Source organism: Sphingomonas sp. Ell38C01 (genome assembly GCF_055231975.1).
Genome location: NZ_JBUYVA010000001.1, coordinates 2,065,512 through 2,524,928, shown reverse-complemented (window position 1 = coordinate 2,524,928; position 459,417 = coordinate 2,065,512). Strand labels below are relative to the sequence as shown.

The window sequence follows — 459,417 nt, the reverse complement described above, 5'->3', positions numbered from 1 at the left end:
GGCGGCATCACCGCCTATGTCCGCTCGCCCTACCGCGGCTGGATCTATTATTACGCGCATCTGCAAGGCTATGCGCCCGGGCTGCGCGAGGGCGCGAGGGTCGCGGCGGGCGCGCCGATCGGCTATGTCGGCGACACCGGCAATGCGGGGGCGGGGAACACCCACCTGCATTTCGGGGTGTCGCGGATGCGCGCGGGGGACGGGTGGTGGCAGGGGGAGCCGATCGATCCCTATCCGCTGCTTGCCGAAAAGGGGGCGGATCGCTAACAGGCGCGCCTTCGCTCTTTTCCCATCTGCAGGTCACGCCCATGAAGATCAACGCGGTCGAAATCCGTCCCGGCAACATCCTGGAATATGAAGGCGGCATCTGGCGCGCGGTGAAGATCCAGCACACCCAGCCCGGCAAGGGCGGCGCGTACATGCAGGTCGAGATGAAGAACCTGATCGACGGGCGCAAGAACAACGTCCGATTCCGCTCCGCCGAGAGCCTGGAAAAGGTGCGGCTCGACACCGTCGACTTCCAGTTCCTGTTCCGCGAGGGCGACACGCTGACCTTCATGGACAAGGTGAACTACGAGCAGATCACGCTCGACGCCGACATCCTGGGCGACGCCGCCGCATTCCTGCAGGACGGGATGGACGTGGTGATGGAGCTCTGGGAGGAGCGTCCGATCTCGGTCCAGCTGCCCGACACGATCGAGGCGCTGATCGTCGAGGCCGACGCGGTGGTGAAGGGGCAGACCGCCTCGTCGAGCTACAAGCCCGCGATCCTCGAGAACGGCGTGCGCGTTATGGTGCCGCCGCATATCGGCGCGGGGACGCGGATCGTCGTCGACGTGTACGAGCAGACGTACGTACGGCGCGCGGACTAAGTTTAACTCCCCTCCCGCGTGCGGGAGGGGCTGGGGGTGGGCTCGCGCTCAGCCTCGAACGTACCGGCTGGTATTGGCCGGGAGCCCACCCCCCGGCCCCTCCCGCACGCGGGAGGGGAGTGAGAAGAACCATGGTATCCCATTCCGGCCTGATGACCGTCATCGATCGCGCCGCGCGCAAGGCGGCGCCGCGGTTGCGTCGCGACTTCAACGAGGTGCAGAACCTGCAGGTCAGCCGCAAGGGCCCCGCCGACTTCGTGTCGATGGCGGACCAGCGCGCCGAGCAGACGATCTATGAGGAACTGTCGAAGGGGCGGCCCGACTGGGGCTTCGTGATGGAGGAGCGCGGCGAGGTCGCGGGTGATCCGAACAAGCCGCGGTTCATCGTCGATCCGCTCGACGGCACGTCGAACTTCCTCCACGGCATCCCGCACTTCTCGATCTCGATCGCGGTCGAGGAGCCGATGCCCAACGGCAAGCGCGAGATCACCTCCGCGCTCGTGTATCAGCCGCTGACCGACGAGAGCTTCTGGGCGGAGAAGGGGCGCGGCGCGTGGGTCCAGTCCGAGCGGCTGCGCGTGTCGGGCCGGCGCGAGCTGTCCGATGCGCTGATCGCGACGGGAATCCCGTTCATGGGGCATGGCGACTTCGTCCAGTGGAGCCGCATCTTCGGCGCGGTCGCGCCGCAGGTGGCGGGGATCCGGCGGCTGGGGTCGGCCGCGCTCGATCTCGCCTGGGTCGCGGCGGGACGGTTCGACGGATATTGGGAGAGCGATCTCAAGATCTGGGACGTCGCGGCGGGGCTGTTGCTGGTCAAGGAAGCGGGCGGGTTCGTCACCGATTTCCGCGGGAGCGACCGTCCGCTGGACCGCAACGAGTTCCTTGCGGGGAACGACGTGCTGCATTCGAAGCTGCACAAGCTGGTGGCAGGGGCATTGCGGTGAGAGCCTGATTCCTCCCCGGGACGGGGAGGGGGATCATCCGCAGGATGGCGGAGGGGGGGGCTTCCTCCCACGATACCGTTTGGGGCGATTCCCCTCCACCCCGCTTCGCGCGGTCCCCCTCCCCGTACCGGGGAGGAGTGGCATGTTGCGATTCATTCTCATGGCTCGACGCCTTGCCCCCCTTGGCCCATCCGCCTAAAGCCTCCCCACGTTTTGTTCGCACCTGCGAGAACCGACTTGGTAGACCTTTCGCAATATCTGCCGATCCTCCTGTTCCTGGGGGTCGCGCTGGCGCTGTCGACGGCGTTCGTGTTCCTGCCGATGGCGGTCGCTCGCCTGACCGGCGCGCACAAGCCGACGCCTGAAAAGCTCAGCGAATATGAGTGCGGCTTCCCCGCGTTCGAGGACAGTCGTGCGCAGTTCGACGTGCGATTCTACCTCGTCGCGATCCTGTTCATCATCTTCGATCTGGAAGCCGCCTTCCTGTATCCGTGGGCGGTGAGCGTGTTCAATCTGGGCTGGACCGCATGGTTCTCGATGATGATCTTCATCGGCGAGCTTGCGCTCGGCCTCGTCTATGCATGGAAGAAGGGAGCACTCGATTGGGAGTAGAGCTCACGCCCAATATCGGTGGCGCATCCTCGCTGGTGCAGCCCGACCAGGGGTTCTTCGACAGCCTGAACGGCGAACTGACCGACAAGGGCTTCCTCGTCACCTCGACCGAGGACCTGTTCCAGTGGGCGCGGACCGGCTCGCTGTGGTGGATGACGTTCGGGCTCGCGTGCTGCGCGGTCGAGATGATCCACGTCAACATGCCGCGCTACGACATGGAGCGGTTCGGCGCGGCGCCGCGCGCCTCTCCGCGCCAGTCCGACGTGATGATCGTCGCGGGCACGCTGTGCAACAAGATGGCCCCCGCGCTGCGTCGCGTCTACGACCAGATGTCCGAGCCGAAATACGTGATCTCGATGGGATCGTGCGCGAACGGCGGCGGCTATTATCACTATAGTTATAGCGTCGTGCGCGGGTGCGACCGGATCGTGCCGGTCGACATCTACGTTCCCGGCTGCCCGCCGACCGCCGAAGCCCTGCTGTACGGCGTGATGCAGTTGCAGCGGAAGATCCGCCGCGCCGGGAGCATCGAACGGTGAGGGCGCCGGCCCCGGCCTACGCCGCCAATGACGGCGTGATCGACGCGGCGCGGCTTGCGCTCGGCGACCGGCTGACCGATGCGGTCGACCGCGTCGGCGAGGTCGCGCTCCACGTCCGGCGCGCGGCGCTGGTCGAGACGATGACGCTGCTGCGCGATACGCCGGGGCTGGAATACCAGCAGCTGATGGAGATCGCGGGGGTCGACTATCCCGAGCGGGGGCCCGAGCGGTTCGAAATCGTCTATTGCCTGTTGTCGCTGACGCGCAACCACCGGCTTCGCGTGCACGTGCAGGCGGACGAGGTGACGCCGGTGCCGTCGGTGACGGGGCTGTGGCCGGTCGCCGGCTGGCTGGAGCGCGAGGTGTACGACATGTACGGCGTGCTGTTCAGCGGCAACGCCGATCTGCGCCGGATCCTGACCGACTATGGCTTTCGCGGACATCCGCAACGCAAGGACTTCCCGCTGACGGGCTATGTCGAGCTGCGCTATTCGGAAGAGGCCAAGCGCGTGGTGTACGAGCCCGTCCAGCTCGCGCAGGATTTCCGCACGTTCGATTTCGAGAGCCCGTGGGAGGGCGCGGTCTACACGCTGCCCGGCGACGAGAAGGCTGCGCTGCCCGAGGCCAAGGGTGCGCCGACGCCGTTGAAGGCTGACACGATCGTGAAGGCGGACGCCGCGCAGACGCCGACCTCGCCCAAGCCGGTCGGCGCCAAGACCAGCGAGTCGACCGCCAAGACCGGCGCGGGCGAGCCCGATCCGGGCAACGAGGCGAAGGACAAGCCGGTCGATCCGGACGTCGTTCCCACGAAGGATGGAGGTCAGAACGCATGACCGACACGCTGCACGACACGATCGACCCCGCGCTGGAGAAGATGCTCCACGCGACCGACGCGGCGCACCCCGAGACGGGCGACGTCACGATCCAGAACTACACGATCAACTTCGGCCCGCAGCATCCGGCCGCGCACGGCGTGCTGCGGCTGGTGATGGAGCTGGACGGCGAGATCGTCGAGCGCGTCGATCCGCATATCGGCTTGCTCCACCGCGGCACCGAGAAGCTGATCGAGTACAAGACGTACACGCAGGCGCTGCCCTATTTCGATCGGCTCGATTACTGTTCGCCGCTGTGCATGGAGCATAGCTATGTGCTGGCGGTCGAGAAGCTGCTCGATCTCGAGGTGCCGATCCGTGCGCAGTATCTGCGGGTGTTCTTCGCCGAGCTGACGCGCATCTCGAACCACATGCTCAACCTCGGGTCGCACGTCATGGACGTCGGCGCGATGACGCCGAACCTGTGGATGTTCGAAGTGCGCGAGGACTGCCTCAACTTCTTCGAGCGCGCGTCGGGTGCGCGGATGCACTCGAACTATTTCCGCGTCGGCGGGGTCCATCAGGACGTGCCGCTCAAGCTGCTGACCGATATCGCGGACTGGCTCGATACGCGGCTGCCGCGGCTGTTCGAGGATGCGATCTCGCTGGTGGCGGACAACCGCATCTTCAAGCAGCGCAACGTCGACATCGCAACGGTGAGCCGCGACGACGCGATCCGCTGGGGCTTTTCGGGGCCGATGATCCGCGGGTCGGGGATCGCGTGGGACCTGCGCAAGTCGCAGCCCTATGACGTGTACGACCGGATGGATTTCGAGGTGCCGGTGGGCACGCGCGGCGACTGCTACGACCGGTTCATGGTCCGTGTCGAAGAGGTTCGCCAGTCGGCGAAGATCATGAAGCAGTGCCTGGCCGAGATGCCCGAAGGCCCGATCATGACGACAGACCGCAAGGTGGGTCCGCCCAAGCGCGGCGAGATGAAGCAGTCGATGGAAGCGCTGATCCATCACTTCAAGCTGTTCACCGAGGGCTATCACGTCCCTGCGGGCGACGTGTATGTCGCGACGGAGAGCCCGAAGGGCGAGTTCGGCGTGTATCTGGTCGCGGACGGCAGCAACAAGCCGTATCGCTGCAAGATCCGCCCGACGGCGTTTTCGCACCTCCAGGCGATGGATTTCATGGCGAAGGGCCACATGCTCGCTGACACGACCGCGATCCTGGGTGCGATGGATATCGTGTTCGGGGAGTGCGACCGGTGACGCGTGCGCTCGATCGTATCATGACGGGCGCGATGGCCGTCATCGGGACCATGTCGCTCGTACGTTTCGGCGGCTGGTCCGCGCGCGGCGTGCAGATCGCCGCGATGATTATCGCTGTTGCCGCTGTGCTGCTTTCGATTGCATTGGCGGCCTTCCAGAAGAAGTCGGTACATGGCTGAAGCACCCCAGATCCCTGATGAAGCCGAGACGCGCGCCCGCTGGGGTGGCTTCGCGTGGAGCGAAGAGAACCAGCGCAAGGCGAACGAGATTCTCGCGCGCTATCCCAAGGGCCGCGAGCAGTCGGCGTCGATCCCGTTCCTCGATCTGGCGCAGCGCCAGGTCGGTGCGGAGACGCAGACGCAGGGCTGGCTGCCCGTGCCGGTGATCGAGTTCGTCGCGCGGGCGATCGGCGTGCCGTACATGCGCGTGTACGAGGTCGCGACCTTCTACACGATGTTCAATCTCGCGCCGGTCGGGCGCTATCATGTCCAGGTCTGCGGGACGACGCCGTGTATGTTGCGCGGATCGGACGACGTGCTGGCGGCGTGCAAGAACCACGGTCTGGTGAAGGGGCGGACAACGCCCGACGGCCTGTTCACGCTGACCGAGGTCGAGTGTCTCGGCACCTGCGCCAATGCGCCGATGGTCCAGATCAACGACGACAATTTCGAGGATCTCGATTACGACCGGACGGTCGCGATTCTCGAGGCGCTGGCCAAGGGCGAGGCGCCCGAGCCGGGGCCGCAGACCGGCCGCCGCGCGAGCTGCCCCGAGGGCGGGCCGACCTCGCTCAAGGCGATGGTCGACGCGAACCACGATTATCGGGGGGAGTGGGCGTGAAACCTGCTGTTTGGATAGCCTTGCTGGCGGTCTTCATGGGCGCTGCTCTGACGATGATTCCCGCCCTGATGGCGGCGCGGAAGGGCAAGAAGTGATGCTCGCCGGAGATTTTTATGCTTGAAGATTGGGATCGCATCTTCACCAACGTCTACGGGTTCCAGCCGTGGAACCTCGAGGCGGCGCGTGCGCGTGGCGACTGGGACAACACCAGGGACCTGATGGCGAAGGGCCAGGACGCGATCATCGACGTGATGAAGGCGTCCGGCTTGCGCGGGCGTGGCGGCGCGGGGTTCCCCACCGGCACGAAATGGTCGTTCATGCCCAAGGAACCCAAGCCCGACCGGCCGAACTTCCTCGTCATCAACGCCGACGAGAGCGAGCCGGGCAGCTGCAAGGATCGAGAGATCATCCGCCACGATCCGCACAAGCTGATCGAGGGCGCGCTGATCGCGGGGTTCGCGATGCGCGCGCGGGCGGCGTATATCTACATCCGCGGCGAGTATATCCGCGAGGCCGAGGTGCTGTTTGCGGCGGTTGCCGAGGCGTACGACGCCGGTCTGGTCGGCAAGAACGCATGCGGATCGGGCTATGATTTCGACGTGTTCGTCCACCGCGGTGCGGGGGCGTATATCTGCGGCGAAGAGACCGCGATGCTCGAAAGCCTCGAGGGCAAGAAGGGCCAGCCGCGCCTGAAGCCGCCATTCCCGGCGGGCGCGGGGCTCTATGGTTGCCCGACGACGGTCAACAACGTCGAATCGATCGCGGTCGCGCCGACGATCCTGCGGCGCGGGGCGGCGTGGTTCTCCAGCTTCGGCGCGGAGAACAACAAGGGCACGAAGCTCTTCCAGATCTCTGGCCATGTCGAGAAGCCGTGCGTCGTCGAGGAATCGATGAGCATCAGCTTCCGCGAGCTGATCGAGACGCATTGCGGCGGGATTCGGGGCGGGTGGGACAATCTGCTCGCGGTGATCCCGGGCGGGTCGTCGGTGCCGCTGGTGCCCGCCGCGCAGATCATCGACTGCGCGATGGATTTCGACGGGTTGAAGGCGGTCGGCTCGGGCCTCGGCACCGCAGCGATCATCGTCATGGACAAGTCGACCGACATCGTCCGCGCGATCAGCCGCATCTCGTATTTCTACAAGCATGAGAGCTGCGGCCAGTGCACGCCGTGCCGCGAGGGCACCGGCTGGATGTGGCGCGTGATGGAGCGGCTGCGGACGGGCGATGCGGACCTGTCCGAGATCGACATGCTCCAGCAGGTGACCAAGCAGGTCGAGGGCCACTCGATCTGCGCGCTGGGCGACGCCGCGGCATGGCCGATCCAGGGGCTCATCAAGCATTTCCGGCCCGAGCTGGAGCGGCGGATCGTCGAGCGTGGCGGCGGGATGCTGGAGGCGGCGGAATAGTGTTGGTGTCGGCTCACTTTCGCGCGGTGCTCATCGCAATGGTTATGATGACGGCCGGAGTCGGCGGCGATGCCGTGCACGCTGGGCAGCGGCGGGGTGTAGGCACCGGGTCTCTCATTCCGGGGCACAGTTCAGGCTTGGTCACTTCGGGGATGTCGGAAACGGCTGAACTGGATTTGCGCAATCTACCCGATGCGGGGAAACTGAGCATGTATCGCGGTGCCGCATCCTGTGCGGTCAAAGCTGATGCGGCCAAGGCGAAGCGTTATCTTGACTCCGTACTGGGGGGCCAATCCAGTACGCGCTCGTGGATTGCGTTTCGATCGATCTACGAGCGCTGCCTTGACCTCACGAAGCAGGTGGAGAATTTCGCGATCTATGGTGACGGCCGGCATTTGTGGTTGGCGTCGGTGACCGCGGAGGCATATTTGCGCACGCACCCTGGGGCGTCCACGAAGCCTGTACCTATCGCCGCCTTTTACGACGATGCCGCCTTTCAGCGGCTGCCATCGAGCGACACCAAGACGGTTCACTGTCTTGTCCGCACGGAACCGGCAAAGTCGCTGGCGCTGATCGCCGCGGAGGCGGGTTCGACCGAGGAGCGCAAGGCGATCGCGGGGATTGCGCCGGCGATTGGTCAATGTACCGACAGCGGCGCTGTCGTATCGATGAAGGCAGCGTTGCTGCGACTGAATATTGCGCCGGCTTATTATGTTTTGGCCGCGCAGCATGCTGAGAATTCAACGGCAGAAAAGAACTAACATGCCCAAGGTCAAAGTCGACGGCGTAGAGATCGAGGTGCCGCAGGGCGCCACCGTGCTGCAGGCTTGCGAGCTTGCGGGCAAGGAGATTCCGCGCTTCTGCTATCACGAGCGGCTGTCCATCGCGGGCAATTGCCGGATGTGCCTGGTCGAGGTGAAGCCGGGTCCGCCCAAGCCGCAGGCGTCGTGCGCGCTGCCGGCGGCTGACAACCAGGAGATCTTCACGACCACGCCGATGGTGAAGCATGCCCGCGAGGGCATCATGGAATTCCTGCTCATCAACCATCCGCTCGACTGCCCGATCTGCGACCAGGGCGGCGAGTGCGACCTGCAGGACCAGTCGATGGCCTATGGCCGCGGCCACTCGCGCTATGGCGAGAACAAGCGCGCGGTGACCGAGAAATATATGGGTCCGATCGTCAAGACGGTCATGACCCGGTGCATCCAGTGCACGCGCTGCGTCCGGTTCGCGGAAGAAGTTTCGGGCGTCGAGGAGATCGGCGCGATCTTCCGCGGCGAGGACATGCAGATCACCTCGTATCTGGAAAATGCGGTCAAGAGCGAGTTGAGCGGCAATGTCGTCGATCTGTGCCCGGTCGGTGCGCTGACGTCGAAGCCGTATTCGTTCGAGGCACGTCCGTGGGAGCTCAAGAAGACGTTGACGATCGACGTGATGGACGCGGTCGGCACCAACATCCGGCTCGACAGCCGCGGGCGGCAGGTGCTGCGTTGCGTCCCGCGCGTGAACGACGACGTCAACGAGGAGTGGGCGACCGACAAGACGCGCCATGCGGTCGACGGCTTGGTGCGCAAGCGGCTCGACAAGCCCTATGTGCGGCGCGGCGGCAAGCTGGTGCCGGTGACGTGGGACGAGGCGTTCGCGGCGATCGCGGCGGTCGATGCAGGCAGCAGCGTCGCGGCGGTCGCGGGCGATCTGGTCGATTGCGAGACGATGTATGCCGCCAAGGCGCTGCTGAAGGCATGCGGGTCGTCGCTGCTCGAGGGGCGGCAGACGGGCATGGACTATGACACGTCGAGCCTGGCCGCGGTCAATTTCAACACGACGATCGCGGGCACCGAGGACGCGGACGCGATCCTGCTGGTGGGCACCAACCTGCGCTGGGAAGCGCCGCTGGTGAACACGCGGATCCGCAAGGCGATCAAGAAGGGCGCGAAGGTCTTCGCGATCGGGCCGGAGACCGAGCTGACGTACAAGGTCGAGTGGCTGGGTGCGGATCTGGGCGCGCTCGGCGCGCTTTCCGAGGCGGTGACAGACGCGTTCGCAGCGGCGAAGAAGCCGATGGTGATCGTCGGTGGTGCCGCGCTCAAGGGTGCGCATGGCGCGGCGATCGGGCTGGTCGAGACGCTGGGTCTGGTCCGCGAGGGCTGGAACGGGTTCAACGTCGTCCATATGGCGGCGGCGCGGATGGGCGGGCTGATGCTCGGCTATGCGCAGGCGGGCGGCGTGGCCGATACGTACGGCGCCAAGCTTGTCTATTTCCTCGGCGCTGACGAGTGCGACTTCACGAAGTTCACCGGGTTCAAGGTATATGTCGGGCATCACGGCGACCGCGGCGCGCATCATGCCGACGTCGTCCTGCCGGGCGCGAGCTATGCCGAGAAGTCGGGCACCTGGGTCAATCTCGAGGGACGCGTCCAGCGCGGCAACCGCGCGGTATTCCCGCCGGGCGATGCGCGCGAGGACTGGACGATTTTCCGCGCGCTGTCCGAGACGCTCGGTAAGACGCTGGGGTTCGATACGATCGAGCAGCTGCGGGCGGACATGGCGCTCGATCAGCCGTTGCTCGCGGAAGAGGGACTGGTGACGTTCCCGTGGTCCGCGCCGTCGCTGAGTACGACCGCATCCGGGGAGCTCGAGGGGTATCCGATCAAGGACTTCTACCTGACCAACGCGATCTGTCGTGCGTCGCCGACGATGCAGCGCTGCTCGGCGGAGCTGGTGCATGGCGAAGCGTTCGCGGAGGCGGCGGAGTGATGGGCCTTGGAGCAAATCTTCGAAGGTCTTCTGGAATGGGCGGCACGGTTCGGGCCGCGCTGGTTGCGGATGATCGTGGCGGGACTATTAATTGCTTGCGCGGTCGCGCTGCTGACAGTCGGATTATGGTGGCCGAGGTGACGAAGTGACCGCACTCTTCACATCCTGGGGCATGGATTACGGTTGGGCGTGGTTCGCCGCGACCATGATCGGGATCCTCGTCATCGCGCTGCCGCTGATGCTGGCGGTGGCGATGATCATCTATGCTGATCGCAAGATCTGGGCGGCGATGGCGCTGCGGCGCGGGCCGAACGTGGTCGGGCCGTTCGGATTGCTCCAGTCGTTCGCGGACGGCCTGAAGGTGTTCCTTCAGGAGACGATCATCCCCGCCGCGGCGAACCGCGGGCTGTTCCTGCTGGCGCCGATCATCACGTTCACGGTCGCGCTGATCGTGTGGGCGGTGGTGCCGTTCTCGCCGGGCGTGCTGGTGTCGGACATCAATGTCGGGCTGCTCTACGTCCTCGCGGCGTCGTCGCTGGGCGTGTACGGGATCATCCTGGCAGGCTGGTCGTCCAACTCCAAATATCCGTTCTTCTCCGCGATCCGCGCGGCCGCGCAGATGGTGAGCTACGAAGTCGCGATCGGGTTCATCCTGATCTCGGTCGTGCTGTGGGCTGGCAGCTTCAACCTGACCGCGATCGTCGAGGCGCAACGCGCGATCTATGCGCTCGTGCCCGTCAACGGGTTCGGGTTCAACCCGCTGCTGTTTCCGATGGCGGTGATGTTCTTCATCTCGTCGCTCGCGGAGACGCAGCGCGCGCCGTTCGACCTGACCGAGGCGGAGTCGGAGCTGGTCGCGGGCTATCAGACCGAATATTCGTCGATGGCGTTCGCGCTCTACTGGCTCGGCGAATATGCCAACGTGCTGCTGATGTGCACGCTGAACGCCACGCTGTTCTGGGGCGGATACCTGCCGCCGTTCGACTGGGCGCCGCTGTACATGGTGCCGGGAATCCTCTGGCTGTTCGCCAAGATCCTGTTCTTTTTCTTCCTGTTCAGCTGGGTGAAGGCGACCGTCCCGCGCTATCGCTACGACCAGCTGATGCGGCTGGGCTGGAAGATCTTCCTGCCGGTGTCGCTGTTCTGGGTCTTCCTCGTCTCCGGTGTGCTGATGTATATGCGGGTAGGGTTCTGAAAAATGTCGATCGCACAGCATATCAAGGCGTTCACCCTGTGGGAGTTCGTCAAGGCGCACGCGCTGACGCTGAAGTATTTCTTCAAGGCGAAGGCGACGATCAACTATCCGTTCGAGAAGAACCCGCAGAGCCCGCGCTTCCGCGGCGAGCATGCGCTGCGCCGTTATCCCAACGGGGAAGAGCGCTGCATCGCGTGCAAGCTGTGCGAGGCGGTGTGCCCGGCGCAGGCGATCACGATCGAGGCGGAGCCGCGCGACGACGGTTCGCGCCGCACGACGCGCTACGACATCGACATGACGAAGTGCATCTATTGCGGTCTGTGCCAGGAAGCGTGCCCGGTCGACGCGATCGTCGAGGGGCCGAATATCGAGTTCGCGACCGAGACGCGCGAGGAGCTGATCTACGACAAGTCCAAGCTGCTCGACAATGGCGACCGGTGGGAGCGGGCGATCGCCGCGAACCTTGCCGCCGATGCGCCGTACCGTTAATGCGCGCCCATATCGATTCAGACCCGTTCGTTGCGGGGCAGGCTAGGGGGCCGGCTTTCTTGTGATCCAGGCTATCGCCTTCTATCTTTTCGCGGCCATCGTGATCCTGTCGGGCGCGATGACCATCGCATCGCGCAATCCGGTCCATTCGGTGCTGTGGCTGATCCTGGCGTTCTTCAACGCCGCGGGCCTCATGGTGCTGGTGGGCGCGGAGTTCATCGCGATGCTGCTCGTCATCGTCTATGTCGGTGCGGTCGCGGTGCTGTTCCTGTTCGTCGTGATGATGCTCGACATCGACTTTGCGTCGTTGCGCGCTGGGTTCGTCCGGTATTTCGGCGTCGGGCTGGCGCTGGCGGTCGGGCTGGCGTGCGAGATCCTGATCGGGGTCGGCGCATGGTCGTCGGGCGGGATTGAACTGTCGCGCCGCGCCGCGCCGACGGACGCCGCGGTGCCCAACATCCAGGCGATCGGCAACCTGCTCTACACGCGCTACCTGTTCATCTTCGAGGCGGCGGGCTTCGTCCTGCTGGTCGCGATGATCGGCGCGATTGTGCTGACGCACCGCGAGCGCAGCGGCGTGCGGATTCAGAACGTCAATCGCCAAAACGCGCGCCGTCCGCAGGACGCCACGCGCAACACGCGGCCCGTCAGCGGGCAGGGGATTCAATTGTGAGCGGCTCGATCGGACTGATCCACTATCTGGTCGTCGCGGCGATCCTGTTCACGATGGGGGTGCTGGGCATCTTCCTCAATCGCAAGAACATCATCGTCATCCTGATGGCGATCGAGCTGATCCTGCTGGCGGTGAACATTAATCTCGTCGCGTTCTCCGCGGCGCTGAACGATCTCGTGGGTCAGGTCTTTGCGATGTTCGTGCTGACGGTGGCGGCGGGCGAGGCCGCGATCGGTCTTGCGATCCTCGTCATCTATTTCCGCGGACGCGGGACGATCTCGGTCGACGACGTCAACCGGATGAAGGGGTGATCCGGTGATCCAGCTTATCGTCTTCCTGCCGCTGATCGCGGCGATCGTCGCGGGCTTCGGCAACCGTGCCATCGGCAACGTGCCCGCCAAGGCGATCACGACCGCGGGGCTGTTCGCCGCCTGTGCGCTGTCGTGGCCGATCTTCATCGGCTTCCTGACCGGCGCGAACACGGCATCGGTGACGCCGGTGCTGCACTTCATCACATCGGGCAGTTTCAGCGTCGACTGGGCGCTGCGCGTCGATGCGCTGACGTCGGTGATGCTCGTCGTCATCACGTCGGTGTCCGCGCTCGTCCACCTGTATAGCTGGGGCTATATGGCGGAGGACCCGGACCAGCCGCGCTTCTTCGCGTATCTGTCGCTGTTCACCTTCGCGATGCTGATGCTCGTGACCGCGGACAACCTGATCCAGATGTTCTTCGGCTGGGAGGGCGTGGGCCTTGCCTCGTATCTGCTGATCGGGTTTTGGTTCAGGAAGCCGTCGGCCAATGCGGCGGCCATCAAGGCGTTCGTCGTCAATCGCGTCGGCGACCTGGGCTTCATGCTCGGCATCTTCGGGACGTATCTGGTGTTCGGGACGGTCTCGATCCCCGAGATCCTGGCCGCCGCGCCGGGGATGGCGGGATCGACGATCGGGTTCCTAGGGCACCGGTTCGATACGATGACGGTGCTGTGCCTGCTGCTGTTCGTCGGTGCGATGGGCAAGTCCGCGCAGCTCGGGCTCCACACATGGCTTCCCGACGCGATGGAGGGGCCGACGCCGGTGTCGGCACTGATCCACGCGGCGACGATGGTCACCGCGGGCGTGTTCATGGTGTGCCGCCTGTCGCCGATGTTCGAGACGTCGCCGACCGCGCTGGGCTTCATCACCTTCATCGGCGCAGCGACCTGCCTGTTCGCCGCGACCGTCGGGACGACGCAGACCGACATCAAGCGCGTGATCGCCTATTCGACCTGTTCGCAGCTGGGCTACATGTTCTTTGCGGCCGGGTGTGGCGCGTATGGCGCGGCGATGTTCCACCTGTTCACGCACGCGTTCTTCAAGGCGCTGCTGTTCCTGGGCGCAGGCTCGGTGATCCATGCGATGCACCACGAGCAGGACATGCGCTATTACGGCGCGCTGCGTAAGGAGATTCCGGTGACGTTCTGGGCGATGCTGCTCGGCACGCTCGCGATCACCGGCGTCGGCATCTACGAGGTCGGCGGGTTCGCAGGGTATCATTCGAAGGACGCGATCCTCGAGGCGGCGTACGCTTCGGGCGGCGGGGGCCAGGTGGCGTTCTTCGTCGGGGTGTTCGCGGCGCTGCTGACCAGCTTCTATTCGTGGCGGCTGATGTTCCTGACCTTCTGGGGCAAGCCGCGCTGGGCCGCGTCGGAGCATATCCAGCACGCGATCCACGACGCGCACGCGCATGGTCACGACGATCACGCGCATGCCGCGGACGAGGATGCCGGGCATGCGCCGCATGTCGAGACGCGTGGGTTCAACGAGATGCCGGTCGGAACGGGTGGCTATCACCCGCATGAAAGCCCGATCTCGATGCTGATCCCCCTGGTCGTGCTGTCGATCGGTGCGGTGGCGGCGGGCTTCGTGTTCAACCACTGGTTCATCCAGCCCGAGGGAGGGCCGGGGTTCTGGCGCGGTAGCCTCGCGTTCAACGAGCATCTGATGCACGCGATGCACGAGGTTCCGCTGTGGGTGAAGCTGTCCGCGACCGCAGTGATGTTGACCGGACTGCTGATCGCATGGCTGAGCTATATCCGTCACCCGTCGTTCCCGGCGAAGTTCGCGGACGTGTTCCAGCCGCTGTACCAATTCTTCCTGCGCAAATGGTACTTCGACGAACTGTACCATTTCCTGTTCGTGAAGCCGGCCTTCGCGATCGGGCGCTTGCTTTGGCACAAGGGTGACGAAGGCATGATCGACCGGTTCGGGCCAAACGGCTCGGCCTGGGTGGTCCAACTGGGTTCGCGCGCGGCGGGAAAACTGCAAACCGGCTATGTCTACACCTATGCGTTCGTGATGCTGATCGGGCTGACCGCCGCTGTGACGTGGGCGATCGCAGGATGATGTCGCACAGCATAAATTCCGTTCGCACTGAGCTTGGCCAAGCTTGTCCTGAGCGCCTGCTGCAGGCAGGCAGCCGAAAGGTGCTGTACTTTCTTCTGACCGTTCAAGGGGCAGGGCAGGGCTTCGACAAGCTCAGCCCGAACGGTAATGGGGCGATCGGCTCGTGAACAACCTCGGTTTTCCCATCCTTTCCGTGATGCTCGCGGTCCCGGCGATCGCGGCGGTCGCGTGTCTGTTCCTGTCGGCGAGCGCGGCGCGCTGGCTCGCGCTGGGGGCGACGCTGGTCGATCTCGCGCTCGGGGTCCTGTTGTGGACCAGCTACGACATCGGCGGCGCGCAGTGGCAGTTCGTCGAGAATGCCGGTTCGTTCGGCATGTTCAGCTGGGCGCTGGGCATCGACGGCTATGCGCTGCTGCTCATCATGCTCAGCGTGTTCCTGATGCCGATCTGCATCGGCGCGTCGTGGGAGGCGGTGAAGAAGCGGGTGCCCGAATACGTGGCGGCGTTCCTGCTGACCGAGGTGCTGATGATCGGCACCTTTGCGGCGCAGGACCTGTTCCTGTTCTACATCTTCTTCGAGGCCGGGCTGATCCCGATGTTCCTCATCATCGGCATCTGGGGCGGCGCGAATCGGATCTACGCGTCGTACAAGTTCTTCCTCTATACGCTGCTCGGCTCGCTGCTGATGTTCGTGGCGATGCTGTACATGGCGATCACCGCGGGGACGACTAGCATCCCGGTGCTGATGGCGTACGACTTCCCCGCCAGCGTCCAGACATGGCTGTGGCTCGCCTTCTTCGCATCCTTCGCGGTGAAGATGCCGATGTGGCCGGTGCACACCTGGCTGCCCGATGCGCACGTCCAGGCGCCGACCGCGGGATCCGTCATCCTGGCGGGCGTGCTGCTGAAACTGGGCGGTTACGGCTTCCTGCGCTTCTCGCTGCCGATGTTCCCGGAGGCGTCCGCGCAGTTCGTGTGGCTTGTGTTCGCGCTGTCGGCGGTGGCGGTGATCTACACGTCGCTGGTCGCGCTGGTGCAATCCGACATGAAGAAGCTGATCGCGTACTCCTCGGTCGCGCACATGGCGATCGTGACGATCGGGCTGTTCGCCTTTAACCAGCAGGGGATCGAAGGGGCGATGCTCGTGATGCTGGGCCATGGGCTCGTCTCGGGTGCGCTGTTCCTGTGCGTGGGCGTGATCTATGACCGGCTCCATACGCGCGAGATCTCGCGGTACGGCGGGCTTGCGATCAACATGCCGCGCTATGCGATCCTGTTCCTGTTCTTCACCATGGCCTCGATCGGCCTGCCGGGAACGAGCAATTTTGTCGGCGAGCTGCTCAGCCTGATGGGCACGTATCAGGTGTCGACCACGATCACGCTACTGTGCACGACCGGGATCATCCTGGGCGCGGGGTACATGCTGTATCTCTATCGCCGCGTCGTGTTCGGCGAGATCACCTCCGACGAGGTGCGCGCGATGACGGACCTGTCCGCGCGTGAGATGTGGCTGCTCGCGCCGATCGCGGCCGCTGCGCTTTGGATGGGCGTGTATCCGGAAAGCTTCCTCGCGCCGATGCGCAAGGATACGCAGGTGCTGCTGGCACGGCTGGATCGCGCCAAGCCTGCGGGTGACTCCTTGCCGACGCCTGGAAAACCGGGGGGCACGGGCGTCGCGCCCGCCGCCCATCATGCCGAAACGACGACGACCGCCCATGGGGGGGCGCACTGATGGATTACGCGTCCCAGATCGCGATGACGCTGCCCGAGGTCGTCCTGACGCTCGGTGCGCTCGCGCTGATGCTCGTTGCCGCATGGGGCGGGACGAAATCGACCGGTGCCGTGTCGTGGACCGCGATCGCGGTGCTGGCCGGCGCTGGTATCGCGCTCGTCGGCCCGGCCTCGTCGGGCGGGGAGGCATTCTACGGGCTATACCGTGCCGATGCATTTGCAGCGTTTGCCAAGGTGCTGATCTTCGTCGCGGCGGCGGTCGCCATCCTGATGGCGCCGGGATTCTTCAGGAAGACTGCGGGCGATGATTTGCGTCCCGAATATCCGGTGCTGATCCTGCTGTCCGCGGCCGGCATGGGGATCATGGTGTCGGCGGCGGACATGCTGACGCTGTATGTCGGGCTCGAGCTTCAGAGCCTTGCGGCCTATGTCCTGGCCAGCTTCATGCGGCGCGATACGCGATCGGCGGAGGCCGGCCTGAAGTACTTCGTCCTCGGTGCACTGGCGAGCGGGATCCTGCTGTACGGCATCAGCCTGGTCTATGGGTTCACCGGTTCGACGATGTTCACCGAGATCGCGGGTGCCTATGCGGCGACGCCGGTGTCGGGCGAAGGCAAGTCGCTCGGATTGATCTTCGGCCTGGTGTTCGTATTTGCGGGGCTGGCGTTCAAGATCTCGGCGGTGCCGTTCCACATGTGGACGCCCGACGTGTACGAAGGTGCGCCGACGCCGGTCACCGCGTTCTTCGCCTCCGCACCCAAGGTCGCGGCGATGGCGCTCGCGGTGCGCGTGGCGGTGGAGGCGATGGGGCCGGCGACGGACCAGTGGCGCCAGATCGTGATCTTCGCCGCACTCGCGTCGATCGTGCTCGGTGCGGTCGGTGCGATCGGGCAGACCAACGTCAAGCGGCTGCTCGCCTATTCGAGCATCAACAACGTCGGCTTCGCGCTGATCGGGCTTGCCGCGGGCACGCCCGAGGGCGTCGCGGCAGTGATGACGTACATGGCGATCTATGTCGTTATGACGCTGGGGTCGTTCCTGGTCGTGCTCCAGATGCGTGGAGAGGACGGTCAGCCGATCGAGACGCTGGCGAGCCTCGCGGGGCTGTCGCGGCACCGGCCCGGGCTGGCGGCGGCGCTGGCGATCTTCATGTTCTCGCTCGCGGGCATTCCGCCGCTGTTCGGCTTCTACGCCAAGTTCGCGGTATTCTACGCGGCGGTCGGCGCGGGGCTGTTCCCGCTGGCGGCGGTCGGTGCGGCGGCGTCGGTGATCGGGGCCTATTATTACCTGCGCGTCGTCAAGACGATGTACTTCGACGAACCCGCGGCGGCGTTCGCGCCGGGCGACCCAATCGAGGGCGGGCTGATCGCGGTGGCCGCGGTCATCATCTCGCCGGTGGGTTATCTCGCGATCCCGCTGCTGGCGGGGTGGACGACGGCGGCGGCGCAGTCGCTGTTCTAGGATCGATGCGCTGACGACGATCCGCACCGTCGCGGAGACGGGGTCGACCAACGTCGACATGCTTGCGCTGGCACGGGACGCCGTGACTGAGGGTGTATGGCTCCGCGCCGAGCGGCAGATCGCCGGGCGCGGGCGCGAGGGGCGGCCCTGGATATCCGAGGCAGGCAATCTCTATGCCAGCACGATCGTGCGGTTGCAGGCGGGAGATCCGTCCGCGGCGACGCTGGCGCTGGTCGCTGCGGTGGCGCTTGACGAAGTGGTGGCGCAACTGCTGCCGGCGCCGGCCGTGCGGGCGCTCGCGATCAAGTGGCCGAACGACCTGTTGCTGGGCGGTGCCAAGCTGTCCGGGATCCTGCTCGAGCGCGTCGAGGATGCGGTGGTGATCGGCGTCGGGGTCAACATCGCGCATCATCCCGCGCTTCCCGGTCGACGGACGACATGCCTTGCGGAGCATGGCGCGGCGATTGACCCGGCGGCGTTCGTCGAGCGACTGGCAGCGATGATGGCGGCCTGGGTGCATCACTGGCATGTCGATGGCGTCGCGCCGGTCGTGGCGCGGTGGAACGAAAGGGCGCATCCGCCGGGCACCCCGCTCGTCGTCCGGGTGCCCGACGGTCTGGCCCTGGAAGGCACGTTCGACCGGCTGACGTCAGACGGCGCACTCGTGCTGCGCTTGGCGGGGGGCGAAGAGCGTGTCATTCACACCGCTGACGTCTTCCTGGTCTGAACGTCGGTAACGAGGGAACCACGCGATGCTGCTGGCGATCGATGCCGGGAACACCAATATCGTCTTCGCGCTGCTGGATGGCCGCGAGATCAGGGCGCGCTGGCGGATCGCGACCGATCCACGGCGCACCGCGGACGAATATGCGGTATGGCTCAGTCAGTTGCTGGCGCTCGAAGGCCATGACCGCAGCGACGTGAGCGGCGTGATCGTCTCGACCGTCGTGCCACGCGCGCTCCACAATCTGGAAGTGCTGGCGAGCAAATATTTCAGGGTCGACGCACTGATCGCAGGCCGCGGCGCGCTCGAATGGGGGATAGCGATCGACGTCGACGAGCCCGCATCGCTGGGCGCGGACCGCGCGGTGAACACGATCGCGGCGCATGCGCTCCACCCCGGCGACCTGATCGTGATCGATTTCGGCACCGCGACGACGCTCGACGTGTCGGACTTCACCGGCGCGTACAAGGGCGGGATCATCGCGCCGGGTATCAACCTGTCGCTGGATGCGCTGGTCGGCGCGGCGGCCAAGCTGCCGCGGATCGCGATCGAGGCCCCCGCCACCGCCTCCGTCATCGGGCGCAACACCGTCGACCAGATGAACATCGGCATCTATTGGGGCTATATCGCGATGATCGAGGGGCTGGTCGCGCGGATGAAGGCGGAGGTGGCACGCCCCGTCACGGTGATCGCCACCGGTGGCCTCGCGACGCTGTTCGAGCGGCATACCGACATATTCGATGTGATCGAGCCCGATCTGACGATCCAGGGGCTGGCGATCATGTGGGAACGCGCCCATATACCGAAGTGAACGCCGCCCCGGCGCACAGGGGATTTCTTCTACCGGCACGATCGCATCGCGGCATGAAAGTCCGCGCATCGCCGGCACCATTCAGTTAGGATTTTAATGACTCCCAAGACCAACGAACTTCTCTTCTGTGCCCTTGGTGGTTCGGGCGAGATCGGCATGAACGTCAATCTCTACGGCACCGGCGGCAAATGGCTGATGGTCGATTGCGGCATCACCTTCGCCGATCCGGCCTATCCGGGCATCGACGTGATCCTGCCGGACCTGCAGTTCATCGAGGAGCGGCGCGAGCAGCTCGTCGGCATCGTGCTGACGCACGGGCATGAGGACCATATCGGCGCGCTACCGTATCTGGCGCAGGACCTGGGCGTGCCGCTCTATGCGACGCCGTTCACCGCCGGACTGATCCGCGGCAAGCTCGACGAGGAGCGGATCACCGACCGCATCGCGCTGAAGGTGATCCAGCCGGGCGAGGCTTTCAAGGTCGGCCCGTTCGGCGTCGAGTTCGTGCCGCTGTCGCACTCGATCCCCGAGGCGAACGCGCTGCTGATCGATACGCCGCATGGCCGTGTGTTCCACACCGGCGACTGGAAACTCGACCCGACCCCGGTGATCGGGACGCCCGCCTCGCCCGAGCAGCTCGCCGCGATCGGCGACGAGGGCGTCGACGTGCTGGTGTGCGATTCGACCAACGTGTTCAACGCCGAGGCCTCGGGCTCCGAAGCGACGGTGCGGCAGGGGCTGATCGACAGCGTCGCCAAGGCGCGCGGGCGCGTGCTGGTGACGAGCTTCGCCTCCAACGCGGCACGGCTGCACACGCTGGGCGAGGTCGCGCGCGAGACGGGGCGCAAGCTGTGCGTGACGGGGCGTTCGCTCGACCGGATCATCCGCGTCGCCAAGGCGTGCGGCTATCTGAAGGACTTCCCCGATACGGTCGACGCCGATGCGGCGATGCGCTTACCAAAGAACAAGATCCTCATCGTCGCGACCGGCGGGCAGGGCGAGGCGCGCGCGGCGCTGGCGCGCGTGGCCGAGGGCACGCACCCGATTTCGCTGGATGCGGACGACACCGTGATCTTCTCGTCCAAGCAGATCCCGGGCAACGAGGTCGCGATCGGGCGAATCCAGAACATCCTCGCCGGGCGTGGGGTGAAGATGGTCACCGAGAAGCAGGCGCACGTCCATGTATCCGGGCATCCGGGCCGGCCCGAGCTCGCCAAGATGTACAAGTGGATCCGCCCGCGCGTGCTGATCCCGGTCCATGGCGAGATGCGCCATTTGATGGAGCAGGCACGGTTCGGCCTGTCCGAGGGGATTCCGAGCGCGCTGGTTCAGGTCGACGGCGATATCGTGCGGCTAGGGCCGGGCGAGCCCAAGAAGATCGGGCACGCGCATATCGGGCGGCTGGTGCTCGACGGCGACGTGATCCTGCCTGCCGACGGCACGACGATCAATGAGCGGCGGCGGATCTCGGTCAACGGCCAGATCTCGGTCGCGGTGGCGATCACCAACAACGGCCGGCTCGCGGGCACGCCGCAGGTGCGGATCCAGGGCGTGCCGGTCGAGGAGGATCGTATCCCCTTCATTGAGGAGGCCGAGGATGCCGCGGCGGAGGCGGTCAAGGGCGGGCGCCGCGAGCGCGACCGGGTCCGCGAGGATATCCGGCTGGCGGTACGCAAGGTCGCGACGCGGTGGACGGGCAAGAAGCCCGTCGTCGACGTGCTGATGATCGAAGTTTGAGGGCGCGCCCGTGCGGTGGACGTCGATCCTTGCGATCTACACGCTGTTCTGGGCGTTCTCGGTCTTTCTCGTCCTGCCGTTCGGGGTGCGGACGACGCGCGAGGCCGGGGGCGAGATCGTCCCCGGCCAAGCGGAAAGCGCGCCGCACGAGTTCCGCCCCGGGCGGATCGCGCTGCGCGTGACGGTAGTGGCGACGGTGCTGTTCGCGCTGTTCTATCTCAACTACGCGATGGGATGGATCACGCCCCAGATGTTCGACTTCGACGCCGGCACCTGAGCGGCGCTACCGCAGTCGCTCGATCGCCTGTGCGAGCGCAACGTAGAGCTTGCCCATGTCCGACGACAGCAACGTCACTCCCAGCGGCGAGCCGTCGCGCTGGGCTAGGATCGTGCGCAGCATCGATTCGAAATCGTGGATGTAGCGGTTGACCTGATCGCGGAACGCCGTGTCGTCGTCGTACAGCCGGACGATGTCGCGTTGCTCCACGCTGTCGAGCAGCCGCACCGCGCGGCGGGTGAAGACGCCGCGGTCACCCTTGAGATACGCGGCCCAGGCGCTGTCGGCGACATCGGGCGCGAACGTCTTGGTAATGTCGATCGCGGACGAATTGAGCGATTCGATTAGCAGCGAGGCGCGGCGCGCGAAGCTGTCGCGGTCGGCGGCTTCGCGATCGGTGCGTGCGTTCTCGATCCGCGTCTCGACCAGCGCGGTGGTGTCCGCGATCGCCTGCATCTGGCGATCGAGCCGGTCCGACGCGCGGCTGGCGGCGGCGACGGCTTCCTCCGCGACCTGCGCGATCTGGCGGACCCGTTCCTCGACTCCGCTGCCCGCGGCCCGGCGCATCGCGTCGGCGCTCGCGGCCTCGATCGCGGCGGCGGCTTCGGGGATGACGGTGGCGAGGGTCTCGCGCGCACGGTCGGCGGCGGTGCTGGCAGTGTCGCGGACGCGGAGCAGCGCGTCGAGCAGTCGAGGCGCCGCCTCGTCGGCGAAGCGGTTCGCCTGTCCGATCGTCTCGTCGACCATCTGGCCGAGCGCATCGGCCTTGGCGCGCCCGCCGGTCAGCGTTTCCAGCAGCGTGCCCGACAGCTGGTCGACGACGCGCCGCTGGTCGGCGATGACCTGCGCGATCGCCTCTATCGCGTCGTGCGTACTTTCCGCGGCCGTGACGAGCGCGAGGAGTTCGGGCTTGGTCGCGGCGACGATGCCCTTCGACGCGGCGATGCGGGCGTCGAGCCGGTCGAGCGCGTCGGGCAGCGTCTCGTCGATCTCGCGCGCGGAGGCGTCGAGCGCGATCAGCAGCGATTCGGCGGTGCCGATCGCACGGGTGGCCATTGAATCGCCGGCCTTCAGCGCCTCGGTCATCGCGTCTGCCGAGCCGCCGAGCGCGCTGATCGATGCGGCGAGCATCGACGTGCGTTCGACGCCCTGCGCGTGAAGCGAATCGAGCTGCGTCTCGACGCGGGCGACGCCGGTCTCGAGATCGTGGACCATGCCGTCGCCGACGTTGCGCTGATGCTCGAGCCGGGTGGCGACGCGTTCGATCACCTGCTCGACGATCGCGATCCGCTCGCCTAGCGCCTCCGCGCTGTCGCGCGCGGCCGAATCGAGCGCGGCCTGGTTGGCGCCGAGCATCGCGAGCATCGCCTCGCCCTGCGCGGCGATGCCCTTGCGCGCCTCGTCGACCGCATCGGCGGTGCGGCCGAGCAGCGCGTCGACCTGATCCGAAAGATCCTCGGTGACCGCCTCCAGCCGCGCGCCCGCGGTCTCGCTGGTCGCTTCCATCCGCGCGATGTGCGCGGCGAGTTTCTGCGCCGCGCCGCCGGCGACATGCTCGGCCTCGCGCCCGCGATCGGCGAGCGCGACCAGCTGCACGTCGAGCGCTGCGGCCTGTTCGCCGGCAGCCAGCCCGGTGCGCTCGATCCGATTGGCGAGCGCATCGGTCTCGGCATGCGCGCGGGGCATCGAGGCGAGCAGGATCTGGAGCTTGGTCTGCGCGGTGTCGGTCGCGTCGGACAGCGAGCGGGCATGGATGTCCGCCTGATCGATCTCCTCCGACAGCCCGCGGCCGATCGCGGCGAGCTTCTCGGTCGCGGCGTCGCCGAGCATCGTCAGCGCACGGATCTGGTCCCCCAGCTTCTCACGATTCGAATCGATCGCGTCGCCGAGCACCGCGACCGTCCGCTCCAGCATTTCCGCCTCCCGACGCATCGCGCGTGCGCTTGCGCCGAAGCGCTGCGCCTCCGCGGTGCTGGTCCGGAGCGTCAGCAGCCAGACGATCCCGGCGAGCGCGGGCACCGCACACAGGGCCGCGACGAACTGAGCGAGACCGATCCAGTCCTGCCCCGCGAGTGCGTCACGGGCGAGCCAGAGCGCACCCCCTACCCATGCGACCGACGCCAGCGCTAGCGACACCGGGCCGAGCATGCGGAACGGAGAGGGCGTCCGGTAGCCGTCCCGTTCGCCATAGCCAGCCTCGAGCATCATCGGCTCTTCCACGCCCTCGTCGAGCGTCTCGTCGTCGCGCGCGCGCATTCCGATTATCATGGGCCCCCCGGTCATGACCTGTGTTTACCACGTTTCGCGCATCCGCAATATGCTGCTGCGGTAACCTGCGCTTAACCCTGTGGCCGTAGCGTCGACGACATGGCGTATGATCCCGGAGCAATCGATGCGACGCTGGCGGCGGCGGTGGGCGACGAGCCCGGGCTGATCGCGGAGTTGCGCGAAGCATTCCTCGACAGTGTCCGGCGCGGCGTCGCCACGCTTGAGGCGGCGCGCGACGCGGCCGAATGGCACGACGCGGCGATGCGGCTGAAGGGGCTTGCCGCCAGTTTCGGCGCGATCCGGCTGATGGCGCTGGCGGGCGAGGTCGCGGCGGCGCGACCGCTCGACGCGGACGTGCTGCGCAAGGTCCGCCGCGCGGTCGCCCGACTCTGAGATAGCGGCCCCGCAATCGGGGCTTTGCCATATCGCGCGTCAGCGATTACCAGCCGGCGATGCTTGCCGGTCTGATCTTTGCCGTACGCGATGCCGACGACGCGCCCGGCGTGCTCGCGGCGACGCTTCCCTTCGCCGGTCTGACGCTGATCGAATATCAGGCACGGCTGCTCCAGCAGGCCGGCGCGACGCAGCTCGTGGTCGTGGTGACGCGGCTGACACCCGAACTGCTCGGCGCGGTGGCTAGGATCCAGCGGCGTGGCCTCGTCGTCGACGCGGTGCGGACCGCGGGCGAGGCGGCGGCGAAGCTTCACCCGCTGGCGCGCGTGCTGATGCTCGCGGACGGGCTGGTGACGACGCCCGCGACGGTCGCGACGTTGGCGGGGGAGGGCGGCGATGCGTTGCTGACCGTCGACGATCGCAGTGCCCCGCCGGGGTTCGAGCGTGTCGGCGGGCAGGCGGCGTGGGCGGGCGTTGCCCGGCTGGCGCCACAGCGCGTCGCGGAAGTCGGCGCGATGCCGCGCGATTACGACGTGCAATCGACCTTGATCCGGGTCGCCGCACAGGCCTCGGCGATGCATGTTCCGCTCGATGTCGCGCGGACGGGCGCGGGGCACGGAATCGAGCGCAGCCGCGGCGGGCTGGCGGAGCGGGGTGATGCGATCCTGTCCGCGACCGTTTCATCGCGGCGAGGGTGGTTCGACCGCTGGGTGGTCGCGCCCATCGCGCGGCGTGTGCTGCCGGTAGTGATGAAGCGCGGCGTGGCGACGACCGGGCCGATGGTGGCGGCTGGGCTGACCGGGTTGCTGGGTCTCGCGCTGACCGCGACCGGATATTTCGCGAGCGGACTGGTGATTGCCCTGGTCGCGACGATCGCGACCGCGGTGATCGCGACGCTGGCATGGATGCGCGACGAGGTATCGCTGGAACGCGGGCTGACGATCGCGACGGGCGCAATCCCCGCGGTCGCGGTGCTGCTGATGGCGCGTGGGGTCGATTCGATCACCGCGGACATGGTCGCGACGGTGATCGCGCTGGCGCTGGTCGCGGCAGGCGCACTCGGCGAGCGGGCGGCGAGCGAATCGCGGCGCGCGCGCTGGTGGGGATCGCCGGCGGCGTATCTCGCGGCCGTGGCGCTGGCGACTTTGGTCGGGTTTCCGGTCGCCGGGCTCGCGGTGGCGGCGCTCTATGCGACGGCGACGCTTGCGATGGCGATCGAGACGTTGCGGTACGACGCTTAGCAGCGCTTTAACGACATCGGCGCTACCAGCATGGACATGTCGTTCGATCCCCCCCGCACGCCCGAAGACGCTGCGCCGATTCTCGCGCGCGCCGGCGGCGCCGAGATGCGCGAGCGCGACAGGCTCGCGGCGGGGATCGACGATTTCTTCCTGCCCGAGGACGCGCGGCTCGACGATCGCACGCGCGCGGCGATGGCGGCGGTGGTCGCGATGACGATCGGCGCGGTCGAGCGCGAGGTGGCGGGGCATGCCGCGCGCCTTTTGTCACAGCGCGGCGCGGCGAAACTGGCGGACCGGCTGGCACGGCGCGACGCGAGCGTCCTGCCGCGGCTGACCACGGCGGGGCTGTTGCGCGACCCGGAGTTGATGGCTGAGCTGATCGGCCGCGTCCGGCAGGACCTGATGGCGGAGGGGTTGACGCCGGTGCCGGGACGTGTCGACCGACCAAGCCTGCTCGCGCGGCTGGCGGATTGCCCCGACGGGGTCGTTGCGTCGGCGGCGTCGGCCTTGCTCGTCGCGGACAGCAGGCGTCGTAGCGGGACCGCAGCATCGACCGAACTGCCCGCCGAATTGCATCACCGGCTCGTCTGGTGGGTCGCGGCGGCGCTCCGCGAGGCGTATCCGGGCGAGGGTGACGCGCTCGACCGTGCGCTGGCGGAGGCGGCGCAGCGCAGTCTGGCGGCGCACGACGAGGGCGAGCGACCCGAGGCGGTGGCGATGCGCCTCGCCGCGGCGATCGATGCGCGGCCGGGGGAGCTCGGTGAGTTGCTGGTCGATTCGCTCGGCGATGCGCGGGTGACGTTGTTCGTCGCCGCGATCGCACATGCCGCAGGGCTCGACTATGCCGAGGCGCGCGCGATCGCGCTCGATCCCGAAGGGGACCGGTTGTGGCTGATGCTGCGCGCGCACGACCTCGATCGGGCGGGCATCGCGCGGATCGGGCTGATGCTGGCGGAGGCGGACCGGCGGCGTGATCTCGACGCGTTTGCGGACCAGCTCGACGCGATCGCCGCGATCGCGCCGGAAAGCGCGCGCGAGGCGCTCGCGCCGCTTCGCCTCCATCCCGATTTCCGAGCGGCGCTGCGCACGCTCGCGCGGTCGGCCCAGCGATGATCGCGCGCGCGGCCCAGGCCCGGATCGACCGTGACGGTCGGCTCGTCGAGGCGGACGCGGCGTTCGCCGCGCTCAATACGCGCGCAGGGGGCGCGGTTGGCCGCCCCGTCGCGGTGCCGCAGATCGCGACGATCGCGCGTCTGGCGCGGCGGCTGGGCATCATCGTTTCGCGTCCGGCGACGGTGGCCGATGGCGATGTCGACCGCGACCTGTGGGTCCGCGCCGAACCGGAGGGCGAGAGCGTCCGCGTGTCGATCGCGACGACCGGCGAGCGGACGAGCGCGCGCGCGCAGCCGCAGCCCGAGGCGACGCGCGATTTCCTGCTGAGCGGGGCGGACTGGCATTGGGAGACGGACGCCACGTTGCGGCTGACGCATGTCACCGTCGGCGCGGGTGCGCGCTATGGGTTCGATTCTGTGGCTATGCTGGGGCAGCCGATTACGCGGCTGTTCGCGCTCGATCGCGGCGACGCAGGGATGCTGCCGATCCTCGAAGCGCTGGCGACGCGGCATGATTTCGACGACCAGCAGGCGTTGCTGCGCGATTCGTCGCGCGCGGTCCGGCTGGCGGCGATCGCGCGGCGCGATTCGGAGGGCGGATTCGCGGGGTTCCTCGGTGGCGCGTTCATGGCGGTGCCGGCGGACGTGGCCGTCGTGACGCCTGCGCTGGGGAGAGCCTTCAGCGGTCGTCTCGACGTCGCGCTGCGGACGCCGCTCGCGCGGATCATCGCGACCGCGGACAGCATGAACGCGCAGGCCGAGGGCCCGCTGCGGCAGGACTATGTCGACTATGCCGCTGACATCGCGAGCGCGGGGCGGCATCTGATGGGGCTGATCGACGATCTCGCCGACCTGGAGGCGATCGAACGCGACGACTTCACCGTGGCGGCGGAGGCGATCGACCTTGCCGACATGGCGCGGCGCGCGGCGGGCCTGCTGACGGTGCGCGCGAGCGATGCCGGCGTGACGATCGAGCGCCCTGCTCCCGGCGAGCATGTCGCCGCCACCGGTGAGTTCCGGCGCGCGCTGCAGGTGTTGGTCAATCTGATCGGCAATGCGGTCCGCTATGCGCCCGAGGGGTCGCGCGTCCATGTCGTCGCGGAGCGGGACGGCGACCGGGCGGTGGTGATCGTCGCGGATCACGGCAAGGGCATCGCGCCCGAGGACCACGACCGCGTGTTCGAGAAGTTCGCGCGGGTCGATCCGGCGGAGCAGGGCGGAAGTGGCCTCGGCCTCTATATCGCGCGGCGGCTGGCGCGCGCGATGGGTGGGGAACTGAGCCTCGACAGCGCGCCGGGCGAGGGCGCGCGATTCGTATTCACGCTGCCGGCGGGGTGAGACGAGAGGCTTTTGAGAACGGAGGACGGTAGGAAGGGGGCCGTAATGCCCGATATTACCGCCTCAACGACGCGGCATCCGCCGCGCGATCAGAACCAGCAGCAAGCCGACCACCGCGAGCCCCGCGCCGCGATCCGCCCATGGACGCTGGTCGAGCATGAAGCTCGACTGGGGCCAGTGGACGTAACCAAGCCCCTGGCCGATCCACAACAGCCCTATCAGCGCCGCAAGGACGCCGAGGATCATCAGGATCGGCCGGAGTTTCATCGCCTCAGCGCGCGCCGATGGCGACGTAATCGCGCTCGGTCGGGCCGGTGTAGAGCTGGCGGGGCCGTCCGATCTTCTGGTCCGGATCGGTAATCATCTCGTTCCACTGTGCGACCCAGCCGACGGTGCGCGCCAGCGCGAACAGCGCGGTGAACATGCTGGTGGGGAAGCCGATCGCGGACAGGATGACGCCCGAATAGAAATCGACGTTCGGGAACAGCTTCTTCTCGACGAAATACGGATCGTTGAGCGCCATTTCCTCGAGCTTGAGCGCCACGTCGAACACCGGATTGGAGACGTTCAGCGCCTCGAACACCTCGCGCACGGTCTTCTGCATGACGGTCGCGCGCGGATCGTAGTTCTTGTAGACGCGGTGGCCGAAGCCCATCAGGCGGAACGGATCGTTCTTGTCCTTGGCGCGCGCGATGAACTCGGGGATGCGGTCGACCGAACCGATCTCGTGGAGCATGTTGAGCGCGGCCTCGTTCGCGCCGCCATGCGCGGGTCCCCACAGGCAGGCGATGCCCGCCGCGATGCACGCGAACGGGTTCGCGCCCGATGAGCCCGCGAGGCGGACCGTCGAGGTCGACGCGTTCTGTTCGTGATCGGCGTGGAGGATGAAGATCCGGTCCATCGCCTTCTCGACGACGGGGTTCACGACATAGGGCTCGGCGGGGACGCCGAACGTCATGCGCAGGAAATTGCCGGTGTAGCTCAGCGAGTTGTCCGGATAGACGAACGGCTGGCCGACGCTATACTTGTACGCCATCGCCGCGATCGTCGGCATCTTGGCGATCAGCCGATGCGACGCGATCATCCGCTGCGTCGGATCGTGAATGTCGGTCGAGTCGTGATAGAAGGCGCTGAGCGCGCCGACGACGCCGCACATGATCGCCATCGGATGCGCATCGCGCCGGAACCCGCGGAAGAACTGCGCCAGCTGCTCGTGGAGCATCGTGTGGCGCGTGATCGTGCCGGTGAAGGCGTCGAGATCGTCCTTGCCCGGCAGCTCGCCGTTGAGCAGCAGGTAGGCGACCTCCATGAAGCTCGACTGTTCGGCCAGCTGCCCGATCGGATAGCCGCGGTGGAGCAGCACGCCCTTGTCGCCGTCGATATAGGTCAGGTTCGACTGGCACGACGCGGTCGAGGTGAAGCCGGGATCGTAGGTGAACGCGTCGGTCTGCGCATACAGCTTGCGGATGTCGACCACGTCGGGGCCGACGCTGCCGGACATGACCGGATATTCGAATTCCTTGCCCGCGATCGCGAATTTTGCGGTGTCGGTCATGGTCTCAGTCCTCTCGGTCAGGCGGTGTGGTCCGCAATCCGTGCCAGGCTCTCGTCGCGCCCGAGCAGGTCGAGGACGTCGAAGATTCCGGGCGACGTCTTGCGTCCGGTGAGTGCGACGCGGAGCGGCTGCGCGACCTGGCCGAGCTTGACACCCGCCGTCTCGGCCACGCGGCGTACCGCGTCTTCGAGCGTCTCCGTATCCCAGTTGTGCACTGCGTCAAGAGCGGCGTGCAGCTGCGCCAGCAGCGCGGGCGCCTCGCCCGCGAGAAGCGGTGCCGCGGCGTCGTCGATCGCGAGCGGGCGGTTGGCGAACAGGAATGCGCTGCCATCCGCCAGTTCGTTCAGGTTCGCGGCGCGCGGCTTGAGCGACGGCATCGCGCGGACCAGCAGGTCGCGGCGGGTATCGTCATGAGCGAATTCGAGACGTTCGGCGACCAGATCGGCAAGCCGGGCGTCGCTCGCCTCGCGAATATAATGACCGTTGAGGTTCTCGAGCTTCTTCAAATCGAACCGCGACGGGCTCTTGCCGACATGCGCGAGATCGAACCATTCTATCGCCTGCTCGCGGCTGATGATCTCGTCGTCGCCATGCCCCCAGCCGAGGCGGAGGAGATAATTGTCGAGCGCCTCGGGCAGGATGCCGAGCTCGTCGCGATAGGTCTCCACCCCGACCGCGCCGTGGCGCTTCGAGAGCTTGCCGCCGTCCGAACCGTGAATCATCGGGATATGCGCGTAGACCGGCTCGGGCCACGCATTGGCGCGGTAGATCGGCAGCTGGCGGAACGCATTGTTGAGATGGTCGTCGCCGCGGATGACGTGGGTGACGCCCATGTCGTGGTCATCGACCACCACCGCGAGCATGTAGGTGGGCGTACCATCCGAGCGGAGCAGGACGAGGTCGTCGAGCTCGCCGTTCTGGACGGTGACGCTGCCCTGCACCTTGTCGTCGATCGTCGTTGCGCCCTCGGTCGGGGCCTTGAGGCGCACCACGAACGGCTGGTCGGCGAGGCCGTCGGTGCGGTCGCGCCAGGGCGAGCGGATGCGGAGCGGCGTCTTCGCCGCCTGTGCCTCGGCGCGCATCGCGTCGATCTCGGCCGGGGTCAGCCAGCAGCGATAGGCATGGCCGGCGGCGACCATCTGGTGCGCCACCTCCGCATGCCGCGCGGCGCGTTCGAACTGATAGACCTCCTCGCCGTCCCAATCGAGTCCGAGCCAGCGCATCGACGACAGGATCGCGTCGATCGCGGGCTGGGTGGAGCGCGCGCGATCGGTATCCTCGATCCGCAGCAGGAACTTGCCGCCATGCGCCCGTGCGAACAGCAGGTTGAACAGCGCCGTCCGCGCGCCGCCGATGTGGAGGAACCCGGTGGGCGAGGGCGCGAAACGCGTGACGATGCTCTCGCCCGCAACGGTCGCGGTATCGGTGGTTGCGCTCAAGCGCACATGCTCCCAAAGTTGAGGACAGTCTGGAAAATCTGATGGCCGGTTCAGCCGCCGACGCCCCTAGCATGCGCACCCGGCCGCTTCAAATCGCGGGAGCCCGGCGCGTGCGCGACGCGCTGGAGTGCTGGCTGGAGGCTGAGCGGGACCATCTGCTGCTGTGGGTGCCGGTGATGCTGGGGGCCGGCGTCGCGGCGTGGTTCGTGTTGCCGGTGCGGAACCAGTGGATCGCGGCGATGTTGGCGGCGACTGCGATCGCGGCGCTGGCGCTCGCGATCGGGCGTGGTGGACGGGCCGGGCGCGCGGTCGCGGTCGCGGCGGTGCTGGTCGCGTGCGGGATGGCGTCGATCTGGTGGCGGGCCGAGCGGTTGGCCGGGCCCGTCCTGGGTCGGCCGGCAATCGTGCGGTTCGAAGCGAAGGTGGAGCGGGTCGACCTGCTGCCGGCGCGCGAATTGGTGCGGGTGCGGCTTGCGCCGGTGCGGGTGATCGCGGAGGAGGCGCGCGACACGGTGGCGCTGCCGCCGCACCTGCGCGTCAACATCGCGGAGGCCGATGCGCCGGAGGGGCTTGCGCCGGGGATGACGCTGCGGCTGGGCGCGCGACTGATGCCGCCGCCCGGTGCCGCAGTGCCGGGGGCGTACGACTATTCGCGCGCGGCGTGGTTCGACTCGATCGGCGCGACCGGGCGCGCACATGCGCCGGTCGAGATGATCGCGGGTCAGGCGTCGCAGCCCGGGGTTCGCCAGCGCCTGTCGCGGCATATCCATGCGAGACTGCCCGGCAGCGAGGGCGGGGTCGCGTCCGCGCTGGCGACCGGCGACGTGGGTGCGATCGCGGAGGCCGATGCCGAGGCGATGCGCCGCGCGGGGCTCGCGCACCTGTTGTCGGTCAGCGGGCTGCACATCACCGCAGTTGTCGGGATGACGATGCTGCTGGCGTTGCGGTTGCTGGCGTTGAGCCCGTGGCTGGCACTGCACTGGCGGCTGCCGCTGGTCGCGGCGGGTGCGGGCGCGGGCGCAGCGATCGGCTATACGCTGCTGACCGGGAGCGAAGTCCCGACGATCCGGTCGTGCGTCGCAGCGCTGATGGTGCTCGCCGCACTGGCGGCGGGGCGCGAGGCGGTGACGCTGCGGCTGGTCGCAGTCGGCGCGCTGGTGGTGATCGTGGCTTGGCCGGAGAGCGTGATGGGGGCGAGCTTCCAGCTGTCCTTCGCCGCGGTGACCGCGATCGTGGCGCTGCACGAGCATCCGCGGGTGCGGGCGTGGTTCGCGGCGGACGGGGCGGGGTGGCTGGAACGCGCAGCCCGGGGGCTCGCGTCGCTGCTAGTGACCGGGGTGGTCGTCGAGCTGGCGCTGATGCCGATCGCGGTGTTTCATTTCCACAAGGCGGGGGTCTATGGCGCGCTCGCCAATATCGTCGCGATCCCGCTGACGACCTTCGTCGTGATGCCGCTGGAGGCGATCGCGTTGCTGCTGGATATCGGCGGACTGGGCGCACCGCTGTGGTGGATGGCGGGCAAGGCGCTGTCGCTGCTGCTGTGGATCGCTCGGAGCGTCGCCGCGGCGCCGGGATCGGTGACCGCGCTGCCCGCGATGCCGGCGGGCGCGTTCGCGGCGATGCTGGCGGGCGGACTGTGGATCGCGCTGTGGCGGACACGCTGGCGGCGGCTGGGCGCGGTGCCGGTCGCGATCGGCGCGGTCTGGGTGCTGGCGACCCCCGCGCCCGACCTGCTCGTGACCGGCGACGGGCGTCATGTCGCAGTGCGGACCGCGGGAGGATCGGTGGCGCTGCTCCGCGACCGGGCGGGCGACTATATGCGCGACGTTCTCGCGGTGAACGGCGGGGTCGACGGCGAACCGCTGTTACTGTCGGAGCAGGGGAACGCGCGGTGCAGCCGCGACCTGTGCCTCGCGACTCGAACGGTGGCCGGACGGCGCTGGCGCATCCTCGCGACCCGCAGCCTCTATCTCGTCCCGGCCGCGGAGCTGATCGCGGCGTGCGCGAGCGCGGATGTCGTCGTCAGCGAACGCCGGCTGCCCTATGCTTGCAAGCCGCGCTGGCTGAGGCTCGATCGCCCGGTGCTGGCCCGGACGGGCGGGATCGCCACGACATTCGCGACCGGGCACATCGCGACGACGCGCGTGCCCGGCGACGATCACCCTTGGGCACAGGCGCTCAATCGTAGCGGCGCAGGATTCCCGAAAGCTTACCCTGGACGCGGACCTGCGCGGGGGCATAGCGCTGCGGATCATAGGCGCGGTTCGCGGGATCGAGCCGGACCATCGCACCCTCGCGACGGAAATATTTGAGCGTCGCCTCGCTGTCTTCAATCAGCGCGACCACGATCTCGCCGTCGCGTGCAACCTCCTGCCGCCGGATCAGCGCGTAGTCACCGTCGAGAATTCCCGCCTCGACCATCGAATCGCCCGACACTTCCAGCGCATAATGCTCGCCAGACCCGAGCAGCGCCGCGGGCACCGCGAGCATCGACGATCCCTCGAACGCCTCGATCGGGACACCCGCCGCGATGCGGCCGTGGAGCGGGATCTCGATCACGTCGTTGGCGGGTTCGGGGGCGGGCTTCACGTTGCCGCCCCGCTTCGCCTCGGGCTTTTTCGCCTCGACGCGCTCGGGCATCTTGAGCACTTCGAGCGCCCGCGCGCGATTGGGCAGGCGGCGGAGGAAGCCGCGCTCCTCGAGCGCGCTGATAAGGCGATGGACCCCGGATTTTGACTTGAGGTCGAGCGCGTCCTTCATCTCCTCGAACGAGGGCGAAACGCCGCTTTCGGTCAGCGAGTCGTTGATGAAGCAGATCAGCTCATGCTGTTTCTTGGTAAGCATCGCGGTCCTCCGCTGGCGAACAGACGGCGAACCTTTACGGAACACAATGGTTGTCGTCAAGCGATGTCGAGGATTTCCGCCGATTCGCCCGCCATCGCCGCAGGGGCGTGCGGCGCGCGGATGACGAGGCAGTTCGCACGGGCGAGCGTGGCGAGCATCGAACTGTCTTGGATCGCCGCGACGAACACTTTGCCGTCCCGTAGCTGCGCGCGCATGTAGTCGGTGCGCGGGCCATTCGCGGGCAGGTCTTCGCCGAGCGACACCAGACGCGGGCGGGGCAGCGCTTCGCGCGCACCGGCGAGTGCGGCGACGACGGGCTTCACGAACAGCAGCGCCGTCACGAAGGCCGACACCGGATTGCCGGGCAGCCCCAGGACCTGCATCGCCCCGCGCCGCCCCGCGAGCATCGGCTTGCCGGGCCGCAGCGCGATCCGCCAGAAATCGATGACGCCGCCCGCCGCCTCGAGCGCAGGACGGACGAGATCGTGATCGCCGACCGACGCGCCGCCGGTGGTGACGAGCAGATCGGCATCGACCTCGACGAAGGCGCGGGTGAGAGTGTCGAGCCGATCGGGCAGAATGCCGAGATCGACGATCTCGACCGGCAGGTCGGCGAGCAGCGCGCGGAGCAGCAACCGGTTCGATTCGGGAAGCTGGACGCCGCTTGCGGCGATGGACGGGTCGACGAGTTCGTCCCCGGTCGCGACGATCGCGACGCGGACCCTGCGATGCACCGCGATCGCCGTCGCCCCGCCGGTGGCGACCAGTGCGAGGCGGGCGGGGGTGAGGCGCTGCCCGGCCTCGACGAGGGTATCTTCCGCGAGGAAGTCCAGTCCGCGGCGGCGGGTGTTGCGGCCGTGCGCGAGCGGCCCTTCGCCGACCAGTGCGACGTGGTCGGCGTCGCGCTCGACTTCCTCCTGGATCATCACCGTGTCGGTGCCCGCAGGCATCGCGGCCCCGGTGAAGATGCGGACGGCCTCGCCAGCCGCTGCGATGCCGGCGAACGGTCGACCGGCGGCGCTTTCGCCCACGACGTGCCATGGCCCCGGCATGTCAGCGAAGCGGATCGCATAGCCGTCCATTGCGGACAGGTCGGCGGCGGGCTGGGTCCGCGTCGCGCGGACCGGCCCGGCGGCCCAGCGCCCGATCGCGTCGATCGGGGCGACGTGTTCGACGTCGACCGCGTGGGCCGAGCCAATGAGCCGGCGCTGCGCTTCGTCCACGGGAAGCAGCGGCGTGCTCACGCCTGCCAGTCGCCCGACCGGCCGCCGCGCTTGGCGACGACGCGGATGCCCTCGATCGTCATGCGATTGTCGAGCGCTTTCGCCATGTCGTAGATCGTCAGCAGTGCGGCGGTGGTGGCGGTGAGCGCTTCCATCTCGACGCCGGTCTTCCCGTCGGTCGCGACGGTCGCGGTCGCGGTGATGCCATCGTCGGCGAGTGCCAGGTCGATCGCGACGCGGGTGAGCGGCAGGGGATGGCACAGCGGGATGATGTCCGCGGTGCGCTTGGCCGCCATGATTCCGGCGACGCGCGCGACCGCGAGGACGTCGCCCTTCGCCACCGCGCCGTCGCGGATCGCGCGCGCTGCCTCGGGGGACATGACGATCCGACCGGTCGCGGTGGCCTCACGCGCGGTGACGGACTTGTTCGCGACGTCGACCATGTGCGCGGCGCCGGCCGCGTCGAGATGCGTGAGGCGCGTCATCCGACGAGCGCGCGCGTCGCCGCCTCGACGTCAGCCTGGCGCATCAGCGCCTCGCCGACGAGGAAGCAGCGGATGCCGTGCGCCGCCATCGCGTCGAGATCGGTGCGGGTGTTGAGCCCGCTCTCTGCCACGAAGGTGCAGCCTTCGGGGGCCTTGCCGACGAGATCGTAGGTCCGCTGGAAATCGACCGAGAAATCGCGCAGGTCGCGGTTGTTGACGCCGATCAGCCGCGACTTGAGCTTCAGCGCGCGTTCGAACTCGTCCTCGTCATGGACCTCGACGAGCACGTCCATGCCGCAATCGATCGCGGCGGACTCGATCTCGGCGGCGCGCGCGTCGTCGAGTGCGGCCATGATGACGAGGATCGCGTCGGCGCCGAGGCTGCGCGATTCCATCACCTGCCACGGGCTGACCATGAAGTCCTTGCGGATCACCGGGAGCGCGCAGGCTTCGCGCGCGGCCAGCAGGTACGCATCCGCGCCCTGGAACCAGCGCTCGTCGGTGAGCACCGAGAGACAGGCCGCACCGCCGGCTTCATAGGCGCGGGCGTGCGCGGGGGGATCGAAATCCTCTCGGATCACGCCCTTGGAGGGGCTGGCCTTCTTGATCTCCGCGATCAGCGCGTGCCCGGTCGCAGCCTTCGCATCGAGCGCGGCGCGGAAGCCGCGGGGCGCGCCGACTTCGGCGATCCGCGCTTCCAGGTCGGAGACGGGGATGGTCGAGCGGCGGGCGGCGACTTCGGCGCGCTTGGTTTCGAGGATGCGGTCGAGGATGTTGGTCATGGATAGGCGATCCAGCGGGCGAGCAGATCGGCGGCGGCGCCGGCGTCGATCGTGCGCGCGGCGCGGGCGGCGCCGTCGGCGAGCGTCGCGTCGGTGCCGGCGAGGACGAAGGCAGCGGCGGCATTGAGCAGGACCGCATCGCGGTACGCGCCGCGCTCGCCCGTGAGCAACCGCTGGAGCGCGGCGGCGTTGTGTTCGGGATCGCCGCCGTGGATCGCGGCAATCGGATGGCGCATCAGGCCCGCGTCCTCGGGCGCGATACGGTCAGGCAGCGCGACCGCGCCGATCGACACCGCGATCGTCGGCCCCGCGCCAGAAACCTCGTCGAGGCCCTCTTCACCCGAGACGACGAGCGCCGCCTCGGTGCCGAGCTGGTCGAGTGCGCCGGCATAGACGGGCGCGTAGTCGGGGCGGGCGATGCCGATCAACTGGCGGGTGACGCCGGCCGGGTTTGCCAGCGGGCCCATCAGGTTGAAGATCGTCCGTCGCCCGATGCGCTGGCGGATCGGGGTAATCCGCTTCATCGCGGGATGGTGGTTGCCCGCGAACAGGAAGCAGATGCCCAGATCGGCCAGCGTCCGCTCCGCCAGCGCCCCTGCGCGTGCCATGTCGACGCCAAGCGCCTCGAGCGTATCCGCCGCGCCCGCCTTCGACGAGGCGGCGCGGTTGCCGTGCTTGGCGACGGGAATGCCCGCGCTCGCGACGACCAGGCTGACCGCGGTGGAGACGTTGAGCGTGTGGTGCCCGTCGCCGCCGGTGCCACAGACGTCGATCGCACCGGTTGGAGCCTCGATCGGGATCAGCCGTGCACGCATCGCGCGGGCGGCTTCCGCGATCTCGATTGCCGTCTCGCCGCGCTCGGTCATGCCGACGAGGAAGGTGGCGATCGCGTCTTCGGAGGGCTTGCCGTCGAGAAGGTCGGCGAACGCCTGTGCGGCGGTTTCGCGCGACAGCGGCGACGCGGTGTCGGGGAGCGTCATGCGGGGGTGTCGATGCCGGCGTCGCGCAGGAAGTTGGCGAGCAGCGCGTGGCCGTGCTCGGTCGCGATGCTCTCCGGGTGGAACTGGACGCCGTGGATCGGCAGCTCGCGGTGGCGGACGCCCATCACGGAGCCGTCGCTCGCGGTGGCGTTGACGACGAGGGCGTCGGGAATGTCCTCCACGATCAGCGAATGATAGCGCGTCGCGGTGAAGGGGGAGGGGACGCCGGCGAAGACGCCGGTGCCGTCGTGCGTCACCGGGCTGGTCTTGCCGTGCATCAGTCCGCCGCGAACCACGCGCCCGCCGAACGCCTGCCCGATCGCCTGGTGCCCGAGGCAGACGCCGAGCAACGGCCGCCGGTTCGCCGCGGCGGCTGCGACCAGATCGAGCGAGATGCCCGCTTCGTTCGGAGTGCACGGGCCGGGGGAGATCAGGAAGCCGGCCGCGTTCGACGCGATCGCGTCCGCCGCGGTCAGCGCATCGTTGCGTACCACCGTCACCTCCGCGCCCAGCTCCATCAGGTAATGGACGAGGTTCCAGGTGAAGCTGTCGTAATTGTCGACGACCAGGATCATGCCGCACGCCATAGCCGATGCGCGGAGGCACGCAACGCCTGTCGGCGGCATGTTGCAATCGCGACACGCATCGGCAATCCGGCGGAGACGTTCAGGCTGGAGCAAAGCGGCCGGGGGAACGTTGATAGCGCAACCCAGGAGACCTCGAATGATCCGCCCGCTCATCCTTGCCGCCATTCTCGTTTCCGCCCCGGTCGCCGCTCTCGCGCAGCAGGCGGAAACCGGGACGGTGCCCCAGCGGGTCCGCAGCGTGAACCTGACCGGCGCCGAGCAGTGTCCGAAGGCGACCGGCGACGAGATCGTCGTCTGCAACCGGATCGACGAACCCTACCGCATCCCCAAGGCACTGCGCGAGGACAAGCCGATCGCGGCACAGAACCAGAGCTGGGTCAATCGCGCCGCGGTCGCGGACCAGGTCGGGCGCGTGGCGGGCGGACTGCCCGATACGTGTTCGCCGGTCGGCTCGGGCGGGCAGACCGGGTGCGCGCTGACGTGGAACCGGGCGTTCGCGGCGGAGAAGCGCGCGAACAAGACGGCGGCGGAGGCGGTGCCGGGGAACGATCAGGAATAGCGCTATCACCCGTCATCCCGGTGAAAGCTGGAATTTCTTTGAAGGGGCCGCGCGCGCTCCTGCAAGAGATCCCAGCTTTCGCTGGGATGACGGTATTTTTCAGCCGTTACTGCCCGAAACCTGAACCGCTCGCCTGTGCGATCGCTTCTCGCGCAGCCGCGAACAACGCACCCGCCTTCGCTTCGCATTCTCGCTGCTCTGAAGCCGGATCGCTGTCTGCAACGATACCGGCTCCCGCTTGCACATGGATCATCCCGTCCTTCACCACCGCGGTACGCAGGACGATGCAGGAATCCATCGATCCATCGGGCGAGACGTAGCCGACGCCGCCGGCATAGGCGCCGCGGCGTTCCTGTTCGAGCTCGGCGATGATCTGGCATGCGCGGACCTTGGGCGCGCCGCTGACGGTGCCCGCGGGGAAGCCGGCGAACATCGCGTCGATCGCGTCGTGCCCGGCGGCGAGCCGGCCGACTACGTTCGACACGATGTGCATGACGTGACTGTAGAATTCGACGGTGTAGCTGTCGGTGACCCTGACGCTGCCCGCCTCCGCGACGCGACCGACATCGTTGCGGCCGAGATCGAGCAGCATCAGGTGTTCGGCACGCTCCTTGGGATCGGCGAGCAGGCTGGTGCGGTTCGCCTCGTCCTCCGCTGCAGTGGCCCCGCGCGGACGCGTGCCCGCGATCGGGCGGATCGTCACTTCACCGTCGCGGACACGGACGAGAATCTCGGGGCTCGATCCGGTCAGCGCGAAGCCGGGCAGGTCGAGATGATAGAGAAACGGCGACGGATTGATCCGGCGCAGCGCGCGGTAGAGCTCGAACGCGGGGAGCGGGAAGGGCGCGGTGAAGCGCTGCGCGAGGACGACCTGGAAGATATCGCCCGCGACGATATAGTCCTTCGCGGCGGCGACCATCTCGCCGTATCGGCCCGCGGGCAGCACCGGCGTCGGCTCGATCGCGGTCGCGTCGCCGCGGACCGGCACGGGAAGCGGCGCGGTCGCCAACCGGGCCTCGATCGCATCGAGCCGTTCTTCGGCGTCCGCGACGATCGCATCCGGCGTGCGCGCGGCGTCGGGCCAGGCGGGCGCGACGAGGAACAACGCATCGGCGAGGCGATCGAACACCGCGATCACCGTCGGCCGCACGAACATCATGTCGGGCAGCGCGAGCGGATCGGCGGTGGGCTGCGCGAGCGTCTCTACCAGTCCGATCGTCTCGTAGCCGAAATAGCCGACGAGGCAGGCCAGTGCCCGCGGCAGCTCGGCGGGCACGTCCATCCGGCACTGCGCGACCAGCGCCCGGAATGCGTCGAGCGTCGGCATCTCGCACGCGACGAACGCCTCGCGATCGTGCAGCCAGTCGGCGTTGATCGCGGCGCTGTTGCCGTGCGCGCGGAACACCAGATCGGGAGCGAGCCCGATCAGGCTGTGCCGCCCGCGCACCGCGCCACCCTCGACCGATTCGAGCAGGAAGTCGCCGCGGCCGGGCTCGATCAGCTTGAGCGCGACCGCGACGGGGGTGTCGGTATCGGCGATCCGCCGCCGCCAGACGAGCGCGGGGCGCCCGTCGGCCAGCGCGCGCGATGCCGCCTGGTTTGCTTCAGGGCTGATTGGAACCCCCCTGGCCGAGCAGGTCGCGGCGAACGCCCGCCACCGCGGCGTCGTTGCGCTTCGCCCCGACGCTGTTGCGGACTGCGGTGGTGAACTGCTCGACATATTCACGGCCGATCACGCGGCCCAGATCCGCTCGGGTCGCGCCGACGACGCCCGCCTGCTTGCCTGCATCGCCCGGAATGATCCGGTCGAGCCTGATGACGAACCAGCCGCCCTGTTCGGGCGCCTCGAGCAGCTTGGCGGTGCCCTGCGCCATGCTGAACAGCAGGACGAGGGGGGGTGGGGCGCCGCGGGGGTTCTGTGCCAGTTGGGCGCGGGGCGCGGCGAGGGGTTGGACGGGGGGGAGCGACAGCTTCGTCTCCGCCAGCGCCTGCGAGAGCGGTGTGCCCTTGTTGACCTTCGCGTTGACCGCGCTGGCGACCTGACGCGCCGCAGAGCGCGCGCGATCGATGCTGAAGTCGCGGACCACCGCCTCGCGGACCTGCGCCAGCGGACGCGGGGCGGCGCGGACGATGCGATCGAGCCCGACGACCGCGAAGCTGCCATCGGTGCCGGCCTGGACCAGCGTGGGCGTGTCGCCCTCCTCCGCCGCGAAGCCGGCTGCGACGACCGGGGCGAGCGCGGGATCGGGCTTCAATGCCGCGTCTTCGGGGCTCAGACCTGCCGAGGTCAGCGGCGGCGTGGTCTGTGCGGTCAGTTTCTGGTCGGCGACGAGTTCGTTGAAGTTCGCGTTGTTGCCGATCGCGTCGTCAAGGCCGTCGCGGATCCTGCCGAGTGCGTCCTGCGTCTTGCTCGCGGTCAGCGCCGCGACGATCTCGCCGCGCGCCTCGGCGAGCGACTTGCCGGGCACCTGCTGGATGCCCTCGACCCGCGCGACGACGAAGCCGATCGCGCCGCGGACCGGCCCGACGACCGACCCCTGCGCGGCGGCGAAGACCGCGTCGGCAGCGGCGCCACCGGCCTGCTGTGCGTAGCCGGCCTTGTCGACGCTGGTGATCGTCCGCGCCTCGAGCCCCGCCGCGCGGGCGGCATCGGCGAGCGCGGTGCCCGCCTTGACCTTCGCAGCGAGCGCATTGGCGGCGGCCTGATCGAGCACGGTCGCCTGGACGATCGTGCGCTTCTGGGTGGGCGCATATTTCGCGCGATCGGTGGCATAGGCCTTCGCGACCTCCGCGTCGGTCGGCACCGCCTGCGCCTTCACCGCGGCGGGAGTGACCAGCGCGTAGCGCATCACGCGGCGCTCGGGCGTGGTGTAGCGCTGGATATTGCGCTGGTAGAAGGTCTGGAGCTGCTGGTCGGTCGGCGCGGCGCCCGCGCCCATCGCGCGCGTCGGGATGAACGCGATCTGTCCTTCGCGCTTCTCGAGCAGAAGCGACGCATAGGGGAGCGCCATCGTCTGCGGGATCTGGCTGGCGCCGATCGTCGGCACCATCAGCAGCCGCGAATAGAGATCGCGGACGAGGTCGCCGCGGATCTGCGCGTCGGTGAGCCCGCGCTGCGCGAGGATGCGCTCGTACAGAGCCTGGTCGAACTTGCCGGTCGGCCCCTGGAGCGCGGGAATGCTCGCGAGTTCGCCGTCGGCGAGGCGCTTGCTGACGACGATGCCCTGGTCCTTCGCGAACGCCTCGAGCGCGAGGCCGTTCATCATCCGCTGGAGCGTGCCGTCGAGCCCGCCGCCCGCGACGAACTGCGCCATGTCGAGCGTCGGCTGGTTCTGGCGGAACCCCTCCATCTCGGTCTGCGCAGCCTTGCGGAACTCGCCCGCGCCGACGCTCTTGCCCGCGACGGTCGCGACCGAGGTGCCGGTGATCCCGCCTTTGCCGGTGAAGCCGGTGATATCGCTCGCCGCGAACGCGAGCGCGATGATGCCGAGCACCCCGAAGGTGACGATCATCCCCACACGGGAATGGATGATCCGCCGAAAGAAACCGAGCATGGACTAAATCGCCTCGTTGAAGCGGTCGCTTTAGGGGCGTGTCCCGGTGGCATCAAGCGATCGGTGCGGCTATCGACCTTGCAACGGCGAAGATCGAGCGAAGGGGACGGGGACATGCGGCGCAAGCTGGTGGCGGGAAACTGGAAGATGAACGGCTCGCGGGCGGCGCTGGTGGAGCTGGACGCGATCGCGGAGGCGGCGCGCGTGGCGGGGCCCGCGGTCGACGTCGCGATCGCGGTGCCCGCCACCTTGATCGCGCCGGCAGTCGATCGGGCGCCGGGGTTCGCGATCGGGGCGCAGGACGTCCATGCGGCGGACAAGGGCGCGCATACCGGATGCATTTCGGCGACGATGGCCCGGGAGGCTGGCGCGCGCTTTTCGATCGTCGGGCATTCGGAGCGCCGCGCGGACCAGTGCGAGCGCGACGCCGATGTGAAGGGCAAGGCGGAGGCGCTGCGCCGCGCGGGGCTCGACGCGATCGTCTGCGTCGGCGAGACGCTGGCGCAGCGCGAGGCGGGCGAGGCGGAGGCGGTGGTGACCGCGCAGGTTGCGGGATCGTTGCCCGAGGGGGCGTCGTCAGCGTGGCTGTCCTTGGCGTACGAGCCGGTGTGGGCGATCGGGACGGGGCGGACGCCGACGGTCGACGACGTGGCGGCGATGCACGGCGCGATCCGTGGCAAGTTGCGTGAGTTGATCGGGGCGGAGGCGGAGAAGATCCTGCTGCTCTATGGCGGATCGGTGGCCGCGGAGAATGCGCGTGAATTGCTCCATGCCGGCGATGTCGACGGCGCGCTGGTGGGGGGCGCAAGCCTGACCGCGGCGAAGTTCGTGCCGATCATCGAGGCGGCGCGGGGCTGAGGCGTCAGTCCGGGCGGACGTCCCACGCGGCGAGGCGTGGGACGTCGCCGTCCCACCGGATTTCTGCAAATGCACCGGTGCGCAGTTTCGCGGCGGGCAGGCCGAGCGCGATGCGCGCGAATCGGGCCGCGCCGTTGCTGGTGACGAGCAGGGTCGTGCCGCGCGCGTCTGCAAGCCAAGCGCGCCATGCCGCGATGCGGGCGTCGGCATCGACCTGCCAGCCGGGCGGGGGGGTGGCGTCGCGGTCCCAGGCCTCCAGCGCGGCGGTGCCGATCCGGGCGATCACCGCGGATTCGGGCTGATCTTCGTCGGGGCCGTGATCGATCTCGCGTAGCCAGTCGGTGGGCTCGGCTGGCAGGGCGGGCAAGATGCGGGCGGCGGTCTCGCGCGTGCGCAACAGGGGGCTGGTCAGGACGCGGTCGAAGGCGATGCCGTCGCGCGCGAACATCACGCCGAGCGCGTCGGCCTGCGCGCGGCCGCTGTCGACGAGCGGCAGATCGGTGCGTGCGCCGACGCGGCGCGGGGGCTCGCCGGGCACGAAGGTGTTCCCGTGGCGAACGATGAACGCGCGGGTGTTCACGCCGGGGTCGGGTCGCCGTGCGCGGCGATGAGCGCTTCGGCGCGAGCGATATCGGCTTCGGTGTCGATTCCCGAGATGTCGAAGGTGGCGGGTGCGACCGCGACCGCGGCGATCGTCAGACCGAGTTCGAGCAGGCGGAGTTGCTCGAGTCCCTCGAGCCGTTCGAGCGCGGTCTGCGGCGCGGCTTCGTACGCCTCGAGCGCAGTGATCCGGTAGGCATAGAGCCCGATATGTCTCCACACCGGCGAGGTCGGGCCCGCGGCGCGGAGGCGGTCCTCGTCGCGGATGGCGGGAATGATCGCCTTCGAGAACCACAGCGCGTGGCCATCGGCGCCGCGCGCGCAGGTCGTGCCGCTGAACGGCGAGGTCTGCTTGTGTACGCGCAGCGCATCGAGCGACGCCCAGTCGAGCGCGACGACCGGGGTCGCGACCGCGGCGTCGCCCGAGGCCAGTGCGGCGACCACGGCCGCGAGCGCGTGCGGCGGCTGGAAGGGGGCGTCGCCCTGGAGGTTGACGACGATGTCGGGGCGGTAGGGGAGCGTCCGCGCGGCAGCGAGCGCGCGGCCCGAGCCGCTGGCGATCGCGCTGTCGGTCATCGTCGCGTCGCATCCGGCGGCGCGCGCATGTTCGGCGATCCCCTCGTCATCGGTGGCGACCATCAAGGTAACGTCGGCGACGCCCGCAAGCGCCTGCCGCGCGAGCGCGATCGTGCGATGGAGGAGCGAGCGGCCCGCGATCAGGCGCAGCGGCTTCATCGGCAACCGCGTGGAACCGCCACGCGCCGGGATCGCGACGAGCGTGCGGGGCATCGTCGCGGCGGTCAGATCACGCCGGCGCGGAGCAGGTCGTGCATGTGGATCGCGCCGACCAGACGGTCGCCCTCGCACACGAACAGCAGCAGGACATTCTTCTCCTGCATGATCCTGAGTGCGGAGGAGGCGAGCTCGTCGGGCTTGATGCGGATCGGCGCGGCGCTCATGTGATCGCCCACCGTCCCGGTCAGCGCGTCGCCGCCCGTCACCGTCCGGCGCAGATCGCCATCGGTGAATGCGCCGACCAGCGTGCCGCGCGCGTCGACCACCGCCGTGCCGCCGAGGCGCGCGCGCGTCATCTCGATCGTCACGTCGATCAGCGGGGTATCGAGCATCACCTTGGGCACGTCACGCCCCGCCGCCATCACCTCGCGCACGCGGAGCAGCTGCGCCCCGAGCCGCCCTGCGGGGTGATAGGTGTGGAAATCCTCCGCCGAGAAGCCGCGCCACTGCATCAGCGCGATCGCCAGCGCATCGCCGAAGACGAGCTGGACCGTCGTCGACGTCGTCGGCGCGAGATCGATCGGGCACGCCTCGCGGACGGTCGGCAGTTGCAGGCAGACGTCGGCGGCGCGCGCCGCAGTCGAATGGCCGTTCGCGGTGACGACGCAATTGGGAATGCGGAATCGCTTGCAGTAGCGGAAGATCGAACCCAGCTCGGTCGTCTCGCCAGACTGGGTGAACAGCAGGACGAAGTCGTCGCTGGTAATCATGCCCAGATCGCCATGCCCCGCCTCGGCCGGGTGGAGATAGGAGGCCGGCGTGCCACTGGACGTCAGCGTCGCGACGATCTTGCGCGCGATGATCCCGCTCTTGCCCATGCCCGCGATGATGACGCGCCCGCGCACGCCGAGGATCCGGCCGACGAGATCGTCGAACGCGCGTGCGAAATCGTCATTCTCGAACCGTTCGCGCAGCGCGGTCACGCCCTCGATCGCCGAGGTGGCGACGCCGGACGCGGACCGGGATGCCCCGATCCCCGCACCGCGGGTCAAGGCGACCAGATTGCTGTACGCGTGTCCCACGGTACGTTCGTGGCCCATAGCGATCTCCCCGCGCGCCGCCTGTCCCCATCCGGCATCGTCGCCGGTCCTGTCCGCACCGGCGGCGACCGATCTGATCCCATGCCGGGGAAAGGAATTACTATCACCGCTGGTCACAAACCAGAAGCATCAAACAAGCGCTTGTAAGGAAACGGTTTACGCGGTTGCGGCGAGAATGGCACGTCCGTATGCGGTCTTCTTCAACGACTCACCGCGCGCGCGCGCCTGTTCGCGGGAGATGTAGCCCATTTCGAACGCGATCTCTTCGAGGCACGCGATCTGGATCCCCTGGCGATGCTGGACGACGCGGACGAACTCACCCGCCTCGAGCAGGCTGTCATGGGTGCCGGTGTCGAGCCAGGCATAGCCGCGGCCCATCTTTTCGACGAAGAGCGCGCCGTCGTCCATGTAGATGCGGTTGAGATCGGTGATCTCATACTCGCCGCGCGCCGACGGCTTCAGGTTGCGCGCATAGTCGACGACCTTGTTGTCGTAGAAATAGAGGCCGGTCACCGCCATGTTCGATTTCGGCTTTTCCGGCTTCTCCTCGAGGCTCAGCGCGCGCCCTGTGGTGTCGAGTTCCACCACGCCGTACCGTTCGGGATCCTCGACCTGGTACGCGAACACCGTCGCGCCCTCGGTCCGCTCGGTCGCGTTGCGGCACAGATCGACAAGGCCGGCGCCGTAGAAGATATTGTCGCCCAGGATCAGCGCGACATTGTCGTCGCCGATGAAGTCCGCGCCCAGCGTGAACGCCTGCGCCAGCCCATCGGGGCTCGGCTGCTCGACATAGGAAATCCGGATCCCCAGCGCCGATCCGTCGCCGAACAGGTGCTTGTACGAGGGCAGGAACTCAGGGTTCGAGATGATGAGCACGTCGCGGATACCGGCGAGCATCAGCACCGACAGCGGATAATAGATCATCGGCTTGTCGTAGACCGGCAGAAGCTGCTTGTTGACCGCCAGCGTCGCCGGATGAAGCCGGGTGCCGGAGCCGCCGGCGAGGATGATGCCCTTCATTTCGTTGTCCCGATAAGCTCGTCGAGGATGTCGCTCAACGCCGCCTGCCAGGCGCGGGGGCGGATGCCGTAGTCGCGCTCGATCGCGGCGTGGCTGAGCATGGAGTTGGGCGGGCGGGTCGCGGGTGTCGGATACTCGCTGGTCGCGATCCCTGTCACGCTGGCGGTCGCACCGCCGCGCGCCGTGGACTGCGCGAAGATCTCGCGCGCGAACCCGGCCCATGTGGTGGGGCCGGCGTTGCTGAAGTGATACGCCCCCACGGGAGCGTCCGCGTCCTCGACCAGCCGGATCGCGATCGTCGCGAGCGCGGCGGCGAGATCGGCCGCCGAGGTCGGGCTGCCATGCTGGTCCTCGACCACGCGCAACTCGTCGCGATCGGCGCCGACACGCAGCATCGTCTTGATGAAGTTGTTGCCATGCGCGCTGACGACCCACGCGGTGCGCACGATCGCATAGCGCTTGCAGCCGGTCGCGACCGCGAGCTCGCCGCCCAGCTTCGACGCGCCATAGACGCCGAGCGGACCCACGGGGTCGGCCGGCTCCCACGCGCCCTCGCGCGCGCCATTGAAGACGTAATCGGTCGACACCTGGACGAGCGGGATGTCCGCCGCGGCGCATGCCTCGGCGAACGCGGCCGGCGCGATCGCGTTGACCTGCCACGCGGTGACGACGTCGCTCTCGGCCTTGTCGACCGCGGTGTAGGCGCCGCCGCTGATGACGGCGGCGAACGGCTTGCCATCGTGCCCGGCGGCAACGACCGCCTTGATCGCGGCGGGATCGCGCAGGTCGACCTCGTCGATATCGATCGCGTGGACCGCCCATCCATCGGGCCAGGCGTGGCGCCGCAGTTCGGTGCCGAGCTGGCCATTGCCGCCGGTCACGAGGATGGTGCGAACGCTCATGCGTTCAGTCCACGGCGCTGGTCGGCAGCGTGCTTCTCGACGATCGACTGCCACCAGTCCTGATTGTCGAGATACCACGCGACGGTCTTCTCGATCCCGCTCTCGAAGGTCTCGGCGGGCTCCCAGCCCAGCTCGTCCCTGATGCGCGACGCGTCGATCGCATAGCGCTTGTCGTGACCTGGGCGGTCGGCGACATAGGTGATCTGATCGGCGTAGGACTTGCCGTTCTCACGCGGACGCAGGCGATCCAGGATCGCGCACACGGTCTTCACGACCTCGAGGTTCTGCTTCTCGTTGTTGCCGCCGACATTGTAGGTGCGGCCGACCTCGCCCTTCTCGAACACCGCCTGCAACGCGCGGACGTGATCCTCGACGAACAGCCAGTCGCGGACCTGGTCGCCCTTGCCGTAGACGGGCAGGTCGGCACCCGCGAGCGCCTTGACGATCATCAGCGGAATCAGCTTTTCGGGGAAGTGATACGGGCCGTAATTGTTCGAGCAGTTGGTGATGAGCACCGGCAGCCCGAAGGTGTGGCCCCACGCGCTGACCAGATGGTCGCTGCCCGCCTTCGACGCCGAATAGGGCGACCGCGGATCATAGGGCGTCTCCTCGGTGAAGAGCCCGGTGTCGTCGAGCGAACCGTAGACCTCGTCCGTTGAGATATGGTGGAAGCGGAAGTTCGCCTTCGCGTCGCCCTCGAGCGTGTTCCAGTAGGCGCGCGCCGCGGTCAGCATCTGGAAGGTGCCGACGATGTTGGTCTGGATGAACGCGTCCGGTCCGTCGATCGAGCGATCGACATGGCTCTCGGCCGCCAGATGCGTGATGATCTCCGGCTTGAACTCCGCGATCGCCGCGGCGACCGCGTCGCCGTCGCAGATGTCGCCCTGGACGAAGCGGTAGCGGTTGCTGTCGGCAACGCTCTCGACCGTGGTCAGCGTGCCCGCATAGGTCAGCTTGTCGAAGTTCAGCACTTCGTGCTCGCTGTTCGCGATCAGGTTGCGGACGAGCGCCGAGCCGATGAAGCCGGCGCCGCCGGTGACGAAGATACGCATGGGGTGGTGGACCTCAATCGATCGGAAGGAGAGGGTTGCCGTCATAGACGAACGGCGAGTCGAAATCCGCAAGCGCCTGGAGCTTCGTGTCCTTCTCGGACAGCTCGGGCGTGGTGCCCGCTGGCATCGGCCAGTCGATCCCGACGCTGTCCCAGCGGATGCCGCCGTCGCACTGCGGCGCATAGACGTCGGACACCTTGTAGGTGACCTCGCAATCGTCCTCCAGCGTCAGGAACGCGTGCGCGAAGCCGATGGGGACGAACAGCTGGTGGCCGTTCTCCGCGGTCAGTTCGGCACCGACCCACTGGCCGAACGTCGGCGATTCGCGCCGGATGTCGACCGCGACATCGTAGATCCGGCCGCGGATGCAGCGAACGAGCTTGTCCTGCCCGTGCGGCGGCGTCTGGTAATGCATCCCGCGCAACGTAAAGCGCGGAACCGACAGCGAATGATTATCCTGCACGAACCGGCAGGTAATGCCAAGGTCCGCGAATTTGGCTTCCGAATAGACCTCGGTGAACCAGCCGCGACTATCGCCGAACCGCTTTGGCTTCACGAGTTTGACCGGGTTGGCGGATTGAATCATGCTTTCGGTCCTTGATCAAGCGTCTCAAGAATTTGGTTTGCCTGCCTCGCGGCGCGGGAGCCCTCTAGTGGATCGATGGCGTGATATCGCTGCAATTTCCTTGCAACTCCCACTCTACGACAGGTGCAGGTGCTTCCGGGTGAGCGACATCGAAGCGAACCCAAGCAACAATGCCAATGCGCTCACGATCATCAGGAAGGGTACACTGAAATATTGATCGGTCGACGCTTCGAACATGCCAAAGCGCATCATCTCGAAAAACTGCGGGAGAGGAAAGACGCGCGTATAGGCCTGTATCGATGGGGAAAGCCATGAGATAGAATAGAACGCGCCGCTGATCGGGATGATGAGATAGCTGAACGGATGGACCAAGCGCTTTGCAACCTGACTGAATTCGCACAAGGCCGTCGTAATCATGCTGACGCCAGTCATGAAAACAAATAGTATGAGGAATGCGAACGCCGCCCATTCGGGGCGCGGGGGGGGGGCGGTCCATCCGAGAAGCAACGCGACCGATGCGATCACGAAGAATGTGACGACGACGGAAATAAATTCCAGAATCGCACGGGAAAGACAAATGTCCGCAAGCGTCACCTGGGCATGATATAACAGGGGGGCATTGCCTTCCAGCGCGGCCTCCGCGCGCGTAATCATGAGTCGCACCAACATGAACATCGTGTAGCCGAAGCTGAAGAACGCGGCGGGGTTCGTTTCACCGACCGTGTGCGTGCCACCGGTCGCACTGTGGATTGCCGCGATCGCGCCTGCGAAAAGCAGCGGTTCGCCCAAGATCCACGCATAGCCGATATTATCGCGGCCATAACGCGTATGGACCTCACGGCGCAGCAAGGCGCCGATGACGCGCAACTGAACGCTTGCCCCGCGCCATGTCCGCCCGGCATCTACGTTTTCGGTGAAATTCACGCGTTTGGTCCTTCAGTTGCCCGCCGAGCCTGCAAGGACATCGGGTGATCGGGTCACAAGCCGGCCTCTTGCAACATGTCCTCGCGGCTCAAGCTAAGCTCCGGGATCATAGCGACCATTCCCGACAATTCGTTGATAACCGAAATGTCTCCGGTTTTGGCGGCAATCATGAAGACCTGACGCGCTTCTTCCGTACGACCGGTCGCCGCAAGCACCTTTCCCAGCGGCAGGAACTTGTCGCTTCGTTCCGGCGTGCGTTCCAAATAGTCACGGGCGTAAACCTCCGCATCGGCGTTACGGCCCATACGCAGGTAAATAAATGCCATCAACTGACTAAAACTGCGCTGTCCTTCATAGAACTGTTTCGCTTGTTCCACCCTTTGAAGCGCAAGATCGACTTCGTTCAAATCGAGATGAAAGGTAATGGCAGTCAGCCAGTTATGCATGAAGCCAGGAGATAAGGCGACGAGCCTATCAATCGAGTGGATCGCTAGTTCCCGAGATTGCGCACGGACGAAAGCCGATGTCGCTGCACGCCAGAACTGCGAGTCTCCCGAAAACATCTCCGAATAACGATCGAACCGGGTGGTTATCGCGGCCCAGTTCTGATCGGCCGCAAATACCAAAAGTTTGCGAAACGTGCGATATCTTTCGCCCCAGTCAAAGCCCAGTTCGTCAAGTACCGCCTGATCGATCGGGTGATACGTGACGTGATTGATGCCCTCCGTTCGACGCAAGTGGTTGGCCGCAATATCGATCAATTCCATGTCGAGGCCGGGAATGCGCTCGGCAACATCGGTCAATAACTCAGCGGTCAAAGCGCCCGCAGGGTGGGTTTCGGTATGAAACACCGGCTGGGTCTGCGCCATCTGCGACACCATCTCTGCAAAGTCGCGGTTGGATCCGGCTCGCTTCTGGCATACCGCGATGGTGCGAAGATCAAGGTCATACATCCTCCGCACAGCCGGCCGTGCCCTGAACGCCGCGGCGAAATGATCCGGCTTGACGCAGTAAAACTGTGTGTGCGGAAATCGGATGATATCGTCGACGAGCGACGTATAGGCGGTCGCACTGGAATCGCTTCGCGGGGACGACTGGCTGACTTGGAAAGCGGCACGCCCATTTGCGCGCGCCGCCTTGATAAGCCCTACCGCTTCAGGCTCGTCGATATAGCGGCAGGATACGCCCTTGTAGCTCGGCACGAAGCCGAGATCGCCGCCCGCCGAGTACGCATCCGCCGCGCCCGATCCACGAAGGATCGCCGCAAGATGGTGCCCCTGGCAGTTGCCGTCAAACACCACCAACGGGCGTTCGTGCAGGCGGCTTTCATCATTCAAGTCGCTGACCCTTCGAGCATTTTTATAAGCTGGCCGACATTCTCACATTCGAACGTGCGGTCAATCTCCATTGTGATACCCGTCGCATCCTCGATTGCGAATATCAATTCCACGTGGGCGAACGAATCCCAGCCGGGAACGTCCGACGCCATGGTAGATTCCGTCACCTCGCCTTCGAAATTGGGGAATACGCGATGGATCGTGTCGGAGACAATGGCCTGAATGTCCAAAAGTAATTCCTATCACGGATTGTCGGAGGTCGGTTTCACGAACGCGGCCTTGTTACTCGACCGGGAGATCTTGCCGCTGCTCGTCTTCACCAGACTGTTAAGAGACACTACGCGTGTGGTGGTCGGGGATACGCCATAGGCCGCTGTCACGACCTCGCGTATCGATCGCTCGATCGTGGCCGAAGCATCGGGATTTTCGCTTTCGGCGATAATGACGAGTTCCTGCGTTCCGGTTCGGTCGTTGTCGACGCCGAACGCGACGCTGCGACCGTCCTTCACGCCATCAATCTGCGAGACAAGCATTTCGATATCATGGGCATACATATTGCGGCCACGTACGATGATGAGATCGTCCGATCGTCCAGTTATGTACAATTGCCCCTGATGCAGGAACCCCAGGTCACCGGTGTGATACCAGCCATCGACGAACTTCTTTGCGCTCAGTTCCGGATTTCGGTAGTAGCCGTTGCACAGCGCAGGACCGCGGACACAAACCCCGCCGACATCTTCGTTGTCCGAGGCAGAGATATGAATTTCAACATCTTCCACCGGGAAGCCGACAGAAACGATCTTTTGCGCCCTGAAGGTTCCCGGAGCAACCGGATCGATCCGGCGCTGTGTTTCGAACGCCTCGCGATCAAGCCAGAGGACCGGAGGCTTGCCTTCCCTCGTCTGGGTCACGGCAAAGACATATTCTGCCATGGCATAACATACGCGCACCGCATCCCTGCTGAGGCCGGCTGGCGAAAACTTGGCGTAGAAGGCCTCCATACCTTCCTGCTTGCAAGGCTCCGAACAATTAATGACCGCGCGGACGCCGGCGAGGGCCTCCGCGCTTGCCGGAACCTTGCCCCGCTGCGCTAGATAGGGAAAAGCAAAATTCGGGATCCAGCAGAACGCATTCTCGGTATCGGCCAACAGCTCGATCAGGCTGTTGGGGTTGGAAAGCCACGCAAAGGTCGCGATCACGCGCATCCGCGATCCAAGCGAGAACGGCATCAGTGTGGCTGCGATCAGCCCCATGTCATGATACAGGGGCAACCAGCTGACAAGGACGTCGCGTCCGCCTACGAATCCGATCGACCGAGAGTAGCTGGTAACCTGTGCCAACAGTTGCCTGTAGGTGACGATCACTCCCTTCTTGAGACCGGTAGTGCCTGAGGAATGCTGCAGAAACGCAGGCTCGTCGATGTCTGCGACGGGAACCAGCTTCGTCGCAGCAGCAGGCGCCGCCTCGACCATCTCCGTGCTGATGACGTCGTCCGCGCCGAGCGACCGTACTTCCGCGATGCACGAGGGCTCCGATACGACACAGGCAGGCGTCAATCGCGCTATCAGCGCCAGATGGCTGGCGCGCCATGAGGCGAGGTCGGTCTTTGGTGTTGGCGGAGGCATGAACGACGGGATCGCGCCAAGCAGTTGTGCCCCGAAAAAAGCCTGCAGCATGCCGACACTGTGCTGAGCGAAGATCAGCACAGTGTCGCCACGACCAACGCCGCGGTCCGCGATCAGGGAGGCGGCGTTCGCAATCCCATCCATCATTTCCTGGTACGTGACATCACGATATTCGCCGGCGCCGGCAAACATGTCCAGAAACGGTGCATGCGGGGTAAGTGTCGCCTGACGGTTCATCGATGCAAAATATTCGGTCGCCATGCTCGTCTCGTTCTCGAGTGAGTAACAGTCGTCAATTCGATCGGAGCAGGCGTCAGATCACGGTCGGATACGCGTAGCTATGCGCAACCGGCGCGCTTCCCAAGCCCTTGAAGAACTGGTCCATTCCGGTGCCACGATCATATATGTTAACCACCTTCGGTGCCGACCCCAAAAGTTCGGATAGTGCGGTCACGCTTTCCGTTACGTCCAGCGGATAGCCTTTTTGGAACCCGCGGTAGGAAACCACCGCCTCGATCTGATCAAGCCCGGGCTTGACGTCGACCTGCACGATCGACGCATCTCGTTCAGCGCGTGGCATCCAGCCATAATTGATGACGTATCCATGTTCCGAGGCGGCTTGACGCAAAATCCGGTCAAGCCCGTCGCCGACCAGCGCCGGCATGATGCCGTTCTCGAAGAAGGCCTGCACCTGGTTGCGGAATTCGGGATAGCGGTGGTCGATGATGACCTCGTTCTCTGGGACCGTGGTGTGGTGCGAGCTGACCAGCCCGGCATCGAGATTCGAGCCGCGGCCCATGTGATAGACGAACGTGCCGACCGCCAGACCCAAGCGATAGCCCATTGCCAAGCTGCGCAGGCTCCAGTCGGTTTCCTCGCAATAGCCACGCCCGAACACCGGATCCATCAGCCCGACATCCTTGACCACCGATACCGGCATCATGATCGCGAACGAGATTCCAGCCGGGATGTCCACGACGCGAGTGCCATGGTGATTCGCCATCGTTTCCGACAGCCAGTCGACCATCGCCTGATCCGCGATGTGCAGATCGGGATCTTCGTTGGGCAGCGTATAGATCGACACGTTGTTCGACCAGGCGGTGACCGACCCGACATCGGGCGCGGCCTGCAACGTGCGGACCATCTGGCTGATGAGGTTGCGCGGGAAGATCACGTCGGAATTGTTGATCGTGACATAGTCGTAGTCGAGCTCGATCGACGTACGCAGCCCCAGGCTGACGTTGCGGGGAATCCCCAAGTTGCGCGGCGTGCAATAGTATTTCGCGCCGACCTTTTCGCAGAACGCCTTCAGCCGCTCGCTCCACCCCGGCGCGGTACTGGCATCGTCGAGGATCAGGACGTCGGTGTCCGCGACGTCGTCGTCGAACCGCATCGCGCTTTCGATGCAGCACGGCACGAACGCTTCGCCGTTGTAGACGGTGATGCAGTGAAGGACACGGGGCTTGGTCATTACGATCTCGCTATCAAGGTACGGAAAACGCCGGGATGCCGTTCAGGCGTCCGTGGTCGCGTCCGTCTGGCGCAGCTTTGCCAATTCGCGCTGGAGCATGCCCAGTTCGGCTGCGTGCTGCGAACGCAGGGCGGCGTTCTCGGCGCGCAGGTCGAAGATCGTCGCGGCCATCTCGGTGCTGTTGCCCGATGTGCTGGTCGACAGGCGCTTGCGGGCCTCGACCACTTCGAGCTGAAGCCCCATCACGCGTTTCGTCAGGTCCATGACACGCGCGTTGGCGATCTCGAAATCCAGCAGGGCCTGCTTCAGGCTGATCTCGTCAATATTCATCGTCTTCCCCAAGGTCTTTGATGCAACGTCGCGGTGATCGGCGACGCCGTCAGTGCGGGCGTCGCGGTTTGGACAGGCAGGCGAGATACGCCGCGACCACCTTGTCGGCGGTCCCGTCCCACGTCAGTTCAAGTTCGCGCGAGCGTGCTGCCCGAATTGCGCGATCGGCTGCCAACCGATCGGTCAGCAAGGTCGCGGCATAGTCTCCCAGGACGGTCGGATCCCACGTCTGCGGCGTGTCGCACTCGCCGATGAGTTCGCGCAGCGGGCCGAACGATACGTGGACCGTCGCCTTGCCGAACATCGCGGCCTCGAACGGAATGAAGCCGAATCCTTCTGCGGACGTCGGGTACAGGACCAGCGAAGTGTTCGCCATCAGCCAATTGCGGTTTTCTGCGCTGACGTCGGGCAGGATCAGGATCCCGCTGTCGTCCACGCCGATCGCCAGCGCCTCCTCGATCCGCGTCGATCCCAGCGGGACTTCGGACCCCGCCAGGATCAGCTTGTGCGGGAAGCCGAGGCTGCGAAGCCGCTGCCAAGTACGGATCGCGATGTCGCGGTTCTTGTGCGAGTAGCTCGCTCCCAGCGCCAGGATGTAGGGCTCCGCCGCCCAGCCGCGATCGAGCAGGCCCTGCGGAATCCGCTGGGTATCGCCTGGGCCCTGATGATCGATGCCGTTCTCGGCAATGAACAGCCGGTCGGGGGGGATCGACAGCCCGTCTTCCTCGAGCACCTGCTTGACGTCGTGCGAGATCGTGACGACCCCGTCCACGAGCGCGGAGGCCAGCATCATCGCGACGCGATAGCGATGCCAGTCCTCCCACTGCGCGAAATACGCACCGTTGCGATACGCGATCAGGTCCTGGATCGTCAGCAGCATCCGCTTGCCGAAATTGTACCAGTCGCGCATGCCTTCCTGGTTGCCGTCGACTTGGAACGGGCGGTGGACGATATCGACATGGGGCGGATCGAAGAACCGCGTGCCGTCGATCCTCAGCGTATGGACGTTGTTTCTCGCAAACGCCTCCGCGGCATAGTCCGGCGCCCGATCATGCGGGACGCCAACGCCCAGCCACGCGACGCCCGGATGACGCGCCAGCGCGCAGGCGAGTGCCACCGTCTGCACCTGCGTTCCCATCTCTCGCGGGCCGAGGCAGGAGCCGTCGATCAGCACGCGCAGACCCTGGGTCTTGGCACGCGCCAGGTCGAGCGCGACCGCAACGGGTTCGCTACCCGAGTTCTTCTGGTAATCGTGAAGCCCGGGGAAGAAGCGATGGCCGAGATAGAGCTTGTGCGCGAGTTCGGAGACTGCAAGGGCGGTGCCGTCGGGATGCTCGACATCGAACCGGCGCTGCACGAACGTGCTGGCGTCGAGATAGGACGGAAAGCCGCGCCGCGAGGCGCGCAGGGCGAACTCGGTAACCGCCAGCTGCGGTTGCGAATCATGCTCCGCGTTCAGTCCGCCGACCGCGGTCAGCGCACCGACGTTGAGCAGCACCGCGCATCCCTCGGGCACCGCGATCGGAACCCGCCCGGAATCGGGCTTGGTCACTCGCAGATGCCGGGTGAGGGTCGCGGCGTTGAAGCCCTCGGGGCAGAAGGGTTGCTCGGTATTGCGGTGGGGAAAGCTGAGATAGCCCGCCGCGTTGGAGAGAAACGAGACGCACGCGACGCGCGGATCGTCGACAATCCACTGTGAGGCACGCTCAAGCGCGTCCTCGCCCAACACGATCGGTTCACGCACGATCAGCAGCTGGTCGACGCCATCCGCAACCAAGTCCCGCGCCGCACCGGACAGGGTATGGAATTCGCGCACCGTCACCGGCGGATGGGGATATTGCGCCCGCGCGGCATCCATCTGCGAGGGCGCGAGGGCCAGGATGACCTCGTCGAGGCCGGCCACCCGGCTGAGCGAAATCACGGTTTCGTGCCAGGGGTGCAGGCGGTCACGCGCCCACACCAGCGCCACGACCCTCGGCCCTGTCGGCGTGGGCAACGCAACGTCCACAGCAGCCGGCGCAGCCGGAGCCTTCGTCACGGATGCGGCCGGACGACCCGCGTCGGCGCCCCGCGGGGGGGGGGCGGGTTTGCCGGGCTTGGGCGGGGGGGTGCGCACGGGGGGCTTACTCATAATTGTTCTGGACTAGCCATTCGCCGACCAGCCGCGATCCGGTCGCGAAATCGACCTTCGGGATGACCCCGAGATCGGCGTTCAGCAGCGTCGGATCGGCAACCGCCCAACGGACGTCCCCGTCGCGGAATTTGCCCGACACGACCGGGGCCGGTGCACCGTTCGCGGTGGCGATCATCTGCGCGGCCTGTTCGATCGTGGTGGCGACACCGGAGCCCACATCGACCTTGCGGACGATGTGCGGCGGCGATCGCAAGGCGGCCACGAATGCATCGACCACATCGTCGATATACACGAAGTCGCGGCCGATCTGGCCATCCTCGTAGATATCCAGCGTCGCGCCCTTGCGGGCGTGCCGATGGAACAGCGTGATGATCCCGGTGTACGAGTTGAACGGCGACTGGCCGGGGCCGTAGACGTTCTGGAGGCGCAGGATCGACAGCGGCACGTTGAACGCGCCCGCCCAGGCGCGCAGCACGTGCTCCTGCGCCAGCTTGGTCGCGCCATAGACGCTTGTGGGCGCGGGCTGGTGCAGCGCGGCGTCGTGCGCGCGCGGCCGCGCCGGCTTGCCGTCAGGCGACGAGAAGTCCCAGTCCGAGGCGAGCAGCTGCGCGTTGGTGCGCTGCCCCGGATAGAACAGCGCGCCGTCCTCGTCCGCCCAGGCCCCTTCGCCATAGACCGCGCGGCTGGATGCTAGCACGATATGGTCCGGGACGAACCCGATCGCGGCCATCGCATCGAGCATGGCGGTGGTGCCGACGACGTTCGTCCGCGCGTGCAGCGACGCTGCGGTCAACGACTGCCCGGTGCCCGTCTCGGCCGCCAGATGGACGATGACGCGCGGACGCCACTTTTCCAGGAAGCCCGGCCAGTATTCCGTGTCGCAGACGTCTGCGACCTCGAGCACGACGTCGTCCGCAAGCGCGGCCGGACGAACGGGCTCCGGGTGAACCTGCGAGTGCAGCATGTCCACCGCCACGACGGGGAGGGGCTTGTCCATCGCCTGGCTGAGGCGGCACCCGATGAAACCGGCGCCGCCCGTGATCAGAATACAGTCTTGCAAATCGCTGTTCCTAGCTGGGAATGACGGTCGAACCGACCGGCGGGATCAGGGGAGGACGAGATCGGGCTGCGGGCGCGGGACCTTGTGGCCCTTGCCGATGCCGTACGCGATGAAATACGCCAGCGGCGCCATTTGCGACTGTCCGACCTCCGGATAATTGTCGTAATACCATTTCGCGTCGAAATAGGGGGACGGTAGCACACGCCCGTCCCGGCCCGCGGCAAGATAGTGCACCAGCGGGTTCCGCTCGGTCGCGATGCTGGTATCGTTCATCGCACGATAGTCGCGCAGGCTGAATGCGGGGCTGGGATCGCGATCCTCGCGATGGCCCTGCATCAGGAAGTGGGTCAGCGGTTCGGTGCCGCGCTCCCGCACATCGGGGTTGTTGTCGAGATACCACCGGCTGTCGAACAGCGGATTCGGCCAGCGTCCCTTGCGCCAGCCGCCGTCCAGATATTCGATCAGCGGGCTGACCCCGTTCGGCAGGGCATAGGCATGCCGCTCCAGATACCAGTCGGTATCGAAGACCGGTGCGGGATCACGACGTTCCCACTGGCCGTGCCGCAAGTAATGCTGAAGTGGATCGACCCCGGCTGCTCGCACATCCGGATATACCGAAAGATACCATTCTCGACTGAACAAAGGCGACGGGTCGAGCCCCTTGCGCCAGCCGGTGTTCAGAAAATGATCCAGCGCATCGATATTCGGCGGCACATCGGTCATCTGGGTCAGGCGATACCAATCGCGGTCGACCAAAACCGCGACCTGATCCTGCAATTCGCGATCCACCATAAGCATACCTCAACTGCGTCAATCGAACGTCGTGCGAACATCGCCGGGAACGGTCATTCGCAAGTGCGTCACACCGTCGCAAGTCAACTTCCTTGCAATTCCGGCATGGTTCCGCTCGGTTCGCCGGTTTCCGGTCGATCGGGCAGAAGGTCCTCTCTAGGGTTGCGGTTACTGCGCGACCACGCGGGCGGTATAGATCGGCGAGAACAGCAGGTTCACGATCTCTACGAGTTTGCGCGTCTGGGTAAATCGCGCATTCGCGACATAGATGACGTCCTTGTCCCGCATCTGGAACCGCTGGGCCAGAAAGAAGCTCGACGGCTTCGACATATCCAGCCGGTAGATGGTCGGTGCCGGCATCGGCGCGGTTGCCCCCGCCGCTGCCGTGCCCGCGTTGCGAAACACGAAGACGGCCGACGGATCGGCCCGGACATCGGACGGCCCGCCGGCGCGGGCGATGGCCTCATCCAGCGTCAGATACCGGCTGTCGAATGCGAACTGCTGGACGCGATCGACCGCGCCGAACACCGAATAGGTCCGCGGGCGCCGCAACAGGTCGATGCGGTCTCCAGGCAACAGGATCAGATCGCCCGCCGACCCGCTGTCGATCGCCTCGAGATAGACCTCGGCGGTCTGCCCTCCGCGGGTGAAGCGGACGAGCGTGCTTTGCGGGCCATCCTGCGTTCCGGTCCCGCCCGCCGCCGCGACGGCATCGAGCAATCGTTCGCGCCCCAGCGTCAACTGCTGGCGACCCGGCCGAGCGACCGCGCCACTGACCAGCACGGTGTTGGTGATGTTGTTGCGGAGTTCGACCAGCACCTGCGGCATCTGCGACTTGCCGGCCAGCCCGCGTTCGATCATCCGCCCGATCTCGGCCGTCGTCTTGCCCGACACGTTGAGCACGCCAACATAGGGCAGCTTGATCTGCCCGTTCTCGTTCACCACGACACCGGGCAGCGCCTGCGAGCGGGCGGACGGATCGAAGCTGGTGACGGACGGGGTGGTGCCCGAGCCGCCCAGCGTCGTCGTCCCGCTGCCGAACAGCGTCGTCCCGACCTCGAAGATGGAGATCGACAGGACATCGCCGGGCCCCACCTGATCGACCCGGCCGGTCCGCGCGAGCGCGCGCAGCGACGCGGTGTCGAGTGTCGCCGGCTGGCTGACCGCGGGGATGTCCTGCGCGGTCAGATTGACGATCCTGAAGCCGAGCTGGCTCGCAGCGTCGCGCTCTTCCTTCAGGACGTCGTTGGTCGTCGGGCCGCTGGAGGGAAGCGAAGCACAGCCCGCCAGCACGAGCGCGATCGTCGCAACCGGGGCTGTCACGAGAACCGAGGAGCGCGTGCGATGATTCATAAGATACTCGATGGAAATACGGCCGTCATCTACACGCCTGTGGCGGGGTTTGACCAGTGGAATGCGCCGGGCGCGGCACGCTTGTAAATTTCCGCCAGTGCGCGCCGGTGCGCCTCGGCCGAGAAGCGCCGCATCCCGACCCGTCCGGCCTGTCCGAGCCGCGCCCTGAGATCTGTGTCGCTGTCCAGCATCGCCAGGCCATCGGCGATCGCGGCGACGTCATAGGGGTCGACGGTGATTGCGGTGTCGCCGGCGATCTCGGGGCTGGCGCCCGCGTTCGACGTCAGCACCGGCACGCCCAGCGCCATCGCCTCCGCGGCCGGCAGCCCGAACCCTTCGTAGATCGACGGAAAGACCACCGTCCGCGCACCCGCGACCAGCCGCATCAGCATGGCTCGGGGCAGATAGTCGATCCGCCGGATCGATCGTGTCCCGCTCAACTGGGTGCCGTGCGCGCCCGCTAGCAGTGCCAGTTCGCAATCGGCGTGCCAGCCCTCGCGGCCCACGATCACCAGCGGCGTCTCGATACCCGACTGGAGATATGCCTCGATCAGTCGGCCGACATTCTTCTTGGGTTCGATCGCGCCGAAGAACAACAGATAGCCGTCCCGTCGCAGGTCGAACAGGCGGGACAGCCACCGGTCGAGCGTGGCGTCGTCCCACACCGATGCCTCACCCGCGTCTACCCGCTGATAGGTGTTGACCACACGGTCCGCCGGTGCATCGATCCAGTCGATCAGGTCGCGCCGCGACGTCTCAGACACGGTCGCGAGCAGCGCGCCTTCGACCAGGCATCGACGCAGCATGCGTTCGTGATACGCCTTGTCCTCCAAGCTGGTATGGGGAAGCCGCAGCGGCACCAGATCATGGACGGTGTAGATGTTGGCCGCGCCCTCCAGCCGGACCGGCACCGGATAGGTCCAGTGCATCACCGCCGGGGGGGCAGGCATCCGGACCGGCAGAAATCGGCCGTAGCGACGGAAATATGTCGCCGAAATCGTGAACAGAGACCGCGCGGTGAACAGGCGATCGGACGCGGGCACCCGCTCCGCGAGTTCGGGCGCGATCACCCGGCCCCGCCGTTCGATCTCGACAAGATCACGCGCGCCCGGCAGCGTCAGGAACCGCCGCATCCTGGCCTTCATGGTGGTGCGCGGTGGCATCGGCGGATCGCTCAGCCGTCCGTAGAACAACGTCTCGCGATTGGCGGCGGGCACCTTCTCGGTCACGTCCACCCCGTAGACGAGGTCGAGCCCCCAGCCTGATCCCACGATATCGTCACAGACGCCGCGGGCGTAGGTCGCGACCCCCGTTCCGCCCGGGAGCGCCAGATTATAGCCGTCGACCCCGATCCGCAGCGATGAGGACATGGTCATTCCGGGGTGCGTCCAAGCACTGCGGCATACAGGGCGATCAGGCGCTGGGCGTAGGGCAGGGTGCGGAACTCCAACGATCGCCGAAGCCCGGCCGTGCCCAACCTATCGCACAGCGCATCGTCTTCATCCAGTCGCCGGATGCACGCTGCCATCGCGTCGATGTCGTACGGGTCCACCAGCAGGGCGGCTTCCCCCGCGACCTCCGCGGTCGCACCGCCCGCCGAAGTCATCACCGGGGTTCCCAGCGTCATGGCCTCGGCGACGGGCAGTCCGAAGCCTTCGGACAGGCTGGGAAACAACAGCGCGCGCGCATGCTTCATCAGCCCCGCCAATCGCTCTCGCGGCTGGTAGGGAAGGACGGTGATCGTGTCGTGCGCCAGCATCCGGCGAACCGACTCCGCCCGCCAGCCATCCGGGCCGACGATGACGAGCGGACGCGTGACCCCGCTCTGTCGATAGGCCTCGGCCAGCCGGGCGAGATTCTTGCGTGGCTCGATGGATCCGCAGAACAGGAAATAGTCGCGCGTGTCGCCGACTTCGGGCACTTCGGCTTCCTCGCCCGGTATCGATACGGCCTGGGACGTGTTTACTACGAAGTCAGGATCGCACCGCAATGTCGCCACGATCTCCGTGCGCGCCGCTTCCGATACCGTCAGCAAGCGGTCGGCGCGCGCGGCGATCCGGTGAAGCAGGCGACGATGGCGGGTGCCGCGAATCGGCGAGAGCGAGCGGTCGGCCAGCGGGATGACGTCATGGACCGTATACACGTTGCGCCATCCCGCCATCACGACGGGGACGGGGTAGGTCCAGTGCATCACGCCGGGCGGTCCGTCACACCGGACCGGCAGCAATCGACCGTAGAGGTTGAAATGGATCTGTGCTTCCCGGAACACGTCACGCGCGGCGATCGACCGGTCTGCCGAGGTCAGCACGCAGCCCTCGCGCGTCTGCGCGATGCGCTCGCGTATACGCGTCGAGGCGAACCAGCGCTTGATCCGGCTGGTCCCGTCGAGATCGGCGTGGAGCAGGAGCGGCCGGACCCCCGCTTCCTCCAAAGCCTGGACCAGGGTTCGTGCATAGCGCGCGACGCCCGTCCCGTCCGCACCGAGCATGCGCGCATCGATACACACCCGCATCGGATCGTCCGCCCTAGCTGCGAGCGCGAACGGCGGCAGCTCGGGCGGCGCCGGTTGCGGATCGCCGTCGCCGCTTCCGTCCTCGTCCGGCCCGGTGGTTGGACCCCCCGCTCCAGACATGTCTTGCACCTTTACACCACGGCTGTTCATACGCTGGCGGATACGATACCGCGTTGTTCGGACCGGGCCAATGCGCCACTCCAGGAACATCGGCAATGGATATGGTAAGACCCGGATGATCGAATTCGAAGGGGTCTGGAAGGAATACAAGGTCCGCGCCTTCCGCAAGCTGGTGCTGCGGGACCTCAACTTCCAGATCATGCCGGGCGAGAGCCTGGGCATATGCGGCGCGAACGGGGCCGGCAAATCGACCCTGATGCGGCTGATCTCCGGGGTCGAGCAACCGACCGTCGGCAAGATCCGGCGGTCGATGTCGGTGTCGTGGCCGCTCGGCTATGCCAGTGCGTTCCAGGCGAGCCTGACCGGATCGGACAATGCACGCTTCATCGCGCGGATCTACGACCGTGACGAGCAGGAACTGCTCGATTTCGTCGAGCGCTTCGCAGAGCTCGGACCGTTCCTGACCCAGCCAGTCCACACCTATTCCGCCGGCATGCACGCGCGCTTGGCGTTCGCGGTTTCGCTCGCGATCGATTTCGATTGCTATCTGATCGACGAGATCACGAGCGCGGGCGATGTCAGGTTCCAAGCGCGCGCGGAGGAAGCGTTGCAGCATCGTCGCGCGAACGCGACCCTCATTATGGTCAGTCACGCAACCGGCACGCTCGAGGCCTATTGCAAGCGCGGTGCGGTGCTCAACTCCGGGCAACTGACCTTCTACGACACCATTGAGGAAGCGATTTCAGTGCACGAGGACAATCAACGATCGATGGCGACCCGCAATGGCTGACACGATGCTTCCAGACGCCGCGCCGTCGGTGCGCAGCGCCGCGATCGCGGGACGCTTTCTCGAGGACGAGGGCGGCACCGCGTTCGAACTCTTCGCTGGCGATGTTCCTGCGGACCGGCTGGTGGTGATCTTCGCATCCGCCGGCGCTTTCGATCTGCGGGAACCGCTGACCGCGCAGGCCGCGCTCTTGGACGCCGGGTTCGACGTCCTGGCGGTGCGGCCGCGCGAGAACCGCTGGTATCAGGATCTCAGCGAAGTAGCGATGGCAGCCCGGATCGGCGCGCTGGCGGATTATCGCGAACGCTTTTCGGTCGGCTCCGATATCGGGGGCTATGCCGCCTTGTACTTCGCGGCCGCGATCGGGGCGACGCGCGTGCTGGCCTTCTCTCCGGTGTTTGCGATGACGGCGGACACCGTGCCTTGGGAGGATCGCTGGGCGCTGCCGGCACGCCACGACTGGCATCACCGTCCGATGGATCAGGCGTTGGCCGAAAGTGATGCCGCGCTCGGGATCGCCCATGATCCGCACACCCTCGACAAGCGCCATGTCGCGCTGTTCGTCGAGGCGCGGCCGGATATAGCGCTCAACGCGATCCCCTATGCCGATTCCCCGGTGACGACGATGCTGGTCGAGGTCGGGCTGCTCGCCGACTATGTTCTCGATGCACTGAGCGGGCAGGGGTATCCGAGCCATCTGACGATCAAGGGCGTGCGTCGGCGCTCCGCGATCTATCTGAAGGCGATGGCGCTGGCCTGCGTGCGGCACGGCCATACCGAGGTCGCGGAACGCCTCTTCGAGATGAGCCTCGAGCGACGCCGGGGGATCGACACGTTGTTGTCCTACGGCCGGTATCTCGCCGACGCCCGCCGCCCAGCGGCGGCGCTTCCCTATATCGAGGAGGCGATCCGGCAGATGCCGCCGCACGCGCACTGGATGGCGTTCCAAGCCTATCTGCAGGAGATGGTCGGGGACTTGGCGGGGGCGGTGGAGTCCTATGCGACCGCGGCACGCTACGATCCGTCGGTCGTCGAATTCGCGCAGAGCGAAACCCGCGCGCTCCGCGCCATCATCGCGCTTAATCAGGGGGCGACGCAGCCGACCGGCAACGTACGAACCGCGCTGGCGCAGCTCGATCAGCTCAAGGCCGACGCCTCCGGTCGCGAATTCGGCCTGCGTACGATCGCGACGGGGATCGGCGTGTCGCTGGTGATCGTGATCATCTTCTGGGTCGTCGGCGGCATCTTCGAGTTTCGCTGACGATCTCGTCAACCGCTGCCGCGGTATCCGCGGCAGCGGTTCCCGTCACGCCTGCGCGTTGATGTGCCCCGGCATGGCCGGCCAGCCGCTTCCGTGCCAGTCGTCGCCGTCCTTCGTCCAGCCGATCCGCTCGAACAGGTCGCGTGACAGGCGGTTCGCTGCGGTTTCGGCAGCGGCCGCGCGCCAGATCGCGTCGGCGGTGTCGCCGAGCATGTCGCCGATCATCGCCAGCGCGGCGATCTCCACTTCCAGCCCGACCACGCGACAGCTCATCACGAACTGGTCGATCACCGTGTCGGCTACCAGCACGACGGCAATCAGCCCGTAGCCGACAAACGAATCCTTTGCCTCGACAGCGAACCAGATCCCGCTGTCTGCCAGATATCCGGTCGCCTCGGCCAGCGACCATCGCCGGCCAGTCGTGTTGAACTGGTTCGTCTTGTTGACCAGTTCGAACGCGCGCGCGAACCGCGGATCGTCGGTCGAGCGGATCGCATGCGTCGCAACCTTCAGCCCCAGCGAGCCGAGGAACACGGCGCGGGACAGGGTGGTCCTGGCGGTGTCGCGGGCGACCTGCGCGCCGATCATCGCATTGCGGTTCGCCGATTCGGCGGTGATCGTCGGAACTTGCGTCTCCGAACTCCAAAGCAGGATCCGACGCCAGTAATAATGGGAGGGGCCAAGGGTACGGATACCGGAGATCGCCGCTTCGACCGAGGCACGCTCGATCGGATTGTCGTCCACGAACAGGACGGATTCGGGAAGGATGTTCGCCTCGGCGATCGCCTCGCGGATCGTGTCCGCCTTGGGCGTCCAGCCAACCTTTCGCAGCGCGAAATCGTTGAGACTGAAGCGCGAGCCGATCTGCATTCCCCAGAGGTGTGCGATGCGGTCGGGATCGTTCTTGCTGACGATCGTCAGGATGATCCCGCGCTTCTTCAGGTACGAAAGCGCCTCGACCATCCCCAGCGGCCAGCCCTCGACAAGGCTGCCATCGAACTCGGTGCGTTCCGCCGCGATTCCGCGCCACAAGGTATCGTCGAGATCGACGCAGACCATCTTGACCGCATCGACCCCGCGAAGCGTTCGCCACATCGCCGCAGCCTCGCCCCAGACCATGTCTATGAACCCTGCGATATCATAGTGATGGTGTTCAGACAGCGCCGGCACGGGCTCCATCCGCTCGCGATCGAGATCCGCATCGAAATCGCTGATCGTCCCGCCATGGTTGAATAGCCATACGGCATCATCCTGAACCAGCCGGCGTCCGAACGTCCCGGCGATATGATCGAGATCGAGCAGGTGGCAGTTCGCGCGGGCGCGGATCATGTCATCGAGGGCACGGTTCAGCTCTTCGATGAAATAGACCGGGTTGTGCAGATCGTATCGCGGCGCGAACCGACCGATCATCGATGCCTGCGGGCGCTGATAATTCATCACGAAGGTGATGACCTCGCCGCTCCACGCGCTGGCCTCGTCGAGGAACAGCGACAACCGCCCGACGCATGTGTCGAACAGCGCCTGATGCGCGACCACATCATCATAGGCTAGGCGCATATAGTCGCCTTCGGGCAGGATCGACCGAAGCGGCACTTGGATCAGCTGGAAATCGCAACTCTCTAGATAGCCGGGCTCGGCGCGCGGCAATGTCGCGGTATTATTGATCAGGACACGGTCCACCGCGACGCCGGTGTGCCGCGTACTCAACACCTCGCCCCACTTGTCGAACACGCAACCGCCGATCAGGATGACGTGCGTGGGATCGAGGTCCGACACGCCAAGGTCGCGTGGGGCGAGATACTCGCTCTCGCGGTGGCGTTCGAGGGTTCCCAGCCGGCGTCGACGACGATCGTTCGTGCGCGGCAACACCGACTGGACGCTCGCCACCCCGGTCCGGTTCTCGAGCATTCGCATAAGCCACGACCGATGCGACAACGCGCGCGCGGCTGTTTCGCGAAGCTCCTCGGACGGTAGTTCGCCGGTTAGCAGCACCGCGGCCAGTTCGACTTCCCGATCGCTGGGCCCGATCCGGTCGTTTTCGGCGCGCTCGGGAACTCGCACCCGCAGATACTCGTCGGATGCCATCATCGCGGCGACGAGATCGCGGACCGAACTGGCCTCCATATGCCCCTCGATCACGACCTCGCTTTCGGGCGGGCGGCTGAGCACGAGTTCGTAGGACAGGGTAACCTGGTCACGGGTCAGCATTGAGGTCTCGATTCTAGCGCGCCGGGGACGCGGCAGGCGGCATGGCAGCGACTGGTCCGATATCGACCGGTCCAGCGCCTTCGCGGTTGAACGCGGTCGCCATCTCATCGTTCAACGCAATCGCCTCCGCGATCTCGGCGCGGTACATGTAGTCATCCGCCGCGCATGCGAAGAACCCGGCGACGCCCAATGCGATCTCGCGCTGGTCAAGCCCGTCGGTCCGGTCGGACAGGGCGAGCGCGTGGCTGCCCTTGATGCGGATCGCGAACTCCGCCGGCGCCCCGCGCGGACGCACCAGATCCAGCGCGATCCAGCGCGCGGCGCCGGCTGCGAGCGTTCCGGTGCGCAAGGCCTCGCCCTGCTCGACATACAGCTCGAACTGGGTGACCCCGTCGTCGGGCGCGACCAGCTTGAGATACGCGCGGAAGCGGTATCCGTCGCCCGGTATCGAGAAGCGAAGCGTGCCGCCTCGCGGCTTCGTCCAGCATCCCCACGCATCGGGCCACCACCATCCGGTGTCGCCGCGATAGATTTCGCCTGCGGCCATGCCACGCCAGATCCGTCGTTCGAAGTTGCGCTGGATCGGATGATACGCGCCGGGAACCACCGCCGGTGCGGTCGTGTCGACCGGGGCTGCACGTTTGCCGAACGCCACGATCGAGCTCTCGATCTGGTCGGCGATGTCGATCCACCGGCGTGGCTCGAACCCCTCGGCGATGTCCCGTTCGCGCGCTTCGCGGTGCGTCGAATCGAGGATCAGCTTGCGCAGTCCCGCCTCCAGCGAGGCAAGGTCGTCGTTGCGAAAATACTCCGCAAAGCGGCCGCCCGCCTCGGGCAGCGACGACGAGTCTGCCAGCAGCGGAACCTTGCCGTAGCACAGCGACTCGGTGACCGGCAGTCCCCAGCCTTCATACGTGCTGGGATAGAGCGTGAAGAGGCACTCGCGGTACAGCAGTGCCAGTTCCTCGTCCGACAGCTGGGACAGCATCACGACGCGCTGGCGCAGCAGGGTACTGTCCTCCAGCCGCTGATAGACCTGATCGTTCAGCCAGCCGCGGTTCCCGACACATACCAGCTTGGGCACCGTGTCGGCACCATGGGTGCGCGTCAGGTTCGCCCAGGCGTCGAAGGCCAGCGCATGGTTCTTGCGCGATTCGATGGTCGAGACGAACAGGACGAACTCGCCGGGCTTCAGATACCAGCGCGACAGATAGTCCGGCGCCAGCGGCGTTTCCGCGGTTCGTCGGAAATCGGCGTCGAGGGGGATCACCGCGACGTCGTCCGGTGCGACCGTATGGCCGAGCATATCGGCGACCTTGATGAGATCCCGCTTGGTCGACGCCGAGTTCGCCAGGAAGAAATCGGCATGCTGGAACACGCCTAGCGCCCATGTGATGAAATCCTGCGTCAGTTCCTTCACACAGTGCTGCGGCGTCATCACCGGGATCAGGTCGTGCACGAACGGCACGTAGCGGATCTTCCTGGTCCGCTTCGCCTCGCGGACGTACAGGAAATAATTCTGGAGCCACCACGAAGTGCCCAGGTTCACGAGGCACGCGCCCTCGGGAAACTCGAACGGCGGCGAGACGCTGAGATGAAGGTAGAGCCGGTTCAAGGCGGCCAGCCAGTCCGGCGCGGTGCGGTCCCCGCTGACGACGGACAAGGCGCGCAGTTCGAGGAAGTTCTCGGCCGGGATCTCGACCCAGTCGTCGTCGCCCTCGGTGAAGCAGCAGATCTGGACCGGCGGGCGGCTGCCCCGCATCAGCGCGTTGCCGATCGTCTCGATCTGAACGCGCTGGATCCCGGTCGGCAGCCGAGCATTGCGAAAATAGGAGATCAGATCGGACGCGTCGAAGACGATCGCGACACCCTCCGGTACGCGTCCGTCGCGACCATGGAGGCTCGTTTCCTGCGACGTCACGTCATTCCCCTGTTCCAGCGTCTCCAGCAGCGCGCGTGCCGCCTCCAGCTTTCCGCGCTCCTCGGGTGACAGCGCCTCGGCCCCGGCAAGAAGGCGGTCGATGGACGCGCCGATCGGCGGCGGTGGGGGAGGGGCCGGCACCCGCGCCGCGCCTATCACCATCCGCATCGTCTCCTCGTCGATGCCCGCCTTGCGGTCGATCATCGCGCGGAACTCGCCGAACGCGTCGGCATGGCGCGGATTGCTCTGTACTGCCCGCAGCAGATGGCGGCGCGCGGCGCGCCGGTCACCGTTCATCCGCGACAGCCGGCCCAGATTGAAGGCCGCGTCGCCATCCGCGTCGCCCAGCGCCTCGGCGCGGGCATAGGCCGCCGCGGCGCCCGCGGCGTTGCCCATCTCCTTCTGGGCGTGGCCGTACTGGATCCAGACGTGACGAAGATCGGGCTCCAGTTCGAGCGCCCTGGAAAAGCGATCGACCGCCCGTGGCCAGTCCCGGTCGTCGCGCGCCGCATTGCCGGCCGCGATCAGCGCGTGCGCCACGGCGCCGACGCGGATCCCGTTGGACTTGTATGCGATGAGCCCGAGTTTCCGGCCCCAACCGGCAAGCGACAATGCCATGTGACCAAGATGCCTTTAGTTCGCGTGCTCGCGCATGCCCGCCGCGATCAGCCAGCCAAGCGTGTACAGCACCAGAAGCGCACCGAACACGGTCAGGATCGTCTTGAACGGCTTGGGATAGAGCGACTTGACCGGCAGGTTGGGCTCGACGACGCGAACGATGAACAGTTGCTGGCGCCGTGCCTCCTCGCGCGATTTCTCGAGCGCGGCGGCTGCCGTCTCGTAGCGGGTCGCGGCAAACTTCTGACGCAGCAGCAGCCCCTGATATTCACCCAAGCCGGAGGCGATCGACGACGTGCCCGAGGTCAACCGGGCATCCTCGCGCGCGACCTGCGTCTCGAGCGAGGTGACGCGGTTGCGCAGCGCGACCACCTGCGGCGCTGTCTGCGAGATGTTCATGCTGGAAAGCTGCGCGCGCGCCTGCGCCAGCTGCCCGCGCAACGTGGTCACCAGCGTGGTCTGCGCTTCGCCGGTGCCCTGCGGATCGATGTCGCGACGGCCCTGCCGGAACGCGGTCACCTGGCGTTCTGCCTGGGCCAGCTGGGATTCGCTGTCGGCGAGCAGGCGACGCGATTCCCGGAGCGAATCCTCATAGGCGCGGCGATTGAGCTGGTTCACGCGCTTCTCACCCAGATCGAGGAGTGCGCGCGCGACGGTCAGCGAATCGTCCGGCCGGAACGTCCGCACCGTCATCGTGACGATGCCATCCTCCCCCGGGATCGCGATCTTCACCTGCTTGCGGTAGTATTTCAGCAGCGCTTCGGGGGTGGGATTGTCGTAGTTCAGCTTGCTCAGCACATCCGCCTCGGGCCGGCGGAAGATGTCGACCATCCCGACGTCGCGCCGCAGCGTCGCCACCGCATCGTGCGAATCGAGATAGTCGGACACGCTGCGCGTTTCGGTCGCGGTCGTGGTGCCGCCCACCGCCTGGCTCAACACCGCGCCAAGCCCGGTCGGCGCGACGGCCGCCTGTGCGTTCGAGCGGACGAGGAAATGCGCCTCCGAGATATACTGGTTCGACGCGAACAGGAGATAATAGGCGGCTACGAAAAGCGTCGGCAGGATCACGACGACGACGACACCGCGCCAGCGTACCGCGAGGTCGCGCAGCCTCCGGGAGGTTGCGACGACCTCGGTATTTTCCTGCCGCGGAGACGTGATGGTCCCGTGCATCATCCCGAACTCCTGAGCTTGGTAATCGATCGTTCGACGCTAGGCCGCAAGACCATGAGGCGACGCTTATATTAGCGTCCCACGGTACGCACAAGGTTGCGGACGAGGTGGATATGTCCAACCCAGTCCGGCGCCTGCCACGCAGCGATGCGCGCACGCGCCTGTGCTCGCCGCGGCGAGCCCGGGGCGGCATAGTCGAGGATGGCGGAACGCCACGCCGGTCCGTCGAGCGGATCGAGATATTCCGCGGCATCGCCACCCGCCTCACGCAACGCGGGCAGGTCGCTGCAGATGACGGGGGTTCCCATCGCCAGCGCCTCCGCCACCGGCATGCCGAAGCCTTCGGCGAACGACGGCATCAGCAGCGCGCGTGCCGAGCGCAGTAGGACGGCCACATCCGCGTCGGCCATGTCGTTCAGTTCGTCCACCCGCTCCACGACCGCGGGACAGCGCTCCAGCATGTCGACGATGTTCTCGTTCTCCCAGCCGCGCTTGCCAATCACCAGCAGTTGCGGTGCCCGCCCGCCTTGGGTCGCCAAGTGACGCCAGACGTTCAGGAGCAGAAGGTGATTTTTTCGCGGCTCGATGGTGCCGAGGCATATGAAATACGGCTCGTCGGGGATGGCCGGCGGTGACGCGCTGGCCTCCGCGCGGTGCGTGCCCAGCGGAGCAACCTGGATTAGCGGACCGTGCGCGCCCGCCATCAGCGGTGCCAGCGCCACGGCGGTGGCGTGAGAGTTCGTGACCAGCCCGTCGGCGAGCCGGGCCAGGGTCGAGATGCGAACGCGGTGCAACGCCTCGCCGCCGGGTCGGGCATATTCGGGATATTCGATCGGGATCAGATCATGCACCATCGCCACGAACGCGCCGCCTTCGCGCGCCACGATGCGCGCCATCAGCGCGGGTCGATCGAGTTGATCCGGCGAGGGTTGCAGCAGCGTGCGGCGTTGCCCGCGCGCCTTGCGTGGCACCGGCAGCGGGAACAGCATCACCATCCACCAGAACGCGTCGATGTTGCGGCGCGTCCTGCTGCGTCGCGTTCCGCGCGCCCAGCGCGCCTCGAGCCGATTAACGTAGCGGATTGCCCACCGCGTCGAGAGCCGGCCATAGCGCTTAAACATCGGGTTCCACGCGGAAAATCGCAGTTTGCCCGGAAGCTGCCGCATCAGCTCACGCGCATACGCCAGTTCGACGCGGTCGACGCCACTCGGCTGGTTGACCAGCACGCGCGACAGCAGTCGCGACAGGCTGAGGACGATTTCGGGATCGTCGTCGCGGGCTTCGCTCACTCGGCGGCCGCCGACAGCTCGATCACGTTGCGCGTCGCCGCGGTCAGCCGCGCGGCGGATCCGGTGATCAGAAGGTCGAGCCCGGCCGCGCTGCTCAGCCCGCCATGCACCAGGCAGCGATCACGCAGGACCAGCTTGAACGCATCCCACAGCGCCGGGTCCGGCGCGGCGGGCGCGCGCCAGAACCCGTCGAGCGATCCGGTGTGGACGATGCCGGTAATGCCGTAGACCGCCTTGCCCAGCACGTAAGTCGGGATGCCGGCGTCCAGCGAAAGCGTCCCGACCGTGCTGTTGATAGTGACCACCCCCAGTGCGCCGTCGATGATGGCGGCGATGTCACCGCCCTCCAGGTAGAGCACGCGATCGCCGACGCCGTGCGCATCCGCCTGGCCGCGCACGATCCGCCGCCAGTCGATCACGCCGGTGTCGAGGGGATGCTGTTTCACCACCAGTACGCTGTCGGGCGGCGCAGCGCGCGCGAAGCTCTCGATCGTCGAGAATGTCGCGGAGGACATGCCCGGATAGTGCGAATGGACGCGTAGCTGATAATCGGAGTTCAGCTGAAGCGGCAGCACGAAGTGCCGTCCGCGGCCCACCGCCTCGAAATGATCGAGCTGGTCCGCGATCCGCCGCTGTCGCCGTCCGCGCTCCAGATAGCGCCACAGATACGCCCAGGCCTCCGCATAGGCCGGCTCGGTGCGATGCGTCCGGTAGCCGGGGAAGCGCCACTGATGGATCTGGGACTGGAGGTAATAGACGATCGTGGTCCGGACACGGCTGGCGAAATCGCTCGGCACCTGCGGGAGCGTCGCCGGTGGCGACAGGCGCCGCACCTGCGCCAGATACCACGCGGGATCGGACGACAGCGCGGAGTGGCCGTTCACGCCCCCCTGTTCGAGAGTCATGAAATCCGGCCGTATATACCCCTCCTCGAAAACCCACACCCGCACCCCCCGCATCGACGCCACGATATGCGCCGACCGGTGATGCGGGCGGCAATCTCCGTAGAGGACCACATCCGTGATGCCGTGCCGATGGACGAATCGCCCGAAGAACTCGGGCCAGTCGACCAGCGAGCCGTGATAGTCGGTCGCAGCAGTGCCCCAGTCATGCCGGTCGCCGCCGTTCAGGTTGATGCGCTGGATGTCGTGACCGAGCTTCCACAGGCGCTCGCCCAGCATCCGAAAGAACGCCCCATGAGGACCCTGCAGGAACGCAAAGACTTGTGATGTCACCATACTCAGACCGTCACGCGCCCATCGCCTCGTCCCTCAACCGTGCCAGTTCGATCGGCTCGGTCGCACCTGCATGCGTCGGCGGCGCGCGGCAGGCAAGGGTTACAAATTGCCGGAAGATATGGTTCAGCACGATTATTCTGCACTCGTGGCTAAACACAACGGCTCGTCGATCAACTGGTTAGCTGGCGAATGTAACGATTGACCGCCCCCTGCCAGCGCCGGAACCGCATGACGTTGGTCAAGGGTGGGCGATAATCGGGTGATGTGAATCGATCGATCAAGGTTTCCGGACTGCAAGCTGATCCCGTTATCGGATCGAGGTAAAGTGGATACAGGATTAACGTCGCGGCGACCAGTTCGGCAAGCGTGGCGTGGCGCGTCCGTCGCGCGACCGGCCCTGCCAAATCGCGGGTGAGGCTCCACCCGGCGTAGAAGGGAAGGCCGTGCGTCGTCACCGACTTGCCCCGCATCAGGGCTTCGAAACCGGCAAGCGACGTGAGCACATGAACCGCGTGGACAGTGTCTATCAAACCCGCCATCGTTCCGTCGCGCACGACCCTGTCGGCATATCGGCGGGCCACGTCATCGGCGATGCGGCCGCAACGGTGCCCCTGATCGACGTCCGGATGCGGTCGAAAGATCAGCATGGCATCTGGTTCTGCGGCGCGCGCGCGCCGCAGCAGATCCAGGTTGCCCTCGACCCCTTGCCCCGATTTCAGCACCGAGAGATCGTCCTCGACCTGGCCGACAACAAGAACCCTGCGTCGGCCATCGTCGGAGAAAACAGCGGTCTGCCCGCCGACCGCGTACTTGCTGATACCATCGCGAACGAGTCTCACGCACAGCCGTTCCGCGCGTTCCAAGAGGGAGGGTGCAAAACCGCCATTCTCGATCAGTGTTTCAAGATCGCTGGGACGGGTCGCATCATAATACATGCCCTGTTTGTCGATGACGATCGAGGACGGCGGCGTGCAGTCGCTACCCAAACCTACCGATCGGATGAAGCCATCCTCGATGCGCCAGACTTCGACCCCTTCGCCCACTGCAATGGACTCGAAGTCGGCGGGGACGCGGGACGGCCAGACCGCAACCGCCCCGCCGCTGCGCTTCGCGACCGCGAGGGGTCTGCGCCAGCCCGATTCGACCGGCACGTCGTTCATGCCCAGCCCTTCGCGTACGAAATTCCTGATCGCGGTTCGTTTCCATCCGGCAATGCCGGCGACGGCGGCGAGGCCGATATCGCCGCCCTGACGATCGGAAGAGGTGTTGTCGATCATCATAAGGGCCCGCGTCCGAAAGCAAATTGTCGAGGCGCGCTGGCCGTTCTATCTGGCTCGGGTCCTTCCCCTGTCGCGACGGAGCGACTATCCCGATCGCAGAATTTCAAGTCAATGCTGTCGTTGCGGCCAAGATCGTGAACCGGAGCACAAGGTCGTGAAATTTCACCTGATCGTCCTATTCCAGCAAGGCCCCGTCCATTGACCCTCGACGATGTGATGGCTGCATACACCGTGTTCCTCGGTCGCCCAGTCGAGCGCGGATGGGACGGCACCGGATGGCTCGCGCTGTCACCGGACGATGTCGTTCGCAATCTGCTACGATCCACCGAATTCCGCGACGGGGTTGCCCGTCCGCTGATCGAGCACGGCACCACGCCCGCGCGCTTCCGCGACGTGTTTTCGGGGAAGACGGCCGAATGGCTCGCGGGTTTCGTGCGGATGAGCGACGCCGGGCGGGAGGCCGTATCGCGTTCGCGCGACTGGTTGAGCCTGCTCGCAGCGTTCCTTAGCGATCCCCACGTCCTCGAGATGCTGGGAAATCCCGACGATTGGGGATGGCATCGGATTGCTCGCAGCGCGGCTTTTGCGGCGGGTCAACGCACTCCGCTGTTGTGTGCCGCGATGGCAATCGACGCTCGGGTTTCGGGGGCGCGGCAGACCGTATTGGACCAATCTCCGGACGGCGCCGAATTAATGGTTCACCTCGCGCTTGACCCGACACTCCATTGTGTGGCGAGCATATGGCTGAGCGTGGAGGCGCGAAACGCGGGGCGGGCTTATTTGACCTTCCTTGACGTCGATGGAGTACCGCGGGCGGTCGCCGTATCGATCGGCGACCCGATCCGGATCGATGCGCCCAGTTCGTCCATCGTGCTCAGCTTGACGCGTAATGCGACCGCGGTGCAGCACCCGATCGATTCGATCCGCCTCACTGCCGAGCGGCCTGCGCGTCAAGACGCGGCGCGCCTTGCGACAGTCGAGTCGAATGCTGAACGTGTTGCAACATCGAAGATCATCAACAGGACTGCGCTGGGCGGGGGCACCGACGACGTTATCAGTCGTCTTGCCGCCATCGCCGCGACCGATCGCGAACAGGGCGCACAAATGTTGCCGCTGTTCGATGGCGGCTGGTACGCGGCGCAGGCGGGACTTCACGCCGACGCCTCGCTGCTCGACGCGATTGTTGATTACGTGGCGCGAGGAGAGACGCGAGGCCTGACTCCCAATCCGTTCTTCGTTCCGTCTCGTTACCTCGCTCGTACCCCGGGGGCTGTCGAAGCGCTGCGCCTGGGTGTCTTCGGCACCGCGCTGGAGCACATGGCGGCATTTGACGGTACCGTGCATGGCCATGCCGCGGGCACCGAGTTCGATGCGGATTTCTATCGGTCCGGGGAAGCGCTGTCGATCGACGGCGTCGATCCGAGCGAGCTTGGGATCGGTCCGTTCGGGCACTATGTAATCATCGGCTGGCAGGAGGGGCGGCGTCCGAACAGGGTGTTCGATGCCGACTGGTATGATCGCCATGCGCCGGCGCCGGCCGAGGGCGCGGCCTTTCCCAACGCGTTCTCACGTTATCTGCACGGTAATCGTGCGGCAGACATGCGTGCGGCGTCGCCTTTCTATGACGAGCGCTGTTATCTGGCGGCCAATCCCGATCTGGCGGCGATCGTCCGGAGGGGCGATCCCGGGTTCGAGCCCCTGGCCCACTTCATCGCCCATGGACGTTTCGACCGTCGACGTGCGGATCCAGCTAATCTGGCGCGGCGGATCGCGCCCTATTTTCCGCGGGCGCTGCCAGACGCGACCATGCGTGTGGGAGACTCGAACGCACGCGATGCGGTCCTGACCCTGTCGGACGCAGCCCCGAACCATGACGGAGTCAGCGAGGCCGTATGGCGGCACGGCGAGGCGATCCGTACCGTTTCGCATGGCGGTGAGATCGTAGCGTTCGCCGGGCAACGCTGTCGGTTTCACATCAGCGGCGCAGCATCGATGCCCGGCGCAAGACTTGCCGACATCTGGCTGCGCGACACACCGTTCGAAACCGCGCGTGGGTTTGTAACGCTACCGCTGATCCACGAGGAGATTGCGCTGTCGTCGTTGTCCGGCGAAGCGCCGGTGAATGCCGGCTATTGTGCATGGTTCTCGGTGGATCTCGCGGAGGTGGGGCTCGGCCTGTACCGCTTGCCGGTCGTCTTCGCCTTCGAGCGAGACAATGTGTGGCGAACTTTCGACGGGCCGTCCGTCACTCTTCGCGTGGCGGAGACACCAGAGCCTGTGGCGGTCGATGCCGATATCGCTGTCCTGATGGCCAGTTACGAACCGCCGGCCGGTGCGTTCGAACGTCAGGTTTCGACGATCGCGGACCAGAGGCTGGCTGGAAGTCGTCGACTTGCGCTGGTCGTTTCCGACGATGCATCGGTCGCGCCACCGTTCGAGGTAGGCAAGGGAACTGCGTTGGCGGGCATGGTCGAGCTGTCCTGCGCGCCGGCCAATTTGGGGTTCGTCCAGAACTTCGAGCGGACGCTGTTGATGCGGCCCGCGACGTCCGGAATTTTCGTGTTCGCCGATCAGGACGACGCCTGGTTTCCGGACAAGGTCGCCCGACTTGCCGCCGCTCTGGACGATGGCGCGGTCTGCGCATTTTCGGACATGCGGGTGGTGCGTCCGGACGGTGAGGTGATCGCACCGACGTTCTGGGACTCGCGTGAAGCTCATCACAATGACCCGTTGACCCTTGCGGTTGCCAACGCGATCACGGGCGCCGCATCGGCGTTCACCGCCCCGCTGGCTGATCTGATGGTGCCGTTCCCGCGCTATGTCGGTCTGTATCACGACCAGTGGCTGGCGGTGCTGGCGGCGGCGCTTGGGCCGATCACATACGTGGCCGAGCCGCTCTACGATTACATCCAGCATGGCCAGAACGTGCTGGGCTTCTCGGGATCGCGGGAGACGCATGTCGGCAAGTGGCGCGAGATTCGCGACCGCCTGCGGGCGGCAGCACGCCGGCCAAACACTGCCGGGTGGAGCGCACGCGACGTTGCCGCGCTTCGCGCTGCGGACGAGGCGCTGCCCGAACTCCTCCAGAGGTTCGTTCTGGTGCGAGAGGCGTTGGATAGGGTGCCCATATGGCATGACCCGCTCGCCCAAGGCTTAGCGAACGCACTGTGCAGGTTCGTCGAAGGGGCATGCATCGATATCCCGTCCGCGATCCGGATCTGGCGTCGTCTGAAGCGACGCGCCGGCGGGGATCCCGCAACGATCGGTATCGACTATCGTCTTGAGGCCACCATCATCTCGATGCATTGCCTGCGCACCATGCCCGGTTTGCTGACACGCGTGGCCAACGACACGATCGACACTCTCGACGCCCGCGCTGCACTCACCGGCAGGCTGGGTGACGAGAGTGTCACGAACTACGCAAAGAAGATCGCACCGATCCCGATACGGCTGGAGAGCGAGTGCGCTTTTCGCATCAACCTATTCCTGCCCGAGATCAACCCGAAGACGTTCTTCGGTGGATATCACAGCAAGATGTCACTGGTCGCGCGTCTGATCGAACGGGGATATCGCGTCCGGCTGATCCTGGTGGATGAACCCTGTGTTGATTATCGCGCCATCGCCGATGTCGGGCAGGCCTTTCCGGAACTGATCCCCGCGTTTGAGGCTGCCGACATCGTGGCCGCCGGCACCCGGGCGGACCCTATCGGGTTCCACGCCTACGATGCCCTGATCGCGACGACATGGTGGTCTGCGCATATCGTCGACGATATCCGGGCGCAGCTTGGCCAGTCGCGGTTTACCTATCTGGTCCAGGAATACGAACCGTTCACGTTCAACCTCGGCACCTGGTATCGCGGCGCGGAGGCAACCTATGCATTGCCGTACGCGGGGGTGTATTCGACCGAGATCCTGCGCAGTTATTTCATCAAGGAACGGGTGGGGCAGTTCGCGGACGGAGCGGTGTCCTCAATCCCTTGGCTAACCTTCGACAACCCGATCACGCGCGCGCCGCGCAGATTACCCGGGGCAACCGGGCGTCCGCGGCGGATCCTGTTCTATGCCCGCCCGCAACCGCATGCTGCGCGCAACATGTACGAGTTCGGGGTCGAGGCGCTGCGTATCGCAGTGGCATCCTTGGGGCGGCTGGTTGATGGGTGGGACATCGTCGGGGTCGGCGCGGACGCGGCCGGCACCGTGGATCTGGGCGACGGGCGTCTCCTGCGGCTGATCGGCAAGCAGGATGCCGACGGCTACCGGCGTCTGCTGGCGTCGTCGGACGTCGGCTTGGCGCTGATGTACACGCCGCACCCCAGCCTTGTTCCGATCGAGATGGCGGCGGCCGGGCTGGTGACCATCACCAACAGCTGCATGACGAAGACCCCGGCACGGATGGCACCGGTTTCCGCGGACCTGATCGTCGCCGAACCGGACGTGATCGCGATAGCGCATGCGGTCGAGGCGGCCGTCCGTCGTGTCGCATCAGGCGCCGCCGCGACGACCCCGGTCCGGTGGCCGACCAGCGCGAACGAGGCGTTTCCCGACGAATGGATCGATCGCCTAGCCGCCCTGATGCAAGGTTCGCTTGCAGAGGCGTCGAAATCCCCCGAACAGCCGATCAGAGGGTCGCAACCTACGGGCTGGCGCAATCGGTTCTTCAGAGGCAGGGATCGTCGTGGCGGCGCCCTGTAAGGAATTGTTTGGCTGCCTAGATTTCGTGCGGCGCTTCCACCGACTAGTGATCGTATTTTGAACGAAGGAAAGTTTCAGATGCCAAGCCACCCGGTCATCGTTCCCGTCATCCTTTCGGGCGGATCGGGCACGCGTCTGTGGCCGATGTCGCGGCCCGAACGCCCCAAGCAGCTGCTTGCGCTGACCGCGGAACAGACGATGCTTCAGCTGACGGCCAAGCGCGCGGCCGGAACGCGTTTCTCGGCGCCGATCGTCGTGGCCAATGCGCGCCATGCCGATGAAGTGGAGGCGCAGCTGACCGCGGCAGATGCAAGCGCCGCCGCGCTGATCCTGGAGCCCGCAGGACGCAATACCGCTCCCGCGATCGCACTGGCCGCGCTGTGCGCCGATCCGTCGTCGCCCTTGCTCGTGATGCCGTCCGACCATGTCATCGCCGACATCGAGGCGTTTCATGCCGCGATCGAGGCGGCGTTGCCGCTGGTCGAGAAGGGCTGGCTGGTCACGTTCGGGATCGATCCCGAGGCGCCCGAAACCGGCTATGGCTATATCGCGATCGGCGAAGCGGTGGCCGAAGGGGTTCACCGCGTCGCGCGCTTCATCGAGAAGCCGTCGCGCGCCATCGCGGAGGCGATGCTCAGCGATGGCGGGTACGCCTGGAATGCCGGCATCTTCCTGTTCCGCGCCGATGCGTATCTGTCCGCGCTCGAAAAGCATGCGCCAGCGATGGTCGAGGCGACGCGTGCCGCGATGGACGGTGCCCGTCGCGACGGCGTGCGAGTCTATCCCGACGCCGAGTCGTTCGCGCGTTCACCCGACGATTCGATCGACTATGCGGTTATGGAAAAGGCCGCGCAGGTGGCGGTCGTTCCAGTCAGCATGGGGTGGAACGACGTCGGCAGCTGGGACTCGCTTCACCAGATCAGCGACCGGGACGCCGACGGCAACGCACATGGCGGCGTCGGCGGCGGGGAAGTGATCGCGATCGATATCAAGGACTGCCTCGTCCGAAGCGATGGCGCGCGGATCGCGATGGTCGGCGTGCGTGACCTCATCGTCGTCGCCTCGGGCAACGATATCCTGATCCTGCCGCGAGGACGGAGCCAGGACGTCAAGAAGCTGATCGAGGCAATGAAGCGCTGATCGCGACGCCGCGATTGCGATCGAGCGGCACGTGGCCTAGCGCTTCGTGCCAGCAGAGAGGCGAGCGTTGTGCAGGCTGACGACAAGACATCCGCTCCGGCGGCGGACTCCGGATCCGACCCCGTCGTGATCGACCAGCTCGTCGCGCAGGCGGAGGCCGCGCGCGACCGACACGACTGGGCACTGGCCGAGGCCCTGTACCGCAAGCTGCTGATCGCCGATCCAACGCTGTACGGGCATCAGGTGCAGCATGGGCATACGCTGCGGATCCTCGATCGCCATGGCGATGCCGAGGTCGCGTATCGTGCTGCGACGAGGGGTGACGCCGTCGCGGCGGACGCGTTCCTTCACCTCGGTCATTCGCTGCGTCTACAGGGGCGGCGTGACGACGCGACAGAAGCCTATGCTCGATCGCTGGCGCTCGATCCGTCGATCGAGTCCGCGCGTATCGAGCTGGTCAACAGCGGCAACCGGCATCGCTTGCCACGCAACTTCTTCGGTCGCACGACGTGGCGGGACGAGATCGCGCAGGTCGTTCGCAAGAGCCACGACAGCGTCGAGGCGGTGCGGGCATGGGCTGGGGTGCTCGCCTATCCGGTCGACGCCTGGGACGCGTTTCGCAACACCTTCCCGATCCGGCCGCCGCATGCGCCGCGCGGGACCGACCAGCGGGTGCGCGTGATCGTCGATTGCGGCGATGCGTCTCCTGCGCGGATGCGGGCGACGCTGATGTCGCTTGCAGACCAGACACATCGCGACTGGCGATGCACCGTTTTGGCGACACCAGCGATCGCGAAGCATTCGGTGGCGAGCTTTTCGAACGTCGACGATCGGGTGACGTTCGTTGCCGCCGCGTCGCCGCCCGAGGAGCTGGTCGAGTGTGACGAGGACTGGCTTTTGTCGCTGACGGGCGACGGTACGCTGCATCCGCTGGCATTGACCTGGCTGCTGCACGCGGCGTGCGCGACCGATGCGGTCGGTGCCTATGTCGACGAGGACGAGGCGGTGCTCCGTCCGGGGGGCGGACGCTATCATACCGGTGCCTACCTTCGCGAGGCGTTCGACATTGATTCTGCGGCGGCCCAGCCGCTGCCGCCAAGGTGCCTGATGGTTCGCGCCGATCTGTCCCGGAGCGCACATCATCTCCTGCCGTTGATGGGCGAACACGGCGCGGGCGAATGGCGGCGCGCGCTCTCGCTCGCCGCCGCGTCACATGGCGGCATCGCGCATGTGCCGCGGGTGCTCCACACGACGATGCGGCCGGGCACGAACCCCGACCGCGTCGCGGCGCGCGAGGCTGGGCGCGCGCCGGTATCGGCCGACATCCTGGCGGAGAGCTGCGCTCAGGGCTATGCGGTCGCGCAGGCGCTGACCAAGCTGACGACGGACCCGGACGATCGCGTCATCAGCGTCGTCATCCCCACCCGGGACGAGGCGGACGCGCTACGGACGTGCATCGAAAGCCTGCTTGCCACCGCGCAGCACCCCGGGGCGCTCGACATCCTCGTCGTCGATAATCGCAGCCATCTGCCCGAGACTGCCGACCTGCTCGAACGTCTGGTCGCCGATGGCGTGATCCGCATGGTGACGATGGACGAGCCGTTCAACTGGTCGCGCGCCAACAATATCGCCGCCGGGCTCGCGCATGGCGACCATCTGCTGTTCATGAACAACGACATGGAGATGATGACGCAAGGGTGGGACGACCGCCTGCGGGTGATGCTGTCGCGCGACGATGTTGGGGTGGTCGGCGCGAAGCTGCTCTATTCGGACATGACGGTGCAGCATGCCGGCGTCGTGTTGGGCGTCGATCGCCAAGGACCGGTGCATGAGGGACTGCTGGCGCCGCGAAGTGATCCAGGCCCCAGCGGCAGATGGTCGACGACACGGGCGGCGGCGGCGGTGACGGGGGCCTTCATGGCGGTGCGGCGTGACCGATTCGAGGCAATGAAGGGGTTCGACGAGCGCAATTTCTTCGTTGTCTACAACGATATAGACTTCTGCCTTCGCGTGCGCGAAGCGGGGTTCACCGTGATCTACGATTCCGCCATCGAGGTGATACACTACGAGTCAAAGACCCGCGGTAACACGATCGGCGATGAGGCGATCGAGTGGGATGCGGCGGAGCTCGATGCGCTTCATCGACGCTGGGGGCAGGGCCTTGAACGCAACATGGGATACAACCCGCAGTGGAGCCTGTGGAGCATTCCGTTCGACGGGTATCGCGAACCCACCGACAGCGAGATCGAGGGCTATATCGCCAAGGCGGCGCGGGTGAACCCGTGGGTCGCCGAGCGCGATGGTGGGTAGCATTCGGGATGGGGCGACGCTCATCATCGGGGCGGCGGGGTATGTCGGAACCGCGGTCGCGCGTCGCCTGAGCCTGGCGGGTATTCCGATCCACGGGCTGGCGAGCCGCCGGCCCGAGGGCGTATCGTTCGTGCGCTTTCATCATGGCCGTAGCGAGTTGCGTTCTCTGCTGACCGACGCCTTACGGGGTGTCGCGAACGTCATCTGGCTTGGCGGGACGACGCGGCCGGGATCGTCGATGGCATCGCTGGGCGACGAGATCGGGGCGGAGGCGCTGCATGTGATCGACGTCGCCGAACTGGCGGCAAGCATGGGCGTGGCGTGCTTCGCGTTCATCTCGTCAGGCGGCGCGATCTATGGGGCGACCGCGGCGGACCGGATCGCGGAGGCGCACCCGACCTTGCCGATCAATTCCTATGGGCTGGCCAAGCTGGTCGCCGAGCAGGGCCTGCGGCTGGTGTCGCGGCGGACGGGGATGCGGACGGTGTCGCTGCGGGTCGCCAATCCCTATGGCCCGGGACAGGCGGTGAAGGGCAACCAGGGGTTCGTCGCGGCGCTGGCAGGCTCGGTACGCGACGGACGCGCGATCGAGATCTGGGGCGACGGATCGGTGGTGCGCGACTTCGTGTTCATCGACGACGTCGCAGCGGCGTTCGAGCGCGCGCTGCGCGTCGAAACCGCGATTGGTGCGATCAACATCGGATCGGGCGCAGGCCATTCGCTTGCGCAGGTGATCGCGGCGTACGAGCGCGCGAGCGGTCGTTCGGTCGCAGTGACCTATCGGCCGGCGCGCAGCGTCGATGTCGAGCGCTGCGTGCTGGACGTGTCGCTCGCCGACACGGTGCTCGGCTGGCGTCCGACGACCGGGCTCGATGAGGGACTGGCCCGGATGATCGCAGCGCTGGATTGAAGGGCGCGGCGCGACCGCCGCGCCCCTCGTCTCAAAGTGCGGTGGTCGGCGCGACCACCTGGAAGTCGCCGGTGCCCAGCACCGTGCCCGGCGTCACCTGCGCGAACAGGATCGCCGCGCTGCTGCCGGTGCCGTCCGCGTCGTATAACAGCCGGCCGCTCGCCTGATCGTAGACGATGCGATCGTCGGCGTCGGTCGCCGCGGTGCCGATGACGAACGCGCCCGCCGCCAGCGTCGAGCCGACCGCGAAGATGCCGCTCGACAGCGCGATCTTGTCGGTACCGGCGAGGAAGTCCGTGATCGTGTCGACATTGGATGTGCCGAGCGCGGTGGTGAATGCGAAAACGTCCGCACCGCCGCCGCCGTAGAGCGTGTCGTTGCCGAGCCCGCCGTCGATCCGGTTCGCGCCGGCATTGCCCGCGACGAACTGCGAGACCTCGTTGCCGGAGAGTGACAGCGCGGCGGTGCCGCCGACATCCTGCGTCGAGAGCGTTTCGATGCTGACGCCTGCTGCCAAGGCGTAGCTGGTGGTCGCGAGGACGGTGTCGTTGCCCTCGCCGCCACGCTCGACGATCGCAGTGCGCGCGTCGGAGACGACGTAGAGGTCGTCGCCCAGCAGCCCGATCAGCGTATCGGCCCCGCCGTTGCCGTTCAGGATGTTGCGGCCGTAATTGCCGACGATCGCCTGGTCGAAGATGTTGCCCGTCAGGTCGATCGCCTCCGTCCCGGCGTTGTTCGCGGTGGAGAGGATCTCGACCTGCGCGTCGCCCAGTGCGAAGCCGCCCGTAGTGTAGACGGTGTCGCGCCCCCCGGCGCTGCCTTCGACGACGATCTCGCCGCGCCCGGTGACGAGATAGACGTCGTCACCGCCGAGCCCGACGAGCGTGTCCGCTCCGCCGCCGCCGACGATCGTGTTGGCGCCGTTGTTGCCTGCGATCAACTGCGCGAACGCGTTGCCGGTCAGGTCGATCGCGGCGGTTCCCTGCTGGTCCTGCACGGAGAGGATTTCGACGCTCGCATCGGGCGACAGCGCAAGGCTGACGCTGGTCAGCACCGTGTCGGTGCCTTCGCCCGCCGCCTCGACGATCACCGTGCGGCTGTCGGCGACGATATAGGTGTCGTTGCCGCGCAGCCCGATCAGCGTATCCGCGCCGGAGCCACCGATCAGGACGTTGTCGCCGTAGTTTCCTGCGATCACCTGATCGAGATAGTTGCCGGTCAGCGTCAGCGGCGTGGTGGCCGCCTGGTCGGTGGCGGACAGATACTCGATCGACGCGGTGCCGATCGCAAAGCTCCCCGCGCTGTAGACCGTGTCGAACCCTTCGCCGGGCAGTTCGACGACGACGGTGCCTGGAACGACCGAGTAGATGTCAGAGCCGGCGCCGCCCGCCAGCGTGTCGCCCGCCTTGCCGATCAGGATGTCGGCGCCGGGCGTGCCTGTCGTCGGCGTCGGCGTTGGCGTCGGTGTCGGCGTGGGGCTTGGCGTCGGAGTGGGGGTGGGCACCGGGGTCGTCGTCGGGAACTGGAAGCGCGCAACGGCGGGGTCGTGATCCGACAGGCGGGTATCGCCCGAATTGTAGAGCGTGTTGATATGGACGACATCGTAGGTCGCGATCGCGCTCATCGAGCCCGAAGCGAGGATGTGATCGATCGCCTGGCTGCGGCCGTCGAAATTATAGGTGTAGCGCTCGGCCTCAGGCAGCGAGAGGATCAGGTTGTCGAACCGCGCGCCGCCGGTCCGTTGCGTGCCATCGGCGAGCTGGTAGCCGGTCGCCACCTGCAAGGGGCGGTAGAAGTAGAAGTCATTGAAATCGCCCGCCGACACGATGTTCGCGTTGCGTGTGCCCGCCGCGATCGTATTCATCATCGCATAGACGTCCTGCGCGATGTCGGCGCGCTTCTGGAAGCCGGCGTTATCCGGTGCGCCCGCGTCGATATTCTGGTTGAACTGGTAGAATTCACCCGATCCGCCCTTCGAGGGCAGGTGGTTCGCCATCACGTAGACGGTTTCGCCCTTGAAGGTGAACTGGCCGAGGAGCGAACGGCGCGAGCCGCTCCAGTCGGCGGTGTTGATCTCCGCGGCGATGAGGTCGTCCGCGTAGGCGATACGGTCGCCTGCATCGCGGACGCCGTCGCCGACGCGGTCGGTGAACTGGCGGCGCTGCTCGATCGTGGCGTCGGCGGGCAAATCACCGAGCTGGACGCGCGCGGTGTTGTAGAGGAAGCCGACGCGGATGTTGCCGCTCTGCTCGCCGCCCTCGGCGTTATAGACCGGCTCCTGATCCACCCACTGGTATTTCGCGCCCGCCGCACGCGCCTCAGGGGTCGCGTTGATCGCGGCGACCAGCGTTTCCCAAGTCAATGTCGCGTCGGTCTGGCCATAGGTGACGCCGTTGATCGTGACGCCCCCGGTCGCGGCGCCGTTGCTGTCCTGAATCTCCTCGATCGTCAGGATGTCGGGCAGTTTCAGGTTCTGCGCGACCGCGTTAGCTAGGCCGGTGAACTTGGACGCCGGATCGGTGGGATCGAGATTCTCGACGTTGAAGGTCGCCACCGTGAGTGCGTTGGCGCCCGCGATCAGCGTCGTCGTCTCCGCGACCTGCGCGGTATCGGTGAACGTCACCGGCTGGGTGACGAACAGCTTGCGATCGGTAAAATCGAAATCGATGACTCCGGTGACGTCGCCGAGTGAATCCCCCGCGCTGGCGAGCGTCGCGAGGCCGGTGGGCGCGGCGACCGCGAAGTCGGTGAAGTCGACCTCGATGGTGTCGGGATTGGTGTCGCCGTCGTGGAGGAAGCGGCCGTCGCGGATCGTGTCGTCGAGCTTCGTCGCGGTGTCGGGCGGGCCGAACGGAGGATCGCCCGCGATCGTGTAGCCGCCGCGCGAGTTGATCTGGGACGCGTTGGCGTGGACGGTCGAATAGGCCTGGAGGAACGGCCGCCCGCCCGACAGCGATACGACGCCGTCGGCCACCTTCATGTCGGGAATCGTGACGAGCATCCCCTCGATCGTCTCGAAGTACGACAACGCGCGCGTCGAGGCGTCGAAACTGTCGTTCGGATCGTCCTGCGTATCGAAATAGTCGGGGACGACGTTCGTCAGGATCGCATTCGGGATCGGGTGCGACGCGTCGAGGACGAGCGTCGGCAGCGCCTGGCTCTGCGCGTTGACGGTGAAGGTCGTCAGGTTCGTCAGCACCGTCTTGGGCAGCGACGCGAACGACTGGTATTCCATGATGTTCGCGGTGATCGTGACGAGATCGCCGACCTGCACCGCGGCGGCCGCACTGCCGGAGAGCGCGGAGCCGACATTGGCATCATTGCGGGTCATCACGAAGATGCCCTCCGACGTCAGGTCGCTCGTGTCCCAATTGCTCTTCTGGTCGGTGATGTAGAAGCCCTGCCGCGTGCCGACCCCGTCGACCGCGGTGACGACCGCCTGAACGGTGACGGTGAAGGTCGATGCGGTGTTGAACGTCGTCGTGCCGCCCGCGGCGAGCAGCGGGCTGAAATAGCTGCTGCCCTGGATGTCGTGGATGCGCGTGACGTCGTCGTTGACGATCGTGCCGAGGCCCTGCGCGTCGGTGAGGACGACGCCGGGCTGCGTGGTCGACAGGTTGACGGTGTAGGTTTCGGTGCGTTCGGACAGCGTGTCGCCGTTGACGAGGACGCTGATCGTCTTGCTCGTCTCGCCCGCCGCGAAGCTGACCGTGCCGGTCTGCGCGACATAGTCGCTGCCCGCGGTCGCGGTGCCGTCCGCGGTCGCGTAGTTCAGGGTGAAGGCGCCGGTGCCGCCGGTGCGGGTGATCGTGAAGGTGGCGGGCGTGGTGCCGCTGTTGCCCTCGGTCACGCTGGCGTCGGAGATGACGACCTGGATCGGGACCGCGTCGTCGTTGGCGATCGTGCCGGTCGCGCTCGCCTTGCCGAGGCCGGTCGAGCCGGTGGTATTGACGAGGTTCGTCAGGTTGACGCGGAACGTCTCGTCGAGCTCGCTGAGCGTGTCGCCGACGACCGCGACGGTGACGGTTTGCGTGGCGGGGCCACCCGCAGCGAAGGTGAGGCGGCCGGCGGCGGCGACATAGTCGCTGCCCGCGGTCGCGGTGCCGTCCGTGGTGGCGTAATCGAGCGTGAACGCGCTCGCGGTGTCGTTGCGCGTCACGGTGAAGGTGGCGAGCGCCTGGCCCGCATTCCCTTCCGCGATCGAGACGTCGCCGATCGACACGGTCGAGGCGAGCTTCGCGTCGACGGTGACGTTGTCGATCCCGACCTCGTCGCGGCTGCCGCTGCCGGTCGACGAGACATGCGTCCAGCGCAGGTAGAGATAGCCTTGGTCGGCGAGGTTGACGCCGGTGAGCGTCGCGGTTTCACGGGTGTTGGTAAAGGTCGTCGGGATCGGCGTGTCGGCGGCGACTGGGGTGGTGAAGGCGGCATCGGGGACGGTGGTGAAATTGGTGCCGTCGGTCGAGTACGAGAACTGCATGTTCTCACCGCGCGCCGCGCTGTTGCGCGAGGCCCAGTCGAACGCGACCGCCATGTCGGAGACGATCGCGCCGGAGGTGTTCTGGACGCGGGCCTCGATGAAGCCGTTGGTTTCCAGCTCGGCGCCGGTCGGCTGGAGGATGAGCGCGCCGTTGGCGGAGGGGGCGTAGACGCCTGCGGTGACCGGATCCGCGCTGCCGAGGATCACGCCGCGGCCGAAGTCACCGTTCGCGGGGCCGGTAAAGCCATAGGCGGGCGCGGCGATGTCGCTGAGCCCGACGACGCGCCAGACGTTCGAATTGAGCTGGCCGGCGGCTGGAGCTGGGGAGAAGCCGGCGGCGGTGAAGGCGTCGAAGTTTTCGTTCAGCAGGCGGACGGTCGAGGAGGCGGTGTCGTCGTTCACGATCGTGCCGACCGCGCTGGCCTGCGCGCCGAGCGTTCCCGCGGAAGGGGTGCCAAGCGAGACGGTGAACGTCTCGTCGGGTTCGACGGCGGTATCGCCCGCGATGGCGAGCGTGATCGTCTTTGGGACGGTGTCGCCCGCTGCGAACGCGACGGTGCCGGTAAAGGTCTGGCCAGTCGCGAAATCGCCGGCCGAGGCGGGGTTCGTGCCGGTGAAGGTAACGGTGTAGGGAATGGTGGCCGCGCCGTCGCTGCCGCCCGTCCGGCTGACGGAGAAGGTGATCGGGGTCGTGCCGCCGTTGCCCTCGGTCGCCTGGGCGGTGGCGGAGGCAAGTTGGAACGTACCGGGCGTGGGGGCCGCGTCGTTGTCGACGATGGTGATGCTGGCGCTGCTGTTCGCGAGCGTCGGGCTACCGGCACCCGCGGTGAGGTTGACCGCGAACGCCTCGGTCTGTTCAGCAATGGTGTCGTTGAGGATCGGGACGACGATTGTCGTAGTCGTGGCAGAGCCGGCGAAGATCGCGGTGCCGCTGGTCGCCGTATAGTCGCTGCCCGCGATCGCGGTGCCGTTGGCGGTGGCGTAGCCGACGCTCGCGTCGCCGGTGCCGCCGGTGCGGGTCAATGTGAGCGTCGCAGTGCCCGCGCCCTCGTTGACGCTGACGTCGGCGACCGACACGGTCCCAGCCAGATCGTCGTTCGTGATCGTGCCGGTCGCGACGGCGCGCGCGATCGTCGCGCCGCCGCTGGCGTTGGACAGCGTGACCGCGAAGGTTTCGTTCGCTTCTACCGTCAGGTCGCCGTTCACGGCGACGGTGACGGTCTGCGAGGCGACGCCCGCGGCGAAGGTGAGCGTTCCGCTGGTCGCGGCATAGTCGCTGCCCGCGGTCGCGGTGCCGTCGCTGGTCGCGTAGGCGATCGTCGCAGCGGCGGTGGTGCTTGTGCGAGTGATGGTGAACACAGCGCTGGTCTGTCCACTCGCGCCTTCGGTGACGGTGACATCCGCGATCGAGAAGCTGCTGACGGGCGCGGCAGCGGCGACTGGCGAGAGCGCGACGCTGCGGAAAGCGGTGTTCGCGGCGGCGGTGGCGATGACGGTGGCGGTGCCGGTCAGCGCGCCGTTGTAGCCGCTCGCGTCGACGATGCTGACGATCGTGTCTGCCGCGGTGCCGTTGTCGAGCGTGGCGTAGAGCGTGACGCTGCCCCCCGTCACGCTGGCGGTGAGCCCGCGATAGTCGTCGGCGTTAGTGCCGACCGTGCCGTTGGCGGTCCACGATCCGCCGACCAGCGAATATTTGAGCAGTCCGAGGCCGTCGTCCGCGACGTACAGCGTGTCGACGCCTGCGACCGTGCTCGACAGGTCCAGCAGGACGAAGCCGTAGGGCGAGCCGGTGGTGGGCAGGCCGGGGAGGTTGACGACGGTCTGGCCGCTGGTCGTCGGCTCGCCGGTGCCGACGGTGGCGATGCGCAGCGTGCCGGAGGCGGTGCTCTCGTAGAGCTGGTCGCCTGCGATCTCTACGGTGCGGGTGTTCTGGGTGACGAGGACGACCGGCGCGGCGGTCGACCCGAACGTCGTGTAGCCGACGCCGTTCGATGCGCCGACATAGAGCGCGGTGCCGGTCTCGCTCGCGACGTCGCGGATGCTGCCGCCGCTGGCGAAGCCGGTCAGGACGGTGGTGGTGTCGATCGTGCCGTCGGCGGCGATGCGCCCGACGACGCGTTGCGCGGTGGCGGACGTGCTGCTGCCGATCCCCGCGGTGCCCGCGGCGGCGTCGTAGCCGGCGAGCAGGAGATACTGGCCGTCGGCGCTGCGCGAGACGAAGCCTTCGGACGTCGAGGTGCCCGCCACGGTGAGGGTCTGGTTCGCGCCGGCATCGGCGTTGGGCATCAGGATCGATTGGACGAGGACCCCGGCCGCGGTGAACTCATCGAGGTAGATCGCGGTGGCGGCGCTGGTGATCGCGCCCGTCCCGCTGCCGACGCGTGCGACGACGATATTTCCTGGCGTGAACGCTGCCATGACCCAGACCCCCGTTTGATACCCGAACGAGGATCGGGCCGCCCCGCCGCATGGCAGGGCGAACACAGGGCGGGGCTGTGTCGCCCCGTCCGCCGCGATGGTCCCGATCTCCCGTACGAACCAAGTGATTCGTTACAACAAGATGCGCGACCGGGACTAGATTGGCCAGATGACAGTTCGGCGACGCAGCAAGATTTCACGGAGCCCGCTGCCGGGCATAGTTTCTACAACGTCTGCTGGATCGCGCGGGCGGCTGCGTCGGGGTCGTCGGCCTGCGTGATCGGGCGGCCGATGACGAGGATCGAGGCGCCTGCGTCGAGCGCGGCGCGCGGCGTGACGACGCGCTTCTGATCGCCCGGCGCGCCGTCGGCGGGGCGGACGCCGGGGACGACGAAGAAGCCCTTGGGCCATAGCGCGTGTGCGGCCTTCACCTCGGCGCCCGAGCAGACGATGCCGTCGACGCCCGAGCGCCTCGCCAGCTCGGTCAGGCGCATCACCTGATCGTGCGCGCTGCCGTCGATGCCGGTCGCGGACAGGTCCCGCTCGTCGAGGCTGGTGAGCATCGTCACCGCCACCACCTTGGTGCCGGCGGGGGCGGCGGCCTTCGCATCCTCGAGCATCGCCTGCCCGCCCGAGGCGTGGACCGTCAGGATCGCGGGATCGAGCCCGCGCAGTGCCTGGACCGCCTTTGCGACGGTATTGGGAATGTCGTGGAGCTTGAGATCGAGGAAGATCGGCAGGCCGATCTCGGCCATTTCACGGACGCCGTGGCGGCCATTGCCCATGAAGAACTCGAGCCCGAGCTTGAGACCCCCGACATGGCGCGAGACGCGCCTGGCCATCGCCTTGGCCTTTTCGAGATCGGGGGTGTCGATCGCGACGAAGATGCGGTTGCTCATCTCACGCGCCTCCCGGCGGGACGATCCCCGGGACCGCGCCGGGCGCGGGGGCCGCAACCGGTTCCGCGACCGCGACCGGCGCGCGCAGATCGGCCAGCGCGCGCTCGGCGGCGGTCAGGCGCTGGCGCAGCCTCCACCGGATCGTATGCTGGTAGAGCAGGGTCGGCAGGAACCCGAGCAGGAAGGTCGCGATCAACAGCAGCGGCAGGTTCACCTCCGCGACCAGGCCGCCGAACAGCCGGATCGAAACGCTCGTCCAGTTGCCGAAGGTGAAGACCGCCGCGATGAACGCGAGCAGGCACCAGAACAGGATTTTCAGGAACTGCATCGCCACCCCTTTCGCCGTCGCCATCAGCTAGACCGATGTCGGCGATTTGACCAGCGGCTCAGAGTCCGTTTGGAAATGCGCCGAAGGCGCATTTCGGCGGTGCCGGCACGCTCCCCCACCCGGCCACCCATTCAGGATACGCTGTGGTTGGCCGGGTGGGGGAGCGGGCCGGCACCGCAAAATCGGCTCTCTCGCCAATTTTCGAACAGCCTCTCAGCCGATCTCCTTGCGCAAGGACGCGATCAGCGCGGCGATCGCGGTGAGGCGCGGGGCTTCCTCGTCGAGGATCGCGAGGAACGCGGCGCGCTTGATCGCGGCGACGCGGCCCGCCTTCAGCCGGACGGTGGCGGGGAGAGTGGAGACGGTGATGTCGATCATCCGCTCCGCGCCGTGGAGGCGACCCCACAGATAGTCGTTCTCGCGATAGGCGCGGCTGAAGAACGCGCCGAAGCTGTTGAACTGGATACCTTTCAGCGTCGCTTCCGCGCCGCCCTCGCGGATCGATCGCGCATCGTCGGGCGAGACGCGGTCGACCTTGATCGGGTCGAACTCATCAAGGCCTTCGCCCTGAAGCAGCGGCAGCGTCGCGACGTCGAAATAGGGGAAGCCGAGATAGGCGAGCAGCAGTGGGCGGCGGAGCGGCTTGGGGAGCGCGGCGAAGGCGTCGGCCAGCCGCGCGTCGGTCGCGGCATCCAGTCCGGTCAGGTCGAGCGAGGCCTGCAACGCATCGAGCAGGTCGCTGGCGTCGCCGCGGATGCTGCGGACTGCGGCGCGCAGGGACGTGTGTGCGTCGGGACGCTTGGCGTCGAGATAGGCGGAGAGCGATTCGTAGATCGCGTCGCGCATCGGCTGGAGTGCGGCGTCATCGGCCGATTCGTCTTCGATCTCCCCGAGACGGCGCGCGAGCAGGCGGAGCCGGCGGATCCGGAACGCGAGGTCGAACCCGCGCAGGAACGCGATCGTCGCCTCGTCCGCGCCGCCCGAGAAGGACGCATCGGCCTTCGCGCCGCGGGCGGCCGCGGCTTCGGCGATGTGGCGACGGATGCGTTGCCAGCGCTGGGGGCCGGGTTCGCCGCCCGCCTGGTGGAGCAGGCTCGTGACGAGCTCGATCACCGCGGTCATCTTGAGGTGGCCATAGGCGGCATAGCCATAGCCCGCCTTGGTCGCTGCCGCCGCCTGCGCGCGACGCCGCCAGGACGACAGCCGCGTGGCATTCGGGCGATCGAGGAACAGCGTGTAGTCGAACAGGGATTCGACCTCGGCATCCACCTCCGGGCGGATCGACGAGACGATCGCCCGCATCCGCTCGATCCGCGCGGAGCGATCTGCGATCGCCTCCAGATTGTCGCGGATCGGCTGCTGGCGCGGGAGCTCGCTGATCGCGGCGAGAATCGTCTGGAAGAAGCCGGGCGTGCCTCCCGCCTCGCGCGTCAGGCGGAACTTCATGCCGGGCGAGGGATCGACATAGACGAAGCGGCGATCGATCTGGCGGCGTGCGGGGCGTTCGCGCAGGGCGTCGATCGCGGGACGGAAGGGGGCGTTGGCGAGCACCGAGCCGTCGATCAGCACCGCGGTATCGGCGGCGTTCGCGGCGGACTGGCGGGGCAGGATGCGCTGGAGGAACGCCTTGCGGGAGGGCCACGCCGCCTTGCGCGTCTTCAGCACGCTGTCGAGCTCGGCGACGGTGAAGGGCGGGAAGGCGCCGGGGAAGCTGGAGGTCGCGCGTGCGGCGAAAGCGAGCTCGGGGATCGCGGCGAGCGTGTCGCACGGATGGCCGTGATCGGTGAACGGAAAGACGAGACGGTGCTCGGTTTCCATCACCTCGGGCGGGGAATTGAGGCGGAGGCGTTCGGGGTGGCCGGTGAAATCGGTGACCGTGACGAACAGGTCGAGCGGCTGGCCATCGGGCAAGAGGCGGGGGCCGCGTGGCGCTGCCGCCATCGCGTCGAGTGCGTCGAGCAGCAGCCCGGTGAAGTTCGGTCCCCCGAACGGCGGCTCGAACCAGCGCGATCGGATGAAGTGTGACAGCTTGCCGCGGACCTCGTCGCGCGTCGCGGGATCGAGATGGTCGAGATTGTCCGCGCTGCGCCCCGCCGCCATCCACGCCAGCGGTAGCGCCCACAGCTTCGAGAAGCGCGACGGGGGCGCAGCCTCGGTGTCGATCAGCGCCTCGACGTCGGCGGACGTGAGCCACAGGTCCGTCAGCGGATCGAGACTCTGGCCGGTCGCGATCGCCTGCGCGAGAAAGATGCCGTTGATCCCGCCCGCGCTCGCGCCAGCGACGATGTCGGGCAGGACTCGTACGCGCAGCGCACCAGCGTCGGCGATCTCGTCGAGGAGGGCGGCATAGACCGCGGCGCTGCCCGATACCGTTTCGCGCGCATGCGTCGCGCGGCTGGCGCGGGCAAGGTGCCACACCTCCTTGGTGATGCCGTGCATGTAGACCGCAAGGCTGATCCCGCCATAGCAGACGAGCGCGAGGCGAAGCTCTCTCTCTCGCATCAGTGTCCGTCCACCATCGCCCAGATCGGCAGATGGTCCGACGCCGCGCGCGCGGCGGCACTGGCGTGGACGCCACAGGCCGAGACGCGAAGTTCGGACGACACCATGATCCGGTCGAGCCGGCCGACCGGATGGCGCGCATGGAAGCTGGGGCCGGTGTCGGCGATCGCATAGTCGCGTCCGAACGCGCGCAGGCAGCCGAGCCGCGCGTTCCACTCGTTGAGGTCGCCCATCATGACGGTCGGATAGCGATGCGTGCTCGCGGCGACGTGGCTGAGGATCGCCGCCGCCTGCCGCCGCCGCCACAGTCCCGACAGATCGAGGTGCATGCCCACCACGCGCACCGTCCGCCGCCCGATCCGCAGGTCTGCCATCACCGCGCCGCGCGGCTCGAGCGTGGGGAGGTGGATCACCTCGGCGTCGACGACTTCCGCCGACTTGCGCACGAGCAGTGCGTTGCCATGCCAGCCCATCGATGCGGTCCGCACGCCGAATGCGACCGATTGGAAATCGCTATGCTCGGCAAGGAGATGCGGTGCGATCACCGCCGCGCGCGAGCCGAAGCGGCGGTCGCACTCCTGTAGTGCCACGACGTCGGCGTCGATCTCGCGCAGAACCTCGAGGATCCGCTCGGGGTTGCGGCGACGGTCCGTGCCGATGCCCTTGCGGATGTTGTAGCTGGCCACCTTTATCATATAGCATGCGTAACGACGATATGGCGGCGCCGGTTGCAGGTCGTGTGTTGAATAGGTGGGAGACGTGCCGGATTGCCGCACCCTGTCTTTCGACCGTAGGAAATCCTTGTCGCCCAATCCGCATGTCGTGCGTTCGGACGCCAACCAAGTTGGCGATTTTTTTAAGAAGTCTCAGGGCGTCCAGCCGTCCGTTCATCGTCCCTGTGATCCTTTCGAGAGACGCCCGGCAATCGCTTGTGGCCGATGTCTCGGCCGGAACGGCCCAAGCAGGTGCTGGCGCTGACTGCACGATGCTTCAGCTGACGACACGGTGCGCGATCGCGTCGCATCGCATTTCGCCGAGCCGATCGTCGTCGCCAACACGCGACATGCAGCCGAGACCGAGGCGCGACTGGCGACGACGGGCACTACACCTCTGCGCTGATCCTGAAGCCTGCCGGCCTTGGACGGCGCGAGGCGCGAGGCCATTGGCGTTTATACCGACGCGGACGCCTTCGCGCGATCGCCAGACCACTCGATCGACTATGCGGTGATGGACAAGGCAGCCCGGGTGGCGGTTGTGCCGGTCACGATGGGCTGGAACGACATTGGAAGCTGGGACGCGCTGCATCAGATCAGCGATCGTGACGCCGACGGCAACGCGCATGGCGGGACTGGCGGCGGCGAGGTGATCGCGATCGACACGAAGGACTGCCTCGTCCGCAGTGACGGCGCACGGATCGCGATGGTGGGTGTCAGGGACCTGATCGTCGTGGCGTCCGGCAGCGATATCCTCATCCTGCCGCGCGGTCGCAGCCAAGACGTCAAGAAGCTGATCGAGGCGATGAAGGCCAAGTAGGCCGACGTCCGCGGCTTTGGTCGGGCGATCGCGTTCCCGCATCGCATGCGCGCGCCCATGGTCTTAAGCTTTCGGTATGTCCGGTGCCAAGGATGACAGCCTTCAAGTCTGCGCCTATGGCGGGCATCACATGGATGAAAAGTCCGAAGGAAATGGTGGAAATGACACGGGATACCGATGCGGACTGGAAGGAGATCGGCGCCGTCGAACCGTTTCATGGCGTGCTTTCGGACGCCGCCTTCCTGAATGCCAATCTGGACGACAGCGCGCTTGCGATCTTCTGGGAATCGGGGCGGCGGGATATCGACAGCATGTTCGAGACGCTTCAACGCCGCTATCCTGGGCCTGCGCCGCGATCGGCGATCGACTTCGGCTGCGGCGTCGGGCGGCTGTCGCGAGCGATCCGGGCACACGTCGAACACGTCGTCGGCGTGGACATATCCGAAGGCATGCTGACCGCGGCGCGCAACGGACAGCCAGACGGTATCGTCTTCACGGACGAGATCCCGGAAGAGCAGTTCGACTGGCTGGTCTCCCATATCGTCTTCCAGCACATCCCGCCGGAGCGGGGATACGCCTTGCTCGAGCGTCTTCTCTCCCGGCTTGCGCCGATGGGCGGGGTGACGCTGCACTTTTCGCTCTACAAGGACCGACGCTATCTGAAGTCGGTGACCGAACAGATCGATATCGGGCGCTGGGACGGATCGATGCTCCGGACCTATGCCGAGATTCCGCCGTCGGTAGGCACGATGCTGATGTATGACTACGATCTCTCGCGCATCTCTGCGTTGCTGCATCGGGCCGGCATCGAATCGTTCAGTTGCGACCATGTCGATCACGGCGGTTGCCACGGGGTGATCGTGTACGGTCGCCGCGCGGCGTGAAGACTGAAGTGGTGCCGGTTGCAGGAATCGAACCCGCGACCTTCGGTTTACAAAACCGCTGCTCTACCAGCTGAGCTAAACCGGCGTTCGCGCTTCCCATGCGTCAGCCGACGCCGAACGTCCAGCCCTCTGTGCGTGCGATCGTGGCGGTCATCGCGGGGGGAGACCACAGGGCGTGGTCGCCGGCCTTGCCGCGAAGCCAGGCGGCCGTGAGGATCGCGTCGGTCGAATGATCGTCATACGTCGCGAGTGTCTCGTGCCGGTCGCTTCCCAGCGCGGCGAGCGCGTCATCGAGCGCGTCGTCGCCGCGGATCTTGCTGCGCCCCTTGCGCATGCCCGCGGCGCGCGCGGCGATCGCCGTGTAGATCTCGACGATCGTCGCGCCGGTGGCGGGTACGGGGTCGAACGGCCAGACGGGGATGCGTCCGCATAGGTGATGGAGCAGCCGCATGCCCGCAAAGCTGGCCTTGGCGACCTGCGCGGCGCCGATCGCGTCATAGACGGTCGAGGGCTTGGTGGCGCCGTCCGCGGCGATCTCGCAGGCCCGCCAGTGGAGGAAATCGCGCTTCGCGCCGTCCGCCGCGCCAAGATAGAAATGCGTGCCGCGGCGGGCCTCCAGAAACGAGGCGGCGCCGAGATCGACGTCGTCGCTGGCGGCGTCGACATAGACCCATAGTTCGCGGGCGGTGGCCGTGGTCGTCTCGCCGGGGAGATGCGCGCCGCGAGCGACGAAGGGGGCGGAGAAGCTGAAATCGAACCCGGCGAGCATCGCGTCGTCGCGGCGTTCGAGCAGCCAGTCGAGTACGGCGGTGCGCGACCAGGATCCCGCGGGCGGGACGACGAGCGTGGGTGCCGCCGTGCCGACGGAGCATTCCGCCACCGCGATCCCCTTGTGTCGCGCGCCCTTCGCGCCCGACCAGTCGATTGCGACGAATCGCGTGAAGCGTGGTGTCACCGGGTGGCGGCGGCGATGTCGGCGGCGAAGCGCGCGATGTCGAAGCGGGCCGCGCCGGGATCCTCGCCGCGCCGGACGACCACGAGGCGCTGCGACGGGATGACCATGACATATTGACCGCGATTGCCCTGCGCGGCGTAGCTGCTGTCGGGCAGCCCCTGCTTCGCGCCGAACAGCCACAGCGTCGCGCCATAGCCTGGGCCGCTTGCGGGTTGCGGGCCGCTCGGGGTGGTCATGTAGCGAACCCAACCCTCGGGGAGCAGGCGCTTGCCCGCCCGGACGCCGTCGTCGAGCCAGAACTGGCCGAGCCGCGCCAGATCGCGCGCGGTGCTCCAGACCTGGCTGGAGAGGATGTAGTTGCCGTGCCAATCGGTCTCCGCGACGGTGTTCGCCATGCCGAGCGGCGCGAAGAGCGCGGTGCGTGGGAAGGCGCGGTAGCGATCCTCGCCAAGCGTCGTGCGCATCGCGCGGACCGCAAGGAGGATGTCGTTGTTGGCGTAGCGGAACCGTGTGCCCGGCTTCGCCTCGAGCGGCCAGCCGGGGGCCTGTTCGTCGACCGCGGTGCCGCCGAAATAGATCGCGTCGGTGCGGTTGCCCGCGGTGTCGCTGTGGAGTCCGGAGGCCATGCGCAGAAGATGATCGAGCGTGATCGCGGCGCGAGGGTCGGCGGGGTCGCGCCACTGCGCGATCGCGGCGGGCGCCTGCGCGTCCATCGCGGCCATGCCGACGAGCGTGCCCGCGATGCTCTTGCCGACCGACCAGGTGCGGTTCGCAACGAACGGGCCGAAGCCGTCGCGGTAGCGTTCGGCGACGACCTTCCCATCCTTCACGACGACGACGCCGATCGTCTCGGACGCCTCGCCATAGCTGGCGCGATCGAAGGCGCGGGCGACGGCGGCGGACAGCGCGGGCGCGGGGCGTGGCGCGATACCGGCGTCGCCGACCGGCCAGCGGCGCGGATCGGCGGGGGCGGGGCCGGTGCGGGGCGGGGTGACCGTTCCGTCGGACGCGATGTCGTCCTCCATCACACCCGCGCTCTCGGCGCCGATCGGCTGGAGCGTGCAACCGGTCGCCTTCGACCATGCTGCGCTGCGCGCTGGCAGCGCGGGGTCGAACGGGACCTCGACGGTGTGGAGCTTGGCATCGACTGTCGCGGTCAGCATCGGGAGGATCGCGTCATATTGCGGGTAGATGCCGCGGAGTTCGTCGCGGTCGATTTGCGCGGGCGTGCGGCCGGCGTTGAAGATGCCGGCACAGTAGAGCGCGGCCTTGTAGCCGGCGGCGACGGCACGGTCGTAATTCGAGGGGGTGGCGGCCGGTTGCTGCGCGGCGGCAGGGGCGACGAGCACGTCGGCGAGGATAGCGATTCGCACGGCTTCGACAATCGGAAGTTGCCGAAGTTGCCGCCACGTCGGGGTCGAAATCTTCCCGCGCGATGGATGCGTCGAGGGCGACGGGCAGGGAGCGCGGCAGTTGGGATCGATCATGGCGCGATCAAAGCAGAACGGGTCCAACTTTACGAGGTGGTCGAGGGGGTGAGCCTGACGACGAAGGTGGACTGTGATGCGTGCGCCTGACCCATCACTCCGGACTTGATCCGGTGTCCAGCGTCTTCTTACCGAACGTGCGCAGTAGAAGCGGGACCCCGGATCAAGTCCGGGGCGACGGAGGGGGCTGGGCGGCGCTGCAATGCTCGACGGTCTATTCCCCCTCGCCGTTGAGCGCGCGGCGGCGGTCGGCCCACCAGGCCATGCGTTCGCCGATGCGCTGTTCCATGCCGCGTCCGGTGGGTTCGTAGAAGGATTGGGGCGGCAAGTCGTCGGGCCAGTAGTTCGCGCCGGAAAAGCCGTCCTCCGCATCGTGATCGTAGGCATAGCCCTTGCCGTAGCCGATATCGCGCATCAGCTTCGTCGGCGCGTTGAGGATGTTGGCGGGGGGCATCAGCGAACCCGTTTCCTTCGCAGAGCGCCACGCGGCCTTCTGCGCCTTGTAGGCCGCGTTCGATTTGGGGGCGGTGGCAAGATAGAGGCAGGCCTGCGCGATCGCGAGTTCGCCCTCCGGGCTGCCGAGGAAGTCGTAGGTGTCCTTCGCGGCGATGCACTGGACCAGCGCCTGCGGATCGGCGAGGCCGATATCCTCGACCGCGGCGCGCGTCAGGCGGCGGAGCAGGTAGAGCGGCTCCTCCCCCGCGGTGAGCATCCGCGCGAGATAGTAGAGCGCGGCGTTCGCGTCGCTGCCGCGGATCGATTTGTGGAGCGCGCTGATGAGATTGTAATGCCCCTCGCGATCCTTGTCGTACACCGCGACGCGGCGTTGCAGGAAGGCGCCGAGCCCGGCGGGATCGAGCGCGTCGGGCAGGTCGACCGAGAACAGCGTCTCCGCCTGGTTGAGCAGGAAGCGGCCGTCGCCGTCGGCGCTGGCGACGAGCGCGTCCTTCGCCTCGGGGGTCAGCGGGAGGGGACGACTCATCTCCGCTTCGGCGCGATCGAGCAGGAGCGACAGCGCCGCGCGATCGAGCCGGTGAAGGATCAGCACCTGCGCACGGCTGAGCAATGCGGCGTTGAGTTCGAACGACGGATTCTCGGTGGTCGCGCCGACGAGCGTGACCGTGCCGTCCTCGACATAGGGCAGGAAACCATCCTGCTGCGCGCGGTTGAAGCGGTGGATCTCGTCGACGAACAGGAGCGTGCGCTTGCCGATACGCGCGTGTTCGCGGGCGTCGGCGAACGCCTTTTTGAGGTCCGCGACGCCGGAGAAGACCGCGCTGATCGCGACGAATCGCAAGTCGACCGCGTCCGCGAGGAGGCGCGCGATCGTCGTCTTGCCGGTGCCGGGCGGCCCCCACAGGATCATCGACGACAGCCGGCCCGCGGCGACCATCCGGCCGATCGCGCCGTCCGGACCGGTGATGTGATCCTGCCCGACGACGTCCGCCAGCGTGCGCGGGCGCAGGCGATCGGCGAGCGGGGCGTTCTCGGGTGGGGTATCGGGGACGGGTTCGGGTTCGAGCCCGGTCAGCAGGTCGGCCATGCTGCAGGAGATAGGGCGCGGGGGAGGGCGCGTCATCCCTTGCCATGTGGGAGTACGTCATGCCGGGCGTGTTCCGGCATCCACGGTGGCGCCAACGCGACGAGCGTTGCGTGTGGACGACGGTGGCCCCCGGCACGAGGCCGGGGTGCCGGATTTGTTTCGGATATCGCCGAAAAAAATGGAGATCATACCTTGTCACCGATAATTCAAGATATATCTTAGCGCTATCGAGATATACGGAAGGACTGATCGATGTTTCATATGCATGGCCGCGGATGCGGTCCACGGGGCGGCGGGTTTTCGCGCGGGCCCTTCACGATGCGCTGGGAGGTGCATGGCGACGAGGCCCGGAGCGGTCGCGGCGGTGGCGGGCGGCGGCGGATGTTCGACGGGGGCGAGTTGCGGCTGGTGCTGCTCAAGCTGATCGGCGACGAGACGCGGCACGGCTACGAGCTGATCCGCGCGATCGAGGACATGACGGGCGGGGCCTATGCGCCGAGCCCGGGGGTGGTCTATCCGACGCTGACGTTGCTCGACGAGATGGGGCTGGTCGCCGAACAGCGCTCCGACGACGCCAAGAAGCGGTTCGCGATCACCGACGCGGGGCGGACGCATCTGGCGGAGAATGCGGAGCAGGTCGCGGCGCTGATGGCGCGGCTGACCCAGGTGGGCGAGGAGCGCGAGCGGACCGATGGCGGGCCGATCCGGCGCGCGATGGGGAACCTGCGCCACGCATTGCAGGATCGGCTGGCGAAGGGCGAGATCACGCAGGATACGCTGCATGACGTCGCCGCGCTGATCGACGAGGTCGCGCAGAAGATCGAGCGCTTGCGGTGAGCGTCTCGATCGCACGGGTGCCGACCGCGTCGGCCAGCCGCTATCTCCAGCAGCTCGCCAAGCACTGGAGCCACAAGATGGAGGTGACGGTCTCGTCGGAGGAGGCGACGATCGCGTTCCCCGGCGGCGCGAGACTCGAGATGCGCACGGATGCGGCGACCCTGGACGTGAGGCTCGCGGTGCCCGAGGACGGCGACGTTGCGCGGATGCGGACGGTGGTGGCGGAGCATCTCGACCGCTTCGCGTTCCGCGAGGCGCCGCTGACGTTCGACTGGCGGGATGGGTAAGCCGTCAGGCGCGTCATCCCAGCGAAAGCTGGGATCGCTTGGATTTGGCGGGCGCGCGTGAATACTGAGCGACCCCAGCTTTCGCTGGGGTAACGGGTCAGGGCGCGAGCAACTCCAGATACGTATCCAGCACCGCCTGGTTCGCGGTGTCCCAGCGATAGGCCGCGGCGCGCACGTGGCCGGCGTCGCCCATGCGCGCGCGCAAGGCGGGCTCCGTGACGATCAGGGCGATCGCGTCGGCATAGGCGGCGACGTCGCGCGGGGGGACGAGGAAGCCGGTTTCGCCCTCAACGACCAGATCGACCGCGCCGGTCGCGCGCGCGGCGACGACGGGGACGGCGGCGGCCATCGCCTCGGTCGTCACGTTGCCGAACGTCTCGGTCACGCTGGGGTTGAAGAACACGTCCATCGACGCGACCGCGCGGCCGAGCGCGTCGCCCGACTGGAAGCCGGTGAACACCGCGTCGGGCACGCGCTGGGCGAACCAGTCGCGTGCGGGGCCTTCGCCGACGACGAGGACCTTGTGCGCGATGCCGCGGCGGCGCAGCTCGGTCGCGACCTCGGCGAAGATGTCGAGGCCCTTTTCCTTCACCAGACGGCCGAGGAAGCCGACGACCATCTCGCTATCGCCGATGCCGAGCGAGCGGCGCCATGCGAGGTCGCGGCGCGCGGGGTTGAAGCGCTGGTGATCGATCCCGCGCGACCAGATGCCGATCGGGGTCGTCACACCCCAGTCGCGCAGCAGCGTCCCCATGCTGTGGCTGGGGACCACGACGCGGTCGGCGCGGTTGTAGAAGCGCGTCAGCATCCGTTCGACCAGTGGCTCGACGAAGCCGATATGATAGTAGCGGAAATAGGTTTCGAACCGGGTGTGGAGCGAGGCGACGGTCGGCACCCCGTTGCGTCGCGCCCAGGTGAGCGCGGCGTGGCCGAGGAACTCAGGCGCGGAGACGTGGACGAGGTTGGGCGCGAACGCCTCGAGGTCGGCGCGCGGTTTCGCGGGCAGGCCGCGGCCCAGCTTGTACTCGCCGCGCCCGCCGATCATCGGGAAGGCGGGGACATCGACGAGATTGCCGGTCGGCGGGAAGGCGGGCGTCTCGACGGTCGGGGAATAGACGCGGACGGTGACGCCCTGTTCGAGCAGGTAGCCGACGAGCCGGTTCAGCGCCTGGTTCGCACCGTCGCGCACGTAATTGTAATTGCCGCTGAACAGCGCGACGCGAAGGTCGGTTGGCTTCATCGCGGGGCGCATAGCGGTTCGGGGGGCGCGTGCCTACCCGCCGTACCCCGGTGAAGGCCGGGGTCCGGTCTCGGCGCGAACCGCCGAATGCGCTGCCGCGCATGATTTGGATTGGGGCTGGGCCCCGGCCTTCGCCGGGGTACGGTCTGGGATTCAATTATCTGTTCCCCTCTCGTTCCGGGTTTGCTATCGCTCCGAGCATGGCGAAACCCCAGAAGCGCTATGTCTGCCAGGCCTGTGGATCGGTGTCGCACCGGTGGGCGGGGCAGTGCGCGGATTGTGCGGAGTGGAACACGCTGGTCGAGGAGGCGGGCGCGGTCGTCACGCCGTTCCAGGCGAAGCACAACCTTCAGGGCGGGGGCCGGACGATCCAGCTCGTCGGGCTGGATACCGAGGTCGAGTTGCCCGCGCGGCTGGCGACCGGGATCGCCGAGCTCGACCGCGCGCTGGGCGGCGGGTTCGTCGAGGCGTCGGCGACGCTGATCGGCGGCGATCCGGGGATCGGGAAGTCGACGCTGTTGTTGCAGGCGGCGGCGAAGATGGCGCTGGCCGGGCTGTCGGTCGCCTATGTCTCGGGCGAGGAGGCGGCGGATCAGGTACGGTTGCGCGCGCGGCGGCTGGGGCTGGGGAATGCGCCGGTGATGCTGGCGGCGGCGACCTCGACGCGCGACATCCTCACCACGCTGTCGACGGGAAAGCCGCCCGCGCTGCTCATCATCGATTCGATCCAGACGATGCATTCGGACCTGATCGAGGGCGCGCCGGGGACCGTCAGCCAGGTGCGCGCGTCGAGCCAGGAACTGATCCGCTTCGCCAAGGAGCGCGGGACCGCGGTGGTGCTGGTGGGGCACGTGACCAAGGACGGATCGATCGCGGGGCCGCGCGTGCTGGAGCACATGGTCGACACCGTGCTGAGCTTCGAGGGCGAGCGCAGCCACCAGTACCGGATCCTGCGCGCGATCAAGAACCGGTTCGGCGGCACCGACGAGATCGGTGTGTTCGCGATGCAGACCGAGGGGCTGGCGGAGGTGTCGAACCCGTCCGCGCTGTTCCTGACGCAGCGTGACGAGGGCGTGACCGGCACGACCGTGTTCCCCGCGCTGGAGGGGACGCGACCGGTGCTCGTCGAGATCCAGGCGCTGGTCGTCCGGCTGGCGAGCGGGGCGACGCCCAGGCGCGCAGTGGTCGGCTGGGATTCGGGGCGGCTGGCGATGATCCTCGCGGTGCTGGAGGCGCGGTGCGGGCTGAGCTTCTCGACCTGCGAGGTCTATCTCAACATCGCGGGCGGATACCGGGTGCAGGACCCGGCGGCGGACATGGCGGTCGCCGCGGCGCTCGTCTCCGCATTGTCGGAGCGGCCGGTGCCGGTCGATGCGGTGGTGTTCGGCGAGATCGCGCTGTCGGGCGAGGTGCGGCCGGTCGCGCACGGGGCGCTGCGCATGAAGGAGGCGGCGAAACTGGGGTTCGAGCGGGCGCTGGTGCCGGCGGCGGTGGCCGACGAGAAGGCGCCGCTCAAGCTGTCGGGATTCCGCACGCTAGGCGCGCTCGTTGACCATATGCTGGGGCGCGGTTAGAACGCTTCCGTTCCGGTCGGTCGGTCCCTCCAGGCGTTCGGGCTGACCGACGACGTTTCGTCACCCCGGACTTGATCCGGGGTCCCGCTTCTATCCCGCGCGCCCGTTCGAAGGCAGCGGGACCCCGGATCAAGTCCGGGGTGACGGGAGCTATCGACTATCGTGTTTCATTTATCGCGCGACGGCCTAGCGACGCGCAAAACGATCGCCCATCTCATACCCCATCTGATGCAAGGGCCCGCATGGCCCCGTCGTAACCCGGATCTTTCGCCTTGGCCCTGACCGCACTCGATATCGCCGTCCTCCTCGTCGTCGCGGGCTCCGCGATCCTGGGCGGGGTGCGCGGGTTCGTGACCGAGGTGCTGTCGCTGTTCGCGTGGATGGCGATGGTGTTCGCGCTGAAGGTGGCGCACCTGCCGCTTTCGAAGGCGCTGCTGGGCGTCGTCGGGACGCCATCGGGGGCCGCGGTGCTGGCGTTCGGCGTGATCGCGGGGGTGACCTATATCCTCGGCAAGCTGCTGGCGAACGCGATCGGGCGGCGGACGCGGACCTCGATCCTGGGACCGGTCGACCGTGCGCTGGGCTTCGGGTTCGGCGCGGTGAAGGGGTTGATCCTGACGAGTCTGGCGTTCCTGATGATCGTGCTGGTGCTCGACCTGCTCGGCGGCGGGCCGGCGCGGCGGCCGGAGTGGATCAAGCAGTCGCGAACCTATCCGCTGCTGAACGTCACCAGCGCGAGCATCGCCGATTTCGTCGATCGCCGGCGCAAGGGGCAGCCCGCCTTCGGGCCGCGGCGCGATGCGCCTGCCGACAACGCGGCGGCGGCGTCGTGAGCCTCGATCTCTACACCCCCGAACTGTCGGCGCTGGCGGCGGGCAACCCGTATGAGGAGCGGCTGGCGGACGCACAGGCGAGCGTCGAGAAGCGCTCGCCGATCTGCGGGAGCCGGGTCACCGTCGACGTCAGCCTCGACGACGAGGGTCGGGTTCGCGCGGTCGGGATGCTGGTGCGCGCGTGTTTGTTGGGGCAGGCCTCGTCGACTCTGCTGGCGAACCATGTCGTCGGGCGGTCGCCCGAGGAACTCGCGGCCGCGCGGGATGCGCTGACGGCGTGGTTGGCGCGGCGTGGAGACCAGCCGGACTGGCCCGGGATCGACGTGTTCGAGGCCGGATTGGACAAGACCGCGCGACATGCCTCGATCCGCCTTGCATTCGAGGCGGCCGCGGAAGCCGCGGCGATCGCGGCCGAAGGAAAGCCTGACTGATGCACGAAACCGCGGACGCCACATCGATGCTGCGCGACGGCTTCATGCTGCTGGGGTTCGCGCTGGCGTTCGTGCTGCTGTTCCGGCGGCTCGGGCTCGGTGCGACGCTGGGGTTCCTCGTAGCGGGAGCGGTGGTCGGGCCGCAGGCACTGGGGCTGGTGGGCGACGCGGAGTCGAAGCTGGGGATCGCGGAGCTGGGGATCACGCTGCTGCTGTTCATCGTCGGGCTGGAGCTCAATCCGTCGCGGTTGTGGCGGATGCGCGGCGACATCTTCGGCGCGGGGCTGATCCAGGTGGTGCTGTGCGGCGTCGCGATCACCGCGATCGTCGCGTTCGGCGCGGGGTTCTCAATCGCCGCCGCGCTGGCGCTGGGGCTGCCGCTGGCATTGTCGTCGACCGCGCAGGTGCTGCCGATGCTGCAATCGGCGGGGCGGCTCAGGACGCCGTTCGGGGAGCGCGCCTTCTCGATCCTGCTGTTCCAGGACCTGTCGATCGTCCCGCTCATCACGATTATCGCGGCGATGAGCCGCAATCCCGCCGACGCGGCGGGGCCGCCGGGGTGGTTGCTGGCGCTCTATACCGTCGGCGCGGTCGTCGGGCTGGTGGCGGCGGGGCGGTTCGTGCTGCGCCCGCTGTTCCGGCTGATCGGCAATCTGGGCGAACGCGAGATGTTCGTGTTCGCGGCGCTGTTCACTGTGATCGGGTCCGCCGCGCTGATGGAAGCGCTCGGGCTGTCGACCGCGCTCGGCGCGTTCGTCGCGGGCGTGATGCTGGCGGACAGCCCGTACCGGCATGAGCTGGAGACGGACGTCGAGCCGTTCCGGTCGATCCTGCTGGGGCTGTTCTTCCTGGCGGTCGGGATGATGCTGAACCTGCACGCGATCGCGGAGCGGCCGCTGTTCGTGATCGCGATGGCGCTGGCGCTGGTGGCGACGAAGGCGCTGGTGATCTTCGGGATCGGGCTGGCGTTCCGGATGACGTGGCGCGGCGCACTCGCGCTCGGTCTGCTGCTGAGCCAGGGGGGCGAGTTCGGGTTCGTGCTGTTCGCGCAGGCGCAGAACGCGCTGCTGATCGATCCCGAGGCGGCGAGCCTGTTCGGCGCGATCGTGACGCTGTCGATGGCGACGACGCCGTTCCTGATGATGGCGACCAGGCGGATCCGCGCCGAGCCGATCAAGAGCGGCGACACGCGCGAAGGACCGATGGCAGACGGGGCGAACGCGCTGATCGTGGGCTATGGCCGGTTCGGGCAGACGGTGGGCCAGATGCTGCTGACGCAGGACATCCCGGTGACGCTGATCGATACCGATATCGAGATGATCGACATCGCGGCGGAGTTCGGCGCGAAGGTGTATTATGGCGACGGCACGAGGCTGGACCTGTTGCGGCAGGCGGGGGCGGCGGATGCGGAACTGATCCTGTTCTGCATGGATGGCGACCAGTTGAGCCCGGAGACGGTGGAGGCCGTGCACGAGGCGTTTCCGGACGCCGCGATCTACGTCCGCGCGTTCGATCGGCGCGCGCTGGTGAAGCTGAAGACGGGGTCCGCCAGCTTCGTGGTGCGCGAAGTGCTCGAATCCGCGGTGAAGATGGCGCGGCTGGCGATGGAGGGGCTGGGGATCGATCGCGCCGATATCGATAGGGCGGAGGACATGTATCGCGCGCGCGACAAGGAGCGGCTGCGCATCCAGATCGAGGCGGGCGATATCCGCGCGGCGCGTGCGCAGACCGCGAGCGAAGTGCCTTGGGGGAACGACCGTTGAACTGGCTGATGATCCTGGCTGCGCTGTCGGGCGCGGTCGCGGTGGGTGCGGGCGCGTTCGGGGCGCATGGCGCGAGCGGGCAGGCGCAGGAGTGGCTGCGGACGGGCGGGCAGTATCAGCTGGTCCATGCGGTCGCGGCGCTGGTGGCGATGCGACTGGAGGCGCGGGCGCCGGGGTGGCTGTTCGTCGCGGGCGGGGCGCTGTTCGCGGGGACGCTGTACCTGATGGCGCTGGGCGCGCCGCGCTGGCTGGGGGCGGTGACGCCGATCGGCGGGGCGCTGCTGATCGCGGGGTGGCTGTGGCTGGCCTGGGTCGGGGCGCGGTGACGTTCGGCGCATCGACATTGACCGATGCGATGAGCTGGATGGTCGTTCTTTTGCTGGCTGCCAAGGTTCTAGCGACCGGAGCAGCGCTCATGCGGCGGGATAAGGCGACACTGCCATCGGCTCGGCTCTGGTGGACGACGAAGGTAACCGCCTTGCTGGCGGTGCCGTTGATGATCGCGATCGCGACGATGGAACATGATCGTCCGGCGGCTGTGATCTATGTCGCGCTCATGGTCTTCGTAGTGATCGCGATTGCGGTCAAAGTCCGCAGCAGATTCAGGCTCCGCTCGTCGTGAGCGTTTTGCTCAGGCCGCGCGGTCCTTCCGCCAGATCCGGTCGCGGCGGCGGAGATAGGGGGCGACGAGGTTGCGGGCGCGGAACCATTCCTGGCGGTCCTGCGGGAGCGTGTCGAACGCGCCGATCACGCCGCGGCATTCGGGTGCGCGGCATCGGCAGACCATCTGCCAGCTGGGGTCGCTGAGCGTCGTCGCATAGTCCCACGCGATCTCCTCGCCCGGCACGATGTCGCGGATCGCGATCAGGACGACGCGGTCGGCGAGGAAGCGCAGGCCGGCATTGGGCGCGCAGCTGTGGTTGACGAGATCGTCGAGCCCGCCCGAGGGACCCATATATTCCCACGGCGCGATCTGGACGAAGCGGTCGCGACGGCCCGCGAGGCGGCGCGGGAGCCTTGCGGCAGCGATGCGCTCGCCCGCGAAATGGAGGATCGTCGCCCCCTCCGCGAAGCCTTCGGAGGCGAAGACCGCCTTGCCCAGATGCGTCTCGCCGACGCGGAACAGGTTGGCGGCGGGGGCATAGCCGTCGACGACATAGACCCCGGCGCGCCGGATGCCGAGCGAGCGCCACGGGTAGATCGTCGCCAGCCCGATCATGAACCAGACGCTGGCGTGACAGGCGAGTTCGACGAGGATATAGGCATATTCGCCGACGTCCTGGCTGCCGGTGCGGGTGGCGAGCAGCAGCGTCGCGAGGTCGCCGATCGTCCACAGCCCCCAGGCGGGCGAGCGTTCGCGGGCCCGGTCGGCGAGCACGTTGCGCCACGTCGGCCAGAAGCTGACCGGAACCGCGGCGACGACGAGCATGTGCGCCCAGAACGCCTCGCGGAAGCCGAGCCACAGGAGCAGCGCGGCAAGGCCGGCGGCGACGCACAGCATCTCGCCGCGATCGGGGCGCGACCAGTCCGAGCGGTGCCAGAGCGCCAGCGTCACCGCCGCGCATGCGCCCGCCGACGTCATGAAGACGATCGCCTGCGGGGCGCCCGGGTTGACCGCGGCGTAGGTGGCGGCCTCGATCCCGGTCGCCGCGCTCCAGATCAGCCACGACGCGCGGCTGGGCTGGACCATGTGGCGGGTAAGGCCGACGAGGTACAGCGCATAGCCGGTGAAGCTGGCGGCGATCGCGACGAGGAACCAGGCGTTGATCGGCATGCTCCCTGGCGCGGCGCGGGTGGTTAACCGGGAGGTAACGGAGCGGGGAGTCGGCGTCCAACGATTACGTGGGGGGCTCCGTTACGAGACTTGGCCCGGCCACTCCGTTCGTTTCGAGCGTAGTCGAGGAATGCTGCGCAGCGTTCGTGGCACGTTTCTCGACTTCGCTCGAAACAAGCGGATTCTGAGCGTGAAAGGCCTAGCCCAGCGGGAGGCTCTGCTGCGCAGGCTGGTCGTCGTCGTCGCCCACGATCGCGGACAGCGTGAGGCCGAGGAGGCGGACGCCGCCGTCGACGGGCAGCTGGCTGGCCAGGAGGTCGCGCCCGATCGCCTCGAAGCGGGTGCGGTCCGGGATCGGGTCGGCAAGCGAGCGGGCGCGGGTGATCGTGGTGAAATCGTGGCGGCGCAGCTTGAGCGTGACGGTGCGCCCGCGCGTGCCGCTGCGCTCGATGCGGACCCATGCGGCGTCGGCGACGCGCATCAGCGCGGCGTCGAGATCGGCGGGGGCGGACAGGTCGTGCTCGAAGGTGCGTTCGGCGCCAACCGATTTCGCGGCGCGGTGCGCGCGGACCGGGCGGTCGTCGATGCCGCGCGCGGCGGCGTGGAGATACTCGGCATAGCTGCCGAAATTGGCGCGCAGGAATGCGAGCGGGCGCTCGCGCAGGTCCGCGCCGGTCTCGATGCCGAGCCGTGCCATCTTCGCCGCGGTGACGGGGCCGACGCCGTGGAAGCGCTTCACCGGCAGGCTCGCGACGAAGGCGGCGCCGCGCGCCGGGGGGATCACGCAGGTGCCGTCGGGCTTGTTCTGGTCCGAAGCGAGCTTGGCGATGAACTTGTTGTAGCTGACCCCGGCGGAGGCGGTGAGCCCGGTTTCCGCCTTGATCCGCGCGCGGATCTCTTCCGCGATCGCGCTGGCGGAACCGATGCCGCGGCGATCGATGCTGACGTCGAGATAGGCCTCGTCGAGCGACAGCGGCTCGATGAGGTCAGTGTAATCGGCGAAGATCGTGCGAATCTGCTGACTGATCGCGTGATAGACGTCGAAGCGCGGGCGGACGAAGACGAGGTCCGGGCAGCGCCGTACCGCGGTGACCGAGGGCATGGCCGAGCGGACGCCGAACGCGCGCGCTTCGTAGCTGGCCGCGGCGACGACGCCCCGCGCCTTCGACCCGCCGACCGCGACGGGGCGCCCGCGCAATTCGGGCGCATCACGCTGTTCGACCGAGGCATAGAAGGCGTCCATGTCGATATGGATGATCTTGCGGGCGGGCATTTCGTTCACGATTCGTACGGTTTAGCGCAAGCGGGACGGCGATGTCGATTTCCGTCATGAGACGCGGCCGATACGCGCCCGGAACGATCGGGAGCGTGCCGGGTTTAACGGGCATGGCCGAGATGGACATTCACGCGACGCCGGCTGGCGCATCCGACACGACGCTGCGGACCGGGCTGTTCCTGCTCGGGCGCAAACGCAGCGCGCTGGGCGAGGACGACAAGCGCGCTCTCGAGGCGGCGATGGGCGAGGTGAAGACGGTGCCGCGGCGTCACCGGATCGTCCGTCGCGGCGAGCGGATGACGCACAGCACCTATCTGATCGAGGGGCATGTCTGCCGCTATATCGACGATCGCGAGGGCGACCGGCAACTGATCGCGATCCATGTGCCGGGTGATTTCATCGACCTGCACGCGTTTCCGTTGCAGCGGCTGGACCACGACATCGCGACGCTGGGGCCGGCGACGGTGGGGCTATACGATCACGCCGCGCTGGAGCGGATCCTGGAGGAGCGGCCGCACCTGACGCGGATGCTGTGGTTCAGCACGCTGCTGGATGCGGCGATGCATCGGGAATGGATCTTTCGGCTCGGGCGGCTGGGTGCGGAAGGGCGCGTCGCGCACTTCATGTGCGAACTGGCGGAGCGGATGACGATGATCGGACGGATGCAGGGCGGCCGGTTCGAGCTGCCGATCAACCAGAGTGATCTGGCGGAGGCGTGCGGGCTGACCGCGGTGCATGTGAACCGGACGCTGCGGCAGTTGCGCGAACGTGGGCTGATGACGTTCCGCGACGGCGAGGTTTCGATCCTGAATCCTGTTCAGCTGCGGACGGTCGCGGAGTTCGACGCGGCGTATCTCTATCCCGAGAATGGTGAGGACTGGGCGGAGGCGCACGCGCGCCGCTGACTTCGTTAGACGGGCTGGGTCAGGCGGGCGTGCGACGTGGCAGCGTGATGGTTGCGGCCAGCCCGCCACCGGGGCGGTTGACCAGCGCGATGTCGCCGCCGGCCTCGCGCACGATCGCGCGGGCGAGCGCGAGGCCGAGACCGATTCCGCCCGTCTCGCGATTTCGCGACGTTTCGAGCCGGGTGAACGCGTCGAAGACGGCTTCGCGGCGGTCTTCGGGGATGCCGGGGCCGCGATCGGCGACGACGATCGCGGCGGTGTGCACATCGGCGCTGAGCGTGACGTCGGCCGAATGGCCGTACTTCACGGCGTTCTCGATCAGGTTGCGCACCGCACGGCGGATCAGCGCGGGGCGCAGCCGCATCGGCAGCCTGGTCGCTTCATCGAACGAGACGGGCTCACCGAGGTCGCGGAAATCCTCGACCACCGCATCGACCAGCGCGGCGAGATCGACGTCGGTCGGCGGCTCGCTGGGGCGACCGAGCCGCGCGAGCGAGAGGATATCGTCGAGGGTGCGGCTCATTTCCTCGATCGTGTCCGCCATCTTCGTGCGATCGGCATCGTCCTCGACCGATTCGATGCGGACGCGCAGCGCGGCGAGCGGGGTGCGCAGATCGTGGCCGATCGCGCCGAGCATCCGGTCCTTCTCGTCGAGCATCGCGGTGACGCGCAGCCGCAGCGCGTTGAACGCGGCGATCAGCGTCTGGAGATCGCGCGGTCCCTTTTCGGGCAGCACGCCGCCGCTGTCGCCGGGGCGGAACCGGGTCGCGGCCTCCGCCAGCGCGCGCAAGGGACGCGAGATGCGGCGCGCGATCCACAGGACGGGCAGCAGGATGATGCCGTAGAGAATGAGCGTCTGCGCGATCAGCCGCCAGACGAGTCCCGCGTCGGAGCCCGGCCAGAAGCTCTGGACGCGCAGCCAGCCGCGGCCGGGCTGCTCGATCCCGATGACGAGTTCGCGGCCGAACCGCAGGCGTTGCTGCGCGCGCCAGCGGGTCATGTGGCGAACGGCGGGATCGTCGTCGGTGACGGGGCGGACGCCGGTGACGATCCGGCCGGTCGCGACGCCCGCCTCCGCAAGTTCGCGTTTCAGTCCGGTCTCGATGTCGGGCTGCGCCTCGAGCCCCGGCGCGACCGGGTTCGCGCCGACGCGGCGGACGCGGCCCCGCTCGGCGGAGAGCGCGCGGCCCGCGACCTCGCGGTCGAGCGCATCGACGACGCGCGCGGCGGCGGGGCCGACGGTCTGTGCGATCCGCGCGGTCGCGCGCTCGCGCAGGAGCAGGCCGAGGTTCACCGCCTGCGCGAGGAAGAGCGCGATCGCGATCAACAGCGCCATCTGCCCCGCGAGGCTGCGCGGGAAGGGCATGCGCGTCGTCAAAGCCGGGTGACTTCGGCGGCGAGCGTATAGCCGCCGCCCCAGACCGTCTTGATGACCTGCGGGCTGCGGGCGTCGTCCTCGATCTTGCGGCGCAGGCGGCTGACCTGGTTGTCGATCGCGCGATCGAACGCCGCCGCCTCGCGACCCTGCGTCAGGTCGAGCAGCTGGTCGCGGGTCAGCACCTGGCGGGGGCGCGTGACGAGCGCGAGGAGGAGGTTGTACTCGCCGGTCGACAGCGGGACGGAGACGCCCGCGCGATCGACGAGCATGCGCTCGCCCGTCTTGAGAACCCAGCCGGCAAAGGCATAGCTGTTCGCCTCCGGCGCATGCTGGCGCACGCCGCCGGTCGCGGAGCGGCGGAGCACGACCTTGATCCGCGCGGCGAGCTCGCGCGGGGAGAAGGGCTTCACGACGTAATCGTCCGCGCCCATCTCCAGCCCGACGATCCGGTCGGTCTCCTCGGTCTTCGCGGTGAGGAGGATGACGGGCACCTCGCTGGTCGCACGGATATGGCGGCAGAGGCTGAGGCCGTCCTCGCCGGGCATCATGATATCGAGGATGACGAGGTCGATCGCGTACGCCGACAACCGCGTACGGGCGCTCTCAGCGTCGCCCGCCTGGGTGACGCGGAACCCCTGCTTGTCGAGATACTTGGCCAGCGGCTCGCGGATCGAGCGCTCGTCGTCGACCAGCAGCAGATGCGGAATGTCGCCCATGGCGTCGGGGCTTAGCATATCGTCGCGTCCTGCAAAGGATGACGGAGAGTGCGGGGCGGGCACGCGCCGAACGTCTCTGAGCGTCCCTCCCATTCGTCACCCCGGCCTTGAGCCGGGGTCCCGCTTTTTGGCGAACCTCGCAAGCAAGCGGGACCCCGGATCAAGTCCGGGGTGACGGGGTGGGGCGACCCTTCCTACTTCGCCGGCGTCGGTACAGGCGCCGGAGCCGGGGCGAACTCGCCGCGGCGTTCCATCGCGCGCTGGCGCATCGCCGCTATCTCGGTCGCGTCGATCCGGCCGTCGTGGTTGGCGTCGAGGCGGTCGAAGCGCTGGAGCGCGCGGGCGCGATACTCTTCGCGGGTGATCGCGCCGTCGCCGTCAGGATCCATCCGCTTGCCCATCTTGCCGCCCGGCGGGGGCGGAGGCGGAGGGGCGTCGGCGGTGGGGGTGCCGCCGCGGGCGGCGCGGCGTGCCATCGCCTGATCGCGCACCGTCTGGCGCTCCTCGGCGGTGATCCTGCCGTCCTTGTTCAGGTCGAGCCGGTCGAACTGCTGGTCCGCCTGTGCGGTCGCCTCCGCGCGGGTGACGACGCCGTCGCCGTTCGCGTCGGCGCGGAGGATCGCGCCGCCACCGCCGCGCATGCCGCCCGGACCGGGCATCCCCCCGGCGGGGGGCGGGGGCGGAACGGCGGTCGCCTGCGCGAAGGCGGGCCCGCCTGCGAGCATCGCGGCGGCGAGCGACATGGCGGAGAACAACTTCCTCATCGAGACGATCCTTACCCTCTGGGACAGGGATGCGCCCCGCCGACGACGACGGTAATGGCGCAGGGTTGTCGCGGCGATGTGTCTGTCGCGCGCGAAATTGTCGCGATCCGTGTCAGGCGAAGAGGGCGACCGACTGCATCTGTTCGGCGACGCATTCGCCGCGCGCGTTCCAGACGCCCATCACCTGGCTCGACGATCCGGCGCGGGCATAGTCCGCGTTCGAGCGCAGCAGCCACCAGCCGTCGTCGGTCGCGGGCGCGGGACCGAGGACGTTGAGGATCCACGTCATCGAACTCATCGGCACGTTGCGCCCGATCAGCCGCAGCGCGGCCGGGGGCAGGCAATCCGCCATCGCGATCAGTTCGACCATCGGATCGAGGCCGTCGCGCTCCTTGAGGCGCGTCCAGCGGAGCCATTCCGCGGGCTTCAGGTCGTCGCCGGTGCGGCGGTCGACGAATTCGAAATTCTGCGTGAAGGCGACGCCGACGCCGCTGAACGTCTGGTCGTCCGCGCCGGGCCGCGCGAAATCGGGGACGGTGGTGGTCTGGTAGTCCACCTCGCTTTCGATCGCGCGCATGAAGACGAAGGTGGCGCGCAGGCCGAGCCCCGCCTCGTTCTCGACATCCGCCTGGATGAAGGCGGCGTTGCGGCCGCGGCGCAGCCGGGTGGCGGTGACGGTGATCGGGCCGGACAGCGGGCCGATGAACGACACCTGCGCGGAGCGAAGCGGGGGCAGGTCGACGTCGGATTTCATCGCGACGTGGAGCGCGATCGCGGCGGACAGCCCTCCGTACGCGGTGCGGCCCTGGAGCCAGCCGTCGGGGATCGTGCCGTGGAAGGCGCCACCGTCCTGCGGCACCAGGCCCTCGAGGATTGCCGCGAGCGTCGTCATGCCATGTCTCCCATCTCCGCCTTCAACCGGTCGCGCAGTTCGCGTTTCAGGACCTTGCCGATCGCGCTGCGTGGCAGCTCGTCGGCGACGAACAGCGCGGCGAGGCGCTGCGTCTTGCCCAGCTTTGCGTTGATGTCGGCGAGGATCGCGTCGGTATCCGGTGCGCCGCGGGGCACGTAGAAGCCGACCGGCGTCTCGCCCCAGGCGGTCGAGGGCATGCCGACGACGGTGCAGTCCGCAACATCGGGGTGCTGCGCGAGAACGGCTTCGAGGTCCGAGGGGTAGATGTTGAACCCGCCCGAGATAATCATGTCCTTCTTGCGATCCATCAGGATCAGGAAGCCGTCGGCGTCGAACCGGCCGACATCGCCGTGGCGGATGTAGCGGCGGCCATCGGCGTCGTGCCATTCGGCGTCGCGGGTCGCATCGGCACGGCCGTGATAGCCGTTCATCATCGCGGGGCCGCGGCCAACGATCTCGCCCGTTTCGCCGGGCGCGACCTCGTTGCCGTCGTCGTCGATCAGCTTCGCCTCGTTGCCCGGCATCAGCTGGCCGACGGTGTGGAGCTTGTCGGGGTGCGCGGAGGCGTTGAGCCCGAACGACGCGCCGCCTTCCGTCATGCCATAATATTCCACCAGCAGGCCGGGCCAGCGCGCGAGGATGTCGGCCTTGAGCGTCGCGGAGAAGGGCGCGCTGGTGCAGGTCTTGAAGACGAAGGACGACAGGTCGAACGCGTCGAAATCGGCGAGCGCCATGATCCGCTGATACTGGACGGGGACCAGCATCGTGTGGGTGGCGCGATATGTCTGGGCGAGCTCGAGATACCGGCGCGCGTCGAACTTCGCCATCAGCACGACGGTGCCGCCCCAGGCGAGCGTGGGCAGGAAGCTGACCAGGGTGGTGTTCGAATAGAGCGGGGTGGCGAGGATCGTCACCGCCTCCTCGAACTTCGCGGCGGCGTTTCGCGACAGGTGCTGGAACCGCATCGCGTGGCTCTGGACGATGCCCTTCGGGATGCCGGTGGTGCCCGAGGAATAAATGATGTTGAACCCGTCTTCCGGGTCGATCGCGACCGGGGCGGGCGTCGCGCCTTCGGGGGCGACCCAGGCCTCGAGCGCTTCGAGCATCACGGTTCGGGGCCTGAGCGCTTGGCCGTCGAGCGCGCTGGCATTGACTTCGTCGAGGAAGACGAGGGTCGCGCCGCTGTCCGCGATCATGCCGGCGATCTGTTCGGGCGTGGCGGAAGGCTGGATCGGGGCAGCGACGCTGCCGGCGCGCAGCGCGCCGAGGAAGACGATCGCCTGCTCGACGCTGGGGTAGGAGACGATCGCGACCGCCTGGCGCTGCGCGGTGCCGTCTCGCTGAAGCGCGGCGGCGGTGCGGTCCATCGCGCGATCGAGCTCGGCATAGGTGATCGCGCCGCTGTCGTCCGCGATCGCGAGCTTGTCGCCCCGGGTGCGGGCGTGGACGCGGATCAGATCGGGCAGCGTCGCGAAATCGGCGGCGAGCATCTCGGGAGCGGTCGTCATGACCGAGATGGCTAGGCGAAGGTCGGGGCGAATGCCATACGCGATCTTCGAAAAATGATTTTGCGCGTCAAGGCAGGAGTCGGCGATGGCGGGAATGGAGGATGCGGTCGCGATCGTGACCGGGGGCGGCACCGGGATCGGCGCGGCGGTGGTGCGCCAGCTGGCGGCGCGCGGGGTGCGCTGCGTCGTCAACTATGCGTCGAGCCGCGAGGATGCCGAGGCGCTGGTTGGCGAGCTGGGCGACCGGGCGATCGCGGTGCAGGCGGACATCGTCGAGGACGCCCAGTGCCGGCGGCTGGCGGAAGCCGCGCGCGACGCGTTCGGCCGCGTCGACTTCCTCGTCAACAATGCGGGGCGGACGAAGTTCGCGAACCACGAGGATCTCGACGCGCTCGACGCGGAGGATTTCGTCGACATCTACCGGCTGAACACGATCGCGCCGTTCCAGATGATCCGGGCCTGCGCGCCCGCGATGCGCGAAGGCGGCATCGGTGCGGTCGTCAACGTCGCGAGTGTGGCGGGGGTGTTCGGTCATGGATCCTCGGTCGCGTACGCGGCGTCGAAGGGCGCGCTGGTGACGATGACGAAGAGCCTGGCGCGCGCGCTGGCGCCCGCGATCCGGGTGAACGCGGTGGCGCCGGGCTATGTCGGGACCGGGTGGTTCGAAAAGCGGCTGGGCGAGGAGGGGTTCGCGAAGTTGAATGCGCGGATCGCGGGTGCGGTGCCGATGGGGTTCGCGACCGGGCCGGAGGAGGTGGCGGGGCCGATCGTCGCGCTGCTCGATCCGGCGATGCGCGCGATCACGGGGGAGGTGATGCTGGTCGATGCGGGGGCGCATCTGGACGTCGGGCTCGCGCGGCGGCCGGGGCGCGAGGGATAGGGTCTTCGAGCATCCGGGTGTTTCGAGCGCAGTCGAGAAGCGTGGCGAAACGCTCCTGCCACGTTTCTCGACTGCGCTCGCAACGAACGGACTATGGGATGGCGGGCGCAGGTTGACGCGGCGTGCCGAATGCGACGATCAGCGCGGCCGCGGCCATCAGCGTTCCTGCGACCACGAAGGCCGCGCCGTCGAACCCCCGCGGCGCGCCCCACGCGAGCGACTGCGCCGCGACCAGCGGGCCGATGATCGCGGCGACCGAGTTCATGCTGCCGATCCCGCCCTGCAGCGCGCCCTGCCGGGTGGCGTCGACCATGCGGGAGAGTGTGGCGTTCATCGCAGGGTAGGCGAACGCGCCGAGACAGCCGACAAGGAAGAAGGCATAGACCTGCCACCCCTGCGTCGTGACGGCATAGGCGAACAGGCATGCTGCGGCGCAGGCGAGCCCGATGATCGCGGCGGCGCGCTCGCCGAGCCTTGCGATCACGCGCTGCGTCAGCCCCATCTGGACGACGACGCTGAGGAAGCCGACCCAGGCGAGGCTCCAGCCGATCGCGGTCGCGTCCCAGCCGAAGCGGATCGCGGCCCAGAACGCCCAGGTCGCGGGATAGACGACGCCGCCGACCTGCCAGAGGAACCACGCGACCAGCAGCGGCGCGGCGTTGCCCGCAGCGAACAGCGGGCGGAACGCGCCGATGACGTGCGCGTCGCGCAGCCGGAACGCGCGGCGGTTCTCGGGCGCAAGCGTCTCGGGCAACAGCGCGAACATCGCCGCCGCATTGATCGCGGCGAGCGCGGCGGCGACGATGAACGGGGCGCGCGTCCCGAACCCGGCGACCAGCCCGCCGAGCGCGGGGCCGATGATGAAGCCGACCCCGAACGCCGCGCCGAGCATCCCGAACACCGCGCCGCGCTTCTCCGGCGGGGTGGTGTCCGCGATGACTGCGCCGGCCGGGCCGAAGGTGGCGCCTGCTATCCCTGCGATCGCGCGGCCGACGAACAGCCAGGCGAGCGTCGGCGCGGCGGCCATCAGCAGATAATCGAGCGCGAACGCCGCCATCGACAGCATCAGCACCGGGCGGCGCCCGAACCGGTCGCCCAGCGCGCCGAGGACGGGGCCGGCGAAGAACTGCGCGACCGCGAAGATCGCGAGCATCCAGCCCGACACGCGGGTCGCGGCGGCAAGGTCCATATGCCCCAGATGCGTCACCAGTGCGGGCAGCACGGGCATCACGATGCCGAACCCGATGACGTCGATCGTCACCGCGGCGAGCACGATCGGGACGGCGCGGTTCTCGAAGCGGAGCATGAGGTGGGCATATCGCGATCGTGGACGCATGTCGAAGGGCGCGATCCTTCGGCTTTGCATCCGGCGGCGATCCGTGCGAAACACGCGCCATACCCGATCTTCAGAATCGCTTTCTCCGGAGACATGTCATGGCGACCGCCGCCGAACTTGCCACCCCTCAGCCAGGCAGTGCTGCCGATACGCTCGAAACATTCCGCGCCGACGTGCGCGACTGGCTGGCGGCGAACTTTCCCGCCTCGCTGAAGAACGCGGACAACGCGATGTCGGCGATCGAGGGGCCGACCGAGGAGACGCCCGACCAGAAGACGTGGCGCGAGGCGATGGGGGCAAAGGGCTGGGGCGTGCCGACCTGGCCGACGGCGTATGGCGGCGGCGGGCTGTCCCGCGCCGAGGCGCGGGTGCTTCAGGAGGAGATGGCGCGCGCTGGCGCGTGGAATCCGATCGGCGGGATGGGCGTGATGATGTTCGGCCCGACATTGCTCGAATATGGCTCCGAGGCGCAGAAGCAGGAGCATATCCCCCCGATCGCGCGCGGCGAGATCCGCTGGTGCCAGGGCTATTCCGAACCGGGTGCTGGCTCCGATCTGGCGTCGCTCCAGATGTTCGCCGAGAACAAGGGGGATCACTACCTCGTCAACGGTCAGAAGACGTGGACTTCGGGCGGGCAATGGGCGGACAAGTGCTTCGCGCTGGTCCGCACCGACAAGTCGCAGAAGCATGCGGGCATCAGCTTCCTGCTGATCGACATGACATCGCCGGGCGTCGAAACGAAGCCCATCCGCCTCATCAGCGGACAGTCGCCGTTCTGCGAGACGTTCTTCGCGGACGTGAAGGTGCCGAAGGACAATCTCGTCGGGCAGGAGGGGCAAGGCTGGACGATCGGGACGCGCCTCCTCCAGCACGAGCGCAATTCGCTGTCGGGTGGCGGCGGCTCGGCGGGGCGGATGATGGCGGGCAACGCGGTCAGCGACGTCGCCAAGAAATATCGTGGGACCGACGACAAGGGGCGTATCGCCGACAGCGATCTCCGGATGCGGATCGTGCGCCACGAGATGGACCAGCGCGCGTTCGCGCTGACGCTGCGCCGCGCCGCGCTCGACGCGAAATCGAACCAGGGGCCGTCGGCGGCGACCAGCATCATGAAGAATGTGGGGGCACGGATCACGCAGGATCGCGCCGAACTCAGCATCGAGATCATGGGGATGGCGGGGCTGGGCTGGGAAGGCGAGGGCTTTACCGACGCCGAACTGGCGCAGACGCGGACGTGGCTGTGGGGCAAGGCGGTGTCGATCTACGGCGGATCGACCGAGATCCAGAACAACGTGATCGCCAAGCGCATCCTGGGGATGCTCGACCATCAATAACAGCAGATAGGCACGGGGCCACACGGGCCCCGCGCCTCGGAGAGGCCGGGTCGAGGCAGGCGGGGACACACCCTCCGCCTCCCCGGCAAGTCCCAGGACCGGATTGCAGACAGGAATTTCGCAATGGCCGTACTCAACGAAGAACAGGTGATGCTGCGCGACATGGCGCGCGAATGGACGGACAACGAATCGCCGGTCTCGGCCTTTCGCAAGCTGCGCGAAGCCGCACCCGAAAAGGGCTTCGATGCGGAGGCGTGGAAGACGGTGGGCGAGATGGGCTGGGCGGGCGTGGTGATCCCGGAAGACTTCGGCGGATCGGCGTTCGGCTATCTCTCGCTGGGGCTCGTCGTCGAGCAGCTGGGACGCAATCTGGCGGTGTCGCCGCTGTCGTCGACCGCGGTGGCCGCGACCGCGATCGCGATGGGCGCGTCGGATGCGGCGAAACGCACGTGGTTGCCCAGGCTGGCGAGCGGCGAGGCGGTGGCGACGCTGGCGATCGACGAGGGGCCGCTCCACGATCCGACGCAACGCGCGACGACGGTGTCGAATGGTCGCCTGTCGGGGACGAAGGCGTTCGTCGCGGAAGGCGACGGCGCCGACGTGTTCGTCGTCGCGGCGTCGGACGGGCTCTATCTGGTCACGGGCGACGAGGGGGTGACGCGGTCGCCGCGCCGGATGGCGGACAGTCGCAGCCATGCCGAGGTGGCGTTCGCGAATGCACCCGCCGACCGGTTGGGCGGTGCGGAGCTGACCGCGGCGATCGTCGATCGCGCGACCGTCGTCACGTGCGCCGAAATGCTGGGCATGGCGGAGAGTGCGTTCGCGCAGACCAACGACTATCTCAAGCAGCGTGTCCAGTTCGGGCAGGTGCTGTCGACGTTCCAGGCGCTGCAGCACCGGATGGCGAAGATGTTCACCGAGCTGGAGCTGATGCGCTCCGTGGTCGAGGGCGCGCTGGAGGCGATCGATGCCGGGCGTTCGGATCTCGACCAGGCGGCCAGTCTGGCGAAGGCGGTGTCGAGCGATACGCTCAAGCTGGTCAGTCGCGAGATGGTGCAGCTGCACGGCGGTGTGGGCATGACCGACGAGTATGACGCGGGGCTCTACATGAAGCGTGCCGCGGTGCTCGAGGCGATGTGGGGGAACGCCGCCTATCACCGAGAGCGCTTCGCGCGGCTGAACGGATACTGAGATACGCCTTTTCGAAGACGGGGTTCCTTCCGTTTCGGAACCATCTGTGCGGGGCGGCCAACCAATCGGCTGCCCCGTTGCGTTTTGCGCGCTTGACGTATCATTCTCCACCCTGTCTATTCGAGCTTACGGTACGGATTTCGCGAGACAGCGGAGCTGGCCGTAGGGGAGAGAGACATTGGCCAAGACGACGTTCCTTGCCGCCTGCGCACTCACTGCGCTGATCGCGGCCACGCCCAGCTTCGCGCAGACCGCGCCCGGTGCAGACCCGGCGACCGCCACGCCGCAGGACGAAGCCGGCGACGGGACCAATTCCGCCGACATCGTCGTGACCGCGCAGGGCCGCGCGCAGGTGCTGGCGGATGTGCCGCTGGCGGTATCCGCGGTGAACGCCGAGAGCCTGGCGCGATCGGGCGCGAACGACATCCGCCAGCTGAGCCAAGTCGCGCCGTCGCTGCTCGTGTCGTCGACCGGCAACGAGGCGAATGGCTCCGCGCGGTTGCGCGGCATCGGCACCGTCGGGGACAATCCGGGGCTCGAAAGCTCGGTCGCGGTGTTCATCGACGGCGTCTATCGGTCGCGGTCGGGCATCGGCCTGAGCGAACTGGGCGATATCGAGCGCGTCGAGGTGCTGCGCGGGCCGCAGGGCACGCTGTTCGGGCGCAACGCGTCGGCCGGCATCATCTCGATCATCAGCAAGATGCCCGATTTCAATGCGGTGTCGGCCGGTGGCGAGGTGACGTACGGCAATTACGATTTCTGGCGGCTGGCGGGCAACGTCAACCTGCCGCTGGGCGACAAGCTCGCTGCGCGGGTCGACGGCGTCTATGTGAAGCGCGACGGCTTCTACAACGACGTGACCAACAACGTCCGCGTCAACGATCGCGATCGCGTGTTCGTACGCGGCCAGCTTCTGTTCGAGCCGACCAGCGCGCTGCGCGTCCGGCTGATCGGCGACTATACGCGGCGCAACGAGACATGCTGCGGCGCGACCTATATCGACGAGACGATCGCGCCCGCGAACGCCAATCTCCTGAATCCTGCGGCAAATCCGATCATCCCGGTGCTGACCCGGCTGGGACAGCCCGCGGCGGCGTTCAGCAATCCCTATTCGCGCAACCTGTATGTCACGCCGGGCCGCTCGTACGAGGGGAAGACGCGCGACTGGGGCGTGTCCGGGCAGATCGACTATGACATCGGCGGCGCGAAGCTGACGTCGATCACCGCGTATCGCGACTATTTCAACTGGCAGGGCGGCGACGTCGACTACAGCTATGTCGACCTGATCTATCGCACTCCCGGCCCCGACGCCGGACGACGCCAGTTCAAGACGTTCACGCAGGAGCTTCGCCTGCAGGGATCGCTGTTCAACGATCATCTCGACTGGCTGGTCGGCGGCTTCTACGGCAACGAGGAGTTGACGACGCGCGAGAACCTGAAGTTCGGATCGCAATATGGCCGGTTCGCGTCGTGCCGGCTGCTCGCCTCGGGCGCGCTGGCCTCGTTCCAGGATTCGACGCAGGTCGGCTGTCTCAGCGCCACCGCGCGCAACGCGGTGTTCCCCGCGACGTTCGGCGCCGCCGCACCCGCGATCCTGGCGGGCTTCGACCGGCTGGACGCGATGGCCAATGTCGGCAACACCGGCTCGCAATATCGCCAGAAGAGCGAGAACTACGCGTTCTTCACGCACAACATCGTGCACATCGCCAGCGGCCTCGATCTGACGCTGGGGCTTCGCTATACCAACGAGAAGAAGCGGTTGAACGCGACGTTCGCGAACAACAACACGGTGTGCCCGGCGCAGCAGGCGGCGCTTGTACCGTTCCTGAGCAATGCCGGGCTGGCGGCGATCGCCGGCGGGCTGATCGGGCTGAGCTGCCAGGGCAACCAGACGTCCGAACTCAACGGCCAGTCGGTTGCGGGCGGACGCGACGAGGACGAGTTCACCGGCACCGGCATCCTGTCGTACAAGGTGACGCCCGACACGCTGGTCTATGCCAGCTATGCGCGCGGCTACAAGGCGGGCGGGTTCAACCTCGACGCTTCGGCGCTCAAGGCCCCGACCCTGCCGTTCGCGCTGGGCGGCGGGGCGCAGGCCTATGCCGGCAACCTCCAGTTCGAGCCCGAGATCAACAACGCGTTCGAGATCGGCGCGAAATATTCGAGCCGGGCATTCAGCCTGAACGTCGCCGCATTCCGGCAGGCGTTCAAGAATTTCCAGTTGAACACCTTCAACGGCACGGTCTTCCTCGTCCAGAACGTCAATTCCTGCGGTACGTCGCTGGCGGGCGCCGATCGCGATACCAGCGCGACGACCGGCGCGTGCGCACCCGGCGACGTCCGGGCCGGCGTGATCTCGCAGGGCGTGGAACTGGAGGCGACGATCAACCCGGTCCGCAATTTCCAGGTTTCGGCGGGCTATACCTATTCCGATACGCATTATCGGAGCGACCTCGTCGGCTCGTCGTCGGGTCTGCCGCTCGATCCGGCGCTGCGGCGGCTGCCGGCGGCGAAGCTGTCCAACGCACCGGTCTCGACCGTCACCGCATCGGCGTCGTGGACGCCGTCGCTCGGCGGCTCCGGGCTGTCCGGGCTGGCCTATGTCGATGTCCGTTCGACCAGCGACTACAACACCGGCTCCGACCTGTTCCCGCAGAAGAAGCAGGACGGCTTCGTCCTGATGAACGCGCGCATCGGCATCCGCGGGGCGCAGCAGCGCTGGGCGATCGAGGGCTGGGTGCAGAACCTGCTCAACACCAACTACACGCAGGTGGCGTTCAACACCCCGTACCAGGCCGATGGCCCGGGCGCGGCGGGTGTGTTCCCGGGGACGCTGTATCCGGGCGCCACGCAGATCTTCTCGGCATTCCTGGCGGAGCCGCGGACCTATGGACTGACGCTGCGCGGGCGGTTCTGAGAATATCCGGGCCGGGGGGCATGCTGCCCACCGGCCCGTTTTCGTCATGGGGGCATGGCGCGAAGGCAAGGGGGGCAAGGCGCGCGCGAGACGTGCCGATACCGGTCGCAACCACAAGAGTAACCCCATGTCGCTTGCCCAGTCGCATCCCGAAATCGCCGAGACGCTGGCGCTCAAGCGCCGTTCGCTGACGCTGCTCCTGCTGACGCTCACCTATTTCTGCAGCTATATGGATCGCCAGATCCTCGCGATCCTGCTTGAGGCGATCAAGCTGGACCTGCACCTGAGCGATACCCAGCTCGGGCTGCTCTCCGGCCTCGTCTTTGCCATCTTCTACGCCACGCTCGGCATCCCGGTGGCGCGACTGGCGGACCGGACGAGCCGTCGCAACGTGATCGCGGCGAGCCTTGCCGCGTGGAGCGTGATGACCGCGGTGTGCGGGCTCGCGCAGAACTTCGTCCAGCTGATGCTGGCGCGGATCGGCGTGGGCATCGGCGAGGCGGGATCGAGCCCGCCGAGCCACTCGATCATTGCGGACCTGTATCCGCCCGAAAAGCGCGCGGGCGCGATGGCGATCTATTCGCTGGGCGTGACGCTGGGCGGCGGGTTCGGCACGCTGATCGGCGGGGTCGTCGCGCATCATTACGGGTGGCGTATGGCGATGTTCACGGTCGGGTTGCCGGGCGTCGCGCTGGCGCTGCTCGTCCGGTTCTTCGTCGTCGAGCCGCGACGCGGGTTGTCCGACGTCGAACGCGTGGCGGACAGCGAGCCGATGCCCTCGGTGTGGCAGGGCTTCGCGCAGATGTGGCGCAACCGGGCGGCGGTGCATCTGGTGACCGGCGTGACGCTTACCTCGCTGATCGGCTATGCGCTGACCGGTTGGGGCCCGAGCTACATGCAGCGCTCGCTGGGGATGTCGATGCTCGACGTCTCGCGCTACGTCGCGCTGCCCGCGGCGCTCACGCTGTCGCTGTCGGCGGTCGTCGGCGGACAGATCGCGAACCGGGTGGCGAAGACGCGCGGGATCCATGCGCAGGCCTGGGTCGTGGCGATCATGAAGGCGATCGCGCTTCCCTTCATGGTAACGTTCTACTTCGTCGACGCGCCGGTGCTGGGGCTGGGGGCGTATTTCGTCAACAACCTGTTCGCGGGCGTGTATCTGGGCCCGAGCTTCGCGCTGATCCAGTATCTCGCGCCGTTGCGGCTGCGTGCCACCTGGGCGGCGATCACGCTGTTCGTCATCAACCTGATCGGGCTGGGCATGGGGCCGTTCCTGGTCGGCTGGCTAAGCGACGTGCTGGCGCCGATCGCGGGTGAGGATTCGCTGCGCTACGCGCTGCTGTGCGTGGGCGCGCTGACGCCGATCGCGATCTTCCATTACTGGCGCGCGGGGGTGTTGCTGCGGCGGGTGGAGCGGGCGTGAAGGCGGATCCGTCGTCAATTTGACCGACTGTATCGGGAATGGACGGATTGCGATCCGTCCACGCCGTTTCCGCGCCGACTGTCCTCGCAACCGAACCGGGTTCGGCACATCGTAGCCCCGTAGTCGAGGACCGGGGGGCAGCGATGAAACGGATGATGTTGGCGGTAACGGGCATGGCAACGTGCCTGGCCGGTGCGAGCGGCGCGGAGGCGCAGTCGGCCCGGACCGAGGCGCTCGCGGATCAATGGCGTGCGTCGCGCCTAGCCGATCTGACCGCAGAGCGGGCGCGGATCGATGCCGAGATCGCGGCGCTGCCGGTGGCGGTGCCCGCCGTCGCCGCGGTCAAGCCGGCGGCGCAGGCGACATTCGGCCCGACGCCGATGAAGTCCGCTGAGGAGGACAAGGCGACGGGAAAACCTGCCTCCGACGCGCAAAAGACAGGCGCGGAGGGGCGACAGACCTTCGGTGGCCTCGATCTGGGTGTCGGTCTGTCGTTCACGATGGACCTTGGGAAGATCGATCGGATCAGTCGCGCCTCTGTCGTCAACGGGATCGTGCGAACGGACGACAAGGACAATGGCCGCGCCCGGATCATGCTCGAATCCCATTACTTCTTCACGCCGTGCACCTGGAACTTCCTGGGCCTGAAGAATCCGTGCGCCACGGTCGACGACTACAAGGTGGCGGATCCCAAGGCCGCGCGATGGGGCGTCGGGCCGTTCGTTGCGGTCCAGCCCGGATCGGACAACATCATTGATGCGATCGGGATGGGACTCATGTTCGGCGCACGGCGCGAACAGAGCGGTCAAAGCTTCAATCTGGGCGTCGGCGTCGTCTTCGATCCGAACACCCGTGTCCTAGGTGACGGCATCCGTGTCAACGAGCGGCTGCCGACAGGAGAAACGGAGATCCGGTATCGCGAAACGCTCCAGACCGGCCTTCTGGTGATGACCTCTTTCTCGTTCTGACGTGGCGCGCCGTGCGCGTCAGCCCAGCGCCCGGTCGTCGAACATGCCGAACAACAGCGTCGAGGCGTAGAGCCCGATCGCGCGGTCGCGGGGCATGGTGGCGGCCCATTTGCGCATGTCGAACGCGGCGTTGAGCAGCGCCATCAGCGCCTGCGCGGCGATCAGCGCGTCGACGGGGCGGCACGAGCCTTCCGCGATGCCGTCCATCATCGTGCCGGCATAGCGGCGCGCGATCCGGTTCGAGCGATCGACCATCGCCTGGCGGACGCCGTGGGGCAGGCCGCTGAGCGCGGTTGTGCGGAGCAGCGGCGAGCGCTCCTCGAACTGGACCTCGAGCAGGGTCGCGACGATGCTTTCGAGGCGATGCCAGTGCGTGCCGCCGCGCGCATCGGCGAGGCGCTGCGCATCCGCGATCGTGTCGAAGCTGCGCTTGTAGCAGGCGATGACGAGATCGTCCTTGGCGTCGAGATGATGGTAGAAGCTGCCCTTCGTCACGTTCAGCTCGGCCGCGATCTTCTGGACCGAGGTGCCGCGATAGCCGAGTTCGTTGATGAGGCGTGTCGCCGCGAGCAGGAAGGCGGCGCGGCCGGGCTCCGCCTCGTCGTGCGTCAGATCGATTGCTTCCGGCGCCCAGCGCTCGCCGGGTGCGGCGAGGCCGTGGCGGAACACGTCCATCAGCTTCGCCTCGACGCGGTGATACTGGTCCACCTCGTAGCGGTTGAGCCAGACGGGCAGCCAGAAGGTGTTTTCCAGCAGCACATGCGCGCGCGCGCCATTGAGATCGGTCGCGGCGCGCGTACGGGTCGCGCCCCACAGTCCGCGCGTGCGGCGGAACACCTCGCGCCAGCGCGCCATCAGCCGGGCGCGCACCGGATCCTCCATGGCGCGCAGGTCGGACAGGACCGCGAACGGGCGCTCCTGGCCGAGCTCGATACGCGCCAGCCGTGCCATGTTGAGCGCGACATAGCGCCCCACCCGTGCCTCCGGCGTCGCCTCCGCCATCGACTCGTCGAGCATCCGCAGCAGGTAATCGAGCGTGTATTCGAACGCCGAGGCCGCCAGATCCTCCTTGCGCTTGAAATAATAGGTGACGCTGGTGGTGTTGAGCCCCACACGCTGCGCCACGTCGGCGAACGTCATGCCCTTCGCGCTCTGTTCGTTGATCGCCTCCGCGGCGGCCGCAAGGATCGCGTCGCGCTTCTCACGAAAGCGCCGCGTTCCCGATTCCAGCTCCGGCCCCGTTTTACGCTCCAGCGTAGTCGCCCCCGACGATCCCATGCACGGGACTGTAACATCTTCGTTTCGAAGAACCAGTCCCTTTTACGCGTCTCCGCATCGCTACGATACCGGACCCCGATCCGATGCGATCCCGACTTGTCCGAAGATGCGGTACGGTTTAAGCGGCGCCTCGAACATAGGGTATGGAGGGGTCGCATGGACTTCACGCTGAACGAACGCGAGACGTTTTTCCGGGATCGGGTGAAGACGTTCATCGACCAGGAACTGCGCCCCCGTCAGGCCGAGTTCGACCGGCAGCATCACGAGGGCGATCGCTGGAAGGTGATCCCGATCCTGGAGGACATGAAGGCGAAGGCCAAGGCGCAGGGGCTGTGGAATTTTTTCATGCCGCCGCATTCGGGCCAGACGCATGTCGACGACAGCTTCGAGTTCGAGGGGACGCAGCTCACCAACCTCGAATACGCGCTGTGCGCCGAGGAGATGGGGCGCGTGCCGTGGGCGTCGGAGACGTTCAACTGCTCCGCGCCCGACACGGGCAACATGGAGGTGTTTCATCGTTACGGTACGCGCGAGCAGAAGGACCGGTGGCTCAAGCCGCTGATGGAAGGGGAGATCCGCTCCGCGTTCCTGATGACCGAGCCCGCGGTCGCCTCGTCCGACGCGACCAACATCGAGACGTCGATGGTCCGCGACGGCGATCACTATGTCATCAACGGCCGCAAATGGTGGTCGTCGGGGGTCGGCGATCCGCGGTGCAAGATCGCGATCGTGATGGGCAAGACCAATCCGCAATCGTCGCGGCATACGCAGCAGAGCCAGGTGCTTGTGCCGATGGACACGCCCGGCGTGACGGTCGAGCGGATGCTGTCGGTCTATGGCTATGACCATGCGCCGCACGGGCACGGCGTAGTCAAGCTCGACAATGTCCGCGTGCCGGTGGAGAACGTGCTGCTGGGCGAGGGCCGCGGGTTCGAGATCGCGCAGGGGCGGCTGGGGCCGGGGCGGATCCACCACTGCATGCGCACGATCGGCGTGGCGGAAACCGCGATCGAGGCGATGGCCAAGCGGCTGCTGAGCCGCGTGGCGTTCGGCAAGCGGATCGCGGACCATTCGATCTGGGAACAGCGGATCGCCAAGGCGCGGATCGACATCGAGATGACGCGGCTGCTGTGCCTGAAGGCGGCCGACATGATGGACAAGGCGGGCAACAAGTCCGCCCAGCTCGAGATCGCGATGGTGAAGGTCGCGGCGCCGAACATGGCGCTCCAGATCCTCGACGACGCGATCCAGGCGCATGGTGGTGGCGGCGTGTCCGACGACTTCCCGCTGGCGCATGCCTGGGCGGCGATGCGCACGCTGCGCTTCGCGGACGGCCCCGACGAGGTCCACAACCGGGCGATCGCGCGCAACGAGTTCGGGAAATACGGCGACTGGAAGGCCGATACCGTCTCGTCGGGCGATATCGGGGTGTCGCGCTAGATCCGTCGCTCCGGCGGAAGCCGGGGCCCGCTCGAAAGCGTCGCATAGCCGGCCAACGATCCCGGCCTTCGCCCGGATGACGAAAGACTGAAGATGAAAGCCGCCGTCCTCTTCGAGACCGGAACGCCGCTGGAGATCGCCGAGGTGGCGGTCGCCAAGCCCGCCGCGCACGAGGTGCTGATCCGCACCAGGGCGGTCGGCGTGTGCCGGTCGGACCTGCACTTCATCGATGGCGTCTACCCGCATCCGTTGCCGACGATTCCGGGGCATGAGGCGGCGGGCATCGTCGAAGCGGTGGGTGACGAGGTGCGGATGGTGAAGGTGGGCGACCATGTCGTCACCTGTCTCTCGGCGTTCTGCGGGCATTGCGAGTTCTGCGTGACCGGGCGGATGGCGCTGTGCCTCGCGACGTCGACGCGGCGCTCGAAGGGGGCGAAGCCGCGGCTGACGCTGGACGGCAAGCCGGTGGCGCAGATGCTGAACCTGAGCGCCTATGCCGAGATGATGCTGGTCCACGAGCATGCCTGCGTGGCGATCGACCGGGACATGCCACTCGACCGCGCCGCGCTGATCGGATGCGCGGTGACGACGGGGGCGGGGGCGGTGTTCAACGTCAACGACGTGACGCCGGGCGAGACGGTGTGCGTCGTCGGCTGCGGCGGAATCGGGCTGGCGGCGGTGAACGCGGCGAAGATCGCGGGTGCGGGCAAGATCATCGCGGTCGATCCGGTCGCGGAGAAGCGCGCGGTGGCGATGAAGCTGGGCGCGACGCACAGCGTCGATTCGGCGAGCGTCACCGCGGTGGAGGAGATCGTCGAGATCTCGGGCGGCGGCGTCCATCACGCGATCGAGGCTGTCGGACGCGCGCAATCCGCCGCGACGACCGTGAAGGTGTTGCGCCGCGGCGGCACCGCGACGATCCTGGGGATGATGCCGCGCGACGAGGGGGTCGCGCTGTCCGCGGGGGACCTGCTGTCCGGGAAGAAACTCCAGGGGGGACTGATGGGGGGGAACCGCTTCCCGGTCGATATTCCGCGGCTGGTCGATTTCTACCAGCGCGGGCTGCTCGATCTCGACACGATCATCGCGGACCGGCTGCCGCTCAAGAAGATCAACAAGGCGTTCGACGAACTCCGCAAGGGGGACACGACGCGCAGCGTGATCGTGTTCAAATGAGCGACGCGGATCAGACGATGACCGGCACGGTCGAAGTCGCGGAGAAGGACCGGCTCGACGACGTCGCGCTCTCCGCCTGGATGGCGGCGAACGTCGACGGGTTCGCGGGGCCGCTGACCTATGCCAAGTTCGCGGGCGGACAATCGAACCCCACCTACAAGCTGACGACGCCGGCGCGTAGCTATGTGCTGCGCCGCAAGCCGTTCGGCGAACTGCTGCCGTCCGCACATGCGGTGGACCGCGAATATACCGTGATCGCGGGGCTGCACCCGACCGGGTTCCCGGTGCCGCGGCCATACGGGCTTTGCCAGGATCCGGGCGTGCTCGGATCCGACTTCTATGTGATGGAGATGGTGGAGGGGCGGACGATCTGGGACGGGTCGCTGCCCGAGCGGACGCCTGCGGAGCGCACCGCCTATTACGATGCGATGACGGATACGCTGGCGGCGCTCCACGGTGTCGACGTCGCGGCGGCGGGGTTGTCGGAGTTCGGGCGGCCGGGGAATTATTTCGCGCGCCAGGTCGCGCGCTGGACCAAACAGTACAGGGCGGCCGAAACCGAGCACATGCCGCAGGTGGAGCGGCTGATCGACTGGCTCGCGCGGACGGTGCCCGAACAGACGCGGACGTCGGTGGTGCATGGCGACTACCGGATCGACAACATGATCTTCGCCAACGAGGGGCCGCAGGTCCTCGCGGTGCTGGACTGGGAGCTGTCGACGCTGGGCGATCCGCTGGCGGACTTCTCGTACTTCCTGATGAGCTGGACGACGCCGTCGGACGGGCGCGCCTCGATCGGCGACATCGCCGGCGGCGACAGCGGAATCCCGACGATGGAGGCGGTGGTCGCGCGCTATTGCGCCGCGACCGGTCGCGACGGGCTGCCCGATCTCGACTGGTATTTCGCGTACAACTTCTTCCGGCTGACCGGGATCCTGCAGGGGATCAAGAAGCGCGCGCTGATCGGCACCGCTTCGAGCCCGCAGGCGAAGGTGATGGCCGCACGCGTGCCGATGCTGGCGGACAAGGCATGGGAGTTCGCGGTGAAGGCGGGGGCGTAGTTTCTCCCCGCGCTTGTGGGAGGGGGCAGGGAGGGCGTGTCCTCCCGGACGATCAACAACTTGTCGGACAGGCCCTCCCCCGGCCCTTCCCGCAAGCGGAAGGGGTGCAACATGTCGCTGTTCACAATGGCCGGGAAGGTCGCCGTCATCACCGGATCGACGCGCGGAATCGGCAAGGCCAGCGCGTTCGAGCTGGCGGCGCAGGGCGCGAAGGTCGTCATCTCGAGCCGAAAGGCGGATGCGTGCGACGCGGTCGCAGCCGAGATCAACGCGGCGCATGGCGAGGGGACCGCGATCGCGGTGCCAGCCAACATCTCCGACAAGGCGGGGCTCCAGCAGCTGATCGACGAGACGCGGCGGCAGTTGGGGCGGATCGACGTGCTGGTCTGCAACGCGGCGTCGAACCCCTATTACGGTCCGCAGGAAGGGATCGCGGACGGGCAGTTCCGCAAGATCCTCGACAACAACATCCTGTCGAACCACTGGCTGATCCAGATGGTCGCGCCCGAGATGAAGGAACGCGGGGAGGGATCGATCATCATCGTCTCGTCGATCGGGGGGCTGCGCGGATCGACCGTGATCGGTGCCTATTGTATCAGCAAGGCGGCGGACATGCAGCTGGCGCGCAACCTGGCGCACGAGTTCGGCCCGCATGGCGTGCGCGTGAACTGCATCGCGCCGGGGCTCATCAAGACCGATTTCGCGCGTGCGCTGTGGGAGGACGAGGCGGGTGCGGAGGCGCGCTTCGCCTCCACCCCGCTGCGCCGGATCGGCCAGCCGCACGAGATCGCGGGCGCGGTCGCGTTCCTGGCGTCGCCGGCGAGCAGCTACATGACCGGGCAGACGATCGTCGTCGACGGCGGCGTGACGATCTGAGAGCCAATTTCGGCGGTGCCGGCACCGCCGAAACGGGCCTTGGGCGCATTGCCGGAACGGACCTTGACCCTTTCCTCGATACGGAGACCATCGTGGCACGTTTTACCGATCGATCGATCATCGTCACCGGCGCGGGCTCGGGCATCGGCCGCGCCGCGGCGCTGCTGTTCGCGGCAGAGGGCGGGCGGGTCGTCGTCGCGGACATCAGCGAGGGCGCGGACGAAACCGCGCGGATGATCGCCGATGCGGGCGGCGTGGCGGAAGCGATCCGCATGGACGCGGGATCGGAGGACGACGTGGCGCGCACCGTCGCGCTGTCGTGCGAGCGGTTCGGCGGCCTCGACGTGATGTTCGCCAATGCCGGGATCTCGGGCGGGATGGCGAACATCTTCGATACCGACGTCGCACTCATCACCGAAGTGCTGCGCGTGAACCTGATCGGGCCGTACCTGGCGATCAAGCATGCCGCGCCGCGGATCGCGGAGCGGGGTGCGCAGAATGGCAGGGGGGGTGCGATCGTGCTGACCGCCAGCGTCGCGGGGATCCGATCGGGCGCAGGATCGCCCGCCTATTCGGCATCGAAGGCGGGCGTCATCAACCTGGCGCAGGTATCCGCGCAGCAGCTGTCGGGATCGAACGTGCGGGTCAACGCGATCTGCCCCGGCCTGACCGAGACGGGCATGACCAAGCCGACCTTCGACTATGCGCGCGAGGCGAACAAGATCGATCGGGTCGGTCGGCTCAACCCGTTGCGGCGCGGCGCGCAGCCGGACGAGCTCGCCAAGGTCGCGCTGTTCCTCGCCTCGGACGACGCCAGCTATGTCAACGGGCAGGCGATCGCGGTCGATGGCGGGCTGTCGTCGAGCCATCCGGTGACGAAGCAGGACTATGGCCGGACGGCGGTGTAGAAATTAAAGTACCGCTCATTCCTTCGTTATCCGCTGCTTAACCTTGATTGATTATCTCCATATCGGAGATGGTTAGAGAGTGCGCATGACCAGGAACGACGGGATCGCGCGCGAAGGCGCGTTGTGGACTGCAATCGATCGTTCGCAACTCGCGATCGCGTTCGAACCCGATGGCACGATCGCATGGGCGAACGACAATTTTCTCGATACGATGGGGTATCGGCGCGAGGAGGTGATCGGGCGGCACCACCGCATCTTCTGCAGGCCGGCCTATGCGGACTCTGCGGACTATGCGCGGTTCTGGGCCAAGCTGCGGCAGGGCGCCTTCGACTCTGGCGAGTATACCCGGGTCTCGAGCGACGGCCGGACGGTGCAGCTGCAGGCGACCTATACCCCGATCGTCGGTTCCGACGGCCGACCATGCCAGATCCTCAAGCTCGCCAGCGACGTGACCGCGGAACGCGCCGCCGCGCGGGAAGCGGAGTGCAAGCTGTCCGCGATCGAGACGTCGCAGGCCGTGATCGAATTTGACCTGCAGGGTGGAATCCTGGCGGTGAACGACGTCTTCCTGCGGCTGTTCGATTATCGCTGGGCGGATCTGGTGGGGCGACACCATTCGGTGCTGTGCGCGCGCACCGTGGCGAACGGTGCTGAATATCGTCGATTCTGGGGTGCGCTGGCCGAGGGACATTTTCAGAGCGGGCGGTTCGAGCGGTTCGCCTCGGACGGTCGCGCGGTGTGGATCCAGGCGACCTACACGCCGATCTGCGATGTCGACGGGCACCCGTACAAGGTCGTCAAATTCGCTACCGACGTCACCGACGAAGTCCGTCTCCAGCGCGAGGTGGCGCGGCGGCTCGACGAGAGCATGGCGTTTCGCGGCGAGGCGGACACGCGACGGCAGGAGATCGAGACGCTGATCGGGACGCTGGGCGGGGTGGTCGATACGATCGCGCAGATCGCCGCGCAGACCAATCTGCTCGCGCTCAACGCCACGATCGAGGCGGCGCGCGCCGGCGATGCCGGGCGCGGCTTCGCGGTGGTGGCGCAGGAGGTGAAGAAACTGGCCGAGGACACGCGCAACGCGACCACGCTGGCGCGACGGATGATCGGTACGCCCTGACCGGCCGTCATCCGCGCTGGCGGATCAGCCCTTCCTGCGCGACGCTGGCGACGAGCCGCCCGTCGCGCGCGAAGATCTTGCCCCGGTTGAACCCGCGGCCGTGCCCGGCCCACGGACTGTCGGTGGTATAGAGCAGCCATTCGTCGGCGCGCAGCGGCTCGTGGAGCCAGATCGCGTGATCGAGGCTCGCCGTCTGGAACCCCGGCGTTGTCCAGTTGACGCCGTGCGGCAGCATGCACGTGCCGAGCAGCGCCATGTCGGAGGCATAGGTGACCACGGCGCGGTGAATCGCCGCATCGTCGCCGATCGGCGCGACGAGCCGGAACCAGCTGTGCTGGATCGGATCGGCCGGCTGTGGATCGAACCACTGGCGTGGAAAGACGGGGCGGATCTCGATCGGACGCGGTCGCGTCAGTTGGTGGCGGAAGCGTTCCTCCACTTTTTCGCTCGCCTTGGCGCGCAGTTCGGCTTCGGTCGGCAGCGTCTCGGGATCGGGCACGTCGGGCATCGCGTCCTGATGCCGGAAGCCGGCCTCGGGCAGCTGGAACGAAGCGGCCAGGTTCAGGATCGGCTGCCCGCGCTGAAGCGCCACGACGCGGCGGGTGGCGAAGCTCTTGCCGTCAAAATCGCGCACCACGCGGTAGACGATCGGGTGATCCTCCGATCCCGCGCGCATGAAATAGGCGTGGAGCGAATGCGCGACCTTGTCCGCCCCGGTCGAGCGCTGCGCGGCTTGCAGCGCCTGCGCGATCACCTGTCCGCCGAACACGCGGCCGACCCCGCCGGTCGAGCGGCGGCCGCGATAGAGATCGACGTCGATCTCCTCGACATCGAGGAGATCGATCAGATCGGCGACGAGCGCGGAAGGGGTGGGGGGTACAGTCATTTCTAGTCTCCGTCATCCCCGCGAAGGCGGGGATCCATCTCCCGGGCGTTCGACATCCCGCAGCCGTCGCAAATGATCGTCCGACACGAGATGGATCCCCGCCTTCGCGGGAATGACGGGAGGGTCAGTAACCCGCCGCAGTCGCCAGGCGATCGGCGTGGAAGTTCGCGTCGCCGAACATCTCCGCCAGCACGCGGCCGCGCTTCATGTAGAAGCCGATGTCGTATTCATCGGTCATCCCGATGCCGCCGTGCATCTGGACGCCCTCCTGCACGCTGAGCGTCGTCGCGAGCGCGGTCATCGCCTTGGCGACCGACACTGCGGCGTCCGCCTTGTCGGAGCCGGCGTCGAGTAGTTGCTGCGCTTTCAGGACGGCGGCGCGCGCGACTTCCATTTCGCTGTAGAGGTGAGCGGCACGATGCTGGAGCGCCTGGAAGCTCCCGATCAGCGTGCCAAACTGCTTGCGCTGCTTCAGATAGCCCACGGTCAGGTCCATCGCGCCGCCGCCGACGCCGAGCAGCTCCGCCGATGCGCCGGTGCGGCCGGCCCGGAGCAGCCGGTCAAGCGGGGCGCGGCCGGCATCGACCTCGCCGATCACCGCATCCGCGTCCACCTCGACCCCCTCGAAGCGGATGCGCGCGGCGAGGCTGGCGTCGGCGAGCCGCTCGGGGGTGGCGGTGAGGTTCGCGGCGTCCTTCGGAACCGCGAACAGCGTCACCCCTTCCGCATCGTCGGCGGAGCCGGCGGTGCGCGCGGCGACGATCAGCAGGTCCGCGACATGGCCGTGCGTCACGAACTGCTTCGCGCCGGTGAGCTTGAAGCCGTTGCCCGAGCGCTCCGCCTTCATCGCGACGCTGGAGCGGTGCTTGGCGCCCTCGTCGATCGCGAGTGCGGCGACGGTGTCGCCCGACAGGATGCCGGGGAACCAGCGCCCGGCCTGCGCGGTGCCCTGCAACGCGGCGACCGCGGCGACCGCGGTGGCGAGGAACGGGGAGGGCGACAGGTTGCGACCGATCTCCTCGAGCACCACGCCCGCCTCGACATGGCCGAGGCCCAGGCCGCCCTCGTCCTCGTCGATCAGGATGCCCGTGAAGCCCATTTCGGCGAACTGCTTCCAGTGATCGCGGCTGAACCCGTCGGCGTTGCCCGTGTCGCGCAGGCTGCGCATGTGGCTGACGGGCATCTGTTCGCCGACGAAGTCGCGCGCGGTGTCGCGGAGCATCGTCTGGTCGTCGTCAAGATAGAGGGGCATTGCAAACTCCGAATGGTATCAGTCCGCTCATGGTGAGGAGGGACTGAGCTTGGCGAAGGCCCGTCTCGAACCACGGGTCCTTCGAGATGCCGCTTCGACTTCGCTCAGCGGCTCCTCAGGATGGGCGGATCAGCTCTAGGCGCCCGGCAACTCCAGGATGCGCTTGGCGATGATGTTGAGCTGAACCTCGCTGGTGCCGCCCTCGATCGAGTTCGCCTTGGTCCTGAGCCAGGCGCGGGGCTTGCCGCCGCCCTCCGAACGGTCGCTCTCCCATTCGAGCGCGTCGGAGCCGCCTGCGGACATGACCAGCTCGTGCCGCGACTTGTTCAGCTCGGTGCCGTAGTACTTCATCATCGAGGGCTGGGCAGGGTGCGCGCGGCCGGCCTTCAGCTCGTCGATGAAGCGCTCGCTCTGCGCGGTGAAGGCCTTCGCACGCACCTCGAACAGCGCGATCTGTGCGCGGAGCAGCGGATCGGCCAGCTTGCCGTCGTGATCGACGCCGACCGTCGCGAGCGCGCCCTCGATCAGCGGATTGCCGCCGCCCGAACCGAGGCCCATGCCCGAGATCATCTCGCGCTCATGCCCGAGCAGGTATTTCGCGACGTCCCAGCCCTTGTTCTCCTCGTGGACGCGCTGCGACTTGGGGACCTTCACATCGTCGAAGAACGTCTCGCAGAACGGCGAATAGCCCGAGATCAGCAGGATAGGCTTCGTCGAGACACCGGGCGAGGCCATATCGAACAGTACGAAGCTGATCCCGCCCTGCTTGGTCGTCTTGTCGGTGCGGACGAGGCAGAAGATCCAGTCCGCCTTGTCGGCATAGCTGGTCCACACCTTTTGCCCGTTGACGATGTAGTGATCGCCCGCATCCTCCGCGCTGGTGGCGAGGCTGGCGAGGTCGGAGCCGGCATTCGGCTCCGAATAGCCCTGGCACCAGCGGATCTCGCCGCGCGCGATCTTCGGAAGATATTCGAGCTTCTGCTCCTCGGTGCCGTATTTGAGCAGCGCCGGCCCGAGCATCGAGATACCGAACGAGTTGAGCGGATTGCGCGCGCGGATCGCGGCCATCTCCTCGCGCAGGACCTTGGTTTCGGCCGGGGACAGCCCGCCGCCGCCATAGGCCTTCGGCCAATCGGGCACCGTCCATCCCTTCGCGCCCATCGCGTCCATCCACGCCTTTTGCGCAGGACTGAGCATCGACTGGTCGCGCCCGCCCCATACCGCGTCCTTCTCGGTGCGGACGGGCTCGCGCATCTCGGGCGGGCAATTCGCCGCGAGCCAGGCGCGGGTCTCGGTGCGGAAGGTTTCGAGGTCGGTCATGTCGGTCACTCCGTGACGAGAAGCTGCGCCGCCTTGGCGACGGCGATGGCGGTGTGGTCCTGATAGGCGGCGGCGATCACCTGTGCGCCTATCGGCAGGCCGTCCGCGTCTGTGCCGATGCGGACTGAGGTGGCGGGCAGCATCGGGAAGGTGGCGAGGCCGGGATAGGCGAACTGGTGGAAGAACTGCGTGTCTGCCCCGTCGATCGCGAGCCGGCGCGTCGCGAGCGGTTCGTCGTCATGGCGGAAGGCGGTTGTGCCGAGCACCGGCGCGATCACTGCGTCATACTGCTCGAACAGCCGCGCCCAGGCGCGCTGGTTGCGCGCCTGCTTGTCGTGGAGCGCCATCCACTGGCCGAGCGTCGGGCGCTTGCCCTCGGCATCCGGCGCGCCGCGCGCCATCGCGATGTTGAGCAGGTCCCAGTAATCGGCGTGCTGGCGCGCGAGATCGGGGAGCAGGTCGCTCTCGCGATCGACCGTCGCGCCGGCTGCCTCGAACGCGGCGGCGACAGCGCGGACCGCGTCCACGATCGCGGTCTGGATGGGGCCGAGCGGGTGGCGTTCGAGGACGAGGATGCGCCATTCGCCCGGCATCCGCTGCGGCGCGGGGGCGAGCGGGTGCTTCGCGATCAGGTCGAGCGCGACCGCGACGTCGTTGGCGTCGCGCGCGATCGGGCCGATGACCGAGAGCACACCCGGCCCGCCATCGGTGCCGGGGAAAAAGTGGCCGTCGGTCGGCAGCACGCCCCAGGTCGGCTTGTGCCCCCACACGCCGTTGAACGCGGCGGGGACGCGGATCGAGCCGCCGATGTCCGAACCGATCTCCAGTGGCACCATCCCGCTCGCCACCGCGACCGCGGACCCGCCCGACGAGCCCCCAGCCGACCGTGTCGGATCGAGCGCGTTGAGCGTGCGGCCATAGACCGGGTTGTTCGATTGCAGGTCGGCGAGCCCGGGCGGCACGTTGGTCTTGCCGAGGATCACCGCGCCCGCATCCTTGAGGCGGCGCACCGCGAGCGCATCGGCCTTCGCGACGAACGCGCGATGCTCCTCGAACCCGAAGGTGGTCGGCAGCCCGGCGACGTCGAAGCTCTCCTTCACCGTCATCGGCACGCCGAGCAGCGCGCCGTCGAACCCCGCGGCGCGCTTGCGATCGACCTCCGACGCGGCCTTGCGCGCGCGATCGAAGTCGCGGACGACGACGGCGTTGAGCGCGGCGTCGCGCGCCTCGATCCGTGCGATCGCGGCCTCGGTTTCGCGCAGCGCGGTGGTGGTGCCGGCGCGGATCGCAGCGGCGGTTTCGAGCGCGGTCTTCTCCGTCACGACCGTCCCTCCGTCATCCCGGCGAGCGCGCGCGCAGACGTGGATCCCGGCCTGCGCCGGGATGACGGAAGGGGGCGCTTCATTTCAGCGCGCTGCCCGATGCAGCGGCGGACTTCAGAGATTGCGCAACCGCGAAGCCATGCTTCTCCAGCCCGGCGACGACCTTGCCATATCCTTCGGTGTTCGCCCAGAACATCGGGCCGCCGCGATAGACCGGCCAGCCATAGCCGTAGATCCACACCACATCGACGTCCGACGCGCGCTGCGCCTTGCCCTCCTCGAGGATCAGCGCGCCTTCGTTGACCATCGGGTAGAGCGTGCGCTCGACGATCTCCTCGTCGCTGATCGTGCGCGGGGCGGGGGCGCCGGACTTGGCGCGGAACTCCTCGATGATCTCGGCGACGCGGGGGCTGGGGGAGGGGTTCCGCTTGTCGTCGTAATCGTAGAAGCCGGCCTGCTTCTTCTGGCCCCAACGGCCCTCGGCGGCGAGCGCGTCGCGGATGCTCTCGATCCGGGTGGGGTCGCGGTGCCAGCCGATATCGACGCCGGCGAGGTCGCTCATCTGGAACGGCCCCATCGGCATGCCGAACGCGACATGGACCTTGTCGACCTGCTCGGGCGTCGCCCCCTCCATCAGCAGCTTCATCGCCTCGATCTGGCGCGGCGCGAGCATGCGGTTGCCGATGAAGCCGTGGCAGACGCCCGCGACGACCGCGACCTTCCGGATCTTCTTGGCCAGCGCCATTACGGTCGCCAGCACGTCGCCCGCAGTCTTCTCGCCGCGCACGACCTCGAGCAGCCTCATCACGTTGGCCGGCGAGAAGAAGTGCATGCCCACCACGTCCTCGGGGCGCTTCGTGCTCGCCGCGATCTCGTCGACGTTGAGGTAGGAGGTGTTCGAGGCGAGGATCGCGCCCGGCTTCACGATCGCGTCGAGCTTGCCGAACAGCTCCTTCTTCACGTCCATGTTCTCGTACACCGCCTCGATCACCAGATCGCAGTCGGCGAGATCGTCGAGGCTGAGCGTGGGCGTGAGCAGCTCCATCGCCGTGTCGACCGCCTCGGGCTTGATCCGGCCCTTGGCCGCGGACGCCTCGTAATTCCTGCGAACGACGCCGACGCCGCGATCGAGCGCGTCCTGCTGCATCTCGACGATCGTCACGGCGATGCCTGCGGACAGGAAGTTCATCGCGATCCCGCCGCCCATCGTGCCCGCGCCGATCACGCCGACCGTGTTGATCGGGCGAAGCGGGGTCTTCGGGTCGACGTCGTCGATCTTGGCGGCCTGGCGCTCGGCGAAGAAGATGTGGCGCTGCGCGGCGGACTGCGTGCCCATCATCAGCGTCATGAACTCGGCGCGTTCGTACGTCATGCCCTCCTCGAAGGGCTTCTCGGTCGCGGCGACGACGCAGGCGATGTTGGCGGCAGGGGCGTCGAAGCCGCGGAACTTGCGCGCGTTCGCCTTGGTGAAGGCCTCGACCGCAGCGGGGTCCGGCGCGACGGTGCGGTCGCGGATGCGCGGGATCGGGCGCTTGCCCGCCACCTCGCGCGCGAACGCGATCGCGTCGGCCTCAAGGCTGTCCTCGCCGACGACCTTGTCGATCAGCCCGATCTCGGCGGCCTTCTTCGCCGGAATCGGATCGCCGATCGCGACCATCTGGAGCGCGGCCGCCACGCCGACGAGCCGCGGCAGCCGCTGCGTGCCGCCGCCGCCGGGGAGCAGGCCCAGCTTCACCTCGGGCGTGCCGATCACCGCGGACGGGACCGCGACGCGGTAGTGGCAGCCGAGAGCGGTCTCGCACCCGCCGCCCAGCGCGGTGCCGTGGATCGCGGCGACGACGGGCTTGTCGCTCGCCTCGAACATGTCGATCACCATGCGCAGGTCCGGGCCGCGCGGGGGCTTGCCGAACTCGGTGATGTCGGCGCCCGCGAAGAAGGTGCGGCCGTCGCAGCGCAGGACGACCGCCTTGATCGACGCGTCGGCGACCGCCTCCTTGATCCCGGCCTCCAGCCCGATGCGGACGTCCGCGCCCAGCGCGTTGACCGGCGGGCTGTCGGAGATGATGACGAGGACGTCGTCGTGGCGTTCGGTGCGGACGGGGTTGGTCACTTGATAGGTCTCCGAATTATGCCCGCTCGTATCGAGCGAAGTCGAGAAACATTGGGTTCGCATCCCGCGAGCGTATCTCGACTGCGCTCGATACGAACGGAAGGCTGTCGGCGTCACGTCATCGCGGCGTAGATCATCGTCTTCAGCTCGCGGCGGATGGGGTAGAGGTTGCTGGGGCTCAGCTGCGTCATGAACACCATCGTCACGCGCTCGACGGGATCGACGAAGAAGGCGGTCGAGAACATGCCGCCCCAGTAATATTCGCCCTTCGATCCCGGAATCATCGACTTCGCGACGTCGTCGTTGATCGCGAAGCCCAGCCCGAAGCCGGTGCCCGCGTTCGCCGCCTCGCTGAACAGCGACTTCGACATCGCGGCGAGATCGCCGCCGCCGGGCAGGTGGTTGCGCGTCATAAGGTCGATCGTCTTGCGCCCGAGGATGCGCGCGCCGTCTAGCTCGCCACCGTTCAGCAGCATCTGGCAGAAACGCTGGTAATCGAGCGCGGTCGAGACGAGTCCGCCGCCGCCCGAGACGAGCTTGGGCGCGCGCGACCAGGCACTGGCCTCGCCGCGATCGTACATCGTGCGGCCCTTGCCCGGCAGGAAGGTGTAGCAGTCGGTCAGCCGGTCGAGCTTCGTCTCCGGCACCGCGAAGACGGTGTCGTCCATCCCGAGCGGCGCGAAGACGCGTTCCGCAAAGACATCCGCCAGCGGCTTGCCCGCGACGCGCTGGACCACCGCGCCGAGCACGTCGGTGGCGACCGAATAGTTCCACGAGGTGCCGGGGGAGAATTCGAGCGGGATCTGCGCGAGCGCGGCGACGAAGCCGTCAAGATCGAGATTGCCGTGCCACGCCTCGATCCTGCCCTCGCGGTACGCGGCGTCGACGTTGGAGCGGTTCTGGAAGCTGTAGGTGAAGCCGGCGGTGTGGCGCAGCAGGTCGATCATCCGCATCGGCTCTGCGGTGGGCTTCGTCACGAACGGCACGCCCGCGCCGCCGCCGTCATAGACGCCGATACCCTTCAGCTCGGGCAGGACGTGGTGGACCGGGGTATCGACCGCGACCTTGCCCTCCTCGACCAGTGCCATGAACGCGACCGAGGTGACCGGCTTCGTCATCGAGGCGATGCGGAACAGCGAGGTCTCGTCGATCGGCTTGCCGCCTTCGCGCGCAGGCCCTTGTGACGAGAAATGGACGATGTGGCCGTCGCGCGCGACCAGCAGCTGCGCATTGGGCAGCTTGCCCGTGTCGAGATAGCGATCCTTCACGAACGCGTCGATCCTCGCGAGCCGGGCAGCATCGAAGCCGTGCGACGCCGGCTTGGCGATCTTCATGGCCATCCCATACCCCCAATTCGAAACATCGACGCTCCTATCGCCTTGAGCGAAGCGTGAATCAACACTAACCTCGATCGCGAGGGCGAAAAACCCAAACCCGATATTCAAGTTCGCGAAGGATCTGCCTTGCAAACCGAACCGTTGATCGCACCCGATCCGTCCTGGCCGGCGATGACCCTCGAGGCGGCGAAGGCCGTGCTGACCGGCCCGGGCGCGAAGTTCGAGATGGAAACGGTGGAGATCCGCGGCGTGCCGACGCGGGTGTGGAAGAACGCGCCACCTTCGCTGCGCTGGCTGGCAGAGGCGGCGCGGATGCACGGGGCGCGCGCGTTTACCGTCTATGAGGACGAGCGCGTCACCTATGCCGCCAACTTCAAGGGCGTCGCGGCGATCGCGGAGGCGCTGGTCGCGCAGGGGGTCGGGAAGGGCGACCGCGTCGCGCTGGCGATGCGGAACCTGCCCGAATGGCCCGCGATCTTCTTCGCGATCGTGGCGATCGGCGCGATCGCGGTCCCGCTCAACGCGTGGTGGACCGGAGCGGAGCTGGAATACGGCCTCGCCGATTCAGGGGCGAAGGTGGCGTTCCTCGACGACGAACGGCACGAGCGGCTCGGCGCGCATTACGCGGCGCTGACGGCGCTAGGGCATGTGTATGTGGCGCGGGCATCCGGGGTGGTCGAGATGCCGTCCGACGCAGCCGTTCGCCCTGAGCCTGTCGAAGGGCTGTCCTTCTTCTCGGGTGAAGAACAGGACGGTGCTTCGACAGGCTCGGCACAAACGGCTTCGTTGGCAAGAGGTGCGAAGATTTCCCGCTTCGAGGATATCGCCGGCCCGCCGGTCGCGTGGGCGGACCTGCCCGATGCCGTTCTGCCCCCCGCCGATATCGCGCCCGACGACGCCGCGACGATCTTCTACACCAGCGGCACGACCGGCGCGCCGAAGGGGGCGCTGGGGACGCATCGCAACATGGTCACCAACATCCTGACGAGCGGCTATTCGGGCGCGCGCCAGTCTTTGCGGCGCGGCGACACGCCGCCCGAGCCGACGCCGCGGGTGATGCTGACGGTGGTGCCGCTGTTCCATGTCACCGCCTGTTCGGCGGGGATGATGGGGGTGATCGCGACGGGATCGCAGATGATCCTGATGCGCAAATGGGACACGATCCGCGCGATGGAGATCATCGAGCGCGAGAAGGTGAACGTGACCGGCGGAGTGCCGACGATCGCGTGGCAGCTGCTCGAGCATCCCGATCGCCACCGCTACGACCTGACCAGCCTCGAATCGATTGCCTATGGCGGTGCGCCGTCCGCACCCGAACTGGTGCGGCGGATCCATGCCGAGTTCGGCGCGCTGCCCGGCAATGGCTGGGGGATGACCGAGACGATGGCGACCGTCACCTCGACCGCCGCGGAGGATTATCTGGCGCGGCCCGAAAGCGCGGGGCTGCCCGCCGCGGTCGCGGACCTGAAGATCACCGACGAGGGTGGACGCGACCTGCCGGCGGGCGCTGTCGGCGAATTATGGGCGCGCGGGCCGATGATCGTGGTCGGCTACTGGAACAAGCCGGAGGCGTCGGCGGAGACGTTCGTCGACGGCTGGGTGCGCACCGGCGACCTGGCGCGTCTCGACGAAGACGGGTTCGTCTATATCGTCGATCGCGCCAAGGACATGATTATCCGCGGCGGGGAGAACATCTATTCGACCGAGATCGAGAACGTCCTCTACGCGCACCCCGCGGTCACCGACTGCGCGCTGATCGGCCTGCCGCACCGTACCCTCGGCGAGGAGCCCGCAGCGGTCGTCCATCTCTGCCCCGGCTGCACCGCGACCGAGGCGGAGCTGCAGGCCTGGGTGCGGGAGCGGCTGGCGGGGTTCAAGGTGCCCGTCGCGATCCGGTTCGTGGAGGAGACGCTGCCGCGGAACGCGAACGGTAAGATCCTGAAGAAGGATCTGAAGGGGCTGTTCGGGGACCGGGTGGCGGCGTGACGTCAGAAGGGCGCGGACTTGCTGTCGAGATCGGGCAGGCCGCGCAGCGACAGCGCGGGCCGCACGGTGACGCGTGGGCCCACATCGACGACTTCGCCGTCATGCCCCATCCGCACCGCGCCGGCATAGCCGCCGGCGCGGACGCGCGAGAGGATCGCGGCGTCGCCCGCCGCCCCCTGTAGCTCCTTCTTCACGATGTGCGAGAAGATCGCGAGCCGTGGCTTGGCGGCGCGCATCAACGTCGCGGCCTGTTCGGGCGTCGTGAGCTTCGCCAGCACACCGTGCATTTCGGGCATGGCCGAAAGTCGCGGGCTGAACGCGATCACGTTCTGGACGAGCAGGTCGGCCCCGCGCGCCGCGCGTGTCAGGCCATCCGAGATCGTGGCGTCGCCCGACAGCGTGACGGCGCGGCCCTCGCGTTCGATCCGGTAACCGAGTGCGGGATCGCCATCGCCATGCTCGACCCGGAACGCCGCGATCGACACACCGTCCGCAGCGATCCGGTCGCCGGGTTCGATCTCATGGACGGTTACCGCGATCGCGCCTTGCGGATTGAACGCATTGGCCCGGTGTTCGACATCGTGCGCGTACATCGCACGCATCCCGGCGATCATCGCCGCCGTGCCGGGCGGGCCCCAGACGATCAGCGGCCGGCTGCGGCCCAGCAGGAACCACGGCGTCATCCAGAGATCGGGCAGGCCCGCGATATGATCGCTGTGCAGATGCGTCAGGACGACCCGCGTGACCCGCCGCGGGTTGATGCGCTGCTCGTAGAGTCTCTGGACGACGCCGCGCCCGGCATCGAACAGCGTCAATCCGGCTTCGTCGGGCAATCCGGGCGCCTCGACAAGCGTCGCATAGCCTTGCCGATCGGGGGTGAGTTCGGGGCCGCCCGTGCCGACCAGATGGACGCGCAACGCCGGGCGCTCCTCCGCCTGCACGGGCGCCGTCGCCAGCGCTGCGACGATCGCGATCCGGCGCGCCATGCCGATGCGCATCATGCCGCGACGACCGCCTCGACCGCGGCGGCCCAACCCGCCAGCCGTGCATCGCGAACGTCCGCGGTCATCTCCGGCTCGAACGTCTCGACCTGGCCGCGCATCGCGCTCGCCGCCCCGAGATCCGCGAACAGCCCGCAGCCGACCCCCGCCAGCATCGCCGCCCCGAGCGCGGTCGTTTCCGCGAAGATCGGTCGCTCGACGCACAGGTCGAGCATGTCGGCCATGTCCTGCGCCATCCAGTCGTTGGCGACCATGCCGCCATCGATGCGGAGCGATGCCCAGTCCTGCCCGTCGGCGGCGAAGGCGCGCTTCAGGTCGCTCGCTTGGTGCGCCATCGCCTCCAGCGCGGCGCGGACGATATGCGCCTTGCCGCTCGCGAAGCTGAGCCCGGTGATCGCGGCGCGCGCATCGGGTTCCCACCACGGCGCGCCGAGCCCGGAGAGCGCGGGGACGAGATAGACGCCGGCATTGTCCTCGACCGATCGCGCGAGCGCCTCGGTCTCCTTCGCGTCGCCGATCAGATGCACTTCGTCGCGCAGCCATTTGACGAGGCTGCCCGCGACGAACACCGATCCCTCCAGCGCGTAATGCCGCTCGCCCTCCAACTGCCACGCGACCGTCGACAGCAGCCGGTTGGTCGAGGTCGGCGGCGTCGTCCCCGCCTGCGTCAGGACGAAGGCGCCGGTGCCGAAGGTGGCCTTGGTATCGCCGGGCTTCAGGCAGGCCTGCCCGATCGTCGCGGCCTGCTGGTCGCCCGCCATGCCGCAGATCGGGATCGCCTCGCCGAACAGCGTCGTCTCGCCGAACCGCCCCGCACAGTCGACGATCTCGGGCAGTGCAGCCTTCGGCACTTCGAACAGCGCGATCAGGTCGTCGTCCCAGCCGCCGTCGAGCGCCATCAGCGCGGTGCGGCTCGCGTTCGATGCGTCGGTGACGTGCGCGCCGGTGAGCTTCCATACCAGCCAGCTCTCGATCGTGCCGACCGCGAGGCGATCGCCTGCCGCCTTGAGTTCGGGCCATTCGCGCATCGCCCAGCCGATCTTGGAGCCCGAGAAATAGGGATCGAGCAGCAGGCCGGTGCGCGCCTGCACCATCGCCTCGTGTCCCGCCTCGCGCAGCGCGCGACAGGTCGCGGCGGTGCGCCGGTCCTGCCAGACGATCGCGGGCGCCAGCGGCTCGCCGGTCACCTTGTCCCAGAACACGATCGTCTCGCGCTGGTTGGTGATGCCGATCGCGGCGACGTGCGCCGGGCCGCCCGCCTGCGCCACCATCGCGCCCGCGACGCTCAGCGTCTTGCGCCAGATCTCGGCGGCGTCGTGCTCGACGCGGCCGGGGCGGGGATAGCGCTGCTGGAGCTCGGTCTGTTCGCTGGCGAGGCATCGGCCGTCCGGCGCGAACAGCATCGCGCGGGTGGAGGTGGTGCCTTCGTCGATGACGAGTATCGTGTCGCTCATGGCGGCGGACGCTAGCGGGGAAGCCGGCCGCCCGCTACACCCGGCGTCGCAAAGGGAGAGACATGGCCGAACACCCCGATCCAGACGCGCCGCCCGCGGCTCCGTCGTCCGGCGCGTCCGCTCTGCCAACGGCTGTGAGCGAGGATCCGCGCGTCTCGCTGCGTCGCGACCGGCTGCTGGCCGCGCTGACGCTGATCGCGGGGATCGGGCTGGTGCTCGGCACCCCGTTCGCGCTGAAGGCCGGGGCGGAGTTCTTCCTGCCGACGACAACCGCGTTGGTGATCGCGATCGCGCTGATCCCGCTGCTGGAATGGCTCGAACGGCGTCACCTGCCGTCGCCACTGGCAGCATTGCTGTGCGTCCTGCTGTTCCTGATCGCCGCCAATATCGCGCTGGCGGCGATCGTGGTGCCGGCGACCGACTTCTTCCGCCTGCTGCCCAGCCGGATCGGGCGGATCCAGGAGAATCTGGCGCCGCTGCTCGATCTCTATTCCAGCCTCGAGAAATACGCGAACCGCACGCTGCGCCAGATCGCGTCGACCCCGATCCGGCAGGCGCCGACCGCGGGCGTCGCGCCGCCCAGCTCGATCTTGGAGCTGGCCGCCACATCGGCGCCCGCGGTCATCATCCAGACCTTCTTCGGGATCCTCGTCGCGTTCTTCTTCCTGTCGGGCTGGACGAAGCTGCGCCAGAGCACGATCACCGCGCGCGCCAGCTTCGGCGGCGCGATGGCGACCGCGCGCGTGATCCAGGACGTGGTCGACGACGTGTCGAGCTATCTGGGCACGATCACCGCGATCAACATCGTGCTGGGCGGGATCGTCGCGGGCGCGCTGTACGCGATCGGGATGCCGTTTCCGCTGATGTGGGGCGGCATCGTCGTGCTGCTGAACTACATCCCCTATTTCGGTCCGGTGGTCGCCGCGCTGCTGCTGGCGATCGGGGGGCTGATGACCTTTTCCGACGTCTGGGTCGCGTTGCTGCCGCCCGCGATCATGTATGGCTGCCATCTGATCGAGGCGAACGTGGTGACGCCGCTGATCGTCGGGCACCGGCTGACGATCAACCCGATCCTGATCCTCATCTCGATCAGCTTTTGGGGATGGGTGTGGGGGACGACGGGCGCGCTGCTCGCGGTGCCGCTGCTCATCATCCTGCAGACCGTGATGGGTGCGGCGGGCAAGCCCGACATCGCGGGGTTCCTGTTCGAGCATGGCACGCTGGTGCGCCAGGAGAAGCGGCGGTCGCGACGGCCCTCGGACAACGGGGCGTCGGATAATGCGGATTTGCCCGTTGACACCCCCGGGCATGGCCCATAGAGAGCGCGCCTCGACGCTTTCAGCGGGTGTAGCTCAGTTGGTTAGAGCGCCGGCCTGTCACGCCGGAGGTCGCGGGTTCGAGCCCCGTCACTCGCGCCATTCCTTGCAGATCGATGCATTGGAATGGCGCTTTTCCTGAAGAGAAGCGGTCGGGGAATGGTGCTTCTTCTTCAGCGAAAGCGTCCGGTTTCCATCCAGCGCAGCAGCGGTTTCATCGGTGTGATCCACACGATCCCGGTGACGACATAGAAGACCAGCTGCGCCGCCCAGTGCCATGCGCCCACGACGCCCGACAGGCTGACGACCAGCGCGCACCACAGCACGATCAGGACCATGATGAACAGCGCGCCCGCGGGTTTGCGCCAGCTGGGTGGGGGCAGGTCGGTCATCGGGTGATCCAGTCTCGTTCGGTGGCGATGGCGTGGAGGGGGACGTCCCAGGCGTCCGTATCGATCATATCGACCTGCTGGACGCTCCAGGCGACGCCGATGCGCCACGCATGGGGGAATTCCGCGAACGCGCGGTCGTAGTGGCCTGCGCCCTGTCCCACGCGGTTCAGTGCGGCATCGAACGCGACCAGCGGCGTCAGGATGATGTCGGGCGCCAGCGTGGCGGCGGTGTCGGCGGGTTGCGCCAGTCCGAACGGGCCGGCGACGAGCGCGGCTTCGGTGTCCCAGGCGAGGAAGCGGATCGGGGTCGCGCGATCGACGACGTGGGGAAGCGCGACGACACACCCGGCCTCGACGGCGGCGCGGGCGAGGGGGGAGGGATCGGCTTCCGATCCGATGGGGACATAGCTGGCGAGGGTCATGCCGCGGACTAGTCGGGCACGGAACGCGTCGGGCACCGCGACGTCGGGATGTGGCGCGGCGGCGAACGCGTCGCGGCGTCGGCGGGCCTCGGCGCGGATCGACGTCTTGCTCATCGCTGGAACTCGCTGGAAGCCGGGACTCGCTGGAAAAGGCGGGTGGCGGGACCGCCGTGGTCGGTGACCGGGTTATCCACTGACGCACGGTACGTCAGGTGGGGACCATGTACGTCGGACCAGGGTCCGGGCAGGGACAGCCCCCTTTGGATGATGAATAGCCTCAGGGATAATAAAGGCTCGTGCCGGGCAGTACCCGCCACCCCCTATCTAGGACGTGGAGGGCCCGGCTGCAATGCCGCGCATTGCCCCGGGGCCACGCAATCCCTACGTTCGCGCCATGGCCCACGCGCATGCCCATCACGAGCCGCAAGGCGAAGCCCTGACCGTCGCCGCGCAGGCCACGCTGGAAAAGGCGGGCGAGCAGTGGACGACGATGCGCGCCAGCGTGTTCGACGCGCTCGCCGCGTTCGACCGGCCCGCCAGCGCCTACGACATCGCGGAGGCGGTATCGAAGGCGGAAGGGCGCCGGGTGGCGGCGAACAGCGTGTACCGCATCCTCGACCTGTTCGTCGGCGCGAACCTTGCGCGACGCGTGGAGAGCGCGAACGCCTATGTCGCCAACGCGCATCCCGATTGCCTGCACGACTGCATCTTCCTAGTCTGCGACGTGTGCGGACAGACGACGCATATCGACGACGATTCGATCACCCGCAGCGTCCGCAAGGCGGCGACCGTGGCGGGGTTCACCCCGGTGCGCCCGGTGATCGAGGTGCGCGGGCGGTGCGAGGCGTGCGAGGCGGAGGCCGGCTGATCGTCGGGCGGACCGTTGCCTTTCCCCTCATCCGTTTGCACTGAGCTTGTCGAAGCCTGTCCTGAGTGCCTGCCGCAGGCAGGCAGTCGAAGGGTGCTGCCTTTCTTCTTGTAGCGTAAGAACAAGGACAGTGCTTCGACAAGCTCAGCACGAACGGGGATGGGGACGGTCTTCGATCGTATGTCGGTCGCGTCGCGCGGCCGCTCACCCCGTCCGCAATTCCCCGTCCGCCACCACGACCGGCCACACCGTCAGCGCTGCGCCCATGCATGGCCCGCCGAGGCACGCGCCATCCTCCACCGCGAACAGCGCGCCGTGCCAGGTGCACCGGATAGTCCCGCCCGCGACATAGTCGTCGAGCGTCTGTGCGAGCGGCAGCCCCATGTGCGGGCAGCGATCGACATAGCCGAACGCGGCGTCGCCCCGGCGCACCACGAAGCCGTAGAACCGCCCGGCGCGCATCTCGATCACGAACCCGCGCGCCGCGCCGTCCGCGATCTGCGCGAGCGGGCCGAGCGCGATGCCCGCCGGGGTCGCGGTCAGCCGTTCGGTCACCGGGGCAGCTGCGCCTTGGGGAAGTCCGTCCAGCAGGCGTCATAGTCGGGCTGGGCATGCGCCATCGCGAACCGGGTGGGGCGATAGGGCCAGCAGCTCTCGAGCATGAACGCCATCGTGCCGTCGATCCGGTGCGGCCTGAGATCGGCATTGGAGGCGGCGTCCCACGTCGCCTTGTCCGGCCCGTGCCCGCTCAGCATGGTGTGGAGCGACAGGCCTCCGGGGCGGAAGCCCTCCGCTTTGGCGTCGTACGCGCCGGTGATGAGTCCCATCGCCTCCGACATGATGTTGCGGTGGAACCAAGGCGGGCGGAAGGTGCCCTCCGCCACCATCCAGCGCGGCGGGAAGATCACGAAATCGGCATTGGCGCGGCCGGGCACGTCGCTGGGCGAGGTCAGCACGGTGAAGATCGACGGATCGGGGTGATCGAAGCTGACGGTGTTGATCGTGTTGAACCGCGACAGATCGTAGCGCAACGGCGCGAGGTTGCCGTGCCACGCGACGACGTCGAGCGGCGAGTGATCGAGCGTCGTCGTCCACAGCGATCCGAGATATTTCTGGACCAGCTCGATCCGCGCGTCGCGATCCTCGAACCATGCGACCGGCGTCTCGAAGTCGCGCGGGTTGGCGAGGCCGTTGGCGCCGATAGGGCCGAGATCGGGCAGGCGGAACAGGCTGCCGTGGTTCTCTGCGACATAGCCACGCGCCGCGCCATCGGGCAGCAACGCGCGGAAGCGGACGCCGCGCGGGACCAGCGCGATCTGCCCCGGCGCGACGTCGACGCGGCCGAGCTCGGTCAGCAGCGCGAGACGGCCTTCCTGGGGCACGAACAGCAGTTCGCCGTCGGCGTCGACGAACACGCGATCGGTCATGTCGCGATCGGCGGCGTAGAGGTGGAGCGCGACGCCTTCCAGATCGGCGGGATCGCGGGTGGCGAGCATCGTCGTCATGCCGTCGATCAGGTCGGTGCCCGCGGGGCTGCCCGTGATCGGATCCCAGCGCAGGCGGTTGGGGGCGAGCGGCGCTTCGACAGTGCCCGGCGCGAACCGCGCCGCGCCGTCGTAGCGGACGAAGGGCGGGTGCTCCGCGCTCGGCCGCAGGCGGTAGAGCCAGCTGCGGCGGTTCTCGTGCCGCGGCGCAGTGAAGGCGCTGCCGGAAAGCTGTTCGGCATAGAGGCCGAAGGGCGGCTTCTGCGGCGAGTTGCGGCCGATGGGGAGCGCGCCGGGGACTGCCTCGGTGGAGACGTGGTTGCCGAAGCCGGGGATGTAGTCGGTCATCTCGCTCTCCATGCGGTGTCTCCTTGTCGGTCTCCGCGGAGGCGGGGATCCAGACTGGTTTCCCTCCTTTGCGGGGGCATAATGGCGGCGGCGGTTCCGCATCCTTACCCGCCGGGGCGTCGGACCCGGCAAAGCCGGGGCCTGTGCCCCGACTTGCCGTGCCGGCCGGTCGCGGGCCGACGCCTTCGCATCGGCATTGCGGTCGACGCTTTACGCGTCGACCTTAATCACGCCGCGACGGATCTGGTCCAGTTCGATGCTCTCGAACAACGCCTGGAAATTCCCGTTCCCGAAGCCCTGGTTGCCCTTGCGCTGGATGATCTCGAAAAAGATCGGCCCGACCATCGTCTCGGTGAAGATCTGGAGCAGCAGTCCCTCGTCGCCCGCCGCGCCGTCGATCAGGATGCGGTTGCGGCGCAGGCGTTCCAGGTCCTCGCCATGGCCGGGGACGCGTGTGTCGACCAGCTCGTAATAGGTCTCGATCGTGTCCTGCAGCTTCACGCCGCGTGCGCGCAGCCGCTCGACGGTGTCGTAGATGTCGGGGGTCGTCAGCGCGAGGTGCTGGATGCCTTCGCCATTATATTCGCGCAGGAACTCCTCGATCTGGCTGCGATCGTCCTGGCTCTCGTTGAGCGGGATGCGGATCGCGCCATCGGGGGCGATCATCGCCTGGCTGAACAGCCCCGTAGCCTGGCCCTTGATGTCGAAATATTTCTGCTCCTCGAACCCGAAGAGCCGGCCGTAGAAGCTGGCCCAGGTCCGCATCTCGCCGCGGCGGACATTATGGGTGAGATGGTCGAGCAGGTCGAGCCCGACGTTGTTCTCCGCCTCCGCGGCCTGCCAGCCGGGAATCTCGTCCCAGTCGGCATAGAGGTCCGCACCCGCCTGCACGAGGTAGAGATAGCTGCCGCCGATCCCCTCGAGTGCCACGCTGTCTACGCCCAGCGTGCCGCGTGCGACGTCCACCGCGGTCGCGCCCTCGGCCACCGCGTGGTCGTACGCAGCCTGCGGATCGGCGACGCGGAACGCCATGCCGCTGGCCGACGGGCCGTGCGCGGCGCGGAAGTCCGCGGCCTGCCCCTCGGCCTCGCGGTTGAGGAGGAGGTTGATCCGGCCCTGCTTGTAGCGCGTCACCGCCTTCGTCGGATGGCGGTGCGTCGGCACGAAGCCCAGCTGCTCGAATTGCAAGGCCAGCGTCTCGGCGTCGGGCGAGGTGAATTCGCAGAACTCGAACCCGTCGAGACCGAGAGGATTTTCGGGAGGATTGTTGGAGGCGACCATCGTTGCGTTCCTAACTAGTAACCATTGATACCAGATGACGCCTATGGTGGCGCAAGTCAACGATGCGTGCGGGGGACGGGATCGGGGTTGCGCCCACGACCCGTGTCGGGCAATCACGCGCCTCCTCCCCTTGCATGATGGCATTGGTCCGTACCCCTGAGACCGGGGGCGGCGAACGGAGGATCGCATGACGCAGATGATCGACGCAATGATCGACCGGGCCGGGCTTCGGGTGGCGGACACGTTGGCCCAGTTCATCGAAGAGCACGCATTGCCGGGGACGGGCATCGACCGGGAAGCGTTCTGGCAGGGGGCGGCGGCGATCTTCGCGACATTCGCGCCGCGCAACGCCGCGCTGCTGGCGGTCCGCGAGGACATCCAGGCGAGGATCGACGCATGGCATGCCGGGCGGGCGGGCACGCCGATCGATCCGGTGGCGTACGAGGCGTTCCTGCGCGAGATCGGCTATCTCGTCCCGGAACCCGCGCCGTTCGCGATCACGACGACCGGGGTCGATGCGGAGATCGCGACGATGGCGGGGCCGCAGCTGGTCGTGCCCAGCCTCAACGCGCGCTTCGTACTGAACGCCGCCAATGCGCGCTGGGGCAGCCTGTACGATGCGCTCTACGGCACCGATGCATTGCCGGGGTCGGCGAAGCCGGGCGGCTATGATTCGCAGCGTGGCGCGCAGGTGATCGCACGAGCAAAGGCGTTGCTCGACGAGGCGGTGCCGCTGGCGGAGGGAAGCTGGACGGCGTTCGCCGACGGAGATCCGGTGCTCCGTGATCCGGCGCAGTTCGTCGGGCGGGCTGGGGATAGTCTCCTGTTCAAGCACAATGGCTTGCACATCGAAGTGGTGATCGATCGCGAGCATCCGATCGGGCGCACCGATGCGGCGGGGATCGCGGACGTGATGCTCGAATCGGCGCTGACGACGATCGTCGATCTCGAGGATTCGGTCGCGGCGGTCGACGCAGACGACAAGGTCGCGGCCTACACGAACTGGCTCGGGCTGATGCGTGGCGACCTCGAGGAGACGTTCGAAAAGGGCGGCAAGTCGTTGACGCGGAAGCTCAATCAGGATCGCGACTATGTCGCGCCCGACGGCTCGACGCTGACGCTGGCGGGCCGGTCGCTGCTGTTCGTCCGCAATGTCGGCCACCTGATGACGAACCCCGCGGTGCAGCTCGCCGACGGAAGCGACGTGCCGGAGGGGATCCTCGACGCGATCGTGACGTCGCTGATCGCGCTCCACGACCTGAAGGGGCTGGGCACGCTGCGCAACTCGCGCACCGGCTCGGTCTATATCGTGAAGCCCAAGATGCACGGGGCCGACGAGGCCGCGTTCACCAACGACCTGTTCGACGCGGTCGAGGATCTGCTGGGGCTGGCGCGGCACACGATCAAGGTGGGGGTGATGGACGAGGAGCGTCGCACCTCCGCCAATCTCGCCGCGACGATCCATGCGGTGCGCGGGCGCGTGGCGTTCATCAACACGGGCTTCCTCGATCGCACCGGCGACGAGATCCACACCTCGATGCGCGCGGGCGCGATGATCCGCAAGGGCGTGATGAAGGCCGCGCCGTGGATCAAGGCGTATGAGGATCGCAACGTCCGCATCGGGCTGGCCTGCGGGCTGTCGGGCAAGGCGCAGATCGGCAAGGGCATGTGGGCCGCCCCGGACCGGATGGCGGACATGATGGCGCAGAAGATCGCGCATCCGCGATCGGGCGCGAACACCGCCTGGGTGCCGAGCCCGACCGCGGCGACGCTCCACGCGATCCACTATCACCGGGTCGACGTTTTCACGCGGCAGGCGGAGATCGCGGGCGAGGCGATCCCCGGGTTGTCCGACCTGCTGACGGTGCCGCTGGCCGATGGCCGCAACTGGAGCGCGGAGGAGATCCGCGAGGAGCTGGAGAACAACGCGCAGGGGATCCTGGGCTATGTCGTCCGCTGGATCGACCAGGGCGTGGGCTGTTCGAAGGTGCCCGACATCCATGACGTCGGCCTGATGGAGGATCGCGCGACGCTGCGCATCTCGTCGCAGCATATCGCGAACTGGCTGCTCCACGGCGTGTGCACGGCCGACGCGGTCGACGCGGCGTTCGCGGCGATGGCGAAGAAGGTCGATGCGCAGAATGCGGGCGATGCGCTGTATCGTCCGCTGAGGCCGGACGGCTTCGCGTGGCAGGCGGCGCGCGCGCTGGTGTTCGAGGGGGTGACGCAGCCTAGCGGCTATACCGAGCCGCTGCTCCATACGTACCGGTTGCGGTTGAAGGCGGGTTGAGCAACCGGGCGTGGGGGCTATGCTGATACCTCAAATCCGTTCGGGCTGAGCCTGTCGAAGCCCGTCCCGCCAAAGGTGGGGCGCCGTTCGACAGGCTCAGGGCGAACGGTGACAGGGGAGTTCTCGTCCATGATTCGCCGCACCATCCTGCTAGGCCTGCTGCTGGGCAGCGCCGCGACCGCGCAGACACCGCCCCAGGCGCAGCCGACCCCGCAGGCGGTCGGCCCCGCGCGCACCTTCGCGCCGCGCGACGCCTTCGCCCTGTCGCAGGCGATGGACCCGCAGATCAGCCCGGACGGCAAACGCATCGCCTATGTCCGCGCGACGATGGACATCATGACCGACGCGGCGCGGCGGGAGATCTGGGTGGTCGATACCGCGACCGGTCGCCAGTCGCCGCTCGGCGTCGCAGGGAGCAGCCGCCCGCGCTGGTCGCCCGACGGGACGCGGCTGGCCTATGCCGCCAAGGGGGCGGGGGACCGGCCGCAGCTGTTCGTCCACTGGTTCGCGACCGGGCAGGCGGCGGCGATCACCGCGCTGCCCGAAAGCCCCGCCGACATCGCGTGGTCCGCCAATGGCCGCCGGATCGCGTTCACGATGTTCGTGCCGGGCGAGGGCACGACGCTCGGCACCGGCGTGCCCAAGCCCGAGGGCGCGAAATGGGCCGAGCCGATCAAGATCATCGACCAGATCAACTATCGCGGCGACGGCGAGGGCTATGTCCGCCCCGGCTACAACCACGTCTTCGTCGTCGATGCGGACGGCGGCGCGGCGCGGCAGCTGACGTTCGGGAAATATGACGACGGCGGCGGAATCTCGTGGAGCGGGAGCGAGCGCATCCTGTTCTCCTCGAACCGAGGCAAGGATCCCGAGCGCGATCCGCTCAATTCGGAAGTATTCGCGGTCGACGCGACGACCGCGGCGACGACGCAGCTGACGACGCGGCAGGGGCCGGACACGCAGCCCGTCGCCTCGCCCGACGGCAGGCGCATCGCCTATGTCGGGTTCGACGACAAGTTGCTGGGCTATCAGGGCGGCGTGCTGTCGGTGATGGACGCGGAGGGCGGCAACACCCGTGCGCTGACCGCGGCGTTCGACCGCGACCTCCAGAACCCGCGCTGGGCCGCGAACGGGCAGGCGATCTATGTCGACTATGCCGACAAGGGCGTGACGAAGGTCGCACGCGTGTCGCTCGACGGCAAGGTGACGCCGGTCGCGACCGGGCTGGCGGGCGGGCATCTCGACCGGCCCTATTCGGCGGGCGAGTACAGCGTTGCGGACGACGGCACGATCGCGTTCACCAGCGGCGACCCCGCGCACCCGCCCGAGCTGTCGGTGACCCGGGCTGCGCGGACGACGCAGCTGACGCGGCTGAACGAAGGACTGTTCGCGGGCAAGACGCTCGCCGACGTCAAGCCGCTGCCGGTCGTCTCATCGGCCGATTCGCTGCCGATCGACGCGTGGATGGTGACGCCGCCGGGGTTCGACCCATCGCGCAAATATCCGCTGATCCTCGAAATTCATGGCGGGCCGTTCGCCAGCTATGGCCCGGTCTGGTCGACACAGGCGCAGCTCTATGCCGCGGCCGGCTATGTCGTCGTCTATGCCAATCCGCGCGGGTCGACGTCGTACGGCGCGGCGTTCGCCAACCGTATCCACCACAATTACCCGAGCAGCGATTATGACGACCTGATGAGCGTCGTGGATGCCGCGATCGCGGGGGGATCGGTCGATGCGAACAACCTGTTCGTGACGGGCGGATCGGGCGGCGGGCTGCTGACCGCGTGGATCGTCGGCAAGACCGACCGGTTCAAGGCCGCGGTGACGCAGAAGCCCGTCATCAACTGGACCAGCCAGGTACTGACCGTCGACGGCTATACCTTCATGGCGAAATACTGGTTCGGGAAGATGCCGTGGGAGGACCAGGCGAACTACTGGCGCCGGTCGCCGTTAAGCCTCGTCGGCAACGTCAAGACGCCGACCGCGGTGCTGGTGGGCGAGGAGGATCACCGCACCCCGCCGAGCGAGTCGGAGCAATATTACCAGGCGCTCCAGCTCCGCTCGGTGCCGACGGTGCTGATCCGCGTGCCCGGCGCCAGCCATGGCGGGCTGGCGGAGCGGCCCTCGCAGCTGGTGGGCGAGACGAATGCGATTCTCGCGTGGTTCCAGCGCTATCGGACGGACGGCGTGCGGCAGTAGCATGTTCGTACCCCGGCGAAGGCCGAGGCCCAGTCCCGATCAAACTCGCGCGCGGCGGCGCGTTCGACGCTACGCGCCGAGACCGGGCTTCGGCCTCCGCCGGGGTACGGTGGAATGGGCCTACCGCACCACCACATCGCGCTTCATCGGCGCGAGCTTGGCCAGGAACCGGTTCTGCGCGCGGAAGTCGACGCCTTCCGCGCGCATCGCCGCCTGGAGGTTCTCGACGAGCGCCCCCATGTCCGCCTGCTGGATCCCCAGATCCTTGTGCGACTCCTTCATCGTCCGCCCGGAATAGGCGCAGCCGCCGTTCAGGATGAAGCAGAACTGCTCCTTCAACGTGCGGCGCAGGCGGACCATGTCCTGCCCCTTGAAGATGTCGGTAATCCGCGGGTCGCGCTGGTTGCGTGCGACCAGATCGTCGACGATCCGCGCGACGCCGTCGCTGCCGTGGAACGCGCGCCACATCGAATCGCCGGCGAAGGCGGTTGCGCCGGCATTGGCGTCGCTGTGTGCATAGGGAGCGACGGGCTCCTCGGCGGGACTCGTCTGGGCGACGAGCAGGAGGGCGAAAGCGAGCATGGGCATGTCCTAGATCCGGGCCTTGAACGACAGGAACGCGCCGCGCTGTTTCGCGAAGGTCGCGATCGCGCCGGCATCGACATAGGCCGCGGTGACGGTGACGTTGCGGTGGACGGACCACGCCGCGAACAGGTCGTACGTGTTGTTTTCCTTGGCGAACCTGAGATTGTTCGGCTTGCTGCGATACTCCCCGCCGACGAGGATCGCGGGGCTGAGCAGGATGCCGGCCGAGCCCTCGTACTGCGGCGTGTGCCGCGTGCGGCCGTTGTCACCGCCGAAGCCGAGCAGGCCGTACTGGTTCGCCTTGGTGAAGCGCACGGTGGCGTTGGCGACGATGCTCTGCGCCAGGAAGATCTTGGTTGCCGAGACATAGAGATCGGTCCCGCGCGACTGGCGCGCGCCGACCGCGCGGAGGACCGGTGCCTTGTCCGCCATCTTGTACTGCACGCCGATCGCGATCTGCGGCAGCAGCGTCTGCTGGCCCCACACCGCGTCGCCGGCCAGCTTCACCTTCGCGCCGATGATGTCCTGCGCGAAGACGAACCCGTCCCCAAGCCCCAGCGCCGCGCCCGCGCGCCGCGTGTCGAAGCTTTGATGCGCATAGGACAGCTCGATACGATCGTTGATGCCGATCGCCGCGCCATAGCTCTTGAGGTCGAAATCGGGCAGCGCGAGCAGCGTCGCATGCGCGGTTGCGCCGATCCCGTCCTTGGTCTCCGCGCCCGCGATCACCGCCCAGCTCGCGAGACCGCCGCCCGCTGCGCCCTCGACCGACGTGATCCCGTCGGTGAGCAGCAGTTTGCCGCCAGCACGGCGGTCGCCGGCATGCGCGATGCTGCCGGCGCCGAAAAGGACGAGCGCAAACAGCAGGAAATGGAGAGCGCGCAGCGACCGATCCTTCGACGGAGTAGGCCCGCCGAGTAGATCCGAAATGGTGTATTCCCGGTAAATCGGTCCTTAACAGCAACGCAAGGGTTCGCGGCGCAACAGCGACGCATGTCCCGGTCCATCCTTCCCGCGCTCGTCGCGATCGTCGCGCCCGCGGTCGCGCAGGCGGCGCCCGTCTCGATCACCGTGCGCGGCGCCGATGGCGCACCGCTGACGGGTGCGATCGTCTCGCTCGACGTGCCCGGCGTTGCCGCACCGACGCCGCGCGGCCCCTATGCGGTGGCGCAGCGCGACATCCAGTTCCAGCCGCACGTCCTGATCGTGCCAGTGGGCACCATCGTCGGTTTTCCGAACCAGGACAAGGTGCGCCACCACGTCTATTCCTTCTCGAAGCCCAAGCGGTTCGACCTGAAGCTCTATGGCCGCGAGGAAAGCCGGACGGTCACCTTCGACGCCCCTGGCGTGGTGACGCTGGGGTGCAACATCCACGATACGATGAACGGGGTCGTCTTCGTCACCGCCACGCCGTTTGCGGCACAGACCGACGCGACGGGCCGCGCGACCTTCGCCAACGTTCCCGCGGCCCGCGCGACCGTCCGCGTATGGCACCCGTCGATCCGCGCGCCGGGCAACGCGCTGTCGCAACCGCTGGTGGTCTCCGCGGCCGGCGCGACGACGATGCTGTCGATCAACCGATGATCGTGCGGCTTCCCGCCTTCGACCGCATCCGGACGCGACTGGCGGTACTGTACGCCGCGCTGTTCGCGGTCGCGCTGTCGGCGGTGTCGGTGGTGGTGCAGGTGATGATCGAGACGAACGCGCGCAGCTCGGTGGCGGCCGAACTCGTTGCGAGCGGCACCGTCTACGATCGTCTCTGGGCCTTGCGTGAACGGTCGCTGGCGGGTGCCGCCGACGTGCTCGCGCGCGATTTCGGGTTCCGCAGCGCGGTGGCGACGGGGGATCGGCCGACGATCGAATCGGCGCTGGCATCGCTGCGCGCGCGTGCTGGCGTCGCGGACGCGGCGGTGGTGACGCTCGACGGCACCGCCATCGGCACCGCGGGACCGCTGGCGAAGGCGGTCGCGGCGTTGCCGTTCACCTTGCAGCGGGGGCGCCGCGACGCCGTGGTGACGACCGGCGGACAGGTCTATCGACTGATGATGTCGCCGATCCTGGCCCCGGACGAGATCGGGTGGGTGGTCTTCGCCCTCCATGTCGACGCCACCGAGATGCGCGGGCTCGAGAAGCTCTCCGCGATCCCGCTGGTCGCGACCGTCTTGCGGCGCGAGGGCAATGGCTGGCGCGCGGTCGATGGGTCGTTCGAGCCGTCTGCGGAGATCGATGCGCTTGTCGCGCGGACCGGCGCGAGCGATCCGCCGATCGTCACCGTGGCGGGGACGCAGGCGATGGCGCTGGCGAAGTCGCTCGCGTCGCCGGGCGGCGCGCCGCAGGCCGCACTGCTGCTGCGCTATCCGATGACGCTGGCGCTGGCGCCCTATCGGCCGATCCAGTTGGGGATCATGGTCGCGGGGTTGCTCGGCCTCATTCTGGTGGTGTTCGGCAGCGTGCGGCTGGCACGGACGATCGCGCGCCCGCTCGCCGCGCTGGAACGCGCCGCGAAGTCGCTGGAGGAGGGCGCGCGCACCGAGGTTCCGGTCGAGAGCCACGACGAGATCGGGCGCCTCGCCGCGCGCTTCAACCGGATGTCGGCCGGTATTCTGGAGCGCGAGCATCGGATCACCCATCTGGCGTTCCACGACTCGCTGACCGGGCTGCCCAACCGCGTGTATTTCCGCCAGGCGCTCGAGGAGGCGCTGGCGCGAGCCGCCCGGTCGGGCGGCACCGCCAGCGTGATCTGCCTCGATCTCGACGGGTTCAAGGGGATCAATGATTCGCTGGGCCATCCGGTCGGCGACGCGGTGCTACGGACGATCGGGTCCCGGCTGGTCGCCCGTGCCCCCGACGCGCTGGTCGCGCGGCTGGGCGGCGACGAGTTCGCGATCGTGCTGGATGGCGGTGCTGCGGATCGCCCGCGGATCATCGCGCAGGCCATCCTCGACGATCTGGTCGAGCCGCTGCGCGTCGAGGGCCACACGATCCCGAGCGGCGTATCCGCGGGCATCGCGGTCGGGCCGGTCGACGGCGTCGATGCGGACCAGTTGATGAAGAGCGCCGACCTGGCGCTGTACCGCGCCAAGCAGGACGGCCGCGGCGTGTTCCGTTTCTTCGAGCCGGGGCTCGACGAGGCCGCGCGGCGCCGACGCGAGCTTGAGCTCGATCTACGCACCGCGCTCAAGACGGGGCAGTTCTCGCTCGACTTCCAGCCGATCTTCGACATCGCAAGCGATCGGATCGGCGGGTTCGAGGCGCTGCTGCGGTGGCGGCATCCGCGGCGCGGACTGGTGCCGCCGACCGAGTTCATCCCGATCGCGGAGGAAACCGGGCTGATCGTCGCGATCGGCGAATGGGTGCTGCACGAGGCCTGCCGGATCGCCGGCGCCTGGCCCGACGACGTTCGAATCGCGGTGAACGTCTCGCCGATCCAGTTCCGCAATACGGGCTTCGCGACGATCGTGATGCAGGCGCTGGCGCGCAGCGGGCTCGAACCGAAGCGGCTGGAGATCGAGATCACCGAATCGGTCTTCCTCGACGGGGAGGGGCCGGTGGTGGCGATGCTCCACAATCTGCGCGCGCTGGGCGTGCGGGTCGCGCTCGACGATTTCGGCACCGGCTATTCGTCGCTCAGCTATCTGCGCAGCTTTCCGTTCGACAAGATCAAGATCGACCGGTCGTTCGTGACCGGGATCGCGGGCGACGAAAGCGCCGCTGCGATCGTCCGCGCGATCGTCGACCTTGCCAAGGCGCTCCACATGGAGACGACCGCGGAGGGCGTGGAGGATCGCGCGCAGTTCGAGAGCCTGCGCGGGCAGGGGTGCAGCAGCATCCAAGGCTATCTGTTCAGCCGTCCGATCAACGAGGCGGCGGCAGGAACGCTGCTGCTGAAAGGGCTGTCCGCGGCGGCCTAGGCGCTTCGATCGTATGATCGCGCTGCGGAGGGGGAGTTCCACACGCTCCCCCTCGCTCCATCATGCCGGTCCTGCCGGCGACATCCTGTTCCCAATTTCGCGCATGTCCGGGCTGCGCTGCGCATCGCCTAGCCGAATCGCGCGCACAAAAAAAGGCCGGGCAAGCCCGGCCGATAAGTTTTTAGGAGAGGATGCCTGAAAGGCACGGTCTTTGTGCAGCGCAGCACGGGATCTCGCAACTGCAAACTGATCGTATCCGATTGCAAATCATGCAACCGAAGCGTTAGGGCCAGAAGCGGGTGTTTCGTCGCACGATCCACGAAAGCGTCATAAAACGGGGTTGCGTCGAAAAATCGGGTGTTTATAGGACCCGCCACGGCATCATTCCCTGATAGCTCAGCGGTAGAGCTCTCGACTGTTAATCGAGCGGCCGTAGGTTCGAATCCTACTCAGGGAGCCACCTCCTCCGGAAAGCCGGAGCGCAGTCATGGCGGTCGTCAGTCACCCTTGTCAGATGCCGTGGCCGGCGCGAATCATGTCCCGGGCGCCAAAGTCGGTTCAGGCCACGAACTGTTCCATCGTGATCCGGTCGTCGAGCGCATGCTCGGGATCGAACAGGAGCGTCAGTTCGCGCGCGCGATCCATCGCGATATCCACCTGCGCGACGTCGCGGATCTCGCGCTGGTCGGCGACCGCCGAGACGGGGCGCTTGTCGGGATCGAGCACGCGCAGCGCGATCCGCGCCTTGTCGGGCAGGATTGCCCCGCGCCACCGCCGCGGGCGGAACGCGCTGATCGGCGTCAATGCCAGCATCCCGGAACCGAGCGGCAGGATCGGACCGTGCGCGGACAGATTGTACGCGGTCGACCCTGCGGGCGTTGCGACGAGGATGCCGTCACATGCGAGTTCCTCCAGCACGACCCGGTCGTTGACGGTCACTTCCAGCTTTGCGGTCTGCCGCGTCTCGCGCAGCAGCGACACTTCGTTGATCGCGGGCATCCGGTGGACGCGCCCGTCGATCCCGGTCGCGGTCATGCCCAGCGGGACGACCTTGAACGGCTTGGCGCGCTCCAGCCGGTCGTCGAGCCCGTAGGAGCGCCACTCGTTCATCAGGAAGCCCACCGTGCCCAGGTTCATCCCGAACACCGGCACGGTCGGCTTGCGGCTCTCCAGCAGGGTATGCAGCGTCTGGAGCAGGAACCCGTCACCGCCCAGCGCGATGACGACATCCGCCTCCTCGACCGGGCACCAGTCCCACAGGTCGGCGATCTCGCGCGCGGCGGACTGGGCGGGGCCGGTCGACGAGGCGAGCAGCGCGCGCCGCGGATAGGCGGTCATCCCCCGGTGACGCTCATGTGCCGCGCCACCGCTGGCGCGCCGCCGCGTTCGATGCGGAAATCGTGGCGGAGCGGTTTGGCGTAGAGCGCGGCGTCGATCGCCGAATCGAGCCCCGCGACCCCGCCGTCTCGCAGGGATGCCTTGAGATCGACCTGATCGTCATGGCCGAGGCACATGTACAGCTTGCCCTCGGTCGTCAGGCGGACGCGATTGCAGCCGTCGCAGAAATTGGCGGTGAGCGGCGAGATCAGCCCCAGCCGCGTCGCTCCGCCATCGACCTGCCAGTAGCGCGCGGGGCCGCCGGTCTTATACGAATCGCGGGTAAGCGCGAACTGCGTCGACAGATCGTCGAACACGCGCGTCAGCGGTACGAACCGGTCGACGCGATCCTCGTCGATCGCGCCGAGCGGCATCGTCTCGATCAGTGAAAGGTCGTGGCCTTCGGATACGCACCAGCGGAGCATCGGCGCGATTTCGTCCTCGTTCAGCCCGCCGAGCGCGACCATGTTGATCTTGACCGCAAGCCCCGCCGCCTTCGCCGCCGCGATCCCGTCGAGCACCTGCGCGAGGTCGCCGTGGCGGGTGATGTAGCGGAAGCGCTCGCCGTCGAGTGAATCGAGGCTGATATTGATTCGCCGCATCCCCGCATCGACCAGTGCGGGCGCATACTGGCGCAGCCGCGTGCCGTTGCTCGTCATCGTCAGCTCGTCGAGCCCGGCGCCGACGTGCCGGCCGAGCCTTTGGACCAGCTCGCCCACGTCGCGCCGCACCAGCGGTTCGCCGCCCGACAACCGGATCTTCGTCACTCCGCGCGCGATGAAGCGCTCGGCGATGATTGCGATCTCCTCCAGCGTCAGCAGCTTGGCGCGCGGCAGGAACGTCATCTGCTCGGCCATGCAGTACCGGCAGCGCAGGTCGCACCGGTCGGTCACCGAAATCCGCAGATAACGGATCGTCCGGCCGTGACGGTCGATCAGGCCTGCCGGGGCAGTGGAGGCGTCCATGCTGGAGGAGCTAGGCGCTCGCCCGGTGGGGAGCAAGTGCGGGTTGTTTCGCGGGCGAGCCGGATTAGGAAGGGACATGCCTTTCCAGAACCCTTCGCGCGGCGTCCGTATCCATGCCGGCGCCGCGAACGCGATCGCGGCGATGCTGAAGGGGCAGGGGTGGCATGAGGATGCCGATGCATCCGCGGCGATCGTCGACCTGCGCGGGGGCGCGAATCCTGTAGTCGTGCCCGGGGCGGTGGCGATCGTCGATCGCGGCGATGCGCGTGCGCTGGCCAGGGCCGATGCGGGCGGCGCGGCGATGTTCCTGCTCGATCCTGTCGACGGCATGACGCTCGCCGCCGCGCTCTCCTTCGCCGAGCGGACCCGCACGCATCACGCCCGCCGCCATGCCGAGGACGATGGCTCCGCCCGGCTCGCGGCGCGACTCGCGCAGGACGGGCCGGTCGCGGTCGCGCTGATCGCGCTGACCCGATTCGAGATCGTCAACGCCGCGTTCGGGCGCGATGCGGGCGACGCCCTGCTCGTCGCCGCCGAGGCGAGGGTGGTCGATGCCGCGCGCGCGACGCTGGGAACCGTCGTCGAGGTCGAACGGCGATCGGGCGCGACCTTCCTTGTCTTCGCGACGGTCGACGGCGACGCGATGACGCGCGCGGCGGATGCGATCGACGCCGAACTGGCCGTGCCGTTCGCGGAAGGGGGCGCGAGCGTCAACCTCGGCAGCCGGATCGGGGTGGCGGTGCGCGCGCCGGGCGACGATGCGGTGCGCCTCGTCCGCCGCGCCGCCGACGCGCTCGCGCTCGCCAAGGCCAGCGAGGGCGCGACGACGCAGCGCGCCGATGCGCCCGGCATCGCGGCGCCCGAGCGGCTCGCCGCGGACCTGCACCGCGCGATCGAGCGGGGCGAGATCGCGGTGCTGTTCCAGCCGCAGGTCGCGATCGCCAGCGGCGCGATCACGGGCGTGGAAGCGCTGGCGCGCTGGGACCACCCCATGTTCGGCAGCCTGGGCGCCGCCGCGCTGTTCGCCGCCGCCGACCGCGCGGACCTCGGGCTGGCGCTGTCGGATCACATCCAGGCGCTCGCGCTGGAGCGCGCGGCGGCGTGGCCCGTGCCGCTTGCGGGGCTACGCGTGTCGGTCAACGTCACCGCCGCGGACATCGCGCGTGCGGGCTTTGCCGAACGCTTCCTCGCGCGTGTCGAGGCGAGCGGGTTCGCGCGCGCGCGCGTCACCGTCGAGGTGACCGAGAGCGGGCTGATCGAGGACCTGGACCTCGCCGCCGAGCTGCTCACCCGGCTGCGCGGCGCGGGCCTTCGCATCGCGATCGACGATTTCGGGACGGGCTATTCGAGCCTGGCCTATCTCAAGGCGCTGCCGCTCGACTATCTCAAGATCGATCGCGCGATGGCGCAGGATATCGCGGGCTCGGCACGCGATCAGGTGATCGTCCGCGGCGTGATCGCGATGGCGCGGTCGCTGGGGCTCGAGACGATCGCGGAAGGCGTGGAAACCGAGGACCAGCGCGCGCGGCTCGCAGCGGAGGGGTGCACCTATTACCAGGGGTTCCTGTGCGCGGAGCCGCTGGACGAGGCGGGGCTGCTGCAGCTGGTCGAGGGGCGGTGAAGGGGCAGCGCTGAAACCGTCACCCCGGATCAGGTCCGGGGTGACGAAGGGCGCGGGTAAGGCGGGGATTTTACCCCGCCGCCTTCGCCAGCCCCTTCGACAGCTGCAACGCGCCGTGCAGCCGGGCCTTGGGATCCGCCCACGCCCGCGTCAGCACCAGTTTCGAATCCGGGCGCAACCGCGCGATCCCGCCCAGCTTCTCGACATAGGCGAGCAGCCCCGGGATATTCGGCGGCGTATCGTCGTGGAACGCGACCAGCGCGCCCTTCGGCCCGACGTCGATCTTCGCGACGCATGCCTTCTTCGCGTTCAGCTTGATCTCGATGAGCTTCACCAGATTGTCCGTCGGCTCGGGCAGCGTGCCGAACCGGTCGATCATCTCGGCGGCGAAGTGATCGAGCGCGGCACGATCCTCGACGTCATTGAGGCGGCGATAGAGGCCCATGCGCAGGTCGAGATCGGGGACATAGTCCTCCGGGATCAGGATCGGGGCGTCGACCGTGATCTGGGGGCTGAAATCCTTCGGCCGCAGCCGCTCGCCGCCGGCCTTGGCGTCCATGATCGCCTCCTCCAGCATCGCCTGGTAGAGCTCGTAGCCGACTTCCTTGATATGCCCCGACTGCTCGTCGCCGAGCAGATTGCCCGCGCCGCGAATGTCGAGATCGTGGCTGGCGAGCTGGAACCCCGCGCCCAGCGTGTCGAGATCGCCCAGCACCTTCAGCCGCTTTTCCGCCGCATCGGTCATCTGCCGTTCGGGCGGTGTCACCATATAGGCGTACGCCCGCGTCTTCGATCGCCCGACGCGCCCGCGCAGCTGGTAGAGCTGGGCAAGGCCGAAGCGGTCCGCGCGGTTGACGATCATCGTGTTGGCGCTGGGGATATCGATGCCGCTCTCGATGATCGACGTGGAGATCAGCACTTCGAACTTCCTGTCGTAGAACGCGCTCATCCGCTCCTCGACATCCGTCGGCGCCATCTGGCCGTGCGCGATGACGTAGCGGATTTCGGGCACCTGCTTGCGCAGGAACTCCTCGATATCGGGCAGGTCGGCGATGCGCGGGGTGACGAAGAAGCTCTGCCCGCCGCGATAATGTTCGCGCAGCAGGGCCTCGCGCAGGACGACCGGATCCCACGGCATGACGTAGGTGCGCACCGCGAGCCGATCGACCGGCGGGGTCTGGATCACCGAAAGCTCGCGCAGCCCCGACATCGCCATCTGGAGCGTGCGCGGGATCGGCGTCGCGGTCAGCGTCAGCAGGTGGACCTCGGCCTTGAGCGCCTTCAGCCGCTCCTTGTGCGTCACCCCGAAACGCTGTTCCTCGTCGACGATGACGAGGCCCAGCCGCTTGAAATCGATGCCCTTGGCGAGGATCGCGTGGGTGCCGACGACGATGTCGAGGTCGCCCGACGCGGTGCCTTCCTTGACGGTCTTCGCCTCCGCCGCGGTGACGAGTCGCGACAGGCGGCCGATCTTGATCGGGAAGCCTTCGAACCGCGCGACGAAGTTGTTGTAGTGCTGGCGCGCGAGCAGCGTCGTCGGGCAGACGACCGCGACCTGCATCCCCGCCATCGCCGCGACGAAGGCGGCGCGCAACGCCACCTCGGTCTTGCCGAAGCCGACATCGCCGACGACCAGCCGGTCCATCGGCTTGCCCGCGCCCAGATCGCCCAGCACGTCGTCGATCGCGCGATCCTGGTCGTCGGTCTCCTCGTACGGGAAGCGATCGACGAAGGCGGGATAGCCGCTCGAATCAGGCTCCGCGACCTCGCCGGGGCGCAGCGCGCGTTCGGCGGCGGTCGCGATCAGCTCGCCCGCGATCTCGCGAATCCGCTCCTTCATCTTCGACTTGCGCCGCTGCCACGCCTCGCCGCCCAACCGGTCGAGCGTCGCGCCGTCCTCGCCCGAGCCGTAGCGCGAGAGCACGTCGATATTCTCGACCGGCACGAACAGCTTGTCCCCGCCCGCATAGCTGAGCGCGACGCAATCGTGCGGCGCCTTGCCGACGGGGATCGAGGTCAGCCCCTCATACCGCCCGATGCCGTGATCGACATGGACGACGAGATCGCCCGGCGACAGCGTCGCGAGTTCGGCGAGGAACGCGTCGGTCGACTTGCGGCGCTTGGAGCGTCGGACCAGCCGGTCGCCCAGCATGTCCTGCTCGGTCATCACCGCGACGCCCGGCGCGGTGAAGCCGTGATCGAGCGGCAGGACGATCAGCGCGACCTGCGTCTCGCCGACACCCAGCGCCTGCTGCCAGGTGTCGACCGGCTTCGCGCCCGTCAGTCCGTGATCGGCGAGCAGGTTCGTCAGCCGATCGCGTGCGCCGAGCGAATAGCTGGCGAGGATCGGCTTGCGCTTGGCCTTCTTCAGCGCCGCGATGTGATCGACGACTGCTTCGTAGACATTCTCGTGCGCCGCGCGCTCGGGCGCGAAATCGCGCGCATTGTCGACGCCGAAGTCGAGGACGGTCCTGCTCTCGGGCTCGTGGAACGGTGTCGCGACATGCGCGACCGCGGCGGTCAGCGCGCCTTTCCACTCCGCTTCGTCGAGATACAGCGTCTTGGCGGCGAGCGCACGATAGCTGCCGGGCTGCGCGGCTTCGGCGCGTTTGCGGTTCTCGTAATAGTCCGCGATCGATTCGAGCCGGCTGTCCGCCGCCGCGGTGCTGGCGCCGTCGCGCACGACGACCGCGTCGTCGCCGAGATGGTCGAAGAGCGTCGCCAGCTTGTCCTCGAACAGCGGCAGCCAATGCTCCATCCCCGCCAGCCGCCGGCCTTCGCTCACCGCCTGATAGAGCGGATCGCCCGTCGCGGTCGCGCCGAACTTGTCGCGATAGCGCGTGCGGAACCGCTTGATCGACTCCTCGTCGAGCAGCGCTTCGGACGCGGGGAGCAGGACGAAGCCGTCGACGCGGCCCGTCGTGCGCTGGTCGGCGGGATCGAAGGTGCGGACGCTCTCGATCTCGTCGCCGAAGAAGTCGAGCCGCAGCGCGTGCTCCTCGCCGCTGGGGAACAGGTCGACGATCCCGCCGCGCACCGCATATTCGCCCGCATCGTGGACGGTGTCGGTGCGGACATAGCCGTTCGCCTGCAACAGCGCGGCGAGCTTGTCGCGGTCGATCCGTTCGCCGGGCTTCAGGCTCGCGACGAGCTGGCGGATGCGGAACGGCGTCAGCGTGCGCTGGGTCGCGGCGTTGACCGTCGTCAGGACGAGCTGCGCGGACTTCGGCGCGGCCTGCAACCGGTGGAGCGCGCCGATCCGCTCCGCCATCACGCGCAGCGTCGGCGAGGCGCGGTCATAGGGCAGGCAGTCCCATGCGGGCACCTGCACCACCTCCAGTTCGGGCGCGAAATACGCCGCGGTCGCCGCGATCGCGCGCATCGCGGATTCGTCGGGGGCGATATACACCGCGCGCGTCTTGGCGGCGCGCGCGAGGTCCGCGAGCAGCGAAGGCAGGAAGCCCGCGGGCACGCCCGACAGCGTCAATGGTGTGTCGGCGGAGAGGATTGTCTTCAGCTCAGGCATAAACCTCGTACCCCGGCGAAGCCCGGGGTTCAGTTGCAATGATGGTGATGGAACGCGGGCGCGCGTCGGTTCAGCGCGACACCGGCACGAAGTTCAGCGCGCGCATCCGCGCCATCACCGTGCCGTCCCATTCGGGCGGGCAGGGGATCGATCCGATCGCCCATCCCATGATGTCAACGTCCTGCTCCTCCAGCAGCGCCTCGAAATGATCGAGTTCCGCCGTCGACAGCGTCTCGCCATGCGCATCGAAGAACCCGCCGATCATCAAATCCGCCTCGCGCGTGCCGCGGTGCCAGCTGCGGAAGCGCAGGCGTTTCAGGCGGGTGGCGTGGTCCATCGGTTCGGTCCAATACGAAAGCGCCCGGTCGCCGAAAAGCGGCCGGGTTTCGGAATTTCCACTGGCCCGTTCGCCCTGAGCTTGTCGAAGGGCTGCCTTTTCTTCTACCCGCGGATGGAAGAAGGGCAGGGCTTCGACAGGCTCAGCCCAAACGGGACGGGGTGTCGAAACCCCAGATAGTCATGCGACCCGAAATCCTCAATCCACTCTTCGCCGAGGTCACCGCGCTCAAGGGCGTCGGCCCCGCGCTCGCCAAGCCGCTCGACCGGCTGGGTCTGGCGCGCGCGGTCGACGTCGCGTTCCACCTGCCGACCGGGTGGGTCGACCGGGTGCCGCGCACCGAACTCGACGCCGCGGATGCAGGCCGCATCATCGCGATCACCGTCACCCCGCGGGAGGTGCGTGGCGGCGGCGGCCCGCGTGCACCGACGCGCGTCAATGCGGTCGACGCGGCGGGCAACCACGTCGCGCTCGTCCATTTCGGCGGATCGTCGGGCTGGGTGAAGAAGCTCTATCCGCTCGACCAGCCGGTACGGATTTCGGGCAAGCTCGAGCAATATGGCGACCAGCTCCAGATCGTTCACCCCGACATGGAAGGCGAGGACGGCTTCCGCGAACGCGAGCCGATCTACGCACTGTCCGAAGGGCTCACCTCGCGCCGCCTCGCCGCGCTGACCGAGCAGGCGGTCGCGCGCGCGCCCGATCTCGCCGAATGGATCGATTCCGGGCTGAAGGCGAAGCGGGACTGGCCGTCGTGGCGCGATGCGCTCGCGCGGATCCACGCCGACCCCGCAGACGTGAAGGCGCGCGAGCGGCTCGCCTATGACGAGGTCTTCGCCAACCAGCTCGCGCTGATGCTGGTCCGCGCAGACACCCGCAAGCGCCGCGGGCGCGCGCTGGCGGGCGACGGACGGCTGCGCGCGATGCTGCGGCTTCCGTACGAACCCACCGGCGCACAGTCGCGGACGATCCGCGAGATCGAGGGCGACCTCGCGCAGACCGCGCCGATGCTGCGGCTGCTTCAGGGCGATGTCGGTTCGGGCAAGACGCTGGTCGCGACGATGGCGTTGCTGATCGCGGTCGAGGCCGGGGCGCAGGGCGCGATGCTGGCGCCGACCGAGATCCTGGCGCGCCAGCATTACGAGACGTTGAAGCGCACGCTCTCCGGCCTCCCGGTCGAGGTCGCGGTGCTCACCGGGCGCGACAAGGCGCGCGCGCGCGAGGCGACGCTGATGGGGCTGGCGGACGGCTCGATCGATATCCTCGTCGGCACCCACGCGATCTTCCAGGAGGGGGTCGGCTACAACGACCTGTCGCTGGTCGTGGTCGACGAGCAGCACCGCTTCGGCGTGGCGGAGCGGATGATGCTCCAGGCCAAGGGACGCACCCCGCCGCACGTGCTGGCGATGACCGCGACGCCGATCCCGCGCACGCTGACGCTCGCGCTCCACGGCGAGATGGACCAGAGCCAGCTCGACGAGATGCCGCCGGGCCGCGAGCCGATCGAGACGCGCGTCATTTCGGAAGATCGCCTCGACGAGGTCGTCAACGCGCTCGGCCGGCACCTGTCGGAAGGGAAGCAGGCCTATTGGGTCTGCCCGCTGGTCGAGGAGAGCGAGAAATCGGATCTCGCCGCGGCCGAGATGCGCGCGGCCACCCTGGCGGCGCGGTTCGGCGACCGGGTCGCGCTGGTCCACGGCCGCATGAAGCCGGCCGAGAAGGACGCGGTGATGGCGGATTTCTCTGCGGCGAAGACCGGCGTGCTCGTCGCGACGACGGTGATCGAGGTCGGCGTCGATGTACCCAACGCGACGCTGATCGTGATCGAGGCGGCGGACCGGTTCGGACTCGCGCAGCTCCACCAGTTGCGCGGACGGGTCGGGCGGGGCGGGGGGCATTCGGTGTGCCTGCTGGTGCGCGGTTCCGCGCTCAGCGAGACGTCGCGCGCGCGTCTCGCACTGATGCGCGAGACGAATGACGGATTCCGTATCGCGGAGGAGGATCTGCGGCTGCGCGGCGCAGGCGAACTGCTCGGCACGAAACAGTCGGGGGAGGCCGCGTTCCGGCTCGCCACGCCCGAGATGCTCGGCGGCCTGCTGCCGCCCGCGACCGACGATGCCCGGTTGCTGATCGATCGCGATGGCGGGCTCGACGGGGTGCGCGGGCAGGCGGCGCGGATCGCGCTCTACCTCTTCGATCGCGATGCGGGGGTGGCGTTGCTGCGATCGGGGTGAATCCCTATCGCCCCATCGCCCCCAGCAGCTCGTAATATTGCGCCAGCGGCACCGTCCGCCCGATATGGCAGCCGATCCGCCCGCCCAGCACCCAACGCACCTCCGCCACTACGGTGCCGATCACCGGCAGCGTCACCGACATGCGGTCACCCGGCTGGCAGGCGAGATCGCTGCGCAGCATCAGCCCGCTCGGCGACATGTTGACGACCAGCAGCGGAAGCGACCGCCCGTCGGCCCCGATGGCACGGGCGCGATAGTGGACGTCGTCGCGCGGCTCGCTGCGCGTCTCCGCCGATTGGGTCATCGCAAAATTCGTCGCCACTCCAGAGCCTTCCGCTCGATCCACGCAACGATCCGTATACGGTCGCGGATGAAGCGCGCGGAAAGGGAGGTGGTGAACGCGCGGTTACATATCCCCGGTCATCATGATCCGCGCGTCACCAGCCCGTGATGCTTCTTGCCCGCCGACACCCGCACCGGCGTGTCGCCGATCGCGATCGTCGCCGCCTCGTCGCCCACGCGCTCGCCGTCCACGCGTGCGCCGCCGCCCTTGATGAGCCGACGGGCCTCGCCCTTCGACGCGCAGAAGCCGAGCTCGACCAGCGCATCGACCACCGCGATGCCGCTCGCCGCGACGATCGACGGCAGCGAGTCACCGCTTGCGCCCTCCTCGAACGTCCGCCGCGCAGTCTCCGCGGCCTGTTCCGCCGCGTCGCGCCCGCGGCACATCGCGGTCGCCTCGTTCGCCAGCACGATCTTCGCCGCGTTGATCTCGGAGCCTTCAAGGGCTTCTAGCTGCGCGATCTCGTCCAGCGGCAGGTCGGTGAACAGGCGCAGGAACCTGCCGACGTCGCGGTCGTCGGTGTTGCGCCAGAACTGCCAATAGTCGAAATGCGGCAGCTGGTCCTCGTGGAGCCACACCGCGCCCGCCATCGTCTTGCCCATCTTCGCGCCGTCCGCGGTTGTGATGAGCGGGGTGGTGACGCCGAACACCTCGGTGCCGTCCATCCGCCGCGACAGCTCGATCCCGTTGACGATGTTTCCCCACTGATCGCTGCCGCCCATCTGGAGCCGGCATCCCGCGCGCCGCGACAGCTCCAGGAAGTCGTACGCCTGGAGGATCATGTAGTTGAACTCGAGGAAGGACAGCGACTGCTCGCGGTCGAGCCGCAGCTTCACCGAGTCGAACGACAGCATCCGGTTGACGCTGAAATGCTGCCCCACGTCGCGCAGGAAGGGGATATATTCCAGCGCGTCGAGCCATTCGGCATTGTCGAGCATGATCGCATCCGTCGGTCCGTCCCCGAAGGTCAGGAACCGCTCGAAGATCCGCTTGATCGAGGCGACGTTGCTCGCGATCCCGTCCGCCGCCAGCAGCTTCCTCGCCTCGTCCTTGAAGCTGGGGTCGCCGATCTTGCCGGTGCCGCCGCCCATCAGCACGATCGGCTTGTGCCCGGTCTGCTGGAGCCGGCGCAGCAGCATGATCTGGACGAGGCTGCCGACATGGAGCGACGGCGCGGTCGGATCGAAGCCGATATAGCCGGGCACGACCTGCGTGGCCGCCAGCGCGTCGAGCGCGGCGTCGTTCGTCGTCTGGTGGATATAGCCGCGCGTCGAGAGCGTACGGAGCAGGTCGGAGCTGTAATCGGTCATCGTTCTTCTTCCCCCCTCCCGCGCGCGGGAGGGGCAGGGGGAGGGGGTGTCAGCTTTTGTCGACGCATGTCGACGGACAAAATCAACACGCGCCACATGCCCGCCTCGCGCGCGTCCCGCAAGCTCGTGGGGCTAGGGCAACCTCAATCCGAAGCGCGAAGAAGAAAAAGCTCACTCACCTATTCCCGTTAGTGCTGAGCATGTCGAAGCACTGCCCTTCTTCTCATGGCGCAGAAAGGAAAGCAGCCCTTCGACACGCTCAGGGCAAACGGGATTGGGAAGGGATGTCGCTATTCTTCACCGCGCCTCCACGCCTCCGCGCGAACCGACCTACTCGCACTGCTCACTTCCCGCACGATCCGCACGCCACCCGAGCCGCGCTCCCTACAACCGCGGCAGCTGTGCCACCGGATCCACCGGCGTCCGCCCCCGGCGCAATTCGAAATGCATCTCGGGCCGATCCGCGAACCCGGTGTCGCCCGACAGCGCGATCGTCTGGCCCTTCTTCACCGCCTGTCCGCGCTGGACCATCAGCTTCGAGGCGTGGCCATAGACGCTCGTCCAGCCTTCGCCATGCTTGACGATCACCAGCCCGCCCAGCGCCGCGATCCCGTCGCCGACATAGGCGACGACGCCGTCCGCGACGGCCTTGATCGGCGTGTCGATCGGCACCGCGATCTTGATGCCGTTGCTGCGATCGCCGGTGCCGCCCGCGCCGAAACGCTTCACGATCGCGCCCGTCACCGGCCACGCGAACCGACCCGCCAGCCGCGGCGGCTCGACGACGACCGCGGTCGACGGCAGCACGCGCGCGGCGGAGCGGACGGGCCTGGCGGGGGCCTGGTCCGGCGCCGGGGCGGGCTCGCCGCCGGTCAGGATGTCGTCGACGTCAAGCTTGAACGCGGCGGCGCGCTCGGCGGCGGTGCGCGGGCGGTCCGCGCCGGGGATCAGCACGCGCTGCCCGACGCGCAGCATATAGGGCTCCTCCAGCCCGTTCGCCGCGACGATCCGCGACCATTCGACCGCATAGGCGCGCGCGATCGCGATTCCCGTCTGGCCCTGCCGCACGAGGTGATAGCGGCCGCCCGGGATCTGCAACGTCTGCCCGACGCGCACCGTGAACGGCGGCGCGAGCCCGTTGGCGCGCGCGATCGCCTCCGATCCCGCGCCGGTCGCGTTGCCGATGCTGCGCAGCGTGTCGCCGGGACGGACCTCATAGGCGTGCGCATCGACGCTGGCGGCGTCGGCGGGGACGGGGCGCGCTTCCCAGGCGGGGCGGGGGGCGGGGAGCTTCTCGACCGGCGTGTCGGCGGACTGGCGTTCGTAATCGGGTGCCGGTGCCGGGGCGGTCCGCGCAGGCGGCGCGGGATAGCGCCGTTCGGGCGGCACATCGACGCTGGGGATGCAGGCCGCCGCCAGGAGGGGCAGCGCGGCCGCCCCGATCCGCATTCGCATCCTCTTGGTCCCCTTCAGCGGTACGCGTCCGCCAGCGACTGTAGCGACGCGTCATGCGTCAGGTCCAGATGCAGCGGCGTGACCGAGACATAGCCGTCCGCCGCCGCCTCCAGATCGGTGTCCGCCAGCGGCGTGTGCGGCACGCGCCCCAGCGACAGCCAGTAATAGTCGAACCCGCGCGGATCGGTGCGCTGGTCGAGCGTCACCCGGCCGTAATCGCGCAGGCCCTGCCGCACGGCCCGGATACCCTTCACCGCATCGGGCGCGACCGGCGGGAAGTTGACGTTCACCACGGTGCGCGGCGCCCACTCCATCGCCAGCAGCGGCGCGAGCACGCGCGACCCCCATGCTTCCGCCGTCGCGAAGCTGACGTTCGCGCCGGGGCTGGCATCAGGGTAGCGCTGGCTGAGCGCGATCGCGGGGATCCCTGCCAGCGCGCCTTCCATCGCGGCGGCGCAGGTGCCCGAATACAGCACGTCCTCGCCCAGGTTCGCGCCGCGGTTGACCCCTGACAGGATCAGGTCGGGCTTGCGGTCCGCCATCACCACCGACAGCGCGGTCATCACCGCATCGGTCGGCGTGCCCGTCACCGCGAAGCGGCGCTCGCCGAACTGGCGGATGCGCAGCGGCCGGGTGAGAGTGAGCGAGCGCCCCATCCCCGACTGCTCCTCCGCGGGCGCGCAGATCCAGACGTCGTCGCTGAGCGTCGCCGCGATCGTCTCGAGCACCTTCAGGCCGGGGGCGTCGTAGCCGTCGTCGTTGGTCAGCAGAATGCGCATATTGGAATATTGTCCAAAGTCCGTTTGCGCTGAGCTTGTCGAAGTGCTGCCCTTCTTCTCGCCGGTGGAGAAGAACAGCAGGGCTTCGACAGGCTCAGCCCGAACGGGGAGGGGGGGAAGCTTCAGCGCGGCTTTAGCATTTCCGCCCCACCCAGATACGCGCGCAACACCTCGGGCACCGCCACCGCGCCGTCCTCCTGCTGGTAATTCTCGATCACCGCGACCAGCGTCCGCCCCACCGCCAGCGCCGATCCGTTGAGCGTGTGGACGAACCGCGTCGCCTTCTCGCCCTCGGCGCGATAGCGTGCGTTCATCCGCCGTGCCTGGAAATCGGTGCAGGTCGAACAGGACGAGATCTCGCGATACCGATCCTGCCCGGGCAGCCAGACCTCGAGATCGTATGTGCGCGCCGCGGTGAACCCCATGTCGCCGGTGCACAGCTTCATCCGCCGATACGCCAGCCCCAGCGCGTCGAGCATCGCCTCCGCCGCTGCGGTCATCCGCTCGTGCTCCGCCTCGCTCGCCTCGGGGGTCACGATCGACACCATCTCGACCTTGTCGAACTGATGCTGGCGGATCAGCCCGCGCGTGTCGCGCCCCGCCGCACCGGCCTCGGACCGGAAGCACGGCGTCAGCGCGGTGAAGCGCAACGGCAACTCGCCCTCGCCCAGGATCCGCTCGCGCACGATGTTCGTCAGCGAGACCTCCGCGGTCGGGATCAGCCAGCGGCCGTCGGTAGTGCGGAACAGGTCCTCGGCGAACTTCGGCAGCTGGCCGGTGCCATAGGCGACCTCGTCGCGCACCAGCAGCGGCGGCGCGGCCAACTCGAAGCCATGGTCTTTGGTCAGCCGGTCGAGCATGAATTGCCCCAGCGCGCGGTTCAGCTTCGCCATGCTCCCGCGCAGCAACGTGAACCGCGCGCCGCCGATCGCGACCCCGGTTTCGAAATCCATCCCCAGCGCGGGGCCGATGTCGAAATGCTCCTTCGGCACGAACGCGAACGCGGGCTTCGCGCCGCGCTCATGGATCAGCGCGTTGTCGTCCTCGTCCTTGCCCGGCGGCACGTCGGCGGCAGGCAGGTTGGGGATCGCGGCGAGCGTATCCTGCAATTCGGCGTCGAGCGCGGCGCTCTCGGCCTCCAGTTCCGGCAGCCTTGCCTTGAGCGTGCCGACCTCCGCCATCAGCGCCGCCGCGGTGGCGTCGTCCTTCGCGGCCTTGGCGGCGCCGATCGCCTTCGAGGCATCGTTACGGCGCGCCTGCCCGGTCTGCAACGCGGTCAGCACCGCACGGCGACGCTCGTCGAGCGCGACCAGCGTGGCGGCGGTCGGCGCGAGGCCGCGCCTGGCCAGCGCGGCGTCGAAGGCGGCGGGATCGTCCCGGATCAGGCGGATGTCGTGCATGCCCGGCCTATGCCGAGCGGCCCGTCCGCACGCAACCCGCCCGCGTCCCGGGGCGTTGCCCATCCGGTATCAATCACAGGAGATCCGCCGTGCAGCTTCCCCACAACTCGGTCGTCCTCGTCGCCGACGGGCGCAAGATGCTGTTCCTGCGCAACGCGGGCGACGCGCAGAATCCGAACCTGACGGTCGAGCAGGCGGTGGAACAGGACAATCCGTCGACCGGCGACCAGGCGACCGACCGCGCCGGACAGGCCTCATCGACGCAGGGCGGCGCGCGCAGCTCGGTCGAGCCAACCGACTTCCACCAGATCGAGGAAGATCGCTTCGCCGCCGATGCGGCGGACATGCTCAAGACCCGCGCGTTCGCGAACGACTATGAGTCGCTCATCATCGTCGCCCCGCCGAAGACGCTGGGCGAGTTGCGCAAACATTATCACAAGGAAGTGAGCGACCGGCTGAAGGGCGAACTCGCCAAGGACCTGACCGGCCACCCGATCGACCAGATCGAAAAGGCGTTGCAGGACGCCTGACCCGCAGCGCAAAACGGGCCCGCGTCGCGAGACGCGGGCCCGTTTCGGCTCTTCCCCGTTTCGCGGGGATCTTCAGGCGGCGGCGGGCTTCGCCAGCTTGCGACGCGCGACCAGCGCGGCGGCCGCGGCGCCGAACAACAGGATCATCGGCGGCGCGGGGACGGGGGCGGGATTGCCACCACTCGACCCGCTGCTGGTCGAGGATCCGCTGCTCGACGAGGAACTGGAGGTCGAGCTCGACGAACTGCCCGACGACGATCCGCTCGAGCCGCTCGAGCCGCTCGATCCCGACGACCCCGTCGATCCCGAAGAGCCACTGCTGCCGCTCGACCCGTTCGATCCGCTGCCGCTCGACCCGTTGGAGCTCCAGCCCGACGAGCTCCATCCGTCCGAACTGCTTCCGCTCGACGACCAGCCCTTGCTGCTCGAACCATAGCTCGAGCTCGAGGACGACGATCCGGTCGAACCGCCGTTCTGGTTCTGGTTTTCGTTCTGGTTCTGGTTTTGGTTTTGGTTCTGATTCTGGTTTTGATTCTGGCCCTGCGACTGCTCGTTCTTGTTGTCGATGACCACCTTGTTCCCGCCGGTCGAGCTGGAGGTGGACGAGATCACGACGCTCCCGCCCGATCCGCCACCCGACCCGCCGAAGAATCCGCCGCCGAAGCCCCCGCCACCGCCGTAGAAGCCGCCGCTGCCGCCGATGATCGCGGGCGCGCTGCTGCCGCCGCTCAGGATCGGCTGGGGGGCGGGGATGGGGATCGGCGCGGCCTGGCTGGCGACCGTCACCACCGCCGGCGCACACGCCGCGCTGGTGGTGGTTCGCACGATCCGGCGCACCTTCGTCACCGGTCGCGCCGCCGCGACTCGCACGACGCGCTTCTTGACGTAGCCCTTGGTATAGCCGGCGCTGGTATAGGCGGGGCGGGCCTTGGTTTCGGCGACGTGCACCGCACCTCCCCCGATTACCGCACCGCCGCACGCGCAAGCGCAAAGTTTTGCCATGGCCATCCGCACCGACATGATGTCACTCTTTCGTTCTCTGACGACTAACGCGCGCCAGCTTCGGGTCCACAGCAGCGCTCGTCGCCGCTATGTCCTAAAGTGCAAAACAAAGCTTTAAGCGCAACCACGTTAACCATCATTGTCGTGTCCCATCGCAGGATTGCGACATCGGAGCGGGCAACGACGGCGTTAACGTCCCATTAGGGGACGGATACGCTCGTTCCGGCGAACACTTCGTTAACGATGGCGACAGCAGGCTTGCGCTAAGTGATGGATCGATGATGGAAAAGCGACGCGAGGTCGCTTGTCGTTCGCATCGTGCGCCAGTATAGGCGCGCCCTTAGGGGGGCGGCCCGCAAGGCGCGCATGAGACGCCGGGCGCCACGTGGGGAGACGGGCATGGCGACGGCTTTGAATTGTGCGGACGACAAGGGTTTCCAATCGGTGACGGCGGCGAACGATGCCGCGGACGCGTATCGGCCCGGTGCCGACGAACCGTTCATGAACCCGCGCCAGCAGGCGTATTTTCGCAAGAAGCTGAACGACTGGCGCGACGCGATCCTGCGCGAGGCGCAAGGGACGCTGTCGCAGCTCCAGGTCGATTCGCTGCGCGAGGCGGACCTGACCGATCGTGCGTCGAGCGAAACCGACTGGTCGATCGAACTGCGCACCCGCGACCGCCAGCGCAAGCTGGTGTCGAAGATCGATGCCGCGCTGCGCCGGATCGAGGATGGCGAGTACGGTTATTGCGAGGTGTCGGGCGAGCCGATCAGCCTCGGTCGACTCGAGGCGCGGCCGATCGCGACGATGACGGTCGAGGCGCAGGAACGGCACGAGCGAAACGAAAAGGTTTCGCGAGAGGACTGACGCGCACGTCGTCCCGGGGCGGGACACCGTTTCCCTCGTCTCAGGACCGGTGAGATTTCGCTAACCTTTCTTGCGTAGCGAGGATCGACTGATTGGATGAGCGCGATGGACTTCGACAACCCCGCTTTTGATTCGAACACCGGCGAGGCGGATTCGACCGCCGTGTCGCGCAAGCGTTCGCGCGACAGCCTGTTTCTGATGGCGAACATCCGAACCGCGGAGGCACGCGATCCGGTCGCGGTACGCGTGCGCAATCTGTCCGAAGGCGGGCTGATGGTCGAGCTGGGGCAGCCGATCGATACCGAGACGCTGGTCGAGGTCGAGGTGCGCGGGATCGGCTGGGTGAAGGGCCGGGTCGCGTGGCAGGCGGAGGGGCGAACCGGCATCGCGTTCGACAAGCCGATCGATCCGCAACGCGCGCGCAAGCCCGTGGGGACAGGCGGCACGACGCCGGTGTTCGTCAAGCCCATCATCACGCGCCGCTGATCCGCGACGCCGCATTGTCCAGGATCATTGGCGGGCGGCTTACGTCACGGTCATCATGGTCGCGTAGTACCCGCCGGCGAACCGGCGGGCACCGCGCAAGGAATGACGCCGCTCAATGCGACGTCGCGATCTCCTCCTTCACGCGCAGCTTCTGCTTCTTCAGCTGGGCCAGGACCGCCATATCCGGCAGGGGTCGATGCGTTTCCACATCGATTCGCTGTTCGAGGGTGGCGTGCTTGGCTTCAAGGGCCGAGAGATGCGCTGACTGCATGGCGTGAACCTCCTGTCTCGCGTTAGGGGAGACAAGTAAAACACCCCGACGCGCGATTGTCGCCATCCAAATCGGCATTTTTCGATCAACCGAGCGGATCGGGGCGACGATTCGTTGCGCGCGCAAAAATGGCGGTCGCATCGCTTTCCGGGTGCGCTATAGCGCGCGTCGAACGGGGGTCGCTGGACATGGACGATGCGCAGCTTGCGGCAAAGCTGGAGATCTTGCGGGTCGAACACCGCGACCTCGACACCGCGATCGCCGCGCTGGTCGAGGCGGGCGCGAGCGACCAACTCCAGATGGCCCGCCTGAAAAAGCGAAAGCTGCGCCTGCGCGACGAGATCGTGATGCTGGGCGACCAGCTGATTCCCGACATCATCGCCTGAGCCGCGGGCGCGCCGCGCAACCGCGCCGAAACGGGACGGTCCCCTTCGCTGCACTGCCGCACCGCGCTTGGCCCGATTGTAGGAATGTGCGAGCGTCGCTGGATGAACAGGGGACCCGGGCACACGCGGCTGCATCGTCGACTGACCGACGCGCTGTATATCGAAGCGATGCTGCTCGCCGACGACGCGCGCGGCTATTTCGACGATGGCGGGCGTGCCGATCGCGATGCGCTGCCGCCGATGGCGCGCGTCGGCTTCAGCTGCGAGTCGCTGAAGGTGACGACGCGGCTGATGCACGTCATCGCATGGTTGCTGACGCAGCGCGCGGTCGAGGCGGGCGAACTGGCCCCGCGCGAGGCGCTCGATCCGTCGCGCCGACTCGGCGCCGCGCCGGTTACCGACGACGGTGCGCTCCACGACCTGCCCGATCGCGCGCGGGCGCTGGTGCTGGCCAGCGTCGACCTCCACCGCCGCGTCGTCCGCCTGGACCACGCACAGGAAGCGGCGCTTCCCATGCCGAGCCCCGCGCGAAGCATGTTCGACCGGCTGGCGATGGCGTTCTAGCGCCCGGCACGGATGCGGGCGGAGGAAGGGCCGTGGCCCAGGGCCAATCGACATTCAGCGATTGGCGCCCCGACACGTGCCAGACCCGTAACCCCGGAACAGGTCCGGGGTGACGCACAAAGCAGCGCACCACGCTGAATGACGATCGACCCTAGTTCATCCCCAGCCGCGCCCGTGCTGCGCGATATTCTCGCTCCAGCCGGTCGATCCGCTCCGCGACCGATTCGACCCGCTCGACGGCGCCGATACCCTGGCCCGATCCCCAGATGTCGCGCCAGGCCTTGGGTTTCGCGCCGTTGCCGGTGCCGAAATCCATCGTCTTCAGGTCGCCCTCGGGCAGATTGTCCGGGTCCATCCCCGCTGCTGCGATCGACTGGCGCAGATAATTGCCGTGCACCCCGGTGAAGAGGTTGGAATAGACGATGTCGCTCGCACGCCCCGCGACGATGCCGTCCTTGTACGCCTGGTCGGCATTCGCTTCGTCGGTCGCGATGAAGGGGGAGCCGATATAGGCGAAGTCCGCGCCCATCGCCTGCGCCGCCAGCACGGCGTCGCCGGTCGCGATCGATCCGGAGAGCGCGACGGGGCCGTCGAACCACTGGCGGATCTCCTGCACGATCGCGAACGGCGACAGCCGCCCGGCGTGCCCGCCCGCACCTGCCGCGACTGCGATCAGCCCGTCCGCGCCCTTCTCCACCGCCTTGCGTGCGAACCGGTCATCGATCACGTCGTGGAGGGTGATCCCACCCCAGTTGTGGACGGCCTGGTTCAGTTCCGCACGCGCGCCCAGCGACGTGATCGTGATCGGCACCTGCCACTTCTCGCACGTCGCCAGATCGGCCTCGAGCCGGTCGTTCGACTTGTGGACGATCTGGTTCACCGCGAACGGTGCGGCCGGCGATTCGGGGTTCGCGCGGTTATGCGCGGCCAACTCCTCGGTGATCCGGTGGAGCCACTCGTCGAGTAGCGCCTGCGGCCGCGCGTTGAGCGCGGGAAACGACCCGACGATCCCCGCCTTGCACTGCGCGATCACCAGATCGGGACCGGAGATGATGAACAGCGGCGAGCCGATGACGGGCAACCGCAAACGGGCGAGCGAAGAGGGAATGGCCATAACGCGAGTTATGGATAGGCGCGGGAACGCTGTCCAGCCCGTCTTAACGCGCGATTTCTTCCAGCCCCTGCGCGGCGGCGCGGGCATTCTCGACATAATGCGCCGCCGACATCCGCAGGCCCGCGACCGCGGCATCGTCGAGCGTGCGGATCGCCTTCGCCGGGCTGCCGACGATCAGGCTGCGCGGGGGAAACACCTTGCCCTCCGTCACCAGCGCGTTCGCACCGACGATCGATTCGTCACCGATCACCGCGCGGTTGAGGATCGTCGCGCCCATGCCGATCAGCACCCGGTCGCCGATCGTGCAGCCGTGCAGGATCGCGTGGTGCCCGATCGTGCAGTCCTCGCCGACGCTCAGCGGCGAGCCGGGATCGGAGTGAAGCATCGCGCCCTCCTGCACGTTGCTGCGCGCGCCGATCGGGATCGGCGTGTTGTCGCCGCGGACCACCGCGCCGAACCAGATGCCGACATCCTCGCCCAGGATCGCCTCGCCGATCACGTCCGCGCTCGGCGCCACCCACGCGCTGTCTGCGATAGCGGGACGCTTTCCCTTGTAGGCATAGATCGGCATCGCGTCGCGCTCCCCTGATTGATGATCGTAGCCAAGGCATAGGGCGGCGATCGATGCCCGCAAGCGTCGAGGGCGATCACATTCGATCATACCGCAACCGTCACGATTTGTTATAGGCTTCGACGCTACGGCAGGCGCAGGATATTGGAAGCGACTTGGCCCTCGATCTCGACACCCTTTATATCGTCGCCGCGTTCGGAACGATGGTAGCGGCGATCGTCCATCTCGTGCCAGCGATCGCGGGCCGGTTCGGACGCTGGGCGCTGTTGTGGGGGCTCGGCCATCTGCTCCTGGCCGCCACCGCGCTGGTCGCCGTGCTGCCGACGACCGCCGGGCTCCCTACGGTCATCCGGACCGCCAATCCGCTCTCGGTCATCGCCTACGCGTTGATCTTCTGCGGGATGCGCGAGTTCCGGCACCCGGGCGCGCGCGTTCTGCCGGTCGTCGCGGTCGCTACGGTCGTGGGGCTGCCGCTCGTCTTCTCGGGCGATCCGCAGGCGTTCGGCGCCCGAGTCGCGTATCTCAGCGTCGTGCGGGCGCTGTTCGACGTGGCGATCGTCGCGATCGCGATCGACCTGGCCCGGCGCGAGCGGCTCCAGACCGGCTGGCTGATGGCGGCATTGTTCGTCGCCGCGGTGCCGCTGTTCCTCGGCCGCGCCTGGCTCGCCTATACCGGGCAACTCGGCATGCGGCTGACGGGGTTCCATGCGGATATCGCCGCGTGGCTGGCGGCGGGGCAGATCGCGTTCATCGTCTTTCGCGCCTATGCGCTTCTGATCCTGCAGGCGGAGCGCAGCCAGGCCAGCCTGGTCGAGCAGATGGCGCGCGATCCGCTGACCGGCGCGTACAACCGGATGGGGTTCGACCGGCTGCGGCGCCAGCTGACCGGATCGGTCGCGGTGCTGATGGTCGACGTCGACCGGTTCAAGCTGCTCAACGACACGCATGGCCATGCCGCGGGCGATGCGGCGCTGCGGATCGTGTGCGACGCCGCGCGGCACGCGATCGGTGCGCGCGGTGCGGTGGTCCGGTGGGGCGGGGACGAGTTCGTGTGTATCCTGCCCGGTATCGCACACGTGGAGGCCACGGCCATCGCCGAGGCGATCGGCGCACGCTTCGCGGTCGCGATCTGCGACGTGATGCAGGGCCCCCGGCGCCCGGGGCTGAGCATCGGCGTGGTCGACGGCGCGGTCGGGGCCGGGATCGACCTCCTGCTGCAGCGGGCCGACGCGGCGATGTACGCGATCAAGGCGAAACGCCGCGAGTGTCGCATGCCGGTCGCCTGCGCCGCCTGAGCCAGGTTCGCACCGGATTTACCGTGACTTGCCGCGAAAGCCTTTACTTGTAGTCGGTTATCGCGTTTCCTCGGGGTCGGCCGCGACGGACGGCCCGCAGGACAGGAGTGCGCGATGCCGGCACCGGCGATGGCGGGTCGCGGCGGCATCGCGAGCAACGGCAAGATGTCGTTCACGAGCGACCAGGCCGCCACCACCTTGTTGCGCGAGGGGCGGTTCTGGTCGACCGGGGGCACTGCGACGACCGTCACCTACGCCTATCGCGCCACCGGCAGCACCACGGTCAACGGCGTCAGCGGCTTCGCGCCGTTCGACGCGACGCAGATCGCCAGCGCCGAGCGCGCGCTCCAGACCTGGTCCGACGTCGCCAGCATCACGTTCCAGCGCGTCGGCAGCGGGACAAGCGGCGCGGCGGCCTATTCGGACGCCGCGACGATCCTGTTCGGCAGCTTCACGCAGGGCAACGGGTTCGACGGCGCCTTCGCCTATTTCCCGGGTTCGCGTGCCGTCAGCAGCCTCAGCGGAGACCTGTGGTTCCCGACAGGCGACGTACAATGGGCGATCGTCCACGAGATCGGCCACACGATCGGGCTCAGCCATCCGGGCGACTATGACGGCGAAGGCTTCAGCTACGCCGCCAACGCCGCCTATTACGAGGATAGCGAAAGCTATTCGGCGATGAGCTATTTCGGGCCGCGCAATACCGGCGGGGCCGGCACCTATCCCGAACCCGCGACGCCGATGCTCGACGACATCGTCGCGATCCAGCGCGCGTACGGCGCCAACATGACGACGCGCACCGGCGACACCGTCTATGGCTTCAACACCAATGCCGGCGCGATCTATGCCGGCACCGCGACCGCGCCGTACACCGTGTGGGACGCGGGCGGCGTCGACACGTTCGATTTCTCGGGCAATGCGCGCACCCAGACGATCGACCTGCGCGCGGGCGCCTTCTCGACGATCAACGCGCGGCCCTATTCGATCGCGATCGCGTACGGCGTGACGATCGAGAACGCGGTCGGCGGCAGTGCGGCGGACGTGCTGATCGGCAACCCCGCGGGCAACCGACTGGAGGGGCGCGACGGCAACGACACGCTCTATGGCGAGGATGGCGACGACACGCTGCTCGGCGGTGCGGGCAACGACTCGCTCGAAGGCGGGACAGGGGCAGACCGGCTCGACGGCGGCACCGGCATCGATACGCTCGTCGGCGGGATCGGCGACGACACCTATCTGGTCGACGCGCTCGGCGACGTGATCGTCGAGGCGGTGGGGGCGGGGCGCGACACCGTGCTCGCCAGCGCCAGCTACGTGCTCGCGAACGGCGTCTCCGTCGAGACGCTCGCGCTTGCCGACGCCACCGCGACCACCGCGCTGTTCCTGACCGGGAACGACCTCAACCAGATCATCACCGGCAATGCCGGCGCGAACATCCTCAACGGCGGCGGTGGCACCGGCGACACGCTCGTCGGGCTCGGGGGCGACGACACCTATCTCGTCCGGGGCCTCGGCGACGTCGTGATCGAGGAGCGTGGCCAGGGCAACGACCTGATCTACACGACCGTCAGCTACAATCTGGGCGAGTACGAGATAGAGTTCCTGTCGACCGTCCAGCACACCGACACGACGCCGATCAACCTGATCGGCAACTATTACAGCTCGACGTTGATCGGCAACTACGGCGACAACATCCTCAACGGCGGCTCGGGCGCGGACACGTTGACGGGGCTGAAGGGCAACGACACCTATGCCGTCGCCGATGGCCGAATCGTCATCGTCGAGGCGGATGGAGACGGCTTCGACACCGTCGTCACCAGCGTCAGCTACACGCTGGGCGCGACCGCCAGCATCGAGGTGCTCGCTGCACAGGATCGCGCGGCGACCGATGCGCTGGCGCTGCGCGGCAATGCGTTCGCGCAGACGATCGCGGGCAATTTGGGCGCCAATACGCTCAATGGCGGCGGCGGTGCGGATACGCTGCTGGGGTTCGGCGGCGCGGACGTCTTCCAGTTCGATACCGCGCTCGGCGGCGGCAACGTCGACACGATCGTCGATTTCCTCCCCGGCACCGATCTTCTGCTGCTGGCGTCGACCGTCTTCACCGCGTTGCCCAAGATCCTCGGCGCGGGCAATCTGGTCATCGGCCCCGCCGCGCTCGACGCGGACGACTATCTGGTCTTCGACAATGTCAGCGGCCAGCTCTTCTATGACAGCGACGGCGATGGCGCAGCGGCACAGGTCCTGTTCGCGACACTCACCCCCGGCCTCGCGCTGTCGGCGGCGAACATCCAGGTCTACACCCCGGAAGCACCCATCCCGGTGCCCGTCATCAACGTCTGAGGTTCCATGCCGTGATCCCGGCTACGCTGGAATCGCTCTCGACGAAGAGCACCCCCGCCCCAACACCTCCCGTCACCCCGGACTTGATCCGGGGTCCAGCTTCTTTGTATTATGAGCGTCGGGCAAAGCGGGACCCCGGATCAAGTCCGGGGTGACGAACGAGCCTACTTCGCCTCCGTCCGCGCCAGCAACGCGCGCAGGTCGTCGCTCCAGTTCACCGCCCAGGTGTGCGTCCCGTGCCCGCGCGTCTCCGCCGTCTCCGGGATGAGCCGGAACGTCGCATCCTTCATCCGCCGTATCGCCCGCCCCGGAAAGTCGAGCCCGCGCGGATTGATGAAATCGTCCGCCGAGTTGATCCACGCCATCGGCGCCGTGATCGCCTCCAGCCGTGACCAAGGATCGTAGTTGCGCGACGAATCGAGCTGGTAGATCAGGTCGTTCGCCTCCAGCAGCGGCAGCGCCTTGCCCACCCTATCGCGGACATAGGCGGTCGCTGCGTCGCGCGTCGGGAAATCGCGCTGGAGGTTCAGCGGCGCACCGCCCGCCACGAACAACAGCGACTGCGCGGTCCGCAGCCCCTGTACCGGCTGCGTCGTGTAATCGCCTCCGCGCCACGCCGGATCCGCCTCGATCCCGTCGATCGCCAGCTGCCGCCACATCCGGTTGAGCCCCGCGATCGCGACCGGCTCGCACGCCATCGGCATCAGCGCGCGCGCATAGTCCGGGAAGGTCTCCCCCCACACGAACGCATGCATGCATCCCATCGACGTGCCCATGACGAGCCGCATCCGCGCGATCCCCAGCCCCTCGGTCAGCAGACGGTGTTGCGCCGCGACCATGTCGTCATAGTCGTATTTCGGGAACGCCATCCGCATCCCGTCGGACGGCTTGGACGACCTGCCATGGCCGATATTGTCCGGCAGGATGACCCAGTATTTCGCGATGTCGAGCGGCTGGCCGGGGCCATAGAGCCGGTCCGCGAACTGGGGCGCGAGGAACTGCTTGCCCGTCCCCCCGGTGCCGTGGAGCACCATCACCGCATTGTCGATCCGCCCCTTCGCGTCGCGGTGCGGCGTGCCGAGCGTCGTGTAATGGATCCTGAGCGCCGCCAGCGTCTGGCCGTCGCGGAACCGGAAGTCACGGATCGTATGGTCCGCCTCGCGCGTCGGCCACTTCGTCGCGGGCACGGCACGCGAACGGTCGGTCGCGACCGGGGCGGCAGGGGAAGCAGGGGCGGGGGACGCCGCCTGCAGGGCGAGTGCGATCAGTGCGAGCATGGCCGGGCCTCGTGGATACGATCGGGGAAAGTCCCCTTGTTCCGTAACAGGTGTTACGTCAGGGTGCGGCAAAATCAACGGTGGAGAGCAGCCATGGCGTACGAGACGATCCGGTATGCGGTCGCGGACCGCATCGCCACCATCACCCTCCACCGCCCGGAAAAACTCAACGCCTTCACCGGTCAGATGATGCGCGAGCTGATCGCGGCGTTCGACCGGGTCGACGCCGACGACGACGTCCGCGCGGTGATCGTCACTGGCGAGGGCCGGGCGTTCTGCGCAGGCGCGGACCTTTCCGCGGGCAGCAAGACCTTCGACTACGAATCGCGCGGCGACGACTCGCCGGTCGCCCCCGACGGTACGCTGCGCTATGCGAGCGAGAGTGCGCGCGACGGGGGTGGACGCGTCACGCTTCGGATCTTCGAGTGCCTCAAGCCCGTGATCGCCGCGATCAATGGCCCCGCGGTCGGGATCGGCGCGACGATGACGCTCGCGATGGACATCCGCCTCGCCAGCGACACCGCGCGGTTCGGCTTCGTCTTCGCGCGTCGCGGCATCCTGCCCGAGGCGGCGTCGTCCTTCTTCCTGCCGCGGATCGTCGGCATCTCGCAGGCGCTCGAATGGTGCTATTCGGGCCGCGTCTTCCCGGCCGACGAGGCGCTTGCGGGCGGGCTGGTCAAGGCGGTCGTCCCGGGCGACCAACTCCTCACCCGCGCCACCGCGATCGCGCGCGAGATCGCGGACAACACCGCCCCCGTCTCGGTCGCGATGATCCGCCAGATGATGTGGCGCGGGCTCGGGATGGCGCACCCGATGGAGGCGCACCGGATCGACAGTCGCGGCATCCTGTCGCGTGGCCGCAGCGGCGACGCGAAGGAAGGGGTCACGTCGTTCCTGGAGAAGCGCCAGCCCGTCTATCCCGACACCGTCTCGCGCGACATGCCCGATTTCTTCCCGTGGTGGGAGGAGCAGCGCTACTGCTGACCCGCTATCGCGGCCGCACCGTCAACGCGTCCTGGCTCGCATCTCCCAGGTCGCTTCCGCCGTCGACGTTCAGGATCGTGCCCGTCACATAGTTCGCCTGCGCGCTCGAAAGCCACATCGCCGCCTCCGCAATATCGCCCTTCGTGCCATAGTCGCGAAGCGGCAGCCGCGCCTTGATCGCCGCCTCGCGCCCCGGATCGGCTGCCAGCCGCGCCATCCCTTCGGTCTGAGCGATCGGCCCGGGCGAGATCGCGTTGACCCGGATTCCGGCAGGCCCCCATTCCAGCGCGAGGCACTTCACCACCATGTTGACCCCGGCCTTCGCGGCGCACGCATGGATCTGGAACGGCATCGGATGCACCGCCTGTCCCGCGGTGATCGCCACCAGCGATGCCCCGGGCTTCGCCAGATACGCGAAGCTGGCGTGGAACACGTTGAAGGTGCCGAGCAGATCGATATCGACCACCGTCTTGAACGCATTCGCGCTCATCCCGATCGCCGGCGCCAGGAAATTGCCCGCTGCTCCCGATACCAGCACGTCGACCGGGCCATGGCTGGCGACCGCCGCCTCGAACGCCGCCACCAGCCCGTCATGGTCGCGCACGTCGCACGCGATGCCCGTCGCGGTCCCGCCGGCATCGCGGATACCTGCGGCAGCCGACTCGATCTTGTCCGCGCTCCGGCTCAGGATCGTGACATTGGCCCCGCAGCGCGCGAAGCCGGTCGCGATCTCCAGGTTGATTCCGCTCGACGCTCCGGCGACGAACACGTGCTTTCCCGCGAAATCCGCCATCATCCTCTCCCTTTGCGCGCAGCTTGCGGGCGCGACCGGCCGCGAACAAGCCCACGCATGAAAAATCATCGTTCCACTATTGTTCCTGTAGAACACATGCAGTACATCGCCGATGACGCGTTGAACGGTTCGCGCGCTTGCTTTAGCGAGGGACATTCCAATGGCCGCCAATCTGAAGGTGATCGATACCGGCATGGCAACCGCGACAACAGACCGTCAGAAGGCGCTCGACGCCGCGCTCGCGCAGATCGACCGCGCGTTCGGCAAGGGTTCGGCGATGAAGCTGGGCTCGAAGCAGTCGATGGAGGTGGAGACGATCTCCACCGGTTCGCTCGGGCTCGATATCGCGCTCGGCGTCGGCGGATTGCCGCGCGGGCGCGTGATCGAGGTCTACGGACCCGAATCGTCGGGCAAGACCACGCTCGCGCTTCACGTCATCGCAGAGGCGCAGAAGGGCGGCGGCACCGCCGCGTTCATCGATGCGGAACATGCGCTCGATCCGGTCTACGCCAAGAAGCTGGGCGTCAACATCGACGAGCTGATCGTGTCGCAGCCCGACACCGGCGAGCAGGCGCTCGAAATCGTCGATACGCTGGTCCGCTCGAACGCGATCGACGTACTGGTGGTCGATTCGGTTGCGGCGCTGGTCCCGCGCGCGGAGATCGAGGGCGAGATGGGCGACAGCCATGTCGGCCTCCAGGCGCGGCTCATGTCGCAGTCCCTGCGCAAGCTGACGGGCTCGATCAGCCGATCGCGCTGCATGGTGATCTTCATCAACCAGCTGCGGATGAAGATCGGCGTGATGTACGGCAACCCGGAGACGACGACCGGGGGCAACGCGCTGAAATTCTACGCCTCGGTCCGCCTCGATATCCGCCGCACCGGCGCGATCAAGGATCGCGAGGAAGTCACCGGCAACGCCACGCGCGTGAAGGTGGTGAAGAACAAGGTCGCGCCGCCGTTCAAGCAGGTCGAGTTCGACATCATGTACGGCGAGGGCATCTCGAAGATCGGCGAGATCCTCGATCTCGGCGTCAAGGCCGGGCTCGTCGAGAAGTCGGGTGCGTGGTTCAGCTATGATTCGGTGCGGATCGGGCAGGGGCGCGAGAATTCGAAGAACTTCCTGCGCGAGAATCCCGAAATGGCCGAGCGCCTGGAAAAAGCGATCCGTCAGCGCACCGAGAAGGTCGCCGAGGAGATGATGACCGGCCCGGAGGCGGACGACGATCTGTGATCGCGTCGCCGCCGATGCCGACGAACGAAGGGCCTGCCGGTAACGGCGGGCCCTTTTCGTATCGTCCTTTTCGGCGCCGACGTGGCGGCAACTTCGGCAACTTCCACGCGGTTTCGTCAGCGCTCACCTGGACAATCGATCCGGTCAGCTCGCACCCGCTCTTCGTCATCCCGAACGTGATCCGGGATCTATCCATCCCGGAACGACGTCGACGGAGTGGCAGGCGAGGGCGACTGTTACGCGCTGGATCCTGGATCAAGTCCTGGATGACGCAAGGGATGGGCCAAGGCTATCGACCAACGCCATCGCCTGGTCCGACTCTCGGGAAGGGTTCACACGAAGACGCAAACAGCCATCCGCAAGGCGATGGTTCACTCGGGGCAGCCGATGACCGGCCTTGCGATCGGCTCTCTTGCAATCTCCGGGCCCCCGCGCGAACTCGACCTTCGAGTCTTCGCGCGCCTCTTCCCGCTCGCCCCGGGCGCCGCGCCCGTACGCCACCAGCCATGAAAGTGAAGCCGCATGACCCAGCCGCATGACTGGACCGGCCACGTCGGCGACGTATGGGCGGAGGAATGGTGCCGCACCGAACGCGCCTTCGCCGGGCTCGCCCCGCATCTCGACGCTGCGATCCTCGCCGCCGCTCCGACACGTGCCTTCACAGCGCTCGACATCGGATCGGGCGCGGGATCGACCGCGATCGCGTTGGCCGATGCCCGCGCCGATGCGACCGTCATCGGCGCCGATCTCTCCACCGGGCTGGTCGCGGTCGCACGCGAACGGGCAGGGGATCGCATCAACCTGCGCTTCGTCCACGCCGACGCGCGCGACGAAACCGCACGTCGCGCGCCGCTCGATCTGCTGGTGTCGCGCCATGGCGTCATGTTCTTCGCCGATCCCCACGCCGCCTTCGCCGCGCTCCGCGACGCGACCGCGCCCGACGGCAGACTGGTGTTCAGCTGTTTCGCCACGATCGCGGACAATCCCTGGGCGACGATCGTCACGCGACCCGCGTCGTCCGCGGCGGGCTACGCCCCCGGCCCGTTCGCGTTCGCGGACCACGATGATACGCGGGCGATGCTGACGGCATCGGGCTGGCGAGACGTCACCGCCCGCCGCGTGGACTTCGCCTACCGCGTCGGCGAAGCGGGTGTCTCGACGGACCCGGTCGACGACGCGATCGCGTTCCTCCGCCGCATCGGCCCCGCAGCCTCCGCCTTGCGAGATGCCGCCCCTGCAGACTGCGCCACGCTTCTCGACCGGCTCCGCGCGACGCTCGCAATGCAACGAAAGGGCGACGTGGTGGATTTTCCCGCCGCGGCCTGGATCTGGACCGCCCGCGCAGGGGAGACGCACGCATGACGATCATCGTCCACCATCTCGAGAATTCGCGGTCGCAGCGTATCCTGTGGATGCTCGACGAACTTGGCCTTCCCCATGAGATCAAGCGCTACGAACGCGACAAGGCGACGATGCTTGCCCCGCCCGCGCTCAAGCGCGTCCATCCCCTCGGCAAGTCGCCGGTGATCGAGGACACCGCCGATGGCGGGCGCGTCGTCGCGGAGACCGGGGCGATCGTCGAGTATCTCGTCGACAAGGCCGATGGCCGGCTCGGTGCGCCCGCCAATCGCGGCGACGCGCTGCGTTACCGGTTCTGGCTGCACTATGCGGAAGGGTCGCTGATGCCGCCGCTGCTCGTCAAGCTCGTCCTCATGCGCATCCCCGTGCTCGGCAAGAGGATCGCGAAGCGGATCCAGCCGATGATCGACGTCCACCTCGACTATATCGAGTCCGAACTCGCGCAGCGCCCCTGGTTTGCGGGGACCGAGATGACCGCGGCCGATATCATGATGAGCTTCCCGCTCGAGGCCGCGCGCAGCCGCGGCGGGCTCGACGCGTCGCGCCCCGCCACGATCGCCTGGCTCGACAAAGTCCATGCCCGCCCCGCCTATCGCGCCGCGCTCGAGAAGGGCGGCCCCTACGCCTATGCCTAGGCGGGCACCTCGGCGCCGTCCCACGCGAACACCTTGCCGCTGTCGGTCACCTTCAGCCCGTCGATCACGTCCATGAGTTGCACCGCGGCGCGGTCCGCCTTGAACAGGTCGCGCCCGCTCGACTGGAACGGCTTCGACAGCGCGGTGTCGACGGTGCCGGGGTGCAGGCCGACGACGATCGACCGGTCGTTGCGCCGCTTCTCCTCGATCGACAGCGTGCGGATCATCTGGTTGAGCGCGGCCTTCGATGCGCGATAGCCGTACCAGCCGCCCAGCCGGTTGTCCGCGATGCTGCCGACGCGCGCGGACAGCGCCGCGAACACCGTCCGCCCGGTCCGCGGCATCAGCGGCAGCATGTGCTTGGCGACCAGCGCCGGCCCGATCGCGTTGACCGCGAAGGTGCGTGCCAGCCAATGGGCGTCCAGCTCGCGCATCGCTTTTTCCGGCCCGCGGTCGCCCTCATGGAGCAGCCCGGTCGCGACGACGACCAGCGTAGGGGCAGGGCCCTTCGCGACGATCGCGGCGGCGGCGGCGATGCTCGCCTCGTCGGTCACGTCGAGGCGCGCGTCGCCGGCGAACGATCGCGCGAACCGGTGGATCGTCGCGAACGCCTCCTCCTCCGCCAGCGCCTCCGCCAGCGCGGCTCCGATCCCGCCCGACGCGCCGATTATGACCGCGGCGGTCATGCCCGGACGCCGGAATCCCGGACGAACGTCCAGCGATCGCCCTCCGCGCCGTCGAACCGATACCCGTCGCTGTCGAACCCTCGCATCGCCTCGATGTCGGTCACACGGTGTTCCGCCATCCAGCGCGCCATCGTCCCGCGGGCCTTCTTGGCGTGGAAGCTGACGAACTTGCGGGCCTCCCCCTCGCGGAAGTCGACAGACACGATGCGGACGTCCTTCGCCAGCCGGTCGTCGACCGCGGCCCAATATTCCTGGCTGGCGAGATTGAGCACGACGCCCGACCCCTCCGCCGCCAGATCGTCGGCCAGCGCGTCGGCGATGCGCGCACCCCACCAGTCGGTCAGTTTCTTGCGTCGCGGCGCCCAACGCGTTCCCATCTCGAGCCGGTACGGCTTCATCGCGTCGAGCGGGCGAAGCAGGCCGTACAATCCCGACAGGATGCGCAGGTGATCCTGCGCAAAATCGATCGCGGCCTCGTCGAGCGTCGCCACTTCGAACCCGGTGTAGACGTCGCCGGCGAACGCATGGATCGCGGGCCGTTCGGGTGCCTCGGCAAATCCGCGGAACCGCGCGATGTTGAGCGTCGCGAGCGCATCCGAGATGTGCATCAGCGCGCCGAGCCGTTTCTTCCCCAGCCGGCCCGCGGACGCGGCCAGCGTCTCGGCCTCCGCGCCGAAGCGCGGCGTCGTGGCGGGCGTCGACGGAATGGCGCGCTCGTAATCGAGCGTCTTGGCGGGGGAGAGCAGGGCGATCATCGCCGCCGCGGGTAGCGGGTGGAGCGAACGCGTTCAATCGGCGTTCAGTGCGGGAAGCGCAGGGAGACGGCTCGCGGCGCGTCCGCTTGAACCGTTTCGCGTGCGCCGATAGAGACATGCCAACCCTAAGGGGCGCCGCTGGCCCCCGATCACCAGGAGAGACCCGTCCGATGATCCGTTTCCGCAACATCGCGCTCGCCGCGACCCTGCTCGCCGGCGCGGGCACGATGGCCGCGTTCCCCGCGGTCGCGAAGGACAAGAAGGAAGAGGCCAAGCCCGCGGGGCCGAAGTTCTCGCCCGAGTTCATCAAGGCGGCGAACCCGCTGCAGACCGCGGTCCGCGCGGGCGACGTCGCCGCCGCCGGTCCGCTGTTCCCGGCCGCGGAGGCCGCCGCGGTGAGCAACGACGACAAGTACATGCTGAACATCTTCAAGTATCAGTATGAGGCGAAGCGCGCGGAAACGACGCAGGGCGCCAACGGCAAGGTCGATCAGGCCGGGATGCGCACCGCGCTCCAGGCGCTCGTCGCGAACCCGAAGACCCCGGCCGACCAGCTGGGGATGTTCTACGGGACGCTCGGCAAGCTGTCGTTCAACGACAAGGACTATAAGGGCGCGGCGACCTATTTCGATCGCGCGCGCGCTGCCGGCAAGAATGATCCCGAGATCCTCGAACTGTCCGCGAATGCGAAGTTCGCCAGCGGCGATCCTGCGGGCGGCAACACCGACCTGGAAGCGGCCTTCGCAGCGCGTTCCGCCGCGGGCCAGAAGCCGACCGAGCAGCTATATCGCTATGCGTTCGGCCAGGCCTACAAGGCACGCGACGTCGCGCGGACGACCGGCTGGCTGGAAAAGTTCATCGTCGCCTATCCCACGCCGAGCAATTTCCGTGACGCCGTGGTGATCTATGGCCTCCAGCAGAAGTCGCTGGTGACGCTCGACAAGGCGCAGAAGGTCGATCTCTATCGCCTGCTGCGCAGCAAGAATGCGCTGGCGGACCAGTATGATTATGAGAACTACGCGCAGTGGACGTACGATCTCGGCCTGCCGCACGAAACCGTGGCGGTGCTGACCGAGGGCAAGCGCACCGGCAAGATCCCGGCGAGCAGCCAGTCCGCGAGTTCGCTGCTGACCGCGGCGAACACCTCGATCAAGGCGGATGCGTCGCTGTCGTCGCTCGAGACGAGCGCGAAGGCTGCGGCGAACGGGCTGAAGGCGTCGCAGACCGCAGACGCGTATCTCGGCTCGGGCAATTACGCCAAGGCGATCGAGCTGTACGACGTCGCGATCCAGAAAGGTGGCGTGAAGGCGGACGACGTGAACCTGCATCTCGGTATCGCCAAGGCTATGTCGGGCGACAAGGCCGGCGCCAAGGCCGCCTTCGCCAAGGTGACGACCGCGCCGACGTCGGGCGTCGCGCATTGGTGGGATACGTCGCTCGAGGCGAACACGAGCGCCGCACCGGCGGCCTGATCGCCGCTGGGGCGGTGAAACGGAAAGGGCGGCCTCGCGGGGCCGCCCCTTTTGCATCGTCGCTAACACCATGGTCTGGGCGAGGCCGAGGTCCTCAAGGCCTTGAGCGGTGTTTCCTACCGCGGGAGATTGCAGCCTTCGCGGGGATGATGGTGCGCGTGCCTCACTCTCCGCCGTGATCCGCCGGCACCGGCACGCCCGAAATCGACTTGGCGGTGCGGATCGTCAGCGAGGTCTTGACGCTCGCCACGTTCGGCGCCGGCGTCAGATGCGTCGTCAGGATCTCCTGGAAGCTCTTGAGGTCGGTCGCGACGATTTTCAGGATGAAGTCGATCTCGCCGTTCAGCATATGGCACTCGCGCACTTCGGGGATCGCCGCGACGTGAACCTCGAACGCCGAGAGATCGTGCTCCGCCTGGCTCCTGAGGCTGACGAGCGCGAACACGGTAATGGGAAAGCCCAGCCGGGCAGGATCGAGATCCGCGTGATAGCCACGGATCGCGCCCGATTCCTCCAGCGCGCGAACACGGCGCAGGCAGGGCGGCGCAGTAAGACCGACGCGGTCTGCGAGCTCGACATTGGTCATCCGGCCATTGTCCTGCAAGAGCTCCAGAATCTGTCGATCGATCCGATCGAACGGCATAACGCGTACGCTCCCCATGACTTTCGCTTCGCGGTGTTCGCCGCGGTGCGGACATTAGGATAATTGCCCGCGAACGCAATTGTCCCACATTGCGACGTGCCGAAATCGTCTGCTTGCATGCCCGTTTGGGCGCGTTAAGGAATCTTTACGACGCGCCGATTGGGCCGCCGATCGGGGGATTGATGCGGGTGCGGTTCGACGACAGCCTGAAGACCGTGCTCGCCGCCGACACCGACACCGCGTTCGGTGCGCAGTCCGCGTTCCGCCAACTCGTCGACCTGATCGGTCGACGCCGTATCCCCGCCGCCCCTGAGACGATCGAACGGCTCCGCACCCTTCGCGACCGGGTGCCGGCGACGGTGCGGGCGGCAAGCGCCCGCGCGCTCGCGCTCGCCGAGCCCGGCCCCGCGCTGGTCGCGTTCTTCGCGGAGGATGATTCCGCGATCGCCGCCCCCGTGCTGCGGATCGCCGCGCTAGACGCCGACGCCTGGATCGCGCTGCTGCCGCAGCTGGATCCCGCGGGCCGCTCGGTGCTGCGGCATCGCCGCGATCTGCCGCCGTCGGTCGTCCGTGCGCTCGACGCGTTCGGCCCGACCGACTTCGTGCTCGGGCATGACGTGGTCGAGGCCGAACCGCTCGTGGGGCCGGTGTCTCCGTCCGTATCCGAACCCGTCCTCCAGCCTACGCCGCCGCCGATCGGGCGCAGTCCTTTCGTGGCGCTCGGCGATGTCGCGCGCGAGCTGCCGTTCGTGGCAGAGGCGCGCCGCCATGCGGAGGCGTCGGCGACACCACGCCCTGCCACTGCGCCCGGCTTCGAGATCGCCGATCTCGTCGCGCGCATCGCTGCGTTCCAGAAGGATCGCGAGATCCGCCCGCATGTCGCGCCCCCGTCGCCCCCCACCAACGGCTTTCGCTGGGAAACCGACGAGCGCGGCGTGGTGCGCTGGGTCGAAGGGGTGCCCCGGGGTGCGGTGATCGGCATCGACTTCCTCGCCGACGCGACCGGCGCCGACCCGCAGGTCGACGGCGTCGTCGCAGGGGCGTTCCGGCGACGGGGCGCGTTCGTCGACGGACGGCTGACGATCGTGGGGGAATCCGCTGCGGCCGGATCGTGGCGCGTCTCGGGCGTGCCGGTGTTCGACGAGGCCAGCGGTCGCTTCACCGGCTTTCGCGGCACCGCACGCCGCCCCCGCGCGGACGAAACCGCGGCGTCGCCGCGCGCGGGCAAGGCGACGTCGGAATCGTTGCGTCGCCTCGTCCACGAGTTGCGCACACCCACGAACGCGATCGTGGGGTTCGCGGAACTGATCGAGTCGCAACTGCTCGGGCCCGTGGCGCCGCCCTATCGCGCCCATGCGGCGACGATCCGCGCCCACGCCGCCGATCTGGTGGCCGCGATCGAGGATCTGGATACCGCGGCGCGGATCGAGGGCGGCGCGCTGGAGCTGCGCACCGGCACCACCGTCGTCGCGGCATTGCTGGCGCGCGTCGGCGACGATCTGCGTCCGCTCGCCGCGCTGCGGGGTTGCACGATCTCGATCGGCGCGGTCCGCCCCGACCTGGTCGTGATCGGTGACGATCGTGCCACCGAGCGGCTCGTCGGCCGGCTGATGTCCGCGCTCGTCTCCGCGGGCGGCGTGGGCGAGACGATCGGCGTCGCGATCCGCCAAGAGGGCGATGCGCACGTCGCGATCGCGTTCGACCGACCCGCCAGCCTGACGACGCTGTCGAACCACACGCTGCTCACGATCGACGCGGAGGCGGAGGCGGAGCGGCTCGGCGCGCCGCTGCTCGGCACCGGCTTTGCGATCCGCCTGGCGCAGAACCTGGCGGTCGAACTGGGCGGCGCGCTGGCGATCGATGCGGATCGCTTGACTTTGCGGCTCCCCGCCGCCTTGGTCGATCGGATGGGGCAAGCGTCGACCAACTGACCGATGGGGCACGGCGCTTCCGATCCGCGGACGGCGTACCGTCCGTCGCCGCCATCGGCCGACGCGTTGATCGCCTGGCCCGACGCGTTCGGCGCGCGCTTTACGCTGTTCGTCGATACCGAGGAAGAGTTCGACTGGTCGAAGCCATTCGCGCGCTACGGCCATACGACCCGCGCGATCGCCACGCTGCCCGCCGCGCATCAACGGTTCGCCACGTACGGCATCGCCCCGACCTATCTCGTCGACTATCCGATCGTCGCCGATCCCGGCGCGGTCGAGACGATCGCGGCGCTGTGCCGCGGCGGGCGGGGTGCGGTCGGCGCGCAGCTTCATCCGTGGGTCAATCCGCCGTTTTCGGAAGGCACGACGCGGCGCGAGAGTTATGCCGGCAACCTGCCGCGCGAGTTGGAGGCAGCCAAGCTGCGGGCGCTGACGGAGGCGATCACGCACGCCTTCGGTGCGCCGCCACGCGCGTACCGCGCGGGGCGGTATGGCATCGGCCCCGCGACCGGCACCATCCTCGGCGGGCTCGGCTACCGCCTCGATACCTCGATCCGCGCGCGCTACGATTATTCCGCGGACGGCGGCCCCGACTTTACGTCCATCGGTGCCGCGGCGTGGCGCACGCCGGACGGCCTCGTCTCGCTGCCGTTCACGACCGTCTTCACCGGCATCGCCCGCGCACTTGGCCCGCGGCTCGATCCGCTCGCCGCGCGCGTACCGCATGGTCGCGGTCTGCTGGCGCGCACCGGCGTGCTGTCGCGCGTGTCGCTGACCCCGGAAGGCATGCCCGTCGCCGATGCGCTGGAAGCGATCCGGGTGGCGCTGGGGGAGGGGGTGCGCGTCCTCAACTTCGCGTTCCATTCGCCGTCGCTGGTCGCGGGGAACACGCCCTTCGTTCGCGATGCCGCGGAACTCGCCACCTTCTGGCGCTGGTGGGACGCGGTGATGGACCTGCTCGCGGGGCGTGGCGTGGCGCCGGCGTCCCTCGACGAGATTGTGGCGGCAAGCGGTTAGGTCACGCGCGCTTGCCCAATGGCAAGCTCGCGGCTAAGCGTCTCGCCGACCTCGGGGAGTGGCGCAGCCTGGTAGCGCATCTGGTTTGGGACCAGAGGGTCGCAGGTTCGAATCCTGTCTCCCCGACCATCATGCATTTGAGAGCGAATTTCGCGGCGCGCGGCGCGGCGAAGCCACGTCATCGGTCGACACAGGGGCGCCGCAGGCCGTGCTCGCGGTCGTCGGCAGTGGCCGTCGCGGCTGCGCGCTGGTGGGCCCGGCAGGACTCGAACCCGCAACCTAGCCGTTATGAGCGGCCAGCTCTAACCATTGAGCTACAGGCCCCCAGCGCACGATCCGCCTAGCGGACGCACGCGGGCGTTAGCAAGCGGGCGGAACCGGCTTTGGCCGCGAATCAAACGGGGCCGAATCAAAAAGGGCGCCCCGAAGACCGGGACGCCCTTTCGGCATGCAAGCGTACCGGGCCGCGAACGGCCCGATCCGATCAATGCATGTTGTCTGCCTTGGCCTCGCCCGCGTCGCGGACGTTGTCGGCGGCGGCGTTCAGGTTGTCGGCGGTGTTCTCGAGCGCAGCTTCGGTCACGCCGTTCGAGGTGTTGTCGGCCATCGCGTCGATGTTGTCGGCAGCGGCTTCGAGGTTGTCGGCAACCGCATCGGCGTTGTTCTCGACAGCAGCCGCCTCGGGCGACTTCGAGCAGGCTGCGACCGACATCAGGCTGGCGGCGGCGAGGACGATGGCGAACTTCTTCATGCGGGTGCTCCCAAGCAATGCAATTATAATAGCGTCGTTCGCGCCGGCTCAGAAGCGAACGCGAACATCGCCCATTAACGCAGTCGGATTTCGCGTCAATGGGTATTCATCTGACAGCAAGGTGAACGCGAGGATCGTTCAGCGCTTCGGCGGGATCGCGCCGATCTCCTCGGGCGCATCGGCGACCACCGCGAGCATCGTCGTCCATGCCGCGACGTTCTGGCGCAACTGCTCGGGATCGACGCGGTCGAGCGTATCGTCGGCGGTGTGATGGACATCGAAGTAGCGCAGCCCGTTCTGGTTGAGGTCGATGCCCGCGACGCCCTTCGCGACGATCGGCCCGATATCCGCGCCGTCGCCGCCGGCTGCGGCCCCGCGGGTGATGCCGAGCGGCGACAGCGCGACCTGCAACCGGTCCGCGATCGGCTTCGCGGTGTCGGGCAGGGTGGCCTCGAACCGCCACACCCTGTCCGCACCGAAGTCGGATTCGGCCGCCAGCACGTGGTTGTCGCCGCCATGCCGCGCCGCATAGTCGCGCCCGCCGTCGCCGCCGACCTCCTCGGCACCCCACCATACCACGCGGATCGTCCGCCGTGGGCGCCGCCCCGAATCGAGGATCCGCTTCGCCGCCGCGGCGGTGATCGCGACGCCGCTGGCATCGTCGATCGCGCCGGTGCCCAGGTCCCAGCTGTCGAGATGGCCGCCGATCAGGACGATTCCCGCCTTCGGGTCGCTGCCCGGCACCTCCGCGATCACGTTGCCCGATTCGCGCATGCCCAGCGTCCGCGGGGTCAGCACCAGCCGCATCGTCACCGGCTTGCCACGCGCCGCCACCCGCTCGAGCAGCAGCGCGTCGGGCACCGATAGTGCCGCCGACGGGATCGGCGCGACACCTTGGGGGAACTCGGTGAGGCCCGCATGCGGGATACGGTGGCGATCGGTGCCGATCGAGCGGATCACGATCGCCGCCGCACCGCGCCTTGCCGCCATGCCGGGACCCACGAACCGCGCCGCGCCGTTCGCGCCATAGCCCGAGCCGTCCTGCGTCGGCTCCATGCTGTTGCCGATATAGACGATCTTTCCCCGGATCGCGCCATCGGGCGCCTGCTGGAACGCCGCGATCGTCGGGAACACCGCGACCTCGCCGGTCAGCCCGCCGGCCGGCGTCGCGGCCGAATTGCCGAGCGCGGTCAGCGCGAGCGTCTGCGGGAAGGGCGCGACGATCTCGCCCGTCTCCGCGCCGCGCACCCATACCGGCATCTGGTAGGTTTCCGCGCGCACGTTGCGGAAGCCCAGCGTCTTCAGCTTCGCCACGCCCCAGGTCCGCGCCCGCGCCTCCGCCTCCGTGCCCGCGGGCCGTGCGCCGACCTCGGTCGTCAGCCCCTCGACGATGTCGTAGGCGACGTCGTCCTTCAGCGCGGCATCGCGCAACGCGGCCACGCGCGTGTCGACCACGGGCGGCACCCCGGGCTCGCGCCGCTGGGCCAGTCCGGGATATGCGGTAGAGGCGGCGAGCGTCGCCATCAGCAGGACCATCTTGCGCGTCATCTCGTCAGCTTCCTCATGTTCTCGCTATGATCGACGGGGTAGCGTTCGCACGGCGGGACGGCTACATGCCGCACGCAATTTCCTTGCCCTTTCGTCCATACCGAGGAGCGCGAGCCCAAGATGGCCGTCCAGTACACCTACGTCATGAAGGGTCTGACCAAGACCTTCCCGGGGGCGAACAAGCCCGTCCTCAACAACATCCACCTCCAGTTCATCCCGTCGGCCAAGATCGCGATCATCGGCCCCAACGGCGCCGGCAAGTCCACGCTGATGAAGATCATGGCGGGCATGGACCCCGATTTCACCGGCGAGGCCTGGGCCGCCGAGGGCATCAAGGTCGGCTATCTCGCGCAGGAGCCGCAGCTCGATCCGTCGAAGGACGTGATGGGCAACGTCAAGGACGGCGTGCGCCCCGTCGCCGATCTGGTCGACCGCTTCAACGCGATCTCCGCCGAGATGGGGGACCCGAAGGACGATACCGATTTCGATGCGCTGATGGAGGAGATGGGCGATCTCCAGGCCAAGATCGACGCGGTCGATGGCTGGTCGCTCGACAGCCAGCTCGAACAGGCGATGGAGGCGCTGCGCTGCCCGCCGGGCGATGCCGACGTGTCGAAGCTGTCGGGCGGCGAGAAGCGCCGCGTGGCGCTGTGCAAGCTGCTGCTCGAGAAGCCCGAGATCCTGCTGCTCGACGAACCGACGAACCATCTGGACGCCGAAAGCGTCGGCTGGCTCGAAAACTACCTCAAGGAATATACCGGCAACGTCATCCTCGTGACGCATGACCGTTACTTCCTCGACAATGTCGTCAACTGGGTGCTCGAGCTCGATCGCGGCCGCTACTACACCTACGAATCGAACTATTCGGGCTATCTGGAAAAGAAGTCGAAGCGGCTCGAGCAGGAGGAGCGCGAGGAGGCGGGCAAGCAGAAGGCGATCGCCGACGAGCTCGCCTGGATGCGCCAGACCCCCAAGGCGCGCCAGACCAAGTCCAAGGCGCGTATCCGCGCGTTCGACGAGCTGATGGCCAAGCAGGAGAACCGCGTCGCCGGCAAGGCGCAGATCCTCATCCAGCTGCCCGAGCGGCTGGGCGGAAAGGTGATCGAGGCCAAGGGGCTGACCAAGGCGTACGGCGACAAGCTGCTGTTCGACGGGCTGGACTTTACGCTGCCCCCAGGCGGCATCGTCGGAGTCATCGGGCCGAACGGCGCAGGCAAGTCGACGCTGTTCAAGCTCATCACCGGTCAGGAACAGCCCGACAGCGGCACGATCGAAGTCGGCTCGACCGTCAAGCTCGGCTATGTCGACCAGAGCCGCGACGATCTCGATCCCGCCAAGAACGTGTGGGAGGAAATCTCCGACAAGCTCGAGATCTTCCGCTTCGGCAAGCAGGAGATCGGCACGCGCGCCTATGTCGGCGCGTTCAACTTCCGCGGGCCCGACCAGCAGAAGAAGGTCGGCCAGCTCTCGGGCGGCGAGCGCAACCGCGTCCATATGGCCAAGATGCTCAAGGAGGGCGGCAACGTCCTGCTGCTCGACGAGCCGACCAACGATCTCGACGTCGAGACGCTGCGCGCGCTCGAGGAGGCGCTGGAGACGTTCGCGGGCTGCGCCGTGGTCATCAGCCACGATCGCTTCTTCCTCGATCGCCTGTGCACGCACATCCTCGCGTTCGAGGGCGACAGCCATGTCGAGTGGTTCGAGGGTAATTACGAAAGCTACGAGGAAGACAAGCGCCGCCGCATGGGCGACGCGGCGGATCGCCCGACGCGCCTCGCCTACAAGAAGCTGACGCGCTGATGCCGACGCGCCGGTCGCCGGAGGGAGACCTCGGCGGCTGGCTTGCCGCCAACGGCCTCGAGCCGGAGACTGGGGCGGGCTCGATCGCGGACGTCGCGCGGGTGCGCGATCTGGTACGGGACGCCGCGCGTGCCGGCCGCGCGCTCAGCTACAGCGAGGCGTTGCTGGCGCTCGGCCATCGCTTCACCCGGCCGAAGATGCGCGCGCTGTGCCGCACGCTCGACGCGATCGACGCTGCGGGGGCAGGGGCGGGCGAGCCGGGACTGGCGGTACTCGTCGTGCGCGAATCGGATCGGTTGCCGGGGCAGGGCTGGTGGATCGATACCGCCCGTCCCCATGGCTATACTGGAGCCTGGACCGGCGACGAGGCCACCGCCTTCGTTCGCGCGCGGCAGGACGAGGCCTTCTCCTACTGGCGCAATCGCTGACCCGTCAGAGTTCGGTCGTCGCGACCGTCAGTCTCTCGATCGTCGCCGCGGTCAGCATCTCGCCGAACGCCACCTCGCGCCGCTCCGCATAGGCGTCGCCCGCGGGGGACCACATCTGATGGATCACCGCCGTGCGGACATCGACCACCCAATATTCCGCCACACCCTCGCGCGCGTAGATCTTGCGCTTGCGACCCATATCGCTGCGCAGCGTGGTGTCCGCGACCTCGATGATAAGCGCGAGCGAGGCGAGGGGGATCAGGCCTTCGCCCTCGGGGTCCGCAGTGACCGCGATATCGGGTTCGGGCACGTTGTACGGCGGCATCGCCACCGATCCTTCGACCAGGGCTTCGAGACCGCCGGCGTGCCTGTCCAGCGCATCCGCCAGCAACCGGAACAACCGCGACTTGATCCGGGCATGCGGCCGGTGCTGCGCATTCATGTAGACGACCTCCCCGTCGAGCAGCTCGGTCTTGCCATAGGCGTCGAACGCACCCGCGTCGTCGAGCGCGAGATAGTCCTCTACGCGCAGCTTCACCCGGCGCGGGATGTTGGTGAGAGGCGCCATCTCCGTCATGGTATTACCCTATCAGGTTCCACGCTCGCCGTCACCGCCGCTCCGCAGCACTCTTCGCGCGCACCGCGGTGAACTCCGATCCCGCGCTCCACGTCGGCCAGACGCCCGCCTTCGCCAGCCGCGTTCCCATCGCGTGGAACAGATCGACATCCGCCGCCGCCCCGCGCAGGTCCCATGCGGGCGACCAGGCGTCGCACGCCTTGTGGTAACAGGCCATGTAGCCGTCGAGCCACGCCTGACCCGCCGCCTTGCCGCCCGCCGCCAGATCGGGCGCGCCGCCCAGCGCCATCAGCAGCAGCGACGGCACGCCCCGCCGCACCACCGAGAAATGATCCGCGCGATAGAACAGCCCGCGCTCGCTGAACGTCTCGGGCGTGATCGTTCGCCCCTGCGCCTTCGCCGCGCCGGCGAGCAGCGCATCGAGCGACGAATTGCCCGCGCCCACCAGGATCACGTCCTTCGCGGGCCCCGCGGTCTGGAGGATGTCGAGCGTCAGGTTCGCCGCGGTCTTCGCCAGCGGATAGACCGGGTGCGTCGCATAATGCTCGGAGCCGAGCAGCCCGCGTTCCTCGCCGGTCCACGCCGCAAACACCAGCGTCCGTTCGGGCGCCGGCCCCGCCTTGAACAGCCGCGCCAGCTCGAGCACGCCCGCGATCCCGAGCGCATCGTCGTTCGCACCCGCACGGATCGTCCGCCCCTGCGCATCGGCGGGGCCCTTGCCGTAGGCGTCCCAATGCGCCGCGAACATCACACTCTCGGCGGGCGCCTTGGTGCCGGGGATCTTCGCCAGCACGTTCGCGCTTTCGATCCGCTCGACCGTCACCGGCAGGTCTGCGGAGAACCGCGCCGTCATGTCGACCGGCCGGAACCCCGCCGAGCGCGCCTGCACCCGGAGCGTATCGAGGTTCAGCCCCGCATCCGCGAACAGGCGGTTCGCCGCGTCATGCTCGATCCAGCCCTGCAACGGCACGCGGGGATCGTTCGCCGCACGGACGATATCGTAATTCTCGCCGTTGTTCGCGTTGACCGTCGACCATGGATAGCCCGCCCCGCCGGTATCGTGGACGATCAGCGCCGCGGCCGCACCGCGGCGCGCGGCTTCCTCGAACTTGTAGGTCCAGCGGCCATAATAGGTCATCCGCCGGTCGCCGAACCGGCCCTTGGCGTCTTCCCCCGCGATCGCCTCGAAATCGGGATCGTTGACCAGAAACACCGCGACCTTGCCCTTCAGGTCCTGCCCCTTGAAATCGTCCCATTTCGCCTCGGGTGCGGTGACGCCGTAACCGACGAAGACCATCGGCGCGTCGGCGATCGCGATGCGGTCCGCGGCGCGCACGGTGGTGACGTTGATCTGCGCGCCCTGCACGAGCGCGGTGCGCCCCTTCGGCGTCGTCACCGCCATCATGCCCTTCGGATCGACCTGCGTGTGGACCAGCGGCACCGCCTGCGTCCACGCGCCCTTCTCGCCACCGGGCTGGAGCCCCAGCGCCCTGAACCGCGCGATCAGCCAGTCGACCGTCTTGCGATCCCCCGCGGTCCCCGGCGACCGCCCCTCGAACTCGTCCGACGCCAGCGTTTTCACCGCGGCGGAGAGCTTCGCCGGGTCGGCATGTTGCTGCGCGACCGCGCCGGTCGATGCGAGCAGGGCGGCGAGGGCGATCAGTCGCTTCATCAGCGGAACTCCGGTAAACGCGAACAAACATTGCCGACAGGAAAGGCGACGTACCTAGCGTAGCCGCCTGACGAACATCCGCCCGTCGTCGCGCCGCTCGGTCTGGAAATTGGGCACCGACTGGATCAGGTCCGACAGCCGGTTATAGCCATAGTTGCGCACGTCGAAGCTCGACCGGTTCGACGCCAGCTGCCCCATCGCGGACAGGCTGACGAACCCGCGCTCATCGCGCCGCGTCGCGTCGTACGCGTCGACCAGCAGCTTGAGCAGTTCGGCATCGACCGTCGTCTTCTTGCTCTCGCCTATCGCAGGCGGCAGCGGCAGCGACGACGCGGAAGACCCGGAGGCGGATGAGGCGGCCGGCGCGGCCTTCGCCTTGGCGGGGGCCGCCGCGGCCGGCGCGGCGGGAGCCGGGGCCGGTGCGGCCGTCGCGGTTACCGGCGCGGGTTCCTTGCGCAGCTTGTCGACGTCGATGAAGCGCGTGCACGCCTGCTTGAACGCCTCGGGCGTCTTCGCGCTGCCGAAGCCGTAGACGGGGACGCCGTCCTGCCGGATCCGCATCGCCAGCGGCATGAAATCGCTGTCCGACGACATGATCCCGAACCCCTCGACGCGCCCGCGGAACAGCAGGTCCATCGCGTCGATCGTCATCTTCATGTCGGTCGCGTTCTTGCCTTTGGTCAGGTCGAACTGTTGCTGCGGTTCGATCCCGTGCTTCAGGCTCATGTCGCGCCAGCCCTTGAGCGCGGGCTTGGACCAGTTGCCGTAGACGCGGCGGACGTTGACCGTCCCCAGCTCCGCCAGCACGGTCAGGACGGGGTCGATCGAATGCCAGGAGGCATTGTCGGCGTCGATCAGCAGAGCGACGTTGCGGGTTGAGGTCTGGTCGGAAGACATGCCCGCGACCCTCGCGACGCAGGCGGCGCGCGTCAACTGCCGATCGACGTCGAAGCTTGGGAGGCGGGGGCAGGATAGGCGATCGCGATGATCTCATACTCTTTCTCGCCCGCGGGCAGCGTCACCCGTCGCACGTCACCCTGCGTCGCGCCGCGCAGCGCCCGTGCGATCGGCGCGTTCCATCCGATACGGCCGTTCCCCGCATCGGTCTCGTCGTCGCCCACCAGCGTCAGTATGCGTTCTACATCATCCTCGTCCGCGATCGTGACGGTCGCGCCGAAATAGACTCGCGCACGGTCGGGCGTCGCGGCCGGGTCGACCACCTTCGCCGCTTTCATCCGCTTCGCGAGCCAGCCCAGCCGCCGGTCGATCTCGCGCAGCCGCTTGCGGCCGTAGATGTAATCGCCATTCTCGGACCGGTCGCCATTGCCTGCCGCCCACGCAATCGTCTCGACCAGCGCAGGGCGCTCGGTGCCGAACAGCTGGTCATACTCGCGGCGCAGCGCGGCATAGCCGGCGGGGGTGATGTAGTTGGGGCGGTCCATCGGGCACGTCTTATGGTGGCGTCATCGTCCCGTCATCCCCACCCCGTCATCCCCGCGAAGGCGGGGATGACGAGAGAGGGCGGGAAAACCGGGAGGGCAGGGAGAACTGGAGGGCAGGGAAGACAGCGAAACTCCTCAGCCCACACGCCCGCCGCTGCGCCCCAGATACCAGCTCAGATTTGCCGGCCCGCGGCTGCGCGCGCGGGGCGGGTTCATCAGGTCGTACACCACCGCATTCTCCAGCACCCGCTGGACATAGTTGCGCGTCTCCTGGAACGGGATCGCCTCGATCCAGTCGACCATGTCGACGCCGCCGCTGCGCGGATCGCCGTTCGCCGCCAGCCACTTGTTCACGTTGCCCGGCCCCGCATTGTACGCCGCGACCGCCAGCGGATAGCTGCCGAACCGTGCATAGATCTGCTGGAAATAGGCCGAGCCGAGCTGTGCGTTATACGCGGTGTCGCTAAGCAACCGCCCCGCGTCGTACTCGACCCCAAGCTTGCGCGCGGTGTCGCGCGCGGTGCCGGGCATCAGCTGCATCAGCCCGCGCGCGCCGACGCGGCTCGTGGCCATCCGGTCGAACTGGCTTTCCTGGCGGCTGATCGCGTGGACCATCGTCCACTGGTCCTCATAGCCCGGCGGCACCGTGATCGTCGGGAAGCCGACCGCGGAATAGTCGCTATAGCCGTTCTGGAGCGCACTGCGCCCCACCATCACGCCCAGGTCCGGCCGCGCCATCGTCCGCGACAGCTCGTTCGCCAGCACATGATCCGCGTCGGTCTTCGCGTCGAGCGCGATCTGGCGGACGAACGCGCTCTGGTCCTGCCAGTCGCCAATCTGCCCCAGCAGCTGCGCGACGCGCACCGTCTCGCGATCGAAGAACGCCTGCCGCACCGCCGGGTCGACCGGGCGCGGCAGCAGCGCGGGCGGCGCGACCAGCGCGCGCGCCAGCCGCTCGTTCGCCAGTTGACCGTAGAACTGGTCGCGATACCCCGCCGCGCGCTGGAGGAACGCGTCCGCCTCCGCCGCGCGCCCGGCGGCGAGCGCAGCACGCCCCGCCCAGTAGAAGCCCTTCGCGCGCGTCTGCGGCGCCTGGCTCGCGCGGCCATAGCGATCGAACATCGTCATCGCGTCCGCGGGCCGATTCAGCTTCGTCAGCGCGGTCTGCCCCGCCAGCCAGGCGAGACTCGTATAGTCGTCGCGCTCGCCATAGGGCTTTACGGACACGTCGGTGCCTGCGGGATACGCATCGTCGACCTGTCGCGCGATGTCGTAGGCGGTCTGCCACTGCCGGTCCGCCGCCGCGCCGCGCGCGTTGGTCAGCAACACTTCGTAGAACGCCTCGACATTGCCGGGCCGCGCCATCCCCGGTGCCCGCGTCCGCGCCAGCCAGTCGCGCGCGCTGCTCGATGCGCCGTTCGCGCGCCACCACGTCGCCTTGTCCGCGACATAGCCCGCGTCCGCCACGCCCGCCGCATCGCCCGACGCCGCCAGCGTGGACGCGTTCGCCCCGTTGCTGCGGAACGCCAGCCGCGCCTCGAACACCCCGCGCCGCGCCGGGCTGGTCAGGTAGAGCTGCCGCTGTGCCGCGCTCGTCGCGCCCTGCCACAGCAGCGCGTCCATCCGCGCGTCGTTGTCCGCCGGCGTGTAGGCGTTGGCGAACTGCGTCGACAGCGTCGCCTCGGCCTCCGCCGACAGCGATCCGCGCCGCCATGCCGCGCGCGCGGCATCCGCCGCCGCTGCGGATTGCCCGCTTGCCGCGAGCGCCTGCGCATAGGCGACGCCGCCGCCCGCGGTCTGCGCCGGGAAGCGGCGGAAATACGCGATCACGCTCCCCGGTGCGGCCGTATTGGCCTTCGCCTCCGCCGCGCGCCTGCGCCCCGCCTCGCCGGGCCAGCCGGGATGCTGGAGCAGGAACGAGGCATAGCTGTCGAACGGCAGCGCGTCGGTCTGCTGGATCGCACGCCATTGCGCGATCGCCGGAGCCAGTCCGCTCGCCGGTGCTACCTGAGCCGCTGGCGACGCGCCCATGTTCGCCAGCCGGGTGCGATACGCTTCCGACTGGTCCTGACCCACCGCGGCGAGCATCGCGACGCTCGCGACCCCGATCAATATGCTCGTCTTCAAAGCCACCATGTGGACAGAGTAAGGCTTCAACCCGTATCTGTCCTGAACGAAATCCGCTTTCTCGCGCGCAAGGAGCGCTAAACCCATGCTTTCCGGTTCCATCCCGGCGCTCGTCACGCCGTTCGATGCCGATGGTGCGTTCGTCGAATCGGCCTATCGCGATCTCGTCGAATGGCAGATTGCGGAAGGCTCCTCCGCACTCGTGCCCTGCGGCACCACCGGCGAGGCCGCGACGCTGACCAAGGACGAGCAGTTCGCGATCGTCCGCATCTGCGTCGATCAGGCGAAGGGCCGCGTGCCCGTGATCGCGGGCGCGGGATCGAACGACACCCGCGTCGCCGCGGGCAACCTGATCGCCGCGAGGGAGGCGGGCGCCGACTATGCGCTGATGGTGCCACCTTACTACAATCGCCCCTCGCAGGAGGGCATCTTCCGCCATTTCGAGGCGCTTGCCACCGATACCCCGCTGCCGATCGTCCTCTACAACGTGCCTGCACGTACCGTCACCGACATCCAGCCCGACACGCTGATTCGCATCGTGCAGGCGTTCCCGACGGTCTTCGTCGCGGTCAAGGATGCCAGCGGCGTGCTCACCCGCGTGTCGCACCACCGCGCCGCGCTCGGCCCGGATTTCTGCCAGCTTTCGGGCAACGACGACCTGTCGCTGCCATACAACGCGCTGGGGGGGGCAGGGTGCATTTCGGTCACCGCCAATGTCGCCCCGCGGCTGTGCGCGGACTTCCAGCGCGCCTGCGCCGATGGCGATGCCGCGACCGCGCTCGCGCTCCACGACCGCCTCTTCGCGCTCCACACCTCGCTCTTCACCGACGCCTCGCCCGGCCCGGTCAAATACGCGATGACGAAGGTCCGCCCCGGCTTCCCCGGCGGCCTGCGCCTGCCGATGACGTGGCCGGGCGATGCCGCACGCGCCGCGGTCGATAGCGGACTGACGGCGGCCGGGCTCGGCTGACGGGCGAGGGTGTTCCGCCGGTGCCCGCGATCATATCGTCGAACACCCGCTTCCCCTCCGCCTCCGCCGCGCCTACATCGCACCCCGCATGGCCCGTCCCAAACCCGCTACCTTCGACAAGAAGAAGATCGTCGCCGAAAACCGGCGCGCGCGTTTCGATTACGCGATCGACACCGTGTACGAGGCCGGCATCGCGCTGAGCGGCACCGAGGTGAAGTCGCTCCGCTCGGGCACCGGCTCGATCGCGGAGAGCTATGCCGAGGTGCGTGGCGGGCAGGTGTGGCTCATCAATTCGAACGTGCCCGAATTCAGCCACGGCAACCGCTTCAACCACGAGCCCAAGCGCCCGCGTAAATTGCTTCTTCACGAGCGCGAGATCAACAAGATGCACGGCGCGGTCGCGCGTGACGGCATGACGCTGGTCCCCATGTCGGTCTATTTCAACGGCCAGGGGCGCGCGAAGGTGGAACTGGCACTGGCGAAGGGCAGGAAGGCGCACGACAAGCGCGAGCACATCAAGGAGCGCGACTGGAAGCGCGAGGCGGGCCGCATCCTGCGCGAGCGCGGTTGAGTTGGCTTCCGCACCCGTGACGGGCTGGGGACGTTTCGCGGCGTGGTGCCGCCGCAACCTGCCGACCCGCGAGTCGATGGAAAAGAGCCGGCTGCTCCGCCCCGTCGCGCACCGCGTTCTCGCGCCCGAACTGTGGCGCTTCACCCGCCGCTCGGTCCCGCGCGGGGTCGCGCTCGGGATGATCGTCGGCATCCTCGTCCCGGTCGCGCAGACTCCGATCGCGGCGCTGCTGGCGCTGCCGGTCCGCGCCAACGTCCCCGTCGCGGCGCTCACGACCTTCATCACCAATCCGCTGACCACGCCGCCGATCTGGGTCGCGGCCTACTGGATCGGGCGCTGGGTGCTCCATCTCGACCGGGTCGTGCCGGGTCGCCCGGTGTCGGACGCCGCCAATTCCAGCTGGATGCAGTGGCTGATGTCGGATGCCGCGCCCGCCACCGCGGTCGGGCTGCTCGTCCTCACCGCGGTGATGTCGATCGGCGGCTATGCGCTGTCGGCGCTCGGCTGGCGCGTGTGGATCGCGCGCAAATGGGGGCATCGTCATCGGCAGGATGCCGATTGACGCGGCGTATTGCCTGAGTAGAACACGAAGCCCTAGGTTTCTAAGGGGTTTCCATGCGCAAGTCGTTCGCCGTCCTCGCTTTCCTCGCCACGTCCGCTATTGGCGGCGTCGCGCTCGCCCAGAGCGCTGCCGAGAAGTCGAAACAGACCGATACCGTCGCGAAGGCCGGTGCCGGTCCGGTGAAGCCCAAGGACGCCAACGCGCCGCAGATCGGCACCTTCGGCTTCGACATGGCGGGTCGCGACACCGCGGTGCCGCCGGGGCAGGACTTCTTCGATTACGCGAACGGTGGCTGGTACAAGGCCGCGACGATCCCCGCCGACAAGCCCGCCTACGGGATGTTCAACGTCCTCAACGACCTGTCGCTGGAGCGCACGCGCGAGATCCTCGACGCCGCGAAGACGCAGGTGGGCAACAAACCCGGCGCCTTCTACGCCAGCTTCATGGATGAGGCCGCGGTCAACGCGAAGGGCGTGACGCCGGTCAAGCCATGGCTCGCCACGCTCAAGGCGACGAAGAACAAGACGCAACTCGCGACCGAGATGGCGAAGCTCCAGCGGCAGGGCGTCGGTGGCCTCATCGGCGCTGGCGTCGGTCAGGACGACAAGAACCCCGAGGTCTATGCGGTCGGCTTCCAGCAGGCGGGGCTCGGCCTGCCCGATCGCGATTACTATCTGAAGGACGACGCCAAGCTCGCCGCGACGCGCACCGCCTATCAGGCGTATCTGGCGAAGATGTTGACGCTGGCGGGCGAGCCGAATGCGGACGCGCGCGCCGCCGCAGTCGTCGGAATGGAGAAGGCGATCGCCAGTGCGCACTGGACCAAGATCGAGAGCCGCGACGCGGACAAGACCTACAACAAATGGCTCCCCGCCGACTTCGCGGCCAAGGCGCCCGGTTTCCCGTGGGCCGAGTATATGACTGCGATGGGAATCGCCGGCCGCGACTATTATCTCGTCTCGCAGCCCTCCGCGCTGACCGGCGAGGCGAAGGTGTGGGCCGACACGCCGCTGAACGTCCTGCAGGATTACGCGCTCATCAAGGTCCTGCGCTCCTACGCGCCGTATCTGTCGGACGACATCAACAAGACCAACTTCGCCTTCTATGGCACCACGCTGTCGGGCACGCCCGAACAGTCGGTCCGGTGGAAGCGCGGCGTGAACCTCGTCAGCGGGCAGATGGGCGAGGCGCTCGGCCAGCAATTCGTCGCGAAATATTTCCCGCCCGAGGCGAAGGCGGCGGCGGACCAGCTCGTGAAGAATGTCGTCGCGGCGATGGGCGAGCGGCTGCAGAAGCTCGAATGGATGGCGCCCGAGACGAAGAAGAAGGCGCTCGAGAAGCTCGCCACCTTCCGCCCCAAGATCGGCTATCCCGACACGTGGCGCGACTATTCCGCGCTTCAGGTGAAGCCCGACGACCTCGTCGGCAACGTCGCCCGCGGCAGCGCCTTCGAGTACGACCGCGATCTCGCCAAGCTCGGCAAGCCGATCGACCGCGCCGAATGGTTCATGACGCCGATGACGATCAACGCCTATTATAATCCGCCGATGAACGAGATCGTCTTCCCCGCCGCGATCCTCCAGCCGCCTTTCTTCGATCCCAAGGCCGACCCGGCGGTCAATTACGGCGGCATCGGCGCGGTGATTGGGCATGAGATCAGCCACGGCTTCGACGACCAGGGCCGCAAGTACGACGCCACCGGCAAGCTCGCCGACTGGTGGACCCCCACCGACGTGACGCGGTTCAAGGCGTTCACCGACGCGCTCGTCGCGCAGTACGACGCCTATGAGCCGCTCCCCGGCAAGCACGTCCAGGGTGCGCTGACGCTCGGCGAGAACATCGCCGACCTCGCCGGGCTGACCGTCGCCTATGACGCCTACCAGAAGTCGCTCGGCGGGAAGAAGGCGCCCGTCATCGATGGCGTCACCGGCGACCAGCGCTTCTATTATGGCTGGGCGCAGGTGTGGCGCAGCAAGGCGCGCGAACAGTACGCGCAGCAGCTCCTCCTCGTCGATCCGCACGCCCCCGACCACTACCGGGTGCTGACGACGCGCAACCTCGATCCGTGGTATGCCGCGTTCGGGGCGAAGCCGGGGCAGGCGCAGTACCTCGCCCCCGACAAGCGCATCCGCATCTGGTGATATCGCGTCACGCCTTACTCCGTCATCCCGGACTTGGTCCGGGATCCACCGTCCCGCGAACGCATCGGGTTCAGCGGCTGCGGAACGGTGGATGCCGGAACGGGGTCCGGCATGACGGGAAGCTTGAGGTGAGAGTGCAGGGCCAGCCCGCTTGACGCCCGCCCCCGCGGCGCGGATGACGCAAGTCCATGGCATCGCTTCCGTTCACCACCCCGATCGTCCGCACCGGCACGCCGCGCATGGCGCTCGCGTTCGCCACGGCGGCGGGTCTGGCGGCGGCGATCGTGATCCTGTGGCTCGTCGGCAGCCCGATCGTCGCGGGCGGCTTCCTCGCGAGCGCACTGGTGCTGGCGGGCGCCGCGATCGCGTGGCGCACGCTCGCCGGCCCGCGCGAGGCGGCGGCGCCCGGGATCGACTGGAGCGTCACGCACGCGATCGCGCAGATCAGCGCCGAGGCGGTCGCGGTCACCGATCGCGCCGGCCGGCTCGTCTGCGCGAACGATCGCTACGCGTCGCTGTTCGGCGGCTTTCCGACCCCGCCGGGGCTGCCGCTCGACGAGGACGGGGCGGAGCGGCTGGCGGTCGCGGGCCGCGCGGCGTGGCGTGACGGCACTGCGACGATCGCGCGCGCCACGCTCGACGGCGCGCCGCTGACGATCGCGATCGCGCGCGCGGGCGAGCGGCAGGACATGCTCGTCTGGCGCGTCGGCGGCACCGAGAATGTCGATCGCCAGGCGCAGGCGGTGGCGATGCTTGCCGGATCGCTCGGTGCGCGGATGGCCGCCGCCGGGATCATGGCGGCGCTCGTCTCCCCCGACGGCCGGATCCTCGCTGCCAACCCCGTCTTCGCCGCGCGCGCGTCCGGGCGCACCGGGACCGGCGTCGATGGGCGCGATTTCGCCGCCTATCTCATTACCGATGTGCGCGGGCTCGTGCGGTTCGAGCGCGAGGGGCTCGACGGCAATCCGCTCCGCGTCCTCCAGGTCCCGTTCCTGGACGGGGAGGGCGCGCCGATGCTCGTCGCGCTGCTCGACGACGAGGAAGCGCCCGGCGCCCCCGCGATCGACGGCACCGCCGCCAGCCATGTCCGCACCCTCGTCGCCCTCATGCCCTTCGGGATGGCGCTGGTCGATCGCGACGGGCGGATGATCCAGATGAACGACGCGTTCCTGCGCGCGGCGGGCGTCGATGCCGCCGCCCCGCCGCTCTATCCCGGCGACCTCGTCGTCCGGGAGGACAAGGCCGCGGTCGCAGACGCGGTGCGGCGCTTCGCCAGCGGGGCGGCGCACTCCGCCGACATGGCGGTCCGCCTCAAGGATCATCCGGACGAACCCGTCGCGCTGACGATCGCGGGCGCGCGCGGGCTCGGCGAGGCGGCGGTGTTGCTTAGCCTGAAGGACAACAGCGAGGAAAGCAGGCTCAAGCGCGAGGTGGCGCAGGCGACCAAGATGCAGGCGGTCGGCCAGCTGGCGGGCGGCGTCGCGCATGACTTCAACAATATCCTGACCGCGATCATGGGCCACTGCGACCTGATGCTGATGCGCCATTCTCCCGGCGACAGCGATTACGACGACATCCAGCAGATCCGCGCCAACTCCACCCGTGCCGCCAGCCTCACGCGCCAGCTCCTCGCTTTCTCGCGCCAGCAGACGCTGCGCCCGCAGGTCCTCCAGCTCCCCGATGTCGTCTCCGAAGTCTCGAACCTCCTCAAGCGCCTGATGGGCGAGACGGTGAAGCTCGACGTCAAGCACGGCCGCAACCTCGGCCCGGTCCGGGCGGATCCGGGCCAGCTCGAGCAGGTTGTCGTCAACCTCGCGGTCAACGCGCGTGACGCGATGCTGGCGAAGGATCCGCGCGGCGGCGGGATGCTGACGATCCAGACCCGCTCGGTCTCGATCGCCGAGGTCCGTCGGCTGGGGCAGGACATCCTGCCGCTCGCCGAATATACCGCGCTCGAGGTCAGCGACACGGGCACCGGCATCCCGCCCGACATCCTGCCCAAGATCTTCGAGCCGTTCTTCACCACCAAGGAGGTCGGCAAGGGAACCGGGCTCGGGCTGTCGACCGTCTACGGCATCGTCAAGCAGTCCGGCGGCTACATCTTCGCGGATTCGAAGCCGGGGAAGGGGGCGACCTTCACGCTCTACCTCCCCGTCCACGCCGCGGTCGCCGCGCAGAAGGTGATCGCCGCGCCCAAGCCGCGCCGGGTCGAGACATGGGGCACCGGCACGATCCTGCTGGTCGAGGACGAGGACATGGTCCGCGCGGTCGCGGAGCGTGCGCTGGCGCGGCAGGGCTATACCGTGCTGTCGGCGGAGAATGGCGAGGCCGCGCTCGAACTGCTCGAGAAGAGCGCGCGGCCGGACCTCCTCATCTCGGACGTGGTGATGCCGCAGATGGACGGCCCGACGATGGTCCGCCACGTCCGCGAGCGCTATCCGGACCTGCCGATCCTCTTCATGTCGGGCTATGCCGAGGAGCAGCTGCGCAAGTCGATCGACATCGACAACGTCGCCTTCCTCCCCAAGCCCTTCTCTGTCCAACAGCTGGCGGAAGCCGCACGCGACGCGCTGGCGGGTCCCCTGTGATCGGACCAGGATGATCCATACCCCGCTTGCACTCCGGCGCGAGGCGGCTATGCCCTTGATCCCATGAGTTCCGTGCAGACTGTCCTCGTCGTCGAGGACGAACCCCTGATCGCCATGATGATGGAAGATTTCCTCGACGTTCTGGGGAAGACCGTCGTCGGCCCCGTCGACGGCGTCGCGGATGCGATCGTGCTCGTAGGGGAGGGCGGGATCGACGCCGCGATCCTCGACGTGAACCTGCGCGGCGGAGAGAAGAGCTGGCCCGTCGCCGACGCGCTGGCAAGCGCAGGCGTCCCCTTCGTGCTCGCCAGCGGCGGCGGCGACGATTCGATCCCTGCCGAACATCGCGACCGGCCGCGCCTCCAGAAGCCCTACACGATGGGCAATGTCGAAACCGCGCTCGACGCGCTGTAATTCGCCCGAAGGCCGTCGCGTTGGCGTAACTCTCTTGCGCCGCACCCCCGTGTCGCGACATAGGGCTGCGCCATGACCCATGCTTTCGACAAGTCGCGCCTGCCGAGCCGCCACGTCTCCGTCGGCCCCGAACGCGCCCCGCACCGCAGCTATTACTATGCGATGGGGATCACCGAGGAGGAGATCGCGCGCCCGTTCGTCGCGCTCGCATCCGCCGGCAACAACTCCGCGCCCTGCAACACCACGCTCGATGCGCAGGCCGATGCCGCGCAGGCCGGTGTGATCCAGGGGGGAGGGCTGCCGCGTCGTTTCAACACGATCACCGTCACCGACGGGATCGCGATGGGGCATCAGGGGATGAAGTCCTCGCTCGTCAGCCGCGAGGTGATCGCGGATTCCGTCGAGCTGTCGGTGCGCGGCCATTGCTACGATGCGCTCGTCGGGTTCGCGGGGTGCGACAAGTCGCTGCCCGGGATGATGATGGCGATGCTGCGCCTCAACGTGCCGTCGATCTTTGTCTATGGCGGGTCGATCCTGCCCGGCCGCTATCACGACAAGGACGTGACCGTCGTCGACGTGTTCGAGGTCGTCGGCCGCTACGCCGCTGGCGCCTGTCCGCTCAGCGAGGTCCATGAGCTTGAGAAGGTGGCGTGCCCCGGCCACGGCGCATGCGGTGGTCAGTTCACCGCGAACACGATGGCGTGCGTCGGCGAGGCGATCGGCCTGTCGCTTCCGAACAGCAACATGACCCCTGCACCCTACAGCACCCGCGAGCAGATCGCGGTCGCGGCCGGCGCGCAGGTGATGGAGCTCGTCGCGCGCAACCTTCGTCCGCGCGACATCTGCACGCGCGAGGCCTTCGTGAACGCCGCGCGCGTCGTCGCCGCGACGGGCGGTTCGACCAATGCCGCACTCCATCTGCCCGCGATGGCGAGCGAGGCCGGGATCGACTTCGATTTGTTCGACGTCGCGGAGGCCTTCAAGTCGACGCCCTACATCGCGGACCTGAAACCCGGCGGGCAATATGTCGCCAAGGATATGTACGAGGCGGGCGGCGTCTACATGCTGATGAAGACGATGCTGTCGGGCGGATTCCTCGACGGCAACTGCATGACCGTCACCGGCCGCACGCTCGGCGAGAATATCGACGAGGTGACGTGGAACCCCGACCAGAAGGTGATCTACGACGTGAAGGCGCCGATCACCGCGACCGGCGGAGTCGTCGGCCTGCGCGGCTCGCTCGCCCCCGATGGCGCGATCGTCAAGGTCGCGGGCATGCACCGGCTGGTCTTCGAAGGTCCCGCGCGCTGTTTCGACTGCGAGGAGGACGCCTTCGCCGCGGTCGAGGCGCGCGCGATCGTCGAGGGCGAGGTCGTCGTGATCCGCTACGAAGGGCCCAAGGGTGGTCCCGGCATGCGCGAGATGCTCTCGACCACCGCGGCGCTCTATGGCCTGGGTATGGGCGAAAAGGTCGCACTCATTACCGATGGCCGCTTCTCGGGCGCGACGCGCGGGTTCTGCATCGGCCATGTCGGTCCCGAAGCTGCCGAGGGCGGCCCGATCGCTCTCGTCAAGGATGGCGACCCGATCCGCATCGATGCGGAGGCGGGGACGATCGACCTGCTCGTCGACGACGCCGAACTCGCCGCCCGCCGCGCCGCGTGGGCGCCAAGGGTGAACGATTACCAGTCGGGCGCATTGTGGCGTTATGCGCAGAATGTCGGCCCCGCCTATCAGGGCGCGATCACCCATCCCGGCGCGGCGTCCGAACGCCACGTCTATGCGGATATCTAGCGTAGGACCGGCTCTTTCCAGGCGACGTCATCCCGGCGAAAGCTGGGGTCTTTCCGGAGTTGCGTGGCGCCGGTCGGACGGAACGCAGGCCGCTGCGGGTGTGGCGACGGGGCTCCTGCTGGCAGGCGTCCTCAGCCTCACCGCCTGCGGAGAGGGCGAAACCAACACCCAGGTCCTCGCCCGCGTCGAGGCGGACCAGGGGGCCCGCGCCGCCGACGAGGGGCGCGTCCAGTGCGCGCTCGCCGGCGCCACCGCCTTCGCGCGCGTCTGCGAGATCGAGCGCACCGAAACCGATCGCGGCCTGGTCCTCACGATTCGCCACCCCGATGGCGGGTTCCGCCGGCTGCTCGTGACGAAGGACGGCCGCGGTGTCGTCGCCGCGGACGGCGCCGAGCCCGCGATCGTCACGATCGTCGACCCGCGCGAGATCGAGGTCGCGCTGGCCGGGGACCATTACCGGCTCCCCGCCACCGTCGGCAGCACCAGGCGATGACCGTCCCCGCCGATGCCCCGATCCTCACCGTCGCGCAGATGCGCGCGGCAGAGGACGCCGCCTTTGCCACGGGCGTATCGCAGGAAGCGTTGATGGAACGCGCCGGCCTAGCGGTCGCACGAGAGGTCGCGCGCTTCGCGTTCGGTCGCCCCATTCTCGTCCTTGCCGGCCCCGGCAACAATGGCGGCGACGCCCATGTCGCGGCGCGCCACCTCGCCGAATGGGGGCATGACGTCGTCGTCGCCACACTCGGTAACGCAAGCGGCGAAACGGCGACATCGATGCAGGCGCGCTGGACCGGCGAAACCGTCACGCTCGGCGCGGCCCCCCGTCGCCCGGTGATCGTCGATGGCCTGTTCGGCACCGGCCACGTCCGCGCGTTCGACCACGACGTCCGTACCATTCTCGCCGAGCTGCGCCGGCAAGCCGCCTTCGTCCTCGCCATCGATATCGCCAGCGGCCTCGATGCGGACACCGGAGAGGGCGACGCTCCGCTGCCCCCCGACATCACGCTCGCGCTCGGCGCGCTCAAGCCCGCGCATGTCGGGCAGGGCGGCCATGTCCTTCTGCTCGACCTGGGCATCCCGATCGACACGCGCATCCGCACGATCGCGCGCCCCGCGCCATCGCGGCTGCCACGCGACGCCAACAAGTTCACCCGCGGCATGGTCGTCGTGGTCGGCGGCGCGATGCCCGGCGCCGCTGCGCTCGCGGCCTCGGCGGCGCTCCACGGCGGCGCGGGCTATGTCGTCCTCGTCGCGGCAGGGAGCGACGTCACGCTTCCGAACGCGGTGGTCCGTCGGCACCCGGACGACCTCGCCGCGGTCCTCGGCGACATTCGGATCGGCGCGCTCCTGATCGGCCCCGGCCTCGGCCGCGACGATCGCGCGAACGACCTGCTCCACACGGCGCTGGCGTCGCCGCACCCGCTCGTCCTCGACGGCGACGCACTCACCCTGCTCGGCGCCAACGCCGCCACCGCAATCCATGCCCGCAGCGCGCCCACCTGCCTCACCCCCCATGCCGGCGAGTTCGACCGCATGTTCGCCGCTGGCGGCACGAAGACCGACCGCACGCGCGCCGCCGCACACGCCGCGAATGCGACCGTCATCCACAAGGGCGCGGACACCGTCGTCGCGTACCCCGACGGCCGCGCGACCATCGACGCCAACGGCAGCACCTGGCTCTCCACCGCCGGCTCGGGCGACGTCCTGGCCGGCCTCGTCGCCGCGCGGCTGGCGCGCGACGCCGCGGGCGGCTATGCGCAGGCGGCGGTCTGGCTCCACACCCGCGTCGCCGCGCTGGCGACGCCGGGGTTCGCCGCCGATGACCTGATCGATCGATGTCCGATCGCGCTTGCCGAGTTCGAACGCCCATGACCACCATCCTGCGCGTCGCCGCCCGTGGCGACGGCGTCACCGCCGACGGGCGCCACGCCGCGTTCGCCGCCCCCGGCGACACGCTGGCGGACGACGGCAGCGTCATCCCCGGTCCGCACCACCAGACGCCGCCCTGCCGCCACTTCCCCACCTGCGGCGGCTGCCAGCTCCAGCATCTCGACGACGAATCATGGTCCGCGTTCCTGACCGACCGGATCGTCTCCGCACTCGACGCGCAAGGCCTCGCGACCACGCTGCGCCCGCCGATACTCTCACCCCCGCGCACCCGCCGCCGCGCGACGCTTCACGCGGAAGGGAAGGGCGGCGTCCGCCTCGGCTTCACCGAGACGCAGAGCCACGCGATCGTCGACCTCACCGAGTGCCACGTCCTCGCGCCCGAGCTGTTCGCGCTCGTCGCCCCATTACGCAAGCTTCTCGCGCGGCTGAAGCTCAAGCGCCGCGCGGATATCCACCTGATGCTTGCGGACCAGGGCGTCGACGTCACCATCGCCGGCTTCGCGCCCGATGGCCTCGCCGCCGCGGAAGCGCTCACCGCCTTTGCGCAAACCCACGCGCTCGCCCGCCTGTCGCTCGACGACGGCTATGGCGCGGAGACGCGCTGGGAACCGCAACCCGTCACCGTCACGCTCGGCGGCGTCGCGGTCGGCGTGCCCGCCGGCGCGTTCCTCCAGGCCACCCGCGAGGGCGAGGCGACCCTGATCGCCGCAGTCCGCGAGGCGATCGGCGCGGCGCGCACCACCGCGGATCTGTTCGCGGGCCTCGGCACCTTCGCGCTGTCGCTGCCGGGCAAGGTCTATGCTGCGGAGGGCGCGCGCGACGCGCTGTTCGCGCTGAAGTCCGCCGCCACGCTCGCCGCGCGCCCCGTCTTCGCCGAACACCGCGACCTCTTCCGCCGCCCGCTGATGCCCGCGGAAATCGACCGCTTCGACGCGATCGTCCTCGATCCCCCGCGCGCCGGCGCACGCGAACAGGTCGCGATGCTGGCCGAGGCTCATGCTCCCGTCATCGTCTATGTCTCGTGCAATCCCAGCAGCTTCGCGCGCGACGCCAAATTATTGTGCGAAGTCGGTTACACGCTCGACTGGGTCCAGCCCGTGGGCCAGTTCCGCTGGTCGACGCATGTCGAGCTCGCGAGCCGGTTCAGCCGCGCGGAATAACCGTTAGCGCGAACCTCAATAGTCCGCCCCGATGAAGAACAACCCGTCCGGCGGCGCATTCAGCCCCAGCCGCGCGCGATCCCGCGCCGCGAGCGCCTCTCCGATCTGCTCCGGTGTCCATCGCCCCTGGCCGACCAGCACGAGGCATCCCACCATCGACCGCACCTGATGATGCAGGAACGACCGCGCCGACGCGAGGACGTCGATCGTATCCCCGTCCGCGACCACATCGAGCCGGTCGAGCGTCCGCACCGGGCTCTCCGCCTGACAATGCGCGGAACGGAACGTGGTGAAGTCGTGCCGCCCGACCAGCATCGCCGCCCCCGCCTGCATCGCCCCCACGTCGAGCGGCGTCGGCACACGCCAAGCCAGCCCCCGCTCGAACGTCAGCGGCGCGCGCCGGGTCACGATCTCGTACCGATAGTGCCGCCCGAGGCACGAGAACCGCGCATGCCAGTCGTCCGCCACCGCCTCGCACGCCAGCACCGCAACCGGCGCCGGCCGCACGCGCGCGTTGAGCGCCTCCATCAGCCGGAACGCGGCGATCGGCTTGGCGATGTCGACATGTGCACGCATCGCGGTCGCATGCACGCCGGCATCGGTGCGCCCTGCGGCGTGCACCGCAGTCCGCTCCCCCGTTACCGCGAACACCGCGTTCTCCAGCGCCTGCTGGACGCTCGGCCCATGATCCTGCCGCTGCCAGCCCATGAACGGCCGGCCGTCATATTCCACCGTCAGCGCGAACCGCGTCAAAGTCGAGTCCCCGCCGGGATCGGAAACCCACGAAGCATCTCTTCGGCCGACGTCACTCCACGCCCCGCCCGCTGCACGAGCGTCGGCCGGATCGCCCCCGATCCGCACGCGATCGTCAGGCGATCGTCCACGACTTCTCCCGCCGTTCGCACCGAGCTTGCCGACATGCCGTCCTTCTCCACCGCGCACGCCAATACCCGGACCCGCTCCCCCGAAACCTCGAACCAGGCGCCCGGCGGGTTGAACGCATGCACCTGCCGCTCCACCGCCGCAGCATCCGCGGAAAAGTCGAGTCGCGCCTCCGCCTTGTCGATCTTGGCCGCATAGGTCACGCCGTCCTCCGGCTGCGCCACCGCCGGATGCCCCGCCAGATCCGCCAGCACCGAAACCATCAGCCGCGCGCCCATCGCCGCCAGCTCCTCGGTCAGCAGCCCCGCGGTCTTCCCCGCGACCGGCGTTTGTCCCTCCAGCCGCACCGGCCCGGTATCGAGCCCGGCCTCCATCTGCATGATTCCGACGCCCGTCTCCGCGTCGCCGGCCAGGATCGCGCGCTGCACCGGCGCCGCCCCGCGCCACCGCGGCAACAGCGAACCATGGACGTTGAGGCATCCAAGTCGCGGCGCATCGAGCACCGCCTGCGGCAGGATCAGCCCGTAGGCCGCGACCACGCCGACGTCCGCCTCCAGCGCCGCGAACGCCGCCTGCGCGTCGGCATCGCGCAACGTCCGCGGCGACCGCACCGCGATCCCCAGCGCTTCCGCGCGCTGCTGCACCGGCGAGGCGACCAGCTCGCGTCCGCGCCGCCCGCCCGGCCGCGGCGGTTGCGTATAGGCCGCGACGACGTCATGACCCGCCGAAACCAGCGCGTCGAGCGTCGGCACCGCGAAGGCGGGGGTTCCCATGAAGACGATCCGCATGAGGCAGCTCTCAACGCGCTGGCGGCGGACGGCGCAACCCCCTATCTGTTCCCGCAGCATGGCATCCCCCGAAATCGAGACGCTGACACAGGCGCTGGCACGGCTTCCCGGCTTCGGCCCCCGCTCGGCCAGGCGGGCGGTGCTTCATCTCGTGAAGAAACGCGACGCCGCGATGAAGCCGCTGCTCGCCGCGCTCGCCGCGGTCGAGGAGCGGCTGGCGACCTGTTCGGTGTGCGGCAATGTCGACACCACCGATCCGTGCACGATCTGCGCCGATCCGCGCCGCGACCCGCGCGCGCTGTGCGTGGTCGAGGAGGTGGCGGACCTGTGGGCGCTCGATCGCTCGCGGCTGTTCCCCGGACGCTTCCACGTGCTCGGCGGCCGGCTGTCCGCGCTCGAAGGCGTCCGGCCCGAGGATCTGGCGATCGACTCGCTCGTCCGCCGGATCGAGGCGGGGGGTATCGACGAGGTCGTCCTCGCGATGAATGCGACGCTCGAGGGGCAGACCACCGCGCACTATGTCGCCGAGCGGATCGAGCGCTTCCCCGTCCGCGTCACCCAACTCGCACACGGCCTGCCCGTCGGCGGCGAGCTCGACTATCTCGACGAGGGCACGCTCGCGCAGGCACTGCGCGCGCGCCGGCCTGTGGGTTGACGCGCCTCGGGTTGACGGGATGCCCGCCGAAACCTAGCTGACGGCGATGGCCGTCCTCCCGATCGTAGAAGTCCCCGACGCGCGCCTGCGCGAAATCTCCACGCCCGTCGACGCGGTCGACGACGGCGTACGGCAGCTCGTCGCCGACATGACAGACACGATGTACGACGCGCGCGGCATCGGCCTTGCCGCGATCCAGGTCGGCATCGCGAAGCGCGTCGTCGTGATCGACCTGCAGGAGCAGGAGGGCGAGGACGGCAAGCCGATCCGCACCCCCCACGCCTATATCAATCCCGAGATCCTCTCGGTCAGCGACGAACTGTCCTCGTACAACGAAGGCTGTCTCTCGATCCCCGAGCAATATGCCGAGGTCGAGCGCCCCGCCAGCTGCCGCGTCCGCTGGCTCGACGAAACCGGCGCGACGCATGAGGAGGAGCTCGACGGCCTGCTCGCCACGTGCATGCAGCACGAGATCGACCATTGCGACGGCGTCCTCTTCATCGACCACGTCTCGCGCCTGAAACGCGACATGCTGCTCAAGAAGCTCGCCAAGATGCGCAAGCTGGGCTGAACCGCCACTGTCACCCCGGACTTGATCCGGGGTCCCCCTTCTTATGTCTTCGTCCGACGCGCGCCAATTTAGGGACTGGCCCCGCGCCGATGTTCGTTATACGTTCCACATCATGTCCTCCGAACTCCTCCTCGTCGGCTTCCTCGCCCTCGCGCTCGGCGCGCTGATAGGCTGGCTGGTCGCGGCACGCCGCGGCGCCGGTCTCGCCAGTGATCTCGCGGTCGCGCGCGCGCGCGCCACCGATGCGGAGATCGTCCGCGCTGCCCGCGACGCGGTCGAGCGCGAACGCAACGAGGCGATGCAGGAAGTCGCGAGTCTCCGCGCCGGTGCCGACGAACGCCAGCGCGCGCACGAGGCGACGCTGCGCCAGCTCAATGACGCCCGCGAGGCGATGACGCAGCAGTTCGGCGCCGCCGCCGCCAAGGCCCTGGAAACCGCACAGGCGCAATTCCTCGAACGCGCCGACGCGCGCTTCCGCCAGTCAGAGGAGGTCGCGGGCCAGAACCTCAAGGCGATGCTCCAGCCCGTCAGCGAACGCCTCCACCGCTACGAGGAAGGCGTCGCCAAGGTCGAGGCGGAGCGCCGCGATGCGTTCGGCGAGCTCAAGGGCCAGATCGAGATGATGCGGATCGGGCAGGAGCGCGTCTCTGGCGAGGCCGCCAAGCTCGTCAACGCGCTGCGCAACGCGCCCAAGGCGCGCGGGCGCTGGGGCGAACAACAGCTCCGCAACGTCCTCGAATCGTGCGGCCTCAGCGAGCACGCCGATTTCCAGACCGAGGTGTCGGTCGCGGACGGGGAGGGCGGTCGCTTCCGCCCCGACGTGATCGTGCGCGTCCCCGGCGGCAAGGCGCTCGTCATCGACGCCAAGGTGTCGCTCAACGCCTATCAGGATGCGTTCGGCGCGGTCGACGAGGGGGAGCGCCAGATCGGGCTCGCCGCGCACGCAGCCGCGATGCGCGCGCACGTCAACGGCCTCGGCAACAAGGCCTATTGGAGCCAGTTCGAGGACGCGCCGGATTACGTCATCATGTTCGTCCCCGGCGAGCATTTCCTCTCCGCCGCGCTCGAGAACGACCCCACGCTTTGGGACTTCGCGTTCGACAAGCGTGTCCTGCTCGCGACGCCGACGAACCTGATCGCGATCGCGCGGACGGTCGCAGCGGTCTGGCGGCAGGAGATGCTCGCCAAGGAAGCGCGCGCGATCGGCCTGCTCGGCAAGGAGCTCTATTCCCGGCTCGCGGTGATGGGCGGGCATGTCGCCAGGCTCGGCCGCAACCTCGATACCGCGATGACCGCGTACAACCAGTTCGTTGGTAGCCTCGAATCGCAGGTTCTGACCAGCGCGCGCCGTTTCGAGACGCTCAACATCGACACCGCGGGCAAGGCGATCGAATCGCCCCCGGTCGGCGAGCAAAGTGCGCGAACGCTCACCAAGCTGGTCGAGGCCAGCGCCGACGCAGCGGAATGACCCCCCGGCGGAATGACTCGTCATCCCAGCGAAAGCTGGGATCGCTCGCCTCGAGGCCGCACTCTCAAACCCAGCGATCCCAGCTTTCGCTGGCATGACGCACGACCACCCCGTCACCGCACCCGCTTCAACACCACCGTCCCACCGCCGCCCGCCAGCACCAGCGTATCGCGGCCGGGCGCGGTCACCGTCAGCGGCTGATCGAGCAGCGCCAATACCCGCGTCTCGATGCGCATCGCCTCGCCCGGGCACGCCATCCGCGTCGCGAAAACCCCGCGAGTCGTCAGCCGCTTACCGGTCAGCGCATACTCCCCGCCGAACCGGTTGCACCCCACATTGCCCCCGATCCGTGCACCAGTGAACGCAATCTCGGTCGGCCGATCGAGCGTCACGGACCGTCCGTCGAGCGCCGCGATCGTCCACCGCGTATCGGTCAGCCGGACCGCCGCGGCTGCGCCGCCGACCGGCACGCCGCCGCACCCGCGCAACGTCCGTCGCCCGGTCTGGACCGTGACCGTCTCGGGAAAGCGCCGGTCGCTCATCCCGTCGCTGCACGGCGTCCGCGTGATATCGACCGAGAGACCGACCGTCTCATAGCGACGCCCGTTGAACGTCGGCCGCGGCACCGGCGCGGCAATGACCACTGGATCGCGCCCGACCTCGTCGAGGCGGATCGTCGAATCGTCGATCCGCAGCGACCAGAACGGCTCGGTCCCGAGTGCGCGATAGGGGGCGGACTGCCCCACCGCAGGGGTGGCGGCGGCAAGGGCGGGCAGGGCGAGGAGCAGCATCTTCATGGCCGCGACGCCTAGCGCGTCCACCCTGAACCGCGGATGTCAGCGCTGGCTGGCCAGCACTTCATACGCCATCACCGCGGTCGCGACTGCGGCATTCAGGCTGTCCGCCTTGCCCAGCATCGGCATCTTCACCAGCCTGTCGCACGCCGCCTCGTATTCCGGCGGCAAGCCCTGCGCCTCGTTGCCCGTCAGCAGGAAGGTCGGCGCGGGGTAGGGCAGGTCGCGATAGCCGACCTCGGTATCGAGGCTGAGCCCGACGAGCATCCCCGGCCCGCTACGTAGCCACGACAGGAACGGCGCCCAGTCGCTCTTCACCACCGGCACCGTGAACAGCGCGCCCATGCTCGCGCGCACCGCCTCGACCGAGAAGGGGTCGACGCACTCGTCGATCAGGATCAGCCCGCCCGCGCCCACCGCGTCGCCGGTCCGAAGGATCGTTCCCAGATTGCCCGGATCGCGCAGCCGCTCCGCCACCAGCCAGATCCCCGACCGCGACCGGTCGAGATCCTCCAGCGACACCCCGAACTCGTCGAACACCCCGACGACCGCCTGCGGATTGTCCTTGCCCGACAGCTTCGACAGGATGTCGGGTGTCGTCTGGATCGAATCGCCGCCCGCAGTCTCCACCGCGAATGACAGCGCATGGACCAGCGGATGCCCCGCGCTCGCCGCCGCATAGAACAGGATCCGCGGCAGCCGGCCGCTGTCCTTGGCCTCGGTCAGGATCCGCAACCCCTCCGCGAGGAACTGGCGTGCCGCGCGCCGGTGCCGCTTGTCGCGCAGGTCGCGGACATGCTTGACGAGCGGATTGGAGAAGGCGGTGATTTCGCGGGGCATTGCGCATCGCGCCTTTGCGCTAGCCGACGGCTAGCGCAAGGCAAAAACGATGCGCACGGCCGGCGCGGCCACAGCCGCGACCGACGCCGCCGCTTAGCCACGGCGCTTGCACCCTCAATCCTCGCCGAACTTCGCCTCGACCAGCCCGCACAGCGCCGCGACCGCCGCGTCCGCACCGTCGCCGGTTGCGCTGATCGAGATCGTGTCGCCCATCGCGGCGCCCAGCATCATCAGCCCCATGATCGACGTCCCCGTCACCGCGCCGTCCTGTGCGCCGACCTTGGCGACCTGCACCTCGGTCGGCTGCGTCGCGGCCAGCGTCACGAACTTGGCACTCGCGCGTGCGTGCAGCCCGCGCCGGTTGGCGACCAGCACCTCGCGGGTCACCGCGCTCACGCCGCCGCCTCGCCCAACACCTCGGACGCCACCGAGATATATTTCCGCCCCGCCTCGCGTGCGGCGGCCACCGCGGCGACGACGGTCATCGCCTTGCGCGCCGATTCCAGCCGGATCAGCATCGGCAGGTTGATGCCCGCGATCACCTCGACGCGCCCGCGCTCCATCAGCGAGATGGCGAGGTTGGAGGGCGTGCCCCCGAACAGGTCGGTCAGTACGATCACGCCACGCCCCGTGTCGGCGGCCGTGATCGCGGCGGCGATATCCGCGCGGCGCGCTTCCATGTCGTCGTCGGGGCCGATCGCGACGGTGCCGACATGCTGCTGCGGGCCGACGACATGTTCCCATGCCCGCACGAATTCGTCGGCCAGCCGACCGTGGGTCACCAGTACCAGGCCGATCATCGTTGGGTGCGTTCCGTGTCCAAGTCGTGAAGGGGCAGTTTCAGCGGCGGCCGCAGCGGCGATCGTTCCAGCGAGTCCTGCGGTGCCGCCGCCAGATCCCGATGCGTGACCGTGGGCGAAAAAGCCGCGTCGCGCAACCGCCGCGCCACCCGATCGGCGACATGGACCGAGCGATGTCTCCCCCCGGTACAGCCGAACGCGACCGTTACATACGCTTTCCCCTCGGCGGCATAGCGCGGGAGCAACAGCAGCAGCAGCGATTCGATCTGCGCCACCGCCGCCTCGTACGCCGGATCGGCCGCGACATAGGCGGCGACGTCGGCGTCCAGCCCGGTGCCCGGGCGCAGCGCTGCGTCCCAGTGCGGGTTGCGCAGGAACCGCATGTCGAACATCAAGTCCGCGTCGCGCGGCACGCCGCGTGAATAGCCGAACGACATCACCGACAGCGTCGTGCCCGTCGGCGCATCGCCCGCAAACAGCGCGCGGATCTGCTGCGCGAGGTCGTTCGCGCCCAGGCTCGTCGTATCGATCACGCGGTTCGCCCAGGCGTGGAGCGGGGCAAGCAGCTCGCGTTCGCGCGCGATCCCGTCCGCCGCGGGCCGGTCGAGCGCCAGCGGGTGCCGCCGCCGCGTCTCGGCATAACGCCGCTCGAGCTCGACCCCCGCACAATTGAGGAACAGCGTGCCGACGTCGTAGCCGTGGCGCTCGCGCAGCGCCTTGATCCGCTCGACGACATGCCCCGGATCGAACCCCCGCGTCCGCGCCCCGATCCCCAGCGCCAGCGGGCGCGCGACGTCGCCCACCCCTTCCGCAGGCGGCGCGGACAGCAGCCGGTCGAGCAGCGGCAGCGGCAGGTTGTCGACCACCTCCCAGCCCAGATCCTCCAGCGTCTTGAGCACCGTCGACTTGCCCGCGCCCGACATGCCGGTGACGAGCAGGATCTCGGTCGGGGCGCTCATGCCGCGAGCGCCTTCAGGGACAGTTCGACCGTGATCGGCGCCGACGCCGCGCGCGCATCGATCGCGATTTCGGGCACCGCGACCCCGGCCAGCACGCGCATCGCGGCGTCGGGCATCCGCTCGATCTCCCGAGACAACCGTACCGCCAGCGCGACCGGCACGCCCTCGACATGCGGCATCGCGACGATGCCCAGCCCACGCACCTCGATCCGCCCTGCGATCCGCTCCGGCGCGAACGCGCGAAGTCCGTCGTCGTCACGCAGCATCGTATAGTCGTCCGCGACCAGGATCGCCCCGCGATCGATCAACCGCAGTGCCAGGTCGGACTTGCCCGCCCCCGACGCACCCGCAATCACCACGCCGCGCCCGCCGATCGCGACGGTCGTGGCATGAACGGTCTCGGAGGTCGGCGCGGTCACGAAATCCTTTCCTGATGGCCATCGATCAACGGCAGGCGGACGACGAACCGGGCGCCGCTCAGTCGGTCCTCGCGCGATTCGACGCCGATCGTGCCCTGATGCGCCTCGACGATCGTCCGTGCAATGGCGAGGCCCAGCCCGGAATGCTGCCCGAACGCCTCCTCGGTCGGCCGGATCGACTGGAAGCGGCGGAACACCGCCTCGCGCTCGCTCTCCGGCACACCGGGCCCTTCGTCTTCCACGCGCACCACCAGCTCGCGTCCCTCACGCCGCAGCGATACCGCGATCGTGCCGCCATCGGGGGAAAAGGAAATCGCGTTGTCGATCAGGTTCTCGAACACCCGTTCCAGCCGCGCACCCTCCGCGGAGACGACGGGTGCGTCGGCGGGGCGCTGGTCGAACCGGATCCGGATTCCCCGCGCGACGCCGCGCACCGCGCGCTGCGCGAGCAGCCCGTCGAGCAGTTGCGCGACGTCGACCGGCTCGAAGCTCGCGCGGCTCAGCTGGGCGTCGAGTCGCGACGCCTCCGAAATGTCGCTGATGAGCCGGTCGAGCCGGTGGACGTCGTCCCGTACGATCGCCAGCAGCGCTGCCTGCTGCGCGGGATCGCGGACCATCCCCAGCCCCTCGGTCGCGGAACGCAGCGAGGCGAGGGGGTTCTTCAGTTCGTGCGCCAGGTCGGCGGCGAAGCTCTCGGTCGCGTCGATCCGCGCACGCAGCGCCAGGCTCATGTCCGACAGCGCACGCGCCAGCATCCCCAGCTCGTCGCGCCGGTCGGGCAGCCGCGGCACCACCACTTCGCGTGCGCGGCCCAGCCGCACCCGCACCGCGGCGCGGACCAGCCGGCGCAGCGGCCGCACGATCGTCCGCGCCAGGAACAGCGACAGCAGCACCGAGACGAGCGTGACGACGCCAAGCACCACGCCCAGCCGGAACCGCTCGACCCGCACCGTCTGCGTGATGTCGCGCGCATTGGCGGTCGTCATGACGGCGCCGCCCGCGGACAGCGCCGCGGCGGCGGTGATGATCGGCGTTCGATCGGGCGCGCGCCATACCGTCGTCGCCGTCCCGCCGTCGCGCCGGACGGTGGCGAGGTCCGGCCACGTCTCGTCGCTGCGCCGCTCGCGGTACAGCGGCGGGCGTGGCGCACCGACGACGGTGTCGATGACCGCGTCGAGGAACCGCGCGATGTCCTGTCCCAGGTCTTCGCGATCGGGGTCGGCGAGCACCACGTTGCGCAACCCCAGCGACCGGCTGTCGACCACCACCGCGCCGTCCGGGCCATAGATCCGGATTCGCGACGCGGTGTCGCGCGCCAGCCGCAGGATCAGCGCGTCGCGTTCGTCGGTCGCCACGCTCCCCAGCGCCTCCGCCACCAGCCGCACCTCGCGCCCCGCCTGCGCAGTGCGTGAATCGAGGATTCGGCTTCGATACGAATCGAGGTAGAAGAACCCGCCCGCCAGCAGCAGCAGAGCGAAGATGTTCACCGCCAGGATCCGCCACGTCAGCGAAACCCGGCCCGACCAGCGCAGCGTCAGGTCGCCGGCGTCATTCCTCGGAGAATCGATAACCGGCGCCATACAGCGTTTCGATCGAGTCGAACTCGGAGTCGACCTCGCGGAATTTGCGGCGGACGCGCTTGATGTGCGAATCGATCGTGCGATCGTCGACATAGATGTCGTCCTGGTACGCGGCGTCCATCAGCTGGTTGCGCGTCTTCACGATGCCGGGGCGCTGCGCCAGCGTCTCCAGGATCATGAATTCGGTGACGGTCAGCGTCACCGGCGCGTCGCCCCATGTCACGCGGTGCCGCGCCGGATCCATCGTCAGGCGGCCGCGGGTGAGGGGCCCCTGCACCGGCTCCGCGCCCTCCTCCGCCGCCGCGACCGGCTCGGCGCGGCGCAGGATCGCGCGCACGCGTGCGATCAGCAGCCGCGGCGAGAACGGCTTGGCGATATAGTCGTCCGCCCCCATCGCCAGCCCCAGCGCCTCGTCCAGCTCGTCGTCCTTGCTGGTCAGGAAGATCACCGGGATCTGGCTCTTCTCGCGCAGGCGGCGCAGCAGCTCCAGCCCGTCCATCCGCGGCATCTTGATGTCGAAGATCGCGAGATCGGGCGGATTGTCGACCAGCGCCTTCAGCGCCGTCTCGCCGTCCGAATAGACGCGCGTCAGGAACCCCTCGTTCTGGAGGTGGATCGACACCGAGGTCAGGATGTTGCGGTCGTCGTCGACCAGCGCGATGGTGGCCGTCATCGGATCGGCCCGGGGATCGGGTCTGGCGTCGTCATGTCCGCCCCCGGTTAGTCCAAAGCGCGGGGCCGCTCAATGCTCGCTTTCGAACGCAGGTCCCGCATTTGACCGTGCACGGCCCGCCGGATATGCGCAGTCCACAAGGATCGCATACGTATGCGGCAATAAAAATAACGAAAGGATTGGGGACTTGAACGAGCGAATTCCGGATGCCGGCCTGGACCGGCAGGGTATCGAAACCCGCGCGACGCTGCACTGGAACCTGGTGACCGCGCGCCTCATCGAAACCGCGGTGGCGCGCGGCGAGGGCAAGCTGAGCGCCGACGGGCCGCTGGTGGTCGAAACCGGGCAGCACACCGGCCGCAGCGCGCAGGACAAGTATATCGTCCGCGATGCCGAAACCGACGCCACCGTCTGGTGGGGCAAGTCCAACAAGGCGATGGAGCCCGCGCATTTCGACGCGCTGAAGGAGGATTTCTTCGCTGCGCTGCGCGACAAGGAGGACCTGTACGTCCAGGATCTGTTCGGTGGATCGCAGCCCGATCACCGCGTCCGCGTGCGCGTCGTCACCGAGCTCGCGTGGCACAACCTGTTCATCCGCACGATGCTCGTCCGTCCCGAGGAGCATGAGCTCAAGGGCTTCGACGCCGAATACACGATCGTCGACCTGCCGACGTTCCGCGCCGATCCGCTGCGCCACGGCACCCGCAGCGAGACGGTGATCGCGGTGAACTTCACGCAGAAGCTGATCCTGATCGGCGGCACGAAATATGCCGGCGAGATGAAGAAGTCGGTCTTCGGCCTGCTCAACTATCTGCTGCCCGTGAACCGCGTGATGCCGATGCACTGCTCCGCCAACATGGGCGCCGACGGATCGACGGCGGTGTTCTTCGGGCTGTCGGGCACCGGCAAGACGACGCTGAGCGCCGATGCCACGCGCACGCTGATCGGCGATGACGAGCATGGCTGGTCCGACACCGCGGTCTTCAATTTCGAAGGCGGCTGCTACGCCAAGATGATCCGCCTATCGGCCGACGCCGAACCCGAAATCTTCGCGACCACCAAGCGCTTCGGCACCGTGCTCGAGAACGTCGTGATGGACCCGGTGACGCGCCAGCTCGACCTCGACGACAACAGCCTCGCGGAGAACAGCCGCGGCGCCTATCCGATCGACTTCATTCCCAACGCCTCCGACGAGAATATGGGCGGCGTGCCGAAGAACATCGTGATGCTCACTGCCGACGCCTACGGCGTGTTGCCCCCGATCGCGAAGCTCACCCCCGATCAGGCGATGTACCATTTCCTGTCGGGCTACACCGCGCGGGTCGCGGGCACCGAGATCGGCGTGACCGAGCCCGACGCCACCTTCTCGACCTGTTTCGGCGCGCCCTTCATGCCGCGTCACCCGTCGATCTACGGCAATCTGCTCAAGGAGCGGATCGCGAAGGGCGGGGTCGATTGCTGGCTGGTCAACACCGGCTGGACCGGCGGCAAGTACGGCACCGGCAACCGCATGCCGATCAAGGCCACCCGCGCGCTCCTCAACGCCGCGCTCGACGGCAGCCTCAAGGACGTCGAGTTCCGCACCGATCCCAATTTCGGCTTCCAGGTGCCCGTCGCGGTCCCCGGCGTCGACACCGCGATCCTCGATCCGCGCAGCACCTGGGCGGACACTGCCGCCTATGACGCCACGGCGGCAAAGCTCGTCGACCTGTTCGTCGACAATTTCGCGCAGTTCGCCGATCACGTCGACGAAGGCGTCCGCCGGTCCGCGCCCAAGGTTTCGGTGCGCACTCCCGAGCCGGCCTGATCCCGCCACCGTCATCCCGGACTTGATCCGGGATCCCGCTTCCATCCAGTCGTGCCGAAAGAAGCGGGACCCCGGGTCAAGCCCGGGGTGACGAAGTGGCAAAGCGGTGCCCCGAATTTTTCCGCTCGCACTGGGCTTGTCGAAGTAATTCTCCAGGCAAGATCGCTAGGCTCAGCACGAACGGCCGACAGCGCCCGAGTCCCCGAACCATCACACCCCCGTCACGCGACCGTCACCACCCCCCGCTACCGCCCCGGCAACGCCCACCGGAGCGACTCCAAATGACCCAGCACGCCGCGGTCCGCGACGCCGTCCACCGCCACGATCAGCTGTCGAAGCAGGGTCTGCTCGAACGTGCCTTCACCTTCGCGTTCCGCGGCCTCGTCTATGCGCAGATCTGGGAGGACCCGGTCGTCGATATGGAGGCGCTGGCGATCGAACCCGACAGCCACGTCGTCACGATCGCGTCGGGGGGCTGCAACGTGCTGTCCTATCTGACCGCGAACCCGCGCGCGATCACCGCGGTCGATCTCAACACCGCGCACGTCGCGCTCAACCGGCTGAAGCTCGCCGCCGCGCGACATCTCCCCGATCACGACGCGTTCCACCGCTTCTTCGGCCACGCTGCCTCGCGCGCGAACCTCGCCGCCTATCGCGACCACGTCCGCCCACATCTCGACGACGTTACGCGGCGCTACTGGGAGGGCAGGGACCTGATCGGTCGTCGCCGGATCGGCGGGTTCGCGCACGGCGTCCACAAGCGCGGTCTGCTCGGGCGGTTCATCGGCGCAGCGCACCTGCTCGCGCGCGCCAACGGTGTCGATCCGCGGCGCATCCTCGCGGCGACCTCGATCGAGGAGCAGCGCGCGATCTTCGCGGCCGAGATGTCGCCGGTCTTCGATCGGGCCTTCGTCCGCTGGCTCACCGACCAACCCGCCTCGCTCTTCGGCCTCGGCATCCCGCCCGCGCAGTTCGACGAGCTCGCAGGCGAGGCGAAGATGGCCACCGTCCTGCGACAGCGACTCGAAAAGCTCGCCTGCGACTTCGACATCCGCGACAACTACTTCGCGTGGCAGGCGTTCGGCCGCGGCTATGGCGAAGGGCCCGCCGCGTCGCTGCCGCCATATCTCCAGCGCGCACATCATGACGCCATCGTCGCCCGCGCCGATCGCGTCGAGGTTCGCCACGTCAATTTCGGCGACTATCTCGCGACCTGCCCCGACGCCTCGCGCGACCGCTACGTCCTGCTCGACGCGCAGGACTGGATGACCGACGCGCAGCTGATCGCGCTGTGGCGCCAGATCACGCGCACCGCCCGCCCCGGCGCGCGCGTTCTCTTCCGTACCGCGGGCGATGCGACGATCCTCCCCGGCCGCGTCCCCGCCGAGATCCTGTCGCGCTGGCGCTACGAGGCGGAGGCATCGCGTGGCCACACCGCGCGCGACCGGTCCGCGATCTATGGCGGCGTCCATCTCTACGTGCTGGAGGACGTCGCCTGACCGACGCAGCCCACGCCGCGCGGATGGACCGCAACTACGCGTTCCAGCGCCATCTCTACGACGCGACCCGGAAATATTATCTGCTCGGCCGCGACCGCCTGATCCGCGACCTCGCGCCCCCGCCCGGCGGCACGGTGCTGGAGGTGGGCTGCGGCACCGCGCGCAACCTGATCGCGGCCGCGCGGCGCTGGCCCGACGCGCGCTTCCACGGCCTCGACATCTCGGAGGCCATGCTCGCCACCGCGCGCGCGCAGGTCGCGCGGGCAGGGCTCTCCGACCGTATTCTGCTACGACAGGGCGACGCGACCGCGTTCGACGCGCAGGTGCTGTTCGGTATCGCCGGGTTCGATCGCGTGATGCTCAGCTACACGCTGTCGATGATCCCCGACTGGCGCGGCGCGCTCGCCTGCGCGGCCGCCGCCCTTGCCCCCGGCGGTCGCGTATCCATCGTCGATTTCGGCCAGCAGGAGCGGCTCCCCCGCCTCTGGCGCATGATCCTTACGGCATGGCTCGCGCGCTTCCACGTCACTCCGCGCGCCGATCTGGCCGACGCGGTCCGCGCCGCCACGCCCGGCGCGGGCTGGTCGATCCGCATCACCAGCCGCTACCGCGGCTATGTCTGGGATGCCGCGCTCGACCGCGTCTGATCGACCGGCTCGACCACCAAAGTCGCGCCGTCGACCGCGATTACCCGCACCTCCACGCCCACCGCCGCTTCAGGCCCACGTGCCGGCCAGGTCGAATCGCCCACCGTCACGCGCCCGCTGCCATGCTCGATCGCGGTCGCGACTTGCACCACGCTGCCGATCATCCGCGCCGCGCGGTCGTTGAGCAGCGGATCGGTCGTCTTCACCGGAAAGTCGCCATACCAGCGTCGCCCCGCCAGCACCGCCACCACGCTCCACGCCGCGAACGATCCCAGCTGCGCGACGAGCGGCAACTCGGGCATCGCCAGCGTCGCCAGCCCCGTGACGCCCGCAGCCAGCGCAAGAAAGATCAGAAACACCCCCGGCACCGCCAGCTCCGCGATCCCCAGCACCAGCGCCGCCAGGATCCACAGCACCCCGGCGGAGGTGAACAGGTCGATCGTCACGCCTGATCCGGCCCCTTCACCCGCGGCGTCGACACCTGCGCGACCGATGGCTTGCCCGACTGCCCCAGATGCGGCGCCAGCGCGTCCTTCGCCAGCTCGCCGATCCCGCCCAGCGTCCCCATCAGCTGCGTCGCCTCGACGGGGAACAGGATCGTCTTGGCGTTGGGTGATGTCGCGAACTTGCCGATCGCCTCGACATATTTCTGCGCGACGAAATAGTTGATCGCCTGCGTGCCCCCCTGCGCGATCGCGTCGGACACGACGCGCGTCGCCTCGGCCTCCGCGACCGCCGCGCGCTCGCGCGCCTCGGAGTCGCGGAACGCCGACTCGCGCCGCCCCTCTGCCTCGAGGATCCGCGCCTGCTTCTGCCCCTCGGCGCGCAGGATCTCGGAGGCGCGCGTGCCCTCCGCCTCGAGGATGTTGGCGCGCTTCTCGCGTTCCGCCTTCATCTGCCGGCCCATCGCGTTGACGATGTCCGCGGGCGGGCGGATGTCCTTGATCTCGACGCGGGTGATCTTCACCCCCCACGGTGTCGTCGCATGATCGACGACGTTGAGCAGCCGGGCGTTGATCTCGTCGCGCTTCGACAGCGTCTCGTCGAGGTCCATCGATCCCATCACGGTCCGCAGGTTGGTCGTCGTCAGCTGCAACAGCGCGACGTACAGGTCGCTCACCTCGTACGCCGCCTTCGCCGCATCGAGCACCTGGAAGAACACGACCCCGTCGGTCGAGATCATCGCATTGTCCTTGGTGATGATCTCCTGCCCCGGGATATCGATCACCTGCTCCATCATGTTCACCTTGCGGCCGACACGGTAGAAGAAGGCGGGATAGAAATTGAACCCCGGCGCCGCGGTCGTCGTGTACCGTCCGAAATGCTCGATCGTGTAGCGATAGCCCTGCCGCACGATCTTGATGCTCGTGAACAGGTACAGCAGCACCAGCGCCAGCACGAGGATGGCCGCAATCGTCAGCATGGCATCGATACCCCAGGGGAACATGACCCCAGTGTAGCAGCGACCTGACGCACCGGGTAGGGGCCACGCGCATCCCGCCCTAGCGCCGCACCCGCGACTTGGTTACATGGCCCGCCACTCCTGCGCTCTCACCCGGATACGGCACCCCATGGACATTCGCCTCGGCCTCACCTTCGACGACGTGCTGCTCCAGCCCGGCGAGTCCGACGTCCTGCCCAGCGCCGCCGACACGCGGACGTTCGTGACGAAGGGCATCGCGCTCAACATCCCGATCCTGTCGTCCGCGATGGACACCGTCACCGAATCGGACATGGCGATCGTCATGGCGCAGCTCGGCGGGATGGGCGTCCTCCACCGCAACCTGACCATCGAGGAACAGGTCGCCGCGGTCCGGATGGTCAAGCGGTTCGAAAGCGGCATGGTCGTCAACCCGATCACGATCGCCCCCGATGCGACGCTCGGCGATGCGCAGGCGCTGATGGCCGCCAACCGGATCAGCGGCATCCCGGTGGTCGAGCGCGACGGCAAGCTCGTCGGCATCCTCACCAACCGCGACGTCCGATTCGCCGGCAATCCGCGCCAGCCCGTCGCCGAGCTGATGACGCACGAAAACCTCGCCACCGTGTCGGTCGGCGTCGGGCAGGAGGAGGCGCGCCGTCTGCTCCACCAGCGCCGGATCGAGAAGCTTCTCGTCGTCGACGATGCCTATCGCTGCGTCGGCCTCATCACCGTCAAGGATATCGAGAAGGCCGTCACCTACCCGGATGCGACCAAGGACGGCGCCGGCCGCCTCCGCGTCGCCGCCGCCACCACCGTCGGCGACAAGGGGTTCGAGCGGACCGAGGCGCTGGTCGACGCCGAATGCGATCTGATCGTCATCGATACCGCGCACGGCCACAACCGCGACGTCGGCCGCGCGGTCGAGCGTGTGAAGCGGCTGTCCAACTCGGTCCAGGTCATCGCGGGCAACGTCGCGACCGCGGAGGCCACCCGCGCGCTGATCGGCTCGGGCGCGGACGGCGTGAAGGTCGGCATCGGCCCCGGCTCGATCTGCACCACCCGCGTCGTCGCGGGCGTCGGCGTGCCGCAGCTCACCGCAGTGATGGACTGCGCCGAGGCGGGCCTCAAGGCCGGCGTCCCCGTGATCGCCGACGGCGGCCTTCGCACCTCGGGCGATCTCGCCAAGGCGCTCGCCGCCGGCGCCTCGACCTGCATGGTCGGCTCACTGCTCGCCGGCACCGAGGAAGCGCCGGGCGAGACGTTCCTCTACCAGGGCCGCGCGTACAAATCCTATCGCGGCATGGGGTCGGTCGGCGCGATGGGCCGCGGCTCCGCGGACCGCTATTTCCAGGGCGACATCAAGGATCAGTTGAAGCTCGTCCCCGAGGGGATCGAGGGGCAGGTCGCGTTCAAGGGCCCCGCGCGCGACGTGATCCATCAGCTCGTCGGCGGCATCAAGGCGGCGATGGGCTATACCGGCTCCGCCACGCTCGAAGCGCTGCGCGAACGCGCCCGCTTCGTCCAGATCACCGGCGCCGGCCTCACCGAAAGCCACGTTCACGACGTCACGATCACCCGCGAGGCGCCCAACTATCCCACGCGCTGACCTGTCCTATGCGGCCGCTTTCTGTCAGGGCGGGGGGATGACCATCGTATCCGCCGCTATATCCGGTTTTTCGCCCCCCAACCCCGTTCGCACTGAGCTTGTCGAAGCCTGTCCTGAGCGACTGCCGCAGGCAGGCAGTCGAAGGGTGCTGCTTTTCTTCTTTCCGACGCAAAAGAGGGAGGGCACGGCTTCGACAGGCTCAGCCCGAACGGGCAGAGCGCGTGCCACTCGGTTCGCCGCATTTTCATCGCGACCCGCATTTTCACCGCGACGTAGTGACAACTTCGGCAACTTCCGCCCGCTTGGTGCGCCTTTTGCGACCTTCCGCGCATGACCCCCGGCGCCCGCTCGCAAGCCGCGATCGACCTGCTCGAGGCGATCGTCGTCGCCGCCCGTGACGGCGGTGCCGCCGCCGACACGATCATCGCGCGCTATTTCTCGACCCGCCGCTACGCCGGCTCGAAGGACCGCCGCGCGATCCGCGAGCTCGTCTACGCCGCGATCCGCCGCGCGGGCAGCGCGCCGCCAACCGGGCGCTCCGCGCTCGTCGGCCTCGCGCGCGACGACGCGGCGCTCGCCAAGACCTTCGACGGCGCGCCGATGTGCCCCGCTCCCATCACTGCGGGCGAACCCGTCGCGACCGCAGGCATCGCGCCGCCCGCGCTGCTCAAGGTCCTCGCCGCTTCGGGCATCGACGGCGACGAGCTTCCCGCGCTGATCGAACGCGCGCCGCTCGACGTGCGCGTCAATCGCCGCGTCGAGGCCGATCTCGACATCCCCGGTGCGGAGCCGATCGCGGGCCTCCCCGACGCGCTGCGCCTGCCCGCCGGCACCAATGTCGATCCGTTCGCAGGTCAGGTCGAGGTGCAGGACGCGGGCAGCCAGATCGTCACGATGGCCGCGCAGGCGAAGCCGGGCCAGTCGATCGTCGACCTGTGTGCAGGCGCGGGGGGCAAGACGCTGTCGCTTGCCGCGACGATGGACGATACCGGCGCGATCCTCGCCTGCGACATCGATCGCGCGCGCCTGTCGCGGCTCGAACCCCGCGCGCGCAAGGCCGGCGTCTCGATCGTCGAGCCCCGCCTCCTCAACCCCGCGCAGGAAGCCGCGGCGCTCGCGGACTGGCAGGGCAGGGCAGATACCGTGCTGATTGATGCGCCGTGCTCCGGCACCGGCACGTGGCGGCGCAACCCGGAGGCGCGCTGGCGGCTCGATCCGCGCCGGATCGCGCGCTTCGTCGAGACGCAGCGCCACGTCCTCAACATCGCGCGCCCGCTCGTCCGGCCGGGTGGCGCGCTCGTCTACATCGTCTGCTCGCTCCTCGACGACGAGGGCGCGGGGCAGGTGGCGCAGTTCCTCGCCGATCATCCGACCTGGCAGGCCGAGCCGCTGGCGCTCCCCGCCGGCCGTCCGCGTGGCGCGGGCCTGCGCCTCACCCCCGCGCACGACGCCACCGACGGCTTTTTTGTCGCGCGGCTGCGCGCGCCATGATAGCCGACTGATATCGTGCCGAAACTGGAGCCGATCATGCGTTATACCTCCGTCGCTGTCGCCCTATCGCTGGCGCTGGTGTCGATCTCCACCTCGCTACAGGGGCAGCGTCCCGACGACCAGATCGACGCGAAGTCGATGGCGCTGCTTGCGGAAGGCCGCGCCGCGAAAGCCGCGGGCAATCTCGACGGCGCGACCGACATGCTCGAAACCGCGGTCGCGGTCGATCCGCGCAACCGCCAGGCGTTCGTCGCGCTCGCGCAGGTCGCCGAGGCGCGCCAGCTCCCCGGCAAAGCGATCCGTCTCTACCGCGAGGCGCTGCTCCTCGAACCCAACGACGTCGTCGCGCTCGAAGGGCAGGGGGAAGCGCTTGTCGCCAAAGGCGCCGTGATCCGCGCGAAGGAAAACCTCGCGAGGATCAAGACGCTCTGCAAGGGCGCGTGTCCGCAGGCCACCTCGCTCGCCGCCACGATCGCCAAGGGACCCCCGCCGGTCGCGACCGCCTCGGTCGTCCCCGCCAAGCCGACCACCGCGAAGGAATAGGGCGGGGCACCAACAACGTCCGTTCGCACTGAGCCTGTCGAAGCCCGTCCTGAGCGCCTGCCTTGGCAGGCAGTCGAAGGGTGTTGCCGTTCCTCTGGCTTACCCCAGAACCCGCGCCACCGCGACGAACTCGTCGACCGACACCGTCTCCGCCCGCCGCGTCGCCTCGATCCCCAATGCCTCCAGTGCCGCCAACGCCCCCGGCACCCCGCGCAGGCTCTGCCGCAGCATCTTGCGCCGCTGCCCGAACGCCGCCGCGGTCACCCGCTCCAGCGTCGCCAGCCGCACGCCTTTGGGCGCTTCGACCGGTTCGATATGCACCACGGCGGACATCACCTTGGGCGGCGGGGTGAACGCGGACCGGTGCACCGGCATCGCCAGCCGCGCGGTCGATCGCCACTGCGCCAGCACCGCCAGCCGGCCGTAAGCGTCGTCCCCGGCCTTCGCGACGATCCGGTCCGCCACCTCGCGCTGGAACATCAGCGTCAGGCTCCGCCACCACGGCATCCACTCCGCCGACAGCCACCGCACCAGCAGCGCGGTGCCGACGTTGTACGGCAGGTTCGCGACGATCCGCGGTTGCCCCGCGAACAACGCCGCGGCATCCACCTCCAGTGCGTCGCCCTCGATCACCGCCAGCCGGTCCGGGAAGGCCTCGCCCAGTTCGCCCAGCGCCGGGATGCAGCGATGATCCCGCTCGATCGCGATCACCCGTGCACCCCGTCCCAGCAGCGCCCGCGTCAATCCCCCCGGCCCGGGCCCGATCTCCAGCACTTCCGCATCGGCGAGATCCCCCGGCACCCGTGCGATCCGGTCGAGCAGCTGCGCATCGAACAGGAAATTCTGCCCCAGCGCCTTCGACGCCGCCAGCCCGTGCCGCGCGATCACTTCCCGCAACGGCGGCAGCGGCACCGCCGGCTCGCGCACCGTCACGCCACCTTCCCGCAGCGCATCCGCCGCGTCGCCGCCTCGCCCGCCATCGCGATCGCCGCGATCGTCGCGCCCGGCTCGGCGCGATCCTGTCCCGCCAGATCGAATGCGGTGCCGTGGTCGGGCGACGTCCGTACCACTGGCAGGCCCAGCGTGATGTTGACCCCCTCGTCGAAATGCAGCGTCTTGAGCGGCACCAGCGCCTGATCGTGATAGCAGCACATCGCCGCATCGTACCGCGCCCGCGCCCTCGGATGGAACATCGTGTCCGCCGCGAACGGCCCGGTCGCGTCGATCCCCTCGGCGCGCAATTGCTCGATCGCGGGGATCATCACCTCGATCTCCTCGCGACCGATCGCCCCGCTCTCGCCGGCGTGCGGATTGAACCCGGCAAAGGCAAGCCGCGGCGCGACGATCCCGAAATTTACCGCCAGACCGCGCGCGGTCGCCCGCGCCTTCGCCACGATCAGTTCGATCGTCAGCATCTCGGACACCGCGGCGAGCGGCACGTGCGTCGTGATCGGCACCACCCGAAGCGTCGGCCCGGCGAGCATCATCACCGCATTCTCCGGCGCGATTCCGCACCGCTCGGAAATGAACTCGGTCTGCCCCGGATACACGAACCCGATCTGGTAGAGCTGTGCCTTCGACACCGGCCCGGTCACGATCGCCCGCGCCGCGCCGGACCGCGCCAGGCCCGCCGCCAACTCGAGCGAATGGAGCGCACAGCGCGCGCCGTCGATATCGGGCACGCCCGGCACGATCTCGCCCGCATCCTCGACCGTCAGCACCGGCAGCGCATCGGCGAACACGCCCGCCACCTCGGAAGGGTCGCCGACCGTCGCGATTGGCCCGGACCACACCCGCGCCACCGCCCGGGCATCGCCGACCGCGACGAAGGGCGGCAAAGCACGATCATGCCGCGCATCCCAGGCCTTGGCGACGATCTCGGGACCGATCCCCGCCGGGTCGCCCATCGAAACCGCGATCGGCACCGTCACCGCGCGATCCTCAGCGATATTCGATGATCGCGTCGCGGCGCAGGTCGCGCAGCGTCTGCTGCGCCCGAAGATTGACCCGCTGCTGCTCGAGTTGGCCCTGGATCTGGTCCGCACCCGGCAGGCCGCTCGCCGGCGGATCGTCGCGGCCGCACAGCACCAGCGTACGCACGCCCTCGGTCGGCGAGCCGAACGGTGGTGTGGCTTGCCCGATCGACAACGCCAGGACGATCGTCTGGAGCTGCGGCGGCAGGTCGCGGATGCGGATCGTGTCGTTGTCGACCACCTCGGCGTTGATCCCCGCCGCGACCTTCGCGACCGAGCCGCAGCCCTGGAGCGCCTGCGTCGCCTTGGCGAACTCGCTCGTCCGGCGCGCGGCGTCCGCCTCGGTCGTGCCCGCCGGGAAGCGGATCGTGATCTGCTTGAGGTTCAGCTTGGCGTCGCGCGGATCGGCCGCCAGCACCTTGCGCTTGTCGACAAGGTACAGGATCGAGAACCCGCCGGGCACCTCGACCGGCCCGGCGACCTGCCCGACCTGCATCTGCCCCGCCGCCGCGGCGATCTGCTCGGGAAGCTGCGCGGCGCGCACCCAGTCGAGATCGCCGCCGACGGCGCGGGTCGAGGCTTCGGAATAGGTGCGCGCGAAATAGTCGAATGGCGCCTTGCCCTTCTGGATCTCACCGATCAGCTGGCGCGCGGTCGCGAAGACCTGCTCGGTCCGCTCGGGCGTCGCCGAGACGTAGATTTCCTTGAGATGGAACTCCTCGGTGCCTTGGGCGGCCTTGAGGCGGTCGATGATCGCCTTCACCTCCTCGTCGCCGACGTTGACGAACGGCTCGACGCGGCGACGCAGATAGCGGCTCCACGCCAGCTCCGCCTCGATCTGGCGGCGCAGCGAACGCTCGGACGAGCCCTGTTCGCGCAGGAACGCGCGCATCTGCGGCGCGGTGCGGCCGAAGTTCTTGGCGATCCGGTCGAAGCTCTGGTTGATCTCGTCGCTCGTGATCGTGATGTCGCGCGCCTTGGCTTCCTGGATCTGGAGCGTCTCGTCGATTAGCCGGCGTAGCACCTCGAGGCGAAGGCGATCGCGCTCCTCGGGGTTCAGCGCCATCTGGTTCGCCGACAGGATCAACGCGACCCGCTGGTCGACGTCGGTGCCCGTGATGACGGTATCGTTGACGATCGCGGTGGGCTTGCGCAGGTTGGGGTCGACCTTGCCGAACACTGTCAGGTTCTGCGGTATGTTGAGGTTCGTCTGCGGCACTGCCTGGTCGGGCACGGTATCCTGCGCCACCGCAGCGGTCGCCGCCAGCCCGGCAAGGACGAGGCCGAACGTCCGCGCGGCGCGGGTCGGCTTCGACGATGCCGACTTCGATCGTGTATGGATCACTCGCTTCAAAACCCCATGAGCGCGCAGGCGCCGGAAACATATCGCGCCGGAACGGTGCCCGGACGGGACCACTTGCGCAGAACTGGCTGAACCCCGGCTTAGCGGCCGAGATTCTTGAACGCCAGCGTCAACAGGTAGCTGTTGCCGCGGCTCGCGTCACCATTGGTCTGGTAGTCGCGCTTCCACGTCGCGCCCATGCGCAGGCAATCGTCCTCGTACTGCACGCCGATCCGATGACGGATCGGGTCGAATCCGTCGGACAGAGACAGCACGTCCTCGCCGCGATCGGTCAGGTCGACGACCGCGGAGGCGAAGGCGGACCAGAAGCGACCGAACTGCACGCGCCCGCCCACGCGCGCCTCCTCGCGGTCGCGCAGGTCCTCGATCGCGGCGGAGATGTTGCGGTTCAGGCGGAGATAGCCCAGCGTCAGGTAGGTCGCGCGGCTGCCGATCGTCGCATCGATCTCGTTGCGCCGCACCGCGAAGCCGCTGCGATCGAGGCGATAGCGGTGGACGACCGAGACGAAATCGCGGACCCGCACCTCGGTACGTCCGACGATGTCGGAGAACCGGTCGCTCAGCCCGGTGCCGTCGGGCAGGATCGAGGGACGCTCGTTGAGACGATAGCTTTGTCCGATCACCGTGCTGATGGCGACACCGGGAATGTCGAGCGCCCATTCGCCGCCATAGGTGACGCGCGACGAATCCTCCCAGCGATCGTAGCCCGGGAAGCGATTGAGCGCGAAGAGGTTCGAATCCTCGAGATCGACCGCGCGCGAATCCTCGTTGGGCAGCGTCAGGTTCGCGATCCGCGGCGAGGCGACGAGCTGAACGCGCGGTGTAAACCGCTGCGTGCCCCCAAACAACGTGCCGACGAATGGCCATTTCACGTCGGCAGCGACTGCACCGATCGCACGTGTCTGGAATCCTTCCAGCCCGCGATAGGTAACGACCGACGTCGCGAGCGTGTCGCGGGTGTTGTAGGCGTCGCCGCGGGCGAACGCGGTGAAGGTGACTTCCTGGCCCCAGTTCGTCAGGCGCCGCAGGTCCCACTGCGCGCTCACGAATGCGCGCTGCGTATCCTGCCCCTCGCGGCGGCCGATCGCCAGCGAATTGGCCTGAAGCTGAACCGTGCCGCCAGCCAGCACTTCGGGCAGCCGAAGCCGATAGTCGATCTCGGGCAGCGCGACAGGCTGCAACCCTTGCACATCGGTCAGCCGCATCGTCTGGACCGCCCAGCCCGCGATCGACAGATAGCTGTTCGGATCGACGCGCTCGAGGGCCAGCGTGGTCCGCAGCCGGTCGTCGCGCGAGATATCGTAGCGGCGCAGGAACGTCTTGTCGGTAACGATCCGCATCGAGCCCGACAGGCTCCAGTTTCGCGAAAGCTGGAAACGTCCGGTGCCGTCGAGATAACCGCGGAACGCACGCTCGGTGACGGGCACGTTGCCGCTGAAATCGTCGCTGCGTCGGCTCGACGTCGCGTAGCCGGTGATGCTGTATGCGCCGATCTCGTTGAGCGAGCGGTAGTTCAGCTGCAGCATCGGCAGCACACTGGTATAGATCCGCGGCGTCACCGTCAGGCCCTTGTTCGGCCCGAAGCTGAAATAATAGGGAACCGATAGTTCCAGCCCGTTGACCCGGTTGAGCCGGATATTGGGATTAAGCAGCCCGCTCTCATTCCCATCGCCGACCGGATGCGAGAATTTCGGCAGCGGGATCGTCGGCAAGCCGAACAGGTTAAGCCGCGCGCCGACATAATAGACGCGCTGGCGATCGGGCCGATAGGTCACGCGCACTGCGGTGATCTTCCACGTCGGCTCCTTGGGGCAGCCCGCCGACGTCTCGACCGCACACGGCGTATAGGCGGCACGGCGCAGCGAGATCGATCCATCGGTCGCGCGCGTGCCCTGTTCCGCCGCGATCCGCCCGCCGCGCTCCAGCACCACGAGCATATTGTCGACCACGCCATCCTTGAGCGAATCGGTCAACTCGATCGAATCGCCATAGGCGATGTCGCCTTCGGGATTGGTCACCGCGATCGATCCGGTCGCAAGAACCTTGCCGGTCTTGCGGTTCCACGTCACCCTGTCGGCACGCAGTCGCTGGCCTTCGCGGAACATGCGCACGTCGGTCGTCGCGGTGACGATATCGTCGTTGCTGTCATATTCCAACGCGCCGGCGCTGAACTGCACCTGATCGGGGTCGGTCGGGGCAGGGGCATCTGCCGGTGGCGGCGCGACACCGCGATCCTGAAGATCCTGCGCGGTCGCAGGCGCTGAGAGGGCAAGCGCCAGCGCCAGAACGGCCAGGGCAGTCGGTTCGAAACGCCTCACGAAATCTGACCGCTTGCCCCCACGCGCGGCCGGGATGGCGGCGGTGAACGCGCCCTATCGCATCGCTTCACCCCCGCTGCAATCGCGGATCGGGTGCGCGGCGAACGCAGCCCGGCAATCCACCGCGGACATTGCCCGCGGCGACATGCGATCCTAGAGATGCCGGTCAACGAGAACAGGATCCGCACCCCCATGCAAATCACTTTCGCTTCCAGCCGCCCCGCCGCCGCCGGCGTGATCGCAGTCCCGGTCGCCAAGGCGGACGCGATGTCGGTCGCCGTCGCGGACCTCTCGCCCGAATCGCTTGCGGTCGTGCGTGCGGCGGCGTCCGGGCAGCGATTCGAAGGTGAAGCGGGATCGTCCGCGGATGCGTTCGTGGTCGAGAACGGAACCGCGCTGCACGTCGTTCTGCTCGGCGTCGGCGACGGCGACGAGCCTGGGTACGAGCGTGCTGGCGGCGCCCTCTCCGCTCGCCTGCTGACCTCGGGCAAGACCGCGGTCACGGTCGACCTCGAGCACACCGCACCGACGCCGACCGCGATCGCGAGATTCGCGGCGGGCGCACAGCAGCGGGCATGGCGATACGATACCTATCGCACCAAGCTGCCGGAGAAGCAGAAGCCGACGCTCACCCAGATCACGATCGTCGGCGCGCCGGACGGGACCGAAGCAGCGTGGGCTAGCCGCGACGCCGTGACCCAGGGGCTGGGGCTGACCAGAACGCTCGTCACGCTGCCGCCCAACATCCTCTATCCCGAAAGCTTCGTCGCGCACGTCACGAAGGACGTCGAGGGACTCGGGCTCGAGGTGATCGTCGTCGACGAGGCGCAGATGCGCGAGTTGGGAATGGGGTCGCTGCTCGGCGTCAGCCAGGGCTCGGTGCGCGAGGCGCGGATCCTGGCGCTCAAATGGTCGGGCGCAGCCGCCGAGGCGCCGACGCTGGCGCTGGTGGGCAAGGGCGTGACGTTCGACACCGGCGGGATTTCGATCAAGCCGGCTGCCGGCATGGAAGACATGAAGTGGGACATGGGCGGCGCGGGCGCGGTCGCCGGCGCGATGAAGGCGCTCGCCGCGCGCAAGGCCAAGGCGAACGTCGTCGGCGTGATGGGCCTCGTCGAGAATATGCCGGACGGCAACGCGCAGCGCCCCGGCGACGTCGTGACGTCGATGTCCGGCCAGACGATCGAGGTCATCAATACCGATGCGGAAGGGCGCCTCGTCCTCGCCGACGCGATCACGTGGACGCAGCAGACGTTCAAGCCCGCGACGATCGTCGATCTCGCGACGCTGACCGGCGCGATGATTATCGCTTTGGGCCACGAGCATGGCGGCCTGTTCGCCAACGACGATACACTGGCCGAGCAGTTGCTGGCGGCTGGCAGGGCGAGCGGCGACCTGTTGTGGCGCTTCCCGCTGTCGCCCGCCTACGACAAGCTGATCGACTCGCCGATCGCGGACATGAAGAATGTCGGCGTACGCGGCGCGGGCTCGATCACCGCGGCGCAGTTCATCCAGCGTTTCGTCGACGACGGCGTCAAATGGGCGCATCTCGACATCGCGGGCATGGTCTGGGCCGACAAGCCCGCCGCGACCTGGGACAAGGGCGCAACCGGCTACGGCGTGCGCCTGCTGGACCGCTTCGTCATGAATAATTTCGAGGCGTAACGCGCGGCCCCCATGCCGGCCAAGGCGGGTATCTCGCCATAATGGTCGCCCCGGCTTTGTCCGGGGTGACGGCCGCCCGATTTGACGCCATAGCCCGTCACCATGCAGGTCGATTTCTACCACCTGACGGCAGCGCTCGACCGGGCGTTGCCGGTTATCGCCGGCAAGGTTATCGCATCGGGTGCGCGGTTGCTCGTCGTTTCTGCGGACGAGGTGCAGCGTGCCGCGATCGACCGGCTGCTATGGACGCATGCCGCCGACAGCTTCCTGCCGCACGCGCAAGCGGGCAGCGACGACGATACCGCACAACCGATCCTGATCGCGGCCGATGTCACGCCGGCGAACGGTGCGCGTCACGTCGCGATCATCGACGGCACGTGGCGCGACGCTGCGCTGGCATTCGACCGTGCCTTCCACTTCTTCGACGACGAGACGATCCGCGAGGCCCGGCTTGCCTGGAAGGTGCTCGGCGAGCGCGACGGCGTCGAGCGGCGCTATTGGAAGCAGACCGAAACGGGCGGATGGGAACAGGCTGCCTGACGGTTGCATTCGTGCGCCCTCACGCCTACGAGCGCCGCAGTTTTCCGCCACTTCCAACGACAGGAGCCCGTGACCGTCATGGCCGCGAACCGTACCTTTTCGATCATCAAGCCCGACGCCACCCGCCGCAACCTGACCGGTGCGGTCACGAAGATGCTGGAAGAGGCCGGCCTCCGCGTCATCGCCTCCAAGCGCATCCAGATGACCACGGAGCAGGCCGAGGGCTTCTACGCGGTCCACAAGGAGCGTCCCTTCTTCGGCGAGCTGGTGACGTTCATGACGTCAGGTCCCGTCGTCGTGCAGGTGCTCGAGGGCGACAATGCGATGCAGCGCAACCGCGACGTCATGGGCGCGACCAACCCCGAGAACGCCGCCCCCGGTACGATCCGCAAGGAACTGGCCGAATCGATCGAGGCGAACACCGTCCACGGGTCGGATTCGGATGAGAACGCCGAGATCGAGATCGCGTACTTCTTCAAGCCGGAAGAGATCGTGGGCTGATGCGCTGGCCGCTGCGACGCGCGGAGGCGGGCGATGCGCCTGCGGTTTCGCTCGTCGCGGCAGCCAGTTTCCTCGAGACGTTCGTCGGCGTCATGCCGGCGGACGATATCGTCGCGCATCTCGCGACGAAGAGTGCACCCGCCCACTTCGCGACGTGGATCGCGGATCCCGCCTCGGTCGTCACGATCGCGACGCATCCCGACACGGGCGCGCCTGTCGGCTACGCCGTCCTGACCACCCCGGACGAGGTCGGCGACACCCGCACGGCCGATATCGAGCTTCGCCGGATCTACACGCTGTCGCTCACCAGCGGCACCGGCCTCGGCGCCATGTTGATGGCGCAGGCGATCACGGACGCGAGCGCGATGCATTACCGCCGGATCCTGCTCGGCGTCTTCGCGCGCAACACGCGCGCCTGTGCCTTCTACGAACGACAGGGCTTCCGCGTCGTGGCGGAACGCAAGTTCAAGGTCGGCAGAGCCCTCTACGACGACTTCGTCTACGCCCGCGACCTCTGACGCGTCACTTCGGCGCGCGCGCCCATAGCGGGTCGAGCGCCTTCGCCGTGCCGCCCCGCGCGCGTAGCCTCAGGCCGTCGAGCCGTACCGTCCGCCCGCGCAGCATCCGGCCCTCGGTCCGCCAAATTATATCGTAGGTGTTCGTCGCCGCCCGCGCGATATCACCGTCCCAGTAGCGGACCGTCACCAGCACCGGCAGCCGGCCCGCCCGGTCGTCCGCGCCGCCATCGGTCGCGGCCAGGATCGCATCGTCGAACCAGTCTGCGTCGATCTTCGGCTCGACCGGATGCTGCGCTGGAACGCCAAGCGCGTTGGGGAAGACGACTGCCATGTCGGAAATGTCATGCTTCGGATCCTCGATCACGAGCGTCCGTCCGCCACCAGTCACGCTGGCCTCCAGATCGACGCGCGACCGTTCGCGCGCCTCGCTGCTTTCGGCCTGCACCTTCGCCTGCTCGTCGGTGCGCCGATCCGACCAGTTGCTCCACAGCGTCAGCCCCGCGATCACGACCCCCGCCACCGCCAGCACCTCCGCGAGCGTGATCCAGCGCCGCCGCGTGGCGGCCGCTTCCGCACGTTCCGCCGGTGTTTCGGGTATGTCGCTCATCGCCCGCCTGCCTCGAGCAACCGACGCGGTGCGGCAAGTTCCCAGCTTTCCGCCACCTTGTTCCCGACATGATCCCAGTCGGTGTCCGGTGCGCCGACGCGAATCGCGATCCAGCCCGACGGGCCCAGATAGGGAGGGATGTAGTAGAGCGCGGGGTCGTACTCTACGAGCATCGCCTGCTGCTCGCGATCTGCGGTCCTCACCATCACCGCGGTTTCGCCGTCTGCGTGATGATCGTGCCAGATATACGCGAACGCCTTGCCGGTCCCGACGAAGAACCCGGGCGATCCGTGCGACAGCTTCTCGATGGCTTCGGGAAGCGCCAGCGCGATCGTGCGCAGCCGCTCGAGATCGGCGGGGTAATCCGGGCTCATCGCGATACATACTCCGCCAGCATCCGGGGATAGAGCGCATGTTCTGCCGCCAGCACGCGTGCGGCAAGCGATTCGACGTCGTCACCGGGCAGGATCGGGACCCGCGCCTGACCGATCACCGCGCCTGCGTCGAGCTCCTCGGTGACGACATGGACCGAGCAGCCACCATCCGCATCACCCGCGGCGATCGCGCGCGCATGGGTGTCGAGCCCCTTGTAGTTCGGTAGCAGCGAGGGATGGATGTTGACGATCCGGTTGCGCCAGCGCGCGACGAAATCGTTCGAGAGCAGCCGCATATAGCCCGCCAGCGCGATGAACTCCGCCCCCGCCGCACGAATGGCGGCGTCGAGTGCGGCCTCGTAGGCGGGCTTGCCGATGGGCTTCGGTGCCAGCGCGAAGGTGGCGATGCCATGTTCGAGCGCCCAGGCAAGCCCGGCCGCGGCGGGTTTGTCGGACGCGACGAGTACGACTTCGTACGGGCAGTTCACATCGCGCGCCGCCGCACAGAGCGACTGCATATTGGAGCCACGCCCGGAGATCAGGATCGCGACCTTGCGCTTTCCGACGGTCACTGCGTGTGCGTCGCCGTCCAGTCGGACTGCGCGCTCCAGGTTTCTACCGATCCACGTACCGTGCAGCCGCGCGTTCCGGCGTCGATCCGGCCGATCCGAAGCACTGCCTCGCCGGCCGCCGCCAGATCCGCGGCGACGGCCTCGGCCGCATCCGCCGCGACGATCACCACCATCCCTACCCCGCAGTTGAACGTCCGCGCCATCTCTTCCGGCTCGATCGCGCCCTGTGCCTGCAGGAACGCCATCAACCGCGGCTGCTCCCATGCATCGGCATCGATCACCGCATGCGTTCCCTCAGGGAGGACGCGTGGGATATTCTCGAGCAAACCGCCGCCGGTGATATGCGCCAGCCCCCTGATCCGCCGCGCGCGAACCAGCGGCAACAGGCTCTTCACATAGATCCGCGTCGGCGCCATCAGATGGTCGATCAGCAGCGCGTCCTGATCGAACATTGCGGGACGGTCGAGCTTCCACGCCTTGTCCGCGGCCAGTCGCCGGACCAGCGAAAAACCGTTCGAATGCACCCCTGACGACGCCAGCCCCAGCACCACGTCGCCCGCCGCGATCGCAGTACCGGTCAGGACCGCATCGCGCTCGACCGCACCGACGCAGAAGCCCGCCAAGTCGTAGTCGCCCGCGGCATACATGCCCGGCATCTCCGCGGTCTCGCCCCCAATCAGCGCACACCCGGCTTCGCGACACCCGTCCGCGATCGAGGCGACGACCTGTTCGGCCACCGCGGCGTCGAGCTTGCCGGTCGCGTAATAGTCCAGGAAGAACAGCGGCTCCGCGCCCTGCACGATCAGGTCGTTGACGCACATCGCGACCAGGTCGATGCCGACGCCCGCATGCCGGCCGTGATCGATCGCCAGCTTCAGCTTGGTGCCGACGCCGTCGTTCGCCGCAACCAGCAGCGGATCGGTAAACCCCGCCGCCTTCAGGTCGAAGAAGCCGCCGAACCCGCCAAGGTCCGCGTCGGCCCCCGGCCTGCGCGTCGCCTTCGCCAGCGGGCCGATCGCGCGGACCAGCGCGTTTCCTGCCGCGATCGATACGCCGGCCTGGGCGTAGGTATAGCCGTTTTCGCTCATGGGAAGCGCCGTTAGCGACATCGCGCTTGGATTTCCACGCCCGCTTCGCCAAAAGGCTCGCGACATGCGTTTGCGTACCCCTTTTCTCGCCGCCGCCGGTGCAGCGCTCGTCCTGGGCGGCGCCGGCGCGCTCGTCGCGCAGATCGAGGGGAGCGGGCGCGGCGTCGCGCCGATCGACAGTTCGGGGGACTATGAGGTCAATGGCGTGACCGTCGACGTCGCCGCGAAGACCGCCGATGCCGCACGCTTCGGTGGCTGGCGCGTCGCGCAACGCAAGGCCTGGCAGCAACTGTCGCAGCGGCTGGGTGGGGGCGGAGGGCTCATCTCCGACGGAACCCTCGACTCGCTCGTTTCGGGAATTGTGGTCGAGAACGAACAGATCGGGCCGACGCGCTACATCGCGAAGCTGGGGGTGCTGTTCAATCGCGCACGCGCGGGGTCGATCCTCGGCATCGCCAACTATGTCATGCGATCGCCACCGATGCTCGTCATACCGGTGATATGGCAGGGCGGCAGCGGACAGGTCTTCGAACAGCGCACGGCGTGGCAGGAGGCCTGGGCGCGCTATCGCACCGGCAACAGCAGCATCGACTATATCCGCCCGAGCGGGGCAGGGGCGGACGCGCTGTTGCTCAACGTCGGGCAGACCGGGCGACCCGGGCGCGGCTGGTGGCGGACGATTCTCGATCAATATGGGGCCAGCGACGTGCTGATGCCCACGGTGCGGCTGTACCGGCAATGGCCCGGCGGTCCCGTGATCGGCGCGTTCGAGGCGCGGCAGGGGCCGGACAACCGCGTGTTGACCCGGTTCACGCTACGGGTCGGCAACGCCGCGGGGCTGCCCGCCTTGCTCGATGCCGGGGTCAAGCGGATGGACGATGCGTATCAGGGCGCGCTCCGCTCGGGCTATCTCCGCCCCGATCCGGGATTGTCCTACACGCCACCCTCCGAGACGCCGGTCGAGGAGGCGCTGCCAGAGGATCCGCTCGCCACGCCGGCGGCGGTGCTGCCCGGTGCCAGCGTGGTGACGATCCAGTTCGACACGCCGACCGCGAGCGCGGTCGCAAATGTCGAGAGTGCGATGCGCGGCGTGCCTGGAGTCACCTCGGCCGCGACTTCGAGTCTCGCGCTCGGCGGCTTGTCGCTCATGCGCGTCGGCTTCAACGGCGCGCCGGACGTATTGAAGTCGGCGCTGGAGGCGCGGGGCTGGCAGGTGTTTGGCAGCGGCACGACGATCCGTATCCGCCGCGCGCCGCAACTGCTGCCGCCAGACATCGCCCCGGACAACGCGACCGCGGGATGAGCCAGCAGATCGCGCTGCCGCTCGCATGGCCCGCCGATCCGCGCGACGACGAATTCCTCATCACGCCCTCCAACGCCCGCGCCGCGCAGATGCTGGAGCATTGGGCGACCTGGCCTGTCATGACCGCGGTGCTGACGGGGCCGCGCAAATCGGGGCGCAGCCTGCTCGCGCGGATCTTTGCCGCCAAGAGCGGGGGCGCGATCGTCGACGATGCCGGCGTGCGCAGCGAGACCGAGTTGTTCCACGCCTGGAACAGCGCGCAGGCGGACCGGCGCCCGCTGGTGATCGTCGCCGACGCGGCGCCGCCCGAATGGACGGTGAAGTTGCCCGACCTGCGCTCGCGCCTAGCCGCCAGCCCGATCGCTACGATCGGCGCGCCCGACGATGCGCTGATGCGTATGCTGCTCGAACGCCAGTTCCTGAAGCGCGGGCTCGATGCGCGCGTTGACCTGCTCGACTGGCTCGTGGCGCGGATCGAGCGCAGCCATCTCGCCGTCCTGCGCACCATCGACGCGCTCGACCAGGAAGTGATGGAAACGCGCAAGCGCCTCACGATTCCTCTCGCGCGGACCGTCCTTGCCGCCGCCGCGTTGATCCCCGGTACTCCAGACCCAGAGGTCCGATGACCCGTCCCCTGCCGATCGTCCCGCATCTCGACGACGACGATCCCTTCGAACCGACCGCAAACGATCGGTATTTCAATCGCGAGCTGTCGTGGCTGGCGTTCAACCGGCGCGTGCTGGAAGAGGCGTGCAATCCGTCGCACCCGTTGCTGGAGCGCGTGCGCTTCCTGTCGATCTCGGGCGGCAATCTCGACGAATTCTTCATGGTCCGCGTTGCCGGGCTGAAGGGGCAGCAGACGCAGGACGTCGACGCGCGCTCCGCCGACGGGCTGACCGCGGGGCAGCAGCTGAGCGCGATCACGACACAGGCGGATGCGTTGCTCGCCAGCCAGCAGGCGGTCTGGCGCGACCTGCGCCGCGAGCTCTTCGGGGCAGGGATCGACGTGCTCAAGCGCGACCGGCTCGATGGCGAAGCGGAAGCGTTCCTGGACACCTATTTCCGCGACCAGATGTTTCCGGTGCTGACGCCGCAGGCGCTCGATCCGGCACACCCGTTCCCGTTCATCCCCAACAAGGGATCGGGGCTGATCTTCGACTTGGTTCGCGATGCCGACAAGGAACCGATTCGCGAGCTCGTGATCCTCCCACCCGGCATGCCGCGCTTCGTACGGCTGCCCGGCGAGGCGTCGCGCTATGTCGCGATCGAATCGATCATGAAGCATTTCGCGCACAAGATGTTTCCCGGCTACACGGTCGGCGAGGCCGCGCTGTTCCGCGTGCTGCGCGACAGCGATATCGAGATCGAGGAGGAAGCGGAGGATCTGGTCCGCTACTTCGCCAACGCGATCAAGCGCCGCCGCCGTGGCCGGATCATCCGGCTGGAGCTGGAAGCGGGCGTGCCCGACGAACTCGCGGATGTGCTCAAGGACGAACTGAGCGGCACCGATACGCTCATCATCGAAAGCGCGGGCTTCCTTGGCATCGAGGATCTCGACAGGCTGGTCGAGGAGGATCGGCCGGACCTGAAGTTCCCGCCCTATACCCCGCGCTTTCCCGAGCGGATCCGGGAGTTCGGCGGCGACTGTTTCGCCGCGATCCGCTCCAAGGACATCGTCGTCCACCACCCGTACGAATCGTTCGACGTCGTTCTCGCCTTCCTCAAGCAGGCGGCGCAGGACCCCGATGTCGTCGCGATCAAGCAGACGCTGTACCGCGCGGGCAAGCAGTCCGCGGTCATCAACGCGCTGATTGCGGCGGCCGAGGCTGGCAAGTCGGTCACCGCCGTGGTCGAGCTCAAGGCCCGGTTCGACGAGGAGCAGAACCTGCTCTGGGCCAGCGCGCTCGAACGCGCGGGCGTCCAGGTGATCTACGGCTTCGTCGAGTGGAAGACGCATGCCAAGGTATCGATGGTCGTCCGCCGCGAGGGCGAGATGTTCCGCAGCTACTGCCACTTCGGCACCGGAAACTACCACCCGGTCACCGCGCGCATCTATACCGATCTCAGCTTCTTCACCGCAGATCCGCGCGCCGGGCGCGATGCCGCCAAGATGTTCAACTACATCACCGGTTATGTCGAGCCGCAGGACATGGAACTCGTCAGCCTCTCCCCGCGCAACCTGCGCGCCAGGCTGGTCGAGGCGATCGACACCGAGATCGCGCACGCGCAGGCGGGCCGGGCCGGGTCGATCTGGGCGAAGATGAACAGCCTCGTCGATCCCGCGATCATCGAGAAACTGTACGAGGCGAGCGGCGCGGGGGTGGAGATCGATCTCATCATCCGCGGTATCTGCTGCCTGCGCCCCAACGTGCCCGGCATGTCGGAGAACATCCGCGTTAAGTCGATCATCGGGCGCTTCCTCGAGCACAGCCGGATCTTCGCGTTCGGTAACGGCCGCGCGCTGCCCAACGACGGCGCGACGGTCTACATCTCCTCGGCGGACTGGATGCCGCGCAATTTCGACCGGCGCGTCGAGTATCTGCTTCCCATCGACAACCCGACCGTCCACGACCAGATCCTCGATCAGGTGATGGTCGCGAACCTGATCGACAACGAGCAGAGCTGGGAATTACAGAGCGATGGCGAGTATGTCCGTGAGACGCCCGGCGAGCGGCCGTTCAACCTGCATCGCTACTTCATGACCAACCCGTCGCTCTCGGGCCGCGGGGCCGCGCTCCAGTCGGTGCCCACGTTGTCGCTCCGGCGTCGTTGATGCGGGCGCCCCGCACCGCGATCATCGATATCGGCTCCAACTCGATCCGCCTCGTCGTCTATCAGGGGCCGGCGCGGCTGCCGACCGTGCTGTTCAACGAAAAGGTGCTCGCTGGTCTCGGCCGTGGCCTCGCGGCGCGCGGTGCGATCGACGACGAGGCGATGGCGAGCGCCCGACGTGCGCTCACCCGGTTCGCGATGCTCGCGCGCGAGATGGACACAACGAGCGTCCGTACCGTCGCGACCGCGGCGGTGCGCGACGCGGCCAACGGTGCCGAACTGATCGCGGCGGCCGAGGCGGCAGGCCTCGACGTCGAACTGCTGTCGGGCGAACAGGAAGCGCGCGGCGCGGGCTTTGGCGTCATGTCCGCGATCCCCGACGCGGACGGCATCGTCGGCGATCTGGGCGGCGGCAGCCTCGAACTGGTGCGTGTCGAGGGGGGCGAGATCGGCGATCGCGCATCGTTCCCGCTCGGCGTGCTGCGCCTTGCCGCGATCCGCGAGCGCACGCGCGGACAGATGCTCAAGCATGTCCGCGAGACGCTGTCGGCGGCCGGCTGGCTCGGGGCGGGCACCGGTCTGCCGCTGTACCTCGTTGGTGGCTCGTGGCGGTCGCTCGCGCGCCTCGACATCCACGAGCGCGCCTATCCGATGCCCGTGCTCCACGGCTATGCGATGGCAGCGCCGCGGGTCGACGCGCTGGCAGAGCGGCTGCGGGCGGTCGACAAGGCGTGGCTCAAGACGATCCCGCATCTGTCGAGCGGTCGCGCCCCGACTCTGGCGGGCGCGGCAGACCTGTTGTCGCATTTGCTCCGCGTGCTCGGCAGCACCCACACGGTGGTGTCCGCGTTCGGCCTGCGCGAGGGGCTTCTCTACGAGGCGCTATCCCCGGTCGAGCGTCGCGCAGACCCGCTGATCGTCGCCGCGCGTGACGAGGGCAAGCGGCTCGGCCGGTTCGCCGAGCATGGCGATGTCCTCGATCGATGGATTTCCCCGCTGTTCGCCGGCGAGGTCCCTGCAGATGCGCGGTTGCGCCATGCCGCGTGCCTTCTTGCCGACACCAGCTGGCGCGCCAACCCCGAGTTCCGGGTCGAACGCGGGGTCGAAATCGCGCTCCACGGGAACTGGGTCGCGATCGACGCGCGCGGGCGGGGGATGGTCGCGGCAGCGATCGCGGCGAGTCTCGGTGCCGCGCGACCCTATCCCGATCCGATCGAGCGGCTCGTCGATCCGGCCGATCTCGTCCGGGCGACTGCATGGGGCCTCGCGATTCGCCTGGCGCAGCGTCTGTCTGGCGGTGTCGCAGCCCCGTTGCAGCGGACGCGACTGGTGCTGGACGCGACGACGCTCGCGCTCGGTGGAGAGGCGGGCGACCGGGCGCTGTGGGGCGAATCGGTCGAGAAGCGCTTGAAGGCGCTGGCCGCCGCGCTAGGCAGGCGCGCGGTTCTGGGCGGATAGGATCGTCAGCTGCGCCAACTCGACCGGTAACCCGTGACCGGGTCCGGCACTATGCGACGTCTTCCGTCCGCGTCATCTTCAACTTGCCCCCGATCACCGCGAACGCCAGCCGCCCTTCGACTAGGTCGAGCGCATCGCGCCCGAACTGGTCGAAGCGCCAACCCTCGAGGATCGACAGCCCGGATCGTGTCCCTGCCGCCAGCGCGTCGAGATCGTCGCCGCGTGCGAGCAGTCGCGGCGCCACGTCGATATCGCGCGCGCGGATCTTCAGCAGCAGTTTGAGCAGGTCCGCAACCAGCGCGCCTTCCTTGCCCAGCCCGGGCTTGCGATCCTCGCGTGCGGGCATTTCGTCGTCCGACAGCGGCTGCGCGCCGTCGATCGCCGCCATCAGCCGCGCACCGATCTCGTTGCCCGCCCATGTCGCCGACAGCCCGCGCACGCGCGCCAGATCGGCCTGCTTCTTCGGCGGATGGCCCGCCAGATCCGCGATCGTCTCGTCCTTGACGATGCGTCCGCGCGGCAGGTCCTTCCCTTGCGCCTCCAGCTCGCGCCATTTCGCGATCGCCTTTAGCCGCCCCAGCACCTCGGGCTTGCGTCCGGAGATTCGAACGCGCTTCCACGCAAGATCAGGATCGTTGGCATAGTTGGCGGGATCGCCCAGCCGCTCCATCTCCTGGTCGAGCCACGCGCCGCGCCCTGTCTTCTTCAGCCGCTCGAGCATCTTGGGGAAGATCTTCGCCAGATGCGTCACGTCGCCGATCGCATATTCGATCTGCCGTGCATCGAGCGGCCGGCGCGACCAGTCGGTGAACCGCGCGCCCTTGTCGACGACGATCCCCAGCCAGCTGTCGACTAGGTTGGAATAGCCGATCTGCTCGCCCTGACCCAGCGCCATCGCCGCCACCTGCGTGTCGAACAGCGGATAGGGCGTCTTGCCCGTCAGGTTGTAGACGATCTCCAGATCCTGTCCGCCCGCGTGGAAGACCTTCAGCACATCCTCGTTCTCGGTCATCAGGTCGAGCAGCGGCTTCAGGTCGATCCCCGGCGCCATCGGATCGATCGCGGCGGCTTCCTCGCTGTCCGCGATCTGGATCAGACACAGTTCGGGGTAGAAGGTGCTCTCGCGCATGAATTCGGTGTCAACACACACGAACGGGGCATCGGCGAGGCGGGCGCACAGATTGGCGAGCGTGGCGCTGTCTGTAATCAACGGGTGGATATGCATGCCACCGCCATAGCCATGCGCGCGCGCCTTGACAAAGAGGGGATGGAAAGGGGAGGGGCCCGCCTTGCTGTTTCTCCCGTCATGCCCGCGAAAGCGGGGATCCGTCTCCCGCAAGTTCGGGCAGGTGCATGGATCCGGTGTCGGGTGATGGATCTCCGCCTGCGCGGGGATGACGAAGGATAGACCATGCACGCCTACCGCTCCCACACCTGCGCCGCGCTGACCGCCGAAGCCGTCGGCGAGACCGTCCGCCTGTCGGGCTGGATCCACCGCAAGCGCGATCATGGCGGCGTGCTGTTCGTCGACCTGCGCGACCATTACGGCATCACCCAGATCGTCGCCGACAGCGATTCGCCCGCGTTGCCGATCCTCGAGGGGCTGCGCGTCGAATCGGTCGTGACGATCGACGGCGTGGTGAAGGCGCGCGCAGAAGGTACGGCGAACCCGAACCTTGCGACGGGCGCGATCGAGGTGTTCGCGCGCGGCGTCACGATCCAGAGCCTCGCACAGGAACTGCCGATGCCGGTCGCGGGCGAGGCGGAGTATCCCGAGGACATCCGCCTGCGCTATCGCTTCCTCGATCTGCGTCGCGAGAAGCTGCACGCCAACATCCTGCTGCGCTCCAGCGTGATCGCGTCGATCCGCAAGCGCATGGTCGACCAGGGTTTCACCGAGTTCCAGACGCCGATCCTGACCGCGTCGTCCCCCGAGGGCGCGCGCGACTATCTGGTCCCCAGCCGCGTCCATCCGGGCAAATTCTACGCGCTCCCGCAGGCGCCGCAGATGTTCAAGCAGCTGCTGATGGTCGCGGGCTTCGACCGCTATTTCCAGATCGCCCCCTGCTTCCGCGACGAGGACGCGCGCGCCGATCGGTCGCCGGGCGAGTTCTACCAGCTCGATTTCGAGATGAGCTACGTCACGCAGGACGACGTCTTCGCCGCGATCGAGCCCGTGCTCCACGGCGTGTTCGAGCAGTTCGCCGACTGGCAGGGCAAGGGGCGCACCGTTTCGCCGTTGCCGTTCCAGCGGATCCCGTACCGCGAGTCGATGCTGAAATACGGCAACGACAAGCCCGACCTGCGCAACCCCATCCTGATTGCCGACGTCAGCGACCACTTCGTTGGGTCGGGCTTCGGCCGTTTCGCCTCGATCGTCGAGGCCGGCGACATCGTGCGTGCGATCCCCGCACCGGGCACCGCAGACCGCAGCCGCAAGTTCTTCGACGACATGAACGCCTGGGCGCAGTCCGAAGGGTTTGCGGGGCTCGGCTACGCGACGCGCAAGGGCGGCGAATGGGGCGGCCCGATCGCCAAGAACCATGGCGAGGACAAGATGACCGCGATGGCCGATGCACTCGGCCTCGGCCCCGACGACGGGATCTTCTTCGCAGCGGGCCCCGCCGCGCAGGCCGCCAAGCTCGCCGGCCTCGCACGCACGCGCGTCGGCGACACGCTGGGGCTGATCGATCAGTCGCGCTTCGAATTCTGCTGGATCGTCGACTTCCCGATGTTCGAATATGACGAGGACAACAAGAAGGTCGATTTCAGCCACAACCCCTTTTCGATGCCGCAGGGAGAGATGGACGCGCTGGAGACGAAGGACCCGCTCGATATCCTTGCCTATCAGTACGATATCGTCTGCAACGGCATAGAGCTGTCGTCGGGTGCGATCCGGAACCACCGGCCCGAGATCATGTACAAGGCGTTCGAGATCGCCGGCTACACGCAGGCCGATGTCGACACGAACTTTGCGGGCATGATCAACGCGTTCAAATACGGCGCCCCCCCGCATGGCGGCTCTGCGCCGGGGATCGACCGCATCGTCATGCTGCTCGCCGACGAACCCAACATCCGCGAGGTCATCGTTTTCCCGATGACGCAGAAGGCGGAGGACCTGATGATGGGCGCACCCAACTTCGCGACGGAGCGGCAGTTGAAGGAACTCAACCTGCGCTCCACCGCGGCGGCCCCGAAGGCGAAGGACACGCTGGTCGCGCCGGAATAATAGGATAGGCTGGCGGAATGACGATCGACCTTGCCGATTTCGAATCCCGCCGCAGCCATGACGGCCATTACAAGCGCGACCTGAAAACGCTCCAGGACCGGCTGGAGCGGATTCAGGTCGCGCATATCATCCACCGCCGCGCCGCCGTCGTGATGCTCGAGGGCTGGGATGCGGCGGGGAAGGGTGGCGTCATCCAGCGCCTTACCGCGACCTGGGACCCGCGACATTTCGAGGTCTATCCGATCGCCGCGCCCGACGAGGTCGAAAAGGCGCACGACTATCTCTGGCGGTTCGAGACGCGGATGCCCACGCCCGGGAACATCGCGATCTTCGACCGCAGCTGGTATGGCCGCGTCCTGGTCGAGCGCGTCGAGGGCTATGCGACCGACGCCGAATGGGCGCGCGCCTATGACGAGATCAACGCGTTCGAAAAGCGCCTCGTCGATGGCGGGACCACGCTGGTGAAGCTGTTCGTCCATGTCTCGCAGAAGGAGCAGGACAAGCGCCTCAAAGCTCGGATCGAGGATCCATGGAAGCGCTGGAAGACGGGGCTCGACGATTATCGCAACCGCGACAAGCGCACCGCCTATCTCGGCGCGATGCATGACATGTTCGCGCAGACCGATACCGCCGTATCGCCCTGGACCGTCATCGACGGCAACGACAAGAAAGCCGCCCGCATCGCTGCGCTGGCCGCAGTGGCGGATGCGCTGGAACGGGAAGTATCGATGGACCCGCCGCTGCTCAACCCGGAGGTCGTCGCAGCGGCTAAGTCCGCCGGCGTGATCTAGGCGGGGACGAACGCGCCGTCGTCTTCCAGGACGCGCAGCTTGCCGTCGGCGATCGCGAACACTGCGCCGCGCAGCTTCAGGGTGCCAGCGTCGAGGCCTTCCTGGATGAACGGGAAGGTCTTGAGGTTCTCGATCGACACCTTCACGCCCTCCTGTTCCAGCGCACGCTGTCCGGCATCGCTATTGCCGTGCTCGGCCAGAACGCGGTCACGCGCCTCGTCGAGTAGGCCAATCCACTCCGCCACGAACCCGCCCTCGCCGGGCTTCGAACCCGCCAGGCTGCCGGTCAGGGCTGCGTTAACACCGCCGCACGCGCCATGGCCTAGCACGACGATCTCCTCGACCTTGAGCTTCACGACCGCAAACTCGACCGCGGCCGACACACCGTGAAGCCCGCCGCTTTCATCAAATGGCGGAACCAGGTTCGCCACGTTGCGTACGACGAAGACTTCACCGGGCCGGGATCCGAAGATCGTCGCTGGCTCTACGCGGCTATCGGAGCATGCGATAATCATCACTTTCGGCTTCTGACCCGTCGCGAGTTCACCCCAGCGTTCGCGCTCCTCCAGCCACTCGCCGCCGCGAAACCGGTAATAGCCGTCGATCAGGTTGGAGAAATCGGTCATCTGTATCCCTATGCTCGGAACTGTCCTGTTGCCCGTTTGCTAACATTGATGGAACCGAACGGTTCCCACCATGCAGCAATGCTGACCTAGTCCCAGCGCCGGTCGCGTTCCGCTGGCCAAGTCAGGGCATTGTGCGACGGGGGCACGGTGGCTATCTGCATCCGCATGAACGAGATGTCCCCGCTCGCCCGTCCCGAACGCCAGCGCAAGCCCGACTGGATCCGGGTGAAGGCGCCGACCAGCGCCGGGTTCGCCGCGACGCGCGAACTGATGCGCGCCAAGAGCCTAACGACGGTGTGCGAAGAGGCGGCGTGTCCGAACATCGGCGAATGCTGGTCTAAGAAGCACGCGACCGTGATGATTTTGGGCGACACGTGTACGCGCGCCTGTGCGTTCTGCAACGTGAAGACGGGGATGCCCCGCGCGGTCGATCCGATGGAGCCGAACAACGTCGCCGACGCGGCGGCGCAAATGGGGCTTCAGCACATCGTCGTCACCTCGGTCGATCGCGATGACCTGCCCGATGGCGGCGCGAAGCAGTTCGTAAAGGTGATCGAGGCGATCCGTCGCGCCAACCCGGTCACGACGATCGAGATCCTGACACCCGATTTTCGCAACAAGCACGAGGCGGCGGTCGAGATGATCGTCGCGGCGCGGCCCGACGTCTACAACCACAATCTCGAGACGGTGCCGCGGCTCTATCCCACGATCCGCCCCGGCGCGCGCTATTACGCGTCGTTGCGCCTGCTGGAGAGCGTGAAGCGGCTCGATCCGTCGATTTTCACCAAGTCCGGCGTGATGCTCGGGCTGGGGGAGGAGCGGCTCGAGGTGCATCAGGTGATGGACGACATGCGCTCCGCCGACATCGATTTCCTGACGATGGGCCAGTATCTCCAGCCGACGCCGCGGCATGCGAAAGTGATCGATTTCGTTACGCCGAAGGCGTTCGACGCCTACGCCGCGATCGCACGCGCGAAGGGGTTTCTGCTCGTCGCCTCGTCTCCGCTGACGCGCTCGAGCTATCATGCCGGCGACGATTTCGCGAAGATGCGCGCCAATCGCGAAGCCAAGCTGGGCCGCACGGCGTCCGCCGCTCCGGCAGGCGTCGGGGTGTCGTCATAAGCGGGGGACGCCAGCTCCTGCTGGCGTGACGGATCGATGCCCAAGCACAGCGAAACACGAAGGCTGCCCTATACGCCCGAACAGATGTACGATCTGGTCGCTGACGTAAGACGGTATGCCGAGTTCCTGCCCTGGGTGATCGCGATGCGCGTCCGCAAGGATGGCGAGACCGAGACGCTGGCCGACATGATCGTCGGCTTCAAGGGGCTGCGCGAGACCTTTACGTCGAAGGTGACCAAGGCCCGCGCGGAAGCCATTCATGTCGAGTATATCGACGGCCCGCTCAAATATCTTCACAACGACTGGCGTTTCCGCCCTGACGGCGACGGCTGCTTCGTCGATTTCACCGTCGATTTCGCGTTCAAGAACCGCGTGTTCGAGATGCTGGCGGGACAGGTCTTCTCTATGGCGCTGCGCAAGATGATCGGCGCGTTCGAGGATCGGGCGAAGGCGCTCTACGCACCGTCCGGCAATAGCAGTTCGAGCGCGCACAGCGCCGCCTGAAGGCGAATCGCGCCGCGCCCGATCTCGCCGAACTGGTGCTTGTCCGCCACGACGTCCGACGGATCGCCGCCCTTCTCGGCTCGCGCGAAGACGACGGTGCCGACCGGCTTCTTCGCCGTCCCGCCACCCGGCCCGGCGACCCCGGTGATCGCCACCGCGACGTCGGCGCCCGTCGCCTCGATCGCGCCCTGCGCCATGCTCCACGCGACCGCGATCGACACCGCGCCGAACGTCTCGATCACGTCCGTACTGACTTTCAGCGCGGAATGTTTCGCCGCGTTGGAATAGGTGACGAATCCCGCTTCGAACACGTCGGACGATCCTGCGATCTCGGTCAGCGCGGCGCAGACGAGCCCGCCGGTACAGCTTTCGGCGACCGCGATCCGGCGGCCGGCGATGCGATTCGCGGTGATGACCCGGTCGGCCAGTGTGACGAGTTCGGCGGGGAGGACGCCGCCGGTCATTGCCGCGCCGCCGCACAGACGGGAAGATCGGGCGTACCGGCAGCGTTCGCCTTGCCGCGGGCCTTTTCGGCTTTCAGATACTGCAACGTCGCCACGACGATGCCGGCGGTATTCTTCGGCGGCAGCGGTTCGAGCAGGGTCACGAGCCGGTCGAGCGTCGGGCAATCCGCGGGCCGGATCCGGCCAACGATCTGCGGCACCGCGATCGCGGTCAGCAACGGGCGCGCATAATCGGACTGGAGCAGAAGCGACACCTGAGGATCGCTCAGCCTGGCGATCGCGGTGCGCGCCGCAGGCCACGCGCGATCCGCTTCCACCTGATATTTCGCGATGAACGGCCCCGATCCGCGCCGGACAAGGCTGGTCGCGGGCAGGGCGGTGCACACGCGACCAGTCTCGCGGATGATGTCGGGCATCGCGACCAGCGCGATCGCTTCGGCCTCCCGCGTCGTCAGGCACGGCGATTGCGCGGCCGCGACCTGTGGCATCGCCAGTAGCGCGAGCATGGCGCCGCGGATCATGGCTGCACCATCGGCAGGCGGATCGTCGCGATGGCCTGCGCAGCGATGCCTTCGCCGCGCCCGGTGAACCCCAGTGTCTCGGTGGTCGTCGCCTTCACGCTCACTCGATCGGTCGACAGCGCGAGCAGGTCCGCGACCCGTGCACGGATCGCCGCGCGGTGCGGCCCGATCTTTGGCGCTTCGCAGATCAGGGTCAGGTCGACGAAGCCGATCACGCCGCCCTTGCCCGCGATCAGCGCGGCCGCATGCCGAAGGAATTGCCCGGACTCTGCGCCCTTCCACTGCGGATCGCTCGGGGGAAAATGCGTACCGATATCACCCGCGGCGATCGTGCCGAGCAAGGCGTCGGTGATCGCGTGGAGCGCGACGTCGGCGTCGCTATGGCCCGATAGGCCTTGGTTATGCGGGATCAGCACGCCGCCAAGCCAGAGTTCTTCGCCATCCTCCAGACGGTGGACGTCGAACCCGGATGCGGAACGGGTTTCCCAGTGCAACCGTCCCTCGGCCGCAGCGAAATCCTCGGGATAGGTGACCTTTTCGAGCATCGCATCGCCCTGCACCAACGCGACCGATCCGCCAAGCGCGCGTACCATCTGCGAATCGTCGGTGGCCTCGCCCCCCAACCAGTCGCGATGCGCCGCGACCAGCGTGGCGAAGCGGAACGCCTGCGGGGTCTGGATACGATGAAGACCGTCGCGCGACACGACATCGCCGAGCGACGCATCGCCGCGCGCCAGCGTATCGGCGACCGGCAACGCCGGCACCGCACCGTCCCGCGTGTCCAGCGCCGCCAGGAGCCGGTCGATGACCGCCGAAGAAACGAACGGGCGGGCCGCATCGTGGATCAGGACCCGATCCGCCGTATCGATCGCCGCAAGCCCTGCCGCCACCGAAGCGCGCCGCGTCGCGCCACCGGTGACGCGACGCGCGCCCGGAACGGCGTTTTCCAGCAGCGCCTCGTGGCCCGCACCGATCACGACGACCACCTCGTCGATCGCGGGATGGCGTGACAATGCGGCGTGGCTCCATGCCAGCATCGCGCGACCGCCCACGCGCGCATATTGCTTCGGTATCGCGCCGCCCGTGCGATCCCCCCGGCCGGCGGCAACGATCAGGGCGACGGTTCTGGTGGTCGACATCCTATCCGCCTAGCGTAGCAGGCGCTTGCCAGCCAAGCGGGTTTCGCGTAGCTGCCTGTTTTTCAGGCACCTATGACCAGACTAGCACCCATTGACGTCGGCCCCGTGCGGATCGACAGCCCCGTCGTTCTAGCCCCGATGACGGGCGTGACCGACCAGCCATTCCGCACGCTTGTCCGCCGTTACGGCTCCGGCCTCAACGTCACCGAGATGATAGCGAGCCAGGCCGCGATCCGCGAGACGCGTCAGTCGATCCAGAAGGCAGCGTGGCACCTGTCCGAGGAGCCGGTATCCATGCAGCTCGTCGGCTGTACCCCCTATGAGATGGGCGAGGCGGCGCGGCTGGCGGAGGACAAGGGCGCGGCGATCGTCGACATCAACATGGGCTGTCCCGTCCGCAAGGTGACCAACGGCGATGCCGGATCGGCGCTGATGCGCGATCTGAAACTCGCCGCTGCGATCGTCGAGGGCGTGGTGAAGGCGGTGTCGGCCCCCGTCACGCTCAAGATGCGGATGGGCTGGGACCTCGACAGCCTCAACGCGCCCGAACTGGCGCGGATCGCGCAGGATCTGGGATGCCGGATGGTCACCGTCCACGGCCGCACCCGCAACCAGATGTACAAGGGCCAGGCCGACTGGCGCTTCGTCCGCCGGGTCAAGGATGCGGTGTCGGTGCCGGTCATCGTCAACGGCGACATATGTTCGATCGAGGATGCGGAGGCGGCGCTGGAACAGTCGGGGGCCGATGGGCTCATGATCGGTCGCGGCGCCTATGGCCGGCCGTGGCTGCTTGGGCAGGTGATGGAGTGGTTCGCGACCGGTCGACGCGTCGACGATCCCGATCTGGACGAACAATATCGTACCATTGCAGAACATTACGAGATGATGCTCGCACATTATGGCCCGATTACCGGCGTCAACATGGCGCGCAAGCATATCGGTTGGTACACAAAGGGGCTGACCGGTTCCGCCGAGTTCCGGAACGCGGTGAACCAGGAGCCCGACGCGGCGCGCGTCAAGGCGATGCTCGCCGAGTTCTATGCCCCCTGGCGCCAGCGCGTCGCCGCCTGATGCCCTTCGTCGCCCCGGGCGTCGTGCCCGACATGGACGAGGTGTTCGCAGCCCTCCCGGTCGCGATCCTTGTGATCGATCCCGACGACCGTATCGTCCACGCGAATGGCGCTTGCGAGCAATTGCTGAACCTGTCCGAACGCGCGATGGCCGGACGCCCCCTCGCCACGGTGGTCACGATCCCGGACGGTGCCGCCCGTCGGGATGGGCAGGCCTTCTCCGCTTTCGACACCGAACTCGACACCCCCCGCAACGGCCGTATCCGTGTCGATTATGTCGAGGCCGGGATCGCCGATCGCGCCGGCTGGCGGACGATCACGTTGCATAATGCTGCGACCTCACGCCGGCTGGGCCTGTCCGCCGATCGCGCCGCTGCCGCCCGCTCGGCGGTGGGCGCGGCGGCGATGCTCGCACACGAGATCAAGAACCCGCTATCGGGCATCCGCGGTGCGGCGCAACTGCTCGCCGATGGGGAGGGCGCAGGCGAGCTCACCCGCCTCATCACCACCGAGGTCGACCGGATCGCCGCGCTGATCGACCGGATGGAGGATTTCACAGACACCCGCGCACTCGCAGTCGACGCGCTCAACATCTATCCGCTGCTCGCCCATGTCCGGGAGGTCGCGCTTGCGGGGTTCGCGCGGGGAATCATGATCGAGGAACGGTTCGATCCTTCGCTGCCCCCGGTGATGGCGAACCGCGACGCGCTCCTCCAGGTGCTGCTCAACCTGCTCAAGAACGCCGCGATCGCACTCGGCACCCGCGGCGAGCGCCGGATCACGCTGACCACCGCGTATCGCCACGGCATGGCGGTCAGCCCCGGCGGGGGCAAGCCTCGGCTGCCGCTGCCGATCGAGATTTGCGTGATCGATACCGGCCCCGGCGCGCCCGACGATATCGCCGAGCACCTGTTCGACCCGTTCGTCTCGAGCCGGCCGGAAGGCAAGGGTCTGGGTCTCGCGCTTGTCGACAAGCTGATCCGCGACATGGGCGGTATCGTCCAGTACTCGCGTGAGGGCAATCCGCACCAGACCGTGTTCCGCCTGCTGTTGCCGAGGGGCACGCGATGAGCGCCGACATTCTCGTGACAGACGACGACGACGCCGTCCGCACCGTCGTCGTCCAGTCGCTGCGCCGGGCGGGCCATCGCGTGCGCGCGGCCGCGAGCCTCGCCGAGCTCGACCGCGAGCTACGCACCCGCCTCCCCGATGTGCTCGTCACCGACGTCGTCCTGCCCGACGGCGATGGTCTGGAACGCACGCAACGCCTTTCTGTCGAACATCCCGACATGCCCGTCATCGTCATGTCGGCGCGCAACACGCTGGCGACCGCGGTGCGCGCGACCGAGGCGGGGGCGTACGAATATCTGCCCAAGCCGTTCGATCTCGATACGCTGGGCAGCGCGGTCGCCCGCGCGCTGGCGCGAAGCGGCGCCGGCCCCGCCGAGCCCGTCGAGGCGGAAGACCATACGCTGCCGTTGATCGGCCGCTCCCCCGCGATGCAGGACGTGTATCGCGTCATCGCGCGCGTGTTTTCCAATACGCTGACGGTTCTCGTTTCGGGCGAGTCGGGTACGGGCAAGGAACTGGTCGCGCGCGCGATCCACGATCTGGGCCCGCGTCGCCATGCGCCATTCGTCGCGATCAATATGGCCGCGATCCCGCGCGAGCTGATCGAGGCCGAGCTGTTCGGACATGAGCGCGGCGCGTTCACCGGCGCGGCGCAGCGCACCGCGGGCCGCTTCGAACAGGCCGCGGGGGGCACGCTGTTCCTCGACGAGATCGGCGACATGCCGATCGACGCGCAAACCCGGCTGCTGCGGGTCCTCCAGTCGGGCGAGTTCACCACGGTCGGCGGCGCGCGCACGATCCGTGCCGATGTCCGCATCGTCGCCGCCACCAACCGCGACTTGACGCAGACCGTCGCATCGGGGCAGTTCCGTGAGGACCTCTTCTACCGCCTGAACGTCGTGCCGATCGCGCTGCCGTCGCTGCGCGAGCGGCGCCAGGACGTCGCGATGCTTGCGCGCCACTTCCTCGACCGCGCGGTCGACGACGGGCTGCCGCGCAAGTCGCTCACCGACGGCGCGCTTGCGCTGCTCCAGGCCCATGACTGGCCCGGCAACGTCCGCGAGCTCGAGAACCTGATGCGCCGTCTGGCCGCACTGACCCGCGACGACCGGATCGAGGCGCGCGACGTGCACGCCGCGCTCGGCAATGCCACGATCGCGGCGGGGGAGGGTGGCGAGCCCGGCATCGACGCCGCGATCCGCGCCAGGATCGATCGGTTGTCGCTGGAAGAACCCCGCGCGCTGGACGACGGCACGCTGTATGACCGGATCATCGGCGAAGTCGAGCGGCCGCTGATCGCGGCGATGCTCGCGCGCCATGGCGGGAACCAGCTGCGCGCCGCCAAGGCATTGGGGCTCAACCGCAACACGTTGCGCAAGCGGCTCGACCTGCTGGGGATCGATCCGTCTGCCGATTGAGCGGCGCGGCCCACCGCAGTCGCGCGAATATGTGTTTTCTCTGCAACAGTTCCGTTGTAGCGAAGTGACGATGACCGCCGACGCGCGTCCGATGACCGATCCCTTGCGCTCTGCCCGCCGCTTCACCGTCACGCCGGCGATCGAGCTCGGCGTGCTGGGCGTGACGATCGCCGTCGCGGTTGCAACCTATTTCACGATCGCAGGCGAATCCGCCCCTCAGCGGCTGCTGGCGCCGCAAACCGTTGCGCTGCTGCTGATCGCCAACCTCGTGCCCGCCGTGGGCCTGATGATGCTGCTAGGGCGACGGATCGCGAAGCGACGTGCGGCGCGATCGCAGGTCGGCGGGGGCGGACAGCTCCATGTCCGGCTCGTCGCGATCTTTTCGGTTATGGCGGCGGTGCCGATGCTGCTGGTGACGATCTTCGCATCGCTGCTGTTCCAGTTCGGCGTCCAGTTCTGGTACTCGGACCGCGCGCGCGGGGTGTTCGAGAACGCGACCGCACTGACACAGGCCTCGTACAACCTGATCCTCCAGCGCTGGGAGGAGGCGACCGTCACGATGGGGCAGGACCTGACCGCCTATCTGCGCGAGGCGCCGATCGACACACGGTTCGCCGATTATTTCGGGCGACAGGTGTATTACCGCAGCCTCAGTGAAGGTGCCTTGTTCCGCATTTCGCCGACAGGCGAGCTCCAGACGCTCGCGATCGTCAATCCCTATGAAATCGACTTCCAGCGCTTCGTCACCGCACCCGTCGTGGCACAGCTGAAGAGCGGCAAGCGCAGCGTCATCATCGTCACCGGCGACCGCATCCAGACCTTCACGCCGCTGCCGGGCTCTGCCGACACGTTCCTTTACGCCGGACGGATCGCGTTCAATCCCGGCGAGATGAGCGCACAGACGAAGCGCGCGGTCGCCGCACAGGCAGATTACCGGGCGCTGCTGGCCCGGTCGCGCTCGCTCCAGCTCCAGTTCAACGCGGCGTTGCTGCTGATCTCGCTGTTGATCGTCGGGATCGCGGTGTGGATCGCGCTGGCGGTGGCGGATCGCCTCGTCCGCCCGGTCGGCCAACTCGTCGATGCCGCCCGCCGGGTCGAGGGCGGGGACCTGAGCGCGCGCGTGCCCGACACGCGCGAACGCGACGAGGTCGGCACGCTCGCCAACGCGTTCAACCGCATGACCGAGCAGCTCGAAGCGCAGAACGGCGCGCTCGTCGCCGCCAACGCGCAGTCCGAAGGTCGCCGCGCGCTGATCGAGGCGGTGATGTCGGGCATCTCGGCAGGGGTCATCTCGATCGCCGCGGATCGCACCGTGCGGATCATCAACAGTTCCGCGCAGGATCTGCTTGGGCTGGCCGAATCGCCCGTCGGCCGCCCGCTCGTCGCCTTCGCACCCGAGCTCGACCAGTTGCTCGACGATCATGCGCGCGAAGCGATCGTCGAAATCCGTGGAGAAGGCGAGGCGCGAACGCTCGCCGTGCGCATCGCGCGCGACGGCACCGGCCCGATCCTGACGTTCGACGACATCACGCAGCAACTGCTCGACCAGCGTCGTGCCGCCTGGTCCGACGTCGCGCGCCGGATCGCGCACGAGATCAAGAACCCGCTGACCCCGATCCAGCTCGCAGCCGAACGCCTGCAGCGCCGTTATGGCAGCAAGATCGATGCGAGCGACACCACCTTCTCGCGACTCACCGACACGATCGTCCGTCAGGTCGCGGACCTGCGGCGAATGGTCGATGAGTTCTCGTCGTTCGCCCGGATGCCCAAGCCCGTGTTCCGCGAAGAGTCGCTGGTCGATATCGCGCGCCAGACGCTCTTTCTGCACGAGGTCGCGCATCCGGGTATCGCCTTCTCGCTCGCACACGAGACGCCTGGGCCCGCGCTCGTATGCGATCGCCGTCAGCTGGGACAGGCACTGACCAACATCGTCAAGAACGCGGTCGAGGCGATCGAGGCGGCAGGCACCGGCGACGGCGCGGTCGAGATGGCGCTCGTCGACGCGCCCGATCGCGTGACGATCATCGTCGGCGACACCGGCGTCGGCCTGCCGGTAGAGCGCGACCGGATCGCCGAGCCCTACATGACGACGCGGGTGCGCGGCACCGGCCTCGGCCTCGCGATCGTCAAGAAGATTGTCGAGGAACACTTTGGAACGATTGGTTTTTCGGATCGGCCCGGGGGAGGCACGCTGGTCACGATGACATTCGACACGACGTTGCTCGCCGCGCTCGACATCGGCGGCGACGATACCCAGGACACAGAGGGCGGCGATATGCTGCCCGCGCTCACCAGACATCGGACCTGATCTTATGGCGCTCGACATCCTTGTCGTCGACGACGAACTCGATATCCGCGAACTCGTCGCCGGGGTCCTCGAAGACGAGGGCTACGACACACGCAACGCCGCGGACAGCGACGCCGCGCTGGAAGCGATCGCCTCGCGCCGGCCGAGCCTCGTCCTGCTCGACGTGTGGCTTCAGGGCTCGCGGCTCGACGGACTCGAACTGCTCGACGAGATCAAGCGGCGCGATCCCTCGATTCCGGTCCTCGTGATTTCGGGCCACGGCAATCTCGATACCGCGGTTGCCGCGATCCGGCGTGGCGCGGTCGACTTCATCGAAAAGCCCTTCCAGGCCGAACGCCTGCTGTTGATGGTCGAGCGTGCGACCGAAACCGAGCGGCTGCGTCGCGAAGTCGCCAGCCTGCGCGCGTCCGCCGGCCGCGAGCCCGACCTGACGGGCAGCTCGAGTGCGATCAACGGGGTACGCGCCACCCTGAAGCGGGTTGCGGGCACGGGCAGTCGCGTGCTCATCATGGGTGCGGCGGGGGTCGGCAAGGAAGTCGCCGCCCGCCTGCTCCACGGCTGGAGCCAGCGCGTGTCGTCACCGTTCATCATCGTCAGTGCCGCGCGAATGACGCCCGAGCGCGTCGAGGAAGAGCTGTTCGGGGTGGAGGAGGGGGGCGATCTCGTCCGTCCCGGCCTGCTCGAACAGGCGCATGGCGGCACGCTGTTCCTCGACGAGATCGCGGACATGCCGGTCACCACGCAGGCGCGCATTCTGCGGGTTCTGACAGACCAGAGCTTCAGCCGCGTCGGCGGCACCCGCACCGTCAAGGTCGACGTCCGGGTCGTCTCCGCGACCGCGCGCGACCTGATGCACGAAATCACGGAAGGGCGCTTCCGCGAAGACCTCTATTACCGGCTCAACGTCGTCCCCGTCGTCATCCCGCCCTTGTCCGAGCGCCGGGAGGACATTCCAGCGCTGGTCGACCATTTCGTCGCGCATTACGCCGCCGAGCGCCGCGTCCCGACCCCCGAAGTCGCGACCGATGCGATGGTCGCGCTGCAATCCTATGACTGGCCGGGCAACGTCCGCCAGCTCCGCAACGTCGTCGAGCGCACGATCATCCTGACGCCGGGCGACCGGATCGGGCGGATCGACCTGGATCTGCTGCCCGCCGAGGTTCTGGGCGATCAGGAGATGGGGGCAGGTGGCACCGCGATCATGGGCGCGCCGCTGCGCGAGGCGCGCGAGACGTTTGAGCGCGAATATTTGCGCGTCCAGATCCGGCGCTTCTCGGGCAACATCTCGCGCACGGCCACCTTCATCGGGATGGAGCGATCGGCACTGCATCGCAAACTCAAGCTGCTCGGCATCACCGATACGACGCGCGAGGACTGAAAGGGGGATGGCGAAACGCCCCCCGCCATCCTAGATTGCTTCCCGCAGGCGAACGAGCCTGTACCACGATGCCGGCGTTACCGGCGCACCGCGGGGCAAACCCCGCCAACAAAAAAGGGACCATCATGGCCGACAAGCAGACTTCGCTGCAGGACCTGTTCCTCAACGCGCTGCGGCGATCGAAGACCCCCGTCACGATGTTCCTCGTCAAGGGCGTGAAGCTTCAGGGCATCGTTACCTGGTTCGACAATTTTTCGGTGCTGCTGCGCCGCGACGGGCAGTCGCAGCTGATCTACAAGCACGCAATTTCTACGATCATGCCCGCAGGCCAGATGGATCTGACCGCTATCGTCGACGACATTCCCGATTCGCCGCGCAAGCAGCCGTTGTTGCAGGATATTTTCCTGAACGCCGTGCGTCGTTCGGAGGACAGCGTCACGATGTTTCTCGTCAACGGCGTGATGCTCCAGGGCAATATCGTCGCGTTCGACCTGTTCTGCATGCTGCTCCAGCGCGAAGGCATGGCGCAGCTCGTGTACAAGCACGCGGTGTCGACGATCCAGCCCGCGCGTCCGCTCAATCTGGCGGAAGAACCCGACGATACGGTGGACGATTGAGGATGGCCGCGTGAGCACCGGGTTTGACCGCGATCGCGACGAATTCGCGCGTGGCGCGCGCGCGATCGTCGTTTATCCCGAACACGGCATCTCATCTCGCGATGCGGAGGCTCGGCTGGAAGAGACGGCCGGGCTTGCCGCCGCGATCGGCGTCGTCGTCGCGGACAAGGTCGCGCTGCGCGTCCGCAACGCACGTCCCGCAACGTTGATCGGCAGCGGCCAGATCGAGGCGCTGGCCGCCAGCGTTAGGATGGAGGAAGCAGGGCTGGTCGTATTCGACGCCGCGCTGACGCCGGTCCAGCAACGCAATCTCGAGACCGCGCTCGAAGCCAAGGTCATCGATCGCACCGGACTGATCCTCGAGATTTTCGGCGAGCGCGCCGCGACTGCCGAAGGTCGGCTTCAGGTCGAACTCGCGCATCTCGATTACCAGGCTGGCCGGCTTGTGCGCAGCTGGACCCATCTGGAGCGCCAGCGCGGCGGGTTCGGCTTCCTCGGCGGGCCGGGTGAGACGCAGATCGAGGCCGATCGCCGATTGATTCGGGACCGGATGGCGCGGCTCCGGCGCGAACTCGATCAGGTCAGTCGTACGCGCGGCCTGCACCGCGACCGAAGGCAGCGCGCGCCATGGCCGGTGATTGCGCTTGTCGGGTATACGAATGCCGGAAAGTCGACGCTATTCAATCGCCTGACGGGCGCCGACGTCATGGCCGAGGATCTGTTGTTCGCAACGCTCGATCCGACGCTGCGGCAAATCTCGTTGCCCGGGATCGACAAGGCGATCCTGTCCGACACCGTGGGGTTCGTTTCCGAACTTCCGACGCAACTTGTCGCCGCCTTTAAGGCCACGCTCGAAGAGGTCGTCTCTGCGGACCTGCTGATCCACGTTCGCGACATCGCGCATCCGGATACGGAGGCGCAGCGCGCCGATGTGGAAACCGTGCTGACCGAGATCGGTGTTGACGATACCACCCCACGGATCGAGGTCTGGAACAAGCTCGACCTGCTCGACGCGGATCTCCATGCGGAAATCGCGGGGGAGGCCGCGCGGCGCGACGACGTCGTGGCGCTGTCCGCGCTGAGCGGAGAAGGGGTCGCCGCACTGGTCGAGACGATGTCGGCAAGCGTGACGCAGGGGCACCGGCGATATCGCATCGGTCTCGATGCCGGCGATGGCGCGTCGGTCGCTTGGCTTCACGCGCATGGCGAGGTTCTCGGGCAGACCACCGAGGGGTTGCGGACCGACTATGACGTCCGTCTTGCCCCCCGCGATTACGAGCGGTTCCTTCAGCGCGAAGGCTGATCGCGTTCGCCGTCCTTCACCGCGCTCCACAGCGCTTCCTTGGCGTCGAGGGCGAGCGCGGGGAAGGCGGCTCCGGCAAGGGTTTCCATCGTTGCGAACCGGCGCTCGAATTTTCGATTGGCCGATCGTAAAGCGGCTTCGGGATCGATCTTGAGATGGCGCGCGAAGTTCACGACAGCAAACAGCAGGTCGCCGACTTCTTCCTCGATCGTGTCTGGCGTTGCCGACGCGATCTCGGCGAGTTCCTCGTCGATCTTGGCGCGCGGACCGCTCGCATCGGGCCAGTCGAACCCGACACGTGCCGCACGGCGCTGGAGCTTGTCCGCGCGCATGAGGGCCGGCAATCCGGCCGCGACGCCCGCAAGCGCACCACCGTCGGCGAAACCGCCGCGCTCGATCGCCTTGATCGAGTCCCAGTCGGGAGCATCGATGGCGCCGGCGAAGATATGGGGGTGCCGGCGTTCCATCTTGTCGCTGATCGCGGCCACGACATCGGGCAGGGCGAAGTATCCGGCTTCCTCGGCGATCCGGCTGTGGAAGACGACCTGAAGCAGAAGATCCCCCAGCTCATCCTTGATCGCATCGGGATCGCCACGCTCGATCGCGTCGGCAACTTCGTACGCTTCCTCGATCGTATAGGGCGCGATCGTTGCAAATGTCTGTGCCCGGTCCCAGTCGCAACCGACATTCGGATCACGCAGGCGCGCCATGATCGCAACAAGCCTGTCTATCATCGCCCCCCCCCTCCCGACACGATAAATCCATTACTCGATAATATACATTATGTAAAATCATGGTGTGGTGTCAGGCTCCAGGATGAGCGTCCGGTCCTCCACCCGCCACGATCGCAATCGCGACAGAAAGTTCATTCCGATCACGTCGGTATCGCCGAACGACGCGGATACGACCACCGGCAAACCCCGCGCCGTGATCCCGCCAAGCTCGAACCGGTCCACCGTTGCGGTCTTTGCCTCGACCGGCCCATTCGCGGTGTTCAGCGTGACGGGAAACGGACTTTCGTCGATATCAAGGCCTGCAGCGGTCGCGGTCGCGGTCGATAGCGCGGTCGTGGTCGCGCCGCTGTCGACGAGCATGCGCCGCGATTGGCCGTTGATCGTGACGTTGGCCCAGAAATGCCCATCCTCGGACATCGCAATCCGAACGGTCGATCCCGAAACCATCTGCTCGCTGCCGACGATATTCGTCCATATGCCCGCGATCCGATCGCGCTGGCCGACCAGGGCGAGGCCGATCAGGAAGATGACGACCCAGGCCAATGCCATCTTGAGCGTCGGCCCGACCGGCACCCGGCGCGATATCAGCGCGGACAGCGGCAGGATGAGGATCAGCGCATAGATCAGCGCCTGGCCGACCTGCTCGCTCACCAACCCGCCTCGAACCCGTCGAACCCCGGCTCGACACCATCGGGAAGTTCCGAGCGCAACGTCGCATAGTCCATCGACTGGTCCATGTGGATCAACGCCGCGCGCCGCGGTGCCAGTTCATCGATCCAGCCGAGCGTGGTCGCGAGATCCGCGTGCGAAGGATGCGGTCGCCGCCGCAACGAATCGACGATCCAAAGGTCCAGCCCGGCATAGATCGCACGCATCGCGTCGGTCAGCGCGTGGACGTCGGTCGCGTAACCGACCGCGACGCCACCCGCCTCGAACCGCAAGCCCGCCGACGTTATGTTGCCATGCGGTTGATCCGCAACGAATATATCGATCGACCCGATCGTCAGCCGATCGGATAGCGGAGCCAGTGCGACGGTCGGCGGATAGCCATCGAGCCCGTCGAATACGTAGCGGTAGCGCGCTTTCAACGAAGCGCCGGTTTCCGGCCGTGCGAATGCCGGAACCGGCCGGCGCAGCGCATGATAGATCTGGCGAAGATCGTCGATCCCCGCGGTATGGTCGGCATGGTCGTGCGTCCAGATCACCGCATCGACCGTGGCCACCGCCGCGGCGAGGAGTTGTTCGCGCATGTCCGGCCCGGTATCGACGAGGACCCGCGTTCCCTCATGCTCGACGAGCAGCGCCGCCCGGGTGCGCCTGTTCCGCGGCTCGAGTGGATCGCAGTCACCCCAGTCATTGCCGATCCGTGGCACCCCGGACGACGTTCCCGACCCAAGGATGCGGATCTTCACGCTTTGGTCTTCGTAAAGAGCTCATGGAAATTCCGTGCTGTAACCTCCTGCAAATGCTGGAGGTCTTCGTTACGGAGCTTTGCGATGAACGCCGCCGTATCGGCAACGAACCCGGGCTCGCCCGCCTTCCCGCGATGCGGCACCGGTGCCAGGAACGGAGCGTCGGTTTCGATCAGCATGCGCTCCAGCGGCAACCGCGCCACCGTCTCCTGCAGGTCGCGCGCACTCTTGAACGTGACGATCCCCGATATCGAGATGTGGAACCCGAGGTCGAGCATCCGATCGGCGAACGCCCCTGTGCCGGTGAAGCAATGGATGACCCCGGCGAAGGCCCCCTTCCCCAGTTCCTCTTGCAGGATCGCGGCCGTCTCGTCCTCCGCATCGCGCGTGTGAACGACGATCGGCACCTGCGCCTCGCGGGCTGCGGCGATGTGCGCACGAAAGCTCATCTGCTGCTGTACGCGGTCGCTGTGATCGTAGAAATAGTCGAGACCCGTCTCCCCCACCCCGACGACGCGCGGATGCCGCGCGCGCGCGACGAGCTTCGCGGTATCGACATGCGGATGCTTGTCCGCCTCGTGTGGATGGATCCCGACGGTGGCCCACACATCGGGCTCGCGCTCAGCAGTCGCGAGCACGTCGTCCCACTCATTCTCGCGCGTGGCGATATTGAGCATTGCGGTGACGCCACGCGCACGGGCACGCTCCAGCACGGCCTGCTGCTCCTCCACGAGCCCCTTGTAGTTCAGGTGGCAGTGGCTGTCCGCGAGCATCAGGCGACCTCGGTTGGCATGTTGAGCCGCGGGAACGCCGGCGTCGGCGCGCCGAGCGGAACACCGGATGCCGCCCGGCGCGCATACCAGCCGTCGTTGTCGATCGCGGCATGATCGCGCTCGTCCGCGCCCAGCGTATCGAGGATCGTCGCCGCACCCGTCGGCACGACCGGGAGGATCGCGATCGCCAGCATCCGGATCGCGCGGACCAGCGTGCCCAGCACCGCATGCATCCGGTCGGGGTCGGTCTTGCGCAACGCCCACGGCGCTTCCGCATCGATATATTGGTTGCAGGCGACCACTCCGCGAAGCCAGGCCTCGATTCCTTGGCTCAGCATCAGATCGTCGAACGCGGTTCGCATGCCCGCCGCGGCGACGACGACTTCCTCGATCACCTGCGCATCGGCATTGTCCGCGCGTCCAGCCTCGGGCAGCGCACCACCCAGGTTCTTCGCGATGAACGACAACGTGCGTTGCGCCAGGTTGCCGAACGCGTTCGCCAGTTCGGCATTCACCCGCGTCACAATGGCATCGGCTGAATAGCTGCCATCCTGTCCGAAGCTTACCTCGCGCAACAGGAAATAGCGCAATGCATCGACCCCGAACGCCGTAGCCAGATCGCCGGGATCGACGACGTTGCCGAGGCTCTTCGACATCTTCTCACCCCGGTGGAGCAGGAAGCCATGTCCGAACACCGACTTCGGCAGCGCGATCCCCGCCGACATCAGGAAGGCGGGCCAATAAACCGCGTGGAAGCGGACGATGTCCTTGCCGATCAGATGCAGGTCCGCGGGCCAGTACCGCATGTCGCCATCGGGATAGCCCGCGCCGGTCAGGTAGTTGGTCAGCGCATCGACCCAGACATACATCACATGCCCGTCGCTGCCGGGCACCTTGACGCCCCAGTCGAAGCTGGTACGCGATACCGACAGGTCCGACAGCCCGCCCTCGACGAAGCGCATCACCTCGTTGCGCCGGCTGTCCGGACGAACGAAGTCGGGGTTGGCGGCATAGAGGTCGAGCAGCGGCTGCTGGTATCTCGACAGGCGGAAGAACCATGTCTCCTCGACGGTCCACTCGACCGGCGTGCCCTGTGGCGACAGCTTCGCGCCCTCCGCCTCGACCAGTTCCTTCTCGTCATAGAACGCTTCGTCGCGCACCGAGTACCAGCCCTCGTATCGATCGAGGTACAGGTCGCCACTCGCCGCCATCGCTTCCCAGATCGCCTGGCTCGCGCGGTGATGATCGGGCTCGGTGGTGCGAATGAAGCGGTCGTACGATATCTGCAAGCTGTCGCACATCGCCTTGAAAAGCGACGACATCTCGCTTGCCAGATCCCGCACGTCCTTGCCCTGCGCGCGTGCGGTCTGGACCATCTTGAGGCCGTGCTCGTCGGTGCCGGTCTGGAACCGTACGTCGCGCCCGGCCTGTCGCTGGAACCGCGCGATCGCGTCGGCGGCTATCGCCTCGTAGGCGTGGCCGATATGTGGGCGGCCATTGGGGTAGCTGATCGCGGTGGTGATGTAGAAAGGCTCGGCCATGCGACCGGCACTAGTCGATCGTTCGCGTCAGGTGAAGCCGCGTCAGTCCTGCGCCAGCCGCGCGACCAGGCCCGCCATCTCGAACACCGTGCCCTGCGCCTCCAGCGACAACCCGCGCGCCGCGTTCGCCAGGTCGCGCGCCTCGCCATAAGCGTCCAGCGCGGTCTTGAGCGCCACGCCATGCCGGTGCACCGCAGCCTGGGCGATCATCGTCGGCGCGCGATCGAGAAACGCCTCGTATCGCGGCTGAGCGGCCTTGAGCGCCAGGGACTTCGCGAGCTTGGCACGTTGCGCGTTGTTCGCATCGCCGTCGCGCGCGATCGACTGGAGCGCCGAGTCGATCCCATGGAGATCCAGCCCGGCATAGCGCAGCGCGCGTCCCGGCGCGCCGTCGCCCGCACGGACGAGCACGTCGATCTCGTCCGGCGTCGCATCGGGCGCCAGCCGCGCCAGCGCCCGGCGCATCTCCTCGGTCGACAGCGGCTCGAACCGCAGCAGCCGGCACCGCGAGCGGATTGTGGGCAGCAGACGCCCCGGCGCATGACTGACCAGCAGGAAGATCGTCCCCGCCGGTGGCTCTTCGAGGCTCTTGAGCAACGCATTCGCACCGTTGCGCTCCAGATCGTCGACCGCATCGATCACGATCACCCGTCGCGACGACAGCGATGGCGTCGTCGCGAACATCGGCAGCATCGCGCGGACCTGCGCGATCGTGATGCTGCGCGCATACTCGCCCTCGGGCTTGTCGGCGTCCTTGGGAAGCCGGGCAAGCTGTCGGAAGTCGGGATGCGATCCCGCCTCGACCAGCGCCCGGACCGGATGGCCCTCGGGCACCTCGAAGCCGGTGGGCAAGCCTGCCGGCGCAGACCCTTCCGCCAGAAGCCGAAGCGCCGCGACGCGCGCGAACGTGGCCTTGCCGACGCCTTTCGGGCCGACGATCAGCCATGCGTGATGCAAGGTGCCGGCGTCGATCGCGCCGCGAAACGCCGCCTGCGCTGCGGCATTGCCGACGAGCGACGTCATGGCAGCCAGTCTGCGAGGTCCGCCATGATTTCGGCGGTCACCGCATCGGGCGCGCGCGCGGCGTCGATCGTGCGGAACCGTTCGGGCTCTGCAACGGCGAAGCGATCGAACGCCGCCGCCACCGCGCCGTGGAAATCCATACCGCGCACCGCGAATCGATCGGCCGCCGCACCGTCGCGCTCTTCCGCACGGTGAACACCCTGCGCGACCGGCAGCGTCAGGACGAACGTGCGATCAGGGAGCAATCCGCGCGATCCGAACGCGTGAAGCGCAAGCAGTGCAGCGTCGTCGATTCCGCCCGCCAGTCCCTGATACGCACGGGAAGAATCGAGATACCGGTCGCAGATCACCCAGTGCCCCGCGCCGATCGCGGGCCGGATCGTCTTTTCGACATGGTCCGCACGGGCCGCCGCGAATAGCAACGCCTCCGCGTGCGGGCTCCAGCGCGCGACGTCGCCCTGCATCAGCAGCGCGCGGATCGCCTCCGCACCCTCGCTACCGCCCGGCTCGCGCGTCACGATCGCATGGACCCCCACCTCGGCCAGCGCCGCGGCGAGCGCACGCGCCTGCGTCGATTTCCCCGCGCCTTCGCCGCCTTCGAGCGAGACGAAGCGTCCCTCGATCATCCGAAGATGCCGGTCAGCCCCGCCCAGGCGCGCCCGAAGAACCCGGCCTGGTCGACGTCGGTTTCTGCGACCAGCGGCAGGGTCTGCACTGGCAGGCCCGGCGACGACACGACCAGATCCGCGATATGCTGCCCCGCCTTGATCGGCGCCTTCACCGGCCCCTGATAGACGACCTTCGCCGTCATCACCGGCACCGCGCCCGAAGGCAGCGACACGGTCAGGTCGCGCGGGGCGACGAGTCCGACGCTCGATGACCCACCCAGCTGGACGTCGGCCTGCTCGACCCGGCGGCCCTTCTTCACGATGGGCTTGGCCTGCCAGGCGCGGAAGCCCCAGTCCATGAACCGCACCGATTCGGCGATTCGCGCATTCGAGCTGTTAAGTCCCGCCAGCACCATCACCAGACGCCGCCCATTCTGTTCCGCGGACCCGGTGAAGCCGTACCCCGCCTCCTCGGTATGCCCGGTCTTGAGCCCGTCGGCACCCGCCACGCGGCCCAACAGCGGATCGCGGTTCGCCTGGGTGATGTCACTGCCAGATCCCAGCGTCTTGCCCCAGGTGAACTCGCGCTTCGAATAGAACTGCTTGTAGAGCTGCGGATGCTGGTTGATCGTCGCCGCTGCCAGATCGGCCAGGTCCTTCGCGGTGACATAGGTGACGCCATTGTCCGGCCAGCCGTTCGACGTGCCGAAATGACTGTTGTCGAGCCCCAGCTTCTTCGCCGCCTCGTTCATCCGGCTGACGAATGCCTCCTCGGTGCCCGAAATGCCCTCCGCCAGCACGACGCACGCGTCGTTGCCCGAGAGCGTGACGATCCCGTAGAGCAGGTTGGCGACGCTCACCTTCTCGCCGGTCGACAGGAACATCGTCGAGCCCGCAGCGGGGCCGTGCCACTTCTGCCATGTCTCCGGGCGAACCTCGAACTGCTGATCGAGCTTCAGTTCGCCCCGCGCGATCATGTCGAACGCGACGTAGACCGTCATCATCTTCGCCATCGATGCCGGCGGCATCCGGCGATCGGCGTCCTTGGCGTACAGCACGGCGCCAGACGAGAGGTCCTCCATGTACGCGATCGGCGCGGGGGTATTGAACTGCGGCGCGGCGGCGGCGGTCGGATAGGCGATCGCGGCGGCCATCAGCGGCAGGGCGAGCGTGGCGAGCTTGGTCATGGATACGGTCCCGGCAGTTCTAGTCGTTGGTCTGAATCTGTGCGTCGCCATAGCCCTGAGCCACGGCGGCGTCACGCGCGCGGTTCGCGCTCGCGCGATCCGCGAACGGGCCGAGGCGCACGCGCCACAGGTCGCCATTGGCGACGACGCGCCCTTTCAGGCGCGTCGCCAGCCCCTCGGCCCGCGCCTCGTTCGAAAAGGTCGCAACCTGCACCACAAATGCGCCCGATCGCGACGCCGGCGGCGCGGGCAGGTCGAGCGCGAGCGACGACTCGACATGGTGCGGCGGGGCCGGCGCGGCCTTCGCTCTACCCCCGAGCGCCGGCAGCGTACGGCGGAGCGCCGTGAGCACCGCAGGCGGAGCGTCGAGCCGCGCCGACGCAGGCCGCCCTTGCCGCAACGCCTGCATATCGGAAGGCGACGGGACGAGACTGCGAACGCGGACCGGCGACACCGGCGTGCCCGATACGCCGAGCAATTGCGCCGCGCCGCGCGAAAGGTCGATCTCGCGATCCGCCCTGCCCGGTCCGCGATCGTTGACGAGCACGAGGATCGTCCGCCCGGTATCGAGCGCGGTCACCTCTGCATAGGATCCCAGCGCCAGCGTCCGATGCGCGGCAGTGATCGCGGCGGGATCGAACGGCGCGCCCGATGCGGTCGCGCCGCCCGCCACTTCCTCGCCATACCAGCTCGCATAGCCGACTGCGTCGTATCGACCGTCGCGTGCGCTCGACGTCCCGCTCGGCCCGTCGACGGCGCCCAGTTCGGGCGGGAGCACAGCGACGGCCTTGCGCGGCGCGCCTGCGGGAGGCGCAGTCGCAGTCAGCTCGGGTGGATAGGCGGGGCCGCCACCGCACGAAGCAAGCAGCACCGCTACCGGCAATGCCGCCGCCCTAGCGCGCGACCGCATCGGCCAGCAGCCCCACCGACAGCGCGTAGAAATTCGAGCAATTGTAATCGAGGATCACGCGGTAGTTGCCGGTCAGCAGGTACGCGGTCTCGCCAGCGCCATCCGGCTCGATCAACGTCGCGAGCATGCGATCGCCGGGCCACACGCCCGATTGCGGGGCAACGCCCAGCGCACGCCACTCGGCCATCGTCTTCCAACCGCTATGCCGGGCGAACACGCGCGGGCAGCGCGGCGACACGAGCCGGTTCGTGACCGCACCGCGATCGAACGCAGCAGGAACGGTGACCGCGACACCCCACGGCTCGCCGCGGCGCCAGCCCGCGTCGACGAAATAACCGGCGATCGAGGCCAGCGTGTCCGCTGGGCTGTTCCAGATGTCGGCACGCCCATCGCCATCGCCGTCACGGGCGATGCGCAGGTAGATCGACGGCAGGAACTGCGGATTGCCCGTCGCTCCCGCCCAGCTTCCCTTGAGCTGTTCGCGCGACACGCCGCGATCGATCATCTTCATCGCGGCGATGAACTCGCCCTGGAACAGCGGCCGACGACGCCCTTCATAGGCCAGGCTGGCAAGGCTGCGCAGCAGGTCGAAATTGCCGGTATAGCTGCCGTAATTCGTCTCGTGGCCCCAGATCGCGACCATGATCTCCTCGGGCACGCCCGTCTCCGCCTCGATCCGCGCCAGCCGTCCGCGCTGGGCCTGATAGGTGGACCGCCCACGCGTGATCCGCGCGGTATCGACATGCTGGATCCGGTAGGGCGCGAACATCGAAACGGGCGCATTGGGGTTGCCCCCCGGCTGCTGCTGGTCGAGTGCCACGACGCGCGGGTTGAACGTCAGCGTCGGCAGCACCGAATCGACCGTCGCGGCACGGACCCCCTGCGCGATCGCAGTGCCGCGCAATTGCGCCAGATAGGCCTGGAACCCGGCCTCGTCCTGAACCTGTGCATGCGCCGCGCCACCTGCACAGAGACAAGCTGCGGCCAGAACCGCGGATTTGATCGATCGGATGATGCGCCCCTTCACCGGCCCCGTGTGGCATATCCCGGGGCATACCGGAACCGGAGATCGTCTCCGGACTTGCACGGATCGGCGCACGCCGTCATGGACCCGCAAGGCTGCGGAGAGATGGCCGAGTGGTTTAAGGCAGCGGTCTTGAAAACCGCCGTGGGTGGAAGCTCACCGTGGGTTCGAATCCCACTCTCTCCGCCAACGCCGCCGGTTCCACGGGATCGCGCGCTATTGTCCGCAAAACGCGTGATCGTACGTCAACCTGCCTGTCGGGCGGTGAGCAATGCCCTGATCCTGCTGGCGTCATCCCGGTCGACCGGATTGTAGCCGAGCATGGTCAGGTCCGGCCGGCCATCGACCGGGAAGGCGGAATATTCCATCGCGATTTCGCCGAGCATGGGGTGGCGCAGGTGTTTGATGCCGTCGCCGAAGCCACGCACGTCGCCCTCCTCCCACATCCGCGCGAAGTCCGGGCTGCGGTGACGCAGCTCGTCCACGAGCGGTTCGACCGTCGCGTCGGCCCCGGCGCGCGCGATGTCGGCCCTGAACACCGCGACCATGAACCGTGCGACGCCTTCCCAGTCCAGGTTCATCGTCCGCGATCGCGGATCGAGGAAGACCAGGCGCAGTACATTGCGCTCCTCCGGAGGCAGTCTGTCATAGTCCGTAAGAATTGCGGCAGCCGCGGCGTTCCATGCGACGATGTCCCAACGCATGGTGCGGATAAAGGCAGGGTTGGCGTCCATGGCATCGAGAACGCGCTGCAGGCGCGGGGTGACGCTGCCCGGCGGCCGATAGCGCACGTCGGGCAGGCGCCCCAGTCCCAGCAGGAAAAGATGCTCCCGCTCGACATCGGTCAGCAGCAGGGCGCGCGACACCCGATCGAGCACGTCGGCCGACGGTGCGCCGCCGCGCCCCTGTTCCAGCCAGCTATACCATGTCGTGCTGATGCCCGCGCGCTGCGCGTCCATGGACGGTCGGCGACCGAGACCGACCTGCCGGCGTCGGATCCTTCCTATCCACGCCGGTCCGAAGAGGCGGAGCGTCGCGTGGACGAACGGGGCGTGCGCGCGGCGAGCGTCAGGCTCCCCTCCTCCGTCCACGGCGTCGGCGAGACGCACGGCTTCGTGCCGATCCTCATCGACCTCGCCCGTCGCACGGGGGTGTCCGCCTATATCGGCGATGGCGCCAATCGCTGGCCGGCCGTGCATGTGTCGGATGCCGCACGCCTCTATCGCCTGGCGCTGGAGAGCGGCGCGACGCAACCCGCCTATCACGCCGTCGGTGAGAACGGGGTCGTATTCCGGGACATTGCCGAGGCGACCGGCCTCAAACTCGGTCTTTCCGTCGAACCCCGCAACGCGGCCCATTTCGGCCGATTCGCAGGGTTTGTGGGCGAAGACATTGTGGCGTCGAGCGCGATGACGCAGCAGTTCCTGGACTGGCAACCGACCGGTCCAGGCCTGCTCGCAGACATCGGACAACCGGACTATTATGCTGGCGCCTGACCCACGCGCGAACCGACGACGACCTTGCGGGTGCGCGTGTTCGATCGCCGACACGTCGGCCATACTGCCGGCGGAATCGAAAACTGTCGCGCGAACGCCGGGCCCGTCATCGCCGGACGCGGGCTGCCACTTCAGGACGCCTGCGCGGCGAGCGCCTCGAATGCTGGGGGCTCGAGCGGTTTGCGGAACTGGCAGCCGGCGGTGTAGTCGTCGGACCACATCACGTCCGCCGCGACCGGCCCGATACCGGGCAGGGTCAGCCAGATCGTCGAGCCGCGTTTCAGCGCGGAATAGGTCTGGAGGCGAGCGCCGCTGATCGAGATGTCGATCACCTTGCACAGCGTACGACCGAGGCCGCCCAGCTGCCCGAGCCGCGCGTCGAACGAAACCGGCGCACGCGGACTGCGGCGCCGGCCATCACGTTCTGCAGGTTCGAACTCGGCAGCGAACATCCGACGAAAGTAGGACTTACGTCCCTAACGCCCGGTTAATCCGCTGCCGTCATTTCGTTACTTGCGCAGCGTCAGCCCGCCGCCGAAGCGCTTGTTGAAGCGCGCGACCTGGCCACCCGTGTCGAGCATCGTGCCGCGGCCGCCGGTCCATGCGGGATGCGCCAGCGGATCGATGTCGAGCGTCATCGTGTCGCCTTCCTTGCCCCAGGTCGAGCGCGTCTCGAACACGGTGCCGTCCGTCATCTGGACCTTGATGACGTGATAGTCGGGATGGGTATCGGCCTTCATCGGACATGCTCCTTGTGCGGCTGGTTCCGACCAGCCTGGAAACGGAAAGGCGCGCGCCTAGCCGACACACGCCATAAAGTCAAAAGGCGCGCGAACGTCACGACGTTCACGCGGATCACGCCGTCTTGGGCGGATCCGCGATCATCGCGGTAAAGTTCGCTTCAGCAACGACTTGGCCGTCAACCTTTGCGATGCCTGCGAACTTGCACACGCTGGAGCGCTTCTGGACGAACGTCACCTCGAGGCGAAGCAGCACGCCGGGCTCGACCGGCTTGCGGAACTTCGCGCCCTCGATTGCCATGAAGTACACCAGCTTCCCCGATCCCGCGAGCCCGAGGCTCTCGACCGCGAGCACGCCCGCGGCCTGAGCGAGCGCCTCGACGATCAGCACGCCGGGCATGATCGGGCGACCGGGAAAATGCCCCTGGAAGAACCCTTCGTTGATCGTCACCGCCTTGATCGCCGCGATCGACCGGTCGAGGATCAACTCCTCGACGCGGTCGACCAGCAGCATCGGATAGCGATGCGGCAGCGCCGCCATCACCCGCGCGATGTCGAGCGGGCCGATGGCGATGCCGCCGTCGACGGCCTCGCTCACCGGCCGCTGGGCTGGCGACGCGGCGTCGTCGCCGCCGGGGCGGTCGCGGCGGGCGCGGTGCCGGCAACGGGTGCACCGGCGGCCTGGCCCTGCTGGCCCGGCTGCCAGTTGGCGGGCGGCGTAACGCTGACGGTCGGCATCACGCGATCCAACTCGGTGGTGATCGCCGCGGTGATATCCGCGGTCGGCTGCGCGAACAGAGCGGCGTTCGGGCGGATCAGCAGGCTGACGTTCTTGGCGCGCACCGCAGCCTGGACCGCGTCGGGCAGCTTGGCCGAGATCTGCTCGATCGCATATTGCTGCGCGCGCTGCGCCGGCTGGGTCAGGCGCGCGATCTCGGCATTGCCGGCCTGCTCCTTAGTCTGGATCGCCTGTGCCTGCGGACGCAGCGACGCCTCGGTCGCGCCGGGCGCGCGCGCGGCGGTCTGGTACGCGGTCACGAGCGGCTGGAGCTCGGTCGAGATCGCCTGGCGACGCGCCTCGGCCTGATCGAGCTGGGTCTTATAGGTCGCCTGGATCTGGGTGCGCGCCGCGCCCCAGGCCTTCGAACCAGCGACCGCCGCCTCGGGATCGGCGACCGCGATACCGGCGACCTGTGCCTGCGCATGGGTGGCGACGAGGGTGGCGGGAGCGGCCAGCGCGGCCGCCATCAGGATGGTCTTGAACGTGTTCATCAGAACTGGGTCCCTACGTTGAAAGTCACGAGCTTGGGGTCGTCGCCGGGCTGCGAGATGATCGCCCGGGCGACGTCGATCCGGAGCGGACCGAATGGCGAATTCCAGTTCACGCCCGCACCCACCGAGAGGCGCGGCCGCGGCGAGTTGCCGTAGAAGCGCTCCTGGAAAGGCTGGATCGTGTTGGTCAGGATGGTGTTGGAAACGGTGCCGTCGCACCCGCCCGCCGCGTTCGGCACGCCGACCGCGCAGGTGGAGGTGCCCGCCGCGATGATCGTCCCCGAACTGTCGGCCTGCGAATAGGCGTAGAGCTGCTGCCCCGAGCTGTTCACCACCGGGGTCACGAGGTCGCCCGTATAGGCCTTGCCCGTCGTCGGATCGATCAGCGTCGGGAAGGTCGCGGTCGCGGTCGGGCGCGTGATGCCCCAAAGGCTGCCGATCTGCGCGTAGATCGACGGCCGCAGCCCGAGCTCGCGCGCGCCGGACCCCAGCGGAATCTCCAGCTCGGCACGGCCCAGATAGTAATAGCGGCCGCCCAGCGCGTCGTCGACGATCTGGTCGCGATCGGTGAGCAGCGTCTGCGCCGGCGTCGAGTCCGAGAAGCGGATGCGCTGGACGCGCGGGCCGACGCCGCGGATGTCGAAGCCGCGGAACTGCGGCTCGCCCAGATAGAAGCGATCGGTGATGCGGACCTTGTCGATCCCCGCGCCGCGGCTCTTCTCCAGGCTGAAGATCGCGCCGCCCTCGGCGACGATCGAACCGATGAAGCCGCGACCGATGTTCCAGAACTTCGAGCCTTCGGCCCGCGTACGGATATATTTCACGTCGCCGCCCAGCCCGGCGAAGTCCTGGCTGAACGACAGCCGCTGTCCCGCGGTCGGCCGCAGCCGGCTGTTCAGGCTGTCGTAGATCAGCGAATAGCCGACCGATGACGTGAACCGGTTGCCGATCGAATCGCACAGGTAACGGCCTGCGGTGAACGGATCGCAGACGCCGTTGGTAAAGTAGCTCGCATCGAGCCCGACCTGATCGTACGACAGGCCATAGCGCGCCGACAGCGACCAGAATTCGGTGAGCGGCACGCCCGCGCGCACCTGGAACCCGGTCGACACCTGGCTGTACGTCGTCTGGCGGGTGTTGTTGGTGAAGTTGAACGCATTGTAGTCGCGTCGGAACACGTCGACGCCGACTGCGATGTTCCGATCGAACAGATAGGGCTCGGTGAAGCCCGCCTCGATCGACTTGGAATAGCTGGAATAGTTGACGCCCAGCCGCAGTTCCTGCCCCTTGCCGCGGAAATTGCGCTGGGTGATGTTCGCCTGGATGATGAACCGTTCCAGGCTCGAAAAGCCTGCCGAGAGCTGGAGCTCGCCGGTCGACTTCTCCTCGACGTTCGCCTCGAGCACGACGCGGTCGGGCGACGTGCCCGGCGTCTGCTTGATCTCGAACTTGTCTTGGAAATAGCCGAGGCTGTTGATCCGGTCCTGCGAGCGCTTCACCTGGAAGCTGTTGAACGCGTCGCCTTCCGCCAGACGGATCTCGCGACGGATCACCTTGTCCTGCGTGTTCGTGTTGCCCGCGATCTCGATCCGCTCGACATAGGTCCGCTTGGCCTCGGCGATGTGAAAGTTGATCCCCATCGTCAGCGTGTCGCGGTCGCGTGCGAATTCGGGGTTCACGTCGGTGAAGGCGTAACCGAACAGTCCGGTCGACTGCGCGAGCGATTCGACCGAATCCTCAACCATCTTGGCGTTGTACCAGTCGCCCTTCTTCATCGGCAGCGACTTGGCAAGCGCCTTGCCGTCGAAGTCGCGGATCTCGCTGTCGACGCCCACGTCGCCGAACTTGTAGCGCGGGCCTTCCTCGACGACATAGGTGATGATGAAGTCGCGCTTGTCGGGCGTCAGTTCGGCGACCGCGGAGGTCACGCGGAAATCGGCGTAGCCTTCGGTCAGGTAGAACTGGCGCAGCTTCTGCTGGTCATAGGCCAGCCGGTCCTGATCGTAGGACGTGTTCGACGACAGCAGCCGGAAGATGCGCGCCTGCTTGGTCGCCATCTGCTCGCGCAGCTTGTCGTCGTCGAACACGGTGTTGCCGATGATGTTGATCTGGCGGACCTTGGACTTCGGCCCTTCCGCGATCTCGAACACGATATCGACGCGGTTCTGGTCGAGCGACACCATCTTGGGATCGACCGACGCGGCGAAGCGCCCCTGCCGGCGATACAGCTCGATGATCCGCGCGACGTCCTGCCGCACCGCGGTGCGCGTGAACACCTGACGCGGCGCGAGCTTGATCTCCTTGGTGATCTTGTCGCTCTTCAGGCTCTTGTTGCCCTCGAGGATCACGCGGTTGATGATCGGGTTCTCGCGGATGCGCACCACGATGTCGCCGGTCTCGCCGCCCGCGATCGACACGTCCGCCAGGAGCCCGCTGGCGAGCAGGTCCTTGATCGCCTGGTCGAGCACCTCGTTGGTGTAGTTCTCGCCGACGCGCAGCTTGGTGTAGCTCAGCACCGTCTCGGGCTCGATCCGCTGCGATCCCTCGACGCGAAGCGTCTTGATCTGGCGGACCACCGCGGGCGGCGGCGGAGTCGGCGCTTCCGGCCGCGGGCCGGGTGCGGTGGCGCCCTGCGGCGCGGCCGCTCCCGGATTTGTACCTTGGGCTAAGGCTGGGGCGGCGGACAGCATCGTGCCCGCCATCAGGGCGGCCACGCTGCGCGTGCCGAAAGTCGAACCGTTATGCGTCACAAACCACCCCAAGAAATCCCGCCAGGACAGGCGGAAGCCGACCCCTGCAACACGCGCCCCTGCCCCAACTGCCTCACCCGATCAACCCGCCGAGGCTTTTCCACACGCCGAAGTTGCCGAGATCGTTGAACGTCACGAACACCATCAGCGCCAGCAATGCGGCCAGTCCGCCGCGATACGCCCATTCCTGCGTCTCCACCGTGACCGGCCGGCGACGCACCGCCTCGATCGCGTAGAAGAACAGGTGGCCGCCATCCAGCATCGGGACTGGCAGGAGATTGATGAACCCCAGATTGATCGACACCAGCGCGATCAGGAAGATGAACGCGGGAACGCCCAGGCTGATCTGCTCGCCGGACGCCTTGGCGATCGACAGCGGCCCGCCGAGTTCCTTTACCGAGCGGCGACCGGTGACGATCTGCCCGATCGTCTCGACCATCATCTGCAGGATCTCGCCCGTCCGCTGTACCGCGACGACGGGCGCGCGCAGCAGCGACACCGGCTCGTACACCGGCGCGGTCGGTGCGATTCCGAGCAGACCGACCTTGTACACGTTGCCGAACCGGTCGCGCTGCACCTCGGTCGCGATCGTCGCGTCGATGCTGCGCGCCGCGCCGTCGCGGACATAGTCGATGCGGACAGGTTCGCCCGCGCGGATCTTCACGTAACGGATCATGTCGTCGAACGTGTCGACCTCGCGCCCGCCGAGCGCGAGGATCCGGTCCCCGGCCTTCAGCCCGATCGCCGCCGCCACGGTGCCGGGCACCGCCTGCCCCACGACGGGCGGCGTGCGGCTGTCGCCATAGGCCAGCGCGAAGCCCGCGAGGATCAGGATCGCGACGACGAAGTTGATCGCGGGGCCCGCTGCGACGATGATCGCGCGCTGCCACACGGGCTTGGCCTGGAACGTCAGGTTGCGCTCCTCGGGCGGCAGCGCGAGCCATTCGGCGGTCGGGTGGCTCGCGGGTGCCATATCGCCGGCGAAGCGGACATAGCCGCCCAGCGGCATCCAGCCGAGCTTCCACCGCGTGCCGCGCCGGTCGGTCCAGCCGGCGATCTCACGCCCGAAGCCGATCGAGAAAGCATCCGCCTTCACCCCGAACCAGCGGCCGGCGAGATAATGGCCCATCTCGTGGATGAAGACGAGCGGCCCGATGACCAGCAGGAACGCGACGATGGTCAACAGGAAACCGGGAGACTGGATCAAACCGCGACATCCTTTACACGCTGGTCCGCCAGCCCCCTCGCCTCGGCGTCGATCGCGAGGACCGCGTCGAGCGTCTCCGGCGCGGGCGGATCGTAGCGTGCCAGCGTATCGGCGACGATTGCGGCAATTTCGAGGAAGCCGATCCGGCCCGCCAGGAACGCGGCGACCGCGATCTCGTTGGCGGCATTGAGGATCGCGGGCCGCGCGCCCCCCGCCGCCAGCGCCTCGCGGGCGAGCCGCAGCGCCGGGAACCGCTCGAAATCGGGCGCTTCGAAATCGAGCCGGCCGATCGCGGCCAGGTCGAGCGGCGCGCCCGGCGTCGCCATCCGGTCGGGCCAGGCCAGCGCATAGGCGATCGGAGTGCGCATATCGGGCGGGCCCAGCTGCGCGATCGTCGAGCCGTCGACATATTCGACCATCGAGTGGATCACCGACTGGCGATGGACGATCACGTCGAGCCGGTCCGCGCCGACCGGGAACAGGTGGAACGCCTCGATCAGTTCGAGCCCCTTGTTCATCATCGTCGCCGAATCGACCGAGATCTTCGCGCCCATCGACCAGTTGGGGTGCGCGACCGCCTGTTCGGGCGTGATGCCGCGCATCTCGGCGAGCGTCCGGTCGCGGAACGGGCCGCCGCTGGCGGTGAGGATGATCCGGCGGACACGCTCGGGCGCGGTGCGGTCGAGGCACTGGAACACCGCGTTGTGCTCGGAATCGACGGGCAGCAGCGTCGCACCAGCCTTGGCGACCGCGCGCTTCATGACATCGCCCGCAGAAACGAGCGCCTCCTTGTTCGCCAGCGCGAGCGTCGAGCCGTCCTCGATCGCCGCCAGTGCGGGCCCCAGCCCCGCGCACCCGACGATCGCCGCCATCGTCCAGTCCGCATCGCGCCGCGCGGCATCGGCGACCGCATCCGCGCCGCCCGCCGCTTCGATACCGGTCCCGGCCAGCGCGTCGCGCAGGTCCGGCAGGCAGCGCGCATCGGCGACGACCGCGATCTCCGCGCGAGTCCGGATCGCGGCGGCAGCGAGTTTCGCGACGTCGCAATTCGCAGTCAGCGCGACGACCTGGAACGCCTCGGGCTCGCGTTCGATCAGGTCGAGCGTCGAGGTGCCGACCGACCCGGTCGCACCGAGTATGCTGACGCGCTTCATACGTAGAAATACGGCAGGACGACGAGGAACGCTGCGAGCGGTGCAACCGGCACCAGCCCGTCGAGCCGGTCGAGCACGCCGCCATGCCCGGGCAGGATATGCCCGCTGTCCTTGACGCCGGCGCGCCGCTTCAAATGGCTCTCGTACAGGTCGCCCACCTGCGCCAGCATCGCAAGCGCCGGCGTCGCCAGCGTCATCCGCCACGGCAGCCCGAACTCCCAGTGCATGAACACCGCAAACGCGCTCGCCAGTGCCACCCCGCCGATCAGCCCGGCCCACGTCTTGTTCGGGCTGATCGTCGGCGCCAGCTTCGGCCCGCCGATCGCGCGCCCCGCGAAATACGCTCCGATGTCGCATGCCCAGACGAGCGCGAGCGCCCACAGCGCGAACACCATGCCGTCGGACTGCCGCCGGATCAGCATCAGCGCCATCACCGGGATGCCGCAATAGAGGATGCCGAGCGCCAGCTGCGGCCGCTTCGTGACGATCACGACGAAGAACGCCGCGCCGGCCAGCAGCCCGAGCGTGAAGAAATCATGGACGACGAGGATCAGCGAGGCCGGTGCAGTCAGCGCGAGCGGGACGCACAGCGCGAACTGGACGATCCGCTTCGTCCGCGCCGACTCCGCATGCAGGTCGCACCACTCGCTCATCATCAGCAACGCGACGACGCAGGCGAGCACCCAGAAGGCAATGCCGCCCAGGAACAGCGCAGCCGTCGCGATCGCGATCATCCCGATGCTGGCCGCGACACGCAGCCGGAGGTTCGACGCGGTCCGCAGCTTCGCATCGGGCGTATGCTCGAGATCGGGAATAAGGATATCGGGGTCGCTCACAGTCCACCGAACCGGCGCTGGCGACGCGCGAATGCGCCGACCGCATCGTGCAGGGCGGCCGCATCGAAATCGGGCCACAGCGTGTCGACGAACAGCAGTTCGGCATAGGCGGCCTGCCACAGCAGGAAATTCGACAGGCGATGCTCGCCAGACGTGCGGATCAGCAGGTCAAGCGGCGGCAGGTCACGCGTTTCGAGCTCGGCCTCGATCATGCTCGCATCGATCGCGGTCGATTCGATCGCCCCGTCGCGAACGCGCTCCGCCAGCGTCGTCGCCGCGCGGACCAGTTCGGCCTGCGCACCATAGTTGAGCGCGATCGCCAGAATCGGCCCGGTATTCACCGCGGTCCGCGCGACCGCGTCGTCGACCAGCATGACCACGTCTGCGGGAAAGCGGCGATAGTCGCCGATCACGCGCAGCCGCACATTCTCGCGCACCAGTTCGTCAAGGTCGTTGCGGATGAAGAAGCGCAGCAACCCCATCAGGTCGCCGATCTCCTCTTCGGGCCTGCGCCAGTTCTCGCTGCTGAACGCATAAAGCGTCAGCGCCTCGATCCCCATCGCGCGCGCCGCACGGGTGACCGAGCGGACCGCTTCCACGCCCGCCTTGTGCCCGGCGACACGCGGCAGGAACCGCTTCTTCGCCCATCTGCCGTTGCCGTCCATGATGATCGCGACATGGCGCGGCAGCGTGGCGATGTCGGGTGCGAGCGAGGGCTGCGTGCTCACATTCCCCTCCCGCTTGCGGGAAGGGTTGCGCCGCCGCCAGCTCCGCGAGGAGTGCCGGGCCGCTCATGCCCCCGGCGTGAGCTAAACAGCATGCGCTGTTTTCCCGTCACTTACCCAGGATTTCCTTTTCCTTCGCCGACGACACGCTGTCGATCTCCGCAACCGTAGCATCGGTCAGCTTCTGGACCTCGGTCTCGTGCCGCTTGCGCTCGTCCTCGCCGAAGACGCCCTTCTTCTCGTCGGTCTTCAGATTGTCCATGCCGTCGCGACGCACGTTGCGCACCGCGACCTTGGCCTTCTCCGAATAGGTCCCCGCCAGCTTGGCGAGTTCCTTGCGGCGCTCCTCGGTCAGGTCCGGGATCGGCAGGCGCAGCGTCTGGCCGTCGTTGATCGGGTTGAGCCCGAGCCCTGCGGAGCGGATCGCCTTCTCGACATGGCCGACATTGGTCTTGTCCCACACCTGCACCGACAGCATCCGCGGCTCGGGCGCCGACACCGTCGCGACCTGGTTGAGCGGCATGTGCGCGCCATAGACCTCGACCGTCACCGGATCGAGCAGCGTCGTCGATGCGCGACCGGTGCGCAGTCCGCCCAGGTCGTGGCGCAGCGCCTCGATGGCGCCCGTCATGCGGCGTTCGAGATCGGACTTGTCATAGGCTGGCATGGGGACTCTCCAGGGTCTGCACGACCGTCGATACGCCTTCGCCCGCCAGGACCGCGGCGAAATTGCCGTGCTCGCGGATGTTGAAGACGACGATCGGGATGTTGTTGTCACGGCACAGCGCGACTGCGCTGGCGTCCATGACCTTCAGATTGGCGGACAGCACGGTGTCGTAGCTGATGGTGTCGTAGCGCTTCGCGTCCTTCACGACCTTCGGGTCGGCATTGTACACGCCGTCGACCGAGGTGCCCTTGAACAGCGCATCGCATTTCATCTCGGCGGCGCGCAACGCGGCGCCCGAATCGGTGGTGAAGAACGGGCTGCCGACGCCGGCCGCGAAGATCACGACGCGGCCCTTTTCCAGATGGCGCTCGGCACGCCTGCGGATGAACGGCTCGCACACGCTGGCCATCGGGATCGCGGACTGGACGCGCGTGTCGACGCCGATCTGCTCGAGCGCGTTCTGCACCGCCAGCGCGTTCATGACGGTGGCGAGCATACCCATGTAATCGGCGGTCGCCCGCTCGAATCCCTTGGCGGCCGCCGCGAGACCGCGAAAGATATTGCCGCCGCCCACGACGATGCACAGCTCGTAGCCCTGCGCCTTCACGCCCGCGATCTCCCGCGCGACCCGCGCCGTGACGGCGGGATCGATCGCCAAGCCGTTCTCGCCCATCAGGACTTCGCCCGACAGTTTCAGGAGGATGCGTTTGTAGCGCGGTGCGGTCATGGGATCCGTGGGTCAGGGGGGAGCGGGGCGGATCTTAGGCGGGGTGCGGGTGACGCACAACCTCTCGCCTGGCGCCAATTCCCTATCCCCGTAGGAGAGGGAGGGTGCGACGCAGTCGCGGAAGGGTGAGGACAGTGATGATTTCCTGCCCTCACCCTTCCCACTGACTTCGCCAGCGGGCCCCTTCCCTCTCCCAAATGGGAGAGGGACTTCGTCAGGTCACGCGTTCTGCGGCACGCCCGACACGGCCGCGACTTCGGCGGCGAAGTCCGACGCCTCCTTCTCGATGCCTTCGCCCAGCTGGAAGCGGACATAATCCACCAGCTTGATCTCGGCACCCGCGTCCTTACCGGCCTTGGCGACGACGTCGGAGATCTTGGTCTTGCCATCCATCACGAACAGCTGGCTGACCAGCGCGTGCTCCTTGCGGTACTTGGCGATCGCGCCGTCGACCATCTTGCCGTGGAACTCGGCGGGCTTGCCCGATTCCTGCGCCTTCTCCATCGCGATCGCGCGCTCGCGCTCGATCTCCGCCTCGTCCAGCTCGTTCTCGTTCAGCGCCTTGGGGAACGCCGCGGCGATGTGCATCGCCAGGCTCTTGCCCAGCGCCTGCAGCGCCTCGTCCGATGCCTCCGATTCGAGAGCGACGAGCACGCCGATCTTGCCGAGGCCCGGCGTCGCCTGGTTGTGCATGTAGCTGACGACCGCGCCCTTCGAGACCTCGACTCGCTTCACGCGACGCAGCGACTGGTTCTCGCCGATCGTCGCGATGTTGTTGGTCAGCGCCTCTTCGACGGTCTTGCCCGACGGCATCGCCGCGGCCTTGAGCGCGTCGACGTCCGACGCGCCCGCCAGCGCGATCTGCGTCACGTCGCGGACGAACGCTTGGAACTGGTCGTTCTTGGCGACGAAGTCCGTCTCGGAGTTCACCTCGACCGCGGCACCCGCAGTGCCGCTGGTGGCGACGCCGACCAGACCCTCGGCCGCGGTGCGGCTCGACTTCTTGGCGGCGGCGGCGAGCCCCTTGGTGCGCAGCCAGTCCATCGCGGCATCCATGTCGCCGCCATTCTCGTTCAGCGCCTTCTTGCAGTCCATCATGCCCGCGCCGCTCTTCTCGCGCAGGTCCTTGACCATCGCTGCCGTGATATCGGCCATCGTCTCAATCCTTATATTCTCGAACCCGCTCGGTGGGGCCCTGAACCAATCAAAGACCGCTCGCCCAAAGACCGCTCGCCCTGAGCCTGTCGAAGGGCTGCCCGTCTTCTGTTACGGAAGAAAGGCAGTGCTTCGACACGCTCAGCACGAACGGTCGGGGGAGCGTCGAAGCTGATTCGCGTTACGCGTCGATCTGGCGCTCGCCCTCGGCAGCCAGTTCGGCGGCGATCTCGGCGTCGGCAGCCGACGCGGTCGTCACGGGGCTCGCCTCGATGGGCGCGTCCTCGGCGACGATCGCCTCCTCGACCGGCGGCTCCATCATCGCGCCGATGTCGGCGCCCGAGCGACGCTGCTGCTCCTGGTTGCCGCGGGTCGCGGCGATCGCGATCGCCTCGCAGTACAGGCGGATGGCGCGCGCCGCGTCGTCGTTGGCGGGAACCGGGAACGCGATACCGTCCGGCGACACGTTCGAGTCGAGGATCGCAACGACGGGGATGCCCAGCGTGTTGGCTTCCTTGATCGCCAGCTCTTCCTTGTTCGCGTCGATCACGAACATCACGTCGGGAATGCCGCCCATGTCGCGGATGCCGCCGAGCGAAAGCTCGAGCTTGTCCTTCTCGCGGGTCAGCTGAAGGACTTCCTTCTTGGTCAGGCCGTGCGTGTCGCCCGAGAGCTGCTCTTCCAACGCCTTCAGGCGCTTGATCGAGTTGCTGATCGTCTTCCAGTTGGTGAGCATGCCGCCAAGCCAGCGATGGTTGACGAAGTGCTGGTTCGAACGGCGCGCGGCGTCCGCGACGGGCTCCTGCGCCTGGCGCTTGGTGCCGACGAACAGGACCTTGCCGCCGCCGGCGACGGCCGACGACACGAACTCGAGCGCGCGCGCGAACAGCGGCACGGTCTGCGAGAGATCAAGGATGTGAACGCCGTTGCGATCGCCGAAGATGTAGGGTTTCATCTTCGGATTCCAGCGATGCGTCTGGTGGCCGAAGTGCGCGCCGGTTTCGATCAGCTGCTGCATGGTAACGACAGGTGCCGCCATGGGGGTATTCCTTTTCCGGTTAGGCCTCTGGGAAGCGGATGACGCGTGGCCGAAACGGCCTGCGCACCGGGTTATGATGCTTCCCATGCGGAGTTGAGGCGGCGCGCTTACCCGACATTTTTTTTCTGCGCAACCCTTGACCGCAAAGAACGAAGGTGGAACAAGATGTAGAACATAGAGGGAACTGGCGGTAAAATCCGGCGAAACGTCGAATTTTAAAGGCGGAATGGTCTGAGACGTTGCGAAGCACGGGAACACAAAACCCGTTCATCTGTTTGCGGCCTGTAAGGGTTCGCGTTTTTTTCAGGGAGGCGAACATGTTGACAGATTTCGTTATTTTCGCATTTGTGGGTGGCTTCGCCACCGCTACTTACGCGATCGGTTCCACCGTCATGCCGCAGTTCGACCGGATCATGTCCGCATTGCGCGGTCAGCCCGTCGAGCAGTTCGCGCCGCTCGCCACGCTAGCGCGTGCCGAGAACAGGATCGCGATCAGGCGTTGGGCTGCACAGCCGGCGCGGATGGCTGCACGGGCTCGCGCTGTCGCCTGACACGGCTGTAACCGGCGATACTGAAGGGCAGCGATAGCAAGTACGCGGCGCTGAGTGCAGAGAGCGTATGCCAAGGCGCTGACACCGCCGCAGCGCCCAGCAGTACGATCACAGCAAGCGCTTCGAACCGGATATGGGGACGCAGTTTCATCGACGACCAGGAATAGGTCGCCAGGCTCGACACCATCAATGTGGCCACCAGTGCGGTCCAGGGCGCAACGATCAGCGGATGGCGCGCCAGATCCTGGCCCGACCAGAACCACACGACCATCGGCAGCAGCGCGAGTGCGGCACCTGCGGGAGCCGGAATCCCCGTCAGGAAGCCAGCGGACTTGTGCGGCTGTTCGGCGGTATCGATCTGCGCGTTGAACCGCGCGAGCCGCAGCGCGCAGAAGACCGCGAGCAGCAGCGAACAGATCCAGCCTATACGCGGCAGCGTGTTGAGCGACCATAAATACAGGATCAGCGCGGGCGCGACCCCGAACGAGATCGCGTCGGACAGCGAATCGAGTTCGGCCCCGAACCGGCTTTCTCCGTGAAGCAGGCGCGCGATCCGCCCGTCGATTCCGTCGAGCACACCCGCGACGAGGACCATCGTCACCGCCAGCTCGAATTGCCCCATGATCGCAAAACGCACCCCGCTCAGCCCCGAGCACAACGCGAGCGCGGTCACCGCGTTCGGCGCGACCGCCCGCAGCGGCAGTCCGCGAGAGGTGCGTCGCAGCGGGCGCCTCATGTGCGTTGGCTGCGGTGACGCGAACGGGCTGCGATCACTGCGAGATCCCGGTCGCGGGTGCTGCGCCGCGACGGCCGATCACCGTTTCGCCCGCGATCGTGCGCTGGCCGAGCGCAACCTGCGGCGCATAGTCGTCGGGAAGGAACACGTCGACGCGGCTGCCGAACCGGATAAGCCCGATCCGCTGCCCGCTGGCGACCATGTCACCCGGCTTCACGAAACCGACGATCCGGCGCGCGACCAGCCCGGCGATCTGGGTGAAGCCGATCCGGCGGCCATCGAGCCCCTCGACGACGATATGCTGGCGCTCGTTCTCGTCGGACGCCTTGTCGAGATCGGCATTGAGGAACTTGCCCGAGATATAGACGACCTGCCGCACGGTGCCTGCGATCGGCGTCCGATTGATGTGGACGTCGAACACCGACATGAACATCGATACGCGCACCATCGGTGCCTCGCCCAGGTCGCCGACCAGCTCGCGCGGCACGGCGACGCGCTGGATCATCGTCACCAGCCCATCGGCGGGCGCGACGATCAGGTCGTCGCCCTGCGGCGTCGTACGCACCGGATCGCGGAAGAACACCGCGACCCATGCGGTCACGCCCAACAACGGCCAGAACAGGATGTTCGAAACCAGCCACGTCAGTGCCAGCGTGATCGCCAGCGCGATCGCGACGTACTTCCGTCCTTCGGGATGGACCGCGGGAAAGCGCCATTTGACGGTAGTGGTGGAGAGCGGCACGGATCCGTGCGGCGGCTTGTCTAGCGATGCCATCGGCCGGGTCTATCGATGCGCGCGCCGGGTGACAACGGCCAACGCGCTCACAGTCGCACGCCCCGGCACAGGCGGTAATGGGTGCCCGTCCGGATGTCGGTGAACGCGGTGTGCGTATCCACACGGATCTTCAGCCGTTCCGTAACCCGCCTGGCGGGCCCGCCGCCCTGGCTCACACAGCTTTGCATCAGCGTATACCGGGCCCCGATCCGCGCGATCACGCGGCCACGACATTGCCCTGCACTGCGTGAGCCGATCCCCAGTCCGTTATAGTCGCGCAGTACCGCGTTGGCGGGATCGCGGCATGGGCTGTCGCGGTCGACATAGGCACCGCGCACCAGCGGCAAGGTGTCGGCGGCCGCGACCGGGGCGGCGAGGACGACGAGGAACAGGGCAGGCAGACGCATCGATACTCCTTCGATCACCGTTTTCCGGCAGCGCGCGTCGATGGCCGTCGCGCGGCGGCTCCGCAACCCCCATGCCGTCGCGCCCGACCGATCGGGCGGTTGATCGTCGGGTCCCTTCCCCCTATCGACCGCGGCAACCCCTTTTCATTTTCTCCTTAAGAGGACACAGGCAGCATGGCGAAGATCAAGGTGAACACCCCGGTCGTCGAGATCGATGGCGACGAGATGACGCGGATCATCTGGGAATGGATCCGCGAGCGCCTCATCAAGCCGTATCTCGACATCGAACTCGACTATTACGATCTGTCGATCGAGCATCGCGACGCGACCGACGACCAGGTGACGATCGATAGCGCGCTCGCCACCCAGAAATACGGCGTCGCGGTGAAGTGCGCGACGATCACCCCCGACGAGCAGCGCGTCGAGGAGTTCGGCCTCAAGAAGATGTGGAAGTCGCCCAACGGCACGATCCGCAACATCCTGGGCGGCGTGATCTTCCGCGAGCCGATCGTGATGAAGAACGTGCCCCGCCTGATCCCGGGCTGGACGCACCCGATCGTCGTCGGCCGGCACGCTTTCGGCGACCAGTATAAGGCGACCGACTTCCTGGTGCCCGGCAAGGGCAAGCTGACGATGACGTGGACCGGCGAGAACGGCGAGACGCTCGACTACGAGGTGTTCGACTTCCCCGAGGCCGGCGTCGCGATGGGCATGTACAATCTCGACCAGTCGATCCGCGATTTCGCGCGCGCATCGATGAACTATTCGCTCAACCGCAAGTGGCCGCTGTACCTGTCGACCAAGAACACGATCCTCAAGGCCTATGACGGCCGTTTCAAGGACCTGTTCGCTGAGATCTTCGAGGCCGAGTTCAAGGATCAGTTCAAGGCAGCGGGCATCGTCTACGAGCATCGCCTGATCGACGACATGGTCGCCAGCGCGCTCAAGTGGAGCGGCGAGTTCGTGTGGGCCTGCAAGAACTACGACGGCGACGTCCAGTCGGACCAGGTCGCGCAGGGCTTCGGCTCGCTCGGGCTGATGACCTCGGTGCTGATGACGCCCGACGGCAAGACGATCGAGGCGGAGGCCGCGCACGGCACCGTCACGCGCCACTATCGCCAGCACCAGCAGGGCAAGGCGACCTCGACCAACCCGATCGCGTCGATCTTCGCCTGGACCGGCGGGCTGAAGTATCGCGGCAAGTTCGACAACACGCCCGACGTCACGCGCTTCGCCGAGGAGCTTGAGAAGGTGTGCGTCGAAACCGTCGAGAACGGCCACATGACGAAGGACCTCGCGATCCTGATCGGCCCCGACCAGCCCTGGATGACGACCGAGCAGTTCTTCGAGCAGGTCCGCGCGAACCTCGAGGCGAAGATGGCGACCTGGGCGTAACGCCCCTCGCCGTTCGGCCAACGAAAAGGGGCGCGGCATCGCAGGTGCCGCGCCCCTTTTTTCTGATCGTCACCCCGGACTGTTGAGGAAGAATCGGCCCCCCGGATCACATCCGGGATGACCACACGCCGCAACAGTCCGCGTGGCCCCCGCTAGGGCTTGCCGGGCACCGCGGTGATCTTCGCACCCGCGACCTGCCACACCCGCTTGTCGCGCGTCCCGACCATCAACGGCATCCGCGCGGCGAACGACGCGAAGACGTGGATCTCGGTCGGCACCGGATCTAGCAGGTGATTAACGAACAGTCCCACCGGCGTCGCGCCCGCGGGCAGCTTCGGGATGCTCATGTTCAGACACCCGACGCTGTACGGCCGCGCGCTGATCGCCTTGCCGTCGGCGCCCACGATCACGCGATAGTGCCCGCCCAGCGGATATTCGCCCGCCTTCACCTGCGCGCTCAGCAGATACACCGCGACCGGTCCGTTGCCCTGCGGCGACGGCAACACGACGGTGTTGAACGGCGACGCAGTGCAGGTCACATACTTGCGCACCCCCGCCTCCGCGAATGCAGCCTCGCGCGCCTGTGCAAGCCGACGCTGCGCCTCGGTAAGCGGAACCGGCTCTGCGAGTATGCGTGCATCGATCACCGTGCCCGCCCGCACCGACGCGACAAACACCGCCTGGGCGGATTCCGCACGCCCGGTGTAGAAGGTGACGGCGAGCGTCCGCTCCGCTGCGGGCTCGACCACCCAACCGCCGATCGTCGCGACCCGCTCCGCCGGCAGCTTCGCCTTGAGCGCATCGGTCGCGACCCATGCCGCGCGATCGAACGCGAACAGCGCGGAGCCGATCGCCGACGCACGAGCGATGGCTTGCGCCTCCCCCGAGACGGGAGCCGGCGGTGCAATCTGTGCCGACGGCGGCGTGGCCACGCATGCGAGCGCGAGGAGCGAGAACCGGATCACGACGCATCTCCTGCGAAATCACGGCTATCCTGCCACCACCCAAGCGGCGATGGCGAGCACATTCGCGACCACGCGCGACGACGAGGCTGACTTTTGCGCCCGGCAGCGGCTAAGGTCGCGCCATGGCACTCAGGCTCGACAATCCCGGCTTCTCCGACACGCTCGTGATCCTGGGGGCGGCGGGCCTCGTCATTCCAGCCTTCGCGCGGTTCCGGGTCAGCCCGGTCATCGGGTTCATCCTCGTCGGCATCCTGGTCGGGCCTGCAGGGCTCGGGGCCATGGTCGATCAGGCGCCATGGCTCTACTACGTCACCATTTCCGGGCCGGAAGCGATCGAGCCGTTCGCCGAGTTCGGGATCATCCTGCTGCTGTTCTCGATCGGCCTCGAACTTTCGTTCAGGCGCTTGTGGTCGATGCGACGGCTGGTGTTCGGGACGGGCGCGGCCGAGCTGCTCGGCTCCGCGGTAATCATCGGCGTCGCGCTGCATTATATGGGACAGGGCTGGACCGGGGCCGCCGGGCTCGGTCTCGCGCTCGCCTTGTCGTCGACCGCACTGGTGCTTCCGCTTGTCGGCACGACGAGCCCGGTCGGGCGCGGCGCCTTCGCGATGCTGTTGTTCGAGGATCTGGCGCTCGTCCCGATCATCTTCGTGCTCGGTGCACTCGCCCCCGCCGCGACCGATACGGGGTGGCAGGGGATCGCGGGAGTCGCGCTGCGCGGCGGGCTGACGGTGGTGTTCATGTACGTCGCTGGCCGGCTGGTGCTCCCGCGCCTGTTCGCGCAGGCGGCACGGACGAAGAGCCCGGAGCTGTTCCTCGCCGCCTCGCTGCTCGTCGTCATCGTCGCCAGCGTCGCAACCACCGCGGCGGGGCTGTCGCCGATCGTCGGCGCGCTGCTCGCCGGGCTGCTGATCGCGGAAACCGAATATCACAGCGAGGTCGAGGTGATGACCGCGCCGTTCAAGGGCCTCGCGCTGGGCGTGTTCCTCATCACCGTCGGCATGAGCCTCGACCTCCGCCTGATCGCGGCGAACTGGGTCGAGCTGCTTCTTGCGGTCGTCGGGGTCGTCGCGGTGAAGGCGATCGTCACCTATCTGCTGCTGCGGGTCGCCAATGCGCGGCGAGGAGTCGCGGCGGAGACGGGGCTGCTGATGGGCAGCCCGTCGGAGACGACGCTGATCGTGCTGGGCACCGCCGCGCAGGCACAACTGATCCTGCCCTCGACCGCGGCCTTCTGGCAGACCGTCACTGCGATCGGGCTGACGATCACCCCGCTGCTCGCCAAGGCGGGCCGCGGTATCTCTCGCAAACTCGAATCGCGCGGCGACGGCGTGGTCGAGCCCACGCCCGACAGCACGCGGATCGTGGTGATCGGGTTCGGGCGCGTGGGGCTGATGGTGGCGGACATGCTGGCGGTGCACGGCAAGCCCTATGTCGCGGTCGAGGCGGATATCGACGCGGTAGAGGCCGCACGACGGCGCGGCTATCCCGTGCTGTTCGGCGACGTCGCGCGCGCGGAGCTGGTCGACCGGCTGGACCTGACCAACGCGCGTGCGCTGATCCTCACGATGGACGATCCGGTGCTGTCGGTCCGGCTGGTCCGCAAGGTGCGCGCGCTGGCGCCCGACCTGTCGATCATCGCGCGCGCGCGCGATACGACGCACGCCGCCGAGCTGTACCGCGCGGGCGCGACCGATGCGGTGCCCGAAACGCTCGAAAGCTCGCTGCAACTGTCGGAAGCGGTGCTCGTCGACCTCGGCGTCGCGATGGGGCCGGTGATCGCGTCGATCCACGAAAAGCGCGACGAAATGCGCCAGACGATCCGCCGCGAGGCCGAACTGAAGCGCGAACCGCGGATTCGCCGGGTCCGCAGGTTGGGCGAATCCGCGACCGCCGGAACACCAAAATAGCACACGGACGCAACGACTTGGCGCACAATCGTCATGTCGTATCACCTCCCGGCCTCGATCCACATCGCGTTCATGATTGGAACTCCATCGCAACGTTCACGTTCGAAACGGGAACGATAAGGGAGAAATCGATCATGACTTCGAAATATCTTCTTGCCGCCGCGCTGCTCTCGGCCCCCGCTTTCGCCGGCGCGCAGACCGCCCCGGCCCCGGCCCCGACGGCTCCTGCGGCGCCAGTGGCTGGTGCTCCGGCGGCGGCGGCTCCTGCCGCGGCGGCCGGCGCACCCACCGCTGGCGCAAAGGTGTATGACGCGCAGGGTGGCGAGGTCGGCACGATCGCGAGCGTCGACGCGGCGACCTCGGCCGCTGTCATCGACACCGGCACCAACAAGGTCGCGGTCCAGCTCTCGTCGCTCGGCACCGGCCCCAAGGGCGCGACGCTCGGCCTCACCAAGGTTCAGCTCGACGCCGCCGCGACGCAGGCGCAGTCGCAGACCGCTGCCACGTTCAAGAGCCAGCTCGTCGCGGGTGCGCAGGTCTATGGCGTCGGCGGCACGCCGGTCGGCACGATCAAGACGGCGGATGCGGAGTTCGTGACGGTCACGACCGCCAAGGGCGATGCGAAGCTGCCGATCGCAGGCTTCGGGCCGGGGCCGAAGGGTGTGACGATCGGCCTGACCGCCGAGCAGCTCAACGCCGCGCTGGGTGGCGCGCCGACGACGAAGTAAGTGTTACGGGCGCCGGTTTCGCGACCGGCGCCCATTTAATTTCCCGTTACCCAGCGAAAGCTGGGAGCTTTTCATAGAGGGGCACTCCCTCAGAAAGATCGCGGCGTCTGCTGGGATGACGTCTGCGGCTTACGACCCAAGCCCCGCACGCACGGCGGCGATCGCATCGCCGGCCTTGTCGGCATCTGGCCCACCGCCCTGCGCCATGTCGGGCCGCCCACCGCCGCCCTGCCCGCCCAGCGCCGCCACCGCGCGCTTGACGAGATCGACCGCGCTGAATCGCGCGACGAGATCGTCGCTGACCCCGACCGCGACCGACGCGCGCCCGTCGTTCACGGCGACGATCGCGACGACGCCCGATCCGGTCCTCTGCTTCGCCTCGTCGACTGCGCCACGCAGCCCCTTCGCCTCGAACCCGTCGAGCACCTGCCCGACGAATGCGACGCCGCCGACGTCCTCCGGCCCCGCCGCCGCCGATCCGCCACCGCCGCCGAGCGCCAGCGCCTTCTTCGCATCCGCCAGCTCGCGCTCTAGCCGCCGCCGGTCCTCGACCAGCGTCGCGACCCGTGCGGGCACGTCGTCGGGGGTCGTCTTGAGCGTCGCGGCGACCGCGCGCAGCGTCTCGTCGCGCTGTGTCAGATAGGCGCGCGCCGCTTCGCCGGTCAGCGCCTCGACGCGGCGCACGCCGGACGACACGGCGCCCTCGCCGACGATCTTGAGCAAGCCGATGTCACCGAGCGCCGTCACATGCGTGCCGCCGCACAGTTCGATCGAGTAGGTCTTCCCGTCATCCTCGGTGCCCATCGACACCACGCGGACCTCATCGCCGTATTTTTCGCCGAACAGCGCCATCGCGCCCATCGCGATCGCATCGTCGGGGGTCATCAACCGCGTGACGACCGCGCCGTTGCCGCGGATCTGCACGTTGACCGCGGTCTCGGCGTCGGCGAGTTCGGCCGCGCTCATCGCCACCGGGTGCGACACGTCGAAGCGCAGCCGTTCGGGCGCCACGAGGCTGCCCTTCTGCGCGACATGCGTGCCCAGCCGCTGTCGTAGCGCCTCGTGCAGCAGGTGCGTCGCGGAATGGTTGGCTCGGATCGCAGCGCGGCGCTTCACGTCGATCGCCAGCTTCACCGCATCGCCGACCCGGATCGCGCCGTCGCGGATCGTGGCGTGGTGGACGAAGACCTTGCCGAGCTGCTTCGACGTCTCCGACACGTCGGCGTGGAGCCCCGCGTAGGACGCGCCCCCCTCGGACGTAATCGTCCCCGCATCGCCGACCTGCCCGCCGCTCTCGCCATAGAAGGGCGTCTGGTTGACGACGATGTCGACGCGGTCGCCAGACGCGGCGGTATCGACGCGGACGCCGTCCTTCACCAGCGCGACGACCTCGGCTTCCGCGGTGTCGCTGGCATAGCCGACGAACTCGGTCGCGCCGCGCGCCTCGACGATGTCGAACCAGATATCGTCGGAGGCCTTGGCGCCCGAACCCTTCCAAGCCGCGCGCGCCGCACGCTTCTGCTCCGCCATCGCCGCGTCGAACCCGGCGCGATCGACCGACAGCCCGCGCGGGCGCAACGCGTCCTCGGTCAGGTCGTAGGGGAAGCCGAAGGTGTCGTAGAGCTTGAACGCCGCCTGCCCGGCGAGCGTGTCGCCCTCCGCCAGCCCCGCCGTCTCCTCGTCGAGTAGCCGCAGGCCGCGTTCGAGCGTGCGGCGGAACTGCGTCTCCTCCTGCTGCAACGTCGCCTCGATCAGCGGCTGCGCGCGGAGCAGTTCGGGATAGGCCGCGCCCATCTCCGCGACCAGCGCGGGGACGAGGCGGTGCATCAGCGGATCCTTCGCGCCGAGCAGATGCGCATGCCGCATCGCGCGCCGCATGATCCGGCGCAGCACATAGCCGCGCCCCTCGTTGGCGGGCAGCACGCCATCCGCGACGAGGAAGCCCGACGTGCGCAGGTGATCCGCGATCACGCGGTGGCTCGCCTGATTATCCCCCGTCGTCGCGGTATGCGTCAGCGCGCCCGACGCCGCGATCAGAGCCTTGAACGTGTCGGTGTCGTAATTGTCGGTGACGCCCTGAAGCACCGCCGCGACGCGCTCCAGCCCCATGCCGGTGTCGATCGACGGCCGCGGCAGGTCGCCGACGATCTGGTCCGCCTCCTGCAGATGCTGCATGAAGACGAGGTTCCAGATCTCGACGAAGCGGTCGCCATCCTCGTCGGGCGATCCCGGCGGGCCGCCGAAGATGTGGTCGCCGTGATCGTAGAAGATCTCCGAACACGGCCCGCACGGCCCGTCCGCGCCCATCGCCCAGAAATTGTCCTTGGTCGCGATGCGGATGATCCGCTCCTCGGGCAGCCCCGCGATCTTGCGCCACAGGTCGAACGCCTGGTCGTCGGTGTGGTAGACGGTGGCGGTCAGCTTTTCGGGCGGGAGGCCCCATTCCTTCGTCAACAGCGTCCACGCGTGCGTGATCGCCTGCTCCTTGAAATAGTCGCCGAAGCTGAAACTGCCGAGCATCTCGAAGAAGGTGTGATGCCGCGCGGTATAACCGACATTGTCCAGATCATTATGTTTCCCGCCCGCGCGCACGCACTTCTGCGACGAGGTCGCGGTGCGGTACGGCCGTGTTTCCAAACCGGTAAACACGTTCTTGAACGGCACCATCCCGGCGTTGACGAACATCAGCGTCGGGTCGTTCTGCGGCACCAGCGGCGCGGAGGGCACGATGGCGTGGCCGTTCGCCCCGAAATAGTCGAGGAAGCTGCGGCGGATGTCGTTCGTCGAGGTCATGGCGGGGGACTTAGGCGAGGCGCGCGCCTTGCTCAAGCCGTCAGCCGAGCGGTGTCTCGATCGAGGCGGGCGGCGTGCTGAACCATTTCGGGCCGGCGGCGGTCATGTGGAAGCAATCCTCCAGCCGTACGCCGAACCTGCCGGGCAGGTAGAGCCCCGGCTCGTCGGAGAAGCACATGCCCTCGGCGAGCGGCGTCGCCTCCCCGCGGACGAGATTGACCGGCTCGTGCCCGTCGAGCCCGATGCCGTGACCGGTCCGATGCGACAGCCCCGGAAGGCGATAGCCCGGCCCGTAACCGAGCGATTCGTAATAGCGGCGCACCGTGTCATCGACCTGCCCGGCCGGCGTGCCGGGCTTCGCCGCGGCGAACCCGATCTGCTGCCCGCGCGCGACATGCCCCCAGACCTTGCGCTGCTCCGCGGTCGCGGTGCCGTGGACCCAGGTGCGCGACACGTCGCTCTGATAGCCCTGCACGGTGCAGCCGCAGTCCATCAGCACGACCTGCCCGTCCGCCACCGTGTGCACCTGCTTGCTGCCGTGCGGATAGGCCGACGCCTCGCCGACCAGCGCGAGCGCGAATTCCGGCGCACCGCCCAGCTTGCGCGTCGCCGCGGTCATCAACGCGGAGATGTCCGCTCCCGTCATCCCCGCCTCGACGCGCGGGTACGTCCAGCGATAGGCGGCGATCGTGACGTCGGTCGCCAGTTGCATCAACGCGATCTCGGGCGCGGTCTTCACCATCCGGCAGCCGCGGACGACCGGGTTCGCAGGCACCAGCCGCGCCACGGGCAGCGCGCGCTGTAATGCGGTCGGGATGAAGCTGCGCACCGTTTCCTCGATGCCGATCGGACGCGTCGCCAGCTTGCGGTCGCGCAGCCAGCCCGCGACGACGCCGAGCGGATCCTGGTCCTCCTGCCACACGCGCACCTCGGCGGGGATCGCGAGCGTCTCGCGCACCGATGGCTCCTCGAAAAACGGCGTGACGATGCAAGCCTCTCCCTCGACCGGCAGGATCGCGAGGGTCGGGCGCTCGCTGCGGCTCCAGCGCACACCGGTGAAATAGATCATCGACGAGCCCGGCTCGATCAGCACCGCGCCGATGCCGTTCGCCTTCATCAGCGCCTGCGCGCGGACGAGGCGCGCGGCGCGCTCGGCTGGGTCGATCGGTTTCGCGCCGGTCGTCATGTCTCGAAGCGCCGACAGGTCGGGTTCGGCGGCGCGCAGGATCCGCGAAGTCGCCAGCAACGGCATCACGACGGCAGCGCCCAGAAGCGCGCGGCGGGAGAAAGAGGGATCGGCCATCGCAAGGGGATACGGCGCTTGACCCGCCGCCCGCAATCCCGTTGGTGCGCCCGCAGCGGATTAGCGCCGGGGATTAACGGGAGCATCGGATGGCCAAGCGGCTGACCTACTGGATCATGATCGCGCTGGTGATCGGCCTCGTCGTCGGCTGGGTCCTCAACGCGACGATCGACGACGGCACGCCGGCCTCGGCAGAGAAGCTGACGTCGATCGCGGGCTATTTCTCGATCGTGACGACGCTGTTCCTGCGGCTCATCAAGATGATTATCGCGCCGCTCGTGTTTTCGACGCTGGTCGTCGGCATCGCGCACATGGGCGACACCGGCGCGCTGGGGCGCGTGGGGCTGAAGAGCCTGGCCTGGTTCGTCGGCGCCAGCCTCGTCTCGCTGACGCTCGGGCTGTTCCTCGTCAACCTGCTCCAGCCGGGCGTCGGCCTCGCGCTCCCGCTGCCGCCTGCGACCGCGGACAGCGGCGTCGCGAAGGCGGCGTTCAACCTGAAGGACTTCGTCAGCCACATCGTCCCCGCCTCGATGATCGAGGCGATGGCGACGAACGAGATCCTCCAGATCGTCGTCTTCTCGATCTTCGTCGGCGTCGCGATCACCGCGGTCGGCGAGAAGGCCGCGCTGCTGGTGAAGGCGACCGAGGCGCTGGTGCAGGTGATGCTCCAGATCACCAACTACGTCATGCGGTTCGCGCCGTTCGCGGTGTTCGCCGCGGTCGCCTCGACGCTGGCGGAACGGGGCCCGAGCGTATTGGGCGACCTCGCCTATTTCATGGGCAGCTTCTATCTCGGGCTCATCACGCTGTGGCTGGTGCTGATCGGCGTCGCGTTCGCGATCATCGGCCCGCGTACCCGGCTGCTGGTCCGCTACATCCGCGATCCGCTGATCCTCGCCTTCTCGACCGCGTCTTCGGAAGCCGCCTATCCGCGCACGCTCGAGGCGCTCGACCGGTTCGGGGTGCCGCCGCGGATCGCCAGCTTCGTGCTGCCGCTCGGCTATTCGTTCAACCTCGACGGATCGATGATGTACATGACGTTCGCGTCGCTGTTCATCGCGCAGGCCTATGGCATCCACCTGTCGTGGGGCGAGATGGTCACCATGCTGCTGGTGCTGATGGTGACGTCGAAGGGGATCGCGGGCGTGCCGCGAGCGTCGCTGGTGGTGATCGCCGCCACGCTGTCGCTGTTCAAGATCCCGGAGGCGGGGCTGCTGCTGATCCTGGCGGTCGATCACTTCCTCGACATGGGCCGCTCCGCCACCAACGTGATCGGCAACGCGGTGGCCGCGACCGTCGTGGCAAAATGGGAGGGCCAGCTCGACATCCGCGAACCCGCCGACATCGATCCGCCGAGCGCGCCGACCGGCGGCGGCCCGGCGGTGGACGTCGACAGCTTCCGCAAGGTCTGATCCTCGGCGTGCGCGGGGTGACTCGAATGTCATCCACGCGACATCGCCGCATCACCCGCACAGGCGCAGATCGTCTCCATCGCCAAGAGGAGATGGACATGTCGAAGCTGATCCCCGCCACGCTGCTCGCCGCCGGCGCGCTGGTGTCCGCCACCGCCGCGGTCGCTGCCACGACCCATGCCGCGGTCGCGACACACGCGACGACGACCAAGCCCTCGCTGATGGCGCGGATGAAGACCGCGTTCGCGAAGCCGGCCGCGCCCGCCGCGACCACCCACGCCTATACCCGGACGAGCGCGACCGTCGCCGCCCCCGGCCGGATGGTCACGACGAAGACGAGCACCGGCAAGACGGTGACGTACAACTGCGCGAAGGCCGGCAACGCGACCAAGAAGGCCTGCAAATAACCCCCGCCGCCCCCGTGCGCACGCGTGTGCGCCTACGCGCGGGGGTGGTAAGCGGCCGGTCGCTGGTCTAGGGTGGCACCCGTAACGAAAGCTTTCCGAAAGACCCCGAGATTTGACCGACGAGACCCTGCTCGCCGACGCGTCCGACATTACGCCGATCAACATCGTCGACGAGATGAAGACGTCGTACCTCGATTACGCGATGAGCGTGATCGTCGCGCGCGCGCTCCCAGACGTCCGCGACGGACTGAAGCCGGTCCACCGCCGCATCCTGTTCTCCGCGAGCGAGAGCGGGTTCCACTGGAATCGCCCGTACCGGAAGTCCGCGCGCATCGTCGGCGACGTGATCGGTAAATACCACCCGCACGGCGACAGCTCGATCTACGAAGCCCTGGCGCGCATGACCCAGGACTGGGCGATGCGCGTGCCGCTGATCGACGGCCAGGGGAACTTCGGATCGATGGATCCCGATCCCCCCGCCGCGATGCGCTACACCGAGGCGCGGCTGGCGAAGTCCGCGACCGCGCTGCTCGACGATCTCGACAAGGACACGGTCGACTTCCAACCCAATTACGACGGGTCGGAGAACGAGCCGCAGGTGCTGCCCGCGAGGTTCCCCAACCTGCTGGTCAACGGCGCGGGCGGGATCGCGGTCGGCATGGCGACCAACATCCCGCCGCACAATCTGGGCGAGGTGGTCGACGCATGCCTGCTCTATCTCGACCGCAAGGTCGAGGGCGGTGACATGCCGACGACCGAGGAACTGATGGAGATCGTGCCGGGGCCGGACTTCCCGACCGGCGCGATCATCCTCGGTCGCGCTGGCGCGCGTTCCGCCTACGAGACCGGGCGCGGTTCGGTGATCGTCCGTTCGCGCCACATCGTCGAGGAAACGCGCGGTGACCGCCGCTCGATCGTCCTCACCGCGATCCCCTACCAGCAGGGCAAGAACGCGCTGGTCGAGAAGATCGCAGAGGCCGCCAAGGACAAGCGGATCGAGGGCGTCAGCGATATCCGCGACGAATCGAACCGCGAGGGCGTGCGGATCGTCATCGACCTGAAGCGCGACGCGACCCCCGAGGTCGTGCTCAACCAGCTGTGGCGCAACACGCCTGCGCAGGGTTCCTTCCCCGCCAACATGCTCGCGATTCGCGGCGGCCGCCCCGAGCTGCTGGGGCTGCGCGACATCATCGCGGCGTTCATCACCTTCCGCGAGGAGGTCATCACCCGCCGCTCCAAGTTCGAGCTGGCGAAGGCGCGCGACCGGGCGCATCTGTTGCTCGGCCTCGTCGTCGCGGTGACGAACCTCGACGAGGTGGTGAAGATCATCCGCGGCTCGGCCAACGCCACCGCGGCGCGCCACGCGCTGCTGATGCGCGAATGGCCGATCGCGGAGATCGCGGCCTATATCAAGCTGGTCGAGGCAGTCGAGGTCGAGGTGACCGGCGACGTCTATCGCCTGTCGGATCTTCAGGTCCGCGCGATCCTCGACCTGCGCCTCCACCGCCTCACCGCGCTGGGCCGCGACGAGATCGGCGACGAGCTGGCGACGCTGGCCGAATCGATCGGCGAGCTGCTCGCGATCCTCGGCGATCGCGCCAAGCTCTACGCCGTGATGCGCGAGGAGCTGGTCGACGTGCGCGCGCAGTTCGCGACGCCGCGCCGGACCGAGATCACCAACGCCGCCGACGGGATCGACGACGAGGACCTGATCGAGCGCGAGGACATGGTCGTGACGGTGACGATGCAGGGCTATATCAAGCGCACCCCGCTCGACACGTTCCGCGCGCAGGCGCGCGGCGGCAAGGGCCGCAGCGGGATGGCGACCAAGGACGAGGACGTCGTCACCGAGCTGTTCGTGACTTCCACGCACACCCCCGTCCTGTTCTTCTCGAACCACGGCAAGGTGTACCGGATGAAGGTCTGGCGCCTGCCCGAGGGCGCGCCGACGACGCGCGGACGGCCGATGGTCAACCTGCTCCCGCTCGCGGCGGGCGAGACGATCTCGACGGTGCTGCCGCTCCCTGAGGACGAGGCGGAATGGGGCAAGCTCCACGTCATGTTCGCGACCGCACGCGGATCGGTGCGCCGCAACAGCATGGATGCGTTCGCCAACGTGCCGTCGAACGGCAAGATCGCGATGAAGTTCGAAGGCGACGATGCCGACGACCGGCTGATCGGCGTCGCGCTGCTCGACGCGGGCGACGACGTGCTGCTCGCGACGCGCCAGGGCAAGGCGATCCGCTTCGCGGGCGACGAGGTGCGCGAGTTCCAGAGCCGCAACTCCACCGGCGTCCGCGGCGTCACGCTCAAGGGTGACGACGCGGTCATGTCGCTGTCTATCCTCCACCGCGTCGGCGCGACGCCGGAAGAGCGCGAGGAATATCTGAAGTTCGCGCCCTGGAAGGAGCGGGAGGGCGAGCACGCGCTCGACCAGTCGATGTTCGAGATGATGCGCGCGCGCGAGCAGTTCATCCTGACGATCTGCGCCAACGGCTATGGCAAGATGTCGTCGGCCTACGAGTATCGCCGTACCGGACGCGGCGGACAGGGCATCACCAACATCGACAACATCGCGCGCAACGGCCCCGTCGTCGCCAGCTTCCCCGCGACCAAGGCGCAGCAGCTGATGCTCGTCACCGACCAGGCAAAGATGATCCGCATGCCGCTTGGCAGCCTGCGCGTCATCGGGCGCGGATCGGCGGGCCTGCGGCTGTTCAACGTCGCGGAGGGCGAGCATGTCGTCTCCGCCGCGCGGATCGACGAGGAGGAAGCGCCGGAGAACGCCGCCGAGGCGATGGTCGCGGACGATCTGGGCGCCGCCCCGCCCGCCGCTGCGAGCGATACGCTCCACACCGACGATGGTGCGGGCTCGGCCGACATGGGCGATCTGCCCGATGACGAACAAGAGGACGACGCATGAGCGAGCGCCCGCTGGTCGCGTACAAGGTGCTGACCGCCGACGAGATGGCGACGCTGGAGCGCGACGCCACCTTCACCGGCGCACCCGTCGATCTGGCGGACGGCTACATCCACCTGTCGACCGCGGCGCAGCTCGACGAGACGGTCGCGAAGCATTTCGCGGGGCAGTCAGAGCTGTTCGTCGCCGCGGTCGATCTCGACGCGCAGGGGGACACGCTCAAATGGGAGGAGTCGCGCGGCGGCCAGCTCTTTCCGCACATCTACGGGCGGCTGATGCTCGATACCGTGCTTTCCTACGGCCCGCTGGAGCGCGATCTCGACGGCCGGGTGAAACTGCCGATCGCGGGGTAGGCAACTCTTCCTTAACCGCTACTCGGACCGGGCAAAACGACCCGAACGGCAAAGCCGTATCCCGGCGAAGGCCGGGGTCCAGACCGACTGAAAATTATGCGCGGCAGCGCACTCGCCGCTTTGCCCCGAGACTGGACCCCGGCCTGCGCCGCGGTACGGGAGTGGCTGGGTCGGTATCCATCAGATCGAACAGCTTTCCCGTTCGTGCTGAGCGACGTCGAAACACGATCCCAATGCAGGCCCTTCGACTTCGCCCAGGGGGAACGGATGAACGTATCCAAACCTGAACGAGATCGACGCGCCCGCTCTCAAGCCGCCCGGAACATCTCCGGCGGCAGCGCCATGATCGCTTCCGCGCCGCCCTCGATCTTGCGGCGCAGCGCGCCCGCCTCGGGCATCACCCGCTCGGCGAAGAACCGCGCGGTCACCAGCTTGGCGTCGAGGAACGCCGCCCCGAACTGGTCGGAGCCCTCGCCCGCCGCCTTCAGCCCCGTCGCCGCGACTGCCATGCGCAGCCACATCAGGCCGACCGCGACGATCCCGGTCAGGTGCATGTAGCTTACCGCGCCCGCGCCGACATTGTTCGGGTCCTTCATCCCGTTCGCCATGAACCACATCGTCGCGGTCTGGAGCTCACCCAGCGCCTTCTCCAGCGCGTCCGCCAGCGCCGGGTGATCGCCCTTCGCCGCCGCGCATTCCTCGGACACCACCTTGAAGAACAGCTGGATCGCGCGACCGCCGCCCTGCGCCAGCTTGCGCCCGACGAGATCCATCGCCTGCACGCCGTTGGTGCCCTCGTAGATCATCGCGATCCGCGCATCGCGGACATACTGCTCCATCCCCCATTCGGCGATGTAGCCGTGCCCGCCATAGACCTGCTGCGCGTTCGTCGCGATCTCGTAACCCTTGTCGGTGCCCACACCCTTGATGACCGGGGTGAGCAGCCCGATCAGGTCGGCGGCGGTCTGCTTCTCCTCGTCGGTCGCGGCATTGTGCTCCAGATCGACCTGGAGCGCACCCCAAAGGCATAGCGCCCGCAGACCCTCGGTCCACGCCTTGCCCTCCATCAGCATACGGCGGACGTCGGGGTGGACGAACAGCGTGTCGGCCTTCTCCTCGGGCTCGGCCGGCCCGGTCAGCGCGCGCCCCTGCCGGCGATCGCCCGCATAATGCACCGCATTCTGATAGGCGGTCTCGGCGACCCCCAACCCCTGAAGCCCGACGCCGAGCCGCGCGGCGTTCATCATGATGAACATCGCCGCGAGCCCCTTCATCTCCTCGCCGACCAGCCAGCCCGTCGCGCCGTCATAGTTCATGACGCAGGTCGCGTTGCCGTGGATCCCCATCTTGTGCTCGATCGATCCGCACGACACCGCGTTGCGCGCGCCCAGCGTCCCGTCCTCGTTCACCATCACCTTCGGCACCACGAACAGCGAGATGCCCTTCGAGCTCTCCGGCGCGCCCGGCGTCTTGGCGAGGACGAGGTGGATGATGTTGTCGGTCAGGTCGTGCTCGCCCGCCGAGATGAAGATCTTGGTGCCGGTGATGCTGTAGCTGCCGTCCGCCTGCGGCTCGGCGCGGGTACGGATCAGTCCCAGGTCGGTGCCGCACTGCGGCTCCGTCAGGTTCATCGTGCCGCCCCATTCGCCGGACACCATCTTCGGCAGATACTTCGCCTGCTGCTCGGGGCTGCCCTTTACGACCAGCGCGGCGATCGCGCCGTGCGCGAGGCCCGGATACATCGCGAACGCCATGTTGGCGGAGATCATATATTCCTGGAATGCGGTCGACACGACGTGCGGCATCCCCTGCCCGCCGAACGCCTCGGGCGCGCTGAGCGTGCCCCAGCCCGATTCGACGAACCTGGCATAGGCTTCCTTGAATCCCGTGGGCGTCGTCACGCTGCCGTCGGCGTGGCGCGTACAACCCTCCTGGTCGCCCGACAGGTTCAGCGGGAACAGCACGTCTGCCACGAACCGGCCGCCCTCCTCTAGCACCGCGTCGACGGTGTCGGGCGTGGCCGCCGCGAACCCGTCGACATTGGCATAGCGATCTAGCCCGACGACATGCTCCAGAACGAAGCGGGTATCGCGGACGGGTGGCGTGTATTGCGGCATGGGTCAGGCGTCCTTGGGCATGTCTTTGAGGATCGGGGCGGCCTCGACCAGCCCGACGAAGTCGATGAGTTCGGCGATCGCTGCGTCGATGTCGCGCTTCTGCGATTCGAGCGTGGCGATTCGCGCGCGGCATTTGTCGATCGTCACCGTGCGCTGGGTGTTGCGGCCGTCGCCCAGGTCGTAGAGGTCGATCATCTCGCGGATCTCGCCCAGCGAGAAGCCCACGCGCTTGCCGCGCAGGATCCACGCCAGCCGCGCGCGATCGCGCTGCGAATAGATGCGTTGCGTCCCCCGCCGTTCGGGCGAGATCAGTCCCTCGTCCTCATAGAAGCGCAACGCGCGCGCGGTGACGTCGAACTCGGTGGACAGATCGGAGATCGAGAACTGCTCGCGATCGGGACGCGGCTCGATCGTGGCATAGGCGGCGACCTTGGACATGGCAGCATGGCTACCTTGCCCTTACGTCAACGTCAAGCGGCGTCATGGTCGGCAGGGCTGCGTCCGGTCGGGCGCGCGCATCGCCGCGGCCTCGGCGATCGACGCGCTCAGCCGCTCCGCCGACAACGCGGCAAGCGAGGCGCGGCCGCTGCACAGCCGATCGCAGACCGCCGGAACCGTGGCGGGAAACACCAGCCGCCCGTCCGCGACCGTCGCGGTGATCGCGCATCCCTCGCCGAACGCGATCGCCAGCGTCGACCGCCCGGTCGCAGTGCCGCGCGCGACGCAACCCTGCCCCGGGCCATAATCGATCGTCGCGCCCACGCGATAGCCGCGCTCAATCGGCACGACGCATGCGCGGTCGGTGTCCGATGTGTACACCCCGGTCGGCTCGATCGTCGCCGGATCCTCGACCAGCCCGGCGTCGCGCGCCGCGCGCTCCAGCGTCGCACCCGCCCGTACCGGCGTTGCCGTCTGCTCGCCCCGTTCCCCGCACGCGCCGAGCAGCAGGATCGCGAGCGCGAACCGTCTCAATCCACACGCTCCAGCCCGGTGTCGGTCACGCGGCGATAGAAGCACGATTTCGCGCCGGTGTGGCACGCCGGGCCCGCCGCATCGACGATCAGCCACAGCGCATCCTGATCGCAATCGACACGGATCTCGCGAATGCGCAGCACGTTGCCCGACGTCTCGCCCTTCTTCCACAACCTCGCCCGGCTACGTGACCAGAAGGTCGCCTCGCCCGTCGCGCGCGTCGTCGCCAGCGCGTCGGCGTTCATGTGCGCGACCATCAGCAACGCGCCGTCCGCATCGCTGACGACCGCGGTGACGAGCCCGGCGGCGTCGTAGCGGGGGGACAGGTCGAGGCCGGTTTCGCGGGGGTCAGGCATGCCGCTGGATGTAGCAACCTCACCCCAACCCGTCACCCGGCGAAAATACTCGTCACCCCAGTGAAAGCTGGGGTCGCCCGGATCGAAGCGATGCCAGCTTTCGCTGGCATGACGGTATCCACTACGATGCGACGACCCGATCCACGAAGACCCGCGACAAATCGATGACACACCTCTATAGGCGCGCCTGTCGAGCGAGGCCGTCGAGCAAGAGAGTGCGCATCCCATGCTGACCACCAACCCCTTCGAAGACGACACGCTCCGCGAGGAGTGCGGCGTTTTCGGCGTCTCCGGGTCCGAAGGCGCGGCCGCGCTGGTGGCGCTCGGGCTCCACGCGCTTCAGCATCGCGGGCAGGAAGCTGCCGGCATCACGACGTGGGACGGCCACGCCTTCCACACCCACCGCGCGATGGGGCATGTCGCGGGCAATTTCGACAGCGACGCCGTCATCCGCGCACTGCCGGGCGAGGTCGCGTGCGGCCATGTCCGCTACTCGACCTCGGGCGAGACCGCGCTGCGCAACGTCCAGCCGCTCTATGCCGAGCTCCAGTCGGGCGGGTTCGCGATCGCGCACAACGGCAACATCTCCAACGCGATCCGGCTGCGACGCGAGCTGGTGCGCCGCGGCTCGATCTTCCAGTCGACCAGCGATACCGAGACGATCATCCATCTCGTCGCGACCTCGAACTACCGCACCCTGCTAGACCGTTTCATAGACGCGCTGAAGCAGATCGAGGGTGCCTACTCGCTCGTCGTGATGACGCCGGAGGGCATGATCGCGTGCCGCGATCCGCTCGGTATCCGCCCGCTCGTCATGGGCAAGCTCGACGGCGCGGTGATCTTCGCGTCGGAGACGGTCGCGCTCGACGTGTGCGGCGCGGAGTTCGTCCGCGCGGTCGAGCCCGGCGAACTGGTGATCGTGCAGGGCGCCGAGATCCGCTCGATCAAGCCGTTCGCGCCGATGGCGCCGCGGCCTTGCATCTTCGAATGGGTCTATTTCTCGCGTCCCGATTCGATCGTCGAGGATCATTCGGTCTATTCGGTGCGCAAGGCGATCGGCGCGCAGCTGGCGATCGAATCGCCGGTCGAGGCCGATCTGGTCATCCCGGTCCCCGATTCGGGCGTGCCCGCGGCGATCGGCTATGCACAGGAAAGCGGCATCCCGTTCGAACTGGGGATCATCCGCTCACACTATGTCGGCCGCACCTTCATCTCGCCGGGCGACAAGGTCCGCCACTTGGGCGTCAAGCTCAAGCACAACGCCAACCGCGCGCTCATCAAGGGCAAGCGCGTCGTCCTGATCGACGATTCGATCGTGCGCGGCACCACCAGCCTCAAGATCGTACAGATGATGCGCGAGGCGGGCGCGGCGGAAGTCCACATGCGGATCGCCTCGCCGCCGACCCGCCACAGCTGCTTCTACGGCGTCGACACGCCGGAGCGCGCCAAGCTGCTCGCGGCCAAGCTCGATCTGGGCGGGATGACCGACTTCATCCATGCCGACAGCCTGTCGTTCGTTTCGATCGACGGCCTGTACAAGGCGCTGGGCGAGGCCAAGCGCGCCGACATCCGCCCCAAATATTGCGACGCCTGCTTCACCGGCGACTACCCCACTTCGCTGACCGATCATGACGAGACGGCGGACGTCGATCAGTTCGCGATGCTCGCGGAACGCGTGATCTGAACCCGATCGTCATGCCGGACTTGTTCCGGCATCCACCGTGCGGCAAGAGCCGCGGCCGATGCCAATGCGGGGCCGTGGACCCCGGAACCAGTCCGGGGTGACGAACGTGAGCAAGCCGCTTCAGAACAAACTCGCGCTCGTCACGGGCGCCAGCCGCGGGATCGGCGCCGCCACCGCGATCGCGCTTGCCGCGCAGGGCGCACACGTCGTCATCACCGCACGGACCGCCAAGGCGCTCGAGGCGGTCGAGGAGACGATCCACGCCGCGGGCGGCTCCGCGACGATCGCGCCGCTCGACCTGACCGAAACCGATTCGATCGCGCGCCTCGCGACCGCGATCGGCGAGCGGTGGCAGGCGCTCGACGTCCTCGTCCTCAACGCCGGGATGCTCGGTTCGCTCGCCGCGGTCCCCGCGATCGACATGAAGGAACTCGCGCAGGTCCTGACCCTCAACGTCAGCGCGCAGGCCGCGCTGATCGGCGCGTTCGATCCGATGCTGCGCCGCTCGGCCGGCGCACGCGTGATCGGCGTCACCTCCTCGGTCGGGCGCAAGCCCCGCGCCTTCTGGGGCGCGTACGGCGCGTCGAAGGCCGCGTTCGAGACGCTCGTCCACGCTTATGGCGACGAGATGGAGCAGATCAGCACGGTTCGCACCGCGATCGTCGATCCCGGCGCGACCCGCACCGCGATGCGCGCCCGCGCCTATCCGGGCGAGGATCCCGCCTCGGTCAAGCCGCCCGAGACCGTCGCCGCCCGCATCGTGGCGCTCGCGATCGACGGGTTCGAACCGGGCCATTTCGAGCGGGTGGACGTCTGAGCGTCATCCCGGCGAAAGCTGGGGTGTTTGCTGGCAGGCGCAGCTTTCCCCCGTCCGCTTGTTTCGAGCGAAGTCGAGAAACGAACGGGCGTCTTACCGCTTCACCAGCGTCACCTGCGCCACGTCGATCCCACCCCCGCGGAACCCGCCCTCGCAATACATCAGGTAGAAGCGCCACAGGTCCACGAACCGCGCATCGAATCGCGCGGGCAGTCGCCCCTCGCGCGCCGCTGCCTCGAACGCATCGCGCCAGCGTGCGAGCGTCTCGGCATAATCGAGCCCGAACCCCTCGCGATCGCGCCACTCCAGCCCGTTCGCCTCCGCGATCGCGCGGAACCGCGACTCCGACAGCAGCATCCCGCCCGGAAACACATGCCGCTGGATGAAATCGACGTTGCGCGCGTAGGAGTCGAAGATCGAATCGTCGATCGCGATATACTGGATCGCCGCCCGCCCGCCGGGCTTCAGCACCCGCGCGATCGTCGCCAGATAGTCGGGCCAGTAGCGCTCGCCGACCGCCTCGACCATCTCGATGCTTGCCACCGCGTCATAGGTGCCGGTCACGTCGCGATAGTCGGTCAGCGACACCTGCGCGTCGGGTACGCGCGCTGCGACGAAGCGCAGCTGCTCTTCGGACAGCGTGATCGCGTGGACCTCGCGCCCCACCGCCGCTGCAGCCTCCGCGAACGATCCCCATCCGCATCCGATCTCGAGGATCGCGTCCCCCGCCACCGTGTTCGTCCGCGCCAGCACTCGGTCGAGCTTGCGCCCCTGCGCGCGCGCCAGCGGCTCGTCATAGGCGGCGAACATCGCGCTCGAATAGGTCAGCGTCGGGTCGAGCCACTCGCCGTAGAAGTCGTTGCCCAGATCGTAATGCGCCGCGATGTTGCGCCGCGCGCCCTTGCGGTCGTTGCGGCGCAGCGCGTGCGCCACCCGCGCGGCGGCGCGCGCCCAGCGCTTGGCGCGCGCGACGTCGCCCAGCGTGCGGGCGTTGCGCATGAACAGGTCGAAGATCGGCACCGGATCGGGGCTCGTCCAGTCGCCGTCCGCCCATGCCGCATACCAGCCGACCGAGCCCGCGGTCACGAGCCGCCGCAGCGCGCGCCAGCGCACCAGCGTGACGATCGCCAGCGGCCCCTCCCCACGCCCGCCGATCAGCCGCCGCGTCCCATCGGGCAACCGCGCCTCGATCGCGCCCGCCGCCAGCCCGGCGTCGATTCGGTCGAGCAGCCGATGCCACATCGGTGCGGTCAGCCGTGCTAGCCGCGCGGGTTTCGTCGGGTCGATCGCGGCCATCCGGTTCATCGCGAGCGCCCATGCACGCCCGCGCGCCGCAGGGAAAGGCCCCTCAGCGCGCCTTCGCTCCCGCCGCCAGCGCGCGCTCGCGTGCTTCGCGGTGCGCGATGATCTTGCGCGGATACGCATCGGGCCGGCACCCGGCCTCCTCGGGGTCGTGGATCGCGTCGCCGCGCACCCCCGCGAGCTCGGGCACCCAGCGCCGGATATAGTCCCCCGCATCGAACTTCTCGGACTGGACCAGCGGCGCCATGATCCGCCCGAACATGTTCGAATCGATGCCCGTTCCCGCCACCCATTGCCAGTTCACCGCGTTGTTCCCGTAATCCGCATCCACCAGCGTATCCCAGAACCAGCGCTCGCCCTCGCGCCAGTCGATCAGCAGATGCTTGATGAGGAACGAGGCGGTTATCATCCGCACCCGGTTGTGCATCCATCCGGTCGCCCAGAGCTGGCGCATCCCGGCATCGACGATGGGATAGCCCGTCCGACCCTGCCGCCATGCCGCCAGATCCTTTGCGGACCGCCGCCACGGCAGCGCATCGAACTTTTCGCGCCCGTTGCGCTTCGCATAATCGGGCATCTCGCGGATCACGCCACTGGTGAAGTCCCGCCACGCCAGTTCCTTGCGGAAGGTGACGTGACTCGCGCTCCGCCCTGGCAGCGCATGCCAGACCGTCCGCGCGCTGATCTCGCCGAAATGGAGATGCGGCGACAACCGCGACGATCCCTCGATCGACGGCATGTTGCTATCGACGTCATAGTCCGCGACGTGATCCGCGAACGCGTCGAGCGCCTCGCGTGCCCCTTCCTCCCCGGGCGCCCACTCGTCGAATCCCTTCGACCAGTCGGGCTTCGTCGGCAGCAGGTCCCACGACGCCAGCGTCTCGCTCTTCGGCCAGCGCGCCGGCGCGTCGATCATCCGCGGCATCGCGACGGGCTCCTCCGGCGGCATCTGCTGCGACAGCGCCTTCCAGAACCCCGAATAGATCTTGAACGGCGTCCCCGCCCCCGTCGTCACGCTCTCGGGCGGCGCGAGATGGTTGCCGTCATGCAGGCACAGCGCCTCGCCCAGCGCGTCCTCGGCCTTGCGCCACCACGGCTCGTAATGCCGCAGCGCGTGGATCAGCGAAGCGCCCGTCTCCTCCATCAGCGCCCGCAACGTCCCGACCGCATCGCCCCGCCGCAGGATCAGCCGGCTGCCCTTCGCCGCCAGCGCCTCGCCGAACGCCGCGAGCGTGTGATTCAGCCACCAGCGTTGCGCCCCGCTGATCCGCCAGTCCCCCGGCGCGTCGTCGTCGAGGATATAGACCGGAATCACCGGCCCCTCATGCGCGGCGGCGACGAGCGCCGGCTGGTCGCGAAGGCGGAGATCCTGGCGGAGCCAGAGGAGTACGGGATCGGTCATCGAAGCGTGAAGCGACGGCCCGCCGACAGGTTCCGGCGCGGCGGCCGAAATCGCCGTGGGATCACGCCTCGCGCGGCTGCTTGTCGACCATCCACGTCTGCCCCTTGGCCAGCAGCTTGCGCAAATCCGCCGACTTGCCTGCCGCGACCGCGCGGTTCTGTTCCACCACCGCGCTCTCGAACGTCGGCGCGGGATCCTCGTAGATCACCCCCAGCGCCATCGGGAACGCGCCGAACGGCATCTCCACCAGCAGATGCGCGATCGCGCGGTTGGCCTTGTCGTGGATCAGCACGCCCGAAACGTCCCCGTCGACGACATCGACCACCGTCAGCCCCAGCGTCTCGCGATCGAGCGCGACGCCCTTCGTCCCGCCCGCGAACACCAGCGGCGCGCCGTGCGTCACCCACATCTGGTTCGCGCTCGCATTCACCTTGTCGGTGAACGGCGCGAACACGTCGTCGTTATAGACGATACAGTTCTGGAAGATCTCGACGAAGCTCGCGCCGCGATGCGCATGCGCCGCCTTCAGCACGTCGACCAGGTTCTTGTGCACGTCGATCCCCCGCGCCACGAACCGCGCCCCCGCCCCCAACGCGAACGCACAGGGATTGGCAGGCCGGTCGACCGAGCCGAACGGGGTCGACGGACTGGTGGTGCCCACGCGCGAGGTCGGCGAATATTGCCCCTTGGTCAGCCCGTAGATCTCGTTGTTGAACAGCAGGAACTGGCAGTCGAGGTTCCGCCGCAGCAGGTGCATCGTATGATTGCCCCCGATCGACAGCGCGTCGCCGTCCCCGGTTATGATCCATACGTCCAGCTCGGGATTGGCCAGCTTCACCCCCGTCGCCACCGCGGGCGCGCGCCCATGGATCGTGTGGAAGCCGTACGTCTCCATATAATAGGGAAAGCGCGACGAGCAGCCGATCCCGCTGACGAATACCGTATTCTCCGCGCGCGCGCCGATCTCGGGCATCGTCCGCTGCACCGCCTTGAGGATCGCATAGTCGCCGCACCCGGGGCACCAGCGCACCTCTTGGTCGGTTTCCCAGTCCTTGGGCTTGGTCGTGATCTCGTTCATCGCTTCGACTTTCCGTCATCCCGGCGAAGGCCGGGATCCACCGCGCAGCGTGCGACAGTGGATGAGTGGACCCCGACCGTCGCCGGGGCGACGACTAGGGATTCGCCGCCTCGATACTCGGCAGCTGCGTGTCGCTCGCGGGCACCTCGCCGCCCTCGTTCCCCGGCACGCCGTCGAAATACGCCGCGATCGCCGCCTCGATCTCGCTGATCCGGAACGGCTGCCCCGACACCTTGTTGAGCGGTCGCGCGTCGACGAGATACTGGTCGCGCAACACCGTCTTCAGTTGGCCCGTGTTCATCTCGGGCACGAGGATATTGTCGTAACCCTTCAGCAAAGCGCCCAGATTGGCCGGCAGCGGCCAGATGTGGCGGATATGGACATGCGCGACGTCCAGCCCACGCCGCCTCGCGCGCCGCACCGCCTGATGGATCGGCCCGAACGTCGATCCCCAGCCGACGACGACCAGCCGCCCGGAGGCCTCTCCCAGCTCCACCGTCTGGTCGGGCACCGCGATGCCGCTCACCTTGTCCGCCCGCGCGTCGGTCATCGCCTGATGATTGGCGGGCGAGTAATCGATGTTGCCCGTCCCCTGCGCCTTCTCGATCCCGCCGATCCGGTGGAGCAGCCCCGGCGTCCCCGGCTTCACCCACGGCCGCGCGCCGTTTGCGTCGCGCGCATAGGGCAGGAACCCGCCCTCGGGCACCTCCTTCAGGAACCGCACCGGGAACGGCGCCAGCGTGTCGGGATCGGGCACCTTCCACGGCTCGGCCGCATTGGCGATATAGCCGTCGGTCAGCAGCATCACCGGCGTCATGTACTGCGTCGCGATCCGCACCGCCTCGATCGCGACCTCGAAACAATCCGCCGCGGAGCGCGCTGCGATCACCGGCATCGGCGCATCGCCGTTGCGGCCATAGACCGCCTGGTACAGGTCCGACTGCTCGGTCTTGGTCGGCAGGCCCGTCGACGGCCCGCCGCGCTGCGAGTTGACGACCACCAGCGGCAGCTCGGTCATGATCGCCAAGCCCATCGCCTCGCCCTTCAGCGCGATGCCCGGCCCCGACGACGAGGTCACGCCAAGCTGCCCCGCGTACGACGCGCCGATCGCGCTGGCGATCGCGGCGATCTCGTCCTCCGCCTGGAAGGTCGTGACGCCGAATTCCTTCAACCGGCTCAGATGGTGCAGGATCGCCGACGCGGGCGTGATCGGATAGCCGCCGAAGAACATCGGCACGCCGGCCAATTGCGTGCCCGCAACGAGGCCGAGGCTGATCGCCTCCGCCCCCGTCACCGTCCGGTACAAGCCCGGCTCGGCGGGCGCGGCGGCCACCGAATGCTGCTTCATCGGCCCCGCCAGCTCGGCCGTCTCGCCATAGGCATGCCCCGCGTTGAGCGCGGCGATGTTCGCCTCCGCCAACGTCGGCGCCTTGGCGAATTTCGCCTTGAGCCAGTCGACCAGCGGCTGGCGATCGCGATCGAACATCCAGAGCGCGAGGCCCAGCGTCCACATGTTCTTGCAGCGCAGCGCCTCCTTCTTGCCCAGCCCGAACGGCTTCACCGCGTCGAGCGTCAGCTGCGAGATGTCGAACGCCAGCACCTGCCATTTCGCGAGGCTGTCGTCGGCCAGCGGATTGGCGGCGTACTTCGCCTTGTCGAGGTTGCGTTGCGTGAACTCGCCCGCGTCCGCGATCACCAGCCCGCCGGGCATCAGCGCGTCGATATTGGTCTTGAGCGCGGCAGGATTCATCGCGACGAGTACGTCGAGCATGTCACCCGCGGTTTCGATGGCGGTCGATCCGAAGTTGATCTGGAACGCGCTGACCCCGAACAGCGTGCCGAGCGGCGCGCGGATCTCTGCGGGGAAATCGGGGAAGGTGGCCAGGTCGTTGCCCGCCAGCGCGGTGGAGAGCGTGAACTGCCCCCCGGTCAGCTGCATGCCGTCGCCCGAATCGCCCGCGAACCGGACGACGACGGACTCGCCCGGTACATCGGCCGACGGGGTGTCGGACGCCGCGGCGGGCGTCACCTCATGGACTGCGGTCGCCATTCACGCTCCTAAAGCATGTCGTTCGCGGCCTCTTGGCCGGGCCGCGTTCACACCAACGTAGAACGATCGGCGCGCCACGCAACCTCGACGTTCCGGTATGCCCGCCCGAGCGTCAGGATCGACGCCACGTGGCGCCGCGCGATCGCGATCGTATCGTCGCCATAGCCGCCGCCGACAGTGCTCGCGATCGGCAGTTCCCGTGCGATCGCCAGCCGCGCGACGAGCGCCTCGCGCGCGACCAGTCCCGGTTCAGTCAACGCGAGCCGCCCCAGACGGTCGTCCGCGAACGGATCCACCCCGGCCTGATAGAGGATCAGGTCAGGCCGCTCGGCATCGAGGAACGGCGTCAGCGTCGATTCGAGCATCTCCAGATACGCCGCGTCCCCCACCCCATCCGGCAACGCGACGTCGCAGGTCGACCGCGCCTTGCGGACCGGGAAGTTCTTTTCGGCATGGATCGAATAGGTTGCGATGCCCGGCCGCCCCGCGGTCAGCGCCGCGGTGCCGTCGCCCTGATGCACGTCGCAGTCGACGATCGCGACACGCACGCCCTCCTCGATCAACCGCACCGCCGCGACCGCGAGGTCGTTGAAGATGCAATAGCCCGCACCGGTGTTCGCCAATGCGTGATGGCTCCCGCCCGCGGTGTTTGCCGCGAACCCGTCCGACAGCGCCAGCCGCGCCGCCAGATACGTCCCGCCCGGCACGAGCGCGGCGCGGCGTGCGATCCGCTCCGTCACCGGAAATCCGATCCGCCGCTCTTTCTCGCGCGGCACCGACGCCGACAGCACCTCGGCGACATAGTCGGCGTCGTGCACCGCCTCCAGCCACGCGCGCGGCGCGGCATCGGGCTCGTGCCACCCGATCGCCGCGCCCTCCGCCAGCAGCAGATCCCGGATCGCGCCATTCTTGCCCCAGCGATAGGTCGACTTCGCCGGAGCCTCGGTCACGTAATCGGGATGGTGTACGACGGCGATCATCGCGCTAAGCTAGGGATCGAAGGACGGGTATGCCACCGGCACCCGCAGAGGAGAGCCAGATGACCGACACCACGAAGCCCTATGTCCGCCCCGACGTGCGCGGCTTCCTCGATTATCTGAACAATGTCCCCGGCCCCAAGACGCACGAGCTGTCGGCCGCCGACGCGCGCGCGCTGTATTTCGCGATGAAGGACGTCGCCGATCCGCCCATCGGCGAACTCGCGACGATCACCGACTTGTCGATTCCCGGCGAGAGCGGCGACATCCCCGCCCGCCTTTTCGACGTCCGCGCCTCGCGCGAGCCCGGCCCGGTCGTCGCGTTCTTCCACGGCGGCGGATTCGTGATCGGCAATATCGACACGCATGCCAGCTTCTGCGCGGCCATGTCGCGCCAGCTCGACCTGCCCGTCGTCTCGGTCGACTATCGCCTGGCGCCCGAGCATCGCTGGCCCGCCGCGCCCGCCGATTGCGAGGCGGCGGCACGCTGGATCGCGACCAACCCGTCGGCGCTCGGCCGCACCGCGACCAGCCTCGTCCTATCGGGCGACAGCGCGGGCGGCACGCTGACGATCACCACCGCGATGGCGCTGCGCGATGACCCCGCCGCGGTGCCGGTGATCGTCCAGGCACCGATGTATCCCGCCGCCGACATGGCGAAGGACTATCCCTCGTTCGACGCGTTCGCGGACGGCTTCCTGCTCACCCGCGACACGATGATCTGGTTCGCGGACCATTATCAGGCTGACATGGCGGACTATCGCGGGTCGCCGATGGCGGGCTCGCTCGTCGGCCTGCCGCCCGCGGTGATCGTCACCGCCAGCCTCGATCCGATCCGCGACCAGGGCCGCGCCTACGCCGCCGCGCTGGTGCTGGCGGGCGTCCCCGTCACGTTCCACGAGGCGGTCGGCACGATCCACGGCTTCATCACGCTGCGCCAGGCGATCCCGTCGAGCCAGGGCGACGTCGCGGCCTATCTGTCCGCAGTAAAGACCGCGGTGGTCGAGGCGGAGGCGCAGCGCGTGATGGTGCAGGCGGCAGGATGAGCGCGGCGGGGTCTGGATAGCGTCGCCGCCACCGACTAGACACAGCGCATGATCGATCCCGAAACCCTGCCCTACCGCCCCTGCGCGGGCGTCATGCTGCTGAACGCCGAGGGCAAGGTCTTCGTCGGCCAGCGGATCGATACGACGCTGGAGGCGTGGCAGATGCCGCAGGGCGGAATCGACGACGGCGAGGACGCGCTCGCCGCCGCGATCCGCGAGCTGGGCGAGGAAACCGGGGTCGCCCCCGACAAGGTCGCATTGATCGCGGAGGCGCCCGGGGACCTCCTCTACGATCTTCCCCCCGACATGGTCGGCAAGATCTGGAAGGGCCGCTATCGCGGCCAGCGCCAGCGCTGGTTCCTGTTCCGCCTGCTCGGCGACGATCGCGACATCGATATCGCCACCGCGCATCCCGAGTTCCGCGCCTGGCGATGGTCCGACCCCGCCGATCTCCCCGCTATGATCGTCCCGTTCAAGCGCGCATTGTACGAGCAGGTCGTGGCGGCGTTCGCGCGCCATCTCGGCTGACGCACCGGTCGCCGCCGCCTGCGCTCCGCTCGTCGTGACAGCGGTTCCATCGGGCGCGACGACGGCGTAGCGGAGTGCGGGTGCGCCGCTTCCTGCTCCTCAGCCCTGTCCTTCCGTTCCTGCTCGGCGCTGCGACCGATGTCGCTGCGCCGTCGTCTCCGCCCGAGATCCCGCCCGCGATCCGCGCGATGCTCGACGCCGCGCTCGCGTCGGGCAACGAGGGCGAGGTCGCGACGATCGTGAAATACGCGCGCGCCGGCGATCCCGCGACCGCCGATCTCGTGCTCGCGATCGCGGAGACGTGGAAGGCCGATCGCCAGCGCCGGCGCGAGGAGGCAGTGATGGCCGCCACGCCGTTCCAGCTCTGGCGCGGCCGCGCCGAGGTCGGCGGGTTCCTGACCACCGGCAACAGCGAGACCGTCGGCGCGACGGGCGTGTTCGACGTCACTCGCGAAGGGCTCGAATGGCGCCACAAGCTCAAGCTCCAGGCGGACTATCAGGAGAGCCTGGGGATCACGACGCGCGAGCGCTACCTGTTCGCCTACGAGCCCAACTGGAAGGTCAGCCGCGACAGCTACGTCTACGGCGCGGCGCAGTTCGAAAGCGACCGGTTCCTCGGCTATACCGAGCGCTATTCGCTCTCGACTGGCGCGGGCTACAGCGCGATCCGCAAGACCGGGCTGACGCTCGACGTCGAACTCGGCCCCGCCTATCGCCACACCGCCTTCACCGACAACACGGTCCAGAGCGCGCTCGCGGCGCGCGGCAGCCTCGATTTCGGATGGACGCTGGCGCCCGGGCTCACGCTCAGGCAGGCGGCGTCCGCCTATGTCCAGCGCTACAACAGCACCGTCAGCGGCACCACCGCGCTCGGCGCCAAGCTGATCGGGCCGCTTTCGGCGCAGATCAGCTACAATTTCCAGTATGAAAGCGAACCGCCCGCGGGTCGCGTCACCACCGACACGATCACCCGCGCCTCACTAGTCTACGCGTTCTAGCCCGATCGTCCCCGCACGATCTCGCACCCGATCGCCGCGTCGGGATACACGTCGGGCTTGACCGTCGCGACCCGCACCTCGCGGACTCGCAGGTCCGACAGGCACAGCGCCGCAATCGCCTCGCACAGCGTTTCCTGGAGGTTGTAGCGCCGCTCCGCCGCCAGCCGCAGGATGCCCTCGCGCACGAAATCATAGTCGAGCACCTCGTCGATCGTATCCGCGCTCGGCGCCGTCGCGTAGACCACCGCCATTCGCACCGACACGCGCAGCCGCTGTAGGGCGGCCTCGTGCGGATGGATGCCGATGCCGACCTGCACCTCGAGCCCGTCGAGCGTGATCGCATACTCAGCCATGCGCCTCTCCGCGCGCGAACATCACGTCGCGCGACGACGCGACGAAACGCTGGCCGCAATCGACGTGCAGCGTCTGCCCCGCGACTCCCCGCGCGCGCAACAGGAACGCGATCGCCTCAGCCACGTCCTCCGGATCGACCGGTCGGCGCAAGATGTTGCCCGAGGCGACCGCGCGGAACTCCGCTTCGCTCTGCCCGCCCGATGGCAGCGTGATCCCCGGTGCCACCGCGTTGACGACCACGCGCGGCGCCAGCGCCTGCGCCAGCATCGTCGTCGCCGCGGCAAGCGCGGCCTTGCTCGCGGTATAGGAGAAGTAATCCGGGTTCAGGTTCCACAGCTTCTGGTCGAGCAGGTTCACGATCGATCCCTCCGCCATATCGTCCTGCCGCGCGAGCAAGGACGCCAGCCGCGCCGGTGCTGCGAAATTGATGCGGTTCAGGTCGTCGACCAGCTCCATGTCGATCTCCGGCGGCGCATCGAACACGAAACGCGACGCGCTGTTGACCAGCCCGGCGATCGCGCCGCCCGCCACGGCCCGGGCATCCGCGAACATCGCATCCACCGCATCGCCATCGGCCAGATCGCCCGACACCACACCCGCCGCGCCGATCTCGCGCGCCACCACCTCCGCATCGTCGCGCGAGCCGCCGCAGTGGAGCACGACGCGCCAGCCGTCGCGCGCCAGCCGCCGCGCCACGATCGCGCCCAGCCGCTTCGCCGCGCCCGTGACCAGAACCGCCGAGCCCGCCCGCATCAGCACCCCATCAGCGCGAGGACTTCCTTGCGGCTGCGCTCGTCGTCGCGGAAGACGCCCATCATCCGGCTCGTCACCATCGCGACGCCCGGCGTGCGGACGCCGCGCGCGGTCATGCAGGCATGGCTCGCCTCGATCACCACGGCCACCCCCTGCGGCTTGAGATTGTCCCAGATGCAGTCCGCGACCTCCGCGGTCAGCCGCTCCTGCACCTGCAATCGCCGCGCGAACCCGTGAAGCACGCGCGCCAGTTTCGAGATGCCGACGACATGGTCCCTGGGCAGGTAAGCGATATGCGCCTTGCCGATGATCGGCGCCATGTGATGCTCGCAGTGCGACTGGAACGGTATGTCCTTCAGCAGCACGATCTCGTCATACCCGCCGACCTCCTCGAACACGCGCGACAGGTGCTGCGCCGGATCGTCGCGATAGCCCGCGCAATATTCCCGCCACGCGCGCGCGACGCGTTTGGGCGTATCGAGCAGCCCCTCGCGCGCCGGATCGTCACCCGCCCAGCGGATCAGCGTCTTCACCGCTTCCGCTACGTCATCGGGCACGATCAGCTTTCCATCGGCTCCGAAGAGATCACCTTCATCGGACGAAGTCGGCTCACCGGCCATCGAACAAACCTCTCGCATCCGCAACACAAGTTCGAATCTGCAACTGTTTCATTCCAGCCACATGCCCCAGCCACCGCAGTTTTCCTATACTTTTTCATTTGACGCGCGAAAGTTTCGATCGCAATCCTCCATACCGAAAACTGGAATATCGACGACCGACACGAAGCCGGCGCGATCACAGGAGGGGATGTCACCGTGAAAAAATCGGAACTGCTTGCCGCGTCTGCGCTGGTCCTGGTCGTCGCGTCGCCGGTGTCGGCACAAACCGCCGCGACCACGTCCGCCGAGAATACCCAACCTACGAACGGCCCCGGGCAGGAGGCGGTTCCCGAAAGCGGGATCGGCGACATCGTGGTCACCGCGCAGCGCCAGTCGCAGCGGCTCCAGGACGTGCCGATCGCGGTCAGCGCGTTCACCGCGGAAAACCTCGAGAAGCAGCAGATCAACAACCCCACGCAGCTCCAGGCGACGTTGCCCAACGTCACCTTCACCAAGACGAACTTCACCTCGTCCAGCTTCACGATCCGCGGCATCGGCGATCTGTGCGTCGGCTTCACCTGCGACAGCGCGACCGCGATCCATGTCAACGACATGCCGCTGCTGGGCACGCGCCTGTTCGAGGCGGAGTATTTCGATCTCGAGCGCGTCGAGGTGCTGCGCGGGCCGCAGGGCACGCTGTTCGGCCGCAACGCCACCTCGGGCGTCGTCAACTTCATTAGCGCCAAGCCCGATCTGTCGGGCATCCACGCCGCAGGCGAGTTCGAATACGCCAATTACGATTCAAAGCGCGTGAAGGCGATGTTCAACCTGCCGATCACCGATACGCTCGGCATCCGCGTCGCGGGCACCTATCTCAACCGCGACGGCTACACCGTCAACCAGTTCAACAACACGCGGATCGACGATCGCGATCTCTACGCGGTGCGCGGCACGCTGTCGTGGGAGCCGACGAGCGACACCCGGATCGACCTGATCGGCTATTACTTCCACGAGCGCGACAACCGCAGCCGCATCCAGAAGCAGCTGTGCCACCGCGACGTCACCGGCGTGCTGGGCTGCGCGCCCGATACGCTCGCCTACGAGACGACCAACGGCAACTCGACGCTCGCCACGATCATCTCGTCACGCGAGTTTCTCGGCGTTTCCTCCGGGGGTCAGCTGACCAATTTCGGGCTGGCCAGCGTCTATGGCACCGATGCGTTCGCCGGCGTCGTCAATCCGCAGGACGTCCGCACCGTCCGGGTCGACACCACGCCCACCTATTTCGCCGAGGAAGAGCAGTACACCGCCAAGATCTTCCACGATTTCGGGCCGGTGTCGTTCAACTTCACCGGCGGCTACATGCGTAACACGATCGACTCGCGATCGGATTACAATCTCGCGGTCAGCGCGCCCTATACGAACAATGTCGGCCTGCTCACGCTGGCGGGTGCCGCCGCGCTGCCCGGCTCGCCCTTTGCGGGCCTGCGCAATACGCTGATCCCCAACGGCGCGAACGGCGGCGTCTGCCAGTCCGACGCGACGCCCAACGCCGGCGGCGTCTACAGCGGCGCCAGCGTCGGTTGCTTCCAGAGCAGTCTCGACTTCGACCGCTCGACCGCCAAGGTCCGCCAATATTCGGGCGAGGCGCATATCGACAGTTCGTTCGACGGGATGTTCAACTTCCTGCTCGGCGGCATCTATTTCGACTCGAAGACGACCGACGGGGACTATTACGTCAACAGCTTCGGACTGGACTATGCCGCTGGCCTGCTCGGGGCGGCGAACAGCGGCGCGATCCCCGGGGTCGGCGGTCGGGCATTGCTGGCAACGCCGTTCTATCGCAACAACAACGACCTGTTCCGCCTGAAGAGCTACGGCATCTTCGGCGAGACCTATTTCGATCTCGGCAGCAAGGCCAAGCTGACGCTCGGCCTTCGCTACAACCACGACCAGAAATTCGTCCGTGCGCGCACCTCCTATCTCCAGGATTCGGCCGGCACGACGCCGCTCCTGCCCTACGGCGCCACCACCATCGGACAGGCGCTCAACGCGGCCGCGCTCGACTACGACGCCACCACCGCGGGACTCCAGCCCTTCGCGCAGACGCAGGTCAGCTTCTCCAAGCTCACCGGCCGCGCGGTGATCGATTACAAGATCACGCCCGACAATCTCGTCTACGCCTCCTATTCGCGCGGCTACAAGTCGGGCGGCATCAACCCGCCGCTGTCGCCGATCTTCACCGTGCCCAGCACGTTCGATCCCGAAAGCGTCGATTCGTTCGAGATCGGATCGAAGAACACCTTCGCCAACGGCACGCTGCGGCTGAACGTCACCGGCTTCTACTACAAGTACAAGAACCTCCAGCTCAGCCGGATCGTCGCGCGCACCTCGGTCAACGACAACATCAACGCCAACATCTACGGCGTCGAGGCGGAGGCGATCGTCAGCCCGATTCCCGCCTTCGTCGCGAACTTTAACTTCAGCTATCTCAAGACCAAGGTGTCGGGTGACAAGTTCATCGCGAACCCGCGCGATCCGTCCGGCGGCCGATCCGACGCGGTCATCATCAAGGACATCACCAATGCGTCGAATTGCGCGATCATTCCCACCACTGCGGGCAACGTCGTCGGCGTGAACACCTATGTCGCCGCGGTGAACTCGGGCATCGGCCTGCGCGCGCCGACCGCGGTGACGGGCACCAACACCACGGGCGCGTTCAGCGTCTGCAACGCGCTCGCCTCCACCGCGGCGAACCCGCCCTCGACGCTGCGCGCGTTGTTCGGCGTGCCGACGGGGGCGCTGCCGTTCACCGTGCTCGGCTCGGGGGTCGAGGTGAACCTGGCGGGCAACCGCCTGCCGCAGGCGCCGACGTTCAAATGGGCGGCCGGCATCCAGTACACCTACGACGTCGGCGGCAGCGGCTGGACGATCGTGCCGCGCGCGGACATCGCCTATACCGGCAACAGCTACGGCACGATCTTCAACCTCAATATCGATCGCATTCCCGGCTACGAGGTCGTGAACGCGCAGCTCCAGATCAACGGGCCGGACGATCGCTTCTACCTGCGCGGCTTCGTGCGCAACCTGACGAAGAACAACGCGATCACGGGGATGTACGTGACGGACCAGTCGTCGGGTCTGTTCACGAACATCTTCACGATCGAACCGCGCAGCTACGGCGTCGCGGCGGGGTTCAAGTTTTAGGGGCGAGTCCCGGCTTTGCGCCAGCAAAGCCGGGACTCGCCACGGCGACCGGCGGGCGTGGCGCAGCCGCGCACGTCCGGCGGCGTGGCGTCCGGATTTCGGCCGCTATCAACCGGTGCCATTCGTGCCGAGCCGATACCGTTAGCTCGGGGCAAACGAACGGACATCACCCCAACCGCGCCGCCGCCCAAGCGACATGCTCCGCCATGAAGGTGGAGATGAACGCATAGCTGTGATCGTATCCCGGCTGCATCCGCAGCGTCAGCGCGATCCCCGCGTCGCCACACGCCGCCTCCAGCAGGTCCGGTTTCAACTGCTCAGCCAGAAACCCGTCCGCGTCCCCCTGATCGACCAGCAGGTCGGGCAGCCGCGCGCCGTCCTCGATCAGCGCGACCGCATCATAAGCACGCCACGCTGCGCGATCCTCGCCCAGATAGCCCCCCAGCGCCTTCTCCCCCCATGCGCACGCCAGCGGCGACGCGATCGGCGCGAAGGCGGAGATGCTGCGGAACCGCCCGGGATTGCGCAGCGCGATCGTCAGCGCGCCGTGCCCGCCCATCGAGTGCCCGGTAATCGCCTGTCGCGCCATGTCGACGACCGGAAACGCCTCCGCGACCAGCGCGGGCAGCTCGTCCTCGACATACGACCGCATCCGGAAGTTGGCCGCCCAGGGCACGCGCGTGGCATCGACATAGAAGCCGGCACCCTGCCCGAAATCCCACGCATCGTCGTCGGCCACGCCGTCCCCCCGCGGGCTGGTGTCGGGCGCGACGAAGACGATCCCGTGCTCGGCGCAGGCGCGGCGATACTCGCCTTTGTCGGTCACGTTCGCGTGCGTGCAGGTCAGCCCCGACAGATACCACAGCACCGGCAACCGCGCGCCCTCGGCATGCGGGGGTACATAGACCGAAAAGGTCATCGGCGTGCCCGTCGCCGCCGACGGATGCCGATACACGCCCTGCGTCCCGCCGAAGGCCTTCGTTTCGCTGATGATCTCCATACCGCAACCAATAGCCGCGCCCGCGCTTTGGTCCACCACGAAGGAGACGAAGCGATGGCAGATCTGCATAAGGGCGACGAGGTGACATGGAAGAGCCACGGCGGCACGGCGCACGGAACGGTCGAAAAGAAGGTTACCGGCCCGACGAAGATCAAGAATCACCCCGTCAAGGCGACGAAGGCCGAGCCGCAATACATCGTAAGGAGTGACAACGGCGGAAAGGCGGCGCACAAGCGGGAAGCGCTAAAGAAGGCGTGATTCCGAGAAAGCCGGGTCAGCCGGCGACCAACAGGAAGGAATGCAATGGCTACCACTACGAAGACCGGCGGCATCCACGCCCCCGTCCAGCCTTCGCCCGAGCTCGGCGCGATCGTCGGCAACGACAAGTTGCCGCGCAGCCAGGTCATCAGCAAGGTCTGGGAATATATCAAGGCGAACAATCTCCAGAATCCGGAGAACAAGCGCGAGATCGTCGCCGACGACAAGCTGCGCAAGGTGTTCGGCAAGGACCGCTGCACCATGTTCGAGATGAACAAGCACATCTCGGCCCACGTCAAGGCGTAACGCCGCGGCATCCCCGGGGCGCGCTCGTTCGCAGGGACGGATGCCCCGGGGCGGATGACGGTCGCGGCGCGATCGTCATCACTGGTGATCGGTCGCGGACTGAACCGGTCGCGGACGATTGCGGGTGCCGGGCCAACCGGCTAAGTCGGTCGCAGTGGCTCCGTAGCTCAGCCGGATAGAGCATCAGATTCCTAATCTGAGGGCCGCGCGTTCGAATCGCGCCGGAGTCACCATCTTCCCCGCCTTTACGTGTGCGATCAGTTGCTCGCCTCGGGCGGCACGACGGGCATCGGCAGGGGGGCAACGGGAACGCCGTCCTCGACCAGCGCCTTGGCTTCCTCGAGCGTCGCCTGCCCATGGATCGGCGCGTTGGGCTCCGATCCGTCGTGCATCGCGCGTGCCCGTGTCGCGAAACCGCGCCCGACCCATTCGGACTTTTCGAGCGCCGCCGCCTGCGCGGTCGCCAGTGCCCGGAGCGCTGCCTTCGCGCGGCCCGGATCGGGCGCCGCCCCGCGGTTGCCCTTCGCCGCGACGTTCGGCGCCATCATGGCCTTCTCGACCGACGTCGCGCCGCATACCGGGCAGGCGACCAGCCCCCGCGTCCGCTGCTCCTCATAGGCCGACGACGATCCGAACCACGCCTCGAAGACATGCCCGCCGTCGCACCGGAGATCATAGACGATCACGCCCGGACGACGGCCGGGATCGCGCGACGATGCGCCAGCACCGGGATACGCCCGCGCGCGTCCCCGACCGCGTCAGCCACGATATCGACCGACCGGAGGCCTGCCGGCTGTCCCATGTCGAGCACCACGTCCCCCCAAGGGCCGATAGCCAGAGAATGCCCCCATGTCGCGCGGCCATCCTCGTGCACGCCGGTCTGCGCGGACGCGATCACCCAGGCTGCATTCTCGATCGCACGCGCACGCAACAGCGTATGCCAATGCGCCGCCCCGGTCGGGCGCGTGAACGCGGCCGGCGTCGCGATCACTGTCGCACCCGCCTCCGCCAGCGCGGCATAAAGCGCGGGAAATCGCAGGTCGTAGCAGATCGTCAGCCCCAGCATGCCGACCGGGGTATCGACCACCACCGCACCCTCTCCCGGTGCATAGGCCGCGGACTCCCGCCACCTCTCGCCGGTCGGCAGGTCAATATCGAACAGATGCAGCTTGTCGTATCTCGCGCGGATCTCGCCGCGATCGTCGATCACGAACCCACGATTGGCGAACCGCCCGTCCTCGCGGCGGATCGCCAGCGAGCCGAGATGCACCCAGATTCCCGCCGCAGCAGCCGCCGAGCGGACCTCTGCGAGAACGGGATCGTCGGTTTCCGACACGATCCTGCCACTGCCGCGTTCCCGATCGCGGTCCAGCAGCCCGGACATCTCGGGCGTGAACAGCATCGAGGCGCCGTCGTCCGCCGCTTGACGCACGGCACCGACGATCGTCTGCGCATTGGCGACGGGATCGATCCCGCTCGTCATCTGCAGGATCGCCGCCTTCATCGGCCGACCGCCTTCATCGCGCCAGAAGCGCGTCGAGCTTTCCTTCGCTCTCGATCGCGGCGAGATCGTCCGACCCGCCGATATGCACGCCGTCGATGAAGACCTGCGGGACCGTGGTCCGGCCCCCCGAACGCTCGATCATCTCGGCGCGCTTCGGCCCACCCATCGTGATGTCGAACTCTTCGGGCTCGGCCGACTTGGACGCCAGCAGCCGCATCGCGCGCGCGCAATAGGGGCAGAAGGCCTTGGTGTAGATTTCGACTTTTGCCATCGGACGGAAATGTGGTGCCACCCGCCCATTGTCAATCGCCCGACGAGTCCAGCACGCGCGCCCAGCACAGGATTACGACGTCCGCCGCGCCGGCGCGGCGCAATGCCGCGACGCACGCATCGCTCGTCGCCCCGCTGGTATGCACGTCGTCGACCAGCGCGAGGCGCAGACCTGTCACCGCCGCCGTGTCGCGCACCGCGAACGCGCCGCTTACGGCCTTGGCACGACCCTTGGCGCCCAGTCCCCGCAGAACCGGTGTCGCGCGCCGCCGAACCAGCGTATCGCGATCGACCTGCCGCCCAGACAACCCGCCCAGCGCATCCGCGATCAGCGCCGCCTGGTTGAACCCGCGCGACCACAGCCGCGATCGATGGAGCGGTACGGGCACCAGCAGATCCACCGCGTCGGGCAACAGCCGCCGCATCTGTCGTGCCGCGGTTTCGGCGAACGCGGTCCGACCCCCATATTTCAGCCGCAGCGCTACCGTCCGCGCGACCTCGCCGTAAGCGACCGCGGCACGGACACCGCCATGCCGCGGCGGATCGGCGAGACACGCGCCGCATCGCGCGCCCTCGCCGCGATCGTGATCGAACGGCACGTTGCACGTCGCGCACCATGGCGGGCCGAGGAACCGCAGCGCATCCCAGCACCCCGCGCAGAACCGGTGCGCCTCCCCCACGATCGTCCCGCACCCCGCGCAGCGCGGCGGCAGCGCGAGATCGAGCAAGGTCGCGGGGAGGCGGACGATCTGGCGGACAGCGCTCACCCACCCCTTGTCGCGCGCGTGTCGGCGCTGCACAAGCGCGCCGATGGAGACCTCCGAAATCTTCGACCGCGCCGCACGCCGCCACCGGCGCGACCGTGCCGCCCCCCGCTATGCCGATCACGATTTCATCCGCGCCGCGATGCTGGAAGCGATCGACGACCGGCTGTCGGTGGTGAAGCGCGATTTCGCGGATGTGCTTGATCTCGGCTGCGGCGACGCCGCGTTCGCGCCGCCCGCCGGCGCGCGCGTTCTCCGCTGCGACGCCGGTTTCGCATTCGCCCGCGCGGCGGGCGGAGTGCAGGCGGACGAGGACCGGCTGCCGTTCGCCGACGCCGCGTTCGATCTCGTGGTGTCCGCCGGGGTGCTTGATACGGTCAACGACCTGCCGGGGGCGCTCTCGCTCGCACGGCGAGCCTTGAGACCCGACGGCTTGTTCCTCGGCGCGTTCCTCGGCGCGGGCAGCCTGCCGACGCTGCGTGCGGTGCTGCGCGAGGCGGGCGACGAGGCTGCGCGGATCCATCCCCAGATCGACGTCCGCTCTGCCGGCGACCTGTTGGTGCGCGCTGGGCTGGCACTGCCGGTCGCCGATGTCGAGACGCTCGACGTGCGGTATTCGAGCTTCGGCCGCCTGCTCGACGATCTGCGCGGCATGGCGGCGACGAACCTGCTTCCCGGCCGCGTGTCGCTGTCGCGCGAGACGCTGGCCCGCGCCGCCGCTGCGTTCGCCGCGCGCGCCGACGCCGACGGCCGCACGACCGAACGGTTCGCGATCGTCCACCTCACCGGCTGGTCCCCCTCGCCCGACCAGCCCAAGCCGGCACGCCGCGGCAGCGCGACCACGTCGCTCGCGCAGGCGCTGACACGCAAACCGGAAACTCCGCTTTAGCCGATCATCCCGTCTTCACGGCTGGCCAGTACGCGGCCCATCGTCTCGAACAGCGCATCCATCGCGACGGGCTTGAACAGCACGTCGTCGGCGCCCGCTTGCAGGCACCGCTCGCGCAGGTCGATCGCGGTGTCCGCGGTCACGACGATCAGCGGCATCGCCGCCTTCGCGTCGGAACGTGCGCGGATATGCCGGATCGCGGTGATCCCGTCCATGCCGGGCATGCGCAGGTCGACCAGCACGATGTCGTACGCGTGCGCGTCGATCATCGCCAGGCCGTCCTCGGCATTCTCCGCCTCGGCCATCGTCGCTCCGGCCACGTCGAGCATGTCGCGCACGACGCGCCGGTTCATCCGGTCGTCCTCGATGAACAGGACGTTCATCGCGTGCGCGCGCCGGGGCACGCCGGGATCGGGCGCATCGCTCTCATCACGGCACGGTATCCTCTCATGCCGCCTGCGAAACAAGCGGAGAAATTTGTGCGTTCTCCGTCTGTTCGTCGCCAAACATCACCGCGATCAGCGCGTCCCTGGCGATCGGCTTGGCGATGATCGGCGTCGCCCCCGCGGCGGCATAGCCGGCGCGCGCCGCCTCGTCCGCCGCGATCAGCACCGCGACGCCGCCATCGACACCGGCGATCAGCGCGGCAAGATCGTCTGCGCCGGTCAACGCCGCGTCGTCGATCAACGCGCGCACGATCCGCATATCCGCGATCCGCGCCCGCGCATCCTCGATCGATCCTGCGGCGACGATCGGCATCCCCGCATGCCGCTCCAGCAAGGCCTTGAGCATCGCGCGCGAGATCGGATTGGGATCGACCAGCAGCATCGTCGCCGGGCGATCCTCCGCCGCGGGCGCGACGCACGCCACCTCGATCAGCGGCAGGTCCAGCGTGAACCGCGCGCCATCGCCCGGCCGGCTCTCGACCGTCACGTCGCCGCCCATCGCGCGCGACAGGTTCCGACAGATGGTCAGCCCCAGCCCTGTGCCGCCGAACTGCCGCGTCGTCCCCGCGTCCGCCTGCCGGAACGATTCGAAGATCTCCTCATGCTTGTCGCGTGCGATCCCGATCCCGGTATCCGTCACCACCACGCGGTAGCGATCCCCGGCGCGGGTCGCGGTCAGCGTCACCTGCCCCGCGGCGGTGAACTTCACCGCGTTGGACAGCAGGTTGAATACGATCTGGCGAAGCCGCGCCGCGTCGCCCATCACGTGCGCCGGACAGTCCGCAAATGTCAGCGTGAAGCCCAGCCCCTTCGCCCCCGCCTGCGCCTCCCACATCCGCGTCGCCTCACCCAGTGTCGCGCAGAGGTCGACCGGCGCCATCTCGATCGTCAGGTTGCCCGTCTCCATCTTCGCGACATCGAGGATATCGTCGACCAGCGCGCGCATCGTAATGCCGGCGCCGTGCACGACCGACACCCGATCCCGCACAGCCTGATCGAGCCGGGCGTCCGCAAGCATCACCTGCGTCATGCCCAGGATGCCGTTGAGCGGGGTGCGAATCTCGTGGCTGGTGGTCGCGAGGAATTCGGTCTTCGCCGCAAGCGCCTTGCCGAGCGCGGCGTTCGTGCGGTTCAGATCGGCGTTGGCGGCACGCACGCGGTCGCGGCTGCGGCGCAGCGTGACCATGCCGAACGACAGCATCGCGATGATCGCGATCGTCGCCCCGCCCGCACCGAGGAAGATCAGCCGCTGCGTCCGCGCGCGCGATCGTTCGTAGGCGACGCTTTTTTGCGCGTCGTCGCGCTGGAGCTTGGCGATCCGAAGCTCCTGGTTCGCGAAGTCGAACCGGGCCCCCATCAACGCGGTGTTGGTCGAGGCGGCAAGCCGCGTGGCACGGTCGTCGATCCGTTTCAGCGCGACCAGATGCGGCAGCGCCAGATCGGCGCGGCCAACCGCGGAATAGGTCTTGTACGCGGTTTCGTGCGCGTCACGGTCGACCAGCGTCGTCTGCCGCAGATCCACCCCGGCAAAGCTCTGTGTAATCAATGATTCCGCGCGAGGCACGTCGCCATGCTGCAGTGCGGCCTGCGCGGCCACGGCCAGCAGCCTCGGGCGGATTTCGCGGGCCTCGTCGGTATCCGCAAGCCGCAAGCCCGCGGCGATCGCGCGATCCGCACCGGCCAGATCCTTTGCAGCCAAGCGCGCCGTCGCGATATTGCTCAGGACGAGCGCGACCATGATCTGGCCACGCATCTCCCGCGCCAGCGCCAGTGCCTTGTCGAACTGCGCGTTTGCCTTCAGCGGCTGACCCAGTGCAATGAAGGCGTTGCCGCGGTTGTTATAGATCGACACGAGCAGGCCCGGATCGGCGTTGTAGATGTCGAGCGCCTGCTGCGAATATCGCAGCGCATTCTCGTAATCGTTGCCGCCGCCATACAGGGCCGAGATCAGCAGCAGCGCCTTTGCCCGGCTGCGCGCATCGTCGATGGTGCGAAAGATATCATGTGCGGTTTGGTAATCCGCCAGCGCCAGCGCGACGGACGCCTTCGCCGAATGGATGCCTCCGCGGGAGAGCAACAGATCGCCTTCCAGCTTCGTGCCGGGCGCGATCTTGCGGACGACGGCGAGCGCGGCCTCGACCCGCCGCGTGGCCTGGCCGATGTCGTTGAGGCGGAGCAGGGCTTCGCCCTGCAGCCACTGCGCGGTCGCGACGAGGATGGCCTCGTCCCGGCCGCTCCGGCTCGCGCGCGCATACCGTTCGGCCTGGGTCGACCTTTCCAGGCTCGCGCGGGGGTCGACCTGCATTGCGGCCTTCGCGGCGTCGGTCAGCGTGTCGAACGGACTGGTCGTCGTCGTGGCGGACGGCGTCGGCGCAGCCGCCGCAGACACCGGGGACGCCAGTGCGACGCCGAGCGCGACGGCCAGCGCAGCGTAGCGCCGCATATCTATCGCCGCGCCCATGCGCTCGCGAGACGGTTGAAGGACGCGCGCGTTTCCTCGGGCGCAGTACCGTGACGATCCTCTTCCAGGAACACGCACAAGGCGTCCAGCGAGATCGGACGACTGATGAGGAACCCCTGGATCATGTCGCAGCCCATCACCGTCAACAGCGCGAGCGCGGCATGCGTTTCCACGCCCTCTGCGACGACTTCCATTTCCAGCGCGTGCGCCAGATCGATCGTAGACCGGACGATCAGCGGATCCCGGTTGGAACTGGTCAACTGCGTGACGAAAAGCTTGTCGATCTTGAGTTCGCGCGCGGGCAGCTGCTTGAGATACGCCAGGCTCGACAGCCCTGCGCCATAATCGTCGATCGCGATCGTGATGCCGATATCGGCGAAGATCTGGAGGTTCGCGATCGCGCTTCCCGGATCGCGGATCACCGACGTCTCGGTAATCTCGAACCCCAGCTTCGCCCCAGATCCGGTGACGAGCGCGCAGGTCTGGCGAACGAACGCCGCATCCGCCAGCAGTTGGCCCGATATGTTCACGAAAAGCCGCAGGTCGTGCCCTTTGTCCAGCAGGATGCGCTGGTCCGCGATCACGCGGCGGATCGTCCACAGCGTGAGCGCGCCGATCCGGTTCGTCGTCTCGGCGGCAGGGATGAAGTCGCTCGGCAGCACCAGTCCGCGATCGGGATGACGCCAGCGGATCAGCGCCTCCGCGCTACCGATCTCCTGCCGCCTGACATGGACCTTGGGCTGGTACTGGATCAGCAGCTGGTCTTGCTCGATGGCGACGTCCAGATCGCGCGCAAGCCGATAGATTTCGGCGCTGGTTTCGTCGCCGAACGCGTGCGTTACTGCCCGATCGACCGCCTGCGCCTCGACCAGGGCGGCTTCGGCTTCCTCGATCAGGCGAACATCGTCGGCGCGGTGGATCGGCGCGGCCGCCGCACCGAACACCAGCGCAACCCGGTGCGATTCGCCATCCAGGTCGAACGACGCGTCGCACGCCAAACGGATCGCCGCGATCGTCGTGTCGAGGTTCGCCTGCGTCTCGTGCTCGAACGCGATCTCTATCAGGTCGCGCGCGGTCGCCATGAAACGCCCGCCGGGAACGACCGGTGCTATCCGCGCGGTGATGTCGCCGACCAGTTCATCAGCCCGGGGGCAACCGATATGTCGGCGCAGCGCGGCGAAGTTCGCGATCTTCGCCAGCACACGGAATTGCCACGCCGCACGCGCACGCGCGCCCCTCGCCGGATCAAGCAGATCGGGATCGATCGGGAATGCGGCGCGGTCGCTCATGCCACCAGCGCTAGGCGCGATCCTTGAAGATACCCTTAAGGCAACGCGGCAGGTCACATCGGTATCGACGAGACGATTGAGTCTTGGTTAATTTTCCATTAAAGAGTCCAGGCATCCACGTGGTGCTAAAACAAGGGAGACGCGCAATGATCGCATTCATCATCTCGCTCATCTACGGCGCGGAAATCCGCCCCTGGTAAGCATGTTCCGGCCCGGCTCGCGATCTGGCCTTGTTTTATCAAAGGCTTGACGGTTAGCGGTCCGGGCCACTTTGCCTGAACGGCATTATGGCAATCATCGGCACCACCGATCCAACTTGCCTGTCATACCGTCCCGAATCGGGACGCCGCCTGCTTCCCGAGGCACGACGGCTGAGTCCAAGTCAGTCCGACGATTTCGAGCCCGCACTGGTTCGATCGTCCCATCCTCCACCCATAGCCTTGAATAACGCCACCGACGCCTGCCGCAACTGGGCATCGCTCGCCGCCAGTTGCTCGCGCGCGGCCAGCACGCTCGTCTCGGCGTTCAGGAGCGAATCCTGCGCGACGAACCCTGTGCGATACTGCGCCTCGGTCGATCGCGCGGACGACTCCGCGTCGACCACCGCACGGGCGAGCGCCGCGTGCCGCCGCCGCTCCGTATCGATCCGCACAAGCGCGTCCTCGACGTCGCGCAACGCCCGCAATACCGTCGCGCGATAGGCGAGATACGCCTGCGTCCGGTCTTCCTTGCGCAGCGTCACCCCGGCCTTGCGCCGCCCCCAGTCGACCAGCGGGAACTGCGCGGCACCACTTCCCGTCAATTGCAGGCTGTCGCCGGCGAACAGGGTCGCCAGCGTGGTCGAGATCAGCTGCGCCACCCCGGTCAGCGAGAATTTTGGGTAGAGGTCGGCGGTCGCAACGCCGATCTCCGCGCTTGCCGCGGCAAGCTGGCGTTCGGCCGCACGGATATCGGGGCGGCGTCGGAGCAGGTCGGAGGGAAGCCCGGCGGGGATCGCGGGCAGCACCGCGGGCTGATCTGCCGGCGCCGCCAGTTCGGTCGTCAGCGCGTCCGGCGATTGCCCCAACAGGATGGCGATCGCATGGCGACGTATGTCGAGATCGGCGCGCACCGGCTCCAGCCGCGCCTCCAGCGACGTGAGCGAGGTTCGCTGGCGCACCACATCGACAGGCGGCACCAGCCCCGCCCGCGCTATGTTGCCCGCGATCGCCTGCGCGCGGCGCTGGCGGACGATCTCCTGCTCGATCACCGCGAGTTGCGCCTGATCGAGGCGCAGCGCGAAATAAGCCTGCGCGACCTCGGCCGCGAGCGTCACCGCAGCGTCGCGCGCGGTCCACTCCGCCGCCCCGGTCCGGGCCGCCGCCGCCTCGACGCCGCGCCGGACGCCCCCGAAAAGGTCGAGCTCCCAGCTGGCGTCGAATCCCAGGGCGAATGTCGTGATTCCGCTGCCCGGTAGCGCGACGCCCCCGGTCGACGTCCCGTTTCCGCTATTTCCGCCCCCACCCGAGAAGGCGCGCGCGAGCGACGAAAATCCGGCATTCTTGCTGAACTCGATGTGCGAAGCGTTCGCGCTGGCGTTGACCATGGGCTTGCCGCCCACCCCGGCCACGATCTCCTGGATCCGCGCCTGCCGGATCCGCGAGGCGGCGATCGCGATGTCCGGACTGTCGCGCAGCGCCTGCTCGACGAGCCGGTCGAGCATCGGATCGCCGAACGCGCGCCACCATGTTGCGGGATCGACCGTGCCGCCGACCGGCTGCGCGCTTGCGAACGCAGAGGGAACCGGCATCTCCGGCGGACGATAGTCCGGGCCGACGGTGCAGCCGGCAACAAGTGACGCGGCGGCGGTCACCGCCAGGAAACGGGGGAACGTCAATGCATGCCTCCTGCGGGCGCGCCGCTCGATTTGCCCGGGCGCATGAAGATCACGACCGGCGTCACGATCAGGACGACGATCATCAGGCTGCGGAACACGTCGAGGAACGCGAGCATCGCGGCCTGTCGCTGCACCGTCTGGTACAACACCGCCAGCGGCGTACGCACCGCATCGCCGACGCCCGCAAAGGCCCCCGATGCCTTGCCCAGCCAGTCGACATAGTTCGGATCGAGAGGGTTGAGCGGCTGGACCAGTTCGGCCTGATGCCGCTGCATCCCGTTCGCCAGCATCGTCTGCGCGCTCGAGATACCGATGCTCCCGCCCAGGTTACGTGCGACGTTGAGCAGGCCGGAGGCCTGCGCGGTCTGCGTCTGCTTCAGCCCGACATAGGCGATCGCGTTGATCGGCACGAACAGGAACGGCAGTGCCATCGCCTGGTACAACCGCGCGATCGCGGCGTCGCCGAAGGTGATGTCCGCGCTCAGGTGGCTCATGTTCCACAGCGCCGCAGACTGGACCAGCAAGGCACCACCGATCAACAGCCGCACGTCGACCTTGCCCACCAGCCGCCCCGCGAACGGCACCGCGACCAGCGTCGCGACCCCGCCCGCGGTCAGCGCCAGTCCTGCGTCGAACGAGGAATAGCCGAGCACCTGCTGGAGCATCTGGGGGATCAGCTGCGTCGTACCGAACAGGATCATCCCCGTGATCCCCATCACCAGGATCGTGATCGCGAAATTCCGGTTCTTCAGCAGCCTCAGGTCGACGACCGGATCGTCGTGATTCAGCTCCCATACGACGAGCGCGCCGAGCGCCACCGCCGCGATCGCCGCGGTCGCGACGATGGTGCCGCTGGCAAACCAGTCCTCACGCAAGCCCCGGTCCAACGTCAACTCGAAGAATCCGAGCCCCAGCGCCACTAGCAGCACGCCGACATAGTCGATCCGCAGGCCGCCCTTCAGCTTCTCCGCACGGTCGTGCCGGATCGCGTCGGTTTCATCGATGAAGATCTGCGACAGCACGAACGCACCGATCCCGAACGGGATGTTGATGAGGAAGACCCAGTGCCAGCTGGCATGCTCGGTGATGTAGCCGCCCAGCGTCGGCCCCAGCACCGGCCCGACGACGACGACGATCGCGAATGCCGCGAACGCCATCCCGCGCTTTTCGGGCGGAAAGCTGTCGACCAGCATCGACTGCTCGACCGGCGCGAGCCCGCCGCCCCCGATCCCCTGCAACACCCGCGCGATGACTAGCGTCGTCAGGTTCGGCGCGATCCCGCATAGCAGCGACGCCGCGGTGAACAGCGCGATCGAGATCAGGAAATACCGCTTCCGCCCGATCGCATCGCTCAGCCAGCCCGAGATCGGAATGACGATCGCGTTCGCGACGAGATAGCTCGTCAGCACCCATGTCGCCTGGTCCGTCGTGATCGACAGACCGCCCGCGATATGATCGAGCGCGACGTTGGCGATCGAGGTGTCGAGCACCTCCATGAAGGTCGGGATCGAGATGATCGCGACGATCAGCCACGGATTGTATCGCCCCGCCGCCGACCGGTCCGACGTCCAGCGGTGCGCCGCAGCGGCGCTCGCCACGCTCAGCGGACCTTGACGGTCGGGACCACCGACATGCCCGGCCCGATCGGATAACGCCGCGGATCGGGCCCGTTGCGAAGATCGAACACGATCCGGACCGGTACGCGCTGGACGACCTTCACGTAGTTGCCGGTCGCGTTCTGCGGCGGCAGGATCGCAAATGCCTGCCCCGCGCCCCGTGCGACCGAGTCGACATGGCCCTTGAACGCGACATCGGGGAACGCGTCGACATGGATGTCGACCAGCTGGCCGACGCGCATCGCGGTCAGCTGTGTCTCCTTGAAGTTCGCGGTCACCCAGATACGGTCCGGAATGATCGCCATCAGCTGCGCGCCCGGCGCGACATAGGATCCGACATTGACCTGCCGGTTCGTCACCTGCCCCGATACCGGCGCGGTCAGCCGCAGATTGCCGATCGTCACCTTCGCCTGGTCGACGCTGGCGCGGCGTGCATCGATCACGACCTGAGCCGCCTTGGCCTGCTTCTGCGCGACGCCCACCTGCGCACCGGCATTGTCGACCTGCCGCCGCGCCGCCGCCGCCTCCGCCGCGGTCGCGCGGGCGTTGGCGCGCGCCTGGTCGAGCTGCTGCCCGGCCACCGCCGCGGGATCGATCCGCTGGAGCGCGACGTAGCGCGCGAGATCCTGCTGCGCCTTCGCGGCATTCGCCAGCGGTGCCTGCGCCTGCGCCGCGGCCTGTGCCACCGCGGTACGCGCCGCGGTCACCTGCGCGAGCGATTGCGCATATTGCGCCTGCGCCTGGCGGACATTGGCTTCCGCTTCGGACAGTTGTGCCTGCGTCCCGTTCGGCGTGATGACCGCGAGCAGCCGCCCCGCCTCCACATGCCTGTTGTCGACGTCGGCGACCTGGACGAGCGTTCCCGCCACCTCGGGCGCGATCCGCACGATATGCGCATCGACGAACGCATCGTCGGTGGACTCGTATTGGCGCGCGTCGAGATAATAGAGCGTACCTCCGATCGCGACTGCCGCCGCGACCGCGACGAGGATGATCCAGAACAGCGGTTTCCGGAACACGGACGGCTTGCGCGCCGCCGTCTCCTCGGCGTCGGGCATATCCGGTGCGGGGGCGTCGTCACTCATGCTAGCTCCTGTCGCTCGGCGACCATGCGATCGAGGATCGCGTCGATATTGGCGGCGATCCGCGCCTTGAGATCGTCGATCAGCGGCGCATCGAGCACGGGCCGGTCGAGCAACCGCAACAGTGTCGCGCGGCTCCCTCGCAGCGCGATGACCTGTGCCATGATCGTGAAGGTCGTGATCCGCGCGGCCCGCTTGTCGGGCTGCCCGGTGGCGATGCGGACCAGCACCGCCACGCGTTCCACGATTTGCCCCATCAATCCGGCATAGATCCGATCGAACGCCTCGGTCGGCGCCATCTGTTCGCGCAGGATGAACGGCGCCCAGCCAGCATTGTCGTCGGACGACAGCTTGTCGGCGAAGCGCGCGACGATCCGGTGGATCGCCGCGCGGGCACTTGCGGCATCATCCGCTGCGATCTCGCGCTCCGCCGCCAGCGCGGGCGCGAGCTGCGCCGCCATCTGCTCGGCGATATGCTCGGCGGCGGCAAGATACAGCCCCGCCTTTCCGCCATAATGATAGGTTATCGCCGACATCGCGGTGCCCGCCGCCTGCGCGATCGCGCGCGTGCCGGCGCCATCCAGCCCGCGTGCGCCAAACTCGCGAATCGCTATGTCGAGGAGCTTGTCCTGTGCCACGGGCGCGTCATTAGTTCGATCGAACGAACGTCGCAAGTGGCGCGTTGGCAGGGTCGCGTTCCGTCACTAGAGCGTGATGACGTAGATCTGAATCGCTGAGGATTCCCATGGGGCTGGCGATCTGATTCAATGTGCCGGCTGGCGAAGGAGGCCAGCCAGCATGTCAAAGCCGTATTCGATGGACCTGCGGGAACGGGTGGTCAGGGCGGTAATCACCGATGGCATGTCGTGTCACGCGGCTGCTTCACGCTTCGGGGTGGCGCCGAGTTCGGCGATCAAATGGGTGCGGCGCTTTCGCGATACGGGCAGCGCCGCACCGAGCCGGATGGGTGGTCGCCGATCCAACATCCTGTCCGGCGCGACACGTGACTGGCTGCTGGAGCGGATGACCCGCGACTTCACCTTGCGTGGACTGGTAGCGGAGTTGGCGAGCCGCGACGTGAAGGTCGACTATGTTCAGGTCTGGCGGTTCGCCCATGTCGAGGGGCTGAGCTTCAAAAAAAAGCGTGATGCCCGCCGAACAACTCCGTCCCGCGATCGCCCGGCGTCGGGCGCAGTGGAAGAAATACCAGGGTCGGCTTGATCCGGCGCGTCTCGTCTTCATCGATGAGACGTGGGTGAAGACGAACATGGCCCCCTTGCGCGGTTGGGCACCGGTCGGCCAGCGGCTCCATGCCAAGGTGCCCTACGGCCACTGGCGCACGATGACGTTCCTGGCGGCGCTGCGCTGCGACCGGATCGACGCGCCGTGCGTGCTGGACCAGCCGGTCAACGCGCAAAGCTTCACCGACTATATCGAGCAGTGCCTCGTGCCGACGCTGTCGCCCGGCGACGTCGTCATCATGGACAACCTCTCCAGCCACAAGAAACCCGCCATCCGCAACGCTATCCGTGCGGTCGGTGCCAGGCTGCTGTTCCTGCCGCCCTACAGCCCGGACCTGAACCCGATCGAGCAGGTTTTCGCCAAGATCAAACACCTCATGCGCAAGGCCGCCGAGCGATCCCACGAGGCAACATGGAGACGCGTCGGCACGCTTCTCGATGCCTTCTCCCCCGCAGAATGCCGCAACTACCTCGTCAACTCAGGATATGGGTCAGCTTGATGTCATCCGACTCTAGGGACAACGTCCGCCCCCGTCAGGCCTCGACGCGGTCCCGTTCCCGCGCTGTCGCCGGAGACGGGTTGGAGAACTCCATGCTGTCGTCGACCGATCCGAATTTCAACGCCACGATATCGAGCGCGTAATTCTGGTTCAGCTTCCACGGCTTGCGGCTTCCCTGCTTGGGCAGCTTGTCGATCGCACGGGTGACATAACCCGACGTGAAATCGAGGAACGGCTCCTCGTCCATCGCCATGTCGCCGATCCGCGGCGTGCATTGGCGCAATCCCCGCTTCGTCATCGTGTTCAGCAACCGGCAGACATACATCGAAGTCAGGTCCGCCTTCAGCGTCCAGGACGCATTGGTATAGCCGAACGTCGACGCGAGATTCGGAATGTCCGAATACATCATCCCCTTGTAATGCAACGCTTTGGACAGATCCTTCGCCACACCGTCGACACTGAACGCCACGTCGCTCAGCAGCTGCAGCTCCAGCCCGGTCGCGGTCACGACGATGTCAGCGTCGAGCGTCTTGCCGGACGAGAGCATGAGCCCGCTCTCCGTGAACGTCGCGATCGTATCGGTCTCGACCGACGCATTCCCCGCCTTGATCGACTCGAACAGGTCGGCATCGGGAACCAGGCACAGCCGCTGGTCCCACGGATTATAGCGCGGGGTGAAATGGGTCGCGACGTCGTAGTCCGGTCCCAGATGCTCGCGCACCAGCCCTAGCAGGCGCTGCTTCACCTTGTCGGGCTTGCGCCGTGCCAGCCGGAAGAAGAACATTCCCCACAACACGTTCTTCCACCGCGTCACGCCATAGGCTGCCTTGCCCGGCAGCTTCGTGCGCAGCCAGTTGGCCACCTTGTCCTGCGCCGGGCGCGAGACGACGTAGGTCGGGGATCGCTGGAGCATCGTGACGTGCGCCGCGGTCTTCGCCATTTCCGGCACCAGCGTCACCGCGGTCGCACCGCTGCCGATCACGACGACGCGCTTGCCCGCATAGTCGAGGTCCTCGGGCCAGAACTGCGGATGGACGATCCGTCCCGAGAAGCGTTCCTGCCCCGCGAAGTGCGGCGAGTGCGCCGCATCGTAGTTGTAATAGCCGGAGCACATGAAGACGAAGTTCGCGGTGATCGTCACCGGTTCGCCGTCCGGCCCGATCGCCTCGACCGTCCAGCGCGCCTGCTCCGTCGACCAGTCCGCGCGCTTGACGTGATGGCGATAGCGGATGTGCCGGTCGATGCCGCCCTCGCGCGCCGCGTCCGCGATATAGTCGCGGATCGACGGGCCGTCCGCGATCGCCTTCGCCTGCGTCCATGGCCGGAAATTATACCCCAGCGTATGCATATCGGAGTCGGACCGGATGCCGGGATAGCGGAACAGGTCCCATGTCCCCCCCAGCGCGGCGCGCCCCTCGAGGATGACGTAGCTGCGATCGGGGCACCGCGTCTGGAGATGGTGCGCCGCGCCGACACCGGACAGTCCGGCGCCGACGATCAGCACGTCGAAATGATCGCTCATCGTCGCATCCCCTCATCTTTTGAAGACGGGGTACGCGCAAACCGGACGCCGCGAAAGGACGTTCTATCAGACGTCAATAATCTTTCGAATATTTGACCTGTCCGTTCGATCCGCCGAACGACCCCGCCTGCGACAACACGCTCAGCGATTTCGTCAGCGCGATCGTCAGCTGCGTCGCGGTGAACCCGCGTGCGTCGGTGATGATCTCGATATAGATATTGTCGGTCAAGTATTTGCCCGCCGCCAGGCTCGTCCCGCGCCCGCTCGCCTCGTCCGCGCCCAGGATCCGCAACCGGTCGAACCCGGTCGCCGAGCGCAGCTTGCCGAGCGGATTGAGTCCGCCACCCGATCCGCGCAGCGAATTGAGCGCGGCGGCCAGCTGGATCGCCTCCGTCGCGGACAGGTTCTCGGGGTTGGTCCCGAACAGCAACCTGCTGAGCACCTCGTCCTGCGGCAGCGTCGGCGTCGAAGTGAACGCCACCTGCGGACGCTGCCCTGTGCCGGTGACGTTCAGGACGACGGTGATACCATTGGTCGTCGTCGTCGCCTGGATGTTGATGTCGGGATCGGTCAGCGCGCCGCCGCGGAAGCGCACCTGCCCGCGATTGACCTCGAACCGCTTGCCCGCGAACGAATAGGTCCCGCGCACCACGTCGAGCCCGCCCGTGACCGTCGGCGCGCGCGAGGTGCCGCCGATCCGCAGGTCCATCGACCATTCGGATTCGAGCCCCATGCCCGACACGAAGAGCTGGTTCGGCGCGCGTACGCGCAGGTCCAGCTTGAACAACCCGACCGGCGGCTGGGTCGGCCGATCGGTAGGCCGCGCCACGCGGATATCGCTCTTGCGACGAACCCCGGTGAGCTCGGGCACTTCGGCCGCACCCTGCCGGATGATCGCATAGCGCGCCTCGGGGATCGTCAGGTCACCCTTGATGAGCCCGCCGTCCTTGTCGTTGGTCAGCCGGATGGTGCCCGACGTCGTCGCGCTCAGCGCATCGCTCTTGGCGAGTTGCGCATTGTCGAGCTTCGCGGTCAAGTCGATCGGGAACCCGGAGTTGGCGGCCAATCCGATCGACCCTTGCGCCTGCACGGTGCCGTTGCCTGCCCGCGCCTGCATCTGCGTCACCTCGAGCCGGTCGTTGTTGAACCGCGCTGCCAGCCGCATCTGCGACAGCCGCGTGCCATAGGTCTCGTTGTCGTACGTCAGGTTGTCCGCGCGGATCAGCCCGTTGAGCCGCGGCGCGCTGACTTGCCCCGAGAAATCGGCCGCGATCGCGATCGGTCCCGTCAGCTGCTGCTCGGGCAGCGCGGCTAGGCTGAACAGCACCCCCGCCGGCCCGTTATAGCGGATGCCCCCGCCCAGCGGCGCGGACATCAACCGCGTCGCCCACGATCCGGCTCCCGGCGCCAGCGGCCGCAGTGTCGCGACCATCCGGCCGACCGTGGTCGCGCCACGCTTTACCAGCGCGCGCGCCTCGCCGCCATCCGCGACCAGCTTGCCCGCGAACACGATGTCGACCGGTTCGGACACTGCCGCGATCCCGGAGCGGGTGAAGTTGGTCACCGTCATCCGCACGTCCGCGCTTGGGAACGCAGAAGGCGTCGCCTGCGCGAAGTCGAGACTCCCCGTCGCCGCCCCACCGACCCCGAGATTGGGAATCAGCGCATTGAACACCGAGATGTCGAGCCGATCGAGCCGCACCTGCGCGCTCAGCCCCTTGCCATATTGGCCTGCGATACGCGCCGCGCCCTTGTCGAACAGGACCTGCGTCGGGGCGAGTGTATAAGCCCCGCGCTGCGCGACGACGCGCGCCGGGTTGCCGGTGCGGAAGTTTAGCCCGTTGGCCTGCCCCTGAGCCGCGATCAGATACTCGCTGGGCGACAGCTTCGCGTTGAGTGCCAGCTTGAACGGCACGCCGTTCGATCCGGTCAGCACCGCCTGCGCGGTGCCGCGCCCGCCGACATAATTCACCTTCGCACGCGCCGCCGACAACACCGTCGGCCCATAACGAAGATCGGCGACCTGCGCGTCCGCCACCACCTGCGGCGCATTGGGGACCAGCACGACGCTGGCTTTCACGATCGCACGCCCGATCGTGAAATCGACGCTGCCGGGAATCTTGGCCGAATAGGCGCGCGCATCGATGTCGGCGCGCTGGTACTTGCCCTGCGCCGCCAGTTGCATCGCGCCGGTCAGCCCCGATCCCGCGAACGCCACCCGCCCCGCGAACGGCCCCGCCGCTGTCTGGACGACGCGGCCGGTGAAGTTGACCCCCGCGAACACGACACGCCGCAGGTCGATCGCGAGCTGCCCCCCTGCGCGGACCAGCACGTCCGCGGTGAACGTCCCGTAATTCGTGTCGCCGCTCGCGACGACCGCATACGCCCCGTTCCGCCCGACGATCCGCGCCTGCAGATTGGCAAGCCCCACGCCGACGCCCGGCCGCGCCGCACGCAGGATGACCACCGGATCGGTCACCGATCCCGTCACGCGGGCGGTCAGCGGTCCATATTGCGTCGAATAGGCGTCGGCATCGACCAGCAATCGGCCGTCGAGCGTGTAACGCCCCTCGCCCCGCGTGACGCGGAACCGCGGCGCGTTCAGCCGCACGTTGCGAAAGGTTACGACGCCCTCGGGCAGATAGCCGACATCCGCGCGCACGATCGCGTTGCCGCCAAGAAACGTCCGCGCGCTTTCGTTGAATATCTGCTGCGTCCGCGCGACGACCCGTCCGGTGATCCCGAACCCGCCCGGCGTCGTCACCAGCTTCGCATCGGTCACCAGGTTAACGATGCCGATGCTCTCGATCCGGTAATCGTTGATACGTCCCTTGAGCGCGCCGGTGTACCGTCCCGTCGTCATGTTCGCCGCGACGATCGCGGTCGCATCGATCTTGTCGGAGCGGATGCGCAGATTGTCGGACAGGATCGTCGCGCCCTGGATCGCGAGGTCGCCCTGCATCGAAACGTTGGTCGCCAGCCCACCGACCGCGGCGTTCAGCCCGGTCACCCGCCGCGCATGCGCCTTGACCGGCAGCAGAATGCGATCCGCGTTCACGCGCGCGAAACCCTCGGCATAGAGGTTCTCCACCCCCATCTCGCCGAACGCCAGCGCGGTCGCGTACACCTTGTAGTCCACCTTCGGCGTCGCGAATGCGCCGTCGAGCGCCATGCTCGCGCGGACGTCACGCCCGCGCAGATTCGGCGCGATCGCCCCCGGCGTCAGCAGCCGCGCATCGACCTTGAACCCCGCGAATCGCGAATTGCCCAGATCGACCAATCCGTTCGCCACTACCGCCAGCGCGTTCGACGTCAGCTGGACCTTCGTGTCCGCCTTGCGCTCGTTCAGCGTCGTGTCGATCGCCACCTGCAACCCCGGCGCAGTCAGCCGCTCGACCGGCCCCTCGAGATACAGCCCCGGCCTGGTCAGCCCCCGCACCTGAAACGTCCCGTTCCGCGCCGCCAGCGTCAGGTTCGCCAGCTGGCCGCCACCCAGCGTAGACAGAGCTTTGCCGTTCCATGCGCTCCAGCTGCCCTTGCCCGCGATCGTCGCGGTCAGCGGCGCCTTGAGCGATCCGAGCTGCGCCACCACGCCGCCCACCGGCGCGACCAGTGTCGCATCGATCATCAGCCTGTCGTCGTCGGGCACCGCATCGAGTCGCACCTTCAGTGTGTCGCCGCCCGCGATGCCCGCGCCGCGCAACGCGGCGGCATCGACGTTCAACTGCGCGCGTCGGTCTGCGATATGCGCGTCGCCGACGATCCGCCCGATATGCCGCGCGCCCGATACCGGCGCCTCCATCACGAACCGGTCGATGCGCAGCCGATCGATATCGATGTCGAGATCGGGGAGCAGCGGCGCATTCGGATCGCTCGGCACCGCGGTCAACTGCGGGTTGCGCGCCAGCGTCACCAGCCCCGCCTCGAGACTGCGCACATCGACATGGTTGCGCGCGAACGCGAACGGGCGCCAGTCGACGTCGAGGCGCGGCGCGGTCAGGAACACGCCCTTGGGGTCGCTGACCCGCACGTCGCGCAGCATCATCCGGCCATAGAGCGATCCGTCGATCCGCCCGACCTTGATGTTCAGCCCCGACGCGGTCGAGTATCCACCCAGCTGGTCCGCGACGAACCGCCGCCCCGGATCGGTATTGATCCCGAACACGATCGCCAGCCCGAGCAGCAGCAGCGAAACGATCGCGATGCCGATCCACTTGAGAATTCTCTGCCACAACAGGCGCTTGGCGGGCACGGTCGTCTCGGCCGGCTGCACGGTCTCGTCGGTCATCAAAACGCCTGCCCGATCGAGATGTAGAGCGCGACCTTGCCATCGCCCGGCCGCGGGTTGAGCGGAGTCGCCACGTCGACGCGCAACGGCCCGAAATTGGTGTAGAACCGTCCGCCGATCCCCGCGCCGTAGCGCAGGTCCCCGCCCTTGGGCAGCACGCTGTCGTACGCGTTGCCCGCATCGAAGAACGGCACGATCCCGAAATCGCCGAAGCGATAGCGCGCCTCCAGCGCGAACTCGTTGAGGCTGCGCCCGCCCACCGGATTGCCCTGCGGATCGAACGGCCCGAGCCGCTGGAAGCCATAGCCGCGCACCGATCCGCCGCCGCCGCCATAGTAACGCCGCGACGGCGCGAGATCGTCGCGCTCCACGCCCGCGATCGTCCCCGCACGCGCACGACCGGCGATCACCAGGCTCTGGCCGACCGGATAATAACCCGTCGCCTCGATCATCGCGCGCACATAGGGGCGCACCGACCCACGCACCGACGTCTCGGGGCTGACGTTCAGCTTCAGGCGATACCCCTTGGTCGGATTGAGCAGGCTGTCCGATCGATCGAGCAGCACCTGCCCCGGCAGGGCAGCGATGAAATACGTCCCGCGCCGCCGGTCGCCGAGCACGAAGTCGTACACGCTCTCATTCGTGCCGGTCAGTTCGAACCCGTAGGCATAGGTGAACGTCTTCTGCCAGATCGGCGTCGAATCATAGCTGATCCGGCCCGATAGCGTGCCGGTGAAGGCGTCGAACGCGTCGAAATTCGAATGGTTGGCCGCGGCAATCAGCGTGACCGTGCGATCGCGCTTGCCCGCATTCGACCGCCGGAAGGTGCCCGACACCCCCTGCTGCTGCGTCCCCGCGATCGCGCTGGCGATCAGCGCGCCTTCGGGGACGAACAGATTGCGATGCGTCCATGAGCCCTCGAGCGTGAAGCCCTGCCCCGTTCCGTACCCCGCCGACGCCGCCAGCGAGCGCGGCGGCCCCTTGCTCTGCCGCACCAGCAGATCGACCTGCTCGGTGCCGTCGGCCGCGACCTGTCCCGTCCGCACCGGCTCGACGCCCACCGTCGAGAACAGCCCGGTCGCGACCAGTGCATCGCGCAGGTCGTCGGTCCGGCGCGCGTCATACAGCTCGCCCCGGTCGAACCGTGGGAAAACGTTCAGGTGATTCAGGTCGAACACCGCATCGCCTTCGGTACGCAGCACGCCGAACGAAGATCGCGGCCCGGTGTCGACCGGCAGCGTGTAGTCCCCCGTCACCGTCGTGTCGTCGAGCAGGATGTCCCGGTCGCCGACCTTGACGAAGGGATAGCCCATCTGCGGCAGCGTCAGGCTGACATTCGCCTCCGCCCCCTGGATCCGCGCGGCCTCGATCGCGTCGCCGGTGCGCAGCGGCAGCTGCTTGCGAACCAGATCGACCGGCACCGTCGGCTGCGCGTCCACGGTGATCTTGCCGAGCGTGTAGAGCCGCCCCGGCGTCGCGCTCACGATCGCACGCAGCCGCCCGGGGGTCGCTGGGATCGTCTCGATCGTCGAGATCGCGGTGCCGTCATAATAGCCGAGCGACTTCATCAGCCGCACCGCCAGCGCCTCGTCCTCGCGCGCCCGCGCCGAAACCTGCGTCGCGTTCGCCGCCTTGCCTCCGCCCTCATCGAGCGCGGAGAGCGACTTGAACTGACCCGTCAGTTTCAGCGCATCGAGCCCACGGACCACGGTTTCGTACCGGATCTCGGGCGCATCGCGCGACGCGACGTCGGTTGCGGTCTCGAGCGGCGTGGTATTGAAGTTCGACAGTGGCACCAGCGGCTGCGCCAGCTGCGGATCCTCCGTTCCCGCAGGCGGCAACGCCGTAGCCGCCTGCGCCTGCATCGGAGAAGACGGCGCGGGCGTCGCCTGCATCGTCGACATCGGCTCGAGCGGCGCGTTGAGGTCGCCACTCAAGGCCGGAAGTGCGCTCTGGAATTCGGAATCAGGCACGATCGGTGCAGACGCCTGCGGATCGGCCGCCGGTGTTGCCGCATCGGCCTTGGGTGCATCCGGGCCGCGTGCGGGCGCCGATCCAGGCGACGCAATCTGTGCCGCGGCGGGTACGGCGACCGCGATCATCAACCCGCATGCAAGCCAGTAATGCCGCCCCGCCCAGACTTGCCGACCATGCATCGCTATCAAGAACCGAACCCCTTTTCGGTACGCTCGATCTCGTCGATACGCCCCCGTAACACCCGCAACGCACGATGGCGGCTAGGGTTTCCGTGCGATCGCAACTTTGCGCCCGGGGCCGATCACACTGGCATCGCCCGCCGCGCAAGCCTAGCCTCTGCAAAAGACAGGAGGGGACGTGGATTTCGATCTCGACGACGATCACCGGATGATCGCCGAACTGGCCCGTCGCTTCGTCGACGACCAGCTTGTCGCGCGCGAGGCGGCCGTGCTGGCACGCGGCGCGACCGGCGGCTCGGTCGCGCTCGACGTGGCGGAACAGGCGGAGGTCGATCGCGTCTCGCGCGATCTCGGGCTCTGGGGGCTCGATGCGCCCGCCGATACCGGCGGTCACGATCTGCCGATGGTCGCGATGATCGGCGTCAACGAGGCGCTCGGGCGCACCGCGATCCCGTACGTTCTGCCCCCTGACTCGCCGAACCTGCGGATGCTCGCCGCCACCGTCGACGATCGCCAACGCGCCGCCTATCTCGAGCCCTATGTGCGCGGCGAGACGATCTCCGCGATCGGCATTTCCGAACCCGGCGCCGGATCCGATCCCGCGGGGATGACGACGCGCGCGGTGCGCGACGGCGACGACTGGGTCCTGAACGGCCGCAAGATCTGGATCAGCAAGGCCGCCGACGCGGACTTCACGATCGTGATGGCGGTTACCGACAAGGCCAAGGGCGCACGCGGCGGGATGACCGCGTTCCTCGTCGACAAGGGCACGCTCGGCTTCGTGGTGCTGCGCGCGATCCCGATGCTTGGCGGCCACGTCACCTACGAGATCGCGCTCGAGGACTGTCGCATCGCGGCCTGGAAGGTCCTCGGCACCGAAGGCCAGGGCTTCGCGCCGATGCAGCTGCGCCTCGGCACCCGCCGGCTCGAGATGGCGGCGAACGCGATCGGCGCGGCGCAGCGCGCGCTCGACATGATGGTCGAGCATGCCCGCCAGCGCGTCACCTTCGGCAAGCCGCTGTCGGAGCGCCAGACGATTCAGACCTGGGTCGCCGACGCCGCGACGCGGATCCACGCCGCGCGCCTGATGGCCTATGACTGCGCATGGAAGATCGACGGCGGCCGCGACACCCGCCGCGAAATCTCGATGGTGAAGGCCTATGCGATCGAGATGGCGTGGGAGGTCGTCGATCGCGCGATGCAGGCGTTCGGCGCGATGGGGGTCACGCGCGAATGGCCGCTTCACTTCATCGCGGAGCGGCTGCGCACCATGCGGATCTACGACGGCCCGACCGAAATCCACACCTGGGTCGTCGCGCGCGACCTGCTGGGAACCAGAGCATGACAGATTTCATCACCGTCACGCGCGACGCGCACGTCGCGACGATCGTCATCGATCGCCCGCCGCACAACCACGTCAACGCCGCGCTGGTCACCGCACTTGCCGACGCCGTCGAAGCACTCGGAGCCGAACCCGACTGCCGCGCGATCGTCCTCGCCACCGCCGGCCGGGTCTTTTGCGGCGGCGCGGACCTGTCGGGCGACAAGCCGCTCGCGACTGATGACGGACAAAGCGAAACCCCCGCGCTCTACCGTGCCGCCGTCCGCCTGTTCGCCGCGCCCAAGCCGATCGTCGCCGCAGTCCAGGGCGCAGCGGTCGGTGCGGGACTCGGCCTCGCGCTCGTCGCCGACTTCCGGGTCGCCGCCCCGGAGGCGCGGTTCGCCGCCAATTTCGTCGCGCTCGGCTTCCATGCCGGGTTCGGCATCACCCACACCCTGCCCCGCCTGATCGGCGAGCAGCGCGCAAGCCTGATGCTGCTGACCGGCCGACGGATCAAGGCGCAGGAGGCGCTGGGCTGGGGCTTGATCGACGAGATCGCACCCCTCGAGGGCCTTCTTGCCGCGGCGCAAGCGCTCGCCGCCGATATCGCCGCGCAGGCCCCGCTCGCAGTGCAGGCCACCCGCGCCACGCTGCGCGGTGCGCTCGCGGATGCGGTCGCCACGCGCACCGATCACGAACGCGCCGAACAGGACCGCCTGATGGCCACCGCCGATTTCCGCGAGGGCATAGCGGCCGTCGCACAACGGCGTCCAGGCCGCTTTATCGGCCGCTAACCCGATAAAAAGTGTCGCAGAAGTGTCGCAACGTAGCATTGCCATTGATCTGCGATAGCGAAACGCGCGATTGGGAGGCGGGCCCCGACCGGGGGCGGATCAAACGTAACGGGTTCTCCATTTTGCCAATCGCGATTCCGGCGCGGCGCCGTCGCACCATCGGCCTGACGCTCGCCGCAACCCTCGCGCTGGCCGGCTGCGGCGGCGGGACCGGCGGCAACCAGCAGGCGCAGGCCAAGGGCGGACGCGGCAACGGCGGCCCGGCCACCGTCGGTTATGTCGTCGCACAGACCTCCGCAGTCCCGGTCACCGCCGAGCTCGCCGGCCGCACCGTCGCCTATCAGAGCTCGGAGGTGCGCCCGCAGGTGTCGGGCGTGATCCAGCGCCGATTCTTTACCGAAGGCACGCTCGTGAAGCGCGGCCAGCCGCTCTACCAGATCGATCCGCGCCTCTACCGCGCCTCCGCGAACGAGGCGCAGGCGAATGTCGAGGCCGCCCGCGCCACCGCGGAGGCCGCGCGGATCAAGGCCGAGCGCTACCGCCCGCTCGCCGAGATCGAGGCCGTCAGCAAGCAGGACTATACCGACGCGGTCGCCACCCAGCGTCAGGCCACCGCCGCGATCGCGCAGAACCGCGCGCAGCTCGATACCGCGCGGATCAACCTGCGCTTCACCACCGTGCCCGCGCCGATCACCGGCCGGATCGGGCGTTCGCTCTTCACCGTCGGCGCGCTCGTCAGCTCGAGTCAGACCGATCCGCTCGCGACGATCCAGCAGCTCGATCCGATCTTCGTCGACATCCAGCAGTCGAGCGCCGCGATCCTGTCGCTGCGCCGCGCGCTCGCCACGCAAGGAGTCGCCCCCGCGCGCGCCTCGGTCACGCTCAAGCTCGAGGACGGCAGCGACTACGGCCTGACCGGCACTGTCGAATTCTCCGAGGTCGTGGTCGACCAGTCGACCGGCACCGTCACGCTGCGCGCGCGCTTCGCCAATCCGCAGGGGCTGCTGCTGCCCGGCATGTTCGTCCGCGCGGTCTTCGCGCAGGCGGTCGACACAAACGCGATCCTCGTGCCCCAACAGGCCGTCTCGCGCGATCCGCGCGGCCGCGCGACCGTCTATCTGGTCGGCCCCGGCGACAAGGCGATCCAGCGTTCGATCACCGCGGTGCGTACGCAGGGCGCGTTCTGGGTCGTCACCGAAGGGCTCGAGCCCGGCGACAAAATCATCACGCAGGGCCTAGGTACGCTGAAGCCGAATGCGAAGATTCGCGCGGTGCCGGCAAACGCGCCGCAGCGCGTCGCGCCGCCGCCACGGGACGGCAACGCCGCCGGGGGCGCCGGCGCCACGAAGGGCGGCTGATCCAGTGATCTCGCGGATCTTCATCGACCGGCCGATCTTCGCCTGGGTCCTCGCGATCATCGTGATGATGGCGGGCGTCGGCGCGATCCTCGCGCTGCCGATCGCGCAATACCCGGACGTCGCGCCGCCGCAGGTGTCGATCCGCGCGACCTATCCCGGCGCCAACGCGGTGACGATCCAGAACAGCGTCACCCAGATCATCGAACAGCAGCTGACCGGGATCGACGGCCTGCTCTATTTCGCCTCGTCCTCGTCGAGCCGCGGGCAGGTGACGATCACCGCCACCTTCGCCAAGGGCACCGATCCCGACATCGCGCAGGTGCAGGTCCAGAACCAGGTCCAGCAGTCGATCAGCCGCCTGCCCGCGCAGGTCCAGCAGCAGGGCCTCGTCGTCCGCAAGTCCAACCCGGACAATCTGCTGATCGCGGGCGTCTACGACGTGACGGACCAGCTGACGAACCAGGACGTGTCGGACTATATGGTCTCCAACCTTCAGGATCCGCTCGGGCGCGTCCAGGGGGTCGGCGACACCAACGTGTTCGGCTCGCAATATGCGATGCGCGTGTGGCTCGATCCCGCGCGGCTCGCCAGCTACGCGCTGATCCCCGGCGACGTCATCACCGCGATCACGAACCAGAATGCCGAGGTCGCGGCGGGCGAGATCGGCGGCCAGCCGATGCCGAGCGACCAGATGCTCAACGCCACCGTCACCGCGCAGTCGCGGCTCCAGACGCCGCAGCAGTTCAAGGACATCATCCTCAAGACGCTGCCCAGCGGCGCGACCGTCCGCCTGTCCGACGTCGCCCGCGTCGAACTGGGCGCGGAAAGCTATGCCGCGGTCAGCCGGATCAACGGCCATCCGGGCGCGGGCATCGCGGTGCTCCTGGCGCCGGGCGCCGATGCGCTGGAAACCGCCGATCTGGTGAAGGCCGAGATCGCGCGCGTCGCGAAGACCTTCCCGCCGAACCTGCGCGTCGCCTACGCCAACGACTCGACCGACTTCATCAAGCTGTCGATCGAGGAGGTGGTGAAGACGCTGATCGAGGCGATCATCCTCGTCGTCGTCGTCATGTTCGTGTTCCTGCAAAGCTGGCGCGCCACGCTGATCCCGACGATCGCGGTGCCCGTCGTGCTGCTCGGCACCTTCGCGGTCTTCTATCTCGCAGGGTTCTCGATCAACACGCTGACGCTGTTCGGGCTCGTTCTCGCCATCGGCCTCCTCGTCGACGACGCGATCGTCGTCGTCGAGAATGTCGAGCGGCTGATGGAAGAGAATCCCGACATGTCGCCCCGCGACGCGACGATCGAGTCGATGAACGAGATCACCGTCGCGCTGATCGCGATCGCGCTCGTCCTGTCCGCGGTGTTCCTGCCGATGGCATTCTTCGGCGGGTCGACCGGCGTGATCTACCGCCAGTTCTCGCTCACCGTCATCTCCGCGATGGTGCTGTCGGTGTTCGTCGCGCTCGTGCTGTCGCCCGCGCTCACCGCGAACCTGCTCAAGCAGAAGGCGCGCGACGACGACGGCAATCTCGACCACGGCTGGCTGGGCCGCAAGGCGCCGCGCGTCGCGCACGGGCTCCAGCGCGCGAAGGACGGGTTCAACCGCAACTTCGACAAGGGCGTCGAGAAGTACACCGGCGCGGTCCGCAGCGTCGTCGATCGCAAATGGTTGTTCCTGCTGATCTATGTCGCTGTCGTCGCGGTGCTCGCGATCCTGTTCCTGCGCCTGCCCACCGGCTTCCTGCCGACCGAGGATCAGGGCGGCGCGCAGGTCCAGTTCCGCCTTCCCGCGGGCGCGACGCAGAGCCGCACGACCGACATCCAGCAGCAGGTCGAGCGCTATTTCCAGCAGAACGAAGCGGCGAACATGCGCACGATGCTGACGGTCGCGGGCGGCGGCGGCGGCGGCGCGTCGGGGCAGAATACCGGCCAGGGCTTCATGGCGTTCACCGACTGGGCCGATCGCTCGGGGAAGGACAACACCGCCGACGCGATCGTCGCGCGCGCCTCCGCCGCGTTCCGCGGGCTCCGCGACGCGCAGGTCTTCGTCCTGATCCCGCCCGCGATCCGCGGGCTCGGCCAGTCGCAGGGCTTCACGATGGAGCTCCAGAACACCGGCGGACTCAGCCAGGAGGCGTTCAACGCCGCGCGCGACAAGCTGCTCGCGCTCGCCAATGCCGACCCGCAGCTGGCCGGGGTTCGCCTCAGCGAGCTGCCCGATATCGGCACGCTCCAGGTGACGACCGACGCGCAGAAGCTTGCCGCGCTGGGCCTGTCGCAGAACGACGTCAACACCACGCTGTCGACCGCGTGGGGTGGTCGCTACGTCAACGATTTCGTCGATCGCGGCCGCGTGAAGCGGGTCTATGTCCAGGGCGACGCGCCCTACCGGTCGAAGCCCGACGATCTCGGCCAGTGGTTCGTCCGCGGGTCGAGCGGGCAGATGGCCCCCTTCACGTCCTTCGCGACGACGACATGGTCGCAGGCCCCGACCACGCTTTCGCGGTTCAACGGCATCTCGTCCTATGAATTCCAGGGTCAGGGCGCACCGGGCGAAAGCTCGGGCGACGCGATGGACCGGATCCAGCAGCTCGCCGCGCAGATCCCCGGCACCAGCATCGCCTGGGCCGGCATCTCGTTCCAGGAACGCCTTTCCTCTGGGCAGGCACCGTTGCTCTACGGGCTCTCGATCGTCGTCGTCTTCCTGTGCCTCGCCGCGCTCTACGAAAGCTGGTCGATCCCGATCGCCGTCCTGCTCGTCATCCCGCTCGGGCTGATCGGCGCGGTCGCGTTCGTCACGCTGCGGGGGCTGACCAACGACGTCTATCTCCAGATCGGGTTGCTGACGACGATGGGGCTGGCCGCCAAGAACGCCATCCTGATGATCGAGTTCGCCGAGCAGGAGGAGAAGAAGGGCGCGCGCGTCATCGATGCCGCGTTGAAGGCGGCGAAGCTGCGCCTCCGTCCGATCCTGATGACCAGCCTCGCCTTCATCTTCGGCGTCCTCCCGCTCGCGATCTCGACCGGGGCGGGCGCGAACAGCCGGATCGCGATCGGCACCGCGGTGATCGGCGGGATGCTGACCGCGACTGTGCTCGCGATCTTCTACATCCCGCTGTTCTTCGTCCTCGTCCGCCGCGGCTTCCGCGACGGGATCAAGCATCTGAAGGCGCGCTACGGGCGCGGCACGCCCCCTTCCGATCCCCCTTCCGATCCGAAGCCGGAGCACGCCTGATGCGCCGTTTCGCTCTTCTCCTCGCCGCGCTGTCGGTTTCCGCCTGCTCGCTCCAGCCGAAATATGTCCGCTCCGAACTCCCCGTGCCGCCATCCTGGCCGGTCGGCGACGCCTATCTGAAGCGCAGCGAGGCCGCGCTCCCCACCGTCACCTATCGCGACGTGTTCCGCGACGCGCGGCTCCAGGCGATCATAGACCGCGCGCTCGCCAACAACCGCGACCTGCGCGTCGCCGCCGCCAACATCGTCGCCGCGCGCGCGCAATACCGCATCCAGCGCGCGGATCTGTTCCCGCAGGTCGACGCCAGCGGCGGCTACACCTACCGTGACAATGGCAGTGTCGGCACCACGACCACCGGCACAGCGACCTCGGGCGGCGGGCGCAGCAGCTTCTCCGCCAGCCTCGGCGCGTCGGCGTTCGAGATCGACCTGTTCGGCCGCATCCGCTCGCTCACCGACGCCGCGCTCGATCGCTACTTCGCGCAGGAAGCCGCCGCGCGCGCCACCCGTCTGTCGCTGGTCGGCGAGATCGCGACCGCCTGGGCCACCTACGGCGCCGACGCCAGCCTCCTGAAGGTTTCGCGCGACACCGCCGCCAGCGCCCAGCGCAGCGTCCGCCTGACGCAGGCACGCCTCACCGGCGGCATCGCCCCGCGTACCGATCTGCGCCAGGCCGAACAGATCCTCGCGACCGCCGAGGCCGGCGTGGCCGAACAGATGACCGCGCTCGCGCAGGACGTCAACGCGCTCCAGCGGCTCGTCGGCGCGCCGGTCGACGCCGCGCTGCTCCCCGCCTCGATCGACGACGCCGCCGCCAACATCGCCTCGCTGCCGCCCGGCATCGACTCCACCGTCCTGCTCCGCCGCCCGGACGTCGTGCAGGCCGAATACACGCTGCGTGCCGCCAATGCGGAGATCGGCGCCGCGCGCGCCGCGCTGTTCCCGCGCGTCACGCTCACCGGGATCCTTGGTCTCGCCAGCACCGCGCTGCGTACGCTCTTTACCGGCGGCGCGTTCAACTATTCCGCCGGCGCATCGGCCACCTATCCCATCTTCCAGGCGGGCGCTGGCCGCGCCGGCGTCGCCTATTCGCAGGCGCAGCGCGACGCCGCGCTCGCCACCTACGAGGCGACGATCCAGACCGCGTTCCGCGAAGTCTCCGACGCGCTCGCGCGCCAGGGCACGCTCGCCGACCAGCTCGCCGCCAACCGCCGCTTCGCGGTCGCCGCCGCGGACACCTATCGCCTGACCGAGGCGCGCTATCGTGGCGGCATCGATACCTTCCTCTCGACGCTCGACGCCCAGCGCTCGCTCTACAGCGCACACCGCACGCTGGTCGCGGCGCAGTTGACCGGCGCCACCAACCTCGTCGATCTCTACACCACGCTCGGCGGCGACTCGACGCTCGACGCCGCCAACGGCGCGCCCGTTGCTGCTGCGCAGCAAAACCCGCAGCAATAGCGCGGCTTGACGCGCCGGGCGGAGCGTGGAAGTCTCGCCCGCGATGACCACGCCCGATCCCTCCGCCTTCTTCCGCGACATGCTCGGTCAGTGGGAGAAGATGGCGAACAGCTTCGGCGGCGACGCGGTCAAGAGCGAGGAGTTCACCCGCGCGATGCACGGCGCCTCCGCCGCCGCGATGCAGGCGCAGGCGCAGACCCACGAGATGATGGCCAAGGCGCTCGCCGCCGCGAACCTGCCCAGCCGCAAGGACGTCGAGGACGTCGCGGTCCGCCTCGCCGCGATCGAGGCGATGCTCCACCGGATCGAGGCGAAGCTCGACGGCACGCCGCCCGCGAAACCCGATCGCCCCAAGCCCAAGCGTGGCCGCAAGCCGCCCGAAGCCAAGGCATAGCGCATGACGGACCGCGAGCCCCGCGCTTGACCGACACGCTGCTCGCCCCCTTCGCCGCCGCGCAGGCCGAGTTCGAGCGCGCCTTCACGCGCAACATCAAGGGGCTCGATTACTTCACCTCGCCCGCCCCCGTCCTCGGCGCCTCGCCCAAGGACGTGCTGATCGAACGCGGCACCATGCGGCTCTACCATTACCACCCGCGCGTGGACCCGAGTCGCGAGGAGGTGTACCGCGTGCCGATCCTGCTCGTCATGGCCACCACCAACCGCGGCTACATCTTCGATATGGTGCCCGGCCAGAGCCTCGTCGAATATCTGCTCGACGCAGGGTTCGACGTGTTCATGCTCGACTGGGACGCCCCCCGCGCGCACGAATGCACGCTGACGCTGGAGAGCTACGTCCTCGATTTCCTCCCCGCCGCGGTCGCGCGCGTGCAGGATGAGACGGGCCAGCCCGACGTCTCGGTCGTCGGCTATTGCTTCGGCGGCGTGCTGTCGCTGCTCTGGGCTGCGCTCGAGGGGCAGGGTCGCCTCGCCAATCTCGCGACCTTCACCACGCCCGTCGATTTTCACGCGATGGAGATGTTCCGCGCCTGGGCGGACCCGCGCTTCTTCGACGTCGACCGGCTGGTCGACACCTTCGGCAATTGCCCCGGCGACTATCTCTACACCGCGTTCGACATGCTCCGCCCCGGCGCGCGCGCCGCGGGCAATGTCCGGCTCTACGACAATCTGTGGAACGACGAGTTCGTGAAGTCCTTCCGCATGTTCGAACGCTGGAACACCGACACGCTGCCGCTGGCGGGCGAGTATTTCCGCCAGACCACCAAGGCGTTGTTGTGGGACAACCGCCTGATGGCGCGCACGATGACGGTCGGCGGCCGCGCGATCGATCTCGGCGCGATCACTGCCCCCTTCCTCCACGTCACCGCCGAGCACGACCATATCGTTCCGACCGAGGCCTCCGCCCCGCTGATCGACATGATCGGTGCACAGGACCGGCAACAGCTCGTCCTCAAGGGCGGGCATGTCAGCCTCGTCGCCGGCCCCAACGCGGTCAAGCGGATGTGGCCCGCGCTCACCGCGTGGCTGGAGCCCCGATCGACATGACCACGCGCATCCGCCGTTTCCGCGAGGCCGATCGCGACGCGATGCTCGCCTTCGCGCACGCGCTGCCCGAGCACGACCTGCTGTTCCTCGGCCGCGACCTCAAGCATCCGCGCGTCGTCGCGGCGTGGCTGTCGGCGATCGAAGAAGGCTGGATCGACAGCCTGATCGCGGAGGAGGACGGCGAGGTCGTCGGCACCGTCGCGCTGGTCCGCGATCCGCTGGGATGGAGCGCGCATGTCGGTGAGGTCCGCCTGCTCGTCTCCGCCGCGCGCCGCGGCGCCGGGCTCGGGCGGGACCTGCTGGAGGCGATGTTCGCGGTCGGCGTCGAGCGCGGCCTCGCCAAGCTGACCGCCGCGATGACCCCCGACCAGCAAGGCTCGGTCGCGCTGTTCGAAAGCCTCGGCTTTCGCGGCGAGGCGCTGCTGCGCGACCAGGTACGCGACCGCGCCGGCACCCCGCACGATCTCGCGATCCTCAGCCTCGATCTCGCGCGCCACGCCGCGCAGCACCGCGCCTATGGCTTCGCGAACTGAACCATAACCGATCGCGGCGCATTGATGCCGCGACACCCCGCAGGAGACGTCCGATGGCAACCGCCGCCCCGCCGACCCCGATCACGCGACCGCCCTCGCCGCTGCTCGCGCTGACCGAGCTGCCGCGCGCGCTCGCCGAGTTCGGCTCGCTCCCCTGGGCCGCGCCGCTCCTCGCGATGGCGCCGCGCGGCGACGGCCACCCCGTCCTCGTCCTGCCCGGCTTCACCACCTCGGATCGCTCGACCGCTGTCTTGCGCCGTTACCTCACCCGCAAGGGCCATGACGCGCACACCTGGGACCTCGGCCGCAATCTCGGCCCAAAGGCGATCGGCCGCGAAGGCGAGAAGCTCGTCGCGCGGATCGAGGCGATCCACGAGGCGACCGGCCGCAAGGTCAGTCTCGTTGGCTGGAGTCTCGGTGGCGTGATGGCGCGGATGGTCAGCCGCCGCGTGCCCGACGCGGTCCGTCAGGTTATCTCGCTCGGCTCGCCCTTCACCGGCTCGCCGCGCTCGACCAACGTCTGGCGCGCCTACGAACTGCTGACCGGCCAGCGGATCGACGACAGCCACACGAAGGAACAGCTTCGCGAAAGCGCCACGCCGCCTCCGGTCCCCTCGACCGCGATCTGGAGCCGCGAGGACGGCATCGTCGCGTGGCAGAACTGCGTCGAACCCTTCGACCGCAACAGCGACAATATCGAGGTCCATGGCAGCCACTGCGGCCTCGGCGTGAACCCGGCCGTGCTTTACGCCGTGGCCGACCGCCTTGCGCTCCCCGAGGACGCCTGGCGCCCCTTCAACCGCGCCGGCCTGCGCGCGATCTTCTACCCCTCGGCCGGGCACGCCTGAACAGGTCGGAACACTTGTCCCCTCTCGCTCGGGCTGAGCTAGTCGAAGCCCTGCGCTTCTTCTGTTTCGTTACCTTCAGAAGAAGAACAGCACTTCGACAGTCTCAGTGCAAACGATAGGAAACCTAATTCAGTCCTTCCCCTTCAACGGCTGCACCGCATCCCGGCCGAACTGCACGATCAACTCGCCGATCTCACGCGCCTGAGTCATCGAACGATTGCCCTGTTCGCGCAAATAATCGCCCTGGATCTTCATCACCTGCGACAGGTCCTTGGCCTGCGCCGCCTCGCGCAGCGCCGCGAACGCCTCGCGCGCGTTCGTCTCGGCCTGGTCGATCATCTTCACGCCGATCGTCGATCCGCCCTCGGCGATCTTCTGGCCGGACGCCTTCATCGCTTCGCCCGCGCGCTTGGCGGGGTCGACGACCTTCTCGTTGAACGTATCCTTCGCCTTTTCCGCGCCCTCGCGGACCTTGTCGGTCGCGGACTTGGCCGCATCCGCCGCCTTGTCCGTCGCGCCCTTGGTCCGGGCCGCCGACGCGTCGATCGCGTCCTTCACATCGCCTGCCATCACTTCGCTCCTTTGCTGCGGGTTGCGGATCTGCGCCCGGAAACCTTGCGCCCTGAAACCGGTGCGTCGTCGTTAGCCTGTACTGGCGCTTCAACCGGCACCGGCGCGGAAGGTTTCGCGGTGGCCGTGCGAAGCGCCGCGAACGTCGCGCGCAGCGCATCCGCATAGGCGTCCGGGTCGGGCATCATGTCACGATCGCAGGTGAACGAGATCGCGATCGTGTCGCCATAGCTATAGACCGGGTTGATGAGCCCCATCCCGTCGAACACCGGCCCCGTCCCGTACATCGCCACCATCCGCGCCCCGCAGAAATACAGCGGCACGCGGCTGCCCGGCACGTTGGTGACGACGCAATTATACGCCGGCGCATGCGCGTTCGCTGCGCCGACGCGCGTGTAGAGCCGCGCGCCCAGCCCCGCGAGCCCCGACGGGATCAGCTGGCTGTAATCCGCCAGCGCCTTCGCGCCGACCGCGTTGGTCATCGCCTTGGAGTTGACCGCCTCGGCATGGACGAACCGCAGCCGTTCCAGCGGGTCCGCGATCTGCGTTCCCAGCCCCACGACCATCGCCGACACCTGGTTGCCCAGCGCCGCCTTCTCGCCCTCCCCGCGCACCGAGATCGGCGCCATCGCGGTCAGCGTGTCCTTGGGCAGCTCGCCGCGCCCCTCCAGATACCCGCGCAAGCCCCCGCCGACGATCGACAGGATCACGTCGTTGACGGTCGCGCCCGGCACCGCCTCCTTGATCGCGCGGATGTCCTTCAGCGGAAACGGCACCGCATCCCACACCCGGTGCGCGGAAACCTTGCCGTTGAACCGCGACTTCGGCGCCGGCCGCACGCCCTTGATCGAGATGTCGCCCTTGCGCAGCTCGTTCGTCAGCCGCGCCATTCCCGGCAACGACCGGCCCACCGTCTCCATCACCCGCATCGGCTGGACCAGACTGTTGAAGTAACTCCGCACCAGCAGGTCCGCGACACGCGGCATGGTCTCGGGCCGCCACGTGTCGGGATCGTCGGAATCGGTCAAGTCCGCGCTGGTCGAATGGACCGCGGCGGACATCTCCACCCCGCTCATCCCGTCGATCGCGGCATGGTGCACCTTGCTCACCAGCGCAAAGCACCCCGGCGGCAGCCCGTCGATATTGTCGAGCCCTTCGACGATCGTGAACTCCCACAGCGGCTTCGTCAGGTCCATCGGCCGCGCATGGAGCCGCGCCGCCTGGATGCACAATTGCCGCCAGTCGCCCGGCTTCGGCAGCGCGATGTGGCGGACGTGGAATTCGATGTCGAACTCCGGGTCCTCGATCCAATAGGGATGGTCGAGGTCGAACGGCACCCGCACCAGCCGCTGGCGAAAACTGCGCGCGCCCGCCAGCCGCGCCTCGATGAACGCCAGAATATCCTTGAACCGCACGAACCCGCCCGGGGCAGTCGACGGATCATAGATCGCGACCGATCCGATGTGCATCGGCGTGTGCGGGGTTTCCAGATAGACGAACGTCGCGTCCTGCGCGCTCAGCTGCTGCATCGGCCTCTCCCGTGGCGCTCGTCGTGACGCCATCGGGTGCGATGCTGGACCCGCCCCGCGCGAAGGGCAAGCGCCGTCTATTTCCCGAACCCGAACACGTCTTGGTGGAACCGCCCGTCCGCGATCATCGCCTCGAGCCAGGCGGATCCCTGCGCGTGTTCTCCCCCCACCTGCTGCATCCAGATGCGGATCAGCGTGTCGCGCACCGCGGGCGCCATGAACTTCCCGTCGCCGCACAGATAGATCGCCGCACCCGCCTCGATCGCGCGCCAGACCTTCTTCTGCTCAGCCCACAGCGCGTCCTGCACGAACCGCCACGGATGCGACTCTACCGCGGAAAACGCCAGCGACAGGTCGGCCACGCCCGCCGCCTGCCACGCCTCCATCTCCGCGCGGCAGAACCAGTCGTGATCGGGGTGCCGGCATCCGAAGAAAACGAGACTCGTCGCGACATTCTCCTGCGCTGCGCGCTCCTGCAGGAACCCACGCAGCGGCGCGAACCCCGTCCCCGGCCCGATCAGGATCATCGGCACCGACGGATCGGCGGGCGGCGCGAACGGCGGGTTGGGCCGGCGGACATAGCCGAACACATGGTCCCCCGCCGCCACCCCCTGCATATATCCCGACGCGAACCCGCGATGCTCGCCAAGCCCCGACCAGGCGGGCGCCGCCATCGTGCCCACGATCAGGTCCGCGACATCGGGCGACACCAGCGGGCTCGACGCGATCGAATAGAAGCGTGGGCTTATCGGCGCGGACAGCTCGACGAGGGACTCGAACGCCAGTTCCGCCGCCGGATGCGCGTCAAGCAGGTCGAGCAACGTCACCCGCTTCGCCGCGATTTCCGCGTCGTACCCGGCCTCCAGCGCCGCCAGCGTGCGCACCGTGTTCGGGCACCGCGTCTGCGCGATCACCGCCGCCAGCGCACGCTTCGACAACGGATCGCTCAACTCGACGAAGTCGGTCAGCAACTGGCGCACCGTCACCGTCTGCCCGATCGGCAGATGCCGGAACCGCCCGCCCTGCCCGCCCAGCCGCACCTGCGCCGCGCCGTCGATCCCTATCCGCGCCACCGCACGCTCGACCAGCGCGGGCCGGTTGCGCGCATACACCGCGATATGGTCCCCGGTGTAGTAACGCTGCCCCTCGGGCAACCGGATCCGGATCAGCCGCGTAGAGGGCCGCGGCGGCTCATTCGCGAAGTCCCACAAGCCTTCAGCCGGCCGCACCAGCTCGTCGTTGGCGACGATCTCCAGCCGCTGCGCATGTTCGGGCAGCGCCTGCGCGCGCATGTCCGCCGCATCGACCATCGTCAGCGACAGCGATGCGGGCGCATCGGCCGGCGCCGCCTCGCTCCCCAGCGCCTTCCACAGGTCGCGGACGAACCCCGCGACCGCGCCGTCGAAGTCGCCCTGCCCGTCCGCCTCCGCACGCGGCACCAGCGCCTCGCCCCCCGCCGCCGCGATCGCCGCCTCGACGCGCTTGGGGAAATGCTGGTAGTTCGGCCACTGGCTGTTGCCGACGCCCAGCACCGCATAACGCGCGCCGGACCAGTCCGCGCCCTCGAACGCCCCGGCGTCGAGCGCGCGCTCCACCTCCACCGCGGTATCCGGCGCGCGCCCGTTATAGGTTGCGGTCACCAGTACGATCACCTTGTCCTGCGGCGCCGCGCCGCCCTTGAAGCTCTCGTCCATCGATCGCACGACCACGTCGAACCCGTCGACCCGCGCCCGCTCCGCGATCTCCTCCGCGATGTCCCGCGCCGTTCCCAGCGACGACCCGTAGAGTACAGCGAACTGCTGCCCCGATCCCGCGACCGCGCTGACCTCTGCCGCCTCGACGGTTTCCGCCACCCCCACCTGCAACCGTTCGTGCGGCTGGCGCACGCGGATCCGCATGTAGAAATCGTCGGGCTTGATCGACAGCGTCTCCTTGATCTTCAACCTGTACAAATGCGGATCGCCGATCGAGAAGGCGCGCAGCATCATCGCCATTGCGATCTTCGCCTCGACCATCGCGAACTGCCGCCCGATGCACGCACGCTCGCCATTGCCGAACGGCTTGTACGCATGCGGGTGCCGCGCCGCCTCCGCCTCGGTCAGCCAGCGGTCGATATCGAAGGCTTCCGGATCGTCCCACACCTTGGGCGAACGCTGGAGCCCCGGCGTGAAGATGTTAACCGGCCGGTCCTTGCGCATCTGCCACTTGCCGCCGATCAGCGTATTCTCGAACGGCGCCAGGCTGAACGACGGCGCGGTCGGCCAAAGCCGCAGCGCTTCCTTCAGCACCCGCTCGATCACCTCAAGCTTCGCGACCTGCGCATAGTCCGGCCGCACGTCGCCGGGCAGCACCCGGTCCACCTCGGCATAGGCCTGCGCCAGCACCGACGGATTGCGCAGCAGATACGCGAACGCGAACGTCAGCATGCCGCTCGTCGTCTCGTGTCCCGCGATCAGGAACGTCAGCACCTGATAGCGGATGTTCAGGTCGTCCAGCCCCTCCCCCGTCTCCGGGTCCACTGCGGTCAGCATCAGGTTCAGCAGGTCGCGGCCATCCGTCGGGTTTGCCCGCCGGTCGACGATGATCCCGTCGACCAGCGCGTTCATCTCCGCAATGTCCGCGTCGTACTGCGCCTTCGCCTTGCCCGCGAACCGGTTCTGGATCGGCAGCCGCGTGATCGTGTTGAGCGACTCGCCCAGCGCCCGCCCCAGCGCCACGAGGAAGCTGTCCAGCTCCTCGCGTTCGAAGCTGCCGAACCGATGCCCGAACCCCGCGATCGCGATCGAATCGAGCGTCAGCCGGGTCATGTCGTCCGCCACCAGCACGTCGGTGCCGCTGGCGCGCGTCCATTTCTCCACTAGTTGGTCGCACACCTCGACGATCATGTCGAAATAGCCGCGCATCGCGCGATTGGAGAACGCCGGCAGCAGGATGCGGTGCGCCTTGCCCCAGTTGGGCTCCTCGCTGAACGCGGTGAACAGCCCGTCGCCTGCGAACTTGCGCACCACGCGCAGGCCCGGCCCCGGCATCTTGCGGAACCGCGTCTCGTCGCTCAGCTCCGCGACCAGGTCGGGATCGGTCACGAACACCGCGACGCGGCTCCCGAACTTCAGCTTGAAGATCCCCTCGGGGAATTCCTTGCTCACCTGCAGCAGGTGCCCGACGAGCCCCGCGCGCGCGATCTGGTGGAGGTGCCCGACGACCGGCAACCCCTTGGGCGCCGGGATCGACACGCGCGCGCTCGCCTTGGTTGCCATGTCGTCGCTCTCCCGTTTCAAGGCACCTCAACACACGCATTCCAACTGTGCAAGGTGCCGCAACGGAAAGGCTGCACGCGGCGACGGAGTGCGCTAAGAAGCGGCAGGATCACGGAGAAACCCGATGCGAATGCCTGCCCTCGTCGCCCTCTTGCTGCTCGCCGCGCCGGCCGTCGCGCAGGATCCTGCGACCGACCCCGCCTGCACCAACCTCCGCGTCGCGCTCCCCGCCGAGCTCGCTGGCTGGAGCGAACGGACCGCCGTCACCGCCGGCGTCAAGCCCGGCGACGGCGCCGCCATCGTCGTCGGCAAGGCCTATGCCGTCGCGCTCCACCCCACCGCGCACCTCGCGCTATCCCCCGCGCCGCAAAAGGCCCCCGCCTCCACCACGCAGGGCGGCGCGATCACCGTACCGGTCACGCAGGCGGGCACGTACCGCGTCGCGCTCGGCGGCCCCGCCTGGATCGACGTCGTCCGCGACGGCAAGGCGCTCGCCTCCGCCGCGCACAATCACGGGCCGAAATGCACCGGCGTGCGCAAGCTCGTCGATTTCGCGCTGACGCCCGGCACCTACACGATCCAGCTGTCGGGCGCCCCCACGGCGACGCTGGCGCTGATGCTGGTGAAGGTGAAATGATCGCGTTCGCGCTTCTCCTCGCCGCCGCGCAGGTCGCCCCGGCCCCGGTTCCGCCCGTGCCGGCGCCAGCTCCGACCGTGCCGGCACCCGCACCGGCACCCACGACGCGCGTCGTCCTCACCACCGCAGAGGGCCCGATCACGATCGCGGTCGAGACCCGGCGTGCGCCCGTCACCGCTGCCAACTTCCTGAAATATGTCGATCAGAAGCGGCTCGACGGCACGCCCTTCTACCGCGCGGTCAAGGTCGCACCCGGCTACGGCCTCGTCCAGTTCGGCACCCGCAACGACCCGAAACGCACGCTGCCCCCCATCGCGCACGAGACGACCGCCAGAACCGGGCTCAGCCATGTCGACGGTGCGATCTCGATGGCGATGGCGCGGCCGGGCACCGCGACGGGCGACTTCTTCGTCGTCATCGGCGACCTGAAATCGATGGACTCGACCGCGACCGATGCAGGCTTTGCGGTCTTCGGCCGCGTCGTCGATGGCATGGACCTGATCCGCCGGATCCTCCTGATGCCCACTTCGCCGACGCTCGGCGACGGCCCGATGAAGGGCCAGATGCTCGCGCCCCAGGTGAAGATCGTCACGGCAAAGCGGGCGCCGCCCCTTTCCCCGGCCAAGCCATAGGCGTAGACTGCGCTCGACCCCATCCACCGTTCGGGCTGAGCTTGTCGAAGTCCGCCGCGCCGCTTGCGGACCAACGGATTGCCGGAGACAGCGCATGACCACCACGATCGACCGCCGCACCGACTGGACCGCGATCGGCGCCGCCGAGCTCGCCGACGTCATCGCGCTGCGCCGCGCGATCCATGCGGAGCCGGAGGTCGGGCTCCACTGCCCGCGCACCACCGCCAAGGCCAAGGCCGCGCTCGCCGGCCTCCCGCTCGAGATCCACGACAGCACCTCCACCACCGGCTTCGTCGCGATCCTGCGCGGCGGACGTGGCGCGGGCGACAACCAGCGCACCGTGCTGCTGCGCGGCGACATGGACGCGCTGCCGATGACGGAGGAGACCGGCCTCCCCTTCGCCTCCACCATCCCCGGTGCGATGCATGCCTGCGGCCACGATGCGCACACCGCGATGCTCGTCGGCGCCGCCAAGGCGCTGTGCGCGCGCCGCGACGAGGTCGCAGGCACGATCGTCTTCATGTTCCAGCCCGGGGAGGAAGGCCATCACGGCGCGCGCCACATGATCGCCGACGGCCTGCTCGACATCGCCAAGCCCGACGCCGCGTTCGCGCTCCACATCTCGCCCAACGCGCCCGCGGGCACGCTGGTCGGCCGCGCCGGCGCGCTGCTCGCCTCGACCGACACGGTCCACGCGATCGTTCGCGGCGCGGGCGGCCACGCCGCGATGCCGCACGACTGCCTCGATCCGATCCCCGTCGCGTGCGAGATCGTCACCGCGCTCCAGACCTTCGTCGCGCGCAAGGTGCCCGTCGCCGATCCCGCGGTGCTGACGATCACGAAGATCAACGCCGGCTCCTCGCACAACATCATCCCGGAGGAGGTCGCGCTGATGGGCACGCTGCGCACCCTCTCTGAGTCCACGCGACAGACGATGCGCGCCGCGTTCGAACGGATCGCGCAGGGCATCGCCGCCGCGCACGGTCTCACCGCGGAAACGTGGATCGACGAGGGCTATCCCGTCACGATGTGCGATCCGCGGGCAACCGCACTGATGGAATCGGTCGCTGCCGATCTGGGCGGCGAATGGTCTCAGATGCCCGCCCCGATGATGGGCGGCGAGGATTTCAGCTACGTCCTTCGCAAAGTTCCCGGCGCGATGGCCTTCATCGGCGTCGCCCCCGACGGCACCGATCCCCGCACGAATCCCCCGCTGCACAATACGAAGATGACGATCGCCGAGGACGTCATGGCCCGGGGCATCGCCGTTCACTGCGCGGTCGCCGAGAAGTTCCTGAACGGAGGCCTCGGCTAGACTCCCTCTCCCCCCAAAGGGGGAGAGGGAAGGGGCCCGCGGGCAAAGCCGGTGGGAAGGGTGAGGGCCCCCGCCCCGCCACAAAGAATGCCCTCTGACAGATTTCACGCGGAGGCGTGGAGAAGAGAGACAAGGATCGCGCATCCATCTGCCCTTCTTCTCCGCGCCTCCGCGCCTCCGCGCCTCCGCGTGAACGATAAACCGCCCTACCCCCGATACCGCGCCACCGACGCCGCGAACCGCGCCCCGGAGAACCCGGCATCGAACGCCGCCGCATGAGCAGGGTCGCCCGGATCGGCGAGTACGGCCTTCAACGCCCGCAACGCCCCCGGATCATTCGCCGCGATCTCCGCCACCGCCGAGTCCGCGTCCTCGACCACGCGCTCGACGAGCCCGATCCGTAGCGCCTCCGCCGCATCGATCGTTTCCGCCCCGAACAGCAGCCGCGCCGCCTGACCCTGCCCCACCCGCCCGACAAGCCGTGCGACATCCTCCGCCGGATAGCCGATCCCCAGCCGCGCGGGCGGCACCCCGAACCGCGCCGCCGGAGTCGCGACGCGCAGGTCCGCCGCCAGCGCCAGCGCGACCCCCGCGCCGAAGCACCCCCCCTCGATCATCGCCACGCTCGGCATCGGCAGCCCCGCCAGCGCCTCGATCGCGCCGCGCATCGCCGCACGAAACACCGGCCGCGCCTCCGGCCGGTCGATCAGCCGCGCCAGTTCCGCAAAATCCGCGCCCGCGCAGAACACCCCCGCCACCGCCGATCGCACGACCACCAACGTCGCCTCCGTCGGCACCGCCGCGATCGCGTCGGCAAGCATCGCCCAGCCCTCGTTCGCCAGCGCATTCCGCGCCGCCCCACGATCCAGCGCGATCGTCGCGACACCGTCCGCGAACGACATGCGGATCATGCGACCACCGTCGCCAGCCGCCACCACGCGGGATACGCCACCGCCACCGCGCGCTCCGCCGCGTCGCGCGCCGCGACCGTGTCGAACAGCGCGAAGCAGGTCGCCCCCGATCCCGACATCCGCGCCAGCATCACCCCCGGCTGCGTCGCCAGCAGCGCGATCGCATCGTCGATCGCGGGCGCGATCGCCCGCGCCGGTGCCTCCAGATCGTTGCGCCCCGCCAAAGCGCGCGCCAGCGTCCCGCCACCGCCGACCGGTCCAAGGTCGATCCCGTCCCAACCCGCGAACACCGCGGCGGTCGACACCGCCACCCGCGGATTGACGAGCAGCGCCGGCCGGTCTCCCAGCGGCGCGACCGGGGTCAGCGCATCGCCCTTCCCCGTCCCGATCGCGGTCACCCCCAGCAGGCACGCGGGCACGTCCGCCCCCAGCCCCGCCGCGATCGCGAACAGCGCCGGATCGGCGATCGCGACCCCGTGGATCCGCGCCAGCGCCCGCAGCGTCGCCGCTGCATCCGCCGATCCGCCGCCGATCCCCGACGCGATCGGTAACCGCTTGTCGAGCACGATCGCATGCGCAGACTTGGGCGCGAACACCGCCAGGAACGCCCGCGCGGCACGCATCACCAGATTGTCCTCGCCAGCGCCAAGCCCCATCCCGAACGGTCCTTCGATCGTCAGCACCGTCTCGTCCGCCGTCGCTACGCGTACGACGTCGCCCTCCCGACAGAAGGCGAAGATCGTTTCCAGTTCATGATACCCGTCCGCCCGACGAGACCGGACATGAAGCGCGAGATTCAGCTTCGCCGGCGCGACCTCGACGACACCCACGCCATCGCTCATGGCCGGGCGAGGATCCCGGTGCGCGCCTTCGCCGACAACCGCGCCACCTCGCCGGCCTCCGCGACCACCGCCGCGGCGGCCCAGGCATAGCGCGCCTCATACCGCCGCCCGACCGCCCAATAGGCGTCGCCCAGATGCTCGGAGATCGTCGCATTCTCGGGCGAATCCATAGCCGCGCGCTCCAGCAGCGGGATCGCGCGCCGCGTTTCGCCATTCAGGTGATACGCCCAGCCGAGCGAGTCCGCGATCGCGCCGTCGTCGGGTTTCAGCCGGTTCGCCTTGACGAGCAGCGCCTGCGCAGCAGCGATATTCTCACCGCGCTCCAGCGTGGCATAGCCCAGATAGTTGAGCGCCAGCGGCTCGTCAGGGCCGAACTCGACCGCCTTCTCCAGCGCGGCCCGCGCCTGCGGCCACCGCTTCGCCTGGTCGAGCGCGCCGCCATATTGCAGCCACGCCGCCCAGTCGTCGCGCCCCCCGCGCTCCAGCACCCGGTCATAGGCGCTCGCCGCCTCGTCATAGCGGCCCGCCGCCGACAACAGGTCGCCCAGCCGCTGGATATCCGCGACCCGCGCATCGTCGCCCTTCGCCAGCGCGCGCGCCGCGACCAGCGCGGCCTTGTCCTCGCCCGCGCCCGCCAGGATCTGCACCCGCCCGGTCCGCGCGGTGGCGGCATAGAGGCTGTCCGCCGGGATCGACTCGACCAGCGCCAGCGCGCGATCGGGCGAGTTCGCCGAGGACAGCGCGTTGGCGAGCAGCAATTTGGCACGGTCGTTCCCCGGCTCCGCACGCAACGCCGCGCGCGTCAGCGTGATCGACAGCGATCCCGGCTGGTTCGCCAGTTCCGCCGCCACCCGCGTGAAGATCCGCGACACCCCGAACGCCAGCGTCGGCGCAACACCCGCGCCGCTACCCGCATCGAGCCGAGCCCGGAACGCCGCCAGCGCAGGTTGCTCGCCCGACGTCAGCGTGCGCGCAACGTCCGCATGGCCGCCCGCCACCAGCAACTCAGCGGCGGCGATCCGAAGGTCCAGATTGCCCGCGTCCGCCGCCAGCAGCGTGCGCAGCGCGGCACTTCCGTCGTCGACGCGTCCCGTCGCGATCAGCAACAGCGCGCGCGTCTCATCCGCGAACCGCCGCGCCACCGCATCCTTCGGTGCCGGCTTCAGCGCCGCCAGCGCATCGCTCCCCGAAGCGAACGCCACCCAGGCCGAGAGCGCGGGCTTGAGCAGAGCGAGCGGCCCCGCCCCGATCCCGGCGACCGCACGCTTCGCGCCTGCGATATCGCCAGAGCCCGCCGCCCGCGCGACCAGCACCAGCGCAGCGTCGGCAGGCAACGCATCCGTTCTAGCCAGCACCGCCAACGCACGGTCGACCAGCGCGTCGTCGCCGGCCTGCAACCCCTGCCGATACGCCCGCGCCGCGACAAGCGCGTTGTCCGGCGCTGCCGCCAGCGCCGCCTCGTAGCCGCGCGCCGCCTGCACTGCGCGCCCGTCGCCATCCGCCGCGCGCGCCTTCATGTACGCCGCAAGGTCGCCGGGCGTGGCCACCGCGGGGACCGCGGCGAGACTCGCCGCGGCGAACACAAGAACCTTACATATTGGGATAGTTCGGGCCTCCGCCGCCTTCGGGGACCACCCAGTTGATGTTCTGGGTCGGGTCCTTGATGTCGCACGTCTTGCAGTGGACGCAGTTCTGCGCGTTGATGACGAACTTGGGGTTGCCCGTCTCCTCGCCCACGATCTCGTACACGCCCGCGGGACAGTAACGCTGCGCGGGCTCGTCGTACATCGGCAGGTCGTACTCGACCGGGACATCGGGGTCCTTGAGCGTCAGGTGGACCGGCTGGTCCTCCTCGTGGTTGGTGTTCGACAGGAACACCGAGGAGAGACGGTCGAACGTCAGCACGCCGTCGGGCTTGGGATAGGCGGGCGCCTTGACGAGATCCTTCCGCCACAACGTTTCGTGATCGGGATGATGCTTCAGCGTGAACGGCATCTTCAGGCCGAAATGCTCGAGCCACATCGTCACACCGGCCAGCCCGGATCCGACGAGATCGCCGAACTTCTTGACGAGCGGCACGACATTGCGGACGACCGAAAGCTCCTTGTGCACCCAAGACGCCTCGAACGCCGCCGGATACGCCGCCAGTTCGTCATGCTGGCGCTGCGACAGGATCGCCTCGACCGCGGCTTCGGCAGCCATCATGCCGGACTTCATCGCGGTGTGCGTGCCCTTGATCCGCGGCACGTTCAGGAACCCGGCGCTGTCGCCGATCAGCGCGCCGCCCGGGAACACCAGCTTCGGGATCGACTGTAACCCGCCATCGCTGATCGCGCGCGCGCCGTAGCTGACGCGCTTGGCGCCCTTCAGGATCGCCGCGATCTCGGGATGAGTCTTCCAGCGCTGCATCTCCTGGAACGGCGAGATGTACGGATTGGTGTAGTTCAGCCAGGTCACGAACCCCAGCGACACCTGCCCATTCGCCTGATGGTACAGCCAGCCGCCGCCGTTCGTCCCCTCGGTTTCGCTCGCAGGCCAGCCCTGCGTGTGGATCACGCGTCCGGGGACGTGCAGCTCGGGATCGATGTCCCACAATTCCTTGACGCCAAGGCCATAGACCTGCGGCGAGCTGTCCTTCGCCAGCCCGAACTGCCGGATGAGTTCCTTCGACAGATGCCCGCGACACCCTTCTGAAAAGAAGGTGTATTTCGCATGCAGCTCGAGGCCCGGCTGCCAGTCGCCCTTGCGCGTACCGTCGCGCGCCACGCCCATGTCGCCGGTCGCGACGCCCTTCACCGATCCGTCCTCGTTGAACAGGATCTCCGCCGCCGCAAAGCCCGGGAAGATCTCGACCCCCAGTTCCTCGGCCTTGCCCGCCAGCCAGCGGCACAGATTGCCGAGCGACCCCGTATAGGTGCCCTTGTTGTGCATGAACGGCGGGGTCAGCAGATGCGGCATGTCGATCTTGCCGCCCTTCGTCAGAACCCAGTGGAGATTCTCGGTGACCGGCATCTCCGCCAGCGGACAGCCATCGTCGCGCCATGTCGGCAGCAGCTCGTCGAGGCTTTTCGGATCGATCACCGCGCCGGACAGGATGTGCGCGCCGATCTCGGAGCCCTTCTCGAGCACGCACACCGCGATCTCGGCGTCCTTCTCGGCCGCCAGCTGTTTCAGCCGGATCGCCGCCGACAGACCCGAAGGTCCGCCGCCCACGATCACCACGTCGTACGGCATAGATTCGCGTTCGCTCATCACCATCTCCCGGCCCGACCCCACATCGCCTGATCCTGGGTCGGGTGTCGCCTGCGTCCGGGCGCGCGCCCGCAACGTCCTGTCCGCCAAAGCCAGTCTAGGGAATTGACGCCTTCGTCAAGGCAGTAGCCTATGCTGGACATATGGGGGCTGACCAGAATCTCGATTGGACGAAAGCCGCGGAAGCCACACTCGACTGGTGGCGGGAGGCCGGCGTCGACATGCTCGTCGACGAGGCGCCGCGCGACTGGCTCGCCCCGCCCGCGCCGATCGTCCGTGCGGACGTCGCAGCCGTCCCGGTCCCCGCGCCGCATGTCCTGCCCGATACGCTCGCCGCCTTCCTCGCGTGGCGCACCGGCCCCGACGCGCCCGAGGCCGCATGGTCCGGCCCGACGATCGCCGCCAGCGGTCCCGCCGGCGCCGCGATCATGATCCTGGTCGACGCCCCGGAGCGCGACGACGACGAGACGCTGATGGAAGGCGCGACCGGCCGGTTGTTCGATCGCATGCTCGCCGCGATCGGGCTGTCGCGCACCGACATCCACCTCGCAGCCCTGTGCACGCGCCGCCCGATCGCGGGGCGGATGCCACGCGATGTCGAGACGCGGCTGGGCGAGATCGCGATGCATCATATCGCGCTGGTGGCCCCGAAACGCCTGCTTTTGCTGGGCAATGCGGCGAGCCGTGCGATCCTGTCGACGGATGTTCGCGAAGCCGCGGGCAATTTACGCACACTTAACCATAAGGGCGGAACAGTGACCGAGGTGATCGCGAGCTACCATCCACGCTTCCTGCTGGAAAAGCCCGCGTGCAAGGCCGAGGCCTGGAGGGACTTGCGAATGTTGATTGGGGGACTTTCGTGATGCGCGCGATCTTCATGGCGGCGACCGCCGCGGCGCTGGTGCCTTTGCCCGCATTCGCCGATACCGCGCCGACCGCTGCGGTCCAACCCGCCGGCATCCCTTCGCAGCTCACCCCCGAACAGCGCGCCGCCTACCGCACCGTCTTCGCCGCGATCCGCGATCAGCGCTGGAGCGAGGCGCAGATGCAGCTCGACGCGATGCAGCCCGGCCCGCTCCACGCCTTCGCCCGCGCCGAGATCTACACTGCGAAGGGCTCGCCCCGCGCCGAGCTGGATCCGCTCGTCAAGCTCGTCACCGAGGCCCCCGAACTCCCGCAGGGTGAAGCGCTCGCCCGCCTCGCCCGCGCGCGCGGCGCGACCGACCTGCCCCCGCTTCCCGTCGCACAGCGGCTGATCTGGCAGGACGGCGCCCCCCGCCGCATCCGTGCCAAGAGCGTGAAGAGCGACCAGATCGCCGCCGATCTCGCCACGCGCATGCAGCCCTTCGTCAAGGAAGATCGCGGCGCCGACGCGCAGGCGCTGCTCGACGCCACCTCGGGCCTGACCCCCGAGGCGCAGACCGAGTGGCAGCAGCGGATCGCGTGGATGTATTTCCTCGCCGGCGACGACCAGAACGCGCAGGCGATGGCCAACAGGGCCGCCGATGGCGCGGGTGACTGGGCCGTGCAGGGCCGCTGGGTCTCCGCGCTGTCGTCATGGCGTCAGAACGACTGCGCCGCCGCCGCCACCGCGTTCGAGGGCGTCGCCTCGCGCGCCGCCGATACCGATCTGCGCGCCGCCGGTCTTTATTGGGCGTCGCGCGCCGACATGGTCTGCGGCCGTCCCGACCGGATCGAGGCACGGCTCAAGACCGCGGCGCAATTCGGCGAGACCTTCTACGGCCAGCTCTCGCGCCAGTCGCTCGGGCTGCGTGACAAGGGCAATGGCGCGCAACGCGTCACCGCCGACTGGGCCGCGCTCCAGAAGCGCCCGAATGTCCGCGTCGCCGCCGCGCTCGTCGAGATCGGTGAAAACGAACTCGCCGACGACGTCGTCCGCCAGCAGGCACGGATCGGCGCACCGACCGAGTTTGCCAGCCTCACTCGCCTGACGGAGACGATGAACCTGCCCGCCAGCGTCGTCTGGCTCGCGCACAATTGCCCGCAGGGCGTCACCGCGACCGCCGAGGCGCGCTACCCGACCCCGAACTGGACGCCCGACAGCGGCTGGCGCGTCGACAAGTCGCTCGTCTACGCGCACGCACTCCAGGAATCGGGCTTCCGCAACAAGGTCGTCAGCCCGGCGGGCGCGTACGGCCTCATGCAGATCATGCCCGCCGCCGCGACCGATTTCGCGCGCGAGCGCGGCGTGTCGATCGACAAGTCCGCGCTCACCCGGCCGTCGACCAACATCGATATCGGCCAGCGCCATCTGGAGCGGCTGCGCGACATGGGGTTGACCGGCGGGCTCCTGCCCAAGGTCATCGCCGCCTACAATGCCGGGCCGAAGCCGGTGCAGGACTGGAACGGCCAGGTCCGCGACAATGGCGATCCGCTGCTCTATATCGAGAGCATCCCGTACTGGGAGACGCGCGGCTACGTCACCACGGTCCTGCGCAACTACTGGATGTACGAAGGCCAGGCCGGCAAGCCGAAGTCGAGCAGCCGCCAGGCCCTCGCACAGGGCCTTTGGCCGCGATTCCCCGGCATGCCGGGCGCCAGCGCGGTGCGCATCGCGGGCCGCCCGACCGGCAACGCCATCGCGGTGAACGCCAGCGTCGGCGCCGCCGGAACGACGGTCGCACATGCCAATTGACGAGGGCGCGACCTTCATCCCCGTTCGCATCGCCGTCCTCACCGTCTCCGACACCCGCGGCCCCGCCGACGACCGTTCGGGCGACACCCTCGTCGCCCGCCTGACCGAGGCAGGCCACATCCTCGCCGATCGCGCGATCGAGCGCGACGACGCCGACGCCATCGTCGCGCGTCTCACCGCGTGGATCGCCGACCCCGACATCGACGTCGTCGTCACCACCGGCGGCACCGGCGTCACCGGCCGCGACGTCACGCCCGAGGCGATCGAGCGCGTCGCGGACAAGATGATCCCCGGCTTCGGCGAACTCTTCCGCTGGCTCAGCTTCCAGACGATCGGCACCTCCACCGTCCAGTCGCGCGCCTGCGCCTGCGTCACCCGCGGCACCTACCTCTTCGCGCTCCCGGGCTCGACCGGCGCGGTGAAGGACGGATGGGACGGCATCCTGCGCGACCAGCTCGACAGTCGCCACAAGCCCTGCAACTTCGTCGAACTGATGCCCCGCCTGAAGGAGCGGTGACCGTCGCCCCACCAACACCGTCATCCCGGACTTGGTCCGCGATCCCGCGTCCTCTCGGGCATCCGCGAGAGGCAAATATGGGTTCCGGAGTTCGAAAGCGAGCATCTGAACGTTCTTGATACGTTCCAACTCTCGGCCTATTCCCGCCTAATGCCCCGCCCAGCCCCCCGCGCCATCCGAGGCGCAACCCTCAACACCGAAAGCCGCCGCTTCAACCTCCCGGGGATCGAGGCTGACGGCGACTGGCTCGACGCCCGCGAAACGATCGACGGCGCGCCGCCCCCGCTGCGCACCTCGGTCACGATCGAACACCCCCGCACGATCATCAGCCGCAACGCCTCCCCCGACATTCCGTTCGATCGCTCGATCAACCCCTATCGGGGCTGCGAGCATGGTTGCATCTACTGTTTCGCCCGCCCGACCCACGCCTTCCACGACCTGTCCCCCGGCCTCGATTTCGAGACGAAGCTGTTCGCCAAGCGCGATGCCGCCGCGCTGCTCCGCGCCGAACTCGCGAAGCCCGGCTATCGGGTCGCGCCGATCGCGCTCGGCACCAACACCGATCCCTACCAGCCGATCGAGCGCGACTGGCACATCACCCGCGGCATCATCGAGGTCCTGGCCGAAACGAACCATCCGCTTACGATCACCACCAAGTCGGACCGCGTCGTCCGCGACATCGATCTTCTCGCCCCCATGGCGGCGAAGGGCCTGGCCAGCGTCGCGCTGTCGATCACCTCGCTCGACCCGCGGATCGCGATGACGATCGAACCCCGCGCGCCGCATCCCGAGCGCCGCCTCGCCGCGGTCCGCAAGCTCACCGATGCGGGCATCCCGACCTACGTCTCGATCGCCCCCGTCATCCCCGCGATTACCGATCACGAGATCGAACACATCCTCGCCCGCGCCGCGCAGGCCGGCGCGCGGTTCACGTTCTTCATTCCCGTCCGCCTTCCGCACGAGGTCGCCCCGCTCTTTCGCGCCTGGCTCGACACGCACTTTCCCGATCGCGCCGCCAAGGTGATGGCGATGATCCACGATCTGCGCGGAGGCCGCGACAACGATCCCGCCTTCTTCACGCGGATGAAGGGCAGCGGCCCCTGGGCGGACCTGCTCCGCACCCGCTTCCACCTTGCCTGCCGCAAGCACGATCTGAACCGCGAACGCGTCGCGCTGCGCCGTGACCTGTTCCGTGCCCCCGCCGGCGCGCAGGGCGAACTCTTCTGAAATCGCGCTGATCGAGATCAACGGATGGATCGCAATGCCACCCGCGCCAGTTGATGCCCTACCCCGATCACGGGGGCGACCGCAGGAGAAGACCGATGGGTGATGAAACCAATCCGGCAGATACCGGGCGCCAGGACCAGCAGCGGGACCAGAGCGTCGACCGCCAGCAGAACCAGCAGAACCGCCAGCAGGGCGAGGACGGTTCGGGTGCGGGCTACGGTAACAATGCCGAGAGCGACGGTCTAGATGAAGCCGGCGACACCGGCCCGTCGGATCGCAGTCCCGACGAGCGCTGACGCTTCGCCTCTTTCGAGCCATCACTACGGAGCAGCGGGGGCCAACGGCTCCCGTTTCTTCGTCAGCCCTTCACGACGCCCGCGCGGCTCGTCATCAGCGGCTGGATTCGCGTCCCGAAATCCTCGACCCCCTGCAGGAAGTCGTCGAACGTCAGCAGCACTCCGCCGGTATTGGGCACCGCCGCCATTTCGTCGAGCATCCGCGCGACGCTTTCGTAGCTGCCGACCAGCGTCCCCATGTTGATGTTCACCGCCCCCTCCGGCGCGGCAAGCTGGCGGACATTGGTGTCCTTGTTGTGCTTGTCTGCGGCGCCCTGCTCGGCCAGCCACGCGATCGCATCGAGATCGACCCCGTCGTTATACGCCTTCCACTTCGCGTACGCCTCGTCGTCCGTCTCCGCGGCGATCACCATCACCAGCACGAACACCGATACGTCGCGTCCGGTCTTCGCGGTCGCCACCGCCAGCCGCTCGTTGTTGGCCGCGAACGCGGTCGGCGTGTTGACGCCCTTGCCGAGGCAGAACGCATAGTCCGCCCACTTCGCGGAGAAGGCGAGCCCCTCGTCCGACGACCCCGCGCAGATGATCTTCATGTCGCCGGCCGGCTGCGGACGGACGCGGCAGTCGTCCATCTGGTAATACTCGCCCTTGAAGTCGCTGACGCCCTCCGCCCACAGTTCGCGCAGGATGTGCGCATATTCGTCCAGCATCTTGTAACGATTACGGAAATGCTCGTCGCCGGGCCACATCCCCATCTGGCTGTATTCCGGGCGTTGCCATCCGGTGATGAGGTTCAGCCCGAACCGCCCGTGGCTGATCGAGTCGATCGTATTGCACATCCGCGCCGCGAAGGCGGGCGGGATCACCAGCGTCGGGCAGGTGGCGTAGATCTTGATCCGCTCCGTCACCGCCGCCAGCCCCGCCATCAGCGTGAAGCTCTCCAGCCCGTACTCCCAGAACTCGGTCTTTCCGCCGAACCCGCGCAGCTTTATCATCGACAGCAGGAAGTCGAGCCCGTGCTCCTCCGCCTTCAGCGCGATCGCCTTGTTCATGTCGAACGACGGCTTGTACTGCGGTGCGGCCTCGGAGATCAGCCAGCCATTGTTGTTGATGGGCACGAAGACGCCGACCTGCATGAGATTAGCTCCCTAGAAATTCGATAACCGTTCGGTTGAACGTATCGGGATCGGTGACATTGCAAGCATGGCCGCCCCACGACGCGACGCTTGCAAGTATCTTGGGATTGGCTGCAGCGAGCGCCTCCGTGCACGTCCAAGGAACGAGCATGTCGTCACTCGATGCGATCGCGAGGATCGGAGCGGTCAGGGAACCGATCCAGCGAGACGCGTCGAATGCCGCCAACGCGGCAATGCGCTTTTCCGTCGCTTCGGTGCCCGGAAATGCGTCGAGTTGGTGGACGAGTTCGGCGTCCAGCATGTCGGTCTCCGTCGAGATCCACTCCGCTGGGTACAGGAAGATCGGCTGAGCGCGCAGGAACGCCTCCACCCCGGCATGGCGCAGCAGGTTGAGGCGCGCCTCGAAACAGCGCAGGAAATGCGGATCCGCTCTGATCCAGCCGTTCACTGTGACGAGTTTGCCCAGACGCTGATCGGCCATGCGCGCGAGCGCCAGCCCCGCAACCCCGCCCGCCGCATGTCCGACGACGCTCGCGCGCTCGATGCCGAGTGCATCCATCAGCGCGATCATGTCCGCCGCCAGATCGTCGACCATCACCACGTCTGGCAGCGCCCGGTCGCTCCGCCCCGTCCCGCGATGATCGTACAGGATCACCCTGAACCGCTCCGCCAGCGCCGCGAGGTTCGGCTGCCAGTACCCCGCCAAACCGCCCAGTCCGCTCGACAGGATCACCGGCGGCGCGTCGGCGGGCCCATGGATTTCGTAATACAGCCCGGCCGCGTGCGGCATCAGGCCAGATGCGCCACGGACGCGATCTCGACCAGGCAGTCGGGCTTCACCAGGTCCGCCTTGATGCAATAGCGCGCGGGCTTCGCGCCCGGAAAATACTCCGCATAGACAGCGTTGAACGCAGCGTAGTCGCCAAGATCCTTGAGGAAGATGTGGTTCATCGCCACGTCCGCGAGCGTCGCCCCCGCCGCCTCGAGCGTCACCGTGATGACGTCGAGCACATGCCGCGTCTGCGCCGCCGCATCGCCGACATGCAGCACCGCGCCGCCCTCGCCCAGCGCCAGCACGCCGGAGACATAGACGGTGTTCCCCGCCTTCGCCCCCGCCGAATACGGCGCGATCGGGGTCGGGAACTGCGGCGGGTTGATCGCTTCGAACGGCATCACTGGTCCTCGAACTGCCCGAAGGCGCGGGCGAAATCGGCGGTGGTGGATACCCAGCCGAAGAATTTCTCGATATTGTAGACGCTTGCCGCCTGCATTTCGGACGGACCCAGATGATGCGTCGCATCTTCCAGCATCACCCCGAAATATTCGAGGTGAAAGCCGTCGCGCAGCGTGCTCTCGACGCACACGTTGGTCGCGATCCCGACGAACACGATCGTCTTGATCCCCCGCGCGCGCAGGACGCTGTCGAGCTGCGAATTGAAGAACGCCGAATAGCGCGTCTTGTGGAGAGAGATATCGCCCGGCTGCGGCGTGAGCGCCGCGACCAGTTCATAGTCCCACCCCCCGCGCGCCAGCAATTGCCCGGCGAGCTCGGGCCGCGCGCGCATCGTCTTGAGCGCGTTCGACTTGTGCCAGTTGGGCGAGCCCACCGCACCCGCCTCGACATAATCGGGATCCCAGCCATTCTGGAGGAACACCACCTGCACTCCTGCTGCGCGCGCGACCGCCAGCGTCTCCGCGATCTTCCCGATCGTCCCCGTCGCGCCCGCAATGTCGAACCCCGCCAGATCGACATACCCGCCCGGCGACGCATAGGCGTTCTGCATGTCGATCACGACCACCGCCGTCTCGCGCGGATCGAGTCGCAGCGCCTCGGGACGGGCGGCCAGCGTAACCGCGACGGCGTCGTCGCGCGCGATGGGGATAGTGGTCGTCGTCACCTGACGGAGATTGACGCGGCCAGCCGCCATGCGCAAGACCTGTCCGCCGCGTACCGGGACGGATGGCGGCAGCCGGTCAGGCCGTCGCCAGCGAGAAATCCTTGAACTTCTCCCGTAGCGCCGTCTTCAAAAGCTTCCCCGTCGCGGTGTGCGGCAGGTCGTCGACGAAGACGATCTCGTCGGGTAGCCACCATTTCGCGACATGCTTCGCCAGATGCGCCGAGATCTCCGCCGTCGTCACCGCGCTTCCGGGCTTCCTCACCACCAGCAACAGCGGCCGCTCGTCCCATTTCGGATGGTACACGCCGATCGCCGCCGCCTCCGCGACGCCTGCGCAGCCGACCGCGGCATTCTCCAGCTCGACCGAACTGATCCACTCCCCGCCGGACTTGATGACGTCCTTCGACCGGTCGGTGATCTGCATCGTCCCGTCGGGATGAAGCACCGCGACGTCGCCGGTATCGAACCAGCCGTCTGCGTCGATCGCCTCCGCCTCCGCCTGGAAATAGCGCTTTACCACCCACGGCCCGCGCACGTGCAGCTTGCCCGACGAGGTGCCGTCGCGCGGTTGCGCCACACCGTCGTCGTCGACCACCTTCAGCTCGACCCCGAACGGCAACCGCCCCTGCTTGCACACCAGGTCGAGCTTCGCATCCTCGCTCATCTCGTCCCAGTCGGCAGGCAGCGAGCCCGCGGTGCCGACCGGCGACGTCTCGGTCATCCCCCACAGATGCGCGACGTGCACCCCCATCCCCATCAGTCGCGCGATCATCGCGCGCGGCGCGGCCGACCCGCCGATGCTGACCAGCTTCAGGAAGCGCGGCGCCTGCCCCGTCTCGTCGATATGCTTGAACAACGAGAGCCAGACGGTCGGCACCCCGGCCGAATGCGTCACCTTTTCGGCATTCATAAGATCGCACAGCACCGCCGCGTCGTTGACAGCGGAGAACACAAACTTCGTCCCCGCCAGCGCACCCGCGAACGGCAGGCCCCACGCCGCGGCGTGGAACATCGGGACGATCGGCAGCGCCACTGAGCGCGACGACAGGTCGAAGATCGCGGGCGCGATCTCCGCCATCGCGTGGAGCACGGTCGAGCGATGCTCGTACAGCACGCCCTTGGGATGGCCCGTCGTCCCGCTGGTATAGCACAGCATGCACGGCGCACGCTCGGGTCCCTCGACCCACGCATAGTCGCCATCCTCGGCGTCGATCAGCGCCCGGTAGCTGCCATCGCCGCTGCCGTCGAACACGACGAAATGCTCGATCGTCGTCCACTGCGAGCGCAGCCGGTCGACCAGCGGCTGGAACGCCATGTCGTAGAACAGCACGCGATCCTCGGCATGGTTCGCGATATAGACGAGCTGCTCGTCGAACAGCCGCGGGTTGATCGTGTGGATCACCCCGCCCATGCCGATCGCGCCATACCATGTCGCCAGATGGTGCCCGTGGTTCATCGCCAGCGTCGCGATCCGGTCGCCGGGTTTGCAGCCCAGCCGTTCGAGCGCCTGCGCCACCTTGCGCGCATCCGCCGCGATGCCGGCCCAGTCGCTCCGCGTCTCGGAGCCGTCGGCCCAGCGCGAGACGATCTCGCGATGGCCGTGTTCGCGCGCGGCGTGGTCGATGATCCGCGGCACGCGCAGTTCGAAATCCTGCATTCCACCCAGCACCGCGCCCGTCATCACCGCTCTCCCGATCTCGTCAGCCCACCAGCGCCAGCCTCGTCTCGGAGGTCGTCAGCACCGCGTTCGAAACACCGTGCAACGTTGCGATCCGATCGGCAAGCTCGCCGTCCAGCAGGAAATCGCGCCCCAGCAACAGCGTGGCGACCCCGCCGTCCGGCAGCGGCGCCTTCAGCTTCACCTCCCCGCGCGCGCCGCGATGCGCCGCCAGCATCGCCGCCAATGGCCCGATCGCCGCCGCGTCCGCCAGCGTCACCTCGACGACGAACCGCGCGGTCGTCGCCAGCATCTCGAACGGCTGGATCCGGCTGACCGAAACGCGCGGCGTATCCTCGCCCGGCCGGCGATCGAGCTCGACCGTCGCCAGCCCGCACCCGCCGTTGCGCGCCGCCTCCTCCAGGTCCGCCGCGACCTTGTCGTCGAAACACGTCGCGACGAACTGCCCCGTCGCATCGCTCAGCGTCGCCATCATGTAGCGCTTGCCCCTGGCCGAGGTCCGCCACCGCGCATCCTCGACCAGCACCGCCATCGTCGCGCCTGCGCGCGTTCCGTCCTCGGGGATGTTGAGTTCGCCCAGCGCGGTGAACGCCCGAGCACCATAGGTCTTGGCGATATGCGCATGCCGGTCGACCGGGTGTGCGGAGAAATAGAAGCCGAACGCCTCCTTTTCCTGCTCCATGCGCTGCGCCATCGTCCAGCTGGCAGACGGGGGCAGCTTGATCGAATCCCCCGCCACCGGGCTGTCGCCGAACAGCCCGCCCTGCCCGCTCGTCTTCGCGTCGTGCGTGCGCGCCGCGATCGCGATGATCGTCTCCGCCACCGCCAGCACGCCCGCGCGGTTCGGTTCCAGCGCATCGAACGCGCCCGCCCCCGCCAGCGTCTCCAGCTGGCGCTTGTTCATCAGCCGCGGATCGACGCGGTGCGCCAGATCGTCGAGGCTCGAGAACGCACCGTTCGCCTCGCGCTCTGCGACCAGCCGCTCCATCGCGCCCTCGCCTACCGACTTCAGCGCGGCGAGCGCATAGCGGACCTTCAGGCCGTCGTCGGTCTCCTCGACATCGAACTCCGCCCCGCTCGCATTGATGTCGGGCGGCAGGCACCCGACGCCCAGCCGCCGCATGTCGTCGACGAAGATCGCCAGCTTGTCGGTCAGCGTCATGTCGTAGCACATCGAGGCCGCGTAGAATTCGTGCGGGTGATGCGCCTTCAACCACGCGGTCTGGTACGCCAGCAACGCGTAGGCCGCAGCGTGGCTCTTGTTGAAGCCGTATCCGGCGAACTTGTCGATCAAATCGAACAGCTCGTTCGCCTTGCCCTTCGGGATGCCGTTGGTGGCGAGGCACCCCTCGACGAAGGTCGCGCGCTGCGCGTCCATCTCCGCCTTGATCTTCTTGCCCATCGCGCGCCGCAACAGATCCGCGCCGCCCAGCGAATAGCCCGCCAGCACCTGCGCCGCCTGCATCACCTGTTCCTGGTAGACGAAGATGCCGTACGTCTCGCTCAGCAGCCCCTCGAGCAACGCATGCGGATAGACGATCTCCTCGGTGCCCTGCTTGCGCCGACCGAACGAGGGGATGTTGTCCATCGGCCCCGGCCGGTAGAGCGAGACGAGCGCGATGATGTCGCCGAAATTGGACGGCCGCACCGCCGACAGCGTCCGCCGCATGCCTTCCGATTCCAGCTGGAACACGCCGACGGTGTTGCCGCTCTGGAGCAGCCTGTACGTCGTCTCGTCGTCCCATGGCAGCGCGTCGAGGTCGATCGTCACCCCGCGCTTGGCGAGCAGCTGCGTCGCCTTCTTCAGAACCGACAGCGTCTTGAGCCCGAGAAAGTCGAACTTCACCAGCCCCGCGCCCTCGACATATTTCATGTCGAACTGCGTGACGGGCATGTCGGAGCGCGGATCGCGGTAGAGCGGCACCAGCTGCGCCAGCGGCCGGTCCCCGATCACCACGCCCGCGGCGTGCGTCGACGAGTGCCGCGGCAACCCCTCCAGCTGGATCGCGAGATCGAGCAGGTGGCGCACCTGGTTGTCGTTGGCATATTCCTTGGCCAACTCCCCGACGCCGTTCAGGGCGCGTTTCAGGTCCCACGGATCGGTCGGGTGGTTGGGCACCAGCTTCGCCAGCCGGTCGACCTGCCCATAGCTCATCTGGAGCACGCGGCCGGTGTCCTTCAGCACCGCGCGCGCCTTCAACTTCCCGAAGGTGATGATCTGCGCGACCTGATCGCGCCCGTATTTCTCCTGCACATAGCGGATCACCTCGCCGCGCCGCGTTTCGCAAAAGTCGATGTCGAAGTCGGGCATCGACACGCGCTCGGGATTGAGGAACCGCTCGAACAGCAGACCCAGCGACAGCGGGTCGAGATCGGTGATCGTCAGCGCCCAGGCCACGACCGACCCCGCCCCCGAACCACGCCCCGGCCCCACCGGAATATCGTGCGACTTCGCCCATTTGATGAAATCGGACACGATCAGGAAATAGCCCGGAAACCCCATCTGGATGATGACGTCCAGCTCGAACTCCAGCCGCTCGCGATAGGGCTGGCGCCAGTCCGCCGCGGTTTCCGTCGGCGTATCGGTTTCGAGCGGCGGCGACAGATGCCGCAGCTCCTCGATCCGCCGCAGCCGCGCCTCCAGCCCCACCCGCGCCTCGTCTCGCAGCATCTGCGACTCGCCCTCGCGGTCGCCCGCAAGGCTCGGCAGGATCGGCTTGCGCTTGGGCGCCGCCACCGCGCAGCGCTGCGCCACCACCAGCGTGTTCTCGATCGCCTCGGGCAGGTCCTCGAACAGCCGCCTCATCTCCTCCGCGGGCTTCATCCACAGGTGCGGCGAGCTGCGCGGTCGCTCCTCGCTCGCGACATAGGTGGAGCTGGCGATGCACAGCATCGTATCGTGCGCCTCGCCGAACGCCGCGTCCGCGAAACAGCACGGATTGGTCGCGACCAGCGGCAGCCCGCGCGCATAGGCCAGGTCGATCAGCAGCGCCTCCGCCGCCTCCTCGGTCGCGTCGCCACGGCGGACGATCTCGACGAACAGCCGGTCCGGGAACAGCGCCTGCAACGCGTCGGCATAGCTCTCCGCCCGCGCCGGCTGGTCCTCGGCGTAGAGCCGCGCGAGGCCACCCTCACCCCCCGCGGTCAGCGCGATCAGCCCGTCGCTCCGCCCCTGAAATGCCGCCAGGTCGACATGCGCAGGCTGTTCGATCGGCCGGTCGAGATGCGCCAGGCTGACAAGCGCGCACAGATTGTCGTATCCTGTGGAGTCCTGCGCATACAGCGCCAGCCAGTCGAGCACCGGCGTCGCCCCCTCGGGCATCCCCGGCCGCGCGACCGCCAGCATCGTCCCGATTACCGGCTGCACCCCCGCCCCAGTCGCCGCGTCGGAAAAGGCCATCGCCGCATACAGCCCGTTGCGATCGGTCAGCGCCGCCGCCGGGAACCCGAGCTTCAACGCGTGCTTGGCGATCGCCTTCGGCTCGATCGCGCCGTCGAGCATGGTGTAGGACGAGAAGATACGAAGCGGCACGAACCCGGAATGCGACATGTGCGTGACGCTATCCCACACTCCCCGATTCGACCAGTCCGCGCGCACCCCGAACCCGACGAACGGAACCGTCCGCGGCATCGCCCGTTGCGCGCGCGACAGGAGTTCTTGCTATGACCGATATCCCATTCGATGCTGCCGCTATTCGCCCGGGCGCCGGGTGGGGCTGGATCCTTGCTTATGGCATCGTTTCCGTACTCGTCGGCATCGCCGCGCTGGTCTGGCCCGTCTCCGCGACTTGGGCGGCGACGATCGTCGTCGGTGTAGCGTTCGTCGCGACCGGCATCGTCTCGATCGCCGCCGGGCTGATGGGCAAGGGCAGCCAGACGCGCGCCTATGCGATCCTGTTCGGCATCGTCAGCCTCGTAATCGGCGGCGTCATGGCGTTCGAACCCGTCACCGGCGCGATCTCGATCACGCTGCTCGTCGCGATCTGGCTCGGCGTGCGCGGCGCGCTGGAACTCTACTGGGGGACGAAGTTCCGTCGAGGCCGCGCGCTGATGATCGCACTCGGTGCCGTCAACCTGCTGCTCGCGCTGTTCATCCTCGCGACCGTGCCCTGGTCCGCGCTGACGCTTCCGGGCTTCATCCTCGGGATCAGCTTCCTGTTCGGCGGCGTCACCGCGATCGGCGCCGCGCTCGACCACAAGAAGGGTACGCCCGCTTTCGGGGCGTAGGCCTCACCCCAACCTCCTCCGTACCCCGGCGAAGGGCCGGGGCCAGTCCCGATCAAAAGACGCGCGCGGCAGCGCGATCCGCGCCCTGCCCGATCAAAGCAATGCCTCGATATCCCCCGCCAGATCTTCCGGCTTCGTCGTCGGTGCATAGCGCCGCACGGCCCGCCCCTCGCGATCGATCAGGAACTTCGTGAAGTTCCACTTGATCGCCTTCGATCCCAGCACCCCCGGCGCCTCCGCTTTCAGCGCCTCGAACAGCGGGTCGGCATTCCCGCCATTGACGTCGATCTTGCCGAACACGGGGAAGGTCACGTCATAGGTCAGCGAACAGAAGTTCGCGATCTCCGCCGCGTCGCCCGGCTCCTGCGCGCCGAACTGGTTGCACGGGAACGCCAGCACCTCGAACCCGCGATCGCCATAACGGCGATGCAGTTCTTCCAGCCCCTCATATTGCGGCGTGAACCCGCATTTCGATGCGGTGTTGACGATCAGCAGCACCTTGCCGCGCCACGTATCGAGCGACGCGACGCCCCCGTCCGCGGCCTTCACCTCGAAATCGGTAATCATCCCGCCGTCCCTTCCCCCCGCGCCAGCAGATATGTCAGGTTCGCCCGCACCTCCGGCCATTCGCGGTCGAGAATGCTGTAGACGACGGTGTCGCGCAAGCGCCCGTCCGCGGTCACCTCGTGCCCGCGCAGCACGCCGTCGCGCCGCGCGCCCAGCCGCTCGATCGCGCGCTGGCTCGCCTTGTTGAGGAAATCGGTGCGGATCTGGACGCACTGGCACCCCAGCACGTCGAACGCATGCGCCAACAGCAGTCGCTTCGCCTCGGTATTCACCCCCGTCCGCTGGACGCGCTTGGCATAGAAGGTCCCGCCAAGCTCGACGCGGCGGTTGCCCGGGTTCATCCGCAGGAACCGCGTCGTCCCGCAGACTACGCCTTGCGCATCGAGCACCGCGAACGGCATTGCCCGCCCATAGTCACGCTCGCGGAACACCCGCGCGAAAAACGCGTCGGCGTCCTTCATCTGCGACACGCTGGCGTAGAACAGATCCCACAGCCCGCCCTCCGCCGCCGCGGCGACCAGCGCGTCGCGATCCCCGATCGCCAGCGGCCGCAGCTTCATGTGGCGACCGACGAGCGTCGGCGCATCCCGCCACGCGCTCACGTCAGCACGCCCTCATGCAGCCGCACCACCCGGTCCATCCGCGCCGCCAGCCGCTCGTTATGCGTCGCGACCAGCGCGGCGGAGCCCTCCTCGCGGACCAGCCGCAGGAACTCCGCGAACACCACGTCCGCGGTCGCCTCGTCGAGATTGCCCGTCGGCTCGTCCGCCAGCACCAGCGCGGGCCGGTTCGCCAGCGCGCGCGCCACCGCCACCCGCTGCTGCTCGCCACCCGAAAGTTGCGCGGGCCGGTGCGTCAGCCGATGCCCCAGCCCCAGCACCGTCAGCAGTGCCGCCGCCCGCGTCGCCGCCACGTCGCGCGCGGTGCCGCGCACCAGCTGCGGCAGCTCGACATTCTCGCTCGCGTTGAAATCGGGGAGCAGATGGTGGAACTGGTACACGAACCCCAGGCTGTCGCGCCGCACTCGCGTCCGCGCATCCGCGTCGAGCTTCGCCGCTTCCTCGCCCGCGATCCGGATCGATCCCTCGAACCCGCCCTCGAGCAGCCCCACCGCCTGCAACAGCGTCGACTTGCCCGATCCCGATGGCCCCAGCAGCGCGACGATCTCGCCCGGCGCGACCGACAGGTCGACGCCGCGCAGGACGTGGATCGTCTCCCCCCCCTGCGTGAAGCTGCGCGCCAGTGCGGCGGTCTGGAGGACGGGACTATTCATAGCGCAGGACCTGTACCGGATCGGTGCTCGCCGCCTTGAAGGCGGGATAGACGGTGGCGAGGAACGTCATCAGCAGCGTGATGAGCACGATCGCGACGATCTCGACCGGGTTCGCCTTCGACGGCAGCTCGGTCAGGTAGCGGATCGAGGGATCCCACAGATTCTGCCCCGTCACGAACTGGACGAAATTGACCACCGCCTGCCGGAAGAACAGGAACACGAAGCCCAGCCCCAGCCCCAGCAGGATGCCCAGCACCCCGATCGTCGTCCCCACCGTCATGAAGATGCGCAGCATCGCGCCGCGTGTCGCGCCCATCGTCCGCAGGATCGCGATGTCCCGCGTCTTGGCGCGCACCAGCATGATGAGCGAGGAGGCGATGTTGAACGCCGCGACCAGGATGATGATGCACAGGACGGTGAACATCGCCACGCGCTCGACCGCCAGCGCCTCGAACAGCTGCGCGTTCATCTGCCGCCAGTCGCTCAGCACCGCGCGGTCGCCGACCTGCCGCGCCAGCGGCGCCAGGATCGCGCCGACATTGTCCGGGTTATCGGTCTGCACCTCGACCATGCCGACCGCATCGCCCAGCAGCAGCAGCCTCTGCGCATCCTCCATCGGCATGATGACGTACGCCTTGTCGTAATCGTAGACGCCTACCTCGAACACTGCGCCGACCGTATAGTTCACGATCCGCGGCACCGTGCCGAACGGCGTCGACTGCCCCTGGGGGCTGATGAGCGAGATCTCGGAGCCAACGGTCGCGCCCAGCGCCTCCGCCAGCCGCGCGCCGATCGCGACATTGTTGCTGCCCGTGGTAATCGACGCGATCGATCCCGCCACCACCTTGTTCTGGATCGTCCGGTTCGCGCGGATGTCCGCCACGCGCATCCCGCGCACCAGCACCGCCTCGACCCGGCCGTTGTACGACGACATCAGCGGCTGTTCGATCAGCGGCAGCGCCTCGGTCACCCCCGGCGTCGCCTTGGCGTCCTTCACGATCTCGCGCCAGTCGGGCAGGCGCCCGCCGATCCCCTGCACCACCGCGTGGCCGTTGAGCCCAACGATCTTGTCGAACAGCTCCGCGCGGAACCCGTTCATCACGCTCATCACGATGACGAGCGCGGCGACGCCCAGCATCACCGCGCCCAGGCTGAACCCGGCGACGAGGACGATGAACCGCTCCCCCTTGCCCGGCAGGAGATAGCGCCGCGCGATCATGCGCTCGTACGCGGAAAGGATCATGCCGCTGGTCTGTCGCCTGGAGGGAAGAATGACGCCGCAATTAGGGCCCGGTCGCCCTCGAGGCAACGTCTGTTGCGGATTCGACACAGGGGCACCGCAATCGGTTTATCTCCCGTTCATTTCCATCGACAGCCGGAACGGTCGCGCCTAGCAACAATCGCACTGGCACACAGGCAAACAGGCCGTGGTTCGGGGACGCTTCGAAGCTCCGCTCAGAGATGGGCGCGCGGGCCGAAGCAACTTAAGGGGGCTGACGAGCGATCGTCACGCAGGCGCCCGGGCTGGAAACAGTCCGGGCGTTTGCATGTCCGGCATCGTTCGGTCCGATGTCTTGCCCGCGACTCTTCCTCGACGGATCCGTGCCGTCAAACGCTATGATCCTCGATGGCTTTTATGCTGATCGATACCCGGCCTCGCCGCCCCATTTCCATCGGAGCGCGATATAGCCCCGACCCAGCCAACCCGCTCGAACCTAATCGTATAATATATTTGAAATGTTCATATCGTATAATGTATATGTACCGTGCAGACCAAAAGGGGGCCAGCATGAGCATCGCATTCGATCGATTCTTCCAATCCACCGCGCTCGCCGCGATCGCCATAGCGCTGGCGTCTCCGGCTGCCGCGCAGACATCCACCGCGTCGGCCGATCAAGCATCGACCGAGGACGACTCGATCACCGTCACCGGCACGCGCCTGAAGACGAACGGGACGCAGAGCAACAGCCCGACGACCGTGATCCAGGCCGAGGAGATCCGCCTCCAGGGCGCGACCAATATCGAGAACGTGCTGAACCGCCTGCCGCAGATCACGCCGGACGCGAACGAGAACGTCTCGAACGGCTCGGACGGCACCGCGAAGCTCAACCTGCGCAACCTCGGCAGCAACCGGAACCTGGTCCTCGTCAACGGCCAGCGCCTGCTGCCGGTCCAGGCGACTGACCTGAACTTCATCCCGTCCGCGCTGATCGAGCGCGTCGACGTGGTGACCGGCGGCGCATCCGCGGTGTATGGCTCGGATGCGGTGTCGGGCGTCGTCAACTTCATCCTGCGCGACAATCTCAACGGCGTCGTCGCGGACGCGCAGTACGGCTTCTCGAACCATCACAACGATAATGCCGGCCGCCGCAACCTGATCGCCGCGAGCGGTTACCAGAACGCGCTGCCCTCCCCTGTCGATGGGCAGCGCTTCGATGCGAACATCGCGTTCGGCACCAACTTCGCCGAGGGCCGCGGCAACGTCACCGCCTATTTCGGCTATCGCGATGTCCGGCCGATCATGCAGGGCGACCGCGACGTATCGGCCTGTGGACTCGATCCCGCGCCCGGCAACGCGACCCACCTGTGCGGCGGGTCGAGCAACAACGAATATGGCCTGTTCCAGCCGCTGACCGGTCCCAATGCGGGCCAGCGCTTCAACAACACCCGTGACGGCGCCAAGACCTGGGTGCCGTACAATGCCAGCTTCCGGTACAATTATGGCCCGCTCAACTACTTCCAGCGCAACGACACCCGCTACACCGCGGGCGCGTTCGCCAAGTACGAGGTGATTCCGGCAGCCGAGATCTACGGCAGCTTCATGTTCATGGACGACCGATCCAATTCACAGGTCGCGCCGTCCGCACTGTTCCAGGGATCGACCTTCACGATCAACTGCAACAATCCGCTGCTCAGCCAGCAGCAGGGCCAGCTTCTGTGCGGCAGCAACTACGGCAGCAGCACGGTGTCGCAGGATCTGTTCATCGGCTACCGCCCGGTCGGCGGCAACGCGCTCCCGCGTCGCGACGATCTGCGCCACACCGACTACCGAGTCACCGGCGGCGTGCGCGGCGAAGTCGCCAAGGGTATCCGCTACGACCTGAACGCGCTGTTCTCGACGGTGATCTTCAACGAGAACTACCAGAACGACATCGATCCCACCCGCGCCAATCGCGCGCTGCAGGTCGTCAGCGTGGGCGGCGTGCCGACCTGCAAGTCGGTGGTCGACAACACCGATCCGCGCTGCGCCCCGATCGACGTGTTCCGCGCCGCCGGGATCAGCCAGGCCGGCCTCAACTATATCTATGCGCCCACCTTCACCCGCGGGCTCGACAAGGAGACGGTGCTCAACGGCGCGGTCACCGCGGAACTCGGCGAGTATGGCGTCAAGAGCCCCTGGGCGGATCACGGCATCGGCCTCGTCCTCGGCGTCGAGCATCGTCGCGAGAGCCTGGAGTTCCGCGCCGACGCGCTGGCGCTCCAGAAGGGCACCAAGGAGAGCGAGGGCAAGTTCGACGTTACCGAATTCTTCTCGGAAGTCCGCGTTCCGCTGCTCGAGGACAAGCCGTTCGCGCAGGAATTGACCGTCACCGGCGGCTATCGCTACTCGAAGTACAGCACCCGCAGCGACGGCATCTCCACCTACAAGGGCGAGTTGTCCTATGCCCCGGTCCGCGACCTGCGGCTGCGCGCCAGCTACAACCGCGCGATCCGCGCGCCGAACATCGCGGAACTGTTCGGCGCGCAACAGATCGGCAATGTCGCCGCACAGGATCCCTGTGCCGGCGCCACCCCGACGGCGAGCGCCGCACGCTGCGCGCTGACAGGCGTCAGCGCCGCGCAGTACGGACGGATCATCGAATGCCCGAGCGAAGTGTGCAGCGCGCTCGGCGGCGGCAACGTCGCGCTCAAGCCCGAAGAGGCGGACACCTACACCGCGGGCCTCGTGTTCGAGCCCGGCTTCGTCCCCCGCCTGTCGCTGTCGGTCGACTATTTCAACATCAAGGTGAAGGACTATATCAGCTCGGTGCCCGCCTCGCTGACGATCAGCCAGTGCGTCGCGACGGGGGATCCGTTCTTCTGCTCGCTGTTCAAGCGCGATCCGCGCAACGGCGTGCTGTTCGGCGAACAGGGCTATGTCGTCTCGACGACGCAGAACACCGGTTCGCTCGCCACCTCGGGGATCGACGTCGGCGCGAACTATTCGCTTCCCACCGGCATCGGCCGGTTCGACGCGCAGATGGTCGGCACCTGGCTCAACGCGCTCAAGACCGAACCGCTGCCGGGCCTCGGCTCCTATGACTGCAAGGGCCTGTTCGGCCCCACCTGCGGCCAGCCCAGCCCCGAATGGCGGCACCAGGCGCGCTTCACCTGGACCGATCCGACGAACTTCGGCTCGGTATCGCTCAACTGGCGCTATATCGGCCCGACCTCGCTGACCAACAACACGAAGGACCCGTTCCTGACCGGCCCGGCCTATATCGTGAACGCGCGCATCCCCTCGTACAATTACTTCGATCTCGCGGTCAGCGCGAAGCTCGACAAGGCGGTCTCGCTGCGCGCGGGCGTCAACAACCTCCTCGATCGCGATGCGCCTGCGATCGCGGCGGGGTTGCTGTCGTCGTTCGGTAACGGCAACACCTATCCCGGCGTCTACGACGTCGCCGGGCGGACGTTCTTCTTCGGCGTCCACGCCGAATTCTGACGGCCGCATGACGATTGGAACCGGTGGGCGCCATCGCCCGCCGGTTCCGCTACCCCCGGGAGTCCCGATGCCGCGCCACGCCTGCCGACCGCTCGCACTCCTCCTCTCGACGCTCGCTCTCCCCGCGCTTGCCCAGACGTCACCGGGAACGCCCGCGCCACCCGCCGAATGGGAGCGTCCCGATATCATCCGCCAGGGCGCGGAGCCGATGCGTGCCACCTTCGCCGGGTTCGAGACGCGTCGCCTCGCGCTCGCGAACGACGCGACGAAATCACGCTACCACCTCTCGCTCGACGGCGACTGGCGCTTCCGCCTCTCGCCCACCCCGGAAACCCGGCCGGTCGGGTTCGAGCAGCCCGCCTACGACGTTTCCGCCTGGGGAACGATGAAGGTCCCCGGCATCCTCCAGGCCGAGGGTCATGGCAGCCCGGTCTTCGTCGGCAGCGGCTATCCCTTCCCACGCAACCAGCCGAAGATCGACCACAGCCTCAACGAAGTCGGCGCATACCGCCGCGACTTCGTCGTCCCCCCGCACTTCACCGGCCGTCGCCTGCTGCTGACGATCGGCGCGGCGGGCGCGGCCTATTACATCTGGGTGAACGGACAGCGCATCGGCTATTCCGAGGACTCGAAGCTTCCCGCCGAGTTCGACGTCACCGCCGCCGCAAGACCGGGGCGCAACACGATCGCGATCGAGCTCTATCGCTATGCCGACGGCAGCTATCTCGAGGACCAGGATTTCTGGCGCGTCAACGGCATCGAGCGCAGCGTCACGCTCTACGCCGCCCCGCCCACACACATCCGCGACCTGTCGATCGGCGCCGGCCTCGACCCAAGCTACCGCGACGGCCGCCTGTCGCTCGCCGTCGACCTCGCCGGCATTCCCGCCGCGACCCGCGTCCGCACCACGCTGCTCGACGGCAAGACCGAAGTCCTCGTCCGCGACGCCACCACCACCGACACCACCGCACGGATCGACGCGACCGTCCCCGCCGTCCGTTGCTGGACGGCCGAAACCCCGGAACTCTACACCCTCCTCGTCGAACTCCTCGACGCGAACGGCCGCGTCGTCGAGGCGACCACCCGCCGCATCGGCTTCCGCACCGTCGAGATCGCAGGCGGCGAGGTCCGCGTGAACGGCAAGCGCATCATGATCCGCGGCGTCAACCGTCACGAGCACGATCCCCGCACCGTCCACATCGTCTCCGAAGCGACGATGCGCCGCGACATCGCGCTGATGAAGGCCGCGAACGTCAACGCGGTCCGCACCTCGCACTATCCCAACGATCCGCGCTGGTACGATCTCGCCGACGAATACGGCCTCTACATCATGGACGAGGCCAATATCGAAAGCCACGGCTATCTCAGCCTCTCGCAGGAACGCGGCAACGACCCGTCTGTCCTGCTCGGTAACGACCCCGCATGGCGTTCCGCGCATCTCGATCGTGTCGAGCGCATGGTCGAACGCGACAAGAACCACCCCTCGGTCATCTTCTGGTCGCTCGGCAACGAAACCGGCATCGGCACCAGCTTCGAAGCGGTGGCGAAATGGGTGAAGGCGCGCGATCCATCGCGACTCGTCAGCTTCCTGGGCTGGAGCATGAGCAACTGGCGTCATCCCACCAATGCCTATGTCGACATCTTCGCGCCGATGTACGACGATATCTGGAAGCTCGCCGATTATGCGGACCAGCCCGATCTGAAACAGCCGCTGATCCTGTCGGAATACGCCCATGCGATGGGCAACAGCCTCGGCAATTTCGCGGATTATTGGCAGACGTTCCGCACGCACCCGAAGCTCCAGGGCGGATTCGTGTGGGATTGGGTCGACCAGACGATCCTCCTGAAGGACAAGGCCGGCCGCGACTATTTCGCTCAAGGCCCGGACTTTCCAAACAAAGGCGGCGACGACAGCCCCGTCGGCGACGGCGTGATCCGCTCGGATCGCACCCCCGATCCCGAATATTTCGAGCTCGCCAAGGTCCAGTCTCCGATCGCGTTCAGCCTGACCCGCACCGGCTTCGGCGTGACCAACCGTCACGATCACATCGACCTGTCCGGCTTCACCTTCGACTGGGAGGCCCTCGAAGACGGCCGCCCCGTCGCACACGGCTCCATCGCGACGCCGCAGGTCGCGCCGGGTGGCTTCGCGCAACTCGCCTTCGCCAGCCTGCCCCCCGCGTCCAAGGACCGGCTCGCCGAACAGGTCGTCGTGCTCCGCGCCCGCGCCAGGGCGGGCACGATCCCGATGGTGCCCGCCGGCCACGTCGTCGCATGGGACCAGTTCGCGATGACGCCGCCACGTCCGCCCGCGCCGTTCGCGCCCGGCCCCGCCCCGGTCGAGGCGGACGGCGCGCTCACGCTGTCCGCGGGCGACGCGACGCTCGCGATCGACAAGGCGACCGGCCTCGTCCGCCACTACCGCCGCAGCGGCCGCACGCTCCTGACCGGCGGCGCGCCCGATTTCTGGCGCGCCCCCACCGACAACGACAACGGCGCCGGCGTCCCCAGGACGCATGCGATGTGGAAGGTCTTCTCGGAGCAGCGCCGCGTCGACGACGTCGCGATCGAAGGCTCCGCGATCGTCGTCCGCCACGACATGGGCGTCGGCTCGGTCAAGACGGTCACCCGCTGGACGATGGCCACCGATGGCACCGTCCGCGCCGAGGTCGCGTTCACCCCGATCCGCGACACGCTCCCCGATCCGCAGCGCATCGGCCTCGCCTTCGCCACCCCGCCCGTGCTCGATCATGTCCGCTGGTTCGGCCGCGGCCCGCACGAAACCTATCCCGATCGCAAGACCAGCGGGCTGATCGCGATCTGGGACGGCACGTTGGCGGACCAGTATCACGGCTATGCCCGCCCCCAGGATTCGGGTGCGAAGCAGGACGTCCGCTGGATCGCGCTGACCGGCGGCGGCACCGGCCTGCGCGTGACGGGCGCGCAGCCGCTCGCGGTCACCGCGCTCGCCTTCCCCTATGCCGATCTCGCGATGAAGCCGCCGGGACAGGCGCACAGCTCGGACATCCGCCCGCACGGCGACGGCACGCTGCTGGTCGACGCCTTGCAATCGGGCGTCGGCGGCGACACCGGCTGGAACCTCGATGGAAGGCCCCACATGCAATATCGCACCCCCCTGAAGCCCCTGACATGGTCGTTCACGATCGGCGCCGACCGGTGAGACGCACGCTCGCCACGCTCCTGCTGCTCGCCACCGCCGTGCCCGCGCTGGCGCAGGACCCCGTCGCCACCCGCATCGACCGCTCGCTCGCGCTGCGCGACCAGTGGGAATGGCTCACCCGCGATATCGCCGGCGCGGTGCAGTGGGACGAGGATGGCCGCCACTTCCACTATCGCAAGACCGTCCCCGGCGGCTTCGCCTTCGTCGACGTCGATGCGCAGACGCTGGCGAAGCGCGCCGCCTTCGACGCCGCCGCGATCGCGAAGGCGTTCGGCGATCGCCTCGATCCGCTCCGCCTGCCGTTCGACCGCTTCGCCTATGTAGACGCACGCACCGCGATCGTCATGCCCGCCGGCCGCGGCGAGGTCCGCTGCACGCTCGTCACCCCTGTCTGCACCCGCGTCGATCCCGGCCCCCAGCCCCGCGAGCGCGGTTTCGGCGTCGTCCGCGACCTCCGCCAGCCCGCCGACAACCATCCCCGCCCCTCCCCGGACGGCACGCTCGAGGCGTTGGTGGTCGAGGACAATCTCGTCGTCCGCGATCGCGCCACCGGCCGCGAGACATGGCGCAGCCAGGACGGGTCGGCGGCCAATTTCTACGATCCCGAGACGATCGCCTGGTCCCCCGACGGCCGCCATATCGCGGTCTACCGCGTCCGTCCCGGCTATGCCCGGATGGTGACCCGCGTTGTCTCGTCGCCCCCCGGCCGCCTCCATCCCGAAGTCGCGCAGCAACTCTATCCCAAGCCCGGCGACGCGGTCGATCAGGAACAGCCCGTCCTCTTCACCGTCGCTGGCGGCGCGCAAGTCGACGTCGCCAACGCGACCTTCCCGAACCCCTATTACCTGACCCCGCCAAACTGGCGGAAGGACTCGCGCAGCTTCGCCTTCCAGTATATCCGCCGCGGCTTCGGTCAGGCACGCATCATCGCCGTCGATGCCGCGACCGCCGCGCCGCACGTCGCGGTCAGCGAGGACCCGAAGACCTTCGTCTTCCGCGACCGAATCTTCGGGCACGAGGTGAACGGGCTCGACCGCGAGCTGATCTGGGCGTCGGAGCGCGACGGCTGGCGCCACCTCTACCTCGTCGACGCCACCACCGGCCGCGTGAAGACGCAGATCACGAAAGGCCAATGGCTCGTCCGCGACATTGCCAAGATCGACGATGCGAAGCGCCGCATCTGGTTCTCCGCCAGCGGCGTCGTGCCGGGGCAGGACCCCTATTACAAACACTGGTTCCGCGTCGATTTCGACGGCCGCAACCTCACCCCGCTGACGACCGTGGACGCGACGCACGAGCTTACGTTCTCCCCCGACATGACGCGCTATGTCGACGTCTATTCGCGCACCGACCTGCCCGAGCGCGCCGAACTCCACGACGCCGCCGACAGTCGCCTGATCGCCAGTCTCGAAACCGGCGACATCACCGCACTCACCGCCGCGGGCTTCAAGCCCCCAGAACGCTTCACCGCCAAGGGCCGCGACGGCGCGACCGACATCTACGGCATCGTCGTTCGCCCGCGCGACTTCGATCCGGCGAAGCGCTATCCGGTGATCGAGAACATCTATGCCGGTCCGCACGACAGTTTCGTGCCCAAGGCATTCTCGCCGCTCACCGGCTTCTCGGGCGGCGACAAGGTGGTCGGCATGCAGCAGCTCGCCGATCTCGGCTTCGTCGTCGTGATGATCGACGGCATGGGCACCGCCAACCGCTCCAAGGCGTTCCACGACGTCGCGTGGAAACACATGGACGACATGGGCTTTCCGGACCGGATCGCATGGATGAAGGCGCTGGCGGCGAAGGACGCGTCGCTCGATCTGACGCGCGTCGGCATCTATGGCGGTTCGGCGGGCGGGCAGAACACGCTCGACGCGCTGCTCTTCCATCCCGATTTCTACAAGGCGGGGGTGGCCTTCGCGGGCTGTTTCGACAACCGCATGGACAAGATCGACTGGAACGAACAATGGCTCGGCTGGCCGGTCGACCAGTCCTATCTCGCCGCCTCGGGCGTCGTCCACGCCAGCAAGCTCAGGGGCAAGCTGATGCTGGTAGTCGGCGAGCAGGATTCGAACGTCGATCCCGCCTCGACGATGCAGGTCGTCGACGCGCTCATCCGATCGAACAAGGATTTCGAGCTGCTGACGATCCCCAACGGCGAGCATGGGGCGGGCCGCACCAACGGCCCCGTCCCCTACGCGATGCGCCGCCAGTACGACTTCTTCCTGCGCACCCTGCGCGGCGAAGGCCTGACCGACTGGAACGCCCGGTAACAACACCCTTCCTCTCCCCTTTGGGGGAGAGGAAGGGCGGCCCGCGCTAGACCGTCCGAACCTCCACCTCGAACCGCCCCCCGGCCCGCGCGTCCAGCACGACCACATCACCGGCCATCCGAACCGCCCGCCCGTTCACGCTCGCCGACGCCACCCGAACCCCCTCGGGCAACCGGAAGCGCACCCGGACCTCCGCCGGCCCCCGCGCGCCGAACGCAACGGACGCGGTCGCCCGCTTCGCCCCCGCATCATACCGCGTGACATAGTCGACCCGCCCCCACCGCGTCGGCGCCTGCCTGAGCGCGATCGTCTCCCCGCCCGCGAACCACGCGCGCGGCACCCCCAGCCCCAGCTCGAGCCGGTCCGCATCGTCGTCCTCGATCGCCAGCATCCAGCGCACCAGCAACGGGATCGTCAGCTGCGCGGGGATGCAGAACAGCGGCAGGTCCCCCGTGACCCCCGACACCTCGCCCGCCACCCAGCTCCCGCGCGAGTGGGAGTGGAACCGGTGCGAATGAAGGAACAGCAGATACTCCTCGACCCGCCCCAGCCGCAGCAGCGCGCGCGCATGCCCGTAGGAGATGAACCCAAGCTGGTCGCGGTACGTCGCGTTGGCGGGCGCGAAATTCGCGGTCACCCCGATGCACGTCCCCCCATGCCCGCGCACGCAATCCGCGACGAGGTTGGCGAGATCGGCAGGCAGTACGTCCGCCTGCAACAGCTCGGCATAGACGCGATGCGACCAGCCCTGCTCGCTGCGCTTGCCCGTCGACAGCGCCTCGCGCCACGTCCCCGTCGCCCCGGGCAGCGGCCCGAGATACGCGGGCGTCAGGTCACGCCGCACCGCCGCGCGCATCCGCGTCACCAGATGCGCCTCCAGCGCGTCCGCCCGCGTCGCCCACGCTTGCGTCTCGCCCAGCGCCGGCCACGCCCGCGCGATGTCGCGCCACCCGCGCACCGCCCACGCGCTGTTGTTCCAGTACGGCTTCCACCACAGCATCGGATCCGGGTGCAGGCACGCGTCGGACTCGCTCCACCCATGGAGCAATCCATGGCCGCGATCGCCCTTCGCCAGCTTCAGCGACGCCTCGTGCAGTTCGACCAGGATCGCCGCGGTCGCCGCGACCTTGCCCTTGATCCGCGCTACCCCCGCGACGTCCCCGGTATAGCGCAGGTAGCGTGCGACCAGCGACAGCGTCAGCCCGAACTGCGCCACCTCCGGCCCGCGCATGTTGCACATCCCGTCGTCGCCGACGAACACGTCGAAATACTGGTCGATCACCGCCTTGGCCTGCGCGAACCGCCCCCATTCCAGATTGGCGTAGAGCGACGAGGTGAATGTATCCTGGAACCCGTCATATTCCGGGCCGAAATAGTCGCGGTCGACCACGCCGTATTTCGGATAGGTCCCGCCGGGCCGGACGACGATCTCCTTGGCGAACGCATGCGCGACCATGTCGGGATAGACGGCATCGGGCAGCGACACCGGCGCCAGGTCCGCCAGCTCGCCATGCCACGCGCCCGCGAAGCGCAGCAGCGCGCGATAGAACTCCGCCGCCCCCGGGTTCGTCCGCCGCGGCGGGAACGGCGCATAGCTGTGGCCGTAATGCGTCTCGACCGCGCGCCCTTTCTCGACGCGCACCGTCCGATGCCACGTCTGGACGACCAGCGGATCGGTCGCATCGACATCGGCGAACACGATCAGGTCGTACCAGCTGCCCTCCGCGATCGGGATCGCCTTGTGCACCGCGGGCAGCCACCCGCCGAGCAGCCCCTCGAACCGCGTCTTCGCGCCCGCGTCGCCCTCCAGCGCCGCAAACGCATGCTCGGGCCGATAGCCGCGCGTCCGCCCGTTCGGGAACACCGGCATCGTGTCGCCCGCATGCCGCGTCCCGACGAAGCTGGTCCACCCCAGTCGCGCGCCCAGCTTCGCCGCGTCGAAGTCCGATCCCGACGGCGGCGCGGCATCGCGCACCCGCGCCGGATCGGGATCGCCCCCGCCCGCCAGCAGCGCGTCGGCGAGCAGGTCCGCCCCCGCCATCGCGATCGCCTTCAGCTCCATCCCCAGATAGGCGGGCTTCGCGGTCGCATGCATCGCCTCGGTCCGCTTGGGCAGCAGCACCGCGCGGTCGCCGCGCACCAGCGCCAGCATCCCGTCGCGCGACGACAGGTCCTCATGCACCGCCCAAGCCCCGTCGTCGGTCGCGAACCGCGCGACGACGGGCAGCGCAGCCACCCCTGCCGGTACTGCGCGAAGCGGCCATTGCTGCGCAGCAATCGGCGCAGCGGCCACGGTCGCGGCAGAGCCCGCGAGGAATTGACGACGGTCCATCAGCGAGCCTCCAGCGTGATCGTAAGGGGGGTGGTCCGCAGCGGAACCGCATAGGCGCCGCGCTCGAGCGTACCGACATCGGGTCGCCACGCCGCGCCTTCCGCCGGTGCCTCGACGGACACCCGCGCGACCGGCGTGGACGCGGTCGCGGGATCGAGCGTCAGCTCGATCCGCTTCGCCCCCGGCATCCATCGCGCGCTGGCGATCGTTCCCGCGGACAGCGTGATCCACTGCCCCGCCGGCGCCACGAACAGCCGCGTCCGCGCGCCGTCATGCGGCACGATGTCGATCGCCCCGCCCGCCTCGCGTCCCATCTCCCGCACGATCCCGCCGAACCCCAGCCAGCCCAGCACCGGATCGTTCACCAGATAGGTCGCCGCGGCATAGGCATGCCCGAAATACCCCATTCCATAGTCACCGGTCAGCGGATCCCAGTCCATCACGTCGGGCTCCGAATGGAACCCCGCCGACGCGAACCCTTCACGGTCGACATTGGTGATGCCCCCCATGAACCCGCCATAGGCGACGCGCAGCAGGTGCAGGTCGCCCGGATCGCGGCGATACGCGTCGAACAGCGGAACGGCGTTCAGCGCCGATCCGTAATGGTGCAGCTGCCGCTCGATCCGCTTGGTCTTGCCGCCATAGAGGAAGTCCCAATAGCGCCGCGCATTGCCGTTATAGCCCCAGTGCGGAACGGTGGGATCATAGCCCAGGATCACCTCGCGCGTAATCGCGGCCTCCTTCGGGTGCCCGAAATAGCGCATCCACGCATAGACCTCCGGCTGCCCGGTCGAGTCCCACGCCATCTCGCTGCCGAACGGATAGGCCAGTGTCCGCCAGTGATCCGCGCGCGCCTTCATCAGCGCCTCGACCTCCGCGGCCTCCTTCGTCATCCCCTCGCGCTTCAGGTCGAGCAGGATCTCGAGGAACACCTCGCCCTCCATCTGCCCGAACTGCGCATAATGCGGCGCATCGCGCATCATCGCGACCGTCGTCCTGTGCGCCCAGCCGAGATACCAGCGCCAGTCGTGCCGCGTCACCAGCCCGACATGGTCGCGCGCCAGCCGGTACAGCACCCAATGCCCCGCCGCGACGTGCGGATAATTGTACGACCGGCCCAGATCGTCGGCCTGCTTCCTGTCCCACGACGCCCAGGTCGACCAGTCGATACCCGTGTCGTAATAGCCCGCGAACGCCTTCGGGTCGTACCAGAACAGGCTCTTCCTCACACCCCCCGCCTGCGCGCCGTCCTTCACCTGCAGCTTGCCGAGGACGGTCTCGTCGATCATCCGCTCCAGCTTGGCGATCTCGCCCGCATCGGGATGGTCGAGCTGCTTCATCGCCGCCGCGACCCACGCGCCCGCGCCGCCCTCGTCGCTCATCCCCGCGATCCACACGCGCTGGTCCTGCGTTACGATCCGGTTCGCCTGCCGGTCATAGGTCAGGATCGCAGGGCTCCGTTTGAACGGATCGGCGGCATCGTCGAACCACTGCTTCGTCGTCGCGAACCGGCCCAGATCCGCGGACACCTGCGCCAGCGGTTTCGTCACATAGTAATGGACCGTCTGCACGCTGCCGTCGGCATAGGTCAGCGCCACCCGCGCGCGGCCCCAGCCGGTGCCCGTCACCCGATAGCGCGCCCACCCCGCCGGCCCGGCGACCTTCGTCAGCGTCAGCGCATCGGCCGGAAACACCGCGACCGAGCGGACTGCGGACGGCGCCTTCACGAACAGGTCCGCCGGGCTGTCGGTCGGCACCACATAGCCCGGGATCCCGATCGCGACCGGCCGCCGCGCCTGTATCAGCGTCGCGTCGATCGCGCGGATCGCTGGCGACGCGACGAAGCGTACGCCGAACGTCCGCCGCTCGCCGGGCTTCAGCACGAAGCCCGTCGGCGCGTTCCACGGGGCGCCTGCGCCCTTCCACTCGCGCGCCGCCATCGCCTTGGTCGCGACCATCCAGTCGTAGAAGCCTTCCGCGGTCTGCTGCCGCTTCGTCCGGTCGGTGAAGATGTCCCCCGCCGGCGCCTTCCCCGCCTCATGGATGATCCGATACGCCTCCAGCGGCGTTGCGCGCTCGGGCACCACCAGCAGCGCGGGTCCCTTCCCGTTCAGCCGCGTCACCTGCAGATAGCCGGCATCCTGCCCGATATACGGATCGACGAAGCTCGCCTGCGCGTGTGCCTGTTCCAGCGTGCGGTCGGTGATGATGTTGTCGAACACCATCGGCAGCCCCAGCGCGCCGATCTCGATCGCCGTCCGCCCCGGGTTCGACAGCGTCAGGCGCATCGCCGGCGCCCCGCCCTCGCGTATCCATGCCCGCTCGATCCCCAGCGGAAACCCCGCGCCCATCGTCGCCGCGATATCCGCGCGCGCGATCGTCTCGCCGCCCGCCGGCAGCGCCCGGATCGGCCGCCGCGCCCGCGCGGACGCAAAGTCCTGCCACGCCCCGTCCGCCACGCGCAGCCGGATGTTCACGTCGCCGATATGGACGAACCCGTCGCCGCGCCGCTCCGTCGCCCGCCCGCTCGGCACGAAGTCGAACCCCGCCTCCGTGACCGGCGAAAGCGACGCCAGCGTCTGCGTGTCGCGCCGCAACGCCAGTGACAGCCCCCCGACGACATACCGGTCCGCCGCCGGCGCAGTCTCGACCCGCGACGAATCCGCCGCGGGCAGGATCGCGGCGGTGGACATCAGCAGCAACCCCGGCAAAAGTCTCGCTAAACGCACCGCAGCTGCCCTCCCTCGATCCCCTGTCACCGGTTGACACCCCGGCCGGCAGGCGTATCGTATACAGTATTCGTTGGAGATGGAAATGTCGATCGCGCGCCGAACCTTCCTCAAGACCGGGCTGATGTCCGGCGCCGCCGCGCCGCTGCTTGCGCTGCCCGCTGCGGCGAAGACGCTCGCCACCGCGATGCCCGCGACCGCGAAGCCCTTCCCGCTCGCCGCGGTCCGCCTGCGCCCGTCGGATTTCGCGCACGCGGTCGACGTCAATCGCGCGTATCTGCTACGGCTGGAGCCGGATCGCCTCCTCCACAATTTCCGCCAGTTCGCAGGGCTCAAGCCCAAGGCCAAGGTCTATGGCGGCTGGGAAAGCGACACCATCGCGGGCCATACGCTAGGCCACTACCTCTCCGGCCTCGCCCTCACGCACGCGCAGACCGGCTGCGCCGACTGCGCGACGCGCACCGCCTACATCGTCGACCAGCTCGCCGAGTGCCAGGCGCCCGACGGCTACGTCGCCGGCTTCACCCGCAAGCGCAAGGACGGCACGATCGTCGACGGCAAGGAGATCTTCCCGGAGATCATGCGCGGCGACATCCGCTCCGCCGGGTTCGATCTCAACGGCTGCTGGGTGCCCTATTACAACTGGCACAAGCTCTACACCGGGCTGTTCGACGTCATCGATCACGTCGGCCCGAACCCGAAGGCGATGGCGATCGCCACGCGTCTCGGCGCCTATATCGACACCGTCTTCGCCGCGCTCACCGACGATCAGGTCCAGACGATGCTCGCCTGCGAGCATGGCGGCCTCAACGAGAGCTTCGCCGAGCTTCACGCACGCACCGGCAACGCGCGCTGGCTCAGGCTCGCCGAGCGCATCTACCACAAGAAGGTGCTCGATCCGCTGACGCAGAAGCACGACGAGCTGGCGAACATCCACGCCAATACGCAGGTGCCCAAGCTCATCGGCCTCGCCCGCCTCCACGACATCACCGGACGCGTCGACTATGCCACCGCCGCCCGCTTCTTCTGGGAGCGCGTGACGAAGCACCACAGCTACGTCATCGGCGGGAACGCGGACCGCGAGTATTTCTCCGCGCCGGACACGATCGCGCAGCACATCACCGAACAGACGTGCGAGCATTGCAACACCTACAACATGCTCAAACTCACGCGTCAGCTTTACGCGTGGCAGCCCGACGGCGCGCTGTTCGACTTCTACGAACGCGCGCACCTCAACCACGTCATGGCGCAGCAGGAGCCCGTCAACGGCGGCTTCACCTACATGACCCCGCTGATGACCGGCGCGAAGCGCGAGTACAGCGCGCTCGACGGCGAGGAGTTCTGGTGCTGCGTCGGCACCGGCATGGAAAGCCACGCCAAGCATGGCGAATCGATCTTCTGGGACGGTGGCGAGACGCTGATCGTCAACCTCTACATTCCCGCCGACGCGACCTGGGCCAGCCGCGACGCCACCCTCGGGCTCGCCACCGGCTACCCGTTCGACGGCGCCGCGACGCTCACCTTCGCAAAGCTCGGCAAGCCCGGTGCGTTCCCGGTCGCGCTGCGCATCCCCGGCTGGGCGAAGTCCGCCGACGTCCTCGTCAACGGCAAGCCGGTCGAGGCCGCGCGCGCGGGCGGCTACGCGATCGTCGATCGCAAGTGGAAGGCCGGCGACGCGCTCACGATCCGCCTCCCGCTCGACCTCCGCCTCGAATCCGCCCCCGGCGACGCGCAGACCGTCGCGGTGCTGCGCGGGCCGCTCGTGATGGCGGGCGATCTCGGCCGCGCCGACGGCAGCTGGGACAAGCCCGATCCCGCGATGGTCGGCGACGACCTGATCGCGCGCTTCACCCCCGTCGCCGCCGAGGCCGCGCAATACCAGACGGATAACCTCATCCGCCCCGGCGATCTCACCTTCGTCCCCTTCTACCGCCAGCACGATCGCCGCAGCGCGGTCTATTTCCGGCGCTTCACCGATGCGCAATGGTCGACCGAGGAGGCCGCCTTCCTCGCTGCGCAGGCGAAGGCCAAGGACATCGCCGCGCGGTCGGTCGACGTCATGCACCTGGGCGAGATGCAGCCCGAACGCGATCACGCGCTGACCTCCGAAATCTCCTACCCGCTCGTCTATCGCGGCCGGAACGGGCGCGACGCGCGCACCGGCGGCTTCTTCGAATTCGCGATGAAGGTGAAGCCCGGCCCGCTCATCCTCCAGGCCACCTATTGGGGCGACGAGCGCAAGCGCAGCTTCGACATCCTCGTCGACAACCAGCGCATCGCCACGCAGACGCTCGACGCGGACCAGCCCGGCAAGTTCTTCGACGTCGACTATCCGCTCCCCGAACCGCTGACGCGCGGCAAGGCGCAGGTGAAGGTCCGCTTCGTGCCGCACGACAGGAACAGCGCCGGCCCGGTCTTCGGCGTCCGCATCTTCACCGCGAAGCCGCTACCCACCGCATGACCGACACCGTCCACATGACGCTGGCGCAGGTCCGCACCTTCGCGCGCGACACGCTCGCGCGCGTCGGGCTCAGCCCGGAGCACCGCGACGCGGTCGCCGAGACGATGGTCGCGGGTGAGCGCGACGGCTGCGGGTCGCACGGCATCTACCGCCTGCTCGTCGCTGCGCACAGCGTCGCGCAAGGCGCGGTCGATCCCGCAGCGATCCCTGTTCTCACCCGGCCGAAGCCCGGCCTCGTCCGCGTCGACGGCGGCGGCGGCTTCGCGCAACTCGCGTTCGAGACGGGCCGCGAAGCGCTAGTCGAAACCGCACGCGCCAACGGCATCGCCGCGCTCGCGCTCAACAACATCGTCCATTTCGCCGCGCTCTGGCCCGAGATCGAGGCGCTGGTCGCGGACGGCCTCGTCGCGCTCGCCTTCACCCCCAGCCATGCCTGGGTCGCGCCCGCGGGCGGCACGAAGCCGCTGTTCGGCACCAACCCGATCGCGTTCGGCTGGCCGCGCCCCGGCGACACGCCGTTCGTCTTCGATTTCGCCACCAGCATGGTCGCGCGCGGCGAGATCGAGCTGCATCGCCGCGCCGGCAAGGCCGTCCCCGAGAACTGGGGCCACGCCCCCGATGGGTCTTCGACGACCGATGCGGAAGCGGTGCTGGCCGGCGCGATGCGCACCTTCGGCGGGCACAAGGGCTCCGCGCTCGCGACGATGGTCGAGCTGATCGCGGGCCCGCTGATCGGCGACCTGACCAGCACGGAATCGATCGCGATCGATCGCGGCATGAAGGCCTCCCCGCTCGGCGGCGAACTCATTCTCGCGATCGATCCCGCGGGCTTCCTCGGCGACGCGGTCGCGGCGAACCTGTCGCGCGCCGAAGCGGTGTTCGCCGGGATCGAGGCGCAGGGCGCGCGCCTTCCCGGGTCGCGCCGCCACGCCGCGCGCGCGATCAGCGAGCGCGACGGCGTGTGGATTTCGCGTAAGCTGATCGACGACATCGAAACTGTAGTGAAGGACGCGGCATGACCATTCGGCCCTGGATTCTGGCGACGCTGCTCGCCGCAACTGCCTGCCCGCTCGCCGCGCAGGTCCAGCCGGCCCCCGCCGCCTCGACCAGTGCCGACGCACGCTTCAAGGCGCTGTCCGACGGCGAATACGCCTGGCGCAAGACGCTGCGCGGGATGGACGAGGACACCCCCAAGGGCGAACGCCGCGGCCTCCCCGATGTCGGCCCCGCGACACAGGCCGCCAAGCTCAAGCGCTGGACCGAGACGGAAGCCGCGCTCGCCGCGATCGATCCGAAGACGCTCTCGCCCGCGGTCCGCACCGACTATCTCGTCTACAAGGCACAGCTCGACGCGCTGCTCGCCGAACAGCGCTACCGCGAATACGAGAAGCCGCTCAACGCCGACAGCAGCTTCTGGGGCGGGCTCGCCGGCATGGCACGCGACACCTACCGGACCGAGTCGGAGTATCGCGCCTACCTCTCGCAGCTCGCCGAGATGCCGCGCTATTACGACCAGCAGATCGTCAACATGCGCGCCGGAATGAAGCGCGGCTTCACCCAGCCGAAGATCACGCTCGACGGCCGCGACGCCGGCGTCGATCAGGTCGTGAAAGCCGGCGCGGGTGAGGAATCGCCCTTCTACGCGCCCTTCAGGAAGATGCCCGCGACGATCCCAGCCGCCACACAGGCTGCGCTGCGCGCCGAGGCGAAGCGCGTCATCGCTGCCGCGGTCGTTCCCGCGCATGCCAAGCTGCTCGCCTTCCTGCGCACCGAATACATCCCCGGCGCGCGCACCACGCTCGGCGCCTATGCGATGCCCGACGGCAAGGCCTATTACGCCTCCAAGATCAGCGAATACGTCACCCGCGACATGACCGCGGACCAGATCCACGCGCTCGGCCTGGCCGAGGTGGCGAAGATCAAGGCGCGGATGCACGACGTGATGAAGCAGGTGAAGTGGCAGGGCGACCTCGCCTCCTTCCTCGACTTCCTGCGCACCGATCCGCAATTCTACGCCAAGACTCCCCAGGCGCTCCTCGATCGCGCGGCGTGGATCGCCAAGACGTTCGACGGCAAGGCGAGCGACTGGTTCGGCCACCTGCCCCGCATGCGCTTCGCGATCATCCCCGTCGCGCCGGAGATCGCGCCCTTCTACACCAGCGGGCGCGGCGGTCCCGGCGTCTACCTCGTCAACACCTACGACCTGCCCTCGCGCGGGCTCTATTCGCTGCCTGCGCTGACGCTCCACGAAAGCGCGCCCGGCCACGCCTTCCAGATGCCGCTGGCGATGGAGCTCACCGACCTGCCCGAATATCGCCGCGACACCTATATCTCCGCCTATGGCGAGGGCTGGGCGCTCTATTGCGAGGCGCTGGGCGAGGACATGGGGATGTACGAAACCCCGTACGAGCTGTTCGGCATGCTGAGCTACCAGATGTGGCGCGCCGCGCGGCTGGTGGTCGACACCGGCGTCCACGCCAGGGGCTGGACGCGTGAACAGGCGCAGGCCTATCTGCGCGACAACACCGCGCTCTCGAACCACGAGATCACGACCGAGGTCGATCGCTACATCGCGTGGCCGGGACAGGCGCTGAGCTATTACATGGGCGAACTCACCTTCCTCGCGAACCGCGCGAAGGCGGAAAAGGCACTCGGCCCCAAATTCGACATCCGCGCCTTCCACGACGCGATGCTCAACCTCGGCTCGGTCCCCTTGCCGGTGATCGACGAACGTACCGTCCGCTTCATCGCCGAAGGCGGCAAAGGGCCATACCCGCTGAAGTGAGGACGCGCTGCCCCCTCTTCCGTTCGTGCTGAGCGTGTCGAAGCACTGCTCTTCTTCTTTTCCTTACGATGGAGAAGAAAGGCAGCCCCCTTCGACTGCCTGTCAACGCAGGCGCTCGGGACAGGCTTCGACACGCTCCGTGCGAACGGAGATCAGGCGGTTCTATCCAAAAGGCCGATCGATCGACGCCTGAGGCGCGGTGAACCACGCCGCCCCCTCCCCGGTCACATGGAAATGATCCTCCAGCCGCACCCCGAACCGGTCCGGCACCACGATCATCGGTTCGTTCGAAAAACACATCCCCGGCGCCAGCACCGTCCGGTCCCCGCGCACCAGATAGGCCGGCTCGTGAATCGCAAGGCCGATCCCGTGCCCGGTGCGATGCGGCAGGCCCGGCAGCCGATAGTCCGGCCCCAGCCCGGCGCGCTCCAGCACCGCCCGTGCCGCCGCATCCACCGCCTCGCACGACACCCCCGGCGCCACCGCCGCGAACGCCGCCGCCTGCGCCGCGTGCTCGATCTCCCACACGTCGCGGATCTCCTGCGCGACGCTGCCGAACGCATAGGTTCGCGTGATGTCCGAATGATAGCCGTGCACGCGGCAGCCGGTATCGATCAGGACGAGCTGATCCTCCTCCAGCGACTGGTCCCCCGGCAACCCGTGCGGAAACGCGGTCGCGCGCCCGAACTGCACCGCGCAGAAATACGAGCCCCCGCCCCCGATCGCATGATGCGCCGCGTCGATGAATCGCACCACCTCGCTCGCCAGAATCCCCGGCCGCAGGATCGCGGCCGCGCGGCGCTGCACCTCCAGCGTCATCGCTTTCGCCTCGGCGAGGCACGCGATCTCGGCCGCCGACTTCACCGTACGGCACCCGTCGATCGCCGCCGCGCCGTCGACCAGCGCCAGCCCCGCCGCCCGCAATGCCTCACCCCAGCCGAACGGCAGCAACGGATCGACCGCGATCATTCCCATGCCCCGCGCCGCATCCGCGACCAGCGCGACGGGGCTCTCGTCCTCCTCCCAGAACCGCAGGTCCGCGAGAACCGCCAGGTCCGCCTCCAGCGTCCCCGCCTCGAACCGCGGGCACACCACGATCGCCTCGCCCTCAACGGGCAGCAGCAACGCCACCATCCGCTCGGTCGCTCCCCACGGCACGCCCGTGAAATAGCGCAGGCTCGGCCCGGCATGCACCAGCAGCGCTCCGGCTCCCAGCGTGGCGGTCAGCGCGCGCGCCCTGTCCTGCCGCGCACGATACTCTTCCGCGCCGATCGCGGGCACCCGCGTCGCGGGCGGGCGGATCGCGGCGAGTTCGGTCGCGGCGTCGGACGTTCCGATGGTCATGGTCACTCCTGTCAGAACCGCTCGACGTCGAACGGCGATAGATCGATCGCGGGCGTCTCCCCCGTCGCCAGCGCGGCGACCAGTTCGCCCGTCACCGGCCCCAGCGTCAGCCCCAGATGCTGATGCCCGAACGCATAATAGAGATTATCCGCGCGGCGCGAGCGCCCGATCGCGGGCAGATAGTCGGGCAGCGTCGGCCGTGCGCCCATCCACCGCCGGAACGGCCCGGTGACCGGCAGCCCCAGTGCCGCCGCATGCGCCTCCAGCCGCGCCCATTTGCGCGGGTCTGCGAGCGCGTCGGCGCGCCCGAACTCGACGAACCCCGCGATCTGGACACTGTCGGCATAGCGCGTGACGATGATCGAGCGATCCTCGAACACCACCGGCGGCAGGTCCGCAGGCCATCCCGCGGCCGACGCGCGGACATGATAGCCGCGCTCCGCGATCAGCGGCACGCGGTGCCCCGCCGCCGCCATCACGCCACGCGATCCGATCCCTGCGGCGACGATCACCCGGTCCGCCTCGATGCCCTCCACCACGACGCGCGCGCCGACGCGCCGCAAGGCCCCGGCCTGCGCCACCACGCGCACCCCCGCTGCCGCCAGCGCATCGTCGAGCGCCGCCGCCAGCGCGCCGAGGTCCGCCACCTGCCCGCTCCCCACGAACCGGACCGCATCGACGACGTGCGGCGACAGCGCGCGCAACCTCGCCATCTCCTCTTCGCCGACCTCGCCGACGCGCGCCGTCCCAGTCTCGGCCGCCTGCCACGCGCGACGCCCCGCCGCACCGCTGGCCGCGCTTTCCCACGTCACGAAATGCCCATCCTCGCGCAGCAGATCCCCGCGCCCGATCGCCTCCGCCGCGCGCCGCCACGCCGGCATCGCCTCCGCCAGCAACCCGCGCAGCGCTGCAGACCCGCGCGCGAACCGCGCCGGTCGTGCCGCTGCCATCAGCCGCACCGAGAACGGCAGCCAAGCCGCCACCATCGCGATCGGCAGGTCCAGCGCGCCACCGCGTACGAACAGCCGACGCGGCATCGACCGGATCGTCGCGATCGACGCCAGCGGCGCGACCTGCTCGGTTGCGATATGCCCCGCATTGCCCCACGATGCGGCACTTCGGTCGGTCGCGGGATCAAGCTGCGTCACCGCTTCGCCGCGACGAGCCAGGGACAACGCGATCGACCGTCCGACGATGCCCCCGCCGATCACACAAAACGTCATCGGCAAGCCAAACTGTTATTGCACATGCTCACTCATTATCGTATACGGTATTCAGAAACAAGATGCAGGACGATAGCATGACGATCGATTGGCAGGGCGTGTTCCCCGCAGTGACGACCCAGATCCGCGAAGACATGACGATCGACATCGCCGATACGCAGCGCGTCGTCGACGATCTGATCCGCGACGGCGTCACCGGCCTGATCGCGCTCGGCACCGTCGGCGAGAACAATTCGCTGACCTTCGAGGAGAAGGTAGAAGTCCTGACCGCGATCGTCGAGGTCGTCGATGGTCGGATTCCCGTGGTAACCGGTGTCTCAGAATATGACACCCGTCGCGCGGTCGCCTATGCGCAAGCCGCGGAGAGGGCCGGCGCCGATGGGCTGATGCTGCTGCCGCCGATGGTCTATGTGCCCAAGCCGCACGAACTCGCCGCGCATTTCAAGGGCGTGGCGCAGAGCATGGCGCTGCCGATCATGCTCTACAACAATCCGCCCGCCTATCGCACGACGATCGACGCCGACGTGCTCGAGATGCTGGTCGACGTGCCCAACATCGTCGCGATCAAGGAATCGTCGCCCGACACGCGCCGCTTCACCGATTTCCGCAACATGTTCGGCGATCGCTTCGTACTCTTCGCGGGGCTCGACGACGTCGCGCTCGAGGGCATGTATCTGGGCGCGCAGGGCTGGGTTTCCGGGCTCACCAACGCGTTCCCCAAGGAATCGGTCGAGTTGGTCCGCGCGTTCCAGCGCGGCGACCATGCCAAGGCGATAGAGATCTATCGCTGGTTCATGCCGCTCCTCCATCTCGATGCGGAGCATGATCTCGTCCAGTCGATCAAGCTCGCCGAGCAGGTCATGGGGCGCGGATCGGAGCGCGTGCTGCCGCCGCGCTATCCGCTCGTCGGCGCGCGCCGTGCCGAGGTGATCGCGATGGTCGAGAAGGCCGCCGAAACGCGCCCCTCGCTCGCGCCCGCAAAGGCCGCGTAAGACCGGATCGACCGCGATGCGCCACACCTTCTTCTGTATCGACGGCCACACCGCGGGCAACCCGGTGCGGCTCGTCGCGGGCGGCGCGCCGCTGCTGAAGGGCGCGTCGATGTCGGAGCGCCGGCAGGACTTCCTCGCGCGGTTCGACTGGATCCGCACGGGGCTGTGCTTCGAGCCGCGCGGGCATGCGATGATGTCGGGCGGGTTCCTCTATCCGCCGACCTTGCCCGATACCGATATCGGCATCCTCTTCATCGAGACGTCGGGCTGCCTGCCGATGTGCGGCCACGGCACGATCGGGATGGTGACGTTCGGGCTCGAGCACGGCCTGATCGAGCCCGCGACACCGGGCCGGCTCAGGGTCGAGGTGCCCGCCGGCGTCATCGACATCGCCTACGAGGTCGAGGGCGACAAGGTGACCGCGGTGCGGATCACCAACGTCCCCGCCTATGTAGCGGCGCGCGGCGTGGAGATCGACGTCGAGGGCCTCGGCCCGCTCACCGTCGACGTCGCCTATGGCGGCAACTATTATGCGATCGTGGAGCCGCAGGGCGCGTATGCCGGCGTCGACGCGATGGGCGCGGACCGTCTCGTCGCGATGGGCCGACGCGTCCGCGCCGCGATGCAGGCGGCGATCGAGCCCGTCCACCCGCTCGATTCCACGATCCGCGGCGTCAGCCACGTCCTGTGGGCCGACGCGCCGCGCGGCGATGGCGCCGATGGCCGCAACGCGGTGTTCTATGGCGAGGGCGCGATCGATCGCAGCCCCTGCGGCACCGGCACCTCGGCCCGCCTCGCGCATCTCGCCGACAAGGGCGTGCTCGCGGTCGGCGATCGCTTCGTCCACGAGAGCTACATCGGCAGCCGCTTCATCGGCCGCGTCGAGTCCGCGACCATGCTGGGCGACGTCCCCGCGATCGTCCCCTCGATCGAGGGATCCGCGATCGCCACCGGTTTCAACACGATCTGGATTGATCGCGCCGATCCGTTCTGGAAAGGTTTCGCCGTCCTATGACGGCGCACCCCCGCGCCGCCCGTGCGGAGAACCCCACCCCGTGAGCACAGCCCCGCCGCGCAACAACATCGTCGTGCGTACTTTGTCCGACCAGGTGTTCGAGATCGTTCGCGAGCGCATCGTCACCGGCTCGCTCAGCCCGGAGGTCCCGATCCGGCAGGACGCGCTGGCGACCGATCTCGGCGTCAGCAAGATCCCGCTGCGCGAGGCGCTGGCCCGGCTCGAACAGGAAGGGCTGCTCGTCAGCCAGGCGAATCGCGGCTATTCGGTGCGCCGGATGTCCGCCGACCAGGCCGACGAGATCTACGCGTTGCGCCTCGTGATCGAGCCCGCCGCCGCGGGTCGGGGCGCCGCGCACGCCAACGAGACGGCGCGCGTCGATGCGCTCGCCGCATTCCACGCGCTCGACGAGGCGGCGCATACCAACCTTGCCGAGGTCGCGATGCGCAACCGCGACTTCCACACCGCGCTGGTCCGCCCCGGTGGACGGCTGCTGACGACGCAACTGGTCGAGCGGCTCGCGATTCTCGCCGAGCGCTATGTCGTCGCGCATCTCGAGCCCGCCGGCCGCGACGCGCGCGCGCATATCGAGCACCGCGCGATGCTCGACGCGTGGATGGCGCGCGACGCCGCCGCGGTCGAGGCGCTGCTCCACGACCATATCGAACGCACCCTGCTCGATCTGCGCACGCAGTTCGCGGCCGGGCAAGGCTGACCGGCGCGCCCGCGCGTCCGGTCGACATTCCAAGGGGGACACCATGTCGATCATCGGACCGCGCAAGGCGCTCGGGGCGCACGCCCCCGCCGGGCAGACGCTCGCCAAGACGCTCAGCTGGCCGCACCTGATCGCGCTGGGGGTCGGCGCGATCGTCGGCACCGGCATCTACACGCTGACCGGCGTCGGCGCGGAGCGCGCGGGGCCCGCGGTCATCCTCGCCTTCGCGATCGCGGGTGCGGTCTGCGCCTGCGCCGCGCTCGCCTATGCCGAACTCGCGACGATGATCCCCGCGGCGGGCAGTGCGTACACCTTCAGCTACACCGCGCTCGGGGAAACGGTGGCGTGGGTCGTCGGCTGGTCGCTGATCCTCGAATATTCGCTTGCCTGCTCGACGGTCGCGGTCGGCTGGTCGGGCTATCTCGTCGGCTGGATCCAGGCGGCGGGCGTCTCCCTGCCGGCCGAACTGCTGGTTGGCCCGCATGCCGGCGGCCTCATCAACCTGCCCGCGGTGCTGGTCGCATTGGCGGTGATGGGCATGCTGGTCGCGGGCACGCGCGAGAGCGCCACGCTCAACATCGTCCTCGTCGTCATCAAGCTCGTCGCGCTGGCGATCTTCGTCGCCTTCGCCGCGCCGGCATTCGATACCGCGAACCTCCATCCCTTCATGCCCTACGGCTTCGGCAGCACCGAAGTGGAGGGCACCAAGCGTGGGGTGATGGCCGCCGCCGCGATCGTCTTCTTCGCCTTCTACGGGTTCGACGCGGTCGCGACCTCCGCGGAGGAAGCCAAGAACCCGGGCCGCGACCTGACGATCGGCATCGTCGGGTCGATGGTGCTGTGCACCGCGATCTACATGGCGGTCGCGGTCGCGGCGATCGGCGCGATTCCGTTCCGCACGCTCGCCGACTCGCCCGAGCCGCTCGCGCTCGTCCTGCGCACGCTCGGCCAGCCCGTCGCCGCGCATCTGATCGCGCTCGCCGCGGTCATCGCGCTGCCATCGGTCATCCTCGTCATGATGTACGGCCAGAGCCGCATCTTCTTCGTGATGGCGCGCGACGGCCTGCTCCCGCAGGCGCTGGCGAAGGTCAGCCCGCGCAGCGGCGCGCCGACGCGGATCACGATCATCACCGGATTGACGATCGCCGCGGTCGCGGGCTTCTTCCGTCTCGACGAGATCGCCGAGCTCGCCAACGCCGGCACGCTGGTCGCGTTCGTCTCGGTCGGCGCGTGCCTGATGGTCCTTCGCCGCACCGCGCCCAACGCCGCCCGCCTGTTCCGCTGCCCCGCGCCGTATCTGGTGGGCACCGGCGCGATCCTGGGTTGCCTCTACCTCCTCTACAGCCTGCCCGGCGCGACGCTGGTCCGGTTTGCCGGGTGGAACGCGATCGGGCTCGTCGTCTACTTCGCCTATGGCCGACGCGCCAGCTTCGCGCGCCGCGCCGCCGCGGCCTGATCCGGTCGATCGGGGCGTCGTTACGCCGACGGTTTAGATTCGCATGAGTGTCGTGCTAGGCCGCTGGCGAAGGCGCGGCGGCACCCCGCCGCCCATGTGCGAATCGGATGACGAGGACGAACGTCACACCTCTGGTCGATCGGATGCTCGGATGGTCGATCGACCATCCGCTGCCCCGGTTCGCGCGCTATGGCCTGGCGATCGGCGTGGTCGCGCTGGTCGCGCTCGTGCGGGCGATGTTCGTGACCGAACTGCTGCCGTGGCTGCTCTTCATACCCACGATCCTCGTCCTCTCGCTCATGCTCAGCGAAGGCCCCGCGTATTGCGCGGCCATGTTCTCGACCCTGCTGGCCGCGATCACGATCGGACGCGCTGCGAACCCCGCCTTCCTGACCGGGCCGCAATGGGCGGGATCGATCCTGTTCCTGGCGATCGCGATCGCGGTCGCGCGGCTGGCGGGCGAACTGCGCGCGGCGTTCCGTCGCTTCCGCGCGCTGAACGCCTATCTGGCCGGTCGCGAAACTTTTCTGTCGAGCGTCCTGGCCAGCTCGACCGACTGCATCAAGGTCCTCGATCTCGACGGCCGCGTGGTGTTCATGAGCGAAGGCGGCCAGCGCGTGATGGAGGTCGACGATTTCGCCGCGATCGCCGGGTGCCCCTGGCCCGACTTCTGGACCGGCAACGGCCATGTCGAGGCGATCGCTGCGATCGCCGCCGCGCGCGCGGGTGGCGCGAGCCACTTCATCGGCAAGGCGGACACGATGAAGGGCACGCCCCGCTGGTGGGACGTCTCGGTGTCCGCGATTCCTGGCCCGGACGGCATGCCGGAGCGGATCCTGTCGGTTTCGCGCGACAACACCGCGCTGATGGCCGCGCAGGAGCGGCAGCAGTTGCTCAACGCCGAACTCGGCCATCGTCTCAAGAACATCCTCGCGCTCGTCCAGTCGATCGCCAACCAGACGTTCCGGCGCGCCGACGACGTCGCCGCCGCCAACGCCACCTTCGCCGCTCGGCTTGCGGCGCTCGGCAAAGCCACCGACGTGCTGACCGGCAAGGCCTGGGCGGCGGCGACGCTTGACGAGGTCGCGCGCGCCGGGCTGACATCGGTCGACGGCATGCGTCCGCGCGTCAGCGTCCACGGGCCAGAGATCCTGCTGTCGCCCCAGATCGCGCTTGCGCTGACTCTGGCGCTCCACGAACTGACCACCAACGCGTGCAAATACGGCGCGCTGTCGAACGACAGCGGAACGGTGGACCTGCAATGGGCGATCGGCCCCGGCGCCGAAGACGCGGATCGCCGCTTCACGCTGACCTGGCGCGAGGCGGGTGGACCGCCCGTGGTGGAGCCGACCCGCCGCGGCTTCGGCTCGACGATGATCGAACGCTCGCTCAGCGCCTATTTCCGCGGCAAGGCCGCGCTGGCGTTCGAGCCCGACGGGCTGGTCTTCCACATCGACGCGCCGGTTCGCGGCAATCTGCTGGGCGAGTGATGCCCGCGTCCGGCGTCCTGCCGCGAATCCGCCGCTGGCTGGCGGAGGAGGAATGGACCTTCGCCCCGCACGAGCGCCCGATCATGCCCGGGTCGCCCGCCTCCCCCGATCATCCCAATCCGCGCCGCATCGCCTATGCCGCGATCGGCGTGCTCGTCGGGCTCACCGGCGGGCTGGGCAACGCGCTGATCGCCGCCAACACCACCACGCTGCAAGGCTCGCTCGGGCTCGATCCCGCGGAAATCGCATGGCTGCCGACCGTCTACGTGATGACGAACACGTCGATCAACCTGCTGCTCATCAAGTTCCGCCAGCAGTTCGGGTTGCGCCCGTTCGCGATGATCTTCCTCGGGCTCTACGCGCTGCTCACCTTCGCGCACCTGTTCGTCCGCGATTTCTGGTCCGCGATCGCGGTACGCGCCGCCAGCGGCATGGCGGGCGCCGCGCTGTCGACGCTCGGGCTCTACTACATGATGCAGGCGCTGCCCGCGAAGTGGCGCCTGAAGGCGCTCGTCATCGGCATCGGCGTGCCGCAATGCGCGACGCCGCTCGCGCGGCTCTTCTCGCCCGATCTGCTCGCGATGTCGCAGTGGCGCGCGCTGTACCTGTTCGAACTGGGCCTCGCACTCCTGTCCTTCGCAATGGTCAGCCTGCTGCGCCTTCCCCCCACCGAACGCCGCCCCGCGTTCGAGCCGCTGGATTTCGTCACCTTCGCGCTGTTCGCGATCTCGGTCGCGCTGTTCGCCGCGGTGCTGGGCGAGGGGCGGATCGTCTGGTGGACGCAGGCGCCCTGGATCGGCTGGGCGCTGGTGATCGCGATCCCGCTGCTCGCCGCCGCGCTCTTCATCGAGCACCACCGTGCCAACCCCCTCCTCAACACCCGATGGCTCGGCAGCGGCGACATCGTCCGGTTCGCGATCGTCACGATCATGGCGCGGATCGTGCTGTCCGAACAAAGCTATGGTGCAATCGGGCTGCTGACCGTGCTGGGCCAGAACAACGATCAGTTGCAGACGCTTTACCTCATCATCTTCGTCGCCTCGGTCGCGGGCGTCGCGGCCAGCGCGATCACGCTCGACGTCACCCGCCTGTCGCATCCGGTAATGCTCGCGATCGCGCTCGTCGCGGTCGCCGCCTTCATCGATTCGCACGCCACCAGCCTGACGCGCGCGCCCCAGCTCTACGTCACGCAGGCGATGATCGCGTTCGCCGCCACCTATTTCCTCGGCCCCGCGCTGCTGTTCGGAATGACGCGCGCGCTCCAGGCCGGCACCGGCCACGTCATCAGCTTCATCGCGCTGTTCGGGATCGTCAACTCGATCGGCGGGTTCGCGGGCACCGCCCTGCTCGGCACCTACCAGACGATTCGCGAGAAGGCGCACAGCGCTGCGATCGTCCAGACGATCGACCCGACCGATCCGATCGTGACGCAGCGGCTCCAGGCGGGCGGCGTCGCGGTGTCGCGCGTCATCGGCGACCCGGCGCTGCAACGCGCGGAAGGCGCCGCGATCCTGTCGCAGACCGCAACGCGCGAAGCCAATGTGCTGGCCTATAACGACGTCTTCCGCCTGGTCGCGATCCTGGCGGCGCTGACGACCGCGTTCCTCGCATTCCTGCTTGTCCGCCGCCGCTGGCAGTCGCAAAGGGCGAACGCCGCATGACCGACACGAAGACTCCCCCCGTCGCCGCCGAACCCGTGACCGAGGAACGCGCCGCCGAAGAGGCCGCCGCCGCGCCGGTCGGCTCGGGCTGGCGTCCCCCGCGCCTCAGCCGCACCGCGCTCGTCGTCACGATCCTGCTCGTCGTCGGCGGGGTCGCGGCGGTGCTGGCGGCATGGCGGCTGCCGCCGTTCGTGAGCGCGTACGAGGCGACCGACAACGCCTATGTCCGCGGCCGCACCACCGTCATCAGCCCGCAGGTCAGCGGCTATGTCACGCAGGTCCTCGTCCGCGATTTCGCGGTGGTGAAGCCGGGCGACGCGCTCGTCCGCATCGACGACCGCATCTATCGCCAGCGCGTCGAACAGGCGCGGGCGCAGCTCCAGTCCGCCAACGCTACGCTCGCCAACGCGACGCAGACCGAACGGGCGCGCGCCGCCAGCTTCGCCGCGCAGGATGCCGCCGTCGCCAACGCGGAAGCGCAGCTGATGCGCGCGCAAGCCGACATGAACCGCGTGAACGACCTCGTCACCGACGGCTCGGTCAGCCTGCGCGAGCGCGACCAGACGCTCGCCGCGCTCCGTCAGGCGCAGGCGCAGCGGCTCCAGGCCCGCGCCGCGCGCGAGATCGCGCGGCAGGACATCCGCACCGTCGCGGTCGGCCGCGGCGGGCAGCAGGCGGGGGTCTCGGGCGCGGACGCCGCGGTGAAGCTCGCACAGATCGATCTCGCCAACACGATCGTCCGCGCGCCGGAAGGCGGGCGGCTCAGCGAGGTCGGCGTCCGCCTCGGGCAATATGTCACCGCCGGCTCGCAGCTGATGTTCCTCGTGCCCCCCGAAACCTGGGTCATCGCCAACTTCAAGGAAGCGCAGACCGCGCGGATGACGGTCGGCCAGCGCGCCACCTTCACCGTCGACGGCCTCGCCGACGCGCGGCTGACCGGCCGCGTCGAGCGCCTCTCCCCCGCTGCCGGCAGCGAGTTCGCGGTGCTCAAGTCCGACAACGCCACCGGCAACTTCACCAAGGTGCCGCAGCGCATCGCGGTCCGCATCCGCATCGATGCCGGCCAGCCCCTCGCCGCCCGCCTCCGCCCCGGCATGTCGGTCCAGGCGCGCGTCGACGTCTCGTCCGGCCCGGTCATCCGGTGAAACCCGCGCATCTCGCGGCGGCATTCGCCCTCACCCTCTCCGCCTGCATCGGCCCGCGCCCCGCGACGCCCCCCACCGCCGCAGTCTCCCCGCCCCCCGCATGGCGCACGCAGCTCGGCCCCGGCGCGCCCGTCCGCGCCGACTGGTGGACCGCGTTCGGCGATCCCGTCCTCACCGCACTCGTCACCCGCGCGCTCGCGAACAACCCGGACGTCGCGACCGCCGCCGCCCGCGTCGAGGAAGCGCGCGCCGCCGCCCGCCTCGCCCGCGCGCAGCAGGCGCCGACGATCGGCGGTTCGCTCCCGACCAGCGACGGCCAGACCGTCAGCCCGTTCGGGACCCCCAGCGATGCGCTCGGCGCGCAGCCCGCGATCCAGGCGAGCTACGATCTCGACCTGTTCGGTCGCCTCCGGCAGGCGACCCGCGCCGCCCGCGCGCAGTTGCTCGCCAGCGAGGGCGCACGCGACACCGTCCGCCTCGCGATCGCGACGCAGGTCGCCACCGGCTACGTCACGCTGCGCGCGCTCGACCAGCGCGTGGCGGTCGCGCGCGACACGCTCGCCGCGCGCAGCGACGCGCTGCGCATCGCGCGCCGCCGCGCCGAGACCGGCTACACCTCCAGCCTCGAACTCCGGCAGGCGGAGGGCGAGTATCGCGCGACCGAACAGCTCGTGCCGCAGGCGCTGCTCCTCGTCAGCCGGCAGGAGAACGCCCTCGCGCTCCTCCTGGGTGACACCCCCCGCACGATCGAGCGGGGCCTCCCGCTCGATCGGCTCGCCGCGCCCGCCATCCCCGACGGTCTCCCTGCGGACCTGCTCCGCCGCCGGCCCGACCTCTTCCAGGCCGAACAGGCGCTGGTCGCCACCGACCGCTCCCTCGACAGCGCGCGGGCCGCGATGCTCCCCAACGTCGCGCTCACAGGGTCTGCGGGTGTCGTCCTGTCGACCGCACTCGCGAACCCGATCGCCGTGTTCTCGATCGGGGGCAGCATCCTCGCGCCGATCTTCGATGCCGGCCGGCTGCGCGCGCAGGCCGACGTTGCCGCCGCGCGCCGCGACCAGGCCGCATTCGCCTATCGCAAGGCCGCGCTGTCCGCGTTCCGGGAAGTCGACGACAGCCTCGCCGGCGTGCTCCGCTCGGGCGAGCAGGCGACCGCGCTCGAACGGCAACGCACCGCGCTCGCCGGCGCGCTCCGCAACGCCACCAACCGCTACCGCGCCGGCTATTCGGACTATCTCGTCCAGCTCGACGCGCAGCGCGGCCTGCTCGCCGCGGACCTCTCGCTGATCCAGGCGCGAGCCGACCGTCTCACCGCCTATGTCACGCTTTACCAGGCGCTCGGCGGCGGCTGGGCCCGCGAAGACGTGGTGGCGGTAGGGCGTTGACGACCATGACGGCCCGCGCGATGGACACGGGCATGACTCTTCCCGGCCCGACCTCGCACGCTTTCGTCTCGCAGCGGCTTCGCCTCCATTATGCCGACTGGGGCAACCCGGATGCGCGGACGCTGCTGCTCGTCCATGGCGGCCGCGATCACTGCCGCAGCTGGGACTGGGTCGCGAACGAACTCCGCCACGACTGGCATGTCATTGCGCCCGACCTGCGCGGGCACGGCGACAGCCAATGGTCGCCCGACGGCCATTACGACGTCACAACGCTGGTCTACGATCTCGCACAGCTGATCCACCAGCTCGACGAGACGCCGGTCACGATCGTCGCGCACTCGCTGGGCGGCAATGTCAGCCTGCGCTACACCGGGTTGTATCCCGAGCGCGTCCGCAAGCTCGTCGCGATCGAGGGGCTCGGCCCCTCCCCCAAGGTCCAGGCGGAGCGCGAGGCGACCCCGCTTGCCGAACGCTGGCGCAAGTGGATCGCTGACAAGCGTACCGCCGCCGGCCGGCTGCCGAAACGCTATGCGACGATCGACGACGCCTTCGCGCGGATGAAGGCGGAGAACGCCTATCTCACGGACGAACAGGCGCGCCACCTGACCGTCCACGGCGTCAGCCGCAACGAGGACGGGACGTACAGCTGGAAGTTCGACAACCACCTCAACGTCTGGCCCGTCCACGATCTGCCCCAGCGCGAGATCGAGGCACTCTGGCGCGCGATCACCTGCCCCACGCTGCTGCTGTACGGCGCGGACAGCTGGGCCTCGAACCCCGAGCACGACGGCCGCATGGCGCATCTCGATACCGCGCGCGTCGTCGAGTTCGAGAATGCCGGCCACTGGCTACACCACGACCAGTTCGACCGCTTCATGCGCGAGATCCGCGCCTTTCTCTAGCCATGGCGCTTACAGGGCCACCGTCGCCGCATCGAACCGCCGCACCATCGTCCGGAATGCGCCGTCCTCGACGACGATCTGGTTGAAGGCCGGTGGCGTCGCGCGCGTGCGGACCGAAAGCGTCCCCGCACCGATCAGCCGGATGCCGCGTCCGCCATGCTCGTACCCCACGTCGAACGGATCATGGACATGTCCGGACAGCACCGCATCTGCCCCTGCCCCGATCAGCGTCTCGAGCGCATCGCGCCCCCCGCGCGTATCCGCTGTCCCCTTCGTTCCCGCCTCGACCAGCGGATGATGCGCCGCGACGAAGATCAGGTTCCCCGCCGGCGCATCCGCGATCTGCCGCAACGCGCGATCGAGCGATCCGTCGCTCACCCGCCCCTTCGACCAGTTCCACCGCAACTGCGCGCGCGCGGTCGTCTTCAGCGGCACGATCGAGACGCCGGGCAATTCGAGCGGCTGCTCGATCATCCGCTCGATCGCGGCATAGCGGTGATAGGGCCGGAACATCCGCCGCAGCGGATCCGAATAATAGGGAATGTCATGGTTCCCTACCTCGACGGTGACAGGAACGCCGAGCGCGGAAAGCCACTCGGCCCCGTCGCGAAACTCCGACGTGCGCGCGCGCATCGTCAGGTCGCCGGTCATCACCACCGCCTCGGGTCGCTCCTCGGCGACACACCGCGCGAACCAGGCAAGCGCTGCCGGATCCTCCGCCCCGAAATGCACGTCACTGACATGGAATAGCTTCATCGCCCGCCAACGCGCTGTGCGGCGAAAGGATCACCGATGGTGGACAGAGAACGCGTGGGGCCGGTGAAGGAAATATGCCGTTGCGGCAGGTGGCTGTTGGCCAAGGCCCGGCGGACCTCTCCTCCGAACAATCAATGCAAAGAGCAGCACATCGGAGCTGCGCCGAACCGCGCGCGCGTGGTCTCGCCATGCGGGATCAGCCGAAGAACGCGCCCCGCATCGGCAGCATCGCCGCGCCCAGTGCCGCGGCATCTCCAGACAGCGTCGACGCGACGATGCGCATCGCGGGCCGGTGCCGCCCGCGCCGGGGCGGATTGGTCACGCAGATCCGTCGCGCGATCCGCTCCGCCAGAGCGGTGGGCAGACGACCGCCCAGCACCAGCATTTCCGGATCGAGCGTCGCGGATATGGCGGACGCGACCAGGTTCAGCGATGGCGCGCAAAGGTCCAGCCATCCGTCGATGCAGGGATCGTGCGGATCGAATCCCGCCAGCATCGCGTGCAGGTCCGACCAAGCGCTCCCCTGCTCCGCCAGAAACGCCCGCAAGGATTCCAGGTTGGGCTGCGGCCAGTCCGCGGGCAGGATCGACGCGAACTCCCCCGCATTGCCGTGCCGGCCGCGCAGCGGTTGCCCGCCGGAGATCACGCCGCCGCCGAACCCGGCCGAAAAATACAGATAGGCAAAATCCCCGACGTGTCGCCCCACGCCCAGCATCGCTTCGCCCACCGCGGCGACGTTGCCGTCATTGTCGATCCACACCTTTGCGCCGAACGCCTCGGCCAGCAGCGTATCGAGCGGCACCAGCGCCCAGGGATCGAGCAGCCGCGGCGGATTGAGCCGCGCGCCGTCACCGACGAAATAACCGGTCACGCCCACGCCGATCCCGACCATCGCGCTCGGGTTCCACCCGGCCTCTTCGATGGCCGCCGCGATCATCGCGCCGATCTGCGCGGTGGCGTCGGCGATCTCGATTCCCGCCAGCCGCTCCGTCCGCGCCGCCGCGACCGTGCCCGCGAGATCGAGCAGCACCAGCGACACCGCATCGGTCATCACCGACAAGCCCACCGCGAACGCCGCACGTCCCACCAGCGTCAGCTTCGCGCTCGGCTTGCCGCGCCCCGCCGCCAGCGGCGCGCCCTCCTCGACAAGCCCGCGTTCGATCAGCGGCTCGACCAGCCGCGTGATCGAATGCGGCGCCAGCCCCGTCAGCCGCGCGAGATCCGCGCGCGAGGCGGCGCCGTGGCGCGACAGCAGGTCCATCACCACGCGTTCGTTCGCGGTCGCGGTGCGCTTGCCGTCGTCGCGCAGGAAATGGTCGGGAAACGCCCCCGCGGTGATGCCGCTCATCGCCGCGAAAAGGCGGTTTGCGTGCGCGAAGTCAAGCCGGGGCGGATCCACAGCGCGGCGACGACGCAGGCTACGGCCGCTGCGGTCGCGAACAGCGCGAACCCCGCGGGCGTGAACACGGCCCCGCGCCCCAGCCCCGCCGCCAGCGCAAGCCCTGCGCTCCCCAGCGCCAGCTTGGACACCATCGTGTACAGTCCATATCCCCGCGCGCCCCGCGCCAGCGCGGGCAGCAGCGCCCAGCCGATCAGGTTCGTCATCCCCAGCACCATCCCCAGCGCCAGTAGCGCGAGCACCGTCACGCCCCACGCGAACGCCACCGCCACCACCGCCGCGACCAGATACGCCGCCCCCAACAGCGCCAGCCCGCGTCCGGCGTCCGCGATCCGCAACGGCACCAGCGCGGAGACGGTCCGTCCCGCGGTCAGCAGCAGCAGCATCGACGCGGCGTCGATCGTCACCCCCGCGGGCGGCGCATGCAGCGCGGCCTTGGCCAGCCCGCCCAGCGCGACGATCCCGACGACGCTCGCCACCAGGAACCGCAGCGGCAACGCCAGCCCTCCCCGCACGCCGCGCGGCGCGGGCACCAGCGGCATCCGCACGAGCAGCGGCACCAGCGCCATCCCGATCGCCAGCGCCGCGCCCGCCAGCGCCCACAGCACCGGCGCGATCGCCCCCGCATCGATTACCCCGCGCGCGCTCCACGCGACCGCGAACCCCGCCGCTCCCGTCCCGATCGTCCGTCCGCGCGACAGCCACGCCGCCTGCCCGGGCCCGGGCGCCAGTCGCGACATCAGCGCGTTGTGCGGCACGTCGTAGCCCGCATAGGCGACACGGAACACCAGCATCGCCGCCAGCACCGCGCCCGTGCCCCAGGGCGCCAGCAGCATCGTCGCCGGAAAGCTCGCCGCGCTCACCGCCAGCGCCACCGCCGCCAGCGCCGCGGCGTGCGCGGGATGCCGGTCGAGCCATATCCCGACGCCCAGGTCCGCGACCGCATTGGCCGCCAGCGCGATCAGGAACAGCGCGCCCGCCACCACCGGATCCATCCGGTACAGGGTGACGAGCACGTACAGCGTCAGCAGGTCGCTCGCCGCCCACAACAGGCTCTTGCCGACATGCGCGGTGCAATAGGCGCCCCAGGCGACGGCATACGGCGTCACCGGATCCAGCGGACCTTGTAGAGGTGCATCCCCGTCACCGGCACGCGCACCGCGTCGCCACCATCGGCGCGCGCGATCGTGAAGCCGTTCGCCCACCAGCTCTCCTCCGCCTGCACCCAGGCCAGACGCCCGTCCATCGCGCTCACCGCCTTCACGCGCAGCTTCGGATTGAGCGCCGCGACCGCCTCGAAGCTGCCCGCCTTCGGGTCGAACGTCCACACTCCGTCGTCGGTGGTGACCAGATAGCGCCCGTCCGCGCGGCGCGACAGGTCGTGCCCGTCGCGCCGCCCCGGCAGGGTCCAGCGCGCCGCCTCGATCAGCGTCGGCGCCGCACGCGTCCCGCCCACCGTGAACGCCTGGATCAGATCGTGCGACAGCGCGAGCAACTGCCCGCGCGCCGCGTCCCACACCGCGCCATGCCCCGAAGGCAGCGGCACCTGCGCCAACGGCACCTCGCTGCGCGCACGATCGTAGATCTCCAGCCGGTCGCCCGCCTTGTGGATCGACAGCGCCACCGCGACGCGTCCGTCGGGCAGCGCGTCGGCGGAGTGCGCCATCGGCGCGGTCGCGCGGAACGTCACGCGCCCGCTCGCCCGGTCGATCAGCGCCACCCCACCGGTCGATGCAGTGACGAGGATCGACCGCCCCCCGTCGACCGGCTTGCAGTCGTCGATATGCGCCAGCAGCTTCGTCCGGTACGCCGCGGGCAGGTCCTGCGCCGATGCCGCGGTCCAGCGCCACGACTCGGTCGCTACATTACCGTCGATCCGGTACTCGCGCACTTGGTCGTCGCCGCACGCATAGAGCCGCTCCGCCGTCAGCGCAGGCTGCGCGACGCCCGCCAGCGCAAGGACCATCCCGTTGAAAACCTTCATCATTACTCTCTCCGACACGAAGCATTTGCCAAAGCGTAGCGTATCGTCATAGATATGTCACCTAAGGTGATTAATTAGAACGGCACGACGATGCCGAATCCTGAGGGGGGAATGCCATGAAGACCGTGACACTGTTGCGCAGCCTGTTGCTGCTTTCGTCCGCACTGCCGACGACCGCCTTCGCACAGGCCGCCGCGCCCGCCCCGGCGGACACCGACATCGTCGTCACCGGCGCGCGCCTCCAGGCGGTGCGCGAGATCGAGGCGAAGCGCGACATCGCGGTCATCTCCGACAGCATCAGTTCGGACGAGATCGGTACGCTGCCTGATTTCGGACTGGGCGAGGCGCTCCAGCGCGTCCCCGGCGTGTCGACGATCCAGAACAATGCGCGCGGCGAGGCGCAGTTCCTGTCGATCCGCGGGCTGAACGCGGACTACAACCTCGTCCAGATCGACGGCGTCACGCTGCCCGCCAACGAGATCGGGCGACGCAACGTCTCGCTCGACGTGATCCCGTCGTCGCTCGCAAGCCGTGTCGAGGTCTACAAATCGGTCACCGCCGCGATGAACGGCAACGCGATCGGCGGCATCGCCAACCTGCGTACGCGCAGCGCGTTCGACGGCAAGGGGCGGACCTTCGTCGGCGGACGTTTCGATATCGGCAAGTATGATTTCGAGCGCACCCGCGGCAAGGAAATCCCCTCGGGCCAGGCCGAGCTCGTCGCCTCGACCACCTTCGGCCCCGATCGCAAGTTCGGCGTCGTGGTCTCGGGCAGCTATTTCCGGCGCGATTCCGCCTCGCTCAACTCGGCGACCGACAACTACCTGTACGTCGACCCCGCCACCGGCACCCGGCTCACCTCGCCCGCCAACGACGTGACGAACGCGCTCGTCGCCCCCGATCGCCGCCGCTGGCTCCACTATGACAATGTCCGCCAGCGCTATGGCGTGTTCGGCAAGTTCGAGTTCGACGATCACACGCTGTTCAGGGGCGCGCTGACGCTCGCCGATTTCCGCCACACCAACGACGAGGAACGCCAGTCGAACCTCGTCGTCGCCAACACCGCGGTGACCGCCGCGACCAATCGCTACACCAATTTCAGCGGCGTCACCGCGACCGGCGGCACCGTCACGAACGCCAACGCGCAGGTCGATCTCGTCAACTATTACCAGACACGCCGGATGCGCTATGCCGACGTCCATGGCGAGCTGACGCCCGGCAGCGGGATCAGGGCCGATTTCGGCCTGAACTACGCGGTGGCCACCTATCGCCAGGATGCCCGCCTCTCGACCTACCGGATCGCGAACACCAACAGCCTCGCGTACAACTACCAGATCACGCCGGGCAGCTTCACGTACTTCGACTTCGCGCAGCCCGCCTATGCCGCGAACGCCGCCAACTACCGCCAGTTCGAATACGGCACCAACAGCGACGACAACCGCGAGACCGCGCTGACGTGGCGCGCGAACATCGGCGTCAACATGGAGGGGGAGGATCGCGGCTTCGGCGTCGCGGCGGGCGCCTATGCGCGCTTCCTCGATCGCCGCTACGATTTCCAGGTCGACAACTACCGCACCAACACGAATACCAACTATCTGCTGACGTCAGTGCTTTCGCCCGACACCTACGCCCCCTATAACGGTCGCGGCCAGACGATGCTGCTGATCGATCCCGACGCCGCACGCGCCGCGTTCGACGCGACCCGCAGCGGCTTCACCGTCAACGCCACCAACGCCGCGGGCAGCCTCCAGTCGGACTACAACCTGACCGAGGACATCTATGCCGGCTACGCGATGGCGCGCTACGCGCTCGACACCGCACGGATCAGCGCGGGCGTCCGCTACGAGGATACCACGCTGTCGACCGGGTCGTTCGGGCTGCGCGGCACCACCTACACCTATGGTCAGCAGGACCAGCACTATCGCAACTGGCTCCCCTCCGCGCAGTTCGACTGGGACCTGACCGGGAAGCTGCGCCTGCGCGCCGCCTACAGCCGCACGCTCGGCCGCCCGAACTATGACGATCTCGCCGCGCGCGAGACGGTGAACGTCAACAGCTCGACGGGCGCGATCAGCATCACCTCGGGCAACCCCACGCTCAAGGCGCGGCGCTCGGACAATTACGACCTCAGCCTCGAATATTATGTCAACCGCGACATCCTGTTCTCCGCCGCCCTGTTCCAGAAGGACATTTCGAACGAGATCGTGACGGTCCGCAACCAGGCGACCGAGCTGTTCGACGGCACGCAGCAGCTCATCACCCGCATCCGCCCGGTCAACACCAACAGCAGCAAGGTGCGCGGCCTCGAACTGAACGCGGTGGTCGCGCGGATGCGCTTCCTCCCCGGCCCGCTCGACGGCCTGGGCTTCTCCGCCAACGTGACGCTGCTCGACCCCACCCCGCCCTCGGTCTTCACCGCGGACGGCGTCACGCTGCGCCGGCTGTCCGGGCTGTTCGAAAGCGCGAACACCGTTGCCAACGTGAAGCTGTTCTACACCACTGGCCCCCTCACGCTGCAGGGCGCGTGGAACCACCTGTCGCCGATCCTCTTCTCGGTTTCCACCACCGATCCGCTCGGCGACCGCCGCTACGCCACCAGCGACCTGTTCGATGCGCAGGTCCGCCTCAAGCTCAGCCGCCACGTCACCGTCGTCGCACAGGGCAAGAACCTGACGAACGAGCGTCCGGAGCGGCTGTTCGGCCCCGCGTTCGGGCTGCTGCGCGAGGAGATCGACAACGGCCGCGCCTTCTACATCGGCGCGCTGGTGCGGTACTGATGCGCGCGCTGCTGGTGGCGGCGCTCGTCGTTGCCGCTTCGCCATCGCTGGCCGCCGACCGCTATCTGAGCGGTCCCGGCCTGACGCTGCGCGACATCCTGCCGCCGCCACCCACGGACGATGCGGCGGATATCGCGACGTTCGTGGCGACCCGCGCGACGGCGGGGACTCCGCGCTGGCGCCAGGCGATCGCCGATGTGGACGAAAGCGTGCCGGCGATGCTTGCCGACTTCACGACCGCGGCAGGGAGGGATCTGTCGCCCGGCGCCACGCCTGCGCTCGCGACCCTGCTGAAGCGCATGCGGCCGGACCTTTCCGCGGCGGTCAATGCGGTAAAGGCAATTCATGCCCGTCCGCGCCCGTTCGTAGGGCGCGACGGGGCAGTGTGCCAGCCGCGCGAGGCACTGGTTGGCAGCTTCGACTATCCGTCCGGGCACAGCAGCTGGGGCAATGCTGTCGGGCTGGTCCTGGCCGAACTGATGCCCGATCGCGCCGAGCCGATCCTGGCACGGGCGCGGGACTATGGCTATAGCCGGGTGATCTGCGGTGCCCACAGCGCCAGCGCGGTCGTGGCCGGGCGTATCGCCGCAGCGGCGGTGATCGCGCGACTGCACGGCGATCCACGCTTCCTGGCCGATCTCGAGGCCACGCGTCGCGAACTCGACCGCGCTGTGCGGATCATGGCACGGATCGCCGACCCGGCGGCGGGCCCGATCGTCGTCGCGCATCGAGGGTGCCATGCCGCCGCGCCGGGATTGTCGAGCGCACCCGAGAATTCGCTGCTGGCGCTGGATCATTGCGTGGCGATCGGCGTCGATGTGATGGAAACCGACGTGCGGATGACCCGCGACGGCCATCTGGTGATGATCCACGACGCCAGCGTCGACCGCACCACAGACGGCGCAGGCCGCATCGCCGATCTGTCGCTCGCGCAACTGCGGGCACTTCGCCTGCGGGACGATCTGGGCGGTCCGGGCGCCCGTCCCACCGACCAGCGGATCGTTACGCTTGAAGAGATTCTGGCGGCAGCCGACGGTCGGATCGTGCTCAATCTGGACATCAAGGATGCGGTTCATGCCGAGACCATCGCGGCTGTTCTGCGCGCGGGGGCGCAAGGCCGGGTGCTGGTGAAGGCCACTGCCGGGATCGCCAGTCCGCCACTCGCCGCGCTGCCGCCATTCGATACGGTCGCATTCCTGCCGATGCTGTCGGCCGGATCGAGCGCCGCCACCGATCTGCCCGACGTGATCGCACGGCAGGCATCGGCGTTGCGCCGACCGATCGGTTTCGAAGTACCGCGCATGCCACTTGCCATGCTCCATGCGACAAGCGCGGCGGCGAAGGTCGCAGGCGGCCGACTGTGGGCGAATTCGCTCTGGGACGGCTTTATCGGCGGTCTTGGAGGCGATGCGGCGGCCCTGGCCGATCCGGGCGCTGTGTGGGGGCGCATGATCCGCTCAGGCGTGACCATCATCCAGACCGATCAGCCGTCTGCCCTCCGCCGCTATCTCGACGTCGACGACCGGTCCCGCCAAACTGGGAAAGAGTGAAATTCTCCCTCTCCACACCGGCGCGATCGATCCTTTGACGAGAGGTGGTCTCGCCTTGAAAAGGGATGAATACCGCCTTGACACGCAAATCAGGACCGCGAGGGGCGCCTCGCCGGGATCGTTGCGCTAGCGACGGGACGCGAGCCGCCAGAGTCACTTACTGCAAAGGTGGAGCGGGTGAAGGTATTCCAATAAATAACTATAATCAAACGATATTTTTTGCTACAATGGCCCACACAGAACCTGCACAGGCACGGCAATTCAAGCACTTACGCCGCCAATCTGCACAGTTTCTGCACAGTGGGAAGCGAAGAAATGAGTTTCATCCTCGACAAGGAGCAGATTAAGCCCGGCCTCATCATCTTCCGACGCGGAGATGTGGGGCACGACAATTTTTACTGTCGGGTGCGAATTCACAACGAGGACCGCTACAAGACAATCTCACTGCGGACAGCGGATCGTCAGACGGCGCGCGACCGCGCGATGGACGAAGATGCCGACATACGCTTTCGAGTGAAGCACGATGTTCCGGTTTTCAATCGCCCCTTCTCACAGGTCGCGGAGGAATATGGCGAAGCACAGCAGCGGCGCGCTAATGCTGGCGAGGTCAGCCAAGCGCGCGCGATGAACGTCAAAAACAAGATCAATGGTCCGCTCAACACCTATGTCGGCAGCACGCAGGTTCATTTGATTACCCAAGACCGCTGGGCGGATTATCCGTTGTGGCGGCGGGAGAATGGGCGGGGACGCCGTGACAGCATCATCAGCGATTCTACCATTCGCATCGAGATGAGCATTTTCGCCGCCATCATGAATTATGCGATCAGCAAACGCTATGTGCCTGCACACCATCGTTTTGAAGGCATGCCGAAACTCAAATCGAACCGGCGTGATGAATTCACGGTCGAGGAATATCGCAAGCTGCACACCCAAGGCCGTAAGTGGATGCGGGAAGCGACGACCCCTGACGTGCTCCCCAAAGCTCTACCAGTCATAACTGGAGTCCGGGGTTGGTATGGTGCCCCTCGGGGCGGTGTTGCGCAACCTGCCTGGCAGCATCGGCGGGCGTCAGCCCGCCAACGCCGCTATGCGGCCGCACGTGGTTGTAGTCGTCGCGCCAGAGCCGCAGCACCGAGCGGGCGTGGCCGAGCGACACGAACAGCGTCTCGTTGAGGCACTCGTCGCGCAGGCGGCCGTTGAAGCTCTCGACGTAGCCGTTCTGCTGCGGCTTGCCGGGCGCGATGTAGTGCCACTCGATGGGTCGCTCTTGCGTCCATCTCAGGATCGCCAGGCTGGTCAGCTCGGTGCCGTTGTCGCTCACGATCATCAGCGGCGGTGCGCCTCTGGCCGCGATGATGGCGTCGAGCTCGCGAGCGACGCGGGCGCCTGACAGTGAGGTGTCGACCACCAGCGCGAGGCATTCCCGCGTGAAGTCATCGACGACCGCAAGGATGCGGATGCGCCGGCCGCTGATCAGCGTGTCGCTGACGAAGTCGAGGCTCCATCTCTGGTTCGGACCTTGCGGCAGCGTCATCGGCGCCCTTGTCCCCATGGCTCGCTTCCGGCCACGACGGCGCCTGACCCGCAGGTTCTCCTCGCGGTAAAGCCGCAGCAGCTTCTTGTGGTTCATGACCAGGCCCTCACGAGCCAGCATGATGCCAAGCCGCCGGTAGCCGAAGCGACGACGTTCCGACGCGATCTCTCGCAGCCGCGACCGTAGGTCGCCATCATCACTACGCCGGGGCGCGTAGCGCACCGACGTCCTGTCCGCGCCGAAGATGGTACAGGCCCGACGCTCGCTGATGCCGAACAACCGTCGAGCATGCTCGACAGCCTTCCGCTGAGCGGCGGGCCTCACCAGTTTTTTGCCGCGACCTCCTTCAGAACGGCATTGTCGAGCATGGCATCGGCCAGCAGCCGTTTGAGCCGGCCGTTCTCCTCCTCCAGCACCTTCAGCTTGCGCGCCTGCGACACGTCCATGCCGCCATACTTGGCCTTCCACGCGTACAAGGTGGCGCTGCTGATCCCGTGCTTGCGACACACGTCGGCGGTCTTCATCCCGCCCTCCTGCTCGCGCAGCACCGCAATGATCTGCTCCTCGCTGAACCTGGTCTTCTTCACGTCCGTCTCCTCACGAAGGCGGACTCTAGCTCAAACTGGCAGAGTTTCAGGGGAGCACGTCATGCGGCGTCTATTCTCATCAGCGGCAAACGCCTTGAGGTACGACTGAGCAACCCAATGACAGCGTTTTGTGACCTGTTGCGCCATGACCTATTATTGCGCCTCGCTTTGATCAGGCTCAGGAACATCAGCGTTGCCGAATGGGGAATCTGAGACTCCGAGTTCCTGTCGGATGAAATACCGTGCCAACCGGCGCATGATGCCTGCGGCATTATGTAAACGACGTAGTTCATCGGCACTGTCTGGGTCAGACGGATGCTTTTCACGAACATGCGCTACCGCGACACGACAGGCTTTCCATAAATATTCTTCTATGGCCTCATCGCCACATGCTTTCAGCAGATCATCTGCGCGGTCATCGTTCCGGCCTTCATGTATCAGCGGAAATTTTTCGGCTATCCACGGCTTAATGAATTTCCCTTCGGGGTATCGAACTTCCAAAACCTTGAAATAGCTCAGCACGGCGTAGCTAATCATGAAATTCTGCTCGGCATTGCGCCCTTCGCGGTAGAGCGCCAGCGCGCGCAGCACGTCCTCCGACGTGGGAATATCGCGATTGAACACCCAGTGATATGTCGTGGCGAAGGCTAGGTTCCGCTTGGGCACTGCAACCGGCACCGGGTTCCCTGACCAGCCGTCCTGCGCGATCGCGTACTGATCGTCGCACCATGTCATCAAACTCAGGAAGCGGTTTATCACCGTCCTGCCTGCTTCCATACTGAGCCGGTTGGCGTGTAGGTCGATATGGATCGACTGCACATGCTCCTTGGTTTTCGGCATCAGTACAAACTTGTAGCGGTCGAACTGGATCAGCATTTCCTCGCGCGGCCAAGTGACCTGATTATCGACGCCGATATTCAAGAAGTGTGATGACGACGTTGCGCCCAATCGCTCGCGTCGTGCCTTCTCGGCATCCTCCTTGTCATATTCCGCCCCATCCCCCATCGGCGGCGATGGATGGTCGCGGGCATACGCAACCTTTCGCGCCAAGCGTTCAAAAAACCGACAATTGAAGACCAATTCCCGGCTAACCGCTGCATTGCGCAACGCCTCGTCGTAATATGCGCCCGGCTGTAACAGCGACACTGCCTCGTCGCGCACAAAGACCAACTCATGCCTTGTGTCGTCGCGTTTATACGTGATGACCGCAATGCCATTGCTGTTGGTGCCGACCTCAGCCACCGATAGTTGCACGGCGATGATACTCGTTCGTGAAGCCTCTTCCGCTAGAATGTTGCACAGCGCATCGGTGATTGTTGCTGCACCGCCAAAGGCTTCTGTTCTCCCACCGACCGGCTTCAGGTTCTTGAGGATAGTGGCAACATGACCCGACCAACCCGGCTTCGCAGCGACCAACCCAAGGATTGCCGCGGCGATTTGCTCATCGGTCAGGGGACGACCACGGTTCTCCCGGCCACGCGGTAATCGTCCATAGCCACGTAGCGACTCAAAACGTTGCTCCATTTCGGGCGGTAAATCTGACGTCACGTCGCTGGCGCGGCAGAGTTCGGTCAAAATGGTGGCAAGTTGTTTGGCAATCATCGGCTAGCCAGCCTTGCGGACTTGCAGCACAGTTGCACGAATGCTGGCTGCGTCGCTTACGTCCATGTCGAGATCGAGGCAGAGCTTGTAAAACTCTTCTGCTGCCACCTTTGACTCCAAACGATGAGTACGGACAAGCTGCCGTGCGGTCGCAGCTAACGGCGCAATGTCCCCGGATGTAATCGAGCCACAATCCTCCACTGCCTGCGAGAATGATTGCATCGCCTGAGTTGGGAGGTTTGCTCCATAGATAAAGTAAGACAGGTATTTAAGGAAATGGCCGTGGCGAATCATCGCTTCATGGTCGCCAACGTTGCGCATGAACTGTTCCTGCCGTGAACTGCCGCGACCGCTAACATTGTAGTTCGGGTCAGCAAAATAGCTCAGCCGCTGGTCCGGGATCCCCTTGCGCTTAAGCAGGCTGTTCGTGAGCTGGGCCACCACGTCGCCGTTAGCGTGGAATGCTTTGGTGTCACCCAATGTATCGTGTGGATCGAATTGGATCACAGCGGCGAGTGCCGATTCGTCGGGTGTTAATTCGATTGCAAATGTTCCGCGCTGCATGCGAGATGCATAGCCGAAACAATCTGGAACAGGAAATCAAAACAAGAACAAAGGTTGAAATGAGCGTTGCCTTCGGCCCGTGTCCTATGCGCGTTGCGCCCGCAACCGCCTGCGGCGTTTTTGCCATCCGGTGACGACCGCTAACGCAACGACTGGGGCGCTGCCCCCAGCGCACTGCGAAGTGCCTTCCGCCCAGCTTCCTTCGCTACGCTCTGTGCAGCCGGTTCCCCGCGAAGCCACTTACTCCGTTTGCCCCCCGATGCTCAGCCGCATGGGCAGGGTTTCAGAATGCCACTGAAACCCAAACCCACGGAGACAGAAATGGGAGCAACCCGCACAACCGGTCAGACCGGACAACCCCGCATCTATGTGGCCTGCCTTGCCGCCTATAACAGCGTTATCTTGCATGGCGCGTGGATCGAGGCAGCGCAGGAGGCATGGGCAATATATGATGATGTGCAAGCCATGCTCGCCGCATCTCCCATCGTCGGGGCCGAGGAATGGGCCATTCATGATTATGAGGGGTTCGGCGGTGTCCGCATCGAAGAATATGCCAGCTTTGACCATGTGAGCGAACTGGCGGCATTCATTGCCTCACATGGAGCGCTTGGCGCGGCCTTGCTCGACCATTGCAACGGGGAACTGGACGAAGCCCGCGAGGCGATGGAGGACCGCCATCTGGGCACCTACGGCAGCCTTGCCGATTATGTGCAGGAAGTGACGGAAGACGGCACCGCCATTCCCCATGCGCTGCGCTTCTATATCGACTGGCCTGCCATGGCACGTGATGCTGAATTGAACGGCGACCTGTTCACCATACAGATCGCATGGGACGCGGTGCATGTGTTCGCAGGGCACTGACATGGAGCAGCAATCTCACACCCATCAATTCACGTGGCGGGGCATCACCATCAAGTTGGTGCACACACCCCGCCGCTGGAACGCCATTGAGCATCTGGAAATTCGCAGCATCGCGCCCGCAGGTGCGCCGTTGCCTGTCACCGCTACCGGCTACAGGTCGCATTTCATCCCCATAGGCACCGTTGACGCCCATGGGGGCGATGTGGTGGCGCAGATCACTGCTTGGCTGGACGAAGAAGCTGCCAAGCCAGATTGGCTGCGTTATATCGAGGCCAGCAGGCAGGGCGAGTTATTCTAGGCACGCCTTGCGTGGAAGGTGAGAGATGTTCGGTGGTTGAGCCGCGCTTGTGCGCCAAGCAGTTCCGCAAACTTTTCTGCACGAAACCTACACAGGCAAAAATCGTCGATTTTTGCCTTTATATTTCAAGTCTTTGGGTAAATCCAAAGATTTGGAGCGGGTGAAGGGAATCGAACCCTCGTCGTAAGCTTGGGAAGCTTCTGCTCTACCATTGAGCTACACCCGCGTCGGGCGGCGGGGCCGGCCTTGCGTGTCAGCGCGATTGCCACAGGCGGGAGGGGGCGGTCAACGCCTCGTTGCGAGCTTTTTGCCGCGCCGCGCTCAGATGCCGTCCGCGACGACCGCCCTGCCCTGCGTCTCCAGAACCGCCGTCAGGTCCGCGATGCACGCGTCGACCAACGCGGCGTCGGGCGAGCGGACGACGAAGTTCGCGCCGGTGCGCCCCTCGCGGAAGAACGGGTAGCTGCCGATCGATACGCCCTCGTGCGTGCGCTCCGCCTCGCGCAGCGCGTCTGCGATCTCGCTCTCGGCGACCCAGCAGCCGATCGTCCGCGACACCACTGGGCGTCCGCCCTGCAGCGTGCCCGTCAGCGCGTCGAGCATGCCTGCGGTGATGCCCGGCACGCCCGCCATGATGAACACGTTGCCGATGCGGATCCCCGGCGCGCCCGACAGCCGGTTCTCGATCAGGTCCGCACCCGCCGGTACGCGGGCCATCCGCAACCGCGCCTCGGTCGCGCCGCCGCGCGTCGCATAATAGCGATCGAGGATCGCGACCGCTGCGGGGTGATGCACCACGCCGACGCCCAGCGCCGCGGCGATCGCGTCGACGGTGATGTCGTCGTGCGTCGGCCCGATCCCGCCGGTCGTGAACAGATAGTCGTTGCGCGCGCGCAACGTGTTGACCGCCTCGACGATCGCCGTCTCGCGGTCCGCGACGACGCGCACCTCGGCGAGGCGGATGCCCTGCACGTTGAGCCAGGTCGCGATCTGCGCGACGTTCCTGTCCTGCGTCCGCCCCGACAGGATCTCGTCGCCGATCACGACGAGGGCGGCGGTCCAGATGCGGTCGGTTTCGGGCGTGTCGGTCATGCCCTTGCGCATAGTCTCGCAAAACCGCTGGCGTCACGCTATATCGCGCGCATGACCGACTATGTGACCGTAACCAGCGACGCGCCGATCGGGCGCAACGGCGCGATCAAGCTCCACGGCCCGGACGCCTTCGCAGGCATGCACAAGGCCGGGCGACTCGCCGCCGAAACGCTCGACATGCTGACGCCGCACATGGTGCCTGGCGTGTCGACCGGAGAGATCGACCGGCTGATCTACGACTTCATCACCGCGGCCGGCGGCGTGCCCGCGACGCTCGGCTATCGCGGCTACACGCATTCCACCTGCATCTCGATCAACCATGTCGTCTGCCACGGCATCCCATCCGAGCGCGCGCTGAAGTCTGGCGAGATCGTGAACGTCGACGTCACCCCGCTGCTCGACGGCTGGCACGGCGATTCGAGCCGGATGTATCTGATCGGCGACGTGCCCTTGAAGGCGCGCCGGCTCGTCGACATCACCTATGAATGCCTGATGCTCGGGATCGAGCAGGCGAAGCCCGGCAACCACATGGGCGACGTCGCGCACGCGATCCAGCGGCATGCGGAGGCGCATCGCTACGGCGTCGTCCGCGACTTCTGCGGGCATGGCCTCGGCCGGCTGTTCCACGACGCGCCCGAGGTCGTGCATGCAGGCCGCCCCGGCACTGGCCCCGAGCTTCGCCCCGGCATGCTCTTCACGATTGAGCCGATGATAAACATCGGCCGCCCCGACGTGAAGCTCCTCGACGACGGCTGGACCGCGGTGACGCGCGACCGTTCGTTGTCCGCGCAATTCGAGCATTCGATCGGCATCACCGAAAACGGGTGCGAGATCTTCACGCTCTCCCCCGCCGGCTATCACCAGCCGCCCTATTGAGTCTCAGCCGCCGCGCGTCGCCATGACACTTGTTATGCCGGTCGCGTTGCGGCACCATCGCTCCCGAAGCCCCGCAAGCGGGCGCGAGGAGAGTGAGCATGAAGGCTTTGGGGGGCGTCTTGCCCATGGCGGTCGCGGCGCTGTCGCTGACCGCGATCGTCGCATCGTGCAGCGGCGTCAACGTCGCGGGGAATGACAGCGGCGATGCGACCGAGACGTCGGGCGTCGGCAAGATCGACGGCAAGTACCTGACCACCGGCGGCAACGGCAGCGACTGGGCTGCGGCAGGGTATAACTACCAGGAACAGCGCTTCTCCCCGCTGACGCAGATCAACGCGTCGAACGTCGCGCAGCTTGGCCTCGCCTGGTATGCCGACATGCCCGACGCGCGCGGACAGGAGGCGACCCCGGTGGTCATCGACGGCCGCATCTTCGTCACCGGCCCGTGGTCCAAGGTGTTCGCGTACGACGCGCTGTCCGGCCGCAAGCTGTGGGAGTACGACCCCGGCGTCAGCCGCGACAAGGGCGTCGAGGCGTGCTGCGACGTCGTCAACCGCGGCGTCGCGGCGTGGAAGGGCCGGCTCTATGTCGGCACGATCGACGGCCGGCTGATCGCGTTGAACGCCGATACCGGCAACCCCGACTGGTCGGTTCAGACCACCGACAATTCCAAGCCCTACACGATCACCGGCGTCCCGCGCGTCGTCAAGGGCATGGTCGTGATCGGCAACGGCGGCGCCGAGTTCGGCGTGCGCGGCTACGTCACCGCCTATGACGCCGCCACCGGCAAGCAGAAATGGCGCTTCTACACCGTCCCCAACCCCACCGGCGCGAAGGACGGCGCGGCCAGCGACGCCGCGATGGCGAAGGTCGCGCCGACATGGTCCGCCAATGGCCAGTGGAAGCAGTCTGGCGGCGGCGGCACCGTGTGGGACTCGATCGTCTACGATGCGGAGCTAGACCAGCTCTATCTTGGCGTCGGCAACGGTTCGCCCTGGAACCACGGCATCCGCTCGGAGGGACAGGGCGACAACCTGTTCCTGTCCTCGATCGTCGCCCTGAAGCCCGAGACCGGCAAATATCTCTGGCACTATCAGGAGACGCCCGGCGAGACGTGGGACTTCACCGCGACGCAACCGATCAACCTCGCGACTCTCAGGATCGGCGGGCAGGATCGCAAGGTGCTGATGCAGGCGCCCAAGAACGGGTTCTTCTACGTCGTCGATCGCACCAACGGAAAGCTCATCAACGCCAGCAAGTTCATCCCCGTCGTGAACTGGGCCAGCGGCTACGACATGAAGACCGGCCGCCCGATCGAGAACCCGGAGGCGCGCTTCTACAAGACGGGCAAGCCGTTCGTCGCGATCCCGTCCGCGCTCGCCGCGCACAACTGGCAGCCGATGAGCTTCTCGCCGAAGACCGGGCTCGCCTATATCCCGGCGCAGGTCGTCGGCGCGGGCTATATCCCGCCCTCGACCCCGCTCGACGATCGCAAGCCGATCGGGTTCAATGTCGCCACCGATCTGGGCGACGCGATGTATCCGCGCGACGCCGCCGCGATCAAGGCGATGACCGCGGCCGCCACCGGCAGCCTCGTCGCCTGGGATCCGGTCGCCAACAAGCCGCGCTGGACGGTGCAGTACCAGACGCCGTGGAACGGCGGCACGATGGCCACCGCGGGTAATCTCGTCTTCCAGGGCACCGCGCTCGGCGAGTTCCGCGCCTATGCCGCCGATACGGGCAAACAGCTGCTCGCCTACCCCGCGGGATCGGGGATCATGGGCGGCGCGTCGACCTTCCTCGTCAACGGCCAGCAATATGTCGCGGTGCTCACCGGGCGCGGCGGCGCGCTGCCGCTCGCGATCGGCTACGCGATTGGCAAGGCACGCGACGTGCCCAACGTGCCTCGCCTCCTCGTCTTCAAGCTTGGCGGCACCGCGAAGCTGCCGCCCGCGCCTGCTCCCACGCAAACCCCGATCGCGCTCCCCGCCTCCACCGGCACGCCCGCGCAGATTCGCGAGGGCCAGCTGGTCTTCGGCCGCTATTGCCAGGTTTGCCACGGCGCCAGCGCAGGCGGCGGCGGGGTACTGCCCAACCTCCAGCGCTCGAACGCGCTCGCCAACCCTGACGCTTGGAAATCGATCCTGATCGATGGCGCGCTCAAGGATTCGGGCATGGTCAGCTTCGCGAAGGTGATGACGCCCGAACAGGCACAGTCGGTGCGGCTCTACGTGATCGATGAGGCGAACTGGGCGAAGAAGAACCTGCCCTCGAAATGAGTGCCCAACCAAGCGGCATCCGTCCCGGCACTGCCCAATCGTTAGGCAATCCTTAACGCATGATAGGGGTCTTGCGCACCCTTGCCCTCGTGTCGCGCGGCTGGCACGTTCGGTGCAAGGCCTCGCGCGGGGCGAGGATCACCACAAGGGGCGGGTACACGCGTGAAGAAGATCGAAGCGATCATCAAGCCGTTCAAGCTGGATGAAGTGAAGGAAGCGCTCCACGAAGTCGGCGTATCGGGCATCACGGTGACCGAGGCGAAGGGCTTCGGTCGCCAGAAGGGCCATACCGAGCTCTATCGCGGCGCCGAGTACGTCGTCGACTTCCTGCCCAAGGTGAAGCTCGAGGTGGTCGTCGAGGACGGCCTGGTCGACCGCGTGGTCGAGGCGATCGCGGGCGCGGCGCAGACCGGGCGGATCGGCGACGGCAAGATCTTCGTGATCCCGGTCGAAACCGCCTTGCGGATCCGCACCGGCGAACGCAACGACGACGCGATCTGATCCAGTTGACGTCACCCCAGCGAAGGCTGGGGTCTCCCAGTTTCTACAAGACCCCGGTTGTCGCCGGGGTGACGATAAGGAAGATATCCCGATGGCGAACACCGCAGCCGACATCCTGAAGAAGATCAAGGAAGAGGAGATCGAGTGGGTCGATCTGCGCTTCACCGATCCCAAGGGCAAGTGGCAGCATCTGACGATGGTCGCGTCGCTGCTTGGCGAGGACGAGTTCACCGATGGCCTGATGTTCGATGGCTCCTCGATCGAGGGCTGGAAGGCGATCAACGAATCCGACATGACGCTGATGCCGGATCTGGAGGCAGTCTACACCGATCCGTTCTCGGCGACGCCGATGCTGATCGTCTTCTGCGACATCGTGGATCCGTCGACCGGCGAGCTTTACGCGCGTGATCCGCGCTCGACCGCCAAGCGCGCCGAGGCCTATCTCAAGACGACCGGCGTCGGCGACACCGTCTATGTCGGCCCCGAGGCGGAGTTCTTCCTGTTCGACGACGTCCGGTTCGAGAACAGCTACTCGACCAGCTATTACAAGATCGACGACATCGAGCTGCCGGGCAATTCGGGCCGCGAGTATGAGGGCGGCAACATGGCGCACCGTCCGCGCGCGAAGGGCGGCTATTTCCCCGTCGCGCCCGTTGACTCCGCAGTCGACATCCGCGGCGAGATGGTCTCGACGATGATCGAGATGGGCCTGCCCTGTGACAAGCACCATCACGAGGTCGCGGCCGCGCAGCACGAGCTGGGCCTGACCTTCGGCACGCTGACGCAGACCGCGGACCGGATGCAGATCTACAAGTATGTCGTTCATCAGGTCGCACATGCGTACGGCAAGACCGCGACGTTCATGCCCAAGCCGATCAAGGAGGACAACGGTTCGGGGATGCACACGCACTTCTCGATCTGGGAAGGCAAGAACCCGCTGTTCGCCGGCAACGGTTATGCGGGCCTCAGCGACATGTGCCTCTACTTCATCGGCGGCATCATCAAGCATGCCAAGGCGGTCAACGCCTTCACCAACCCGTCGACCAACAGCTACAAGCGGCTGGTCCCGGGTTACGAGGCGCCGGTGCTGCTCGCCTATTCGGCGCGCAATCGCTCGGCCTCGTGCCGCATCCCGTACGGCACCGGCCCGAAGGCGAAGCGCGTCGAGGTTCGCTTCCCCGATGCGCTCGCCAACCCGTATCTTGCCTATGCGGCGCTGATGATGGCGGGGATGGACGGCATCCTGAACAAGATCCATCCGGGCGAGGCGATGGACAAGAACCTGTACGACCTGCCCCCGGCAGAGCTCGCCGAGGTTCCCACCGTCGCGGGCTCGCTCCGCGAGGCACTCGACTGCCTGGCCGCCGACCACGACTTCCTGCTCAAGGGCGACGTGTTCTCGGCCGACCAGATCGAGGCCTATATCGAGATCAAGCGCGGCGAGGTCGCCCGTTGGGAGATGACGCCGAGCCCGGTCGAGTATGATATGTACTACAGCGGTTAAGGCGTGCCGCGCCGGCACGCGGGTGCGCAATAGCGCATAACCGCTGTCGGCCGGCGGGACCCGGCCCCGACCGACTTTAGCCTGTCCGGAGCGCCTGCCTTGGCAGACAGTCGAAGGGCGGCTTCGCCCCGGCGCTGCGACGAGAGAAAAAGCCCCGTCCGAACGTTCCGGACGGGGCTTTTCTCATATACCGACGGTCCTCGCGCCTCTCGGTCGAAGGACCGTCGTTCAACGACGCCTCCTCAGTAATTCGCAGGATTGGGCGTCGGCGCGTTGCACGCGCGCGTCCGCCCGCGCTTGCAGGCCGCGACCTGCAACCGCCAGTCCGCCATCGCGTGGGCATAGGCCTGCTCCTGCCGCGCCGCGACCGCCGCCTCCTGCGCGATCACATGCCGCCGCGCCCGCTGCGACGTACGATACCGTGCCACGTCGCGCGCATATCGTGCGGTCGCGGCTGTGTTTACCACGGTCGTCGCGCTCGCGCTTATCCGCGCCTGCGCCGCCGCTTCCTCATTCGCCGCCTGCACCGCGGGCCGCGCCGAGTCGTTGATCGCCCGAGTCCGCGCGGTATCGCGGTCATAGCCCGGATCGGTCGCCAGCGGGGTCCCCGGTCCGGCAGGATCGGCGGCATTCCGAGTCTGCGCAAAACCGGGAACGGCGATGCTGGCGAGCGCGCATGCGAGCGCGAAGGTCTTGGCGGACATGATGGTCACTCCCGAAACGGACGATGCCCCACAAACTGCCCGCCCTCCGCCCGGTTCCCGCCCCCGGTTCCCGCCACGTCCTCCTTGACGCCGCGGCCGACCGCGCCGATGCGACGGCATGGCCAAAGCCAATCGCCTCGAACGCCTCGACACCCGTCGTGCGGAGCTCGAAACCGAGTATGCCGACGCGTTGGTCGTCGCGCTTCGCGACACCGCGCGCGGCCAATGGGGACTGTTCGACCACAATCAGGATCGTCGCATTCGCGCCAGGATCGCTCCTGTGGTCGATGCGCTCACCGAACTCGGCGCCGAAATCGATGCCATGCGCGAGCAGCTCGGCATGCCGCGGTTCGATCTCCATCACGATTTCCTCGCCGCGCGCGGCCCGGTCGCGTCGAGCAAGCCCGGCGAGCCAAGACAGGCGATGGCATGGCTCGATCGTCTGGGCGTCGCGAACCCCTAGACGCCGATTTCGTCCGGCTTTCGTTCACCACGAACGAAATCGAAGCGGGAGCCGTAAAACGGTGCGTCGATTCCGCTCGTCACGAAAGATGGGTCGACCCTATCGATGACCAGCCCGAATCCGACTCATCCCGTGCCTGCCGGCACCAGTTCGACCACATCGATCAGCGATTCGTATTGCGGCCAGGGCAGGACCACCCGCCAGCGTCGAGCCTCGATCCGCTCGACGAACCCCGCCATATCGCGCCCCGCATCGCGCCCATAATCATAGGCGCGCCGCTCGTCCCCCAACACCATCGTTCCCAGGAATACCGATCGCGATCCGGTATCCTGATAGATCGTCCCGATCGGGCGTTGCGCGCCTGAGGTCTTGGCGAACTCGGCCACGCCGCCGCGCATATCCACATGGCAATCGAACGCGGGATAGGCGGTCCATTCGCGCGTCGCCGCACCCCGTGCGCCCATCTTGAATACCCGGCACCGATACGCGCCCGCTGGCGGCGTCGGATCGTCGAGCGCGCGATAGGGATCGAACAGCAGGCCCTCCGCCGCGATCGCACCACCCGCGCCCGCAGCCCGCGCCTTCGCGATACCGCTCACCCACGCAGCACGCCATCCGCGTAGCCGCGATCGATCCTCCAGCGTCGCGATCCGCCGCCAGTCGACCGACCGGGACGGTGCCGAAGAATCCCTCGCCGTCGCGACGGCCAGTGGTGTCGCCCCGCACGCACAGGCCAGCCCGATCGCCGCCACGACCCACCGCGCCGACACGGTTCCGCCCCGGACGCTCACGCGATCACGCCGCGGTCCAGCCGCCGTCCATCGACAGATTCGCGCCGGTGATCGACGCCGCCTCGTCGCGGCACAGGAACAGCGCGAACGCCGCGACCTGTTCGGGCGTCACGAACGCCTTGGTCGGTTGCGCCGCCAGCAGAACGTCGTTCATCACCTGCTCTCGGGTCATCCCGCGCGACGCCATCGTATCGGGGATCTGCGCCTCGACCAGCGGGGTCCAGACATAGCCGGGCGAGATGCAGTTGACGGTGATGCCGTCGGTCGCCGTCTCCAGCGCGATCGTCTTGGTCAGCCCAGCGATCCCGTGCTTGGCCATGACATAGGCCGACTTGTTCGGGCTCGCGACCAACGAATGCGCCGACGCGGTCGAGATGACGCGGCCCCATCCCTTCGCCTTCATGTGCGGCACCGCGGCGCGCATCATGTACCAGGCGGAGGTCAGGTTGATCGCGATGATCGCCTCCATCTTCTCGGGCGGGAAGTCCTCGATCCGCGCCACGTACTGAATGCCCGCATTGTTCACGACGATGTCGACGCTGCCCGTCTCCGCCACCGCGCGCTCGATCATCGCCGCGATCTGGTCGGGCTTGGTCATGTCGGCCGCGTCGTAGAGCGCCACCGCGCCGCTCGTCGTCGCCAGCGCCGCGCGCTCGCGCTCGATCGCGTCCGCCTCGCCGAATCCGTTGATGACGACCACCGCCCCCTCCGCCGCGAACGCCTTGGCATAGGCGAGGCCGATGCCCGAGGTCGATCCGGTGACGACCGCCGTCTTGCCCTTCAGAAACATCGCTACCTCCTGTTCGCCAGATCGAACGCCGCGCTTCGCCCGGTCAGGACGTTTTCGGCGACCAGCTCGGCATTCGCCATCGTTTCCTCGACCGCAGCGCGCCCCGCGGCCCAGTGCTCGCGCATCGTCCGCGTCGAGAACTCGTAATCGCGCGCCCCGCCCTCCCACGCATTCGCGCGGTAGATGAGGTGGACGAGGCTTACCGCCTGCTCCGCCGCCATCGCGCGCAGCGCGGCCACGTCGCGGTCGTCGGCCAGCGCATCGGGCAGCTTGGCCAGCACCTTGCGCACCAGTTCGCGCTCGCGCCGCAGCCGCATCAGGTCGTCGGTCACCTGCCGCGTCCGGCTGGAGAAGCGGATCTCCTTCTCGCGCGCCATCACGTCCATGATCGTCTGCGGCCGGTCCGAACTCGCGGCAAACAGGTCCACCTGGAAAACCAGCATCGCCTGCGACTGATGATCGAGCACATGCGCCAGCGGCGTGTTCGACACCAGTCCCCCGTCCCAATACCAGCGCCCGTCGATCTCGACCGGCGGCAACCCCGGCGGCAGCGCGCCCGAAGCCATCACATGCCGCGCATCCAGCCGTTCGGTCGTCGTGTCGAAATAGCGAAAGTTCCCGCTCTCGACATCGACCGCGCCTACCGACAGCCGCACCGGCCCGTCGTTCGCCAGATCCCAGTCGATCAGCGAGTCGAGCGTCGCCGCCAGCGCGGACGAATCATAATAGCTCAGCGCATCGGGCGTCCCCGGCGTCGCCATCATCGGCGGGACGAAGCGCGGCGAGAAGAACCCCGGCACCCCCGCCATCGCGACATAGCCCGCGGACCATTCGTGGACGAACTCGCGGATCCGGTCGTCCGGCCAGATCGGAAAGCTCGGCAGCCCGCTCGTCACGATGTCCCAGAACGCGCGCAGCCGCTCGGTCCGGCGCACGGGCGGATTGCCCGCGATGATCGCGGCGTTGACCGCGCCGATCGAGATGCCCGCCACCCAGTCGGGCATCACTCCCGCCTCGGCCAGCCCCTCGGCAACGCCCGCCTGATAGCTGCCCAGCGCGCCGCCGCCCTGGAGCACCAGCGCGACCTGATCGGGAAGCGGGAGCGCCCGTGCACGACGCTGTGGACGGGGTTCGACATCGGCCATCGATCACGCATGCCCCCGCCCCGCCCCCCAATCAACCCGAATGATTGCAACCCGCGACACATCGTGCGCATTCATCCCGGCGCGGTAACGATCGCGGCGTAACGGAGAAGGGGTAGCCATGCGGCTCGACGATTTCGATCCGAACATCAACGTCGGCGACCAGCGCGGCGAAGGCGGCGGTTTTTCGGGTGGCGGTGGCGGTGGCGGCGGCTTGCTGATGGGCCTGCTGCCCCTGATCGGCAGTCGCTTCGGATGCGGCGGCATCGTCGTCGCGCTGTTGCTGCTCGCGGTGTTCGGCGGACTTGGCAGCCTGGGCGGCCTGCTCGGCGGTGGCGGCGACACCGGCGGCACGCAGGTGACCCGCTCCGCGCCCGCAGGCACGACCGAGGCGACGCAGGCGTGCACCGTCGACGACGCCAGCAAGGAGGCATGCAACGCGTTCAGTTCCGCGCAGAAGACATGGGCCGCGATCTTCGCCAAGTCGGGTAAACGGTTCGAGGCGCCCTCGCTGCAATTCTACTCGGGCAACGGCCGCTCGGGCTGCGGCGCAGCGCAGGCGGCGATGGGCCCCTTCTACTGCCCCACCGATCGCGGCATCTATCTCGACACCGGCTTCTTCGCCGAACTCCAGAACCGCTTCCGCGCCAGCGGCGACTTCGCGCGCGATTATGTGATCGCGCACGAATTCGGCCACCACATCCAGACGTTGCTCGGCACCTCGGATCAGGTCCGCCAGGCACAGGCGCGCGCAAGCGAGACCGAAGGCAACGCGCTGTCGGTCCGTCTCGAACTGCAGGCGGATTGCTATGCGGGCGTCTGGGCCGCGAACAACCGCGACCGGATCGAGCCTGGCGATATCGAGGAGGGGATGACCGCGGCGCAGGCGATCGGCGACGACACGCTCCAGCGCGAGTCACAGGGCCGCGTCGCCCCCGACAGCTTCACCCACGGCACTTCGGCGCAACGTCAGGCATGGCTCAAGCGCGGGCTCGACGGCGGCGATCCCGCCCAATGCGACACGTTCAGCGGTGCGATCTGACCGGGCAGCGAAATTTGTCGCGGCGAGACGACAGACCCGGTTGCAACCCGCGATCTGGCCCGCTAATGGCGTCGCTCCCGACGATGTCGGGCCGGGGCGGGGCCGTAGCTCAGATGGGAGAGCGCTGCAATCGCACTGCAGAGGTCAAGGGTTCGATTCCCTTCGGCTCCACCACCCCGCTACCGTCGTTCCAGTCCGCGATCGAAATGAGGCTGGAATGAGCGATCCCGAAAACCCATGGAACGGCGAACGCGTCCGCCGCTGGCTGGACAGTCGCCTTGCGGCCGCACGCAGCGAGCAGGCGCGCGCCGACAAGCGCGGCTACGGTCACGAGGATGATTACGACAAGGCCGCGGCCGAGGAATGGGCCTGTCGCGCAGCTGCCGTCGGCGACTCCGCCGACGACCAGACGCGCTTCGCGGCATCGCTCAAGGCGCTCCTCGCGCGCGACGAATACCGGATGACGGGCATCCACGACGACGCCCGCGCCGAACGCGAAGTCCGCGCCTGCCTGCGCAAGCTGATGAAGATGACGAAGGCCAACGCCGGCTTCGAGAACGTCTCGCGCTACCAGTAACCCCTCCCCCCGCTGCCGATCCTTTGATACGGCCCGAACCATGATCGATCTCGACCCCCAGCAAGCTGCCGCCCGCGCGTGGTTCGAACATCTGCGCGATGCGATCTGCGCCGAGTTCGAGGCGATCGAGCGCGAGGCCGGGTCCGACGCCGCCTTCGCCTACATTCCGTGGGACCGCACCGATCCCAGCGGCGCGCCCGGCGGCGGCGGCGTCCGCGGCGTGATGAAGGGCCGCGTATTCGAAAAGGTGGGGGTCAACGTCTCGACCGTCGGTGGCACGCTCGACGGCGACTTCGCCCGGTCGATCCACGGCGCCGCCGAAAGCCCCGCCTTCTTCGCGACCGGGATCAGCCTCGTCGCGCATATGGCCAACCCCCACGTCCCCGCGGTCCACATGAACACCCGCTTCCTCGTCACCACGAAGCGCTGGTTCGGCGGTGGCGCGGACCTCAACCCGCCGCTTCCGGTCGCGGACGACACCGCCGATTTCCACGCCACGCTCGAACGCGCCTGCGCCGCGCATGACGCGGGCTATTATCCGCGGTTCAAGGCGTGGGCGGACGAGTATTTCTTCATTCCCCACCGGAACGTCGCGCGCGGCGTCGGCGGCATCTTCTACGATCATCTGGAGGGCGATTTCGACGCGAACCTCGCCTTCACGCAGGATGTCGGCAGGGCGTTCCTCGACGCCTATCCCCGCATCGTCCGCCGCCGGATGCACGACGCCTTCACCAACGCGGACGTCGCCGCGATGCGCGCGTGGCGCGGGCGCTATGTCGAGTTCAATCTCGTCCACGATCGCGGCACGCTGTTCGGGCTCAAGACCGGCGGCAACATCGACGCGATCCTGATGAGCCTGCCGCCGCTCGCCTCATGGGACTGACCCCCGTGGCCCCCGGCGACGTCGCGACGATCGTCACCACGCTGGAGATGCGCGCCC

General features: G+C 67.9%; 397 protein-coding genes, 9 tRNA genes and 2 pseudogenes (2 of these 408 running past the window's edge). 195 read left to right on the top strand and 213 right to left on the bottom strand.

The annotated features are described in order from the left end of the window. From ACV7NO_RS11865 to ACV7NO_RS11755, 23 genes are all read left to right on the top strand, one after another. Positions 1-267, top strand: the final stretch of a protein-coding gene (locus ACV7NO_RS11865; protein ID WP_463406196.1) for a M23 family metallopeptidase. Its footprint begins 321 nt before the window's first position; 267 of the gene's 588 nt are visible here — the last part of the coding sequence; its start codon lies off the left edge, out of view; it ends in the stop codon at positions 265-267. Between the two features lie 41 nt (positions 268-308). Then, positions 309-872 (top strand): elongation factor P, encoded by a 564-nt coding sequence (gene efp / locus ACV7NO_RS11860; RefSeq protein ID WP_463406195.1) that lies wholly within the window; start codon positions 309-311, stop codon positions 870-872. A gap of 131 nt (positions 873-1,003) precedes the next feature. After that, on the top strand, positions 1,004-1,816 hold the full coding sequence (locus ACV7NO_RS11855; protein ID WP_463406194.1) for an inositol monophosphatase family protein: 813 nt from the start codon (positions 1,004-1,006) through the stop codon (positions 1,814-1,816). A gap of 237 nt (positions 1,817-2,053) precedes the next feature. Beyond that, on the top strand, positions 2,054-2,428 hold the full coding sequence (ndhC, locus tag ACV7NO_RS11850) for an NADH-quinone oxidoreductase subunit A (RefSeq protein WP_463406193.1): 375 nt from the start codon (positions 2,054-2,056) through the stop codon (positions 2,426-2,428). Continuing rightward, on the top strand, positions 2,419-2,967 hold the full coding sequence (locus ACV7NO_RS11845) for a NuoB/complex I 20 kDa subunit family protein (protein WP_463406192.1): 549 nt from the start codon (positions 2,419-2,421) through the stop codon (positions 2,965-2,967). Before ndhC ends, ACV7NO_RS11845 begins: the two co-directional genes overlap by 10 nt. After that, positions 2,964-3,800: an NADH-quinone oxidoreductase subunit C gene (locus tag ACV7NO_RS11840; protein ID WP_463406191.1), complete on the top strand. Its 837-nt coding sequence runs from the start codon at positions 2,964-2,966 to the stop codon at positions 3,798-3,800. The genes ACV7NO_RS11845 and ACV7NO_RS11840 overlap by 4 nt, the downstream gene beginning before the upstream one ends. Before the next feature lie 20 nt (positions 3,801-3,820). Continuing rightward, the gene (locus ACV7NO_RS11835; RefSeq protein ID WP_463407332.1) at positions 3,821-5,056 is read left to right on the top strand and encodes an NADH-quinone oxidoreductase subunit D; all 1,236 of its coding nucleotides are present in this window, start codon (positions 3,821-3,823) and stop codon (positions 5,054-5,056) included. Next, entirely contained in the window at positions 5,053-5,235 is a 183-nt protein-coding gene (locus ACV7NO_RS11830) for a hypothetical protein (RefSeq protein ID WP_463406190.1), read from the top strand. The genes ACV7NO_RS11835 and ACV7NO_RS11830 overlap by 4 nt, the downstream gene beginning before the upstream one ends. Further along, complete coding sequence (locus tag ACV7NO_RS11825; protein WP_463406189.1) at positions 5,228-5,896, top strand: complex I 24 kDa subunit family protein; 669 nt, start codon at positions 5,228-5,230, stop codon at positions 5,894-5,896. Before ACV7NO_RS11830 ends, ACV7NO_RS11825 begins: the two co-directional genes overlap by 8 nt. Positions 5,897-6,009: 113 nt before the next feature. Next, a complete protein-coding gene (gene nuoF / locus ACV7NO_RS11820; protein ID WP_463406188.1) occupies positions 6,010-7,302 on the top strand; it encodes an NADH-quinone oxidoreductase subunit NuoF in 1,293 nt (430 codons plus the stop codon). Positions 7,303-7,340: 38 nt separating this feature from the next. Continuing rightward, the gene (locus tag ACV7NO_RS11815; protein WP_463406187.1) at positions 7,341-8,063 is read left to right on the top strand and encodes a hypothetical protein; all 723 of its coding nucleotides are present in this window, start codon (positions 7,341-7,343) and stop codon (positions 8,061-8,063) included. Between the two features lies 1 nt (position 8,064). Beyond that, positions 8,065-10,059 carry an NADH-quinone oxidoreductase subunit NuoG gene (nuoG, locus tag ACV7NO_RS11810; RefSeq protein WP_463406186.1) on the top strand — a complete coding sequence of 665 codons (1,995 nt, stop codon included), beginning with the start codon at positions 8,065-8,067 and terminating at the stop codon, positions 10,057-10,059. 145 nt (positions 10,060-10,204) lie between these two features. After that, on the top strand, positions 10,205-11,254 hold the full coding sequence (nuoH, locus tag ACV7NO_RS11805; protein WP_463406185.1) for an NADH-quinone oxidoreductase subunit NuoH: 1,050 nt from the start codon (positions 10,205-10,207) through the stop codon (positions 11,252-11,254). 3 nt (positions 11,255-11,257) lie between these two features. After that, entirely contained in the window at positions 11,258-11,743 is a 486-nt protein-coding gene (nuoI, locus tag ACV7NO_RS11800; protein WP_463406184.1) for an NADH-quinone oxidoreductase subunit NuoI, read from the top strand. A 61-nt stretch (positions 11,744-11,804) separates the two neighbouring features. Then, on the top strand, positions 11,805-12,416 hold the full coding sequence (locus ACV7NO_RS11795) for an NADH-quinone oxidoreductase subunit J (RefSeq protein WP_463406183.1): 612 nt from the start codon (positions 11,805-11,807) through the stop codon (positions 12,414-12,416). 8 nt (positions 12,417-12,424) lie between these two features. Further along, a complete protein-coding gene (gene nuoK / locus ACV7NO_RS11790) occupies positions 12,425-12,727 on the top strand; it encodes an NADH-quinone oxidoreductase subunit NuoK (protein WP_463407331.1) in 303 nt (100 codons plus the stop codon). Positions 12,728-12,731: 4 nt separating this feature from the next. Continuing rightward, complete coding sequence (gene nuoL / locus ACV7NO_RS11785; RefSeq protein WP_463406182.1) at positions 12,732-14,798, top strand: NADH-quinone oxidoreductase subunit L; 2,067 nt, start codon at positions 12,732-12,734, stop codon at positions 14,796-14,798. A gap of 163 nt (positions 14,799-14,961) precedes the next feature. Continuing rightward, on the top strand, positions 14,962-16,530 hold the full coding sequence (locus tag ACV7NO_RS11780) for an NADH-quinone oxidoreductase subunit M (protein WP_463406181.1): 1,569 nt from the start codon (positions 14,962-14,964) through the stop codon (positions 16,528-16,530). Further along, positions 16,530-17,990 (top strand): NADH-quinone oxidoreductase subunit NuoN, encoded by a 1,461-nt coding sequence (nuoN, locus tag ACV7NO_RS11775; protein ID WP_463406180.1) that lies wholly within the window; start codon positions 16,530-16,532, stop codon positions 17,988-17,990. Before ACV7NO_RS11780 ends, nuoN begins: the two co-directional genes overlap by 1 nt. 19 nt (positions 17,991-18,009) lie before the next feature. Further along, positions 18,010-18,717, top strand: a complete 708-nt coding sequence (locus tag ACV7NO_RS11770; RefSeq protein WP_463407330.1) for a biotin--[acetyl-CoA-carboxylase] ligase — start codon at positions 18,010-18,012, stop codon at positions 18,715-18,717. A 25-nt stretch (positions 18,718-18,742) separates the two neighbouring features. After that, positions 18,743-19,525: a type III pantothenate kinase gene (locus ACV7NO_RS11765; protein ID WP_463406179.1), complete on the top strand. Its 783-nt coding sequence runs from the start codon at positions 18,743-18,745 to the stop codon at positions 19,523-19,525. A 96-nt stretch (positions 19,526-19,621) separates the two neighbouring features. Further along, the gene (locus ACV7NO_RS11760) at positions 19,622-21,262 is read left to right on the top strand and encodes a ribonuclease J (protein ID WP_463406178.1); all 1,641 of its coding nucleotides are present in this window, start codon (positions 19,622-19,624) and stop codon (positions 21,260-21,262) included. 10 nt (positions 21,263-21,272) lie between these two features. Further along, positions 21,273-21,539 carry a DUF1467 family protein gene (locus ACV7NO_RS11755; protein WP_463406177.1) on the top strand — a complete coding sequence of 89 codons (267 nt, stop codon included), beginning with the start codon at positions 21,273-21,275 and terminating at the stop codon, positions 21,537-21,539. A gap of 6 nt (positions 21,540-21,545) precedes the next feature. Here ACV7NO_RS11755 and ACV7NO_RS11750 read toward each other — a convergent pair whose 3' ends face one another. Beyond that, the gene (locus ACV7NO_RS11750; protein WP_463406176.1) at positions 21,546-23,822 is read right to left on the bottom strand and encodes a coiled-coil domain-containing protein; all 2,277 of its coding nucleotides are present in this window, start codon (positions 23,820-23,822) and stop codon (positions 21,546-21,548) included. Positions 23,823-23,906: 84 nt separating this feature from the next. Between ACV7NO_RS11750 and ACV7NO_RS11745 the strand changes: the two genes are divergently transcribed. Genes ACV7NO_RS11745 through ACV7NO_RS11730 form a run of 4 tightly spaced genes read left to right on the top strand, consistent with a single transcriptional unit; the run spans position 23,907 to position 27,891 of the window. Continuing rightward, positions 23,907-24,200, top strand: coding sequence for an Hpt domain-containing protein (locus ACV7NO_RS11745; protein ID WP_463406175.1), 294 nt, complete (start codon positions 23,907-23,909; stop codon positions 24,198-24,200). A 59-nt stretch (positions 24,201-24,259) separates the two neighbouring features. Continuing rightward, entirely contained in the window at positions 24,260-25,441 is a 1,182-nt protein-coding gene (locus ACV7NO_RS11740; protein WP_463406174.1) for a hypothetical protein, read from the top strand. Between the two features lie 36 nt (positions 25,442-25,477). Next, entirely contained in the window at positions 25,478-26,554 is a 1,077-nt protein-coding gene (locus ACV7NO_RS11735; RefSeq protein ID WP_463406173.1) for a DUF2336 domain-containing protein, read from the top strand. After that, positions 26,551-27,891: a sensor histidine kinase gene (locus tag ACV7NO_RS11730; RefSeq protein ID WP_463406172.1), complete on the top strand. Its 1,341-nt coding sequence runs from the start codon at positions 26,551-26,553 to the stop codon at positions 27,889-27,891. The genes ACV7NO_RS11735 and ACV7NO_RS11730 overlap by 4 nt, the downstream gene beginning before the upstream one ends. A 63-nt stretch (positions 27,892-27,954) precedes the next feature. Here ACV7NO_RS11730 and ACV7NO_RS11725 read toward each other — a convergent pair whose 3' ends face one another. From ACV7NO_RS11725 to gltX, 3 genes are read right to left on the bottom strand one after another with little or no spacing between them, the layout of a single operon-like run. After that, positions 27,955-28,158 (bottom strand): hypothetical protein, encoded by a 204-nt coding sequence (locus ACV7NO_RS11725; protein ID WP_463406171.1) that lies wholly within the window; start codon positions 28,156-28,158, stop codon positions 27,955-27,957. 4 nt (positions 28,159-28,162) lie between these two features. Further along, positions 28,163-29,446 (bottom strand): citrate synthase, encoded by a 1,284-nt coding sequence (locus ACV7NO_RS11720; RefSeq protein ID WP_463406170.1) that lies wholly within the window; start codon positions 29,444-29,446, stop codon positions 28,163-28,165. A 17-nt stretch (positions 29,447-29,463) separates the two neighbouring features. Next, positions 29,464-30,885 (bottom strand): glutamate--tRNA ligase, encoded by a 1,422-nt coding sequence (gltX, locus tag ACV7NO_RS11715; protein ID WP_463406169.1) that lies wholly within the window; start codon positions 30,883-30,885, stop codon positions 29,464-29,466. Between the two features lie 71 nt (positions 30,886-30,956). Between gltX and ACV7NO_RS11710 the strand changes: the two are divergent. Beyond that, positions 30,957-33,053 (top strand): annotated as a pseudogene (locus ACV7NO_RS11710) (ComEC/Rec2 family competence protein); the annotation flags it as partial. A gap of 10 nt (positions 33,054-33,063) precedes the next feature. On the opposite strand, the gene lexA reads toward ACV7NO_RS11710, so the two are convergent. From lexA to ACV7NO_RS11680, 6 genes are read right to left on the bottom strand one after another with little or no spacing between them, the layout of a single operon-like run. Continuing rightward, positions 33,064-33,729, bottom strand: coding sequence for a transcriptional repressor LexA (lexA, locus tag ACV7NO_RS11705; RefSeq protein WP_463406168.1), 666 nt, complete (start codon positions 33,727-33,729; stop codon positions 33,064-33,066). 56 nt (positions 33,730-33,785) lie between these two features. Beyond that, entirely contained in the window at positions 33,786-34,973 is a 1,188-nt protein-coding gene (locus tag ACV7NO_RS11700; protein WP_463406167.1) for a molybdopterin molybdotransferase MoeA, read from the bottom strand. Further along, positions 34,970-35,437: a cyclic pyranopterin monophosphate synthase MoaC gene (moaC, locus tag ACV7NO_RS11695; RefSeq protein ID WP_463406166.1), complete on the bottom strand. Its 468-nt coding sequence runs from the start codon at positions 35,435-35,437 to the stop codon at positions 34,970-34,972. Before moaC ends, ACV7NO_RS11700 begins: the two co-directional genes overlap by 4 nt. Then, positions 35,434-36,219 carry an indole-3-glycerol phosphate synthase TrpC gene (gene trpC / locus ACV7NO_RS11690; RefSeq protein WP_463406165.1) on the bottom strand — a complete coding sequence of 262 codons (786 nt, stop codon included), beginning with the start codon at positions 36,217-36,219 and terminating at the stop codon, positions 35,434-35,436. Before trpC ends, moaC begins: the two co-directional genes overlap by 4 nt. Further along, positions 36,216-37,199, bottom strand: a complete 984-nt coding sequence (gene trpD / locus ACV7NO_RS11685) for an anthranilate phosphoribosyltransferase (protein WP_463406164.1) — start codon at positions 37,197-37,199, stop codon at positions 36,216-36,218. The genes trpC and trpD overlap by 4 nt, the downstream gene beginning before the upstream one ends. After that, positions 37,196-37,774 (bottom strand): anthranilate synthase component II, encoded by a 579-nt coding sequence (locus ACV7NO_RS11680; protein WP_463406163.1) that lies wholly within the window; start codon positions 37,772-37,774, stop codon positions 37,196-37,198. The genes trpD and ACV7NO_RS11680 overlap by 4 nt, the downstream gene beginning before the upstream one ends. Before the next feature lie 148 nt (positions 37,775-37,922). Here ACV7NO_RS11680 and ACV7NO_RS11675 point away from each other — a divergent pair, with 148 nt between their 5' ends. Then, entirely contained in the window at positions 37,923-38,345 is a 423-nt protein-coding gene (locus ACV7NO_RS11675; RefSeq protein ID WP_463406162.1) for a hypothetical protein, read from the top strand. Between the two features lie 106 nt (positions 38,346-38,451). Here ACV7NO_RS11675 and ACV7NO_RS11670 read toward each other — a convergent pair whose 3' ends face one another. Then, positions 38,452-40,065: an anthranilate synthase component I family protein gene (locus tag ACV7NO_RS11670; protein ID WP_463406161.1), complete on the bottom strand. Its 1,614-nt coding sequence runs from the start codon at positions 40,063-40,065 to the stop codon at positions 38,452-38,454. Beyond that, on the bottom strand, positions 39,950-41,899 hold the full coding sequence (locus ACV7NO_RS11665) for a peptidylprolyl isomerase (RefSeq protein WP_463406160.1): 1,950 nt from the start codon (positions 41,897-41,899) through the stop codon (positions 39,950-39,952). The genes ACV7NO_RS11670 and ACV7NO_RS11665 overlap by 116 nt, the downstream gene beginning before the upstream one ends. A gap of 114 nt (positions 41,900-42,013) precedes the next feature. Between ACV7NO_RS11665 and tpiA the strand changes: the two genes are divergently transcribed. Then, a complete protein-coding gene (gene tpiA, locus ACV7NO_RS11660) occupies positions 42,014-42,757 on the top strand; it encodes a triose-phosphate isomerase (protein WP_463406159.1) in 744 nt (247 codons plus the stop codon). A gap of 4 nt (positions 42,758-42,761) precedes the next feature. On the opposite strand, the gene ACV7NO_RS11655 is transcribed toward tpiA, so the two are convergent. The 19 genes from ACV7NO_RS11655 to ACV7NO_RS11565 all read right to left on the bottom strand — a co-directional run bounded on the left by ACV7NO_RS11655 (position 42,762) and on the right by ACV7NO_RS11565 (position 62,500). Beyond that, on the bottom strand, positions 42,762-43,337 hold the full coding sequence (locus ACV7NO_RS11655; protein ID WP_463406158.1) for a histidine phosphatase family protein: 576 nt from the start codon (positions 43,335-43,337) through the stop codon (positions 42,762-42,764). Continuing rightward, positions 43,334-44,146, bottom strand: coding sequence for a 3-deoxy-manno-octulosonate cytidylyltransferase (kdsB, locus tag ACV7NO_RS11650; protein ID WP_463406157.1), 813 nt, complete (start codon positions 44,144-44,146; stop codon positions 43,334-43,336). The genes ACV7NO_RS11655 and kdsB overlap by 4 nt, the downstream gene beginning before the upstream one ends. Positions 44,147-44,157: 11 nt before the next feature. Further along, positions 44,158-45,192, bottom strand: coding sequence for a KpsF/GutQ family sugar-phosphate isomerase (locus ACV7NO_RS11645; RefSeq protein ID WP_463406156.1), 1,035 nt, complete (start codon positions 45,190-45,192; stop codon positions 44,158-44,160). Positions 45,193-45,348: 156 nt separating this feature from the next. Further along, on the bottom strand, positions 45,349-46,212 hold the full coding sequence (gene rfbA / locus ACV7NO_RS11640) for a glucose-1-phosphate thymidylyltransferase RfbA (protein WP_463406155.1): 864 nt from the start codon (positions 46,210-46,212) through the stop codon (positions 45,349-45,351). Continuing rightward, the gene (gene rfbD, locus ACV7NO_RS11635; protein ID WP_463406154.1) at positions 46,209-47,114 is read right to left on the bottom strand and encodes a dTDP-4-dehydrorhamnose reductase; all 906 of its coding nucleotides are present in this window, start codon (positions 47,112-47,114) and stop codon (positions 46,209-46,211) included. Before rfbD ends, rfbA begins: the two co-directional genes overlap by 4 nt. Further along, the gene (gene rfbB / locus ACV7NO_RS11630; protein WP_463406153.1) at positions 47,111-48,166 is read right to left on the bottom strand and encodes a dTDP-glucose 4,6-dehydratase; all 1,056 of its coding nucleotides are present in this window, start codon (positions 48,164-48,166) and stop codon (positions 47,111-47,113) included. Before rfbB ends, rfbD begins: the two co-directional genes overlap by 4 nt. Before the next feature lie 13 nt (positions 48,167-48,179). Then, positions 48,180-48,752 (bottom strand): dTDP-4-dehydrorhamnose 3,5-epimerase, encoded by a 573-nt coding sequence (gene rfbC / locus ACV7NO_RS11625; protein ID WP_463406152.1) that lies wholly within the window; start codon positions 48,750-48,752, stop codon positions 48,180-48,182. A 114-nt stretch (positions 48,753-48,866) separates the two neighbouring features. Next, entirely contained in the window at positions 48,867-49,676 is an 810-nt protein-coding gene (locus tag ACV7NO_RS11620; RefSeq protein ID WP_463406151.1) for an ABC transporter permease, read from the bottom strand. Between the two features lie 53 nt (positions 49,677-49,729). Next, positions 49,730-51,013 (bottom strand): tetratricopeptide repeat protein, encoded by a 1,284-nt coding sequence (locus tag ACV7NO_RS11615; protein WP_463406150.1) that lies wholly within the window; start codon positions 51,011-51,013, stop codon positions 49,730-49,732. Continuing rightward, a complete protein-coding gene (locus tag ACV7NO_RS11610) occupies positions 51,010-51,243 on the bottom strand; it encodes an acyl carrier protein (protein ID WP_463406149.1) in 234 nt (77 codons plus the stop codon). Before ACV7NO_RS11610 ends, ACV7NO_RS11615 begins: the two co-directional genes overlap by 4 nt. A 12-nt stretch (positions 51,244-51,255) precedes the next feature. Further along, positions 51,256-52,899, bottom strand: coding sequence for an AMP-binding protein (locus tag ACV7NO_RS11605; RefSeq protein WP_463406148.1), 1,644 nt, complete (start codon positions 52,897-52,899; stop codon positions 51,256-51,258). A 52-nt stretch (positions 52,900-52,951) separates the two neighbouring features. Further along, positions 52,952-54,109, bottom strand: a complete 1,158-nt coding sequence (locus tag ACV7NO_RS11600; protein ID WP_463406147.1) for a glycosyltransferase family 2 protein — start codon at positions 54,107-54,109, stop codon at positions 52,952-52,954. A gap of 42 nt (positions 54,110-54,151) precedes the next feature. Further along, positions 54,152-54,439 carry a hypothetical protein gene (locus ACV7NO_RS11595; RefSeq protein ID WP_463406146.1) on the bottom strand — a complete coding sequence of 96 codons (288 nt, stop codon included), beginning with the start codon at positions 54,437-54,439 and terminating at the stop codon, positions 54,152-54,154. Between the two features lie 49 nt (positions 54,440-54,488). After that, complete coding sequence (locus ACV7NO_RS11590) at positions 54,489-56,399, bottom strand: glycosyltransferase (RefSeq protein ID WP_463406145.1); 1,911 nt, start codon at positions 56,397-56,399, stop codon at positions 54,489-54,491. A 163-nt stretch (positions 56,400-56,562) separates the two neighbouring features. After that, complete coding sequence (locus ACV7NO_RS11585; protein ID WP_463406144.1) at positions 56,563-57,633, bottom strand: NAD-dependent epimerase/dehydratase family protein; 1,071 nt, start codon at positions 57,631-57,633, stop codon at positions 56,563-56,565. 45 nt (positions 57,634-57,678) lie between these two features. Next, positions 57,679-58,431, bottom strand: coding sequence for a hypothetical protein (locus tag ACV7NO_RS11580; RefSeq protein ID WP_463406143.1), 753 nt, complete (start codon positions 58,429-58,431; stop codon positions 57,679-57,681). A gap of 162 nt (positions 58,432-58,593) precedes the next feature. After that, positions 58,594-59,748, bottom strand: a complete 1,155-nt coding sequence (locus ACV7NO_RS11575) for a polysaccharide biosynthesis/export family protein (RefSeq protein WP_463406142.1) — start codon at positions 59,746-59,748, stop codon at positions 58,594-58,596. A 59-nt stretch (positions 59,749-59,807) separates the two neighbouring features. Then, on the bottom strand, positions 59,808-61,154 hold the full coding sequence (locus tag ACV7NO_RS11570; RefSeq protein WP_463406141.1) for a glycosyltransferase family 4 protein: 1,347 nt from the start codon (positions 61,152-61,154) through the stop codon (positions 59,808-59,810). Beyond that, positions 61,151-62,500 carry a glycosyltransferase family 4 protein gene (locus ACV7NO_RS11565; protein WP_463406140.1) on the bottom strand — a complete coding sequence of 450 codons (1,350 nt, stop codon included), beginning with the start codon at positions 62,498-62,500 and terminating at the stop codon, positions 61,151-61,153. The genes ACV7NO_RS11570 and ACV7NO_RS11565 overlap by 4 nt, the downstream gene beginning before the upstream one ends. A 25-nt stretch (positions 62,501-62,525) precedes the next feature. Here ACV7NO_RS11565 and ACV7NO_RS11560 point away from each other — a divergent pair, with 25 nt between their 5' ends. Together ACV7NO_RS11560 and ACV7NO_RS11555 are read left to right on the top strand one after the other, a co-directional pair. Then, the gene (locus tag ACV7NO_RS11560; RefSeq protein ID WP_463406139.1) at positions 62,526-63,200 is read left to right on the top strand and encodes an ABC transporter ATP-binding protein; all 675 of its coding nucleotides are present in this window, start codon (positions 62,526-62,528) and stop codon (positions 63,198-63,200) included. Next, entirely contained in the window at positions 63,193-64,458 is a 1,266-nt protein-coding gene (locus ACV7NO_RS11555) for a hypothetical protein (protein ID WP_463406138.1), read from the top strand. The genes ACV7NO_RS11560 and ACV7NO_RS11555 overlap by 8 nt, the downstream gene beginning before the upstream one ends. Before the next feature lie 45 nt (positions 64,459-64,503). Here ACV7NO_RS11555 and ACV7NO_RS11550 read toward each other — a convergent pair whose 3' ends face one another. The 6 genes from ACV7NO_RS11550 to ACV7NO_RS11525 form a co-directional block, all read right to left on the bottom strand. After that, positions 64,504-66,666 (bottom strand): HAD-IIIC family phosphatase, encoded by a 2,163-nt coding sequence (locus ACV7NO_RS11550; protein WP_463406137.1) that lies wholly within the window; start codon positions 66,664-66,666, stop codon positions 64,504-64,506. 13 nt (positions 66,667-66,679) lie between these two features. Continuing rightward, positions 66,680-69,205 carry a glycosyltransferase gene (locus ACV7NO_RS11545; protein ID WP_463406136.1) on the bottom strand — a complete coding sequence of 842 codons (2,526 nt, stop codon included), beginning with the start codon at positions 69,203-69,205 and terminating at the stop codon, positions 66,680-66,682. A 15-nt stretch (positions 69,206-69,220) separates the two neighbouring features. After that, entirely contained in the window at positions 69,221-70,378 is a 1,158-nt protein-coding gene (locus ACV7NO_RS11540) for a lipopolysaccharide biosynthesis protein (RefSeq protein WP_463406135.1), read from the bottom strand. A gap of 71 nt (positions 70,379-70,449) precedes the next feature. Further along, positions 70,450-71,667 (bottom strand): glycosyltransferase family 4 protein, encoded by a 1,218-nt coding sequence (locus tag ACV7NO_RS11535; protein ID WP_463406134.1) that lies wholly within the window; start codon positions 71,665-71,667, stop codon positions 70,450-70,452. Beyond that, the gene (locus ACV7NO_RS11530) at positions 71,664-72,848 is read right to left on the bottom strand and encodes a capsule biosynthesis protein (protein WP_463406133.1); all 1,185 of its coding nucleotides are present in this window, start codon (positions 72,846-72,848) and stop codon (positions 71,664-71,666) included. The genes ACV7NO_RS11535 and ACV7NO_RS11530 overlap by 4 nt, the downstream gene beginning before the upstream one ends. Before the next feature lie 227 nt (positions 72,849-73,075). Next, complete coding sequence (locus ACV7NO_RS11525) at positions 73,076-74,182, bottom strand: capsular polysaccharide export protein, LipB/KpsS family (protein WP_463406132.1); 1,107 nt, start codon at positions 74,180-74,182, stop codon at positions 73,076-73,078. 201 nt (positions 74,183-74,383) lie between these two features. Here ACV7NO_RS11525 and ACV7NO_RS11520 point away from each other — a divergent pair, with 201 nt between their 5' ends. The 4 genes from ACV7NO_RS11520 (at position 74,384) to ACV7NO_RS11505 (ending at position 83,237) form a co-directional block, all read left to right on the top strand. Then, positions 74,384-78,877, top strand: coding sequence for a rhamnosyltransferase WsaF family glycosyltransferase (locus ACV7NO_RS11520; RefSeq protein WP_463406131.1), 4,494 nt, complete (start codon positions 74,384-74,386; stop codon positions 78,875-78,877). Positions 78,878-78,955: 78 nt separating this feature from the next. After that, entirely contained in the window at positions 78,956-80,017 is a 1,062-nt protein-coding gene (locus ACV7NO_RS11515; protein ID WP_463406130.1) for a mannose-1-phosphate guanylyltransferase/mannose-6-phosphate isomerase, read from the top strand. A 126-nt stretch (positions 80,018-80,143) separates the two neighbouring features. Continuing rightward, entirely contained in the window at positions 80,144-82,327 is a 2,184-nt protein-coding gene (locus ACV7NO_RS11510) for a glycosyltransferase (RefSeq protein ID WP_463406129.1), read from the top strand. After that, a complete protein-coding gene (locus ACV7NO_RS11505) occupies positions 82,320-83,237 on the top strand; it encodes an NAD-dependent epimerase/dehydratase family protein (protein WP_463406128.1) in 918 nt (305 codons plus the stop codon). Before ACV7NO_RS11510 ends, ACV7NO_RS11505 begins: the two co-directional genes overlap by 8 nt. 31 nt (positions 83,238-83,268) lie before the next feature. Here the strand turns inward: ACV7NO_RS11505 and ACV7NO_RS11500 are convergent, their stop codons facing one another. From ACV7NO_RS11500 to ACV7NO_RS11480, 5 genes are all read right to left on the bottom strand, one after another. Next, complete coding sequence (locus ACV7NO_RS11500; RefSeq protein WP_463406127.1) at positions 83,269-90,135, bottom strand: Calx-beta domain-containing protein; 6,867 nt, start codon at positions 90,133-90,135, stop codon at positions 83,269-83,271. A 224-nt stretch (positions 90,136-90,359) separates the two neighbouring features. After that, positions 90,360-91,034, bottom strand: coding sequence for an orotidine-5'-phosphate decarboxylase (gene pyrF / locus ACV7NO_RS11495; RefSeq protein ID WP_463406126.1), 675 nt, complete (start codon positions 91,032-91,034; stop codon positions 90,360-90,362). 1 nt (position 91,035) lies between these two features. After that, the gene (locus ACV7NO_RS11490) at positions 91,036-91,386 is read right to left on the bottom strand and encodes a lipopolysaccharide assembly protein LapA domain-containing protein (RefSeq protein WP_463406125.1); all 351 of its coding nucleotides are present in this window, start codon (positions 91,384-91,386) and stop codon (positions 91,036-91,038) included. Positions 91,387-91,575: 189 nt separating this feature from the next. Beyond that, entirely contained in the window at positions 91,576-93,864 is a 2,289-nt protein-coding gene (locus ACV7NO_RS11485; RefSeq protein WP_463406124.1) for a patatin-like protein, read from the bottom strand. Further along, complete coding sequence (locus ACV7NO_RS11480; protein ID WP_463406123.1) at positions 93,864-94,559, bottom strand: endonuclease/exonuclease/phosphatase family protein; 696 nt, start codon at positions 94,557-94,559, stop codon at positions 93,864-93,866. The genes ACV7NO_RS11485 and ACV7NO_RS11480 overlap by 1 nt, the downstream gene beginning before the upstream one ends. A gap of 439 nt (positions 94,560-94,998) precedes the next feature. Between ACV7NO_RS11480 and ACV7NO_RS11475 the strand changes: the two are divergent. Together ACV7NO_RS11475 and ACV7NO_RS11470 are read left to right on the top strand one after the other, a co-directional pair. Continuing rightward, positions 94,999-95,397: pseudogene (locus ACV7NO_RS11475) on the top strand (mannose-1-phosphate guanyltransferase); the annotation flags it as partial. A 92-nt stretch (positions 95,398-95,489) separates the two neighbouring features. After that, positions 95,490-96,281 carry a class I SAM-dependent methyltransferase gene (locus ACV7NO_RS11470; RefSeq protein ID WP_463406122.1) on the top strand — a complete coding sequence of 264 codons (792 nt, stop codon included), beginning with the start codon at positions 95,490-95,492 and terminating at the stop codon, positions 96,279-96,281. A gap of 9 nt (positions 96,282-96,290) precedes the next feature. On the opposite strand, the gene ACV7NO_RS11465 is transcribed toward ACV7NO_RS11470, so the two are convergent. The 4 genes from ACV7NO_RS11465 to ACV7NO_RS11450 form a co-directional block, all read right to left on the bottom strand. Then, a tRNA-Thr gene (locus ACV7NO_RS11465) sits at positions 96,291-96,366 on the bottom strand. Between the two features lie 18 nt (positions 96,367-96,384). Then, a complete protein-coding gene (locus ACV7NO_RS11460) occupies positions 96,385-97,236 on the bottom strand; it encodes a hypothetical protein (protein ID WP_463406121.1) in 852 nt (283 codons plus the stop codon). Then, positions 97,233-98,609 (bottom strand): serine hydrolase domain-containing protein, encoded by a 1,377-nt coding sequence (locus ACV7NO_RS11455; protein ID WP_463406120.1) that lies wholly within the window; start codon positions 98,607-98,609, stop codon positions 97,233-97,235. The genes ACV7NO_RS11460 and ACV7NO_RS11455 overlap by 4 nt, the downstream gene beginning before the upstream one ends. A 328-nt stretch (positions 98,610-98,937) precedes the next feature. Then, on the bottom strand, positions 98,938-100,266 hold the full coding sequence (locus ACV7NO_RS11450; protein ID WP_463406119.1) for a replication-associated recombination protein A: 1,329 nt from the start codon (positions 100,264-100,266) through the stop codon (positions 98,938-98,940). Positions 100,267-100,518: 252 nt separating this feature from the next. Between ACV7NO_RS11450 and ACV7NO_RS11445 the strand changes: the two genes are divergently transcribed. Together ACV7NO_RS11445 and ACV7NO_RS11440 are read left to right on the top strand one after the other, a co-directional pair. Then, positions 100,519-101,103, top strand: a complete 585-nt coding sequence (locus ACV7NO_RS11445; RefSeq protein WP_463406118.1) for a PadR family transcriptional regulator — start codon at positions 100,519-100,521, stop codon at positions 101,101-101,103. Beyond that, positions 101,100-101,390 carry a DUF2218 domain-containing protein gene (locus ACV7NO_RS11440; RefSeq protein ID WP_463406117.1) on the top strand — a complete coding sequence of 97 codons (291 nt, stop codon included), beginning with the start codon at positions 101,100-101,102 and terminating at the stop codon, positions 101,388-101,390. Before ACV7NO_RS11445 ends, ACV7NO_RS11440 begins: the two co-directional genes overlap by 4 nt. A gap of 97 nt (positions 101,391-101,487) precedes the next feature. Here ACV7NO_RS11440 and ACV7NO_RS11435 read toward each other — a convergent pair whose 3' ends face one another. Beyond that, positions 101,488-102,630 (bottom strand): glycosyltransferase family 4 protein, encoded by a 1,143-nt coding sequence (locus tag ACV7NO_RS11435; RefSeq protein ID WP_463406116.1) that lies wholly within the window; start codon positions 102,628-102,630, stop codon positions 101,488-101,490. A gap of 200 nt (positions 102,631-102,830) precedes the next feature. On the opposite strand from ACV7NO_RS11435, the gene radA reads away from it, so the two are divergent. The 6 genes from radA (at position 102,831) to ACV7NO_RS11405 (ending at position 107,853) form a co-directional block, all read left to right on the top strand. Further along, positions 102,831-104,204, top strand: coding sequence for a DNA repair protein RadA (gene radA / locus ACV7NO_RS11430; RefSeq protein ID WP_463406115.1), 1,374 nt, complete (start codon positions 102,831-102,833; stop codon positions 104,202-104,204). A gap of 272 nt (positions 104,205-104,476) precedes the next feature. After that, a complete protein-coding gene (locus ACV7NO_RS11425) occupies positions 104,477-105,037 on the top strand; it encodes a CvpA family protein (protein ID WP_463406114.1) in 561 nt (186 codons plus the stop codon). Next, positions 105,034-105,468 (top strand): iron-sulfur cluster assembly scaffold protein, encoded by a 435-nt coding sequence (locus tag ACV7NO_RS11420; RefSeq protein ID WP_463406113.1) that lies wholly within the window; start codon positions 105,034-105,036, stop codon positions 105,466-105,468. The genes ACV7NO_RS11425 and ACV7NO_RS11420 overlap by 4 nt, the downstream gene beginning before the upstream one ends. Beyond that, positions 105,468-107,231, top strand: coding sequence for a cation:proton antiporter domain-containing protein (locus ACV7NO_RS11415; protein WP_463406112.1), 1,764 nt, complete (start codon positions 105,468-105,470; stop codon positions 107,229-107,231). Before ACV7NO_RS11420 ends, ACV7NO_RS11415 begins: the two co-directional genes overlap by 1 nt. Before the next feature lie 8 nt (positions 107,232-107,239). Next, entirely contained in the window at positions 107,240-107,557 is a 318-nt protein-coding gene (locus ACV7NO_RS11410; protein WP_463407329.1) for a DUF423 domain-containing protein, read from the top strand. Continuing rightward, on the top strand, positions 107,554-107,853 hold the full coding sequence (locus ACV7NO_RS11405; protein WP_463406111.1) for a hypothetical protein: 300 nt from the start codon (positions 107,554-107,556) through the stop codon (positions 107,851-107,853). The genes ACV7NO_RS11410 and ACV7NO_RS11405 overlap by 4 nt, the downstream gene beginning before the upstream one ends. 9 nt (positions 107,854-107,862) lie before the next feature. On the opposite strand, the gene ACV7NO_RS11400 is transcribed toward ACV7NO_RS11405, so the two are convergent. Both ACV7NO_RS11400 and dinB read right to left on the bottom strand, forming a co-directional pair. Continuing rightward, entirely contained in the window at positions 107,863-109,005 is a 1,143-nt protein-coding gene (locus ACV7NO_RS11400; RefSeq protein WP_463406110.1) for an SET domain-containing protein, read from the bottom strand. Positions 109,006-109,204: 199 nt separating this feature from the next. After that, complete coding sequence (gene dinB, locus ACV7NO_RS11395; protein ID WP_463407328.1) at positions 109,205-110,278, bottom strand: DNA polymerase IV; 1,074 nt, start codon at positions 110,276-110,278, stop codon at positions 109,205-109,207. A gap of 122 nt (positions 110,279-110,400) precedes the next feature. On the opposite strand from dinB, the gene ACV7NO_RS11390 reads away from it, so the two are divergent. After that, positions 110,401-111,186, top strand: a complete 786-nt coding sequence (locus tag ACV7NO_RS11390) for a Crp/Fnr family transcriptional regulator (protein WP_463407327.1) — start codon at positions 110,401-110,403, stop codon at positions 111,184-111,186. Between the two features lie 19 nt (positions 111,187-111,205). Here the strand turns inward: ACV7NO_RS11390 and ACV7NO_RS11385 are convergent, their stop codons facing one another. From ACV7NO_RS11385 to ACV7NO_RS11365, 5 genes are all read right to left on the bottom strand, one after another. Further along, positions 111,206-112,552: a sensor histidine kinase gene (locus ACV7NO_RS11385; protein ID WP_463406109.1), complete on the bottom strand. Its 1,347-nt coding sequence runs from the start codon at positions 112,550-112,552 to the stop codon at positions 111,206-111,208. Positions 112,553-112,560: 8 nt separating this feature from the next. Further along, positions 112,561-113,280: a response regulator gene (locus ACV7NO_RS11380; protein WP_463406108.1), complete on the bottom strand. Its 720-nt coding sequence runs from the start codon at positions 113,278-113,280 to the stop codon at positions 112,561-112,563. A 194-nt stretch (positions 113,281-113,474) separates the two neighbouring features. After that, on the bottom strand, positions 113,475-114,044 hold the full coding sequence (locus ACV7NO_RS11375; protein WP_463406107.1) for an EF-hand domain-containing protein: 570 nt from the start codon (positions 114,042-114,044) through the stop codon (positions 113,475-113,477). A 112-nt stretch (positions 114,045-114,156) separates the two neighbouring features. Beyond that, positions 114,157-114,936, bottom strand: a complete 780-nt coding sequence (locus ACV7NO_RS11370; RefSeq protein ID WP_463406106.1) for a thioesterase family protein — start codon at positions 114,934-114,936, stop codon at positions 114,157-114,159. Beyond that, positions 114,933-116,465 (bottom strand): class I adenylate-forming enzyme family protein, encoded by a 1,533-nt coding sequence (locus tag ACV7NO_RS11365; protein ID WP_463406105.1) that lies wholly within the window; start codon positions 116,463-116,465, stop codon positions 114,933-114,935. The genes ACV7NO_RS11370 and ACV7NO_RS11365 overlap by 4 nt, the downstream gene beginning before the upstream one ends. Before the next feature lie 85 nt (positions 116,466-116,550). Here ACV7NO_RS11365 and ACV7NO_RS11360 point away from each other — a divergent pair, with 85 nt between their 5' ends. Beyond that, entirely contained in the window at positions 116,551-117,345 is a 795-nt protein-coding gene (locus ACV7NO_RS11360) for an SDR family NAD(P)-dependent oxidoreductase (protein WP_463406104.1), read from the top strand. Positions 117,346-117,436: 91 nt separating this feature from the next. Here the strand turns inward: ACV7NO_RS11360 and ACV7NO_RS11355 are convergent, their stop codons facing one another. Next, positions 117,437-118,651: an MFS transporter gene (locus ACV7NO_RS11355; protein ID WP_463406103.1), complete on the bottom strand. Its 1,215-nt coding sequence runs from the start codon at positions 118,649-118,651 to the stop codon at positions 117,437-117,439. 128 nt (positions 118,652-118,779) lie between these two features. Between ACV7NO_RS11355 and ACV7NO_RS11350 the strand changes: the two genes are divergently transcribed. From ACV7NO_RS11350 to ACV7NO_RS11330, 5 genes are all read left to right on the top strand, one after another. Continuing rightward, a complete protein-coding gene (locus ACV7NO_RS11350) occupies positions 118,780-120,015 on the top strand; it encodes an acyl-CoA dehydrogenase family protein (RefSeq protein ID WP_463406102.1) in 1,236 nt (411 codons plus the stop codon). A 123-nt stretch (positions 120,016-120,138) separates the two neighbouring features. Then, on the top strand, positions 120,139-121,206 hold the full coding sequence (locus ACV7NO_RS11345; RefSeq protein ID WP_463406101.1) for an acyl-CoA dehydrogenase family protein: 1,068 nt from the start codon (positions 120,139-120,141) through the stop codon (positions 121,204-121,206). Between the two features lie 178 nt (positions 121,207-121,384). Beyond that, the gene (locus ACV7NO_RS11340) at positions 121,385-124,123 is read left to right on the top strand and encodes a TonB-dependent receptor (RefSeq protein WP_463406100.1); all 2,739 of its coding nucleotides are present in this window, start codon (positions 121,385-121,387) and stop codon (positions 124,121-124,123) included. Positions 124,124-124,250: 127 nt separating this feature from the next. Next, a complete protein-coding gene (locus ACV7NO_RS11335; protein WP_463406099.1) occupies positions 124,251-125,546 on the top strand; it encodes a spinster family MFS transporter in 1,296 nt (431 codons plus the stop codon). Positions 125,547-125,584: 38 nt separating this feature from the next. Beyond that, complete coding sequence (locus tag ACV7NO_RS11330; protein WP_463406098.1) at positions 125,585-126,514, top strand: hypothetical protein; 930 nt, start codon at positions 125,585-125,587, stop codon at positions 126,512-126,514. Positions 126,515-126,532: 18 nt separating this feature from the next. Here ACV7NO_RS11330 and ACV7NO_RS11325 read toward each other — a convergent pair whose 3' ends face one another. Beyond that, the gene (locus ACV7NO_RS11325) at positions 126,533-127,792 is read right to left on the bottom strand and encodes a TetR/AcrR family transcriptional regulator (protein ID WP_463406097.1); all 1,260 of its coding nucleotides are present in this window, start codon (positions 127,790-127,792) and stop codon (positions 126,533-126,535) included. Positions 127,793-127,948: 156 nt separating this feature from the next. Here ACV7NO_RS11325 and ACV7NO_RS11320 point away from each other — a divergent pair, with 156 nt between their 5' ends. From ACV7NO_RS11320 to ACV7NO_RS11295, 6 genes are all read left to right on the top strand, one after another. Next, positions 127,949-129,232, top strand: a complete 1,284-nt coding sequence (locus tag ACV7NO_RS11320) for an acyl-CoA dehydrogenase family protein (protein WP_463406096.1) — start codon at positions 127,949-127,951, stop codon at positions 129,230-129,232. A gap of 93 nt (positions 129,233-129,325) precedes the next feature. Then, entirely contained in the window at positions 129,326-130,408 is a 1,083-nt protein-coding gene (locus tag ACV7NO_RS11315; protein ID WP_463406095.1) for a Zn-dependent alcohol dehydrogenase, read from the top strand. Then, entirely contained in the window at positions 130,405-131,469 is a 1,065-nt protein-coding gene (locus tag ACV7NO_RS11310; RefSeq protein WP_463406094.1) for a phosphotransferase family protein, read from the top strand. Before ACV7NO_RS11315 ends, ACV7NO_RS11310 begins: the two co-directional genes overlap by 4 nt. Before the next feature lie 111 nt (positions 131,470-131,580). Continuing rightward, on the top strand, positions 131,581-132,345 hold the full coding sequence (locus tag ACV7NO_RS11305) for an SDR family NAD(P)-dependent oxidoreductase (protein ID WP_463406093.1): 765 nt from the start codon (positions 131,581-131,583) through the stop codon (positions 132,343-132,345). A gap of 92 nt (positions 132,346-132,437) precedes the next feature. Next, complete coding sequence (locus ACV7NO_RS11300) at positions 132,438-133,253, top strand: SDR family NAD(P)-dependent oxidoreductase (protein ID WP_463406092.1); 816 nt, start codon at positions 132,438-132,440, stop codon at positions 133,251-133,253. Between the two features lie 85 nt (positions 133,254-133,338). Then, positions 133,339-134,376 (top strand): methyl-accepting chemotaxis protein, encoded by a 1,038-nt coding sequence (locus tag ACV7NO_RS11295; RefSeq protein ID WP_463406091.1) that lies wholly within the window; start codon positions 133,339-133,341, stop codon positions 134,374-134,376. A 7-nt stretch (positions 134,377-134,383) separates the two neighbouring features. Here ACV7NO_RS11295 and ACV7NO_RS11290 read toward each other — a convergent pair whose 3' ends face one another. From ACV7NO_RS11290 to ACV7NO_RS11265, 6 genes are all read right to left on the bottom strand, one after another. Further along, positions 134,384-135,262 carry an acyl-CoA thioesterase gene (locus tag ACV7NO_RS11290; RefSeq protein WP_463406090.1) on the bottom strand — a complete coding sequence of 293 codons (879 nt, stop codon included), beginning with the start codon at positions 135,260-135,262 and terminating at the stop codon, positions 134,384-134,386. A 124-nt stretch (positions 135,263-135,386) separates the two neighbouring features. Beyond that, positions 135,387-136,514 carry an acyl-CoA dehydrogenase family protein gene (locus tag ACV7NO_RS11285; RefSeq protein ID WP_463406089.1) on the bottom strand — a complete coding sequence of 376 codons (1,128 nt, stop codon included), beginning with the start codon at positions 136,512-136,514 and terminating at the stop codon, positions 135,387-135,389. Between the two features lie 135 nt (positions 136,515-136,649). After that, positions 136,650-137,834, bottom strand: a complete 1,185-nt coding sequence (locus ACV7NO_RS11280) for an acyl-CoA dehydrogenase family protein (RefSeq protein WP_463406088.1) — start codon at positions 137,832-137,834, stop codon at positions 136,650-136,652. 5 nt (positions 137,835-137,839) lie between these two features. Then, on the bottom strand, positions 137,840-139,156 hold the full coding sequence (locus tag ACV7NO_RS11275; RefSeq protein ID WP_463406087.1) for an amidase family protein: 1,317 nt from the start codon (positions 139,154-139,156) through the stop codon (positions 137,840-137,842). Positions 139,157-139,235: 79 nt separating this feature from the next. Next, the gene (locus ACV7NO_RS11270; protein WP_463406086.1) at positions 139,236-141,266 is read right to left on the bottom strand and encodes a 3-hydroxyacyl-CoA dehydrogenase NAD-binding domain-containing protein; all 2,031 of its coding nucleotides are present in this window, start codon (positions 141,264-141,266) and stop codon (positions 139,236-139,238) included. Positions 141,267-141,379: 113 nt separating this feature from the next. Further along, a complete protein-coding gene (locus tag ACV7NO_RS11265; RefSeq protein ID WP_463407326.1) occupies positions 141,380-142,600 on the bottom strand; it encodes a serine hydrolase domain-containing protein in 1,221 nt (406 codons plus the stop codon). Positions 142,601-142,774: 174 nt separating this feature from the next. Here ACV7NO_RS11265 and ACV7NO_RS11260 point away from each other — a divergent pair, with 174 nt between their 5' ends. Then, complete coding sequence (locus ACV7NO_RS11260; RefSeq protein ID WP_463406085.1) at positions 142,775-144,589, top strand: class I adenylate-forming enzyme family protein; 1,815 nt, start codon at positions 142,775-142,777, stop codon at positions 144,587-144,589. A gap of 2 nt (positions 144,590-144,591) precedes the next feature. On the opposite strand, the gene ACV7NO_RS11255 is transcribed toward ACV7NO_RS11260, so the two are convergent. Both ACV7NO_RS11255 and ACV7NO_RS11250 read right to left on the bottom strand, forming a co-directional pair. After that, positions 144,592-145,590 (bottom strand): MBL fold metallo-hydrolase, encoded by a 999-nt coding sequence (locus ACV7NO_RS11255; protein ID WP_463406084.1) that lies wholly within the window; start codon positions 145,588-145,590, stop codon positions 144,592-144,594. Next, positions 145,587-147,044, bottom strand: a complete 1,458-nt coding sequence (locus tag ACV7NO_RS11250; RefSeq protein WP_463406083.1) for an FGGY family carbohydrate kinase — start codon at positions 147,042-147,044, stop codon at positions 145,587-145,589. Before ACV7NO_RS11250 ends, ACV7NO_RS11255 begins: the two co-directional genes overlap by 4 nt. A 62-nt stretch (positions 147,045-147,106) precedes the next feature. Between ACV7NO_RS11250 and ACV7NO_RS11245 the strand changes: the two genes are divergently transcribed. Continuing rightward, a complete protein-coding gene (locus ACV7NO_RS11245) occupies positions 147,107-148,363 on the top strand; it encodes an AI-2E family transporter (RefSeq protein ID WP_463406082.1) in 1,257 nt (418 codons plus the stop codon). Between the two features lie 22 nt (positions 148,364-148,385). Then, a tRNA-Asp gene (locus ACV7NO_RS11240) sits at positions 148,386-148,462 on the top strand. Between the two features lie 71 nt (positions 148,463-148,533). Here ACV7NO_RS11240 and ACV7NO_RS11235 read toward each other — a convergent pair. Together ACV7NO_RS11235 and ACV7NO_RS11230 are read right to left on the bottom strand one after the other, a co-directional pair. Continuing rightward, positions 148,534-148,752, bottom strand: a complete 219-nt coding sequence (locus ACV7NO_RS11235) for a DUF2842 domain-containing protein (protein ID WP_463406081.1) — start codon at positions 148,750-148,752, stop codon at positions 148,534-148,536. Further along, on the bottom strand, positions 148,749-149,288 hold the full coding sequence (locus tag ACV7NO_RS11230) for a 5-formyltetrahydrofolate cyclo-ligase (RefSeq protein ID WP_463406080.1): 540 nt from the start codon (positions 149,286-149,288) through the stop codon (positions 148,749-148,751). The genes ACV7NO_RS11235 and ACV7NO_RS11230 overlap by 4 nt, the downstream gene beginning before the upstream one ends. A gap of 280 nt (positions 149,289-149,568) precedes the next feature. Between ACV7NO_RS11230 and ACV7NO_RS11225 the strand changes: the two genes are divergently transcribed. Continuing rightward, positions 149,569-150,042: a Fur family transcriptional regulator gene (locus ACV7NO_RS11225; protein ID WP_463406079.1), complete on the top strand. Its 474-nt coding sequence runs from the start codon at positions 149,569-149,571 to the stop codon at positions 150,040-150,042. Between the two features lie 204 nt (positions 150,043-150,246). Here ACV7NO_RS11225 and ACV7NO_RS11220 read toward each other — a convergent pair whose 3' ends face one another. The 3 genes from ACV7NO_RS11220 to hppD form a co-directional block, all read right to left on the bottom strand. Further along, positions 150,247-150,597, bottom strand: a complete 351-nt coding sequence (locus tag ACV7NO_RS11220; protein ID WP_463406078.1) for a Rieske (2Fe-2S) protein — start codon at positions 150,595-150,597, stop codon at positions 150,247-150,249. Further along, on the bottom strand, positions 150,594-151,874 hold the full coding sequence (gene hmgA, locus ACV7NO_RS11215) for a homogentisate 1,2-dioxygenase (protein WP_463406077.1): 1,281 nt from the start codon (positions 151,872-151,874) through the stop codon (positions 150,594-150,596). The genes ACV7NO_RS11220 and hmgA overlap by 4 nt, the downstream gene beginning before the upstream one ends. A gap of 210 nt (positions 151,875-152,084) precedes the next feature. Further along, positions 152,085-153,155, bottom strand: coding sequence for a 4-hydroxyphenylpyruvate dioxygenase (gene hppD, locus ACV7NO_RS11210; RefSeq protein WP_463406076.1), 1,071 nt, complete (start codon positions 153,153-153,155; stop codon positions 152,085-152,087). A gap of 196 nt (positions 153,156-153,351) precedes the next feature. On the opposite strand from hppD, the gene ACV7NO_RS11205 reads away from it, so the two are divergent. Both ACV7NO_RS11205 and ACV7NO_RS11200 read left to right on the top strand, forming a co-directional pair. Continuing rightward, entirely contained in the window at positions 153,352-155,445 is a 2,094-nt protein-coding gene (locus ACV7NO_RS11205) for a malate synthase G (protein ID WP_463407325.1), read from the top strand. Between the two features lie 129 nt (positions 155,446-155,574). Next, positions 155,575-157,644 (top strand): prolyl oligopeptidase family serine peptidase, encoded by a 2,070-nt coding sequence (locus ACV7NO_RS11200; protein WP_463406075.1) that lies wholly within the window; start codon positions 155,575-155,577, stop codon positions 157,642-157,644. 120 nt (positions 157,645-157,764) lie between these two features. Here the strand turns inward: ACV7NO_RS11200 and ACV7NO_RS11195 are convergent, their stop codons facing one another. Both ACV7NO_RS11195 and ACV7NO_RS11190 read right to left on the bottom strand, forming a co-directional pair. Next, on the bottom strand, positions 157,765-158,226 hold the full coding sequence (locus ACV7NO_RS11195) for a group I truncated hemoglobin (RefSeq protein ID WP_463406074.1): 462 nt from the start codon (positions 158,224-158,226) through the stop codon (positions 157,765-157,767). 9 nt (positions 158,227-158,235) lie between these two features. Further along, positions 158,236-159,006 (bottom strand): DUF3034 family protein, encoded by a 771-nt coding sequence (locus ACV7NO_RS11190; protein WP_463407324.1) that lies wholly within the window; start codon positions 159,004-159,006, stop codon positions 158,236-158,238. 216 nt (positions 159,007-159,222) lie between these two features. Here ACV7NO_RS11190 and ACV7NO_RS11185 point away from each other — a divergent pair, with 216 nt between their 5' ends. The 3 genes from ACV7NO_RS11185 (at position 159,223) to ACV7NO_RS11175 (ending at position 162,600) form a co-directional block, all read left to right on the top strand. Beyond that, positions 159,223-159,813 carry a cupredoxin domain-containing protein gene (locus ACV7NO_RS11185; RefSeq protein ID WP_463406073.1) on the top strand — a complete coding sequence of 197 codons (591 nt, stop codon included), beginning with the start codon at positions 159,223-159,225 and terminating at the stop codon, positions 159,811-159,813. Then, complete coding sequence (locus ACV7NO_RS11180; protein ID WP_463406072.1) at positions 159,810-162,140, top strand: putative bifunctional diguanylate cyclase/phosphodiesterase; 2,331 nt, start codon at positions 159,810-159,812, stop codon at positions 162,138-162,140. Before ACV7NO_RS11185 ends, ACV7NO_RS11180 begins: the two co-directional genes overlap by 4 nt. Positions 162,141-162,525: 385 nt before the next feature. Further along, positions 162,526-162,600, top strand: a tRNA-Asn gene (locus ACV7NO_RS11175). A gap of 98 nt (positions 162,601-162,698) precedes the next feature. On the opposite strand, the gene ACV7NO_RS11170 is transcribed toward ACV7NO_RS11175, so the two are convergent. Then, on the bottom strand, positions 162,699-163,478 hold the full coding sequence (locus tag ACV7NO_RS11170; RefSeq protein ID WP_463406071.1) for an NAD kinase: 780 nt from the start codon (positions 163,476-163,478) through the stop codon (positions 162,699-162,701). Next, positions 163,475-164,482 (bottom strand): GTP 3',8-cyclase MoaA, encoded by a 1,008-nt coding sequence (gene moaA, locus ACV7NO_RS11165; protein WP_463406070.1) that lies wholly within the window; start codon positions 164,480-164,482, stop codon positions 163,475-163,477. The genes ACV7NO_RS11170 and moaA overlap by 4 nt, the downstream gene beginning before the upstream one ends. A gap of 76 nt (positions 164,483-164,558) precedes the next feature. Here moaA and ACV7NO_RS11160 point away from each other — a divergent pair, with 76 nt between their 5' ends. After that, complete coding sequence (locus tag ACV7NO_RS11160) at positions 164,559-166,103, top strand: EAL domain-containing protein (RefSeq protein WP_463406069.1); 1,545 nt, start codon at positions 164,559-164,561, stop codon at positions 166,101-166,103. Positions 166,104-166,173: 70 nt separating this feature from the next. Here ACV7NO_RS11160 and mfd read toward each other — a convergent pair whose 3' ends face one another. Together mfd and ACV7NO_RS11150 are read right to left on the bottom strand one after the other, a co-directional pair. Next, a complete protein-coding gene (gene mfd, locus ACV7NO_RS11155) occupies positions 166,174-169,629 on the bottom strand; it encodes a transcription-repair coupling factor (RefSeq protein ID WP_463406068.1) in 3,456 nt (1,151 codons plus the stop codon). A 70-nt stretch (positions 169,630-169,699) separates the two neighbouring features. Further along, entirely contained in the window at positions 169,700-169,966 is a 267-nt protein-coding gene (locus tag ACV7NO_RS11150) for an FAD assembly factor SdhE (protein ID WP_463406067.1), read from the bottom strand. A gap of 182 nt (positions 169,967-170,148) precedes the next feature. On the opposite strand from ACV7NO_RS11150, the gene recG reads away from it, so the two are divergent. Then, positions 170,149-172,200: an ATP-dependent DNA helicase RecG gene (gene recG / locus ACV7NO_RS11145; protein ID WP_463406066.1), complete on the top strand. Its 2,052-nt coding sequence runs from the start codon at positions 170,149-170,151 to the stop codon at positions 172,198-172,200. A 4-nt stretch (positions 172,201-172,204) separates the two neighbouring features. Here the strand turns inward: recG and ACV7NO_RS11140 are convergent, their stop codons facing one another. The 5 genes from ACV7NO_RS11140 to serS all read right to left on the bottom strand — a co-directional run bounded on the left by ACV7NO_RS11140 (position 172,205) and on the right by serS (position 177,487). Then, positions 172,205-172,504 (bottom strand): PilZ domain-containing protein, encoded by a 300-nt coding sequence (locus ACV7NO_RS11140; RefSeq protein ID WP_463406065.1) that lies wholly within the window; start codon positions 172,502-172,504, stop codon positions 172,205-172,207. 119 nt (positions 172,505-172,623) lie between these two features. Continuing rightward, positions 172,624-173,853, bottom strand: a complete 1,230-nt coding sequence (gene tyrS / locus ACV7NO_RS11135; protein WP_463406064.1) for a tyrosine--tRNA ligase — start codon at positions 173,851-173,853, stop codon at positions 172,624-172,626. A 384-nt stretch (positions 173,854-174,237) separates the two neighbouring features. After that, positions 174,238-175,302, bottom strand: coding sequence for a peptidoglycan DD-metalloendopeptidase family protein (locus ACV7NO_RS11130; protein WP_463407323.1), 1,065 nt, complete (start codon positions 175,300-175,302; stop codon positions 174,238-174,240). Positions 175,303-175,322: 20 nt separating this feature from the next. After that, entirely contained in the window at positions 175,323-176,087 is a 765-nt protein-coding gene (surE, locus tag ACV7NO_RS11125; RefSeq protein WP_463406063.1) for a 5'/3'-nucleotidase SurE, read from the bottom strand. Between the two features lie 122 nt (positions 176,088-176,209). Next, positions 176,210-177,487 carry a serine--tRNA ligase gene (serS, locus tag ACV7NO_RS11120; RefSeq protein WP_463406062.1) on the bottom strand — a complete coding sequence of 426 codons (1,278 nt, stop codon included), beginning with the start codon at positions 177,485-177,487 and terminating at the stop codon, positions 176,210-176,212. Positions 177,488-177,576: 89 nt separating this feature from the next. Here serS and ACV7NO_RS11115 point away from each other — a divergent pair, with 89 nt between their 5' ends. The 5 genes from ACV7NO_RS11115 to ACV7NO_RS11095 all read left to right on the top strand — a co-directional run bounded on the left by ACV7NO_RS11115 (position 177,577) and on the right by ACV7NO_RS11095 (position 180,372). After that, positions 177,577-178,017, top strand: coding sequence for a host attachment family protein (locus tag ACV7NO_RS11115; RefSeq protein WP_463406061.1), 441 nt, complete (start codon positions 177,577-177,579; stop codon positions 178,015-178,017). 97 nt (positions 178,018-178,114) lie between these two features. Then, positions 178,115-178,453: a hypothetical protein gene (locus tag ACV7NO_RS11110; protein ID WP_463406060.1), complete on the top strand. Its 339-nt coding sequence runs from the start codon at positions 178,115-178,117 to the stop codon at positions 178,451-178,453. Positions 178,454-178,717: 264 nt separating this feature from the next. Continuing rightward, positions 178,718-178,906, top strand: a complete 189-nt coding sequence (locus ACV7NO_RS11105) for a hypothetical protein (RefSeq protein ID WP_463406059.1) — start codon at positions 178,718-178,720, stop codon at positions 178,904-178,906. 512 nt (positions 178,907-179,418) lie between these two features. Then, positions 179,419-179,886: an RNA polymerase-binding protein DksA gene (gene dksA, locus ACV7NO_RS11100; protein ID WP_463406058.1), complete on the top strand. Its 468-nt coding sequence runs from the start codon at positions 179,419-179,421 to the stop codon at positions 179,884-179,886. Between the two features lie 96 nt (positions 179,887-179,982). Beyond that, positions 179,983-180,372 (top strand): PilZ domain-containing protein, encoded by a 390-nt coding sequence (locus tag ACV7NO_RS11095; protein ID WP_463406057.1) that lies wholly within the window; start codon positions 179,983-179,985, stop codon positions 180,370-180,372. A 112-nt stretch (positions 180,373-180,484) separates the two neighbouring features. Here the strand turns inward: ACV7NO_RS11095 and ACV7NO_RS11090 are convergent, their stop codons facing one another. Next, the gene (locus tag ACV7NO_RS11090; RefSeq protein WP_463406056.1) at positions 180,485-180,643 is read right to left on the bottom strand and encodes a YdcH family protein; all 159 of its coding nucleotides are present in this window, start codon (positions 180,641-180,643) and stop codon (positions 180,485-180,487) included. 188 nt (positions 180,644-180,831) lie between these two features. Here ACV7NO_RS11090 and ACV7NO_RS11085 point away from each other — a divergent pair, with 188 nt between their 5' ends. Together ACV7NO_RS11085 and ACV7NO_RS11080 are read left to right on the top strand one after the other, a co-directional pair. Further along, positions 180,832-181,029: a YdcH family protein gene (locus tag ACV7NO_RS11085; RefSeq protein ID WP_463406055.1), complete on the top strand. Its 198-nt coding sequence runs from the start codon at positions 180,832-180,834 to the stop codon at positions 181,027-181,029. Between the two features lie 102 nt (positions 181,030-181,131). Further along, on the top strand, positions 181,132-181,593 hold the full coding sequence (locus ACV7NO_RS11080; RefSeq protein WP_463406054.1) for a DUF1465 family protein: 462 nt from the start codon (positions 181,132-181,134) through the stop codon (positions 181,591-181,593). Between the two features lie 151 nt (positions 181,594-181,744). On the opposite strand, the gene ACV7NO_RS11075 is transcribed toward ACV7NO_RS11080, so the two are convergent. Continuing rightward, a complete protein-coding gene (locus ACV7NO_RS11075) occupies positions 181,745-182,707 on the bottom strand; it encodes an NAD(P)H-dependent flavin oxidoreductase (protein ID WP_463406053.1) in 963 nt (320 codons plus the stop codon). 43 nt (positions 182,708-182,750) lie between these two features. Further along, on the bottom strand, positions 182,751-183,278 hold the full coding sequence (locus ACV7NO_RS11070) for a gamma carbonic anhydrase family protein (RefSeq protein WP_463406052.1): 528 nt from the start codon (positions 183,276-183,278) through the stop codon (positions 182,751-182,753). Between the two features lie 155 nt (positions 183,279-183,433). On the opposite strand from ACV7NO_RS11070, the gene ACV7NO_RS11065 reads away from it, so the two are divergent. Together ACV7NO_RS11065 and ACV7NO_RS11060 are read left to right on the top strand one after the other, a co-directional pair. Then, positions 183,434-184,573 (top strand): GGDEF domain-containing protein, encoded by a 1,140-nt coding sequence (locus tag ACV7NO_RS11065; protein WP_463406051.1) that lies wholly within the window; start codon positions 183,434-183,436, stop codon positions 184,571-184,573. A 114-nt stretch (positions 184,574-184,687) separates the two neighbouring features. Next, positions 184,688-186,916, top strand: a complete 2,229-nt coding sequence (locus ACV7NO_RS11060; protein ID WP_463406050.1) for a M10 family metallopeptidase C-terminal domain-containing protein — start codon at positions 184,688-184,690, stop codon at positions 186,914-186,916. A 164-nt stretch (positions 186,917-187,080) separates the two neighbouring features. On the opposite strand, the gene ACV7NO_RS11055 is transcribed toward ACV7NO_RS11060, so the two are convergent. Continuing rightward, positions 187,081-188,193 (bottom strand): alpha/beta fold hydrolase, encoded by a 1,113-nt coding sequence (locus tag ACV7NO_RS11055; RefSeq protein WP_463406049.1) that lies wholly within the window; start codon positions 188,191-188,193, stop codon positions 187,081-187,083. A 93-nt stretch (positions 188,194-188,286) separates the two neighbouring features. On the opposite strand from ACV7NO_RS11055, the gene ACV7NO_RS11050 reads away from it, so the two are divergent. Further along, the gene (locus ACV7NO_RS11050) at positions 188,287-189,177 is read left to right on the top strand and encodes a crotonase/enoyl-CoA hydratase family protein (RefSeq protein WP_463406048.1); all 891 of its coding nucleotides are present in this window, start codon (positions 188,287-188,289) and stop codon (positions 189,175-189,177) included. Positions 189,178-189,181: 4 nt separating this feature from the next. Here ACV7NO_RS11050 and ACV7NO_RS11045 read toward each other — a convergent pair whose 3' ends face one another. Next, on the bottom strand, positions 189,182-189,970 hold the full coding sequence (locus ACV7NO_RS11045) for an SDR family oxidoreductase (protein WP_463406047.1): 789 nt from the start codon (positions 189,968-189,970) through the stop codon (positions 189,182-189,184). 160 nt (positions 189,971-190,130) lie between these two features. On the opposite strand from ACV7NO_RS11045, the gene recA reads away from it, so the two are divergent. The 3 genes from recA to ACV7NO_RS11030 all read left to right on the top strand — a co-directional run bounded on the left by recA (position 190,131) and on the right by ACV7NO_RS11030 (position 193,198). After that, the gene (gene recA, locus ACV7NO_RS11040) at positions 190,131-191,204 is read left to right on the top strand and encodes a recombinase RecA (RefSeq protein ID WP_463406046.1); all 1,074 of its coding nucleotides are present in this window, start codon (positions 190,131-190,133) and stop codon (positions 191,202-191,204) included. Positions 191,205-191,726: 522 nt separating this feature from the next. Beyond that, positions 191,727-192,566, top strand: coding sequence for a class I SAM-dependent methyltransferase (locus ACV7NO_RS11035; protein WP_463406045.1), 840 nt, complete (start codon positions 191,727-191,729; stop codon positions 192,564-192,566). After that, complete coding sequence (locus ACV7NO_RS11030; RefSeq protein ID WP_463406044.1) at positions 192,563-193,198, top strand: glutathione S-transferase family protein; 636 nt, start codon at positions 192,563-192,565, stop codon at positions 193,196-193,198. The genes ACV7NO_RS11035 and ACV7NO_RS11030 overlap by 4 nt, the downstream gene beginning before the upstream one ends. On the opposite strand, the gene ACV7NO_RS11025 is transcribed toward ACV7NO_RS11030, so the two are convergent. After that, positions 193,195-193,884 (bottom strand): SDR family NAD(P)-dependent oxidoreductase, encoded by a 690-nt coding sequence (locus tag ACV7NO_RS11025; RefSeq protein WP_463406043.1) that lies wholly within the window; start codon positions 193,882-193,884, stop codon positions 193,195-193,197. The genes ACV7NO_RS11030 and ACV7NO_RS11025 overlap by 4 nt on opposite strands. Beyond that, positions 193,881-194,639, bottom strand: coding sequence for a YaaA family protein (locus tag ACV7NO_RS11020; protein ID WP_463406042.1), 759 nt, complete (start codon positions 194,637-194,639; stop codon positions 193,881-193,883). The genes ACV7NO_RS11025 and ACV7NO_RS11020 overlap by 4 nt, the downstream gene beginning before the upstream one ends. Before the next feature lie 170 nt (positions 194,640-194,809). On the opposite strand from ACV7NO_RS11020, the gene ACV7NO_RS11015 reads away from it, so the two are divergent. After that, positions 194,810-196,111 (top strand): hypothetical protein, encoded by a 1,302-nt coding sequence (locus ACV7NO_RS11015; RefSeq protein WP_463406041.1) that lies wholly within the window; start codon positions 194,810-194,812, stop codon positions 196,109-196,111. A 163-nt stretch (positions 196,112-196,274) separates the two neighbouring features. Here ACV7NO_RS11015 and ACV7NO_RS11010 read toward each other — a convergent pair whose 3' ends face one another. Continuing rightward, positions 196,275-196,754: an Lrp/AsnC family transcriptional regulator gene (locus ACV7NO_RS11010; RefSeq protein WP_463406040.1), complete on the bottom strand. Its 480-nt coding sequence runs from the start codon at positions 196,752-196,754 to the stop codon at positions 196,275-196,277. A gap of 182 nt (positions 196,755-196,936) precedes the next feature. Here ACV7NO_RS11010 and ACV7NO_RS11005 point away from each other — a divergent pair, with 182 nt between their 5' ends. From ACV7NO_RS11005 to ACV7NO_RS10995, 3 genes are all read left to right on the top strand, one after another. After that, entirely contained in the window at positions 196,937-198,685 is a 1,749-nt protein-coding gene (locus ACV7NO_RS11005; RefSeq protein WP_463406039.1) for a sensor histidine kinase, read from the top strand. 66 nt (positions 198,686-198,751) lie between these two features. Then, positions 198,752-199,702 carry a polysaccharide deacetylase family protein gene (locus ACV7NO_RS11000; protein ID WP_463406038.1) on the top strand — a complete coding sequence of 317 codons (951 nt, stop codon included), beginning with the start codon at positions 198,752-198,754 and terminating at the stop codon, positions 199,700-199,702. Positions 199,703-199,754: 52 nt separating this feature from the next. Next, positions 199,755-199,831 (top strand) — tRNA-Pro (locus ACV7NO_RS10995). A 119-nt stretch (positions 199,832-199,950) separates the two neighbouring features. Here ACV7NO_RS10995 and ACV7NO_RS10990 read toward each other — a convergent pair. From ACV7NO_RS10990 to ACV7NO_RS10980, 3 genes are all read right to left on the bottom strand, one after another. Then, positions 199,951-200,026: transfer RNA gene (locus ACV7NO_RS10990), tRNA-Ile, on the bottom strand. 160 nt (positions 200,027-200,186) lie between these two features. Next, positions 200,187-200,453, bottom strand: a complete 267-nt coding sequence (locus ACV7NO_RS10985; RefSeq protein WP_463406037.1) for a hypothetical protein — start codon at positions 200,451-200,453, stop codon at positions 200,187-200,189. Between the two features lie 138 nt (positions 200,454-200,591). After that, on the bottom strand, positions 200,592-202,001 hold the full coding sequence (locus ACV7NO_RS10980) for a M20/M25/M40 family metallo-hydrolase (RefSeq protein WP_463406036.1): 1,410 nt from the start codon (positions 201,999-202,001) through the stop codon (positions 200,592-200,594). 120 nt (positions 202,002-202,121) lie between these two features. On the opposite strand from ACV7NO_RS10980, the gene ettA reads away from it, so the two are divergent. Together ettA and ACV7NO_RS10970 are read left to right on the top strand one after the other, a co-directional pair. Beyond that, positions 202,122-203,801: an energy-dependent translational throttle protein EttA gene (gene ettA, locus ACV7NO_RS10975; RefSeq protein ID WP_463406035.1), complete on the top strand. Its 1,680-nt coding sequence runs from the start codon at positions 202,122-202,124 to the stop codon at positions 203,799-203,801. Then, positions 203,801-204,229 (top strand): ribose-phosphate pyrophosphokinase, encoded by a 429-nt coding sequence (locus ACV7NO_RS10970; protein ID WP_463406034.1) that lies wholly within the window; start codon positions 203,801-203,803, stop codon positions 204,227-204,229. The genes ettA and ACV7NO_RS10970 overlap by 1 nt, the downstream gene beginning before the upstream one ends. A 4-nt stretch (positions 204,230-204,233) precedes the next feature. Here the strand turns inward: ACV7NO_RS10970 and ACV7NO_RS10965 are convergent, their stop codons facing one another. From ACV7NO_RS10965 to ACV7NO_RS10945, 5 genes are all read right to left on the bottom strand, one after another. Then, complete coding sequence (locus tag ACV7NO_RS10965) at positions 204,234-204,797, bottom strand: Uma2 family endonuclease (protein ID WP_463406033.1); 564 nt, start codon at positions 204,795-204,797, stop codon at positions 204,234-204,236. A gap of 40 nt (positions 204,798-204,837) precedes the next feature. Further along, complete coding sequence (locus ACV7NO_RS10960) at positions 204,838-206,478, bottom strand: M28 family peptidase (protein ID WP_463406032.1); 1,641 nt, start codon at positions 206,476-206,478, stop codon at positions 204,838-204,840. Positions 206,479-206,532: 54 nt separating this feature from the next. Continuing rightward, positions 206,533-207,375, bottom strand: coding sequence for an NYN domain-containing protein (locus ACV7NO_RS10955; RefSeq protein ID WP_463406031.1), 843 nt, complete (start codon positions 207,373-207,375; stop codon positions 206,533-206,535). Between the two features lie 32 nt (positions 207,376-207,407). Further along, positions 207,408-207,920, bottom strand: a complete 513-nt coding sequence (gene greB, locus ACV7NO_RS10950; RefSeq protein ID WP_463406030.1) for a transcription elongation factor GreB — start codon at positions 207,918-207,920, stop codon at positions 207,408-207,410. Positions 207,921-208,055: 135 nt separating this feature from the next. Continuing rightward, entirely contained in the window at positions 208,056-210,056 is a 2,001-nt protein-coding gene (locus ACV7NO_RS10945; RefSeq protein ID WP_463406029.1) for a lytic transglycosylase domain-containing protein, read from the bottom strand. Positions 210,057-210,132: 76 nt separating this feature from the next. Between ACV7NO_RS10945 and dapA the strand changes: the two genes are divergently transcribed. The 10 genes from dapA (at position 210,133) to ACV7NO_RS10895 (ending at position 222,137) form a co-directional block, all read left to right on the top strand. After that, entirely contained in the window at positions 210,133-211,017 is an 885-nt protein-coding gene (gene dapA / locus ACV7NO_RS10940) for a 4-hydroxy-tetrahydrodipicolinate synthase (protein ID WP_463406028.1), read from the top strand. Positions 211,018-211,105: 88 nt separating this feature from the next. Then, positions 211,106-211,588 carry an SsrA-binding protein SmpB gene (gene smpB / locus ACV7NO_RS10935; RefSeq protein ID WP_463406027.1) on the top strand — a complete coding sequence of 161 codons (483 nt, stop codon included), beginning with the start codon at positions 211,106-211,108 and terminating at the stop codon, positions 211,586-211,588. A gap of 16 nt (positions 211,589-211,604) precedes the next feature. Continuing rightward, complete coding sequence (locus ACV7NO_RS10930; RefSeq protein WP_463406026.1) at positions 211,605-212,150, top strand: DUF2062 domain-containing protein; 546 nt, start codon at positions 211,605-211,607, stop codon at positions 212,148-212,150. A gap of 53 nt (positions 212,151-212,203) precedes the next feature. Further along, positions 212,204-214,291, top strand: coding sequence for a M13 family metallopeptidase (locus ACV7NO_RS10925; RefSeq protein WP_463406025.1), 2,088 nt, complete (start codon positions 212,204-212,206; stop codon positions 214,289-214,291). Positions 214,292-214,479: 188 nt separating this feature from the next. Continuing rightward, the gene (locus tag ACV7NO_RS10920) at positions 214,480-216,879 is read left to right on the top strand and encodes a hybrid sensor histidine kinase/response regulator (RefSeq protein ID WP_463406024.1); all 2,400 of its coding nucleotides are present in this window, start codon (positions 214,480-214,482) and stop codon (positions 216,877-216,879) included. Positions 216,880-216,942: 63 nt separating this feature from the next. Next, entirely contained in the window at positions 216,943-217,293 is a 351-nt protein-coding gene (locus ACV7NO_RS10915) for a response regulator (RefSeq protein WP_463406023.1), read from the top strand. A gap of 72 nt (positions 217,294-217,365) precedes the next feature. Beyond that, entirely contained in the window at positions 217,366-219,087 is a 1,722-nt protein-coding gene (ilvD, locus tag ACV7NO_RS10910) for a dihydroxy-acid dehydratase (protein WP_463406022.1), read from the top strand. A gap of 100 nt (positions 219,088-219,187) precedes the next feature. Beyond that, a complete protein-coding gene (locus tag ACV7NO_RS10905; protein WP_463406021.1) occupies positions 219,188-219,580 on the top strand; it encodes a hypothetical protein in 393 nt (130 codons plus the stop codon). Beyond that, positions 219,577-220,959 carry an NAD(P)H-hydrate dehydratase gene (locus ACV7NO_RS10900; protein ID WP_463406020.1) on the top strand — a complete coding sequence of 461 codons (1,383 nt, stop codon included), beginning with the start codon at positions 219,577-219,579 and terminating at the stop codon, positions 220,957-220,959. Before ACV7NO_RS10905 ends, ACV7NO_RS10900 begins: the two co-directional genes overlap by 4 nt. After that, positions 220,956-222,137, top strand: a complete 1,182-nt coding sequence (locus tag ACV7NO_RS10895; protein WP_463406019.1) for a class I SAM-dependent RNA methyltransferase — start codon at positions 220,956-220,958, stop codon at positions 222,135-222,137. Before ACV7NO_RS10900 ends, ACV7NO_RS10895 begins: the two co-directional genes overlap by 4 nt. A 15-nt stretch (positions 222,138-222,152) precedes the next feature. On the opposite strand, the gene truA is transcribed toward ACV7NO_RS10895, so the two are convergent. Both truA and fmt read right to left on the bottom strand, forming a co-directional pair. Further along, a complete protein-coding gene (truA, locus tag ACV7NO_RS10890; RefSeq protein ID WP_463406018.1) occupies positions 222,153-222,890 on the bottom strand; it encodes a tRNA pseudouridine(38-40) synthase TruA in 738 nt (245 codons plus the stop codon). Further along, on the bottom strand, positions 222,887-223,807 hold the full coding sequence (gene fmt, locus ACV7NO_RS10885) for a methionyl-tRNA formyltransferase (RefSeq protein WP_463406017.1): 921 nt from the start codon (positions 223,805-223,807) through the stop codon (positions 222,887-222,889). The genes truA and fmt overlap by 4 nt, the downstream gene beginning before the upstream one ends. A 58-nt stretch (positions 223,808-223,865) precedes the next feature. Here fmt and recR point away from each other — a divergent pair, with 58 nt between their 5' ends. From recR to ACV7NO_RS10870, 3 genes are all read left to right on the top strand, one after another. After that, the gene (recR, locus tag ACV7NO_RS10880; protein ID WP_463406016.1) at positions 223,866-224,462 is read left to right on the top strand and encodes a recombination mediator RecR; all 597 of its coding nucleotides are present in this window, start codon (positions 223,866-223,868) and stop codon (positions 224,460-224,462) included. 46 nt (positions 224,463-224,508) lie between these two features. Next, entirely contained in the window at positions 224,509-225,033 is a 525-nt protein-coding gene (gene def / locus ACV7NO_RS10875; RefSeq protein ID WP_463406015.1) for a peptide deformylase, read from the top strand. Between the two features lie 112 nt (positions 225,034-225,145). Then, complete coding sequence (locus ACV7NO_RS10870) at positions 225,146-226,501, top strand: DNA recombination protein RmuC (protein ID WP_463406014.1); 1,356 nt, start codon at positions 225,146-225,148, stop codon at positions 226,499-226,501. A gap of 113 nt (positions 226,502-226,614) precedes the next feature. Here ACV7NO_RS10870 and ACV7NO_RS10865 read toward each other — a convergent pair whose 3' ends face one another. The 8 genes from ACV7NO_RS10865 to ACV7NO_RS10830 form a co-directional block, all read right to left on the bottom strand. Further along, positions 226,615-227,298, bottom strand: a complete 684-nt coding sequence (locus ACV7NO_RS10865; RefSeq protein ID WP_463406013.1) for an META domain-containing protein — start codon at positions 227,296-227,298, stop codon at positions 226,615-226,617. Positions 227,299-227,337: 39 nt separating this feature from the next. Then, complete coding sequence (locus ACV7NO_RS10860) at positions 227,338-228,135, bottom strand: TrmH family RNA methyltransferase (RefSeq protein ID WP_463406012.1); 798 nt, start codon at positions 228,133-228,135, stop codon at positions 227,338-227,340. A gap of 114 nt (positions 228,136-228,249) precedes the next feature. Then, entirely contained in the window at positions 228,250-228,531 is a 282-nt protein-coding gene (locus ACV7NO_RS10855) for an HPr family phosphocarrier protein (RefSeq protein WP_463406011.1), read from the bottom strand. Then, positions 228,528-228,935 carry a PTS sugar transporter subunit IIA gene (locus ACV7NO_RS10850; RefSeq protein ID WP_463406010.1) on the bottom strand — a complete coding sequence of 136 codons (408 nt, stop codon included), beginning with the start codon at positions 228,933-228,935 and terminating at the stop codon, positions 228,528-228,530. Before ACV7NO_RS10850 ends, ACV7NO_RS10855 begins: the two co-directional genes overlap by 4 nt. Beyond that, on the bottom strand, positions 228,932-229,894 hold the full coding sequence (gene rapZ, locus ACV7NO_RS10845) for an RNase adapter RapZ (protein ID WP_463406009.1): 963 nt from the start codon (positions 229,892-229,894) through the stop codon (positions 228,932-228,934). The genes ACV7NO_RS10850 and rapZ overlap by 4 nt, the downstream gene beginning before the upstream one ends. Continuing rightward, positions 229,891-230,313, bottom strand: coding sequence for an HPr kinase/phosphorylase (locus ACV7NO_RS10840; protein ID WP_463406008.1), 423 nt, complete (start codon positions 230,311-230,313; stop codon positions 229,891-229,893). Before ACV7NO_RS10840 ends, rapZ begins: the two co-directional genes overlap by 4 nt. Continuing rightward, positions 230,310-231,893 (bottom strand): sensor histidine kinase, encoded by a 1,584-nt coding sequence (locus ACV7NO_RS10835; RefSeq protein ID WP_463406007.1) that lies wholly within the window; start codon positions 231,891-231,893, stop codon positions 230,310-230,312. Before ACV7NO_RS10835 ends, ACV7NO_RS10840 begins: the two co-directional genes overlap by 4 nt. Further along, positions 231,862-232,566: a response regulator gene (locus ACV7NO_RS10830; RefSeq protein ID WP_463406006.1), complete on the bottom strand. Its 705-nt coding sequence runs from the start codon at positions 232,564-232,566 to the stop codon at positions 231,862-231,864. Before ACV7NO_RS10830 ends, ACV7NO_RS10835 begins: the two co-directional genes overlap by 32 nt. 187 nt (positions 232,567-232,753) lie before the next feature. Here ACV7NO_RS10830 and ACV7NO_RS10825 point away from each other — a divergent pair, with 187 nt between their 5' ends. The 3 genes from ACV7NO_RS10825 to ACV7NO_RS10815 all read left to right on the top strand — a co-directional run bounded on the left by ACV7NO_RS10825 (position 232,754) and on the right by ACV7NO_RS10815 (position 236,519). Further along, positions 232,754-234,373 carry a phosphoenolpyruvate carboxykinase gene (locus tag ACV7NO_RS10825; protein ID WP_463406005.1) on the top strand — a complete coding sequence of 540 codons (1,620 nt, stop codon included), beginning with the start codon at positions 232,754-232,756 and terminating at the stop codon, positions 234,371-234,373. A 281-nt stretch (positions 234,374-234,654) separates the two neighbouring features. Beyond that, positions 234,655-235,872 carry a BtaA family protein gene (locus tag ACV7NO_RS10820; RefSeq protein ID WP_463406004.1) on the top strand — a complete coding sequence of 406 codons (1,218 nt, stop codon included), beginning with the start codon at positions 234,655-234,657 and terminating at the stop codon, positions 235,870-235,872. A gap of 23 nt (positions 235,873-235,895) precedes the next feature. Beyond that, positions 235,896-236,519, top strand: coding sequence for a class I SAM-dependent methyltransferase (locus ACV7NO_RS10815; protein ID WP_463406003.1), 624 nt, complete (start codon positions 235,896-235,898; stop codon positions 236,517-236,519). On the opposite strand, the gene ACV7NO_RS10810 is transcribed toward ACV7NO_RS10815, so the two are convergent. Beyond that, a complete protein-coding gene (locus ACV7NO_RS10810) occupies positions 236,486-236,965 on the bottom strand; it encodes an NfeD family protein (protein ID WP_463406002.1) in 480 nt (159 codons plus the stop codon). The genes ACV7NO_RS10815 and ACV7NO_RS10810 overlap by 34 nt on opposite strands. Then, positions 236,962-237,942, bottom strand: coding sequence for an SPFH domain-containing protein (locus ACV7NO_RS10805; protein WP_463406001.1), 981 nt, complete (start codon positions 237,940-237,942; stop codon positions 236,962-236,964). The genes ACV7NO_RS10810 and ACV7NO_RS10805 overlap by 4 nt, the downstream gene beginning before the upstream one ends. Positions 237,943-238,090: 148 nt before the next feature. Between ACV7NO_RS10805 and guaB the strand changes: the two genes are divergently transcribed. The 3 genes from guaB to ACV7NO_RS10790 all read left to right on the top strand — a co-directional run bounded on the left by guaB (position 238,091) and on the right by ACV7NO_RS10790 (position 241,582). After that, positions 238,091-239,548 carry an IMP dehydrogenase gene (gene guaB, locus ACV7NO_RS10800; protein WP_463406000.1) on the top strand — a complete coding sequence of 486 codons (1,458 nt, stop codon included), beginning with the start codon at positions 238,091-238,093 and terminating at the stop codon, positions 239,546-239,548. A 330-nt stretch (positions 239,549-239,878) separates the two neighbouring features. Beyond that, positions 239,879-241,039, top strand: coding sequence for an RsmB/NOP family class I SAM-dependent RNA methyltransferase (locus ACV7NO_RS10795; protein ID WP_463405999.1), 1,161 nt, complete (start codon positions 239,879-239,881; stop codon positions 241,037-241,039). Between the two features lie 36 nt (positions 241,040-241,075). Further along, the gene (locus ACV7NO_RS10790) at positions 241,076-241,582 is read left to right on the top strand and encodes a tetratricopeptide repeat protein (protein WP_463405998.1); all 507 of its coding nucleotides are present in this window, start codon (positions 241,076-241,078) and stop codon (positions 241,580-241,582) included. 99 nt (positions 241,583-241,681) lie between these two features. Here ACV7NO_RS10790 and rsmA read toward each other — a convergent pair whose 3' ends face one another. The 4 genes from rsmA to ACV7NO_RS10770 all read right to left on the bottom strand — a co-directional run bounded on the left by rsmA (position 241,682) and on the right by ACV7NO_RS10770 (position 247,236). Continuing rightward, on the bottom strand, positions 241,682-242,509 hold the full coding sequence (gene rsmA, locus ACV7NO_RS10785; protein ID WP_463407322.1) for a 16S rRNA (adenine(1518)-N(6)/adenine(1519)-N(6))-dimethyltransferase RsmA: 828 nt from the start codon (positions 242,507-242,509) through the stop codon (positions 241,682-241,684). A 2-nt stretch (positions 242,510-242,511) separates the two neighbouring features. Further along, the gene (pdxA, locus tag ACV7NO_RS10780; protein WP_463405997.1) at positions 242,512-243,513 is read right to left on the bottom strand and encodes a 4-hydroxythreonine-4-phosphate dehydrogenase PdxA; all 1,002 of its coding nucleotides are present in this window, start codon (positions 243,511-243,513) and stop codon (positions 242,512-242,514) included. Positions 243,514-243,523: 10 nt separating this feature from the next. Beyond that, positions 243,524-244,900 carry a peptidylprolyl isomerase gene (locus ACV7NO_RS10775; RefSeq protein ID WP_463405996.1) on the bottom strand — a complete coding sequence of 459 codons (1,377 nt, stop codon included), beginning with the start codon at positions 244,898-244,900 and terminating at the stop codon, positions 243,524-243,526. Between the two features lie 98 nt (positions 244,901-244,998). Continuing rightward, a complete protein-coding gene (locus ACV7NO_RS10770; protein ID WP_463405995.1) occupies positions 244,999-247,236 on the bottom strand; it encodes an LPS-assembly protein LptD in 2,238 nt (745 codons plus the stop codon). A gap of 192 nt (positions 247,237-247,428) precedes the next feature. Between ACV7NO_RS10770 and ACV7NO_RS10765 the strand changes: the two genes are divergently transcribed. The 4 genes from ACV7NO_RS10765 (at position 247,429) to ACV7NO_RS10750 (ending at position 250,460) form a co-directional block, all read left to right on the top strand. After that, entirely contained in the window at positions 247,429-248,901 is a 1,473-nt protein-coding gene (locus ACV7NO_RS10765) for a leucyl aminopeptidase (RefSeq protein WP_463405994.1), read from the top strand. A gap of 102 nt (positions 248,902-249,003) precedes the next feature. Further along, the gene (locus tag ACV7NO_RS10760) at positions 249,004-249,441 is read left to right on the top strand and encodes a DNA polymerase III subunit chi (protein WP_463405993.1); all 438 of its coding nucleotides are present in this window, start codon (positions 249,004-249,006) and stop codon (positions 249,439-249,441) included. Between the two features lie 78 nt (positions 249,442-249,519). After that, on the top strand, positions 249,520-249,942 hold the full coding sequence (gene ndk, locus ACV7NO_RS10755; RefSeq protein ID WP_463405992.1) for a nucleoside-diphosphate kinase: 423 nt from the start codon (positions 249,520-249,522) through the stop codon (positions 249,940-249,942). Then, positions 249,942-250,460, top strand: a complete 519-nt coding sequence (locus ACV7NO_RS10750; protein WP_463405991.1) for an N-acetyltransferase family protein — start codon at positions 249,942-249,944, stop codon at positions 250,458-250,460. Before ndk ends, ACV7NO_RS10750 begins: the two co-directional genes overlap by 1 nt. 4 nt (positions 250,461-250,464) lie before the next feature. Here the strand turns inward: ACV7NO_RS10750 and ACV7NO_RS10745 are convergent, their stop codons facing one another. From ACV7NO_RS10745 to purM, 4 genes are read right to left on the bottom strand one after another with little or no spacing between them, the layout of a single operon-like run. Continuing rightward, positions 250,465-251,067 carry a hypothetical protein gene (locus tag ACV7NO_RS10745; RefSeq protein ID WP_463405990.1) on the bottom strand — a complete coding sequence of 201 codons (603 nt, stop codon included), beginning with the start codon at positions 251,065-251,067 and terminating at the stop codon, positions 250,465-250,467. Beyond that, positions 251,064-251,441 (bottom strand): MmcQ/YjbR family DNA-binding protein, encoded by a 378-nt coding sequence (locus tag ACV7NO_RS10740; protein ID WP_463405989.1) that lies wholly within the window; start codon positions 251,439-251,441, stop codon positions 251,064-251,066. The genes ACV7NO_RS10745 and ACV7NO_RS10740 overlap by 4 nt, the downstream gene beginning before the upstream one ends. Further along, entirely contained in the window at positions 251,438-251,959 is a 522-nt protein-coding gene (purN, locus tag ACV7NO_RS10735) for a phosphoribosylglycinamide formyltransferase (protein ID WP_463407321.1), read from the bottom strand. Before purN ends, ACV7NO_RS10740 begins: the two co-directional genes overlap by 4 nt. 50 nt (positions 251,960-252,009) lie before the next feature. Beyond that, positions 252,010-253,101: a phosphoribosylformylglycinamidine cyclo-ligase gene (purM, locus tag ACV7NO_RS10730; RefSeq protein ID WP_463405988.1), complete on the bottom strand. Its 1,092-nt coding sequence runs from the start codon at positions 253,099-253,101 to the stop codon at positions 252,010-252,012. Between the two features lie 64 nt (positions 253,102-253,165). Between purM and ACV7NO_RS10725 the strand changes: the two genes are divergently transcribed. The 4 genes from ACV7NO_RS10725 to ACV7NO_RS10710 are packed head-to-tail and all read left to right on the top strand — an operon-like array spanning position 253,166 to position 258,634. Next, positions 253,166-254,404 carry a heavy-metal-associated domain-containing protein gene (locus ACV7NO_RS10725; RefSeq protein ID WP_463405987.1) on the top strand — a complete coding sequence of 413 codons (1,239 nt, stop codon included), beginning with the start codon at positions 253,166-253,168 and terminating at the stop codon, positions 254,402-254,404. Next, positions 254,401-255,030 carry an HdaA/DnaA family protein gene (locus tag ACV7NO_RS10720; protein ID WP_463405986.1) on the top strand — a complete coding sequence of 210 codons (630 nt, stop codon included), beginning with the start codon at positions 254,401-254,403 and terminating at the stop codon, positions 255,028-255,030. Before ACV7NO_RS10725 ends, ACV7NO_RS10720 begins: the two co-directional genes overlap by 4 nt. Next, positions 255,027-257,177 carry an RNA degradosome polyphosphate kinase gene (locus ACV7NO_RS10715; protein WP_463405985.1) on the top strand — a complete coding sequence of 717 codons (2,151 nt, stop codon included), beginning with the start codon at positions 255,027-255,029 and terminating at the stop codon, positions 257,175-257,177. The genes ACV7NO_RS10720 and ACV7NO_RS10715 overlap by 4 nt, the downstream gene beginning before the upstream one ends. Next, entirely contained in the window at positions 257,177-258,634 is a 1,458-nt protein-coding gene (locus tag ACV7NO_RS10710; RefSeq protein WP_463405984.1) for a Ppx/GppA phosphatase family protein, read from the top strand. Before ACV7NO_RS10715 ends, ACV7NO_RS10710 begins: the two co-directional genes overlap by 1 nt. A gap of 49 nt (positions 258,635-258,683) precedes the next feature. Here ACV7NO_RS10710 and rnd read toward each other — a convergent pair whose 3' ends face one another. Further along, entirely contained in the window at positions 258,684-259,859 is a 1,176-nt protein-coding gene (gene rnd, locus ACV7NO_RS10705) for a ribonuclease D (RefSeq protein ID WP_463405983.1), read from the bottom strand. Between the two features lie 186 nt (positions 259,860-260,045). Between rnd and aspS the strand changes: the two genes are divergently transcribed. Further along, a complete protein-coding gene (aspS, locus tag ACV7NO_RS10700; protein WP_463405982.1) occupies positions 260,046-261,863 on the top strand; it encodes an aspartate--tRNA ligase in 1,818 nt (605 codons plus the stop codon). A 17-nt stretch (positions 261,864-261,880) separates the two neighbouring features. Further along, positions 261,881-262,654 (top strand): polyphosphate kinase 2 family protein, encoded by a 774-nt coding sequence (locus tag ACV7NO_RS10695; RefSeq protein WP_463405981.1) that lies wholly within the window; start codon positions 261,881-261,883, stop codon positions 262,652-262,654. On the opposite strand, the gene ACV7NO_RS10690 is transcribed toward ACV7NO_RS10695, so the two are convergent. Beyond that, positions 262,651-263,280: a carbonic anhydrase gene (locus ACV7NO_RS10690; protein ID WP_463405980.1), complete on the bottom strand. Its 630-nt coding sequence runs from the start codon at positions 263,278-263,280 to the stop codon at positions 262,651-262,653. The genes ACV7NO_RS10695 and ACV7NO_RS10690 overlap by 4 nt on opposite strands. Positions 263,281-263,445: 165 nt before the next feature. On the opposite strand from ACV7NO_RS10690, the gene lipA reads away from it, so the two are divergent. After that, positions 263,446-264,402 (top strand): lipoyl synthase, encoded by a 957-nt coding sequence (lipA, locus tag ACV7NO_RS10685; RefSeq protein ID WP_463405979.1) that lies wholly within the window; start codon positions 263,446-263,448, stop codon positions 264,400-264,402. A gap of 36 nt (positions 264,403-264,438) precedes the next feature. Next, positions 264,439-264,906 (top strand): type II toxin-antitoxin system RatA family toxin, encoded by a 468-nt coding sequence (locus ACV7NO_RS10680; RefSeq protein ID WP_463405978.1) that lies wholly within the window; start codon positions 264,439-264,441, stop codon positions 264,904-264,906. Here ACV7NO_RS10680 and ACV7NO_RS10675 read toward each other — a convergent pair. From ACV7NO_RS10675 to ACV7NO_RS10665, 3 genes are read right to left on the bottom strand one after another with little or no spacing between them, the layout of a single operon-like run. After that, a complete protein-coding gene (locus ACV7NO_RS10675; protein ID WP_463405977.1) occupies positions 264,858-265,370 on the bottom strand; it encodes a CinA family protein in 513 nt (170 codons plus the stop codon). The two genes, ACV7NO_RS10680 and ACV7NO_RS10675, sit on opposite strands and share 49 nt — an antisense overlap. After that, positions 265,367-265,891 carry a hypothetical protein gene (locus tag ACV7NO_RS10670; protein WP_463405976.1) on the bottom strand — a complete coding sequence of 175 codons (525 nt, stop codon included), beginning with the start codon at positions 265,889-265,891 and terminating at the stop codon, positions 265,367-265,369. Before ACV7NO_RS10670 ends, ACV7NO_RS10675 begins: the two co-directional genes overlap by 4 nt. Next, on the bottom strand, positions 265,888-267,030 hold the full coding sequence (locus tag ACV7NO_RS10665; protein ID WP_463405975.1) for a bifunctional 2-C-methyl-D-erythritol 4-phosphate cytidylyltransferase/2-C-methyl-D-erythritol 2,4-cyclodiphosphate synthase: 1,143 nt from the start codon (positions 267,028-267,030) through the stop codon (positions 265,888-265,890). The genes ACV7NO_RS10670 and ACV7NO_RS10665 overlap by 4 nt, the downstream gene beginning before the upstream one ends. Before the next feature lie 72 nt (positions 267,031-267,102). Between ACV7NO_RS10665 and dusB the strand changes: the two genes are divergently transcribed. The 7 genes from dusB to hflX all read left to right on the top strand — a co-directional run bounded on the left by dusB (position 267,103) and on the right by hflX (position 276,195). Next, complete coding sequence (gene dusB, locus ACV7NO_RS10660; protein WP_463405974.1) at positions 267,103-268,101, top strand: tRNA dihydrouridine synthase DusB; 999 nt, start codon at positions 267,103-267,105, stop codon at positions 268,099-268,101. After that, complete coding sequence (locus tag ACV7NO_RS10655) at positions 268,101-269,171, top strand: two-component system sensor histidine kinase NtrB (RefSeq protein ID WP_463405973.1); 1,071 nt, start codon at positions 268,101-268,103, stop codon at positions 269,169-269,171. Before dusB ends, ACV7NO_RS10655 begins: the two co-directional genes overlap by 1 nt. Continuing rightward, on the top strand, positions 269,168-270,589 hold the full coding sequence (ntrC, locus tag ACV7NO_RS10650) for a nitrogen regulation protein NR(I) (RefSeq protein WP_463405972.1): 1,422 nt from the start codon (positions 269,168-269,170) through the stop codon (positions 270,587-270,589). Before ACV7NO_RS10655 ends, ntrC begins: the two co-directional genes overlap by 4 nt. Positions 270,590-270,659: 70 nt before the next feature. Then, the gene (locus ACV7NO_RS10645; protein WP_463405971.1) at positions 270,660-272,897 is read left to right on the top strand and encodes a sensor histidine kinase; all 2,238 of its coding nucleotides are present in this window, start codon (positions 270,660-270,662) and stop codon (positions 272,895-272,897) included. A gap of 4 nt (positions 272,898-272,901) precedes the next feature. Then, the gene (gene ntrX, locus ACV7NO_RS10640; protein ID WP_463405970.1) at positions 272,902-274,275 is read left to right on the top strand and encodes a nitrogen assimilation response regulator NtrX; all 1,374 of its coding nucleotides are present in this window, start codon (positions 272,902-272,904) and stop codon (positions 274,273-274,275) included. 68 nt (positions 274,276-274,343) lie between these two features. Next, complete coding sequence (hfq, locus tag ACV7NO_RS10635; protein WP_463405969.1) at positions 274,344-274,892, top strand: RNA chaperone Hfq; 549 nt, start codon at positions 274,344-274,346, stop codon at positions 274,890-274,892. A gap of 10 nt (positions 274,893-274,902) precedes the next feature. After that, positions 274,903-276,195, top strand: a complete 1,293-nt coding sequence (gene hflX, locus ACV7NO_RS10630) for a GTPase HflX (RefSeq protein ID WP_463405968.1) — start codon at positions 274,903-274,905, stop codon at positions 276,193-276,195. Here the strand turns inward: hflX and mazG are convergent. The 10 genes from mazG to ACV7NO_RS10580 are packed head-to-tail and all read right to left on the bottom strand — an operon-like array spanning position 276,180 to position 285,398. After that, positions 276,180-276,929, bottom strand: coding sequence for a nucleoside triphosphate pyrophosphohydrolase (gene mazG / locus ACV7NO_RS10625; RefSeq protein WP_463405967.1), 750 nt, complete (start codon positions 276,927-276,929; stop codon positions 276,180-276,182). The two genes, hflX and mazG, sit on opposite strands and share 16 nt — an antisense overlap. A gap of 57 nt (positions 276,930-276,986) precedes the next feature. Continuing rightward, complete coding sequence (locus ACV7NO_RS10620; RefSeq protein ID WP_463405966.1) at positions 276,987-277,580, bottom strand: retropepsin-like aspartic protease family protein; 594 nt, start codon at positions 277,578-277,580, stop codon at positions 276,987-276,989. Then, positions 277,577-278,341, bottom strand: a complete 765-nt coding sequence (locus ACV7NO_RS10615) for an MBL fold metallo-hydrolase (RefSeq protein WP_463405965.1) — start codon at positions 278,339-278,341, stop codon at positions 277,577-277,579. Before ACV7NO_RS10615 ends, ACV7NO_RS10620 begins: the two co-directional genes overlap by 4 nt. After that, the gene (locus ACV7NO_RS10610; RefSeq protein WP_463405964.1) at positions 278,338-279,114 is read right to left on the bottom strand and encodes a TatD family hydrolase; all 777 of its coding nucleotides are present in this window, start codon (positions 279,112-279,114) and stop codon (positions 278,338-278,340) included. The genes ACV7NO_RS10615 and ACV7NO_RS10610 overlap by 4 nt, the downstream gene beginning before the upstream one ends. Beyond that, entirely contained in the window at positions 279,114-280,655 is a 1,542-nt protein-coding gene (gene metG, locus ACV7NO_RS10605; RefSeq protein ID WP_463405963.1) for a methionine--tRNA ligase, read from the bottom strand. The genes ACV7NO_RS10610 and metG overlap by 1 nt, the downstream gene beginning before the upstream one ends. A 42-nt stretch (positions 280,656-280,697) precedes the next feature. Beyond that, complete coding sequence (locus tag ACV7NO_RS10600) at positions 280,698-281,678, bottom strand: AAA family ATPase (protein WP_463405962.1); 981 nt, start codon at positions 281,676-281,678, stop codon at positions 280,698-280,700. Continuing rightward, positions 281,675-282,304, bottom strand: coding sequence for a dTMP kinase (gene tmk / locus ACV7NO_RS10595; protein WP_463405961.1), 630 nt, complete (start codon positions 282,302-282,304; stop codon positions 281,675-281,677). Before tmk ends, ACV7NO_RS10600 begins: the two co-directional genes overlap by 4 nt. Then, positions 282,301-283,473 (bottom strand): D-alanyl-D-alanine carboxypeptidase family protein, encoded by a 1,173-nt coding sequence (locus tag ACV7NO_RS10590; protein WP_463405960.1) that lies wholly within the window; start codon positions 283,471-283,473, stop codon positions 282,301-282,303. The genes tmk and ACV7NO_RS10590 overlap by 4 nt, the downstream gene beginning before the upstream one ends. 19 nt (positions 283,474-283,492) lie before the next feature. Next, positions 283,493-284,383 (bottom strand): septal ring lytic transglycosylase RlpA family protein, encoded by an 891-nt coding sequence (locus tag ACV7NO_RS10585; RefSeq protein ID WP_463405959.1) that lies wholly within the window; start codon positions 284,381-284,383, stop codon positions 283,493-283,495. Next, complete coding sequence (locus ACV7NO_RS10580; protein ID WP_463407320.1) at positions 284,367-285,398, bottom strand: lytic murein transglycosylase; 1,032 nt, start codon at positions 285,396-285,398, stop codon at positions 284,367-284,369. Before ACV7NO_RS10580 ends, ACV7NO_RS10585 begins: the two co-directional genes overlap by 17 nt. Before the next feature lie 108 nt (positions 285,399-285,506). Here ACV7NO_RS10580 and ACV7NO_RS10575 point away from each other — a divergent pair. Beyond that, positions 285,507-285,596: transfer RNA gene (locus ACV7NO_RS10575), tRNA-Ser, on the top strand. A 56-nt stretch (positions 285,597-285,652) separates the two neighbouring features. Here the strand turns inward: ACV7NO_RS10575 and ACV7NO_RS10570 are convergent. Further along, positions 285,653-286,498: a helix-turn-helix transcriptional regulator gene (locus ACV7NO_RS10570; protein WP_463407319.1), complete on the bottom strand. Its 846-nt coding sequence runs from the start codon at positions 286,496-286,498 to the stop codon at positions 285,653-285,655. Here ACV7NO_RS10570 and ACV7NO_RS10565 point away from each other — a divergent pair. Continuing rightward, complete coding sequence (locus tag ACV7NO_RS10565) at positions 286,445-286,903, top strand: Rossmann-fold NAD(P)-binding domain-containing protein (RefSeq protein WP_463407390.1); 459 nt, start codon at positions 286,445-286,447, stop codon at positions 286,901-286,903. The genes ACV7NO_RS10570 and ACV7NO_RS10565 overlap by 54 nt on opposite strands. 131 nt (positions 286,904-287,034) lie before the next feature. Here ACV7NO_RS10565 and ACV7NO_RS10560 read toward each other — a convergent pair whose 3' ends face one another. The 13 genes from ACV7NO_RS10560 to rpsB form a co-directional block, all read right to left on the bottom strand. Further along, positions 287,035-287,355, bottom strand: coding sequence for a PilZ domain-containing protein (locus tag ACV7NO_RS10560; protein ID WP_463405958.1), 321 nt, complete (start codon positions 287,353-287,355; stop codon positions 287,035-287,037). 57 nt (positions 287,356-287,412) lie between these two features. Further along, positions 287,413-287,643 carry a 50S ribosomal protein L31 gene (gene rpmE, locus ACV7NO_RS10555; RefSeq protein ID WP_463405957.1) on the bottom strand — a complete coding sequence of 77 codons (231 nt, stop codon included), beginning with the start codon at positions 287,641-287,643 and terminating at the stop codon, positions 287,413-287,415. 115 nt (positions 287,644-287,758) lie between these two features. Beyond that, positions 287,759-288,241: a 3-hydroxyacyl-ACP dehydratase FabZ gene (gene fabZ, locus ACV7NO_RS10550; RefSeq protein WP_463405956.1), complete on the bottom strand. Its 483-nt coding sequence runs from the start codon at positions 288,239-288,241 to the stop codon at positions 287,759-287,761. Then, positions 288,238-288,915, bottom strand: coding sequence for an OmpH family outer membrane protein (locus tag ACV7NO_RS10545; RefSeq protein WP_463405955.1), 678 nt, complete (start codon positions 288,913-288,915; stop codon positions 288,238-288,240). Before ACV7NO_RS10545 ends, fabZ begins: the two co-directional genes overlap by 4 nt. Beyond that, positions 288,915-291,617, bottom strand: a complete 2,703-nt coding sequence (gene bamA, locus ACV7NO_RS10540; protein WP_463407318.1) for an outer membrane protein assembly factor BamA — start codon at positions 291,615-291,617, stop codon at positions 288,915-288,917. Before bamA ends, ACV7NO_RS10545 begins: the two co-directional genes overlap by 1 nt. Positions 291,618-291,738: 121 nt before the next feature. Continuing rightward, positions 291,739-292,872: an RIP metalloprotease RseP gene (gene rseP, locus ACV7NO_RS10535; RefSeq protein ID WP_463405954.1), complete on the bottom strand. Its 1,134-nt coding sequence runs from the start codon at positions 292,870-292,872 to the stop codon at positions 291,739-291,741. After that, on the bottom strand, positions 292,869-294,026 hold the full coding sequence (locus ACV7NO_RS10530; protein WP_463405953.1) for a 1-deoxy-D-xylulose-5-phosphate reductoisomerase: 1,158 nt from the start codon (positions 294,024-294,026) through the stop codon (positions 292,869-292,871). Before ACV7NO_RS10530 ends, rseP begins: the two co-directional genes overlap by 4 nt. Then, a complete protein-coding gene (locus ACV7NO_RS10525) occupies positions 294,023-294,808 on the bottom strand; it encodes a phosphatidate cytidylyltransferase (RefSeq protein WP_463407317.1) in 786 nt (261 codons plus the stop codon). The genes ACV7NO_RS10530 and ACV7NO_RS10525 overlap by 4 nt, the downstream gene beginning before the upstream one ends. A 50-nt stretch (positions 294,809-294,858) precedes the next feature. Further along, positions 294,859-295,590 (bottom strand): isoprenyl transferase, encoded by a 732-nt coding sequence (locus tag ACV7NO_RS10520; RefSeq protein ID WP_463405952.1) that lies wholly within the window; start codon positions 295,588-295,590, stop codon positions 294,859-294,861. A 106-nt stretch (positions 295,591-295,696) separates the two neighbouring features. Next, on the bottom strand, positions 295,697-296,254 hold the full coding sequence (frr, locus tag ACV7NO_RS10515; RefSeq protein WP_463405951.1) for a ribosome recycling factor: 558 nt from the start codon (positions 296,252-296,254) through the stop codon (positions 295,697-295,699). Continuing rightward, complete coding sequence (gene pyrH / locus ACV7NO_RS10510) at positions 296,241-296,981, bottom strand: UMP kinase (RefSeq protein WP_463405950.1); 741 nt, start codon at positions 296,979-296,981, stop codon at positions 296,241-296,243. Before pyrH ends, frr begins: the two co-directional genes overlap by 14 nt. Positions 296,982-297,200: 219 nt before the next feature. Beyond that, on the bottom strand, positions 297,201-298,136 hold the full coding sequence (tsf, locus tag ACV7NO_RS10505; protein ID WP_463405949.1) for a translation elongation factor Ts: 936 nt from the start codon (positions 298,134-298,136) through the stop codon (positions 297,201-297,203). A 181-nt stretch (positions 298,137-298,317) separates the two neighbouring features. Further along, a complete protein-coding gene (gene rpsB / locus ACV7NO_RS10500) occupies positions 298,318-299,175 on the bottom strand; it encodes a 30S ribosomal protein S2 (protein WP_463405948.1) in 858 nt (285 codons plus the stop codon). A gap of 317 nt (positions 299,176-299,492) precedes the next feature. Between rpsB and ACV7NO_RS10495 the strand changes: the two genes are divergently transcribed. Continuing rightward, positions 299,493-299,726: a hypothetical protein gene (locus tag ACV7NO_RS10495; protein ID WP_463405947.1), complete on the top strand. Its 234-nt coding sequence runs from the start codon at positions 299,493-299,495 to the stop codon at positions 299,724-299,726. Here ACV7NO_RS10495 and pssA read toward each other — a convergent pair. From pssA to ACV7NO_RS10480, 3 genes are read right to left on the bottom strand one after another with little or no spacing between them, the layout of a single operon-like run. Further along, positions 299,668-300,462 (bottom strand): CDP-diacylglycerol--serine O-phosphatidyltransferase, encoded by a 795-nt coding sequence (gene pssA / locus ACV7NO_RS10490; RefSeq protein ID WP_463405946.1) that lies wholly within the window; start codon positions 300,460-300,462, stop codon positions 299,668-299,670. The two genes, ACV7NO_RS10495 and pssA, sit on opposite strands and share 59 nt — an antisense overlap. 34 nt (positions 300,463-300,496) lie before the next feature. Beyond that, a complete protein-coding gene (locus tag ACV7NO_RS10485; RefSeq protein WP_463405945.1) occupies positions 300,497-301,237 on the bottom strand; it encodes a phosphatidylserine decarboxylase in 741 nt (246 codons plus the stop codon). Between the two features lie 47 nt (positions 301,238-301,284). After that, positions 301,285-301,644: a hypothetical protein gene (locus ACV7NO_RS10480; RefSeq protein WP_463405944.1), complete on the bottom strand. Its 360-nt coding sequence runs from the start codon at positions 301,642-301,644 to the stop codon at positions 301,285-301,287. Between the two features lie 174 nt (positions 301,645-301,818). Between ACV7NO_RS10480 and ACV7NO_RS10475 the strand changes: the two genes are divergently transcribed. Next, positions 301,819-303,039, top strand: coding sequence for an NADP-dependent isocitrate dehydrogenase (locus ACV7NO_RS10475; RefSeq protein ID WP_463405943.1), 1,221 nt, complete (start codon positions 301,819-301,821; stop codon positions 303,037-303,039). A 152-nt stretch (positions 303,040-303,191) separates the two neighbouring features. Here ACV7NO_RS10475 and ACV7NO_RS10470 read toward each other — a convergent pair whose 3' ends face one another. Further along, complete coding sequence (locus ACV7NO_RS10470; protein ID WP_463405942.1) at positions 303,192-304,004, bottom strand: hypothetical protein; 813 nt, start codon at positions 304,002-304,004, stop codon at positions 303,192-303,194. 122 nt (positions 304,005-304,126) lie between these two features. On the opposite strand from ACV7NO_RS10470, the gene ACV7NO_RS10465 reads away from it, so the two are divergent. Together ACV7NO_RS10465 and ACV7NO_RS10460 are read left to right on the top strand one after the other, a co-directional pair. After that, positions 304,127-305,914, top strand: a complete 1,788-nt coding sequence (locus tag ACV7NO_RS10465) for a cation:proton antiporter domain-containing protein (protein WP_463405941.1) — start codon at positions 304,127-304,129, stop codon at positions 305,912-305,914. Positions 305,915-306,048: 134 nt separating this feature from the next. Continuing rightward, the gene (locus ACV7NO_RS10460; protein WP_463405940.1) at positions 306,049-306,642 is read left to right on the top strand and encodes a hypothetical protein; all 594 of its coding nucleotides are present in this window, start codon (positions 306,049-306,051) and stop codon (positions 306,640-306,642) included. Between the two features lie 129 nt (positions 306,643-306,771). Here the strand turns inward: ACV7NO_RS10460 and alaS are convergent, their stop codons facing one another. Together alaS and ACV7NO_RS10450 are read right to left on the bottom strand one after the other, a co-directional pair. Further along, positions 306,772-309,435, bottom strand: coding sequence for an alanine--tRNA ligase (gene alaS, locus ACV7NO_RS10455; RefSeq protein WP_463405939.1), 2,664 nt, complete (start codon positions 309,433-309,435; stop codon positions 306,772-306,774). Between the two features lie 40 nt (positions 309,436-309,475). Beyond that, entirely contained in the window at positions 309,476-310,738 is a 1,263-nt protein-coding gene (locus tag ACV7NO_RS10450) for a M24 family metallopeptidase (protein ID WP_463405938.1), read from the bottom strand. Between the two features lie 89 nt (positions 310,739-310,827). Here ACV7NO_RS10450 and ACV7NO_RS10445 point away from each other — a divergent pair, with 89 nt between their 5' ends. The 4 genes from ACV7NO_RS10445 (at position 310,828) to ACV7NO_RS10430 (ending at position 315,830) form a co-directional block, all read left to right on the top strand. After that, positions 310,828-312,150, top strand: coding sequence for a dicarboxylate/amino acid:cation symporter (locus ACV7NO_RS10445; protein WP_463405937.1), 1,323 nt, complete (start codon positions 310,828-310,830; stop codon positions 312,148-312,150). A gap of 98 nt (positions 312,151-312,248) precedes the next feature. Beyond that, positions 312,249-312,557, top strand: coding sequence for a hypothetical protein (locus ACV7NO_RS10440; protein ID WP_463405936.1), 309 nt, complete (start codon positions 312,249-312,251; stop codon positions 312,555-312,557). A 112-nt stretch (positions 312,558-312,669) separates the two neighbouring features. Beyond that, complete coding sequence (gyrA, locus tag ACV7NO_RS10435) at positions 312,670-315,480, top strand: DNA gyrase subunit A (RefSeq protein ID WP_463405935.1); 2,811 nt, start codon at positions 312,670-312,672, stop codon at positions 315,478-315,480. Then, positions 315,477-315,830: a DUF952 domain-containing protein gene (locus ACV7NO_RS10430; protein WP_463405934.1), complete on the top strand. Its 354-nt coding sequence runs from the start codon at positions 315,477-315,479 to the stop codon at positions 315,828-315,830. The genes gyrA and ACV7NO_RS10430 overlap by 4 nt, the downstream gene beginning before the upstream one ends. Positions 315,831-316,138: 308 nt before the next feature. Here ACV7NO_RS10430 and ACV7NO_RS10425 read toward each other — a convergent pair whose 3' ends face one another. The 4 genes from ACV7NO_RS10425 to hisI are packed head-to-tail and all read right to left on the bottom strand — an operon-like array spanning position 316,139 to position 319,275. Further along, positions 316,139-317,947, bottom strand: a complete 1,809-nt coding sequence (locus ACV7NO_RS10425) for an acyl-CoA dehydrogenase C-terminal domain-containing protein (protein WP_463405933.1) — start codon at positions 317,945-317,947, stop codon at positions 316,139-316,141. 3 nt (positions 317,948-317,950) lie between these two features. After that, positions 317,951-318,385: a MerR family transcriptional regulator gene (locus ACV7NO_RS10420; RefSeq protein WP_463405932.1), complete on the bottom strand. Its 435-nt coding sequence runs from the start codon at positions 318,383-318,385 to the stop codon at positions 317,951-317,953. Positions 318,386-318,427: 42 nt separating this feature from the next. Then, a complete protein-coding gene (locus ACV7NO_RS10415) occupies positions 318,428-318,919 on the bottom strand; it encodes a hypothetical protein (RefSeq protein ID WP_463405931.1) in 492 nt (163 codons plus the stop codon). Further along, positions 318,916-319,275, bottom strand: coding sequence for a phosphoribosyl-AMP cyclohydrolase (gene hisI, locus ACV7NO_RS10410; RefSeq protein WP_463405930.1), 360 nt, complete (start codon positions 319,273-319,275; stop codon positions 318,916-318,918). The genes ACV7NO_RS10415 and hisI overlap by 4 nt, the downstream gene beginning before the upstream one ends. Before the next feature lie 226 nt (positions 319,276-319,501). On the opposite strand from hisI, the gene purF reads away from it, so the two are divergent. Both purF and ACV7NO_RS10400 read left to right on the top strand, forming a co-directional pair. Next, on the top strand, positions 319,502-320,959 hold the full coding sequence (purF, locus tag ACV7NO_RS10405; protein WP_463405929.1) for an amidophosphoribosyltransferase: 1,458 nt from the start codon (positions 319,502-319,504) through the stop codon (positions 320,957-320,959). A 106-nt stretch (positions 320,960-321,065) separates the two neighbouring features. Then, positions 321,066-321,776 (top strand): SDR family NAD(P)-dependent oxidoreductase, encoded by a 711-nt coding sequence (locus ACV7NO_RS10400; protein WP_463405928.1) that lies wholly within the window; start codon positions 321,066-321,068, stop codon positions 321,774-321,776. 93 nt (positions 321,777-321,869) lie between these two features. Here ACV7NO_RS10400 and ACV7NO_RS10395 read toward each other — a convergent pair whose 3' ends face one another. The 5 genes from ACV7NO_RS10395 to ACV7NO_RS10375 all read right to left on the bottom strand — a co-directional run bounded on the left by ACV7NO_RS10395 (position 321,870) and on the right by ACV7NO_RS10375 (position 328,588). Further along, the gene (locus ACV7NO_RS10395; RefSeq protein ID WP_463407316.1) at positions 321,870-323,072 is read right to left on the bottom strand and encodes a class I SAM-dependent methyltransferase; all 1,203 of its coding nucleotides are present in this window, start codon (positions 323,070-323,072) and stop codon (positions 321,870-321,872) included. Positions 323,073-323,124: 52 nt separating this feature from the next. Further along, positions 323,125-324,480: a cryptochrome/photolyase family protein gene (locus ACV7NO_RS10390; RefSeq protein ID WP_463405927.1), complete on the bottom strand. Its 1,356-nt coding sequence runs from the start codon at positions 324,478-324,480 to the stop codon at positions 323,125-323,127. 61 nt (positions 324,481-324,541) lie between these two features. Continuing rightward, positions 324,542-325,558, bottom strand: a complete 1,017-nt coding sequence (locus ACV7NO_RS10385) for a 2-oxoacid:ferredoxin oxidoreductase subunit beta (RefSeq protein ID WP_463405926.1) — start codon at positions 325,556-325,558, stop codon at positions 324,542-324,544. Positions 325,559-325,652: 94 nt separating this feature from the next. After that, on the bottom strand, positions 325,653-327,608 hold the full coding sequence (locus ACV7NO_RS10380) for a 2-oxoacid:acceptor oxidoreductase subunit alpha (RefSeq protein WP_463405925.1): 1,956 nt from the start codon (positions 327,606-327,608) through the stop codon (positions 325,653-325,655). A 47-nt stretch (positions 327,609-327,655) separates the two neighbouring features. After that, on the bottom strand, positions 327,656-328,588 hold the full coding sequence (locus tag ACV7NO_RS10375) for a histone deacetylase family protein (protein WP_463405924.1): 933 nt from the start codon (positions 328,586-328,588) through the stop codon (positions 327,656-327,658). Positions 328,589-328,647: 59 nt separating this feature from the next. Here ACV7NO_RS10375 and ACV7NO_RS10370 point away from each other — a divergent pair, with 59 nt between their 5' ends. The 3 genes from ACV7NO_RS10370 to ACV7NO_RS10360 all read left to right on the top strand — a co-directional run bounded on the left by ACV7NO_RS10370 (position 328,648) and on the right by ACV7NO_RS10360 (position 331,157). Beyond that, positions 328,648-329,631 (top strand): alpha/beta hydrolase, encoded by a 984-nt coding sequence (locus ACV7NO_RS10370; protein ID WP_463405923.1) that lies wholly within the window; start codon positions 328,648-328,650, stop codon positions 329,629-329,631. Positions 329,632-329,679: 48 nt separating this feature from the next. Next, on the top strand, positions 329,680-330,159 hold the full coding sequence (locus tag ACV7NO_RS10365; RefSeq protein WP_463405922.1) for an RNA pyrophosphohydrolase: 480 nt from the start codon (positions 329,680-329,682) through the stop codon (positions 330,157-330,159). Between the two features lie 80 nt (positions 330,160-330,239). Continuing rightward, the gene (locus ACV7NO_RS10360; protein ID WP_463405921.1) at positions 330,240-331,157 is read left to right on the top strand and encodes a DUF481 domain-containing protein; all 918 of its coding nucleotides are present in this window, start codon (positions 330,240-330,242) and stop codon (positions 331,155-331,157) included. On the opposite strand, the gene ACV7NO_RS10355 is transcribed toward ACV7NO_RS10360, so the two are convergent. The 3 genes from ACV7NO_RS10355 to folE are packed head-to-tail and all read right to left on the bottom strand — an operon-like array spanning position 331,154 to position 332,884. Beyond that, positions 331,154-331,510, bottom strand: a complete 357-nt coding sequence (locus tag ACV7NO_RS10355) for a dihydroneopterin aldolase (protein ID WP_463405920.1) — start codon at positions 331,508-331,510, stop codon at positions 331,154-331,156. The two genes, ACV7NO_RS10360 and ACV7NO_RS10355, sit on opposite strands and share 4 nt — an antisense overlap. After that, positions 331,503-332,264 (bottom strand): SDR family oxidoreductase, encoded by a 762-nt coding sequence (locus tag ACV7NO_RS10350; RefSeq protein ID WP_463405919.1) that lies wholly within the window; start codon positions 332,262-332,264, stop codon positions 331,503-331,505. The genes ACV7NO_RS10355 and ACV7NO_RS10350 overlap by 8 nt, the downstream gene beginning before the upstream one ends. Next, on the bottom strand, positions 332,264-332,884 hold the full coding sequence (gene folE / locus ACV7NO_RS10345; protein WP_463405918.1) for a GTP cyclohydrolase I FolE: 621 nt from the start codon (positions 332,882-332,884) through the stop codon (positions 332,264-332,266). Before folE ends, ACV7NO_RS10350 begins: the two co-directional genes overlap by 1 nt. Positions 332,885-333,079: 195 nt before the next feature. Here folE and ACV7NO_RS10340 point away from each other — a divergent pair, with 195 nt between their 5' ends. Next, the gene (locus ACV7NO_RS10340) at positions 333,080-336,070 is read left to right on the top strand and encodes a TonB-dependent receptor (protein WP_463405917.1); all 2,991 of its coding nucleotides are present in this window, start codon (positions 333,080-333,082) and stop codon (positions 336,068-336,070) included. A gap of 166 nt (positions 336,071-336,236) precedes the next feature. Here ACV7NO_RS10340 and fghA read toward each other — a convergent pair whose 3' ends face one another. Further along, positions 336,237-337,070: an S-formylglutathione hydrolase gene (gene fghA / locus ACV7NO_RS10335; RefSeq protein WP_463405916.1), complete on the bottom strand. Its 834-nt coding sequence runs from the start codon at positions 337,068-337,070 to the stop codon at positions 336,237-336,239. A gap of 54 nt (positions 337,071-337,124) precedes the next feature. On the opposite strand from fghA, the gene ACV7NO_RS10330 reads away from it, so the two are divergent. The 3 genes from ACV7NO_RS10330 to ACV7NO_RS10320 all read left to right on the top strand — a co-directional run bounded on the left by ACV7NO_RS10330 (position 337,125) and on the right by ACV7NO_RS10320 (position 337,867). Then, a complete protein-coding gene (locus ACV7NO_RS10330; protein ID WP_463405915.1) occupies positions 337,125-337,328 on the top strand; it encodes a hypervirulence associated TUDOR domain-containing protein in 204 nt (67 codons plus the stop codon). 45 nt (positions 337,329-337,373) lie between these two features. After that, positions 337,374-337,634 (top strand): SWIB/MDM2 domain-containing protein, encoded by a 261-nt coding sequence (locus ACV7NO_RS10325; RefSeq protein WP_463405914.1) that lies wholly within the window; start codon positions 337,374-337,376, stop codon positions 337,632-337,634. A gap of 156 nt (positions 337,635-337,790) precedes the next feature. Continuing rightward, positions 337,791-337,867: transfer RNA gene (locus ACV7NO_RS10320), tRNA-Arg, on the top strand. Between the two features lie 24 nt (positions 337,868-337,891). On the opposite strand, the gene ACV7NO_RS10315 is transcribed toward ACV7NO_RS10320, so the two are convergent. The 4 genes from ACV7NO_RS10315 to ACV7NO_RS10300 are packed head-to-tail and all read right to left on the bottom strand — an operon-like array spanning position 337,892 to position 340,175. Continuing rightward, positions 337,892-338,320 (bottom strand): DUF1178 family protein, encoded by a 429-nt coding sequence (locus ACV7NO_RS10315; protein WP_463405913.1) that lies wholly within the window; start codon positions 338,318-338,320, stop codon positions 337,892-337,894. Continuing rightward, the gene (locus ACV7NO_RS10310; RefSeq protein WP_463405912.1) at positions 338,317-339,138 is read right to left on the bottom strand and encodes a carbon-nitrogen hydrolase family protein; all 822 of its coding nucleotides are present in this window, start codon (positions 339,136-339,138) and stop codon (positions 338,317-338,319) included. The genes ACV7NO_RS10315 and ACV7NO_RS10310 overlap by 4 nt, the downstream gene beginning before the upstream one ends. Positions 339,139-339,151: 13 nt before the next feature. Then, on the bottom strand, positions 339,152-339,409 hold the full coding sequence (gene grxC, locus ACV7NO_RS10305; RefSeq protein WP_463405911.1) for a glutaredoxin 3: 258 nt from the start codon (positions 339,407-339,409) through the stop codon (positions 339,152-339,154). 31 nt (positions 339,410-339,440) lie between these two features. Then, positions 339,441-340,175 carry a ComF family protein gene (locus ACV7NO_RS10300; RefSeq protein ID WP_463405910.1) on the bottom strand — a complete coding sequence of 245 codons (735 nt, stop codon included), beginning with the start codon at positions 340,173-340,175 and terminating at the stop codon, positions 339,441-339,443. Positions 340,176-340,218: 43 nt separating this feature from the next. On the opposite strand from ACV7NO_RS10300, the gene ACV7NO_RS10295 reads away from it, so the two are divergent. Then, positions 340,219-341,061, top strand: coding sequence for a class I SAM-dependent methyltransferase (locus ACV7NO_RS10295; RefSeq protein WP_463405909.1), 843 nt, complete (start codon positions 340,219-340,221; stop codon positions 341,059-341,061). On the opposite strand, the gene ACV7NO_RS10290 is transcribed toward ACV7NO_RS10295, so the two are convergent. The 7 genes from ACV7NO_RS10290 to ACV7NO_RS10260 form a co-directional block, all read right to left on the bottom strand. Then, a complete protein-coding gene (locus ACV7NO_RS10290) occupies positions 341,058-341,444 on the bottom strand; it encodes a response regulator (protein WP_463405908.1) in 387 nt (128 codons plus the stop codon). The genes ACV7NO_RS10295 and ACV7NO_RS10290 overlap by 4 nt on opposite strands. Positions 341,445-341,508: 64 nt before the next feature. Further along, positions 341,509-343,950 carry an ATP-binding protein gene (locus ACV7NO_RS10285; protein WP_463405907.1) on the bottom strand — a complete coding sequence of 814 codons (2,442 nt, stop codon included), beginning with the start codon at positions 343,948-343,950 and terminating at the stop codon, positions 341,509-341,511. Between the two features lie 2 nt (positions 343,951-343,952). Continuing rightward, complete coding sequence (locus ACV7NO_RS10280; RefSeq protein ID WP_463405906.1) at positions 343,953-345,257, bottom strand: EAL domain-containing protein; 1,305 nt, start codon at positions 345,255-345,257, stop codon at positions 343,953-343,955. 382 nt (positions 345,258-345,639) lie between these two features. Further along, positions 345,640-347,133, bottom strand: a complete 1,494-nt coding sequence (locus tag ACV7NO_RS10275) for an efflux transporter outer membrane subunit (protein ID WP_463405905.1) — start codon at positions 347,131-347,133, stop codon at positions 345,640-345,642. Then, positions 347,130-348,731: a DHA2 family efflux MFS transporter permease subunit gene (locus ACV7NO_RS10270; protein ID WP_463405904.1), complete on the bottom strand. Its 1,602-nt coding sequence runs from the start codon at positions 348,729-348,731 to the stop codon at positions 347,130-347,132. Before ACV7NO_RS10270 ends, ACV7NO_RS10275 begins: the two co-directional genes overlap by 4 nt. 2 nt (positions 348,732-348,733) lie before the next feature. Then, on the bottom strand, positions 348,734-349,834 hold the full coding sequence (locus ACV7NO_RS10265; RefSeq protein WP_463405903.1) for an HlyD family secretion protein: 1,101 nt from the start codon (positions 349,832-349,834) through the stop codon (positions 348,734-348,736). After that, complete coding sequence (locus ACV7NO_RS10260) at positions 349,831-350,469, bottom strand: CerR family C-terminal domain-containing protein (RefSeq protein ID WP_463405902.1); 639 nt, start codon at positions 350,467-350,469, stop codon at positions 349,831-349,833. The genes ACV7NO_RS10265 and ACV7NO_RS10260 overlap by 4 nt, the downstream gene beginning before the upstream one ends. 160 nt (positions 350,470-350,629) lie before the next feature. Between ACV7NO_RS10260 and ACV7NO_RS10255 the strand changes: the two genes are divergently transcribed. Beyond that, positions 350,630-351,572, top strand: a protein-coding gene (locus tag ACV7NO_RS10255) for an IS630 family transposase (protein WP_463404102.1) whose coding sequence is annotated in 2 segments (ribosomal slippage) — positions 350,630-350,976 and positions 350,975-351,572 — 945 coding nt in all. Because the reading frame shifts where the segments join, the coding sequence is not laid out codon by codon here. A gap of 34 nt (positions 351,573-351,606) precedes the next feature. On the opposite strand, the gene ACV7NO_RS10250 is transcribed toward ACV7NO_RS10255, so the two are convergent. The 3 genes from ACV7NO_RS10250 to ACV7NO_RS10240 all read right to left on the bottom strand — a co-directional run bounded on the left by ACV7NO_RS10250 (position 351,607) and on the right by ACV7NO_RS10240 (position 359,538). Continuing rightward, on the bottom strand, positions 351,607-353,094 hold the full coding sequence (locus ACV7NO_RS10250; RefSeq protein WP_463405901.1) for a flavin-containing monooxygenase: 1,488 nt from the start codon (positions 353,092-353,094) through the stop codon (positions 351,607-351,609). Between the two features lie 73 nt (positions 353,095-353,167). Further along, positions 353,168-357,382 carry a translocation/assembly module TamB domain-containing protein gene (locus ACV7NO_RS10245; RefSeq protein ID WP_463405900.1) on the bottom strand — a complete coding sequence of 1,405 codons (4,215 nt, stop codon included), beginning with the start codon at positions 357,380-357,382 and terminating at the stop codon, positions 353,168-353,170. Further along, positions 357,382-359,538: an autotransporter assembly complex protein TamA gene (locus ACV7NO_RS10240; protein WP_463405899.1), complete on the bottom strand. Its 2,157-nt coding sequence runs from the start codon at positions 359,536-359,538 to the stop codon at positions 357,382-357,384. The genes ACV7NO_RS10245 and ACV7NO_RS10240 overlap by 1 nt, the downstream gene beginning before the upstream one ends. Before the next feature lie 178 nt (positions 359,539-359,716). Here ACV7NO_RS10240 and ACV7NO_RS10235 point away from each other — a divergent pair, with 178 nt between their 5' ends. The 9 genes from ACV7NO_RS10235 to ACV7NO_RS10195 all read left to right on the top strand — a co-directional run bounded on the left by ACV7NO_RS10235 (position 359,717) and on the right by ACV7NO_RS10195 (position 370,593). Further along, positions 359,717-360,883, top strand: coding sequence for an acyl-CoA dehydrogenase family protein (locus ACV7NO_RS10235; RefSeq protein ID WP_463405898.1), 1,167 nt, complete (start codon positions 359,717-359,719; stop codon positions 360,881-360,883). Next, positions 360,880-361,653 (top strand): enoyl-CoA hydratase/isomerase family protein, encoded by a 774-nt coding sequence (locus ACV7NO_RS10230; protein WP_463405897.1) that lies wholly within the window; start codon positions 360,880-360,882, stop codon positions 361,651-361,653. The genes ACV7NO_RS10235 and ACV7NO_RS10230 overlap by 4 nt, the downstream gene beginning before the upstream one ends. Before the next feature lie 128 nt (positions 361,654-361,781). Next, positions 361,782-363,011, top strand: a complete 1,230-nt coding sequence (locus ACV7NO_RS10225) for an efflux RND transporter periplasmic adaptor subunit (protein WP_463407315.1) — start codon at positions 361,782-361,784, stop codon at positions 363,009-363,011. 4 nt (positions 363,012-363,015) lie between these two features. Next, a complete protein-coding gene (locus ACV7NO_RS10220) occupies positions 363,016-366,249 on the top strand; it encodes a multidrug efflux RND transporter permease subunit (protein ID WP_463405896.1) in 3,234 nt (1,077 codons plus the stop codon). Continuing rightward, positions 366,249-367,709 carry an efflux transporter outer membrane subunit gene (locus tag ACV7NO_RS10215; RefSeq protein WP_463405895.1) on the top strand — a complete coding sequence of 487 codons (1,461 nt, stop codon included), beginning with the start codon at positions 366,249-366,251 and terminating at the stop codon, positions 367,707-367,709. Before ACV7NO_RS10220 ends, ACV7NO_RS10215 begins: the two co-directional genes overlap by 1 nt. A gap of 43 nt (positions 367,710-367,752) precedes the next feature. Then, the gene (locus ACV7NO_RS10210) at positions 367,753-368,103 is read left to right on the top strand and encodes a poly(R)-hydroxyalkanoic acid synthase subunit PhaE (protein WP_463405894.1); all 351 of its coding nucleotides are present in this window, start codon (positions 367,753-367,755) and stop codon (positions 368,101-368,103) included. Positions 368,104-368,129: 26 nt separating this feature from the next. Further along, positions 368,130-369,212 (top strand): alpha/beta fold hydrolase, encoded by a 1,083-nt coding sequence (locus tag ACV7NO_RS10205; RefSeq protein ID WP_463405893.1) that lies wholly within the window; start codon positions 368,130-368,132, stop codon positions 369,210-369,212. Next, entirely contained in the window at positions 369,209-369,745 is a 537-nt protein-coding gene (locus ACV7NO_RS10200) for an N-acetyltransferase family protein (RefSeq protein WP_463405892.1), read from the top strand. The genes ACV7NO_RS10205 and ACV7NO_RS10200 overlap by 4 nt, the downstream gene beginning before the upstream one ends. A gap of 53 nt (positions 369,746-369,798) precedes the next feature. Then, positions 369,799-370,593, top strand: coding sequence for an esterase/lipase family protein (locus ACV7NO_RS10195; RefSeq protein WP_463405891.1), 795 nt, complete (start codon positions 369,799-369,801; stop codon positions 370,591-370,593). 129 nt (positions 370,594-370,722) lie between these two features. Here the strand turns inward: ACV7NO_RS10195 and ACV7NO_RS10190 are convergent, their stop codons facing one another. The 3 genes from ACV7NO_RS10190 to ACV7NO_RS10180 form a co-directional block, all read right to left on the bottom strand. After that, complete coding sequence (locus tag ACV7NO_RS10190; RefSeq protein WP_463405890.1) at positions 370,723-371,163, bottom strand: phasin family protein; 441 nt, start codon at positions 371,161-371,163, stop codon at positions 370,723-370,725. Then, a complete protein-coding gene (locus ACV7NO_RS10185; RefSeq protein WP_463405889.1) occupies positions 371,163-372,692 on the bottom strand; it encodes a WS/DGAT/MGAT family O-acyltransferase in 1,530 nt (509 codons plus the stop codon). The genes ACV7NO_RS10190 and ACV7NO_RS10185 overlap by 1 nt, the downstream gene beginning before the upstream one ends. A gap of 77 nt (positions 372,693-372,769) precedes the next feature. Then, complete coding sequence (locus tag ACV7NO_RS10180) at positions 372,770-375,949, bottom strand: bifunctional cytochrome P450/NADPH--P450 reductase (protein ID WP_463405888.1); 3,180 nt, start codon at positions 375,947-375,949, stop codon at positions 372,770-372,772. A 124-nt stretch (positions 375,950-376,073) separates the two neighbouring features. Here ACV7NO_RS10180 and ACV7NO_RS10175 point away from each other — a divergent pair, with 124 nt between their 5' ends. The 3 genes from ACV7NO_RS10175 to ACV7NO_RS10165 all read left to right on the top strand — a co-directional run bounded on the left by ACV7NO_RS10175 (position 376,074) and on the right by ACV7NO_RS10165 (position 378,533). After that, positions 376,074-376,586, top strand: coding sequence for a homogentisate 1,2-dioxygenase (locus tag ACV7NO_RS10175; protein WP_463405887.1), 513 nt, complete (start codon positions 376,074-376,076; stop codon positions 376,584-376,586). Continuing rightward, complete coding sequence (locus ACV7NO_RS10170; protein ID WP_463405886.1) at positions 376,583-377,218, top strand: peptidylprolyl isomerase; 636 nt, start codon at positions 376,583-376,585, stop codon at positions 377,216-377,218. The genes ACV7NO_RS10175 and ACV7NO_RS10170 overlap by 4 nt, the downstream gene beginning before the upstream one ends. 94 nt (positions 377,219-377,312) lie before the next feature. Then, entirely contained in the window at positions 377,313-378,533 is a 1,221-nt protein-coding gene (locus ACV7NO_RS10165; protein ID WP_463405885.1) for a M20 metallopeptidase family protein, read from the top strand. Positions 378,534-378,739: 206 nt separating this feature from the next. On the opposite strand, the gene ACV7NO_RS10160 is transcribed toward ACV7NO_RS10165, so the two are convergent. From ACV7NO_RS10160 to ACV7NO_RS10145, 4 genes are read right to left on the bottom strand one after another with little or no spacing between them, the layout of a single operon-like run. Further along, positions 378,740-379,444: an enoyl-CoA hydratase/isomerase family protein gene (locus tag ACV7NO_RS10160; protein WP_463405884.1), complete on the bottom strand. Its 705-nt coding sequence runs from the start codon at positions 379,442-379,444 to the stop codon at positions 378,740-378,742. Next, positions 379,441-380,286 carry a 4-(cytidine 5'-diphospho)-2-C-methyl-D-erythritol kinase gene (locus tag ACV7NO_RS10155; RefSeq protein ID WP_463405883.1) on the bottom strand — a complete coding sequence of 282 codons (846 nt, stop codon included), beginning with the start codon at positions 380,284-380,286 and terminating at the stop codon, positions 379,441-379,443. Before ACV7NO_RS10155 ends, ACV7NO_RS10160 begins: the two co-directional genes overlap by 4 nt. Beyond that, positions 380,283-381,833 (bottom strand): tetratricopeptide repeat protein, encoded by a 1,551-nt coding sequence (locus tag ACV7NO_RS10150; RefSeq protein ID WP_463405882.1) that lies wholly within the window; start codon positions 381,831-381,833, stop codon positions 380,283-380,285. The genes ACV7NO_RS10155 and ACV7NO_RS10150 overlap by 4 nt, the downstream gene beginning before the upstream one ends. A gap of 43 nt (positions 381,834-381,876) precedes the next feature. Continuing rightward, positions 381,877-383,538, bottom strand: coding sequence for an electron transfer flavoprotein-ubiquinone oxidoreductase (locus ACV7NO_RS10145; RefSeq protein ID WP_463405881.1), 1,662 nt, complete (start codon positions 383,536-383,538; stop codon positions 381,877-381,879). A gap of 143 nt (positions 383,539-383,681) precedes the next feature. On the opposite strand from ACV7NO_RS10145, the gene ACV7NO_RS10140 reads away from it, so the two are divergent. The 5 genes from ACV7NO_RS10140 (at position 383,682) to ACV7NO_RS10120 (ending at position 388,234) form a co-directional block, all read left to right on the top strand. Continuing rightward, entirely contained in the window at positions 383,682-384,401 is a 720-nt protein-coding gene (locus ACV7NO_RS10140) for a uracil-DNA glycosylase (protein ID WP_463405880.1), read from the top strand. Next, positions 384,401-386,194, top strand: a complete 1,794-nt coding sequence (locus ACV7NO_RS10135; RefSeq protein WP_463405879.1) for a lytic transglycosylase domain-containing protein — start codon at positions 384,401-384,403, stop codon at positions 386,192-386,194. Before ACV7NO_RS10140 ends, ACV7NO_RS10135 begins: the two co-directional genes overlap by 1 nt. Beyond that, positions 386,184-386,711, top strand: a complete 528-nt coding sequence (gene moaB, locus ACV7NO_RS10130; protein ID WP_463405878.1) for a molybdenum cofactor biosynthesis protein B — start codon at positions 386,184-386,186, stop codon at positions 386,709-386,711. Before ACV7NO_RS10135 ends, moaB begins: the two co-directional genes overlap by 11 nt. 150 nt (positions 386,712-386,861) lie before the next feature. Next, entirely contained in the window at positions 386,862-387,938 is a 1,077-nt protein-coding gene (locus ACV7NO_RS10125; protein ID WP_463405877.1) for a PA0069 family radical SAM protein, read from the top strand. Positions 387,939-388,033: 95 nt separating this feature from the next. Next, positions 388,034-388,234: a hypothetical protein gene (locus tag ACV7NO_RS10120; RefSeq protein WP_463405876.1), complete on the top strand. Its 201-nt coding sequence runs from the start codon at positions 388,034-388,036 to the stop codon at positions 388,232-388,234. Positions 388,235-388,296: 62 nt separating this feature from the next. Here the strand turns inward: ACV7NO_RS10120 and rutA are convergent, their stop codons facing one another. From rutA to dnaE, 6 genes are all read right to left on the bottom strand, one after another. Continuing rightward, positions 388,297-389,370 (bottom strand): pyrimidine utilization protein A, encoded by a 1,074-nt coding sequence (gene rutA, locus ACV7NO_RS10115; RefSeq protein WP_463405875.1) that lies wholly within the window; start codon positions 389,368-389,370, stop codon positions 388,297-388,299. 4 nt (positions 389,371-389,374) lie between these two features. Further along, positions 389,375-390,160, bottom strand: coding sequence for a pyrimidine utilization protein D (gene rutD / locus ACV7NO_RS10110; protein ID WP_463405874.1), 786 nt, complete (start codon positions 390,158-390,160; stop codon positions 389,375-389,377). Further along, positions 390,160-390,543: a pyrimidine utilization protein C gene (rutC, locus tag ACV7NO_RS10105; protein ID WP_463405873.1), complete on the bottom strand. Its 384-nt coding sequence runs from the start codon at positions 390,541-390,543 to the stop codon at positions 390,160-390,162. Before rutC ends, rutD begins: the two co-directional genes overlap by 1 nt. Continuing rightward, positions 390,543-391,268, bottom strand: coding sequence for a pyrimidine utilization protein B (gene rutB / locus ACV7NO_RS10100; RefSeq protein WP_463405872.1), 726 nt, complete (start codon positions 391,266-391,268; stop codon positions 390,543-390,545). Before rutB ends, rutC begins: the two co-directional genes overlap by 1 nt. Before the next feature lie 76 nt (positions 391,269-391,344). Beyond that, on the bottom strand, positions 391,345-392,949 hold the full coding sequence (locus ACV7NO_RS10095; protein ID WP_463405871.1) for a long-chain fatty acid--CoA ligase: 1,605 nt from the start codon (positions 392,947-392,949) through the stop codon (positions 391,345-391,347). Between the two features lie 19 nt (positions 392,950-392,968). After that, a complete protein-coding gene (gene dnaE, locus ACV7NO_RS10090; protein WP_463407314.1) occupies positions 392,969-396,496 on the bottom strand; it encodes a DNA polymerase III subunit alpha in 3,528 nt (1,175 codons plus the stop codon). Between the two features lie 113 nt (positions 396,497-396,609). On the opposite strand from dnaE, the gene ACV7NO_RS10085 reads away from it, so the two are divergent. Then, positions 396,610-397,173: an HdeD family acid-resistance protein gene (locus ACV7NO_RS10085; RefSeq protein ID WP_463405870.1), complete on the top strand. Its 564-nt coding sequence runs from the start codon at positions 396,610-396,612 to the stop codon at positions 397,171-397,173. Positions 397,174-397,266: 93 nt separating this feature from the next. Here ACV7NO_RS10085 and ACV7NO_RS10080 read toward each other — a convergent pair whose 3' ends face one another. The 4 genes from ACV7NO_RS10080 to ACV7NO_RS10065 are packed head-to-tail and all read right to left on the bottom strand — an operon-like array spanning position 397,267 to position 400,256. Further along, positions 397,267-397,740 (bottom strand): glutathione peroxidase, encoded by a 474-nt coding sequence (locus ACV7NO_RS10080; protein ID WP_463405869.1) that lies wholly within the window; start codon positions 397,738-397,740, stop codon positions 397,267-397,269. Beyond that, complete coding sequence (locus ACV7NO_RS10075) at positions 397,737-398,342, bottom strand: GNAT family N-acetyltransferase (protein ID WP_463405868.1); 606 nt, start codon at positions 398,340-398,342, stop codon at positions 397,737-397,739. The genes ACV7NO_RS10080 and ACV7NO_RS10075 overlap by 4 nt, the downstream gene beginning before the upstream one ends. Further along, positions 398,339-399,013, bottom strand: coding sequence for an ABC transporter ATP-binding protein (locus ACV7NO_RS10070; RefSeq protein WP_463405867.1), 675 nt, complete (start codon positions 399,011-399,013; stop codon positions 398,339-398,341). Before ACV7NO_RS10070 ends, ACV7NO_RS10075 begins: the two co-directional genes overlap by 4 nt. After that, complete coding sequence (locus ACV7NO_RS10065) at positions 399,006-400,256, bottom strand: lipoprotein-releasing ABC transporter permease subunit (protein WP_463405866.1); 1,251 nt, start codon at positions 400,254-400,256, stop codon at positions 399,006-399,008. Before ACV7NO_RS10065 ends, ACV7NO_RS10070 begins: the two co-directional genes overlap by 8 nt. A 546-nt stretch (positions 400,257-400,802) precedes the next feature. Between ACV7NO_RS10065 and ACV7NO_RS10060 the strand changes: the two genes are divergently transcribed. From ACV7NO_RS10060 to ACV7NO_RS10050, 3 genes are all read left to right on the top strand, one after another. After that, positions 400,803-403,718 carry a TonB-dependent receptor domain-containing protein gene (locus tag ACV7NO_RS10060; protein WP_463405865.1) on the top strand — a complete coding sequence of 972 codons (2,916 nt, stop codon included), beginning with the start codon at positions 400,803-400,805 and terminating at the stop codon, positions 403,716-403,718. A 67-nt stretch (positions 403,719-403,785) separates the two neighbouring features. Next, the gene (locus ACV7NO_RS10055; protein WP_463405864.1) at positions 403,786-406,899 is read left to right on the top strand and encodes a glycoside hydrolase family 2 TIM barrel-domain containing protein; all 3,114 of its coding nucleotides are present in this window, start codon (positions 403,786-403,788) and stop codon (positions 406,897-406,899) included. Then, complete coding sequence (locus tag ACV7NO_RS10050; protein ID WP_463405863.1) at positions 406,896-409,169, top strand: S9 family peptidase; 2,274 nt, start codon at positions 406,896-406,898, stop codon at positions 409,167-409,169. The genes ACV7NO_RS10055 and ACV7NO_RS10050 overlap by 4 nt, the downstream gene beginning before the upstream one ends. A 46-nt stretch (positions 409,170-409,215) precedes the next feature. Here the strand turns inward: ACV7NO_RS10050 and ACV7NO_RS10045 are convergent, their stop codons facing one another. Next, positions 409,216-411,501 carry a hypothetical protein gene (locus ACV7NO_RS10045; protein ID WP_463405862.1) on the bottom strand — a complete coding sequence of 762 codons (2,286 nt, stop codon included), beginning with the start codon at positions 411,499-411,501 and terminating at the stop codon, positions 409,216-409,218. Continuing rightward, positions 411,501-414,194 (bottom strand): DUF5695 domain-containing protein, encoded by a 2,694-nt coding sequence (locus tag ACV7NO_RS10040; protein ID WP_463405861.1) that lies wholly within the window; start codon positions 414,192-414,194, stop codon positions 411,501-411,503. Before ACV7NO_RS10040 ends, ACV7NO_RS10045 begins: the two co-directional genes overlap by 1 nt. A 121-nt stretch (positions 414,195-414,315) precedes the next feature. Between ACV7NO_RS10040 and ACV7NO_RS10035 the strand changes: the two genes are divergently transcribed. Genes ACV7NO_RS10035 through ACV7NO_RS10025 form a run of 3 tightly spaced genes read left to right on the top strand, consistent with a single transcriptional unit; the run spans position 414,316 to position 419,476 of the window. Then, the gene (locus tag ACV7NO_RS10035; RefSeq protein WP_463405860.1) at positions 414,316-416,691 is read left to right on the top strand and encodes a beta-L-arabinofuranosidase domain-containing protein; all 2,376 of its coding nucleotides are present in this window, start codon (positions 414,316-414,318) and stop codon (positions 416,689-416,691) included. Next, entirely contained in the window at positions 416,688-417,710 is a 1,023-nt protein-coding gene (locus tag ACV7NO_RS10030) for an Ldh family oxidoreductase (protein WP_463405859.1), read from the top strand. Before ACV7NO_RS10035 ends, ACV7NO_RS10030 begins: the two co-directional genes overlap by 4 nt. Beyond that, a complete protein-coding gene (locus ACV7NO_RS10025) occupies positions 417,707-419,476 on the top strand; it encodes a DUF885 domain-containing protein (RefSeq protein ID WP_463405858.1) in 1,770 nt (589 codons plus the stop codon). The genes ACV7NO_RS10030 and ACV7NO_RS10025 overlap by 4 nt, the downstream gene beginning before the upstream one ends. A 162-nt stretch (positions 419,477-419,638) precedes the next feature. Here the strand turns inward: ACV7NO_RS10025 and ACV7NO_RS10020 are convergent, their stop codons facing one another. Then, the gene (locus ACV7NO_RS10020) at positions 419,639-420,820 is read right to left on the bottom strand and encodes a M24 family metallopeptidase (RefSeq protein ID WP_463405857.1); all 1,182 of its coding nucleotides are present in this window, start codon (positions 420,818-420,820) and stop codon (positions 419,639-419,641) included. 11 nt (positions 420,821-420,831) lie between these two features. Continuing rightward, positions 420,832-422,043: an NAD(P)/FAD-dependent oxidoreductase gene (locus ACV7NO_RS10015; protein ID WP_463405856.1), complete on the bottom strand. Its 1,212-nt coding sequence runs from the start codon at positions 422,041-422,043 to the stop codon at positions 420,832-420,834. Positions 422,044-422,120: 77 nt separating this feature from the next. Here ACV7NO_RS10015 and ACV7NO_RS10010 point away from each other — a divergent pair, with 77 nt between their 5' ends. The 9 genes from ACV7NO_RS10010 (at position 422,121) to ACV7NO_RS09970 (ending at position 432,804) form a co-directional block, all read left to right on the top strand. Then, a complete protein-coding gene (locus tag ACV7NO_RS10010; protein WP_463405855.1) occupies positions 422,121-423,035 on the top strand; it encodes a dihydrodipicolinate synthase family protein in 915 nt (304 codons plus the stop codon). Positions 423,036-423,051: 16 nt separating this feature from the next. After that, positions 423,052-424,050 carry a 4-hydroxyproline epimerase gene (locus ACV7NO_RS10005; RefSeq protein ID WP_463405854.1) on the top strand — a complete coding sequence of 333 codons (999 nt, stop codon included), beginning with the start codon at positions 423,052-423,054 and terminating at the stop codon, positions 424,048-424,050. Between the two features lie 40 nt (positions 424,051-424,090). Next, positions 424,091-424,765, top strand: a complete 675-nt coding sequence (locus tag ACV7NO_RS10000; RefSeq protein ID WP_463405853.1) for a GntR family transcriptional regulator — start codon at positions 424,091-424,093, stop codon at positions 424,763-424,765. Between the two features lie 43 nt (positions 424,766-424,808). Continuing rightward, complete coding sequence (locus tag ACV7NO_RS09995; protein WP_463405852.1) at positions 424,809-426,221, top strand: amino acid permease; 1,413 nt, start codon at positions 424,809-424,811, stop codon at positions 426,219-426,221. Between the two features lie 143 nt (positions 426,222-426,364). Continuing rightward, positions 426,365-427,711, top strand: a complete 1,347-nt coding sequence (locus ACV7NO_RS09990; RefSeq protein WP_463405851.1) for an HWE histidine kinase domain-containing protein — start codon at positions 426,365-426,367, stop codon at positions 427,709-427,711. After that, a complete protein-coding gene (locus ACV7NO_RS09985; protein ID WP_463405850.1) occupies positions 427,711-429,372 on the top strand; it encodes an MFS transporter in 1,662 nt (553 codons plus the stop codon). The genes ACV7NO_RS09990 and ACV7NO_RS09985 overlap by 1 nt, the downstream gene beginning before the upstream one ends. Next, a complete protein-coding gene (locus ACV7NO_RS09980; RefSeq protein ID WP_463405849.1) occupies positions 429,369-430,517 on the top strand; it encodes an HlyD family secretion protein in 1,149 nt (382 codons plus the stop codon). Before ACV7NO_RS09985 ends, ACV7NO_RS09980 begins: the two co-directional genes overlap by 4 nt. Next, the gene (locus tag ACV7NO_RS09975; RefSeq protein WP_463405848.1) at positions 430,514-431,902 is read left to right on the top strand and encodes an efflux transporter outer membrane subunit; all 1,389 of its coding nucleotides are present in this window, start codon (positions 430,514-430,516) and stop codon (positions 431,900-431,902) included. Before ACV7NO_RS09980 ends, ACV7NO_RS09975 begins: the two co-directional genes overlap by 4 nt. 32 nt (positions 431,903-431,934) lie before the next feature. Further along, positions 431,935-432,804: an alpha/beta fold hydrolase gene (locus tag ACV7NO_RS09970; protein WP_463405847.1), complete on the top strand. Its 870-nt coding sequence runs from the start codon at positions 431,935-431,937 to the stop codon at positions 432,802-432,804. A 9-nt stretch (positions 432,805-432,813) separates the two neighbouring features. On the opposite strand, the gene ACV7NO_RS09965 is transcribed toward ACV7NO_RS09970, so the two are convergent. From ACV7NO_RS09965 to ACV7NO_RS09950, 4 genes are all read right to left on the bottom strand, one after another. Continuing rightward, complete coding sequence (locus ACV7NO_RS09965; RefSeq protein WP_463405846.1) at positions 432,814-433,560, bottom strand: metallophosphoesterase family protein; 747 nt, start codon at positions 433,558-433,560, stop codon at positions 432,814-432,816. 196 nt (positions 433,561-433,756) lie between these two features. Beyond that, entirely contained in the window at positions 433,757-434,908 is a 1,152-nt protein-coding gene (locus ACV7NO_RS09960) for an ROK family transcriptional regulator (protein WP_463405845.1), read from the bottom strand. Further along, positions 434,905-436,068, bottom strand: a complete 1,164-nt coding sequence (locus ACV7NO_RS09955) for a hypothetical protein (protein WP_463405844.1) — start codon at positions 436,066-436,068, stop codon at positions 434,905-434,907. The genes ACV7NO_RS09960 and ACV7NO_RS09955 overlap by 4 nt, the downstream gene beginning before the upstream one ends. Further along, positions 436,065-436,943: a DUF6528 family protein gene (locus tag ACV7NO_RS09950; protein WP_463405843.1), complete on the bottom strand. Its 879-nt coding sequence runs from the start codon at positions 436,941-436,943 to the stop codon at positions 436,065-436,067. Before ACV7NO_RS09950 ends, ACV7NO_RS09955 begins: the two co-directional genes overlap by 4 nt. Positions 436,944-437,059: 116 nt before the next feature. Between ACV7NO_RS09950 and ACV7NO_RS09945 the strand changes: the two genes are divergently transcribed. Continuing rightward, positions 437,060-439,720: a TonB-dependent receptor gene (locus tag ACV7NO_RS09945; protein WP_463405842.1), complete on the top strand. Its 2,661-nt coding sequence runs from the start codon at positions 437,060-437,062 to the stop codon at positions 439,718-439,720. Continuing rightward, positions 439,720-441,270, top strand: coding sequence for a glycerophosphodiester phosphodiesterase family protein (locus ACV7NO_RS09940; RefSeq protein WP_463405841.1), 1,551 nt, complete (start codon positions 439,720-439,722; stop codon positions 441,268-441,270). Before ACV7NO_RS09945 ends, ACV7NO_RS09940 begins: the two co-directional genes overlap by 1 nt. A 549-nt stretch (positions 441,271-441,819) precedes the next feature. On the opposite strand, the gene ACV7NO_RS09935 is transcribed toward ACV7NO_RS09940, so the two are convergent. The 4 genes from ACV7NO_RS09935 to ACV7NO_RS09920 all read right to left on the bottom strand — a co-directional run bounded on the left by ACV7NO_RS09935 (position 441,820) and on the right by ACV7NO_RS09920 (position 445,557). Further along, a complete protein-coding gene (locus ACV7NO_RS09935) occupies positions 441,820-442,203 on the bottom strand; it encodes a hypothetical protein (protein WP_463405840.1) in 384 nt (127 codons plus the stop codon). Between the two features lie 58 nt (positions 442,204-442,261). Continuing rightward, a protein-coding gene (locus tag ACV7NO_RS09930; protein WP_463405004.1) for an IS3 family transposase occupies positions 442,262-443,391 on the bottom strand; the annotation gives its coding sequence in 2 pieces (ribosomal slippage) (positions 442,262-443,139 and positions 443,139-443,391; 1,131 coding nt in all). Between the two features lie 153 nt (positions 443,392-443,544). Next, positions 443,545-444,993 (bottom strand): methylamine utilization protein MauJ, encoded by a 1,449-nt coding sequence (mauJ, locus tag ACV7NO_RS09925; RefSeq protein WP_463405839.1) that lies wholly within the window; start codon positions 444,991-444,993, stop codon positions 443,545-443,547. A 3-nt stretch (positions 444,994-444,996) separates the two neighbouring features. After that, positions 444,997-445,557 (bottom strand): hypothetical protein, encoded by a 561-nt coding sequence (locus tag ACV7NO_RS09920; protein ID WP_463405838.1) that lies wholly within the window; start codon positions 445,555-445,557, stop codon positions 444,997-444,999. Between the two features lie 288 nt (positions 445,558-445,845). On the opposite strand from ACV7NO_RS09920, the gene ACV7NO_RS09915 reads away from it, so the two are divergent. Both ACV7NO_RS09915 and ACV7NO_RS09910 read left to right on the top strand, forming a co-directional pair. Further along, positions 445,846-446,418 carry an antirestriction protein ArdA gene (locus ACV7NO_RS09915; protein WP_463405837.1) on the top strand — a complete coding sequence of 191 codons (573 nt, stop codon included), beginning with the start codon at positions 445,846-445,848 and terminating at the stop codon, positions 446,416-446,418. A 1-nt stretch (position 446,419) separates the two neighbouring features. Next, complete coding sequence (locus ACV7NO_RS09910) at positions 446,420-446,716, top strand: hypothetical protein (protein WP_463405836.1); 297 nt, start codon at positions 446,420-446,422, stop codon at positions 446,714-446,716. A 152-nt stretch (positions 446,717-446,868) separates the two neighbouring features. On the opposite strand, the gene ACV7NO_RS09905 is transcribed toward ACV7NO_RS09910, so the two are convergent. Continuing rightward, positions 446,869-446,942 (bottom strand) — tRNA-Gly (locus ACV7NO_RS09905). A 95-nt stretch (positions 446,943-447,037) separates the two neighbouring features. After that, entirely contained in the window at positions 447,038-447,808 is a 771-nt protein-coding gene (locus ACV7NO_RS09900; protein ID WP_463405835.1) for a competence/damage-inducible protein A, read from the bottom strand. Positions 447,809-447,859: 51 nt separating this feature from the next. Here ACV7NO_RS09900 and map point away from each other — a divergent pair, with 51 nt between their 5' ends. From map to glnA, 4 genes are all read left to right on the top strand, one after another. Then, a complete protein-coding gene (map, locus tag ACV7NO_RS09895; protein ID WP_463405834.1) occupies positions 447,860-448,684 on the top strand; it encodes a type I methionyl aminopeptidase in 825 nt (274 codons plus the stop codon). A 98-nt stretch (positions 448,685-448,782) separates the two neighbouring features. Then, positions 448,783-450,963: a PQQ-dependent dehydrogenase, methanol/ethanol family gene (locus tag ACV7NO_RS09890; RefSeq protein ID WP_463405833.1), complete on the top strand. Its 2,181-nt coding sequence runs from the start codon at positions 448,783-448,785 to the stop codon at positions 450,961-450,963. 162 nt (positions 450,964-451,125) lie between these two features. Next, on the top strand, positions 451,126-451,464 hold the full coding sequence (locus ACV7NO_RS09885) for a P-II family nitrogen regulator (protein WP_463405832.1): 339 nt from the start codon (positions 451,126-451,128) through the stop codon (positions 451,462-451,464). Between the two features lie 91 nt (positions 451,465-451,555). Further along, positions 451,556-452,968, top strand: coding sequence for a type I glutamate--ammonia ligase (gene glnA, locus ACV7NO_RS09880; protein WP_463405831.1), 1,413 nt, complete (start codon positions 451,556-451,558; stop codon positions 452,966-452,968). Positions 452,969-453,210: 242 nt separating this feature from the next. Here the strand turns inward: glnA and ACV7NO_RS09875 are convergent, their stop codons facing one another. After that, positions 453,211-453,672, bottom strand: coding sequence for a hypothetical protein (locus ACV7NO_RS09875; RefSeq protein ID WP_463405830.1), 462 nt, complete (start codon positions 453,670-453,672; stop codon positions 453,211-453,213). A 118-nt stretch (positions 453,673-453,790) separates the two neighbouring features. Between ACV7NO_RS09875 and ACV7NO_RS09870 the strand changes: the two genes are divergently transcribed. Continuing rightward, positions 453,791-454,135 (top strand): hypothetical protein, encoded by a 345-nt coding sequence (locus ACV7NO_RS09870; RefSeq protein ID WP_463405829.1) that lies wholly within the window; start codon positions 453,791-453,793, stop codon positions 454,133-454,135. A 125-nt stretch (positions 454,136-454,260) separates the two neighbouring features. Here the strand turns inward: ACV7NO_RS09870 and ACV7NO_RS09865 are convergent, their stop codons facing one another. The 3 genes from ACV7NO_RS09865 to ACV7NO_RS09855 are packed head-to-tail and all read right to left on the bottom strand — an operon-like array spanning position 454,261 to position 456,861. Next, positions 454,261-454,926: a DUF4893 domain-containing protein gene (locus ACV7NO_RS09865; RefSeq protein WP_463405828.1), complete on the bottom strand. Its 666-nt coding sequence runs from the start codon at positions 454,924-454,926 to the stop codon at positions 454,261-454,263. A 4-nt stretch (positions 454,927-454,930) separates the two neighbouring features. Further along, positions 454,931-455,716 (bottom strand): 3-hydroxybutyrate dehydrogenase, encoded by a 786-nt coding sequence (locus ACV7NO_RS09860; RefSeq protein ID WP_463405827.1) that lies wholly within the window; start codon positions 455,714-455,716, stop codon positions 454,931-454,933. Between the two features lie 2 nt (positions 455,717-455,718). Beyond that, positions 455,719-456,861: a DUF3734 domain-containing protein gene (locus ACV7NO_RS09855; protein WP_463405826.1), complete on the bottom strand. Its 1,143-nt coding sequence runs from the start codon at positions 456,859-456,861 to the stop codon at positions 455,719-455,721. A gap of 118 nt (positions 456,862-456,979) precedes the next feature. On the opposite strand from ACV7NO_RS09855, the gene ypfJ reads away from it, so the two are divergent. The 5 genes from ypfJ to ACV7NO_RS09830 all read left to right on the top strand — a co-directional run. Further along, complete coding sequence (gene ypfJ, locus ACV7NO_RS09850; protein ID WP_463405825.1) at positions 456,980-457,900, top strand: KPN_02809 family neutral zinc metallopeptidase; 921 nt, start codon at positions 456,980-456,982, stop codon at positions 457,898-457,900. Positions 457,901-457,998: 98 nt separating this feature from the next. After that, positions 457,999-458,074: transfer RNA gene (locus ACV7NO_RS09845), tRNA-Ala, on the top strand. Between the two features lie 43 nt (positions 458,075-458,117). Beyond that, complete coding sequence (locus ACV7NO_RS09840; RefSeq protein ID WP_463405824.1) at positions 458,118-458,477, top strand: hypothetical protein; 360 nt, start codon at positions 458,118-458,120, stop codon at positions 458,475-458,477. A gap of 40 nt (positions 458,478-458,517) precedes the next feature. Further along, entirely contained in the window at positions 458,518-459,360 is an 843-nt protein-coding gene (hemF, locus tag ACV7NO_RS09835) for an oxygen-dependent coproporphyrinogen oxidase (protein ID WP_463405823.1), read from the top strand. Beyond that, positions 459,351-459,417, top strand: partial view of a GNAT family N-acetyltransferase gene (locus ACV7NO_RS09830; protein WP_463405822.1) — the 5' portion only. The gene runs 527 nt beyond the window's last position; 67 of the gene's 594 nt are visible here — the first part of the coding sequence; the start codon lies at positions 459,351-459,353; the stop codon falls past the right edge of the window. The genes hemF and ACV7NO_RS09830 overlap by 10 nt, the downstream gene beginning before the upstream one ends.

What these genes read in the sequence shown, in the direction of transcription:
- efp (WP_463406195.1), top strand. Translation starts at nt 309, where the DNA reads ATGAAGATCAACGCGGTCGAAATCCGTCCCGGCAACATCCTGGAATAT.
- ACV7NO_RS11855 (WP_463406194.1), top strand. Translation starts at nt 1,004, where the DNA reads ATGGTATCCCATTCCGGCCTGATGACCGTCATCGATCGCGCCGCGCGC.
- ACV7NO_RS11825 (WP_463406189.1), top strand. Translation starts at nt 5,228, where the DNA reads ATGGCTGAAGCACCCCAGATCCCTGATGAAGCCGAGACGCGCGCCCGC.
- nuoF (WP_463406188.1), top strand. Translation starts at nt 6,010, where the DNA reads ATGCTTGAAGATTGGGATCGCATCTTCACCAACGTCTACGGGTTCCAG.
- ACV7NO_RS11815 (WP_463406187.1), top strand. Translation starts at nt 7,341, where the DNA reads ATGGTTATGATGACGGCCGGAGTCGGCGGCGATGCCGTGCACGCTGGG.
- nuoG (WP_463406186.1), top strand. Translation starts at nt 8,065, where the DNA reads ATGCCCAAGGTCAAAGTCGACGGCGTAGAGATCGAGGTGCCGCAGGGC.
- nuoI (WP_463406184.1), top strand. Translation starts at nt 11,258, where the DNA reads ATGTCGATCGCACAGCATATCAAGGCGTTCACCCTGTGGGAGTTCGTC.
- nuoN (WP_463406180.1), top strand. Translation starts at nt 16,530, where the DNA reads ATGGATTACGCGTCCCAGATCGCGATGACGCTGCCCGAGGTCGTCCTG.
- ACV7NO_RS11765 (WP_463406179.1), top strand. Translation starts at nt 18,743, where the DNA reads ATGCTGCTGGCGATCGATGCCGGGAACACCAATATCGTCTTCGCGCTG.
- ACV7NO_RS11760 (WP_463406178.1), top strand. Translation starts at nt 19,622, where the DNA reads ATGACTCCCAAGACCAACGAACTTCTCTTCTGTGCCCTTGGTGGTTCG.
- ACV7NO_RS11750 (WP_463406176.1), bottom strand. Translation starts at nt 23,822, where the DNA reads ATGACCGGGGGGCCCATGATAATCGGAATGCGCGCGCGCGACGACGAG.
- ACV7NO_RS11745 (WP_463406175.1), top strand. Translation starts at nt 23,907, where the DNA reads ATGGCGTATGATCCCGGAGCAATCGATGCGACGCTGGCGGCGGCGGTG.
- ACV7NO_RS11740 (WP_463406174.1), top strand. Translation starts at nt 24,260, where the DNA reads ATGCTTGCCGGTCTGATCTTTGCCGTACGCGATGCCGACGACGCGCCC.
- ACV7NO_RS11735 (WP_463406173.1), top strand. Translation starts at nt 25,478, where the DNA reads ATGTCGTTCGATCCCCCCCGCACGCCCGAAGACGCTGCGCCGATTCTC.
- ACV7NO_RS11730 (WP_463406172.1), top strand. Translation starts at nt 26,551, where the DNA reads ATGATCGCGCGCGCGGCCCAGGCCCGGATCGACCGTGACGGTCGGCTC.
- ACV7NO_RS11725 (WP_463406171.1), bottom strand. Translation starts at nt 28,158, where the DNA reads ATGAAACTCCGGCCGATCCTGATGATCCTCGGCGTCCTTGCGGCGCTG.
- ACV7NO_RS11720 (WP_463406170.1), bottom strand. Translation starts at nt 29,446, where the DNA reads ATGACCGACACCGCAAAATTCGCGATCGCGGGCAAGGAATTCGAATAT.
- lexA (WP_463406168.1), bottom strand. Translation starts at nt 33,729, where the DNA reads ATGCTTACCAAGAAACAGCATGAGCTGATCTGCTTCATCAACGACTCG.
- moaC (WP_463406166.1), bottom strand. Translation starts at nt 35,437, where the DNA reads ATGACGCGCCTCACGCATCTCGACGCGGCCGGCGCCGCGCACATGGTC.
- trpC (WP_463406165.1), bottom strand. Translation starts at nt 36,219, where the DNA reads ATGACCAACATCCTCGACCGCATCCTCGAAACCAAGCGCGCCGAAGTC.
- trpD (WP_463406164.1), bottom strand. Translation starts at nt 37,199, where the DNA reads ATGACGCTCCCCGACACCGCGTCGCCGCTGTCGCGCGAAACCGCCGCA.
- ACV7NO_RS11680 (WP_463406163.1), bottom strand. Translation starts at nt 37,774, where the DNA reads ATGATCCTGGTCGTCGACAATTACGACAGCTTCACCTGGAACCTCGTC.
- ACV7NO_RS11675 (WP_463406162.1), top strand. Translation starts at nt 37,923, where the DNA reads ATGATCCGCCCGCTCATCCTTGCCGCCATTCTCGTTTCCGCCCCGGTC.
- ACV7NO_RS11670 (WP_463406161.1), bottom strand. Translation starts at nt 40,065, where the DNA reads ATGTCGAGCAGTTCACCACCGCAGTCCGCAACAGCGTCGGGGCGAAGC.
- ACV7NO_RS11665 (WP_463406160.1), bottom strand. Translation starts at nt 41,899, where the DNA reads ATGCTCGGTTTCTTTCGGCGGATCATCCATTCCCGTGTGGGGATGATC.
- tpiA (WP_463406159.1), top strand. Translation starts at nt 42,014, where the DNA reads ATGCGGCGCAAGCTGGTGGCGGGAAACTGGAAGATGAACGGCTCGCGG.
- kdsB (WP_463406157.1), bottom strand. Translation starts at nt 44,146, where the DNA reads ATGCCCCGCACGCTCGTCGCGATCCCGGCGCGTGGCGGTTCCACGCGG.
- ACV7NO_RS11645 (WP_463406156.1), bottom strand. Translation starts at nt 45,192, where the DNA reads ATGGGCCACGAACGTACCGTGGGACACGCGTACAGCAATCTGGTCGCC.
- rfbA (WP_463406155.1), bottom strand. Translation starts at nt 46,212, where the DNA reads ATGAAGGGCATCATCCTCGCCGGCGGCTCCGGCACCCGGCTTCATCCG.
- rfbD (WP_463406154.1), bottom strand. Translation starts at nt 47,114, where the DNA reads ATGAGCGTTCGCACCATCCTCGTGACCGGCGGCAATGGCCAGCTCGGC.
- rfbB (WP_463406153.1), bottom strand. Translation starts at nt 48,166, where the DNA reads ATGCGTATCTTCGTCACCGGCGGCGCCGGCTTCATCGGCTCGGCGCTC.
- rfbC (WP_463406152.1), bottom strand. Translation starts at nt 48,752, where the DNA reads ATGATTCAATCCGCCAACCCGGTCAAACTCGTGAAGCCAAAGCGGTTC.
- ACV7NO_RS11605 (WP_463406148.1), bottom strand. Translation starts at nt 52,899, where the DNA reads ATGGCGACCGAATATTTTGCATCGATGAACCGTCAGGCGACACTTACC.
- ACV7NO_RS11600 (WP_463406147.1), bottom strand. Translation starts at nt 54,109, where the DNA reads ATGACCAAGCCCCGTGTCCTTCACTGCATCACCGTCTACAACGGCGAA.
- ACV7NO_RS11595 (WP_463406146.1), bottom strand. Translation starts at nt 54,439, where the DNA reads ATGAATATTGACGAGATCAGCCTGAAGCAGGCCCTGCTGGATTTCGAG.
- ACV7NO_RS11580 (WP_463406143.1), bottom strand. Translation starts at nt 58,431, where the DNA reads ATGCTTATGGTGGATCGCGAATTGCAGGATCAGGTCGCGGTTTTGGTC.
- ACV7NO_RS11570 (WP_463406141.1), bottom strand. Translation starts at nt 61,154, where the DNA reads ATGACCATGTCCTCATCGCTGCGGATCGGGGTCGACGGCTATAATCTG.
- ACV7NO_RS11565 (WP_463406140.1), bottom strand. Translation starts at nt 62,500, where the DNA reads ATGTTCCTGGAGTGGCGCATTGGCCCGGTCCGAACAACGCGGTATCGT.
- ACV7NO_RS11560 (WP_463406139.1), top strand. Translation starts at nt 62,526, where the DNA reads ATGATCGAATTCGAAGGGGTCTGGAAGGAATACAAGGTCCGCGCCTTC.
- ACV7NO_RS11555 (WP_463406138.1), top strand. Translation starts at nt 63,193, where the DNA reads ATGGCTGACACGATGCTTCCAGACGCCGCGCCGTCGGTGCGCAGCGCC.
- ACV7NO_RS11550 (WP_463406137.1), bottom strand. Translation starts at nt 66,666, where the DNA reads ATGCTGACCCGTGACCAGGTTACCCTGTCCTACGAACTCGTGCTCAGC.
- ACV7NO_RS11545 (WP_463406136.1), bottom strand. Translation starts at nt 69,205, where the DNA reads ATGGCATTGTCGCTTGCCGGTTGGGGCCGGAAACTCGGGCTCATCGCA.
- ACV7NO_RS11540 (WP_463406135.1), bottom strand. Translation starts at nt 70,378, where the DNA reads ATGCACGGGACCATCACGTCTCCGCGGCAGGAAAATACCGAGGTCGTC.
- ACV7NO_RS11530 (WP_463406133.1), bottom strand. Translation starts at nt 72,848, where the DNA reads ATGCTGGGCGAGCGCCTGTGGAAGCTCGGTCACGACATCCAGCGCATC.
- ACV7NO_RS11525 (WP_463406132.1), bottom strand. Translation starts at nt 74,182, where the DNA reads ATGATCGACAACACCTCTTCCGATCGTCAGGGCGGCGATATCGGCCTC.
- ACV7NO_RS11515 (WP_463406130.1), top strand. Translation starts at nt 78,956, where the DNA reads ATGCCAAGCCACCCGGTCATCGTTCCCGTCATCCTTTCGGGCGGATCG.
- ACV7NO_RS11500 (WP_463406127.1), bottom strand. Translation starts at nt 90,135, where the DNA reads ATGGCAGCGTTCACGCCAGGAAATATCGTCGTCGCACGCGTCGGCAGC.
- pyrF (WP_463406126.1), bottom strand. Translation starts at nt 91,034, where the DNA reads ATGAGCAACCGCATCTTCGTCGCGATCGACACCCCCGATCTCGAAAAG.
- ACV7NO_RS11490 (WP_463406125.1), bottom strand. Translation starts at nt 91,386, where the DNA reads ATGGCGACGGCGAAAGGGGTGGCGATGCAGTTCCTGAAAATCCTGTTC.
- ACV7NO_RS11485 (WP_463406124.1), bottom strand. Translation starts at nt 93,864, where the DNA reads ATGCGAGAGAGAGAGCTTCGCCTCGCGCTCGTCTGCTATGGCGGGATC.
- ACV7NO_RS11480 (WP_463406123.1), bottom strand. Translation starts at nt 94,559, where the DNA reads ATGATAAAGGTGGCCAGCTACAACATCCGCAAGGGCATCGGCACGGAC.
- ACV7NO_RS11470 (WP_463406122.1), top strand. Translation starts at nt 95,490, where the DNA reads ATGACAGCCTTCAAGTCTGCGCCTATGGCGGGCATCACATGGATGAAA.
- ACV7NO_RS11450 (WP_463406119.1), bottom strand. Translation starts at nt 100,266, where the DNA reads ATGGCCGACCTGCTGACCGGGCTCGAACCCGAACCCGTCCCCGATACC.
- ACV7NO_RS11445 (WP_463406118.1), top strand. Translation starts at nt 100,519, where the DNA reads ATGTTTCATATGCATGGCCGCGGATGCGGTCCACGGGGCGGCGGGTTT.
- ACV7NO_RS11435 (WP_463406116.1), bottom strand. Translation starts at nt 102,630, where the DNA reads ATGAAGCCAACCGACCTTCGCGTCGCGCTGTTCAGCGGCAATTACAAT.
- radA (WP_463406115.1), top strand. Translation starts at nt 102,831, where the DNA reads ATGGCGAAACCCCAGAAGCGCTATGTCTGCCAGGCCTGTGGATCGGTG.
- ACV7NO_RS11415 (WP_463406112.1), top strand. Translation starts at nt 105,468, where the DNA reads ATGCACGAAACCGCGGACGCCACATCGATGCTGCGCGACGGCTTCATG.
- ACV7NO_RS11410 (WP_463407329.1), top strand. Translation starts at nt 107,240, where the DNA reads ATGATCCTGGCTGCGCTGTCGGGCGCGGTCGCGGTGGGTGCGGGCGCG.
- ACV7NO_RS11400 (WP_463406110.1), bottom strand. Translation starts at nt 109,005, where the DNA reads ATGCCGATCAACGCCTGGTTCCTCGTCGCGATCGCCGCCAGCTTCACC.
- dinB (WP_463407328.1), bottom strand. Translation starts at nt 110,278, where the DNA reads ATGCCCGCCCGCAAGATCATCCATATCGACATGGACGCCTTCTATGCC.
- ACV7NO_RS11390 (WP_463407327.1), top strand. Translation starts at nt 110,401, where the DNA reads ATGGACATTCACGCGACGCCGGCTGGCGCATCCGACACGACGCTGCGG.
- ACV7NO_RS11385 (WP_463406109.1), bottom strand. Translation starts at nt 112,552, where the DNA reads ATGCCCTTCCCGCGCAGCCTCGCGGGGCAGATGGCGCTGTTGATCGCG.
- ACV7NO_RS11380 (WP_463406108.1), bottom strand. Translation starts at nt 113,280, where the DNA reads ATGGGCGACATTCCGCATCTGCTGCTGGTCGACGACGAGCGCTCGATC.
- ACV7NO_RS11375 (WP_463406107.1), bottom strand. Translation starts at nt 114,044, where the DNA reads ATGAGGAAGTTGTTCTCCGCCATGTCGCTCGCCGCCGCGATGCTCGCA.
- ACV7NO_RS11370 (WP_463406106.1), bottom strand. Translation starts at nt 114,936, where the DNA reads ATGACGACGCTCGCGGCAATCCTCGAGGGCCTGGTGCCGCAGGACGGT.
- ACV7NO_RS11365 (WP_463406105.1), bottom strand. Translation starts at nt 116,465, where the DNA reads ATGACGACCGCTCCCGAGATGCTCGCCGCCGATTTCGCGACGCTGCCC.
- ACV7NO_RS11360 (WP_463406104.1), top strand. Translation starts at nt 116,551, where the DNA reads ATGGCGGGAATGGAGGATGCGGTCGCGATCGTGACCGGGGGCGGCACC.
- ACV7NO_RS11355 (WP_463406103.1), bottom strand. Translation starts at nt 118,651, where the DNA reads ATGCTCCGCTTCGAGAACCGCGCCGTCCCGATCGTGCTCGCCGCGGTG.
- ACV7NO_RS11350 (WP_463406102.1), top strand. Translation starts at nt 118,780, where the DNA reads ATGGCGACCGCCGCCGAACTTGCCACCCCTCAGCCAGGCAGTGCTGCC.
- ACV7NO_RS11345 (WP_463406101.1), top strand. Translation starts at nt 120,139, where the DNA reads ATGGCCGTACTCAACGAAGAACAGGTGATGCTGCGCGACATGGCGCGC.
- ACV7NO_RS11335 (WP_463406099.1), top strand. Translation starts at nt 124,251, where the DNA reads ATGTCGCTTGCCCAGTCGCATCCCGAAATCGCCGAGACGCTGGCGCTC.
- ACV7NO_RS11330 (WP_463406098.1), top strand. Translation starts at nt 125,585, where the DNA reads ATGGACGGATTGCGATCCGTCCACGCCGTTTCCGCGCCGACTGTCCTC.
- ACV7NO_RS11325 (WP_463406097.1), bottom strand. Translation starts at nt 127,792, where the DNA reads ATGGGATCGTCGGGGGCGACTACGCTGGAGCGTAAAACGGGGCCGGAG.
- ACV7NO_RS11320 (WP_463406096.1), top strand. Translation starts at nt 127,949, where the DNA reads ATGGACTTCACGCTGAACGAACGCGAGACGTTTTTCCGGGATCGGGTG.
- ACV7NO_RS11315 (WP_463406095.1), top strand. Translation starts at nt 129,326, where the DNA reads ATGAAAGCCGCCGTCCTCTTCGAGACCGGAACGCCGCTGGAGATCGCC.
- ACV7NO_RS11310 (WP_463406094.1), top strand. Translation starts at nt 130,405, where the DNA reads ATGAGCGACGCGGATCAGACGATGACCGGCACGGTCGAAGTCGCGGAG.
- ACV7NO_RS11305 (WP_463406093.1), top strand. Translation starts at nt 131,581, where the DNA reads ATGTCGCTGTTCACAATGGCCGGGAAGGTCGCCGTCATCACCGGATCG.
- ACV7NO_RS11295 (WP_463406091.1), top strand. Translation starts at nt 133,339, where the DNA reads ATGACCAGGAACGACGGGATCGCGCGCGAAGGCGCGTTGTGGACTGCA.
- ACV7NO_RS11290 (WP_463406090.1), bottom strand. Translation starts at nt 135,262, where the DNA reads ATGACTGTACCCCCCACCCCTTCCGCGCTCGTCGCCGATCTGATCGAT.
- ACV7NO_RS11285 (WP_463406089.1), bottom strand. Translation starts at nt 136,514, where the DNA reads ATGCCCCTCTATCTTGACGACGACCAGACGATGCTCCGCGACACCGCG.
- ACV7NO_RS11280 (WP_463406088.1), bottom strand. Translation starts at nt 137,834, where the DNA reads ATGACCGACCTCGAAACCTTCCGCACCGAGACCCGCGCCTGGCTCGCG.
- ACV7NO_RS11265 (WP_463407326.1), bottom strand. Translation starts at nt 142,600, where the DNA reads ATGAAGATCGCCAAGCCGGCGTCGCACGGCTTCGATGCTGCCCGGCTC.
- ACV7NO_RS11260 (WP_463406085.1), top strand. Translation starts at nt 142,775, where the DNA reads ATGACCCTCGAGGCGGCGAAGGCCGTGCTGACCGGCCCGGGCGCGAAG.
- ACV7NO_RS11255 (WP_463406084.1), bottom strand. Translation starts at nt 145,590, where the DNA reads ATGATGCGCATCGGCATGGCGCGCCGGATCGCGATCGTCGCAGCGCTG.
- ACV7NO_RS11250 (WP_463406083.1), bottom strand. Translation starts at nt 147,044, where the DNA reads ATGAGCGACACGATACTCGTCATCGACGAAGGCACCACCTCCACCCGC.
- ACV7NO_RS11245 (WP_463406082.1), top strand. Translation starts at nt 147,107, where the DNA reads ATGGCCGAACACCCCGATCCAGACGCGCCGCCCGCGGCTCCGTCGTCC.
- ACV7NO_RS11235 (WP_463406081.1), bottom strand. Translation starts at nt 148,752, where the DNA reads ATGACCGACCTGCCCCCACCCAGCTGGCGCAAACCCGCGGGCGCGCTG.
- ACV7NO_RS11230 (WP_463406080.1), bottom strand. Translation starts at nt 149,288, where the DNA reads ATGAGCAAGACGTCGATCCGCGCCGAGGCCCGCCGACGCCGCGACGCG.
- ACV7NO_RS11225 (WP_463406079.1), top strand. Translation starts at nt 149,569, where the DNA reads ATGGCCCACGCGCATGCCCATCACGAGCCGCAAGGCGAAGCCCTGACC.
- hmgA (WP_463406077.1), bottom strand. Translation starts at nt 151,874, where the DNA reads ATGACCGACTACATCCCCGGCTTCGGCAACCACGTCTCCACCGAGGCA.
- hppD (WP_463406076.1), bottom strand. Translation starts at nt 153,155, where the DNA reads ATGGTCGCCTCCAACAATCCTCCCGAAAATCCTCTCGGTCTCGACGGG.
- ACV7NO_RS11205 (WP_463407325.1), top strand. Translation starts at nt 153,352, where the DNA reads ATGATCGACGCAATGATCGACCGGGCCGGGCTTCGGGTGGCGGACACG.
- ACV7NO_RS11200 (WP_463406075.1), top strand. Translation starts at nt 155,575, where the DNA reads ATGATTCGCCGCACCATCCTGCTAGGCCTGCTGCTGGGCAGCGCCGCG.
- ACV7NO_RS11195 (WP_463406074.1), bottom strand. Translation starts at nt 158,226, where the DNA reads ATGCTCGCTTTCGCCCTCCTGCTCGTCGCCCAGACGAGTCCCGCCGAG.
- ACV7NO_RS11185 (WP_463406073.1), top strand. Translation starts at nt 159,223, where the DNA reads ATGTCCCGGTCCATCCTTCCCGCGCTCGTCGCGATCGTCGCGCCCGCG.
- ACV7NO_RS11180 (WP_463406072.1), top strand. Translation starts at nt 159,810, where the DNA reads ATGATCGTGCGGCTTCCCGCCTTCGACCGCATCCGGACGCGACTGGCG.
- ACV7NO_RS11170 (WP_463406071.1), bottom strand. Translation starts at nt 163,478, where the DNA reads ATGACCGCCTATCCGCGGCGCGCGCTGCTCGCCTCGTCGACCGGCCCC.
- moaA (WP_463406070.1), bottom strand. Translation starts at nt 164,482, where the DNA reads ATGGACGCCTCCACTGCCCCGGCAGGCCTGATCGACCGTCACGGCCGG.
- ACV7NO_RS11160 (WP_463406069.1), top strand. Translation starts at nt 164,559, where the DNA reads ATGCCTTTCCAGAACCCTTCGCGCGGCGTCCGTATCCATGCCGGCGCC.
- mfd (WP_463406068.1), bottom strand. Translation starts at nt 169,629, where the DNA reads ATGCCTGAGCTGAAGACAATCCTCTCCGCCGACACACCATTGACGCTG.
- ACV7NO_RS11150 (WP_463406067.1), bottom strand. Translation starts at nt 169,966, where the DNA reads ATGGACCACGCCACCCGCCTGAAACGCCTGCGCTTCCGCAGCTGGCAC.
- recG (WP_463406066.1), top strand. Translation starts at nt 170,149, where the DNA reads ATGCGACCCGAAATCCTCAATCCACTCTTCGCCGAGGTCACCGCGCTC.
- ACV7NO_RS11140 (WP_463406065.1), bottom strand. Translation starts at nt 172,504, where the DNA reads ATGACCCAATCGGCGGAGACGCGCAGCGAGCCGCGCGACGACGTCCAC.
- tyrS (WP_463406064.1), bottom strand. Translation starts at nt 173,853, where the DNA reads ATGACCGATTACAGCTCCGACCTGCTCCGTACGCTCTCGACGCGCGGC.
- ACV7NO_RS11130 (WP_463407323.1), bottom strand. Translation starts at nt 175,302, where the DNA reads ATGCGGATCGGGGCGGCCGCGCTGCCCCTCCTGGCGGCGGCCTGCATC.
- surE (WP_463406063.1), bottom strand. Translation starts at nt 176,087, where the DNA reads ATGCGCATTCTGCTGACCAACGACGACGGCTACGACGCCCCCGGCCTG.
- serS (WP_463406062.1), bottom strand. Translation starts at nt 177,487, where the DNA reads ATGCACGACATCCGCCTGATCCGGGACGATCCCGCCGCCTTCGACGCC.
- ACV7NO_RS11105 (WP_463406059.1), top strand. Translation starts at nt 178,718, where the DNA reads ATGATCGCGGGCGCGCTGCTGCCGCCGCTCAGGATCGGCTGGGGGGCG.
- dksA (WP_463406058.1), top strand. Translation starts at nt 179,419, where the DNA reads ATGGCGACGGCTTTGAATTGTGCGGACGACAAGGGTTTCCAATCGGTG.
- ACV7NO_RS11095 (WP_463406057.1), top strand. Translation starts at nt 179,983, where the DNA reads ATGAGCGCGATGGACTTCGACAACCCCGCTTTTGATTCGAACACCGGC.
- ACV7NO_RS11090 (WP_463406056.1), bottom strand. Translation starts at nt 180,643, where the DNA reads ATGCAGTCAGCGCATCTCTCGGCCCTTGAAGCCAAGCACGCCACCCTC.
- ACV7NO_RS11085 (WP_463406055.1), top strand. Translation starts at nt 180,832, where the DNA reads ATGGACGATGCGCAGCTTGCGGCAAAGCTGGAGATCTTGCGGGTCGAA.
- ACV7NO_RS11080 (WP_463406054.1), top strand. Translation starts at nt 181,132, where the DNA reads ATGAACAGGGGACCCGGGCACACGCGGCTGCATCGTCGACTGACCGAC.
- ACV7NO_RS11075 (WP_463406053.1), bottom strand. Translation starts at nt 182,707, where the DNA reads ATGGCCATTCCCTCTTCGCTCGCCCGTTTGCGGTTGCCCGTCATCGGC.
- ACV7NO_RS11070 (WP_463406052.1), bottom strand. Translation starts at nt 183,278, where the DNA reads ATGCCGATCTATGCCTACAAGGGAAAGCGTCCCGCTATCGCAGACAGC.
- ACV7NO_RS11060 (WP_463406050.1), top strand. Translation starts at nt 184,688, where the DNA reads ATGCCGGCACCGGCGATGGCGGGTCGCGGCGGCATCGCGAGCAACGGC.
- ACV7NO_RS11055 (WP_463406049.1), bottom strand. Translation starts at nt 188,193, where the DNA reads ATGCTCGCACTGATCGCACTCGCCCTGCAGGCGGCGTCCCCCGCCCCT.
- ACV7NO_RS11050 (WP_463406048.1), top strand. Translation starts at nt 188,287, where the DNA reads ATGGCGTACGAGACGATCCGGTATGCGGTCGCGGACCGCATCGCCACC.
- ACV7NO_RS11045 (WP_463406047.1), bottom strand. Translation starts at nt 189,970, where the DNA reads ATGGCGGATTTCGCGGGAAAGCACGTGTTCGTCGCCGGAGCGTCGAGC.
- recA (WP_463406046.1), top strand. Translation starts at nt 190,131, where the DNA reads ATGGCCGCCAATCTGAAGGTGATCGATACCGGCATGGCAACCGCGACA.
- ACV7NO_RS11035 (WP_463406045.1), top strand. Translation starts at nt 191,727, where the DNA reads ATGACCCAGCCGCATGACTGGACCGGCCACGTCGGCGACGTATGGGCG.
- ACV7NO_RS11030 (WP_463406044.1), top strand. Translation starts at nt 192,563, where the DNA reads ATGACGATCATCGTCCACCATCTCGAGAATTCGCGGTCGCAGCGTATC.
- ACV7NO_RS11025 (WP_463406043.1), bottom strand. Translation starts at nt 193,884, where the DNA reads ATGACCGCCGCGGTCATAATCGGCGCGTCGGGCGGGATCGGAGCCGCG.
- ACV7NO_RS11020 (WP_463406042.1), bottom strand. Translation starts at nt 194,639, where the DNA reads ATGATCGCCCTGCTCTCCCCCGCCAAGACGCTCGATTACGAGCGCGCC.
- ACV7NO_RS11015 (WP_463406041.1), top strand. Translation starts at nt 194,810, where the DNA reads ATGATCCGTTTCCGCAACATCGCGCTCGCCGCGACCCTGCTCGCCGGC.
- ACV7NO_RS11010 (WP_463406040.1), bottom strand. Translation starts at nt 196,754, where the DNA reads ATGCCGTTCGATCGGATCGATCGACAGATTCTGGAGCTCTTGCAGGAC.
- ACV7NO_RS11005 (WP_463406039.1), top strand. Translation starts at nt 196,937, where the DNA reads ATGCGGGTGCGGTTCGACGACAGCCTGAAGACCGTGCTCGCCGCCGAC.
- ACV7NO_RS10985 (WP_463406037.1), bottom strand. Translation starts at nt 200,453, where the DNA reads ATGAAGAAGTTCGCCATCGTCCTCGCCGCCGCCAGCCTGATGTCGGTC.
- ACV7NO_RS10980 (WP_463406036.1), bottom strand. Translation starts at nt 202,001, where the DNA reads ATGACGCGCAAGATGGTCCTGCTGATGGCGACGCTCGCCGCCTCTACC.
- ettA (WP_463406035.1), top strand. Translation starts at nt 202,122, where the DNA reads ATGGCCGTCCAGTACACCTACGTCATGAAGGGTCTGACCAAGACCTTC.
- ACV7NO_RS10970 (WP_463406034.1), top strand. Translation starts at nt 203,801, where the DNA reads ATGCCGACGCGCCGGTCGCCGGAGGGAGACCTCGGCGGCTGGCTTGCC.
- ACV7NO_RS10965 (WP_463406033.1), bottom strand. Translation starts at nt 204,797, where the DNA reads ATGGCGCCTCTCACCAACATCCCGCGCCGGGTGAAGCTGCGCGTAGAG.
- ACV7NO_RS10960 (WP_463406032.1), bottom strand. Translation starts at nt 206,478, where the DNA reads ATGAAGCGACTGATCGCCCTCGCCGCCCTGCTCGCATCGACCGGCGCG.
- ACV7NO_RS10955 (WP_463406031.1), bottom strand. Translation starts at nt 207,375, where the DNA reads ATGTCTTCCGACCAGACCTCAACCCGCAACGTCGCTCTGCTGATCGAC.
- greB (WP_463406030.1), bottom strand. Translation starts at nt 207,920, where the DNA reads ATGGACCGCCCCAACTACATCACCCCCGCCGGCTATGCCGCGCTGCGC.
- ACV7NO_RS10945 (WP_463406029.1), bottom strand. Translation starts at nt 210,056, where the DNA reads ATGGTGGCTTTGAAGACGAGCATATTGATCGGGGTCGCGAGCGTCGCG.
- dapA (WP_463406028.1), top strand. Translation starts at nt 210,133, where the DNA reads ATGCTTTCCGGTTCCATCCCGGCGCTCGTCACGCCGTTCGATGCCGAT.
- smpB (WP_463406027.1), top strand. Translation starts at nt 211,106, where the DNA reads ATGGCCCGTCCCAAACCCGCTACCTTCGACAAGAAGAAGATCGTCGCC.
- ACV7NO_RS10925 (WP_463406025.1), top strand. Translation starts at nt 212,204, where the DNA reads ATGCGCAAGTCGTTCGCCGTCCTCGCTTTCCTCGCCACGTCCGCTATT.
- ACV7NO_RS10920 (WP_463406024.1), top strand. Translation starts at nt 214,480, where the DNA reads ATGGCATCGCTTCCGTTCACCACCCCGATCGTCCGCACCGGCACGCCG.
- ACV7NO_RS10915 (WP_463406023.1), top strand. Translation starts at nt 216,943, where the DNA reads ATGAGTTCCGTGCAGACTGTCCTCGTCGTCGAGGACGAACCCCTGATC.
- ilvD (WP_463406022.1), top strand. Translation starts at nt 217,366, where the DNA reads ATGACCCATGCTTTCGACAAGTCGCGCCTGCCGAGCCGCCACGTCTCC.
- ACV7NO_RS10900 (WP_463406020.1), top strand. Translation starts at nt 219,577, where the DNA reads ATGACCGTCCCCGCCGATGCCCCGATCCTCACCGTCGCGCAGATGCGC.
- ACV7NO_RS10895 (WP_463406019.1), top strand. Translation starts at nt 220,956, where the DNA reads ATGACCACCATCCTGCGCGTCGCCGCCCGTGGCGACGGCGTCACCGCC.
- fmt (WP_463406017.1), bottom strand. Translation starts at nt 223,807, where the DNA reads ATGCGGATCGTCTTCATGGGAACCCCCGCCTTCGCGGTGCCGACGCTC.
- recR (WP_463406016.1), top strand. Translation starts at nt 223,866, where the DNA reads ATGGCATCCCCCGAAATCGAGACGCTGACACAGGCGCTGGCACGGCTT.
- def (WP_463406015.1), top strand. Translation starts at nt 224,509, where the DNA reads ATGGCCGTCCTCCCGATCGTAGAAGTCCCCGACGCGCGCCTGCGCGAA.
- ACV7NO_RS10870 (WP_463406014.1), top strand. Translation starts at nt 225,146, where the DNA reads ATGTCCTCCGAACTCCTCCTCGTCGGCTTCCTCGCCCTCGCGCTCGGC.
- ACV7NO_RS10865 (WP_463406013.1), bottom strand. Translation starts at nt 227,298, where the DNA reads ATGAAGATGCTGCTCCTCGCCCTGCCCGCCCTTGCCGCCGCCACCCCT.
- ACV7NO_RS10860 (WP_463406012.1), bottom strand. Translation starts at nt 228,135, where the DNA reads ATGCCCCGCGAAATCACCGCCTTCTCCAATCCGCTCGTCAAGCATGTC.
- ACV7NO_RS10850 (WP_463406010.1), bottom strand. Translation starts at nt 228,935, where the DNA reads ATGATCGGCCTGGTACTGGTGACCCACGGTCGGCTGGCCGACGAATTC.
- rapZ (WP_463406009.1), bottom strand. Translation starts at nt 229,894, where the DNA reads ATGAGCGCCCCGACCGAGATCCTGCTCGTCACCGGCATGTCGGGCGCG.
- ACV7NO_RS10835 (WP_463406007.1), bottom strand. Translation starts at nt 231,893, where the DNA reads ATGGCGCCGGTTATCGATTCTCCGAGGAATGACGCCGGCGACCTGACG.
- ACV7NO_RS10830 (WP_463406006.1), bottom strand. Translation starts at nt 232,566, where the DNA reads ATGACGGCCACCATCGCGCTGGTCGACGACGACCGCAACATCCTGACC.
- ACV7NO_RS10820 (WP_463406004.1), top strand. Translation starts at nt 234,655, where the DNA reads ATGACCCAGCACGCCGCGGTCCGCGACGCCGTCCACCGCCACGATCAG.
- ACV7NO_RS10815 (WP_463406003.1), top strand. Translation starts at nt 235,896, where the DNA reads ATGGACCGCAACTACGCGTTCCAGCGCCATCTCTACGACGCGACCCGG.
- ACV7NO_RS10805 (WP_463406001.1), bottom strand. Translation starts at nt 237,942, where the DNA reads ATGCTGACGATTGCGGCCATCCTCGTGCTGGCGCTGGTGCTGCTGTAC.
- guaB (WP_463406000.1), top strand. Translation starts at nt 238,091, where the DNA reads ATGGACATTCGCCTCGGCCTCACCTTCGACGACGTGCTGCTCCAGCCC.
- ACV7NO_RS10795 (WP_463405999.1), top strand. Translation starts at nt 239,879, where the DNA reads ATGACCCCCGGCGCCCGCTCGCAAGCCGCGATCGACCTGCTCGAGGCG.
- ACV7NO_RS10790 (WP_463405998.1), top strand. Translation starts at nt 241,076, where the DNA reads ATGCGTTATACCTCCGTCGCTGTCGCCCTATCGCTGGCGCTGGTGTCG.
- ACV7NO_RS10765 (WP_463405994.1), top strand. Translation starts at nt 247,429, where the DNA reads ATGCAAATCACTTTCGCTTCCAGCCGCCCCGCCGCCGCCGGCGTGATC.
- ACV7NO_RS10760 (WP_463405993.1), top strand. Translation starts at nt 249,004, where the DNA reads ATGCAGGTCGATTTCTACCACCTGACGGCAGCGCTCGACCGGGCGTTG.
- ndk (WP_463405992.1), top strand. Translation starts at nt 249,520, where the DNA reads ATGGCCGCGAACCGTACCTTTTCGATCATCAAGCCCGACGCCACCCGC.
- ACV7NO_RS10750 (WP_463405991.1), top strand. Translation starts at nt 249,942, where the DNA reads ATGCGCTGGCCGCTGCGACGCGCGGAGGCGGGCGATGCGCCTGCGGTT.
- ACV7NO_RS10745 (WP_463405990.1), bottom strand. Translation starts at nt 251,067, where the DNA reads ATGAGCGACATACCCGAAACACCGGCGGAACGTGCGGAAGCGGCCGCC.
- ACV7NO_RS10740 (WP_463405989.1), bottom strand. Translation starts at nt 251,441, where the DNA reads ATGAGCCCGGATTACCCCGCCGATCTCGAGCGGCTGCGCACGATCGCG.
- purN (WP_463407321.1), bottom strand. Translation starts at nt 251,959, where the DNA reads ATGCAGTCGCTCTGTGCGGCGGCGCGCGATGTGAACTGCCCGTACGAA.
- purM (WP_463405988.1), bottom strand. Translation starts at nt 253,101, where the DNA reads ATGAGCGAAAACGGCTATACCTACGCCCAGGCCGGCGTATCGATCGCG.
- ACV7NO_RS10725 (WP_463405987.1), top strand. Translation starts at nt 253,166, where the DNA reads ATGCGTTTGCGTACCCCTTTTCTCGCCGCCGCCGGTGCAGCGCTCGTC.
- ACV7NO_RS10720 (WP_463405986.1), top strand. Translation starts at nt 254,401, where the DNA reads ATGAGCCAGCAGATCGCGCTGCCGCTCGCATGGCCCGCCGATCCGCGC.
- ACV7NO_RS10715 (WP_463405985.1), top strand. Translation starts at nt 255,027, where the DNA reads ATGACCCGTCCCCTGCCGATCGTCCCGCATCTCGACGACGACGATCCC.
- ACV7NO_RS10710 (WP_463405984.1), top strand. Translation starts at nt 257,177, where the DNA reads ATGCGGGCGCCCCGCACCGCGATCATCGATATCGGCTCCAACTCGATC.
- rnd (WP_463405983.1), bottom strand. Translation starts at nt 259,859, where the DNA reads ATGCATATCCACCCGTTGATTACAGACAGCGCCACGCTCGCCAATCTG.
- aspS (WP_463405982.1), top strand. Translation starts at nt 260,046, where the DNA reads ATGCACGCCTACCGCTCCCACACCTGCGCCGCGCTGACCGCCGAAGCC.
- ACV7NO_RS10695 (WP_463405981.1), top strand. Translation starts at nt 261,881, where the DNA reads ATGACGATCGACCTTGCCGATTTCGAATCCCGCCGCAGCCATGACGGC.
- ACV7NO_RS10690 (WP_463405980.1), bottom strand. Translation starts at nt 263,280, where the DNA reads ATGACCGATTTCTCCAACCTGATCGACGGCTATTACCGGTTTCGCGGC.
- lipA (WP_463405979.1), top strand. Translation starts at nt 263,446, where the DNA reads ATGAACGAGATGTCCCCGCTCGCCCGTCCCGAACGCCAGCGCAAGCCC.
- ACV7NO_RS10680 (WP_463405978.1), top strand. Translation starts at nt 264,439, where the DNA reads ATGCCCAAGCACAGCGAAACACGAAGGCTGCCCTATACGCCCGAACAG.
- ACV7NO_RS10675 (WP_463405977.1), bottom strand. Translation starts at nt 265,370, where the DNA reads ATGACCGGCGGCGTCCTCCCCGCCGAACTCGTCACACTGGCCGACCGG.
- ACV7NO_RS10670 (WP_463405976.1), bottom strand. Translation starts at nt 265,891, where the DNA reads ATGATCCGCGGCGCCATGCTCGCGCTACTGGCGATGCCACAGGTCGCG.
- ACV7NO_RS10665 (WP_463405975.1), bottom strand. Translation starts at nt 267,030, where the DNA reads ATGTCGACCACCAGAACCGTCGCCCTGATCGTTGCCGCCGGCCGGGGG.
- dusB (WP_463405974.1), top strand. Translation starts at nt 267,103, where the DNA reads ATGACCAGACTAGCACCCATTGACGTCGGCCCCGTGCGGATCGACAGC.
- ACV7NO_RS10655 (WP_463405973.1), top strand. Translation starts at nt 268,101, where the DNA reads ATGCCCTTCGTCGCCCCGGGCGTCGTGCCCGACATGGACGAGGTGTTC.
- ntrC (WP_463405972.1), top strand. Translation starts at nt 269,168, where the DNA reads ATGAGCGCCGACATTCTCGTGACAGACGACGACGACGCCGTCCGCACC.
- ACV7NO_RS10645 (WP_463405971.1), top strand. Translation starts at nt 270,660, where the DNA reads ATGACCGCCGACGCGCGTCCGATGACCGATCCCTTGCGCTCTGCCCGC.
- ntrX (WP_463405970.1), top strand. Translation starts at nt 272,902, where the DNA reads ATGGCGCTCGACATCCTTGTCGTCGACGACGAACTCGATATCCGCGAA.
- hfq (WP_463405969.1), top strand. Translation starts at nt 274,344, where the DNA reads ATGCCGGCGTTACCGGCGCACCGCGGGGCAAACCCCGCCAACAAAAAA.
- mazG (WP_463405967.1), bottom strand. Translation starts at nt 276,929, where the DNA reads ATGATAGACAGGCTTGTTGCGATCATGGCGCGCCTGCGTGATCCGAAT.
- ACV7NO_RS10610 (WP_463405964.1), bottom strand. Translation starts at nt 279,114, where the DNA reads ATGCTCGCGGACAGCCACTGCCACCTGAACTACAAGGGGCTCGTGGAG.
- metG (WP_463405963.1), bottom strand. Translation starts at nt 280,655, where the DNA reads ATGGCCGAGCCTTTCTACATCACCACCGCGATCAGCTACCCCAATGGC.
- ACV7NO_RS10600 (WP_463405962.1), bottom strand. Translation starts at nt 281,678, where the DNA reads ATGACGTCGCTCGTCGGCAATGCCGCAGCGCAGGCGGCGTTTCGCGGC.
- tmk (WP_463405961.1), bottom strand. Translation starts at nt 282,304, where the DNA reads ATGATCGAGGGACGCTTCGTCTCGCTCGAAGGCGGCGAAGGCGCGGGG.
- ACV7NO_RS10590 (WP_463405960.1), bottom strand. Translation starts at nt 283,473, where the DNA reads ATGACCAAGCTCGCCACGCTCGCCCTGCCGCTGATGGCCGCCGCGATC.
- ACV7NO_RS10585 (WP_463405959.1), bottom strand. Translation starts at nt 284,383, where the DNA reads ATGCGGTCGCGCGCTAGGGCGGCGGCATTGCCGGTAGCGGTGCTGCTT.
- ACV7NO_RS10560 (WP_463405958.1), bottom strand. Translation starts at nt 287,355, where the DNA reads ATGTTCGCTGCCGAGTTCGAACCTGCAGAACGTGATGGCCGGCGCCGC.
- rpmE (WP_463405957.1), bottom strand. Translation starts at nt 287,643, where the DNA reads ATGAAGGCCGATACCCATCCCGACTATCACGTCATCAAGGTCCAGATG.
- ACV7NO_RS10545 (WP_463405955.1), bottom strand. Translation starts at nt 288,915, where the DNA reads ATGAACACGTTCAAGACCATCCTGATGGCGGCCGCGCTGGCCGCTCCC.
- bamA (WP_463407318.1), bottom strand. Translation starts at nt 291,617, where the DNA reads ATGGCGGGCACGATGCTGTCCGCCGCCCCAGCCTTAGCCCAAGGTACA.
- ACV7NO_RS10530 (WP_463405953.1), bottom strand. Translation starts at nt 294,026, where the DNA reads ATGAAGCGCGTCAGCATACTCGGTGCGACCGGGTCGGTCGGCACCTCG.
- frr (WP_463405951.1), bottom strand. Translation starts at nt 296,254, where the DNA reads ATGCCAGCCTATGACAAGTCCGATCTCGAACGCCGCATGACGGGCGCC.
- pyrH (WP_463405950.1), bottom strand. Translation starts at nt 296,981, where the DNA reads ATGACCGCACCGCGCTACAAACGCATCCTCCTGAAACTGTCGGGCGAA.
- tsf (WP_463405949.1), bottom strand. Translation starts at nt 298,136, where the DNA reads ATGGCCGATATCACGGCAGCGATGGTCAAGGACCTGCGCGAGAAGAGC.
- rpsB (WP_463405948.1), bottom strand. Translation starts at nt 299,175, where the DNA reads ATGGCGGCACCTGTCGTTACCATGCAGCAGCTGATCGAAACCGGCGCG.
- ACV7NO_RS10495 (WP_463405947.1), top strand. Translation starts at nt 299,493, where the DNA reads ATGTTGACAGATTTCGTTATTTTCGCATTTGTGGGTGGCTTCGCCACC.
- pssA (WP_463405946.1), bottom strand. Translation starts at nt 300,462, where the DNA reads ATGAGGCGCCCGCTGCGACGCACCTCTCGCGGACTGCCGCTGCGGGCG.
- ACV7NO_RS10485 (WP_463405945.1), bottom strand. Translation starts at nt 301,237, where the DNA reads ATGGCATCGCTAGACAAGCCGCCGCACGGATCCGTGCCGCTCTCCACC.
- ACV7NO_RS10480 (WP_463405944.1), bottom strand. Translation starts at nt 301,644, where the DNA reads ATGCGTCTGCCTGCCCTGTTCCTCGTCGTCCTCGCCGCCCCGGTCGCG.
- ACV7NO_RS10475 (WP_463405943.1), top strand. Translation starts at nt 301,819, where the DNA reads ATGGCGAAGATCAAGGTGAACACCCCGGTCGTCGAGATCGATGGCGAC.
- ACV7NO_RS10465 (WP_463405941.1), top strand. Translation starts at nt 304,127, where the DNA reads ATGGCACTCAGGCTCGACAATCCCGGCTTCTCCGACACGCTCGTGATC.
- ACV7NO_RS10460 (WP_463405940.1), top strand. Translation starts at nt 306,049, where the DNA reads ATGACTTCGAAATATCTTCTTGCCGCCGCGCTGCTCTCGGCCCCCGCT.
- alaS (WP_463405939.1), bottom strand. Translation starts at nt 309,435, where the DNA reads ATGACCTCGACGAACGACATCCGCCGCAGCTTCCTCGACTATTTCGGG.
- ACV7NO_RS10450 (WP_463405938.1), bottom strand. Translation starts at nt 310,738, where the DNA reads ATGGCCGATCCCTCTTTCTCCCGCCGCGCGCTTCTGGGCGCTGCCGTC.
- ACV7NO_RS10445 (WP_463405937.1), top strand. Translation starts at nt 310,828, where the DNA reads ATGGCCAAGCGGCTGACCTACTGGATCATGATCGCGCTGGTGATCGGC.
- ACV7NO_RS10440 (WP_463405936.1), top strand. Translation starts at nt 312,249, where the DNA reads ATGTCGAAGCTGATCCCCGCCACGCTGCTCGCCGCCGGCGCGCTGGTG.
- ACV7NO_RS10430 (WP_463405934.1), top strand. Translation starts at nt 315,477, where the DNA reads ATGAGCGAGCGCCCGCTGGTCGCGTACAAGGTGCTGACCGCCGACGAG.
- ACV7NO_RS10425 (WP_463405933.1), bottom strand. Translation starts at nt 317,947, where the DNA reads ATGCCGCAATACACGCCACCCGTCCGCGATACCCGCTTCGTTCTGGAG.
- ACV7NO_RS10420 (WP_463405932.1), bottom strand. Translation starts at nt 318,385, where the DNA reads ATGTCCAAGGTCGCCGCCTATGCCACGATCGAGCCGCGTCCCGATCGC.
- hisI (WP_463405930.1), bottom strand. Translation starts at nt 319,275, where the DNA reads ATGCCTGACCCCCGCGAAACCGGCCTCGACCTGTCCCCCCGCTACGAC.
- purF (WP_463405929.1), top strand. Translation starts at nt 319,502, where the DNA reads ATGCTGACCACCAACCCCTTCGAAGACGACACGCTCCGCGAGGAGTGC.
- ACV7NO_RS10395 (WP_463407316.1), bottom strand. Translation starts at nt 323,072, where the DNA reads ATGGCCGCGATCGACCCGACGAAACCCGCGCGGCTAGCACGGCTGACC.
- ACV7NO_RS10390 (WP_463405927.1), bottom strand. Translation starts at nt 324,480, where the DNA reads ATGACCGATCCCGTACTCCTCTGGCTCCGCCAGGATCTCCGCCTTCGC.
- ACV7NO_RS10385 (WP_463405926.1), bottom strand. Translation starts at nt 325,558, where the DNA reads ATGAACGAGATCACGACCAAGCCCAAGGACTGGGAAACCGACCAAGAG.
- ACV7NO_RS10380 (WP_463405925.1), bottom strand. Translation starts at nt 327,608, where the DNA reads ATGGCGACCGCAGTCCATGAGGTGACGCCCGCCGCGGCGTCCGACACC.
- ACV7NO_RS10375 (WP_463405924.1), bottom strand. Translation starts at nt 328,588, where the DNA reads ATGATCGCCGTCGTACACCATCCCGATTACGTGACCGAGGCTCCGGCG.
- ACV7NO_RS10370 (WP_463405923.1), top strand. Translation starts at nt 328,648, where the DNA reads ATGACCGACACCACGAAGCCCTATGTCCGCCCCGACGTGCGCGGCTTC.
- ACV7NO_RS10365 (WP_463405922.1), top strand. Translation starts at nt 329,680, where the DNA reads ATGATCGATCCCGAAACCCTGCCCTACCGCCCCTGCGCGGGCGTCATG.
- ACV7NO_RS10355 (WP_463405920.1), bottom strand. Translation starts at nt 331,510, where the DNA reads ATGGCTGAGTATGCGATCACGCTCGACGGGCTCGAGGTGCAGGTCGGC.
- ACV7NO_RS10350 (WP_463405919.1), bottom strand. Translation starts at nt 332,264, where the DNA reads ATGCGGGCGGGCTCGGCGGTTCTGGTCACGGGCGCGGCGAAGCGGCTG.
- folE (WP_463405918.1), bottom strand. Translation starts at nt 332,884, where the DNA reads ATGGCCGGTGAGCCGACTTCGTCCGATGAAGGTGATCTCTTCGGAGCC.
- fghA (WP_463405916.1), bottom strand. Translation starts at nt 337,070, where the DNA reads ATGGAGATCATCAGCGAAACGAAGGCCTTCGGCGGGACGCAGGGCGTG.
- ACV7NO_RS10330 (WP_463405915.1), top strand. Translation starts at nt 337,125, where the DNA reads ATGGCAGATCTGCATAAGGGCGACGAGGTGACATGGAAGAGCCACGGC.
- ACV7NO_RS10325 (WP_463405914.1), top strand. Translation starts at nt 337,374, where the DNA reads ATGGCTACCACTACGAAGACCGGCGGCATCCACGCCCCCGTCCAGCCT.
- ACV7NO_RS10310 (WP_463405912.1), bottom strand. Translation starts at nt 339,138, where the DNA reads ATGAAGGCGGCGATCCTGCAGATGACGAGCGGGATCGATCCCGTCGCC.
- grxC (WP_463405911.1), bottom strand. Translation starts at nt 339,409, where the DNA reads ATGGCAAAAGTCGAAATCTACACCAAGGCCTTCTGCCCCTATTGCGCG.
- ACV7NO_RS10295 (WP_463405909.1), top strand. Translation starts at nt 340,219, where the DNA reads ATGGAGACCTCCGAAATCTTCGACCGCGCCGCACGCCGCCACCGGCGC.
- ACV7NO_RS10290 (WP_463405908.1), bottom strand. Translation starts at nt 341,444, where the DNA reads ATGAACGTCCTGTTCATCGAGGACGACCGGATGAACCGGCGCGTCGTG.
- ACV7NO_RS10285 (WP_463405907.1), bottom strand. Translation starts at nt 343,950, where the DNA reads ATGCGGCGCTACGCTGCGCTGGCCGTCGCGCTCGGCGTCGCACTGGCG.
- ACV7NO_RS10280 (WP_463405906.1), bottom strand. Translation starts at nt 345,257, where the DNA reads ATGAGCGACCGCGCCGCATTCCCGATCGATCCCGATCTGCTTGATCCG.
- ACV7NO_RS10265 (WP_463405903.1), bottom strand. Translation starts at nt 349,834, where the DNA reads ATGAGTGACGACGCCCCCGCACCGGATATGCCCGACGCCGAGGAGACG.
- ACV7NO_RS10250 (WP_463405901.1), bottom strand. Translation starts at nt 353,094, where the DNA reads ATGAGCGATCATTTCGACGTGCTGATCGTCGGCGCCGGACTGTCCGGT.
- ACV7NO_RS10245 (WP_463405900.1), bottom strand. Translation starts at nt 357,382, where the DNA reads ATGACCGACGAGACCGTGCAGCCGGCCGAGACGACCGTGCCCGCCAAG.
- ACV7NO_RS10240 (WP_463405899.1), bottom strand. Translation starts at nt 359,538, where the DNA reads ATGCATGGTCGGCAAGTCTGGGCGGGGCGGCATTACTGGCTTGCATGC.
- ACV7NO_RS10230 (WP_463405897.1), top strand. Translation starts at nt 360,880, where the DNA reads ATGACAGATTTCATCACCGTCACGCGCGACGCGCACGTCGCGACGATC.
- ACV7NO_RS10215 (WP_463405895.1), top strand. Translation starts at nt 366,249, where the DNA reads ATGCGCCGTTTCGCTCTTCTCCTCGCCGCGCTGTCGGTTTCCGCCTGC.
- ACV7NO_RS10210 (WP_463405894.1), top strand. Translation starts at nt 367,753, where the DNA reads ATGACCACGCCCGATCCCTCCGCCTTCTTCCGCGACATGCTCGGTCAG.
- ACV7NO_RS10200 (WP_463405892.1), top strand. Translation starts at nt 369,209, where the DNA reads ATGACCACGCGCATCCGCCGTTTCCGCGAGGCCGATCGCGACGCGATG.
- ACV7NO_RS10195 (WP_463405891.1), top strand. Translation starts at nt 369,799, where the DNA reads ATGGCAACCGCCGCCCCGCCGACCCCGATCACGCGACCGCCCTCGCCG.
- ACV7NO_RS10190 (WP_463405890.1), bottom strand. Translation starts at nt 371,163, where the DNA reads ATGGCAGGCGATGTGAAGGACGCGATCGACGCGTCGGCGGCCCGGACC.
- ACV7NO_RS10185 (WP_463405889.1), bottom strand. Translation starts at nt 372,692, where the DNA reads ATGCAGCAGCTGAGCGCGCAGGACGCGACGTTCGTCTATCTGGAAACC.
- ACV7NO_RS10180 (WP_463405888.1), bottom strand. Translation starts at nt 375,949, where the DNA reads ATGGCAACCAAGGCGAGCGCGCGCGTGTCGATCCCGGCGCCCAAGGGG.
- ACV7NO_RS10175 (WP_463405887.1), top strand. Translation starts at nt 376,074, where the DNA reads ATGCGAATGCCTGCCCTCGTCGCCCTCTTGCTGCTCGCCGCGCCGGCC.
- ACV7NO_RS10170 (WP_463405886.1), top strand. Translation starts at nt 376,583, where the DNA reads ATGATCGCGTTCGCGCTTCTCCTCGCCGCCGCGCAGGTCGCCCCGGCC.
- ACV7NO_RS10165 (WP_463405885.1), top strand. Translation starts at nt 377,313, where the DNA reads ATGACCACCACGATCGACCGCCGCACCGACTGGACCGCGATCGGCGCC.
- ACV7NO_RS10160 (WP_463405884.1), bottom strand. Translation starts at nt 379,444, where the DNA reads ATGATCCGCATGTCGTTCGCGGACGGTGTCGCGACGATCGCGCTGGAT.
- ACV7NO_RS10155 (WP_463405883.1), bottom strand. Translation starts at nt 380,286, where the DNA reads ATGAGCGATGGCGTGGGTGTCGTCGAGGTCGCGCCGGCGAAGCTGAAT.
- ACV7NO_RS10145 (WP_463405881.1), bottom strand. Translation starts at nt 383,538, where the DNA reads ATGAGCGAACGCGAATCTATGCCGTACGACGTGGTGATCGTGGGCGGC.
- ACV7NO_RS10140 (WP_463405880.1), top strand. Translation starts at nt 383,682, where the DNA reads ATGGGGGCTGACCAGAATCTCGATTGGACGAAAGCCGCGGAAGCCACA.
- ACV7NO_RS10135 (WP_463405879.1), top strand. Translation starts at nt 384,401, where the DNA reads ATGCGCGCGATCTTCATGGCGGCGACCGCCGCGGCGCTGGTGCCTTTG.
- moaB (WP_463405878.1), top strand. Translation starts at nt 386,184, where the DNA reads ATGCCAATTGACGAGGGCGCGACCTTCATCCCCGTTCGCATCGCCGTC.
- ACV7NO_RS10125 (WP_463405877.1), top strand. Translation starts at nt 386,862, where the DNA reads ATGCCCCGCCCAGCCCCCCGCGCCATCCGAGGCGCAACCCTCAACACC.
- ACV7NO_RS10120 (WP_463405876.1), top strand. Translation starts at nt 388,034, where the DNA reads ATGGGTGATGAAACCAATCCGGCAGATACCGGGCGCCAGGACCAGCAG.
- rutA (WP_463405875.1), bottom strand. Translation starts at nt 389,370, where the DNA reads ATGCAGGTCGGCGTCTTCGTGCCCATCAACAACAATGGCTGGCTGATC.
- rutD (WP_463405874.1), bottom strand. Translation starts at nt 390,160, where the DNA reads ATGCCGCACGCGGCCGGGCTGTATTACGAAATCCATGGGCCCGCCGAC.
- rutC (WP_463405873.1), bottom strand. Translation starts at nt 390,543, where the DNA reads ATGCCGTTCGAAGCGATCAACCCGCCGCAGTTCCCGACCCCGATCGCG.
- ACV7NO_RS10095 (WP_463405871.1), bottom strand. Translation starts at nt 392,949, where the DNA reads ATGACGGGCGCGGTGCTGGGTGGAATGCAGGATTTCGAACTGCGCGTG.
- dnaE (WP_463407314.1), bottom strand. Translation starts at nt 396,496, where the DNA reads ATGTCGCATTCCGGGTTCGTGCCGCTTCGTATCTTCTCGTCCTACACC.
- ACV7NO_RS10085 (WP_463405870.1), top strand. Translation starts at nt 396,610, where the DNA reads ATGACCGATATCCCATTCGATGCTGCCGCTATTCGCCCGGGCGCCGGG.
- ACV7NO_RS10080 (WP_463405869.1), bottom strand. Translation starts at nt 397,740, where the DNA reads ATGATTACCGATTTCGAGGTGAAGGCCGCGGACGGGGGCGTCGCGTCG.
- ACV7NO_RS10070 (WP_463405867.1), bottom strand. Translation starts at nt 399,013, where the DNA reads ATGAATAGTCCCGTCCTCCAGACCGCCGCACTGGCGCGCAGCTTCACG.
- ACV7NO_RS10065 (WP_463405866.1), bottom strand. Translation starts at nt 400,256, where the DNA reads ATGATCCTTTCCGCGTACGAGCGCATGATCGCGCGGCGCTATCTCCTG.
- ACV7NO_RS10060 (WP_463405865.1), top strand. Translation starts at nt 400,803, where the DNA reads ATGAGCATCGCATTCGATCGATTCTTCCAATCCACCGCGCTCGCCGCG.
- ACV7NO_RS10055 (WP_463405864.1), top strand. Translation starts at nt 403,786, where the DNA reads ATGCCGCGCCACGCCTGCCGACCGCTCGCACTCCTCCTCTCGACGCTC.
- ACV7NO_RS10045 (WP_463405862.1), bottom strand. Translation starts at nt 411,501, where the DNA reads ATGGACCGTCGTCAATTCCTCGCGGGCTCTGCCGCGACCGTGGCCGCT.
- ACV7NO_RS10040 (WP_463405861.1), bottom strand. Translation starts at nt 414,194, where the DNA reads ATGTCCACCGCCGCGATCCTGCCCGCGGCGGATTCGTCGCGGGTCGAG.
- ACV7NO_RS10035 (WP_463405860.1), top strand. Translation starts at nt 414,316, where the DNA reads ATGTCGATCGCGCGCCGAACCTTCCTCAAGACCGGGCTGATGTCCGGC.
- ACV7NO_RS10030 (WP_463405859.1), top strand. Translation starts at nt 416,688, where the DNA reads ATGACCGACACCGTCCACATGACGCTGGCGCAGGTCCGCACCTTCGCG.
- ACV7NO_RS10025 (WP_463405858.1), top strand. Translation starts at nt 417,707, where the DNA reads ATGACCATTCGGCCCTGGATTCTGGCGACGCTGCTCGCCGCAACTGCC.
- ACV7NO_RS10020 (WP_463405857.1), bottom strand. Translation starts at nt 420,820, where the DNA reads ATGACCATCGGAACGTCCGACGCCGCGACCGAACTCGCCGCGATCCGC.
- ACV7NO_RS10015 (WP_463405856.1), bottom strand. Translation starts at nt 422,043, where the DNA reads ATGACGTTTTGTGTGATCGGCGGGGGCATCGTCGGACGGTCGATCGCG.
- ACV7NO_RS10010 (WP_463405855.1), top strand. Translation starts at nt 422,121, where the DNA reads ATGACGATCGATTGGCAGGGCGTGTTCCCCGCAGTGACGACCCAGATC.
- ACV7NO_RS10005 (WP_463405854.1), top strand. Translation starts at nt 423,052, where the DNA reads ATGCGCCACACCTTCTTCTGTATCGACGGCCACACCGCGGGCAACCCG.
- ACV7NO_RS09995 (WP_463405852.1), top strand. Translation starts at nt 424,809, where the DNA reads ATGTCGATCATCGGACCGCGCAAGGCGCTCGGGGCGCACGCCCCCGCC.
- ACV7NO_RS09990 (WP_463405851.1), top strand. Translation starts at nt 426,365, where the DNA reads ATGCTCGGATGGTCGATCGACCATCCGCTGCCCCGGTTCGCGCGCTAT.
- ACV7NO_RS09985 (WP_463405850.1), top strand. Translation starts at nt 427,711, where the DNA reads ATGCCCGCGTCCGGCGTCCTGCCGCGAATCCGCCGCTGGCTGGCGGAG.
- ACV7NO_RS09980 (WP_463405849.1), top strand. Translation starts at nt 429,369, where the DNA reads ATGACCGACACGAAGACTCCCCCCGTCGCCGCCGAACCCGTGACCGAG.
- ACV7NO_RS09970 (WP_463405847.1), top strand. Translation starts at nt 431,935, where the DNA reads ATGACTCTTCCCGGCCCGACCTCGCACGCTTTCGTCTCGCAGCGGCTT.
- ACV7NO_RS09965 (WP_463405846.1), bottom strand. Translation starts at nt 433,560, where the DNA reads ATGAAGCTATTCCATGTCAGTGACGTGCATTTCGGGGCGGAGGATCCG.
- ACV7NO_RS09960 (WP_463405845.1), bottom strand. Translation starts at nt 434,908, where the DNA reads ATGAGCGGCATCACCGCGGGGGCGTTTCCCGACCATTTCCTGCGCGAC.
- ACV7NO_RS09950 (WP_463405843.1), bottom strand. Translation starts at nt 436,943, where the DNA reads ATGAAGGTTTTCAACGGGATGGTCCTTGCGCTGGCGGGCGTCGCGCAG.
- ACV7NO_RS09945 (WP_463405842.1), top strand. Translation starts at nt 437,060, where the DNA reads ATGAAGACCGTGACACTGTTGCGCAGCCTGTTGCTGCTTTCGTCCGCA.
- ACV7NO_RS09940 (WP_463405841.1), top strand. Translation starts at nt 439,720, where the DNA reads ATGCGCGCGCTGCTGGTGGCGGCGCTCGTCGTTGCCGCTTCGCCATCG.
- mauJ (WP_463405839.1), bottom strand. Translation starts at nt 444,993, where the DNA reads ATGATTGCCAAACAACTTGCCACCATTTTGACCGAACTCTGCCGCGCC.
- ACV7NO_RS09920 (WP_463405838.1), bottom strand. Translation starts at nt 445,557, where the DNA reads ATGCAGCGCGGAACATTTGCAATCGAATTAACACCCGACGAATCGGCA.
- ACV7NO_RS09915 (WP_463405837.1), top strand. Translation starts at nt 445,846, where the DNA reads ATGCCACTGAAACCCAAACCCACGGAGACAGAAATGGGAGCAACCCGC.
- ACV7NO_RS09910 (WP_463405836.1), top strand. Translation starts at nt 446,420, where the DNA reads ATGGAGCAGCAATCTCACACCCATCAATTCACGTGGCGGGGCATCACC.
- ACV7NO_RS09900 (WP_463405835.1), bottom strand. Translation starts at nt 447,808, where the DNA reads ATGACCGACACGCCCGAAACCGACCGCATCTGGACCGCCGCCCTCGTC.
- map (WP_463405834.1), top strand. Translation starts at nt 447,860, where the DNA reads ATGACCGACTATGTGACCGTAACCAGCGACGCGCCGATCGGGCGCAAC.
- ACV7NO_RS09890 (WP_463405833.1), top strand. Translation starts at nt 448,783, where the DNA reads ATGAAGGCTTTGGGGGGCGTCTTGCCCATGGCGGTCGCGGCGCTGTCG.
- glnA (WP_463405831.1), top strand. Translation starts at nt 451,556, where the DNA reads ATGGCGAACACCGCAGCCGACATCCTGAAGAAGATCAAGGAAGAGGAG.
- ACV7NO_RS09875 (WP_463405830.1), bottom strand. Translation starts at nt 453,672, where the DNA reads ATGTCCGCCAAGACCTTCGCGCTCGCATGCGCGCTCGCCAGCATCGCC.
- ACV7NO_RS09870 (WP_463405829.1), top strand. Translation starts at nt 453,791, where the DNA reads ATGGCCAAAGCCAATCGCCTCGAACGCCTCGACACCCGTCGTGCGGAG.
- ACV7NO_RS09860 (WP_463405827.1), bottom strand. Translation starts at nt 455,716, where the DNA reads ATGTTTCTGAAGGGCAAGACGGCGGTCGTCACCGGATCGACCTCGGGC.
- ACV7NO_RS09855 (WP_463405826.1), bottom strand. Translation starts at nt 456,861, where the DNA reads ATGGCCGATGTCGAACCCCGTCCACAGCGTCGTGCACGGGCGCTCCCG.
- ypfJ (WP_463405825.1), top strand. Translation starts at nt 456,980, where the DNA reads ATGCGGCTCGACGATTTCGATCCGAACATCAACGTCGGCGACCAGCGC.
- ACV7NO_RS09840 (WP_463405824.1), top strand. Translation starts at nt 458,118, where the DNA reads ATGAGCGATCCCGAAAACCCATGGAACGGCGAACGCGTCCGCCGCTGG.
- hemF (WP_463405823.1), top strand. Translation starts at nt 458,518, where the DNA reads ATGATCGATCTCGACCCCCAGCAAGCTGCCGCCCGCGCGTGGTTCGAA.